General features: G+C 74.1%; 406 protein-coding genes, 5 pseudogenes and 3 riboswitches (1 of these 414 cut by a window edge). Of the genes and pseudogenes, 170 read left to right on the forward strand and 241 right to left on the reverse strand.

What is annotated here, in order from left to right; all coding sequences use genetic code 11:
* Positions 1 to 28: 28 nt before the first annotated feature.
* A complete protein-coding gene (locus tag OG767_RS18295) occupies positions 29 to 586 on the forward strand; it encodes a DoxX family membrane protein (RefSeq protein ID WP_199199892.1) in 558 nt (185 codons plus the stop codon).
* A gap of 168 nt (positions 587 to 754) precedes the next feature.
* Entirely contained in the window at positions 755 to 1,123 is a 369-nt protein-coding gene (locus OG767_RS18300; RefSeq protein ID WP_107160247.1) for an FKBP-type peptidyl-prolyl cis-trans isomerase, read from the forward strand.
* Between the two features lie 55 nt (positions 1,124 to 1,178).
* On the opposite strand, the gene OG767_RS18305 is transcribed toward OG767_RS18300, so the two are convergent.
* On the reverse strand, positions 1,179 to 1,532 hold the full coding sequence (locus OG767_RS18305) for an anti-sigma factor antagonist (RefSeq protein WP_405089668.1): 354 nt from the start codon (positions 1,530 to 1,532) through the stop codon (positions 1,179 to 1,181).
* Positions 1,533 to 1,759: 227 nt separating this feature from the next.
* Between OG767_RS18305 and OG767_RS18310 the strand changes: the two genes are divergently transcribed.
* Positions 1,760 to 2,779, forward strand: coding sequence for an SMP-30/gluconolactonase/LRE family protein (locus tag OG767_RS18310; protein WP_405089669.1), 1,020 nt, complete (start codon positions 1,760 to 1,762; stop codon positions 2,777 to 2,779).
* Positions 2,780 to 2,838: 59 nt separating this feature from the next.
* Here OG767_RS18310 and OG767_RS18315 read toward each other — a convergent pair whose 3' ends face one another.
* From OG767_RS18315 to pdhA, 4 genes are all read right to left on the reverse strand, one after another.
* Positions 2,839 to 4,110 (reverse strand): Ig-like domain-containing protein, encoded by a 1,272-nt coding sequence (locus tag OG767_RS18315; RefSeq protein WP_405089670.1) that lies wholly within the window; start codon positions 4,108 to 4,110, stop codon positions 2,839 to 2,841.
* A gap of 220 nt (positions 4,111 to 4,330) precedes the next feature.
* Complete coding sequence (locus OG767_RS18320) at positions 4,331 to 5,782, reverse strand: dihydrolipoamide acetyltransferase family protein (protein ID WP_405094244.1); 1,452 nt, start codon at positions 5,780 to 5,782, stop codon at positions 4,331 to 4,333.
* Positions 5,783 to 5,949: 167 nt separating this feature from the next.
* Entirely contained in the window at positions 5,950 to 6,954 is a 1,005-nt protein-coding gene (locus OG767_RS18325; protein ID WP_107160256.1) for an alpha-ketoacid dehydrogenase subunit beta, read from the reverse strand.
* Positions 6,954 to 8,159, reverse strand: coding sequence for a pyruvate dehydrogenase (acetyl-transferring) E1 component subunit alpha (gene pdhA, locus OG767_RS18330; protein WP_405089671.1), 1,206 nt, complete (start codon positions 8,157 to 8,159; stop codon positions 6,954 to 6,956). The genes OG767_RS18325 and pdhA overlap by 1 nt, the downstream gene beginning before the upstream one ends.
* A 72-nt stretch (positions 8,160 to 8,231) precedes the next feature.
* Between pdhA and OG767_RS18335 the strand changes: the two genes are divergently transcribed.
* The gene (locus tag OG767_RS18335) at positions 8,232 to 8,738 is read left to right on the forward strand and encodes an Lrp/AsnC family transcriptional regulator (RefSeq protein WP_405089672.1); all 507 of its coding nucleotides are present in this window, start codon (positions 8,232 to 8,234) and stop codon (positions 8,736 to 8,738) included.
* Between the two features lie 4 nt (positions 8,739 to 8,742).
* Here OG767_RS18335 and OG767_RS18340 read toward each other — a convergent pair whose 3' ends face one another.
* Both OG767_RS18340 and OG767_RS18345 read right to left on the reverse strand, forming a co-directional pair.
* Positions 8,743 to 9,717, reverse strand: coding sequence for a DNA polymerase domain-containing protein (locus tag OG767_RS18340; RefSeq protein WP_405089673.1), 975 nt, complete (start codon positions 9,715 to 9,717; stop codon positions 8,743 to 8,745).
* Between the two features lie 43 nt (positions 9,718 to 9,760).
* The gene (locus OG767_RS18345) at positions 9,761 to 10,090 is read right to left on the reverse strand and encodes a hypothetical protein (protein WP_405089674.1); all 330 of its coding nucleotides are present in this window, start codon (positions 10,088 to 10,090) and stop codon (positions 9,761 to 9,763) included.
* Positions 10,091 to 10,229: 139 nt separating this feature from the next.
* On the opposite strand from OG767_RS18345, the gene OG767_RS18350 reads away from it, so the two are divergent.
* The 5 genes from OG767_RS18350 (at position 10,230) to OG767_RS18370 (ending at position 15,645) form a co-directional block, all read left to right on the forward strand.
* Positions 10,230 to 10,961, forward strand: a complete 732-nt coding sequence (locus tag OG767_RS18350; protein ID WP_405089675.1) for a histidine phosphatase family protein — start codon at positions 10,230 to 10,232, stop codon at positions 10,959 to 10,961.
* Positions 10,945 to 11,808, forward strand: coding sequence for an NAD(P)H-hydrate dehydratase (locus OG767_RS18355; protein WP_396775020.1), 864 nt, complete (start codon positions 10,945 to 10,947; stop codon positions 11,806 to 11,808). The genes OG767_RS18350 and OG767_RS18355 overlap by 17 nt, the downstream gene beginning before the upstream one ends.
* Before the next feature lie 115 nt (positions 11,809 to 11,923).
* On the forward strand, positions 11,924 to 13,408 hold the full coding sequence (locus OG767_RS18360; protein WP_405089676.1) for a S8 family peptidase: 1,485 nt from the start codon (positions 11,924 to 11,926) through the stop codon (positions 13,406 to 13,408).
* Positions 13,409 to 13,516: 108 nt separating this feature from the next.
* Positions 13,517 to 14,017, forward strand: coding sequence for a hemerythrin domain-containing protein (locus tag OG767_RS18365; RefSeq protein ID WP_107160273.1), 501 nt, complete (start codon positions 13,517 to 13,519; stop codon positions 14,015 to 14,017).
* Positions 14,018 to 14,100: 83 nt separating this feature from the next.
* A riboswitch (ZMP/ZTP riboswitch) is annotated at positions 14,101 to 14,190 on the forward strand.
* Positions 14,191 to 14,208: 18 nt separating this feature from the next.
* Positions 14,209 to 15,645, forward strand: a complete 1,437-nt coding sequence (locus tag OG767_RS18370; protein ID WP_405089677.1) for a glycine hydroxymethyltransferase — start codon at positions 14,209 to 14,211, stop codon at positions 15,643 to 15,645.
* A gap of 54 nt (positions 15,646 to 15,699) precedes the next feature.
* On the opposite strand, the gene OG767_RS18375 is transcribed toward OG767_RS18370, so the two are convergent.
* The 6 genes from OG767_RS18375 to OG767_RS18400 form a co-directional block, all read right to left on the reverse strand.
* The gene (locus OG767_RS18375) at positions 15,700 to 15,951 is read right to left on the reverse strand and encodes a hypothetical protein (protein WP_107160278.1); all 252 of its coding nucleotides are present in this window, start codon (positions 15,949 to 15,951) and stop codon (positions 15,700 to 15,702) included.
* A 69-nt stretch (positions 15,952 to 16,020) separates the two neighbouring features.
* Positions 16,021 to 17,334, reverse strand: a complete 1,314-nt coding sequence (locus tag OG767_RS18380; protein WP_405089678.1) for a PLP-dependent aminotransferase family protein — start codon at positions 17,332 to 17,334, stop codon at positions 16,021 to 16,023.
* Position 17,335: 1 nt separating this feature from the next.
* Positions 17,336 to 18,439 (reverse strand): alpha-hydroxy acid oxidase, encoded by a 1,104-nt coding sequence (locus tag OG767_RS18385; protein ID WP_405089679.1) that lies wholly within the window; start codon positions 18,437 to 18,439, stop codon positions 17,336 to 17,338.
* Positions 18,432 to 19,394, reverse strand: a complete 963-nt coding sequence (locus OG767_RS18390; RefSeq protein ID WP_405089680.1) for an alpha/beta hydrolase — start codon at positions 19,392 to 19,394, stop codon at positions 18,432 to 18,434. The genes OG767_RS18385 and OG767_RS18390 overlap by 8 nt, the downstream gene beginning before the upstream one ends.
* A complete protein-coding gene (locus OG767_RS18395; RefSeq protein WP_405089681.1) occupies positions 19,391 to 20,614 on the reverse strand; it encodes a cytochrome P450 in 1,224 nt (407 codons plus the stop codon). Before OG767_RS18395 ends, OG767_RS18390 begins: the two co-directional genes overlap by 4 nt.
* A 67-nt stretch (positions 20,615 to 20,681) precedes the next feature.
* The gene (locus tag OG767_RS18400) at positions 20,682 to 21,965 is read right to left on the reverse strand and encodes an SGNH/GDSL hydrolase family protein (protein WP_405094245.1); all 1,284 of its coding nucleotides are present in this window, start codon (positions 21,963 to 21,965) and stop codon (positions 20,682 to 20,684) included.
* A gap of 313 nt (positions 21,966 to 22,278) precedes the next feature.
* On the opposite strand from OG767_RS18400, the gene OG767_RS18405 reads away from it, so the two are divergent.
* The 4 genes from OG767_RS18405 to OG767_RS18420 all read left to right on the forward strand — a co-directional run bounded on the left by OG767_RS18405 (position 22,279) and on the right by OG767_RS18420 (position 27,904).
* Entirely contained in the window at positions 22,279 to 23,844 is a 1,566-nt protein-coding gene (locus tag OG767_RS18405; protein WP_405089682.1) for a class I adenylate-forming enzyme family protein, read from the forward strand.
* Positions 23,841 to 25,064, forward strand: a complete 1,224-nt coding sequence (locus OG767_RS18410; RefSeq protein WP_405089683.1) for an MFS transporter — start codon at positions 23,841 to 23,843, stop codon at positions 25,062 to 25,064. Before OG767_RS18405 ends, OG767_RS18410 begins: the two co-directional genes overlap by 4 nt.
* 143 nt (positions 25,065 to 25,207) lie before the next feature.
* Positions 25,208 to 27,124, forward strand: coding sequence for a trypsin-like serine protease (locus OG767_RS18415; protein ID WP_405089684.1), 1,917 nt, complete (start codon positions 25,208 to 25,210; stop codon positions 27,122 to 27,124).
* Between the two features lie 96 nt (positions 27,125 to 27,220).
* A complete protein-coding gene (locus OG767_RS18420) occupies positions 27,221 to 27,904 on the forward strand; it encodes an SGNH/GDSL hydrolase family protein (RefSeq protein ID WP_405089685.1) in 684 nt (227 codons plus the stop codon).
* A 345-nt stretch (positions 27,905 to 28,249) separates the two neighbouring features.
* Here OG767_RS18420 and OG767_RS18425 read toward each other — a convergent pair whose 3' ends face one another.
* Positions 28,250 to 28,966 carry a TetR/AcrR family transcriptional regulator gene (locus OG767_RS18425; protein ID WP_405089686.1) on the reverse strand — a complete coding sequence of 239 codons (717 nt, stop codon included), beginning with the start codon at positions 28,964 to 28,966 and terminating at the stop codon, positions 28,250 to 28,252.
* Between the two features lie 58 nt (positions 28,967 to 29,024).
* On the opposite strand from OG767_RS18425, the gene OG767_RS18430 reads away from it, so the two are divergent.
* Positions 29,025 to 29,858 carry an alpha/beta fold hydrolase gene (locus OG767_RS18430; RefSeq protein WP_405089687.1) on the forward strand — a complete coding sequence of 278 codons (834 nt, stop codon included), beginning with the start codon at positions 29,025 to 29,027 and terminating at the stop codon, positions 29,856 to 29,858.
* On the opposite strand, the gene OG767_RS18435 is transcribed toward OG767_RS18430, so the two are convergent.
* From OG767_RS18435 to OG767_RS18535, 21 genes and pseudogenes are all read right to left on the reverse strand, one after another.
* Complete coding sequence (locus tag OG767_RS18435; protein WP_405089688.1) at positions 29,848 to 31,197, reverse strand: hypothetical protein; 1,350 nt, start codon at positions 31,195 to 31,197, stop codon at positions 29,848 to 29,850. The genes OG767_RS18430 and OG767_RS18435 overlap by 11 nt on opposite strands.
* Positions 31,198 to 31,200: 3 nt before the next feature.
* Positions 31,201 to 32,166 (reverse strand): alpha-ketoacid dehydrogenase subunit beta, encoded by a 966-nt coding sequence (locus OG767_RS18440; protein WP_107160317.1) that lies wholly within the window; start codon positions 32,164 to 32,166, stop codon positions 31,201 to 31,203.
* The gene (locus OG767_RS18445) at positions 32,166 to 33,137 is read right to left on the reverse strand and encodes a thiamine pyrophosphate-dependent dehydrogenase E1 component subunit alpha (RefSeq protein ID WP_405089689.1); all 972 of its coding nucleotides are present in this window, start codon (positions 33,135 to 33,137) and stop codon (positions 32,166 to 32,168) included. Before OG767_RS18445 ends, OG767_RS18440 begins: the two co-directional genes overlap by 1 nt.
* Positions 33,134 to 33,931 carry a DUF3050 domain-containing protein gene (locus OG767_RS18450; RefSeq protein WP_281941737.1) on the reverse strand — a complete coding sequence of 266 codons (798 nt, stop codon included), beginning with the start codon at positions 33,929 to 33,931 and terminating at the stop codon, positions 33,134 to 33,136. The genes OG767_RS18445 and OG767_RS18450 overlap by 4 nt, the downstream gene beginning before the upstream one ends.
* Positions 33,932 to 33,934: 3 nt before the next feature.
* Positions 33,935 to 34,858, reverse strand: a complete 924-nt coding sequence (locus tag OG767_RS18455; RefSeq protein WP_405089690.1) for a phytanoyl-CoA dioxygenase family protein — start codon at positions 34,856 to 34,858, stop codon at positions 33,935 to 33,937.
* The gene (gene hppD / locus OG767_RS18460; protein ID WP_357297171.1) at positions 34,855 to 35,955 is read right to left on the reverse strand and encodes a 4-hydroxyphenylpyruvate dioxygenase; all 1,101 of its coding nucleotides are present in this window, start codon (positions 35,953 to 35,955) and stop codon (positions 34,855 to 34,857) included. Before hppD ends, OG767_RS18455 begins: the two co-directional genes overlap by 4 nt.
* A 64-nt stretch (positions 35,956 to 36,019) precedes the next feature.
* Positions 36,020 to 37,261 carry a beta-ketoacyl-[acyl-carrier-protein] synthase family protein gene (locus tag OG767_RS18465; protein WP_405089691.1) on the reverse strand — a complete coding sequence of 414 codons (1,242 nt, stop codon included), beginning with the start codon at positions 37,259 to 37,261 and terminating at the stop codon, positions 36,020 to 36,022.
* Positions 37,258 to 38,877 carry a class I adenylate-forming enzyme family protein gene (locus OG767_RS18470; RefSeq protein ID WP_405089692.1) on the reverse strand — a complete coding sequence of 540 codons (1,620 nt, stop codon included), beginning with the start codon at positions 38,875 to 38,877 and terminating at the stop codon, positions 37,258 to 37,260. Before OG767_RS18470 ends, OG767_RS18465 begins: the two co-directional genes overlap by 4 nt.
* Positions 38,874 to 39,368, reverse strand: coding sequence for a hypothetical protein (locus OG767_RS18475; RefSeq protein ID WP_405089693.1), 495 nt, complete (start codon positions 39,366 to 39,368; stop codon positions 38,874 to 38,876). Before OG767_RS18475 ends, OG767_RS18470 begins: the two co-directional genes overlap by 4 nt.
* A gap of 104 nt (positions 39,369 to 39,472) precedes the next feature.
* The gene (locus OG767_RS18480; protein ID WP_405089694.1) at positions 39,473 to 40,645 is read right to left on the reverse strand and encodes a beta-ketoacyl-[acyl-carrier-protein] synthase family protein; all 1,173 of its coding nucleotides are present in this window, start codon (positions 40,643 to 40,645) and stop codon (positions 39,473 to 39,475) included.
* Complete coding sequence (locus tag OG767_RS18485) at positions 40,638 to 40,883, reverse strand: hypothetical protein (RefSeq protein WP_107160333.1); 246 nt, start codon at positions 40,881 to 40,883, stop codon at positions 40,638 to 40,640. Before OG767_RS18485 ends, OG767_RS18480 begins: the two co-directional genes overlap by 8 nt.
* Positions 40,883 to 41,146 carry an acyl carrier protein gene (locus OG767_RS18490; RefSeq protein ID WP_107160335.1) on the reverse strand — a complete coding sequence of 88 codons (264 nt, stop codon included), beginning with the start codon at positions 41,144 to 41,146 and terminating at the stop codon, positions 40,883 to 40,885. The genes OG767_RS18485 and OG767_RS18490 overlap by 1 nt, the downstream gene beginning before the upstream one ends.
* Before the next feature lie 206 nt (positions 41,147 to 41,352).
* Positions 41,353 to 42,738: a class I adenylate-forming enzyme family protein gene (locus OG767_RS18495; RefSeq protein WP_405089695.1), complete on the reverse strand. Its 1,386-nt coding sequence runs from the start codon at positions 42,736 to 42,738 to the stop codon at positions 41,353 to 41,355.
* 244 nt (positions 42,739 to 42,982) lie between these two features.
* Positions 42,983 to 44,230 carry a beta-ketoacyl synthase N-terminal-like domain-containing protein gene (locus tag OG767_RS18500; protein WP_405089696.1) on the reverse strand — a complete coding sequence of 416 codons (1,248 nt, stop codon included), beginning with the start codon at positions 44,228 to 44,230 and terminating at the stop codon, positions 42,983 to 42,985.
* Positions 44,227 to 45,498, reverse strand: a complete 1,272-nt coding sequence (locus tag OG767_RS18505) for a beta-ketoacyl-[acyl-carrier-protein] synthase family protein (RefSeq protein WP_405089697.1) — start codon at positions 45,496 to 45,498, stop codon at positions 44,227 to 44,229. The genes OG767_RS18500 and OG767_RS18505 overlap by 4 nt, the downstream gene beginning before the upstream one ends.
* Positions 45,495 to 45,905, reverse strand: a complete 411-nt coding sequence (locus OG767_RS18510) for a cupin domain-containing protein (protein WP_405089698.1) — start codon at positions 45,903 to 45,905, stop codon at positions 45,495 to 45,497. The genes OG767_RS18505 and OG767_RS18510 overlap by 4 nt, the downstream gene beginning before the upstream one ends.
* Complete coding sequence (locus OG767_RS18515) at positions 45,902 to 46,609, reverse strand: SRPBCC family protein (protein WP_405089699.1); 708 nt, start codon at positions 46,607 to 46,609, stop codon at positions 45,902 to 45,904. The genes OG767_RS18510 and OG767_RS18515 overlap by 4 nt, the downstream gene beginning before the upstream one ends.
* Positions 46,606 to 48,087, reverse strand: a complete 1,482-nt coding sequence (locus tag OG767_RS18520; protein ID WP_405089700.1) for an acetyl/propionyl/methylcrotonyl-CoA carboxylase subunit alpha — start codon at positions 48,085 to 48,087, stop codon at positions 46,606 to 46,608. Before OG767_RS18520 ends, OG767_RS18515 begins: the two co-directional genes overlap by 4 nt.
* Positions 48,087 to 48,674 (reverse strand): annotated as a pseudogene (gene accB, locus OG767_RS18525) (acetyl-CoA carboxylase biotin carboxyl carrier protein); the annotation flags it as partial. The pseudogene accB and the gene OG767_RS18520, both read right to left, overlap by 1 nt.
* The gene (locus OG767_RS18530) at positions 48,566 to 50,299 is read right to left on the reverse strand and encodes an acetyl-CoA carboxylase carboxyltransferase subunit alpha (protein WP_405089701.1); all 1,734 of its coding nucleotides are present in this window, start codon (positions 50,297 to 50,299) and stop codon (positions 48,566 to 48,568) included. The pseudogene accB and the gene OG767_RS18530, both read right to left, overlap by 109 nt.
* Positions 50,296 to 50,625, reverse strand: a complete 330-nt coding sequence (locus tag OG767_RS18535) for a TcmI family type II polyketide cyclase (RefSeq protein WP_107160353.1) — start codon at positions 50,623 to 50,625, stop codon at positions 50,296 to 50,298. The genes OG767_RS18530 and OG767_RS18535 overlap by 4 nt, the downstream gene beginning before the upstream one ends.
* 434 nt (positions 50,626 to 51,059) lie before the next feature.
* Here OG767_RS18535 and OG767_RS18540 point away from each other — a divergent pair, with 434 nt between their 5' ends.
* The 5 genes from OG767_RS18540 to OG767_RS18560 all read left to right on the forward strand — a co-directional run bounded on the left by OG767_RS18540 (position 51,060) and on the right by OG767_RS18560 (position 55,622).
* Entirely contained in the window at positions 51,060 to 51,899 is an 840-nt protein-coding gene (locus OG767_RS18540) for a BTAD domain-containing putative transcriptional regulator (protein ID WP_405089702.1), read from the forward strand.
* Between the two features lie 96 nt (positions 51,900 to 51,995).
* Positions 51,996 to 52,343 carry a TcmI family type II polyketide cyclase gene (locus tag OG767_RS18545; protein ID WP_357297193.1) on the forward strand — a complete coding sequence of 116 codons (348 nt, stop codon included), beginning with the start codon at positions 51,996 to 51,998 and terminating at the stop codon, positions 52,341 to 52,343.
* A 217-nt stretch (positions 52,344 to 52,560) separates the two neighbouring features.
* On the forward strand, positions 52,561 to 53,811 hold the full coding sequence (locus OG767_RS18550) for a helix-hairpin-helix domain-containing protein (protein ID WP_405089703.1): 1,251 nt from the start codon (positions 52,561 to 52,563) through the stop codon (positions 53,809 to 53,811).
* A gap of 284 nt (positions 53,812 to 54,095) precedes the next feature.
* Positions 54,096 to 55,298 (forward strand): low temperature requirement protein A, encoded by a 1,203-nt coding sequence (locus OG767_RS18555; RefSeq protein WP_405089704.1) that lies wholly within the window; start codon positions 54,096 to 54,098, stop codon positions 55,296 to 55,298.
* Positions 55,299 to 55,415: 117 nt separating this feature from the next.
* On the forward strand, positions 55,416 to 55,622 hold the full coding sequence (locus OG767_RS18560) for a hypothetical protein (RefSeq protein WP_091574126.1): 207 nt from the start codon (positions 55,416 to 55,418) through the stop codon (positions 55,620 to 55,622).
* A gap of 188 nt (positions 55,623 to 55,810) precedes the next feature.
* Here OG767_RS18560 and OG767_RS18565 read toward each other — a convergent pair whose 3' ends face one another.
* From OG767_RS18565 to OG767_RS18580, 4 genes are all read right to left on the reverse strand, one after another.
* A complete protein-coding gene (locus OG767_RS18565; RefSeq protein WP_405089705.1) occupies positions 55,811 to 57,907 on the reverse strand; it encodes an amino acid transporter in 2,097 nt (698 codons plus the stop codon).
* A 63-nt stretch (positions 57,908 to 57,970) separates the two neighbouring features.
* Positions 57,971 to 58,402 carry a hypothetical protein gene (locus OG767_RS18570; protein ID WP_405089706.1) on the reverse strand — a complete coding sequence of 144 codons (432 nt, stop codon included), beginning with the start codon at positions 58,400 to 58,402 and terminating at the stop codon, positions 57,971 to 57,973.
* A gap of 97 nt (positions 58,403 to 58,499) precedes the next feature.
* The gene (locus OG767_RS18575; RefSeq protein ID WP_405089707.1) at positions 58,500 to 59,270 is read right to left on the reverse strand and encodes a DUF5995 family protein; all 771 of its coding nucleotides are present in this window, start codon (positions 59,268 to 59,270) and stop codon (positions 58,500 to 58,502) included.
* A 110-nt stretch (positions 59,271 to 59,380) separates the two neighbouring features.
* Positions 59,381 to 62,311, reverse strand: coding sequence for a helix-turn-helix transcriptional regulator (locus OG767_RS18580; protein WP_405089708.1), 2,931 nt, complete (start codon positions 62,309 to 62,311; stop codon positions 59,381 to 59,383).
* Positions 62,312 to 62,500: 189 nt separating this feature from the next.
* On the opposite strand from OG767_RS18580, the gene OG767_RS18585 reads away from it, so the two are divergent.
* The gene (locus OG767_RS18585; protein ID WP_405089709.1) at positions 62,501 to 65,482 is read left to right on the forward strand and encodes an AAA family ATPase; all 2,982 of its coding nucleotides are present in this window, start codon (positions 62,501 to 62,503) and stop codon (positions 65,480 to 65,482) included.
* 250 nt (positions 65,483 to 65,732) lie between these two features.
* Here OG767_RS18585 and paaI read toward each other — a convergent pair whose 3' ends face one another.
* The gene (gene paaI / locus OG767_RS18590; RefSeq protein WP_281941773.1) at positions 65,733 to 66,140 is read right to left on the reverse strand and encodes a hydroxyphenylacetyl-CoA thioesterase PaaI; all 408 of its coding nucleotides are present in this window, start codon (positions 66,138 to 66,140) and stop codon (positions 65,733 to 65,735) included.
* 1 nt (position 66,141) lies between these two features.
* Positions 66,142 to 67,449, reverse strand: a complete 1,308-nt coding sequence (gene paaK / locus OG767_RS18595) for a phenylacetate--CoA ligase PaaK (protein WP_405089710.1) — start codon at positions 67,447 to 67,449, stop codon at positions 66,142 to 66,144.
* A 303-nt stretch (positions 67,450 to 67,752) separates the two neighbouring features.
* On the opposite strand from paaK, the gene OG767_RS18600 reads away from it, so the two are divergent.
* The 3 genes from OG767_RS18600 to OG767_RS18610 are packed head-to-tail and all read left to right on the forward strand — an operon-like array spanning position 67,753 to position 69,360.
* Positions 67,753 to 68,256: a FluC/FEX family fluoride channel gene (locus OG767_RS18600; protein WP_405089711.1), complete on the forward strand. Its 504-nt coding sequence runs from the start codon at positions 67,753 to 67,755 to the stop codon at positions 68,254 to 68,256.
* Positions 68,253 to 68,615: a fluoride efflux transporter CrcB gene (gene crcB, locus OG767_RS18605; protein WP_107159826.1), complete on the forward strand. Its 363-nt coding sequence runs from the start codon at positions 68,253 to 68,255 to the stop codon at positions 68,613 to 68,615. Before OG767_RS18600 ends, crcB begins: the two co-directional genes overlap by 4 nt.
* Positions 68,616 to 68,655: 40 nt before the next feature.
* Positions 68,656 to 69,360, forward strand: a complete 705-nt coding sequence (locus tag OG767_RS18610; RefSeq protein ID WP_405089712.1) for an MBL fold metallo-hydrolase — start codon at positions 68,656 to 68,658, stop codon at positions 69,358 to 69,360.
* A gap of 236 nt (positions 69,361 to 69,596) precedes the next feature.
* On the opposite strand, the gene OG767_RS18615 is transcribed toward OG767_RS18610, so the two are convergent.
* Together OG767_RS18615 and OG767_RS18620 are read right to left on the reverse strand one after the other, a co-directional pair.
* Entirely contained in the window at positions 69,597 to 69,929 is a 333-nt protein-coding gene (locus OG767_RS18615; protein WP_405089713.1) for a hypothetical protein, read from the reverse strand.
* A gap of 88 nt (positions 69,930 to 70,017) precedes the next feature.
* A complete protein-coding gene (locus OG767_RS18620; RefSeq protein ID WP_405089714.1) occupies positions 70,018 to 71,253 on the reverse strand; it encodes an MFS transporter in 1,236 nt (411 codons plus the stop codon).
* 117 nt (positions 71,254 to 71,370) lie between these two features.
* On the opposite strand from OG767_RS18620, the gene OG767_RS18625 reads away from it, so the two are divergent.
* Positions 71,371 to 72,360, forward strand: coding sequence for a LacI family DNA-binding transcriptional regulator (locus OG767_RS18625; RefSeq protein ID WP_405089715.1), 990 nt, complete (start codon positions 71,371 to 71,373; stop codon positions 72,358 to 72,360).
* A gap of 10 nt (positions 72,361 to 72,370) precedes the next feature.
* Here the strand turns inward: OG767_RS18625 and OG767_RS18630 are convergent, their stop codons facing one another.
* On the reverse strand, positions 72,371 to 73,519 hold the full coding sequence (locus OG767_RS18630; RefSeq protein ID WP_405089716.1) for an FUSC family protein: 1,149 nt from the start codon (positions 73,517 to 73,519) through the stop codon (positions 72,371 to 72,373).
* Positions 73,520 to 74,157: 638 nt separating this feature from the next.
* Here OG767_RS18630 and OG767_RS18635 point away from each other — a divergent pair.
* The 16 genes from OG767_RS18635 (at position 74,158) to OG767_RS18710 (ending at position 89,164) form a co-directional block, all read left to right on the forward strand.
* Positions 74,158 to 74,988, forward strand: coding sequence for an LppM family (lipo)protein (locus tag OG767_RS18635; RefSeq protein WP_405089717.1), 831 nt, complete (start codon positions 74,158 to 74,160; stop codon positions 74,986 to 74,988).
* Between the two features lie 192 nt (positions 74,989 to 75,180).
* Positions 75,181 to 75,525, forward strand: coding sequence for a hypothetical protein (locus OG767_RS18640; protein ID WP_107159812.1), 345 nt, complete (start codon positions 75,181 to 75,183; stop codon positions 75,523 to 75,525).
* Positions 75,526 to 75,539: 14 nt separating this feature from the next.
* Positions 75,540 to 76,148: a glycine zipper family protein gene (locus tag OG767_RS18645; RefSeq protein ID WP_405089718.1), complete on the forward strand. Its 609-nt coding sequence runs from the start codon at positions 75,540 to 75,542 to the stop codon at positions 76,146 to 76,148.
* Positions 76,145 to 76,828, forward strand: a complete 684-nt coding sequence (locus tag OG767_RS18650; protein ID WP_405089719.1) for a carboxypeptidase-like regulatory domain-containing protein — start codon at positions 76,145 to 76,147, stop codon at positions 76,826 to 76,828. The genes OG767_RS18645 and OG767_RS18650 overlap by 4 nt, the downstream gene beginning before the upstream one ends.
* Before the next feature lie 17 nt (positions 76,829 to 76,845).
* Positions 76,846 to 78,072, forward strand: a complete 1,227-nt coding sequence (locus OG767_RS18655; protein WP_405089720.1) for a phage tail sheath family protein — start codon at positions 76,846 to 76,848, stop codon at positions 78,070 to 78,072.
* 1 nt (position 78,073) lies between these two features.
* On the forward strand, positions 78,074 to 78,556 hold the full coding sequence (locus OG767_RS18660; protein WP_281941795.1) for a phage tail protein: 483 nt from the start codon (positions 78,074 to 78,076) through the stop codon (positions 78,554 to 78,556).
* Between the two features lie 1,630 nt (positions 78,557 to 80,186).
* Positions 80,187 to 80,486: a hypothetical protein gene (locus OG767_RS18665; protein WP_405089721.1), complete on the forward strand. Its 300-nt coding sequence runs from the start codon at positions 80,187 to 80,189 to the stop codon at positions 80,484 to 80,486.
* Positions 80,486 to 81,247 (forward strand): hypothetical protein, encoded by a 762-nt coding sequence (locus OG767_RS18670; RefSeq protein WP_405089722.1) that lies wholly within the window; start codon positions 80,486 to 80,488, stop codon positions 81,245 to 81,247. Before OG767_RS18665 ends, OG767_RS18670 begins: the two co-directional genes overlap by 1 nt.
* An 88-nt stretch (positions 81,248 to 81,335) precedes the next feature.
* Positions 81,336 to 82,907, forward strand: coding sequence for a phage baseplate assembly protein V (locus tag OG767_RS18675; protein ID WP_405089723.1), 1,572 nt, complete (start codon positions 81,336 to 81,338; stop codon positions 82,905 to 82,907).
* Positions 82,907 to 83,245, forward strand: a complete 339-nt coding sequence (locus OG767_RS18680) for a hypothetical protein (RefSeq protein WP_405089724.1) — start codon at positions 82,907 to 82,909, stop codon at positions 83,243 to 83,245. Before OG767_RS18675 ends, OG767_RS18680 begins: the two co-directional genes overlap by 1 nt.
* Complete coding sequence (locus tag OG767_RS18685) at positions 83,242 to 83,748, forward strand: GPW/gp25 family protein (RefSeq protein WP_405089725.1); 507 nt, start codon at positions 83,242 to 83,244, stop codon at positions 83,746 to 83,748. Before OG767_RS18680 ends, OG767_RS18685 begins: the two co-directional genes overlap by 4 nt.
* The gene (locus OG767_RS18690) at positions 83,745 to 86,405 is read left to right on the forward strand and encodes a putative baseplate assembly protein (RefSeq protein ID WP_405089726.1); all 2,661 of its coding nucleotides are present in this window, start codon (positions 83,745 to 83,747) and stop codon (positions 86,403 to 86,405) included. Before OG767_RS18685 ends, OG767_RS18690 begins: the two co-directional genes overlap by 4 nt.
* On the forward strand, positions 86,386 to 86,982 hold the full coding sequence (locus tag OG767_RS18695) for a phage tail protein (RefSeq protein WP_405089727.1): 597 nt from the start codon (positions 86,386 to 86,388) through the stop codon (positions 86,980 to 86,982). The genes OG767_RS18690 and OG767_RS18695 overlap by 20 nt, the downstream gene beginning before the upstream one ends.
* Positions 86,979 to 87,899, forward strand: coding sequence for a hypothetical protein (locus OG767_RS18700; RefSeq protein WP_405089728.1), 921 nt, complete (start codon positions 86,979 to 86,981; stop codon positions 87,897 to 87,899). Before OG767_RS18695 ends, OG767_RS18700 begins: the two co-directional genes overlap by 4 nt.
* Complete coding sequence (locus tag OG767_RS18705) at positions 87,896 to 88,372, forward strand: hypothetical protein (protein WP_405089729.1); 477 nt, start codon at positions 87,896 to 87,898, stop codon at positions 88,370 to 88,372. Before OG767_RS18700 ends, OG767_RS18705 begins: the two co-directional genes overlap by 4 nt.
* 27 nt (positions 88,373 to 88,399) lie before the next feature.
* A complete protein-coding gene (locus tag OG767_RS18710; protein ID WP_405089730.1) occupies positions 88,400 to 89,164 on the forward strand; it encodes a hypothetical protein in 765 nt (254 codons plus the stop codon).
* Here OG767_RS18710 and OG767_RS18715 read toward each other — a convergent pair.
* From OG767_RS18715 to OG767_RS18750, 8 genes are all read right to left on the reverse strand, one after another.
* A complete protein-coding gene (locus OG767_RS18715; protein ID WP_405089731.1) occupies positions 89,157 to 89,771 on the reverse strand; it encodes a bifunctional 4-hydroxy-2-oxoglutarate aldolase/2-dehydro-3-deoxy-phosphogluconate aldolase in 615 nt (204 codons plus the stop codon). The genes OG767_RS18710 and OG767_RS18715 overlap by 8 nt on opposite strands.
* Entirely contained in the window at positions 89,768 to 90,751 is a 984-nt protein-coding gene (locus OG767_RS18720; RefSeq protein ID WP_405089732.1) for a sugar kinase, read from the reverse strand. Before OG767_RS18720 ends, OG767_RS18715 begins: the two co-directional genes overlap by 4 nt.
* The gene (locus OG767_RS18725) at positions 90,748 to 91,599 is read right to left on the reverse strand and encodes a PmoA family protein (protein ID WP_405089733.1); all 852 of its coding nucleotides are present in this window, start codon (positions 91,597 to 91,599) and stop codon (positions 90,748 to 90,750) included. The genes OG767_RS18720 and OG767_RS18725 overlap by 4 nt, the downstream gene beginning before the upstream one ends.
* Positions 91,596 to 92,222, reverse strand: a complete 627-nt coding sequence (locus OG767_RS18730) for a hypothetical protein (protein ID WP_405089734.1) — start codon at positions 92,220 to 92,222, stop codon at positions 91,596 to 91,598. Before OG767_RS18730 ends, OG767_RS18725 begins: the two co-directional genes overlap by 4 nt.
* Positions 92,219 to 93,091, reverse strand: a complete 873-nt coding sequence (locus tag OG767_RS18735) for a carbohydrate ABC transporter permease (protein ID WP_405089735.1) — start codon at positions 93,089 to 93,091, stop codon at positions 92,219 to 92,221. Before OG767_RS18735 ends, OG767_RS18730 begins: the two co-directional genes overlap by 4 nt.
* Entirely contained in the window at positions 93,088 to 94,071 is a 984-nt protein-coding gene (locus OG767_RS18740) for a carbohydrate ABC transporter permease (protein WP_281941823.1), read from the reverse strand. The genes OG767_RS18735 and OG767_RS18740 overlap by 4 nt, the downstream gene beginning before the upstream one ends.
* A 26-nt stretch (positions 94,072 to 94,097) precedes the next feature.
* The gene (locus OG767_RS18745; protein ID WP_405089736.1) at positions 94,098 to 95,441 is read right to left on the reverse strand and encodes an ABC transporter substrate-binding protein; all 1,344 of its coding nucleotides are present in this window, start codon (positions 95,439 to 95,441) and stop codon (positions 94,098 to 94,100) included.
* A 97-nt stretch (positions 95,442 to 95,538) separates the two neighbouring features.
* Complete coding sequence (locus OG767_RS18750; protein WP_405089737.1) at positions 95,539 to 96,585, reverse strand: LacI family DNA-binding transcriptional regulator; 1,047 nt, start codon at positions 96,583 to 96,585, stop codon at positions 95,539 to 95,541.
* Positions 96,586 to 96,823: 238 nt separating this feature from the next.
* Here OG767_RS18750 and OG767_RS18755 point away from each other — a divergent pair, with 238 nt between their 5' ends.
* The 8 genes from OG767_RS18755 to OG767_RS18790 all read left to right on the forward strand — a co-directional run bounded on the left by OG767_RS18755 (position 96,824) and on the right by OG767_RS18790 (position 106,346).
* Positions 96,824 to 98,152 (forward strand): Gfo/Idh/MocA family protein, encoded by a 1,329-nt coding sequence (locus OG767_RS18755; RefSeq protein WP_405089738.1) that lies wholly within the window; start codon positions 96,824 to 96,826, stop codon positions 98,150 to 98,152.
* 13 nt (positions 98,153 to 98,165) lie between these two features.
* On the forward strand, positions 98,166 to 99,599 hold the full coding sequence (gene uxaC, locus OG767_RS18760) for a glucuronate isomerase (RefSeq protein ID WP_405089739.1): 1,434 nt from the start codon (positions 98,166 to 98,168) through the stop codon (positions 99,597 to 99,599).
* Entirely contained in the window at positions 99,596 to 100,897 is a 1,302-nt protein-coding gene (locus tag OG767_RS18765; protein WP_405089740.1) for an enolase C-terminal domain-like protein, read from the forward strand. Before uxaC ends, OG767_RS18765 begins: the two co-directional genes overlap by 4 nt.
* The gene (locus OG767_RS18770; RefSeq protein WP_405089741.1) at positions 100,888 to 102,378 is read left to right on the forward strand and encodes a mannitol dehydrogenase family protein; all 1,491 of its coding nucleotides are present in this window, start codon (positions 100,888 to 100,890) and stop codon (positions 102,376 to 102,378) included. The genes OG767_RS18765 and OG767_RS18770 overlap by 10 nt, the downstream gene beginning before the upstream one ends.
* Positions 102,375 to 103,580 carry a Gfo/Idh/MocA family protein gene (locus tag OG767_RS18775; RefSeq protein WP_405089742.1) on the forward strand — a complete coding sequence of 402 codons (1,206 nt, stop codon included), beginning with the start codon at positions 102,375 to 102,377 and terminating at the stop codon, positions 103,578 to 103,580. Before OG767_RS18770 ends, OG767_RS18775 begins: the two co-directional genes overlap by 4 nt.
* Positions 103,573 to 104,922, forward strand: coding sequence for a polysaccharide lyase family 1 protein (locus tag OG767_RS18780; protein WP_405089743.1), 1,350 nt, complete (start codon positions 103,573 to 103,575; stop codon positions 104,920 to 104,922). The genes OG767_RS18775 and OG767_RS18780 overlap by 8 nt, the downstream gene beginning before the upstream one ends.
* 234 nt (positions 104,923 to 105,156) lie before the next feature.
* Entirely contained in the window at positions 105,157 to 105,567 is a 411-nt protein-coding gene (locus tag OG767_RS18785) for an ATP-binding protein (RefSeq protein WP_405089744.1), read from the forward strand.
* A 59-nt stretch (positions 105,568 to 105,626) separates the two neighbouring features.
* A complete protein-coding gene (locus tag OG767_RS18790; RefSeq protein ID WP_405089745.1) occupies positions 105,627 to 106,346 on the forward strand; it encodes an HD domain-containing protein in 720 nt (239 codons plus the stop codon).
* A gap of 124 nt (positions 106,347 to 106,470) precedes the next feature.
* Here the strand turns inward: OG767_RS18790 and OG767_RS18795 are convergent, their stop codons facing one another.
* From OG767_RS18795 to OG767_RS18815, 5 genes are all read right to left on the reverse strand, one after another.
* The gene (locus OG767_RS18795) at positions 106,471 to 106,884 is read right to left on the reverse strand and encodes a barstar family protein (RefSeq protein ID WP_405089746.1); all 414 of its coding nucleotides are present in this window, start codon (positions 106,882 to 106,884) and stop codon (positions 106,471 to 106,473) included.
* A gap of 57 nt (positions 106,885 to 106,941) precedes the next feature.
* Positions 106,942 to 107,382: a ribonuclease domain-containing protein gene (locus OG767_RS18800; RefSeq protein ID WP_405089747.1), complete on the reverse strand. Its 441-nt coding sequence runs from the start codon at positions 107,380 to 107,382 to the stop codon at positions 106,942 to 106,944.
* A 177-nt stretch (positions 107,383 to 107,559) separates the two neighbouring features.
* Complete coding sequence (locus OG767_RS18805; protein ID WP_405089748.1) at positions 107,560 to 110,469, reverse strand: M36 family metallopeptidase; 2,910 nt, start codon at positions 110,467 to 110,469, stop codon at positions 107,560 to 107,562.
* 140 nt (positions 110,470 to 110,609) lie between these two features.
* The gene (locus OG767_RS18810; protein WP_405089749.1) at positions 110,610 to 111,137 is read right to left on the reverse strand and encodes a hypothetical protein; all 528 of its coding nucleotides are present in this window, start codon (positions 111,135 to 111,137) and stop codon (positions 110,610 to 110,612) included.
* A gap of 197 nt (positions 111,138 to 111,334) precedes the next feature.
* Complete coding sequence (locus tag OG767_RS18815) at positions 111,335 to 111,973, reverse strand: hypothetical protein (RefSeq protein ID WP_405089750.1); 639 nt, start codon at positions 111,971 to 111,973, stop codon at positions 111,335 to 111,337.
* 182 nt (positions 111,974 to 112,155) lie between these two features.
* On the opposite strand from OG767_RS18815, the gene OG767_RS18820 reads away from it, so the two are divergent.
* On the forward strand, positions 112,156 to 113,214 hold the full coding sequence (locus OG767_RS18820; protein WP_405089751.1) for a cobalamin-independent methionine synthase II family protein: 1,059 nt from the start codon (positions 112,156 to 112,158) through the stop codon (positions 113,212 to 113,214).
* A 53-nt stretch (positions 113,215 to 113,267) separates the two neighbouring features.
* On the opposite strand, the gene OG767_RS18825 is transcribed toward OG767_RS18820, so the two are convergent.
* Complete coding sequence (locus tag OG767_RS18825; protein ID WP_405089752.1) at positions 113,268 to 113,816, reverse strand: hypothetical protein; 549 nt, start codon at positions 113,814 to 113,816, stop codon at positions 113,268 to 113,270.
* A 345-nt stretch (positions 113,817 to 114,161) separates the two neighbouring features.
* On the opposite strand from OG767_RS18825, the gene OG767_RS18830 reads away from it, so the two are divergent.
* Positions 114,162 to 115,058 (forward strand): hypothetical protein, encoded by an 897-nt coding sequence (locus OG767_RS18830; RefSeq protein ID WP_405089753.1) that lies wholly within the window; start codon positions 114,162 to 114,164, stop codon positions 115,056 to 115,058.
* Between the two features lie 157 nt (positions 115,059 to 115,215).
* On the opposite strand, the gene OG767_RS18835 is transcribed toward OG767_RS18830, so the two are convergent.
* Positions 115,216 to 116,967, reverse strand: a complete 1,752-nt coding sequence (locus tag OG767_RS18835) for an ABC transporter ATP-binding protein (RefSeq protein WP_405089754.1) — start codon at positions 116,965 to 116,967, stop codon at positions 115,216 to 115,218.
* A gap of 119 nt (positions 116,968 to 117,086) precedes the next feature.
* Here OG767_RS18835 and OG767_RS18840 point away from each other — a divergent pair, with 119 nt between their 5' ends.
* A complete protein-coding gene (locus tag OG767_RS18840) occupies positions 117,087 to 117,506 on the forward strand; it encodes a MarR family winged helix-turn-helix transcriptional regulator (RefSeq protein WP_405089755.1) in 420 nt (139 codons plus the stop codon).
* Positions 117,507 to 117,589: 83 nt separating this feature from the next.
* Here OG767_RS18840 and OG767_RS18845 read toward each other — a convergent pair whose 3' ends face one another.
* Both OG767_RS18845 and OG767_RS18850 read right to left on the reverse strand, forming a co-directional pair.
* Positions 117,590 to 118,795 carry an RNA polymerase sigma factor gene (locus OG767_RS18845; protein ID WP_405089756.1) on the reverse strand — a complete coding sequence of 402 codons (1,206 nt, stop codon included), beginning with the start codon at positions 118,793 to 118,795 and terminating at the stop codon, positions 117,590 to 117,592.
* On the reverse strand, positions 118,792 to 119,142 hold the full coding sequence (locus OG767_RS18850) for a YciI family protein (RefSeq protein WP_405089757.1): 351 nt from the start codon (positions 119,140 to 119,142) through the stop codon (positions 118,792 to 118,794). Before OG767_RS18850 ends, OG767_RS18845 begins: the two co-directional genes overlap by 4 nt.
* A gap of 122 nt (positions 119,143 to 119,264) precedes the next feature.
* Between OG767_RS18850 and OG767_RS18855 the strand changes: the two genes are divergently transcribed.
* The 3 genes from OG767_RS18855 to OG767_RS18865 all read left to right on the forward strand — a co-directional run bounded on the left by OG767_RS18855 (position 119,265) and on the right by OG767_RS18865 (position 122,205).
* On the forward strand, positions 119,265 to 120,590 hold the full coding sequence (locus tag OG767_RS18855; RefSeq protein WP_405089758.1) for a flavin monoamine oxidase family protein: 1,326 nt from the start codon (positions 119,265 to 119,267) through the stop codon (positions 120,588 to 120,590).
* Positions 120,591 to 120,715: 125 nt separating this feature from the next.
* Positions 120,716 to 121,462: a lysozyme gene (locus OG767_RS18860; protein ID WP_281941912.1), complete on the forward strand. Its 747-nt coding sequence runs from the start codon at positions 120,716 to 120,718 to the stop codon at positions 121,460 to 121,462.
* Positions 121,463 to 121,530: 68 nt separating this feature from the next.
* Entirely contained in the window at positions 121,531 to 122,205 is a 675-nt protein-coding gene (locus OG767_RS18865) for a peptidoglycan recognition family protein (protein ID WP_405089759.1), read from the forward strand.
* A 52-nt stretch (positions 122,206 to 122,257) separates the two neighbouring features.
* On the opposite strand, the gene OG767_RS18870 is transcribed toward OG767_RS18865, so the two are convergent.
* The 4 genes from OG767_RS18870 to OG767_RS18885 are packed head-to-tail and all read right to left on the reverse strand — an operon-like array spanning position 122,258 to position 127,302.
* Positions 122,258 to 124,492: an MMPL family transporter gene (locus OG767_RS18870; RefSeq protein ID WP_405089760.1), complete on the reverse strand. Its 2,235-nt coding sequence runs from the start codon at positions 124,490 to 124,492 to the stop codon at positions 122,258 to 122,260.
* Positions 124,492 to 125,205, reverse strand: coding sequence for a DUF2993 domain-containing protein (locus OG767_RS18875; protein WP_405089761.1), 714 nt, complete (start codon positions 125,203 to 125,205; stop codon positions 124,492 to 124,494). Before OG767_RS18875 ends, OG767_RS18870 begins: the two co-directional genes overlap by 1 nt.
* A 55-nt stretch (positions 125,206 to 125,260) precedes the next feature.
* The gene (locus OG767_RS18880; RefSeq protein WP_405089762.1) at positions 125,261 to 126,619 is read right to left on the reverse strand and encodes a sensor histidine kinase; all 1,359 of its coding nucleotides are present in this window, start codon (positions 126,617 to 126,619) and stop codon (positions 125,261 to 125,263) included.
* A complete protein-coding gene (locus OG767_RS18885; RefSeq protein WP_405089763.1) occupies positions 126,616 to 127,302 on the reverse strand; it encodes a response regulator transcription factor in 687 nt (228 codons plus the stop codon). The genes OG767_RS18880 and OG767_RS18885 overlap by 4 nt, the downstream gene beginning before the upstream one ends.
* An 84-nt stretch (positions 127,303 to 127,386) precedes the next feature.
* Between OG767_RS18885 and OG767_RS18890 the strand changes: the two genes are divergently transcribed.
* The 4 genes from OG767_RS18890 (at position 127,387) to OG767_RS18905 (ending at position 129,665) form a co-directional block, all read left to right on the forward strand.
* Positions 127,387 to 127,752 carry an ArsR/SmtB family transcription factor gene (locus tag OG767_RS18890; RefSeq protein ID WP_405089764.1) on the forward strand — a complete coding sequence of 122 codons (366 nt, stop codon included), beginning with the start codon at positions 127,387 to 127,389 and terminating at the stop codon, positions 127,750 to 127,752.
* The gene (locus tag OG767_RS18895) at positions 127,749 to 128,393 is read left to right on the forward strand and encodes an SRPBCC family protein (protein WP_405089765.1); all 645 of its coding nucleotides are present in this window, start codon (positions 127,749 to 127,751) and stop codon (positions 128,391 to 128,393) included. The genes OG767_RS18890 and OG767_RS18895 overlap by 4 nt, the downstream gene beginning before the upstream one ends.
* Before the next feature lie 120 nt (positions 128,394 to 128,513).
* Entirely contained in the window at positions 128,514 to 129,071 is a 558-nt protein-coding gene (locus tag OG767_RS18900) for an NADAR family protein (protein WP_405089766.1), read from the forward strand.
* An 84-nt stretch (positions 129,072 to 129,155) separates the two neighbouring features.
* Positions 129,156 to 129,665 carry an NUDIX domain-containing protein gene (locus tag OG767_RS18905; protein ID WP_405089767.1) on the forward strand — a complete coding sequence of 170 codons (510 nt, stop codon included), beginning with the start codon at positions 129,156 to 129,158 and terminating at the stop codon, positions 129,663 to 129,665.
* A gap of 13 nt (positions 129,666 to 129,678) precedes the next feature.
* On the opposite strand, the gene OG767_RS18910 is transcribed toward OG767_RS18905, so the two are convergent.
* Entirely contained in the window at positions 129,679 to 130,845 is a 1,167-nt protein-coding gene (locus OG767_RS18910) for an LLM class flavin-dependent oxidoreductase (protein WP_405089768.1), read from the reverse strand.
* 142 nt (positions 130,846 to 130,987) lie between these two features.
* On the opposite strand from OG767_RS18910, the gene OG767_RS18915 reads away from it, so the two are divergent.
* Genes OG767_RS18915 through OG767_RS18935 form a run of 5 tightly spaced genes read left to right on the forward strand, consistent with a single transcriptional unit; the run spans position 130,988 to position 135,545 of the window.
* Complete coding sequence (locus OG767_RS18915; protein ID WP_405089769.1) at positions 130,988 to 131,959, forward strand: sulfonate ABC transporter substrate-binding protein; 972 nt, start codon at positions 130,988 to 130,990, stop codon at positions 131,957 to 131,959.
* Complete coding sequence (locus OG767_RS18920) at positions 131,956 to 132,789, forward strand: ABC transporter permease (protein WP_405089770.1); 834 nt, start codon at positions 131,956 to 131,958, stop codon at positions 132,787 to 132,789. Before OG767_RS18915 ends, OG767_RS18920 begins: the two co-directional genes overlap by 4 nt.
* Positions 132,762 to 133,487, forward strand: a complete 726-nt coding sequence (locus OG767_RS18925) for an ABC transporter ATP-binding protein (protein ID WP_405089771.1) — start codon at positions 132,762 to 132,764, stop codon at positions 133,485 to 133,487. Before OG767_RS18920 ends, OG767_RS18925 begins: the two co-directional genes overlap by 28 nt.
* A 16-nt stretch (positions 133,488 to 133,503) precedes the next feature.
* A complete protein-coding gene (locus OG767_RS18930; protein ID WP_405089772.1) occupies positions 133,504 to 134,910 on the forward strand; it encodes a selenium-binding protein SBP56-related protein in 1,407 nt (468 codons plus the stop codon).
* Positions 134,907 to 135,545, forward strand: a complete 639-nt coding sequence (locus tag OG767_RS18935; protein WP_107159691.1) for a hypothetical protein — start codon at positions 134,907 to 134,909, stop codon at positions 135,543 to 135,545. Before OG767_RS18930 ends, OG767_RS18935 begins: the two co-directional genes overlap by 4 nt.
* A 106-nt stretch (positions 135,546 to 135,651) precedes the next feature.
* On the opposite strand, the gene OG767_RS18940 is transcribed toward OG767_RS18935, so the two are convergent.
* Together OG767_RS18940 and OG767_RS18945 are read right to left on the reverse strand one after the other, a co-directional pair.
* Entirely contained in the window at positions 135,652 to 136,653 is a 1,002-nt protein-coding gene (locus OG767_RS18940; protein WP_405089773.1) for a hypothetical protein, read from the reverse strand.
* Positions 136,654 to 136,752: 99 nt separating this feature from the next.
* Positions 136,753 to 137,640 carry a helix-turn-helix transcriptional regulator gene (locus tag OG767_RS18945; RefSeq protein ID WP_405089774.1) on the reverse strand — a complete coding sequence of 296 codons (888 nt, stop codon included), beginning with the start codon at positions 137,638 to 137,640 and terminating at the stop codon, positions 136,753 to 136,755.
* A 144-nt stretch (positions 137,641 to 137,784) separates the two neighbouring features.
* On the opposite strand from OG767_RS18945, the gene OG767_RS18950 reads away from it, so the two are divergent.
* Entirely contained in the window at positions 137,785 to 139,056 is a 1,272-nt protein-coding gene (locus OG767_RS18950; RefSeq protein WP_405089775.1) for a sulfite oxidase, read from the forward strand.
* On the opposite strand, the gene OG767_RS18955 is transcribed toward OG767_RS18950, so the two are convergent.
* The 3 genes from OG767_RS18955 to OG767_RS18965 all read right to left on the reverse strand — a co-directional run bounded on the left by OG767_RS18955 (position 139,043) and on the right by OG767_RS18965 (position 142,722).
* Positions 139,043 to 139,591: an RNA 2'-phosphotransferase gene (locus tag OG767_RS18955; RefSeq protein WP_405089776.1), complete on the reverse strand. Its 549-nt coding sequence runs from the start codon at positions 139,589 to 139,591 to the stop codon at positions 139,043 to 139,045. The two genes, OG767_RS18950 and OG767_RS18955, sit on opposite strands and share 14 nt — an antisense overlap.
* Positions 139,592 to 139,674: 83 nt before the next feature.
* The gene (locus OG767_RS18960) at positions 139,675 to 140,748 is read right to left on the reverse strand and encodes a hypothetical protein (RefSeq protein ID WP_405089777.1); all 1,074 of its coding nucleotides are present in this window, start codon (positions 140,746 to 140,748) and stop codon (positions 139,675 to 139,677) included.
* 33 nt (positions 140,749 to 140,781) lie between these two features.
* Positions 140,782 to 142,722, reverse strand: coding sequence for an ABC transporter ATP-binding protein (locus tag OG767_RS18965; RefSeq protein WP_405089778.1), 1,941 nt, complete (start codon positions 142,720 to 142,722; stop codon positions 140,782 to 140,784).
* A 243-nt stretch (positions 142,723 to 142,965) separates the two neighbouring features.
* Between OG767_RS18965 and pgi the strand changes: the two genes are divergently transcribed.
* Both pgi and OG767_RS18975 read left to right on the forward strand, forming a co-directional pair.
* Complete coding sequence (gene pgi / locus OG767_RS18970; protein WP_405094246.1) at positions 142,966 to 144,600, forward strand: glucose-6-phosphate isomerase; 1,635 nt, start codon at positions 142,966 to 142,968, stop codon at positions 144,598 to 144,600.
* A 209-nt stretch (positions 144,601 to 144,809) separates the two neighbouring features.
* Positions 144,810 to 145,175: a hypothetical protein gene (locus tag OG767_RS18975; protein ID WP_405089779.1), complete on the forward strand. Its 366-nt coding sequence runs from the start codon at positions 144,810 to 144,812 to the stop codon at positions 145,173 to 145,175.
* A 265-nt stretch (positions 145,176 to 145,440) separates the two neighbouring features.
* On the opposite strand, the gene OG767_RS18980 is transcribed toward OG767_RS18975, so the two are convergent.
* Genes OG767_RS18980 through OG767_RS18995 form a run of 4 tightly spaced genes read right to left on the reverse strand, consistent with a single transcriptional unit; the run spans position 145,441 to position 148,764 of the window.
* Positions 145,441 to 145,851, reverse strand: a complete 411-nt coding sequence (locus OG767_RS18980) for a type II toxin-antitoxin system Phd/YefM family antitoxin (RefSeq protein ID WP_281941943.1) — start codon at positions 145,849 to 145,851, stop codon at positions 145,441 to 145,443.
* 38 nt (positions 145,852 to 145,889) lie between these two features.
* Positions 145,890 to 146,432 carry a GNAT family N-acetyltransferase gene (locus OG767_RS18985; RefSeq protein ID WP_405089780.1) on the reverse strand — a complete coding sequence of 181 codons (543 nt, stop codon included), beginning with the start codon at positions 146,430 to 146,432 and terminating at the stop codon, positions 145,890 to 145,892.
* Positions 146,433 to 146,482: 50 nt separating this feature from the next.
* Positions 146,483 to 148,204 (reverse strand): acyl-CoA dehydrogenase family protein, encoded by a 1,722-nt coding sequence (locus tag OG767_RS18990; RefSeq protein ID WP_405089781.1) that lies wholly within the window; start codon positions 148,202 to 148,204, stop codon positions 146,483 to 146,485.
* Positions 148,201 to 148,764, reverse strand: a complete 564-nt coding sequence (locus tag OG767_RS18995) for a PadR family transcriptional regulator (protein WP_405089782.1) — start codon at positions 148,762 to 148,764, stop codon at positions 148,201 to 148,203. Before OG767_RS18995 ends, OG767_RS18990 begins: the two co-directional genes overlap by 4 nt.
* Positions 148,765 to 148,882: 118 nt before the next feature.
* Positions 148,883 to 148,993: riboswitch (SAM riboswitch) on the forward strand.
* 243 nt (positions 148,994 to 149,236) lie between these two features.
* Here OG767_RS18995 and OG767_RS19000 point away from each other — a divergent pair.
* Genes OG767_RS19000 through OG767_RS19010 form a run of 3 tightly spaced genes read left to right on the forward strand, consistent with a single transcriptional unit; the run spans position 149,237 to position 151,649 of the window.
* The gene (locus OG767_RS19000; protein ID WP_405089783.1) at positions 149,237 to 150,091 is read left to right on the forward strand and encodes an ABC transporter substrate-binding protein; all 855 of its coding nucleotides are present in this window, start codon (positions 149,237 to 149,239) and stop codon (positions 150,089 to 150,091) included.
* A 38-nt stretch (positions 150,092 to 150,129) separates the two neighbouring features.
* Positions 150,130 to 150,909 (forward strand): amino acid ABC transporter permease, encoded by a 780-nt coding sequence (locus OG767_RS19005; RefSeq protein WP_405089784.1) that lies wholly within the window; start codon positions 150,130 to 150,132, stop codon positions 150,907 to 150,909.
* Entirely contained in the window at positions 150,906 to 151,649 is a 744-nt protein-coding gene (locus OG767_RS19010) for an amino acid ABC transporter ATP-binding protein (protein ID WP_405089785.1), read from the forward strand. Before OG767_RS19005 ends, OG767_RS19010 begins: the two co-directional genes overlap by 4 nt.
* On the opposite strand, the gene OG767_RS19015 is transcribed toward OG767_RS19010, so the two are convergent.
* The 31 genes and pseudogenes from OG767_RS19015 to OG767_RS19165 all read right to left on the reverse strand — a co-directional run bounded on the left by OG767_RS19015 (position 151,650) and on the right by OG767_RS19165 (position 187,097).
* Positions 151,650 to 152,570, reverse strand: coding sequence for a carbohydrate ABC transporter permease (locus OG767_RS19015; protein WP_281941957.1), 921 nt, complete (start codon positions 152,568 to 152,570; stop codon positions 151,650 to 151,652).
* A complete protein-coding gene (locus OG767_RS19020; RefSeq protein WP_405089786.1) occupies positions 152,567 to 153,586 on the reverse strand; it encodes an ABC transporter permease in 1,020 nt (339 codons plus the stop codon). The genes OG767_RS19015 and OG767_RS19020 overlap by 4 nt, the downstream gene beginning before the upstream one ends.
* Positions 153,583 to 155,262, reverse strand: a complete 1,680-nt coding sequence (locus OG767_RS19025; protein WP_405089787.1) for an extracellular solute-binding protein — start codon at positions 155,260 to 155,262, stop codon at positions 153,583 to 153,585. The genes OG767_RS19020 and OG767_RS19025 overlap by 4 nt, the downstream gene beginning before the upstream one ends.
* Before the next feature lie 93 nt (positions 155,263 to 155,355).
* Positions 155,356 to 156,045 (reverse strand): RibD family protein, encoded by a 690-nt coding sequence (locus OG767_RS19030; RefSeq protein WP_405089788.1) that lies wholly within the window; start codon positions 156,043 to 156,045, stop codon positions 155,356 to 155,358.
* Positions 156,042 to 156,671, reverse strand: coding sequence for a GTP cyclohydrolase II (gene ribA, locus OG767_RS19035; protein ID WP_405089789.1), 630 nt, complete (start codon positions 156,669 to 156,671; stop codon positions 156,042 to 156,044). The genes OG767_RS19030 and ribA overlap by 4 nt, the downstream gene beginning before the upstream one ends.
* A 67-nt stretch (positions 156,672 to 156,738) precedes the next feature.
* A complete protein-coding gene (locus OG767_RS19040; RefSeq protein ID WP_405094247.1) occupies positions 156,739 to 157,659 on the reverse strand; it encodes a lysylphosphatidylglycerol synthase domain-containing protein in 921 nt (306 codons plus the stop codon).
* 111 nt (positions 157,660 to 157,770) lie between these two features.
* Complete coding sequence (locus OG767_RS19045) at positions 157,771 to 158,580, reverse strand: SAM-dependent methyltransferase (RefSeq protein WP_405089790.1); 810 nt, start codon at positions 158,578 to 158,580, stop codon at positions 157,771 to 157,773.
* Complete coding sequence (locus OG767_RS19050; RefSeq protein ID WP_405089791.1) at positions 158,577 to 159,614, reverse strand: glycosyltransferase family 4 protein; 1,038 nt, start codon at positions 159,612 to 159,614, stop codon at positions 158,577 to 158,579. Before OG767_RS19050 ends, OG767_RS19045 begins: the two co-directional genes overlap by 4 nt.
* Positions 159,615 to 159,618: 4 nt before the next feature.
* The gene (locus OG767_RS19055) at positions 159,619 to 160,017 is read right to left on the reverse strand and encodes a 6-carboxytetrahydropterin synthase (protein ID WP_107157360.1); all 399 of its coding nucleotides are present in this window, start codon (positions 160,015 to 160,017) and stop codon (positions 159,619 to 159,621) included.
* A 2-nt stretch (positions 160,018 to 160,019) separates the two neighbouring features.
* Positions 160,020 to 160,997 carry a zinc-binding alcohol dehydrogenase gene (locus OG767_RS19060; protein ID WP_405089792.1) on the reverse strand — a complete coding sequence of 326 codons (978 nt, stop codon included), beginning with the start codon at positions 160,995 to 160,997 and terminating at the stop codon, positions 160,020 to 160,022.
* Positions 160,998 to 161,091: 94 nt separating this feature from the next.
* The gene (locus OG767_RS19065; protein WP_405089793.1) at positions 161,092 to 161,361 is read right to left on the reverse strand and encodes a hypothetical protein; all 270 of its coding nucleotides are present in this window, start codon (positions 161,359 to 161,361) and stop codon (positions 161,092 to 161,094) included.
* A gap of 107 nt (positions 161,362 to 161,468) precedes the next feature.
* Positions 161,469 to 161,825, reverse strand: a complete 357-nt coding sequence (locus OG767_RS19070) for a DUF1622 domain-containing protein (protein ID WP_405089794.1) — start codon at positions 161,823 to 161,825, stop codon at positions 161,469 to 161,471.
* Between the two features lie 133 nt (positions 161,826 to 161,958).
* Positions 161,959 to 163,368, reverse strand: a complete 1,410-nt coding sequence (locus OG767_RS19075; RefSeq protein WP_405089795.1) for a cellulose binding domain-containing protein — start codon at positions 163,366 to 163,368, stop codon at positions 161,959 to 161,961.
* Positions 163,365 to 163,904, reverse strand: coding sequence for a pectinesterase family protein (locus OG767_RS19080; protein WP_405089796.1), 540 nt, complete (start codon positions 163,902 to 163,904; stop codon positions 163,365 to 163,367). Before OG767_RS19080 ends, OG767_RS19075 begins: the two co-directional genes overlap by 4 nt.
* A gap of 98 nt (positions 163,905 to 164,002) precedes the next feature.
* Positions 164,003 to 164,887 (reverse strand): annotated as a pseudogene (locus OG767_RS19085) (pectinesterase family protein); the annotation flags it as partial.
* A gap of 30 nt (positions 164,888 to 164,917) precedes the next feature.
* Positions 164,918 to 167,044, reverse strand: a complete 2,127-nt coding sequence (locus tag OG767_RS19090; protein ID WP_405089797.1) for a sigma-70 family RNA polymerase sigma factor — start codon at positions 167,042 to 167,044, stop codon at positions 164,918 to 164,920.
* A 104-nt stretch (positions 167,045 to 167,148) separates the two neighbouring features.
* On the reverse strand, positions 167,149 to 167,814 hold the full coding sequence (locus OG767_RS19095; RefSeq protein ID WP_405089798.1) for a TcmI family type II polyketide cyclase: 666 nt from the start codon (positions 167,812 to 167,814) through the stop codon (positions 167,149 to 167,151).
* A 35-nt stretch (positions 167,815 to 167,849) separates the two neighbouring features.
* A complete protein-coding gene (locus tag OG767_RS19100; protein WP_405089799.1) occupies positions 167,850 to 169,076 on the reverse strand; it encodes a cytochrome P450 in 1,227 nt (408 codons plus the stop codon).
* A complete protein-coding gene (locus tag OG767_RS19105) occupies positions 169,073 to 169,393 on the reverse strand; it encodes a putative quinol monooxygenase (protein ID WP_107157354.1) in 321 nt (106 codons plus the stop codon). The genes OG767_RS19100 and OG767_RS19105 overlap by 4 nt, the downstream gene beginning before the upstream one ends.
* Positions 169,390 to 171,657 carry an FAD-dependent monooxygenase gene (locus OG767_RS19110; RefSeq protein WP_405089800.1) on the reverse strand — a complete coding sequence of 756 codons (2,268 nt, stop codon included), beginning with the start codon at positions 171,655 to 171,657 and terminating at the stop codon, positions 169,390 to 169,392. The genes OG767_RS19105 and OG767_RS19110 overlap by 4 nt, the downstream gene beginning before the upstream one ends.
* Before the next feature lie 132 nt (positions 171,658 to 171,789).
* Positions 171,790 to 172,941 (reverse strand): glycoside hydrolase family 26 protein, encoded by a 1,152-nt coding sequence (locus tag OG767_RS19115; RefSeq protein ID WP_405089801.1) that lies wholly within the window; start codon positions 172,939 to 172,941, stop codon positions 171,790 to 171,792.
* Positions 172,935 to 174,788 (reverse strand): glycosyltransferase family 2 protein, encoded by a 1,854-nt coding sequence (locus tag OG767_RS19120; protein ID WP_405089802.1) that lies wholly within the window; start codon positions 174,786 to 174,788, stop codon positions 172,935 to 172,937. Before OG767_RS19120 ends, OG767_RS19115 begins: the two co-directional genes overlap by 7 nt.
* Before the next feature lie 78 nt (positions 174,789 to 174,866).
* On the reverse strand, positions 174,867 to 176,378 hold the full coding sequence (locus tag OG767_RS19125; RefSeq protein ID WP_405089803.1) for a glycosyltransferase family 39 protein: 1,512 nt from the start codon (positions 176,376 to 176,378) through the stop codon (positions 174,867 to 174,869).
* Positions 176,379 to 176,522: 144 nt separating this feature from the next.
* On the reverse strand, positions 176,523 to 178,685 hold the full coding sequence (locus OG767_RS19130; RefSeq protein WP_405089804.1) for a protein kinase domain-containing protein: 2,163 nt from the start codon (positions 178,683 to 178,685) through the stop codon (positions 176,523 to 176,525).
* A gap of 26 nt (positions 178,686 to 178,711) precedes the next feature.
* Positions 178,712 to 179,500, reverse strand: coding sequence for a hypothetical protein (locus OG767_RS19135; protein WP_405089805.1), 789 nt, complete (start codon positions 179,498 to 179,500; stop codon positions 178,712 to 178,714).
* Between the two features lie 20 nt (positions 179,501 to 179,520).
* Positions 179,521 to 180,360 carry a vWA domain-containing protein gene (locus tag OG767_RS19140; protein WP_405089806.1) on the reverse strand — a complete coding sequence of 280 codons (840 nt, stop codon included), beginning with the start codon at positions 180,358 to 180,360 and terminating at the stop codon, positions 179,521 to 179,523.
* Between the two features lie 132 nt (positions 180,361 to 180,492).
* The gene (locus OG767_RS19145) at positions 180,493 to 181,209 is read right to left on the reverse strand and encodes a restriction endonuclease (RefSeq protein WP_405089807.1); all 717 of its coding nucleotides are present in this window, start codon (positions 181,207 to 181,209) and stop codon (positions 180,493 to 180,495) included.
* Positions 181,210 to 181,618: 409 nt separating this feature from the next.
* A complete protein-coding gene (locus OG767_RS19150) occupies positions 181,619 to 183,928 on the reverse strand; it encodes a glycoside hydrolase family 3 N-terminal domain-containing protein (RefSeq protein WP_405089808.1) in 2,310 nt (769 codons plus the stop codon).
* Positions 183,929 to 183,967: 39 nt separating this feature from the next.
* Positions 183,968 to 184,834 carry a carbohydrate ABC transporter permease gene (locus tag OG767_RS19155; RefSeq protein WP_396775063.1) on the reverse strand — a complete coding sequence of 289 codons (867 nt, stop codon included), beginning with the start codon at positions 184,832 to 184,834 and terminating at the stop codon, positions 183,968 to 183,970.
* Positions 184,831 to 185,829, reverse strand: coding sequence for a carbohydrate ABC transporter permease (locus OG767_RS19160; RefSeq protein WP_107157348.1), 999 nt, complete (start codon positions 185,827 to 185,829; stop codon positions 184,831 to 184,833). Before OG767_RS19160 ends, OG767_RS19155 begins: the two co-directional genes overlap by 4 nt.
* Positions 185,826 to 187,097: an extracellular solute-binding protein gene (locus OG767_RS19165; protein WP_405089809.1), complete on the reverse strand. Its 1,272-nt coding sequence runs from the start codon at positions 187,095 to 187,097 to the stop codon at positions 185,826 to 185,828. Before OG767_RS19165 ends, OG767_RS19160 begins: the two co-directional genes overlap by 4 nt.
* Before the next feature lie 176 nt (positions 187,098 to 187,273).
* On the opposite strand from OG767_RS19165, the gene OG767_RS19170 reads away from it, so the two are divergent.
* Positions 187,274 to 188,278, forward strand: coding sequence for a LacI family DNA-binding transcriptional regulator (locus tag OG767_RS19170; protein ID WP_107157346.1), 1,005 nt, complete (start codon positions 187,274 to 187,276; stop codon positions 188,276 to 188,278).
* A 7-nt stretch (positions 188,279 to 188,285) separates the two neighbouring features.
* Here the strand turns inward: OG767_RS19170 and OG767_RS19175 are convergent, their stop codons facing one another.
* Positions 188,286 to 189,758, reverse strand: coding sequence for an RICIN domain-containing protein (locus OG767_RS19175; protein ID WP_405094248.1), 1,473 nt, complete (start codon positions 189,756 to 189,758; stop codon positions 188,286 to 188,288).
* Between the two features lie 175 nt (positions 189,759 to 189,933).
* Between OG767_RS19175 and OG767_RS19180 the strand changes: the two genes are divergently transcribed.
* Positions 189,934 to 191,127, forward strand: a complete 1,194-nt coding sequence (locus OG767_RS19180; protein ID WP_405089810.1) for an endo-1,4-beta-xylanase — start codon at positions 189,934 to 189,936, stop codon at positions 191,125 to 191,127.
* A 7-nt stretch (positions 191,128 to 191,134) separates the two neighbouring features.
* On the opposite strand, the gene OG767_RS19185 is transcribed toward OG767_RS19180, so the two are convergent.
* From OG767_RS19185 to OG767_RS19200, 4 genes are all read right to left on the reverse strand, one after another.
* A complete protein-coding gene (locus OG767_RS19185; protein WP_107157341.1) occupies positions 191,135 to 191,692 on the reverse strand; it encodes a DUF5872 domain-containing protein in 558 nt (185 codons plus the stop codon).
* A 72-nt stretch (positions 191,693 to 191,764) separates the two neighbouring features.
* Positions 191,765 to 192,274, reverse strand: a complete 510-nt coding sequence (locus OG767_RS19190; protein ID WP_405089811.1) for a hypothetical protein — start codon at positions 192,272 to 192,274, stop codon at positions 191,765 to 191,767.
* 83 nt (positions 192,275 to 192,357) lie between these two features.
* Positions 192,358 to 193,071, reverse strand: coding sequence for a hypothetical protein (locus OG767_RS19195; RefSeq protein ID WP_405089812.1), 714 nt, complete (start codon positions 193,069 to 193,071; stop codon positions 192,358 to 192,360).
* The gene (locus OG767_RS19200; protein WP_405089813.1) at positions 193,064 to 193,630 is read right to left on the reverse strand and encodes an RNA polymerase sigma factor; all 567 of its coding nucleotides are present in this window, start codon (positions 193,628 to 193,630) and stop codon (positions 193,064 to 193,066) included. The genes OG767_RS19195 and OG767_RS19200 overlap by 8 nt, the downstream gene beginning before the upstream one ends.
* A gap of 84 nt (positions 193,631 to 193,714) precedes the next feature.
* On the opposite strand from OG767_RS19200, the gene OG767_RS19205 reads away from it, so the two are divergent.
* On the forward strand, positions 193,715 to 195,289 hold the full coding sequence (locus OG767_RS19205) for an FMN-binding glutamate synthase family protein (RefSeq protein ID WP_405089814.1): 1,575 nt from the start codon (positions 193,715 to 193,717) through the stop codon (positions 195,287 to 195,289).
* A 16-nt stretch (positions 195,290 to 195,305) separates the two neighbouring features.
* On the opposite strand, the gene OG767_RS19210 is transcribed toward OG767_RS19205, so the two are convergent.
* On the reverse strand, positions 195,306 to 196,547 hold the full coding sequence (locus OG767_RS19210) for a DUF1501 domain-containing protein (protein WP_405089815.1): 1,242 nt from the start codon (positions 196,545 to 196,547) through the stop codon (positions 195,306 to 195,308).
* Between the two features lie 12 nt (positions 196,548 to 196,559).
* Complete coding sequence (locus OG767_RS19215) at positions 196,560 to 197,861, reverse strand: DUF1800 family protein (protein WP_405089816.1); 1,302 nt, start codon at positions 197,859 to 197,861, stop codon at positions 196,560 to 196,562.
* An 88-nt stretch (positions 197,862 to 197,949) separates the two neighbouring features.
* On the opposite strand from OG767_RS19215, the gene OG767_RS19220 reads away from it, so the two are divergent.
* A complete protein-coding gene (locus tag OG767_RS19220; RefSeq protein WP_405089817.1) occupies positions 197,950 to 199,188 on the forward strand; it encodes a sugar efflux transporter in 1,239 nt (412 codons plus the stop codon).
* On the opposite strand, the gene OG767_RS19225 is transcribed toward OG767_RS19220, so the two are convergent.
* Both OG767_RS19225 and OG767_RS19230 read right to left on the reverse strand, forming a co-directional pair.
* Complete coding sequence (locus OG767_RS19225) at positions 199,140 to 199,799, reverse strand: SAM-dependent methyltransferase (protein WP_405089818.1); 660 nt, start codon at positions 199,797 to 199,799, stop codon at positions 199,140 to 199,142. The genes OG767_RS19220 and OG767_RS19225 overlap by 49 nt on opposite strands.
* A 152-nt stretch (positions 199,800 to 199,951) precedes the next feature.
* Positions 199,952 to 201,004 carry a S1 family peptidase gene (locus OG767_RS19230; protein WP_405089819.1) on the reverse strand — a complete coding sequence of 351 codons (1,053 nt, stop codon included), beginning with the start codon at positions 201,002 to 201,004 and terminating at the stop codon, positions 199,952 to 199,954.
* A gap of 525 nt (positions 201,005 to 201,529) precedes the next feature.
* Between OG767_RS19230 and OG767_RS19235 the strand changes: the two genes are divergently transcribed.
* The 8 genes from OG767_RS19235 to OG767_RS19270 all read left to right on the forward strand — a co-directional run bounded on the left by OG767_RS19235 (position 201,530) and on the right by OG767_RS19270 (position 214,334).
* Positions 201,530 to 201,760, forward strand: a complete 231-nt coding sequence (locus tag OG767_RS19235) for a DUF2188 domain-containing protein (RefSeq protein WP_405089820.1) — start codon at positions 201,530 to 201,532, stop codon at positions 201,758 to 201,760.
* A 219-nt stretch (positions 201,761 to 201,979) separates the two neighbouring features.
* Complete coding sequence (locus OG767_RS19240) at positions 201,980 to 207,439, forward strand: carboxyl transferase domain-containing protein (protein WP_405089821.1); 5,460 nt, start codon at positions 201,980 to 201,982, stop codon at positions 207,437 to 207,439.
* Between the two features lie 146 nt (positions 207,440 to 207,585).
* Positions 207,586 to 207,978 (forward strand): SCO5389 family protein, encoded by a 393-nt coding sequence (locus OG767_RS19245; RefSeq protein ID WP_405089822.1) that lies wholly within the window; start codon positions 207,586 to 207,588, stop codon positions 207,976 to 207,978.
* Positions 207,979 to 208,114: 136 nt separating this feature from the next.
* On the forward strand, positions 208,115 to 208,705 hold the full coding sequence (locus OG767_RS19250; protein ID WP_405089823.1) for a copper chaperone PCu(A)C: 591 nt from the start codon (positions 208,115 to 208,117) through the stop codon (positions 208,703 to 208,705).
* Between the two features lie 53 nt (positions 208,706 to 208,758).
* Positions 208,759 to 209,988, forward strand: coding sequence for a Dyp-type peroxidase (locus tag OG767_RS19255; protein WP_405094249.1), 1,230 nt, complete (start codon positions 208,759 to 208,761; stop codon positions 209,986 to 209,988).
* Positions 209,989 to 210,014: 26 nt separating this feature from the next.
* Complete coding sequence (locus OG767_RS19260; protein WP_405089824.1) at positions 210,015 to 210,566, forward strand: copper resistance protein CopC; 552 nt, start codon at positions 210,015 to 210,017, stop codon at positions 210,564 to 210,566.
* 239 nt (positions 210,567 to 210,805) lie between these two features.
* Entirely contained in the window at positions 210,806 to 212,752 is a 1,947-nt protein-coding gene (locus tag OG767_RS19265) for a cytochrome c oxidase assembly protein (RefSeq protein ID WP_405089825.1), read from the forward strand.
* A gap of 142 nt (positions 212,753 to 212,894) precedes the next feature.
* Entirely contained in the window at positions 212,895 to 214,334 is a 1,440-nt protein-coding gene (locus OG767_RS19270) for a PepSY-associated TM helix domain-containing protein (protein WP_405089826.1), read from the forward strand.
* Between the two features lie 87 nt (positions 214,335 to 214,421).
* On the opposite strand, the gene OG767_RS19275 is transcribed toward OG767_RS19270, so the two are convergent.
* On the reverse strand, positions 214,422 to 215,003 hold the full coding sequence (locus OG767_RS19275) for a TetR/AcrR family transcriptional regulator (RefSeq protein ID WP_405089827.1): 582 nt from the start codon (positions 215,001 to 215,003) through the stop codon (positions 214,422 to 214,424).
* Between the two features lie 69 nt (positions 215,004 to 215,072).
* On the opposite strand from OG767_RS19275, the gene OG767_RS19280 reads away from it, so the two are divergent.
* The 5 genes from OG767_RS19280 (at position 215,073) to OG767_RS19300 (ending at position 222,537) form a co-directional block, all read left to right on the forward strand.
* Positions 215,073 to 216,086 (forward strand): hypothetical protein, encoded by a 1,014-nt coding sequence (locus OG767_RS19280; RefSeq protein WP_405089828.1) that lies wholly within the window; start codon positions 215,073 to 215,075, stop codon positions 216,084 to 216,086.
* A gap of 60 nt (positions 216,087 to 216,146) precedes the next feature.
* Complete coding sequence (locus tag OG767_RS19285) at positions 216,147 to 217,370, forward strand: cytochrome P450 (protein ID WP_405089829.1); 1,224 nt, start codon at positions 216,147 to 216,149, stop codon at positions 217,368 to 217,370.
* A gap of 92 nt (positions 217,371 to 217,462) precedes the next feature.
* The gene (locus tag OG767_RS19290; RefSeq protein ID WP_405089830.1) at positions 217,463 to 218,659 is read left to right on the forward strand and encodes an alpha/beta hydrolase family protein; all 1,197 of its coding nucleotides are present in this window, start codon (positions 217,463 to 217,465) and stop codon (positions 218,657 to 218,659) included.
* A 146-nt stretch (positions 218,660 to 218,805) separates the two neighbouring features.
* A riboswitch (cobalamin riboswitch) is annotated at positions 218,806 to 219,015 on the forward strand.
* A gap of 121 nt (positions 219,016 to 219,136) precedes the next feature.
* Positions 219,137 to 221,518 (forward strand): ribonucleoside-diphosphate reductase subunit alpha, encoded by a 2,382-nt coding sequence (locus OG767_RS19295; RefSeq protein WP_405089831.1) that lies wholly within the window; start codon positions 219,137 to 219,139, stop codon positions 221,516 to 221,518.
* 23 nt (positions 221,519 to 221,541) lie between these two features.
* Entirely contained in the window at positions 221,542 to 222,537 is a 996-nt protein-coding gene (locus tag OG767_RS19300) for a ribonucleotide-diphosphate reductase subunit beta (RefSeq protein ID WP_107157380.1), read from the forward strand.
* An 8-nt stretch (positions 222,538 to 222,545) separates the two neighbouring features.
* On the opposite strand, the gene OG767_RS19305 is transcribed toward OG767_RS19300, so the two are convergent.
* The gene (locus OG767_RS19305) at positions 222,546 to 222,701 is read right to left on the reverse strand and encodes a hypothetical protein (protein ID WP_405089832.1); all 156 of its coding nucleotides are present in this window, start codon (positions 222,699 to 222,701) and stop codon (positions 222,546 to 222,548) included.
* A 305-nt stretch (positions 222,702 to 223,006) separates the two neighbouring features.
* The gene (locus tag OG767_RS19310) at positions 223,007 to 223,354 is read right to left on the reverse strand and encodes a cupin domain-containing protein (RefSeq protein ID WP_405089833.1); all 348 of its coding nucleotides are present in this window, start codon (positions 223,352 to 223,354) and stop codon (positions 223,007 to 223,009) included.
* An 85-nt stretch (positions 223,355 to 223,439) separates the two neighbouring features.
* Here OG767_RS19310 and OG767_RS19315 point away from each other — a divergent pair, with 85 nt between their 5' ends.
* Positions 223,440 to 224,096, forward strand: a complete 657-nt coding sequence (locus tag OG767_RS19315; RefSeq protein WP_405089834.1) for a TetR/AcrR family transcriptional regulator — start codon at positions 223,440 to 223,442, stop codon at positions 224,094 to 224,096.
* A 38-nt stretch (positions 224,097 to 224,134) separates the two neighbouring features.
* Here the strand turns inward: OG767_RS19315 and OG767_RS19320 are convergent, their stop codons facing one another.
* The 9 genes from OG767_RS19320 to OG767_RS19360 form a co-directional block, all read right to left on the reverse strand.
* Complete coding sequence (locus OG767_RS19320; RefSeq protein ID WP_405089835.1) at positions 224,135 to 225,136, reverse strand: hypothetical protein; 1,002 nt, start codon at positions 225,134 to 225,136, stop codon at positions 224,135 to 224,137.
* 265 nt (positions 225,137 to 225,401) lie between these two features.
* Positions 225,402 to 226,322 (reverse strand): ROK family protein, encoded by a 921-nt coding sequence (locus OG767_RS19325; protein WP_405089836.1) that lies wholly within the window; start codon positions 226,320 to 226,322, stop codon positions 225,402 to 225,404.
* Positions 226,319 to 227,770: a lyase family protein gene (locus OG767_RS19330; protein WP_405089837.1), complete on the reverse strand. Its 1,452-nt coding sequence runs from the start codon at positions 227,768 to 227,770 to the stop codon at positions 226,319 to 226,321. Before OG767_RS19330 ends, OG767_RS19325 begins: the two co-directional genes overlap by 4 nt.
* Complete coding sequence (locus tag OG767_RS19335) at positions 227,767 to 228,738, reverse strand: amidohydrolase family protein (RefSeq protein WP_405089838.1); 972 nt, start codon at positions 228,736 to 228,738, stop codon at positions 227,767 to 227,769. Before OG767_RS19335 ends, OG767_RS19330 begins: the two co-directional genes overlap by 4 nt.
* On the reverse strand, positions 228,735 to 229,553 hold the full coding sequence (locus tag OG767_RS19340) for a creatininase family protein (protein ID WP_405089839.1): 819 nt from the start codon (positions 229,551 to 229,553) through the stop codon (positions 228,735 to 228,737). The genes OG767_RS19335 and OG767_RS19340 overlap by 4 nt, the downstream gene beginning before the upstream one ends.
* Positions 229,550 to 231,334 carry an ABC transporter permease gene (locus OG767_RS19345; RefSeq protein ID WP_405089840.1) on the reverse strand — a complete coding sequence of 595 codons (1,785 nt, stop codon included), beginning with the start codon at positions 231,332 to 231,334 and terminating at the stop codon, positions 229,550 to 229,552. The genes OG767_RS19340 and OG767_RS19345 overlap by 4 nt, the downstream gene beginning before the upstream one ends.
* Positions 231,331 to 232,404, reverse strand: a complete 1,074-nt coding sequence (locus OG767_RS19350) for an ABC transporter ATP-binding protein (protein WP_405089841.1) — start codon at positions 232,402 to 232,404, stop codon at positions 231,331 to 231,333. The genes OG767_RS19345 and OG767_RS19350 overlap by 4 nt, the downstream gene beginning before the upstream one ends.
* 109 nt (positions 232,405 to 232,513) lie before the next feature.
* Positions 232,514 to 233,563 (reverse strand): extracellular solute-binding protein, encoded by a 1,050-nt coding sequence (locus tag OG767_RS19355; protein WP_405089842.1) that lies wholly within the window; start codon positions 233,561 to 233,563, stop codon positions 232,514 to 232,516.
* 38 nt (positions 233,564 to 233,601) lie between these two features.
* Positions 233,602 to 234,765, reverse strand: coding sequence for an ROK family protein (locus OG767_RS19360; protein WP_396774705.1), 1,164 nt, complete (start codon positions 234,763 to 234,765; stop codon positions 233,602 to 233,604).
* A gap of 455 nt (positions 234,766 to 235,220) precedes the next feature.
* Between OG767_RS19360 and coaD the strand changes: the two genes are divergently transcribed.
* The gene (gene coaD / locus OG767_RS19365; protein WP_405094250.1) at positions 235,221 to 235,652 is read left to right on the forward strand and encodes a pantetheine-phosphate adenylyltransferase; all 432 of its coding nucleotides are present in this window, start codon (positions 235,221 to 235,223) and stop codon (positions 235,650 to 235,652) included.
* Positions 235,653 to 235,766: 114 nt separating this feature from the next.
* Here the strand turns inward: coaD and OG767_RS19370 are convergent, their stop codons facing one another.
* Both OG767_RS19370 and OG767_RS19375 read right to left on the reverse strand, forming a co-directional pair.
* On the reverse strand, positions 235,767 to 235,955 hold the full coding sequence (locus tag OG767_RS19370; protein WP_405089843.1) for a DUF397 domain-containing protein: 189 nt from the start codon (positions 235,953 to 235,955) through the stop codon (positions 235,767 to 235,769).
* Positions 235,945 to 236,793 (reverse strand): helix-turn-helix domain-containing protein, encoded by an 849-nt coding sequence (locus OG767_RS19375; protein ID WP_405089844.1) that lies wholly within the window; start codon positions 236,791 to 236,793, stop codon positions 235,945 to 235,947. Before OG767_RS19375 ends, OG767_RS19370 begins: the two co-directional genes overlap by 11 nt.
* Before the next feature lie 352 nt (positions 236,794 to 237,145).
* Here OG767_RS19375 and OG767_RS19380 point away from each other — a divergent pair, with 352 nt between their 5' ends.
* The 5 genes from OG767_RS19380 to OG767_RS19400 all read left to right on the forward strand — a co-directional run bounded on the left by OG767_RS19380 (position 237,146) and on the right by OG767_RS19400 (position 243,049).
* A complete protein-coding gene (locus OG767_RS19380; protein WP_405089845.1) occupies positions 237,146 to 238,294 on the forward strand; it encodes a helix-turn-helix domain-containing protein in 1,149 nt (382 codons plus the stop codon).
* Between the two features lie 165 nt (positions 238,295 to 238,459).
* Complete coding sequence (locus OG767_RS19385) at positions 238,460 to 240,691, forward strand: ricin-type beta-trefoil lectin domain protein (protein ID WP_405089846.1); 2,232 nt, start codon at positions 238,460 to 238,462, stop codon at positions 240,689 to 240,691.
* A 148-nt stretch (positions 240,692 to 240,839) separates the two neighbouring features.
* Positions 240,840 to 241,730: an SGNH/GDSL hydrolase family protein gene (locus OG767_RS19390; protein ID WP_405089847.1), complete on the forward strand. Its 891-nt coding sequence runs from the start codon at positions 240,840 to 240,842 to the stop codon at positions 241,728 to 241,730.
* 201 nt (positions 241,731 to 241,931) lie between these two features.
* Complete coding sequence (locus OG767_RS19395) at positions 241,932 to 242,084, forward strand: hypothetical protein (protein WP_281942069.1); 153 nt, start codon at positions 241,932 to 241,934, stop codon at positions 242,082 to 242,084.
* Positions 242,084 to 243,049, forward strand: a complete 966-nt coding sequence (locus OG767_RS19400) for an N-acetylmuramoyl-L-alanine amidase (protein WP_405089848.1) — start codon at positions 242,084 to 242,086, stop codon at positions 243,047 to 243,049. Before OG767_RS19395 ends, OG767_RS19400 begins: the two co-directional genes overlap by 1 nt.
* Here the strand turns inward: OG767_RS19400 and OG767_RS19405 are convergent.
* Together OG767_RS19405 and OG767_RS19410 are read right to left on the reverse strand one after the other, a co-directional pair.
* On the reverse strand, positions 243,036 to 243,614 hold the full coding sequence (locus OG767_RS19405; protein WP_405094251.1) for a GNAT family N-acetyltransferase: 579 nt from the start codon (positions 243,612 to 243,614) through the stop codon (positions 243,036 to 243,038). The two genes, OG767_RS19400 and OG767_RS19405, sit on opposite strands and share 14 nt — an antisense overlap.
* Before the next feature lie 21 nt (positions 243,615 to 243,635).
* Positions 243,636 to 245,648: pseudogene (locus tag OG767_RS19410) on the reverse strand (penicillin acylase family protein); the annotation flags it as partial.
* A 97-nt stretch (positions 245,649 to 245,745) separates the two neighbouring features.
* Here OG767_RS19410 and OG767_RS19415 point away from each other — a divergent pair.
* From OG767_RS19415 to OG767_RS19435, 5 genes are all read left to right on the forward strand, one after another.
* Positions 245,746 to 247,251, forward strand: coding sequence for a pyridoxal phosphate-dependent decarboxylase family protein (locus OG767_RS19415; RefSeq protein ID WP_405089849.1), 1,506 nt, complete (start codon positions 245,746 to 245,748; stop codon positions 247,249 to 247,251).
* Between the two features lie 8 nt (positions 247,252 to 247,259).
* A complete protein-coding gene (locus OG767_RS19420) occupies positions 247,260 to 248,528 on the forward strand; it encodes a lysine N(6)-hydroxylase/L-ornithine N(5)-oxygenase family protein (protein ID WP_405089850.1) in 1,269 nt (422 codons plus the stop codon).
* Positions 248,525 to 249,094 carry a GNAT family N-acetyltransferase gene (locus OG767_RS19425; RefSeq protein WP_405089851.1) on the forward strand — a complete coding sequence of 190 codons (570 nt, stop codon included), beginning with the start codon at positions 248,525 to 248,527 and terminating at the stop codon, positions 249,092 to 249,094. The genes OG767_RS19420 and OG767_RS19425 overlap by 4 nt, the downstream gene beginning before the upstream one ends.
* Positions 249,091 to 250,875: an IucA/IucC family protein gene (locus OG767_RS19430; RefSeq protein WP_405089852.1), complete on the forward strand. Its 1,785-nt coding sequence runs from the start codon at positions 249,091 to 249,093 to the stop codon at positions 250,873 to 250,875. Before OG767_RS19425 ends, OG767_RS19430 begins: the two co-directional genes overlap by 4 nt.
* A 421-nt stretch (positions 250,876 to 251,296) precedes the next feature.
* A complete protein-coding gene (locus tag OG767_RS19435; RefSeq protein WP_405089853.1) occupies positions 251,297 to 251,506 on the forward strand; it encodes a DNA-binding protein in 210 nt (69 codons plus the stop codon).
* Between the two features lie 348 nt (positions 251,507 to 251,854).
* On the opposite strand, the gene OG767_RS19440 is transcribed toward OG767_RS19435, so the two are convergent.
* On the reverse strand, positions 251,855 to 252,469 hold the full coding sequence (locus tag OG767_RS19440; RefSeq protein WP_405089854.1) for an ATP-binding cassette domain-containing protein: 615 nt from the start codon (positions 252,467 to 252,469) through the stop codon (positions 251,855 to 251,857).
* 187 nt (positions 252,470 to 252,656) lie between these two features.
* Here OG767_RS19440 and OG767_RS19445 point away from each other — a divergent pair, with 187 nt between their 5' ends.
* A complete protein-coding gene (locus OG767_RS19445) occupies positions 252,657 to 253,577 on the forward strand; it encodes a nucleotidyltransferase family protein (RefSeq protein WP_405089855.1) in 921 nt (306 codons plus the stop codon).
* Positions 253,570 to 253,977: a lasso peptide biosynthesis protein gene (locus OG767_RS19450; RefSeq protein ID WP_405089856.1), complete on the forward strand. Its 408-nt coding sequence runs from the start codon at positions 253,570 to 253,572 to the stop codon at positions 253,975 to 253,977. The genes OG767_RS19445 and OG767_RS19450 overlap by 8 nt, the downstream gene beginning before the upstream one ends.
* Positions 253,978 to 253,984: 7 nt before the next feature.
* Here the strand turns inward: OG767_RS19450 and OG767_RS19455 are convergent, their stop codons facing one another.
* The 3 genes from OG767_RS19455 to OG767_RS19465 are packed head-to-tail and all read right to left on the reverse strand — an operon-like array spanning position 253,985 to position 256,255.
* Positions 253,985 to 254,266 carry a PqqD family protein gene (locus OG767_RS19455; RefSeq protein WP_405089857.1) on the reverse strand — a complete coding sequence of 94 codons (282 nt, stop codon included), beginning with the start codon at positions 254,264 to 254,266 and terminating at the stop codon, positions 253,985 to 253,987.
* Positions 254,263 to 255,396 carry an asparagine synthase-related protein gene (locus OG767_RS19460; protein ID WP_405089858.1) on the reverse strand — a complete coding sequence of 378 codons (1,134 nt, stop codon included), beginning with the start codon at positions 255,394 to 255,396 and terminating at the stop codon, positions 254,263 to 254,265. The genes OG767_RS19455 and OG767_RS19460 overlap by 4 nt, the downstream gene beginning before the upstream one ends.
* Positions 255,389 to 256,255 carry an ABC transporter permease gene (locus OG767_RS19465; RefSeq protein WP_405089859.1) on the reverse strand — a complete coding sequence of 289 codons (867 nt, stop codon included), beginning with the start codon at positions 256,253 to 256,255 and terminating at the stop codon, positions 255,389 to 255,391. Before OG767_RS19465 ends, OG767_RS19460 begins: the two co-directional genes overlap by 8 nt.
* Before the next feature lie 493 nt (positions 256,256 to 256,748).
* Here OG767_RS19465 and OG767_RS19470 point away from each other — a divergent pair, with 493 nt between their 5' ends.
* Together OG767_RS19470 and OG767_RS19475 are read left to right on the forward strand one after the other, a co-directional pair.
* Complete coding sequence (locus tag OG767_RS19470) at positions 256,749 to 257,756, forward strand: AraC family transcriptional regulator (protein ID WP_405089860.1); 1,008 nt, start codon at positions 256,749 to 256,751, stop codon at positions 257,754 to 257,756.
* The gene (locus OG767_RS19475; RefSeq protein ID WP_405089861.1) at positions 257,753 to 258,721 is read left to right on the forward strand and encodes an AraC family transcriptional regulator; all 969 of its coding nucleotides are present in this window, start codon (positions 257,753 to 257,755) and stop codon (positions 258,719 to 258,721) included. The genes OG767_RS19470 and OG767_RS19475 overlap by 4 nt, the downstream gene beginning before the upstream one ends.
* Before the next feature lie 4 nt (positions 258,722 to 258,725).
* Here OG767_RS19475 and OG767_RS19480 read toward each other — a convergent pair whose 3' ends face one another.
* The 5 genes from OG767_RS19480 to OG767_RS19500 form a co-directional block, all read right to left on the reverse strand.
* Positions 258,726 to 259,631 carry a siderophore-interacting protein gene (locus tag OG767_RS19480; RefSeq protein WP_405089862.1) on the reverse strand — a complete coding sequence of 302 codons (906 nt, stop codon included), beginning with the start codon at positions 259,629 to 259,631 and terminating at the stop codon, positions 258,726 to 258,728.
* A gap of 18 nt (positions 259,632 to 259,649) precedes the next feature.
* Positions 259,650 to 261,749, reverse strand: coding sequence for an iron ABC transporter permease (locus OG767_RS19485; protein WP_405089863.1), 2,100 nt, complete (start codon positions 261,747 to 261,749; stop codon positions 259,650 to 259,652).
* Positions 261,750 to 261,754: 5 nt separating this feature from the next.
* Positions 261,755 to 262,741, reverse strand: coding sequence for an ABC transporter substrate-binding protein (locus OG767_RS19490; protein ID WP_405089864.1), 987 nt, complete (start codon positions 262,739 to 262,741; stop codon positions 261,755 to 261,757).
* A gap of 29 nt (positions 262,742 to 262,770) precedes the next feature.
* The gene (locus OG767_RS19495; RefSeq protein WP_405094252.1) at positions 262,771 to 263,571 is read right to left on the reverse strand and encodes an ABC transporter ATP-binding protein; all 801 of its coding nucleotides are present in this window, start codon (positions 263,569 to 263,571) and stop codon (positions 262,771 to 262,773) included.
* 136 nt (positions 263,572 to 263,707) lie between these two features.
* On the reverse strand, positions 263,708 to 265,321 hold the full coding sequence (locus OG767_RS19500; protein WP_405089865.1) for a cellulose-binding domain-containing protein: 1,614 nt from the start codon (positions 265,319 to 265,321) through the stop codon (positions 263,708 to 263,710).
* A gap of 357 nt (positions 265,322 to 265,678) precedes the next feature.
* Between OG767_RS19500 and OG767_RS19505 the strand changes: the two genes are divergently transcribed.
* Entirely contained in the window at positions 265,679 to 266,503 is an 825-nt protein-coding gene (locus tag OG767_RS19505) for a hypothetical protein (protein WP_405089866.1), read from the forward strand.
* A 77-nt stretch (positions 266,504 to 266,580) separates the two neighbouring features.
* On the opposite strand, the gene OG767_RS19510 is transcribed toward OG767_RS19505, so the two are convergent.
* From OG767_RS19510 to OG767_RS19520, 3 genes are all read right to left on the reverse strand, one after another.
* A complete protein-coding gene (locus OG767_RS19510) occupies positions 266,581 to 267,051 on the reverse strand; it encodes a hypothetical protein (protein WP_405089867.1) in 471 nt (156 codons plus the stop codon).
* Positions 267,052 to 267,151: 100 nt separating this feature from the next.
* On the reverse strand, positions 267,152 to 267,826 hold the full coding sequence (locus OG767_RS19515; RefSeq protein ID WP_405089868.1) for an ABC transporter ATP-binding protein: 675 nt from the start codon (positions 267,824 to 267,826) through the stop codon (positions 267,152 to 267,154).
* On the reverse strand, positions 267,823 to 268,830 hold the full coding sequence (locus OG767_RS19520; RefSeq protein ID WP_405089869.1) for an ABC transporter permease: 1,008 nt from the start codon (positions 268,828 to 268,830) through the stop codon (positions 267,823 to 267,825). Before OG767_RS19520 ends, OG767_RS19515 begins: the two co-directional genes overlap by 4 nt.
* A 219-nt stretch (positions 268,831 to 269,049) precedes the next feature.
* Here OG767_RS19520 and OG767_RS19525 point away from each other — a divergent pair, with 219 nt between their 5' ends.
* Both OG767_RS19525 and OG767_RS19530 read left to right on the forward strand, forming a co-directional pair.
* The gene (locus tag OG767_RS19525; RefSeq protein ID WP_405089870.1) at positions 269,050 to 270,252 is read left to right on the forward strand and encodes a sensor histidine kinase; all 1,203 of its coding nucleotides are present in this window, start codon (positions 269,050 to 269,052) and stop codon (positions 270,250 to 270,252) included.
* Complete coding sequence (locus tag OG767_RS19530; protein ID WP_405089871.1) at positions 270,249 to 270,884, forward strand: response regulator; 636 nt, start codon at positions 270,249 to 270,251, stop codon at positions 270,882 to 270,884. The genes OG767_RS19525 and OG767_RS19530 overlap by 4 nt, the downstream gene beginning before the upstream one ends.
* Before the next feature lie 37 nt (positions 270,885 to 270,921).
* On the opposite strand, the gene OG767_RS19535 is transcribed toward OG767_RS19530, so the two are convergent.
* From OG767_RS19535 to OG767_RS19560, 6 genes are all read right to left on the reverse strand, one after another.
* A complete protein-coding gene (locus OG767_RS19535; protein ID WP_405089872.1) occupies positions 270,922 to 271,749 on the reverse strand; it encodes an ABC transporter permease subunit in 828 nt (275 codons plus the stop codon).
* Positions 271,746 to 272,666 carry an ABC transporter ATP-binding protein gene (locus OG767_RS19540; protein ID WP_405089873.1) on the reverse strand — a complete coding sequence of 307 codons (921 nt, stop codon included), beginning with the start codon at positions 272,664 to 272,666 and terminating at the stop codon, positions 271,746 to 271,748. Before OG767_RS19540 ends, OG767_RS19535 begins: the two co-directional genes overlap by 4 nt.
* Positions 272,667 to 272,757: 91 nt before the next feature.
* The gene (locus OG767_RS19545; RefSeq protein ID WP_281942109.1) at positions 272,758 to 273,435 is read right to left on the reverse strand and encodes a response regulator transcription factor; all 678 of its coding nucleotides are present in this window, start codon (positions 273,433 to 273,435) and stop codon (positions 272,758 to 272,760) included.
* Positions 273,432 to 274,613, reverse strand: a complete 1,182-nt coding sequence (locus OG767_RS19550; protein WP_405089874.1) for a sensor histidine kinase — start codon at positions 274,611 to 274,613, stop codon at positions 273,432 to 273,434. Before OG767_RS19550 ends, OG767_RS19545 begins: the two co-directional genes overlap by 4 nt.
* Before the next feature lie 72 nt (positions 274,614 to 274,685).
* Positions 274,686 to 275,027 carry a DUF190 domain-containing protein gene (locus OG767_RS19555; protein WP_405089875.1) on the reverse strand — a complete coding sequence of 114 codons (342 nt, stop codon included), beginning with the start codon at positions 275,025 to 275,027 and terminating at the stop codon, positions 274,686 to 274,688.
* The gene (locus OG767_RS19560; RefSeq protein WP_405089876.1) at positions 275,024 to 279,253 is read right to left on the reverse strand and encodes a putative inorganic carbon transporter subunit DabA; all 4,230 of its coding nucleotides are present in this window, start codon (positions 279,251 to 279,253) and stop codon (positions 275,024 to 275,026) included. The genes OG767_RS19555 and OG767_RS19560 overlap by 4 nt, the downstream gene beginning before the upstream one ends.
* 92 nt (positions 279,254 to 279,345) lie before the next feature.
* Between OG767_RS19560 and OG767_RS19565 the strand changes: the two genes are divergently transcribed.
* Positions 279,346 to 279,891: a carbonic anhydrase gene (locus tag OG767_RS19565; RefSeq protein ID WP_405089877.1), complete on the forward strand. Its 546-nt coding sequence runs from the start codon at positions 279,346 to 279,348 to the stop codon at positions 279,889 to 279,891.
* 13 nt (positions 279,892 to 279,904) lie between these two features.
* On the opposite strand, the gene OG767_RS19570 is transcribed toward OG767_RS19565, so the two are convergent.
* The 8 genes from OG767_RS19570 to OG767_RS19605 all read right to left on the reverse strand — a co-directional run bounded on the left by OG767_RS19570 (position 279,905) and on the right by OG767_RS19605 (position 288,506).
* Positions 279,905 to 280,750 (reverse strand): DUF6671 family protein, encoded by an 846-nt coding sequence (locus OG767_RS19570; RefSeq protein WP_405089878.1) that lies wholly within the window; start codon positions 280,748 to 280,750, stop codon positions 279,905 to 279,907.
* Between the two features lie 45 nt (positions 280,751 to 280,795).
* A complete protein-coding gene (locus OG767_RS19575; RefSeq protein WP_405089879.1) occupies positions 280,796 to 281,962 on the reverse strand; it encodes a M20/M25/M40 family metallo-hydrolase in 1,167 nt (388 codons plus the stop codon).
* A 1-nt stretch (position 281,963) separates the two neighbouring features.
* A complete protein-coding gene (locus tag OG767_RS19580) occupies positions 281,964 to 282,725 on the reverse strand; it encodes an amino acid ABC transporter ATP-binding protein (protein WP_281942121.1) in 762 nt (253 codons plus the stop codon).
* On the reverse strand, positions 282,722 to 283,579 hold the full coding sequence (locus OG767_RS19585; protein ID WP_281942123.1) for an amino acid ABC transporter permease: 858 nt from the start codon (positions 283,577 to 283,579) through the stop codon (positions 282,722 to 282,724). Before OG767_RS19585 ends, OG767_RS19580 begins: the two co-directional genes overlap by 4 nt.
* A 112-nt stretch (positions 283,580 to 283,691) precedes the next feature.
* Complete coding sequence (locus OG767_RS19590) at positions 283,692 to 284,633, reverse strand: transporter substrate-binding domain-containing protein (protein ID WP_405089880.1); 942 nt, start codon at positions 284,631 to 284,633, stop codon at positions 283,692 to 283,694.
* A gap of 92 nt (positions 284,634 to 284,725) precedes the next feature.
* Positions 284,726 to 285,610 carry a MurR/RpiR family transcriptional regulator gene (locus tag OG767_RS19595; protein ID WP_405089881.1) on the reverse strand — a complete coding sequence of 295 codons (885 nt, stop codon included), beginning with the start codon at positions 285,608 to 285,610 and terminating at the stop codon, positions 284,726 to 284,728.
* A 71-nt stretch (positions 285,611 to 285,681) separates the two neighbouring features.
* The gene (locus tag OG767_RS19600; RefSeq protein WP_405089882.1) at positions 285,682 to 287,109 is read right to left on the reverse strand and encodes a hypothetical protein; all 1,428 of its coding nucleotides are present in this window, start codon (positions 287,107 to 287,109) and stop codon (positions 285,682 to 285,684) included.
* A 131-nt stretch (positions 287,110 to 287,240) separates the two neighbouring features.
* Positions 287,241 to 288,506, reverse strand: a complete 1,266-nt coding sequence (locus tag OG767_RS19605) for a cyanophycinase (RefSeq protein WP_405089883.1) — start codon at positions 288,504 to 288,506, stop codon at positions 287,241 to 287,243.
* Positions 288,507 to 288,707: 201 nt separating this feature from the next.
* Between OG767_RS19605 and OG767_RS19610 the strand changes: the two genes are divergently transcribed.
* Both OG767_RS19610 and OG767_RS19615 read left to right on the forward strand, forming a co-directional pair.
* Positions 288,708 to 290,186: an arabinofuranosidase catalytic domain-containing protein gene (locus OG767_RS19610; protein WP_405089884.1), complete on the forward strand. Its 1,479-nt coding sequence runs from the start codon at positions 288,708 to 288,710 to the stop codon at positions 290,184 to 290,186.
* A gap of 64 nt (positions 290,187 to 290,250) precedes the next feature.
* A complete protein-coding gene (locus OG767_RS19615) occupies positions 290,251 to 292,995 on the forward strand; it encodes a beta-L-arabinofuranosidase domain-containing protein (protein WP_405089885.1) in 2,745 nt (914 codons plus the stop codon).
* Positions 292,996 to 293,209: 214 nt separating this feature from the next.
* Here OG767_RS19615 and OG767_RS19620 read toward each other — a convergent pair whose 3' ends face one another.
* The 14 genes from OG767_RS19620 to OG767_RS19685 form a co-directional block, all read right to left on the reverse strand.
* Positions 293,210 to 294,199, reverse strand: coding sequence for a LacI family DNA-binding transcriptional regulator (locus OG767_RS19620; protein ID WP_281942136.1), 990 nt, complete (start codon positions 294,197 to 294,199; stop codon positions 293,210 to 293,212).
* Between the two features lie 361 nt (positions 294,200 to 294,560).
* The gene (araA, locus tag OG767_RS19625; protein ID WP_405089886.1) at positions 294,561 to 296,063 is read right to left on the reverse strand and encodes an L-arabinose isomerase; all 1,503 of its coding nucleotides are present in this window, start codon (positions 296,061 to 296,063) and stop codon (positions 294,561 to 294,563) included.
* Positions 296,064 to 296,089: 26 nt separating this feature from the next.
* Positions 296,090 to 297,082, reverse strand: a complete 993-nt coding sequence (gene yjfF, locus OG767_RS19630; protein WP_107157265.1) for a galactofuranose ABC transporter, permease protein YjfF — start codon at positions 297,080 to 297,082, stop codon at positions 296,090 to 296,092.
* Positions 297,079 to 298,149 carry an ABC transporter permease gene (locus tag OG767_RS19635; protein ID WP_343446786.1) on the reverse strand — a complete coding sequence of 357 codons (1,071 nt, stop codon included), beginning with the start codon at positions 298,147 to 298,149 and terminating at the stop codon, positions 297,079 to 297,081. Before OG767_RS19635 ends, yjfF begins: the two co-directional genes overlap by 4 nt.
* Positions 298,146 to 299,687 (reverse strand): sugar ABC transporter ATP-binding protein, encoded by a 1,542-nt coding sequence (locus OG767_RS19640; RefSeq protein WP_405089887.1) that lies wholly within the window; start codon positions 299,685 to 299,687, stop codon positions 298,146 to 298,148. The genes OG767_RS19635 and OG767_RS19640 overlap by 4 nt, the downstream gene beginning before the upstream one ends.
* Positions 299,688 to 299,761: 74 nt before the next feature.
* Positions 299,762 to 300,760, reverse strand: a complete 999-nt coding sequence (locus OG767_RS19645) for an ABC transporter substrate-binding protein (RefSeq protein WP_405089888.1) — start codon at positions 300,758 to 300,760, stop codon at positions 299,762 to 299,764.
* Between the two features lie 91 nt (positions 300,761 to 300,851).
* Positions 300,852 to 301,535 carry an L-ribulose-5-phosphate 4-epimerase gene (locus OG767_RS19650; RefSeq protein WP_199199749.1) on the reverse strand — a complete coding sequence of 228 codons (684 nt, stop codon included), beginning with the start codon at positions 301,533 to 301,535 and terminating at the stop codon, positions 300,852 to 300,854.
* On the reverse strand, positions 301,532 to 303,214 hold the full coding sequence (gene araB / locus OG767_RS19655; protein WP_405089889.1) for a ribulokinase: 1,683 nt from the start codon (positions 303,212 to 303,214) through the stop codon (positions 301,532 to 301,534). The genes OG767_RS19650 and araB overlap by 4 nt, the downstream gene beginning before the upstream one ends.
* A gap of 630 nt (positions 303,215 to 303,844) precedes the next feature.
* On the reverse strand, positions 303,845 to 305,095 hold the full coding sequence (mmsB, locus tag OG767_RS19660) for a multiple monosaccharide ABC transporter permease (RefSeq protein ID WP_107157260.1): 1,251 nt from the start codon (positions 305,093 to 305,095) through the stop codon (positions 303,845 to 303,847).
* Complete coding sequence (mmsA, locus tag OG767_RS19665) at positions 305,092 to 306,630, reverse strand: multiple monosaccharide ABC transporter ATP-binding protein (RefSeq protein WP_405089890.1); 1,539 nt, start codon at positions 306,628 to 306,630, stop codon at positions 305,092 to 305,094. The genes mmsB and mmsA overlap by 4 nt, the downstream gene beginning before the upstream one ends.
* Positions 306,631 to 306,716: 86 nt before the next feature.
* On the reverse strand, positions 306,717 to 307,856 hold the full coding sequence (gene chvE / locus OG767_RS19670) for a multiple monosaccharide ABC transporter substrate-binding protein (protein ID WP_405089891.1): 1,140 nt from the start codon (positions 307,854 to 307,856) through the stop codon (positions 306,717 to 306,719).
* A 197-nt stretch (positions 307,857 to 308,053) separates the two neighbouring features.
* The gene (locus tag OG767_RS19675; protein WP_405089892.1) at positions 308,054 to 309,400 is read right to left on the reverse strand and encodes a PHB depolymerase family esterase; all 1,347 of its coding nucleotides are present in this window, start codon (positions 309,398 to 309,400) and stop codon (positions 308,054 to 308,056) included.
* Between the two features lie 82 nt (positions 309,401 to 309,482).
* On the reverse strand, positions 309,483 to 310,850 hold the full coding sequence (locus tag OG767_RS19680) for an endo-1,4-beta-xylanase (RefSeq protein ID WP_405089893.1): 1,368 nt from the start codon (positions 310,848 to 310,850) through the stop codon (positions 309,483 to 309,485).
* 188 nt (positions 310,851 to 311,038) lie between these two features.
* Positions 311,039 to 312,916, reverse strand: a complete 1,878-nt coding sequence (locus OG767_RS19685) for a BTAD domain-containing putative transcriptional regulator (RefSeq protein ID WP_405089894.1) — start codon at positions 312,914 to 312,916, stop codon at positions 311,039 to 311,041.
* Positions 312,917 to 313,052: 136 nt separating this feature from the next.
* Here OG767_RS19685 and OG767_RS19690 point away from each other — a divergent pair, with 136 nt between their 5' ends.
* Positions 313,053 to 313,976: a hypothetical protein gene (locus OG767_RS19690; protein WP_405089895.1), complete on the forward strand. Its 924-nt coding sequence runs from the start codon at positions 313,053 to 313,055 to the stop codon at positions 313,974 to 313,976.
* Here the strand turns inward: OG767_RS19690 and OG767_RS19695 are convergent.
* Positions 313,940 to 315,814 carry an AfsR/SARP family transcriptional regulator gene (locus tag OG767_RS19695; RefSeq protein WP_405089896.1) on the reverse strand — a complete coding sequence of 625 codons (1,875 nt, stop codon included), beginning with the start codon at positions 315,812 to 315,814 and terminating at the stop codon, positions 313,940 to 313,942. The two genes, OG767_RS19690 and OG767_RS19695, sit on opposite strands and share 37 nt — an antisense overlap.
* A gap of 187 nt (positions 315,815 to 316,001) precedes the next feature.
* Here OG767_RS19695 and OG767_RS19700 point away from each other — a divergent pair, with 187 nt between their 5' ends.
* From OG767_RS19700 to OG767_RS19730, 7 genes are all read left to right on the forward strand, one after another.
* The gene (locus tag OG767_RS19700; protein ID WP_405089897.1) at positions 316,002 to 316,934 is read left to right on the forward strand and encodes an STM4015 family protein; all 933 of its coding nucleotides are present in this window, start codon (positions 316,002 to 316,004) and stop codon (positions 316,932 to 316,934) included.
* Positions 316,935 to 316,956: 22 nt separating this feature from the next.
* Positions 316,957 to 318,036, forward strand: coding sequence for an STM4014 family protein (locus OG767_RS19705; protein WP_405089898.1), 1,080 nt, complete (start codon positions 316,957 to 316,959; stop codon positions 318,034 to 318,036).
* The gene (locus OG767_RS19710) at positions 318,024 to 318,827 is read left to right on the forward strand and encodes an STM4013/SEN3800 family hydrolase (RefSeq protein WP_405089899.1); all 804 of its coding nucleotides are present in this window, start codon (positions 318,024 to 318,026) and stop codon (positions 318,825 to 318,827) included. Before OG767_RS19705 ends, OG767_RS19710 begins: the two co-directional genes overlap by 13 nt.
* Entirely contained in the window at positions 318,824 to 320,149 is a 1,326-nt protein-coding gene (locus OG767_RS19715) for an STM4012 family radical SAM protein (RefSeq protein WP_405089900.1), read from the forward strand. Before OG767_RS19710 ends, OG767_RS19715 begins: the two co-directional genes overlap by 4 nt.
* Complete coding sequence (locus tag OG767_RS19720) at positions 320,146 to 321,012, forward strand: STM4011 family radical SAM protein (protein WP_405089901.1); 867 nt, start codon at positions 320,146 to 320,148, stop codon at positions 321,010 to 321,012. The genes OG767_RS19715 and OG767_RS19720 overlap by 4 nt, the downstream gene beginning before the upstream one ends.
* 239 nt (positions 321,013 to 321,251) lie before the next feature.
* Entirely contained in the window at positions 321,252 to 322,694 is a 1,443-nt protein-coding gene (locus tag OG767_RS19725; protein ID WP_405089902.1) for an arabinofuranosidase catalytic domain-containing protein, read from the forward strand.
* Positions 322,695 to 322,891: 197 nt separating this feature from the next.
* Positions 322,892 to 324,592: a protein kinase domain-containing protein gene (locus tag OG767_RS19730; protein ID WP_405089903.1), complete on the forward strand. Its 1,701-nt coding sequence runs from the start codon at positions 322,892 to 322,894 to the stop codon at positions 324,590 to 324,592.
* Between the two features lie 11 nt (positions 324,593 to 324,603).
* Here the strand turns inward: OG767_RS19730 and rph are convergent, their stop codons facing one another.
* The gene (rph, locus tag OG767_RS19735) at positions 324,604 to 327,210 is read right to left on the reverse strand and encodes a rifamycin-inactivating phosphotransferase (protein WP_405089904.1); all 2,607 of its coding nucleotides are present in this window, start codon (positions 327,208 to 327,210) and stop codon (positions 324,604 to 324,606) included.
* A 431-nt stretch (positions 327,211 to 327,641) separates the two neighbouring features.
* Here rph and OG767_RS19740 point away from each other — a divergent pair, with 431 nt between their 5' ends.
* From OG767_RS19740 to OG767_RS19775, 8 genes are all read left to right on the forward strand, one after another.
* Complete coding sequence (locus tag OG767_RS19740) at positions 327,642 to 331,796, forward strand: SpoIIE family protein phosphatase (protein ID WP_405089905.1); 4,155 nt, start codon at positions 327,642 to 327,644, stop codon at positions 331,794 to 331,796.
* The gene (locus tag OG767_RS19745) at positions 331,793 to 332,092 is read left to right on the forward strand and encodes an STAS domain-containing protein (RefSeq protein ID WP_405089906.1); all 300 of its coding nucleotides are present in this window, start codon (positions 331,793 to 331,795) and stop codon (positions 332,090 to 332,092) included. The genes OG767_RS19740 and OG767_RS19745 overlap by 4 nt, the downstream gene beginning before the upstream one ends.
* Positions 332,093 to 332,385: 293 nt before the next feature.
* Positions 332,386 to 334,365, forward strand: coding sequence for an alpha-L-fucosidase (locus OG767_RS19750; protein WP_405089907.1), 1,980 nt, complete (start codon positions 332,386 to 332,388; stop codon positions 334,363 to 334,365).
* A gap of 92 nt (positions 334,366 to 334,457) precedes the next feature.
* A complete protein-coding gene (locus OG767_RS19755; RefSeq protein WP_405089908.1) occupies positions 334,458 to 335,528 on the forward strand; it encodes a sugar ABC transporter substrate-binding protein in 1,071 nt (356 codons plus the stop codon).
* Positions 335,525 to 337,066 carry a sugar ABC transporter ATP-binding protein gene (locus OG767_RS19760; protein WP_405089909.1) on the forward strand — a complete coding sequence of 514 codons (1,542 nt, stop codon included), beginning with the start codon at positions 335,525 to 335,527 and terminating at the stop codon, positions 337,064 to 337,066. Before OG767_RS19755 ends, OG767_RS19760 begins: the two co-directional genes overlap by 4 nt.
* Positions 337,059 to 338,105, forward strand: coding sequence for an ABC transporter permease (locus tag OG767_RS19765; RefSeq protein WP_405089910.1), 1,047 nt, complete (start codon positions 337,059 to 337,061; stop codon positions 338,103 to 338,105). Before OG767_RS19760 ends, OG767_RS19765 begins: the two co-directional genes overlap by 8 nt.
* Positions 338,106 to 338,166: 61 nt before the next feature.
* Positions 338,167 to 339,486: an enolase C-terminal domain-like protein gene (locus OG767_RS19770; protein WP_405089911.1), complete on the forward strand. Its 1,320-nt coding sequence runs from the start codon at positions 338,167 to 338,169 to the stop codon at positions 339,484 to 339,486.
* On the forward strand, positions 339,483 to 340,373 hold the full coding sequence (locus OG767_RS19775) for an amidohydrolase family protein (protein ID WP_405089912.1): 891 nt from the start codon (positions 339,483 to 339,485) through the stop codon (positions 340,371 to 340,373). Before OG767_RS19770 ends, OG767_RS19775 begins: the two co-directional genes overlap by 4 nt.
* A 9-nt stretch (positions 340,374 to 340,382) precedes the next feature.
* On the opposite strand, the gene OG767_RS19780 is transcribed toward OG767_RS19775, so the two are convergent.
* Complete coding sequence (locus OG767_RS19780; protein ID WP_405089913.1) at positions 340,383 to 341,078, reverse strand: FadR/GntR family transcriptional regulator; 696 nt, start codon at positions 341,076 to 341,078, stop codon at positions 340,383 to 340,385.
* A 157-nt stretch (positions 341,079 to 341,235) separates the two neighbouring features.
* Here OG767_RS19780 and OG767_RS19785 point away from each other — a divergent pair, with 157 nt between their 5' ends.
* Genes OG767_RS19785 through OG767_RS19800 form a run of 4 tightly spaced genes read left to right on the forward strand, consistent with a single transcriptional unit; the run spans position 341,236 to position 344,297 of the window.
* The gene (locus OG767_RS19785) at positions 341,236 to 342,180 is read left to right on the forward strand and encodes an aldo/keto reductase (RefSeq protein ID WP_405089914.1); all 945 of its coding nucleotides are present in this window, start codon (positions 341,236 to 341,238) and stop codon (positions 342,178 to 342,180) included.
* A 1-nt stretch (position 342,181) separates the two neighbouring features.
* Complete coding sequence (locus OG767_RS19790) at positions 342,182 to 342,517, forward strand: L-rhamnose mutarotase (RefSeq protein ID WP_405089915.1); 336 nt, start codon at positions 342,182 to 342,184, stop codon at positions 342,515 to 342,517.
* A complete protein-coding gene (locus OG767_RS19795) occupies positions 342,514 to 343,539 on the forward strand; it encodes a zinc-binding dehydrogenase (RefSeq protein WP_405089916.1) in 1,026 nt (341 codons plus the stop codon). The genes OG767_RS19790 and OG767_RS19795 overlap by 4 nt, the downstream gene beginning before the upstream one ends.
* Complete coding sequence (locus OG767_RS19800) at positions 343,536 to 344,297, forward strand: SDR family oxidoreductase (RefSeq protein WP_405089917.1); 762 nt, start codon at positions 343,536 to 343,538, stop codon at positions 344,295 to 344,297. The genes OG767_RS19795 and OG767_RS19800 overlap by 4 nt, the downstream gene beginning before the upstream one ends.
* 83 nt (positions 344,298 to 344,380) lie before the next feature.
* Here the strand turns inward: OG767_RS19800 and OG767_RS19805 are convergent, their stop codons facing one another.
* Complete coding sequence (locus tag OG767_RS19805; protein WP_405089918.1) at positions 344,381 to 346,030, reverse strand: glycoside hydrolase family 27 protein; 1,650 nt, start codon at positions 346,028 to 346,030, stop codon at positions 344,381 to 344,383.
* Positions 346,031 to 346,136: 106 nt separating this feature from the next.
* Entirely contained in the window at positions 346,137 to 348,212 is a 2,076-nt protein-coding gene (locus OG767_RS19810) for a family 43 glycosylhydrolase (RefSeq protein ID WP_405089919.1), read from the reverse strand.
* A 311-nt stretch (positions 348,213 to 348,523) separates the two neighbouring features.
* Between OG767_RS19810 and OG767_RS19815 the strand changes: the two genes are divergently transcribed.
* On the forward strand, positions 348,524 to 349,003 hold the full coding sequence (locus OG767_RS19815; RefSeq protein WP_405089920.1) for a hypothetical protein: 480 nt from the start codon (positions 348,524 to 348,526) through the stop codon (positions 349,001 to 349,003).
* A gap of 80 nt (positions 349,004 to 349,083) precedes the next feature.
* A pseudogene (locus OG767_RS19820) lies at positions 349,084 to 350,325 on the forward strand (MFS transporter); the annotation flags it as partial.
* Positions 350,326 to 350,351: 26 nt separating this feature from the next.
* Here OG767_RS19820 and OG767_RS19825 read toward each other — a convergent pair.
* Positions 350,352 to 352,541: a carbohydrate-binding module family 20 domain-containing protein gene (locus OG767_RS19825; RefSeq protein WP_405089921.1), complete on the reverse strand. Its 2,190-nt coding sequence runs from the start codon at positions 352,539 to 352,541 to the stop codon at positions 350,352 to 350,354.
* A gap of 297 nt (positions 352,542 to 352,838) precedes the next feature.
* On the opposite strand from OG767_RS19825, the gene OG767_RS19830 reads away from it, so the two are divergent.
* Positions 352,839 to 353,666 (forward strand): hypothetical protein, encoded by an 828-nt coding sequence (locus OG767_RS19830; RefSeq protein WP_405089922.1) that lies wholly within the window; start codon positions 352,839 to 352,841, stop codon positions 353,664 to 353,666.
* On the opposite strand, the gene OG767_RS19835 is transcribed toward OG767_RS19830, so the two are convergent.
* Positions 353,644 to 354,327, reverse strand: coding sequence for a hypothetical protein (locus tag OG767_RS19835; RefSeq protein WP_405089923.1), 684 nt, complete (start codon positions 354,325 to 354,327; stop codon positions 353,644 to 353,646). The genes OG767_RS19830 and OG767_RS19835 overlap by 23 nt on opposite strands.
* Positions 354,328 to 354,462: 135 nt before the next feature.
* Between OG767_RS19835 and OG767_RS19840 the strand changes: the two genes are divergently transcribed.
* From OG767_RS19840 to OG767_RS19850, 3 genes are all read left to right on the forward strand, one after another.
* Complete coding sequence (locus OG767_RS19840) at positions 354,463 to 355,626, forward strand: sensor histidine kinase (RefSeq protein WP_405089924.1); 1,164 nt, start codon at positions 354,463 to 354,465, stop codon at positions 355,624 to 355,626.
* Entirely contained in the window at positions 355,605 to 356,327 is a 723-nt protein-coding gene (locus OG767_RS19845) for a response regulator (RefSeq protein ID WP_405094253.1), read from the forward strand. The genes OG767_RS19840 and OG767_RS19845 overlap by 22 nt, the downstream gene beginning before the upstream one ends.
* Positions 356,328 to 356,430: 103 nt before the next feature.
* Positions 356,431 to 356,994: a GNAT family N-acetyltransferase gene (locus OG767_RS19850; RefSeq protein ID WP_405089925.1), complete on the forward strand. Its 564-nt coding sequence runs from the start codon at positions 356,431 to 356,433 to the stop codon at positions 356,992 to 356,994.
* Between the two features lie 13 nt (positions 356,995 to 357,007).
* Here OG767_RS19850 and OG767_RS19855 read toward each other — a convergent pair whose 3' ends face one another.
* The gene (locus OG767_RS19855; protein ID WP_405089926.1) at positions 357,008 to 358,249 is read right to left on the reverse strand and encodes an RNA-guided endonuclease InsQ/TnpB family protein; all 1,242 of its coding nucleotides are present in this window, start codon (positions 358,247 to 358,249) and stop codon (positions 357,008 to 357,010) included.
* A gap of 16 nt (positions 358,250 to 358,265) precedes the next feature.
* On the opposite strand from OG767_RS19855, the pseudogene tnpA reads away from it, so the two are divergent.
* Positions 358,266 to 358,700, forward strand: a pseudogene (gene tnpA, locus OG767_RS19860) (IS200/IS605 family transposase).
* A 141-nt stretch (positions 358,701 to 358,841) separates the two neighbouring features.
* On the opposite strand, the gene katG reads toward tnpA, so the two are convergent.
* The 3 genes from katG to OG767_RS19875 all read right to left on the reverse strand — a co-directional run bounded on the left by katG (position 358,842) and on the right by OG767_RS19875 (position 362,708).
* Positions 358,842 to 361,118, reverse strand: coding sequence for a catalase/peroxidase HPI (gene katG / locus OG767_RS19865; protein ID WP_405089927.1), 2,277 nt, complete (start codon positions 361,116 to 361,118; stop codon positions 358,842 to 358,844).
* A gap of 43 nt (positions 361,119 to 361,161) precedes the next feature.
* Positions 361,162 to 361,590, reverse strand: coding sequence for a Fur family transcriptional regulator (locus OG767_RS19870; RefSeq protein ID WP_405089928.1), 429 nt, complete (start codon positions 361,588 to 361,590; stop codon positions 361,162 to 361,164).
* Positions 361,591 to 361,709: 119 nt separating this feature from the next.
* Positions 361,710 to 362,708, reverse strand: a complete 999-nt coding sequence (locus tag OG767_RS19875; RefSeq protein ID WP_405089929.1) for a glycoside hydrolase family 11 protein — start codon at positions 362,706 to 362,708, stop codon at positions 361,710 to 361,712.
* Positions 362,709 to 363,188: 480 nt separating this feature from the next.
* Here OG767_RS19875 and OG767_RS19880 point away from each other — a divergent pair, with 480 nt between their 5' ends.
* A complete protein-coding gene (locus OG767_RS19880) occupies positions 363,189 to 363,599 on the forward strand; it encodes an ArsR/SmtB family transcription factor (protein ID WP_405089930.1) in 411 nt (136 codons plus the stop codon).
* A gap of 3 nt (positions 363,600 to 363,602) precedes the next feature.
* A complete protein-coding gene (locus OG767_RS19885) occupies positions 363,603 to 364,058 on the forward strand; it encodes an SRPBCC domain-containing protein (RefSeq protein ID WP_405089931.1) in 456 nt (151 codons plus the stop codon).
* Between the two features lie 39 nt (positions 364,059 to 364,097).
* Here the strand turns inward: OG767_RS19885 and OG767_RS19890 are convergent, their stop codons facing one another.
* Positions 364,098 to 364,967 carry an NmrA family NAD(P)-binding protein gene (locus tag OG767_RS19890; protein ID WP_405089932.1) on the reverse strand — a complete coding sequence of 290 codons (870 nt, stop codon included), beginning with the start codon at positions 364,965 to 364,967 and terminating at the stop codon, positions 364,098 to 364,100.
* 85 nt (positions 364,968 to 365,052) lie between these two features.
* Here OG767_RS19890 and OG767_RS19895 point away from each other — a divergent pair, with 85 nt between their 5' ends.
* Positions 365,053 to 365,793: a TetR/AcrR family transcriptional regulator gene (locus tag OG767_RS19895; RefSeq protein ID WP_405089933.1), complete on the forward strand. Its 741-nt coding sequence runs from the start codon at positions 365,053 to 365,055 to the stop codon at positions 365,791 to 365,793.
* Between the two features lie 31 nt (positions 365,794 to 365,824).
* On the opposite strand, the gene OG767_RS19900 is transcribed toward OG767_RS19895, so the two are convergent.
* Positions 365,825 to 366,802, reverse strand: a complete 978-nt coding sequence (locus tag OG767_RS19900; protein ID WP_405089934.1) for a PaaX family transcriptional regulator C-terminal domain-containing protein — start codon at positions 366,800 to 366,802, stop codon at positions 365,825 to 365,827.
* Positions 366,803 to 366,988: 186 nt separating this feature from the next.
* On the opposite strand from OG767_RS19900, the gene OG767_RS19905 reads away from it, so the two are divergent.
* On the forward strand, positions 366,989 to 368,353 hold the full coding sequence (locus OG767_RS19905; protein ID WP_405089935.1) for a PHB depolymerase family esterase: 1,365 nt from the start codon (positions 366,989 to 366,991) through the stop codon (positions 368,351 to 368,353).
* Between the two features lie 168 nt (positions 368,354 to 368,521).
* Here OG767_RS19905 and OG767_RS19910 read toward each other — a convergent pair whose 3' ends face one another.
* A complete protein-coding gene (locus tag OG767_RS19910) occupies positions 368,522 to 369,499 on the reverse strand; it encodes an aldo/keto reductase family oxidoreductase (RefSeq protein ID WP_405089936.1) in 978 nt (325 codons plus the stop codon).
* Between the two features lie 99 nt (positions 369,500 to 369,598).
* Between OG767_RS19910 and OG767_RS19915 the strand changes: the two genes are divergently transcribed.
* Together OG767_RS19915 and OG767_RS19920 are read left to right on the forward strand one after the other, a co-directional pair.
* Entirely contained in the window at positions 369,599 to 370,765 is a 1,167-nt protein-coding gene (locus OG767_RS19915; RefSeq protein WP_405089937.1) for a sensor histidine kinase, read from the forward strand.
* Positions 370,762 to 371,418, forward strand: coding sequence for a response regulator (locus OG767_RS19920; RefSeq protein ID WP_405089938.1), 657 nt, complete (start codon positions 370,762 to 370,764; stop codon positions 371,416 to 371,418). Before OG767_RS19915 ends, OG767_RS19920 begins: the two co-directional genes overlap by 4 nt.
* Positions 371,419 to 371,423: 5 nt before the next feature.
* Here the strand turns inward: OG767_RS19920 and OG767_RS19925 are convergent, their stop codons facing one another.
* The gene (locus OG767_RS19925; RefSeq protein ID WP_405094254.1) at positions 371,424 to 371,759 is read right to left on the reverse strand and encodes a hypothetical protein; all 336 of its coding nucleotides are present in this window, start codon (positions 371,757 to 371,759) and stop codon (positions 371,424 to 371,426) included.
* Here OG767_RS19925 and OG767_RS19930 point away from each other — a divergent pair.
* Together OG767_RS19930 and OG767_RS19935 are read left to right on the forward strand one after the other, a co-directional pair.
* Positions 371,758 to 371,973 (forward strand): hypothetical protein, encoded by a 216-nt coding sequence (locus tag OG767_RS19930; protein ID WP_405094365.1) that lies wholly within the window; start codon positions 371,758 to 371,760, stop codon positions 371,971 to 371,973. The two genes, OG767_RS19925 and OG767_RS19930, sit on opposite strands and share 2 nt — an antisense overlap.
* Complete coding sequence (locus OG767_RS19935) at positions 371,937 to 372,122, forward strand: DUF397 domain-containing protein (RefSeq protein WP_405094255.1); 186 nt, start codon at positions 371,937 to 371,939, stop codon at positions 372,120 to 372,122. Before OG767_RS19930 ends, OG767_RS19935 begins: the two co-directional genes overlap by 37 nt.
* 16 nt (positions 372,123 to 372,138) lie before the next feature.
* Here the strand turns inward: OG767_RS19935 and OG767_RS19940 are convergent, their stop codons facing one another.
* The 15 genes from OG767_RS19940 to OG767_RS20010 all read right to left on the reverse strand — a co-directional run bounded on the left by OG767_RS19940 (position 372,139) and on the right by OG767_RS20010 (position 387,994).
* Positions 372,139 to 372,267 carry a hypothetical protein gene (locus tag OG767_RS19940; RefSeq protein WP_405089939.1) on the reverse strand — a complete coding sequence of 43 codons (129 nt, stop codon included), beginning with the start codon at positions 372,265 to 372,267 and terminating at the stop codon, positions 372,139 to 372,141.
* 180 nt (positions 372,268 to 372,447) lie between these two features.
* The gene (locus OG767_RS19945) at positions 372,448 to 373,464 is read right to left on the reverse strand and encodes an ABC transporter permease subunit (protein WP_405089940.1); all 1,017 of its coding nucleotides are present in this window, start codon (positions 373,462 to 373,464) and stop codon (positions 372,448 to 372,450) included.
* Positions 373,461 to 374,339, reverse strand: a complete 879-nt coding sequence (locus tag OG767_RS19950) for an ABC transporter ATP-binding protein (protein WP_405089941.1) — start codon at positions 374,337 to 374,339, stop codon at positions 373,461 to 373,463. The genes OG767_RS19945 and OG767_RS19950 overlap by 4 nt, the downstream gene beginning before the upstream one ends.
* Positions 374,340 to 374,455: 116 nt before the next feature.
* Entirely contained in the window at positions 374,456 to 375,889 is a 1,434-nt protein-coding gene (locus OG767_RS19955) for a glycoside hydrolase family 19 protein (RefSeq protein ID WP_405089942.1), read from the reverse strand.
* 6 nt (positions 375,890 to 375,895) lie between these two features.
* On the reverse strand, positions 375,896 to 377,641 hold the full coding sequence (locus OG767_RS19960; RefSeq protein WP_405089943.1) for a TraM recognition domain-containing protein: 1,746 nt from the start codon (positions 377,639 to 377,641) through the stop codon (positions 375,896 to 375,898).
* Positions 377,638 to 379,401 (reverse strand): ATP/GTP-binding protein, encoded by a 1,764-nt coding sequence (locus OG767_RS19965; RefSeq protein WP_405089944.1) that lies wholly within the window; start codon positions 379,399 to 379,401, stop codon positions 377,638 to 377,640. Before OG767_RS19965 ends, OG767_RS19960 begins: the two co-directional genes overlap by 4 nt.
* Positions 379,398 to 380,897: an SCO6880 family protein gene (locus OG767_RS19970; protein ID WP_405089945.1), complete on the reverse strand. Its 1,500-nt coding sequence runs from the start codon at positions 380,895 to 380,897 to the stop codon at positions 379,398 to 379,400. The genes OG767_RS19965 and OG767_RS19970 overlap by 4 nt, the downstream gene beginning before the upstream one ends.
* Before the next feature lie 20 nt (positions 380,898 to 380,917).
* Positions 380,918 to 382,258 (reverse strand): hypothetical protein, encoded by a 1,341-nt coding sequence (locus OG767_RS19975; RefSeq protein ID WP_405089946.1) that lies wholly within the window; start codon positions 382,256 to 382,258, stop codon positions 380,918 to 380,920.
* Entirely contained in the window at positions 382,251 to 382,997 is a 747-nt protein-coding gene (locus OG767_RS19980) for a hypothetical protein (RefSeq protein WP_405089947.1), read from the reverse strand. The genes OG767_RS19975 and OG767_RS19980 overlap by 8 nt, the downstream gene beginning before the upstream one ends.
* 2 nt (positions 382,998 to 382,999) lie before the next feature.
* Entirely contained in the window at positions 383,000 to 383,371 is a 372-nt protein-coding gene (locus OG767_RS19985; RefSeq protein ID WP_405089948.1) for a hypothetical protein, read from the reverse strand.
* Between the two features lie 63 nt (positions 383,372 to 383,434).
* Positions 383,435 to 384,124, reverse strand: a complete 690-nt coding sequence (locus OG767_RS19990) for a hypothetical protein (protein WP_405089949.1) — start codon at positions 384,122 to 384,124, stop codon at positions 383,435 to 383,437.
* Positions 384,121 to 384,624 carry a hypothetical protein gene (locus tag OG767_RS19995; RefSeq protein WP_405089950.1) on the reverse strand — a complete coding sequence of 168 codons (504 nt, stop codon included), beginning with the start codon at positions 384,622 to 384,624 and terminating at the stop codon, positions 384,121 to 384,123. The genes OG767_RS19990 and OG767_RS19995 overlap by 4 nt, the downstream gene beginning before the upstream one ends.
* Positions 384,625 to 384,832: 208 nt before the next feature.
* Positions 384,833 to 386,059, reverse strand: a complete 1,227-nt coding sequence (locus OG767_RS20000; protein WP_405089951.1) for a ricin-type beta-trefoil lectin domain protein — start codon at positions 386,057 to 386,059, stop codon at positions 384,833 to 384,835.
* Positions 386,060 to 386,188: 129 nt separating this feature from the next.
* On the reverse strand, positions 386,189 to 387,328 hold the full coding sequence (locus OG767_RS20005; protein ID WP_405089952.1) for a zf-HC2 domain-containing protein: 1,140 nt from the start codon (positions 387,326 to 387,328) through the stop codon (positions 386,189 to 386,191).
* A gap of 99 nt (positions 387,329 to 387,427) precedes the next feature.
* Entirely contained in the window at positions 387,428 to 387,994 is a 567-nt protein-coding gene (locus OG767_RS20010; protein WP_281942276.1) for a sigma-70 family RNA polymerase sigma factor, read from the reverse strand.
* A gap of 481 nt (positions 387,995 to 388,475) precedes the next feature.
* Between OG767_RS20010 and OG767_RS20015 the strand changes: the two genes are divergently transcribed.
* Positions 388,476 to 390,023, forward strand: coding sequence for a ricin-type beta-trefoil lectin domain protein (locus OG767_RS20015; protein WP_405089953.1), 1,548 nt, complete (start codon positions 388,476 to 388,478; stop codon positions 390,021 to 390,023).
* Positions 390,024 to 390,095: 72 nt separating this feature from the next.
* Here OG767_RS20015 and OG767_RS20020 read toward each other — a convergent pair whose 3' ends face one another.
* The gene (locus OG767_RS20020; protein ID WP_405089954.1) at positions 390,096 to 391,580 is read right to left on the reverse strand and encodes a S8 family serine peptidase; all 1,485 of its coding nucleotides are present in this window, start codon (positions 391,578 to 391,580) and stop codon (positions 390,096 to 390,098) included.
* Positions 391,581 to 391,804: 224 nt separating this feature from the next.
* On the opposite strand from OG767_RS20020, the gene OG767_RS20025 reads away from it, so the two are divergent.
* Entirely contained in the window at positions 391,805 to 393,793 is a 1,989-nt protein-coding gene (locus OG767_RS20025) for a hypothetical protein (protein WP_405089955.1), read from the forward strand.
* Here OG767_RS20025 and OG767_RS20030 read toward each other — a convergent pair.
* The 7 genes from OG767_RS20030 to OG767_RS20060 form a co-directional block, all read right to left on the reverse strand.
* Positions 393,754 to 395,574, reverse strand: a complete 1,821-nt coding sequence (locus tag OG767_RS20030) for a hypothetical protein (protein ID WP_405089956.1) — start codon at positions 395,572 to 395,574, stop codon at positions 393,754 to 393,756. The genes OG767_RS20025 and OG767_RS20030 overlap by 40 nt on opposite strands.
* 118 nt (positions 395,575 to 395,692) lie before the next feature.
* The gene (locus tag OG767_RS20035; RefSeq protein WP_281942285.1) at positions 395,693 to 396,178 is read right to left on the reverse strand and encodes a hypothetical protein; all 486 of its coding nucleotides are present in this window, start codon (positions 396,176 to 396,178) and stop codon (positions 395,693 to 395,695) included.
* Between the two features lie 69 nt (positions 396,179 to 396,247).
* Positions 396,248 to 397,192: a hypothetical protein gene (locus OG767_RS20040; protein WP_405089957.1), complete on the reverse strand. Its 945-nt coding sequence runs from the start codon at positions 397,190 to 397,192 to the stop codon at positions 396,248 to 396,250.
* Between the two features lie 41 nt (positions 397,193 to 397,233).
* A complete protein-coding gene (locus OG767_RS20045) occupies positions 397,234 to 398,886 on the reverse strand; it encodes a class I adenylate-forming enzyme family protein (protein ID WP_405089958.1) in 1,653 nt (550 codons plus the stop codon).
* 109 nt (positions 398,887 to 398,995) lie between these two features.
* Complete coding sequence (locus tag OG767_RS20050) at positions 398,996 to 399,760, reverse strand: ABC transporter permease (RefSeq protein ID WP_281942290.1); 765 nt, start codon at positions 399,758 to 399,760, stop codon at positions 398,996 to 398,998.
* 2 nt (positions 399,761 to 399,762) lie between these two features.
* On the reverse strand, positions 399,763 to 400,740 hold the full coding sequence (locus OG767_RS20055) for an ATP-binding cassette domain-containing protein (RefSeq protein WP_405089959.1): 978 nt from the start codon (positions 400,738 to 400,740) through the stop codon (positions 399,763 to 399,765).
* A gap of 150 nt (positions 400,741 to 400,890) precedes the next feature.
* Positions 400,891 to 402,042 carry a glycosyltransferase gene (locus tag OG767_RS20060; protein ID WP_405089960.1) on the reverse strand — a complete coding sequence of 384 codons (1,152 nt, stop codon included), beginning with the start codon at positions 402,040 to 402,042 and terminating at the stop codon, positions 400,891 to 400,893.
* Between the two features lie 71 nt (positions 402,043 to 402,113).
* Here OG767_RS20060 and OG767_RS20065 point away from each other — a divergent pair, with 71 nt between their 5' ends.
* Genes OG767_RS20065 through OG767_RS20075 form a run of 3 tightly spaced genes read left to right on the forward strand, consistent with a single transcriptional unit; the run spans position 402,114 to position 404,788 of the window.
* Entirely contained in the window at positions 402,114 to 403,052 is a 939-nt protein-coding gene (locus OG767_RS20065; protein ID WP_405089961.1) for a 3-oxoacyl-[acyl-carrier-protein] synthase III C-terminal domain-containing protein, read from the forward strand.
* A 12-nt stretch (positions 403,053 to 403,064) separates the two neighbouring features.
* On the forward strand, positions 403,065 to 403,889 hold the full coding sequence (locus OG767_RS20070; RefSeq protein ID WP_405089962.1) for a 2-hydroxy-acid oxidase: 825 nt from the start codon (positions 403,065 to 403,067) through the stop codon (positions 403,887 to 403,889).
* A 50-nt stretch (positions 403,890 to 403,939) separates the two neighbouring features.
* Complete coding sequence (locus OG767_RS20075) at positions 403,940 to 404,788, forward strand: hypothetical protein (RefSeq protein ID WP_405089963.1); 849 nt, start codon at positions 403,940 to 403,942, stop codon at positions 404,786 to 404,788.
* A 161-nt stretch (positions 404,789 to 404,949) separates the two neighbouring features.
* Here the strand turns inward: OG767_RS20075 and OG767_RS20080 are convergent, their stop codons facing one another.
* The 7 genes from OG767_RS20080 to OG767_RS20110 form a co-directional block, all read right to left on the reverse strand.
* Positions 404,950 to 405,162, reverse strand: a complete 213-nt coding sequence (locus tag OG767_RS20080) for an AlpA family transcriptional regulator (protein WP_107155144.1) — start codon at positions 405,160 to 405,162, stop codon at positions 404,950 to 404,952.
* A gap of 88 nt (positions 405,163 to 405,250) precedes the next feature.
* The gene (locus OG767_RS20085) at positions 405,251 to 406,273 is read right to left on the reverse strand and encodes an aminotransferase class I/II-fold pyridoxal phosphate-dependent enzyme (RefSeq protein WP_405089964.1); all 1,023 of its coding nucleotides are present in this window, start codon (positions 406,271 to 406,273) and stop codon (positions 405,251 to 405,253) included.
* Entirely contained in the window at positions 406,270 to 407,547 is a 1,278-nt protein-coding gene (locus OG767_RS20090; protein ID WP_405089965.1) for an FAD-dependent oxidoreductase, read from the reverse strand. The genes OG767_RS20085 and OG767_RS20090 overlap by 4 nt, the downstream gene beginning before the upstream one ends.
* Positions 407,544 to 409,244 carry a prenyltransferase/squalene oxidase repeat-containing protein gene (locus tag OG767_RS20095; protein ID WP_405089966.1) on the reverse strand — a complete coding sequence of 567 codons (1,701 nt, stop codon included), beginning with the start codon at positions 409,242 to 409,244 and terminating at the stop codon, positions 407,544 to 407,546. Before OG767_RS20095 ends, OG767_RS20090 begins: the two co-directional genes overlap by 4 nt.
* Positions 409,241 to 410,269 (reverse strand): UbiA family prenyltransferase, encoded by a 1,029-nt coding sequence (locus OG767_RS20100; RefSeq protein WP_281942314.1) that lies wholly within the window; start codon positions 410,267 to 410,269, stop codon positions 409,241 to 409,243. Before OG767_RS20100 ends, OG767_RS20095 begins: the two co-directional genes overlap by 4 nt.
* Positions 410,266 to 411,285, reverse strand: coding sequence for a polyprenyl synthetase family protein (locus OG767_RS20105; RefSeq protein WP_405089967.1), 1,020 nt, complete (start codon positions 411,283 to 411,285; stop codon positions 410,266 to 410,268). Before OG767_RS20105 ends, OG767_RS20100 begins: the two co-directional genes overlap by 4 nt.
* Positions 411,286 to 411,494: 209 nt before the next feature.
* Positions 411,495 to 412,517, reverse strand: a complete 1,023-nt coding sequence (locus OG767_RS20110) for a methyltransferase (RefSeq protein ID WP_405089968.1) — start codon at positions 412,515 to 412,517, stop codon at positions 411,495 to 411,497.
* A gap of 158 nt (positions 412,518 to 412,675) precedes the next feature.
* Here OG767_RS20110 and OG767_RS20115 point away from each other — a divergent pair, with 158 nt between their 5' ends.
* The gene (locus tag OG767_RS20115; protein WP_405089969.1) at positions 412,676 to 413,539 is read left to right on the forward strand and encodes a TauD/TfdA dioxygenase family protein; all 864 of its coding nucleotides are present in this window, start codon (positions 412,676 to 412,678) and stop codon (positions 413,537 to 413,539) included.
* Between the two features lie 9 nt (positions 413,540 to 413,548).
* Here OG767_RS20115 and OG767_RS20120 read toward each other — a convergent pair whose 3' ends face one another.
* Positions 413,549 to 414,742: a cytochrome P450 gene (locus tag OG767_RS20120; protein ID WP_405089970.1), complete on the reverse strand. Its 1,194-nt coding sequence runs from the start codon at positions 414,740 to 414,742 to the stop codon at positions 413,549 to 413,551.
* Between the two features lie 156 nt (positions 414,743 to 414,898).
* Between OG767_RS20120 and OG767_RS20125 the strand changes: the two genes are divergently transcribed.
* Complete coding sequence (locus OG767_RS20125; protein ID WP_405089971.1) at positions 414,899 to 416,068, forward strand: nucleotide disphospho-sugar-binding domain-containing protein; 1,170 nt, start codon at positions 414,899 to 414,901, stop codon at positions 416,066 to 416,068.
* 22 nt (positions 416,069 to 416,090) lie between these two features.
* Positions 416,091 to 417,293, forward strand: a complete 1,203-nt coding sequence (locus tag OG767_RS20130) for a cytochrome P450 (protein WP_405089972.1) — start codon at positions 416,091 to 416,093, stop codon at positions 417,291 to 417,293.
* Between the two features lie 15 nt (positions 417,294 to 417,308).
* Here OG767_RS20130 and OG767_RS20135 read toward each other — a convergent pair whose 3' ends face one another.
* Positions 417,309 to 418,721 (reverse strand): condensation domain-containing protein, encoded by a 1,413-nt coding sequence (locus OG767_RS20135; RefSeq protein ID WP_405089973.1) that lies wholly within the window; start codon positions 418,719 to 418,721, stop codon positions 417,309 to 417,311.
* Positions 418,722 to 418,786: 65 nt separating this feature from the next.
* Between OG767_RS20135 and OG767_RS20140 the strand changes: the two genes are divergently transcribed.
* The 3 genes from OG767_RS20140 to OG767_RS20150 are packed head-to-tail and all read left to right on the forward strand — an operon-like array spanning position 418,787 to position 421,112.
* A complete protein-coding gene (locus tag OG767_RS20140) occupies positions 418,787 to 419,512 on the forward strand; it encodes a 4'-phosphopantetheinyl transferase family protein (protein WP_405089974.1) in 726 nt (241 codons plus the stop codon).
* Positions 419,506 to 419,787: a phosphopantetheine-binding protein gene (locus OG767_RS20145; protein ID WP_405089975.1), complete on the forward strand. Its 282-nt coding sequence runs from the start codon at positions 419,506 to 419,508 to the stop codon at positions 419,785 to 419,787. The genes OG767_RS20140 and OG767_RS20145 overlap by 7 nt, the downstream gene beginning before the upstream one ends.
* The gene (locus tag OG767_RS20150) at positions 419,784 to 421,112 is read left to right on the forward strand and encodes a glycosyltransferase family 2 protein (RefSeq protein WP_405089976.1); all 1,329 of its coding nucleotides are present in this window, start codon (positions 419,784 to 419,786) and stop codon (positions 421,110 to 421,112) included. Before OG767_RS20145 ends, OG767_RS20150 begins: the two co-directional genes overlap by 4 nt.
* A 173-nt stretch (positions 421,113 to 421,285) precedes the next feature.
* On the opposite strand, the gene OG767_RS20155 is transcribed toward OG767_RS20150, so the two are convergent.
* The 4 genes from OG767_RS20155 to OG767_RS20170 form a co-directional block, all read right to left on the reverse strand.
* The gene (locus tag OG767_RS20155; protein WP_405094256.1) at positions 421,286 to 422,530 is read right to left on the reverse strand and encodes a beta-ketoacyl-[acyl-carrier-protein] synthase family protein; all 1,245 of its coding nucleotides are present in this window, start codon (positions 422,528 to 422,530) and stop codon (positions 421,286 to 421,288) included.
* Complete coding sequence (locus OG767_RS20160; RefSeq protein ID WP_107155127.1) at positions 422,527 to 422,787, reverse strand: acyl carrier protein; 261 nt, start codon at positions 422,785 to 422,787, stop codon at positions 422,527 to 422,529. Before OG767_RS20160 ends, OG767_RS20155 begins: the two co-directional genes overlap by 4 nt.
* Positions 422,788 to 422,827: 40 nt before the next feature.
* A complete protein-coding gene (locus OG767_RS20165) occupies positions 422,828 to 424,108 on the reverse strand; it encodes a cytochrome P450 (protein ID WP_405089977.1) in 1,281 nt (426 codons plus the stop codon).
* 96 nt (positions 424,109 to 424,204) lie between these two features.
* Positions 424,205 to 425,179, reverse strand: a complete 975-nt coding sequence (locus tag OG767_RS20170; RefSeq protein WP_405089978.1) for an endonuclease/exonuclease/phosphatase family protein — start codon at positions 425,177 to 425,179, stop codon at positions 424,205 to 424,207.
* A gap of 32 nt (positions 425,180 to 425,211) precedes the next feature.
* Between OG767_RS20170 and OG767_RS20175 the strand changes: the two genes are divergently transcribed.
* Both OG767_RS20175 and OG767_RS20180 read left to right on the forward strand, forming a co-directional pair.
* Positions 425,212 to 425,553, forward strand: coding sequence for a GlsB/YeaQ/YmgE family stress response membrane protein (locus OG767_RS20175; RefSeq protein WP_405089979.1), 342 nt, complete (start codon positions 425,212 to 425,214; stop codon positions 425,551 to 425,553).
* The gene (locus tag OG767_RS20180; protein ID WP_405089980.1) at positions 425,553 to 426,092 is read left to right on the forward strand and encodes an adenylate kinase; all 540 of its coding nucleotides are present in this window, start codon (positions 425,553 to 425,555) and stop codon (positions 426,090 to 426,092) included. Before OG767_RS20175 ends, OG767_RS20180 begins: the two co-directional genes overlap by 1 nt.
* Positions 426,093 to 426,129: 37 nt before the next feature.
* Here OG767_RS20180 and OG767_RS20185 read toward each other — a convergent pair whose 3' ends face one another.
* From OG767_RS20185 to OG767_RS20195, 3 genes are read right to left on the reverse strand one after another with little or no spacing between them, the layout of a single operon-like run.
* Positions 426,130 to 427,071, reverse strand: a complete 942-nt coding sequence (locus OG767_RS20185; RefSeq protein WP_405089981.1) for an acyltransferase domain-containing protein — start codon at positions 427,069 to 427,071, stop codon at positions 426,130 to 426,132.
* A gap of 54 nt (positions 427,072 to 427,125) precedes the next feature.
* Positions 427,126 to 427,296 (reverse strand): hypothetical protein, encoded by a 171-nt coding sequence (locus OG767_RS20190; RefSeq protein ID WP_199199507.1) that lies wholly within the window; start codon positions 427,294 to 427,296, stop codon positions 427,126 to 427,128.
* A 54-nt stretch (positions 427,297 to 427,350) separates the two neighbouring features.
* Positions 427,351 to 428,634, reverse strand: a complete 1,284-nt coding sequence (locus OG767_RS20195; protein ID WP_405089983.1) for a multidrug effflux MFS transporter — start codon at positions 428,632 to 428,634, stop codon at positions 427,351 to 427,353.
* A 170-nt stretch (positions 428,635 to 428,804) separates the two neighbouring features.
* Here OG767_RS20195 and OG767_RS20200 point away from each other — a divergent pair, with 170 nt between their 5' ends.
* Both OG767_RS20200 and OG767_RS20205 read left to right on the forward strand, forming a co-directional pair.
* Entirely contained in the window at positions 428,805 to 429,407 is a 603-nt protein-coding gene (locus tag OG767_RS20200; protein WP_405089984.1) for a TetR/AcrR family transcriptional regulator, read from the forward strand.
* 26 nt (positions 429,408 to 429,433) lie between these two features.
* Positions 429,434 to 430,102, forward strand: a complete 669-nt coding sequence (locus OG767_RS20205; RefSeq protein WP_405089985.1) for a lysophospholipid acyltransferase family protein — start codon at positions 429,434 to 429,436, stop codon at positions 430,100 to 430,102.
* Between the two features lie 87 nt (positions 430,103 to 430,189).
* On the opposite strand, the gene OG767_RS20210 is transcribed toward OG767_RS20205, so the two are convergent.
* Positions 430,190 to 431,245, reverse strand: a complete 1,056-nt coding sequence (locus OG767_RS20210) for a LacI family DNA-binding transcriptional regulator (protein ID WP_405089986.1) — start codon at positions 431,243 to 431,245, stop codon at positions 430,190 to 430,192.
* 453 nt (positions 431,246 to 431,698) lie between these two features.
* Between OG767_RS20210 and OG767_RS20215 the strand changes: the two genes are divergently transcribed.
* Positions 431,699 to 433,816, forward strand: coding sequence for a cellulase family glycosylhydrolase (locus tag OG767_RS20215; RefSeq protein ID WP_405089987.1), 2,118 nt, complete (start codon positions 431,699 to 431,701; stop codon positions 433,814 to 433,816).
* 47 nt (positions 433,817 to 433,863) lie between these two features.
* Here OG767_RS20215 and OG767_RS20220 read toward each other — a convergent pair whose 3' ends face one another.
* On the reverse strand, positions 433,864 to 435,360 hold the full coding sequence (locus OG767_RS20220) for a YncE family protein (protein WP_405089988.1): 1,497 nt from the start codon (positions 435,358 to 435,360) through the stop codon (positions 433,864 to 433,866).
* Positions 435,361 to 435,544: 184 nt separating this feature from the next.
* Between OG767_RS20220 and OG767_RS20225 the strand changes: the two genes are divergently transcribed.
* The 3 genes from OG767_RS20225 (at position 435,545) to OG767_RS20235 (ending at position 438,245) form a co-directional block, all read left to right on the forward strand.
* The gene (locus tag OG767_RS20225) at positions 435,545 to 436,138 is read left to right on the forward strand and encodes a TetR family transcriptional regulator (protein WP_405089989.1); all 594 of its coding nucleotides are present in this window, start codon (positions 435,545 to 435,547) and stop codon (positions 436,136 to 436,138) included.
* A 119-nt stretch (positions 436,139 to 436,257) separates the two neighbouring features.
* Positions 436,258 to 437,454, forward strand: coding sequence for an SRPBCC family protein (locus OG767_RS20230; protein WP_405089990.1), 1,197 nt, complete (start codon positions 436,258 to 436,260; stop codon positions 437,452 to 437,454).
* Complete coding sequence (locus OG767_RS20235) at positions 437,451 to 438,245, forward strand: esterase/lipase family protein (protein ID WP_405089991.1); 795 nt, start codon at positions 437,451 to 437,453, stop codon at positions 438,243 to 438,245. The genes OG767_RS20230 and OG767_RS20235 overlap by 4 nt, the downstream gene beginning before the upstream one ends.
* Before the next feature lie 5 nt (positions 438,246 to 438,250).
* Here the strand turns inward: OG767_RS20235 and OG767_RS20240 are convergent, their stop codons facing one another.
* The gene (locus tag OG767_RS20240) at positions 438,251 to 439,147 is read right to left on the reverse strand and encodes a LysR family transcriptional regulator (RefSeq protein ID WP_405089992.1); all 897 of its coding nucleotides are present in this window, start codon (positions 439,145 to 439,147) and stop codon (positions 438,251 to 438,253) included.
* 95 nt (positions 439,148 to 439,242) lie between these two features.
* On the opposite strand from OG767_RS20240, the gene OG767_RS20245 reads away from it, so the two are divergent.
* Positions 439,243 to 440,292: a saccharopine dehydrogenase family protein gene (locus tag OG767_RS20245; RefSeq protein WP_405089993.1), complete on the forward strand. Its 1,050-nt coding sequence runs from the start codon at positions 439,243 to 439,245 to the stop codon at positions 440,290 to 440,292.
* Entirely contained in the window at positions 440,289 to 440,738 is a 450-nt protein-coding gene (locus tag OG767_RS20250) for an SRPBCC family protein (RefSeq protein WP_405089994.1), read from the forward strand. Before OG767_RS20245 ends, OG767_RS20250 begins: the two co-directional genes overlap by 4 nt.
* Positions 440,739 to 440,796: 58 nt before the next feature.
* Here OG767_RS20250 and OG767_RS20255 read toward each other — a convergent pair whose 3' ends face one another.
* Genes OG767_RS20255 through OG767_RS20265 form a run of 3 tightly spaced genes read right to left on the reverse strand, consistent with a single transcriptional unit; the run spans position 440,797 to position 444,232 of the window.
* Entirely contained in the window at positions 440,797 to 441,450 is a 654-nt protein-coding gene (locus OG767_RS20255; protein WP_405089995.1) for a nitroreductase family protein, read from the reverse strand.
* A gap of 45 nt (positions 441,451 to 441,495) precedes the next feature.
* Positions 441,496 to 442,203, reverse strand: coding sequence for a VOC family protein (locus OG767_RS20260; protein WP_405089996.1), 708 nt, complete (start codon positions 442,201 to 442,203; stop codon positions 441,496 to 441,498).
* 22 nt (positions 442,204 to 442,225) lie between these two features.
* Positions 442,226 to 444,232, reverse strand: a complete 2,007-nt coding sequence (locus OG767_RS20265; RefSeq protein ID WP_405089997.1) for a putative bifunctional diguanylate cyclase/phosphodiesterase — start codon at positions 444,230 to 444,232, stop codon at positions 442,226 to 442,228.
* A gap of 219 nt (positions 444,233 to 444,451) precedes the next feature.
* Here OG767_RS20265 and OG767_RS20270 point away from each other — a divergent pair, with 219 nt between their 5' ends.
* The gene (locus tag OG767_RS20270; RefSeq protein WP_405089998.1) at positions 444,452 to 445,000 is read left to right on the forward strand and encodes a hypothetical protein; all 549 of its coding nucleotides are present in this window, start codon (positions 444,452 to 444,454) and stop codon (positions 444,998 to 445,000) included.
* Between the two features lie 106 nt (positions 445,001 to 445,106).
* A complete protein-coding gene (locus OG767_RS20275) occupies positions 445,107 to 445,430 on the forward strand; it encodes a hypothetical protein (RefSeq protein ID WP_405089999.1) in 324 nt (107 codons plus the stop codon).
* A 90-nt stretch (positions 445,431 to 445,520) separates the two neighbouring features.
* Here the strand turns inward: OG767_RS20275 and OG767_RS20280 are convergent, their stop codons facing one another.
* Entirely contained in the window at positions 445,521 to 446,426 is a 906-nt protein-coding gene (locus OG767_RS20280; RefSeq protein ID WP_405094257.1) for a TerC family protein, read from the reverse strand.
* Between the two features lie 302 nt (positions 446,427 to 446,728).
* On the opposite strand from OG767_RS20280, the gene OG767_RS20285 reads away from it, so the two are divergent.
* Complete coding sequence (locus tag OG767_RS20285; protein ID WP_405090000.1) at positions 446,729 to 448,897, forward strand: BTAD domain-containing putative transcriptional regulator; 2,169 nt, start codon at positions 446,729 to 446,731, stop codon at positions 448,895 to 448,897.
* Between the two features lie 33 nt (positions 448,898 to 448,930).
* Here OG767_RS20285 and OG767_RS20290 read toward each other — a convergent pair whose 3' ends face one another.
* Together OG767_RS20290 and OG767_RS20295 are read right to left on the reverse strand one after the other, a co-directional pair.
* Positions 448,931 to 449,485, reverse strand: coding sequence for a murein hydrolase activator EnvC family protein (locus OG767_RS20290; protein ID WP_405090001.1), 555 nt, complete (start codon positions 449,483 to 449,485; stop codon positions 448,931 to 448,933).
* Between the two features lie 84 nt (positions 449,486 to 449,569).
* Complete coding sequence (locus OG767_RS20295; protein ID WP_405090002.1) at positions 449,570 to 449,833, reverse strand: hypothetical protein; 264 nt, start codon at positions 449,831 to 449,833, stop codon at positions 449,570 to 449,572.
* Positions 449,834 to 450,121: 288 nt separating this feature from the next.
* Here OG767_RS20295 and OG767_RS20300 point away from each other — a divergent pair, with 288 nt between their 5' ends.
* Positions 450,122 to 450,853, forward strand: coding sequence for a hypothetical protein (locus tag OG767_RS20300; RefSeq protein WP_405090003.1), 732 nt, complete (start codon positions 450,122 to 450,124; stop codon positions 450,851 to 450,853).
* Positions 450,854 to 450,959: 106 nt separating this feature from the next.
* On the opposite strand, the gene OG767_RS20305 is transcribed toward OG767_RS20300, so the two are convergent.
* From OG767_RS20305 to OG767_RS20330, 6 genes are all read right to left on the reverse strand, one after another.
* Positions 450,960 to 451,895 carry a peptidoglycan-binding protein gene (locus tag OG767_RS20305; protein WP_405090004.1) on the reverse strand — a complete coding sequence of 312 codons (936 nt, stop codon included), beginning with the start codon at positions 451,893 to 451,895 and terminating at the stop codon, positions 450,960 to 450,962.
* Between the two features lie 286 nt (positions 451,896 to 452,181).
* Positions 452,182 to 452,451: a hypothetical protein gene (locus OG767_RS20310; RefSeq protein ID WP_405090005.1), complete on the reverse strand. Its 270-nt coding sequence runs from the start codon at positions 452,449 to 452,451 to the stop codon at positions 452,182 to 452,184.
* Between the two features lie 15 nt (positions 452,452 to 452,466).
* Entirely contained in the window at positions 452,467 to 452,697 is a 231-nt protein-coding gene (locus OG767_RS20315) for a ferredoxin (protein ID WP_405090006.1), read from the reverse strand.
* Positions 452,694 to 453,914: a cytochrome P450 gene (locus OG767_RS20320; RefSeq protein ID WP_405090007.1), complete on the reverse strand. Its 1,221-nt coding sequence runs from the start codon at positions 453,912 to 453,914 to the stop codon at positions 452,694 to 452,696. The genes OG767_RS20315 and OG767_RS20320 overlap by 4 nt, the downstream gene beginning before the upstream one ends.
* Before the next feature lie 298 nt (positions 453,915 to 454,212).
* Entirely contained in the window at positions 454,213 to 455,355 is a 1,143-nt protein-coding gene (locus tag OG767_RS20325; RefSeq protein WP_405090008.1) for an arabinogalactan endo-beta-1,4-galactanase, read from the reverse strand.
* An 11-nt stretch (positions 455,356 to 455,366) separates the two neighbouring features.
* The gene (locus OG767_RS20330; RefSeq protein WP_405090009.1) at positions 455,367 to 456,545 is read right to left on the reverse strand and encodes a cellulose binding domain-containing protein; all 1,179 of its coding nucleotides are present in this window, start codon (positions 456,543 to 456,545) and stop codon (positions 455,367 to 455,369) included.
* Positions 456,546 to 456,669: 124 nt separating this feature from the next.
* Here OG767_RS20330 and OG767_RS20335 point away from each other — a divergent pair, with 124 nt between their 5' ends.
* Positions 456,670 to 457,656: a TIGR01777 family oxidoreductase gene (locus tag OG767_RS20335; RefSeq protein ID WP_405090010.1), complete on the forward strand. Its 987-nt coding sequence runs from the start codon at positions 456,670 to 456,672 to the stop codon at positions 457,654 to 457,656.
* Between the two features lie 56 nt (positions 457,657 to 457,712).
* On the forward strand, positions 457,713 to 459,227 hold the full coding sequence (locus OG767_RS20340; protein WP_405090011.1) for a cellulose binding domain-containing protein: 1,515 nt from the start codon (positions 457,713 to 457,715) through the stop codon (positions 459,225 to 459,227).
* A 78-nt stretch (positions 459,228 to 459,305) separates the two neighbouring features.
* On the opposite strand, the gene OG767_RS20345 is transcribed toward OG767_RS20340, so the two are convergent.
* Positions 459,306 to 460,418 carry the final stretch of an ATP-binding protein gene (locus OG767_RS20345; protein WP_405090012.1) on the reverse strand. The gene runs 1,320 nt beyond the window's last position, so 1,113 of the gene's 2,433 nt are visible here — the last part of the coding sequence; its start codon lies beyond the right edge, outside the window; the stop codon is at positions 459,306 to 459,308.

The raw sequence follows: 460,418 nt of genomic DNA on the forward strand, positions 1-460,418 counted from the left end.
GAAGCGCGGTGCGAGGCACAGAAGGGACGTGGACACCATGACCGCGACAATCGAGCGGACCCCCGCCGACACCATCGCTCCGGCGGTCGAGACCCCCCGCCAGAAGGCCACCCGGTTCGTCTGGGCCGGGCTGCGGATCGCCCTGGGCTGGATCTTCCTCTGGGCGTTCCTGGACAAGATGTTCGGCCTGGGCCACGAGACCCCGGCGAAGAACGCCTGGATCAACGGTGGCAGCCCGACCAAGGGCTTCCTCGGCTTCGGCGTGGCCGGCCCGTTCGAGGGCGTCTACCACGACATCGCCGGCGCGGCCTGGGCGGACTGGCTGTTCATGCTCGGCCTGCTCGGCATCGGCGTGGCCCTGCTGCTCGGCATCGGCATCCGGATCGCCGCCGTCGCCGGTGGGCTGCTCCTGGTGCTGATGTGGACGGCGGTGCTGCCCCCGGAGAACAACCCCGTCATGGACGACCACCTCATCTACGCGGGCCTGCTCGCCGGCCTGGCCCTGGTCGGCGCCGGCAACACCCTCGGCCTCGGCCGGGCCTGGGCGAAGCTCCCCCTGGTCCAGCGCCTCCCCTGGCTGAAGTGAGCGCAGGTCGCCCTCGGGGCGGGCGTCGCCGGCAGGCGGCGCCCGCCCCGTCGTGCGCCCGGCTCCGCCCCGCCGACGCGGCCCGGGTGGGGGACCGGCGCGTATCGGCCGCTCGCGATCCGGCAGGATCGACGGTGACCACACCGTCAGCACCGAGGAGACCCGCTCATGGAGAAGCCCGAGGTTGGCCCGATCGAGGGCGCGCCGCCCGCCGATCTCGTCGTCGAGGACATCACGGTCGGCGACGGCCCGGAGGCGCACGCCGGCCAGCTGGCCAGCGTGCACTACGTGGGCGTGGCCCACTCCACCGGCCGTGAGTTCGACGCGTCGTGGAACCGGGGCGAGACGTTCGAGTTCCCGCTCGGCGGTGGCCAGGTCATCGCCGGCTGGGACCAGGGCGTGATCGGCATGAAGGTGGGCGGCCGGCGGCGGCTCACCATCCCGCCGCACCTGGGCTACGGCGCCCGGGGCGCCGGCGGCGTCATCAAGCCGAACGAGACGCTGGTCTTCGTGGTGGACCTGCTCGGCGTGCGCTGAGCCCCTCCACCGGCCGCCGGGCCGTCGGCGCGATGCCGGCGGCCCGGTCCCGTGGTCAGGCCGCGGCGCAGGTCACCAACTCCCGCGCGGGGCCCGACTCGCGCACCGGCACGACCCGGTGCAGGCCGGTCACCCGCAGCACCCGGGCGACCATCGGCGCGGGATCGACGAGCACCAGCTCGCCACCGCGCGCCCGGACCCGCAGGTGCGCGGCGGCCAGCGTGCGCACCCCGGCGGCGGAGAGCAGCCGCACGCCGGACAGGTCGACCCGCACCACCGGCCGCGCCGGCGCGGCCCACAACGCGGCCCGGAACGCCGCCACGGTGGCGATGTCGATCTCGCCGACCGGACGCAGCTCGACCACGTGGTCGAGCACCTCCGTCGCCACCTGGAAGCGGTCGTCCGTCATACCCCAAACCTACCCTCACCCACCGACAGTTTCCGCTGCTCGGCACCGGGGTTCCGGGTTGCGCCCGGGTGCCGACCCCGAGCCGTCTCAGGGTCATCCCGCAGCCGCCCGCCGGCCCGGTCGAGCGGCCCGCGGGGAGCACCCCCGAGCCCCGTGGAGCGGACCGGCGGACCGGACACGCCGTGGCGGACTCCCCCGCGCCGCGTCGGCCGGGCCACAATGAGCCGATGGCCGTTCCCCGCCCGCGCGTCCCCCTGCTGATCCGCCCGGTCCGTGAGCCGGCCACCGTGCCGCCGCCGCTGGCCGGGGCCTGGGCCGCCACCGACACCCGGCTGGACCGGGCCGACCTGCTGCCGCTGCCCGAGGGCGGGCACGGCCCGGAGGACGTGGTGATCGACGCCGAGGGGCGGGCGGTCAGCGGCGACGAGGACGGCCGGCTCTGGTGGTGGCCGGCCGACGCGCCGGCCGGCACCCGCCCGACGCTGCTCGCCGAGACCGGCGGCCGGCCGCTCGGCATCGAGCTGGACCCGGTCGACGGCGGGCTGCTGGTCTGCGACGCGTACCGAGGGCTGCTGCGGGTCGACCCGGCCGGGGCGGTGCACGAGCTGACCGGCACCGCGCCGCCGGTGCATCTGGCCGACAACGCCGCGGTCGCCCGGGACGGCACCGTGTTCTTCACCGACTCGTCCGACCGCTTCCCGCTCTCGCACTGGAAGCGGGACCTGCTGGAGCACCGGCCCAACGGGCGGGTGCTGGCGTACGACAGGCGCACCGGACGCACCGACGTGGTGGCCGACGGGCTCTACTTCCCCAACGGGCTGGCGCTCACCCCGGACGAGTCGGCGCTGATGCTGGTCGAGACCGCCACCCACCGGCTGCTGCGGGTGGACCTGCCGACCGGGCGGGCCACCGTGCTGACCGACCTGCCGGCGTATCCGGACAACGTCTCCGCCGTCGGCGACGGGACGTACTGGATCGCGCTGCCCAGCCCCCGACTGCCGATCATGGAACGGTTGCTGCCCCACCCCCGGGTCCGGCAGCTCGTCGCGCTGCTGCCCGGGGCGGTGCAGCCGCAGCCGCGCCGCTACGGTCTGGTCGCGCTCGTCGACGGCGCCGGGCGGGTGCTGCGGACGCTGCACGGCCCCGGCGGCGCGTACCCGATGGTGACCGGCGTCCGGCAGCACGGCCAACAGCTCTGGCTGGGCAGCCTGACCGCGACCGGCGTGGCCCGCGTCGACCTGGACTGAGGTCGACGTGGGCCGGCCCGCGCGGACGCGGGCCGGCCCGTGGCCGTTCCTCCCCCGGTTCAGCCGCCGCTGTTGCTCGCCGACGGGGTGGGCGCGGGCGACGACCCGCCGGCCACCGCGCCCGGGTGCGGCGTCGGGCTCCGCGTGGGCTTCAACCCCGCCGGTACGGGCAGCGCGCTGCCCTTGGCGAACTCGTCCCAGCTCACGTTCCAGGCGGTGAAGCCGTTGCCCTGCTGGAGCTGCACCTCGGTGCCCTTGACGGTCACCAGGTCACCGACCTGCGTGACGCCCATCAACCAGTCCGCACCGGCGGCGGACACGTTGGTGCAGCCGTGCGAGGTGTTGTTGTAGCCCTGTTCCCCCTCCGACCACGGCGCCGAGTGGATGAACTCGCCGCCCCAGGTCAGCCGCTGGGCGTCGTCCACGTCGACCACGTAGCCGCCGTCCGGCTCGCCGCGGGTGTCGAACGTGGTGTGCTCGTGCTTCTCCATGATCACCATGGTGCCGCTGGAACTCGGCGTGCTCGGCTTGCCGAGGCTGACCGGCAACTTCCTGAGCACCTTGCCGTCCTGGTAGACGGTCATCTGCTTGGTGGTGTTGTCGATGTCGAGCGACACCTGCCGGCCCACCCTGGCGGTGGCCACCCGGTCGGAGTCACCCACCGCGTCCTTCCCGATCGGCAACCCCTCCAGCGCGCTGCGCACGCTGATCCGGGTGCCGGGCTTCCAGCGGTCCGGCGCCCGGTACTCGGCCTGCTTGCCGTCCGCCATCCACGACCAGGTGCCCGGCTGCGGCGGGTCCGTCCTGACGAACAGCCGGCGCTGCACGTCCGCCCGCGCCTGTTCCGGAATGGGCGGATCGAAACCGAGTACCACCGGCATCGCCGTTCCGTACGTCTGTTTGTCCTGGAGATACAATTCGCTGGTGACGGCCGGTTTGGTGGATTTGGCCATCGTCGTGAACGTCGTCTTCCGCGTCGTGGTCTTCCCGGAATCGCCGCTCACGGTCACCTCGGCCGTGTACGTCCGGGAATTCGCCAGCGGGCGGTCCGGCACCCAACCGGATCCGTCCTCCCGCGCCTGGGCCGGCACGGGGCGGCCCTTGTCGTCGGTCAGCTTGACGCCGGTCACCTTGCCGTTGCTGGGCTTCGTGCCCACCTCCGCGCTGATCGGCACGTCACGGGCCCGGTCGGCCGGCGTCACCGTGACCGACGGCGGGGCCGCCTCGGCCCGCTTCGCCACCGACTTCGGGCCGGCGGTGCACGCGCCGACCGCGAGTGGCGCGACCGCGACAGTCATCGCGAAAAGCGTCAGTCGCCGCCTCACAAACATATTCCGTCCCCCATTTCGGCACCCCCTCGCCCACATTCTGTAGGCCCGTCGTCACGGTGTGGCGCCTTCAGCGGAATTGCTCGGAAACGGCTGCGTGAAATGGGTCGCTGGCGGCCGGATCGGGAGTCGGCGGGCCCGACGACCGGTATCGCCCGTCCCGGGCGTGGCGCTCCCCTGCGGACGGCCGCAGCCCCGGGACAGGGGGCTGCGGCCGTCGGGGTCAGACGTTGGCGATCAGCAGGGCGGGGCGTTCGACGCAGTCGGCCACGTGGCGCAGGAACCCGCCGGCCACGCCGCCGTCGCAGACCCGGTGGTCGAAGGTGAGGCTGAGCTGGGTCACCTTCCGGACCGCCAACTGCCCGTCGACCACCCAGGGCTTGTCCACGATCCGGCCGACGCCGAGCAGCGCCGCCTCCGGATGGTTGATGATCGGCGTCGAGCCGTCCACCCCGAACACGCCGTAGTTGTTGAGCGTGAACGTCCCGCCGGTCAGCCGGGCCGGGGGCAGCGTGCCGGCGCGAGCCGCCGCCGTGGTCTCGGCCAGCGCGGCGGCCAGTTCGCCGGTGGTGAGCCGCTGGGCGTCACGCAGCACCGGCACCACCAGGCCCCGGTCGGTCTGCGCGGCGATGCCCAGGTGCACGCCGGCGGACTGCACGATCCGCTGCCCCTCGGTGTCGACGCGCGCGTTGAGCTGCGGATACCGCCGCAGGCCGCTCAGGCAGACGCGGGCCAGCAGAGCCAGGATGCTCACCGGCGCGTCCGGGGTGGCGGCGTTGATCGCGGCCCGGGTCTCCAGCAGCCCGGTGGCGTCCACGTCGACCCAGATGGTCACCTCGGGGATCTCCCGGCGGCTGCGGGAGAGCTTGTCGGCGATCACCTTACGGATGCCGGTGAGCGGGACGACCACGTCGCCGTCGCCGGCCGGGACGAGCCCGACGTGCGCGTCCGGCGCGTCCGGCACGGCCGCCAGCCGGGCGGCCGGCGCGGCCAGCGCCGTCTCCACGTCCGCCCGACGGATCACGCCGCCCGGCCCGGTGCCACGCACCGACGCCAGATCGATCCCCTGCTCCCTGGCCAGCCGCCGCACGATCGGCGAGATGACAAGCGGCGCCGAGGCCGGATCACCGGTCCGCGCCGGATCGGGCGTCCGGTCCGCCGACGCGGTCGAGCCGGCCGGGACCGACGAGCCGGCCACCGTCCCCGGGTCGGTCCGGGCCGGCGAGCCGGCCGCGAGCGCGGGACCGGGCTCCGCCGGGGCGGGTGCGCCGGGTTCGGGGGCGAGCGCCAGGCGGGGTCGGCGACGCCGCCGGCCCGCACCGCCGTGCCCGGTGCCGTAGCCGATCAGGACATTGCCGGAGCCGGCCCGCTCCTCCTCGCGGTAGGTGGCGTGCGGGTCGGGGGCGTCGCCGCCGTCGAGCGGCGCGATGGTGATCAGCGGCTGGCCGACCGGGCGGACCTCACCCGCCGCGCCGTGCAGCGCGACGACCCGGCCGGCGTACGGGCAGGGCACGTCGACGACGGCCTTGGCGGTCTCCACCTCGACCACGCTCTGGTCCACGGTGACCACGTCGCCGACCGCGACCCGCCACTCGACGATCTCCGCCTCGCTGAGCCCTTCACCCAGGTCGGGCAGGAGGAAGTCACGGGTCCCCACGGCGGTGCGTTCGCTCATGCGGAGCCGGCCGGGCATGCCCTCACGGCCCTCGCTCCGCTCGGTGCGTTCGCTCATGCCGAGCCGGCCGGGCATGCCCTCACGGCCCTCGCTCCGCTCGGTGCGTTCGCTCATGCCGAGCCGGCCGGGCATGCCCTCACGGCCCTCGCTCCGCTCGGTGCGTTCGCTCATGCGGCTGCCCACCGGGAGTCGGGCTGGTCGTCCCACTGGAGGCGGGCGACGGTGTCCAGCACCCGGTCCACCGAGGGCAGGTGGGTGTGCTCCAGCATCGGCGCCGGGTAGGGGATGTCCAGCCCGGACACCCGCAGCACCGGCGCGTGCAACGCGTGGAAGCAGCGCTCCTGCACCCGGGCGGCGATCTCGGCGCCGACCCCGGCGAAGCCCTGCGCCTCCTGGATCACCACGCAGCGGCCGGTACGGCGCACCGACGCGGTCACCGTGGCGTCGTCGAACGGCACGATGCTGCGCACGTCGACCACCTCCAGGTCCCAGCCCTCCTCGCGGGCCGCCTCGGCGGCGGCCAGCGCCACCGGCACCGCCGGCCCGTACGCGACGAGCGTCGCGTCGGTGCCCGGCCGGCGCACCACGGCGGTGCCGATCGGCGCGGTACGCGCCGGCAGCTCCGCCTCGCCGCTGGAGAAGTAGAGCTTCTTCGGCTCCAGGAACACCACCGGGTCCGGGTCGTCGATCGCGGCGCGCAACAGCGAGTACGCGTCGTCGACGGTGGCCGGGGTGACCACCTTCAGGCCGGGGGTGTGCGCGTAGTACGCCTCGGACGAGTCGCAGTGGTGCTCCACGCCACCGATGCCGCCGGCGTACGGGACCCGGATGACGATCGGCACGCTGAGCGCGCCACGGGTGCGGTTGCGCAGCTTCGCCACGTGCGAGGCGATCTGCTCGAACGCCGGGTACGCGAACGCGTCGAACTGCATCTCGACCACCGGCCGCAGCCCGGACATGGCCAGGCCGACCGCGAAACCGACGATGCCGGCCTCGGCGAGCGGGGTGTCGAAGCAGCGCTTGTCGCCGAAGCGGGCCTGCAACCCGTCGGTGATCCGGAAGACGCCGCCGAGCTGGCCGACGTCCTCGCCGAAGACGAGCACCCGCTCGTCGTCGAGCAGCGCGTCGGCGAGCGCGGCGTTGAGCGCCTTCGCCATGGTCACGGTGGCCATCAGGCGTCCCCCTCCTCGTCGCGGGCCGCGGCCAGCTCGGCCCGGACCAGTTCCCGCTGCTCGACGAGCTGCGGCGTCGGCTCGGCGTAGACGTGCTCGAAGAGGCTGAGCGGATCCACCGTCGGCTGCTCGTCCATCCGGCGGCGCAGCGTGGCGGCGTACGCCTCGGCCTCTTCGGCGACCGCCGCGACCGCGGCGTCGTCGAGCACGCCCCGGGCCCGCAGGTACGCCTCCAGCCGGGCGATCGGGTCGCGGTCGCGCCACGCCTCGACCTCGTCGGCGTCCCGGTAGCGGGTCTGGTCGTCGGCGTTGGTGTGCGGCTCCATCCGGTAGGTGTGCGCCTCGATCAGGTACGGGCCCTTGCCGGCGCGGGCGTGCGCGACGGCCCGGTTCAGCACCGCCAGCACGGCCACCGGGTCGTTGCCGTCGACCTGCTCGCTGGGCACGCCGTAGCCGACGCCCTTGTACGCCAGGCTCGGCGCGGCGGTCTGCCGGGACAGCGGCACGCTGATCGCGTACTTGTTGTTCTGCACCAGGAAGACGACCGGGGCCTTGAACACGGCCGCGAAGTTGATCCCCTCGTGGAAGTCGCCCTCGCTGGTGGCGCCGTCGCCGATGAACGTCAGCGCCACGGTGTCCCGGCCCTGGTACGACTCGCCGTAGGCGAGACCGGCGGCGTGCACGCACTGGGTGGCCAGCGGCGTGCACTGCGGCGCGGTGCGGGTGACGGCCGGGTCGTAGCCGCAGTGCCAGTCGCCGCGCAGCAGGGTGAGCACCTCGACCGGGTCGAGGCCGCGCGCGGTCAGCGCCATCGACTCCCGGTAGGTGGGGAAGACCCAGTCGGAGTCGCGCAGCGCGAGCACGCCGCCGACCTGGCAGGCCTCCTGGCCACGGGCGGACGGGTAGACGGCGAGCCGCCCCTGCTTGGTCAGCGCGGTGGCCTGGGTGTCGAAGCGGCGGCCGACGACCATCCGCCGGTACATCTCGCGCAGCGTCTCGACCGGCGGCTCAGGATAGTCGTCGCGGGCCGGCAGCGCGGTGCCGTCCGGGTTCAGCAGCCGAACCGGCTCGGGCTGCGGCAGCAGGCCGGCCGACGGGTCGGGAACGGCCGGGGTGGCCGGCCGGCGGGTACGCGGGGATGCCCTGCGGACCGCCTGGGGTGTGGTCGTCACGGCGGGGACCTCCTGGACGTGTGGTGGACCCATGCTCCTGCCCATGGATGATTGACTCAACATCCGCGCTGAACGCGGGACGAATGGCACGGGAGGATGAGCGAAGTGAGCCAGGAGACCGGCACCACAGCGGGCGCGACGGGCGGAACGGGACGTTCGGCCGGCCCGCTCGACGAGGTCGACCGGCGGATCCTGCGCGAACTGGTCGCGGACGCCCGGCTCTCCATCCGGACGCTTGCCGACCGCGTGCACGTCTCGCGCACCAACGCGTACGCCCGGGTGGAGCGGCTGCTGCGCGACGGCGTGCTGACCGGCTTCACCGCGCGGGTCGCGCCGGAGCCGGCCGGGCTGGGCACCTCGGCGTACATCGCGCTCACCATCGAGCAGAACACCTGGCGGGAGGTCTCCGCCGAGCTGGCCCAGGTGCGCTACATCGCGCACGCGGCGCTGCTCAGCGGCGAGCACGACGTGCTGGCGCTGGTCCGCGCGCCGGACAACGCCACGCTGCGCGACGTGGTGCTGGACCGGGTGCAGAGCATCGCCGGGGTGCTCTCCACCCGCACCTGGCTGGTCTTCGAGGAGTTCGACGGAACACTGAGCCCCTGGGCCTGACGGCTCACCGCTCCGGCGGCGGCTCCAGGCCCTCGCGGTCGGCCAGCTCCAGCAGCGGCGCCAACGAGTGCCGCCGACCGTCCAGGCCGGCGTGCGGGTCACCGCGGTCGGCGAACCGGGCCGGCATGCTGAGCACGTCGAAGTCCTCCGGCCGGGCGTCGTCCAGCTCGGCCCAGTCCAGCGGCGCCGACACCAGCGCCCGCGGCGTGGGCCGGATCGAGTACGCGGACGTCATGGTGTGGTCGCGGGCCATCTGGTTGTAGTCGACGAAGACCGGCCGGTCACGCTGGTCCCGCCACCAGGTGGTGGTGACCAGGTCCGGTCGCCGGCGTTGCATCTCCCGGCCGAGCGCCAGCACCGCCCGCCGGCACTCGCCGAAGCTCCACCGCGGCTCGATCGACAGGTAGACGTGCAGGCCCCGGCCGCCGGTGGTCTTCGGGTACCCCTCCAGGCCCAGCTCGGCGAGGAACGCGCGCACCTCGTGAGCCACCGGCACCACCTGGGCGAACTCCACGCCCGGCATCGGATCCAGGTCGATGCGCAGTTGGTCGGGGCGCTCCACGTCGGCCGTCGACACCGGCCACGGGTGGAACCGCAGCGTGCCCAGGTTCGCCGCCCAGATCACCACCGCCAGTTCGCTCGGCGCCACCTCGTCGGCGGTCCGTCCGCTGGGGAACGTGATGTGCGCGGTGCGCACCCAGTCGGGCGCCCCGGCCGGCAGCCGCTTCTGGTAGAACGCGTCGCCCCGGTTGGTCTGCCGGGTGGCGATCGTCGCGCCCTCGAACACGCCGCGCGGCCAGCGTTCGAGCATGGTGGGCCGGTCCCGCAGCGCGCGCAGCACGCCGTCGCCGACGGAGAGGAAATACTGCACCACGTCCAGCTTGGTCAGCCCGCGCTCGGGAAAGTAGGGCTTGTCCGGGCTGGAGACGCGGACCAGCCGCTCCCCCACCCGGATCTCCTCGGCCGCCGTGGTCGCCATCCCACCCACGGTAGGGCACCGGCCACCGTCGCGCGGGCATCCGTCAGGTGATCAGCAGGATCCCGACCACGATCAGCGGCACCGAGACGAACAGGAAGATGCCGACGCCGGTGAGCACCCGGCCGCCGCCGCCGTCCTCCCGCTCCGGCGCCAGCCCGAACGTGGACCGGGCCGGCAGCATGCCGATCCGGCTCAGCGTCAGGTCGCCGGTCATCCCGATCACGGCACCGACCAGCATGAACGCCACGCCGACCCGATGCACGAAGTCGCCGCCGCTGACCGCCACCCAGACGCCGACCGCCACCGTGATCGCCGCCACCGCGATCACGAAGAGCACAAGCGCCTCCCGCAGCCCCTGCACCACCGTCGACATGCGCACCTCCCCGGCCGGGCCGCCCGGCCCGGCGACATCTTGCCGGATCGATGCGCGCCGCGCTGCCCCGTCGTCCCGTACTTCTGCCCGGCTGAGCCGGCGCGGTTACCCGCGCCGGGCGTCGGGTACGGGGAGCCGCATGGCGGAGTTGGCAGCGCTCTGGATCGTCCGGCACGGTGAGAGCACCGCGAACGTCGCGGCCACCGCGGCCGAGACGTCCGGCGCCGAACTGATCGACCTCACCCACCGGGACGCGGACGTGCCGCTGTCGCCCACCGGCGAGGAGCAGGCCCGGGCCACCGGCCGGTGGTTGGCCGGCCTGCCCGCGGAGCGCCGGCCCGAGGTGGCGGTGATGTCGCCGTACCTGCGCGCGGTGCGCACCGCCGAGCTGGCGCTGGCCGGCACCGGGGTGCCGATGAGCCGCGACGAGCGGCTGCGCGACCGGGAGCTGGGCATCCTCGACGGGCTCACCGGGCACGGCGTGCGCCGGCGCCACCCGGAGGAGGCACGGCGGCGGGACCGGCTCGGCAAGTTCTACTACCGCCCGCCCGGCGGCGAGTCCTGGACCGACGTGGCGCTGCGGCTGCGGGCCCTCCTCGGTGACCTGCGCCGCGACCACGAGGGCGGCCGGGTGCTGCTGTTCGGCCACGACGCGCTGGTCTTCCTGCTCCGCTACCTGGTGGACGGGCTCACCGAGACGGAACTGATGGCGCTCACCCGCGAGCACGTGATCGCGAACTGCTCGGTGACCGGCTGGCGGGCCGACGACGCCGGCCGGCTCGCGCCGGAGATGTTCAACGACGTGACCCACCTGCACCGGCAGGGGGCGCGGCCCACCAGGGAGGACGAGGTCCATGCCGAGCCGGTCTGACGTGATCACCCCCGCGCTGCTGCGGGACTGGGCGCTGCCGGTGCCCTCCGGCGGCAAGGAGGCGCGCGGCACGGTGCTGGTGGTCGGCGGTTCCCGGTTCACGCCCGGAGCGGTGCTGCTGGCCGGTGTCGCCGCGCTGCGCGCCGGCGCCGGCGTGCTCCAGCTCGCCGCCCCCGAGTCCACCGCCACGGCGCTGAGCATCCAGGTCCCGGAGGCGCTGGTGGTCGGCCTGCCCGAAACCGGCGAGGGCGCCGTCCGGGGCGACCCCGGCGACCTGCTGGGCGGCCTGGTCGCCGACGCGGACGTGGTGGCGGTCGGCCCCGGGCTGACCGACATCGACGCCACCCGGGAACTGCTGCGCCTGGTGCTGGACACGGCCGACCGGGAGACCGCCCTGGTGCTCGACGCGTACGCGCTCGGCGCGCTCAGCCACGAGCCGGACCTGCTGGCCGGCTCCGGCCGCAGGGTGGTGCTCACGCCGAACCTCACCGAGGCCCGCCACCTGCTCGGCCGGGACCCCGGCGACGACCTGGACGCCGAGGCGGTGGAGCTGGCCGGCCGGTACGACGCGGTGGTCTCGCTGTACGGACACATCGCCACCCCGGACGGCCGGGCCTGGCGGGAGGAGAGCGGCGACGCCGGGCTGGGCACCTCCGGCAGCGGCGACGTGCGGGCCGGGCTCCTCGCCGGGCTGCTCTCCCGCGGCGCCGACCCGGCGCAGGCGGCGTGCTGGGCGGCGTTCGCGCACGCGGTCAGCGGGCAACGGCTGGTGCCCCGCTACGGCCGGATCGGCTTCCTGGCCCGGGAGCTGCTCGACGAGATCCCGTACACGATCGCGACGGTCTGACGGCCGAGCCGCGGTGACGAGGGTGTGTGTAACACCACACGACATCCGCGCGCTGAGCCGGTGAAGGGCGTGCAGTCTGCGCGTCCTCCACCGGATCGGCCCCCTGGGAGTACGTGTGAACAACCTTCGTCGCAAGACACTGGCCGCCGCGTCCGCCGTGACGCTCGGCGCCGGTCTCGCCGTCACCGGCGGCCTGGCGCCGGCGGCAGCCGCCGGACCGGAGACGTCGTACCTGGTCCTCGCCCCGCAGGGCGCCACCACCGGCAAGGCCGCCGCCCGGGTGGCCGCCGCCGACGGCACCGTGGTGGCCGCCTACGACCAGATCGGCGTGCTCGTCGCCCGCTCGACCAACCCGGACTTCGCCGCCCGGGTGGCCGGCGCGGGCGTCGAGTCGGTCGCCTCCACCGCCGGCCTGGGCACCGCCCTCGACGAGGGCGAGACCGTCGAGGTCCCGGCGGCGCAGGTCGCCGACGCCATCGGCGACCCGACCAAGGAGCCGCTCTACGGCCAGCAGTGGGACATGGACATGATCCACGTCCCGCAGGCCCACGCGGTGACCACCGGCCGCCCGGACGTCGTCGTCGGCGTCCTGGACAGCGGCATCTCCAGCACCCACCCGGACCTGGCGACCCAGATCGCCAAGGACAAGAGCACGTCCTGCATCGGCGGCGTCACCGACACCACCGAGGCGGCGTGGAACCCGACCAACAGCGACCACGGCACGCACGTGGCCGGCACCATCGCCGCGGCGATCAACGGCGTCGGCGTCACCGGCGTCGCGCCGGGGGTCAAGGTGGCCGCCGTCAAGGTGGTCAACAACGACGGCTACATCTTCCCGGAGGCCGCGGTCTGCGGGTTCCTCTGGGCCGCCGACCATGGGATGCGGCTGACCAACAACAGCTACTACATCGACCCGTGGGAGCTGAACTGCCGCAACGACGCGCGGCAGCGCCCGGTGTGGCAGGCCGTGCAGCGGGCGATCCGCTACTCGCAGTCCAAGGGCGTGCTCAACGTGGCGTCCGCCGGCAACTCGAACTACGACCTCGCTCACAAGATCACCGACACCGGCAGCCCGAACAACGGGACGCCGGAGGAGCGCGAGAACCTGACCAACGCCTGCCTCGACCTGCCGGCCGAGGCGCCCGGCGTGGTGACCGTGGCCGCGGTGGGCCCGACCGGCGCGAAGAGCTACTACTCCTCGTACGGGCAGGGCGTGATCGACGTGACGGCGCCGGGCGGCGACACCCGGTTCCGGACCCAGGGCGCGCGTTCCACGTCGACCGACGGCATCCTGTCGACCACCTTCAACACCGTCACCCGCACCAACGGGTGGGGCTACAAGCAGGGCACGTCGATGTCCGGCCCGCACGCCACCGGCGTCGCGGCGCTGGCGCTGTCGGCGCACCCGGGCATGACCCCGGGCCAGCTGTCGTCGTTCCTGGAGCGCACGGCGACCGCCCAGCCCTGCCCGGTGGGCGTCTACAACCCGGTCCCGCTGATCCCGACGGGCCCGAACGCGTACGACGCGACCTGCTCCGGTGGGGCGCGTAACGGGTTCTACGGCGCCGGCGTCGTCGACGCGTACACCGTGGTGAAGTAACCCGGCACACCTCGCGGACCGGGCCCGGCACGATTGCCGGGCCCGGTCTGTTTGTCCTGGTCGGACGCCGGGTAGGGGGCCAGATCAGTCGACCTAGGAGGTAACCCGGTGTCCACCGACGCGATCGTCCTGCTCAAGGAGGACCACAAGGAGATCCGCCGCCTGTTCAAGGCGTTCCAGGACGCCGAGGACGGGCCGGCGAGCCGGCGCGGGAAGGTCGTCACGCAGATCCTCGAGGCGCTGACGGTGCACACCTACCTGGAGAACGAGGTGATGTACCCGGAGGTCCGCAAGCTGGTCCCGGACGTCGAGGACGACATCCTCGAGTCGTACGAGGAACACCACGTGGCGGACGTGCTCTGCCTCGAACTGCACGCCATGGACGCCGACGACGAGCGGTTCGTGGCCAAGACGACGGTGCTGATGGAGAACGTGCTGCACCACGTCGAGGAGGAGGAGCAGGAGTGGTTCCCGAAGGTGCGCGAGGCGCTCGGCCGGAACCAGCTCCAGGAGATCGGCCAGCGCATGCTGGACCTGCGGCCGACCGCGCCGAAGACGCCGACCGCCCCGAAGGCGCTGAAGAAGGCACGCGACGCCGTGGACGCCTGACGCGCAGGTGAGAAGGGGCCCCTTCTCGACGCGAGGCGTTAAGAAGGGGCCCGTCCTTACACCCGGGGCGGGCGGCTAGGATCGGCACGGGCCGTGACTGGCGCGTGGAGATGGAGCACCATCGGGGAGCGGCCTCGTCATGAGGACGCATGCCGAGCGCCTGGGCCTTCCGCACGTCACCAGGAGGTCGCATGTCGCACAACGCCGAGTCCACCGCCTTCCGCAGCGCGCTGGAGGTGATCCGCGCCGTCGAGCCGCGGGTGGCGGACGCCATCTCCGCGGAGCTGGCCGACCAGCGCGAGTCGCTGAAGTTGATCGCCAGCGAGAACTACGCCTCCCCCGCGACGCTGCTGGCGATGGGGAACTGGTTCAGCGACAAGTACGCCGAGGGCACCGTCGGGCGCCGCTTCTACGCCGGCTGCCAGAACGTGGACACCGTCGAGGCGCTCGCCGCCGAGCACGCCCGGGAGCTGTTCGGGGCCGCCCACGCGTACGTGCAGCCGCACTCCGGCATCGACGCCAACCTGGTCGCGTTCTGGGCGATCCTGGCCGACCGGGTCGAGTCCCCCGCGCTGAAGAAGGCGCAGAAGCGCCACGTCAACGACCTGACCGAGGCGGACTGGTTCGCGCTGCGCCGGGAGCTGGGCGACCAGCGGATGCTCGGCATGTCGCTGGATGCCGGCGGTCACCTCACCCACGGCTTCCGGCCGAACATCTCCGGCAAGATGTTCGACCAGCGCAGCTACGGCACCGACCCGGCCACCGGGCTGATCGACTACGACAAGGTCGCCGAGGCGGCCCGGGAGTTCCGGCCGCTGATCCTGGTCGCCGGCTACTCGGCGTATCCCCGGAAGGTCAACTTCCGGATCATGCGGGAGATCGCCGACTCGGTCGGGGCCACCTTCATGGTCGACATGGCGCACTTCGCCGGGCTGGTCGCCGGCAAGGTCTTCACCGGCGACTTCGACCCGGTGCCGCACGCGCACATCGTCACCACCACCACGCACAAGTCGCTGCGCGGGCCGCGCGGCGGCATGGTGCTCTGCGGCCCGGAGCTGGCCGACCAGGTCGACCGGGGCTGCCCGATGGTGCTCGGCGGCCCGCTGCCGCACGTGATGGCCGCCAAGGCGGTGGCGCTGGCCGAGGCGCGGCGCCCCGACTTCGCCGACTACGCGTCTCGGATCGTGGACAACGCGCAGGCGCTCGCGGACGGGCTGCTGCGCCGGGGCGCGTCGCTGGTCACCGGCGGCACCGACAACCACCTGGTGCTCATCGACGTCTCCGGCTACGGCCTGACCGGCCGGCAGGCCGAGCAGGCGCTGCTGGACTCCGGCATCGTGACCAACCGCAACGCCGTACCGCAGGACCCGAACGGCGCGTGGTACACCTCCGGCATCCGGATCGGCACGCCGGCGCTGACCACCCGGGGGTTGGGCGCCGCCGAGATGGACGCGACCGCCGAGCTGATCCACACGGTGCTGGACCGGACCACCGCCGGCACCGGCCCGGACGGCGCCGCGTCGAAGGCGAAGTACGTGCTGGACCCGGCGGTGGCCGAGTCGGTCGGCAAGCAGGCCGCCGACCTGCTCACCCCGTTCCCGCTCTACCCCGAGGTCACCCTCGGCTGAGCCGCTGTCACCCGGCAGGGGCCGGCACCCGGCGCGGGTGCCGGCCCCTCGCCGTCAGCGCAGCGGGCGCTTGAGGTGGTAGCGGTGCACCTCGGTGCTGCCCTGCACGTTGTTCACGTCCTCGGCGGCGGTGACCAGCTCCCAGCCCTCCCGGCCGACGCGGTTGAGGTGCGCGACCGCGGTGTCGCCGTACGCGGTCACGTCGGTGCGGGACCCGTCCGGGCCGTACCAGACGAACGAGACGTGGAAATTCCGGCCCTGCCCCTGATAGCGGCGGACCAGCAACGCGTACTCCCAGGCAACCATCCGTCCATTATCAACGGACACCGGGTCGCCGGGGAACACGGGTGGTGCCGGAACCACGACCCTGCGGCGTCAGGCCGGCGCGCCCACCGCGGCCGTGGTGTCCGCGACCAGCGCCGCGAGCCGGTCCAGGCCCACGTCGATCTGCGCCGGGGTGACCGCGCTCACCGACAGCCGTAACGCGTTCACCGGCGTGCCGGCGTCGTAGAAGTGCGCCATCGGGGTCCAGAGCACGCCGTACTCCCGGGCCGAGCGGTGCAGCAGCGCGTCGTCGACCGGGAACGGCACGGTGACCACCACGAAGAAGCCGCCGGCCGGCACGGTCCAGCCCACCGGCCCGCCGGCCGGGAAGCGGCGGGCCAGGCCGTCGACCAGGTGGCGCAGGTTGCGGGCGTACGCGGCCCGCTCCCGGACGTTCGCGGCGACAAGTGAACAGTCGTGCGCCAGCAGCGCGCCGCCGATCACCGCCTGGCTGATCGGGGACGTGTTCACCGTGACCATGCTCTTGATCTTGGCGAGCTGGTCGGCGAGCGGGCCGACCGTACCGTCCGCGCCGCCCACCCGCTGGTCGGCGACCACGTAGCCGACCCGCGCGCCGGGCAGCACCGTCTTGGCGAACGAGCCGAGATAGACCACCCGACGCGCGGTGTCCAGCGCCTTGAGCGTGGGACGACGGTCCACGCCGGCGGCCGGGAACAGGCCGTACGGGTTGTCCTCGATCAGCAGCAGCTCCTCCTCGGCGGCCAGGTCGAGCAGCCGGCGGCGCTGGGCGGTGTCCATGCTGACCCCGGACGGGTTCGCGAAGTCCGGCATCACGTAGCAGGCGCGCGGGCGCAACCCCTCGGCGCGGGCCCGGCGCACCCCGGCCCGCAGGTCGGCCAGGTCGACGCCGTCCGGGCCGCCGGCCACCGGACGCACCGGCAGGTCGACCAGGCGGGCCGCGCCGGTCAGCCCGACGTACGTGGGCGCCACCGCGAACAGCACGTCGGCCGGGTCGGCCCGCAACGCGCGCAGCACCAGGAACATCGCCTCCTGGCAGCCGACCGTCACCACGATCGTCTCCGGGTCGACGGTGAGCCCCTCGTCGACGGTGAGGTGACGGGCGATCAGGTGGTGCACGATGCCTTTGGTCCGGCCGTACTGCAACAGCGTCCGGTCCACCTGGGCCGGGCTCAGCCCCAGGTCGTCGGCGAGGTGCGCGCGGAACCGGTCCAGGTGGTCGGGCAGCAGCGCCGAGTCGAAGAACTCCTCGTACGGCCGACCGGCGGCCAGCGACACCGCGTCGGGATAGTGCTGCGCCACCTCGTTGAGGAAGTTCATCGAGTTCAACGCCGGGTCGCCGACGCTGCCGTGCAGCGCCTCGACGGTCAGGTCCACCGGTTCCACGTCAGGCTCCGATCCGGGTGCGCAGCCGCCGGGCCGAGGCCGGGTCGGGGCAGCCGCTGAGGATGAGCGCGTCCCGCAGCTCGGCGGCGAGCAGCGCCAGGGCGGCCTCGGCGCCGGCCCGGCCGCCGGCCGCGAGCGCCCAGAGCAGCGGCCGGCCGACCAGCACGCCGGCCGCGCCGAGCGCGAGCGCGCGCAGCACGTCGACGCCGCCGCGGATGCCGCTGTCCAGCAGCACCGCGCACCGCTCCGCCACCGCGTCGACCACCTCCGGCAGCACGCTCGCGCTGGCCGGGGCGGTGTCGAGCTGCCGGCCGCCGTGGTTGGAGACCACCACCGCGTCCACGCCGGCGTCCGCCGCGCGGACCGCGTCGCGCGCGTCCAGGATGCCCTTGACCAGCACCGGCACCGGGGTACGCGCGCGCAGCCAGGCCAGGTCCGCCCAGCTCACCGCCGGGGCGAAGACCGCGCCGGTGTGCACCGCCACCGCCGAGACGCCGGGCGTGCCCTGGTGGGCCAGGTCGTCCCGGCCGCCGGGCAGGTTGGCGGCGGTGACGTGCGCCGGCAGCGTGAAGCCGTTGCGCACGTCACGCAGGCGTCGACCGAGCACCGGCACGTCCACGGTGAGCATCACCGCCGCGCAGCCCGCGCCCAGCGCCCGGTCCAGCAGCTCCGCCACCAGGCCACGGTCGCGCAGCCAGTAGAGCTGGAACCACACCGTTCCGCCGGCCGCGGCGATCTCCTCGATCGGCGTGCTGGACAGCGTGCTGGCCACGTAGGGCACGCCCGCCGCGCCGGCCGCCGCCGCGAGCGCCGGCTCGCCGTCGGCGTGCAGCAACCGCTGGTACGCCATCGGCGCGACCGCCACCGGCAGCGCGGCCCGGCCCCCGGGCAGCGTCGCCCCGGTGCTCGGGGTGTCCACGCCGGCCAGCATCCGGGGCAGCACGGCCACCCGGTCCAGCGCGGCCCGGTTGGCGGCCAGCGCGGTCTCCGTGCCGCTGCCGCCGTCGACGAAGTCCCACACGTCGGCCGGGAGCACCGCCCGGGCCAGCCCGGCGAAGTCGGCCAGGCTGGCCGGCGGCACGAAGGCCGGGGCGGGGTCAGCCACGGTCGGTCCCGACCGACGCCGGATCGAGGCCGAGGTGTGCCCGCAGGAACGCGGCCACCCGGTCCTGGGCGTCGCGGCCGGCGTCGAACACGCCGGGCATGGCGAAGAAGCCGTGGACCATGCCCGGATAGTCGGCCGTCTCGGTCGGCACGCCGGCCCCGCCCAACCGCTCGGCGTACCGCTCGCCCTCGGCGCGCAGCGGATCGTGCCCGGCGGTCACCACGAGCGCCGGCGGCAGGCCGGACAGGTCCTCGGCGAGCAGCGGCGAGGCCAGCGGGTGGGACGCGTCCGCCGGGTCGGCGAGGTAGTGGCCGCGGTACCAGTCCACCGAGTGCCGGTTGAACAGCAACGGGTCCTCGTCGCCGGCCGGGCGACGGCCGGGACGCTGGTCGGTGTTCGGGTAGACAAGCACCTGGGCGGCGAGCCGGGGCCCGCCGTCGGCACGGGCCAGCAGCGTCACCGCGGCGGCCAGGTTGCCGCCGGCGCTGTCCCCGCCGACCGCCAGCCGGCCCGCGTCGATCCGGAACTCGTCGGGGTGCGTGGCCAGGTGGCGCAGCGCGGCGTGGCAGTCCTGGACCGCGGCCGGGAACGGGTGCTCGGGGGCGAGCCGGTAGCCGACCGTCACGGTCTGACAGCCGGCGAGGTTGACCAGCCGGCGGCAGATCCCGTCGGCGGTGTCCACGCTGCCGAGCGTCCAGCCACCACCGAAGAACCAGACCAGCGTGGGCAGCGGACCGTCGCCGGCCGGCCGATGCACCCGCACCGGCAGCGGCCCGGCCGGGCCGGGCACCTGGCTGTCGCGTACCTCGGCGACCGGCTCGACCGCGCCGCCGCCGGCGCGGATCGCGGCGAGGTCGGCGGCGCGGGCCTCGGCGAGGGTCTGGGTGTAGAGCGGCACCGCGCCGGCCGTGGCCCGGGCGGCCCGCCACGCGACCACCTGTGGATCGAGCGTCATCCGGCCTCCCCGGTGGTGACGAAGAGCTTGTCGATGCCGCGCAGGAAGAGGCTGCCGCTGTAGGTGTACGGCTGGGTGACCGCGAGTCGGGGGAAGCGGGCGAACAACCGGGGCAGCGCGATCCGGCCCTCCAGCTTCGACACCGCCGAGCCCAGGCAGAAGTGCAGTCCGACGCCGAAGGCCAACGAGGGTGGGCCGTCCCGGTGCGGGTCGAAGCGGTCCGGGTCGGGGAAGCGGGCCGGGTCCCGGTTCGCGGCGGCGATCAGCAGCAGCACGTTGTCGTCGCGGGCCACCGGCACGCCGTCCAGGTCGGCGTCGGCCGGCGCGGAACGGGCCAGGAAGTGCACCGGGCTCTCCATCCGCAGCACCTCGTCCACGCAGCCACGGGCGAGCGCGTCGTTCCCGGGCAGCGCGGCGGTCACCTCCGGATGGTCGAGCAGGAGCGGCAGGCCGTTGCTGAACATGTAGACGGTGGTGACGAAGCTGGCGTTGAACAGCACGATCAGGTTGCTGATCAGCTCGTCCTCGGTGAGGTCGACATCGCCCGCGTCGAGCACCTCGACCAGCCCGCTGATCAGGTCCTCGCCGGGGGCCCGGCGGCGGTGGGCGATCAGGTCGCGGTAGTAGGCCCGCAGTTCCTCGGCGGCCTGGTTGGCCCGGGTCAGCCGCTCCGGCGTCTTGCCGGCGACGTCCATGTACTCGTCGATCCAGTCGACCCGCTGCCGGTACCAGGCCAGATCGGCGGCGGGCAGGCCGATGAACTCGGCCATCACCAGCGCCGGGACCGGGTACGCGAAGTCGGCGACGAAGTCCACCTCGGTGCCGTCCGCGCCGGCCTCGGCCATCGCGTCCAGGCGTTCGGTGACGATCCGCACCACCACCGGCTCCAGCGCGCCCAGCCGGCGCGGCGTGAACGTCCTGGCGAACACCGCGCGCATCCGGGTGTGGTCCGGCGGGTTGACGAACATCATCGAGGTGAGGAAGGTCCGCAGGATCTCCTGTTCCTCCCAGCCGGGCGGGAAGCCCTTGTACCACTCCGGATCGCGCAGGATCCGGTCCACCACGTCGTACCCGCCGGCGACGGCGGTGACGGTGCTGTGCTCGGCGCGGGTGGGAATGGCGTTGATCGGCCCGTGCGCGTGCAGGGCCGCGTAGTAGGGATAGGGGTTCTGCCGGCCCTGCTCGCTGTACAGGCCGGTCAGGATCGCACTGACGTCCACGGCGTTCTTCCTCCCCAGGAAAAGGCGGCGGGGGCGGCCGCCGTGTCGACGCCGCCCCCGCCCGGTGTCACAGCCCGAGCAGCCGCAGCGGGACGGCGTTCGCCATCGCCTGCGCGCCCGCGTCGTTCGGGTGGATGTGGTCCCCGGCGTCGTACGCCGGCAGCAGCCGGCTGGGCTGCGCCGGGTCGCGCAGCACGGCGTCGAAGTCGAGCACGCCGTCGAACTCGGCCCGGCCGGCCCCGCGCAGCCAGGCGTTGACGGCGTTGCGGGTGGCGTCCTTCTCCTCGGTCCACACGCCCGGCCCGCCGTTGCCCTCGTACGGCGTGATGGTGCCGACCAGGCTGGTCAGCCCGCGCGCCTTGACCTGCTGGTTGAGCTGGCGCAGCGAGGCGATGATCGCCTCGGCGCTGTCGCCGTTCATCCAGATGTCGTTGATGCCCAGGTGGGTGATGACGGTCCGGACGCCGGTCTGCGGGAACACGTCCTCGTTCAGTCGGGCCAGCGCGTTCGGGCCCAGCTCGTAGTAGCCGGGGAACCCGCCCGCGCCGGGCTCCGGGCCCTCGTGGTTGAGCCGGTTGCCGGCCAGGCTGAGGTTGAGCACGCCCGGCGTACGGACCTCCGGGCGGGCGTCGATCAGCCGCGCGGCGAGCAGGTCCGGCCAGCGCTTGTCGGCGTTGACGGTGCTGCCGTTGCCGTCGCCGATGGAGTCGCCGAGCACCACCACCGAGCCCGGCGCGACCCTGCGCTCCACGTCGATGCCGGAGAGGAACATCCAGCAGCAGTTCGGCTTGATGGTGAAGCCGGCGCCGCCGGCCGCGGTGGTCAGGTCCGTGGCGCCGATGAAGTTGGTGACCCGGGACTGGCCGTGGAACGTGACCGGTCCGGTGAGCACCGGGAAGTACAGGGTGACCACCAGGTCCTCCTGCTCGGCCACCGGGTAGGACAGCGGGTCGCTTAGTAGTTCGGCGCCCTTGTTGATGGTGCCCGACGTGCCGCCGGAGAACGTCAGTTCCCGGACGCTGGCCGGGTCGACGTCGGACAGGTCGTCGGCGGTGGCGGTGTTCGGCCGGGCGACCGTGGCGTGCCCGACCTTGACGGCCTGCTCGCCGTAGAGGTTGGTGAGGCGGACCCGCAGGCGCGGACCACCCACCGTGGTCTGCACCGTCATCCGGATGCTCTGGTCGTTGAGGCCGGTGTTGGTCAGCCCCACGGTGTTCCCGCGGGTCACCGCGGCGGCCCAGCTCCCCGCCCACTCGGCGCGCCCGTGCCCGGCGCGGTCGGTGTCGGTGGGGCCGGCGCTCGCGGTGACCGCCGGGGTGCCGGCGATCAGCAGCGTTGCGGCGGAAGCTATGACGTGCCATCTCTTCGGGGTCGGCATCGATCCTCCATGTTCGGCAACCCCGGGCGCGGCGCGGTCGGCGCCACCTGCCCGGGCGATGGACCGGAAACTAGCCGCCGCTGGTGACGAGCGTCAATCAACCTGATCGACATGATCAAATGCCCGCGGGATGCCGGGCCCCGACGTTCGGCTCTGTCCGCCGTGGACCGCCGCTGCCTAGGCTCGGAAGCGGCGGCGGTGCGGTCGCCGACCCGGCACCCGCCGTCCGAGTACCGGCCCTGACCTGGGCCGGGCGCCGCTCGCGGACAATGATGGGGGCTGCCCGATGACCGACCGGCCGAACTACGTGCACGAGGCGCTGGAGCTGTTCGCCGGGTTCGGCGACCGGGAGGCGTTGGTCGGCGGTGACCGCCGGCTCACCTACCGGCAGGTGGCCGCCGAGGTGCGCGGCCTGGCCACCGCGCTGCGCCGGCACGGCGTACGCCCCGGCGCGGCGGTGCTGGTGATGCTCGGCAACACGGTCGAGGGCCCGCTGCTGCACCTCGCGTTGCACCTGCTCGGCTGCCGCGCCATGTGGGTCGCCCCGGTCACCTCCCGCCGCGAGATCGACGAGTTCGTCGCGCTGGCCGCGCCGGAGGTGTTCGTGCACGACCCCCGCGATCCGGAGTCCGGGCAGGTCGCGGCCGGCCTGGTCGGCGTACCGGTGCTGTGTCTCGGCCCCGGCGGCGCCGGCCCGGACCTCACCGCGGGCGGCGACGGCGACGACCCGACCGACCTGCCGGCCTCCGGGCCGGCGCCGGAGTCGTTCCTCCAGACCAGCGGCACCACCGGCACGCCGAAGCTGGTGCACCACCGGGAGAGCTTCTACCGGCAGGTGCTGGTGCTCGCCGCCGGCATCCGGTCCGCCGGAATCCCGCTGCTGCGGCACCTGTCGCACTCCCCGATGTGGCTGGCCAGCGGCCAGATCACCACGCTTGTCAACCTGTTCAGCGGCGGGGTGCTGTTCCTGCGCGAGCGGTGGGACCCGGCGGCGTTCATCGCGACCGTGGACGCCGAGCGGTTGACCTCCACGTTCGTCACCCCGCCGATGCTCTACGAGGTGCTCGACCATCCCGACCTGCCGGGCGCCGACTTCTCCGCGATGGTCATGTTCAACGTGGGCGCCGGGCCCGCCGCGCCGGCCCGGCTGCGCCAGGCGATCGCCCGGTTCGGCAGGTGCCTGCGCATCGTCTACGGGCTCAGCGAGGCGGTGGTGATCTGCGCGCTGCCCGGGCTCACCGACGATCCGGAGCACCCGGAGCGGCTGCGCTCCTGCGGCCGGCCGTACGGGGACGTGACCGTCGAGATCCGCGACGCCGACGGGCGGGTGCTGCCGGCCGGCGTCGACGGCGAGGTGTGGGCCCGGACGAAGCTGAGCTTCGCCGGCTACCACGGCCAGCCGGAGCTGACCGCCGAGACGCTCGTCGACGGCTGGGTGCGCACCCGCGACATCGGGCACCTCGACGACGACGGTTTCCTCTACCTGGTCGACCGGTTGCAGGACCGGATCCTCACCCGGCAGCGGAGCTGGCCGATCTACTCCCGCCCGATCGAGGACGTGCTCGCCGGCCACCCCGAGGTCCGGGCCGCCGCGGTGATCGGGGTGCCGGACCCGGTGGCCGGGGAGCTGCCGCACGCGTACGTGGTGCCGGCGCCGGGCGCGTCGGTCACCGGCGACGACCTGATCACGCTGGTCGTCCGGGAACTCAGCGAGACGTGGGCGCCCGGCGCGGTGGAGTTCGTCGACGCGCTGCCGCTGAACCGGTCCGCGAAGGTCGACAAACGGGCACTGCGGGCCCGGTACGCACAGGAGCACCCGGCCGGCGCGGACCCGATCGGCAGTCCGGCGTGAACCCGCGCCGGGAGTTGTACACCCTGGTCGGCGCCGACCTGCTGTCCAACCTCGGCACCCGGATCTCGGTGGTGGCCATTCCCTGGCTGGTGCTGGAGACCACCGGCAGCCCGACCCGGATGGGCCTGGTGGCCGCCGCGGAGACGCTGCCGTACATGCTCTCCAGTGCGCTGGCCACGCCGTGGGCGGACCGGTTCGGCGTCCGCCGTACCTCGATCTTCGTGGACGCGGCCAGCGCGGTCGCGATGGCGGTGGTGGCGCTCGCGCCCTGGCTCGGCTTCGGCACGCTGCTGGTGCTGGTGGCGATCGCCGGCGGGCTGCGTGGCATCGGCGACCGGGTGAAGCACGTGCTGTTCAAGCCGGCCGCCGAGCGGGCCGGGGTGCCGCTGATCCGGCTCACCTCCGCCTACGACGGGCTGGCGCGGGGCATGACGCTGTTCGGCGCGGTGCTGGGTGGGCTGCTCATCGACTGGGTGGGGCTGACGCCGGCGATCTGGATCGACGCGGCCACGTTCGCGGTCTGCGCGCTGCTGATCGGGGTGCTGGTCCGGCCGCCCGCGCCGACGCAGCCGGCGCCCCGGGAGCCGTACCTGCGGGCGCTGCGCGGCGGCTTCGCGTACCTGCGTACCGACCGGACGCTGCTGGTCATGCTGATCGTGGTCTCCGCGTCCAACATGTTCGCCAACGCCAGCGTCGCGGTCTGGATCCCGCTCTGGGTCAGCCAGGTGCTCGGCGACCCGGCCGGGTTCGGGCTACTGCTGGGCGTCTTCTCGGCCGGCGCGTTGCTGGGCAACCTGCTGTTCACGCTGGTCGGCACGCGGCTGCCCGGCCAGGCGGTGTTCGCGCTCGGGTTGGCGCTCAGCGGCGCGCCCCGGCTGCTGGCGCTGGCGCTCAGCGAGGACCTGGTGGTGGTGCTGGTGGTGACGTTCCTGTCCGGGATCGGGATCGCGGCGGTGAACCCGCTGCTCGGCGCCGCGCTCTACCAACGGGTGCCGGCGGCGTTGCAGACCCGGGTGCTGGGCATCTCCGGCTCGGTGGCGTTCCTCGGCCTGCCGGTGGGCGCGCTGCTCGGCGGCTGGTCGGTGGCGCTGTTCGACCTGGGTCCGGCGTTGCTGGTGATGTCGGTGGCCTGCCTGGTGCTCACCGTGGCGCCGCTGCTGTTCCTCCGCTCCGGCGCCGGCCGGCCGGCGCCGGAGCCGGTCGCCCCCACCCCGGCCTGACAGCCGGTGTCGGAGCGACCGCCACGCGGCGGCGAGCACCGCCTCTCCTCGGGACCGCGCAGGCATGCGTGAACCGCTACTCTCTGGCTGCCGCGGGCGTCGCCGGCGGCAGTGACACGGGGGAAGTCGAGGTACAGCAAAGTATGAGCGTCATCCGAAAGCGTCGCACCCGGAAGATGGCGGCGTTCGTCGCCGTGGCACTGTCGGCAAGCCTGATCGGCGGCGGGGCCGCGCGCGCGGTCAGCGGCGTCAGCCCGGTGCCGGCCGGCAGCTACTCGTTCACCGCGAAGATTCAGAGCGACCTGCGGGCCTGCTCCGCGGTGCTGGTCGCGCCGAGCTGGGTGATGACCACCGCGAGCTGCCTGGCGGAACCGGGCCAGCAGCTCGTCGCCGGCCCGCCCAGCCGACGCACCACCGTCACGGTCGGCCGAACGGATCTGAGCACCACTGCCGGGCACGTCCTCGCCGTCACGGCCGTGCTTCCCCACCCGACCCGCAACGTCGCGCTCGCCCAGGTGGAGAAGCCGGCGGACGGGGTGCCGCCGGTCGCCGTCGGCGCGTCCGCCGCGCCGGGCGAGGAGCTGCTGGCCGCGGGCTTCGGCCGGACCGCGACCGAGTGGGCGCCGGACAAGCTGCACGCCGGCACGTTCGCGGTTACCGGCGTCAGCACCGACACGCTCACCGTCGACGGCAGCGCCTCGGCCGCCAGCCTGTGCCGGGGCGACGCCGGTGGGCCGCTGCTGCGCACCGGCGCCGGCCAGCCGCAACTGGTCGCCCTGCACGACACCTCCTGGCAGGGTGGCTGCCTCGGCGAGACCGACACCCGGCGCGCCGCGACCGAGGTGCGGGTGGACGGTCTGGCCCCGTGGATCGCGGCGAGCACCAGCAACAACAACTACGTGGCGCTCTCCCCCGGCGGGCTCCTGCTGGACACCCGCACCGGCACCGGCGCCCCCGCCGGGCTCCGCGGCGCGAACAGCACCACCGACTTTCCGGTCCTCGGCGTCGGCGGGGTCCCCGCGGCGGGCGTCTCCGCGGTCCTGGTCGACGTGACCGCGGTCAGCCCGACCGCCAACACGTTCCTGACGGTGTTCCCGACGGGCTCCACCCAGCCGGCCACGTCGTCGCTCAACGCGTCGGCTGGTGAGATCATCTCGACGACCCAGGTGGTGCGTCCGGGCCCGGACGGCCGCGTCTCGGTCCACAACCCCGCCGGCAACGTCCACGTCGTCGTGGAGGTGCACGGCTACTTCACCGCCGGGGCGGGCGGTGGGCTGGTCGCCGTGCCGCACACCCGGGTGGTCGACACCCGCGACGGCACCGGCACCACCATCGGCAAGATCCCGACCAACGGATCCCGGACGTTCACGTTCACCGGCGGCGTCGTCCCGAGCGGCGCGACAAGCGTGTTCCTGGACGTGGCCGTGGTCGGTTCGACGAGCGCCAGCTTCCTGCGGGCCTACCCGGAGGGCGGGGCCGACGCGACCAGCGTGCTCGACTACGTCAGCGGGGTCACCTCGCAGGGCGTCGCGGTCAAGCTCTCCTCCGCCGGTCGGGCCACCTTCCTCAACAAGGGCCCGGCGGTCGACCTGGTGATCTCCGTGCAGGGCTACGTGACCGCCGCCGCGTCGGGTGGCGCCGAACTGCGGCCGGTCCCGGCCCTGCAGGTGGTCGACACCCGGGCCAACGGCGGCACGCCGATGACGGCGCGGGGGGACCTGTTCGTCAACCTGACCGACCCGGTGGGCATCTCGCCGGACGCGATGGGCGGCGCCCTGCTCTCGGTGACCACGGTGGGCCCGACCGGCTCGGGTTACCTGACCGTCGAGTCGGGCGCGGGCCCGTTCGCGACCACTCCCGACGGGCCGGTGGTGACCAGTCAGTCGGTGGCGAACTTCGCCGCCGGCCAGATCGCACGCACCACGATGGTGATGGTGAGGGTGAACGACGCCGGCCCGCGTTACGCGACCAGGAACATCCGGATCCTGAACGTCAGCGGTGGCACGACGCATGTCATCGTCACGCTGCACGGCTGGTTCAACCGGCCGCCGACCGCCTGAGCGGCCGCACGACCGGCGTCCGCCGCCCCGACCGTCCGATCGGTCGGGGCGGCGGACCGCTTTCCCCGTCCCGACCGCTCGGCTAGCCTCCCGGTCATGTCATCGACGTTGACCGAGGCCACGGATCCCTGGTGCCTGCGCCCCGGCGAGGCCGCCGACCTGCTGCGCGACCATCCGTGGCACCGGTTCGTGGTGCTCGGCGACAGCGTCGCGGAGGGCCTGTGCGAGCCGCTCGACGGTTACCCCGACGTGCAGTGGGCCGACCGGGTCGCGGCCGAACTGCGGGCGGTGCGCCCGGAGCTGGCGTACCTCAACCTGGGGCGGCGCGGGCTGCGGGCGCACGAGGTGCGAGCCACGCAACTGGCCGACGCGCTGGCGTTCGGGCCGGACCTGGCGCTCGTGGTGTGCGGTGGCAACGACGCGTTCCGGCCCGGCTATGACCCCGACGCGGTCGACGGGGAGCTGGCCGCGATCATCACCGCGCTCCGTGACGCCGGGGCGGACGTGATCACGGTGGGCATGTTCGACGTCTCGCACAGCCCGGCGGTGCGGGACACGCTGCGGGCCGGGCTGGGCGCGCGGATGCGCCGGCTGGCCCGGCACACCCGCGCGGTGGCCGAGCGCCTCGGCACGCTGCACGTGCACCTCACCGACCATCCGCTGGTCGCCGACCCCTCGCTCTACAGCGGCGACGGCCGGCACGGCAGCGCCCGCAGCGATGCCGTCGCCACCGCGGAAACGCTCCGGGTCCTCGCCACCCACCACACCGGTCGTCGGTAGGGCGACGCCCGCCACCGGTGACGGGCCGGTTCCGCGAACACCGTCGGCCGATCGGCCCGGCCCGGCCCGCGGTGACACCGGCGGGTGCCGTGGGCCGGCCGGCCCCGACGCCGGACGGCCCTCGCCGCGGGCGACGGTCGGGCGTACGAGCGCCTTTCGAGCTGATGGCGTAGACGACTCAGCACCCTCGCCAGCCGCCCGCGCCACGCCGGTCCGGCTTCGGTGAGTCGTTTCTGCCATCAGCTCGAAAGGCACTCCGAACCGACTTCCTTCCCGCCGCCTCCCGTTGACCAAGGAGTCGGCGTCGGGTCCACCGCGGTGCGGGACGGGAACTCCTTGATCACGTCACCGACCGGCGGGGGCGTCCGGAGGCGGTCCGGGGCGGTCGGGGGTCAGGAGGCCGGTGAGCAGGGCACGCAGGGTGCGGGCGAACAGGTCGCCGTCGGGCGGGCTGGCGGCGTCGGCGAACGCGGCGGCCAGATGGGGGTACGCCGACAGGTCCACGTGGTCGAACGTGACCGTGCCGGTGGCCGCCGCGCTGCGGGCGAAGAGCGTGACCACGCCGGTGACCATGGCGACCGCCTCGAACTTGGCGGCGACGCCGGCCGGCACCGGTTGCAGGATGCGCAGGCAGGCGTCGAGGTAGGCGAGCGTGTTCGGCCCGGGGGTCGCACGCCGGCCGAGCGCATCGGCCAGCCACGGGTGCCGCCGGTGCAGCGCGAGCTGGCGGCGGGCCAGCCGCAGGAACTGTTCGACCCAGTCGCCGTCGTCGCTCGGGTAGGGCCGCAGCTCCCCCACGCACCTGTCGACCATCAGGTCGAGCAGGTCGTCGCGGGACGACAGGTGCCGGTAGAGCGAGCCGGCGGCCATGTCCAGCGCGCCGGCCACCGCCCGCATCGACACGGCGTCCAGCCCGCCGGCGTCGGCGAGCGTGACCGCGGCGGCGGCGATCTCGTCCCGGCCGTGTGTCGGGGTCGGCCCGCGGCTGCCGCGTGGCGGCCGGCTCCAGATCGACGGGCCGGGAGATCCGCCGCCGGCCGGATTCGTGGATGCGCCGCTCACCACCCCACTGTAAACTGCAAACGGCGTTCGCAGTTTCATGGGGTCGGAGGGAGCGGTCATGCAACGGATCACGGCCACGGACGGCGCGGGCATCGTCCTGCACTCCACGGGCACCGGGCCGGGGCTCGTGGTGGTGCACGGCGGCGGGGTGACGATCGCGGAGTACCGTCGGCTGGCCGCACGGCTCGCCGAGCGGTTCACCGTGCACCTCTACAACCGGCGGGGCCGGGCGGACGCCCCACCCCGCCGCGAGCCGTACACGGTGGAGCAGGAGATCGACGACCTCGGCGCGGTGCTCGCGCACACCGGCGCCCGGTGGGCGGTCGGGCACAGCTACGGCGCGTTCGTGGTGCTGCGGGCCGCGCTGCGGCTGCCGCTGGAGCGGATCGCCGTCTACGACGCCCCGCTGCGGCTGGCCGGGCACGGCATGCCGATGGCGTTCCTCGAACCGGCCGAGGCGGCCGTCCGGGCCGGGCAGACCGCCCGAGCGCTGGCCATCGTGGCCGCCGCCGTCGACCCGCAGAACCCGGCGTCGCGGCTGCCGCTGCCGGTCCGGGCCGCGATCACCCGGCTCTTCCTGCGCACCGAGATCGGGCGCACCATGGGCGCGCTGGTCGGGATGACGCTCGCCGAGTCACGGCAGATCGTGGTGCACGACGGGCCGGCCGAGCAGTACGCCGGCATCACCGCCGACACGCTCCTGATCAGCGGCGCCCGGGCCGCGCCGTTCTTCACCGAGACCAACGAGCTGCTGGCCGGCGTCCTCCCGCACGCCCGCACGCTGCGCGTGCCCGGCAGCCCGCACAACGGCATCGCCGTGGCGCCGCCCGCCCTGATCACCCCCCTGACCGCCTTCTTCACCACCCCGGCCCAGGGCGGGATCAGTCGGTGAGCAGGATGCCGGACATCAGCACGCCCCGGGCCAGGTTGAGGACGCCCTCGCAGCCCGGGTAGCCGACCCGCGCCAACGCGCCGGAGGCGGTGCGGTCGAACAGGTACGGCGCGAGGCTGTACGGGACGTCGGCGGTGACCGTCTCGCCGGTCTCGATCCGCACGAAGTCCATCGCCACCCGGTCCGCCTCGTGGTAACGCTGGAGGATGTGTCCGCCCGCGTCGATCGCGGCGCGTACCCCGTCCTCCCAGGGCACCGCGCTCAGTTCCGGCCCGATCAGCACGCCGTGCCCGGCCGACCCGCCGGCCGGCTTGGCGACCAGCTCGGCCTGTTCGGCCAGCGCCCGGTCGAGCTGGTCGGCGGTGAGCGCGACGGTGTGCGGCACGTACCGGCGGACCAGCACCCGGTCGGGCTCCGGCAGCAGGTCCAGGTCGGCCCAGAGCCAGGCGTAGTTCAGCTTGTTGCTGAGCAGCCAGGCGGCGCTGCTGACGAACATCGGCAGCGTGCCGGCCGCCAGCGCGCCGGCCACCGCGTCCAGGCCGACGCTGGGCGTGACCCGGTTCGGCACGAACAGCCGGAACAGCGCGTCCACCGGGGCGCCGCCGACCACCAGCCGACGCTCGGCGTCCAGGGTGGCGGTGGCGACCGGCGCGATCACCAGGTCGATGCCGAACGGCCGGGCCTGGTCGGCGAGCGGCGCGAGGATCCGGATGAACGTCTCCGGGTCGTCCAGCCCCGGATACTCCGCCTCGAAGTCCATCAGCAGCGCCACCCGCGCGCCGTCGGGCAGGCCGAGCGTGTCCCGGATCGCGACGAACCGCTGGTCCAGCAGGGAGGGCGCGGGTCGGGCCCGGTCCAGCAGGCCGGCGTCGCGGTACAGCTCCGCGTACCGCTGGATCACGGTGTCGGCGTCGAAGCCGCCGCCGAGGCTGCTGTCGATGTTGTACTCCACGATGCACGGCACGCCGCCGGAGAACAGCACGTCCGGCCGGTACGCGGCCAGCAGCCCGTCGTGCAGCTCCTCGTCCGGGTCGAGCAGCCGGGTCTCCCCGTCCGGCACGTCGAGCAGCCGGCGCAGCTCACCGGCGGTGCGGGCGCGCCGCCGGCACGCATCCAGGATGAGCTGGGCGATCCGGTCGCAGACCTCGTTCAGCTCACGGAACGCGTCCGCGGTGAGCACCGGCGGGCGGGCCAGCCGCCACCGCGTGTTGTAGGTGGCCCGGCCGTGGAAGATCTTCTCCCAGGCGCCGGCGCCGGCCGTCACCATGGCCGACCGGGTGGACTCGGGAAGGTCGGTCCACGCCGCGCCGAGCGGCGGCCACGGATAGTTCGGGTCCATCGTTCATCCGTCCTTGAGGGTCAGTTGGATGGCGGCGGTGAGCTGGTCCCGACCGGGCTGCACGGCCCGGTCCAGGGCCGGCGCGAACGGCAGCACCGCGCCGTCGGGCCGGGTGACCCGCCGCGGCGGGGCGGCCAGCCGGACCCGCTCCACCACGGTCGCGATGATCTCCCCGGCGATGCCGCAGGACCGGTTGCCGTCGTCAACCACGACGAGGCGTCCGGTGCGGCTCACCGAGTCGACGAGTCCGTCCCAGTCGAACGGGTACAACGTGCGGGGGTCGAACACCTCCACCGACGCCTGACCGGCCAGCTCCTCGGCGACCGCGAGCGCCTCGTGCACCAGGTGCCCGACCGCGACCACGGTGACGTCGTCGCCGGCCCGGCGGACCACGCCCCGCCCCAGCGGCACCGGCGCCGGGTCGGCCACGTCCTCCCGCAGGTCCAGCGCGCCGGCCGGGGCGAAGACCACCACCGGGTCGTCGCAGCGGATCGCGGAGACCAGCAGCCCGTACGCGTCGGCCGGGGTGGCCGGCACCACGGTGGTCACCCCGACGTGGGCGAACAACGCGTACGGGTGGTCGGAGTGCTGCCCGGCCCAGCCGGTACGGGAGCCGGAGCCGGGCACCAGGTAGGTGACCGGCACCGCGCACTGGCCGCCGGTCATCAGCGGGAACTTGTGCGCGTGGTTGACGATCTGCTCGAAGACCAGGAACAGCAGCGACGGGATCTGGAACTCCACCACCGGCCGGGCCCCGGCCAGCGCCGCGCCGGTGGCGAAACTGGTGAACGCCTGCTCCGACAGCGGCGTGTCGCGCACCCGCTCCGGGCCGAACTTCTTCACCAGCCCGGTGGTGACGTTGGCGGCGGCCACCCGGATGTCCTCGCCGAGCACCACCACCGACTCGTCGCGGGTCATCTCGTCGGCGAGCGCCCGGGTGAGCGCCCTACGGTAGGAGAGCCGGGGCATCAGCCACCTCCGGTCCGGGCGGTCAGCCCGCTGGCGTACAGATGGTCCAGGGCGGTCGCCGGGTCCGGGTGCGGGCCGGCCAACGCGAAGTCGACGGCGGCTGCCAGCACCGCCTCGACGGAGGCGTCGATCTCGGCCCGCGTCGCCGGGTCCAGCCGCGCGCCGGCGATCTCGACCGGGTCGCGGGTGCGGCCGTCGGCCACCTCCTGCGGCGGCCGGTAGTCGAGGCGTACCCGGTGTTCGAAGGTGTGGTGGGCGTCGAACCGGTAGGTGTGCGCCTCGATCAGCTCGGGTCCGCCGCCGGCGCGCATCCGCGCGACGGCGGCGGCTGCCGCCGCGCGTACCGTCTCCGGGTCCTGGCCGTCGACGGCGGTCGCCGGCATGCCGAACGCCTCGGCCCGCCCGGCGATCGTGCCGGCCACCGCGCCGGCGACCGGCATGGTGGTGGCGTAGCCGTTGTTCTCGCAGACGAACAACACCGGCACCCGCCAGAGCGCGGCCAGGTTGAACGCCTCCAGCAGCATCCCCTCGTTGACCGCGCCGTCGCCGAAGAACGTGGCGCCGACCAGGTCGGCGCCGCGCCGCCGGCGCTCCCACACCGCGCCGGTGAGGATCGCGCCGGCGGCCCCGACGATGGCGTTGGCGCCGAGCACGCCGACGCCGAAGTCGGCGGCGTGCATCGACCCGCCCCGGCCCCGGTTGAGCCCGGTGACCCGGCCGCACAGTTCGGCCAGCATCCGGGCCGGGTCGGCGCCCTTGGCCAGCACGTGCCCGTGCCCGCGGTGGGTGCCGGTCACCAGGTCACCGGCGGTCAGCGCCGCGCAGACCCCGGCGGCGATCCCCTCCTGACCCAGGTACGGGTGGATGCCGCCGACGATCTCCCCGGCGTCGACCAGCTCGATCGCGCGCTCCTCGAAGCGGCGGATCAGCCGGACCGTCCGGTAGAGCGCGGCCGGGTCGGGGCCGGTCACGCCGGACGGCCCTCCTTGATCGCGGCGAGGATGTCGTCCCAGAGCCGGGCCCGGGCGGCCAGCGCGTCGTTCACCGTGTCCGCGCACTCCTGCCACTTGGTGTCGTCGTCGCCGCACAGGTCGGCGAGCATCTGCATGGCCATCGGGGTGTGCTGCTCGCCGTCGACCTCGATGTGCCGCTCCAGGTAGTCGACGAACGTGTTCAGCCGGTTGCTGCGCTCGTTGACGGCGACGACCTGGGTGAACATCTCCGGGATGAGGTCCTCCCGGCCGAACGCGAACGCCGCCGCCTGGCAGTGCACCGGGGTGGTCTCGATGATCCGCCAGGTGGTGCCCGCGAACGCCGCCGACGGCGCGGGCACCCCGGCCTCGCCGAACGACTCGGTGACCGGCCGCCCGGCGCGCAGCAGGTCCACCAGCTTGTCGACGGGGGTGGTGTCCGCGCCGGCCTCGGTCATGCCGCGCACGTAGAGCTCGAAGTGGCTGATGTAGCCCTCACCCAACTCGTCGCTCTCCTCGACCATGACGATGTCGTTGATCAGGCGGCGGCTGCCGGTCGGGCCGGTCGGGATCCACGGGACCGTGACGCAGGTGAGCTGGCGCTGCAACGACTTCAGCAGCGACATGAAGTCCCAGACCGCGAAGACGTGGTGCTCCATGAACGTCACCAGCGCCTCGTGGGTGTCCAGGTTGGCGTAGAGCGGGTGGTTGACCACCACGTCGCGGCGTTCGGTCACCGCCCGCTCCAGCCGCTCGATGCCCGGGTGCGTCTTCCCCCAGTCGTACCGTGACATTTGTCAGCCTCCCTGCTGGGCGCGATCGCGCCAGATGACCGGGCAGTAATCGGGATCCGCGTAGTCCGGCCGGCCCTCGTGGGTGCGGCGGACCAGCACGTCGTGGTTGTACGCGGCGAGCGTGCCGTCGGAGAGCGGATACTCCCGCCAGGCGTTCTCGCCGTCCTGCAGGTGCAGCGAGATCGCCCGCCGGGGGCGACCGCTGACGTTCGCACCGCTGCCGTGGTAGGTACGGCAGTGGTGGAAGCTCATGTGCCCCTTGGGGATCACCATGGGGATCTTGCGGATCTCGGCGTGGTTGTACGCCGCGTTCTCGGCCAGCATCGCCTCGAGCTGGTCGCGGTCCCGGTCGGCGAAGTGCCGCACCACCGTGTCGTCCGCGCCGATCTCCCGCCACCGGTGCGAACCGTCGACCATGGTGATGGTGCCCATCTCCACGCCGCAGTCGTGGAACGGGATGAACGCGGTGAGCATCTCCTCCGACGACGAGGACGCCCAGTAGTGCTTGTCGAAGTGCCAGGGCACGATGTTGGACGGCTCGCCGGCGATCGGCGGCTTCCAGATCAGCGTGGACTGGAAGATCCGGATCTCGGTGGCCCGGGCCAGCCGGGCCGCGACCGCCCCGATCAGCGGCTTGCGCAGGATGCGGGCGATCCCGTCGTGCTCGTGGTGGACGTAGTCGTTGTGCCGCTGCACGTCGCCGCGCGACGGCTCCCAGTAGGCCAGCTTCGGCGGGCGTACCGGCAGCAGCCGGTCACGTTCCCCGGCGTAGTAGCCGTCGGTCGCCGCCACGAGTTCGTCCACCTCGTCGTCGGTGAACAGCTTCTTCGACAGGTACCAGCCGTGCTCGACGTAGTGCCGGACGTCGTCGTCGGAGGGCAGCAGCGCCTCCTCCTCGGCGGTCAGTCCGGGATCGATCGTGGTCATGCCGTACCAACCCCTCCGGCCGCGACGACGGGGGTCGCCCCCGCCGCGGCCAGTTCACGTTCCTTCGCCTCGTAGAGCGCCTTGATGTTGCCGCTGCCGAAGGTGCGCGCCCCGCGCCGCTCGATGACCTCCAGGAAGAGCGTGCGACGCACGTGCATCGACTCGGTGAAGATCTGCAGGAGCTGGCCGTCGTGGTCGGAGTCGACCAGGATGCTCAGCTCACGCAGCCGGTCCACCGGCGCGTCCAGCCGGCCGACCCGCTGTTCCAGGTCGTCGTAGTAGGCGCCGGGCGTGCGGGCGAAGCGCACTCCCCGGCCGGCGAGCGCGCCGACGGTGGCGACGATGTCGTCGGTGCGCAGCCCCAGGTGCTGCACGCCGGCGCCGGCGTGCCAGCGCAGGAAGTCCTCGATCTGCCCGGGTCGGGCGCCCGTGTCCGGCTCCAGCAGCACCAGGGTGACCTGCCCGGACGGGCTCTGCACCACCTTGGAGTTCATCGCCTGCCCGCCGACCTCGACGTGCTCGGTGAAGATGTGCGCGAAGCCGAACACCTTCTCGTAGTGGGCCACCGTCTCGTCGAGCTGCCCGGGCGGCACGCAGACCGCCAGGTGGTCGACCTCGGCCAGCAGCGCGTCGCCGTCCGGCGCGGCGACCGGCTCGATCGCGCCGGGCAGGAACACGCTCCGGTCCCCGCGCCGCTCCACGAGCCGGTGCAGCACGTCGCCGAAGCCGCCGACCTCGGCGATCACCACCTCGGCGTCCGCGCCGGTGTAGGCGCGCGGCGGCGTCACCCCGGTCGCGCCGCGGGCCACCAGCTCCGCGTACGCCCCGGCGGCGTCGTCGACCGCGAGCGCGACCACGGCGATGCCGTCGCCGTGCCGGTGCACGTAGGTGGCGGCCGGGTGCTCCGCGGACAGGCCGGTGGTCAGCAGCAGCCGGATGCCGGCCTGGGCCAGCAGCAGGGACCGCTGCCCGGCCAGCCCGGTCTCCGGTCCGCCCTGGCCGTGCAGCCGGAACCCGACCGCGGTGTCGAAGTAGAAGGCCGCCTGCCGGGCGTCCCCCACGTAAAGCTCCAGATGGTCTATGCCGTTGATGTGCATGGGCTTCCCCCTGTTCCCCCCGTGGTGGCGACCCGGGCTCGTCGCCCGGGAATGGAGTCTCCGGTCAGGCCGCGGCCGGGGTGGCGACCCGGCGCAGCAGCAGGCTGACGTTCTGGCCGCCGAACCCGAACGAGTTCGACAGCGCGTGGTCGGTCCGGGTGGGCCGGGGCACGGCGCGGACGTGGTCCGCCTCGCACTCCGGGTCCGGGTCGTCCAGGTGGTAGGTGGGCGGGAGCAGGCCGCGCCGCAGCGCCAGCGCGGTGGCCGCGGCCTCCAGCACGCCGGACGCGCCGAGCAGGTGCCCGGTGAGCGCCTTGGTGGAGCTGACCGGCACGCCGCCGACGCCGAACACGTCGGCCAGCGCGGTCGTCTCGGCGATGTCGCCCAGTTTGGTGCCGGTGCCGTGCGCGTTGACGTAGCCGACGTCCGCCGGCCCGATCCCGCCGGCGGTGAGCGCCCGGCGCATGCACGCGGCCGCCCCGGCGCCGTCCGGCCGCGGCGCGGTCGGGTGGTACGCGTCGGTGTTGGTGCCGTAGCCGGCGACCTCGGCGTACCCGGTGACGCCCCGGGCGGCGGCGTGCCCGGCCCGCTCCAGCACCAGCAGCGCCGCGCCCTCGGCGAGCACGAAGCCGTTGCGCCGCTTGTCGAACGGGCGGCTCGCCTCGGTGGGCTCGTCCCAGCCGCGCGCCAGTGCCCGGGCGTTGCCGAACGTGTCGGCGAACGTGCCGAACAGCGGCGCCTCGCTCGCCCCGCAGACCACCACGTCGGCCTCGTCGGCGCGGATCAGGCGTACCCCGTCGGCGACGGCCTGGGCGCCGGAGGCGCAGGCCGTGCCCACCGACGAGCTGTAGCCGCGGATGCCGTGCGCGATGGCGATCCGGGCCGACGGCATGTTCGGCAGGATGCCGGTGAGCAGGTACGGGCTGACCGCCGCCCGGCCGCGTTCGGCGCGGGCCACGACCTGACGTTCCAGTGTGGCCATCCCGCCGACGCCGCCGACGATCACCGCGATCCGCTCCGGGTCGACGTCGCGCCCCACCTCGATGCCGGCGTCGGCGAGCGCCTCGGCGGCGGTGAGCAGGGCGAGCAGCACGACCCGGTCGAGCACCTTCGTCTCCGGTCCGGAGGCGACGCTGCGCGGGTCGATGTCGGGCAGCACCCCGGCCACCTCGAGGCTGTCCCGCGCGGGGTGTCCCTCGGGGGGCCGGCGCAGGCCGGAGCGGCCGTTGAGCAGCGCGTCGAACGTCTCCGCGACGCCGCGACCGGCCGGCGTGAACAGCCCCATGCCGGTGATCACGGCGGTCATGACGGCGCCTCGGTCAGGTAGCGCTCGCGCAGCGCCACCTTGCGGACCTTGCCGGTCACGGTGACCGGGATGTCCTCGGCGCGTACCGGCACCACCCGGCGCAGCGTGGCGGCCACGTCCGGGCCGAGCGCCGCGCGGATCGCGGCGGTGCGGTCCTGGGCCGGGTCGGCGCCGGCCGCCAGCTCCAGCAGCACGTCGGTGGTCACCGTGCCGTCGGCCTCCTTGACGATCACCACGGTGCAGTCGGTGACGTCGGCGCAGGCGGCGAGGATCCGCTCCTCGGACAGCGCGGTGAAGAACCGCTTCCCGCCCGCCACCTCGACCGAGTCGACCGCCCGGTCCAGGTGGTAGTAGCGGCCGTCGTCGTCGGCGTACACCAGGTCGCCGGTGAGGTACCAGCCGCGCAGCCGGAACCGGTAGGTGGTGACCGAGTCGTTCCAGTAGCCCCGGAACAGCGACGGCGAGTCGATGCCCAGCCAGCCGACCTGCCCGGCGGGCAGCTCGTTGCCGTCGGCGTCGAGCACGGCCACCCGCGCGAACCGGTACGGGCGGCCGACGCAGCGGCCGTAGCGGTCGGTGTCCACGGTGTGCGTGATGTGGAACATCGAGTGCCCCATCTCGCTGGAGCCCAACCCGTCGATGAACACCGAGCCGGGCACCCGGGTCACCCCGGCGCGGGTCACCACGTCCCGCGCGCCGACCGCGACCAGCCGGCGCACGTGCGGCTCGTGCGAGCAGTCGCCGGTGTTGAACCACAGCCGCACCGAGTCCAGGTCGTAGCCGGACAGGTCGAAGCGGGCCAGCTCGGCCCAGGTCATCGAGAAGCCGAAGACGCCGTCCGGCCGCCACCGCTGGATCGCGTCGAGCACCCGTTCGCCGCCCTGCTCGGAGAGCAGGTACATCTGGGCGCGGTTGCCCAACGCCTGGTTGACCATGAGCACGGTGGCGGTGTGCGGGGCGGGCAGCGCGTTGAGGATCCGGGTGGTGCCCTGCGCCTGTGGCATGGACAGCAGGTGCCGGGTGGCGGCGAAGAGGCTGGCGTGCGAGTGCAGCACCGCCTTCGGCACGCCGGTGGTGCCGGACGTGTGCGTGATGACGATCGGGTCGTCGGGGTGGTGCCGGTAGTGCGCGGGCGCGGCGGCCGGATCGCCGGCCCCGGCGTGCGCCGGCTCGCCGAGCAGCGGGGCGCCCAGGTCGTGCCCGGCCAGCGCGGCGGCGTGGTCGGCGTCGGCGAGCACGCCGGCGGCGCGCAACCGGCGAATGTACTCGGCGGCGATCTCCGGGCGCAGCCGGCCGTTCATCAGCGCCGGGATGGCGCCGAGTCGGGTCAGCGCCAGGAACGACAGCACCATGTCGGCGGCGGTGCCGGCCCAGACCGCGACCGGATCGCGCGGCTGCACGCCGCGTTCGTGCAGCCAGGCCGCCCGGGCGGTGACCATACGGTCGAGTTCGCCCAGGGTCAGCGGGGTCTCGGCCGGGTGGCCGTCGACAGCGGTGTCGAAGGTGAGCCCCGGCCCGTCCGGGTCGGCGCCGTGGGCCAGCACCCGGGCGAGCACGTTGCCCGCGCCCAGTTCGGTGTCGGCGGCAAGCGCGCCGCGTAGACCTTTCGTCCTCATTGACGTGTCTCCTCCCCCAGCAGCACCGCGGTCGCCTCGCCCGGCGCTCCGTCCGGTGCCGGTTCGATCAGGATCAGCAACGCCTGCGCGGCGTCGCCGTCGTGGCACAGCAGGTCCACCTCGGCCTCACCCTCGGCCCGGGGGTCCCCGGTCGGGCTCAGGCACACCACCGGCCCGTCCAGTCCCCAGCGCGCCGCCACGTGCCCGGCCACGCTGTTCGGCACCGACTGGAAGAAGAACAGCGGGCCGACCCGCCCGCCGCCGGCCACCGTCTCCCGCACGTGCGCCGACCCGGCCGCGTCGCCGCCGGCGCTGGTTAGCACCACCGCCGTCCGGTTGCCGGCCGGCAACGGCCCGGCCCCGTACCGCCGGGTGAGGCACCGCTCGGCGACGGCCACCACCAGCGGGTGGAACGCCGAGAACACGAACCCCGGCACCCCCGGCGGCACCCCGTCGTCCCCGTCCTCCGGCCAGCGCGCCTCGGCCAGCACCCCCCACCTCGTTGATCTTGCAGTTGGTGCCCCCTGGTTGGGCGTTGCGCCCGTCTTGTCGGGGCGGGAAGTGCAAGATCGCGGGGTGGGGTGGGTTGGCGCGGTCACGGGGCACCCACCAGGAGCGCGGTGTTGGCGCCGCCGAAGGCGGCGTTGAGGCTCAGCGCGTACGGGGTCGGGGCGGGTCGGGGGGCGTCGCGGATGACGTCGAGCGGGCAGTCCGGGTCCGGGGCCAGCCAGCCGGCGGTGGGCGGCAGCTTGCCGTGCCCCAGCGCCAGCACGGTGACCACCAGTTCGAGCAGCCCGGACGCCTCCAACGCGTGCCCGTGCACCGACTTGGTGGCGCTGACCGGCAGCCCGGCGGCCAGGTCGCCGAAGACCCGGACCAGCGCCGCCGCCTCCGAGGCGTCGCTGAACGGGGTGCCGGTGGCGTTGGCGTTGACGTAGCCGACCTCGGCCGGGGGCAGCCCGGCGCGGCGCAGCGCCGACTCGACCGCCCGGGCCAGCCCGAGCCCGCCCGGGTGCGGCTGGCAGGCGTGGTAGGCGTCCCCGGCGCGGCCCCAACCGGCCACCGTGGCCAGCGTCGGCGCGCCCCGTCGGGCGGCGACGTCGGCCGACTCCAGCACCACCGCGGCCACCCCGTCACCGAGCAGCAGTCCTTTCCGGCCGGCGCTGAACGGGCGTACCGCCCCGTCGGCGGCGAGCGCCCGGCCGGCGTCGAAGAGCGCGTACTGGTCGGGTTCGACCAGGTAGCCGGCCGCGACCACGACCCGCTCCAGGTCGCCGCGCCGGATCAGCGCGGCGGCGTCGGCGACCGCGGTGCTCGCCGAGACGCAGGCGCTGGTGTAGACCCGGGTGGGTCCGCCGAGGCCGCAGCGGTCGGCCAGGTGACCGGCGAGCGCCGGCACCGGCGGCCCGAGCCGCCCGCCGTCCGCCGCGCCCGGCACGTCCGACGGTTCCGCCGACCGCTCGGGTACGGGCAGCGAGTGCGGCCCGCCGTGGGTGGCCAGGAACAGCGCCGCGCCCGCCCGGTCGGCCCGGTCCAGCCCGGCGGCCCGGCCGGCGCGGTCGATCGCGTCGGCCAGCTCGTCGGCGAGCGTGCCGACCTCCGGCAGCGTGGCCGCCACGGTGACGCGTCGGCCGGTGGTGTCGAAGCGGCGCACCGGGCGGAACGCCGGGGCGCCGGTGAGCACCCCGGACAGCAGCGCGTCGGCGCCCCTGCCGAGGGCGCTGACCGCGTGCATGCCGATGATCCGTACGGGGTCCCGCTCAGCCATCTGCGGGAGCGGTCAGCGAGGCGCGGAACACGGTCAACGCGTCGTCGACGGTGCGGACGCCGGCGACCTGGTCGTCGGTCAGGTCGAGCCGGCGGTCGAACCGCTGCTCGACGAGGTGCACCAGCCAGGCCAGTTCCATCGAGCCGAGCCGGTCCGGGACCTGGTCGGTGGGCTTCGCGGTCAGTTCGGCGAGCATCTGCACCAGGTCAGCTCGCCCCAGGTCGGGCTGACCGGACATCAGGAGTTGTCGCTGTTCGCAGCCGCCCGGTCGGCGACCATGGTGGTGAACTCGCCGACCGTCATCAGGGCCAGCTTCTCCGACTCGTCGTCGGCGAACTTCAACCCGTACCGGTCCTCGACCCGGACGGCGAGGTCGGCCAGCGCCAGCGACTCCAGGTCGACGCCGGAGGGGCCGAGGGTGGTGCCGTCGTCGAGGTCCTCGACGTCGTAGTTCATGTCGGCGAGCTGGTCGATGACGAAGGTGCGGACCTCGTCGCGCATGGGTGGAACCTCATTTCGGGGTAACCAGTTTCCGGTGCCCGGTCGGGACACCGTGTCCGGATGGGCCGGCCGGTCCGCCGGCGTCGAGCGGGAGCTGACGCGGCGGCTGCTCCGGCGCACGGGTGGCGCGCCGGCCGGTCCGGGGCGGGGATCGGGGTGGGCCGGGCGTCCGGCGGACGCCCGGTGGTGCTCGCGCAGCGGGCCGGTCACGTGACCGCGTCCCGCAGCGCCGGGGCGGAGCGGACCAGCTTGCCGGTGGTGGTGCGGGGCAACTGGTCGAGCAGGTGCAGCGTGCGGGGCCGTTTGAAGCCGGCCAGCCGCTCGGCGATCAGGTGGTCCAGCGTCTCCTCGGTCGTCGCGCCGTCGGTCTGCACGTAGGCGCTGATGCCGTCGTCCCAGACCACCACCGCGGCGGTCACCCCGGGCAGGCCGGCGACGGTCGCCTCCACCTCGGTCAGGTCGACCTTCAGGCCACCCACCGACACCTGCGAGTCGAGCCGGCCCCGGATCGTCACCAGCCCGGTCTCCGGGTCGACCACGCCGGCGTCGCGGGTGTGCAGCCAGCCGTCGGCCCAGCGGGTCGGGTCGGCGAGCCCGACGTACGGGTTCGCCGGGCAGCTCACCCACAGCTCGCCGTCCTGCTCCCGGACCCGGATGCCCGGGGCCGGCGCGATGGCGGGACGGTTCCGCCCGTACAGGTCGGTGCCGATGACGCCGACCTCGGTCATCCCGTACATGTTGCCCAGCGGGACGCCGTAGCGGTCGGTGAAGGCCCGGGCCACCGCGGCGGGCACCAGCTCACCGCCGGTGGTCATGCGCGCGAACTGGGGCAGCGGGCCGGAGGGCACGGTGGAGGCGAGCAGCCCGATGTGGAACGGCACGCCGAGCACGGTGGCCGGGGTGTCCTGGGCGGCGATCGCGGCGAGCACGGCGTCGCCGCTGAGCCGTTCCGGCGGGCACAGCTCGACGCCGGCGTGCAGGCCGTAGAGCAGGCCGCCGACCAGGCCGAGCACGTGCACCATGCTGGGCAGCAGGATGATGCGCTCGCCGGGCCGCGCCACCCCGTCGATCTCGGTGTAGCGACGCACCTCGGCGACCAGGTCGGCGGCGGTGCGGCCGATCACCTTGGACGGGCCGGTGGAGCCGGAGCTGAGCTGGATGACCGCGTGCGGGCTGCCGGCCGGACGGTCGGAGTACGCGGTGACGCCGGCGTCGACGTCGACGAAGACGCGCAGCGCGCCACCGCCGGAGCGGACCGGCGCGACCACCACCTGCGGGGTGAGCCGGCGCAGCGCCCGGTCGACCTCGTGGTCGGTGAGCCGGTGGTCGAGCAGCACCGCCTGGGCGCCGGTGCGCCAGGTGGCCAGCAGGTGCGCCACGTACGCCAGCGACGGGGGCAGGCGCAGCGCCGCCGCGCCGCCGGCGCGCAGCCCGGCCCCGGTCAGCCGGGCCTGTGCCTCGCCGACCAGCCGGCGCAACGTGCCCCGGTCGACCGGGTCGGGCAGGCGGAGACAGACGTCGCTGTCGCGCCCGGCGAGCAGGATGTCGTCCACCCAGCCCGCCGTCGATACGGCATCTTGCGCCCCGGTCACGACCCGCCACCGCCCAGCCTGAAAATGGGCGGGGAACCCGCCCGAGAAGAATGCCCTTCGCGTTCGCTGCCCGGAACACTACGAGGGCCTTCTCGGCATCACCAGATGCAAATGGCTAGATCCAAAACAGCGGCTGGGTGGATTGCTCAGGCTCGATCGGACAGGCAGGATCGGGCGCACGCCGGCACAGTGGCCCGCCGGCCGCGTCGCCGTGCGCGACCACCGGTGCCCCCGGGAGGGCGGGTCAGCGGTCGACGGTGGGCGGCGGCGCGGCGCCGCGCAGCACCAGCGCGCTGTTGAACCCGTCGAAGCCGCGCGCCCCGACCAGCGCGATCCGGCTGCGCGGCCGGCGCGGCTCCCGCAGGTACGTCAACTCGCACCCGGGCGCGGGCTCGTCCGGCCCGACCGAGGCGGGCAGCACACCACGGGAGAACGCCAGCAACGCGGTCGCCGCGTCCAACGCCGACCCGCCCTGGTGGGCCCGGCCGGTCAGCGGCTTCTGCGTGGTCACCGGCGGGGTCCGGTCGCCGAACACGGCACGCAGCGCGCTCGCCTCGGCCCGGTCGTACGCCGGCACCCCGAGCGCGTCCGGCCAGATCACGTCCACGTCGTGCGGCCGGACCGCGGCCCGCTCCAGGGCCAGCCGCAGCGCACGGGCGTAGTGGGACGGGTCGGGGCCGGCCGCCACGTCGGTGGGGGTGGCGTCGTGGGTGGCCGCCCAGCCGGTGATCTCCCCGTAGATCCGGGCGCCCCGCTCCAGCGCGTGCCCCAGCTCCTCCACCACGAACACCGCGCCGCCCTCGGCCGGCACGTACCCGCTCGCCGCGGCGTCGAACGGCCGGTACGCGCGCGCCGGGTCGGCGACGTCGCTGAGCAGGCCGGAACGGAGCTGGCAGGCCAGCGCGTACGGGCTCAGCGGGCACTCGGTCGCGCCGGCGATCACCACCGGCGTGCCGCGCCGGACGGTGCGTACCGCGTGCGCCAGGCTGTCCAGCCCACCGGCCGACTCGGAGACGGTGACGCCGGACGGCCCCTTGAACTGGTGGCGGATGGACAGTTGTCCCACGCTCGCGGCGTAGAACCAGGCGATCGACTGGTACGCCCCGACCGTGCGGTTCGACCCGCCCCAGAGCCGTTGCAGCTCCCGCTGCCCGAACAGGTTGCCGCCGGACGAGCTGGCCAGCGTCACCGCCCAGCGGTACGGGTCGGGCGAGACCTCCGGCAGCCCGGCGTCGGCCAGCGCCAGCCCGGTCGCGGCGAACCCGAGGTGCGTCCACCTGTCGGTCTGCACCCGCGCCCGGGTCCCGACGAACCCGGCCGGGTCGAAGTCGGCCACCTCGCCGGCCACCCGGGTCGGATAGCCGGCCGGGTCGAACAGCGTGATCGGGCCGGTGCGCCGGGTGCCGGCGAGCACGGTGGCCCAGTGCGCGTCCGCGCCGACCCCGCTGGGCGCGACCACGCCGATGCCGGTCACCACCGCCCGGGCCGTCATGCCGGCGCCACGGCGAGCCGGCGGAACACCATCGCGGACTGGAAACCGCCGAACCCGCTGCCCACCGAGAGCGCCACGTCCACCGGCACCTCGCGGGCCTCGTTCGGCACGTAGTCCAGGTCGCACTCGGGGTCCCGGGTGGTCCAGTTGGCGGTGGGCGGGACGACGCCGTACTCGATGGCCATGGCGCAGGCCGCCATCTCGATCGAGCCGATCGCGCCGAGCGAGTGCCCCACCATCGACTTGATCGAGCTGATCGGCACCCGGTACGCGGCCGGGCCGAGCGCCCGCTTGAACGCGGCGGTCTCGTGCCTGTCGTTCTGCCGGGTGCCGGAGCCGTGCGCGCTGACGTACGACACGGCCGACGGGGCGAGCCGGGCCTGGCGCAGCGCGTCGGTGATGGCGACCGCCATCTCCGCGCCGTCCGGGCGCAGGCCGGTCATGTGGAAGCCGTTGCTGCGGCTGGCGTAGCCGGCCACCTCGCAGTAGACGTGCGCGCCCCGGCGGCGGGCGTGTTCGGCCTCCTCCAGCACCAGCACGGCCGCGCCCTCGGCCAGCACGAAGCCGTGCCGGTCGGCGTCGAACGGCCGGGACGCGTGCTCCGGGTCGTCGTTGTCCGGGCTGGTCGCGCCGATCGCGTCGAACGAGGCCACGGTGACCGGGGAGATCGGTGAGTCGGCCGCGCCGGCCAGCACGATGTCGGCCTCGCCGTCGGCGACGAGCTGGTGGGCGTACCCGATCGCGTCGATGCCGGAGGTGCAGCCGGTGGAGACCACCTGCGCCGGGCCGTGCAGGCCGTGCCGGCAGGCCACGTCCGCGGCCAGGCTGCTCGGCACCAGCGCCTGGTAGAGGTACGGCCCGCCGAGCGCGTGGTCGACCAGCCAGTGCCGGCCGGAGTCGCTGACCCGGACGTACTCCTGCTCCAGCGCCATGGTCCCGCCGACGGCGGTGCCGAGCACCACGCCGGCCCGCTCCCGCTCGGCGTCGGTGAGCGTCAGCCCGCTGTCCGCGAGCGCCTCGGCGGAGCAGGCGAGCGCGAACTGCACGTACCGGTCGGCGCGTTGCCGCTCGGCGAGCGTGATGCCGGCCGCGTCGGGGTCGAAGTCGCACTCGGCGGCGATCTGCGAGCGGAACGGCGACGGGTCGAAGAAGCTGATCCGCCGGGTGGCCGTCCGCCCCTCGGTGATGGTCTTCCAGAACCGGTCCCGGGTGGCGCCGCCGGGGGCCACCACGCCGACGCCGGTGACCACGGTGCGCCGGCCGGTCACGACGGGTCCCGTGGCGGCGGGGCGGCGCTCTCGGTGTCGACGTGCCCGAGTTCCGGGCGGGGCGCGAGGGGACCGAGGTGGAAGACCACCTCGGCCGGCTCGTCGCCGGTGTTGCGCAGCCGGTGCCGGACGTCCCTCGGCACGTAGAGCGCCTCCCCGGCGGCCACCGGGACCGGCTGGTCGTCCAGGTCGACGGTGATCGCGCCGCGCGCCACGTAGAGGAACTCCTCGCTGTACGGGTGGTAGTGCTCGGCGATCCGCTCCCCCGGCGCGAGCGCGGCCACCCCCATGAACCCGGAGGTGCTGCCGACGGTCTTCGGGCCGAGCAGCACCCGCAGCTCGCCGCCGCGCCGCCGGTCGGCGGGGACGTCGTGGACGGAGACCCGGGCGGTGGTGGTGTCGGTCATCGCGCGCCTCCCGCGTACGCCCGCTCGATCCTGTCCTTGATCACGGCGAGCTGGATCGCGCTGTTGGTGTTGATCCGCGCGGTCATGCCGGCGTTGTCGACCGGCGCGGTGGGCTTCATGGCGAAGTCCTGCGTCCAGGTCATCCGGGTGCCGCCGGGGATCTCCTCGTAGCGCCAGTGGATGCGCATGTACTCGAACGGACCGGTCTCCACCCGCCGGGCGTGCACCTCGCGGGTGGCCGGGTCGGCGGTGCGTTCGCTGACCCAGCTCCACGCCACGCCGTTCTCGTCCGGGTGCATGGTGAGCCGGAAGCGGACCGTGTCGCCGTCGCGGTACAGGATCTCGGCCACCGCGTACTCGGTGAACAGCTCGGTCCACCGGGCCACGTCGTTGGTGATGTCCCAGACCAGCGGCAGCGGCGCGAGGATGTCCACCGCGTTCTCGGTGTGCCCCGGCGGGTCCGCGCGGCGGGCCACCAGGTCGGCGACGCCGGCGATGCTGAGTTCGCCGGCCTGCTCGGGGATCTTCACCCGCCACCGGTCGGCCACCACCGCGGCGAGTTCGAGCAGCGCCAGCGAGTCCATGCCCAGTTCCTCCAGGCTCGCCGCCGGGGTGGTGGCGGCGACGTCGGGGTCCAGGCCGCAGTGCGTCACCAGGATGTCGGTGATCTCGCTGGCGAGCGGTCGGTCGGGGGCGACGGTCATGGGTTCCTCCAGGTGGTCGGGCCGGTGGCGGGCACGGCGGGTACAGGGGTACGGCCGGTCGGGTCGGTTCCGGCGCGCGGGTCGGGCACGGCGGCCCGCGCGGCGTGGTCGACGTCGGTGCCGGCGTCGCCCGGGGCGAGCAGGCGCTCGACCAGCGCGGTGGTGTGCCGGGCGGCCCGGAACGCCGGGTCGCGCAGCACCCGCCGGGCGAACGGGATGGTGGTCCGCACGCCGGGTCCGGCCACGTCGAACTCGGCCAGCGCGCGGTCGAGCCGGTCCAGCGCGGCGGCCCGGTCCGGCGCCCAGACCGCCACCTTGGCCAGCAGCGAGTCGTAGTGCGGGCCGACCAGGTAGCCGGCGTATCCGTGCGTGTCGACCCGGGTGAACGGGCCGCCGGGCGGGCGGAACCGCTCCAGCCGGCCGGGGGCGGGCGCGAAGTCGCGGTCCGGGTCCTCCACGTTGACCCGGCACTCGATCGCCACCCCGTGCAGCCGCACGTCGGACTGCCGCAGCCGCAGCGGCGTGCCGACGGCCACGTGCAACTGCTCCTGCACCAGGTCGACGCCGGTGACCATCTCGGTGACCGGGTGCTCCACCTGGATCCGGCAGTTGATCTCCAGGAAGTGCGCGCGTTCCGCGTCGTCCACCAGGAACTCCACGGTGCCGACGCCGGTGAAGCCGACCGACAGCGCGCCGCGCAGCGCGACCTCGGCGAGCGTGTCCAGGGTGGCCGGTCGCAGCGCGGGCGCCGGCGCCTCCTCGATGAGCTTCTGGTGCCGGCGCTGCACCGAACAGTCCCGGGTGCCCAGGTGCACGCCGTTGCCGTGGTTGTCGCAGAGCACCTGCACCTCGACGTGGCGGGCGTCGGCGAGGTAGCGCTCGACGTACACCCGGTCGTCGCCGAAGGCGACCTGCGCGGCGGCCCGGGTGCGGGCGTACGCCCGGGGCAGCTCGGCGGCGGAGCGCACCACGGTCATGCCGCGTCCGCCGCCGCCGGCCGCGGCCTTCACGATCACCGGGTAGCCGACCTCGGCGGCCACCGCCTGCGCCTCGGCGACGGTCGGCAGCGTCCGCACGCTGCCCGGCGGCAGCGGCAGGCCGGCCCGGCTCATCAGCGCGCGGGCGGTGGACTTGTCCGCCAGCGCGGCCATCACCTGCGGCGGCGGACCGACGAAGACCAGCCCGTTCTCCGCGCAGATCTCGGCGAAGTCGGCGTCCTCGGAGAGGAAGCCGTAACCGGGGTGGACCGCCTGCGCGCCGGTCTGCCGAGCCGCCTCGACGATCGCCGCGGCGTTGAGGTAGCTGCGACGGCTGGCCGCCGGCCCGATCCGGACCGCCTCGTCGGCCAGCCGCACCGGCAGCGAGTCGGCGTCCGCGCTGGAGTGCGCCACCACCGTGCGGACGCCCAGTTCCCGGCAGGCCCGCAGCACCCGTAGCGCGATCTCGCCGCGGTTGGCGATCAGCACCTTGTCGAACATCAGGTGTCCTGTCCGGTCACCGGGTCCAGGGCGATCAGCGGCTGGTCGTACTCGACCGGCTTACCGTCCTCGACCAGCACCTCGACCACCCGGCCGGCCTGACCGGCGGTCACCTCGTTCATCAGCTTCATCGCCTCCACGATGCCGATCACCTGACCCGGCCGGACCAGGTCGCCGACCGCCACGAACGGCATCGCGCCGGGCTCGGGGGCGCGGTAGAACGTGCCCACCACGGGCGCCCGCACGGTCGTCCGGTCGGCATCGGGCGTCACCTGCGCGACGGGCCGTGACACCGGCTCACCGGCCGGTTCCCCGCCGGTACGCGGCGTCGGCGGCACCGGGTCGTGCCACTCCACCTCCAGCGCCGCGTCGCCGCTGCGCAGCCGTACCCGGCGGACCGGCCCGGCCAGGTCGTCGACGAGTTTGCGGGCCTGCCGGCGCAGCCCGTCCAGCACCTGCTCGGCCCCGGCGTCCGCCATCACGCCACCTCCGGCCGGTCGTCCACGGCGGCGCGACGCGGCGGCACCGTGGCGCGGGCCGACGGGTCCACGGACCGCGCCGCGCCGAAGCGGCGGAACCGCTGCCGGCGGCGGCGCACCAGCGTGGCCGGCGGCACCGTGAGCAGCGGGGCCAGGTTCGCCGCGACCGCCCGGCGCAGCAGCTCGGCCGCGCCCGCCGGGTCGCCGTGCGCGGCCGGGTACGGCTCCGGCACCAGTTCGTCGACCACGCCGAGCCGGCACAGGTCGGCGCCGGTGAGCCGCAGCGCCCGGGCGGCCTGCGGGGCGGCGGCGCTGTCCGGCCAGAGGATCGCGGCGCAGCCCTCGGGGCTGATCACCGAGTAGACGGCGTGCTCCAGCATGAGCACCCGGTCGGCGACGGCGAGGGCCAGCGCGCCGCCGCTGCCGCCCTCACCGGTGACCACCGCGACGACCGGGGTGGGCAGCACGCTCAGCGCGAGGATGTTCTCCGCGATCGCCGCGGCCTGACCCTGCTGCTCGGCGGCCACCCCCGGATCCGCCCCGGGCGTGTCCACGAGCGTCACCACGGGCAGCCGCAGCCGGGCCGCGAGGCGCATCAGCCGCAGCGCCTTGCGATGCCCGGCCGGGCTGGCCATGCCGAAGTTCCGGGCCACCAGCTCGGCGGTGGTGTGTCCCTTCTGGTGGCCGATCACCATCACCGGCCGGCCGTCGAGCCGGGCGACGCCGCCGACGACCGCCGGACAGTCCGCGCCCAGCCGGTCGCCGTGCAGCTCGACGAAGCCGTCGAACGCGGTCTCCAGGTAGTCGAGCGTGGTCGGCCGGCCGGGGTGCCGAGCGGTGCGTACCGTCTCCCAGGGGTCGCGGGCCGGCCGGGCGACGGCGGGTGCTCCGGCGGCGGCCGGTCGCGGTGCCGGCGGGGCGGGCCGGCGGGCGGCCCCGGCGGCGGCGAGCAACGCGGCCAGCCGCCCCCGCAGCGCGTGCCGGGGCACCACCATGTCGACCTGTCCGTGCCGGAGCAGGTACTCCGCGGTCTGGAAACCCTCGGGCAGCGCGGCGCCGGTGACCTGACGAATCACCCGGGGGCCGGCGAAGCCCAGCCGGGCGCCGCTCTCCGCGAGCACCAGGTCGGTGTTGGTGGCGAACGACGCGGCCACCCCGCCGTACGTGGGATCGGTGACCACGCTGACCGTCAGCAGACCCGCCTCGCGCAGCCCGGCCACCGCCTGGCTGACGGTGGCCATCTGCATCAACGCCAGCGCGCCCTCCTGCATCCGCGCCCCGCCGGACGCGGTGACCAGCACCAGTGGGACGCCGTCGGCCAGCGCCCGCTCGGCGGTCCGGGTGATCAGCTCACCGACCGCACAGCCGAGGCTGCCGCCGAGGAAGCGGAAGTCCATCACGGCCAGCGCCACCGGATGCCCGCCCAGCCGCGCGGTGCCGCAGAGCACGGCCTCGTCCAGGCCGGTGCCGGCGCGGGCCGCGCCGAGCCGGTGCGGGTACGGCAGCGCGTCGACGAAGTCGATCGGGTCGACCCGGACCGCCCGGTCCGGCAGCGGGACGAAGGAGTCCGGGTCGACGAGCTGCGCCACCCGGTCCGGGGCGTCCAGCCGCGTGTGCGTGCCACACTCCGGGCAGACGTCCAGGTTGCGGCGTAGCCGCTTGCGGTAGAGCAGCGAGGCGCAGCCGTCGCAGCGGGACCAGAGCTGCTCGTCGCGGGGCGCGGTGGTGGTCACGGCCGCCGCCCGGCGTCGTACCGGTAGAAGCAGTGCGCCATGGCGTCGCGGGGCGAACGCCAGGTCGGCAGGTACGGCGAGATGTACGGCCGCAGCCGCTCGCTGATCCGGACGAACTCGGGATGTCCGCGGGCGTCCTCCACCGCGCTGTGCGCCGGCGTCTCCGTCTCCAGCAGGTGCACGTAGAGGTCGTGCAGCCGGTAGAGGGACCGGTGCCGCACGCCGACCAGGCCGGGCAGCTCGGTCGCGTCGGACTCGGCGAAGATCTCGGCGACCCGGTCCTCGGCGGTGGGCACCACCTTCGCGACGATGAGCGAGCGGTCCATGCGCGGCCTCCCCTGGTGCGTCCCGGTGCGCGGCGGACCGGTCACGCCGCACGGTTGGCCCACGGTGCCGCCCGGGCCGTCAACCGGGCGTCAACCGGCTTCGATCGGACCGCAAAAATGGTGACGCTGCGTTGACGCAACCTGTGCGTCAGCTATGCGAAGATCAACTGGCACTCGTCCATTGACGACACTTATTCGCAGATCACGGGCCACTTACGAATACGTTACGGAGAGTCAACGAAGTCATCAGCCGTTGACTCAGAGTAACAGGCGTTGATATTCTCCGTTCCGGTCGACCCGGCCACGGCACACGTCCGGCGACCGCGGCGGAGGCGTTCCGACAACGGCGTCGCGGGCGGAAGATCCGGGCAGACAGGACAGTCGGGACTCAGGGTTCCGGTGCTGGGGGGTGCGCCGTGTCCGGTGGATCGAGGATGCCGACGGCGGGGGACCCCGCCCCCCGCGTGGCGTTGCACCTGCTCGGCGGTTTCCAACTGCTGCACGCCGGCGTGCCGGTGGTGGTGCCCCGCGGCCTGCAACGGGTCATCGCGCTGATCGGGCTGCGTCCGGCCGCGACCCGTAGCCACCTCGCCGGACTGCTCTGGCCCGAGACCCCCGAGGAGCGGGCGCTCTCGTCGCTGCGTACCGCGCTGTGGCGCCTCCGCCAGGACCCGTGCTGCCCGCTGCGCACCGACGGTGACACGGTCCGCCTCGGCGCCACCGTCCACCTCGACGTGGACGAGCTGGTCGAGGCCGCCGCCCGGGTCCGCGACGGCATGGCGCCCCGCGGCGCCGCCGGCACCGGCCGGCACGACCTGCTCCCCGGCTGGTACGACGACTGGGTACTGCTGGAACGCGAACGGCTGCGCCAGCTACGCCTGCACATGCTGGAGGAACTCGCCGGCAACCACCTCGCCGCCGGCCGGCACGGCGAGGCGCTCGAGGCGGCGCTGGAGGCGATGGCCGCCGAGCCGCTGCGCGAGACCCCGCACCGCCTGGTCGTCCGCATCCACCTCGCCGAGGGCAACGCGTTCGAGGCCGTGCACGCGTTCTACGTCTACCGGGACCTGCTCCTGCGCGAGCTGCGCCTGGAACCCTCCCCGGCCATGACGGCGCTGCTCGACGACACGCTCGCCCCGATCCGCCGGGCCAGCCGGCCGGATCCGCCGCAGCGGCCCGCCGGTCGGCCCGCCAACGCCGCGCCGCGCGGCCCGGCGCCGCACCCGCGCGGCGCGACGTCGCCACCCCCATCAATGCCCAGGGGTACGCCGTGACGGCGAGGTGACACCCGCCCGGGCATCGTGGGACCCGCGACCGCCGCCGTCCGGCCGGTGGTCGACGCGGCAGCAGCGCGGCGGAAGGGGTCTGCGATGAGTCGACTGTTGGTGGTCAGCCGGATCGTGCCCGGATCGCAGGGCCGGGTGGCCCAGATCTTCGCCGAGTCCGACGCGACCGAGCTGCCCCGGCTCACCGGGATCCGGCACCGGTCGCTGTACTACCTCCACGACCTGTGCGTCCATCTGATGGAGACCGTCGACGTCGCCCCGGACCCGACCGCCGACCTGCGCGAACACCCGCTCTACCAACGCGTCAACGAACGGCTCTCCGCGCACACCTCGCCGTACCTGCCGACCTGGCACTCGCCCCGCGACGCCGTGGCCGGTTGCTTCTACAGCTGGGACACCGCCGACGCCCCCATGCCCGACCGGATCCGCTGACCGGACCGGCCACGGACGAGGCACCCCGGGACCGCGCACGGCACCAGGTCCCGGGGTGCCTCCCGCACCCACGGTCATCCTCCGGCCACCGGCCGGCAGGATCGGTCCCACCGTCGGCACCCCAGCGCCGACCTGCCTGTCGTGCCGCGCGCACGTGTGCAAAGCTGCCCCGAGCTTTCTCGCGACCGTCGTGCACGTACATACAAGGAGGTTGGCCATGCCGTCGAGCTTCGGGCAGTGGCTGCTCGTGATCCTGGCCCTGCTCATCGGACTTGCCGTCGGCTGGGTGGTGAGCGGCCGCCGGGCCGGCGCCGCCACGCCCACCGTGGACGGTGCCGCCGGCCCGGCCACGGTGACCGCCACCGTCGACGAACCGCAGCCGGCCGCCGTGGTCGACGAGACGCCGGCCCCCGCCGCGGTGACCGACCGGCCCGCCCCGGCCGACACGGACGCCCCCGCCACCCGCGCCGCCGACGCCTCCGCCGACGGCGCAACCGGCGAGCCCGAGCCGGTCGTGGTCACCGCCGGTACCGCCGACGAGCCGGTGACCGCCTCGACGCCCGTCGCCTCCGACTCGGTCTCTTCCGACTCGGTTACCTCCGACTCGCTGCGGGCCGACTCGCTGCGGGCCGACTCGACGGAGCCGGCGACGACGGCCGACGAGCCGCTGACGGTGACGCCGTCCGACGCCACCGAACCGGCCCGCCGCGAGACGACGCCGGAACCAGCCGGAACCGCTTCGGCACTCACCGAGCCGACGCCCGCCGCCATCGAGACCGTCGCCACCGAGACCGTCGCCACCGAGACCGAGCCCGTCGCGACCGGGCCGGAGCTGGATCACGTAGCCGCTTCTCCCACGCCCGTCGCCGAGCCCGAGCCCGCCGCCGCTCCTTCCGCGCCTGTCGCCGAGCCCGAGCCCGCCGCCGCGACCGTCGCGACCGTCGCGACCGGGCCGGAGGTGGAGCCCGTGGCAGCTTCTCCCGCGAACGAGCCCGTCACCGCCCCGCCGGCGCCCGTCGGCGCGACCGGGCCCGAGACGGTCGCCACCACGGGCGCGCCCGTGACCGCACCCGAGGCCGAGACCGAGGCCGCGCCCGTCACCGCCGCAGCCGAGCCGGAGCCCGCGAACGAGCCGGCGCCCGCGGCCGACGAGCCGGCGGTCGCGCCGGTCGTGCCGATGCCCCGGACCTCGGTCGAGAACGACGCGCCCCCGCACGCCGACACCGAGGCGCCGGACGACTTCCGCCGCATCCAGGGCATCGGGCCGAAGCTGGCCGCCGCCCTCCAGGACGCCGGCATCCGCACCTACCGCCAGCTGGCCGAACTGGACGAGGCCGCGCTGCGCGAGACCGTGAAGGCCGCCGGTCTGCGCGCCGCCCCCGGCCTGGCGACCTGGCCCCAGCAGGCGAAGGTGCTGGCCGGTGCCCGCGCCGAGGCCGACAAGGTGTTGCCGGCCAGCGCCGAGTAGTCCGTACCCGTTCCGGGCCGGTGGTGACCGATCGTCGCCACCGGCCCGACGTGTGTGCCCACCGCGGCGCCGGCAGCCGGGGCCCGGGCCGGCACCGCCGGACCAGGGCGACCGCCCCGCACCGGCGGCCCGACCCGCCACCTCCCCGCCGGGCCGACGCACGCCGTCGGAGCGGGCGGGTCCTGGCGGAATGCCGGAAATCCGACGGACGGCCACGGCGTCTCGCTACGGTCTGTGCAGGGGCGGGACGGCCGACGCCGAGCCCGCCACCGCAGGAGCAACTCGTGCCCACCCGGACGCCGGAGCCCGCCGACCGGCCACCGCCGGTCCGCGATCCCGAGGCACCCCGCCGGGTGACGCTGTTGGAGCTCTTCTTCGATCTGGTCTACGTGGTGGCGCTCGCGCTGATCTCGCGGTACCTGATCGGCGGCGTCGGCTGGGAGCGGGCCGCCGAGTCGCTGATCATGTTGATGGCGATCTGGTGGACGTGGGCAATCACCACCCTGGTCACCGACCTCTACGATCCGCAGCGCGCGGAGATCAAGCTGCTGGTGGTGGCCGTGATGTTCGGCGCGCTGCTGATGACCACCGCCATTCCGGAGGCGTTCGGCGCCCGAGGGCTGGTCTTCGCCGGCACGTACGTGGCGATCCATCTCGGACGCGGCCTGTTCCTCATGCCGGCGGTCCGCCGGCACCCGCAGACCCGCCGCCGGGCCATCCGGCTCCTCGTCTGGTTCGGGGTGTCGGCGGTGCCCTGGCTGATCGGCGCGGTCGCGGCGCACGGTACCGCCCGGACGTGGTTCTGGGCCTCGGCGCTGGCGGTCGACTACCTCGGGTTCCGGCTGGCCTATCCGGTGCCCGGTCTGGGCGCCGTGCCGGACGACCAGCGCAACGTGACCGCCGAGCACCTCTCCGAGCGCTACCAGCAGTTCTTCATCATCGCGTTGGGCGACGCGGTGCTGGTCTCCGGCACCGTGTTCAGCCTGCACCACTCCGAGGTGGAGAACATCGCGGCGTTCGCCACCGCGTTCGTCACCACGCTGCTGCTCTGGCGCGTCTACGTGCACCGCTCCGGTGAGCTGCTGCCGGACGCCATCGCCCGGTCGAGCCAGCCGAGCCGGTTCCTCACCACCGCCCCGTACACCCATCTGTTGATGGTGGCCGGGGTGGTGACCACCGCGGCCGGCTTCGACCTGGTGCTCCTGGAGCCGACCGGACGTACGCCGCCGGCCTGGTTGGCGGTCATCCTCGGCGGCCCGGCGCTGTTCCTGACCGGTCGGGCCGCCTTCGAGTACGAGGTGTTCAGCCGGGTGTCGCTGTCCCGCCCCGGTGGTGTCCTGACGCTGCTCTGCATCGCGCCGGCACTGCTGTTCCTCGCGCCGGTGTACGCCGCCGTCGGCGCCATGCTGGTGCTGGCCGGGGTGGCCGCGGCCGACCACCGGCGCAGCCGGGGCCGCCCGCCGGAGGAACCGGTGCCGCCGCACTGAGTTCCCGGCCGGTAATCGGAATCGGCCGTACCGGGGCCGACACGCCGTTTGGCGGATCACCCGCGCGGGGTACATGCCCTCCACCTCGAACTCACCACAACCCCGTGGAGGCAACTGATGCGCGGCACCTCGATAGTCGGCGTCCTGGTCGTCATCTGGCTCATCATCGGCGCGATCGCCGCCGGGCAGCGCGGCTACTACGGCAACGACGACACCAACTGCGCGGAGGCGGGCACGATCCTGGTCACCATCGTCGCCGGTCCGCTGAACTACATCGGCGCCAACCCGAAGATCGACTGCAAGCTTCCGGAGCCGTCCAAGTAGGTCCGCCGCCTGCCGTACCCCCGCACTCCCCCGGCCCGCGCCCGCCCAGCGAGCGCGGGCCGTTCCGTGCCCCGAGCGGTGCCCCTCACCCCCGCTAAGCCATCCTAGGAGGCTGGGCTTTCGACGGGGGGCGTGAGAAGGGCTCCCCTCTCGACCGGAGGCGTTAACAGGGGGCCCCTCCTTCAACCTCAACCGCCGACGTGGATGCCGGGGCGGCGGGTGGGGTCGGGCTCGGACTTTCGGATGATCTCGCGGACCACCGGCGGCGTGTCGCCGCGCCCCAGGATCAGGTAGCGCAGCAGGTGGGCGATCGGGTTCCCCTCCGACCACTCGAAGTGGCAGTGCGGGCGGACCCCGGTGGCGTCGCGCAGCGCGAGCAGGATCGCCGCGATGGCGTTCGGCGCGGCCGGGCTGCGGGCCCGCAGGATCCGGTACCCGCCGATCTCCACCCCGTGCACCCGCAACACGTGGCTGAACTGCGACGGGTCGCTGACGTCGATCTCCAGGAAGAGCACGTCGGCGGCGCCCGGAACCGGATTCATCGACCGCTGCGCCCGCTCCTTGACCCGGTACTCCTTCACCGACCCGCTCTGCCGCTTGTTGGCGATGACGTGCAGCCGCCCGTCCCGGGCGACCGACTCGTCGACGAACCGGCGGGCCGGGCCGTCGAACTCGATCCGCTCGGCGCGCAGCTCGGTGGTCCGGGTGACCCGGGAGATCAACGAGACCGCGATGATCCCGGCGATGAAGAAGCCGGAGATGGTGATGCCGTCCGGCTTCGCCACCACGTTCTCCACGAGCGCGTACAGCAGCACGGCGGTGAGCAGCGCGAACCCGGCCGCGGCGCGCCGGTGCCGGGCACGCGCCGCCGAGATGGTCACCGCGATCGCGCCGGAGACCATCATGGCCAGGATGCCGGTGGCGTACGCGCCGGCCTGGGCGTTGACGTCGGCGGAGAAGGCGACCGTGATGGCGATGCTGATCGCGGTGTAGACCAGCACCACCGGGCGGACCGCGCGGCCCCACTCCGGCGCCATCCCGTACGACGGCAGGTAGCGGGGCACGATGTTGATCAGCCCGGCCATCGCCGAGGCGCCCGCGAACCAGAGGATGAGCACGCTGCTGAGGTCGTAGACGGTGCCGAACGCCTCGCCGAGGCGCTCGTGGGCGAGGAACGCCAGCGCCCGCCCGTTCGCCGGCCCGCCGGGGGCGAACGCCGCCGGCGGGATCAGCACCGTGGTGACGAACGTGGTGGCGACCAGGTAGACCGACATGATCAGCGCGGCGGTGGTGAGCAGTCGACGGGTGCTGCGGATCCGGGCGGCGAGCCGGCGCTCCGGGTCGGCGCCGTCGCCGCGGACCAGCGGCATCATGCTCACCCCGGTCTCGAAGCCGGACAGTCCCAGCACCAGCAGCGGGAACGCGAGCACGCTTGTGGCCAGCACGTCGCCGGCGCCGCCGACCCGGGTCAGCCGGGCGGTCCAGTCGGTGAGCAGCCCGGGGTCGGCGGCCACCTGGGCCAGCCCGGCGACCACCACCACCGCGTTCAACGCGAGGAAGACCGCCACCAGCGGAATGGCGACCTGCACGGCCTCGCTGAACCCGAGCAGGAAGACGCCGCCGAGCACCAGCAGCAGCACCACCGTCACCAGCACGGCGGCGGTGGTGCCGTGCGGGAACGACGCGGGCAGCACCGGGTTCTCCAGCAGGTGCACGCTGGCGTCGGCGGCAGAGAGCGTGATCGTGATGATCCAGGAGGTGGCCACGAAGCCGAGCAGCACCAGCACGAAGAGCTTGCCGCGCCAGAACGGCAGCAGCCGCTCCAGCATGGCCACCGAGCCCTGCCCGTGCGGGCTCTCCCGGGCCACCCGCCGGTACATCGGCAGCATGCCCAGCAGCGTCAGCGCCACGATGAGCAGCGTGGCCAGCGGGCTCAGCGCGCCGGCCGCGACCGCGGCGATGCCGGGCAGGTAGGACAGGGTGGAGAAGTAGTCGACGCCGGTCAGGCACATCACCTGCCACCAGGGGTGGGCCCGTGCCTGGTGCTCCCCGACCTCCGGGCCGACCGGCTCGACCCGGTGCTGGAACAGCCAACGGTGCAGCCGGTCGGCCGGGGCCGCCGGCCGGGTCGGCGCGGCCACCCGCTCCGGCAGCGTGCCCGGGGCGCGGGTGGCCCGGTCGCCGGGCTCGGCGTGCCGGCCGGCCCGGGCCGCGGCGGCGGCGTGCGCCTCGCGGCGGCGGTCCCGCGTACGCCGGGGCTGCTCCCCGTCCCGTGCCTGCGCCATCTGCTCCCCTCCGGCCCCCTGATCACGGTAGGCGGTGGCCGGGGCGTGGCCCGGCGGAACCGGTCAAGCACCACCGGAAGAACCGGGCGCCAGCGCGTCGCGCAGTGCCGTCGGGTCGGCGACGGTCACGGTGACCGCCGGGTGTCGGGGCCAGGGGCCGGGCGCCAGCGCCGGCACCGGCTCGTCGAACCGGAGGCAGAGACCGCCGGCGACGCTGCTGCCGAACGTCACGCCGCCGTCGGCCAACGACAGGTGCGGGCCGACCGCCCGCCACCAGCGGTACGGTCCGCTCAACTCGACCTCGACGACGTTGGCCGGGGTGGTCCGCAGCCGCCACGGGCCGAACCGGACGACCAGCGCGTCCGGGGCGAGTTCCACCCTGGCGGTCTCCGACCGCACCCCGAGCAGGGCCAGCGGCAGCCGGAACGCGGGGTCGAAGCGGAACGGGAAGTGGCGGACCGGACCCGGCGGGCCGGTCGGTTCGGGATACGACACGGCCCCGTCGTACCCGGCCGGACCGGCTCGACACCCACCGGACGGCGTCCCCGCGTCCCGCGCCCGGACGGCGGGACGCGGGGACCCCCCGTCCCGGCTACTGCAGGAACGCCCCGAGGGGCGACAGCAGCAGCCGGCCGAGCAGCGCGGCGTTGTCGTCCAGCCGCGTCCGCTCACACTCACGGGCGTCCGGGTCGTGGCGGCAGTGCCAGATCTTCTGCGCGTTGCGCCACGCCACGTTGCGGGTGTACTCCACCAGCTCGCCCTGGTACCAGTCGTCGATGTCGCCGTTGACCATGTCGATCATGAGCTGCCAGTGGTCCAGGTAGCCCCGGCGCAGCTCCGGGATCCGCTCCGCGAAGATCTTGTTGATCTCCAGGTAGTCGCGGTGCTGGTCGCTGCCGTCGACCGGCTCGGACTCCAGGCTCTCCAGCGTCGTCACCAGCGCGAACGGCAGGTCGTAGTTGATGTGCGCGTTGACCCCGGCGGCGGCCGACGGCAGTGGCCGGGCGTCCGGGCCGCGCATCCGCTGGAACAGGCACGACCAGGCGCGCGGCGTGCTCGGGCTGGAGTCGGTCCAGAACCGCAGCGCCTCGAAGTAGCGGGCGGCGAACTCCACGTCGAGCCGGGCCAGGAACGCCGGATCGACGAACCGGTCCTCGTAGAGGCCGTCGAGCACCGTGCTGGTGATGACCAGGTAGAGCCGGTTGAAGTCGGCGAGCGGGCAGCTCGCCTCCAGCGGCGGGAGCCGGACCAGCAGGTCCTGCAACTTGGTGAGGTGGTCGACCACCGCCGGCACGTCGGCGGGGTGGTCGGCGAGCAACCCGACGATGTCCTGGTGCACGGGACCCCAGACCGGTTCGGTCATCTCTCCTCCACGATGGTCGGCGCCCCCCACGACGCCATCCGACTCCGCCGGACAGCCTGCCAGCCGCCGGGCGTGGGTCGGATCAGTAGAACGACGTATTCGGCGTACGTCTATTCCGGACGGTTGCGCAGGAAGATGGCGCTGGCCTGCACCCGGGTCCGGACCTGGAGCTTGTCGAAGATGTGCGACACGTGCACGCCGATGGTCCGCTCACTGATGAACAGCCGCTGGCCGATCTCCTTGTTCGTCAGCCCCTCGGCGACCGCGGCGAGCACCTCCCGCTCGCGCGCGGTCAGCACCGCCAGCTCGTCCACCGCCGGCACGGCGGGCGCCGCGCGCGGCCGGGGCGCCGGCGCCGGCGCGTCGTCCAGGGTCACCCGGGCCCGACCCGCCAGGGTACGGATCTCCGCGCTGAGCGGCACCGCGCCGAGCGCCTGCGCCGTCGCGTGCGCCTGACGCAGCAGCTTGCCGGCGGTCGCCATCCGGCTGCGCCGGGACAGCAGCGCCTCGGCCTGCCGCAGGCGGGAGTACGCCGCCGGATAGGGGTGGTGCCGCCGGTCCCACTCGGTGGCCGAGCGGCCCCACAGCTCGGGGTCGCCCCGGCCGTCGTCGAGCCGGCTCAGCTCGGCGTCGCAGAGCGCCAGGAAACCGTCCGCGACGTACCGCACCGGGGCGCCCGCCCGGGCGCTCTTGCGGGTCACCCGGTCGACCACCTCGCGCAGCCGGCGCACCGCGTTCGGGTCCACCTCCACCGTCCGGCTCGCCGCCGCCTCGGCCTCGGCCCGCAGCCCGTGCCAGGCCAGCGTGGCCAGCACGATGACGTCGTCGGAGCGGCTCTCGGTCAGGCCCCGCTGGACGGCCTGCCGGGCCAGGTCGTGCCGGCCCTGCCACATGGCCAGCCCGGCGCGCAGGATGAGCATCGGCAGCACGTGCCGGGCGCCGCCGCCGGCCAGCACCGTGGCGACCGCCTCCAGGTCACGGTCGGAGGCCTCGACGTCGCCGTACCCGACGGAGAGCCGGCACCGGGCCAGCAGCAGCTCGACCGCGTCCGCGCCGGACGGCCGGTGCCGCAGCGCGGCGGCGACGACCTTCTCCGCCTCCGCCCACTGCCCGACCCGGAACAGCCCGTTCGTCGCCACCGCCAGCAGCCGGGTCTCCCAGGTGCGGCCCAGACCCAGCTCGGCGACGCGCTCGGCGCCGCGGCGGGCCACCACGACGCCCTCCTCCAGGATGTTGAGCGGCCCGGTGAGCAGCTCCGCCAGGTGCAGGTACGCGCAGGCCACGTCCTCCGGCCGGCCGGAGGACTCAGCGGTCTCCAGCGCCCGGCGCATCACCGTCAGCCCGTCCGCCGGGTCGCCCAGGAACGCCTCGCTGAAGCCGAGCGCGGAGCTGGCCAGCACCACCTCGGAGGTGCAACCGGGCACGCCGGCGGCCAGGTCGAGCGCCTCCCGGGCCTGCTCGCCGGCCTCGGCGTAGCGCCCCAGGTGCAGCAGCAGCTCGGCCCGGCGGGCGGCGGCGGTGCACCGCTCGTGCGGCGTGCAGTCGGCCGCGGAGAGCACCCGTCGGTACTCCTCCTCGGCCGGCGCGGAACGGCCGGCGGCGGCCAGGTAACGGGCCCGCCGGATGTGCAACGCGCAGGTCGGCGGGCCGGCCGGATCGGCCGACAGCTCCGCCAGCAGGGTCAGCGCCCGAGCGTGCTCGCCGCTGTGGTGCGCGGCCTCCGCGGCGTGGCTGAGCAGCTCGGCGCGGTCCACCTCGACGGGCGCCGGCCGCCCGCCGTCGGGCGGCACCACGGCCGGCGTGGCGGCCAGCGTCAACGCGGTCGACCAGTGGCGGTGCGCCTCGGCGTACCCGTGCAGCCGTTCCGCCTCGCGGGCGGCGGCCATCGCCGCCGGCAGCGCCCGGGCCGGCTCGCCGGCCTGCCGCCAGTGGTGGGCCAGCCGGGCCTGGTGCAGCTCCGCCGGGGCGGCGGTGAGCGCCTCGGCGTAGCGGCGGTGCAAGGCGGCCCGCTCGGCGGGCAGCAGCTCGTCGGCCAGGATCTCGGCGACCAGCCGGTGCCGGAGCCGGTAGCCGTCGTCGGCGCCGACCAGCAGGCGGTGCGCCACCGCCTCGCGAACCGCGTCGAGCAGCTCGTCCTCGGGCAACCGCACCACCTGCGCCAGCAGCCAGTGCTCGACCGGCTCGACGCCGGCGGCGACCGCCTGGACCACGGCGTGCGCCGGCTGGGGCAGCGCGTCGACCCGGCCCAGGAAGACCTCGCGCAGCGTGTCGGAAAGGCCGTCGCGGCCGTCCCGCCGGTCGCGGGCCAGCTCCTCCACCACGAACGGGTTGCCGCCGCTGCGCTGCCACAACTGGTCGGCGGCCTCCGGCGGCAGCGGCGCGCCGACGATCGCGGCGGCCAACTCGTCCGTGCCGGACCGGTCCAGCGGGAGCAGGTCGACCACCTGGACGGAACGCAACCGGCGCAGCTCGGCGAGCACCCGGCGCAGCGGGTGCGCGCCCCGCAGCGACTCCGCGCGGATCGCGGCCAACACGGACAGTTGCAGGTCACCCAGGCCGGCGAGCAGATAGAGCAGGAGCTGACGGGTGCTCCGGTCGACCCACTGGAGGTCGTCGAGCACGAGCACCAGCGGCCGGCCACCGGCCACCAGGTGCAGCCCCTGGGCGACCCGTTCCAGCAGCGCGCCCGCGCCGTCCGGGCCGGGGGTCTCCTCGTCGAACACCTGCAACAGGCCCCGGACCGCCGAGGTGGTGCGCGCCTCGGCCAGATCGGCGTCGAGCCGCCGCAGCGCCTGGCGCACCGGGTGCAGGGGCGAGGCGTCGCCGATGTCGAGGCAGGTGCCGGTGAGCACCAGCGCGCCGGCCTGCCGCACCTGCTCGCCGACCTCGCTCAGCAGCCGGGTCTTGCCCATCCCGCTCTCGCCGGTGAGGAAGACCGCCGCGGTGTGCCCCGGGGCGACGTCGTCGAGCAGCGCCGAGCGCAGCCTCGCCACGGTCCCGGCGCGGCCGACGAGCGGTGCGGAGTCCACGTCGCTGGCCATGGGACGCAGCCTAGTCACAGGTCCCCGCACCGTTCTACGGCGTTCCGGGCCCTGTGGTACCTCCCGCGTCGACAACACGACTAACGGTTGCGCGTGGCCGACATACGTCGTCCTACCGATCCCCCGAGGGCCCGGTGGTGAAAGTGTCCGGAGGTCGTCGGGCACCGGACCAGGGAAAGGGTGGGTGCGATGGTGATCACCACGCCCGTGGCGAGTCGGGAAGCCGCCCGCGCGGCGCTCTGGCCGGTACCGGAGGAACGCCGCACCGTCACGGTGCTCTTCGTCGACATCGTCGGCTCGACCGGCCTGGTGGAACGGCTCGACCCGGAGGACGTGCGGACGCTGCAACGGGTCTACTTCGGCACCGTCTCCGGCGTGCTGCGCCGGTGGCGGGGCGTGGTGGAGAAGTACGTCGGCGACGCCGTGATGGCGCTGTTCGGCGCGCCCGGCTGCGACGGCTTCGACGCGTACCGGGCGGTCCGGGCCGGGCTGGAGATCCAGGCGGCGCTGGACCGGCGGTCGCCGGGCGACGCCCGGCTGCGGGTGCGGGTCGGCGTGGCGACGGGCGAGGTGCTGGTGGACCTGACCGGCGCCCGCGACGGCGGCCACGGCGCGGCCAGCGGCGCGGTGATCACCACCGCCGCCCGGCTCCAGGAGTACGCGCCGCCGGGCGGCGTGGTCGTCTGCCCGGTCACCCGGCGGGCGGTCGCCGGCCTCGTCGAGCAGCGTCCACTCGCGACCGCGACGATGGCCGGCAAGACGCTGCCGCTGGACGTCTGGCGGGTGACCGGGGTGTCCCCGTACCGGCCGACCCGGCACCGTGGCCCGCTGGTGGGCCGCCGGCGAGAACTGGCCGGCGCGGCCGACGCGGTGACCCGGGCGCTGCGTGAGCGCCGGCCACGGTGGATCTCCGTGACCGGGCCGCCCGGCAGCGGCCGCAGCCGACTGCTGCACGAGCTGACCCGCGCCGTGACGCGCGTGGACGGCACGGCGGTGCGCTGGTGCGTGGCGCACTGCCCGCCGTACCCGGAGGGAGACCTGGCGCCGCTGGCCGACCTGGTCCGCGCGCTGCTCACCCCGGATGCGACCGACCGACCGGCCACCGTACGCCCGCTGCCCGGCTCGGCCCCGGGCGCGGCCGGATGGGCCGCGACCAGCCCGGCGCTGGCCGCGTTCCTCGCCGCGCCGCGGGACGCCGCGGCGGCGGCCCGGGCCGCGGTGGCCGCCCGCGAGCTGCTGCTCGACCGGGCCGCCGGAAGCCCGGTGGTGGTGGCGGTGGACGACCTGGACCGGGCCGCGCCGGCACTGCACCGGTTCCTGGGCCAGCTGTACGCCGCGGCCGGCGACCGCGGGCTGGCGCTCGCGGTGGTCACCACCCACGGCGCCGGCCACGCCGACCCGCGGCCGGCGCCGGTCGCCCGGCGGCTGCGGATCTGGCTGCCGCCGCTGGGCGCGCGGGACACCGGCCGCCTGCTGCGGCACCTGCTGGACCGGGCCGACCGGCCCGCCGCGCTGGCCGCCACGCTGCTGCCGCTGGTCGGCGGCAACCCGGCCGTCGCGAGCGCGTACGCGGCGGCCGACGCGGCGGAGGATGAGCCGACCGGGGTGCCCGCACCGGTCCGCCGGCTGGTGGACGCCCGGCTGGACCGGCTGGACGGCGCGCAGCGCGCGGTGCTGATGGCGGGCGCGGTGGTCGGCGGCCCGGTCAACACTGCGACTGTCGAGCGGATGCTCGCCTGGCCGGCCGGCCAGGCCGGGCCGGTGCTGCGCGCCCTGGCCGCGGCCGGCCTGCTCCGCCGCGCCGGCGCCGGCGCCGTCCCAGGAGCCGGCGGAAACGCGGGCGCGGACGGGACCGCGCCGGACGGTGCGCGCGAGTGGGCTGATTCGGACACCGGAGCGGGCGTGGGCGTCCGGCGCACCGGTGTCGGCTCGCGCAGCACCGCCGTCCCGGGTGTCTTGGGCATCTCGGGCGGCTCGGTTATCCCGCGCGGCTCGGGTATCCCGGGCGGCTCGGGCGGCTCGGGCGGCTCGGGCGGCTCGGGCGGCTCGGGCGGCTCGGGCGGCTCGGGCGGCTGGACGATCGTCGAGCCGGTGGTGGCCCGGGTGGCCGCGCATCGGTTGCCGCGTGCGGTGCGGGCGGACTTCGTCCGCCGGCTGACCAATGGTGGGTCGGTGCCGGCGATCCGCGCCGACCGCATCGGCGTACCCGTCGCCGTCCGGTCCGGGGCCATCCCAGGGCCGGCGACCGACGCGCGCTCCGTCGCGGTCGTCGGAGCGCGCGTCGACGCCGGGTCCGGCATCGGGGCGGGAACCGATGCTGGGTGGGGAGCCTGGACCCGGACGGGAACCGGCGTCGGGCGGGGGGCCCGCACGGGGACTGGCGTCGGCACGGGGACTGGCGTCGGCACGGGGGCCGGCATCGCTGACAGAGGGATCAGCGGCCGTCCGGGGGTCGGCGTGGTGCGCCAGGTGGCCGATCAGCCGGGTGAGGCTCCCGCGCGCCTGCCGGCGCCGGTGGGGACCGGCGTCCCCGGGTGGGACGCCGAGGAGCGGGTGACCTGCCCGCTCGGGGCGGGGCGGTCGCGCCGGTCGGGTGGAGGGGCCCGACCGGCGCCCGTCCCGCCGTCCGGACCGGACGGGGCCGACGCACGCCGGTCGGCGACGGAGCGATCGGGGTACGCCGACGTGCCCGTCACCCGGGCCGACCCGTCACGGGGGGAGATCGGGCAGCGGAACCCCCCGGTCGACCTCGGGCAACGGGACACTCCGACCGGCGCCGGGCGACCGAACGGCGCCGTCAGCGGCGGGCAACCGGACGCTCCGGTCAGTGGCGACGGACGGACCGGACCGGGTTCCCCGGCCCCGTACACGCCGGTCGGGGCGGCGCGGGTCGCATCCGGCGGTCCAGCGCGGGTCGCACCTGACGGCCCGACGCGGGTCACACCTGACGGCCCAACGCGGGTCGCACCGGGCGGCGCGGCATGGGTCGCACCCGACGGCCCGGCACGGGTCGCATTGGGCGGCCCGGCACGGGTCGCATTGGGCGGCCCGGCACGGGTCGCATTGGGCGGCCCGGCACGGGTCGGCTGGGTGGCCGGCCTGCCCGAACGAGCGGGCCGGGGCCGGCGAACACCGACGCCGCCCGACGCCGCGCTCGGGCTGGCCGCCTGACGGTCGCGTCCGGGTCGGAGCGGGCACGGGGCCACTCCGGCCCGGGCAGCGGCCGAAAACAGTCGCGCCCGGCAAGCGGCCAGTGGCGGGCCGATGACGCCACGTGCGCCGATTCATCGATCTTGGAGTGGTGGCACCTCCGATACCAGGAGTAAACCGACATACCTTGGCACCACTAGTCCAAGATCGACGGAGTGGCCGGGGCGGACGCGGGGGCGGGGCGGGGTGGGGCGGGGTGGGGTGGGGTGGGTCAGTCGCGGGCGATGACCCGGCTGCGTCCCCGGAACTCGGCCACCACCTCGTCGCCTCGTCGCACGGTGACGTCGTAGATGCCGCTGCGGCCGTGCCGGACCCGCTCGGTGGCGTACGCGTCCAGCACGTCGCCCGCGCGCACCGGGCGCAGGAAGGTGATCTCGCCCCCGGCGGCCACAGTGGCCGGGCCGTGGCTGTTGCAGGCCAGCGCGAACGCGGTGTCGGCGAGCAGGAACACGAAACCGCCGTGGCCGATCGCATGCCCGTTGAGCATCGCCGGGGTGACCCGCATCCGGGCCACTGCCGCGCCGTCGCCGGCCGAGACGAGTTCGATGCCGAGCCCGGTCGAGGCGACATCGGCGTCGAACATGTCGTGGGCCGCGGTACGCCCGCCGTCGTCCGTCATCTCAGTGCTCCCGCCGCTGGTCGACGATGCGGCGCATCTTGCCCATCGAGCGTTCCACTCCGTCCGGCTCGATCACCCGGACCGCCACGGAGACGCCGATGGTGTTCTTGACCTGCTCGACCAGGGCCGCCCCGGCCCGCTCCGCGTCGGCCACGGCGGCGTCGGCGCGGCGCTCGACGTGAACGGTGAGGGTGTCCAGCCGTCCCTGCCGGTCGAGTACGCACTGGAAGTGCGGCGACAGCGCGGGGGCCCGCAGGATCAGCTCCTCGATCTGGGTCGGGAAGACGTTCACCCCCCGGACGATCATCATGTCGTCGGTGCGTCCGGCGATCTTCTCGATCCGCCGCATGGGGCGGGCCGTACCGGGCAGCAGCCGGGTGAGGTCACGGGTGCGGTAGCGGACCACCGGCATCGCCTCCTTGGTCAGCGACGTCAGCACCAGCTCGCCGCGTTCGCCGTCGGGCAGCACCGCGCCGGTGACCGGGTCGATGATCTCGGGATAGAAGTGGTCCTCCCACAGGTGCAGGCCGTCCTTGGTCTCCACGCACTCGACCGCCACGCCGGGGCCCATCACCTCGGACAGGCCGTAGATGTCCAGCGCGTGCAGGTCCAGCCGCTGCTCCAGCTCCCGGCGCATGTCCTCGCTCCACGGCTCGGCCCCGAAGATGCCAACCCGCAGCGAGGTGGCCCGCGGGTCGACACCCTGGCGTTCCATCTCGTCCACGATGGCCAGCATGTAGCTGGGGGTGACCATGATGACCTCCGGTTCGAGGTCACGGATCAGCATGACCTGCCGCTCGGTCATGCCGCCGGAGACCGGGATGACCGTGCAACCCAGCTCCTCGGCGCCGTAGTGCGCGCCCAGGCCGCCGGTGAACAGGCCGTAGCCGTACGCGACGTGCACCCGGTCGCCGCGCCGACCGCCGGCGGCCCGGATCGAACGCGCCATCAGGGTGGCCCAGGTGTCCAGGTCGGGGCGGGTGTAGCCGACCACGGTGGGGCGTCCGGTGGTGCCGGAGGAAGCGTGCAGCCGGGCGATCCGCTCCCGGGGCACGGCGAACATGCCGAACGGGTAGTTCTCCCGCAGCTCGGCCTTGGCGGTGAACGGGAAGCGGGCCAGGTCGGCGAGGTCGCGGACGTCGTCGGGGTGGGCGCCGGCGGCGTCGAACGCGCGCCGGTAGTGCGGCACGTGCGCGTACGCGTGCCGCAGCGAGTGGCGCAACCGGTCCAGTTGGAGCGCCCGCAGCTCGTCGACGCCGATCCGCTCGGCGGGATCCAGCTCGTCCGGACGAGGGGTGCGGTCCTGCACGGTTGCCTCCTGCGCGACGGGCCCGACGCCGCCGCGCCGGGCGGGAACCCGCTCACCGTACGCCCGTACGGCCCACCCTGCCAGGTCAACGCCACCTCCTCGCCGATCTTGCGGTTAACGCCCTCCGCACGGGCGGTTCGCGCCCTTTGCCGGGGCCGGTACCGCAAGATCGCCGAGGAGGCGCGGGGGTCAGGGCAGGGTGGGGTGGGGCAGGGCGGGTTATGCTCGGTGAGCCGGCGGTGGGGCCCGCCGTCCCGGGAGGCGCCGGGAGAACCGCGACCACGCCAACGGTCCCTGCCAGTGATGCCCGTCCTGGTAGGAGGCACCGTGCGACGACCGCCCGAGTCCCGCGTCGATCCGGACGTCGATCTCCGCGTACCCGCCGACCGGACGGAGCTGACCGCGCGCCCGGCGGCGGTGCTCGGCGTGATCGCCGCCGGCGGCGTGCTCGGCGCGCTGGCCCGCGCCGGCGCGCAGGCCGCCGCACCCCACCCGCCCACCGGTCTCCCCTGGGCCACGTTCGGCGTCAACGTCACCGGGTGCCTGCTGATCGGCGTCCTGATGGCGGTACTCACCGCCCGACCGGCCGGGCCGCTGGTCCGGCCGTTCCTCGGCGTCGGCGTGCTCGGCGGGTTCACCACGTTCTCCGCGTACGCGGTCGACGCGCAACGTCTGGTGACCGCCGGCGCGCCGGGCACGGCGCTGGTCTACCTGGCCATGACCGTCCTCGCCGCGCTGCTGGCGGTCGCCGTCGGGGACGTGGTGACCAGCCGGCTGCTGGCCGCCCGGCGCGGGGAGGCCCGGTGACCGTCCTCTGGATCGCGCTCGGCGCGGCGCTCGGCGCTCCGCTGCGCTACCTCACCGACCGGGCGGTGCAGGCCCGGCACGACTCCGCGTTCCCGTGGGGCACGCTGACCGTCAACGTGGCCGGCTCGCTGCTGCTCGGCGCGGTGCTGGCGGTGCCGGCCGATCCCGCGGTGACCGCGCTGGTCGGCACCGGCTTCTGCGGCGCGCTGACCACCTGGTCCACGCTCAGCTACGAGACGCTGCGGCTGGCCCGCACCGGCGCGCGTCTCCACGCGTACGCGAATGTGCTGGTCAGTGTGGTCGCCGGGCTCGGCGCGGCCTTCGTCGGGTACGCGTTGGCCGCCGCGTTCACCGGCTGACGGGGCAGCCGGCGGGGGCGGGCGGCGATAGCATCCCGCCATGGAGCTGCGCCACCTGGCCGACCGGGTCTGGCTGTTCCCCGGCGACCCCGACCCGGGCGCGGTGCGGCCCACCGTGGCGGTGGTCGCCGACGATCGCGGCAGCGTGCTCGTCGACGCCGGCCACAGTCCCGCGCACGCCCGGGAGATCCGTGCCGGGATCGCCGCCGCCCGGCTGCCGGAGCCGCGCTGGCTGGTCTACACCCATCACCACTGGGACCACGTCTGGGGCGCCTGCGCCTGGCCGGGCGTGGAGATCGTCGGGCACGAGGCCGGGGTCGCGCCGTTGCGCGCCGAGGCGGCCTGCCCGTGGAGCCACCGTCACCTGCGGGAGCGGGTCCGCGCCGAGCCACGGCTCGGGCCCAGCTACCGGGCGCGGGCGCTCGCCGTGGACGACTGGGACGGCTTCGCGGTGCTGCCGCCGACCCGCACGTTCACCGACGAGCTGATGCTGCCCACCGGCGTGGTGCTGCGGCACGTCGGTGGCCGGCACGCCCCCGACTCGACGGTGGTGCTGGTGCCGGACTCCCGGGTGCTGCTGCTCGGCGACTGCTGGTACCCGCCGCCGCTGCACGAGCGCGGCCCGACCGACGGGCCGGATCTGGCGCTGGCCCGGAGCCTGCTCTCCGAGCACGTCGAGTGGTACGTCTCCGCGCACGACGAGCCGCTGGGCCGGGACCAGGCCCGCGCCGCGCTCGGCGAGTGAGCGGCCGCCGGCACACCCCGCGCGACCGCGATGACCCGGCGCGGACCGGCCCGGAGCGCACCGCCCCTGGGCCTGGACCCGTCCGACGCGGACCGCACCGCCCCGGGCCTGGACCCGTCCGGCGCGGACCGCCCCGGAGCGCACCGCCCCTGGCGTGGACCCGTCCGGCGCGGACCGGCCGGGAGCGCACCGCCCCTGGCCTCGACCCGTCCGGCCCAGACGGCCCGGTCCGCAGGTCAGCGTGCGTGGCGTTCCGGGTGCGCCCGGTTCCAGGCCCGCATCCGCTCCGGGTAGCCGGTGCGGGCCGCCTCGTAGAGCGGCACCGCGTGCCGTTGGGCGATCTTGCCGGCGACCCGGGGCGAGCCGGTGCGGCGGCGGATCCACTCCCCGTCGTGGGCGATGGCGACCACCGTGGTGTCGGTGGCGGTGGTCTCCGGTTCCAGATAGAACTCGACCCCGCGCCGGCTGGTCACGAACGCCTCCAGCTGCGCCAGATCCTCCCGGTTCGCCTCGCGGTCGAGCTTCGTCGGCGTTGTCGGCTCGGCGGCCCGTCGGCTGAACCAGCCCATGCCCGCCTCCTCTCCTCGGCGTCGGAGTCCAGTGCAGCACGCGCGCCTGGCAGGGGCCTGGGAGCGTAGTGGGAGTCGGCTGAGCCGCTCAGCGGGCCGGCCGGTCCGCTCCGGCCGGTGCGCGCAGCACCGGCACCAGCGCCAGCGTGGGCAGCAGGAGCAGCGGCACCAGGCCGAGCGCGTTCAGCACGCCGAGGTGGTCGCCGAGGAAGCCGAGCAGCGGCGGCCCGGCGAGGAACGCGGTGTAGCCGATCACCGCGACCACGCTGACCCGGGCCGGGGCCTTCTCCTCGTCGTCGGCGGCGGCGCTCATCCCGACCGGGAAGCCGAGCGACGCGCCGATCCCCCACAACGCCACGCCGACCACCGCCAGCGGACCGGAGCCGGCCAGCACGGCCAGGGCGGCGCCGACGGCGGCGAGCCCGATGGTGCCGAACAGCACCGGCACCCGTCCCCAGCGGTCGATGGCGATCGTGCCGAGGGTCCGGCCCAGCGTCATACCGACCACGAACACGCCGAACACGGCGGCGCCGACCGCCTCGTCGACGCCGTACCCGTCGACGAAGGCCACCGCCAGCCAGTCGTTGGCGCTGCCCTCGGTGAACGCCATGACCAGCACCAGCAGGCCGACCAGCAGGGTGCGCGGCTCCCGCCAGGCGGTCAGCAGCGCCCGCCGCCGGGCCGCCGGCTCGCCCGCGCCTGTCGACTCGGCCGGCGCGGACAGGAACGCCCGCGCCCCGAACAGCGTGCCGGTCAGGATCAGCACCGCCAGGACCGGCAGGTGCACCTCGATCGGCACGTCGAGCCGGGCCGCCCCCGCGCCGAGCCCGGCCCCGGCCACCGAGCCGAGACTCCAGGCGGCGTGGAAGCGGGGCATGATCGTACGGCCGATCCGCCTCTCCACGACCGCGCCCTCGACGTTCATCGCCACGTCGCACAGGCCGGAGCCGAAGCCGAACGCGGCGATCCCGAGCCCGACGCCGACCACCCAGCCGGCCAGGCCGGTGGCGAGACCGGCCACCGTCATGCCGAGCGCGACCAGCACGGTCGCCACGACCACCGTGCGGGCCGGGCCGATCCGCTGGGTGACCAGACCGGCGGCGGGCATGGCCAGCAGCGCGCCCAGCGACATGCAGAGCAGCAGCAGGCCGAGCCGGCTCGGGCTGAGGCCGAGCGCCTCCCGGACCGCCGGCACCCGGGAGAACCAGCTGGCCATCGCGAGCCCGTTGAGGGCGAAGACGACGGCGACGCCGTTGCGGGCGGCCAGCACCGGCCGGAAGGCCGGTGGCCGTGACGCGGCCGGCGCGTCGAGGGCGTTGCTCACGGTGCGGTAGTCCCTTCCCCGAATGGTTCCCGACGACCATCGCACACCTGAGAGCGCTACCACCACAAGCGCTCCCACCCCTTACCATGCCCGGTCCGGACCGGGCATGATGCGCACATGGGTACGCCGACCGCACGACCCGCCACGCTCGACGACGTGGCCCGGGCCGCCGGGGTGTCCCGGGCCACCGCCTCGCGGGTGCTCGGTGGCTACGGGTTCGCCTCGGCGCAGGCCAGGGCCCGGGTGGGCGCCGCCGCCGACCACCTCGGCTACGTGCCGGACGTCACCGCCCGGGCGCTGGTGCGCGGCGCCGGTGTCCGACTGGTGGTGGCCGTGGTGGGCCGGACCGACGCGGTCTTCGACGACCCGTACGTGCACCGGGTGGTGAGCGCCGCGTCGCGGGTCTGCGCGCCGCACGGGATCGGGGTGGCGCTGGAGTGGCTGCCGCTCGACGACCCGTCCGGCCTGGGCCGGCTCGGCGCGGACCGGGGCGTCTGCGGGGTGATCCTGGTCAACACCACGCGGGCGGCGCTGGACGCGGTGCCGACCCGGCTGCGCGGCCGGGTCGTCTCGATCGGCCAGGGGTCGGCGACCGTGCCGTCGTTCGACGTGGACAACGCGGCCGGCGCCGGCGCGGTGCTGCGCCACCTGTACGCCACCGGCCGCCGCCGCATCGCCATGGTGACCGGCCCGCGCTGGTTGACCTGCGCGGAGCGGTCGGTGACCACGTACCGGGAGCTGATGCGGGAGGCGGGGGCGCCGGAGCGGCTGGTGACCGGCGACTTCACCGCGGCGCGGGGCGGCGCGGCGGCGTTGGCGGCGCTGCGCCGGTGGCCGGACCTGGACGCGGTCTTCGCGGCCAGCGACGCCACCGCGTTCGGGGTGATCGCCGCGCTGCGTGGGCACGGGTTGGGGGTGCCGCACGACGTGGCGGTCGGCGGTTTCGACGACCTGCCCTACGCGGCGATGAGCAGCCCGGCGCTGACCACCGCGACCCACCCGGTCGACCGGATCGCCACCGCCGCGGCCACCGCCGTGCTGACCAGGGCGCCGGTCGCGCCGAGCACCGCTTTCGCGTCCACGCTGGTGACCCGGGAGAGCGCCTGAGCGGCGGCGGTCAGCGCTCCGGCCCGGTGACCGCCGCGTCGACCCGGCTGAGCACCGTCGCGTCGTCGTCCACGCCCACGCCGCGCAGCAGGTCGATGGCGGTGGCCCGGACCGGCCCGATGACCAGCGCGAGCGGCAGCGTCGGGCCGGCGGCGAAGAGCCGGCCGACCGACCGTACCGCCGCCAGCGCCGCCGCGTCCGCCCGGGCTGCGTGCCCGTCGGCGGTCTCCTCCGCTCCGTTGAGGTCGGCGGCGAGCGCGTCGCCGGCCGCGCGGACGGCGTCGGCCAGCGTGCGTACGGCGGCGCCCAGGTCGGTCGGGACGGGCGCGTCGCCGCGGGTGACCGTGACCGCGGCCCGGGCCAGCACGCGCACGTTGCGCACCGCGTAGTCGATCTGCCGGATCGAACCGGCCACGGAGCGCAGCCGGCCGAGGTGCCGGCGACGCCGGACGTTGAGCCGGAGCGCCTCGCCGGCGGCCTGGACCGCGTCCCGCAGCCGGTCCACCCCGGCGTCGGCGTGCCGGGCCCGGTCCAGCGCGGCCAGGGCGGCCTCGTCGTCGGCGTGGTCGAGCGCGTCGGCGACCTCGTCGAGCACGCCGGCCAGCTCCCTGAACGTGTGCCGGAACTCGGCCACCAGCGGGGCGAGCGGCCGGCGGGCGTCGACGAGCTGGCTGGCGACCACCGCCACCGCGCCGCCGATCAGCGCGTCGACGAACCGGAACGGGATCAGCGACTCGGTGGGGGGCGAGACCACCACCAGGTAGAGCGCGGAGACCGCGGCCTGCACCACGGTGACCGAGCTGGCGCCGACCGCCACCGCCAGCGCGACGGTGAGCAGGATGACGGTGAACACGGTCCAGGTGGTGCGCGGGCCCAGCGCCTGGACCACCAGGTCGGCCACGAGCACGCCGGCGGCCACGCCGAGCACCACCTCCACCGCCCGGCGGATCCGCTGGCCCCGCGCCTGACCGAGCACGATCAGCGCGGCGGCGGGCGCGAAGAACGGCTGCGGGTGCCCGACCAGCCGGGTGGCGAGCATCCAGGCGACGGTGGCGGCGAGCGTCGCCTCGACCACCGGCAGCCAGCCCCGCCGCAGCCGCCCGGCCGCCGCCCGTACGGCCGGGCCGACCCGCCGCCGGCCCTCACGTACCCCGCTCATCCCCACCTCCCGTTCCACCCGGCCCTATCCTGCGGGACCGGCCCGCACCCCGCGCGCGATCTTGCGGTTCCGGCCCACGCTTCGGGTCGTTCACCCGCTTTGTCGGGGCAGGAACCGCAAGATCGACGCGTCGGGTGCCGATCGACCCTGGTCGTCGCCGTCCTGCGCGGGTCCTTGATGGAGAGGGACGGAGGGAGAGGGGGACAGCAAGCTCATGGGTACGGGACTGTGGCGACGGCACGTGCGGTGGATGTACCGGGGCGGCCGGCCGAACCGGGTCGCCCGGGTGTGGAACGGGCTCGCGGCCCGGTAGCACGGCGTCGGGCTCGGCCCCCGGAACTGGTGACGCTGGGGGTGCCCGGTGGGCGCAGCGCGCTCGCGCCCGGGGCGCGCCCGCACGTGCCGGTGGACCGGCACGCCCCGCTCGCCGACTTCGCGCGGGTGGCCGCCAACATTCCGATCTTTTGGATCACGTCGGGGGAGCCGGTGCCGGGAAAGGCGGAGTGACAACCTTTCAGGATATCGATCGCGTACGTTCCCGGGGTCGTCCGAATGGGAGAGGCGGCCGGTAAGATCGGCGACAAAGCGGCGGCTGATCGCTGACTGCCGGCCCCGGCGCGACCGCGCACACTGGGACCATGAATACGAGACTCCGCCGCAGCCGGGCATTCCGCCTCGCGGTGTGTCTCGCCCTTGTGGCGACGCTGAGCGGCTGCATGCAGCTCAACCTCGGGCTGACCGTGAACACCGACGACACGGTCTCCGGCCAGCTCCTGCTGACCGCCCAGAAGTCCGTGCTCAAGCAGCGCAACCCGGACGTCGCGGCGGCCTTCGCCGAACTCCGGCAGAACATTCCCACGCTCCCCGTCGGCACCGAGAGCCGGTACGAGGACGCCACCTCCTACGGCATTCAGATCGCCTACCGGAAAACACCGCTGTCACAATTCACCAGCGAGAGTGTGAATCTTGTCCGGGATGGCGATCTCTATCGCTTCTCCCTTCCGCTGGACCCGAAGAAATACGGCGGAAAGGTGGCCGAACAAGATCCCCGGAATCAGCAGGCGTTCATGACCCTGATGGCGTTCGAGATCTCCGTGACGTTCCCCGGCCGGGTGCTCGACAGCAACGGGACGGTCAACGGGCGCTCGGTGAGCTGGCAGGTCGTCGCCAACCAGCCGAAGCCGGCCGAGTTGCGGGCCGTCGCCGAGGCGCCACCGACGCCGTCCGCCAGCGCGGTCGCCGCCGTGACCGGGGGCGGCTCCGTCCCCTGGCTGCCGATCGTCGGCGGAGCGGTCGGGCTGCTGGTGGTGGTCGCCGCGGTGGTGGTGGTCGTCCTGCTGCGGCGCCGCTCCCGGGGCGGCCCGCCGGCCGGGGCGCCGCCCGCGTCCCCGACGGCCCTCGCGCCCACCGCACCGACCGCGTCGACCGACCGGGCCGCGCCGACGCCCCCGGCCGACCCGCCGACCTGAGTCCCACCGGCCGCAACCGAGTCCCACCGGCCGCACCCGCCATCGACGCCCCGGCCACAGTTTTCCCGCCGTACCGGCGGCGACCCGCCGGTCCCCCACCGCGCAGCGGGCGCCACCCGTGGACGCCGTCCTCGGGCCGCCGCACCACCGAACCCCGACCGCACCACCGCACCGTCGAAAAGGGGGATCGCCGTGAACGATCTCTTCACCTGGGCCGCCCTGGGCAGCCTGACCGGCGCCAGCGCCGCCACCCTGCTCGCCACCAACGTCATCGGCGGCCTGATCGGGCCGAGCGGCGACAAGGCGCGCAAGTGGATCGCGCTGGGCGTCGCGCTCCTGCTGTCGTACCTGACCGCCGCGTTCGCCGACGACGCCGGTCCGGAGAAGTGGATCATCGCGTTCTTCAACGGCCTGGTCATCTTCTCCGCCGCGCTCGGCATCAACCAGTTGCCCCCGGGCAACCGGCAGGCGACGCAGGCGTCGCCGACCCAGCTCGCCCAGGGGCACGAGCCCCGCTTCGTCCGCTCCTGGGTCTGAGGGAGGTGCCCGCCATGGTCTTCGGCATTCTCAGCGCCGCCGCGCAGATCGTCTTCGGCGCGGTGCTCGGCCAGGCCGCCGCCGGCACCGTCGGCCTGCTGGTCGGCGCCGTCGTCGGGCTGCTCGTCGGCGCGCCGTTCGGCTGGGCTACCGCCTCGGCCGGCACCTACGGCGCCGACGCGAAGGGCATCCTCCGCTTCGTGGTCGACCACACGTGGAGCCTGCTCAACACGTTCGCCGGCGCGCTCTACCTGGCCCTGCACCTGGTCGTCGGCCACCAGCTCGACCGGGTCGCCTCGGCCGGCAGCGGCCGGGTCAACGTGGTCGAGGGCGTCTCGCCCCGGTACGCCACCACCATCGGCACGGTCTGCGCCGGGTCCAGCCCCGGCATCCAACGGCACGAGGACGTGCACGTGTTCCAGGCCCGGCTGCTCGGCCCGCTCTACCTGCCGCTGGTCGCGCTCAACTACGTGCTGTTCACCGTCGCCCCGGTGTGGCTGCTCTGGCACGACCACACCAACGCGCCGATCAACAGGTTCACCCGCTACTTCGAGATCGGCGTCTACCCGCACGTCTGGAACGAGGCCATCGCGTACCGGATCCAGGGGACGCCGCCGCGATGACCGGTGCCATCGAGGCGGCCGTCGCGGACGTCGCGGCCTGGCTGACCGGGACGGCGGGTGAACCCGTCCCGGTCGGCCCGCCCCGCGACGACCCGGCCGGCGGCCTCACGGTCTGGCCGCTGGAGCTGCGGCCGGCCCGGCAGACCGCGGCCGGCGGCGCGGCGCGCGAGCCGTACCGCTTCGTGGTCCGGCTCCTGGTCAGCGGCGGTGGGCCGGCGGCGGTGCCGGCGCTGGACCGGGTGCTCGCCGCCGCCACCAACGGGGGCGGCCGGGCGGAGCTGGTGCTGGCCGCCGGTGACCCGGCGCTGTGGCGGGCGTTCGGCGTGCCGCCCAGGCCGGCGCTGCTGCTCGACGTGCCGGCCCGGATCGACCGGCCGGCGCCCACCGCGCCGCCGGTGCGCCAGCCGCTGCGGCTGCGGCAGCTCGGCATGCGCACGCTCGACGGCCGGGTGGTCGGGCCGCAGGACCAGCCGCTCGCCGCGATGCGGGTGGAACTGGTCGGCGCCGCGCAGGCCACCGAGACCGACGCCGCCGGCCGGTTCCGGCTGGTCGGCGTGCCGCACGACCCCGACGCCCCGGACCGTCCGGTACGGATCCGGCTGGTCGGTCGGGGGCGCGTGCACACCGCCGAGTTCGACCCGGCCGCCGACGGCCTGATCGTCGTGCCCGCCCCCGACTGACTCCCCGAGGAGGACCGATGCCCACCTACTTCTCCCCCGGCATCTACGTCGAGGAGGTGCCCTCCGGGGCCCGCCCCATCGGCCCGGTCGGCACCAGCACGGCCGCCTTCGTCGGGGTCGCGCCGGACCGCACCGCCCACGTCGACCGGCCGATGGCGGTCAACAGCTGGACCGAGTTCCTGCGCCTCTACGCCGACGGCGAGCACCTGGAGAGCACCCCGCTGGCCCGGGCCGTCTTCGGCTTCCTGGACAACGGCGGCACCCGGTGCTGGGTGGTCAACGTCGGCGAGGGCGGCCAACTCACCGGCACCGGTGGGCGGCGCGGCGGCCTGCAACTGCTGGAGGCGATCGACGAGATCGCCATCCTGGCCGCGCCCGGCTACCACGACCCGGTGTCGCACGAGGCGCTGATCAGCACCGCCGAGCGGCTGCGCACCATGGTGGCGATCTGCGACCCGCCGCCCGAGGTCACCGACGTCTCCCGGCTCACCCGGGTCGCCACGCCCGGCAAGCCCACCACCGGCAAACCCGCCGAGGGTACGCCGAAGGACAGCGACGACGACGCGCCCGGCACCGGCGGCGACCGGCCCCGGCAGTCCGACTTCGCCGCCTTCTACTTCCCCTGGATCCGGGTCCGCGACCCGCTCGGCGGCGACCTGGTGCTCACCCCGCCGAGCGGGCACGTGGCCGGCATCTGGGCCCGCACCGACGCGTTGCGTGGCGTGCACAAGGCCCCGGCCAACGAGCCGGTACGCGGCGCGGTCGACCTGGCGTACCGGGTCACCCGGCCGGAGCACGACGTGCTCAACCCCAAGGGCGTCAACGTGATCCGGTTCTTCGCCGGCGAGGGCATCCGGCTCTGGGGCGCCCGGACGCTCGCCGCCGAGGCCAGCGAGTGGCGCTACCTGAACGTGCGGCGGCTCGCCATCTCCATCGAGCAGGCCATCGCCAACGGCACCCGGTGGATGGTGTTCGAACCGAACGACTTCACGCTGTGGCGCTCGATCCGGCGCGACATCGGCGCGTTCCTGACCCGGGTGTGGCGCGACGGCGCGCTGCTCGGCCGTACGCCGGAGGAGGCGTTCTTCGTCAAGTGCGACGAGGAGACCAACCCGGCCGACGTGCGCGACGCCGGGATGGTGGTGGCGCACATCGGCATCGCGGTGGTCAAGCCCGCGGAGTTCGTGGTGTTCAAGCTGAGCCAGTGGGCCGGCGGCACCGAGACCGAGACGATCGGAGGCTGACATGCCGACCACGGCCACCCCGCAGCCGGGCGCGCCCGTCGACCCGTACCGGGCGTACCACTTCAAGCTGCTCATCAACGGCATCACCAACGGGCACTTCACCGAGGTCAGCGGCTTCGAGGTGGCGATCCCGTCGCTGGCGTACCGGGAGGCCGGCAACGAGCGCATCCGTGCCGTGCCCGGGCAGGTCGAGTACGCGCCGGTGACGCTCCACTTCGGCCTGACCAACGCCCGGGAGCTGTGGGACTGGGTGAACGCGGCGGCGAAGGGCACGGTCAACCGGCGCAACGTCTCGGTGGTGCTGCTCGACCCGGCCGGCACCGCCGAGGTGCTGCGCTGGAACATGATCAACGCTTGGCCGACCCGGTGGCGGGGCGCCCACCTGAACACCCTCTCCCAGGAGATCGCCATCGAGGCGCTGACCCTGGCGTACGAGGGGCTGGAGCTGGAGTCCGGCAGTGCGACCGCCCCGGCGACCGCGTGACCGGCTGGCCCGCGCGTTGCGGGCCACCGCCGACCGCCTGACGGACCCGTCACCCGACGCCCACCGGCCTCCCGCCGTGCCGCCGGCGGCCCTGCCGTCGCGCCGCCCCGGCGAACCCCCCGAACACTGGCTCCGCCTGGTGGCCGCCCACGCCCCCGGCCTCCTCCTGGACCTCCCCCACCCCCACCCCCCGCCCTCCGGCGGTGATCAAGGAGTTGGCGTCGGCTCCGGCCTCGCGGCCGACACGAACTCCTTGATCACCGGACGATCCGCGAGGGCCGGCGTGGGGTGGGGCTGGGCGGGACGGCTGTGGCGCGGGTGGCGGGCGGGTCCGACCGGCGGTGTCGGCGCTGGCCGGCGGCCCGGTTCGCCGAGATCGTGGTACGGAAGCGCCCTCCCGGGGGCCGGTTCCTACCAAGATCTCCGACAACTCCCGAGCACTGGGACGAGTGTCCCGTCCAGTGGCGGCGCGGCGGGTGGTGGGTGGTGGTGGCGCCTGGACGGGGCGAGTGCGGCGGTGATCGGCTCCGATCCGGACGGCGGGACGCCGTGGATCGACGGGGAGTTGTTCCCCGATCCGGGGGAAGCGGGCGCCGGGGCGGCGAGCGCGCCGACGGGATGGGAATCGGGCGGCACGGGACCGGCAGGCCGGGGTACGCCGCCGGCCGGGGCCGACCCGACGTGGTCCACGCCCGGGGCGGTGCCCTCCGAACCCACAGCGGGCGCCGGACCCCGAGGAGCCGGGTCCCGAGGAGCCGGGTCCCGAGGAGCCGGGTCCCGAGGAGCCGGGTCCCGAGGAGCCGGATCGGTGGCGCCCGACGCGGCGGCTTCCGGAGTCTCCGCGGCGTTCGGCGGCGGCCTCCCGACAGGCCACCAAAGGCCGGGGCGGGACGATGCCCCAGGCCCGGCCGGCACGCGGTGGTCCACCGATACGCGATGGTCGGCCGACCCCAGATGGCCGAGCGACACCGGGTGGCCGAGCGACACCGGGTGGCCGAGCGACGCCCGTTGGCCGGGCGATGCCGGGTGGTCGGGCCACGCCGGGTGGGCGGGCCACGCGGCCGGTTCGGTCGGCGCATCGGGACGGAACAGCGCGCCCGGTCACGACGGTACGCCGAGTCACGAAGGCACGCCCGGTCACGGCGGCACACCGGGCCACGGCACGCACGGTCACGACGGCACGCCAGGGTCGAGCGTCGCGGCCGGGTCAGCCCGCGCGACGGGGTCGACGGGAGTTGGTCGATCGGGGCGGCATGCGCGGCGTGCGGAATGGCCCGACCAGGACGCGGACCGGGTGGACGTACCCGATGGGGCCTGGTCGGGGGCGGCGGGTCGACGCGCGGCGGCCGACTCCCGGCGTGACGGCCGGGAACGACGCCGGGCCGACGCCACCGGCAGGCCGACGCGCGCCGGTGCGGACGGTTGGCCGATTCGCGAGGCCGTCCGTCCGCTCTCGCTCGCCCCCGCGCCGCGCGGATCGGCCGACGGGCACGACCGGAGCGGACACGACCGGGGCGGACACGACCGGGGCGGACACGACCGGGGCGGACACGACCGGGGCGGACGCGACCGGGGCGGACACGACCGGACCGGACACGACCGGGGCGACCCGGGGCGCGGCGAGTTTCCGGTGCCGCTGTCGTGGCGGCGCCCGCACCCGTTGACGCCGCCGACGGCGCACGACGCGGGCCTGCGCCGTGCGGTCGCCCCGTGGCCGGCCCTGCCGGACGAGACCGGCGCGGGCCGGGCCGGCGACGCCGGGCGACCGTCCGGGGTGGGGCGGCCGACCGGTGCGAGCGGGACGGATGCCGGAACGGCCGGGCGGGACCCGTGGCCGGCGCTGCCGGACGAGCCCTCGCCCCGGGCGTCGGCCGCGCGGGGCGCCCGGTTCCGGGACGCCCTGCTGGACCGGGAACAGGCGGGTGGCTGATGGAACGCGTCGCCTTCCTCGTGGACGAGTCGGGCACCCGGGTCGACTGCCTGCTCAATCCGGAGACCGTGCAGGTCACCCGGCTGGCCGGGATACGCCCGCGCGGCGGACCGGACGGGTCGCTCACCGGCGCCGGCCTCGCCGACGACCCGTTGGTCTTCACCGGCGGCGGGCGCACCGAACTGGTGCTGGACCTGCTCTTCGACATCGACTTCGTGGAGTCCCCGGCCCGCCCCGACGACGTCCGCGCGCTGACCCGTCCGCTGTGGATGCTCGCCGAGAACTCCACCGTCGAGCACGGCTGGCCGCGTCCGCCGCTGGTCCGGCTGGTCTGGGGCAAGACCTGGAACGTGCCGGGCGTGATCGCGGCGATCGCGGAACGCTTCGACGCGTTCACGCTCACCGGCACGCCCCGGCGTTCCTGGCTGCGGCTACGGCTGGTCCGGGTGGCGGAGAGCGCCGAGGCGGCGCAGGCCGGCTTCGAGGCGGAGCTGGCCGCGGCGAGCACCCCGACCGTGACGCCCGGCTCGGCGGTGGTGGCCGCCGCGGACGGCGCGGCCGAGCCGGGCTGGTCGGGTGTGCGCTTCGACCTGCTCGCCCACGACGCGTTGGGGTCCCCGCTGCGCTGGCGGCTGCTCGCCGAACACAACCGGATCACCGACCCGCTCACGGTGCCGGCCGGCACCGCGCTGGCGGTCCCGGCGTCCGTCCTCGCCACGCCTCCGCTCGACGCCACCACCACGACGGGAGGTACGCCGTGACCGCGCCTGCGTCGGTGGAGCGTGGCAGCCATGACGATCCCGGCCACGGCCTGCCGGGGGCGCACCACGCGACGACCGGAGGCGTGCGGTGAACCGGGCGGCGGCGGTACGCGTGGACGGCCGGCCGCTGGCCGACCCGACGCGGCTGCGCGGGGTCCGGGTCGCCGCCCGGCTGGACCGGCCGACGCAGTGCGAGCTGGCGCTGGCCACCGCGCCCGGCCCGGGTGCCCTCGACCCACCGGTACGCCCCGGCGCGGCGCTCGACGTCCGCCTCGACGGCCACCCGGACGCGTTCTTCACCGGCGAGGTGACCGCCGTCGAGGTGGAGTACGCGGGCGACGGCGCCGCGCTGCTGCGAATCCGGGCGTACGACCCGCTGCACCGGCTGCGCAAGCGGCAGGAGCTGCGGGTGTTCGAGTCGGTGACGGCCGCCGAGCTGGCCGGGGAGCTGTGCGCCGGGCTGGGGCTGGCGGTGGTCGCCGAGGTCGACGGGCCGCGCCTGGACCGGCTGCTCCAGCACCGGCACACCGACCTGGAGCTGCTGTGCGAGGTGGCCGGCCGGGCCGGGCTGCACCTGGGCGTGGACGGGGACCGGCTGCGGCTGCTCACCCTCGACGGCCACGGCGAGCCGGTGCCGTTGACGCTCGGCGGGACCGTGCACGCGCTGCGGATCGTCGAGAACCTGGACCGGGCCGGGGCGGAGTGCGCGGCGCTGGGCTGGCACCCGCAGCGCGCCGAGCCGCTCGGGCAGCGGGCCGGTGAGGCGCGCAGCGGGCGGCGGATCCCGCTGCGCCCGGAGCCGGGCGACGTCGGCGCGGCCGGGGTGCGTACCGCGGTGGACCAGCCGGGGCGCAGCGACGACGAGCTGGCCGCGCTGGCCCAGGCCGGGCTGGACGCGCGGGTCGCCGCGCTGGTCACGGTCGAGGGCACGGCCGAGGGTGACCCGGCGTTGCGGCCGGGCCGGCGGATCGCGTTGGCCGGCGTCCCGGATCCGGTGGCCGGCGTGTACGTGCTGACCGAGGTGGTGCACACGGTGGACGCGGACGGCCACCTGACCCGGTTCTCCACCGCCCCGCCCGAGCCGCCGCCGGTCGCGGCGCCGCCGGCGGCGACCGTCACGCTCGGCACGGTCACCGCCGTCGACGACCCGGACGGGCTGGGCCGGGCCCGGGTGACGCTGCCCGCGTACGGGGACCTGGACGCCGGCTGGCTCGCCGTGCTGTGTCCGGGCGCGGGCCGGGGCAAGGGGATCGTCGCGCTGCCCGACCCGGAGGACACCGTGCTGGTGGCGTTGCCCGGCGGTGAGCCGACCTCGGGCGTGGTGCTCGGTTCGCTGTTCGGCGCCGTCGAGCCGTACGACGCGGGGATCGTCTCCGGCCGGTCCCGCCGCTGGTCGATGCGGACCGGCACCGGCCAGTCCATCGTGATCGACGACGACGGGCGCACGCTGCGGCTGGCGACCGACGCGGGCAGCTTCGTCGAGCTGCGTCCCGAACTGACCACCGTGCACGCGGCCGGTGACCTGGTGCTCTCCGCGCCCGGCCGGGCCATGGTGGTGCGCGCGAAGACCGTCGACTTCCTGCACGCCCCGGCGGTCGAGGACGCGCAGACCGCCGCCGCCCAGGCCCGTACGCTCGCCCGTTCCTCCGGAGGTGGCTGATGCGCTGGATCCACCGCGACTCGTTGATCACCTGCGGCCACGACGGGCGGGTGACGAACCGCCCGTCGCAGCACTGGGTCACCGTGCGGGGCGTGCCGGTGCTGGTGCGGCCCGACCCGGTGGGGCGGGACGTCACCGCCTGCCCGAACTACGGCCCGACGGTCAAACCCTGCCTGCACACGATGACCGTGACGGTCGGCTACAGCGCCTGGTTGCGGGTGGACCGGCAGCCGGTGGTGCTGTCGCACCTGGACGGCCTCACCGACGGCACGCCGCCGGGGACCGTGCACCACCAGGTCCGCGACCCGCGGCAGATGTTCCTGGGGGCGGACCGATGAGGGCGTTCCGCTTCGTCGGCGCCGGCTTCGACGCCGGCCGCGCCGGCGGCCTGGCGTTGACCGCGGCCGGCGGGCTCGCCATGACCGAGGGCGACGAGACGGTACGCCAGGCGCTGTGCCTGCTGCTGTCCACCACGCCGGGCGAGCGGTTGATGCGTCCCGGGTACGGGTCGCGGCTGCACCGGTTGGTCTTCGCGCCGAACGACGACACCACCGCCGGCCTGGCCATCCACTATGTGCGGCAGGCGATCCGGCGTTGGGAGCCGCGGGTGGAGGTGCTCGACGTGGACGCCGGACCGGACCCGGACGACCCGTGGCGCCTGGTGATCCGGCTGGACTACCGGGTGCGGGCCAGCCTCTCCCCCGGCCAGCTCGTCTTCTCCGTCGACCTGCTGCCGCCCGACGACGAGCCCGACGACGAGCCCGACGACGAGCCCGACGACCCGGGCGACCGGCCCGGCGGCAGCGCCGCCGGCCGGCCCGGTGAGGAGGCCACGCCATGACGCTGCCGGTGCCGCACCTGGACGACCGCGCCTTCCTCGACCTGGTCACCGAGGCCCGGGAACGGATCCGCCGCTCCTGCCCGGACTGGACCGACCTGTCCGCGCACGACCCGGGGATGGCGTTGCTGGAGGCGTTCGCCTACCTGACCGAGGTGATGATCTACCGGCTGAACCAGTTGCCGGAGAAGGCGTACGTGGCGTTCCTGAACCTGCTCGGCGCGACCCGGCACCCGCCGGCGGCGGCCTGGGCGGACGTGCGCCTGACCCGCACCGGCCCCGACCGCGGCCCGGTGCGGGTGCCGGCCGGCACCCGGATCGCCGCGGCCCGCGGCGCCGACCCCCGGCCGGTCGTCTTCGTGACCACCGAACCGGCCCTGCTGGCCGCCGGCGAGACCGAGACGACGGTACGCGTGCACCACTGCGAGCCGGTCGACGCGGAGCTGCTGGGCACCGGCACCGGCCAGCCGGGTCAGACGTTCCGGGCCGCCCGCGCGCCGCTGACCCGCACCACCGAGGCGCTGGACCTGCTGCTCGGCGTGGAGGTGCCGGCCGGCTCGGTGGAGCTGGGCGCCGCGGCCCGCGAGCACGAGGGACGCACGTACGAGATCTGGCGGCCGGTGGACAGCTTCGCCGGCGTCGGCCCGCAGGCCAGGGTCTATCTGGTCGACCGCGCCTCCGGGGTGGTCACGTTCGCGCCCGCGCTGGACCTGCGCCCGGCCACCGGCGACGGGAGCGGGCCGGCCGCCGGGAGCGACACCGGGAGCGCCCCGGCCGACGAGGGGACGGCCGGGGTGACCACGGTGGCGGCGGTGCCACCGGCCGGGCGGCAGGTGCGGCTCTGGTACCGGTGCGGCGGCGGGCCGGCCGGGAACGTGGCCGCCGGCGTGCTGACCAGCCTGCGCGACCCGCTGCCGGGGCTGCGGGTGGCGAACCCGCTGCCGGCCACCGGCGGCCGGGAACTGGAGTCGCTGGAGTCGGTGCTGGCCCGCGGGCCGTACGAGTTCTTCGCCCAGCAGCGCGCGGTCACCGCCCGCGACTTCGAGGTCCTCGCCACCGGCTCCGGCGCGGTGGCGCGGGCGCGGGCGTTCACCCGGGCCGCCGTCTACAGCTTCGCCCGGCCGGGCGAGGTGGAGGTGGTGCTGGTGCCGTACGTGCCGGAGGCGGCCCGTCCCGGCGGCCGGCTGCCGGTGGCGGTGCTGCGCGAGCACGAGGTCGAGGAGGCGCGCCGCCGGGTCGAGGCCGACCTGGAACGCCGCCGCGCGCTGGGCACGGCGGTGCGGGCCGGCTGGGCCCGCTACAAGGCGGTCTCGGTCCGGGCCCGGGTGGTGGTGCGCCGCGAGGAGGACGTGGACGCGGTCCGCCGGCGCATCCACGACCGGCTGCACCAGACGCTCAGCCCGCTGCCCACGACGCTCAACCCGACCGGCTGGGCGTTCGGTGAGCCGCTGCGCGCGTCGAACGTCTACCGGATGCTGGAGCACGCCGAGCCGGGCGTGCGGTACGTCGAGTCGGTGCGGTTCGTGGTCGACGAGGCGCCGGACGCGCAGGTGCGGACCGTCGCGGTGGACCAGTACCAGCCGGACACCTGGTACGCCGGGCGCGGGCCGGTGCTGTTCCGCTCGACCGACGCGGGCGCGGGCTGGGAGCCGGCCGGCCGGTTCGACGACGAGACGGTGGTCCGGGTGGCGCCCGCGCCCGCCCCGACCCGCCCCGGCGTGGTGCCCCGGGCCGGTTCGGTGGCGGTGGTGACCGCGCGCGACGCCGGCGGCTCCCGGGTCCGGCTGAGCACCGACCTGGGCGAGACGTGGACGCTGCTCACCGACCTCGACTCCGGCGTGCGGGACCTGGCCTGGATCGACCGGGACGGCACCGGCGCGCTGCTGCTGGCCACCGACGCGGGCCTGTACGAGGTGCCGCTGCTGCCCGGCGCGGTGCCGTTGCAGATCCTGGTCGACCCGGCCGACGCCGACCGCGGGTTCTACGCGGTGCGGTCGTTCGTCTCCGAGCGCGGCGCGCCCGGCGTGGCGGTCGCCGCGCAGGCCGGCTTCGGCGTCTACCTGTCCGTCGCGGCCGGCCGCCCCGGCACGTTCAGCCACGTCGGCCTGGCCAACGTGGACAACCGGGTCCTCGCGGTGCAGTACGACGGCCCGGCCACGCTGCTGTGGTGCGGCGCGGGCGAGCCGGACCCGAAGAAACCCGGCCAGGGCGCGCACCGCACCCGGCTGTTCGAGTCCGACGTGCAGTGGCAGTCGATGGCCGCCGGCTGGATCGGCGGCACCTGCCGGGACCTGGCGTTCAGCGGGCCGCTGGCGCTGGCGGCCACACAGAGCGGCGGCGTGGTCCGGCTGGACACCCTCGCCGGGCAGCCGCAGTGGCGGCCGGTGATGGTCAACTGCGGGCTGCCGCTGCGGGACCGGACCCGGTTCTCGCCGGTGGACGCCATCGCCGCCACCGCGCCGACCGACCCGTCCGGCGCCGGTCGGCTGGTGCTGGCCGGCGGCGAGCGCGGCGTGTACCGCAGCGGCGACGGCGAGGACTGGACGGCCAGCGCCAACCAGGCCACCGCCGACGTGGTCACCGTCCCCGGCACCTGGCTGCTCTGCTCCGGCGAGCACGACATCGAGGTGGTGCGGCAGGATGCGCCGAACCGCGATTGAGCGGCTGTTGCCGGCCGCGTACCAGCGGGCCGCCGGCCCGGGCAGCGTGCTGGGCGCGCTGCTGGACGTGATGGAGGCGCTGCACGCCCCGGACGAGGCGGTGCTCGCCGACGTCGACGCGCTGTTCGGGCCGTACCGGACGCCGGACGGGTTCGTGGCGTACCTGACGCGCTGGGTGGCGATGGACCACGTGGTCGCCGCGCCGCGCGCCGACGCGCCACCGCCGCTGCCGCTGGGCCGGCTACGGGACCTGGTCGCGCACGGCGCGCTGCTGGCCCGCTGGCGCGGCACCCCGTACGGGATGCGCACCGCGCTGGAGCTGGCCACCGGGGTGACCGGGTTCGTGCTGGACGAACCGGCCGACCGGCCGTTCCACCTGGTGGTGCGCGTGCCGCCGGCCGCCGCGGACCGGCTGACGCTGATCGGCCGGATCGTCGAGGCGGAGAAACCGGCGGCGGTCACCGTCGAGGTGGTCGGCCTGCCCGACGACCCGTCCCCGCCCGGGCCGGTACGCGCGGTCGGCCGGGCGTCCGTGCCCCCACCCCCGTCCCACGAGCCGCCGGAGGAGCCGTCATGACCACCGAATGGACCGTCGTCGCCGCCGCCGAACAGTTCACCCTGGACGCCCGCAACGCCGGGGAGTTGACCTTCACCGTGTCCAACCCGGGCCCGGCGCCGGACACCGTGGTGTTCGACGTGGCGCCCGGCGAGGGCAGCCAGCGGGCCTGGTTCACGGTCACCGAGCCGCAGCGGGTGGTGCCCGGTCAGGGCTCGGTGTCGGTGCTGGTCCGGCTCGCCGTGCCGGCCGGCACCCCGCCCCGGCGGTACGACATGACCGGGTTCGCGTACTCGGCGAACACCGCCCCGGAGGAGAGTTCCCGCTCCAGCGGCCGGGTGACGTACGACGTGCGGGCGGTCGCGCCGCCGAAGCGGACGCCGTGGCCGTGGCTGGCCGCCGCGGCGGTGCTGCTGCTGGTGGTGACCGGCGTGGCGGTCTGGCTGGTGACCCGCGGCCCGGACACCCCGCCGACGCCGCAGGCCCGACCGGTGACGGTGGAGGCGGAGACGCTGGTGGCCGCCGCCGAGGTCCGGTCCACCACTGCCGCGAAGGCCGAGGTGGTGGCGCAGGAGAACTGCTGCGACGTGACGTGGTCCGGCGACGCGCAACTGTTCTTCCTGGGCCGGGCGGTCGGTGACCGGGTGACCGTGCCGGTGGACCTACCGGCGGACGGCGCCTGGCGGTTCTCCACCGTGCGCACCACCTCGTTCGACTACGCGAACACCATCTGGCTGGTCGACGGCCGGCAGGTGGGCGACACGTTCCTCGGCTTCACACCGACCGTGGTGCGCACCGACGACGTGGCGGTGGGCACGCTGGAGCTGACCCGGGGCACGCACAAGCTGACGCTGGTGGTGGTGAGCCGGACCCAGGGCACCGACCGCTACTTCGCCGGCGTCGATCAGATCCGGTTCACCCCGGTCGGCCAACCATGAGTGGTCGGCAGAAGCTGCTGGTGATCGCGCTGGCCGCGTTGCTGGTGGTGCTCTACGTGGTGGCGGTGGCCGGGCGGCCCGACGGCCCCGGTGATCCGGCCGCCGGGCCGGGACCACTGGCCCGGCTAGGACGCGGCGCCGGCACGGTGGACCCGGCGACGGTGGGCGTGGCGTGCGTGCCGCCGGCCACCGCCCCGACCGCCACCGCCGACGGGGTGGTGGTCGCGTTCGGCGCCACCTGCCGGCTGCGCGTCGCCGACCCGGGCGCGCTGCGCACGCTGGTGCTGCGCGGCGCGACGCCGTTCGAGGTGACCGCCCGCGCGCCCGGCGACGCGGACGTCATGGTCACCGACGAGGTCACGCCGGGGCCGGACGGGGCGACGGTGGCGACGGTGGCGGTGGACCGGGAGACCGAGGTGCTCCTGCGGTGCCCGGGAGGTGGCGGGTGCACGGTCACGCTCGCCCGGTCCTGACCGGGCCCGACCGCCGGGAGGCGCGACATGGGTGAGCTGCGGAAGCCGTTCCTGCTGCTGGCGCTGCTGGCGGTGGCGCTGGTGGTCGGCGTGGAGCTGGGCGCGGCGGCGCTGACCGGCGGCGGGGACGCGGGCGCCGCGCTGCGGGACAGCGCCGGCGGGCTCGGCGTCGAGCTGGGCGACGTCGGCGCGGTGGCCGAGCCGTCCGGTCGGGGCACCGGCTACCTGGCGCTGATCGACGTGGTGGCGCTCTGGACCACCGGGCTGTTCGCGCTGAGCCTGGTGCTGCCCGACCGGGTCCAGGGCCGGGTGCAGGGCGCGGCCACGCTGGTCTTCTCGGTGGTGCTGCTGCTGGTGTCGCTGGTGCTGCTGGTCGTCGCGTTCGTCGAGCTGACGGTGATGGTCTCGCTGTTCCTGGCGGTCCCGTTCGGCACGCTGGCGTACCTCGCGGTGTGGGGGTTCTTCCCGGTCGGCGACGCGGCCGTGCTGCTCGGGCTGGCGCTGCTGCTCAAGCTGGTCTGGGCCGGGCTGCTGCTGGCCGCGCAGCCGCGCTTCCTGCGCAACAAGGGGCTGGTGCTGCTGGCGACGACCACGCTGCTGTGCACCCTGGTGTTGCAGTTCCTGCACGGCCTGGTGCCGGTGATCCTGGTCAGCGTCGTCGACGACCTGGGCGCGGTGGTCTTCGCGGTGGTGGCGATCATCTGGGCGCTGGTGCTGCTGGTCGGCTCGATCCCGGCGATCGTCAAGGCGGTGCGGACCACCGCGACGACGTCCGGCCGCACCGTCAGCTGACCGGGTCGCCGGTGGCGAGCGCGGCCAGGCGCGGGAGCTGTGCCGGGTCGGTGAGCGCCGAGCCGACCGCCACCACGCGTACGCCGGCGGCCAGGAAGTCGCCCGCGTTGCCGGCGTCGATGCCGCCGGTGGCCACGAACCGTGCCTCCGGCAGCGGCCCGGCGACCGCCCGGAACCAGGCCGGGCCGAGACTGACCGCCGGGAACGCCTTGAGCCAGACCAGGCCGTGCTCGAGCGCCCGCTGCGCCTCGGTCGGGGTGGCCACGCCGGGCAGGTGCGGAATGCCGTAGCCGCGCGCCGTGTCCGCGACGGCCAGGTCCAGGCCGGGGGCGACGGTGAACGCCGCGCCGGCGCTCATCGCCTGGCGGACCTGCGCCGGGGTCCGGACCGTGCCGGCGCCGACGAGCCGGTCCCGGCGACGTCCGGCGGTGACCGCGGCGCTCAGCGCGGGCACCGCCGCGGGGGTACGGATCGGGACCTCCACCACGCCGATGCCGAGATCCCAGGCCAGCTCCGCGAGCCGGACCGTCTCCTCCGGCGGCAGGTCGCGCAGGATCACCATGACCCGCCCGTCGCCGAACAGCGGTGCGAAGTCGTGCTCGGTCATGTGCCGCTCCCCTCGTCGCGCCGCCTTGCCGGCGCCGCCCATTCCCGGTCCGTCAGCGCCAGCGCCCGGGCGATCCCGGCCGGATCGGGCGGCGGCGCGGTGTCGCCCGGCGTGGCCAGCACCGGCGCGGCGGTGAGATGCCCCATCCGCAGGCAGGCGCGCAGGTCGAGGTCGCGCAGCAGCCCGGCGAGGAAGCCGGCGGCGAACGCGTCCCCGGCGCCGACCGGCTCCACCACGTCCACCGGGGGCGTCGGCACGAAGACCGCCGGCCCGGTACGCGGCAGCGCGGTCGCGCCGACCGGCCCGTCCTTGACCACCACCAGCTCCGGCCCGGGCAGCAGGTCGCGGACGGCGGCCGGGTCGGCGCTGCCCCACAGCGTCGCCGCCTCGTCCAGCCCGACGAGCACCACGTCGGCGCGGTCGGCCAGGTCCCGCAGCGCCGGCGCGGCCCGGTCGGCGGGCCAGAGCGCCGGACGGTGGTTCACGTCGAACGTGGTCCGGGCCCCGGGCAGCGCCCGCCCGGCCAGCGCGTGCGCGAGCAGCTCCCGGCAGGAGTCGGAGAGCGCGGCGGTGATCCCGGACAGGTGCAGCAGCCGCACCCCGGCCAGCCGCGGGTCGGCCAGGTCCGACGCGCCGAGGCGGCTCGCCGCGGACCCGGCGCGGTGGTAGTGCACGCGGGTGCCGGCCGGGCCGGGATCCTTGAGGTAGACGCCGGTCGGCGCGGCCGGGTCGACCGTGACCGCGCGGACGTCCACGCCGGCGGCGGCGATCTCGGCGACCACCCGGCGGCCGAACGGGTCGTCGCCGACCCGGCTGACCCAGGCGGCGCGGTGGCCGAGCCGGGCCAGCCCCATGGCCACGTTGGACTCCGCGCCGCCGACGCCGACCGCCAGCCGGTCGGCGTGCTCCAGCGGCCCGCCGTCGTCGGGCGCGAGCACCACCATGGTCTCCCCCACGCAGGCGACCTCCGGGCCGGTCATGCGGCAGCCGCCATCCGTTCCGCGACCTCGGCCCGGTCCAGGTGGCCGTCGACGACGAGCACCCGGTGCCGGTTGCGGCGCGGCCGGTCGGCGGCGACCACCGCCGGGCGGTCGAACGCGTACGCGACGCAGACGCCCGGGTACATGGCGGTGCGGACGAACCACCTGTCGCCCGGCCCGAGCCCGCTGAACACCAGCGTGTACGCGGCACCGCCGGGCGCGGTGCCGGACAGCGCCAGCCAGGGCGCGGCCGAGCCGTTGACCTCCTCCTCGCCGACCGCGTCCACGGTGCACACCCGGGGTTCCGGGCCGGCGACGGCCCGCCAGAAGAAGCCGCCGTAGCCGGCGCCGCCGGGGCGACCGTTGGTGGCCGGGCTGCCCAGGTGGACGTCGGCGCCGGTGGCGGACGTGAAGGTGGCGGACAGGTCGAGCCACCAGGCGTCGTCGCCGGCCGGCGCGGCGGTGAGCCGGCGGTGCTCGCGCAGCAGCGTCCGGCCGTCGGCGTCCCGCCAGTCGAGGTCGTGGTCGAGCCGGTCGGCGGCCCGTTCCCGCCAGCCGGTGTGGGCGATGACGCCGTGGTCGTCCCGCCAGGTGTAGCCGGTGCCGCGCACGTACGTCCGGCCGCCCCAGAAGTTGGCGCCGGCCACGTCCGGCACGGTGAGGGACGCGCCGAGGTGCCAGAGGTGGTCGGCCGGGAGCGCGTCGGTGACCGGGGTGCCGGCGCGGGTGCGCACCGGATGCAGGTAGGGCCGGGGGCCGTGGCGCGGGTCGAGGTCGGGGCGGACCAGGTAGCGGGCCACCTCGACCCCGGCCACGACCAGCCGCTCATCCCCGGGATCAGCGGTCACGACGCCTCCGGCCCGAGCGCGGCGGAGTGGGCGCGCGCCCGGCGTCGGGCGTCCACCGCGTGCAGCGCGGCGAGGGCGTACCCGCCGAGGATCGGCACCGCCACCGGGGTGACGAGCGCGGCGAGCAGCGCGGCGAGCCCGCCGATCCCGGCCGCGGCGGCCCAGCCGCCGGGGTGTCGGGCGCAGACGCGGGCCACCTCGCCGGCGGCGCGACGCCAGCCCCGCCCTCCGGTGCGTCCGACCGCGACGGCGACCAGGCCGGCGTACCCGAGCACTGCCGCGACCACGACGGCGGTGACCGCCAGGGCGGGCCCGCCGCCGGGCACCCGGTCGGTGGCCAGTGCCAGCAGGTCGACGGCGAGCAGCGCGGCGACCGCGAGCGCGACGGCGCTGACCGCCGTGCCGGCGGGCACCGCGCGGCCGAACCGGGTCAGGCTGGTCCGGGCCGGCGGCCAGCTCCCGGTGACGGACCGGTCGTGCAGCGCGGCGGAGGCGGTGGCGACGGCCGGGGCGAGCGTGAGCACCGGCAGCGACGCCGCCGCCACGGCGAGGCCGAGCAGCGCCAGGTCGGCCGCCTCGGCCACGGTGTCCCGCCAGTCCCGGCGGGGGGCCTCGGCGCTCATCCCTTCAACCCGCTGGTGTTGATGCCCTCGACCAGCATCCGCTGGAAGGCGAGGAAGAACAGGAACACCGGCAGCAGCGACAGCACCGACATGGCGAACATCGGGCCGACCGCGCTCTGGCTGGTCGAGTCGATGAACAGGGTCAGCGCCACCGGGACGGTGTAGTCCTCCAGCGTGGACAGGAAGACCAGTTGGCGGAAGAAGTCGTTCCAGGTCCAGATGAACGAGAAGATCGCGGTGGTGACCAGCGCGGGGCGGCTCAGCGGCAGGATCACGTGCCGGAAGACGCCGTACGGCGACGCGCCGTCGATCTTGGCGGCCTCGTCCAGCTCGCGGGGGATGCCGCGCATGAACTGCACCATGAGGAAGACGAAGAACGCCTCGGTGGCCAGGAAGTGCGGGATGAGCAGCGGCAGGTACGGCCAGTCGCCGCCGACCAGGCCGAGGCTGCGGAACAGGATGTACTGCGGCACGATCAGCACGTGCCCGGGCAGCAGCAGGGTGCCGATCATGACGGTGAACCACGCCTTGCGGAACCGGAACCGCAACCGCCCCAGGGCGTACGCGGCCAGCAGGCAGGACAGCGCGTTGCCGACCACGGTGAGCAGGCTGACCATGGCGCTGTTGAGGAAGAACCGGCCGAAGCTGACGTCGAAGTTCGTCCAGCCCTCGGTGTAGTTGCCGGGGGTGAACTCCGCCGGCAGCAGGCCGATGTTGTTGACGATCTCGGCCGGCGACTTGACCGAGGTGCCGAGCATCCAGATCAGCGGGTAGAGCACCACCGCCACGATCGCCACGAGCACCGCCAGGCGCAGCGCCTGCCGGTTGCGCGGGCGGCGGCGGCCGGCGACGGCGGTCACCGCGGTCATGAGTCGTCCCCTCCGTCCGAGTAGTGCACCCAGAACCGGCCGGTGCTGAAGAACACGGCCGTGATGAGCGCGATGGCCAGCAGGAACACCCAGGCCATCGCCGAGGCGTAGCCCATCTCCAGGTCGGTGAAGCCGGAGATGTAGAGCTTGAGCGTGTACATCAGGGTGGAGTCGACCGGGCCGCCGGTGCCGTTGCTGAGCACGAACGCGGCGGTGAAGCCCTGGAAGCCGTGGATGGTCTCCAGCACCAGGTTGAAGAAGATCACCGGGGAGAGCATGGGCAGGGTGACCGCGCGGAACCGTCGCCAGGTGCCGGCGCCGTCCACGGCCGCCGCCTCGTACAGCTCGACCGGGACCTGCTTGAGCCCGGCCAGGAAGATCACCATGGGCGCGCCGAACTGCCAGATCGCCAGCACCATCAGCGTCTGGAGCGCCCAGTCCGGGTCGGCGACCCAGGGCAGCCCCTCGATGCCGAAGAGCGCGAGGAACGAGTTGAACGCGCCGTCCCGGTTGAACATGTTGACCCAGACGATGGCCAGCGCGACGCTGCCGCCGAGCAGCGACGGCAGGTAGAACAGGCCGCGGAACAGCCCGACGCCGCGCCAGGTGCGGTTGAGCAGCAGCGCCACGCCGAGCGCGGCGGCGAGCTTCAACGGTACGGCGACCAGCGCGAACGTCAGCGTGACGCGCACCGCGTGCCAGTACGACGGGTCGGCGGTGAACATCCGCTCGTAGTTGGCCAGCCCGACCCAGCGCACCTCGGACAGCGGGGTGAGGATGTCGTAGTCGGTGAAGCTCAGCCAGAGCGAGAGCAGCATGGGGATCGCCGTGACGCCCATCAGTCCGATGAGCCAGGGCGAGAGGAAGACGTACCCTGCCAGGCCCTCGCCGAGCCGGGCCCGGCCGGCCCCGCGCCGCGTGGGGCGGGGGCCGACCGGTCCGGTTCGCGGGCTCCGGCCGGGCGCCGTGGTGAGGGCCACGGGTCCGGTTCCTTTCCGTCGAGGGGTCAGGCGATCGCGGCTTTGCAGGCGGTGACGAACTGCTCCGCCGCCTGGGCCGGGGTGGCGCGGCCGTACTGGGCGTTCTCGGCGGCCTTGGTCAGCTCCGACTTGACCTTGCTGTGTCCCTTGATCGGGACCTGCGGGGACGGCCCGAACTTCTGCGCCAGCTCGGACTCGACCTGGATGGACTGCTTCATGGCCGGGTCGGTGGCGGTCTCACTGACCTTGGCCCGCAGGTCCATGTTGGAGGGCAGGCCGCGGTCGGTGCCGAGCAGCGCCACCGCCTCCGGGTCGTTGTTCAGGAAGTTGATCACGTCGACCGCGACGTCGCGGTGCTTGCTGCCCTTGAACACCGACCAGTACATGGAGGCGCGGGCCCACTGGGCGCTCGGGTCACCCGGGTAGGCGACCACGCCCAGCTCGTCCTTGGTGTTCTTCTTCAGGTCCGGCATCTGGTTGGCCCAGACCCAGGAGGTGGCCGCCTTGCCGGTGACCACGAGCTGCTTGGTGATGTCGGTGGCGTTGCCCTGGTGGATGACGTCCGCGGTCGGGGTGGCGCCCCGATCCCGGGCGCCCTTCCACAGCTCGAACCACTTCGTCACGTCCTCGACCGTGAAGCCGAGTTCCTTGCCCCGGTACAGGTCCTTGCCCTGCTGGCGCAGCCAGACCCAGAGCGCCTTGTAGTCGGCGCTCGGGTCCTGGGTGCCGGGCACCTTCGTCTTCTTCGCCACCTGCTCCGCCCAGGCGATGTGCTCCTCCCAGCTCATCCCGGTGGTCGGCTCCGGCAGCCCGTTCTTCGTCAGCAGCGTCTTGTTGTAGACCAGGCCCTGGGTGTTCTCCCCGGCGGCCACCCCGGCGAGCTTGCCGTCGACCACGCCGTACTCCAGCAGGCTCTTCGGGAACTTCGACACGTCGAGCTTGCCGGAGTCGCGGTAGCTGCCCAGGTCGAGCGTGGTGCTGCGGCCGGCGTACTCGGCCAGGTAGTTGTCGTCGATCTGGAACAGGTCGGGCGGGTTGCCGCCGGCGGTCAGCGTGGCGAGCTTGTCGAAGTAGCCCTGGTTGGCCTGCCAGGTCTTCTCGAACGTCACGTCGGGGTGCTTCTTGGTGTAGAGGGCCAGGGCGTCCTCGGTGAGCTTGGCCCGGGCCTCGCCGCCCCACCAGAAGACGGAGAGCTTGACCGGGCCGCCGTCACCGGCGGCGTCGTCGTCGCCGCAGCCGGCCGCGCCCAGCGCGAGCGGCGCGGCCAACGCGACGACGGCCAGGCCGCGGACGAATCGACGTCGAGACAGGGGGGTACGGTGATCCCGCCCGGCGGGTGCGCCGGCGGTGGGGGGCGTTGCGGCGTGCATCTGCGCTCACTCCTCGGCTGTGGGAGGCGACGACGTCACCGGCGGCCGTCCACGGGTCGCCCGGGTCCGCACCGCTATGCGGGCCCGGGCCACCTGCTCAGGCCCCGGTGCCGTCCCGACCGGGCTCGGGAACGGGCCCGGTCGAGTCGCGGACGACCAGTACGGTCTGGAGCATTACCTGTGCGGTGGTGCGACGGTCGCCGGCCGACGCGCCCCGGCCCCGCACGCCACGCGGCGCGTCGGAGTCGAGTTGCAGCAGCATGTCGACGGCCGTCCGGCCGGCGGCCGCGGTCGGCGTGGCCACCGTCGTCAACTTGGGGCGGGTGAGCCGGCTCAACGCGATGTCGTCGACGCCGACCACGCTGACGTCCTGTGGCACCCGCAGCCCCAGCGCGTCCAGCCCTTCGATCAGGCCGATCGCCATCAGGTCGTTGTAGGCGAGCACGGCGGTGACGCCGCTGCGGCGTACCTGGTCGGCGAGCGCGCCGCCGCCGGTCTCGGTGGGTTGGTTGGGCCCGAGCAGGGTCAGCTCGGCGCCGCCGCCCCGGGCGGCCGCCGAGGCGGCCCGGCGCATCTCCCGGGCGGTCCAGGAGCCGCGCGGGCCACCGAGCAACGCGATCCGCCGGTGACCGAGGCCGAGCAGGTGCTCGATCGCGGACCGGGCGCCCTGCCCGACGTCCATCATCACGCAGGGCAGGCCGGCGACCTGGCGGTTTATCACCACCACCGGGACCTCGCGGCTGACCTGCTCGATCAGGCTGTTGCTCATCCGGGGGCTGCACAGCAGCACGCCGTCGACCTGTTTGGCGAGCGCGTGGACCAGGTCCTCCTCGGCGGCCACGTCCTCGTTGGTGTCGGCCACGAACACGTGGTAGTCGCGGTGCCGGGCCTGTCCCTCCGCCGCCTTGATCAGCGGCGGGAAGAACGGGTTGGCGATGTCGGCCACGATCAGGCCGATGTTGTGGGTCCGGCCGGTGATCAGGGCCCGGGCGGCCCGGTTGGGCCGGTAACCGAGGTCCTCCGCACAGGCCAGCACCCGGACCCGGGTCTCCGGGTTGACCAGGTGCGGGGCCGAGAACGTGCGGGAGACGGTGGAGATGTGCACGCCGGAGGCCCGGGCGACGTCCCGGATGGTGGCTGGCACGGCGGGCTCCCTCGTCCGATGTGGTGGGGGTCACGGGGTGCCGCCAATTAATGCAAACGGTTGCGCCGGTGTCAACGGTCCATTGTTACGGCTCGATTGCGGTACCGCTCCCGGGGGGTGCATAAAAACGCACCAATGCGGATTGATGGGGCGGGATGTTCATCGACCGTTGACGTCGTATCGGCCGACGTGGTTTCTTCGGCTGCAAACCTTTGCATAACCGCGGGAGGCCGACGTCATGTCACCACCGGCCCGGAAACGGGTCCGCCACGCCCTGGTCGGCGCCGGGGCGCGCGCCGAGATGTTCGTCCGCGCGCTCGCGCTCGACCACGCCGACACCGCAGAGCTGGTCGCCCTGGCCGACGTGAACCAGGCCCGGATGGACGCGCACAACCGCTGGCTCGCCGAACTCGGCCACCCGACGGTGCCCACCTACGCCGCCGGCGACTTCGCCGCCATGCTGGCGAAGGAGCGGGTCGACGTGGTGCTGGTGACCAGCGTCGACGTCACCCACGACGAGTACGTGACCGCCGCGCTGCGGGCCGGCTGCGACGTGGTCACCGAGAAGCCGATGACCGTCGACGCGCCCCGCTGCCGGCGCGTGCTGGACGCGGTCGCGGAGACCGGCCGGCAGGTCACCGTCGCGTTCAACTACCGCTACAACCCGCTGCACGAGCAGCTCCGCCGGCTGCTCGCCGACGGCGCGGTGGGCGAGATCGGCTCGGTGCACTTCGAGTGGCTGCTGGACGTACGGCACGGCGCCGACTACTTCCGCCGCTGGCACCGGGACAAGGCCACCTCCGGCGGCCTGCTCGTGCACAAGGCCAGCCACCACTTCGACCTGGTCAACTGGTGGCTGGACGCCCGACCGGTCGAGGTGTACGCGGCCGGCCGGCTGTTCTTCTACGGCGAGACCGGCCGCCGGCACGGCTACGCCCGCGACTACGACCGGGCGCACGGCGCCCCCGCCGCCGCCGACGACCCGTTCGCGCTGCGGCTGGCCGAGCACCCCCGGCTGCGCGAGCTGTACCTCGACGCCGAGGCCGAGGACGGCTACCACCGGGACCGCAACGTGTTCGCCCCCGGCGTGACCATCGAGGACGACCTCGCGGTGCTGGCCCGCTACTCCACCGGCGCGACCATGACCTACCACCTCACCGCGTACGCCCCCTGGGAGGGCTACCGGGTGATGGTGAACGGCAGCCGGGGCCGCCTCGAACTGGAGGTCACCGAGAGCGACCACGTCAGCCCCGGCGGCGCGTCCGCGCTCAAGGGCGCCGCGCTGCACGGCGACGAGGCCGCGGTGGAACGCGGCGCGGCCCGGCTCACGCTGCGCCCGTTCTGGGCGCCGCCGGTGGAGATCGGAGTGGAGGGCTGGACCCGGCGCGGGCACGGCGGCGCGGACGCCCGGATGACCCGGGTGCTGCTCGGCGGCGAACCCGACCCGCTCGGCCGTGCCGCCACCGCGTACGACGGCGCGCTCGCGCTGCTCACCGGCCTGGCCGCCAACCGCTCGCTGGAGACCGGCGCGCCCGTCCGGGTCGCCGACCTGCTCACCCTGCCCTGACCGAGGAGCCCCTGTGCCGATCGTCTCCCCCAGCGATCTGCTGCTGCCCGCCGAGCCCGGCCAACGCGCGCTGGCCCGCGAGCTGTACGCCCTGGCGGCCACGCAGCCGATCATCTCCCCGCACGGGCACGTCGACCCGGCGCTGCTGGCCGAGGACCGCCCGTTCCCCGACCCGGCCCGGCTGCTGATCGTGCCCGACCACTACCTGACCCGGATGCTGCTCAGCCAGGGCGTGCCGCCGGCCGACCTGGGCGTGCCGAGCGTCGACGGCAGCCCGGTCGAGACCGACGGGCGGACCATCTGGCGGCGCTTCGCCGCGCACTGGCACCTGTTCCGGGGCACCCCGTCGCGGCTGTGGCTGGAGCAGACGTTCCGGAACGTGTTCGACGTGCACACGCCGCTCTCCCCGGCCACCGCCGACCCGGTCTACGACGCGCTCGCCGCCCGCCTCGCCGAGCCGGCGTTCCGGCCCCGGGAGCTGTTCACCCGCTTCGGCATCGAGGTGCTCGCCACCACCGAGTCGCCCCTGGACGACCTGGGCCGGCACGCCAAGCTCGCCGCCGACGGCTGGGGCGGGCCGGGCGGGCGGGTGGTCACCACGTTCCGCCCGGACGACGTGGTGGACATGGAGTTCGACGGCTGGGCGGCCAACGTGGACCGGCTCGCCGACGTCTCCGGCGAGGACACCGGCACGTACGCCGGCTACCTGGCCGCGCTGCGGCAGCGCCGGGCAGCGTTCGTCGCGGCCGGCGCGACCTCCACCGACCACGGGCACCCCACCGCCCGTACCCTCGATCTCGACCCGGCGCAGGCGGCGGCGCTGTACGACAAGGGCCGGCGCGGCCTCGCCGACCCGGGCGACGCGGAGGCGTTCCGGGCGCACATGCTGCTGGAGTTCGCCCGGATGTCGCTCGACGACGGCCTGGTGATGCAGCTGCACCCGGGCGCGGTGCGCAACCACAACCGCTGGCTGCACGCCCGCCACGGCCGTGACGTCGGCGGCGACGTGCCGCAGGCCACCGACTACGTGCACGGGCTGGCCCCGCTGCTGGACGCGCACGGCAACGACCCCCGGCTGACCGTGGTGCTCTACACGCTCGACGAGGACACGTTCACCCGGGAGTTGGCGCCGCTCGCGGGCGGCTACGCCGCGCTGCGGCTCGGCGCGCCGTGGTGGTTCCTCGACTCGCCGGAGGTGCTGCGCCGGTTCCGGGAGGCGGTCACCGAGACCGCCGGCTTCTACAACACCGCCGGGTTCGTCGACGACACCCGCGCGTTCTGCTCCATCCCGGTCCGCCACGACGTGGCCCGCCGGGTCGACGCCGGTTTCCTGGCCCGCCTGGTCGCCGAGCACCGCCTCGACGCCGACGAGGCCGCCGAGACCATCGTCGACCTGGCGTACCGGCTGCCCAAGCAGGTCTTCAAGTTCTCCGGAGGGCGCTCATGACCAGGATCGTCGACGTCGAGGTGCACGACGTGCGCTTCCCCACCGCCGCCAGCGGCGACGGCTCGGACGCGATCAACCGGGGCGACTACTCGGCCACCTACGTGGAGCTGACCACCGACGGCGGGCCGACCGGCACCGGGTTCACGTTCACCAACGGCCGGGGCAACGAGATCACCTGCGCGGCGGTCCGCGCGCTCGCCCACCACGTACGCGGGCGCACGGTCGCCGAGATCGCCGCCGAGCCGGTGGCGTTCTGGCGGTCGCTCACCGCCGACGTGCAACTGCGCTGGCTCGGGCCGGAGAAGGGGGTGATCCACATGGCCACCGGCGCGCTGGTCAACGCGGTCTGGGACCTGCGCGCCAAGCTGGCCGGCAAGCCGATGTGGCGGTTCCTCGCCGAGCTGCCCACCGACGAGCTGGTGGCCACCGTCGACTTCCACCACATCACCGACGCGCTCACCCCGGACGAGGCGGCGGCCATCCTGGACAAGGGACGCGACGGGCTCGGCGAGCGGCTGGCCGGGCTGGAACGCGACGGCTTCCCGTCGTACACCACGTCGGTGGGCTGGCTCGGCTACCCGGACGAGCAGGTGCGCGCGCTGACCCGCGACGCGTACGCGGCGGGGTGGCGGGCGATGAAGATGAAGGTCGGCGGGCGGCTCGACGACGATCTGCGCCGGGCCCGGATCATCCGGGCCGAGATCGGCCCGGACGCGCTGCTGATGATGGACGCCAACCAGGTCTGGGACGTGGACGAGGCGATCGCCGCGATGAGCGTGCTGGTCGAGGTCGACCCGTACTGGATCGAGGAGCCCACCCACGCCGACGACGTGCTCGGGCACGCCCGGATCGCCCGCGCGGTGACCGAGCTGTCCGGCGGCCGGTGCCGGGTCGCCACCGGCGAGGTCGCGGCCAACCGGGTCATCTTCAAGCAGTTGCTCCAGGCCGAGGCGATCGGCGTGATGCAGGTCGACGCGTGCCGGGTCGGCGGCGTCGACGAGGTGCTCGCCGAGCTGCTGCTGGCCGCGAAGTTCGGGGTGCCGGTCTGCCCGCACGCCGGCGGCGTCGGGCTCTGCGAATACGTGCAGCACCTCGCGGTCTTCGACCACCTGCGGGTGAGCACCGGCCTGGACGGCCGGATGGTCGAGTACGTGGACCACCTGCACGAGCACTTCGTCGACCCGGTCCGCACCCGCGGCGGACGCTATCTGCTGCCCACCGCGCCCGGCTACAGCGCCGCCATGCGGCCGGAGTCGATCGCGGAGTTCCGCTTCCCGGAGGGACCGGCATGGCACTGACCGTCGACACCGACCGGCTCGGCCTGGCCACCCTGCGCCGGCTGCCCGAGGAGAGCCGGCCGCTGGTGCGCCCCGGCACCGTGCCGGCCGGCATCGTCCACCTGGGGCTCGGCGCGTTCCACCGCGCCCACCAGGCCGTGCACACCGAGGCGGCGGTCGGCGCGGCCGGCGGCGACTGGGGCATCGTCGGCGTCGCGCCGCGCAGCACCGACGTGGTCGAGGCGCTGGCCGCGCAGGACGCGTTGTTCAGCGTCACCACGCTCGCCGCCGACGGCGCGTCGACCCGGGTCGTCGGCGCGCTGGCCGGGGTGCGGCACGCCGCCGCCGACCCGGACGCGGTGGTGCGCCTGCTCGCCGACCCGGCGATCCGGGTGGTCACGCTGACCGTCACCGAGAAGGCGTACCAGCTCGACCCGGTGACCGGCGCGCTGGCCGCCGACCCGGAGCTGACCGCCGACCTGACCACCGACCGGCCGCCGCGCACCGTGCCCGGGCTGCTGGTACGCGGGCTGCTCGCCCGCGCCGCCGCCGACGCCGGGCCGTTGGCGTTGGTGAGCTGCGACAACCTGCCGGCCAACGGGCGCCGGCTGCGCAGCCTGGTCGACCAGTGCCTGGCGCTGGCCCGGGTGCCCGACGCGACGCTGGACCGGGTGGCGGCGCAGGTCACCTGCCCCGGCACCATGGTCGACCGGATCGTGCCGGCCAGCACCGACGAGACCCGGGAGACCGCGCGGCGCGCGCTCGGCGTGACCGACCTGGCGGCGGTCGCGGCCGAACCGTGGTCCCAGTGGGTGATCGAGGACGACTTCCCCGGCGGCCGACCCGCCTGGGAGCGGGCCGGCGCGGTCCTCACCGACGACGCCGGCCCGTGGGAACGGCTGAAGCTGCGCGCGCTCAACGGCGTGCACTCCGCCACCGCGTACCTCGGGGCCCTCGCGGGCGCGGAGACGGTGGTCGACGCGCTGGCGCTGCCGCACCTGGACGCGGTGCTGCGCCGGCTGGTCGCCGAGGAGATCGCGCCGAGCTTCACCCCGCCGCCCGGCGTCTCCGTGCCGGACTACGGGGAGCAGGTGCTCGCCCGCTTCGCCAACCCGGCGATCCGCTACCGCACCGCGCAGGTCGCCTCGGACGGCTCGCAGAAGCTGCCGCAGCGGGTGCTGCACACGGCCGTCGACCTGCGCGCGGCCGGCCGGTCGGCGCGGTGGAGCGCGCTGGTGGTGGCCGCCTGGCTGCGGTTCCTGCACGGGCACACCGACGACGGCCGGCCGCTGCCGCTCGACGACCCGCTCGCCGACCGGCTGCGCGCGGCGCTGGCCGACGGCCGGCACACGCCGGCCGGCGTGGTCGACGCGGTCTTCGCGGTCCGCGAGGTCTTCCCCGCCGAGCTGGCCGCCGACGAGGAGTTCCGGGCGGCCGTGACCGGCTGGCTGACCGCGCTGGACCGGCACGGCGTCCGGGCCACCCTGGCCGGCGCCCGGTGACCGTCGGCGCGCCGCCGCGGGTGGCGTTGGTCGGCGCGAACGGGCACGGCCGCTGGCACCGACGGGTGATCGCCGCGCTGCACGGCGCCGGCCGGCTGCGGCTGGTCGCGCTTGTCGACGTGCGGCCCCCCGAGGAGGAACCGGACGCGCCGACGCCACCCGGCACCGGGATCTTCACCGACCACCGGGCGATGCTGGCCGCGTCCCACCCGGACGTGGTGGTGGTGTGCACGCCGCCGCACACCCACCTGCCGATCGCGCGCGACGTGCTCGCCGCCGGCGCGGACCTGCTGCTGGAGAAGCCGCCCGTGCTCGACCTGGCCGAACACCGGGCGCTTGTCGACGCCACCACCGCCGCCGGGCGGGCGGTGCAGGTCAACTTCCAGGCGCTCGGCTCGGCGGCGCTGGCCGAGCTGACCGCCGCGCTGGCCGCCGGGCGGCTCGGCCCGGTCACCGGCATCGCCACCGTCGCGGCCTGGCAGCGTCCCGACGCCTACTACGCCCGTTCCCCGTGGGCCGGGCGGCGGTCGGTGGACGGCCGGCCGGCGCTGGACGGCGCGCTGGCCAACCCGCTCGCGCACGCGCTGATGCAGTGCCTGGCGGTGGCCGAGGCGGTGGCCGGCGAGCCGGTGCGACCGGCCCGGATCGAGGTGGAGCGCTACCGGGTCCGCCCGATCGAGGTGGACGACACCACGGTGCTGCGGCTGACCCCGGCCGTCGGGCCACCGGTGCTGGCCGCGCTCACGCTGGCCGCCGAGGAGCACGTGGCCGGCGACGTGCTGGTCACCGGCGCGCGGGGACGGGCGGTGCTGGAGTACCCGACCGACCGGCTGCGCCTGCCCGGTGACGCCCGCCCGCGCGCCGTGCCGGGCCGGGTCGGGCTGCTGGCGAACCTGCTGGACCACCGCGCCGCCAGCGTGCCGCTGATCGCGCCGCTGGTGCGTACCGGGCCGTTCACCGAGGTGCTGGACGCGCTGCGGGACGCGCCCGAGCCGACGCTGCTCGACGGTGACCTGGTGCGCACCGTGGGCGACGGACCGGAGCGGGTCCGGGTGCTCCGGGGCGTCAACGCGGTGCTGCGGGACGCGGCGGAGACCGGCGTGCTGCCGTCCGAGGCGGGCGTGCCGTGGGCGGTCCGGCCCTACCTGGTGGACCTCGGCGTCGACATCCCCGACAGACAGGACGGAACACATCATGCGTAGACGAACGGTCACCGCCGCGATCCTCGCCGCCACGCTCGCGGCCACCACCGCCGTACCCGCGTCGGCCGCGCCGGCCGGCGGGACGCCGTCGCGTGCGGCGGGCCTGCTCGGCCGCCAGGCGCTGCCGGCGAACGACGGCTGGGCCGCCGAGGGCGCCGGCACCACCGGCGGCGGGGCCGCCACCGCGGACCGGGTACGCGTGGTGCGGACCCGCGCCGAGCTGGTCGCCGCGCTCGGCGGCGACAACGCCACGAACGCGGCCGACGCCACGCCCAAGATCGTGTACGTGGCCGGCCCGATCGACGGCTTCGAAGGGCCCGACGGCACGCCGCTGGGCTGCGCCGACCTGGCCGACCCGGAGTACTCGCTGCCGGCCTACCTGGCCGCGTACGACCCGGCGGTCTGGGGCCGGGTGGACCCGAGCGGCCCGCTGGAGGCGGCCCGGGTCCGGTCGGTGGCCGCCCAGACCCGGCAGACGCAGATCAACGTCGGGTCCAACACCACGATCGTCGGGCTGCGCGGCGCCCGGCTCACCGGGCTGACCCTGATGATCGACCGGGTCGCCAACGTGATCGTGCGCAACCTGGAACTGGCCGACGCCCGGGACTGCTTCCCGGCCTGGTCCCCCACCGACGGCGACGCCGGCAACTGGAACTCGCAGTACGACCAGATCTCGGTGCGGCGCAGCGAGCACGTCTGGGTGGACCACAACACGTTCACCGACGGCGACAACCCGGACCGCGCGCAGCCGAGCTACTTCGGCCGGCCCTACCAGGTGCACGACGGCTCGCTCGACGTCACCCACACCGCCAGCCTGGTCACCGCGTCCTGGAACCGGTTCGTCGGGCGGGACAAGCTGATGCTGATCGGCTCCTCCAACACGGTCGGCCCGGACGTCGACCGGCTGAAGGTCAGCGTGCACCACAACCTGTTCGACGGGGACCTCCAGCGGCTGCCCCGGGTGCGGTTCGGCCAGGTGGACGTGCACGAGAACCACTACCGGCTCGGCGGCCCCGGCTTCGAGTACGCGCTCGGCGTCGGCGTCCGGTCCGCCATCGTCGCGGAGCACAACTTCTTCACGCTCGCCGACGACGTCGACCCGGCGGACCTCATCCGCGACTGGGGCGGCACCGCGCTCACCGAGCGTGGGAGCTGGGTGCGGCAGGGTGACGGCCGGGCCCGGCCGGTGGACCTGCTGGCCGCGTACAACGCCGCGCACGATCCGGACCTCGGCGGCGACGCCGGCTGGACGCCGACGCTGCGCGCCGCGCCGCCGCTGCCGACGCCGCTGGTGCCGCTGGTCGTCGGCGCCTGGGCGGGCGCCGGTCGCCTCCCGCTCTGACCGCTGACCCACCCACGCTCCGGGCCGGCGTCCGCACCCGACGCGCGCCGGCCCGACGGCTTCCGTCGGGGTGTCGGCTGACACGCCGGCCCCGATGCGCGATGATCACCTTTGCCGGACCTCACCGTCGGTGGCATGAATCGGCGGTCATCGGGGACAAGAGGGTGAGAAGCGGGTGGTGACAGCGCGAGTGGATGCCCAGGCCCGAAGACGGGCACGGGACGGAGGCCGGACGTGACGGGTGGGACATCCGGCCGGGTCCTCACCATCGACCTGCCGGCCGACCCCGGCCGGCTCGCGCCCACCCGGGAGCGGCTGCGCGGCTGGCTGCACGCGCACGGCATCGGCGAGTGGGACGTCGAGACGGTGCTGATCGCCACCGGGGAGGCCTGCGCCAACGCGATCGAGCACGGCTACCGCTTCGCCCCCGACGGGATCACCACGCTCCGGGTCGAACTGCGCGACGACCGGCTGGAGATCGAGGTACGCGACCACGGCGCCTGGCGACCGGCCGACGGCGGCGACGAGAGCGACCGCGGCCGGGGGCGGCTGATCATGGCGCGGGTGATGGACGAGGCGACAATCGTCGGCACGCCGGAGGGCACCTGCGTACGCCTGGTCAAGCGGCTCTCCCCGGCCGGCTGACGTCGACCCGGGTTCCGGTCGCCTGTCGCCGGCGAGCGAAGATCAGCTATAAGGGACGTATGGAGTTCCCCGCGTACCTCGCCACCATGCCGATGCACGCGATCACCGAGATCCACGGTGAGCCCGGCCTGCTGGCCCGTTTCCGGCTGGAGGTCGCCGCGTTCGACGACGCGGCCCGCGACCGGTTGACCGAGGCGCTGGACCTCGCCGCCGAGCTGCACCGCGACGACCGGCGGGTCCGGGAGCCGTACCTGAACCACCTGCTGCGGGTGGCGATCCGGCTGATGCACCACTACCAGGTGCGGGACGTGGACGTGATCGTCGCGGGGCTGCTGCACGACGCGGTAGAGGACCACCCGGTCGAGCTGGCCGGACCAACTGTGGACGGGGACGTGACGACCGCGGCGCTGGCCACGCTCGCCGCGCGGTTCGGCGCACGGGTGGCGCGGCTGGTCGCGGCGGTCACCAATCCGGAGTACGACCCGGACCGGGACCGGGACGCGCAGTACCGGGAGCACGTGGCGACCAGCCTGGACCGGGAGCCCTGGGCGCGGGTGATCAAGGTGTCCGACTTCACCGACAACGGCGTCGGCGTGATCCACACGGTCGGTCCGAAGGTGGCTCGGGCGGCCACCAAGTACCGCCCGCTGGTGCCGGTCTTCCGCGAGCTGGTCGCCCGCCCCGACACGCCCCTGTCCATGCCGGTCAAGCGACACATCTTCGCCCAGCTCGACCTGGCCGAGGAGCGCTTCAGCGCCATCCTCGACCCCCAGCCCTGACCCACCCCCACCCCCTCCACCCCAAACAGCCTCTTTCACGGAAAGCGTGGCTGTTCCAGGCGGATCAGCCACTCTTTCCCCGAAACAGCGGCCAGGGGGTGGGGCGCGGAGGGGCGGCGGGTGGTCAGGCGGGGTCGGGGGTGCCCAGGGCGGCGGCGACCCTGGCGCGCAGCGCGGGCAGCCGCTCCGGGTGCTCGCGCAGCACCACCCGCAGGGTGGCGTGGCCGCCGGCGGCTGCCGCGCCGAGCACGTCGAGCAGCGTGCCGAGCTGGGCCGGCGGCTCGTCGGCGAGCAGGTTCGCCGCGTCCCGGACGACGAGGGTGAGCGGCCCGGAGTCGATCCGGTCGGCCAGGGCGTCGGCGAGGGCGTCCCAGTTGCGGCCGTACCAGTCGGGCAGCGGCAGCGCCTCGGCAAGCGTCTCGTGCAGGGCCGCCCGGGTCCGGGTGGCCGGGCCGGGGAGCGGCACACCGGCCGGCTCGGGCGCCGGCCCGGCGTCGAGCGTCAGCCAGGCCGGCGGCTGCGGGGACGCTGCGCCCATGGGATCTGTCCTTTCCGACCGTCGGCGCCGGCCGAGGGGGCCGGCGCCGACGGAAACTCAGAGCCGGTAGAAGTTGGCGTAGTGGTCGGGTGAGAACCAGGTCGCCCCGGTGCTCTTGTTCACCACGATCCGGTACGCGTCCCGGGCGGCGTTGCAGGCGCGCGGGTAGACGTCGTACTCGTAGTAGGTGGCGTTGGTGGGCAGTTGGCCCTCGCGGTTGTAGAACTGCCCACCGGCGAAGTTGCACTGGCCGCCGCTCCACGAGTACCAGCCACGGCTGGTCGGGAAGCTCTTCGCCGACCAGCCGGAGCGGGCGGTCCGGGCGTCCGCGCAGCGCGACAGCGTGCAGGAGCTGTAGACGGCGGCCTCGGCGGGCGCGGCGAGTCGGGTGGAGACCGTGGCGGGGGCCACGAGCGCGGCGGCGGCCACGGCGGTGACCAGGGCGGACGCGGCCAGAGCGCGGCGTACGCGGGTGACGACGGCGCGGAACGGGGTCAAGGGATCCTCCTTGAGCGAGCCGACAGGGCATCGACCAGCATCATTGGCTGGTCGGCGCTCAGTCTGCCCAGGATCCTGCCCGGCGTACAGCCCTCACCCGGCGACCGGGCCCCGAATCCCGGGTGAACAGGCGGTAGCGGGTGCGGACGGACCGAGCCGCCCGCACCCGCCGGGTGCTCAGCGCGCGAACGCCTGGAACTCGGCGATCCGCACGTTCTGCGCCTGCGGGCTGGCCGTCGCGCAGTCGGTCGCCGCCCGCGGGTCGGCGTCCTGCTCACCGGCGTAGTCCGGCGCGCCGGTGCACTGGTTGGTCAGCACCTCGACGCGCAGGTGGGTGGCCCGGGTGCGGGGGATGTCGAACGAGCGCAGGATCAGCTCCGGCGCCCGGGGCCGCGGCGCCACCGCCGGGAACGCGTCCGGCCGGCTCGTGAACACCGGCCGGAAGTCGGCCGCGTCGGCGCAGCTCACCGTGCCGTCGGCGGTGCACGCCAGGACCCGGAACTGCCGCACCGCGGAGTACCGGCTCTGGGTGCCGGCGTCCGGGTCCCCGGTCACCGGCGGGCGCAGCATCGCGCTGACCTGCACCCGGCGTACCTGCTGGAGGCCGCCGGCCAGGTCGACGGTGACCTGCCGCCCGGCCACCGGCGCGCCGAGCGACGCCCAGTTGGTGGCCTCGTCGTCGTCCGCGACCGACGCCAGGTTGACGCCGTCGCCGGCGACCGTCGCGCCCGCCGTCGTCGAGGCCAGGTTGGGCCGCAGCACCACCGGCAGCGCCCGGTTCTGGCCGGCCTTCACGGTCACCGGGCCGATCCGGGTGTGCCCGTACCCGGGCGCCCGGACCACGAACTCGTACGTGCCGGGCACCAGGTCCACCCGGTCGGTGCGCGGGGTGGCCGCGTCGGTGTCCGCGACCGGCACCGCCCGCGCCTGGTAGCGCCCGACGAACAGTTGCGCGCCGGCCACCGGCCCGCGGTCGCCGAGCGGCAGCAGCCGCAGCGAGCCCTCCTCCGCGTACGGGGAGGTGAAGCCCGGCGTCGGATCGGGGTCGGCGTTGCCGACGCTGGCCGCGGTCTCGCCGAGGCCCCGCGCGGCGAACGCGTTCCAGAGCAGGTCCTGGTTGGCCCCGCCGAAGCGGATCCGGTCGGCGGCGAGCATCGCGTCCCGGGCGTCGACCATGCTGACCTGGCTGACCGCCATCAGCAGGAACGAGTCGACGACGAGCTGGATCCAGCGCCGGTTGCCCGGGCAGGACGTCACGTCGCGGGCCCCGGTCGCGCACGCCTTCTGCACGGCCGGCGTGCCGGCGCCCCAGCGGCGCATCATGGCCGCCCGGATGTCGGTGTTGGTGGCGCTCCACACCTCGCCGGACGCGTGCACCTGGAGGCCGGTCACGTCGTAGTCGACCGACGAGTAGTTCAACGGACTGGCGCTCATGTTGTAGTTGCGGATGCCCGCGTTCGGGTCCTGCGTGGTGTACTCGCCGATGGTGAAGCCACGCCGGCCGGGCGCGGCGTACCCGTGCTCGAACAGGTATTCCATGGCGAGCTGGTCGGACCAGCTCTCGCTCATGCCCTGCGGGGAGCTGACGCCCGCGCTCGGGCCGGCGATCATGCGGTTGGTGACCGCGTGGCCGTACTCGTGGGCGATCACCGACATGTCGAAGTCGCCGTCCACGCAGGGCGCGTAGAACGAGCCGGCGACCGGCTGCCACAGGTACATGTTGGTGGTCGGCGCGACGCCGTCCGGCGGGGTGATCTGGTTGGCGTTGTTGCGGGCCGGGAACGTCGGCGGGCCGCCGCTGACGCCGCCGGCCTGCGCGTTGCCCTGCTCGGCGTCGCCACCGAGACCGCCCCGGCCGAGGTTGTCCTGTTGCAGGTTCCAGGTCTCCTCGGTGAAGCCCAGGTGGTAGGTCCAGTCGTGCATCCGGTTGTGCATCCCGAACAGGTTCGCGCGGGCCGCGTCGATGTCGTTGGCCTGCGGCGAGGTGAACACCTCCGGGTCGCAGCGCCGCTCCTGCCACTGGTTCGTCCACGGGTACGCGTAGACGCGGTCCGGTCGCGGCGTGGCGGTCTCGGTGCCGACGCTGAACGGGTCGTTGCTGAACCAGTTCTGCACCGCGATCGCGTTGTTGCCCTTCGTGGTGGTGGTGGACGCCCCGGTGGCCGGGTCCACGTCCCACGCCGGGTGCCCCGGCACGCCGACCACCTCGCGGCAGCCGGCCGCCGGCACGGCGCACCAACGCACCCGGGTGTCGACCGAGGACCTGTCGACGCGCGGCGAGTTCGGGAACACGTCCCAGGACGGATTGTCCTCCGCGTGGTCGATCAGGTCCTCGCGGACCAGCACGCCGCCGTCGCGGGCGTCCACGTAGGTGGAGTAGGCGGCCGGATCCGCGCCGGTGGTGTCCGCGCCCAGCACCACCTCCCAGGCCGCGCGCGGCCCCCGGTCCGCGGTGGGCACCGCGACCAACGAGGTACGCAGGACCTGCGCGTCGGCACGGCCGGCGTCGGCGATGGCGGCCCTGCGGGCCTGCGCGGCGTCGATCGTGGCCGGCGCCGGCGTGCCGGCGTCACGGGCCATCGACGAGCTGACGTGCCAGACCGCCCCGTCGCGTACGCCGATCGCCAGCATGCCGTCGACGGCGGCCGGCAGGCCCCCGAAGCGCTGCCGGAACAGCACTGTCGCGCCCGGCCCCATCGGCGCCACGGTCAACTGCTCCAGTGCGGCGGCGCCCTCGGCGGTCAGCCCGAGCACGTCGGAGTTCGCCGTCACGTAGGCGCGCGCGGCGGCGGCCGGGTCGGCGGGCAGCCCGGTGGCGAGCGGCTTCCCGGTCGAGGTGAGCGTGGCCGGCGTACCGAAGTCGGTCCAGCGGACCCGCGCGCCCAGCGCGGCGACCCGGTCCCGCTGCCGCGCGCTGGCGGCGACGCGGCCCTTGCGGTTGTCCTTGGCCCGGGTGTCGTGCCGGTCCCCCGGCAGGTGGTCGGGTACGGCCCCGGTGCGGGCCTGGTCCCGGGGTGCGGCCTGACCGCCGGCTCCGGCGGTCAGGACCATGCCGGCTGCCATGAGCAGCGCGGTGGTCCCCGTCAACGCACGGGATGGTGTGCGCACGGTCCCTCCTGTCATCGTCGAACGGCGATGTCCGTGCCGCCATCCGACCAGGATGATCGACCGGCCGACACCCGCCGAACATCCATTAATGACAGTGTGTCGATGCCTTGGGGCGCCCGTCAGTGCGGCTGCTGGCCGATCAGCGCGCTGACCGCCAGGTACACCTCCCGACGGCGGATCTGGTCCTTCCGCTCGACCACGAACACGAGGTCGCCCCGGCGGGTGCGCAACAGGACACCCGGGAGCATGTTGGACGCCCCCAGGAGGCGGCTCACCGGATGCCTGACGTTGCGGTCGGCGACGGTTCCCGCGAGACCCGTCATGTGGAACTCGTCCTCGCGCACCGACAGGATGTCGCCGGCGGCGAGCCGGTCCGTCACCAGCCGTCCGCCGGCCATCAGGCTGCGCGTCACGGCGAGGTGCTCGGCGAAGACCCGCATCACCGCGTGGATCCGGCTGGCGTCGGCGCGGGCGCCGAGGCCGGCGGTGAACCCCTCGAACGTCACGAGCGGCGTCCCGTCCCCACCTCCGGGGGTGGTGCGCAGTTTCCGTTTGCCGCGACGGGCCGCCATGACGCCGAGCAGGAGCGGAGCGCCTCCGATCAGCAGGCACAGCAGGAAGCCGAGCGCGGGACTGTTCCGGCTCATGGGTGTTTCCTTCCCTCGACGGCGGAGCGGACCTTGATCCGACCACGAGGGACGGTCGGCGGGATCGGTTGCCGAGCCGCAATCAACGGTGCGGACGCCCGTCACCGCGCCTGATCGGCCGAGTCGACCGACCTTGACGGCGACTCGGCCCGCCCGATCAGGCGGCCCTGACGACCGTGTCCGAGCGCCGAGGACCGTCAGGCAGACGGACGGGGTTGATCGTTGGAGTCTGCTGGCTGGCCCGGGTCTCGGTCCCGCGGGCTGCGGGGCGCCAAGGCCGCCGGCTCCGGCCGACCAGGCTTCGGGAGCAGGTGCCGCACCTGCTCCACCGAACCGCCTCGCACCCCCAGGCTCTCCCGGGCGGCCCGGTAGAACCGGTCACGTCCCACGTCGGCCCGATGGACCATTCCGGGCACGTCCGTCGGCGGCCGGGGCAGGTCCCGGGCCGCCGATTCGATGTCCCGGACCGCGTGCCGCCACTCGGCGGCGGCCCGGACCGTCGCCTCGTCACCGAGCAGCAGCACCGACTCCCACGCCAACGTGTGCCGGACGTCCGCCTCGGCCAGTCGCGCCACTCCCTCGTGGTGGGCGAGCGCCGGCCGCCGCGCCCCGGGACGGTGCTCACCGAGCATCTGGGTCGCCACGGCGTGGATCTCCTTGACCGCCTTCGTCAACTCCACGTACGCGTCGAGGCGCCGCTCGTCCCACCGGACGGTCTGGCTCCGGCGCCACCGGGTCCGCTCGTTCAGGCCGGTGGCGAACATCGTGCCCACCGTCCCGATCAGGACGCCGAGCAGAGCCGGTAGTTGCGTCCCGAGGTTTCCCAGCGCGCTCATCGATCCCCCGCCCGCCGATCCCGTCCGGCTGACCACGCTATCGCTGGTTCCCCGAGGTGCGATCACCGGGAGGCGAAGCCGATCGGACGGCGGCGTACGCCTCCGGGTCGAGGCGTGGAACGGGAACGCGTAGCGCAATTCCGAAGAACGTGCCGGCAACGGCCGTCCCTTATCGTGCCCGCATGATGATCCCGACCGAACCGATCGGCAGCGTCCCCCGCTCGCCCGAGCTGCGGGCCGCCCACGCCGACCACGCGGCCGGCCGGATCGGCGCCGACGAACTCGGGACGCGGTACGACGAGGCGGTGCGGGACACGATCACGCGGCTGGTGGCGCTCGGGTCGCCGGTGGTGACCGACGGCGAGCAGCGCAAGCCCAGCTTCGCGACGTACCCGCTCGCCGGGCTCACCAACGTGGCGCCCGACGGCGTCGTGATCCCGTTCGCGGACGGCCACACCCGGCAGCTACCGAGGCTGACCGAGGGTCCGTTCCGGTACTCGGTGCGGTCGGTGGAGTACCTGCGAGGCGCGCAGCGGTACGCGACGGTGCCGGTCAAGCAGGCCGTCATCGCGCCGTCCGCGCTGAGCCTGCTGTACCCGGCGGACGGCATCGCCGGGTACGACCGGGAGGCGTTCCTCGACGACCTCGTCAACGAGGCCGAGGCGGACATCCGTGAGGCGCTCGACGCCGGCGCGGACTCGGTTCAGCTCGACTTCACCGAGGGCCGGCTGTCGGTGAAGCTCGATCCGTCCAAGGGGTTGCTGGAGTCGTTCGTGGCGCTCAACAACCGGGTGCTCGACCGGTTCACTGACGCGCAGCGGGCGCGGATCGGGGTACACACCTGCCCGGGCGGTGACCGCGACTCGACGCACAGCCTGGACGTGGACTATGCCGAACTCCTGCCGAGCCTGTTCGCGCTCAGTGCGGGCCGGTTCTACGTGCAGCTCGCGAGCGAGCCGGACCCGAAGCGGGTACTGGCGGCGATCGCGGCGCACGCCCGCCCCGGACAACGGGTTTTCGTCGGCGTCACGGACCCGATCGACCCGCGGGTCGAGACTCCCGCGCAGGTGCGCGACCGGGTGCTCCTGGCCGCCGAGCACCTCGGGCCCGAGCGGCTGGGCACATGCGACGACTGCGGGTTCGCGCCGTTCGGCGATGACGTGTCGACGTCTCGGGAGACGGCATTCGCGAAGGTACGGGCCCGGATCGAGGGTACGGCCCTGGCCGCCGAAAGGCTCTGACCGTCCGCGACGATCCGCACCGAACCGTCCGCGAACAGGGCCCGGGTTCCCGGTCAGTCCTGCGTGCAGGCGAACAGGGTCCAGGCGTCCACCTCGGTCGGGTTGAGCGGCCGGGCCGCCGGGAGGTACGCGGACAGGTCCCGGAAGTCGGCCGTGGCGTTGTGGACGCACACCGCGAGCGCGCCGTCGAGCAGGTCGCGGACGGCCTGCGCCTCGGGTGCGGTCACGTCCTCCAGCAGCGGACTCCACACGTCGAGCGTGAACACCACGTGGCAGGCGCTCTGGTCGGCCTTGACCACGCAGTAGTAGCGCCCGGTGTCGGCCAGCCGGTTGCGGATGTTCGCCCAGGTCATCGCGCCGGAGATGTCGGCGACGTCCGCGCCGGGCGCGCACGCCATCTGGAAGAACCAGCGGGTCGGGTCGCCCTGGACCACCGCACCGTAGACCAGCACCAGCCCACCGTGGTGGTACGCCACGAAACCCTGCACGTCGGGGGTGAGGGTGAGGAAGTCCGGGGTCCAGACCCGGTCGTACTGCCGCTCCGCGAGCGACCTGAGGAATTCGATGGTCCGTCCGGCGGCCCGGCGAGCTTCCACGCCCATGCGTTCAGTCCCTCCCCGCGCCCGGCCCGGCGGGCGCGCCCCACGCTACGAAGCGCGACGTAGCGGAATCAAGACATCACCCTGAGATCAGCGTCCGCTCTGGACGGTCGGTCCCGTTGACGGGACCGACCGCATTGAGAACGTTAACAGACTTGGCGGCAAGTCCCGTCGATCGGACTACCCGACACGTCGTCCGATCGGGCGAACGCGAGCCTCGACCGTCCGCGCGGCTGCCCGCTCCGGCCGTACCCGGTTGTTAGGTTGACTCCGAGACACCCCTCACCCGACCGACCCGCCGCCCACGACGGCCGGTCGGCCGGCTGCCGTCCGGCGGAGAGGGGTGCGATGACGGCGATGCCACCGGACCCCGGCCCCACCGGCCGACGACCGGGGCCCGGCGCACCGGTCGGCGACCGGCGGCGACGCTGGGCCGGCCGGGCCCGCGCGCTCGGCGACGCGACGCGCCGGCACGCCCGGCGGCTCTGGGTCGGCGCGCAGCCCACGCTGCGGCGCCTGTGGTGGACCGAGGAGCCGGCGACGCCGGTGACCACCGTCGACCGGCGGCAACCGGAGCAGTTGGTGGTGCCGGCCCAGGGCCAGGTCTACGTGTTCGGGATCCGGGCCACCTACACCTGGTCGTCGGAGACCGCCCGGCCGGAACTGTTCGGCTGGTACGTCGACTATTTTCAGCCGCAGGCGACGCAGCGGCTGCACCGGCTGGCGGTCCGCTGCGCGGCGGAGGTGCCGCCGCACCGTCCGCGCGACCTGCTCGCCGCGCTGACCGCGGCGCTCGCCGAGCACGATCCACCACCCTGGGCGTACGCGCGGGGCGCCGTGACGTTCACCTGCGAGCCCGACGTGACGGTGCACCTGGACGAACGGGTCCGCCGGCTGCTCCTGCCGTACTGGGAGCAGCGCATCGCGCTGGAGTGCGAGCGCGACCTGGCCCGCCGACGCGCCGAGTACGCCGAGGAACGCCACCGGCGCGACCCGCCGTCCACCCCGTCCGGGCCGCACCCGGACGCGAGCCGCCCACCCAGGGATCCGGCGGACCGGATGGACCCGACGCGGCCGACCAGACACGCGAGTCGTCCCGCGACTCGGGGCGGGCCACGCCCAGACACTCCGGTGGAGGCGTTCACCCCGCTGGAGCCGCTGCTGCCTCCGCCAACCCCACGCCCAACCCCCCACCAGCGGCCCCATCCGCCCTCACCGAACGACCCGACCCCGCCCACCCCCTGAACCACCACCCCCACCCCCGCCCCCGCCCCCGCCCCCGCCTCCGCCGATCTTGGACTTGTGGTGCCATGGAATGTTTCTTTTGATGTGATTCCGGAGGTGCCACAACTCCAAGATCGACGCGCCGGGGCGATCGACGCGCGGAATGCGCGGGGTGGGGTCAGCCGACCAGGGTGGCGTAGCGGCCCTGGTGGTCGAGCAGGGTGGTGTGGGTGCCGGACTCGACGATTCGGCCGTGGTCGAGCACGGCGATCCGGTCGGCGTCGCGCACGGTGGAGAGGCGGTGCGCGATGGTCACCACGGTCCGGCCCCGGGCCAGCTCGTCCAGGGCCCGCTGCACCGCGCGCTCGGTCTCGGTGTCCAGCGCGCTTGTCGCCTCGTCGAGCACCAGGATCCGCGGGTCGCGCAGCAGTGTCCGGGCGATGGCCAGGCGCTGCTGCTCGCCGCCGGAGAAGCGGTGGCCACGGGAGCCGACCATGGTGTCGTACCCGTCGGGCAGCGCGGCGATCAGGTCGTGGATCCGGGCGGCGCGCGCGGCGGCCTCGATGTCGGCGTCGGTGGCGTCCGGCCGGGCGTACCGCAGGTTGTCGCGCACGGTGGCGTGCAGCAGGTACGTCTCCTGGCTGACCACGCCGACGACGGCGGCCAGGTCGGCCAGGCGCAGGTCGCGCAGGTCGACGCCGTCGATGGTGATCCGGCCGGCGTCCGGGTCGTGCAGGCGGCTGATCAGGGCGGCGAGTGTGCTCTTGCCGGAGCCGGTCTCGCCGACCAGGGCCAGGCTGGTGCCGGCCGGCACGTCCAGGGTGACGCCGGCCAGCGCGGCGGTGTCGCTGCCCGGGTAGCTGAACGTGACGTCCTCGACGCGCAGGTGGCCGCGGACCGTGGCCGGGTCCAGCGACGTCGGGCGGGCCGGCTCGGCGACCTCGACCGGCAGGTCGAGGTACTCGAAGATGCGGGCGAACAACGCGAGCGAGGCGGTCAGCGTGACGCCGACGTTGAGCAGGCCCATCAGCGGGCGGAACAGGTTGCCCTGCAACGCGGTGAACGCGACGAGCGTGCCGATGGTGAGCGTGCCGGCGGTGCCGGGCAGGCCGGCGCCGAGGTAGATCACGGCCGGGATGGCGGCGAAGACCACGGTCATGGCGGCCATCCGCCAGCGGCCGGCGAGCTCGGAGCGCAGCTCCAGGTCGACCAGCCGGGCCGAGGAGGCGGTGAACCGGTCGACCAGCGCCGCGCCGGTGCCGAGCGTCTTGGCCAGCCGGACGCCGCTGACCGACAGCCCCTCCTCGATGGTGACGGTGAGGTCGGCCAGCTCGCGCTGACGCCGGGCGGTGATCTCCCGGCGCAGCCGGGCGACGCGGCGGGTGAGCCAGAGCGCGGGCGGCAGCACGATCACCGAGACGAGCGTGAGTCGCCAGCTCAGCGCCACCATGGCCACGGTGGTGGCGACCACGGTGGTGAGGTTGGCGGCGATGGAGGTGGCGGTGGAGGTGACCACCGACTGCATGCCGCCGATGTCGTTGGTGATGCGCGACTGCACCTCGCCGGTGCGGGTGCGCACGAAGAAGCCGATCGACTGCCGCTGGAGGTGGGCGAAGACGTCGGTGCGCAGCCGGTGCATGACCTCCTGGCCGACGCGGGTGGAGATCCAGGTCTGGACGACGCCGAGCACGGCGGTGACGGCGGCCACCGCGATCATGGCCGCGACCAGCCAGGCCAGCAGCGTCAGGTCGCGGTCGGGCAGGGCCCGGTCGATCACGGTACGCAGCAGGAACGGCGAGGCCATCGCGATGATCGACGACGCCACGATGATCGCCACCACGGCGGCGAGCGGGCCGCGGTGGGCGGTGAAGAGGCCACCGATGCGGCGTAGCGACACGTCGCGGGCCTGGGCCTTCTCGGTGGGGGACACGGTTCGGCCGGCTCCGCGGCCGTCGGGGATGCGATCCAAGGGGGTGCTCCTTCGTCGGGGTAATGCTGAGGTTACCTCATCATGAGGGAACAACAGGATCGGCTGCTACCGTATTCCGGGTGAGCGGCAGCGACGAGGAGAGCCCGGCCGAGACGTTCTGGGCGGTGGCCCGACGGCTGCGCCACCAGACCAAGCGCGCGCTGGAGCCGTGGGAGGTCAGCCCGGGGCAGGCGCGGGCACTCGGCGTCCTGCTGCGGCACGGCGCGTTGCGCCCCGGCGCGCTCGCCGAGCAGCTGCACATCGCGCCCCGCTCGGCCACCGAGGTGGTCGACGGCCTCCAGGAGCGCGGCCTGGTCGAGCGGCGGCCCGACCCGGGCGACCGGCGGGCCACGCTCGTCGCGCCCACCGCCGAGGGCGAACGGGTCGGCGCCGCCATCCGGGCGGCCCGGGCCACCGAGGCGGAACGGTTCTTCGGCGCGCTCGACCCGGGCGACCGGGCGGAGCTGACCCGGATCCTGCGCCGGCTCCGCGACGAGTAGCGCCGCCAGCCGGTCGACCGGCCGCGACGCCGACGGGACCGCCCCGACCGCGCCGGCCGACGGGGTCGACCCCGATCGTCGCGCTAGCCGGCCAGTCGGTCGCGGCGCCGGCGCAGGAACGCCTGTTCCGCCGCGTTGCCGCTGCCGGCGATCGCCGCGTCGTACGCGGCCCGCGCCTCGGCCGGCCGGTCGAGGCGGCGCAGCAGGTCGGCCCGGACCACGTGCCACACGTGGTACCGGGCCAGGCCGAGCCGGTCCACCTCGGCCAGGGCGACGGCCGGTCCGCGTACCTCGGCCAGCGCGACCGCCCGGTTGAGCGCCACCACCGGCCCCGGCGCGCACGCCGCCAGCCGGTCGTAGAGCGCGAGGATCTGACCCCAGTCGGTGGCGGCGGCGGTGGCCGCGTCCGCGTGCACCGCGTTGATCGCGGCCTGGATCTGGTACGGGCCGGGCCGGTCCCGCCGCAGGCAGCGGCGCACCAGGTCCTGACCCTCGACGACAAGCGTCCGGTCCCACCGGCTCCGGTCCTGTTCCGGCAGCGTCACCGGCACCCCGTCCGGGCCGGTCCGGGCCGCCCGCCGCGCCTCGGTGAGCAGCATCAACGCGAGCAGTCCGAGCGCCTCCGGCTCGTCCGGCATCAGTGTCACCAGCAGCCGGCCCAGCCGGATCGCCTCGGCGCCCAGCTCGACGCGGCCCAGGTGCTCCCCCGCGCTGGCCGTGTGCCCCTCGTTGAAGATCAGGTAGACCACGGCCAGCACCGCGCGCAGCCGGTCCGGCAGGTCGGCGTCGCGGGGCACCCGGTACGGGATCCCGGCGTCCCGGATCTTGGCCTTGGCCCGGACCAGGCGCCCCGCCATGGTCGACTCCGGCACCAGGAAGGCCCGCGCGATCTCGGCGGTGCTCAGGCCGCCGAGCAGGCGCAACGTCAACGCCACCCGGGCGGCCGGGCCGAGCGCCGGGTGGCAGCAGGTGAAGATCAGACGCAGCCGGTCGTCGGTCACGGGCCCCTCCTCGGCGGGCGGGTCGGCGGCGTACAGCAGGGCGGCCTGGGCGTGCCGGGCGGCGCGGGTGGACTCGCGACGCAGCCGGTCGATCGCCCGGTTGCGGGCGGTGGTGACGATCCAGCCGGCCGGGCTCGACGGCGGCCCGTCGACGGCCCAGCGGCGCACCGCGACGGCGAACGCCTCCTGGACCGCCTCCTCGGCGAGGTCGATGTCGCCGAGGAGGCGGACCAGGATGGCCACCACGCGGCCGTACTCGGCCCGGAAGACGCGTTCGACAGCGGTCATCCCTCGCCCTGGAACGGCCGGACCTCGATCGGCAGCGTGGTGGCGCGGGCGTAGCGGCGGCCCCAGTCCAGCGCCGCGTCCAGGTCGGGCGCGCGGATGATGGTGACGCCGCCCAGGTACTCCTTGCCCTCGACGAACGGCCCGTCGGTGACCAGCACGTCGTCGCCGGCCGCCCGCAGCACGGTCGCGGTCTCCGGCGCGTGCAGGCCGTCGCCGAACACCCAGCAGTCGGCCTCCCGCAGCTCCCGGCCGATGGCCTCCACCTCGCGCATCACCCCGGCCAGGAACGCCGGGTCCGGCCGCTGCGCGCCGGCCGGCTGGTACATGCTGATCAGGTACTGCTTCACGGTTCCTCCTCGGCACCACGGGCGACCCCCGGCCGCCCCTCCACCCTTCACACGAACGGCGGACGCCGGTCTCGACACGCCGGGCGGGCGAGATTCCCGCCGGGATCCGGGTATGCCCGGCCGTGGGCGACGGCCGGGTGATCGTGGTGGGGGCGGGGTTCTCCGGGTTGGCCTGCGCGCTCGCGGTCGAGGCGGCCGGCGCGCGGTCGCTGCTGCTGGAGGCCCGGGACCGGGTGGGCGGCCGGACGTTGAGCCGACCGCTGCCCGGCGGTGGCTGGCTCGACCTCGGCGCGCAGTGGATCGGCCCCACCCAGGACCGGATGTACGCGCTGGTCGCCGCGTACGGCCTGGAGACGTTCCCGTCGCCGGCCGGGGGCGCGCCGACGCTGGTGCTCGACGGTGCGCCGGTGGCCGGGCCGCCGGCCGGGCTGGCCGGGCTGCTCGACACGCTGGACGCGTTGGCGGCCGCTGTCGATCCGGTCGCGCCGTGGCGGGCCGCCGGGGCGGCGGAGTGGGACCGGACCACGCTCGGCGGGTGGCTCGCCGCCACCGCGCCCGACCCGGTCACCGCCCGGTACGCCGGCCGGCTGCTGGCCGGTGGGCTACTGGCCGCCTCGCCGGCCGAGGTGTCGCTGTTGCAGATGCTGTTCTACCTGCGCAGCGGCGGTGGCGTCGGGTCGCTGCTCGGCATGGCCGGCGGCGCCCAGCAGGACCGGATCGTCGGCGGGCCGGCGGCGCTGGCGCAGCGGATGGCCGGCGCGCTGCCGCCGGGTCGGCTGCGCCTCGACGCGCCGGTGGACGCGATCGCCCAGGACGCCACCGGCGTGCGGGTCCGCGCCGGCGGTCAGGTGCACCACGGCGACGCGGTGGTGGTCGCGGTGGCCCCGGCGCTGGCCGGCCGGATCCGGTACGACCCGCCGCTGCCGGCGATGCGCGACGGGCTGACCCAGCGGATGCCGATGGGCGCGGCGGTCAAGGTGCACGCGCGCTATCCGGAGCCGTTCTGGCGGGCCGACGGCCGCTCCGGGGTGGCCACCACGGACACCGGGCCGCTCACCGAGACGGTGGACAACTCGCTGCCCGGCTCGCCGGGCGGGGTGCTCACCGCGTTCAGCTACGGCGCGCAGTCCCGGGCGCTGCGCCGGCTGTCGGACGGGGCGCGCCGGGCCGCGTTGCGGGACGCGCTGGTCACGCTGTTCGGCCCGGCCGCCGCCGATCCGGTGGACCTCGTCGAGTACGACTGGTCGGCCGACCCGTGGACCCGGGGCTGCTTCTGCGGCATGGTGACGCCCGGCTCCTGGTGCGACTACGGCCCGGAGCTGCGAGCGCCGGTGGGCCGGGTGCACTGGGCCGGGACGGAGACCGCGACCCGGTGGAGCGGCTACCTGGAGGGCGCGGTGACCGCCGGCGAGCGCGCCGCCGCCGAGGCACTCCACACCCTCGACTGAGCCCCGAATTCAAAGAAAATCTTCGATACGTCTATTGAAAAGTTTCTCCGTCATGTGACCTAATGTTGACAGTTCCTTTCGGCATACTCCCGCCGCCGCGAGGCGGCAACCCCCAGGGAGGAAAGATGCACCGTCACCTGCGATCGGCGCTGCGCGCGGCCGGCGCCGCCCTGCTCGCCACCGTCACCGCCGCCGCCGCGGCCCTGGCCGGCGCCGCGCCCGCCCAGGCCGCCCCGGCCGGACTGCCCGGCATGGACGTCTCCAGCTACCAGGGCAACGTGAACTGGTCCGGCGCCTGGGCCAACGGCGCCCGGTTCGCGTACGTCAAGGCGACCGAGGGCACGTACTACACCAACGCCTACTTCGCCCAGCAGTACAACGGCTCCTACAACGTCGGGATGATCCGCGGGGCCTACCACTTCGCCCGCCCGGACACCACCACCGGCGCGACCCAGGCGAACTACTTCGTCGACCACGGCGGCGGCTGGTCGCGGGACGGCCGGACGCTGCCCGGCGCGCTCGACATCGAGTACAACCCGTACGGCGCCACCTGCTACGGGCTGAGCCAGGCGTCGATGCGGAGCTGGATCGCCTCGTTCGTCAACCAGTACTACGCCCGTACCGGCCGGTGGGCCACCATCTACACCACCACCGACTGGTGGAGCACCTGCACCGGCAACACGTCGCAGTTCGCGGCCAACAACCCGCTGTGGATCGCGCGGTACTCCAGCAGCGTCGGCACGCTGCCGGCCGGCTGGGGCACGTACTCGTTCTGGCAGTGGTCCTCCTCCGGCGTGTTCCCGGGTGACCAGAACGTCTGGAACGGCACGCTGGACCGGCTCCGCGTGCTGGCCTGCAACGGCACCTGCTGACCCCACCGGCGGGGCGGGTCGCTGCGACCCGCCCCGCCGCCGTGTCCGAACCCGACGAGGAGGCCCCGATGTCCGTTCCTCTCCCCCGGCGGGCCGTGCTGCGCGGCGCGGTCCTGCTCGGCGCCGCCGCCGGCGCCGGCGCGCTGGCCCAGGTCGGCGCCGGCCGCGACGCCCGGGCCGCCGCCACCCGGGTCGACCAGCCGACCATCGCCAACTGCGCGACCTGGGGCGCCCGTCCCCCGTCGTCGCCGGTGAGCGTGGTGCAGAGCCGACCCAACAAGATCATCATCCATCACACCGCGTTCCCGAACACCACCGACTACAGCCTCGCCCAGGCCTACCGGAACTCCCGCGACATCCAGAACCTGCACATGGACAGCAACGGCTGGCTCGACTCCGGGCAGCACTTCACCAACAGCCGGGGCGGCTACCTGACCGAGGGCCGGCACGGCAGCCTGTACGGGCTGCTGCACGGGCAGAGCATGGTGCAGGGCGCCCACTGCGTCGGGCAGAACAGCCAGGCCATCGGCATCGAGAACGACGGCATCTACCTCGACGTGCAGCCGCCGCAGGCGCTCTGGGACAGCCTGGTCTGGTTCTGCGCGTTCACCTGCCAGCAGTACGGCATCGCGCCCACCGAGATCTACGGGCACAAGGACTTCAACTCCACGCAGTGTCCCGGTCTGCTGCACGACCGGCTGCCCGAGCTGCGGCGTACCGTCGCCGGCCGGCTCGGCGCCTGAGATGTAAGGCGGGGGCCCTTCTTAACGCATTCGGTAGAGGAAGGGGCCCCGCCTAACTCGACGGACCCGCCAGGCGCGCGCCCACTCGGCTCCGCCGGCCGGGTCGCCACCAGTTCGCCCGGCCGAGCAGGGCCATGGTGGCCGGCACCAGCAGGCCCCGCACCACGGTGGCGTCGACCGCGACGGCCACCGCCATGCCGAGACCGAACATCTTGATCACCGGATCGTCCTGGAGCACGAAGCCGGCGAAGACGGTCACCATGATCAGCGCGGCCGAGGTGATCACCCGGCCGGTGCCGGCCAGCCCCTCGCGGACCGCCACCCGGTTGTCGCCGGTGGCCCGCCAGGACTCCTGCACGGCGGTCAGCAGGAACACCTCGTAGTCCATGGAGAGCCCGAAGAGCAGCGCGAACAGCATCATCGGCAGGTAGCTCTCCACCGGCACCGGGCCGGACAGGCCGGTCAACCCGACGCCCCAGCCCCAGGCGAAGACCGCCGTCAGCACCCCGTACGCGGCCCCGATCGAGACCAGGTTCATCACCGCCGCCTTGACCGCGACGACCGGCGCCCGGAAGGCCGCGTACAGCAGCACGGTGGAGAGCCCGACCACCACCGCGATGACCCACGGCATCCGCGCCCCCACCCGGTCGGCGAGGTCGACCCGGGTGGCGGTCGCGCCGCCCACGTGCACGGCCACGCCCGGCACGTCCGCGGTCCGCAGCGTCCGCACCAGCGCCGCGGTGGCCGGATCGCTCGGCGCCGTGCGGGGGTACGCGGTCAGCGCCACGGTCCGCCCGTCGTCGGCGAGCCGGACCGGGGTGACCCGGGCGACGCCGGCGGTGCCGGCCACCCGGGCGGTCAGCCCGGTGACCCGGGGGTCGGCGCCGGAACCGGCCGGCGGCGTCAACTCGGCGACCACCGTCAACGGTCCGTTCACGCCCGGCCCGAAGCCGGCCGCGAGGCGGTCGTAGCTGGTCCGCCCGGCGGTGCCGACCGGCTCGTCCCCCGCGTCCACCTGACCCAGCCGCAGGTCGAGTGCGGGCGCGGCGAGCGCGCCGAGCAGCAGCACCGCGAGCAGCGCCCACCGCCACGGCCGGCGGGTGACCCGGTCCGCCTGCCGGGTCCACCCGGTCGTCCGGCCGGCCCCGGCCCCGGCGCCGATGTCGCCGTCGGGGCCGGCGCCGGAGTCAGCATCGGGGTCGCCGTCGGTCCCGGTGCCCGTGGCGGGCGGCGGGGCCGGGCGCCGGCGGCGGATGCGCAGCCGGTCGATCCGGTGCCCGAGCAGCGCCAACAACGCCGGCAGCAGCGTCACCGCGCCAGCCACCGCGACGACCACCACCAGGCCGGTGGTCCAGCCGAGCGTGCCGAGGATCGGCACCCCGGCCACCGCCAGTCCACCGAGCGCGACCACCACCGTCCCGCCGGCGAACACGACCGCGCTGCCCGAGCCGGCGACGCTGCGGGCGACCGCCTCGGCCGGCGGCACGCCCTCGGCCAGCAGCCGGCGGTGCCGGGTGACCAGGAACAGCGCGTAGTCGATGCCGACGCCGAGGCCGACCATGGTGGCCAGCGTGCCGGCCACCGACGGAACCGCCACCAGGTGCCCGGCCAGGCCCACCGCGCTGACCGCGCAGGCCAGCGTGAACAGCGCGGTCACCAGTGGCACCGCGGCGGCGACCAGGCCACCGAAGGCGAGCAGCAGGACCAGGGCGGCGACGGCCAGGCCGACCAGTTCGCTGTCCCGCGAACCGCCGCGTTCCGCGGCCGAGGCGAGCACCCCGCCGGGGGTGACCTCGATGCCGGCGGCCCCGGCGGGCGCCGCCGCGTCGGTGACCGCGCGGGCGAGCGCCCGGTCCACCTGACGCGGCGACACGTCGAGCCGCACGGTCACCCAGCCGGTCCGCCCGTCCGGGCTGAGCGTGCCGGCCGCGGCGCTCACCCCGTCGACGCCTGTCACGTGGCGCACGTCGGCGACCTCGCGGGTGACCCGGGCGAGCGCGTCCCGGCGGGCCGGGTCGTCGAGCCGTCCGTCATCGACGCGCAGCACCAGTTGCCCGCCCGTGCCGCCGCCCGAACCGGTCCGGTCGAGCAGGTCCCGGGCCTGTTGGGCGTCGCTGCCGGGCAGTGCCACGTCGTTGTCGACCGGCCGGCCCAGCACCGCCGCGGCGCCGACCAGCGTGACGGCCAGGAGCAGCCAGACCGCCAGCACCGTGCGGGGACGGCGGGCGCAGAACCGGCCCAGGGCGCCCAGCATCCGGTGCACCGGGCTCGCGTCGTCGACCCGCATCAGGCCCCTCCACAGCGCGCGCCGGCCCGGCCACCGGCCGCCGGCAGGGTGAGATCGTGCCCGCCGACCCGGACCAGGAGGCCGTCGGCGGTCGCCGTCACCGCCCGGTACGACAGGCCGGCCGGCAGGACCGGCAGGTCACGCCCGAGGTCGGGGCCCCCGCCGAGCCGGTCGAGCAGCTTGCCGGCCGGCCGCCGGATGCCGAACACCTCCACCTCGGTCGGCGTGAGGGTGAGCCGTCCGCCGGTCAGCGTCGGGCGGGTCAGCAGGGTGACCGGGACGGCGGACAGCTGCGTCTCGATGCCGAGCAGCCCGTCGACGTAGCGGTAGCGCAGCGTCCGTCCGGCCACCTCGGCGGGCAGCGCCTCGTAGCCGACGAGCACCGCCACCGCCACGTCGCCGATCCGCGCCGGCCCGTCGCCGGTCCGGACGTTCCGCAGGTCCGCGTCGGCGCGGGCCACCCGCAGGCCGCCGACCCGGGCGCCGGCCACGGCGACCCGGAGCCGGTCCAGCCGGCCGCCGAGCACCTGGGGCAGCACCGGGAAGCCGGCCAGCTCGACCGAGGGCCGGGCCACCCCGGCCGCGCAGGCGACCCGGTCGGCGAGCCGCCCGGCGACCAGCCGGGCCGTCACCCGGTCGGCGACCACCGCCGCCACGACGAGGAACAGGACCGCCGTCCCGGCGAGCAGCCGGCGGCGGGTGAGTGTGAGCATACGCCGAGCACACCAGGCGCGGCTGGGCGTCCGACCGGAGTCGGATGAGAGAACGTCAAGAGTCGACGCCGGGCAGCCGGAACCAGACCGTGGTGCCCGCGCCCGGTGTGGTGTCCAGTCCCAGCTCACCGTCGTGCGCGGCGACGATCTCGTCGACGATGGCCAGGCCCAGCCCACTGCCGCCGGCGCCGCCGTGGCTGAACCTGTCGAACGCGCGGGCGGCCAGCTCGGGCGTCATCCCCGGCCCGGTGTCGCGGACGCGTACCTCGACCCGTCCGTCGCGGCGGCCCACCTCGACCACCGCCGACGTGCCCGCCGGGGTGTGCGCGCGGACGTTGGCGAGCAGGTTCGCCAGCACCTGGCGCAACGCGTCGGCGTCCCCGCGTACCGGGGCGGCGTCCGGCGCGGTGACCCGCAGCGGGCGGCCGGGCTGCACCGCGAGCGCGTCGGCGACGGACTCCCGGGCCACCTCGGCCAGGTCGACGGGGTCGCGGTCGAGCCGGGGTTCGGCGTCGAGCCGGGCGAGGTAGAGCAGGTCGTCGAGGATCCGGCTCATCCGGGTCGCCTCCTCGTCGCCCCGGCGCAGCACCTCCGGGCGGCGCGCCGGCTCGACCATGTCCCGGCGCAACAGGTGCAGGTAGCCGCGGATGGAGGTCAGCGGCGTCCGCAGCTCGTGCGACGCGTCGGCCACGAACGTGCGCAGCCGGTCCTCGGAGCGGGACCGGGCGGCGATCGCCGACTGGAGCCGGGTGAGCATCCCGTCGACCGCGCGGGTCAACCGTCCCACCTCGGTCCGGTCGCTGCCCACGACCGGCACCCGGCGGTCCAGGTCGCCGCCGGCGATCGCGGTCGCCGTGTCGGTGATCCGGTCCAGTGGCCGCAGGCCGCGTACCAGCAGCAGCCGGGCGAAGCCGGCGAGCAGCACCAGCACGGTCAGGCCACCGGCCGCCTCGACCAGGACCAGGCGGCGCACCGTCTCGCGTACCGGGGCGAGCGGGAGCGCGATGAGCACGACCGCCTCGCCGGCCCGCACGGTGACCGCCCGCCAGGCCCCGTCGGCGAGCGTGGTCGCCGGGCCGGGAGCGCCGTCGGCGGGCGGCGCGGGGGCCCGGGCCAGCAGCGGCTCGGCCGGCGGCGACCCGCCGAGCCGGGTCAGCGTGCCGTCCGGGTGCCGGATCTCCACCAGGTAGTCGGAGGGCGCGACGACCGCGCGGGCCACCCCGCCGGGCTCGCGCAGCAGCACCCCGACCCGCTGGGTGGCCAGCGCCGCGCCGGCGCGGAGCTGGTCGTCGGTCCGTTCCAGCAGGTACGCCCGCAGCCCCGCGACGCTGACCACGCCGGCCACCAGCAGGGCCAGGGCGGTGAGCGTCACCATGCCGGTGAGCAGGCTGCGCCGCAGTGGCAGCCGGCTCATCCGCCGGCCCGCAGCGCGTACCCGAACCCGCGCTGGGTGACGATCAGCGGCGGCCCGAGCGGGTCGAGCTTGCGACGCAGGTAACCGATGTAGGTGTCGACCACGTTCGAGGCGCCGCCGAAGTCGTAGCTCCACACCGCCTCGAGGATCTGGGTGCGGCTGAGGACCCGCCCCGGGTTGAGCATCAGGTAGCGCAGCAGTTTGAACTCCGTCGGCGAGAGCGCGAGCGGGTGCCCGGCGCGACGCGCCTGGCAGGTCTCCTCGTCCAGCTCCAGGTCGGCGTAGCGGAGCAGGCCCGCGCCGGCGTCGGCGTCGGGGCCGATCCGGCGCAGCACCGCCCGGACCCGGGCGACCAGTTCGTCGACCGAGAACGGCTTGGTCACGTAGTCGTCGCCGCCCCAGGTCAAGCCCGCGATCTTGTCGCGTGGCGCGTCGCGGGCGGTGAGGAAGACGATGCCGAAGCGGTGCCCGGCGGCGCGCAGGCGGCGGCAGAGCGCGAACCCGTCGCCGTCGGGCAGCAGCACGTCCAGCACCAGCAGGTGCGGTGGCCGTTCGTCGGACAGCCGCTCGGCGTCCCGCGCGGTGCCGGCGGTCACCACCTCGAAGCCGTGGAACCGCAGCACCGTCGCCACCATGTCGACGATGTTCGGCTCGTCGTCGACCACCAGGACCGTCGTACCCATCGGGACCAGCAGAGCACAGGTCGATGAGAGTTCGATGAGAATACAGTCCTCGCTTATATAAGGCTGGTCTGATACAAAGAGGTCGTGCACGCTTTCGACGTCCTCGGTGACCCGGTGCGCCGCCGCATCCTGGAGCTGCTCGCCGACGGCGAACAGCCGGCCGGCGCGCTCGGCGAGACGGTGCGGCGCGAGTTCGGCATCAGCCAGCCGGCGGTCTCCCAGCACCTCAAGGTGCTCCGCGAACACGGCTTCACCACCGTGCGCGCCGAGGGCACCCGCCGGCTCTACGCGGTCGACCCCGGCCCGCTGCGTGAGATCGACGCCTGGCTGGCCGGCTTCCGCCGCTTCTGGACGCCGCCGCTGGCGGCGCTCGCCACCGAACTGGCCCGGGGTCGCCGCGAACGGCGGCTGCGCGAGGACGATCCCGACGACGAGAGGACCAACCCATGATCGACGTGACCGGGCAGATCAGCGCCGTCGAGCGCCGGATCGGCGACCGTACGCTCCCCGCCGGGCAGGCGCGGGTGCTCACCATCAGCCAGACGTACGACGCTCCGGTGGCCGACGTCTTCGACGCCTGCACCAACCCGGAACGCATCCCCCGCTGGTTCCTGCCGGTCTCCGGCGACCTGAGCGTCGGTGGCCGCTACCGGCTGGACGGCAACGCCGAGGGCACCGTGCAGCGGTGCGATCCGCCGCACGGCTTCGCCGCGACCTGGGAGTTCGGTGGGGAGGTCAGCTGGATCGAGGTGCGCCTGCGCGACGCCGGCGACGGCCGGACCCGGTTCGAGCTGGAGCACGTCGCCCACGTCGACGACCAGCGGTGGGCCGAGTACGGCCCGGGCGCGGTCGGCATCGGCTGGGACCTCGCCCTGGTCGGGCTCGCCTCCCACCTCGGCACCGGGCAGGTGCCGGCCGGCGGCGGCGTCGACCCGGCGGCGGCGGTCGGGTGGATGGCCTCCGAGGAAGGCCGCCGGTTCGTCACCGAGTCCGGCGCCCGGTGGACGGCGGCCAGCGTGGCCGCCGGCACCCCGACCGACCAGGCACGCGCCGCCGACGAGCGGGTAGTCGCCTTCTACACCACGCCCTGAGGTAAGGCGGGGCCCCTTTTTAACGTATTCGGTAGAGGAAGGGCCCCCGCTTAACTCGACGGGCCGCCGGCCCGGAAAGCGGCGTGCGGAACGTCGGTGGGGGCAGGCAGGATGCGGGGCATGCCGATCCGATCCGTCGCCGACCTGGCCGCCGGGCTCGACGCCGGCCAGTCGGTGAGATACCTGCACTTCTGGGGGCACCGGCCGCAACGGGACGGCAGCGTCGGCGCCGGCTGCCTGAGCCAGTGGTGGCCGGCGGCGTTCACCGTGGACGGTCGGGAGTTCGCCACCGCCGAGCACTGGATGATGTGGCACAAGGCCACCCTCTTCGACGACCACGCGACCGCCGAGCGGGTGCTCGCCGCCACGCACCCGCACCGGGCCAAGGCGCTCGGCCGGCAGGTGCGCGGCTTCGACGAGGCCGTCTGGGTGGCCCGCCGCCGGGAGGTCGTGGTGGCCGGCAGCGTGGCCAAGTTCGGCCAGCACGAGCCGTTGCGGCGGTTCCTGCTCGGCACCGGTGACCGGGTGCTGGTCGAGGCGAGCCCGACGGACCGCATCTGGGGCATCGGCCTGACCGCCGACGATCCGCGCGCCGCCGACCCGGCGACCTGGCGGGGCGAGAATCTGCTCGGTTTCGCCCTGATGCAGGCACGCGAGCAGTTGGCAGGCCCGGCGTGACGGTGGCCGGGCCGGTCCCGCCGCCGAGATGCGCCGCCGGCCGCCGGGAGGCGCGTCCCGGCGGCGGCGGGTAACGTGCGCGACGTGACCGCGTACTCGCACTGCTCCTTCTGCGGCGCGGCCTACCCGGCGGACGCCGGGTGGCCCCGCGTCTGCCCGGCCTGCGGCGAGACGGTGTGGCGCAACCCGCTGCCGGTGGCGGTGGCGGTGCTGCCGGTCCGCACGCCCGACGGGCTCGGCGTGGTGGTCGTCCGCCGCGACATCGAGCCGGCCCGCGGCCAGCTCGCGCTGCCCGGCGGCTACATCGAGTTCGGCGAGGAGTGGGACGAGGCGCTGGTGCGGGAGCTGCGCGAGGAGACCGGGCTGCTCGCCGAGGCCGGCGAGGCGCGGCTGTTCGCGGTGCACGGCACACCGGCCGGCGGCACCATGATGGTCTTCGGCGTGCTGCCCGAGCGGCCGATCGGCGACCTGCCGCCGTCCGCGCCGACCGAGGAGGCCACCGAGTGGCTGGTGCTCACCGAGCCGGTCGAGCTGGCGTTCTCCACGCACACCCGGGTGCTCGCCGACTTCCTGGCCGGCCGGCGCCAGCGCTGACCACGGTGGCGTCTCAGCCCCGGGCCGGCACCGGCCGGGGTGCGAACGGCACGCCGACCGACGGCTCGACGGCCGGCTCGCCTGCCGGGTGCCGCCACAGGCCACGTCGGCGCAGGATCGGCAGCACGCCCTCGCCGAACCAGTACGCCTCCTCCAGGTGCGGATGGCCGGAGAGGATGAACTCGTCGATGCCGAGCGCGTGGTAATCAGCGATCCGGTCGGCGACCTCGGTGTGGCTGCCGACCAGCGCGGTGCCCGCGCCGCCCCGGACCAGCCCCACCCCGGCCCACAGGTTGGGCGCGATCTCCAGCCGGTCGCGGGAGCCGCCGTGCAGGTCCAGCATCCGCCGCTGGCCCTCGGACTCGCTGCGCCGCAGCCCTTCCTGCACGGCCCGGATGTCGTCCTCGGCGATGCCGTCGAGCAGCCGGCGGGCCTGCGCCCACGCCTCGTCGGCGGTGTCCCGGCTGATCACGTGCAGCCGGATGCCGTAGCGCAGCTCGCGGCCGGCGGCGGTGGCCAGACCACGGATCCGGTCCAGCTTGTCGGCCACCTGCGCGGGCGGCTCGCCCCAGGTCAGGTAGACGTCGCTGTGCCGGGCGGCCACCGGCCCGGCGGCGGCGGACGACCCGCCGAAGTAGACCGGCGGCACCGGGTCGGGCAGCCGGCCCAGCCGGGCGCCGGAGACACGGAGGTGGGCGCCGTCGTGGTCGACCGTCTCGCCGCGCCACAACGCGCGCACCACGTGCAGGAACTCGTCGGTACGCGCGTACCGGGCGTCCTTGTCGAGGAAGTCGCCGTACGCCCGTTGCTCGGTGGACTCGCCGCCGGTGACCACGTTGAGCAGCAGCCGGCCGCCGGAGAGCCGCTGGAAGGTGGACGCCATCTGTGCGGCGAGCGTGGGTGAGAGCAGGCCGGGTCGGAACGCCACGAGGAACCTCAGCCGCTCGGTCACCTGGGTGAGCATGGCGGTGGTCAGCCAGGCGTCCTCGCACCACGCGCCGGTGGGGGTCAGCGCGCCGACGAAGCCGAGCTGTTCGGCGCTGCGGGCGATCTGGCCGAGGTAGGCCACGTCGGCCGGGCGGGCGCCCCCGGCGGTGCCCACCGGCACACCGTGCCCGCCGCCCACGATGTCCCGGCTGTCGCCGTACGTCGGCAGGAACCAGTGGAAGGTGAGCGACATGGGGGCCTCCGGCGCGGGTCGGGCGGGCCGCCTCCTGAGGGGTGGGACGACCGCGCCGACAGACTACCCATAAAACCTATCGGGTTGGTAGGTTGCTGACGCCCGCCGAGGTGCCGGGCCCCACCCCTTCCGAGGAGTCGTCATGCGTACCCCGTCGAGACCCCGCCGCCGGGTGACCGCGCTGCTCACCACGCTCGTACTGCTCGCCGCCGCGACGGTGACCGGCTGTGGCGGCGAGGCCGCCGACGCCCGCGACGGTGACGGCGGACCGCTGCGGATCGGCTACCAACGCTTCGGCGGGCTCAGCCTCGTCAAGGCGCGCGGCACCGCGAAGAACGTCACCTGGTCGCTGTTCGAGAGCGGCCCCGCGCTCACCGAGGCGCTCAAGGCCGGCTCCATCGACATCGGGCAGGTCGGCGAGGCCCCACCGGTCTTCGCCGCCGCCGGGAAGATCCCGTTCTCCGTGATCGGCACGTCCGAGCCCATCCCGCAGGGCGAGGCGGTGCTGGTCAGGGCGGACAGCCCGTACCGGAGCTTCGCCGACCTGCGCGGGCGGACGGTCGCGCTGAACAAGGGCTCCAACGTGCACTGGCTCCTGGTGAAGCTGCTGGAGGCGAACCGGATGACGCTCGCCGACCTCAACGTGAAGTACCTCAAGCCGGCCGAGGGACGACCCGCGTTCGACAACGGGCAGGTCGACGCGTGGATCATCTGGGACCCCTACTTCGCGCTGGCCGAGCGGCCCGGCGTGCGGGTGCTCGCCGACGCCACCGGCCTGGCCGGCAACCGGGAGTACGTGCTGGCCGCACCCGGCGCGGTGAAGAACCGCACCGACGACGTCCGGGCCTTCCTGGACACCTACCGTGAGACCACCGACTGGGGCATCGCCCACCCGGCCGAGCGGGCCGCCGTGCTCGCCCCGGAGCTGAAGATCCCGCTGGACGTGACCACCCGGGCGCTGGCCCGCAGCGCCAAGCCGCTCGCCCCGGTCACCCCGGACATCGGCCGCGAGTTGCAGGCCATCGCGGACAGCTTCGTGGCGCTGAAGCTGGTGCCGGGACCGGTGGACATCGCCGGCCGGGTGGACGACCGGTTCACCGAGGCGTTCCGGTGACCGGCCCGGCGCTGGCCGAGGCGCCCGCCCCGGTCGTACCGTCGCCGGCGCCCCGACGACCGCGGGCCCGCACCGGCCGGCGGTGGTGGCGGCTGGTCAGCCCGGTCGCGCTGGTGGTCGCCTGGGAGGCCGCCGCGCGGGTCGGCCTGCTCGCCGCGGAGAAGCTGCCGGCCCCGAGCACGGTGCTGGCCACCGGCGCGCGGCTGGCCGCCGACGGCACGCTCGGCGTGCACCTGCTCGACTCGCTCACCCGCGCCGCGCTCGGCCTGCTCATCGGCGGCGGCCTGGCGCTGGTGCTCGGCGCCGCCGCCGGGCTGCTACGGCTCGGCGACGACCTGGTCGACCCGCCGGTGCAGATGGCCCGGATGCTGCCGCACCTGGGCCTGGTCCCGCTGCTCATCATCTGGGTCGGCATCGGTGAGTCGCTGAAGGTCACGCTTGTCGCGCTCGGCGTGTTCTTCCCGATCTACTTCAACCTGTACGCTGGCATCCGCGACATCGACGAGCGTCTCGTCGAGGCGGCCCGCACCTGCGGACTCGGCGCCGCGGCCCGGCTGCGGCACGTGGTGCTGCCGGGCGCGCTGCCCGCGCTCTTCCTCGGGCTGCGGCTGGCCATCGGCGCGGCCTGGCTGAGCCTGGTCGTCGGCGAGCAGGTCAACGCCCAGACCGGCGTCGGTTTCCTGATGATGGAGGCCCGCGAGTTCAGCCAGACCGACGTGGTGGTGCTCGGCCTGCTCGTCTACGCGCTGCTGGGCCTGGCCTCGGACCTGCTCATCCGGTACGCGGAACGGAGGACGCTGACGTGGCGACGCGGGCTGCGCGCGACCTGACGCCACAGGTGCTCACCGCACGCGCGGTGACCCGGTCCTTCGGCCCCGCCGTGGTACTGGCCGGGGTCGACCTCACCGTCGCCGCCGGGGAGACGGTGGCGCTGCTCGGCGGCAGCGGCTCCGGCAAGAGCACGCTGCTGCGGGTGCTCGCCGGGCTGGACGACGACGCCGGCGGCACGCACCGGGTGCACGGCGCCGCCGCGGTGGTGTTCCAGGAGCACCGGCTGCTGCCCTGGAAACGGGTGGCCGACAACGTGGCGCTCGGCCTCACCGGGCCGGACGTGGGCGACCGGGTCGGCCGCGCGCTGGCCGAGGTCGGGCTCGCCGACCGGGGCCGGGCCTGGCCGGCCGAGCTGTCCGGCGGGCAGGCGCAACGCGTCGCGGTGGCGCGCGCGCTGGTCCGGGAGCCGGACCTGCTGCTGCTCGACGAGCCGTTCGGCGCGCTGGACGCGCTGACCCGGCTGCGCATGCAGGGGCTGCTGCGCCGGCTGCGCGCCCAGCACGGCTTCGCGGCGCTGCTGGTCACCCACGACGTGGAGGAGGCGCTGCTGCTCGCCGACCGCGTCCTGCTGCTCGACGGGGGCGTGATCGCCGAGGAGATCCCGGTGGGCCTCGGCCCCGCCCCGAGCCCCGACGACCCGGCCCTCGGCGCGCTGCGCCGCCGGCTGCTCGACCGCCTCGGCGTACCCACCTCGTGACCATGATGGAGCACCGATGACCCGCTGGACCCCGGACCCGACGTTCTACCCCTCCCCCACGCTCGCCGCCGCCGCGCCGGCCGAAAAGCTGGCGTACGTGGCCGCGTTCGACCGCGCCGGGCGGCAACCGGACGCGATCGCGGTGCTGGACACCGATCCGGCCTCCGACACGTACGGCCGGGTGGTGGGCTGGACCGAGCTGCCGCACACCGGCGACGAGCTGCACCACTTCGGCTGGAACGCGTGCAGCAGCGCGCTCTGCCCGACCGCGCCGCACCCGCACGTGGAACGCCGCTACCTGATCGTGCCCGGCCTGCGCTCGTCCCGCATCCACGTGCTGGACACCAAGCCGGACCCGCGCCGACCCGAGCTGGTGAAGGTGATCGAGGCGAAGGAGCTGGGCGAGCGCGCCGGGTACTCCCGCCCGCACACCGTGCACTGCGGGCCGGACGGCATCTACGTCTCCGCGCTCGGCGGCGCCGACGGCGAGGAGGGGCCGGGCGGCATCGCGGTGCTCGACCACACCACGTTCGAGGTACGCGGCGCGTGGGAGGCCGACCGGGGACCGCAGTTCCTGGCGTACGACTTCTGGTGGCACTACACGCAGGACGTGCTGGTCACCAGCGAGTGGGGCACCCCGTCGATGATCGAGGACGGCATCGTCGGCGAGCTGCTGCTGGGTCGCCGCTACGGGCACGCGCTGCACTTCTGGGACCTGGCGAAGCGTCGACACGTGCAACGCGTCGACCTCGGCGACGCGTACCAGATGGCGCTGGAGCTGCGCCCCGCGCACGACCCGACGAAGTCGTACGGCTTCGTCGGCGTGGTGATCAGCGTCGAGGACCTGTCCGCCTCGGTCTGGCTGTGGCACCGTGACGGCGACGCCTGGGCGGTGACCAAGGTGATCGACATCCCGGCCGAGCCGGCCGACGCGGCGGACCTGCCCGAGCTGCTCAAACCGTTCGGGGCGGTGCCGCCGCTGGTCACCGACATCGACCTGTCGGTGGACGACAGGTTCCTGCACGTCTCCTGCTGGGGCACCGGTGAACTGATCCGCTACGACGTCAGCGACCCGTTCCACCCGGTGCGGGTCGGCTCGGTGCGCCTGGGTGGCATCGTCGCCCGCACCCCGCACCCGGCGTACCCCGACGAGCCCCTCGCCGGCGGGCCGCAGATGGTGGAGATCAGCCGCGACGGCCGCCGCGTCTACGTCAGCAACTCGCTCTACGGCGCGTGGGACGACCAGTTCTATCCCGACGGCGTGGGCGCCTGGGTGGCGAAGCTGGACGTCGACGAGAAGCACGGTGGCCTCGTGCCGGACCCGCGCTTCTTCCCGCGCGGGGACGAGTTCCGCGGCCGGCGGGTGCACCAGACCCGGTTGCAGGGCGGCGACGCCTCGTCCGACTCGTACTGCTTCCCGTGACCGGCGCGACCTGGGCGGCGCTTGTCGGCCTCGGCGCGTTCCACGGCCTGAACCCGGCGATGGGCTGGCTGTTCGCAGTGGCCCGGGGCCTCCAGGAACGCCGCCGGGCCGCGTTGCTGGCCGCCCTGCCGCCGATCGCGGCCGGGCACCTGGCGTCGGTGGCGGTGGTCGCCGCGCTGGTCAGCGCCACCCGCTCGGTGACGGCCGGCACGGCGGTCGCGGTCGGCGGCGGGGTGCTGCTGGTCGGGTTCGGGCTGTGGCGGCTGCTGTCCGACCGGCACTTCCGCTGGGCCGGGATGCGGCTGTCGGCGGCCCAGCTCACCGCCTGGTCGTTCCTGATGTCGGCGGCGCACGGCGCGGGTCTGATGCTGCTGCCGGTGCTGCTCGCCGAGCCGGCGGTGGGCGCCGGGCCGCACGCCGGGCACCTGGCCGCCGCGCCGGCCGGCGCGCTGACCGGGCTCGCCGCGGCGGCCGTGCACACCGGGGCCATGCTCGGTGTCGCGCTGGCGGTCGCGCTGCTGGTGTACGAGGTGCTCGGCGTCGGTGTGCTGCGCCGGGCCTGGTTCAACGTGGACCGGCTGTGGGCCGGCGTGCTGGTGGCCGCCGGCGTGGTGACCCTGCTCGGCGCCACCTGAGGGCCGGCAGCGCCGGACCGCCCGTCGCCGTCATCCGACGGTGGCGGGCGGTCCGGGTGTGCAGGATCGAGGAAACGACTCGCGCCGCGTTACCGCGTCCGCCCGGTCAGCGGCCCGGCAGCGTGGCCAGCACCAGGTTCGGGTCGACACCGGTGGTGTACGCGGCACTGAGCACCGCGACGGTGCGGCCCCGCACGGCCACCGAGGTCGGGTTCTGCAACCCGTCGGCGGCGGTCAGCAGCGTTCGTGACCGGCCGGCCGCGTCGATGCCCACCACCGTGTTCGGCCCGTTCAACGCGGCGACGACCTGCCGGTCACCGGCACCGACGAACGCGAAGTCGTCGATGCCGACCAGACCAGTGGCCGCCACCCGGACCGGGCCGGGCCGACCGTGCCGCACCGGGATGCGCAGGAGCGTGCCCTGGTCGAGGTTGGTCGCCCACACCGCGCCGGCGCGCACCTTGATGCCGTTGGCGCCGAGGAAACCGGTCGCGGCGAGCTCGGGCGCCGAGGACCAGACCTCGACCCGGCCGCCGTCCAGCGCGACTGTCGAGATCGTGCCGCGCACCGAGTCGGTGAGGTAGAACCGCTTCGCCGTCGCGTCGAACGCCAGGCCGTTCGGCAGTCCGTCGGCCGGCAGGGCCGCGATGCGGTGCGGGACCTGGCCGGGCCGTAGCCGGTACAGCCCGGTCGAGGCGGCCTCGCCGCTGGCGTACAGGAAGAAGAGCGTGCCGTCGGCCGTTCGGACGATTCCCGTGGTCAGCGCGAACGAGAGCACCGGCGTGCGGACGCCCCCGTCGGCGGGGGCCGGCAGGGTCGCCAGGATCCGCGTCCCACCGGAGGGGGTGACCGCGGCGACCTGTCGGCCGGCCGCGAAGGTGACGTAGGCCGTGCCGTCCGGGCCGGTCGCGACGTTCTCCGGCATCTGCCCCTTCGTCAGGTCGAAGTGGACCGCGATCCGCGAGGCCGGCGGCGAGCCGGACGGTCGGACCGACCCGACGGTCTGGGTCCGGGCGGTCGCGGCCGGCGCGTTCGGCGGCACGACGGTCACGACGCCGATCCCCGCCGCGGCGAGCGCGACGGCGAGGGTCGTCATTCTCTTGCGCATTCTTGTTCCTTACTGACGGTCTGCTTGGTGGGCGTGAAACGGGCGCGACGGGTCCGGCGCTCCTCGCGGAGCACCTCGCGTCGCACGATCGGGGTGGTGCTATTCGCGCCGGACAGGCCGGCGCGCAGCGCCGGCACGGGCGGTGGTGACGCTGTGCACGAGCAACGTCATCGCCGCGTGCGAGGCCGAGCCGGGTTCGGTGGTGGCGACGACGACGGTCTGACCGTCCTCGGTCCGCAGGACCTGCTGCGTCACGTCCATGGCGCCGACCAGCGGGTGACGCATCCGGTGGACGGTGTCGCCGCCGGCCTTCACCCGGTGGTCGGCCCACATGGTGGCGAACTCCGGGCTCCGCAGGGTCAATTCGCCGACCAGCGCGGCCATCAGCGGGTCGCCCGGATCCTGCCCGGAGGCCATCCGCAGCGTCGCCACCACCGCGCGGGCCTTGGTGGGCCAGTCCGCGTACAGGTCGCGGGTGTGCGCGTCCAGGAACACCAGCCGTGCCATGTTCGGGGACCGGTCCGACCGCTCCGGGATCTCCGGAGTCAGGTGGCCGGCGAACAGCGCGTGCCCCGGGGTGTTCCACGCCAGCACGTCGGCGCGACGACCGAGCACCAGCACCGGCACGTCGCCGAGCGCCGCGACGAGCTGGCGGACCGCCGGGCTCACCCGCTCCGGGGCCGGGCGGCGCACGGCGGGTCGCCGACGGGTCCCGGCCGCCAGTTCGGTCAGGTGGCGGCGTTCCGCGTCGTCGAGCCGCAGTGCCCGGGCGAGCGCGTCGAGCACCTCGGGGGAGGCGTTCCCGGCCTGGCCCTGCTCCAACCGGGAGTAGTACGACACGCTCACCCCGGCCAGCAGGGCGAGTTCCTCGCGGCGCAGGCCGCGAACCCGGCGCCGCTCGCCGTACGTCGCCACGCCGGTGTCTTCCGGCCGTAGCTGGGAGCGCCGGGCCCGGAGGAAGTCGCCGAGCTGTCCTCTCGCGTTCATGACTCGAAGTATCGCCAGCCCCGCCCTGCGCCAACCACTCCCTGCCAGGGATAGGCACCGCGGGGCGACGCAGGCCCACGTCGACGACAGCCAACTCCTACTGATTCAATAGGAAAGGCAGTGTCGCCGAGCCCGGAGGTCCCCGTGAGCCTGTCCCCCACCGAAGCCGCCCACGACACCGAACGGAGCCGGCAGTGGCTCGCCGGTGCGGCACGCGGCGACGGCGTCGACCGTGACGCGCTGCGGGAGCTGGGCGCCGCCATGGCCGCGGTCACCGCCGCCGCCGCGGAACGCGAGCCGGTCGCGGTGACCGCCGTACCGGTCGGCGTCGACCCGCCGATCGCCAAGCCACTGCCGCCGGAGCTGCTGCGTCGGTTGGACACCAACGCCGAGATGCACTGGTCGGCGATGGCCGGTCAGGGATACGTGGTCCCGACCGACCGGTTCTTCGTCCGCAACCACACCGTCACCCCGCGACTCGACCCGGCCACCTGGCGGCTGTCGTTGTTCGGCGACGGGCTGCACGGCGCGCCGACCCGGACCGCGCCGGTGGAGTTCAGCCTCGACGAGCTGCGCCGCCTGCCGGCCGAGGAGAGCACCGCGCTGGTCGAGTGTGCCGGCAACGGGCGGCGGTTCTTCGCCTCCCAGCAGGGCGAGCCGGCCCCGGGTGTGGCCTGGGGGCTGGGCGGTGTGGGCGTGGCCCGCTGGCGCGGCGTCCGGCTCGGCGCCGTGCTGCGCCGGGCCGGCCTGCGCGACGACGCGGTCGACGTGATGCCCGAGGGCCTGGACCCGCACTACGTCACCGGCGGGATCGACCTGGGCCGGGTCCGCCGGCCGCTGCCGGTCGCCAAGGCGCTCGACGACGTGCTGCTGGCGTACGAGATGAACGGCGCGCCGCTGCCGGCCGACCACGGCTTCCCGGTGCGGGTGGTGGTGCCCGGCTGGATCGGCATCTCCTCGATCAAGTGGGTGGGGCCGGTGGAGGTCTCCACCACGCCGCTGTTCTCACCCTGGAACACCCGGTTCTACCGGCTGTTCGGCCCCGGTCACCCGGACGGCGGCACGGTGCTCGGCGCGCAGCCGGTGAAGAGCGCGTTCGAGCTGGCCTGGGACGCCCGGGTGCCGGCCGGCGAGGAGCTGCTGCTGCGCGGCCGGTCCTGGTCCGGCACCGGCCCGATCGAACGGGTCGAGGTGGACACCGGCGACGGGTGGCGCGCGGCCGACCTGGTGGCCGCCGACCGGGGCGGCCCCTGGCAGCGCTGGACCGCGCGCTGGCGCCCACCGGCCGCCGGCCGGCACACGCTGCGGGCCCGCGCCACCGACCGCACCGGCGCCGGCCAGCCCGACCGGGCCGAGCCGAACACGCTGGCCTACGCCTTCGACGCCGTGGTGGCGCACCCGGTCACGGCGTGCTGACGGTCAGGTAGCCGGGCGGGACGGTGTCGGTCAGCCACACCCCGTTCGCCGACCGGTAGAACAGGTGACCGTGGTCGGCCATGGCGGCGGCGTCGACCGCGAGCACGACCACCGCGCCGGAGCGCCGCGCGCCGACCCGCCGGGCCGTCGCCACGTCCGGCGACAGGTGTACGTGGTGCCGGCGTCCCCGCCGCAGCCCTTCGGCCCGGATCGCGTCCAGCACCTCGTCGGCGGTGCCGTGGTAGAGCCGGCCGGGCGGCGACGCCGGCGTCAGACCGAGGTCGACCGGGACCGAGTGGCCCTGGTTGGCGCGGATCCGGTCGGCCCCGTCCGGGCCGGGCTCCACCGCGAAGCGCTGCTTGTCGTTGCCGGCGACCACGGCGTCCAGCTCGACGCGGCTGATCCGCATCGCGGTGAGCAGGTCGGTGACCGGCACCCAACCGGCCCGGTCGAGCGTCAGGCCGAACCGGTCGGGACGGTGCCGCAACGCCAGCGACATCCGTCTGCTCACCCGGACCAGGTCACGGTGTTCCATCCGGACAGTGTGGACGCTCGGCCGCGCCACGTCGACCGGGTTCAGCGGACGGCGGCCGGGGTTCAGCGGACGGCGGCCGGGGTTCAGCGGACGGCGGCCGACTTCGGGTCGGCCATCAGGCCGGCGGCGTCCACCACCTCGAAGTCGCTGCCGCGCAGGCGGTCCAGCGCGTGCAACGCGTCGTTGTCCCAGCGCGGATCCGGTGCGCCGGAGACGAACCAGGCCGAGCCGTGGTCGGCCACGATCAACCCGTGGCGGCGCATCGCCTCGGCCACGATCCGGGCCTGCCGGGGCAGCCCGGACAGGTCGACCGAGCGCTTGAGCCGCAGCCGCTGACCGAGCTGCGGCAGGGCGGGGTCGGTGGCCGACGAGGCGGAGTGACCGGCCGGCCACGTCCAACCGGTCCGGGTACGCGGCACGGTCACCCGGATCGCGTGGTCGATCCGACCGGCGGCCACCTCCTCGTAGCGGACCAGCCCGGCGAGCACGGACAGCCCGGCGGCATCGGCGGAGGTCCAGCCGGCCGGCCGCATCCGATTCGCCCGCAGGTCGAAGACCGCGCCCGAGCCGGCCCGCCAGCCGGCACCGGAACGGTGCGCGTCGAACAGCTCGTACGCGCGGCAGGCGGCCCGGTCCCAGACGATCACGTGCCGGTCGCCGGTGCCGGCCGGGCCGCCCTCGACCTTCGCGTCGGGCGGGATCGGGTACGGCCCCGGGTCGCTCTCGTCGGCGTACCCGAAGGTGACCGGGACCTTCCGCTGCCCGGCCGCGACGACGGTGACCGGGATGCCGATCGGCGCGCCCGCCCACTGCCCGGAGCCGAAGTCGGCGTGCACGGTCGCGCCGGCCCCGATCGCGCCGATCATCGCGCTGGACCGGGCGTGCACGGGCAGCCGGGAGACGTCGGCGTGCCAGACGTTGTCGGCCGGGAACACGGTGCACGGGCGGGCCGGGGCGCTCGGCCGGGCGCCGATCCCGGCTCGGGCGGCCGGCACGGGCGACGGCGCTGTCGAGGCGGCCGGCGGCCCCGACGTCACGCCGGCGGACCCGGGCACGGCGGTCGACGCGGCGGGATCGGCCCCGGACGCGGAGCAGCCGGCGGTGACCAGGGCCAACACGGCGACGACGGCGACGCGGCGGGGGCGGGGGCGGGGCATCCCGGCGATCCTGCCCCACGCGTGAGCCGGCGGTCAACGCTCGGCGGCCGGCTCGCCGGTGCCGGCCAGGTAACCGGCCGCCTGTAGTTCGAACAGCTGCCGGTAGGGGCCATCGGAGGCCATCAGCGTGTCGTGGTCGCCCTGCTGCACGAGGCGACCGTGGTCCAGCACGAAGATCCGGTCGGCGTGCCGCACGTTGGCCAGCCGGTGGGTGATCAGCACGACGGCCCGTTCCGGGTGCCGCCGCAGGTGCGCGAAGAGGGCGTGCTCGGCGCGCGCGTCCAGCGCGGCGGAGGGCTCGTCGCAGATCAGCAGCCGGGCGTCGCGGTAGAGGCTGCGGGCGGCCACCAACCGCTGCCACTGCCCGCCCGACAGGTCCTGACCGTCCTTGAACTGCCGGTCCAGCAGCGTGTCGTACCCGAACGGCAGCTCGCTGAGCATGTCGTGGGCGGCGGCGGCCCGGGCGGCGGTCTCCACGGTGGGACCGGGCCGACCGGCCCGGTCGTGGCGGCCGACCCGGATGTTCTGCCGGGCCGTGAACGGGAACTTCCACCAGTCCTGGCTCATCACCGCGACCTGGGCGGCGACCTGGCGCGGGTCCAGTTCGGCGACGTCCACGCCGTCCCAGCGGATCGTGCCGTCGGTGGGCCGGTAGAGGCCGGCGATCAGCTTGGCCAGCGTGGTCTTGCCGGAGCCGTTCTCCCCCACCAGCGCGACCACCTCGCCGCGCCGGAACGAGAGACTCACCTCGTCGACGGCGGCGCCCTCGGTGTCCGGGTACCGCAGGCTGACCCGGTCGAGCTCCAGCCGGTCGAACCCGTCGACCGGCCGCTCGCCACCGGCCGGGATCCGCCGGTCGGCGCGGTCGAGGAAGTCCCGGTAGTCCTGGTAGTAGAGGGCGTCCTCGTAGAGCGAGTTGGTGGCGAAGATCGCGGTGTGCAGGCTGCCACGCGCGGACTGGAGGGCGAGCAGCGCGGTGGCCGCCGCCGCGAGCGCCACCACGCCCTCCATGAGCAGGCCTCCCAGCACCAGGTAGAGCCCGAACGTGGCGATCCCGGTCACCGACAGGCCGACCCCCCGGGTGATCGTCTGGGCCCGGGCCAGGCGCAGCTCGGCCCGGGTCTCCAGACGCGTCATCAGGCGGTACTCCGAGAGCAGGAAGTCGCGCATCTGGTAGGCGCGGATCTCGGCCGCGGTGTGCCGGTTGGCCATCAGGTCGCCCAGCATCCACTTGCGGCGGCGCCGGGTGATCCGGGCGAGCCAGTCGACGTGCTGCCGGCGGGCCATCCGCACCGCCGTCACCGCCTCCGGCACGGCGGCGACGAGCAGACAGGGCAGCAGCAACGGGTGGATGACGGCCACCGCGACGGCGGTGGCCACCACCCCCACCACGCCGGTGACCAGGTTGACCGTGTCGTCGACCAGGGACCCGGCCTCGGCCAGCCCGCGGTCGCGGGCCCGGTCCATCTCCTCGGCGAACCCCGGGTCGTCGAAGGCGGCCAGCTCGACCGCCGAGGTGGTCTCGAACAGCCGGCGCTCCACCGCGTAGTTGATCTGCGGGATGAGCCGGGCCTGCGCCCATCCGGCCGCGACGGTCAGCGCGCCACGCGCGGCGACGGCCGCCGCGGCCAGCACCAGGGCGGGCAGCGCCGCCCGGATCCGCGCCGGCGTGGGACCGGCCGCGAAGAGCTGCTGGAGCACACCGGTGGTGGCGAGCAGGCCGAGCGTGGTGAGCACCCCGGCGGCCACGTTGAGGCCGAGCGACGCCGCGGTGTCCCGGCGGCTGGTCGCCCAGGCCAGGCCGACCGCCTCGCGGACCAGCGCGGGCAGCCGACGGGCCACCGACCAGAAGCCGGTGTGGGCCAGCTCGGTGGCCCGGTGCATCCAGTGCGGATCGACCAGCTCCGGCAGCGCCGACTCGTCGGCCGGCTCGTCCGGATCGGACGGGGGACGAGGGTGGACCACTCGGGGCATGGCACCTCCCACACGGGGACCGGGCAGCAGGATATTACTTTCGGCAATCGACGGGTGTCAGCCGGTGACCGGCGTGTCGACCGGACGTTCCAGGCTCGTGTCGGGCCCGACGCCGCGGGGGACGCGCCCACCAGGTGGGGTGATGCCGGGTCGCGTCGCGGTGACCGGCCCCGGATGGCAGGCTGGTGGGGTCGCCGGCGAAGGCCCGCCGACCGCCCCGTCGTGAAGGAGAAGATCGACCCGATGGCTGTGGACGTCACCACCACCGACGAATGGCAGGCGCTGCGCAAGCACGCCGAGGCGATGCGCGCCACCCACCTGCGCGACCTCTTCGCCGCCGACGGGCAGCGGGGCGAGCGGCTCACCGGCGAGGTCGCCGACCTGCACGTGGACTACAGCAAGAACCTGGTCACCGACGAGACGGTCACGCTGCTCACCGCGCTCGCCGAGCGGGTCGGCCTCGCCGAGAAGATCGCGGCCATGTTCGCCGGCCGGCACATCAACGTCACCGAGGACCGCGCCGTGCTGCACACCGCGCTGCGCCTGCCCCGGGACGCCACGCTGCACGTGGACGGCCAGGACGTCGTCGCCGACGTGCACGCCGTGCTGGATCGGATGTCGGCGTTCGCCGACCGGGTGCGCTCCGGCGGATGGCGCGGTCACACCGGTGAGCGGATCACCACCGTGGTCAACATCGGCATCGGCGGCTCCGACCTGGGTCCGGTGATGGCGTACGAGGCGTTGAAGGCGTACCGGGACGCGGGGATCTCCTGCCGGTTCGTGTCCAACATCGACCCGACCGACATCCACGACAAGACCGCCGACCTGGATCCGGCGCGCACGCTGTTCGTGGTGGTCTCGAAGACGTTCTCCACCCAGGAGACGCTGGCCAACGCCGACCAGGCACGGCGTTGGCTGCTCGCCGGGCTGGACGCGGACGACGACGCGGTCGCCCGGCACTTCGTCGCGGTCAGCACCAACGAGCAGCGGGTGCGCGACTTCGGCATCGATCCGGAGAACATGTTCGGCTTCTGGGACTGGGTGGGCGGGCGGTACTCGCTGCCCTCGGCGGTCGGGCTGTCGGTGATGCTGGCGATCGGCCCGGACCGGTTCCGCGAGATGCTGGCCGGCTACCACGCCGTCGACGAGCACTTCCGCTCGACTCCGGTGGAGCGCAACGTGCCGGCGCTGCTCGGGCTGCTCAACGTGTGGTATTCGGACTTCCTCGGCGCGGAGACCCACGCCGTGCTCCCCTACGCGCAGTACCTGCACCGGTTCCCGGCCTACCTCCAGCAGCTCACCATGGAGAGCAACGGCAAGTCGGTACGCGTCGACGGCTCCCCGGTGACGTACCCGACCGGGGAGATCTTCTGGGGCGAGCCCGGCACCAACGGTCAGCACGCCTTCTACCAGCTCATCCACCAGGGCAGCCGGCTGATCCCGGCGGACTTCATCGCGTTCAGCCGGCCCAATCACGACCTGGGCGACATGCACGACCTGTTCATGTCGAACTTCTTCGCCCAGACCGCCGCGCTGGCGTTCGGGCGCACCCGGGAGCAGGTGGAGGCCGAGGGCACCGCGGCCGACGTGGTGCCGCACCGGGTGATGGCGGGCAACCACCCGACCACCTCGATCCTGGCCCCGAAGCTCACCCCGGCGACCCTGGGCCAGCTCATCGCGCTCTACGAGCACATCGTCTTCACCGAGGCCGCGGTCTGGGACATCAACGCCTTCGACCAGTGGGGCGTGGAACTGGGCAAGGTGATGGCCAACCAGCTCGCCCCGAAGCTCACCGGATCGGCGCCGGATCTGGCCGAGGTGGACACCTCGACCGCGGAGCTGATCCGCCGTTACCGCGCCGAGCGCGGCCGGAGCTGACCACCGCCGACGACGCCCGGGTGGCCCGACCGCCCGGGCGTCGTCGTGACCTGCGACGACGCGAACCGCCATTCGGTTGCGCGAATTGCTCGACTGCTTACTCCCCCGACAGTCGCCACATTTACCCGCGCCTCACCTTGACCCCTCGCGTCGGCCGCCGCCGCAACCATGGATGAGCCGACGTCGATTCGCATTTCGACGACGGCGCGGTGGACCACCTGAGCAGTGGGGCGCCGGTTCGCAACGGGGGCTCGGCGGGGAAACGGCCCCACACCACCGGCGACGTCACCGAGGCGCACTCGCAGGGGCCGGTGGGCAGCGCCCGCGCGCTGGCCATCGTCCACCTGGCCATGCACGACGCGTACGTCGGTCTCACCGGGGCGTACGAGCCGTGGCTGGGCGACCGGCTGCCGGAGCCACCCGCCGACGCGGAACCGGACAACGCCGTGGCGGCCGCGGCCCGGACCACGCTGGCCGTCCTGCACCCGGCACAGCGGGCGTTCTTCGAGGCCCGGCACCTCGCCGCGGGCCTGGTCGCCGGCAAGCACGGCGGCAGCGACCCGGTCACGCCGTGACACGGCAGCGGCCCGATCGAGCCGTGAACGGCAGCGGCCGGGACGCGCCCGGAAGCGGCGGCGGTCACCCGGGCCGCCGCTCGGACGGCCGTCGTGCCGCGCGCCACGGGGGTGCGCGCGGCACGGCGGCGCCGGCCGGGTCGGGCCGGGCGGCTCCCGGGTCGGGCGCGTGGTGCGGACGACCCGGGCGACGGGGCCGGTGACGCCTGGCCCTCGGGCGAGGCACGGGCGGCGCTTGCCGCCGGGCCTCGGTCGGCCCGGCCGGTCAGGGGCGCAGCAGGTCGGCGTGGGCGGCACGGAGCCGGGTGAGGGCCGCGTCGCCGGCCGGCGCGCGCCGGTCCAGCTCGGCCCACGCCTCGGCGAGCGCGTCGGTGAGGGCCCGCAGCTCGGCGGCGTGCCGCCGGCTGGACTGCCGGTGCAGCTCCTCCAGGCGGCGGGCCCAGCCGGCGCTGATCGCGGCGATCCGCTCCGCGTCGGCCCGGGCCTGGGCCCCGGTGCGGGCGGCCGGGGCGGGCACGATCGCGGCGATCGGGCGGGGATCGCCGTCACGGGTGACGACGGTGACCGTGTCGGTCAGCTCGGCGAGGGAGACGAGTTGGGTGAGCCGGGTGCGGACCTCGCGCAGCGGCAGGGCGCGCGGCTGGGGGGACCGGTCGGCCAGTGCGGGGACAGCCATGGACACATGTTGACGTCCGGGTACGACAAGAACCCTTTTCAGGCCGTCCATTCCGGCGCCAGCACCGACCAGACCTCCATGTCCGCCCGGCCCTCCGGCACCGGCGCGGCGTCCCGGAGCACCCCGTCGCGACGCATGCCGAGCCGGCGGGCGACCGCGATGCTGCGCTCGTTGCCGGCCCGGGTCACCCACTCGACGCGGTGGATGCCGCGCTCCCGGACCGCCCAGTCGATGACCACCCGGGCGGCCCGGGTGACCAGGCCCTGGCCCTCCGCGTCCGCCTCCAGCCAGCAGCCGGCCTCGCAGACGCCGCGCGCGGTGCTCAGCGACACCAGCAGCACGCCACCGACGAGCGTGCCGCGCTGCCAGATGCCCCAGATCCCGCCGTCGTCGCGGGCCCACCGGTCCGCGTACGCCTGGAGGACCCGGCAGGCCGACTCGGCGTCGGTGGCCACGAAGGACGCGCCGACCCAGGGCGCGATGTGCTCCCGGCAGCGGTCGAGGTTGGCGAGGAACTCGTCGGCGTGCCAGGGCTGCAACGGTCGCAGCTCGGCGTCGTCGGTCAGGGCAAGCGCGAACATTCGTGCAACCTACCGGCCCACCCCGCGGTCCCGCCCGCCGATTTCGCCGCTCACTGTCGCATCTCGTACGCGCCGGCCAGGTCGGCCACCCGCTGCCACGTGCGGGCGCTGCGGTCGGCGTCGACCACCGGGCGGCGGATGTGGGCGAGCGCCCAGGCGGCCTGCTCGTCGGTGGTGGCCGGTTTGCCGTGCAGCTCGGTGGCGTAGCCGGAGAAGTCCCGGACCAGCAGGTCGAAGATCTCGTCCCGCAGGTCGTCGTCGAGGCGGATCAGCTCGGCCTGCTCCAGGATGAGCTGACCGTAGACCACCAGCGCGAAGAGCTGGCCGATGGTGAGCAGGAAGTCCAGGTCGCGCTGCTGCGTCTCGTCCGGCGCGTGCGCGGCGAGCAGCGTGACCAGCCCGTCGGCCTGTTCCCGGAACCGGGCCACGTTGGGCAGGTGGGCGTGCGCGTCGTAGGCGGCGCGCCAGTCGTGGAACCGGATCGCGCCGAGGCCGCGCGCCGGGCCCTGCCGGAACAGGAACGTGTCGTCGGCCGCGTCGCGGCGGGTCGGCACCGCCTGGTGTTCGGTGGGCCGGAACAGGTAGTTGGGCATGAACTTGAGGATCAGCGCCAGGTTGACGTGGACGGTGCCCTCCAGCTTCGGCAGGCCACGGATGTCCTTGGCGGCCTTGTCGAAGTAGGTGTCGGCCTCGAAGCCCTTGGCGGCGATGACGTCCCAGAGCAGGTCGATCACCTTCTCGCCCTCGGTGGTGACCTTCATCTTGGTCATCGGGTTGAACAGCAGGTAGCGGCGGTCGTCCGGGCCGGCCGAGCGGAAGTAGTCGACCGCCCGGTCGCTGAACAGCTTCATCGCCACCAGCCGGGCGTACGCGTCGGTCAGCTCGCGGCGCACGTGCGGGAAGTCGGTGACCCGCCGGCCGTACAGCACCCGGCCGTGGGCGTGGCTGACCGCCTCGTACATGGCGTGCTCGCAGATGCCGACGGACGCGGTGCAGAGGTTGAACTTGCCGACGTTGACCGTGTTCAGCGCGGCGTCGAACGCGGCCGGCCCGGTGTGCAGCACGTCCTCGGCGCGCACCGGGTAGTCCTCCAGCCGGAACTCGGAGACGTACATCTGGGCGGCGACCACGTTGCGGACCAGCCGGTACGCCGGGTGCCGGCTGTCGGCGGCGAAGAACACGTACCCCTCGGGGCCCTCGACGTCGGCGCGCCGGCCGAAGACCGAGACCAGCCCGGCGACGTTGCCGTTGCCGATGTAGTACTTGCCGCCGGTGGCCCGGAAACCACCTGCGCCGTCGGGGGTGAGCAGCATGTCGGTGGCGTAGATGTCGGCGCCGTGCGGACGCTCGGAGAGGCCGAACGCCATCACGTGCCCCTGGTCGAGCAGCTCGGCGGCGCGGGCCCGGGCGGCGGCGTTGCCGCTCTGCCACACCGGCCCGAGGCCGAGCACGGTGACCTGCCAGGTGTACCAGTAGCCGAGCCCGTAGAAGCCGAGGATCTCGCTGAGCGCGGCGTTGCGGGCGGTGTCCCAGCGCTTGTCGGCGTCGTCGCCGCCGTCGGCGGACGGGGTGAGGAACGTGGCGAAGAGGCGTTCCCGGGCGGCGAAGTCGAGGAAGTCGGCGTACCACTCGCGGGCGTGGTAGCTGTCGACCAGGGCGCGCTTGCCCCGGGTCTCGAACCAGTCGATGGTGGCGCGCAGCAGCCGCCGCGAGGTCTCGTCGAGGTCGGCGGGGTCGTAGTGGTGCGGGTGGAACAGCAGCGGGTCGCTCACGCGGGGGGCCTTTCCGGGTCGAGGTCGCGGAGGGTGGCCAGGACGTCGTCCAGCCAGGCCAGCACCATCCGCTCGTACGCGATGCCGCCGCGCAGCACCACGTGCTGCAACGCCGCCCGGGCGTCGGGTGCGGCGGAGCCGAAGTCGCGGCGCTCGCCGGCCAGGTAGCCGGCGAGGACGGTCTCGTGGTCGGCGCGGTAGCGCTCGACCTCGGCGACCAGGAGCGCGCGCCCGGCCGCGTCGTCGAACGCGGCGCCCCGGATCTTGACGGCCAGTTCGTGCCGGACCGCCTCCGGGCGCACCGGGGCGTGCAGCCAGCCGACAAGCGCGGCCCGGCCGGTCGGGGTGACCGACCAGAGCTTCTTGTCCGGCAGGCTCTCCTGACCGATCTCCTCACCGATGATCCGGTCGTCCTCGGCGAGTTGCTTGAGGACCCGGTAGATCTGCTGGTGGGTGGCGGTCCAGAAGCGGCCGATCGAGCGGTCGAAGCGACGGGCCAGCTCGTAGCCGGAGGCGGGTTGCTCCAGCAGCGAGACGAGGATGGCGTGCTCCAGCGACATGCCGGCCATCTTGCTATGCACTTTGTTGCATAGCAAGACCCTGCCCGGTAAGGCACGGCCGTGAGGGTGGTCATAACGGCTGGACGACCGGCGCACCGGTGCTGCTAGCCTTTCGGCAGGTCATGAGCGCCAGCGTCAAGCCCCGGCTCGCTGGCCGGCAACCCTCCGCCACGGTGGGGTGCTCCGGGTGAGGACCAGGCGCCGACGGCAGTCGGCGCAAGCGTGGCCTGGCACCCAGGTCAGCACCAACCGGCCAGGGAGACCCGATGTTCGCACCGCCCCTCGTTCCGACCCGCCTCATGCTGGTCACGCGCCGCCACGTCGACCTGATGCGGGTGTGCAGCGACCGCTGTCGCGACGCGCGCTGAGCGACCGCTCCACCCTTCCCCGATCCACCCTTCCGGCTCCGCCGTGCCCGGCTGCGCCGGCACCGGCACGCGTCCCGCGTGTCCGTCCACTCTGGAGAGACATCGTGCGTATCCGTACCGCCCTGACCCGCGTCGCCGCGCTCGGCGCCGCCGCCGTGCTCGCCGCCACCGCGCTGACCGCCTGCGGCGGGGCAGCCGACGACGCGGCCGACAACCCGTACGGCCTACGGCAACCCGGTGTGATCCGGGCCGGCACGCTCACCGACGCCCCGCCGAACGTCTTCCTCAAGGACGGCGAGTTCACCGGCTTCGACAACGACCTGCTGCGGGCCGTCGCCGAAAAGGTCGGCCTGAAGGTGGAGTTCGTCGGCACCGACTTCTCCGCGCTGCTCGCCCAGGTCAACAACCGCAAGTTCGACGTGGGCAGCTCCTCGATCACGGTCACCGAGGCCCGGAAGAAGACCGTCGACTTCGGCAACGGCTACGACTTCGGCTACTTCGGCCTGGACGTGCCGGCCGGCTCCGCGATCACCGGCTTCGACCAGCTCGCCGGCAAGCGCGTGGTGGTGGTCCAGGGCACCGTGCAGGACGACTACGCCACGAAGGAGAAGCTCAACCCGGTGCGGGTGCCCGACTACAACGGCGCGGTCAACCAGCTCAAGGCCGGCACCGCCGACGCCTGGATCGCGCCCGCCGAGATCGGCGACAAGTCCGCGGCCGACAGCACCGGCAAGATCAAGGTCGCGGCGAAGCAGCTCAGCCCCGCGCCGACCGCGTACGCGGTGGCGAAGGGCAACGACAGGCTGCGCGAGGCGCTGGACAAGGGCCTCGACCAGGTGATCGCCGACGGCACCTGGAGCCGCCTCCAGGAGCGGTACTACCCGGGGCGGCCGATCCCGGCCGGCTTCACCCCCGGCAGCGGATCGGTAGCCGTGCCGTCGCCGTCGGCGGCCTCCTGAGCCGGTAACCGGGCACGAGCGGGACGGACGGAGCGGACATGGATCCACTGAGCACCCTCTGGGAGACGTTCTTCGACTGGGGGTCGATGCGCGAGGCGCTGCCCGAGATGCTGACCGTCGGGCTGCCGAACACGCTGATCCTGGCCGCCTCCGCCGCCCTGCTCGGCTCGGTGCTGGGCATGCTGCTGGCGGTCGCCGGCATCTCGCGTACCCGCTGGTTGCGGTGGCCGGCCCGGGTCTACACCGACGTGTTCCGCGGCCTGCCGGCCGCGGCCACCATCCTGCTCATCGGCGTCGGCCTGGCGCCGCTGGGCATGGCGGTCTGGGGCCCGAACCCCTACCCGCTGGGCGTGCTGGCGCTGTCACTGATCGCCGCCGCCTACCTCGGCGAGATCTTCCGGGCCGGCATCCTGAGCGTGGAGGCCGCCCAGTTGGAGGGCGCCCGGGCGCTCGGCTTCTCCTGGGCCGAGTCGATGCGGCTGGTGATCATCCCGCAGGGCGTACGCCGGGTGCTGCCCGCCTGGGTCAACCAGCTCATCGCATTGATCAAGGACTCCAGCCTGGTCTACTTCCTCGGCCTGCTGGCCAGCCAGCGGGAGCTGTTCCGGATCGGCCAGGACTACGCGGCGAACACCGGCAACCAGTCCGCGCTGCTGCTGGCCGGCCTGTGCTACCTGCTGCTGACCGTGCCGCTGACGCACGCGGTCAACTGGCTGGACCGGCGGCTGCGCCAGGGCCGCCCGGCCGCCCCGCCACCCGAGCCCGACACCGACCTGACGCCGGCCGGCGTCACCCCGACCGGAAGGGACCCGCGATGAGCACCGGCACCGTCACCTCGGTCAGCCTCGCCGTCCGCGACGTGCACCTGGCGTTCGGCGCGCACCGGGTGCTGCGCGGCGCGGACCTGGACGTGGCCCGGGGCGGCACCGCCTGCGTGATCGGACCGTCCGGCTCCGGGAAGTCCACGCTGCTGCGTACCGTCAACCGGCTGATCGAGCCGGACCGGGGCGACGTGCTGCTGGACGGGCGCAGCGTGCTGCGCGACGACCCGGACGCGCTGCGGCAGCGCATCGGCATGGTGTTCCAGCAGTTCAACCTCTTCCCGCACCTGAGCGTGCTGCGCAACGTCACGCTCGCGCTGCGGAAGCTGAAGAAGCTCGACCGGGACGAGGCGGAGGCGGTGGCCCGCGCCCAACTCGACCTGGTCGGGCTCGCCGCGAAGGCCGACGCCCGGCCGGCGCAGCTCTCCGGCGGCCAGCAGCAACGCGTCGCCATCGCCCGCGCGCTCGCGCTGCGCCCGCAGGTGATGCTCTTCGACGAGGCCACCTCGGCGCTGGACCCGGAGCTGGTCAAGGGCGTGCTCGCGGTGATGGCCGACCTCGCCGCCGCCGGCATGACCATGGTGGTGGTCACGCACGAGATGGGCTTCGCCCGCACCGTCGCCGACACGGTCGCGTTCATGGACGCCGGCAGAGTGTTGGAGGCCGGGCCGCCGGCCGCCGTGTTCGAGGCCCCCGAACACCCCCGGTTGCGGCGGTTCCTGTCCCAGGTGCTCTGATCAGCCCTTGACGGCCCCGATCAGCACCCCCTTGATGAAGTGCCGCTGGATGAACGGGTAGACCGCGACGATCGGCGCGACGGTCAGCACCACCACCGCCATCTTGATCGCCTCGGTCGGCGGCATGGTCACCCCGCTGGCCGCGCCGGAGGTGTGCGGCGCCTGCCCGGCGAGCAGGTAGCTCTGCAACACCCGCTGGATCGGGTACATGTCGTTGCGGTCGATGAACAGCAGCGCGTCGAACCAGACGTTCCAGTAGCTGACCGCGTAGAAGAGACCGACCACGGCGATCACCGCGCGGGACAACGGCAGCACGATGCGGCCGAGCGTCCGGAAGTCGCTGGCGCCGTCGATACGCGCGCTGTCCAGCAGTTCCTGCGGGATGCCCTGGAAGAAGCCGCGCACCACCACCAGGTTGAACACGCTGATCGCGGACGGCAGCACCAGCGCCCAGATGGTGTCCTTGAGCCCGAGCCCGGTGACCACCAGGTAGCGGGGCACGAGCGGCGGGTAGACCAGGAACGGGATCAGGAAGTACGCCAGCAGCCAGCGGTGCCCCACCGTGCCCGGCCGGGACAACCCGTACGCGGCCAGCACGGTGACGGTCAGCGCGATCGCGGTGCCGCAGACGGTGACCAGCGTGCTGATCCACAGCGCCCGGGTGACCGCGCCGCCGGCGAAGATGGTGGCGTAGGCCGAGGTGTCGATGCCCTTCGGCACCACCACCAGGCCGCCCGCGTCGGCGATCGTCCGGCGCGACGAGAGGCTGGTCACCAGCACCACCCAGAGCGGGAAGAGGACGCCGAGCACCAGCAGGGTGAGCAGGGTGGCCTTGAGCGCCTGGCCGACGCGGGTGGGGGGTTCCTCCCACACCGGGCGGTGGGGCCGCGCGCGCGGCGGCCGTCGGATGATCACGGTCATGACTTCGAGTAGATCCCTCGTTCGCCGAGCAGGTGCGCCACCCGGTTCGCGGCCAGGATCAGCACCAGGCCGACCACGGCCTTGAACAGGCCGGCAGCCGCGCCGTAGCCGTAGTTCCCGGTGGCGATGGAGAAGTGGTAGACGAAGGTGTCGAGCACCTCGGCGGCCTGCCGGCCGACCGCGTCGCGTTGCAGCAGGAACTGCTCGAAGCCGACCGAGAGCGCGTCACCGAGGCGCAGGATCAGCAGCAGCACGATCACCGGACGCAGGCCGGGCAGCGTGATGTGCCAGAGCCGCCGCCACCGGCCGGCGCCGTCCGCCGCGGCGGCCTCGTAGAGGCTCTGGTCGATGGTGGACAGCGCGGCGAGGAACACGATGGTGCCCCAGCCCACGTCCTTCCAGACCGCCTCGGCGGTGACCAGGACGATGAACGTGTCCGGGTTGGTCATCACGTTCCACGGCTGCATGCCGGCGTCGCGCATGGTCTGGGCCAGCAGCCCCGCGCCGCCGAGCATGGCGACGAAGAAACTGATCACCAGCACCCAGCTGAAGAAGTGCGGCAGGTAGACGATGGTCTGGACGAGGCCGCGCAGCCGGCTGGAGAGCAGGTTGTGCAGCATCACCGCGAGCAGGATCGGCAGCGGGAAGAAGAACACGAGCTGGAACGCGGTGATGGCGAGCGTGTTGCGGAACGCGTCCCAGAACGCCGGGTCGTCGAAGAGGAGCTGGAACTGGCCGAAGCCGATCCAGTTGCTGTTCGTGAACGCCTGCCACGGATTGTCGCCCAGGTACGGGTTGTAGTCCTGGAACGCGATGACGTTGCCGGCGATCGGCAGGTAGCTGAAGATCAGCAACACCAGGAAGCCGGGCGCCACCATGGCCAGCAACTGCCAGTCGCGGCGCAGCCGGCTGCGCAGCGGCACCCGGCGACGGCGGGGCGGTCGGCGACGGGCCGGTGGGGCCGGCTCGTCGGGTCGGGCCCGCTCGGGCCCGACCGCGACGGCCGGCTCGCTCACTTGGCCGCCTTGGGCAGCGAGTCGGCGAGCAGCTTGCGGGCTTCCTCCCCGCCGTTGGCCTTCCACTCGGCGACGATCGCGTCCACGTCACCGAGCGGGCGTCGACCGCGCAGCACGTCGGTGAACTTGTCCTCGGTCGGCACCTGGTTGGCCTTGTAGGCGGCCGGCATCTCCAGCTTGACCCCGGCCCAGGGGTTCTTCTCCAGGAACTTGACCATCTGGTTGGAGTAGTTCAGCACGTCCGGCACGTAGCGGGGGGTGTCCGGGTACGGCCCGATGGTGGGGTTGCGACCGCTGATGAAGAAGTACTGGTTGGCGATCTCCTTGAACGCCAGGTCGGTCTTGACCGGCCCGTTCGGCGACGTGGTGTGGTGCTTGCCCTCGACGCCGAAGTCCCGGAGCTGGGCCTCCTGGCTGCCCAGCGGTGCGGAGCACCAGTTGATGACGCGCAGCAGTTCCTGGACCCGGTCCTTGCCGAGGCCCTTCCTGACGAAGGTGAACGAGATCGGCTTGTCCTCGCCCCAGACCAACGGGTCGCCGCCGGTGGCGGAGAAGATCGGCACCGGCTGGATGTTCAACGTCGGGTTGGTCTTCTGGTGCTCGGCCTGGGCGCCCTGCCAGAAGCCGATGCCGTCCTGCTTGAACACGATGGCGCCGTTCTTGGCGAACAACTGCTTGGCGTCCGCGCCGCGGCTGGCCACGATGTCCGGGTGGACCAGGCCGTCCTTGTAGATCTTGGCCATCACCTCGAGCGCCTGGCGGAACTCCGGCGTCTCGTACTTGAACTCCGGCGTCCCGTCGGAGCGCAGCCGCCACCCCTGGTTGGCGCCGGGCACCCGGTGGAACATCTGGATCATGGCGAAGACGTCGTCGAACGCCCACACCTTGCGAGCCGGGTCGGTGACCTGCCGGGCCGCGGTCAGCAGCTCGTCGAGGTTGGTCGGCACCCCCAGGCCGCGCGCGTCGAGCAGGTCCTTGCGGGTGAACAGCGCCCAGGGGAACGGCCCGTCCGTGGGATTGGGCACGGACATCAGCCGCTCGTTCCACACCGCCTGGCGCCAGGCCCCGGTCGGGAAGCTGGCCAGCATCGGGTACGCGTTCGCGGCGTCGCCCCGGAGGTGGTCGGTGAGGTCCTCGAAGAGCGCCTTGATCGCCTCGGCGAACCGCGGGATCTTCTCCACCTCCCAGCCCGGCACGCAGAGCAGCTCCGGCACGTCGCGGGCGCTGAGCATCGCGTTGAGCTTGTCGGCGTACGTGTTGCCGTCCTGGATGGTGAAGTTGACAGGCGTGCCCAGCTCGGCGTTGACGGCCTGGAGGTAGGCGCTCTGCGCGATGCCGGGCGGCGCCGGGCCCCAGGCGGGCGTCATCGCGGTGATCTGCTTGCCGCTGGTGCCGGGCTTGTCGGTGATGGCGTCGACCAGCGTCGCCGGGTAGCTGGTGTAGCCGTCGGGCACCGGGCGGGTGCCGACGATGTCGGGCTTGATGGCGCCGGGCAGGTCCTTCCGCGTCGGCAGGAGGCCGGAGACGGCGTCGAGTTGCTGGGAGGCGCCGGAGCCGGCGGGCTTCTCGGAGCATCCGGCGAGCAGCGGGCCGCCGGCGGTGGCGGCCACGCCGAGGCCGACCAGGCCGAGGAAGCGGCGGCGGGTGGCGCCCGGATCGGGGTGGTGCACGCTCATCGATACCCCTTCGGGAGGGATGCATTCGTATGGATGAGCAACAAACTAATCTCGACCGTGAGCTTGCACAAGAGCGAACCGGAGCGGCGTTGGTCAGGCCTGGCAGCGGTCGGAGAGCGCGTAGCGCGTCAACACCACGTCGCCGATCTGGCGCACCTCGACCACCCGGGCCCGGCGACCCGGGTGCCACGGGAAGCGGCCCTCCCCGACGAACCGGGGGGCCCGACCGTCGCCCACGAAGAACGGCGCGACCACCAGGTGCAGCTCGTCGGCGAGCCCGGCGGTGAGGAACTGGCGGTGCATGGTGCCGCCGCCCTCCACCATCAACCGGCCGACCCCGCGCCCGGCCAGGTCGGCGACGACCGCCTCCGGGGTGACCGGCTCGCCGGCGTCGACCACGGTGGCCACCGCGCCGACCTGCTCCCGGGCCTTGTCGACCACCCCGCTCGGGCAGTAGACCAGCTTGACGCCGTCGCCGACGGTGAAGAAGCGGGCCACCGGGTCGAGGTCGCCGCTGCCGGTGACCGTCACCTTCACCGGGGACGGGGGCAGGCCCCGGGCCACCCGCTCGGCACGCCGCCGATCGCTACGCACCAGCAACCGGGGGTCGTCGCGGCGGACCGTGGCCGCGCCCACCATGATCGCGTCACACCCGGCCCGCGTCGCGTCGACCCGGTCCAGGTCGTCGTCGTTGGAGAGCAGCAGCCGCTCGGTGGTCGCGTCGTCGATGTAACCGTCGATCGACATCGCGCAGCTCAGCAGCACGTACGGGCGGGTGGTCACGGCACGAACGGAAGGTCGAGGGCGTGGTCGGCGCGGGTGACCTTGGCCGCCAGGTAGTCGGCGTTCGCCGGGGACAGGTGCACGCCGGTGACCACCCGGTCGGCCACCGCGACGCCCAGCCCTTCGAGCTGTGCCGCCTTGTCCGGATTGTTGCTCAGCAGGGCCACCCGGTCCACGCCCAGCGCGGTGAGCATCTGCGCGGCCACCGTGTAGTCCCGCTCGTCGGCGCCCCGGCCGAGCGCCAGGTTCGCCTCGTACGTGTCCAGGCCGTCGTCCTGGAGCGCGTACGCGTCGAGCTTGGCGTACAGGCCGATGCCCCGCCCCTCCTGACGCAGGTAGAGCAGGTAGCCACCGGCCTCGGCGATCCGCTCGACCGCCTCGCGCAACTGCGGGCCGCAGTCGCAGCGCTGGCTGCCGAACACGTCACCGGTCAGGCACTCGCTGTGCGGGCGGACCAGCGGCGGGTCGGCGGCGGCGTACCCGCCGAGCCCGAACGCCAGGTGCTCCCGGCCGTCCACCAGGCCGTGAAACGTGTGCACCAGGGCGGTGGTGGCGTATCCGTCGGGGAACCGAAGCGGGACCGTGACCCGGGTCCGGACCGTCGCGCTGGGCAGGGTTTCGTCCATGGTTCTCCTCCGTCCGGTCGCCGGGCTGACCGACGACACACACCTCGCACCCTCACCGTATGCGGGATCACCGACAGTTGCCGGTCGGGCGCATGAGCAGCACCACGGCACCGGGCAGGCTGGCCACCAGGACCAGCGCGCCGTAGACGGTGCCGGTGGCGACGCCCTGGGCCGCGGTCAGGCCGGCCGCCGCGAACGCCCAGGCGGCGACGCCCTCGCGCGGCCCGAAGCCGCCCACGTTGAGCGGCAGGGCCATGGCCAGCAGGGCGAGCAGGGTCAGCGGCAGCAGGCGGGACAGCGGCGCGTCGGCCCCGGCGGTGCGGGCGGCCACCACGAACGTGGCCAGGTGGCCGGCGAACACCACGGTCGAGGCGAGCACCACGCCGGCCCAGGTCCGCCGCGCCAGCAGCCCGGCGCGGACGTCGGTCAGCGCGGTACGCGCCACCCGGGCGAGGCGGGACGCCCCGGACCGCGGCACCGCGCGGGCCACCAGCACCAACGCCACCACGGTCACCACCCCGACAGCGGCCAGCGCCGGCAGGTACCGGCGGACCGGGGACGGGAACGCGGCCAGCACCGCCACCGCGATGACCACCTGCACCACCTGGCCGGCGGCACGCTCCCAGACCACCGCGCGGACCCCCCGGGCCACGTCCCCGGCGTCCCGGCCGTGCCGGACCGCCCGGTGCACGTCGCCGAGCACGCCGCCGGGCAGGGTGGAGTTGAGGAAGATCGCCCGGTAGCAGTGCGCCACCGCGGCGCGCATCGGCAGCCGTACGCCCAGCCCGCCGGCCACCAGCGACCAGCGCCAGGCGCCGCTCACGGTGGTGACCACGCCGATGCCGAGCGCGGCGGCCAGCGCCGGCGCGTCGATCAGCCGCAGCCCGGCCAGGAACGGACCGGTGCCGACGAAGGCGACCAGCGCGGCGAGCACGGCCAGCCCGGCGGCCGGCCGCAACCAGGCCCGGCGGGTCCAGGCCCAGCGCACCCGGGCCGGGCGCGGCCGGACCGGTACGGGCACGGGCGCGGCGACGGCGACATGTGACAAACGGTCCTCCCTCGTTCCCACCGGATGTCACGTGTCGGCGGGCCGTACGGTTCAGCCGGCGAGCAGGTCGGCGTGGTGCAGCACCACCTCGACCCGGCCGGCGGCGGCCTCGGCGAGCCGCCACTCGGTATACGTCCGCGCGGGGCCGTTCAGATGCGGTCGCTCCTCGACGGCCGCGTCCACCCAGCCGGTCAGCCACTCGGCGGTCAGCGCGGCCTGCTCCGGCCCGAGCCGCCACGGGGTGGACCGCACCGCCACCTCGACGCCGTGCCGGCCGAACGCGGCCACGGTGGCGTCCACCGCGTCCGGCCCGAGCAGGGCCCGCCCGTCGACGGTCCGCCGTTGGTGGGCGTTGAACGCGTCGGCCAGCTCGGCGTCGAGCGGATCCGCCGGGGTGAACTCCGCACGGCCGGACACGGTGAGCGCGAACAGCGTCGGGTGTCCGGCGCAGGCGGCCACCATCCGGTCGACCTCCTCGGCGGTGAGCATGTCCAGCAGCGCCGACGCGGTGACCAGGTGGGCGTCGGCCAGGTCGGCGTGGGTCAGCCGGGTGATGTCCGAGCCGCGGGTGGTCACCGTGACCGGCGCGCCGTCGGCGGCGGTGAGCCCGCCGCCGGTGGCCAGCGCCAGCAGGTGCCTGTCGCGTTCGTGCAGCACCCAGCGCTGCGGGCCGGGCAGCCGGGGGGCGAGCCAGCGGGCCATCGACCCGGTGCCGCTGCCCAGGTCGTGCACGACCAGCGGGCGTCCGGCGGGCAGCCGGTCGCGGGCCGCGTCGGCCAGCTCGACCGAGCGGGCGGCCGCGTCGGCGGGCTCGCGCAGTCGTAGCCAGTCCGCGAAGTCGGGTGGGAGTGAGGTGGTCATGCCGCGGTCGCCTCCTTGAGCGCCGTCGCCAGCCGGTCCACGGTGATCGGCCAGCCGGTGAGGGTGGGCCGCCGCTGCCGGGCGGCGCGGCGCAGCCGGTCCCGCAGGGCGGGGTCGGTGAGCCAGCGGCGCAGCGCGTCGGCGGTCGGACCCGGGTCGTCCGGTGGCACCAGCAGGCCGGGCCGGTCGCCGTCGGGGGCGTGCCCGAGCGTGGCCGGCAGGCCGCCGGTGTCGCTGGCCAGCACCGGTACGCCCCGGGCCAGCGCCTCGGTCACCACCATGCCGTACGTCTCCCGCCGGGAGGGCTGGACCAGCAGATCGGCGGCGGCGTACGCGGCGGCCAGCTCCGTCGCGGTACGCGGGCCGGTCAGCCGGACCCGGTCGGCCAGCCCGGCGCCGGTGAGCCACCGGCGCAGCCGGGCCACGAACGCCGGGTCCCGGTCCAGCGGGCCGATCCAGTCGCAGGTCCAGTCCAGGTCGGCGACCCCGGCGAGCGCGGCGGCCAGCACGTCGTGGCCCTTGACCGGGGTGACCGCCGCGACGCAGAGCAGACGACCGCCGCCGGGCGTGCCGGGGGCGACCGGGGCCGGCTCGACGCCGGGCGGCGCGACCGTCACCCGGGCGGGGTCGAGCGGGTAGCGGTCGAGCAGCCGCCGGCGGGTCCACTCGCTGGTGGCGACCACCCCGGTCGCCGCGCCGAGGGCCCGCCGTTCGGCCCCGTCCTCGATCGGCAGGTGCACCAGCACCACCAGGCGCAGTCGCGCCGCGTGCGGGGCGAGCACGTCCGGCACGGTCGAGGCGACCAGGCCGTCGAGCAGCACGGTCGCGCCGCCGGGCAACCCGGCGAGCAGCCCGGCCAGCGCGCCCCGTTCCCGGTCCCCCGGGTGCGGCCAGCGGCCCGGCACCTGGTGCTCGCGCACGGTCCAGCCGAGCGCCGCCAGCCCGCGGCAGACGTGCCGGTCGTAGGCGTTGCCGCCGCTGGGGTTCGCCGGGTCGTCGATGTCGCCCGGCAGCACCACGTGGACGGCGGTCATCCGGTCACAGCGGCCGTTCGTAGCTCGCCCAGGCGACGTGCGACTCGTGCAGCGTGACGGTGATCCCGGCCAGGCCCCGGGCCCCCTCCCCCAGCCGGCCGGCGTGCACCGCGTCGGCGAGCCGGTCGGCGACGGTGCGGGCCAGCACCTCGGTGGTGGTGTTCACCCCGGCGAAGGCCGGCTCGTCGTCCAGGTTGCGGTAGGTCAGCTCGCCGAGCACGGCCTTGAGCTGCTCGGTGGCCAGGCCGATGTCGACCACGATCCCGTCGGCGTCCAGCTCCGCCCGGCGGAACGTGGCGTCGACGACGAAGGTGGCGCCGTGCAGCCGCTGGGCCGGGCCGAACACCTCGCCGCGGAAGCTGTGGGCGACCATCATGTGGTCCCGGACCGTCACGCTGAACACGTTCACTCCTCGCCGTAGGTGATGAGACGACAGAGCGCCGGGAGCCGGCCCGAGGCGAGCCGGTCCAGCACGTCGGGCAGGTCGGTGAAGCGGGACCGGCCGGTGAGCAGCGCGTCGAAGGCCGGGTCGGTCAGCAGGTCCAGGGCGACGGCGAGCCGGTCGGCGTAGCTGCGGTCGGCCCGCCGGGGCGAGACGGTGCCGACCTGGCTGCTGCGGATGGCGAGCCGCCGGGAGTGGAAGGCGCCACCGAGGGCGAGGGTGACCGGGCGGTCGCCGTACCAGCTCAGCTCCAGCACGGTGCCCTCCGGGCGGAGCAGCTCCAGGCCGCGTTGCAGCCCGTCGGCGCTGGCGCTGGCGTGCACCACCAGGTCGCGCCCGCCGGTCGCGTCGGCGGGCAGGGCGAAGTCGACCCCGAGCGCCTCGGCGACCCCGGCCTTGCCCGGGTCGGCGTCGACCAGCTCGACCCGGACGCCCGGGAAGCGGGCCAGCAGCGCGGTCACGCTGCACCCGACCATGCCACCGCCGATCACGGTGACCCGGTCCCCGACCAACGGCGCGGCGTCCCAGAGCGCGTTCACCGCGGTCTCCACGGTGCCGGCCAGCACCGCCCGGGCCGCCGGCACGCCGTCCGGCACGACCACCACCGATCCGGCCGGGACCACGTACGCGCTCTGGTGCGGGTACAGGCAGAACACGGTGCGCCCGCGCAGCTCCGCCGGGCCGGCCTCGACCGTGCCGACGTTGAGGTAGCCGTACTTGACCGGCCCCGGGAAGTCGCCCTCCTGGAACGGCGCGCGCATGGCGGCGTGCTGGTCGGCGGGGACCCGGCCGGTGAAGACCAGCGTCTCGGTGCCCCGGCTGACGCCGGTGAACCGGGTACGGACCAGCACCTCACCGTCGCCGGGCGGATCGAGGCGGACCGGCCGGATCTCGCCCTCGCCGGGCGCGCGGAGCCAGAACGCGTGGGCGTCGACGGTCACGAATCCTCCTCGTTCTCCGCATTCCGGCCGGGTCGTCGATCATAGACACGGAAGCGGGACGACCCGGGTTCGAACCGCCCGGCCCACCGGCCGTTCAGGCAGCCCGCCGCCGCTCCCCGGCCGGCCGGCGCTCCGACTCGGCGCGGCGGTCGGCGTCCCCGGCCAGGCGCATCGCCCGGCGGGCGGCGGTCAGCGGGTCACAGGGCGTCGGCGCCCCGGCGCAGAGCAGGCTGGCGCACCGACCGGCGACGTCCGGCCGGTGCGCGGCGGCCACGTCGTACGCGCTGCGCCACAGCAACGGGTCGGTGACGCCGCGTGGCAGGACGGCGTCCTGACTGGACCTGGTCCGGATCGTGTCGGGCACCGGTGTTCCCCTTCCGTCGTCACTCCCGGTGTCAGTGACCCGGTGAGTCGACCTCAAACCTCTCACCTGCGCGCCGGTGCCGACCAGCAATACATGTCACGTCCGACTCATCGGCCCCCCGGAGGCTTGCCCTGCCAGGGCCAGCGGCCGTCCAGCTCCACCTCCAGCGAGAAGCTGAGGAACGTCCGGACCGCCACGATCAACGCCAGCACGCCCACGCTGGTGAAGGTGGGCGACACCGCGACCGTACGGATGATGTCGCCGCCGACCAGGAACTCCAGGCCGAGCAGGATGGCCCGGCCGACCCCCTGCCGGTACGCCCGGTAGTGCGCGACCACCTGCCGGGTACGACCGCAGCGCGCCGCGAACACCACCGTGGCGACCGTGACGCCCACCGCGATGACCAGCACCCCGGTCAGGTCCAGCAACGCGCCGATGTGCTGGATGATCTCCTTGGTCGGCACCCGACACCTCCGTCCGCCTCAGCCTGGCGTATCCGGCGGGGGCGGCGAGCGGGTTTGCACGACCCGGCAGCCGGTGGGGGACGTCCGGCCGGGGCGGCGGGCCCGGTGGACCGCACCGCCCCGGCCGGCGGCCTCACTGGCCGATGGCGGCCTGGGGTCCGGCGTAGGTCCGGACGAGGTTCGGGACCTGGTCGGCGGCGTCGAGCCGGTAGCTGTAGAAGCTCGACGGGGTGAAGGCGGACCCACCGGTCTCCCGCTGGCCTGTGCAGCTCACGCAGACGCTGCCGGTCTGGCGCAGCTCGGCGGTGTCGTCGCGGTAGTAGGGGTCCTTGACGGTGTCGTAGTACGTGTTCTCGATGACCATCCTGGTGGCGCCGCGGGAGTAGTTGCCGTAGCCGCGGACGTTCTGCAGGTAGTTGTTGTAGAGGTGGGCGTACTGCACGTTGTCGGTGCTGGGGTTGCGCACGTTGGTGTCGTGGATCCAGTTGTGGTGGATGGTGATGCGGGCGGTGACGTTGGTGGTCCAGCCGATGCCGAACGCCTTGTTGCCCTCGGCGATGACGTTCCAGGACACGGTCAGGTTGGTGGTGTCCTTACGGCTGTCGATGAGGCCGTCGTTCATCCGCACGATCTGGTTGTGGTCGATCCAGATCCGGTTGGCGGTGTCCATCTGGATGCCGTCGTAGTCGAAGTCCTTGTCGTCCGGGTCGTCGGAGGTCATCCGGGTGTCGCGGATGGTCAGGTTCCGGATGATGACGTTGCTGGTGCCGGCGCCGAGGTTGAAGCCGCCGTTGACGATCTGGCCGCTGCGGCCGACGCCGACGATGGTCTTGTCGGACCTGACCGGGATCTCCCTGCCGTACGGGCTGACCGTGATGGCCGCGCCGACCCGGATCACGTACGGGGTGCTGGCGGCGGCGTACCGCTCCAGGTCGGCCTGGTTGGTGACGGTGACCGTGGTGCCACCGGCCCCGCCGGTCGTGCCGGCGGCCCCGGCGAACCCGTCCGGCGCGTTCGGGTACGGCCCGCCCGACGGCGGCGTGGTCGACGGCGGCGTGGTGGGGGTCGGGCCGGGCGCGCCGGTCGTCGGGGTGACCCCGCCGGTGCAGGCGGTGTCGTTGAGCGTGAACGCCGTCGGCGCCGGGTTGGTGGCCCCGCGCGTGCCGGTGAAGCCGAACGAGACGCTGCCGCCGGTCGGCACCGCGGCGTTGTAGCCGACATCGGTCGCGGTGACGCTCGACGTACCGGTCGGGATCGTCGCGCTCCATGCCTGGCTCACCTGCTGGCCGGCGGGGAACGTCCAGGCCAGCCGCCAGCCGGTGAGCGCGTCGCCCAGGTTGGTGACCGTCACGTCGGCGTTGAAGCCGCCGCTCCACTCGCTGGACACCCGGTAGTCGACCCGGCAGCCGGCCGCCGCCTGTGCGGTGACCGCGGTGGTCGCGCCGGCCACGGCGAGCGCCGCGGTGGCGCCCAGCACCAGGGCGGTACGCCAGGACCGGCGCGGCGTCGGGTGCGTCGTGTCCCTCTCCCGGGTGGGGCTCACAGCGGGTTCCAGCCGTCGGCGCCGGCCAGGTACCGCTGCGGGGTGTAGTTCGCCGCCTGGGCGTCGCTGAGCTGGGGGCGGTTGCTGTTGACGGTCGCGCCGGCGCCGGTGTTGCGGTATTCGGAGAAGCGGGCGTTCTGCCAGGTGGCGTCGCCCATGTTGGTCCACGGCTGGCTGATCTTGATGGTGTTGCTGAGCGTGGACTCGCGGTAGAGGACCTGGGCGCCCTGGCCCCAGGGGCGGCCGAGCGTGGTGTTGTCGGTGCCGGTGCCGGTGACGGTGGACCGGTAGATCAGGAAGCCGTAGGTCCTGGCGGGGTCGGTTCGGGCGGCGGTGATGGCGCTGCCGGTGGAGCGCTTCTCGTGGATGGTGGAGGCGTTGATGACGACGGTGCCGTCGCCGAAGATGAAGTCGGTGGTGCCCTCGATGTAGGAGTTGACCACGTAGGCGCGGGTGCGCGCGTTGACCAGGAAGGTGTCCTGGTCGCCGAGGAGCCGCACGTTGCGCAGCACGGCCCGGTCGGCGTTGAGGTGCAACGCACGGCCTGCTGGTTGACGGTCGTGGAGTTCTCGTCGTAGTCGTTGGCGATGGTCAGGTTCTCCGCGACGAAGTTCGCGCCGTCGACGAACATGCTGGCGCTGGCGAAGGTGCCGTTGCTGGCGGCCGAGTTGTTGTAGACGATCGTGGTGTTCGACGGGGACGAGCCGAGCCCCTGGAAGGTGATGTTCGGCTTGTTCGCCGGCACGCGTACCACCTGCCGGTAGGTGCCGGGCTTGATGGTGACGACCCGGCGGGTGGTGTTGTTCGCCGGCACCGCGTCCACCGCCTCCTGCACGGTGCGGTACGTGCCGCTGCCGTCCGCGGCCACCGTCGGCGTGCCGGTCGGCGGCGGGGTGGTCGGCCCGGAGGTCGGCGTCGGCGTCGGGGTCGGGGTCGGGGTCGGCGTGGGGGCGGACGGGCCACCACAGGCGACACCGTTGAGCGTGAACGCGGTCGGGCTCGGGTTGGTGGTGCCGGTCGAGGCGCCGTTGAAGCCGACCTCGACGCTCGCGCCGGCGGCGATGGTCGCGTTCCAGTCGACGTTGGTGGCGACGACGGCCGCGCCGGACGAACCGGCGGTGAAGCCCCACGCCTGCGTGACGGTCTGCCCGGCCGGGAACGTCCAGCCGAGACGCCAGCCGGTGAGCGTGTCACCGAGGTTACGGATGGTGATGGCGGCGCTGAAGCCGCCGGACCACTGCGCGGTGACCCGGTAGTCGACCTGGCAGCCCGCGGCGGCCTGGGACGGGCCGGCGGTGGCGACGCCCACGGCGGCGATGGCGGTGGTGACGAGCACGGCGAGCACGGTGGCCGTCCGTCGTCGGAGGAGGATTCTCACGGTTCTCCCGGGGTTCGATGCGGATGCGGTGTGGTCTCCCCGACCGTCACCACCAGCGCTGGCGGCGGCCCGCACGGCAGGGAGCGGTGCCCGGAACGGGTGCTGCCCGGCGACCCCGTCAGCACACAGACGGGCCAGCACGACCGCGGCAACGGTTTTCCGGCGGATTTCTCAGAAGGCGGTCAGGTCGGCGCCGATGCCGGTACCGGTGCTGAGGTAGCGGGTGGCCGGCAGCCTCCCGTCCGGCCGGCGCGGTCCCTCGGCCACATCCGGGTCGGTCGACCGCAGCCGTACCGCGGTCCCGCCGTCCCAGGAGTTGCCGGCGGTGTCCGCGGCGCCCCGCGCCGGTGCGGCGTTCCCCACGGCCAGGTTCCGGCGCGCGGTGGTCTCGCCGTCGGCCAGGTCGAAGCCGACACCGCCGTTGCGGAAGGCGGTGTTGCCGGTGAGGTCGATCGGCCCGGTGTTGGCCTCCACGCCGAACCCGTGTCCCCGGTTGTCCCAGGCCGCGTTCCCCCGCACCCGGTGCCCGGCCGGGAGCGACTCACCGCCGCCGAGGGAGAAGCCACACCCGTTGCTGTCCCAGTCGGCCAGCTCCCAGCGGTCCTGCCCGTTGCCGTAGGACCAGTTCCGCTCCACCGTCACCGGGTCGGCGAACCCGCCCAGGTCGACGCCGTCGTCGGCGTTGTGGAAGGCCCGGTTGCCGCGCAGCACGTTCCCGACGCCGGCCCCGAACTTGACCGCCAGCCCGATCCCGGAGCCGCCCGGGTCCGCCGGGTCGTAGCTGCGGAAGAAATCGCTGTCGAGCACCTGGTTGTCGACCGTCCCCGGGTCGCGCAGCGTCAGGCCGGAGCGGACGTTGTCGTGCATGGAGAGCCGGCGGAACACGGTGTGGGCGCAGGACCGGCAGACCCAGGCGTGGCTGCGGGAGCCGCGTACCTCGAGATCCTGCACGGTCCACCACGCGGTCCGCTGGGTGACCGCCCACCTGTCCGCGGGGATCGCGGCGGCGTCGAGCACCGGCTGTTCCGCCCGGTAGGCGCCGAGCACGATGCGCCGGTCCGCGGTGCCGTCGGTGGTGATGGTCACCGGCTCGGTCATCCGGTAGGTGCCGCCGCGCAGCGCGATGGTCTGGCCGGGCCGGACCGCTTCGACCGCCCGGCCCAGCGTGGCGAACGGACGGCGGAGACTGCCGTCGCCGTCGTCGTGGCCGTCCGGGGCGACGATGATGTCGGCGTCGGTGACGCCGGTGAGCGCCCGCGACGGCCGAGGCGTCGGGGTGCCGCCCGGCGGTCCCGACGGCGCGGGCGGGGCCGACGGGCCGCCGTACCCCGGGATCGTCGGCGCGGCGGCGACCACGCCGTCGCGCCCGTCCGGGGTGTGGCGCACGGCGGGCACGAGGCCACCGACCGCCAGGATCGCGACCGTGCCCGCCGCCACCGCGACCTTGTGCGACAGCACGCCCCGCAGGCCGCCCGTCACGCCGGACACGGCGGCCGACGCCGTCGGCGCGACCGCCCGGGCCTCGACCGCCAAGCGCAGCCCGGCCGGCACCGCCAGCCCGGCCAGCACGGGCAGCACCTGCTCCGGCGTGGTCCGACGACCGCCGGCCGCGAGGCACGCTGGGCAGGCGAACACGTGCCGGCCCAGCCGCTTGCGCCACAGCGGGACGAGCACCCCGTCCCAGCCCCGCCCGGTGCGGGCCAGGTCGGGACAGCGCGGCCGGGCCCGCCACGCGGCCAGCACCGTGTACGCCTGCGCGAGCCGGGTGCGCATCCGCTGGATCCGGACCGCCGCGTGTGCCGGGCCGACCGCCAGCGCCTCGGCCAGGTCGGCCCGGCTCAGCTCGCCGTTGAGCTCCTGCCACCACAGCGTGAGCACCTCGCGGTCGTCGGTGTCGAGCCAGGCGACAGCGGCGAGCACGTCCCGCCGCTCGGCGTCCCGCTCCGCCCCGGCCAGCACCTCGCCGGCCACGTCCACGGCCGGGTCCGGCACGTCCGCGTACGGGTCCAGCGGCACCTGCCGGGCGACGACCCGCCGGCGGGCGTGCTCCCGCACCTGGCGGATGGCGATGGTGACCAGCCAGGCCCGGAAGCGTTCCGGTTCACGCAGCGCGGGCAGCCGCTCGACCACCCGCAGCATGACCTCCTGCACCACGTCGTCGACGTCGGCGTGCCCCGCCAACGCGCGGCCGACCACGTTGTAGACGAGCGGCAGGTGGGCGGCGAGCAACGCGGTGAGCGCGCCCCGGTCACCGCGACGCGCGGCCGTCACCAGGTCGACGTCCGCCTCCGCGGTCACCGCGCACCGCCCTCCGGCCCCCGCGGGATCCCGACCACCGGCGATCGTGGGAGCGCGCCCAAGAGGCTGGCACAGCGTTACCGGCTTGTAAACTCCACCCCGGCTCAGTCCTGCGCGCGCCAGCGGTAGAAGACGGTGGCCACCTGGTCCTGCGGGCCGCGGCAGAGGTCCGGCCGGTACGGCTCGACGTACGGGCCGAGCTCCCGCCGCACCTTGTCGAACGTCGGCGTGTCGGCGTGCTGGTCGCGGGTGGCCTCGGCGGCCGAGGACTCCTGCTCCAGCAGGTGCACGTAGACGTCGTCGATCGAGTAGAGCCAGCGCCCGGTGACGCCCAGCTCGGCCGGGAGCGACCCGGCGTCGGACTCGGCGAACACCCGGGCCACGTCCGGCTCGGCGCCCGGCTTGATCCGTCCGACGATCACGGTCAGCGTGGTGTCGTCCGGCGGCTCCCCCTCCGGCGCCCAGTGGTAGAACTCCTTGGCCACCGAGTCCGACGGGTTCTTCCAGTACCGCGGGTACGGCGTCACGTACGGGCCGATCTCCTCGGCGATCTTCTGGAACGCGGGCAGCCCACGGGTCTGCCCGGAGATCCTCGGGTCCTGCTCACGCTCGATCACGTGCAGGTACAGGTCGTGGTGCGACAGCAGGTACCGGCCGATGACGCCGAGGTCCTGCGGTCGGGTGATCTGGTCGTAGTGGCCGAAGACGTTGCCGACGATCTCGTCGCTGCCGGGGACCATGTGGCAGACGATCACGTTCCGGAAGACCATGACGTGCTCCTTGGCTGGCTGGCTGAATGGGCGGGCTAGGCGGAGAAGGTGACCGGCAGTTCCAGCAGGCCACGGAAGGGCGAGGCGGCGGGCAGTCGGCGTACCTCGGCGAGCGGCACGGCGAGCCGCAGCCCGGGCAGCCGCCGCAGCAGCGCGGAGAGCGCGAGCAGCGCCTCCATCCGGGCCAGCGAGACGCCCAGGCAGTAGTGCACGCCGTGACCGAAGCCGAGGTGCGGCCCCCGGACCCGGCGCAGGTCGAGCCGGTCCGGGTCGGCGAAGTGGGCCGGGTCGTGGTTCGCCGCGTTGATCGCCACCCCGACGATCGAGCCGCGCGGGATGCGTACCCCCTGGTACTCGACGTCCTCGGTGGTGATGCGCGGGCTGGCCACCGGCAGCGGGCCGTCGAACCGCAGCAGTTCCTCGATCGCGGTGGGCAGCAGGCGCGGCGTGCTGCGCAGCAGCGCCAACTGCTCCGGGTGGGTGAGCAGGGCCAGCACCGCGTTGCCGAGGAAGTCGGCGGTGGTCTGGTGGCCGGCGAACAGCAGCAGGAACGTGGTGGTCACCAGCTCCGCCTCGGACAGCGTCCGGTCCCGGTCGACGGCCCGCGCCAGCGCGCCGATGATGTCGTCGGCCGGGTCCCCCCGCTTGGCCCGGACCAGCTCGGTCAGGTAGTCGTGCAGCTGCGCCTGGGCCTCCTGCACCGCCGCGCGTTCCTCCTCCGGCGGCCGGCGGGTCGAGCCGGAGGTGCGGATGACCTGCGTCCAGTCGAGCACCCGGTCGTGGTCGGCCGGCGGCACGCCGAGCAGCTCGCAGATGACCGTCATCGGCAGCGGGATGGCGAAGTCCCGCATCAGGTCCGCCTCGCCGTGCGGCACGATCTTGTCGAGCAGGGAGTCGACGACGGTGGCCACCCGGGGTCGCAGCGCCTCGATCCGCCGGGGCGCGAACGCCTGTGACACCACGCGGCGCAGCCGGGTGTGCTCGGGCGGGTCGGAGTTGAGCATGTTGCGGTTCAGCCCCTCCGAGTTCGGGCCGAAGATCCGCAGGAAGTGCCGGTCCGGGCCGTAGAGGTCCTTGGACAGCCGCGGGTCGGTCAACGCCGCACGCGCGTCGTCGAAGCGGGTGATCAGCCAGGAGTCGAAGCGCGGCGACCCCACCGGGCAGACCGGCCGCTGCGTGCGCAGCCGGGCGAAGGTGGGATAGGGGTCGGCCGCGAACGCGTCCGTGTACAGCTCGCCGGCGGGCACCACGTCGTCGGTCATCGGGCCTCCCCCGGCTCGCCGGCCACACTGTGCAGCACCTGGTAGGTGTGCCGCTCCGCGGACTCGCGCAGCTCCCGGACCACGCGCAGCAGCCGGTCCCGGTGCGCGCTGCGGCCGAACGCGTCCAGCCGCTCCCGGTCGGCCCAGTCGCTGATCACCAGATAGACCCGCGGGTCGTCGGCGTCGCGGACCAGGTCCTGGTGCAGGCACCCGTCGAGCGTGCGGATCTCCTCGGCGGCGGTCCGCCACTCCGCCTCGAACCGCTCCTCGCAGCCCTCCCGGGTGCGCATCGCCAGCACCGTCCGGACCCGGCTCACCGGACACCGCCGAACACCAGGCACAGGTGCTTGCGGAGCGCGTCGGCGTCGACCGGGGCGCCCCGGAACCCGACGTGCCCGTCCGGGCGGATCAGGTAGAGCCCGGTGCCGGCCAGGCCGTACCCGGCGCGGAACCGCCGGTCGGCGTCGCGCAGCACCGGCGGGTCGGCCAGGTGCGGCTCGGCGACATCCGGGTCGAGCAGCAGGTACGCGTCCAGCTCCCCGCCGGCCTGCCGCCGCGCGTCGGCGCACAGGTCGGCGAACCCGGCCAGCTCCGCCGCGTCGGCCGTGGCATCGGCGTAGAGCAGCAGCGTGTGCCCGGTGCCGCGGGTCAGGTCCCGCAACCGCAGCGGGTGCCCGACGCCGCGCCGCCGCAGTCCCTCGACGTCCGGCGCGCGGTCGCCGGGGCGGGGCGCGTCGCCGAGCGCGGCCGGGTCGGCGACGGTCTCCCCGACCAGCGGGCTGCCGGCGTAGCTGAGCAGCAGGGACATCTCCTGGAGGAACTGCCGTTCCAGGTCGGCGCGGTCCACCTCCTCGGTGCCCGCCATCCGCACCGCGCGACCGACGATCTCCTCGCCCTCCGGCCGCCGCTCCGCCTCGTAGCTGTCCAGCAGCCCGGGGGCGGCGCGCCCGCGTACCGCCAGGGCCAGCTTCCAGGCCAGGTTCCAGGCGTCCTGGATGCCGGTGTTCATGCCCTGGCCGCCGGCCGGTGGGTGCAGGTGGGCGGCGTCGCCGGCGACGAAGACCCGACCGTGCCGGTAGCGGTCGACGATGCCGTGACTGATCCGGAACACCGACGACCAGCGCAGGTTCGACGCCCGGGTGCCGGGCGGGGCGAGCCGGTCGAGGGCGGCCTGCACGTCGTCGAGCGTCGGCGAGGCGAGTTCCTCGCTGAACCCGGGCGGGGCGTCCCGACCGCCGGTCTGCGCGAAGAACCGGGGCGGGGCCAGGGTGGCGATCCGGTACCGGCGCTCGCCGCGCAGCGGAACGCAGACCAGCATCCCGTCCATCTGGCCGTCGGTGGTGTGCAGGAACCGCAGCAGGTGCCCGTCCGGCATGTCCCAGTCCACGTCGACGTCGACGAGCATGAACAGTTGCGGGAAGCGACCGAGCCCGCCGGTGAAGGTGAGGCCGAGCCGTTCCCGGACCCGGCTGTGCGCGCCGTCGCAACCGATCAGGTACGCCGCGCGGACGGTCTCGGTGCCGCCGTCGGCGGTGCGGACGGTGGCGGTGACGCCGTCCGCGTCCTGGGTGAAGTCGACCAGTTCGGCGCCGCGCCGGGGGCGCACCCCGAGCGTGGCCAACCGTTCGGTGAGGATCCGTTCGGTCTCGTACTGCGGCAGGCCGAGGTGGGCGTACGGCAGGCCGGGCAGCTCCCAGCTCATCCGGTGGGTCTGCACGCCGTTGACGAAGACCATGTTGCCGGTGAGCCAGATGCCGGCGTCCATCGCCTCCCGGACGACGCCCTGCTCCTCCCAGATCTCCATGGTGCGGCAGTGCACGCCGATCGCCTTGTCGGCCTGGTCGGGCGGGGTCGCCAGCCGGTCGATCACCCGGCAGTCGACGCCGCGCCGGGCCAGCTCGACGGCGGCGGTGAGCCCGGTGGGGCCCGCCCCGACCACCAGTACGTCGGTTGCCCTCTCCACGTCGGCCTCCCTGCCCGTGGTGTGGTGTCGCCGGTCGTCCGCGTCGGGCACGACATGGAAGAGACGGCGTCGGATGTCGAGGAGGAACGGCGCGATCGGCCCGGCCTGCGCCGAGGCGTGCGCCGGGTCGGCGATCCAGTCGAGGAACTCGGCCGCGCCGTCCCATTCGGCGAAGATGTGGTGCACGTCCGACCCGGGTTCGCGGAGCAGCCGCTCCCGCCGGTAGCCCGGCACGGCCGCCATCCGCCGCACCACCTCGGGGTAGCCCCGGTGGAACTCGGCGAGGCGGGCGCTGGGCACGATCAGCTCCACGTCGACGTAGACCGGCCCGGCCCCGTCGACGTCCTCGGTCATGGTCGGGTGGTCGGGCGGGCCGGCCGGCTCGGTCAGCGGCCGGAGCAGCTCGGCCAGGCGCGCCGCCACCGGCCCGTCCCGGTACGCGCGCAGCGCCGCCTCGTCGACCCACTCGGTGACCACGACGAAGCCGTACGGGTCCAGGGCGTCCCGCAGCAGCTCGCGCCGGAGGCTGCCGGGCAGTGCGCTGACCTGGCCGGCGACGGTCTCCCAGGCCGGCCCGACGGCGGGTTCGCAGCCGGGGCGCGCTCGCCTGAAGAGCATCGTCCTGACCATGCCGCCCCCTCGCGCCGTGCCGCCTCGTGCCGCGACCCTGCCGCAGGTCGCGTCAACCGGCCGTCACGGACGCCGGTCGGGGTGTCGTGGTCCGGTGACGCCCCGGGGACGGCGTGTCCCCTACCGGTCCGCCTCGGTCCGCGGTCGCGTCGCCGGTGACCAGGTCACGTCGTAGCGCGGGCCGGACACCGACTCGGCGAACGCGGTCGCGGCGGCCGGCGAGTCGGCGATGCGCCAGTCGGTCTCCTTGTCCACCTCGAACCAGATCAGCCCGATCAGGTTCCGGTAGCGGGGCAGCGAGTCGAACGTCTCGCGGATCCACCGCGCCTTGCGGGCACCGATGTCGGAGGCGCCGGTCTCGGTGACGACGAGCGGCTTGCCGGTGACGGTGCGGATCTCGGCGATGGTCGGTCCGAAGATCTGGTCGAACGACCAGTAGGTCTTGGTGAACGCGCCGGTGCCGTAGTAGCCGGTGACACCGACCCAGTCGACGTAGTCGTCGCCCGGGTAGAGCCCGCCCAGCCCGGCGGTCGTCTTGTCCCACCGGGCGTTCGGGCTCCACACCCAGGCGACGTCGGTGGCCCCGGCCGCGGTGAAGACGTCGTGCACGTGCCGCCAGGCGCGCACGTAGTCGCCCGGGTGGTTGCCGTTGGCCCGCTCGCTCCACGGGTACCAGTCGCCGTTCATCTCGTGCGCGAACCGGATGGCGATCGGGTAGCCCAGCGACCGCACGCCCTCGGCCCAGGAGCGCAGGTAGCCGTCGAAGTCGCCGCGGGCGATGCGCTCCAGCCGGTAGTCCGGCTGGGTGGACCGGAGCCGGTCGACCTGGCGGTCGGTCAGTCCGGTGCGCCGGGCCGCCTCGTCCACGGTGTGGTCCCAGGGCTCCCAGCCCAGCATCGGCATCATGCCCCGGTCGGCGATCCGGTCGAAGAGGCTCCGGTCGAAGGCGGCGGACGCCCAGCTCGCGCCGAAGAGCAGCACCTGCGGCGCGCGTCGGGCGGCGGTGGTGAACCGGTCCACGGCGGTGAGGTCGTAGGGGCCCTTGTCGGTCATCACCCCGACGAACGCCCGGTCGGCCGGCGGGAACACCCCGGCGGCGGGCGGGGACGCGGTGGTCGCCGGGGCGCCGGCCGGCGACGCGGCCCGGGGCGGGGCCGGCGCGGGGCCCGACGCCGGGTCGGACCGGAGGCCGGGCGCCACCACGAAGGCGTACGCCAGCAGCAGCACGCCGGCCAGCGCCAGGCCCACCCGGGGCACGGTCGGCCTCAGCACGGCGACCCCCCGCCGACCGGTGCCGGCCGCTGCGGGGCCGGCTCGTCCCGACCGGCCCGGACCCGTTCGGCCCAGGCGATCAGCGGCGGCGCCAGCCCGGTGACAAGCGTCAACGCCGGCCAGACCCGCAGCAGCGGGTGGTCGTGGTCCAGCCCGAAGCTGGCCCCGAGCAGGCCGGCGGCGGCCGCCGCCCACCAGAGGTGCAGCCGGAAGGTACGCGGCGTCTCGGCGGTGCGCAGCGTCCCCTTGGCGGTCACCACGAAGCCGAGCCGGCGGCGCAGCACCGTGCCCACCGCCGCGGCCAGGTAGACCGGCCCGGCGAACAACGCGAGCGCCATCCCGGCCATGCCCACCTCCTCCCGCTCGTGCGGGGCGATGTTGAATCGGCGCAGCCAGAGCCAGAGCAGGAACCAGGTGCCGATCGTCGAGCCCCACAGCGCGCCCCACACCTGCGGGTCGAGCCGGCCCGCGTCGACGCCGGTGAGCAGGTACAGCGCGGTGGCCGCGTTGCCCAGCAGCAGGCTGACCGCCACGCTCGGGTAGTAGAACTGGAGCAGGCGGTACTGCCAGCGGCGGCGTGACGGCAGCTCGCGCGGCGCGCGCAGCTCGCGGCGGAGCAGGATCTCGCAGATGCCGGCCGCCCAGCGGCGCTGCTGGTTGAAGTAGTCGGCCCAGGAGGTCGGCCCCTCCCCCAGCGCCACCACGTCCGGGGTGTAGACGCCCTTCCACCGCCGGCCGGTGGTCGGGTTGACGGCGGCGTGGATCCGGATGCTGGTGAGGTGGTCCTCGATGATCGAGTCCTGGTAGCCGCCGATGGTCCGCCACGCCGCCGGCCGGTAGAGGTGTCCGGTGCCGGTGAGCAGCGGCGCGTCCAGCCCGTTGCCGCCCCGGGCGATCAGGCCGTTGTAGAGGTACTGCTGCACCGACGCGCCGTGGGCGACGAAGTTCTGGTGCATGTTGCCGTACACCTGGGGGGTCACCACGAACGCGACGTCGGGGTCGCGGAAGTAGCCGAGCGTGCGTTCCAGGAAGTGCGGCAGCGGCACGTGGTCGGGGTCCACGTTGGCCACCACGTCGTAGCGGTGCTCGTGCTCGGCCCGCCAGGCGTTGTGGTTGCCGGACTTGGTCCGGGCCCGGAACTCGCCGCGCGGCTGGTTGTACTCCGGCCGCCCCCGGCGGGTGAAGTGCCGGACGCCCAGCCGCGCCGCCATCGCCCGCACCGCCGGGTCGTCGCCCTCGTCGAGGATCCACACGTCGACCCGCCCGCAGTAGACGATCTCCCGGAGCCGGCGCAGCGTCCGCTCCGCGACGTCGAGCGGCTCCTTGCTCGGCACGATCGTGGTGAGCAGCGCCACCCGCAGGCCGACCGGGGGATCGACCGGCACCGGATCCTTGGCGTGGAAGGCGAACACCCACACCACCACGTTCTGCGCCAGCCGGATCAGCTCGACGCCGACGACCACGCAGAACGCGAGCCGGGCGGCGAGCGTCGACCAGCCGCCCGGCCCGACGACGCCCGGTCCGGGCACGTGCTGCGGCAGCAGCAGCCAGCCGACGAGGAGCAGGCCGGCGGCGCTGTTGACGAGCACCAGCAGGGTGAGCACCGCCCGCGCGGCGACCGAGGCGGCGGGACGGAGTTCGACGGGCGCGTCGGGTGCCCGGGGCGGGCGCAGCGGTCCGGCGGTGGCACCGCAGCGCGCGTACGCCAGGCGGGCCCGGATGTTGCGCTGCCGGCGGTCGGCTCCCGGCGGGACGCGCCGCCCGGGCGGGGCGCCCGGCCGAGCGCGGTCACCCGACGGCGCCGGCGGGAGGGCGCGGGACAGGCGTGTATCGGCGGCGACGGCCACATTTCCCCCATGGTCTGCATCGGGCTCGCCAGAACCCGGACCGATGCTAAGCGGACAACCAGGCGGGAAAGGCGCGAATCAGGGCGATGTACGCCGTTGGTCGGTCAGCAGGACCACCGTGAACCCGGCCGGTCGCCAGACCCGCGCCGGCCGGTACCCGGCCCGCAGGGCCCGCGCAGCCGCGCCGGCGCCGGCCCCGGGCGCCCACCCGACGGTCGGGTGACGATGACCGGGCTGGATCAGCCAGAGCCGGCGCGGGGCCACGTCGCACCCACCGCAGTCGAGCCCCGGCCGGGTGGCGAACACGTCGACCGACCCGGTGGCGAGCACGTCGACCGGGCGGCGGTCGGCGGGCACGTACCGGGCCACCAGCGTCCGCGCCGCCGGATCGCCGTAGAGCACGCCGTCCCCGCGCAGCCCCAGCCCGTCGACGATCGCCGCGACCCGGCGGGGGTCCTGGCCGTGCCCGTCCGGCCCCCGCACGGCCACCTGGGCCGGCGCGCCCACCAACGCGACCGCCGCCAGCCCGGCGACCGCCCCGTGGGCCCGCAGCCGGGACAGCGCCACCGCGGCGAGCACCGCCCAGGCCGGCACCGTGAAGAGCAGGCCGGCCGGCGACCAGACCGGGACCACGCGCGCCACCAGCAGCAGCCCGAGCGCCGGGACCAACGCCCACGCGGTGCAGATCGCGGCGGCGTACCGGAGCGGGAGACTGAACAGCGCCAACCCGGCCAGCACCGCCCCCAGCGCGGCGACGCCGAACAGCTCCCGGGGCGTGGCCGCCAGCATGCCCGGATCGACGCGGACGCCGGGCGGGAGCAGCCCGCCGTCGTCCCGCGCCCCGGACCGGACCAACGCCGCGACGACGAGCAGGCCCGGCAGCGCGACGGCCAGCCAGCGACCGGCTGTCGCGCGCCGGAACGCCAGCACCACCCACCCGTGGCCGGCGAGCAGCAGCAGCGCCCCGGGCTGACACAGGCCGAGCAGGACCACCGCGCCGGCGTACGCCGCGAGCCGCCGCGCGGTCGGCCGGTCCAGGACCGGCAGCAGCAGCCAGGTGGCGAGCACGGCGGCGAACAGCGCCGACGCGTGCGGTTGGGCCTCCTGCGCGTACCGGGTCGCGGACGGCAGCGCCGCGAACAGCGCGCCGGCCAGCACCCCCGTGCCGGGCGTGAACATCCGCGCGGCCAGCGCGCCGACCAACGCCGCGGCCGCGGTCATCGCCAGCAGCGACGGTACGCGCAGCGCGACGTCGCCCGCGCCGAACAGCTCCGCCCAGCCGCGCACCAGCAGGTGGTACGGCGCCAGCGTCCGGTCCCCGGCCCACACGTCGCGCCACGGGGAGGTGGCGGCGCGCCAGGTGGCCAACTCCTCGGTCCGCAGCCCCGGCGTCCCGAGCCCGGCCCCGCCGAGCCCACCGGTCAGCAGCGCCGGCAGCAGCCAGGCGGCGATCCGCCACCGGCTGGCGCCGGCCGCGACGCGGGCGGCGGCCCGGCGCGGGCGCGGTGACCGGTCCTCTCCCCACGGGTCCTCGACGCCGACGTCGGCCGGCCCGAGCCGGGGCAGGACCATGGTGTCCGCGTCCATCATCGTGACTCACGCATTCCTGATCGAGGGCCGGACAACGTCCTGAAGCCTAAGGACTCCAGATCCGACATAAACCCTTTTTCAGGTTAATTCCCTCTCGCGCATCCCGCGTTGCAGCGTGGTTTGGGCAACCCGGTACGAAGCGGTCTACGGCCTGGCGACTCCCGCGACGGCCAACAGGTAGGTGGACGCTGTGACTCTTGTCAGGGGCTCCAGCGCGTCGTTCAGGTACTCGACGTTGCGCCGTGCCGCGTCGACGGCGCTGTCTGCTCCGGTGATACGTCGTTCGAGGTTCGCGCGCTTGTCTTGAGCCTCGGCCTCCATCCGCTGCTCCTGCACGTCCGTAGCCATCTGGGTGGCCCTCTCCTTGGCTCGCGCCTGGTCCACCGCGGTGCGCGCCTGCTGCTTGGCTGCGTTCTCCTCGGCGCTGAGGGCGCTACGGAACTGCTGGAGCTGGACGGTCACTTCCTGGCGTTGCTGCGGGGTGAGAGTCCTGGGCGCCTGACTCTGGGCGCGCGTCTCGATGCTCTCGCGCCACTGAAGCAGTGAGCGTGCGCGAGCCTCTCCGACATTCTCCACGTAGGTGCCGGAGTCAGACGGGTGACGCTTGATGAAGGTTCGGTCGTTGCGGCCGTACCCGGACACGGTGCGGTAGCCGGTGAAGTCGGCGGCGGTGCGGAACCCGTGCGCCGCCAGCGTCCCGGCGATCTTAGCGTTGATCATGCGGGGAGGGTTCTTGGCGATGACGGCGTTCTTCAGTGCGCGCTGGACGTGCTCCTCGACGATCTCTCTGAGCCGTTTCTGCTCCCGGGCTTGCTGGGTGTTGCTCTGATCCGAGCGCCGCTGCGCGATGCCCCGCAGTGTCTGCTGCAGGGCGTGCCGCACCTGCGCGGTCGCGGCGTCCCGCTGGCTGACGGCGGCGGCCCGGCGATCACGCAGGTCCTGCTGCTGCGCAGCCCTGGCGGCGTCCAACTGGGGACGCGATGCCCGCAAGTCCCGCGCTTGCGCTTGAGCCGCGTCTAGTTCCTGCCGGGCGGCGGAGTAAGCATCTCGTGCCTTACGACGCACCGCGACCAGTGGGTGAGCCAGGTAGCTACCGGCGATCACGACCACGGGGGTCATGGCCGCGATGACCCAGGCGGCCGTGGGCACGGTCGTGAACGCCGTGACGCCGAGGCCGGCGGCGGCACCTGCGGCGATGGCGAGCAGCAGGGAGGCGGCGGCGATGCGGGCGACCGTCAGGTGCGTCCCGGAGAAAGAGTAGACCGGGGCGCTGGCCGATGTCTCGGCGGCGGCCCGGCTGACCGGTGGCGTTTCTGGCAGATGGTCAGCCAGCCAATCGGGGGTGTCCGTCGCGGGCACGGCAGGCTCAGCCGGCGACGAGATCACCGCACGCGCGGGCAGGGCTTCGAGTGCGGGTATCTGTGACGGAGACATGCGGGCGAAGGAGGCGAGCCTGTCGGCAAGGGTGACGAGATGGGGCGGTCCGACGGCTCGGAGCGCGCGGAAGGCGGCGGATGCTGCCGGATCGAGATAGTCGGTGGCGGCGAACAGCAGTTTGGTGTCGTCGTCGGTGGCGCGCAGGCGCCGCCACAGTTCCGGGTGGCCGGCGAGCGCGACCAGGCTGGTGTAGATGACCCACGCGGAGAAACGGTCGAGTCCGGGGCCGTAGTCGCTGTCGCCGCGGCGGGGATGCTGGTAGTTGACGAGGCCTTTCTCGTTCGGCGGCAGCCCGGCGATCTCCGGGACATACATGCCGTCGTAGTCGATCAGTTTGAGTTCGTCTCGGCCGGTGATCAGCAGGTTGCCGTGCTGCAGGTCGCCGTGGGCGATACCGGCCTTCTCCAGGGTGGTGACGACCTCCGCGAACTGTTCCGCCACGGTGAGCAACCGTTCCGGGTGTGAGACGTGCGATTCCAACCACGGCATGAGCCCTTGTGCTTGAACCCAGCGCATCTTCAGCAGTGGATACCGCACACCGGCCACCATCACCCCGTGGACCTGGTAATCAAAGTCCACGAGCGCACGATGGTGTAACGCTTGCAGGGCAGTGGCGATCGCATGGTACCGGCGGTGCCGGTCCGGGTCGGAACGAACGAAACACTTGATCGCCCACTGCTCCCCCGCGGCCCCGTAGACATGGAAGACGGAAGCGAAGTTGCCCGACACCGGCTCCGGCATGCCGAGATCATCGACCTTGACCGTGCCGACCCGCAGCTGCGGGTCGGCAAAGGCCAGGCCCGGCAGTTGCAGCGCATCGACGTAATCGCCGCCGGTCGGGTATCGAGCCGGTGATCTCTGCTGTGTCACGGTTGTCCTCCTCGCTCCTCAGCGGTTCACAGGTCGATGCGCAGCAAAGTGGTGTCGTCGTTCTTCAGCGACCCGTTGGCGCGGCAGCCTTCGACGAGCGCGGCGAACCCGCCGATGTCGGCGTCGGTGCCGAGATCGGACAGGGTGCGCCACGGTCTTCCACCGACCCGGGCCTGCGCCAGGAACCACTGAGCCAGTGCGTCGCTGGCCAGCAGCAGTTGATCGCCCTGCTGCCAGGCCGTGCGCAGCGCCGTGACATGCTCGCGAACCTTGGCGGGGTCCAATGGCCGGGACGGAGCGAGCCCGGGGCGGGTGTCGAACTTGTCAGGGTCGTCGATCGGGAACGCGGTGATCAGCTCGTCATCGCGCACCTGAAACAGGCAGGCATCGCCCAGCGCGGCCACCAGCAGTGGTCCCTGCCGGTCAGTGTCGCTGTCGAGCAGGTGCACGCCGAGGATGGTGGCGTAGGCGCCACGGCGCAGCCCGTCCTCCTCGTACCAAGCGATCGGTTCGCCTGCGGCATCCCGCGCACGCCGGTACTCGGCTTCGACGTCGTCCCAACCGGCCGCCGCCGCGAGGATCGTCGCGGTCAGGTCCTGGTCGGCGGGAGCCGCCGTGAACGTGGTGGTGAGATGCCGGGCCCAGCGACCGGCGAGCATGGCCTCGCTGGCGCCGTCGGCGACCGCGGCGGCCAGCCACGGCTCGGTGACCTCCGCGTCGTCGCTGGCCGCGGGCTCGACGTCGCTGGCGTCCTCGTATTCCTCGTTCGTCGAGCCGGCCTTGGGTACGGCGAAGATACTGACGAATGCGCGCATGAGCTGTGCCGCCTCCGGGCTCAGCGCAGGTCCGTAGCGCGGGTGCCGATGTCGAGGAACTGCACGATCGTGATCATGTCGGCGTTGTAGACGAAGCCGCGGCTGGTGTCGTCGACGGCGATGCCCTGCTGCGCGGCATAAGCGCGCATGTGCGGTGGCAGCGGGGAACTCATCGAGAACAAGGTGCGTGCGTACTCGTCGTTCAGCTCGGCCGACGCTCCCGGAAAGATGGTCGGCGTACCGCCCTCGCTAGACACATGCAGGTTGAACAGCAGGACGTTGCCGTCAGTGGAGGCCAACTCCCGCAATGCCTCCGCGGTCGGACGGGGATCCCCGTCGGTGGACTGTCCGTCGGTCAGGTTCAGCACCACCGGAGGGAAGCAGTTCTCGTTGGTAGCCAGGAACGTGTTGGCCAGGACGGTGGCTTGGCGCAGTGCCTCGACCATTGGGGTGCCGTGATTGCCGAGCGGTTCCACCCAGACCGGGAACTTGGTCGGCTGCTCGACCAGGCCGCCGGCGCCATCGGGGATCTTCTTCATCCGCTCTTCCACCCGCGCCGGGTACTTCGCAACCTGCGACAGCGGCACCAGGTCGCGCCCGCTCAGCTCTCCCTCGAACAACGATCCGACGCGCACGCCGTAGCCGATGACCGCGACATGGAAGTAGTCACGGACGCCACCCTCCTTGGCGCACTTGATCGCCAACTCGCGCAACAACCGGTTCAGCGCGTCGGCGACCACGTCCGCCTTGCGGCGCACCAGCTCGCCTTCGGCGACCTCATCGAGCATGGAGGCGGACTGGTCGAGCAGGAAGATGAAGCAGCTGGGGTTCGAGCGGCTGATCTCGGCGGTGTACGCCATGGATGGTCCTTCCGATCGGTTGATGGGTCGGGCAGGCCGCGGTCCGGTGCGGGATGTGGCCACGGCACGGCGGAGCGGAGGCCCGCATGCAGATGGGGCATCAGCGCGGGCACGGGTCGGTGCGACGGCGGCTTACGACGTTTCGTCCCACCAGTTCGTGCCGGACGGAGCAACAACCGGCGGTGTACTCGCTGGCGGAGGGTTGGTTGACGCTGGCGGCGAAGCCGGAGGGGGAGGTCCGGCCGGTGCAGCCACCGGCTTCACGCGTCGCCGCAGTCCGCGAAGGCGCCGCGTTGCCGGGATGCGTGCCATCAGCGCCGACGTGGCTGGGCCACCCGTCGCCGGAGGGAACGGCAACGTCAGCGAGGTCGCCCACAAGCCGAGCGCGTCGCGGTCGACGACACTGATGTGGCAACGCCGGGCGACATCGGCGGCCTGAGCGGTGAGGTAGCTGTTGGTCACGAGCAACGCCACCTCCGCGCCGTGGATGTGGCGGGCGGTCCCGGCGAAGCGCTGCACCTCGGGACTGCCCACTTTCGTGCGGTACCGCTTGCACTGCACCACCAGTCGATGACCGTCAGGGGCGAAGCCGGTCACGTCAGCACCCATGTCGCCCGAGCCGCCGGACACCCGCACCCGCCGGCATCCGCTGGCCCGCATCAGCCGGGCCACCCAATGCTCGAACTGCGAGCCGGACATCGCGTCGGTGACGGCGACCGTTCGCTCCTGCTGTGCCAGCCGCCGCGACCGCCGCATCCACAGCCATCCGGCCAAACACAACGTTGCCACCGCAGCCACCGCGATCAGGGATGCAGCCATCGGGTGTTGTTGCACCAGCTGCACGACCACGCTGACACCCACCAAGGCCGCACCAACCAGCCACCAACTATCGCCCGAGGTGGTACGCCGTGCCGTCCGTTTGCGTCTGGGCATGATCACCTTCTCCGTCCCGTCCGCCGCAGTCGTGCGCGCACGACCGCTTGCCGACTGTAGAGGGAAGGCCTGACACTTACCCCGAAGATGATCTATGGCTGCATTGTCAGAAAATCGACAAGCACGCCTGCGTTCCACCTTTTGCGCGCGACCTGCACGCCGCTGATCGCTGGACCTGGCTGGTGCTGGCCGTCCACATCCGACTACACCTCGTCGCGCCGCCGGCGACCTGGGCCGGTCCGGGGAACCCCGCACCATCTGGAGGACGGGGACGGGCGGTGGGCCGGGCCGCCGGTCGTCCCCGTGGACGACCGGCGGCCGGAGGTCAGCTCAGTTCCGTGGTCGTCCAGCGCGCGGACGCGGTGGTCACCGGGACCGTGGGACCGGTGAGCGTGGTGGACGCCGCCGCGTCCCGCCGCACGCTCGTGCCGACCCACACCTCGACCTCGCCGGGCTCCACCACGCGGGTGAGCGTGCGGTCGGAGAACGCCAGGCGGGTGGTGGGCACCGTCAGCGCGACGGTGACCGACTGCCCCGGCTCCAGGCGGACCCGCCGGTAGCCCAGCAACTGCGCCACCGGCCGGGTCACCGAGGCCACCACGTCGTGGCCGTAGAGCTGGACCACGTCGTCGCCGACGACCGCGCCGGTGTTGGTCACCCGCACCGTGACACGCAGCGCGCCGTCGGTCGGCACGGTGGCCGGCACGGTGAGATCGGTGTACGCGAACGTGGTGTACGACAGGCCGTGCCCGAACGGCGCCACCGGCGTCGCCGGCAGGTTGGTGCCGTTGCTGCCCTCGCCCAGCGTCGGGTGCAGATAGGAGTACGGCTGCGCGCCGGCCGAGCCGGGCAGGCTGACCGGGAGCCGGCCCGACGGGTTGACCCGCCCGGAGAGCACGGCGGCGATCGCGCCGGCGCCCTCCTCGCCGGGGAAGAACGCCTGCACCACGGCCGCACAGCGGGACAACGCCCAGCCGACCGCGTACGGCCGGCCGGTGAGCAGCACCAGGACCACCGGCGTCCCGGTCGCCAGGACCGCCTCGACCAGTTCCCGCTGGACGCCGGGCAGCTCCAGGTCGTCCCGGTCGCAGCCCTCCCCGACCGTGCCGCGCCCGAAGAGACCGGCGTGGTCACCGACGACCAGGACGGCGACGTCGGCCGCGGACGCGGTGGCGACCGCCTCGTCGAAGCCGGACCGGTCGTCGCTGTCCACGTCACAACCGCCGGCCCAGGTGACGAGGTCCGGGCCGAACTCGCCGCGCACCGCGTCGAGGACGGTCGGCACCTCGATGCCGGTCTCCACGCCGGCATGCTGGACGAGCACGTGGTTGAGGAAGGAGTAACACCCGAAGAGCGCGCCCTCCCGGTCCGCGTTCGGGCCCACGACCGCCACCCGTCGGCCCGGAGCCAACGGAAGCACGCCCTGGTTGGCGACCAGGACGACCGACTCCTCGGCGAGTCGGCGGGCGATCGACCGGTGCTCCGGCGGATCGAGGTCGATCACGCGGGGCGGCTCGTCGTCGAACGTGGCGTCGAGCAGCCCGAGGTCCCGCTTCTGGCGCAGGACGCGCAGCACCGCACGGTCGACGAGCGCCTCGTCGACGGCGCCGGCCCGCACCGACTCCCGCAGCGTCAGGTAGGCGTCGCCGGTGGGCAGCTCGATGTCGAGGCCGGCGGCGAGCGCCTGCGCGGCCGCGTCCGCGTTGTCGACCGCCACGTGGTGCAGCAGGTTCAGGAAGGCGACCGCGTAGTAGTCGGCGACCACGGTGCCGTCGAAGCCCCAGCGGTCCCGCAGCACGCCGGTCAGCATCGTCGGATCGGCGGCCACCGGCACGCCGTCGATCTCGGTGTACGAGTGCATGACGCTGCGCGCGTCGCCGTCGAGGATCGCCATCTCGAACGGCGGCAGCAGCACGTCGGCCAGCTCCCGGGGGCCGGCGTGCACCGGCGCGAAGTTGCGCCCGGCGCGCGACGCGGAATAGCCGGCGAAGTGCTTCAACGTGGCGTGCACGCCCTGCGACTGCAACCCCCGCACGTACGATGTGCCGATGGTGCCGACCAGGTAGGGGTCCTCGGCGATGCACTCGTCGACCCGCCCCCACCGCGGGTCCCGGATCACGTCCAGCACCGGGGACAGGCCCTGGTGGATGCCGAGCGCCCGCATCGACGCCCCGATCGCCGCCGCCATCTCGGCCACGAGATCGGGATCGCAGGCGGCGCCCCAGGCCAGCGGCGTCGGGAAGGTCGCCGCCTTCCACGCCGCCAGGCCGGTGAGGCACTCTTCGTGCACCAGCGCCGGGATGCCCAGCCGGGTGCCGGTCACCAGGTCCCGCTGGAACTTCCACAGCCAGGCCGCGCGGGCCGCCGCGTCGACCGGGCGGGTGCCGTAGGCGCGGGTGAGGTGACCCAGCCCGTGCCGGGAGAAGTCCTCCAGCCGGCCGGTGTCGGCGAACTCGCCCTGCAGGGGCGCGACCGCCTCGCCGTCCTCCTTCTCCCAGAACCCGACGAGCTGCGCGATCTTCTCGTCGAGCGTCATCCGGCCGAGCAGCTCGCGTACGCGTGTCTCGTCGGCGTGCCCGTCCCGGCGCTGCTGGGCCGGTGCCGGCCCGTCCACCACCGCGTGGACCTCTGTCATGGTGTGCCTTTCCCTCGGTTGTGCTCGTACCGCTGCCGCTCAGCCCTTGACCGCACCCTGCAGGCCACCGACGATCTGCTTCTCGGCGAGCGTGAAGAAGAGCAGTGCCGGCAGCATCGCCAGCGAGGTGAAGGCGAGGACGCCCGCGGTGTCGGTGGTGTACTGGCTGGAGAAGTTCTGCACCCCCAGCGGCAGGGTGTGCAGGCTGACGTCGCCGAGGACGAGCAGCGGCAGCAGGAACGCGTTCCAACTCGCGACGAACGCGAGGATCCCGACGGTGACGAGCGCGGGCCGCGACAACGGCAGCACGATGCGCCAGAGGAAGCCGAGCCGGTCCGCGCCGTCGATCGCCGCCGCGTCCTCCAACTCCCGGGGGATGGCCGCCAGGAAGGGCCGGAGGATGACGATCGTGATCGGCAGCGAGAAGGCAACCTGCGGGAGGATCACCGCGTAGTACGAGTTGATCAGGTTCAGGTCCCGCAGCATCAGGTAGAGCGGCAGGATGGCCGCGCCGGCCGGGAAGAGCAGGCCGAGCGTGAAGAACGTGTTGAGCGCCTCCCGGCCGCGGAACGTGTAGCGGGCGATCACGAACGCGGCGCACAGGCCGAGCACCACCACGCCGAGCGTGGTGCCGAACGCGATCACCGCGCTGTTGAACGCCTGCCGCCAGAAGTCGCTCTGGGTCAGCACCCGCGCGTAGTTGTCCCACACCCACGGGTCGGGCAGCCCGGCCGGGTCGGCGACGATCTGCGGCGTGGTGCGGAAGCCGCCGACGATGACGTAGACGATCGGGGCGATCGACACGGCCGCGACCGCGAGCGCGAGCGCGTACGTCAGCGGCGTGCCCCAGGAGATCGGCCGGCGCCCGGCGGACGGGGGCAGGACGGAGTTCGCGGTCACGGTCAGTTCGCCCTTCTGGTGATGGCGCCCTCGATGTCGCGGCGGAGCAGGAAGCGCTGGAACAGCAGCGCCGCCACGAAGGAGATGACGAACAGGATCACGGCCACCGCGTTGCCGTAGCCCCACAGCCGGGCGAAGAAGCCGTTGTCCACCATGTAGGTGGCCATGGTGGCCGACGCGCCGAGGGAGCGCACCGCGGGCACCGAGGTCACCCAGACCACGTCGAAGACCTGGAGCGAGCCGATCACCGACAGGAACATCCAGATCCGGATCGTCGGGCCGAGCAGCGGCAGCGTGATGTGGCGTTGGGTCTGCCACCAGCTCGCGCCGTCGATCGCGGCGGCCTCGGTCAGCTCCTCCGGCACGTTGGACAGGCCGGCGAGCAGCAGGATGATGGCGAAGCCGACGTACTTCCAGGTGAGGACGAACAGCAGGGTCCAGATGACCACGTCGAGGTCGGCGAGCCACGCCTGGACCAGGCCGCCCAGGCCCAGTGCCCGCAGCAGTTCGTCGGCCGTGCCGTCGCCGGTCAGGATCAGCTTCCACATGATGCCGACGGTGACCTCGGCGAGCACGTACGGCACGAAGGCCAGCAGGCGGAACGCGCCGCGCCCGCGGAAGCGGCGGTTGAGCAGCAGCGCGACGCCGAGCGCGAGCGGCCCCTGGACCAGCAGCGACCCGAACACGACGATCGCGTTGTTGCGCAGCGCGTCGAGGAAGATCGGGTCCTGGAAGGCGAGGACGTAGTTCTTGAAGCCGACGAACTCGGTGGGTGGGCCCACCCCGCGCCACCGGAACAGGCTGTAGTAGAACGCGAAGCCCATCGGCACCAGCACGAACGTCACGTAGACGACGAGCGCCGGCGTGGTGAGCCCGACGATCTCGTACCACTTGCGGCGGGTCTCGGCCCGGCGGGAGGAGGCGCGTCCGGTGGGCCGGGAGCCCGCCGGCGGCGCGGTGACGCCGCCGGCGGGGAACCGGGTCTGGTCGGTGGAGGTCACTTGCTCGCGGCCGCCTTCATGGCGGAGACGACCTTCTCCGGCGTGCCGTTGCCGGCGAAGATGGCGACGATGGCGTCGTTCATCGCGCTGCCGACGGTGCTGCCGTAGGCGGTGTCCAGCCAGAGCTGCACGTAGGTGGCCTCGGACGTGGCCGTCAGGATGGACTTCAGCGCGGGGTCGGTCACGCCGTCCGCCGCGCCCTTGGCGACCGGGAGACCGGTGCCGGTGGCGGCGTAGCCCTTCTGCACCTCGGGGCTCACGAGGTACTTGAGGAACTCGACGCACTCCGCCGGAGCCTGCTTGGCGCAGGCGAATCCGTCGCCCCCGCCGAGGGCCGCCTTCGGGTCACCGGCGGAACCGGAGATCGCCGGCACCGGGAACCAGCCGAGGAACTTGCCGAGCGCCGCCTTGTCGGTGGCGACCGTGTCCAGGGTGCCCCGGTTCCAGTCGCCCATCAGCTCCATCGCGGCCCTGCCGTTGGCGAGCAGACCGTTGGCGCTGGTCGGGTCGTTCTGGCCGGGCGTGGCGATGAAGTTCTTCTGGAACGGCTTGGTGTCGATGAAGGTCTTGAGGTCCTGGCCGGCCTTCACGAAGCACGGGTCGTCGAAGTTCCGGTCGGTGGACGCCTTCTTCAGCGTGTCGACCGAGCAGGCGCGCAGCGCGAAGTTGTACCACCAGTGCGCGGCCGGCCACTTGTCACCGGCGCCGAGGGCGATCGGGACGACGTTGATCGCCTTGAGCTTGGTGACCGCGGCGTTGAGTTCCTCGAAGGTGGTCGGCGGCGCCGAGATGCCCGCCCTCGCGAACATGTCCTTGTTGTACCAGACGCCCTCGATGCCCATCCGGTACGGCAGGCCGTACTGCTTGCCGTTGACCTGCCAGATCTCGGCCGCGGAGCCGATGCCGGCGACCTCGGTCTTGACCTGGTCGGTGATGTCCTTGAGGTAGTCGGCCTCCACCTGCTCACGCATCTCGCCGCCGCCCCAGGCCTGGAAGACGTCCGGCGGGTCGTTGCTCAGCAGCGCGGCCGGGAGCCGGGTGCGTTGGAGCTGGTTGGTCTCGATCGCCTCGATCTCGATCTTGACGGTCGGGTGGGCGGCGGAGAAGTCCTTGGCGACCTTCTCCCAGTACGTCTTGCCGGGGCCGTCCTGGGAGGCGTTGTGCCACCAGGTCAGGGTCACCGGGTTCTTGTACAGCTCGCTCTCCGGAGCCGCCTTGTCGTCGTCGCCACCGCCGCTGCATCCGGCGGCGACGAGGGCGCTGGTCATCAACAGTGCCAACACGGCACCGGCGCGGCGTTTCATCGCCATTAGATGTCTCCTCGACCACTCAGTCGGGTTACCTGTCGGGGAGTGTTACAGCCACGTAACTCGATGTCAATCGGTATCGATAACGTTTTCGAACCGTCGCGACGCAGCCCCACGAGACCTCTATCATCGTCGTCGTGACCTTCCCGCAGCGCGTCAAGATGTCGGACGTGGCCCGTACCGCCGGCGTCTCGGTGGCGACCGTATCAAAGGTCGTCAATGGGAGGTACGGCGTCGCGCAGGCCACCGTCGAGCGCGTGCGACAGGTCATCCACGACCTCGGGTACGAGGCCGACCTGGGCGCGCAGAGCCTGCGCAGCCACCGGACGAACGTGCTGGGCATCCTGGTCGCCGAGTTCGAGCCGTTCTCGACCGAGCTGCTCAAGGGCGCCTCCCGCGAGGTGGCCGGCAGCGGGTACCAGTTGCTGGCCTACTCCAGCGGCGACGGCGAGGGCGCCGCCATCGGGTGGGAGCGTCGGTCGCTGGCCCGGCTGTCCGGGACGCTGATCGACGGCGCGGTGATCGTGACGCCGACCGTGGTCGAGACCAAGCACGGCTTCCACGTCGTGGCCGTCGACCCGCACACCGGCCCGTCCGGGCTGCCCACCGTCGACTCGGACAACTTCGCCGGCGCGGTGCTCGCGACCAACTACCTGCTGTCGCTGGGCCACCGCCGGATCGGGCACATCAGCGGTCGGCCCGACCTGGAGTCGGCGCGCCTGCGGGAGGCCGGGTTCCGCCAGGCCATGGCGGACGCCGGCGTGGCGGTGGACGAGCGGCTGGTCCGCGTCGGCGGCTTCCGGATCGAGGGCGCGGCCGGCACGGCGGCGGAACTGCTCGCGCTCCCCGACCGGCCGACCGCGATCTTCGCCGGCAACGACCTCTCGGCGATCTCCACGCTGGACGTGGCCCGGAGCATGGGCATCCCGGTGCCGGACGACCTGTCGGTGATCGGCTTCGACAACGTCCCCGAGTCGGCGCTCGTCGACCCGCCGCTGACCACGATCCGGCAGCCGCTGCAACGGATGGGCGCGGAGTCGCTGCGCCTGCTGATCGACCTGATCGCCGGCGTCGAACGCGACGCGCACATCCGGCTGCCCACGGAGCTGGTGGTGCGGGCCTCCTGCCGCCCGCTCGACTAGGCCACGGTCAGACGGGCGTGCGCGACCACTGCTGGTTGGCGCCGGTGTTGCAGGGATACTGCTTGAGGACCACGCCGTCCGCGGTCGACAGGGCCGGCACGTCCACGCACTTGCCGCTGTGCCGGGCCCGGAGCTGGAACCAGGTGCCGCTGGCCACCATCTGGAACTGCTGGTTCGCGCCGCCGCCGCAGGTGTACTGGATGAGTTCGGCGCCGTCGGCGGTCGAGGCGCCCGTCACGTCGAGGCACTTCCCGCTGTGCCGGCTGACGAGGCGCCACCAGCCGCTGCCGGCGTCGACGAACTGCCACTGCTGCCACGGGTTGCCGCCGTACGTGTACTGGCCGACGCGCGCGCCGTTGTCGGTGTTCGGCGCCTGGACGTCCATCGCCTTGCCGCTGTGGCGCACCGTGACCCGGTAGAACGTCCCGGTCGACGGCGGCGGCGTGGTGGGCCCGCCGCCGACCGTGTCGCCCCACCCGTAGCGGATCCGGTCCGCGCCGGAGGGGTTGCGGACGGTCAGGTCGAGGTTCGTGCCGCTGCCGCTGAGCGAGAACATCGAGTACCAGTCGTACCCGATGGTGCCGGGCTTGCCGCCGAGGGCCGGCCAGTAGGTGCCGCCCATCCGGTTGTCGCGCATGACCTGGGCCATGGCACGGATGTGGCGCACGAAGTTGTCGGTGCTGGCGGCGTCGGCGTAGTCGCGCCCGTCGTTCATCGGCGCGCCGAACTCGGTGGCCACCGCCCGGGAGGCGCAGGCGCCGAGGCGGGTCTGGATGTGGCTCCGGAAGGCGTCGTAGCTCATCGCCTCGTAGAAGAACGCGTAGTGGTGGAAGGAGAACAGCGTCGCGGCGAAGCGGGGGTCGTTGCAGACGTCGCGCAGGTCCTGGCTGAAGCCGGTGCCGCCGACGAGCACCCGGCCGGGCACCGCCGAGTAGTGGTAGCTGAGCCAGTTGGCCGCGACGTCGCGCCACTCCGCCGAGCTGTAGCCGTGCGGCTCGTTCATCGGCTCGAAGTAGACGTTGGGGTTCGCGCCGTACGTGTTGGTCACCGTGGACCACATCGCGTTCCAGGCGGCGAGGTTCGTGATCCGGCCGCCGGAGGCGGCGCCGTCCTCCCAGTAGGCCAGGATGACCTTGAAGCCCCGCGCGGTGGCGGCGTCGATCGCGCCCCGGTACGCCTCCCACCACGCCGTGCCCACGGTGTGCGTGTTGATCGGCAGCCGGACGGTGTTGACGCCCATGGTGGCCGCCATGTCGTCGTAGAGGGCGTTGGCCTTGGCCCGCACGGTCGCGTTGCTGTCGGACATGCTCAGGCCGTGCACGACGAGCGGGCCGGTGCTGAAGTTGTCGCCCAGCACCGCCCAGTTCATGCCCCGGAACCCGTCGGTGGCGGCGGCGGCCGGCGTCGGGGCGACCGCCACGCCACCCACCAGCGCGATCAGCGCGCCCACCAGCGCGATCAGCAACCGGCTACGCCGCATCTCGTTCACGCGAAGACCTCCCCATACAGACAACCATCTATGTTTACGTTCACAATGGCGGGTGTCAAGACACCGGCGCGCCAGGCGATTGACGACGCCACATCGACGGCCGTAATGTTCCGGCCGAGTTTCGGAAAAGTTCCCGGAAGTTTCGCCCGCTGCCGGAAGGACACCTGTGAAGCCGAGCCGTTGGATCGCCGCCGGCCTGGTCGCCGTGGCGACCGCCGCCGCCCTCAACGCCGTACCCGCCACCGCCGGACGCCCCTACGACCCGACCGCGCAGAGCCTGCGTGCCCTGGCCCAACGACACGGCCTGTACGTGGGCACCGCGGTCGACATGGCCGCGCTGGACAACGCCGCCGAGCCGCGCTACCGCGAGCTGGCCGGGTCCGAGTTCTCCACCGTCACCGCCGAGAACGTGATGAAGTGGGAGAGCCTGGAACCCACCCGCGGCACCTACGACTGGGGGCCGGCCGACGAGCTGGTCGCGTTCGCCCGCCAGCACGACCAGCGGGTCCGCGGTCACGTGCTGGTCTGGCACAACCAGTTGCCGGCATGGCTGACCAGCGGCGTCGAGGACGGCTCCATCGACACCGCCGAGCTGCGCCGCATCCTGCGCGACCACATCACCGCCGTGGTCCGCCACTTCAAGGGCCGGATCTGGCAGTGGGACGTGGTGAACGAGGCGGTCAGCGACCCCTGGGACACCCCGTCCACGCTGCACTACAAGGGCTTCTGGGCCGAACACCTCGGCCCCGGCTACATCGCCGACGCGTTCCGCTGGGCGCGTGCCGCCGACCCGAACGCGCTGCTGTTCTACAACGACTACAACATCGAGGCGTTCGGCTCCGGCAACCCGGCCGACGACAAGACGCAGTTCGTCTACGAGATGGCGCGGGACCTGCGGGCCCGGGGCGTGCCGATCGACGGCGTCGGCAGCCAGGGCCACCTGGGCACCCAGTACGGCAACTACGACACGCTCCAGGTCGCCGCCGCGCTGCGGAAGTTCGCCGGCCTGGGCCTGGCCACCGCGTTCACCGAGGTGGACGTGCGCAGCCAGCTCACCGCCGGGGTGCAGGCCGGCGACTCCGCCGAGATCAACCCCCGGTTGCAGGCGTCCGCGGCCAACTTCAGCACGCTGCTGCGCGCCTGCCTGGCCGAGCGGCACTGCCTGTCGTTCACGCTCTGGGGCTTCACCGACAAGCACTCCTGGGTGCCGGGCGCGTTCTCGGACCCGCCGGAGGGCCTGGCCACCGTGTACGACGAGAACTACCAGCCGAAGCGGTCGTACCAGGAGCTGAAGGCCGACCTCATCTTCTCCGGACCGCCGTTCGTGCTGCCCCGCGTCCCGCAGCAGCCGCGCCGGTAGTCGGTGCTCACGCGGTCCGGCGGCGGAGTTCCGACTCCAGCCGCCGGATCAGCGTGCTGCGGGCCTTGCCGCCGCGTTCCCGGCGCAACGCCGCGTCGAGCTGGCGCTTGTCGAGGTCGCGCACCAGCTTCGCCGCCTCCGCCACCGGCAGCTCGTTCACCTGCTCGGCCGCGGTCGCGTCCCGGCGGGCCCGCTTGGCCGGGCCGGTGTTCGGGACGTACTGCCGGCCGGTGCGCGACGCGCGCCGCTTGCGACGGTCGGTTTCCCGCCGGTCCTGCTCCGACAGCTCCTCCCATGCCTGTTTCGGCAGGTAACGCTCGGTTTCACCGTTGTGCCGGGCACGGGTGTCACCGGACCGGGTCTGCCACTGCTCGCCACCCCAGCGTTGCAGGGAACGCTGCCGTGCGTCCTTCGGGCCCGCGAAGCCCCCGCCGCGCTTCTTGTACTCGTTGGTCAGCAACTGCGACTTGCGGGCCGACCACTGCCCCGGCCGGCCGCCCTTGTCGGAGGCCTTGATCTCCTCCTTCAGCCGCTCCCGCAGTTCCGGCTTCGTGTACTTCGCCATGACCCGGCGTTACCCGGACCGGACCGGCCCATGCCCCGCCGCCGGGGCACGAACCCGTCGCCGACCCCGGCCTCAGCCGGCGGCCCGGTAGCCGAGGTCCATCGTGTCGGACCGGCCGGACCAGGCCAGCCGCAGGTGCCAGCAGCCGGCCGCCGGCAGGTCGACGGTGGACGGTCCGGGACCGCCGGCCACCTCCCGGGTGACCGCGGTGCCGACGCCGTCCAACGTCGCGGTGATCACCAGCGTGGTCGACGCCGTCGGGTCGGGCGAGGCGGACGTCGGGCGACCCACCCAGAGGATCTTGTTGGTCGGCCCCTCGCTCCGGGCGTACGTCAGCGGGTGCCCGAACAGGATCGCGACGATCTCCCCCCGGTCGCCGAGGACGTGCGGCATCCGGGTGTCGCCGTGGAACCCGGCGTCCGCCCAGTCCGGCAACCGGCCGGTCGTCACCGCCGCGCGGCACCCCGTCGCGGCGGGCGCGGCGGCGGTCGTACCGGCCGGGCCGGTGGCCGGCGGCGGCGGGGCCGGTCGGCCCGCGCTCGTGCAGCCGGCCAGCAGCAGCACCGGCACCAGCAGAACCATGCCCGGACGGGACATCCGACACCCCCGATCGACGACGTACGCTCCACCAGCAGGACACCGCCCGCGCCGGCCGGGTTCCCGGCTCAGTCCAGCGAGCCCGCGACGTCGAGCGCCTCGTCCCGGGTCAGGTCGCCCTCCAGCCGGTAGCTCACGCCGCCCTCCTGCCAGATCAGCGTCGCCGCGCTCAGACGCGCGGTGGCCACCCGCACGCTCCCCCGCCGGTCGATGTACGCCAACGCGTGCGGGCCGCCGACCCAGATCGCGAAGTTGCCGTGCACCGACGTGAACGTCACGTCCGCGCCGGCCGTCCGCTTGTGGAACACGGTGTCGAGCGCGCCGTCGAACGCGTCCAGCCGCAGCGTCCCGCCCCGGTAGAGCAGGCTGGCGACCCGGTGCGCGCCGGCGCCGTCCGGATCGGCGACCAGCACCCGCTCGGGGGCGCCGAGCCGGGCCGGCACCCGGATCGGGAAGCGGACCTGCCGCTGGGCCTCGGCGAGCGCGACCGGACGCTGCGCCGGCCACGGCGCCGGGGTGCCGGTGGGCGGCGCGGGCGCGGGCGCGGTGTCGATGACGACGCCGGAGAACCGCAGCAGCCCGGTCACCGCGTCGGCGAGCGCGGCCCGGCCCGGCGGCAGCGCCACCACCAGCAGGGCCGCGAGCGCGGCGGCCAGCCAGTACCGCCACCGTCGACGCGGCGGCGCGGCGAGGCGGGCACGGACCCGGGCGGTCACCTCCGGCGGCTCGGCCGGCTCCAGCCAGGCGCCCAGGTCACGCAGTTCCCGCTCCAGGTCATCCACGGCGCACCGCCTCGTGGTCGAGCAGGCCGCGCAGCTTGGCCAGGGCGCGGTGGGCCCGCGACTTCACGGTGCCCCGGGGCAGCCCCAGCACGGTGCCGGTCTCGTCCTCGGTGAGGTCGAGCAGGTACCGGCAGGCGATCACGTCACGGTCCCGGTCCGGCAACCGGCGCAGCGCCCCGACCAGCGCCGCGCGGCGTTCGGCGGCGAGGACCGCGTCGAGCCCGTCCCCGGCGGTGGCCTCCGTCGCCGGGTCGGCCGCCGCGGCCCGCAGCGCCAGCCCGTCCCGCCGGCCGCGTGAGCGGTGCAGGTTCCGGCTCTCGTTCGCCACGATGGCCAGCAGCCAGGACCGGAACGACGCCTCACCCCGGTACCGGGACACCTTCCGGTACGCCTTCACGAACGCCTCCTGAATGACGTCCTCCGCGTCCGGCCCGGCGCCGAGCAGCACCGCCGTCCGGTACGCGGACGCGGTGTGCCGGGCGACCAGGAGGTCGTACGCCTCCCGGTCACCGGCGCGTACGCGGGTGACGATCTCGTCGTCGTCCAGGGCAACCTCCACCTCGGTCCACTTCCCTGACACCGCTCGCGCCGCTCGGGTTCCCGCCCGAGTTTGGCCGGCGGCCCGGGCGGAAAGAGTGGCGGGATGAGCTGGGCCAGAAGAGCCGTACCCGCCGCCGTCGCCGCCGTCGCCGCGCTCGCCGCACGGGACCTGCTGCAACGTGACCACGCGCTGCGCCGCAACTTTCCCGTCCTCGGCCGCGCCCGCTACCTGATCGAGTCGATCGGGCCCGAGCTGCGCCAGTACGTGGTGGCCGGCAACGACGAGGAGCGGCCGTTCACCCGCGACCAGCGGCGCTGGGTGTACGCCTCGGCGAAGCAGGAGAACAACTACTTCGGGTTCGGCACCGACAACGACATCGAGCACACCCGCGGCTACCCGATCATCAAGCACCGCACGTTCGGGCGGGCCGTGCCGCCGTCCGCGCCGGCCGCCGGGCACGACGTGGCGTTGCCCTGCGCCAAGGTGCTGGGCGCGGCGCGCGGGCGGGCGCGGGCGTTCCGGCCGGAGTCGGTGGTCAACATCTCCGGGATGAGCTTCGGCTCGCTCTCCGGCAACGCTGTCGAGGCGTTGAACCGGGGCGCCGCGCTGGCCGGCTGCTTCCAGAACACCGGTGAGGGCGGCCTGTCGCCGTACCACCGCAAGGGCGGTGACCTGGTCTTCCAGCTCGGCACCGCGTACTTCGGCTGCCGCGACGCCCACGGCCGGTTCAGCCTGGACCGGCTCAAGGAGCTGGTGGCGGGCGCGCCGGTGCGGGCGTTGGAGATCAAGCTCAGCCAGGGCGCCAAGCCCAGCCTGGGCGGTCTGCTGCCGGCGGCGAAGGTGTCCGCCGAGATCGCCGCCACCCGGGGCATCCCGGCCGGGCAGGACTGCGTCAGCCCGTCGCGGCACGCCGAGTTCTCCGACTGCGACAGCCTGCTGGACTGGGTGGAGCTGCTCGCGGCCGAGACCGGCCTGCCGGTCGGCATCAAGTCGGCGGTCGGCGACCTGGGCTTCTGGGAGGACCTCGCCACGCTGATGCGGGACACCGGCCGGGGCGTCGACTTCGTGACCGTCGACGGCGGCGAGGGCGGCACCGGCGCCGCCCCGCTCATCTTCAGCGACTCGGTGTCGCTGCCGTTCCAGCAGGGCTTCTCCCGCGTCTACCGGACGTTCGCCGAGCGCGGCCTGCACGAGCAGGTGGTCTTCGTCGGCGCGGGCAAGCTCGGCCTGCCGGACAACGCGGTGGTCGCGTTCGCGCTCGGCGCCGACATGGTCAACGTCGGCCGGGAGGCGATGCTGGCGATCGGCTGCATCCAGGCGCAGAAGTGCCACACCGACACCTGCCCGACCGGCGTCGCGACCCAGAACGCCTGGCTGGCCCGGGGCCTGGACCCGGCCCGCAAGTCGGTGCGGGCCGCCAACTACGTGCGGACGCTGCGCCGGGACCTGGTCAAGGTCGCGGAGGCGTGCGGCGTGGAGCATCCCGGCCTGATCGGCACCGACTCGGTCGAGATCGTCGACGGCCGGACCGCCGCCACCCCGCTGGATGAGGTGTACGGCTACCGGCCGGAGTGGGGGCTGCCGTCGGAGGCCGACCGGGCGGAGATCATCCGCCTGATGACCGCCGAGGCGCCGCGCGGCGGCAGCGCGCCGCCGTCGGCCACCGCGGTCGGCTGAGCCCGGCGTCGCCGGCTCAGAGCGCGTCGGCGAGCCGCCCCCGCCAGCCCCCGAGGACCGCCCCGGCATCGGTGTCCAGCACCCGCTCCAACAGCGTGGCGTAGACGTCCCGGAAGTCGGTGGTGAACTTCAGGTCGCCGTCGTCGAGGTCGGTGAGGCTGGGCGGCTCGCCGTACAGGCCGCCGTCGACCGGCGCGCCCAGCAGCAGCACGTTCGAGGCGGTGCCGTGATCGGTGCCGTCGGAGGCGTTGGCCCGGACCCGGCGGCCGAACTCCGAGTAGACCGCCACCACCACCTCGCGGCCGGCCTCGGTGCGCGACATCCGGTCGGTGAAGCGACTCAACGCGCCGTCGAGCTGCCCGAGCAGCACCTGCTGGAGCTGCTTCTCGTCGGCGTGCGTGTCGAAGCCGCCGAGCGAGACGGAGAAGACCCGGGTGACGACCCCCGCCTCGACACAACGGGCGACCAGGTCGAGTTGCGCGTCCAGGGAGGCCCGGGCGCCGCCGGTCGCGGTGGCCGACGCGGTCTCCCCGTCGTCCTCGGCGTCCTCCCCCGCCGGCGTGGCCCGGACCTGCCGGACCATCGCGTCCACGGCGCCCAGGTCGGCGAAGCAGGCCGCCGCGCGGGCCCGGGCCGGTGAGTCGTCCGGCGCGACGGCCGCGAGCGCGGTGAGCGTCTCGGCGGCGAGCCGGGGCGGGCCCTCCCGCTCGGTCACCGGCACCGACGCCCCCGCCCCCCGTTCCCCGGCCAGCAGTGGCGGCAGGGCCGGTTCGAACGACACCGCCAGCCGGGGGTCCGCGCCGGCCCGGTCGAGCCAGCGGCCCAGCCAACCCGTGGTGCCGGGCCGGTCCGGCTGGGCGGTGTGCCAGATGTCCATGGAACGGAAGTGGCTACGGTCCGGCTTCGGGTAGCCGACGCCGCGCACCACCGCGAGCCGTCCCGCGCCGTACGCGCGGTGCAGCCCGGCGAGCGCCGGGTTGAGGCCGGTGCCGTCGTCGAGCCGCAGCACCTCCTCGGCCGAGTACGCCAGGTCGGGCCGGGCGTTCCGGTAGGCGGGGTCGGCGTGGGGCACGACGGTGTTCAGGCCGTCGTTGCCGCCGTACAGCGTGACCAGGACCAGCGTGCGGGCCTGCGGGTCCCGGTCACCGGCGGTGGCGAGCAGGTCGTTCAGGCGGTACGCGGCGGCGCCGCCGGCCAGGGCGCTCGCGCCGACCACACCACTGGCCACCAGGAACCGCCGTCGGGTCAGGACGTCCACGGATCGCTCCTCTCAACTGACCGCGTACTCGGGGCTGACCAGGCCGGCGACCAGCAGCCGGCGGGGTTGTCCGGCCAGCGGGGCCAGGGCGGCCCGGGTGCGATCGCTCCACCGGTCCACGACCAGCAGCCGCGCCAACGCGTCGGGCCGACCCGCCGGCGGCGCGGCGGCGAGCCGGGCCAGCACCGCCGGATCGGCCGCGCCGGCCACCTGGTCGGCGACCCTCATCCGGGCCTGCAACGACGAGGTGGTCAGCCAGGCCGTGCCGGCCGGCCAGCCGCCGACGCTCGGTGGCCGCAACGGCACCTGGTCCAGGGCGTTGAGCCCGGCCAGCAGCCGACGCCGGCCCGCCTCCGACAACGCCGCCGGGCGCACTCCGAGCTGCCGGGCCGCGCCGACCAGCCACTCGACGGGTTGCTTGACGAGCGTGTCGCGGGTCTGCGCGAACGCCGGCGCGGTGAAGATCCGGCGCAGCGTGCCGACGGTGTCCGGGCCGGCGAGGTCCGCCGGCGGCGGCACCTGCGCGCCGGCGTAGCGGAACCACAGCCGGCCGGCGACGAACCGGGCGGTCTCCGGGCGGCCGGCGAGCAGCGCCGCGTACGAGCCGGCGTCGAAGGCGGCACGGCTGCCGAGGATCGTCTTCGGCCCGGGGTCGTGCCGCCGGGCCACGAACCGGGCGACGCCGGTACGCCGGTCCACCGTCCAGCCGGTGAGCGCCCGCGCGCCCTCCTTGACGTCGGTCTCGCCGTAGCCGCCGCCGATGCCGAGCGTGAACAGTTCCAGCAGCTCACGGGCCAGGTTCTCGTTCGGCGCCCGCCGGGTGTTCTGCTGGCCGTCGAGCCAGAGGATGAGCGCCGGGTCCCGGACCATGGCGTCGACCAGCGGCGCCAGCGGGCCCCGACCGTACCGTCGAAGCGTCTCCAACTGACGCAGCATCAGCGGCGCCGACCGGACCTTGCGCACGCTCGTGGCCCAGTGCCCGTGCCAGAAGAACAGCAGCTTCTCGTCGCCCTGGTGCTCGGCGGCGATCATCCGCGCCAGCCACCAGGCGGTCAGCGTGCTCACCTGCTCACGACGCTCGCGGTTGACCTGTTGGCGCTGCTCACGGGTGGCGTCCTGGCCGAGCGCCGCCGCCGGGTCGGGGCCGAGCGCGGGCGTCGGGGTGGCCGCCGCGCCCCGGTCCGGCCCGGCGGGGTCGAGCAGCCGGTCGAGGGTGGCGGCGAGCCCGGCCCGCTCGGCGTCGTCCACCTCGTCGGCGGTCGGCCCGAACGTCGCCCGGCGCAACAGGTGCGCCACCGCTTCCCGTTCCCTCATGCCGCCGACGTTAGCGGCGCGGTGTTCGAGGACGGTAAGAATCACGTCCGGGCCGGGTTTGTCACCGGTACGGCGTAGCGTGCCCCGCATGGCTGTCGACACCAGGCCGGCGGTGCGCGCCGGCCGCTTCCGGCTGCTTCCGCTGGCCCTGCTGTTCCTGACCGTCGGCACCTCCGTCTCCGTGGTGATGCCCTTCCTGTCGCTGTTCCTCGACACCGAGGTGCGGGCCGATCCGGTGCGGGTCACCGTGTTCCTGGTCGTCACGCCGCTGTCCGGGGTGGCGGTGGCGGTGCTGGTGGGGCGGCTGTCGGACCGGTGGCCGATCCGGCGTCGGCTGCTGATCGGCGCGTCGCTGGCCGGGATGGTGGGCGCCGGCCTGATCGCGTTCGTCCGCGACTACTGGGTCCTGATGGTGCTGACCGCGACCGTGATGGCGCTGGCCAACTCGCTGTTCCCGCAGTCGTTCGCCTACACCCGCCAACTGCTCGACCGGGACAGTCCCGGGCGGGCCGCGCTCGGCGTCAGCGTGATGCGTACCGTCTTCTCGCTGTCCTGGGTGGCCGGGCCGCCGCTGGCCGCGGTCCTGCTCTCCGTCGGCGGCTTCCGGCTGGTCTACGGCGCGGCCGCGGTCATGTACGCGCTGGCCGCGCTGATCGCCGTGCTCCGGCTGGAGGAGCTGCCGGTGCCGCCGCGGCCGGCCCCGGACGAGCCGGCCGCCGGCCCGCCCGGCGCGTCGCGGTGGCGGTTGGCGCTGACGGTGGCCGCCTTCACCATGTTGCAGTGCCCGCTGACGCTCGGCGTGCAGGTGCTGCCGCTGTTCATCGGCCGGGTGCTGCGCGGCGACCCGGCGGACGCGGGCCTCGTGCTGGGCCTCTGCGCCGCGCTGGAGATCCCGCTCATGCTGGGGCTGGGCGCGCTCACCGCGCGGGTCCGGCTCCGGCCGTTGATCCTGGTCGGGGCCGGCTGCGGCGTCGCCTACTACGCGGTCGCCGCCGGGGCGACGAGCGTGCCGGTGCTGCTCGTCGCGCAGCCGGTCAACGCGCTGTTCATCGCCGCGGTCTCCGGGGTCGGCATCTCGTACGTGCAGGATCTGCTGCCGGGTCAGCCCGGCCGGGCCACCACGCTGTTCACCAACACGTTCCCGATCGGCGCGGTGCTCGCCGGCCCGCTGCTGGGGCTCTCCGCGCAGGTCGGCTTCCGCTGGGCGTACGCCATGGCGGCGACGTTGTGCGCGGCCGGCACGCTGGTGCTGCTGTTGACCCGGCCCGGGGCGGACGGTCAGCGGCGGTGGGCCAGGACCACGTGGTCGACCAGCTCTCCCGGGTGACCGTCGGGGCCGGTGGCGGTGCGGCGTGCCGCGCCGAGCCGCTCGATCCGCCAGCCGTCCGGGTCGAGGTCGATCGCGGCGAGGATCCGCTCCGGGCTGGCGAACCGTGGGTCGTCGGCGTCGAGCCCGGACCACGGCGGCGGCGCGCCGTGCTCGACGACGAGCAGCCGGCCGCCGGGCGCCACCGCCCCGGCCGCCCGGGGCAGCACCTGTTCCCGGGGCAGCACCAGCGGGGACTGGAAGAACTGCGCCGACACCAGGTCGAAGCGGCCGGCCGGGAAGTCCCGGGTCACGTCGTGCCGGGCGGTGGTGATCCGGTCCGCCACGCCGGCGCGCGCGGCCTCGACCGCGAGCCGCTCCAGCGCCACGGTCGAGATGTCCACGGCGGTGACGTGCCAGCCCCGGGTCGCCAGCCAGACCGCGTCGCCGCCCTCCCCGCTGCCCAGGTCGAGCACGGTGCCCGGGGGCAGGTCGGCGGCGACCTCGGCGAGCACCGGGTTGACCCGGCCGCTCCAGATCCGCTCCGCCTGTCCGTACCGCTCGTCCCAGAACCGGGCCGGGTCGGTGTCCGCCGGCGGGTCCTGGTGGTGCTGGTGGTGGTGCCCGGTCATGCCTGCCTCCTTCGCCGCCGGGCACGTCGGCGGCCCGGCTCCGCCATCGTGCGCGGGGGCCGGGCCGGCGGCAAGGATCCTTGCCGTTCCGGCAAAAGCGGCCGGAAGGGGCCGCCGGTTTCCCGACGACCCCTTCCGGTACGCGGACGCGATCAGGCGATGCTCACGCCGTAGACGCTGAGCGCCTCGGTCACCGGCTGGAAGTAGGTGGTCCCGCCGGAGGAGCAGTCACCGTTGCCGCCGGAGGTCAGGCCGATGGCGCTGCTGCCGCTGAACAGCGAGCCGCCGCTGTCGCCCGGCTCGGCGCAGACGTTCGTGCGGATGAGGCCGGAGACGCTGCCCTCGGCGTAGTTCACCGTGGCGTCGAGCGCCTCGACCGTGCCGCCGTGCAGGCCGGTGGTGCTGCCGGAGCGCTGCACCGACTGCCCGACGAACGCGTCGGCCGCGCCGGTGATGGCCTGCGTGCTGCCGTTGTAGAGCGAGACGCTGCTCTCCGCCGCGCCGGCGTTCGTGTGCTGCACGATGCCGTAGTCGTTGCCGGGGAAGCTGCCGGTGCCACCGGTGCCGAGCTGGCTGCTCTGCCCGGAGTCGGCGTACCAGTTGGCGGCGATCGCGGTGCAGTGCCCGGCGGTCAGGAAGTAGTAGGTGCTGCCGCTGCGCACGTTGAAGCCGAGCGAGCAGCGTCCGCCGCCCTGGGCGTAGATGGCCTCGCCGCCGGCCGTCCGGGTGCCGAGCGTGCCGGCCTCGCGCTCGATCCGGATCGTGCCGTCGAGCTGCTTCGCGACGGCCTTGACCCGGTCCAGCTTCGCGCCGGTGACGGTGCTGTCGACGGAGACGACCACCTGGTTGGTCGCCGGGTCGGTCCACCAGGCGGTGCCCGGGATGCGGGCGGACTTGTCGAGCGCCGAGGTGGCGCGGGCGAGGTCGTCCGCGCCCCGGGTGACGAGCTTGGGGGTGGCGCCGGCCGCGCGGACCTTCTGGGCGGCGGCGTCGTCGGTCACCGTGACGACCATGGCGCCGGCGGCGTCGGCGTACGTCCCGGCGGAGCGGTCGCCGAGTGCGGCGGCGAGCGCGGTGGCCTTCTCGGGGGTGGCGGACATCTCGGGTGCGGCGTTTGCGGGAGCGCCGGCCAGTGAGCCGACGATCAGCGCGCCGGCCACGGTGAGGGCGGTGGCGGTACGCCGCGATGACCCGGAGAGTCGCATATGGATACCTCCTGGAGCTGAGCACGGGCGGCCTTTCGGCAGCCCCGGGCAGCCGTTCGGCCGGTGAGGCTCGGCCGATCGGGCTTCGTCGAAGTTGTCACACGTTTGTCATTGATGGCAAGAGTTCCGCTTGCGGCGACTGGCCCCGATCTCAGCACTTGGGTCGGGTAGGACCGATCGACGGCAACTCGGGCGGTTGGCGGCATTCACGCGCGTCCTTACTGGTCAGTAACACGTTTTCGCGCCGCCCCGCCGGACTCCCGACCCGGCTCCCCGTCCAGATGCCGGGACAAGATCGAAACCCACAAAATCGCGCCGCCCCCGCGCGCCCACCCCGCCCCCTCGGCCCGCCTGATTCACGGAAAGCGTGGCTATTGCCGCCGGAATGGCCACGCTTTCCGTGAATCTGCGCGCGGTGGGGGGTGTGGGAGGGGGCGGGAGGGGCGGGAGGGGGCGGGAGGATTAGGGGGGCGGGGGTGGGGGCAGACATTCGTCATCGACCACGGATTCGAGGGAGCTGACGACATGGCGAAGGGTGACATCGACACCTACCAGCAGGACGGGCAGTGGAAGAACCGCCCGGAGGGCAACGAGCGCGCCAGCAGCCGGCACGAGACGAAGGCCGAGGCGGAGGCCGCCGGCCGGGAGATGGCGGCCGAGCGCGGCACCGAGCACGTGATCAAGAAGCAGGACGGCACGATCGGAGAGAAGAACACCTACCCGCGCAGCCGCGACCCGCGCGAGATCCCGGGCTGAACCGCCCACGTCACCGCTGGACAGCGCCGGCCCCGCTCGGGGACGGCGCTGTCCAGCGTATTGGCATAAAAACTTTTGTGTGGTTCCTACAACGGTCGCCGCTCAGGGTTCGGCGATTACGACATGGCGCGGCCCGCTGGCAGACGGCAGGGTGAGGCAAGCCGGGGGCACCGCCGCCACCCGGCGCAACACCGTGGGTCTACCGAAGGGGACGGTCACGTGTTCACCCGTGTCGCCATCGTCAACCGTGGTGAGGCCGCCATGCGGCTCATCCACGCGGTCCGGGAACTGGCCGCGGAGACCGGCAGCCGGATCGAGACCGTCGCGCTGTACACCGACGTCGACCGCACCGCCACCTTCGTCCGCGAGGCGGACGTCGCCTACGACCTCGGGCCCGCGTCCGCCCGCCCGTACCTCGACCTCAAGGCGCTGGAACGCGCGCTGGTGGAGACCCGCGCGGACGCCGCCTGGGTGGGTTGGGGCTTCGTGGCCGAGGACCCGGCGTTCGCCGAGCTGTGCGAGAAGGTCGGTGTCACGTTCGTCGGGCCGAGCGCGGACGCGATGCGCAAGCTCGGCGACAAGATCGGCGCCAAGCTGATCGCCGAGGAGGTCGGCGTGCCGGTCGCGCCGTGGAGCCGCGGCGCGGTGGAGAGCCTGGAGGCGGCGGTGGCCGCGGCGGCGCAGATCGGCTACCCGCTGATGCTGAAGGCGACCGCCGGCGGCGGTGGGCGCGGCATCCGGGTGGTCCGCAGCGACGCGGAGCTGACCGACGCGTACGAGCGCACCAGCCAGGAGGCGGCCCGGGCGTTCGGCAGCGGCGTGGTGTTCCTGGAGCGCCTGGTCACCGGCGCCCGCCACGTCGAGGTGCAGGTGATCGCGGACGGGCAGGGCACCGCGTGGGCGCTCGGCGTCCGGGACTGCTCGGTGCAGCGGCGCAACCAGAAGGTGATCGAGGAGTCGGCCTCGCCGCTGCTCGACCCGGCGCAGGTCGCCGAGCTGAAGACGTCGGCGGAACGGCTGGCGGTCGCGGTCGGCTACCGCGGCGCGGCCACGGTGGAGTTCCTCTACCACCCCGGCGACCGGCTCTTCGCCTTCCTGGAGGTGAACACCCGGCTCCAGGTCGAACACCCGATCACCGAGTCGACCACCGGCTTCGACCTGGTCAAGGCGCAGCTGCACGTGGCCGGCGGGGGCCGGCTCACCGGCGCGCCGCCGGCCGAGCGCGGGCACGCCATCGAGGCGCGGCTCAACGCGGAGGACCCGGACCGGGACTTCGCCCCCTCCCCCGGGCGGATCACCCGCCTGGACCTCCCGGCCGGCCCCGGCATCCGGGTGGACACCGGCGTCAGCGAGGGCGACACCATCCCCGCCGACTTCGACTCCATGATCGCCAAGATCATCGCGTACGGCCGGGACCGGGACGAGGCGCTCGGCCGGCTGCGCCGCGCGATGGCGGACACCACAGTGGTCATCGAGGGCGGGGCGACCAACAAGAGTTTCGTGCTCGACCTGCTCGACCAGCCCGAGGTGATCGACGCCAGCGCGGACACCGGCTGGATCGACCGGGTCCGCGGCGAGGGCCGGCTGGTCGGGCACCGGCACTCCGCGGTGGCGCTGGCCGCCGCCGCGATCGAGGCGTACGAGGAGGACGAGAGCGCCGAGCGGCAGCGGCTGCTCTCCACCGCGGCCGGCGGCCGGCCCCAGGTGCAGCACCGCAGCGGCCGGCCGCTGGACCTGAAGCTGCGCGGCGCGAGCTACCGGATGCGGGTGGCCCGGGTCGGCGCGCACCGGTTCCGGGTCGGCATCGAGGCCGGCGGCGACGCGCGTACCGCCGACGTCGAGCTGGACCGCTTCGACCGGCACACCGGGCAGATCGCCGTCAACGGCGTCCGCTACCGCCTGCTCACCGGCACCCACGGGCCGGTCCACCTGGTCGAGGTGGACGGCGTCACGCACCGGATCAGCCGCGACGAGGGCGGCGTGCTGCGCTCCCCGATGCCGGCGCTCGTCGTCGCCACGCCGCTGGAGGTCGGCGCGGAGGTCGAGGCCGGCGCGCCGGTGCTGGTGCTGGAGGCGATGAAGATGGAGACGGTGCTGCGGGCGCCGTTCCGGGCCCGCCTGAAGGAGTGCGCCGTCGCGGTCGGCACCCAGGTGGAGGCCGGCGCGCCGCTGCTGCGCCTGGAGCCGGTCGCCGAGGAGGGCGCCGAGGCCGCCGCCCCGGCCGAGGAGGCCGTGGAGCTGGACCTGCCGGACGCGCCCGCGGACGTCCCGGCGCGGACCCGGGTCGAGCGCGGCCAGGAGGACCTGCGCGGGCTGCTGCTCGGCTTCGACGTGGACCCGCACGACGAGCGCCGCGTCCTCGACGACTACCTCGACGCGCGGCGCGCGGCCACCGAGGCCGGGCACCGGCCGCTGGCCGAGGAGCTGGAACTGGTCGACGTCTTCGCCGACCTGGCCGAGCTGAGCCGCAACCGGCCGGGCGGGGACGACGGTCCCGGTGGGCACCTGCACAGCGCCCGCGAGCACTTCCACATCTACCTCCAGAGCCTCGACGTGGAGCGGGCCGGTTCGCCGGAGGCGTTCCGGGCCCGGCTGGCCAAGGCGCTCGGTCACTACGGCGTGCGCGAGCTGGACCGCTCCCCCGCGCTCGAGGCCGCGGTGTTCCGGATCTTCCTGGCCCAGCAGCGGGCCACCGTCGACGCCGCCGTGATCGCCGCGCTGCTCCGCTCCTGGCTGCGGGAGCTGCCGCCGGACGAGGCGCTGCGCGAGCCCGCCGGCCTCGCGTTGGAGCGGCTGATCGCGGCCACCCAGGTCCGCTTCCCGGTCGTCGCGGACCTGGCCCGGGGCGTGGTGTTCGCCTGGTTCGCCCAGCCGCTGCTGCGGCGCAACCGGGCCCGGGTGTACGCGCGGGTCCGGTCGCACCTGCGTCACCTCGACCGCCAGCCGGACGCGCCGGACCGCGACGAGCGGGTCGCCGAGATGGTCCGCAGCACCGAGCCGCTGGTCCGGCTGCTCGGTCAGCGGCTGGTCCGGGACAACCTGGACAACGCGACCATGCTGGAGGTGCTGACCCGCCGCTACTACGGCAACAAGGCGCTCACCGGCGTCCGCACCCGTACGGCCGGGGGTTGCGTGTTCGTGGTGGCCGACCGCGCGGAGTCGAGCGTGGTGTCGGCCGCGGTGCGGTTCGACGCGCTCGGCGACGCGCTGCGCGGGCTGGCCGAGGTCGCCGCGGACTGCGCGGCCGTCGACGCGGACGTCTACCTGGCCTGGGAGAACCAGCCCGAGGAGTTCGACGCCACCGCCGCCGCGCTGCTCGACGTGATCAACGCGCATCCGCTGCCGGACCGGGTGCGCCGGCTCACCACCACGGTGGCCGGGCGCGGCGGCGCGGTGATGCACCACCACTTCACGTTCCGTCCGGACGGCACCGCGATGGCCGAGGAGCGGCTGATCCGGGGCCTGCACCCGTACATCGCGCAGCGGATGCAGTTGGAGCGGCTGCACCGGTTCGACCTGACCCGGCTGCCGTCGCTGGACGAGGAGGTCTACCTCTTCCAGGCGGTCGCCCAGGAGAACCCGACGGACCAGCGGCTCGTCGCGTTCGCCCAGGTCCGGGACCTGACCGAGCTGCGCGAGCAGGACGGCCGGCTGGTGGCGCTGCCGACCACCGAGGACGCGGTCACCGCCTGCATCGACTCGATCCGCCGGGCGCAGTCCCGGCGACCGTCGAAGGTCCGGTTCCCGACCAACCGGATCGTCATCTACGTCTGGCCGCCGAGCGAGCTGACCCGCGAGGAGATGGAGCGGATCGCGGCCCGGGTGCGCCCGACCACGGTCGGCGCGGACCTGGAGGAGATCCTGTTCATCGGGCGGCAGCGGGACCGCCGGACCGGGGAGCTGACCAAGGTCGGCGTGCGGATCGCGTTCGACGTTACCGGGCAGGCCCGACTCTTCGTCGGGGAGCCGCCGACCGAGCCGGTCGAGCCCCTCGACGACTACCGGCTCAAGGTGCTGCGGGCGGCCAGCCGCAACACGGTCTACCCGTACGAGCTGACCGGGCTGCTCGGCGAGTTCACCGAGCACGACCTGGACGCCGAGCACACGCTGGTGCCGGTGGACCGGCCGAAGGGGCGCAACACCGCCGCGATCGTGGCCGGCGTGGTCCGTACGCCGACGCCACGGCACCCGGACGGGGTGACGCGGGTGGTGCTGCTGGGCGACCCGACCAAGTCGCTCGGCGCGCTCTCCGAGCCGGAGTGCCGGCGGGTGATCGCCGCGCTGGACCTGGCGCAGCGGATGGGCGTGCCGCTGGAGTGGTACGCGCTCTCCGCCGGCGCCCGGATCTCGATGACCTCGGGCACCGAGAACATGGACTGGGTGGCCGCCGCGCTCAAGCGGATCGTCGAGTTCACCCAGGACGGCGGCGAGATCAACATCGTGGTGGCGGGCATCACCGTCGGCGCCCAGCCGTACTGGAACGCCGAGGCGACGATGCTCATGCACACCAAGGGTGTGCTGGTGATGACGCCGGACTCGGCGATGGTGCTGACCGGCAAGCAGTCGCTGGACTTCTCCGGCGGCGTGTCCGCCGAGGACAACTTCGGCATCGGCGGCTACGACCGGGTGATGGGCCCGAACGGGCAGGCGCAGTACTGGGCGCCGAACCTGCCGGCCGCCCACGAGGTGCTGATGGCGCACTACGACCACACGTACGTGGCGCCGGGTGAGGACGCGCCGCGTCGGGCCACCACCACCGACCCGGTGGACCGGGACGTGTCGACGTTCCCGCACACGGTGGCCGGTAGCGACTTCACCACGGTCGGGGAGATCTTCTCCGCCACCGCGAACCCGGACCGGAAGAAGCCGTTCGACATCCGTACCGTGATGCGGGCCCTCGCGGACCAGGACCACCCGGTGCTGGAGCGGTGGGCGGGCATGGCCGACGCGGAGACCGCGGTGGTGCAGGACGTGCACCTCGGCGGCATCCCGGTCTGCCTGCTCGGCATCGAGTCCCGGTCGGTGCCCCGGCACGGGTTCCCGCCCACCGACGGCCCGGACACCTACACCGCCGGCACGCTGTTCCCCCGGTCGTCGAAGAAGGCCGCGCGGGCGATCAACGCGGCCAGCGGCAACCGGCCCCTCGTCGTGCTGGCCAACCTGTCCGGCTTCGACGGCTCGCCGGAGTCGATGCGCAAGCTGCAACTGGAGTACGGCGCGGAGATCGGCCGGGCGATCGTGAACTTCCGCGGCCCGATCGTGTTCTGCGTGATCTCGCGCTACCACGGCGGCGCGTTCGTGGTGTTCTCCAAGGCGCTCAACCCGGCCATGACGGTGCTGGCGATCGAGGGCTCGTTCGCCTCGGTACTCGGTGGCGCGCCGGCCGCCGCCGTGGTCTTCGCCGGCGAGGTCGCCGCGCGCACCGCCGCCGATCCCCGGGTACGCGAGTTGGAGCGCCGGGTCGGGGCCGCCGCCGGCACCGAGCGCGCGACGCTCACCGGGGAGCTGGACGAGCTGCGGTCGTCGGTGCGGGCCGAGAAGCTGGGCGAGGTGGCCACCGAGTTCGACCGGGTGCACAGCATCCAGCGTGCCGTCGAGGTCGGTTCGGTGGACGCGGTGATCCGCGCCGCCGAGCTGCGGCCCCGGATCATCGAGGCGATCGAGGCGCGTCTGGGCTGACCCACGACGCGCCGACAGCGGCGGACGGGCTCCGGGCCCGTCCGCCGCTTCGCGTGTGGCGGTGCTTGACCGGGCCGAACCAGCCGTGATGTGCTCACCACGTCAGCTTAATGGAAACGGTTGTCGTTTCCGGAAGTGGAGGAGACATGTCGCTCACCGTTCCGCCCGCCCTGCTCCGCGCCGCCGAGGCCGGTCCCGTGTCCGAGGAGGCGTTCGTCGCCTGCGTCCGCGACTCCCTGCCGTATGCCTGGGAGACCGTCAGTCGGGTGGTCGCCGACCTGGCGACGACCGACGCCGACTTCACCGACAACGTCGTCCCGCCGCCGGGCGAGACCGAGCGCGGGCAACTGCTGCGCGCACTCGCCAGCGACGCGATCCGCGCCGGTCTGGAGCGTCACTTCGGGGTGCGGCTGGCGTTCCAGAACTGTCACCGGGTGGCCGCGTTCCGGCCGTCCGCCGCCGGCTCCGAGGCGTACCGCCGGTTCACCTCCAGCCGGGGCCAACTGCTGAACCAGTCCCCGACGCTGCGCAACTGCTGAGCCGCGCGCCACGCGGCGGGCCGGCGGTTCCGTCGGCTCGCCGCGCCGGGTGACACGACCGGTCCCACCCACCGGAACTAACCGACCCCTCGCTCCGACCAACGACAGGTACACCGATCTTCGAGGGGACAATGTCATGCCCAGCACCACCAGCGGCCGGTTCCTGCGCCCCGCGGCCCTGATCGGCGCGGTCCTGCTGGCCGCGTCCGGCACCGCCTGCGGGTCGTCCGACGAGTCATCCACCGCGGTCTCGTCGGCGACGTCGACGGCCTCGGCCTCGACCGGCGCGGCGGCCGGGGTACTCGGCATCCGCGACCCGTGGGTGAAGGCCGCCGACAAGGGCATGACCGCCGCGTTCGGCACGCTGGTGAACGACGGCGACGCCGACGTGACGATCACGAAGGCCGCCACCGAGGTCTCCCCGATGGAACTGCACGAGATGACCATGAAGGACGGGAAGATGGTCATGCAGCCCAAGCAGGGCGGCATCGTGGTCAAGGCGCACTCTCGGGCCACGCTGGAGCCCGGCGGCGACCACCTGATGCTGATGGACCTCGCCAAGCCGGTCAGGGCCGGCGACGAAGTGAGCTTCACCCTCACCTTCGCCGACGGCCGCACCCAGACCTTCCGCGCGGTGGCGAAGCCGTTCACCGGCGCTCAGGAGTCCTACGCCCCCGGCCACGGCGACACCCCGATGCCGGAGATGAGCACGAACCCGCCGGCATGAGCGAACGCACCGAGCGAAGCGAGGGCCGTGAGGGCATGCCCAGCCGGCACAGCATGACCGAGGGTTCCTCCACGGGCCGTGCGGTGAGTCGGCGTGGCCTGCTCACCGGCGGCGCGCTCACTGTCGGGGGCGCGCTGGCCGGCGGTGTCACGATCGCCGCCGCCCGACCCGATGACCCCGGGGTCCGCCCTGAGCCGGTACCGGTGGCGCAGGTCGGCACCGCGGTCGAGCCGTTCCACGGCGCCCGGCAGTCCGGCGTGACCACCGAGCCGCAGGCGCACGCCGCGTTCGTCGCTTTCACCCTGAAACCGGGTACCGACCGGGCCTCGATCGGCCGGATGCTGCGCCTGCTCTCCGACGACGCCGCCCGCCTCACCCAGGGCCGCCCGTCGCTGGCCGACACCGAGCCGGAACTCGGCCTGCTACCCGCCCGACTCACCGTCACGTTCGGCTTCGGCCCCGGCCTCTACGCCGCCGCCGGGCGCGCCGACCGCCGCCCGGCGTCCGTGGCCGAGCTACCCGCTTTCCGCATCGACCGGCTGCAACCCCGCTGGACCGGCGGGGACCTGCTGGTGCAGATCTGCGCCGACGACCCGCTCACCGTCGCCCACGCCCAGCGTGTCCTGGTCAAGGACAGCCGGCCGTTCGCCACCGTGCGCTGGGTGCAGCAGGGCTTCCGGCGGGCCGCCGGCGCCGAACCGGGACGCACCCAGCGCAACCTGTTCGGCCAACTCGACGGCACCGCCAACCCGAAACCCGGCACCCCCGCGGACACCGCCGTGTGGGTCACCGACGGGCCGGCCTGGCTGCACGACTCCACCACCATCGTGGTGCGGCGGATCAGCATGAACCTGGAGACCTGGGACCTGCTCGGCCGCACCGACCGGGAGATCGCGGTGGGTCGACGACTGGACACCGGCGCGCCGCTGACCGGCACTGCCGAGTATGACGAGCCGGAGTTCGCCGCCCTCGGACCGGACGGGCTCACCGTCATCCCCGACTTCTCCCACCTGACCCGCGCCCATGTCACCGACGACCGGCTCAAGCTCCTGCGCCGGCCCTACAACTACGACGGCGTACCGACCGCCGACGGGCACGCCGACAGCGGCCTCATCTTCGCCGCGTACCAGGCCGACATCACCCGCCAGTTCCTGCCCATCCAGCGCCGCCTCGCCGAACGGGACCTGCTCAACGAGTGGACCACCCCGATCGGCTCCGCCGTGTTCGCCGTACCGCCCGGCTGCCCCGACGGCGGCTGGATCGGCCAACAGGTGCTCGACTGACCACCACCAGGAAGGCTCCCGACCAGATGCGCACCCGATCCGCCGCCGTCGTGGCCCTGGTGTTCGCCGCACTGCTGCTGCCCGCCACGCCGGCCTCGGCGCACAACGCGCTCCGGACGGCCACGCCGGCCCAGGACGCCCGACTCACCACCGCGCCGACCTCCGTCACGCTGCGCTTCCTCCAGCAACTCAACCCGGAGTTCACCACCATCGTCCTCAGCGACGCCGACCGACGGAAGGTCCCCACCGGCGCACCCACCGTCGGCGGTACCACCGGCACGATCACCGTCGACCAGCCACTGCCCGACGGCACCTACACCGTCGCCTACCGGGTGGTCTCCGCCGACGGCCACCCCGTACAGGGCTCGTACCGGTTCACCGTCGCCGACCCGACCGCCGGGTCGACCGCACCCGACGCGACCGGCACGGCCCGCGGCCACACCGCAGCGAGCCCGGCGGCCACCACCGGCGGCGCCGACGACAGCCCGCCGGTGGTGCCCCTGGCCGCCGGGGCGGTCGCCGGCCTGGCCGTGCTGGGCGCGTTCGCGCTGCTGACGCGACGCCGCCGCGCCTCCTGACGTCAGCGGCCGGATCCGACCCGGCACCCCGATTCGAAACCAGGTTCCGCACCGTGCATCAGCCCTCGTCGCACTCGTCCCACCACCGGTCCGATCCCGCCGTGGCTGCCCCGGCCGCGACGGGCGTCGCCGCGTCCGCAACCGGCCCAGCGGCGACCGCCGACGCGCCCGGGGCCAGCGGTCCCGGGACCGGAGCCGGACCGCTGGGAGGTGGTCCGCATGGCTGGCTCGTTCTGCTGGTGGCGGCCGGTTCGGCGGTGGCCGTGCTGCTGCTCGCGCTGCGGACCGGTGGCGCGCTCGCCGCAGCGATCCCCGGCCTGCCCGATCCCGGCCCGGTCACCACCTGGGCTCTACCGGCGGTACGGCTGCTCGCCGACGGGCTCGGCACGCTCACCGTCGGCTTCGCGGTGACCGCCGCGTTCCTGCTGCCCGGCGACGGCACAAGCGTCTCCGCGCACGGCTGGCTGCTGCTGCGCCGCGCCGGCCTGGCCGCAGCCGGCTGGGCCGTGGCCTCCCTGACGCTGCTGGTGCTCACCGTGTCCGACCTGCTCGGCGCGCCGCTCGACCGGCTCGGCGAGGTGAGTGTGGTCAGCTTCGGCGTCGACATCACACAGGGTCGGTCGCTACTGGTGCAGGCCGGACTGGCGGCGGTCGTGGCGGTGGCGGCCCGGGCCGGCGTGTCCCGTCGCACGGCCGCGGTCGCCGCCGGGCTGGCGCTGGTCGGTCTGCTCCCTCCGGCGCTGACGGGCCACGCCGCCGGCGCGGGCAACCACCAGATCGCGGTGTCCAGCCTCGCGCTGCACGTGCTCGCCGCCGCGTTGTGGGCCGGCGGCCTGGCCGCGCTCCTGACCGCCCGCCGCAGCCGGCACCTGCCCGGCGCCGCCGGGCGCTACAGCCGGCTCGCCCTCGCCTGCTTCGTCGCCGTCACGATCAGCGGCCTGGCCAACGCCGCGGTCCGCCTCGGCACGGTGGACCAGCTCTGGCAGTCCCGGTACGGCTGGCTGGTGCTCGGCAAGCTGGCCGCGCTCGTGCTGCTCGGCCTGCTCGGCGCCGCCCACCGCACGCGTACCCTGCCGGGTCTGGCCGCCGGGCGGCGCAATGCGTTCGCCCGCCTGGCCGCCGGGGAACTGGTGGTCTTCGCCGCCACCATCGGTCTGGCGGTGGCGCTGTCGCGCAGCCCGGCGCCGATCCCCGAGCCGGTCGACGCCGACCCGGTGACCGGCGTGCTCGGCTTCCCGATGCCGGCCGCGCCCACCGCGGTACACCTGCTCGGGCAGCCGCTGCCCGAGCTGTTCCTCCTGACCGTGACCGTGGTCGGCATCGGCGGTTACCTGGCCGGGGTGCGCCGGCTGCGCCAGGGCGGGCACCACTGGCCGGTGGCCCGCACCGCGAGCTGGCTCGGCGGGCTGCTGGTACTGGCCGCCGCCACCGGCCTCGGCTTCGCCCGCTACGCCTACGTGCTGTTCAGCGCGCACATGGCCCAGCACATGGTGCTGTCCATGCTGGTGCCGATCCTGCTGGTCGGCGGCGCCCCGGTCACGCTCGCGCTGCGGGCCCTGCACCGTCCGACCGAACCAGGCGTACGCGGCACCCGGGAGTGGCTGCTGCGCGCCCTGCACAGCCGCCCCACCCGGCTGCTCACCCATCCGCTGGTGGCGCTCGGCAGCTACACCGCCGGTCTGTTCGGCCTCTACTTCAGCGATCTGCTCGGCACGCTGATGCGCTCCCACCTCGGGCACCTGGCCATGCTGGGGCACTTCGTGGCATCCGGCTACCTGCTGTTCTGGGTACTCATCGGCACCGATCCGGGCCGACCCCGGCTCCCCCACCCCGTCCTCGTGCTCATCCACCTGGCCTCGATGATGGCGCACGGCTTCTTCGGGCTCGCGCTGATGCAGACCACCACCGTCATCGCCCCGGACTGGTACCTCGGTGTGCACCCCGACTGGGCCGCGTCACCACTGGAGGACCAGAAGCTGGGCGCCGGCATCGCCTGGGCGTTCGGCGAGATCCCGGCCGCCGTCGTCATGATCCTGCTGGTCCGGCAGTGGATCCGGGCCGACCTGCGCGAGCAGCGCCGCCTCGACCGGGCCGCGGACCGGGCCGAGGCGACCGGCGCGGAGGACGACCTGGCCCGCTACAACGCGTTCCTCGCCGCCGCCGCGCGCGCCCCTGACCGGAACTGATCGGGACACCGGCGGGAACTTCCGCGCGACCCGGCCCGACCACTCACCCGGGAGGCGGAAACCGCGCACCACGGCACGGCTCGACGGGCAGCGGGCCGGCCATTCCCGTTCCTCGTTCCTCATTCCGATCGGAGTTGCCCACGTGTCCGTGACCGAACTGCCCGGCGACCGCGCGCCGGCTTCCCCCACCGCGCCGGCCCGGCCGGCGCGTCGGCCCACGCCGCTGACCGCGCTGCTGACCCGCCTGCACTTCTACGCCGGTATCCTCGTCGCGCCGTTCCTGCTGGTCGCCGCGCTCACCGGGCTGGCCTACACGCTCACCCCGCAGCTCGACGACGCGCTCTACGGCGACAAGCTCACCGTCTCCACCGTCGGCGAGCAGCCCCGACCGCTCGCCGAGCAGATCGCCGCCGCCCGTGCCGTGCACCCCGACGGCACGCTCACCGAGGTGCAGCCCGGCCAGGGCGACCGGACCACCCGGGTGGTGTTCGCCCGCGACGACCTCGGCGACCGGCAGCACACCGTCTACGTCGACCCGTACACCGCCCGGGTGTCCGGCCGGTTGACCACCTGGTTCGGCTCCACGCCGGCCACCACCTGGCTGGACGACCTGCACCGCAACCTGCACCTGGGCGATGTCGGCCGGCACTACTCGGAGATCGCGGCGAGCTGGCTGTGGGTGCTGGCGCTGGGCGGCGTGGTGCTGTGGTGGCGTCGGCGCGCCGCCGGCCGGGCCCGCGTCCGGCACCTGCTGGTACCCGACCTGTCCGCCGGCCGGGGCGTGCGGCGCACCCGAGGCTGGCACGCCACGACCGGCGTCTGGCTCTCCGTCGGCCTGCTGTTCCTCTCCGCCACCGGCCTGACCTGGTCGCGCTACGCCGGGGCGAACTTCGGCGCCGGCCTGGACGCGCTGCGCGCCGGTGCCCCCGAGATCTCCACCGCACTCGCCGGTCCGCCACCGGCCGCCGGTGGCGGACACCAGCACGGCGGGTCGTCCGTCGCCCCGGCGGCGGACCCGGCGACCTACGACCGGGTGCTGGGCAGCGCCCGCGCCGCCGGCCTGTCCGGGCCGGTCGCGATCACCCCCGCGGCTGAGGACGGCACCGCGTGGACGGTCGCCCAGACCGACGACGTGTGGCCGGTCGGGTACGACCGGGTCGCCGTCGACCCGGTCGCCGGCACGGTCACCGCCCGCAGCGCCTTCGCCGACTGGCCGGTCCTGGCGAAGCTCAGCAAACTCGGCATTCAGGCCCACATAGGCCGGCTCTTCGGGCCGGTCAACCAGGCCCTGCTCGCCGCGCTCGCGCTCGGTCTGCTCTGCGTCGTCGTCTGGGGGTACCGGATGTGGTGGCAGCGCCGCCCCACCCGCACCGACCGCCGGACCCCGCTGGGCACGCCGCCGACCCGTGGGTCGGTACGCGGGGTGCGCCGGGGGGCGCTGCTGGTCGGGGTGCCGGTGGTGGTGGCGCTCGGCTGGGCGCTGCCCTGGTTCGGCGGCCCACTGCTCGGCTTCCTCGTGCTCGACGGCGTGCTCGGGCTGCTCCGCCGGCCGCGCCCGGCCCCGGTGCCGAGCGGGTCCTGAGGCCGCGCGACCGCCGATCCGCGAACCGTCCGGCGGGCCGGTGCCACTGCCGGTCCGGCCGGGGCCGCCGTGCGGGTCGGCGCCGGGTCAGCCGTGGCCGCGCACCAGGGGCAGGAACACCTCGTCCACGATCTCGACAAGCACCTCGTCGGGGACCGAGGGGATGCCGCGCATCGCGTACTCGGCGCGGAGCAGCATCATCGGCGCCGTCGCCACCCGGGGCCGGACGGCCGCCGCCGGCGCCTCGCCCCGGGCCGCGGCCCGTTCCAGCATCCCGAGCCACGCGCGGTCCATGGTGTCCGCGCCGGACCGCTCCCGCATCATGGTGAGCAGTTCCGGGTCGTCGGCCGCGGCGGCGAGCAGTCCGCGCAGGATCGTCCCGTGCGGCGAGGACCACGTCTCGTTGGCCCGCCGGAGCATCTCCAGCGCGTCGCCGCGCAACGTTCCGGTGTCCGGGTTCGGCATGGCGGCGTCGGACAGGTGGCGGTACGCCGCGATGCCCAGCGCCGCCCGGTGCGGCCACCGGCGGTAGATGGCGTTCTTGTTGGTGCCGGCGCGGGCGGCGACCCGGTCCATCGTCATCCCCGAGTATCCGGATTCGCGCAGTTCCGCCGCGGCGGCGTGCAGGATCGCCCGTTCCAGTTCCTCGCCCCGGCGCCTCGTGCCCATGGCTTGCAGGGTACTCGACGTACCCTGTAAGGTACGCGGCGTACCTTACCGAACGGGGAGGAACGCGAGATGCGCGTCTTCGGCATGAACTACGACACCGGCTTCGTGAGCGCCGGGTCCACCACCCACGAACCCTTCGACCCGGAGACCGTACGGCGCGACCTGCGGGTCATCCGGGACGAGCTGCACTGCGACGCGGTGCGGATCACCGGCGGCGTCCAGGACCGGCTGGAGCTGACCGCGCGTCTGGCGGCCGAGACCGGGCTGGAGGTGTGGTACTGCCCGTTCACCAACGGCCTGGACCGCGCCGGGCTCATGGCGTTCCTGCTCGACGGCGCCGAACGGGCCGAGCGGCTACGACGCGAGGGCGCCACGGTCGTCTACCTCACCGGCTCCGAGATCTCCATGTTCACCGAGGGCTTCCTGCCCGGCCGCGACCTGACCGAGCGCCTGGCGCTGTTCACCGATCCGATGCGGATGCGGGAGGCGGTCCCGGTCGCGCGGGCCGCGGTGCGCGACTTCTTCGCCGACGCGCTTCCCGCGGTGCGCGAGCGGTTCGGTGGCCCGGTCGGATACGCCTCGATCCCCCTCGAAGGCGTCGACTGGACCCCGTTCGACATCATCGCCAGCGACGCCGGCTACCGCGACGCCACGAACGCGGCGGCGTTTCCGCAGAGCCTCGCGGCGGCGGTGGGCCAGGGCAAGCCGTACGCCGCCACGGAGTTCGGCTGCTGCACGTACCGGGGCGCCGCCGACGTCGCGGGCGCGACGGAACCGGTGACCTACGACGAGCACGGCCGGGCGGCGAAGCTCACCGCGACGCTGGAGCGCGACGAGGAGGGCCAGGCCCGCTACCTCGTCGACCTGCTGCGCGACTACGAGGCGGGCGGGGTGGAGGCGGCCTTCGTCTACACGTTCGCGAACCGGCACCTGCCCACCACCGAGGACCCGGAGCACGACTACGACCTGGCGGCCCGGGGCATCGTGCGCGTGCTGCCGGACGGCTCGTGGACACCCAAGGCCGCCTTCCACGCCCTCACCGAGTACGGCCGCGCCCGCGCGTCGAGCCGGTCGGCCGGCTAGGCATCATCCGGCACCGACGGCGGGGCCCCGCCGTCGGGACGGAGCTGGCACTGTGGACGGATGACGGACATCGACGCCCGCCGCCCCCACCCCTTCTACCAGGACGCCGACGGCGTCAACCGGCCGCCCGGCCCGCGCAAGCACCCCGACTACGCCCGGTTCGCCGCCGGCTCTCCGGTGGTGCCCATCGTCCGCCGGGTCGGCGGCGAACCGGTTCCGGCGCTGCTGATCTGCCGGTACGCCGACGTGCGCGAGGTGCTACGCCGGCAGGACGTCTTCTCCCGGGCCGCCGCCGCGCACGCCGACGAGGTCGACGTGTCCGGCACCATGCTCGGCATGGACGGGGCCGAGCACGCCCGGGTGCGCGGCACCGTGAAGGACGCGTTCACCCGACCGGCTGTCGACGGGATGCGCGACGCGGTCCGGACCGCGGCCGAGGAGCGGCTCGCCGCGATGGTGGGCCGGGGCGCTCCGGCGGACCTGGTCCGCGACTTCGCCGTCCCGTTCGCGCTGGACGTGATCTGCGACCTGCTCGGCCTGCCGACCGACGACCGGATGCGGTTCCGCCGGTGGGGCGACATGTTCCTCGGCACCGGCGACCTGAGCCGCGAGGAGGCGGCCCGGTCCGCCGAGGAGATGGGCGGCTACCTGTGGGAGCAGCTCGAACAGCGACGCGGCCGACCCGGCGACGACCTGCTCGGCCGGATCGCGACCGCCGCCGCCGACCAGCCGGTGGACGTCCAGATCAAGCTGCCGATCTCGCTCGTGGTGGGTGGCTGGGAGACCACCGCCAGCTCGATCGCCACGTTCGTCCACGTGCTCCAGACCGAGCCGTACGGGCCGGCCGGCACCGGTTGGACGTACCTTGTCGCGCACCCCGAGCGGCTGGACGGCGCGGTCGCCGAACTGGAGCGGCTGCACTCCACCGCGAACGGCGACGAGATGCCGCGGCGGGTGATGGCGGACGTGACGCTGCCCAGCGGCGCCCGACTGGCGGCGGGCGACATCGTGGTCCCCTCGCACGACGCCGCCAACCGCGACCCGGCGGTGTTCCCGGACCCGGAACGGATGGACTTCGACCGCGCGCCCACCCCGCACCTGTCCTTCGGGCACGGCGCGCACTACTGCATCGGGGCCCACCTGGGCGCGCTGGAGGTCCGCACCGCGCTCGGCCTGCTGCTGCGGGAGCTGCCCGGCCTGCGCCTCGCGGTGCCGCCGGACGAGGTGCCGTGGAAGCCGGGCCACGCCATCCTCGGCCCGGCCGCGCTGCCGGTCGCCTGGTAGGCGCGGCACCCGGCCGTGGACCGGGGCACGCGCTTGCATCTATACACTCGGTATATATACTGAGTGAATAAAGCCGCCAAGGAGGATCACTGATGACCGAGACATCCGTCCCCGAACACGGCATGACCCGCCGCACCCTGGTCCGGGCCGCGCTGGCGGTGGGTGCCGGCGCGTCGATCGGCGCCGCCGGCCACGCGCCGGCGGCCACCGCCGATCCGGGCCCGGTCCGGCTCACGTTGCCCGCGCCGACCGGGCCCCACCCGGTGGGCACGGTGCCGCTGCACCTGGTCGACCGGTCGCAGCCGGACCCCCTTGCCGGCCCGGGGCGGCACCGGGAGCTGATGGTCAGCGTCTGGTATCCCGCCCGGGACGTGTGGCGGCACCCGCGCGCGCCGTGGATGACCGCCGCGTCGCTCCGCGCGCTGCTGGAGTCCACCGGGTTCGATCCCGACGCGGTGCGGGCGCCGCTGACGGCCGGCCACGAGGGCGCGCCGGTGCGACGCGCCGCCCGTCGACTGCCGGTGGTGGTCTACTCGCACGGCGCGGGCAGCCACCGATCGGACACCACCATCGTGGTCCAGGAACTCGCCAGCCACGGATACGCGGTGGTCACGGTGGACCACACGTACGACGGGCCCACCGAGTTCCCGGACGGCCGGGTGACCGTCCGGGAGGACGACTACGACTCGACGCCGTGGACCTACACGCGCGACGTCCGGTTCGTGCTGGACCAGATCGCCGTGCTCGCCGCCGGCGGCAACCCGGACGTCGACCGTCGGCCGCTCCCGACCGGGCTGTGCACGGCGCTGGACCCGCACCGGATCGGCATGTTCGGTTGGTCGAAGGGGGGCACCGCGACCGCGCTCACCATGGGCACCGACCAGCGGGTACGCGCCGGGCTGAGCTTCGACGGCCCGATGCTGTCCCAGCCGCGGCCCACCGACCTGGACCGGCCGTTCATGCTGATGACGGCGGAGTACACCCGCGTCACGGAGCCCGCCGTCGCCGAGTTCTGGTCGCACCTGCACGGCTGGCGGCTCAACGTCCAGGCTGCCGGCGCGCTCCACCAGTCGTACGGCGACAACCAGTGGCTGGTGCCGCAACTGGCCCGGGTGATCGGGATGAGCGACGAGGAGCTCACCGGCTGGATCGGCACCCTCGACCCCGCCCGCGCGGTACGCATCCAACAGGCGTACCCGTTGGCCTTCTTCGACAGGCACCTGCGGCACCGGGGTCACCTGCTGCGCGGCCCGAGCCGCTCCTTCCCCGAGGTGTCGTTCGTGGCCTGAGCCGATCGGTGGGCGGCGGTGTTAAGCGGGGCCCCCTCCTCTACCGGAGGCGTTAACAAGGGGCCCCGCCTTCACCTCCAGCGGTGAGACGCAGCCGACACGCCCGACGCGACATCTGGTGTTGCCCGCCGGGCATCACCGCCATATATGGTGTCCCCGCAGCTGGTTCGGCCGCGTCTGACAGGCGCGGCCGAGGCAAGAGGGAACCCGGTGGAAGTCCGGGACTGCCCCGCAGCGGTGAGTGGGAACGACCGCCGTCATCAGCACTGGGCCACCGGCCTGGGAAGCGACGGCCAGTAGGCGACCTCGTGTCACGCCCGCGAGTCCGAAGACCTGCCAGCGCGCCGTGCGCTGCCGCGCGCGGCGGTCGAAGGTCGCGCGGGACGACCGACGCCAGCAGCCGGGCCGGTCCTGCGTGCCGTGCCCGTTGGCGTTCTCCCGCCGGCCGAGACCATCGGTGCCAGCGAGGGAGAGGTCATGAGGGTCGTGCAGGAGAGTCAGCGGTCCGGTGCCACCGGGCCGGAGCAGCGCCGGCTGGCGATGCGGGTCCGCAAGCGGGACGGCGACACCGAGCCGGTCGACGTCAACCGGATCGTCCGGGCGGTCGAGCGCTGGGTCGCCGACCTGGACGAGGTCGATCCGCTGCGGATCGCCACCCGGACCATCAGCGGGCTCTACGACGGGGCGAGCACCGCGGAGCTGGACCGGCTGTCGATCCAGACCGCGGCGGAGCTGATCGGCGAGGAACCGCAATATTCCCGGTTGGCGGCCCGGCTGCTGGCCGCGTACGTGGACGAGGAGGTCCGCGGGCAGCAGGTGACGCGCTTCAGCGAGTCGATCGGGTACGCGCACGGGCTGGGGCTGATCAGTGACGACACCGCCGCGTTCGTGGCCCGCCACGCCGACGAGCTGGACGACGCCGTGGACCCGGCCGGTGACCTGCGGTTCGAGTACTTCGGACTGCGTACGGTGGCGGACCGTTACCTGCTGCGGCACCCGGAGTCGCGGTTGGTGGTGGAGACGCCGCAGTACTGGCTGCTGCGGGTGGCCTGCGGGCTGTCGCACACCCCGGCCGAGGCGGTCGGCCTCTACCGGCTGATGTCCAGCCTGGCCTACCTGCCCAGCTCCCCCACGCTGTTCAACTCGGGCACCCGGCACACCCAGATGTCGTCGTGCTTCCTGGTGGACTCGCCCCGCGACGAGCTGGACTCCATCTACGAGCGTTACCACCAGGTGGCGAAGCTGTCGAAGTTCTCCGGCGGCATCGGCATCTCCTGGTCCCGGGTGCGTGGCCGGGGCGCGCTGATCCGGGGCACGAACGGGCGGTCGAACGGCATCGTGCCGTTCCTCAAGACGCTCGACGCCGGGGTGGCGGCGGTGAACCAGGGCGGCCGGCGCAAGGGCGCGGCCTGCGTCTACCTGGAGCCGTGGCACCCGGACGTGGAGGAGTTCCTGGAGCTGCGGGACAACACCGGCGAGGAGTCCCGGCGCACCCACAACCTCAACCTGGCCAACTGGATCCCGGACGAGTTCATGCGCCGGGTCGAGGCGGACGAGGACTGGTCGCTGATCGACCCGTCCGACGCGCCGGAACTGCCTGACCTGTACGGCGAGGCGTTCGACGCCGCGTACCGGGCGGCCGAGAAGAAGGCGGTCCGCACGGTCCGGGCCCGCGACCTGTACGGGCGGATGATGCGCACACTCGCGCAGACCGGCAACGGGTGGATGACGTTCAAGGACGCCGCGAACCGGCTGTCCAACCAGACCGGCGAGCCGGGCAACGTGATCCACCTGTCCAACCTGTGCACCGAGATCCTGGAGGTCAACGACGACGCCGAGACCGCGGTGTGCAACCTCGGTTCGGTGAACCTCGGCGCGCACGTCACCGCCGACGGGGTCGACTGGGAGAAGCTGCGGGCCACCGTGCGCACCGCGGTGGTGTTCCTGGACCGGGTGATCGACATCAACTACTACCCGGCCGCGCAGGCGGCGGCGTCGAATCCGCGCTGGCGGCCGGTCGGGCTCGGGCTGATGGGCCTCCAGGACGCGTTGTTCACGCTGCGCCTGCCGTTCGACTCACCGGCGGCGCGGGAGCTGTCCACCCGGGTGCAGGAGGAGATCCTGCTGACCGCGCTGGAGACCTCCGCCGGGCTGGCCGAGCGGTTCGGGCCGCATCCGGCGTACCCGCGGACCCGGGCCGCGAAGGGTGACCTGCACCCGGACCTCTGGGGCGCGACGCCGACCCAGGTCGACAGGTGGGCGGCGCTGCGGGCGCGGATCGCCGCGTTCGGGCTGCGCAACTCGCTGCTGGTGGCCATCGCGCCGACGGCCACCATCGCCTCGATCGCCGGCTGCTACGAGTGCGTCGAGCCGCAGGTGTCGAACCTGTTCAAACGGGAGACCATGTCCGGCGAGTTCCTCCAGGTCAACACGTACCTGGTGCGGGAGCTGAAGGCGCGTGGGCTGTGGACGCCGCAGGTCCGCGACCGGATCAAGCGGGCCGAGGGCTCGGTGCAGGGCGTCACCGAGCTGCCCGCCGAGGTGCGGGAGCTGTTCCGGACCGCGTGGGAGCTGCCGCAGCGGGCGCTGATCGACCTGGCCGCCGCGCGGGCGCCCTACGTCGACCAGTCGCAGTCGCTGAACCTGTTCCTGAGCGCGCCGACCATCGGCAAGCTCTCCTCGATGTACCGGTACGCCTGGCGGTCCGGTTTGAAGACCACCTACTACGTGCGGTCGCGTCCGGCGACCCGGATCCAGCAGGCCACCGTGGCCCCGGTGCTCGCCCCGGTGCCCGCCCGCGACGACGAGGCGCTCGCCTGCTCCCTGGAGAACCCCGAGAGCTGCGAGGCCTGCCAGTGACCACCGTGCCCGAGACCCGCCCGATGCTGCTCGACCCGGGCATGGACCTGACCCTGCGGCCGATGCGCTACCCGCACTTCTTCGACCGGTTCCGCGACGCCATCCGCAACACCTGGACCGTCGAGGAGGTGGACCTGCACGCCGACCTGGCCGACCTGGAGCGGCTCTCGCCGGCCGAGCGGCACCTGGTGTCCCGGCTGGTCGCGTTCTTCGCCACCGGCGACACCATCGTCGCCAACAACCTGGTGCTCAACCTCTACCAGCACGTCAACTCGCCGGAGGGGCGGCTCTACCTGTCCCGCCAGCTCTTCGAGGAGGCGGTGCACGTCCAGTTCTACCTCAACCTGCTGGACACGTACGTGCCGGACGAGCGGGAGCGGTTCGCCGCGTTCGCGGCGGTGGAGAACATCCCGTCGATCGCCCGCAAGGCGGAGTTCTGCTTCCGCTGGATCGACTCGATCCACGAGCTGCGGGAGCTGCGCACCCGCTCCGACCGGCGGGCGTTCCTGCTCAACCTCATCTGCTTCGCCGCGTGCATCGAGGGGCTGTTCTTCTACGGCGCGTTCGCCTACGTCTACTTCCTGCGGTCCCGAGGGCTGCTCAACGGGTTGGCCTCCGGCACCAACTGGGTGTTCCGGGACGAGTCGATGCACATGGCGTTCGCGTTCGACGTGGTGGAGACCGTCCGCGCCGAGGAGCCGGAGCTGTTCGACGCCGAGCTGGAACGGCAGGTCCGGGACATGCTCGCCGAGGCGGTGGAGTGCGAGGCGCAGTTCGCCGAGGACCTGCTCGACCAGGGCGTCTCCGGGATGTCGCCGGCCGACATGCGCGGGTACCTGCAACACGTGGCGGACCGGCGATTGGCGGCGCTGGGCCTCGCGCCGATGTACGGCAGCGGCAACCCGTTCGCGTTCATGGAGTTGCAGGACGTGCAGGAGCTGTCGAACTTCTTCGAGCGGCGGGTGTCGGCGTACCAGGTCGGGGTGACCGGCAGCGTCACGTTCGACGACGACTTCTGAGCGGACGCTCACAGCCGTTCGAAGCTCTCCACACCGGCGAGCTTGAGCACCTCGGTCCGGGTGGCCGGACACTCCTGCCGGGTCTGTTCGTCGATCTGCCGGCCCGACGGCACGGATTTCTTCGACTCGTACCACGAGTAGAGGTTGCCGGTGAGGTTGGCCATGACGCCAACTTCGGACCCGATTCCCCGCAGCGTCGGCAGTTGGCCGTCCAGGTACGTACAGACATCTTTCGCTGACACGGGAGCGGCGCCGTCGGCAGGTGACGACGATGCGGCCGGGTCCGCCGCGCCGGTCGGCCCGGCGGACCCGGCCGCTTCCTTCGGGTCCGGGTCCGCGGTGCACGCCGTGAGCACAAGGGCAGCGCAGCAGATGACCGCTGCCGAGATCGGACGGTGCTTCATCATCGCTACCAATCATTCGTCGGTCGGCGGTCGCCGGCCTTGATCACTTCCGGCGGCACGGAGGGTCAGTTGGCGCTGGGACCGAGCGGGGAACCGCTGGTCCCGGACGGGGCGGGCTCCTTCAGCTCGACGAAGATCGCGTGCGTGACGGTCTCGCCGATGTTCTCTCCCGCGTGCTCCTGGGCGGCGACCCACCGGACGCCCCCGGCGGGAATGTCCACTTCGACCTGCCGACCGCCGGCCGTGATCCGCCGCTGGAACGAGGTCACCGGGTACATGACCGTGTCCGGGTGCCGGTGCGGATGTGTCCTGGAGCCGGGGCCGTCCTTGTATTCCAGCACCCGGATTCGGGCGTTCTCGAAGATCACTTTGTAGAGCTCAGGGTCGGTGATGGCGGGGTCTGCACTGTCCACGGTCGCCTCGCTTCGTCCACGCCCATGCTGGCAGCGGCGGTGATATGGGACTCAAGTCCCATGGGACGACGGTACCATGATGAGAATGGCGATACCATATGAGGCGACCGGCCGCCGCGAACAGAAGGCACGCACCCGAGCCGCGTTGGTCGCCGCCACCCGCGAGCTGCTGGCCGAGGGGGCCATGCCGACGGTGGAGGATGCCGCGGCCCGGGCCGGGATCTCCCGCACGACCGCCTACCGATACTTCCCGAACCAACGCAGCCTTTTCGCCAGCACGCATCCGGAGATCCAGCAGCGGTCCCTGCTGCCCGACGGCGCGCCGGATGACCCGTCCATCCGACTCGACCTCGTGATGCGGGAGTTCACCCGCACCACCACGCAGTGGGAGCCGGAGCTGCGGACCTCCCTCCGGCTGTCCCTGGAGCCCGGGGCCGCACAACCCCAGCTACGCAAGGGTCAAGCCATCGTGTGGATCGAGGACGCCCTGTCTCCGTTACGCGACACCCATCCGGGAGTCGACATCCACCGACTCGCCGTGGCGATCCGATCCGCGACCGGCATCGAGTCGCTGGTCTGGCTCGTCGACATCGCGGGCCTGTCCCGCGCCGAGGCGACCGAACTCATGAGTGGGACGGCCCGCGCCCTGCTGCGCGCGGCGCTCGCCGACGAGGCAGAGCACCAGACCACCCCGGCGCCCTCGCCCAACACCGCGGGCCGGAAAGGAGGGGGCCCCGCTTAACGCATTCTGCATAAGCGGGGCCCCCGGTTAACACCTGCCTACTTCAGGAAGCGGTCGAGCGCCGCCTCCATGGTGCCGCTGTCCGGCGCCGCGTACGACCTCATCGTCACCTTGTTGTAGGAGATGAAGCTCGGGCAGCGGGCGGCCGGCGCGGTCACGGTGCCGCCGTCGCCGATCTTCTCGCCGGTCTTCGCCGCGTGGAACGTCAGCGTGTACCGGGAGGAGATGTAGTCGACCGTGACGGCCTTGCCGTCGCTGGCCTTGTACTGGCACTTCTTCGGCGTGCCCTCGCTGCCGTCGACCATCTTGAGGCAGCCGATCACCGACACGGTGGCGAAGTCCGCCGACTTGGCGTAGTACGGCTTCTCCGAGCTGAAGGACTTCTGCGACCAGTACGACGGCCGGTCCGGGGAGTTCGAGAAGACGTACGCCTTCGCGTTCGCCGGGGTGGTGTACGGGGCGGCGTTGAGGATCGCCCCGCCGTCGCAGACCGCGGACATCTCGCTGGAGTAGCGGGCGGTCAGCGCGTCGTTGTTGGACGGCTCGTCCGGCCCGGTCGACTCCGGCGCGGACTCGGTCGGGCCGGGCGTCGAGGCGCCGGGCCCGGGAGTCGCGCTGCCGGACGCGATCGGCGTCGGGTCGTCCTTGTCGTCCCCACCGAACGCGACGTAGGCGAGCCCGCCGCCGCAGCACAGCAGCGTGAGCGTCACCGCGCCGGCGGCGAGGCCGACGATCAGGCCCTTCTTCGACTTGGCCGGCGGCGGGACCGGCGCGAACGGCGCCGGCGGGGGATAGCCGGGCTGCCCCTGGTACGGCGCACCCGGCTGGGCGCCGAACGGCGCACCGGAGGCCGGCTGTGTGCCGTAGGGCGCGCCGGACGCGGGCGGCGTGCCGTACGGGGCACCCGACGCCGGCTGCTGGCCGTAGGGCGCGCCGGAGGCCGGCTGCTGGCCGTAGGGCGCGTTGGGGTCGGGCTGGTTGCCCCACGCTCCGGCGTTCGGGTCCGGATAACCTCCGTAGGGAGGGTGATTGTCACTCATCTGAGGTTCTTCCACCTGTCGTCCGTGGTTCCGGCGATCAACCACCCCGCAGCGTAATGACGGGTGCAAATCCGCGATCACCGAAGTTCGATCGGTCTTCACCACCGGTGCCGAGTCGGTTCCGGTGCGTGCCCGGCGCGGCGCGTGGCGCGTCCGGCGGCCGCACCTCACCAGGCCGGATCCGTTGCGGCACAACGGATGTCGGCATCGGGGCCGGTCACCGGGGGTATACAAAACTGTGACACACGCTACATCGACAAAGCGCTCAGTGTGGGACGGGCACCGTGTCCCGGGCCAGCGCCAGCGCGCCGTACAACGCCGAGTCGTCGGCGAAGCGGGAACGCACCACGTCGGGCGGGTGCGGCAGCGCCTCGGTCAGCCGGTCGACGAGCATCCGCCGGATCACCACGCTGCGCGTCACGCCGCCGACCAGCACGATCCGCTGCGGATCGAGCAGCAGGCAGCACGTCACCAGCGTCCGGGCCGCCTCGTCGACCCGGGCGGCCAGCGCGTCGCGCGCCGCGCCCGGCGTCTCGGCCGCGGCGGTGAGGCCGGCCGCCCCGTCCGGCACGCCGAGGTCGGCGGCGAGCCGGTCCAGCGCCCGGCCGGAGAAGTCCAGCTCCAGCATCGTGCCCGGCCAGGGCCCGCCGGCCACCGCGTACCCGATCTCGCCGGCCGCGCCGCGATGGCCCGGCAGCACCGCGCCGCCGACCGTCACGGCCGCCGCGATCCCGGTGCCGATGCCCACCACCAGCCCGGGGTCGACGCCGCGCAGCGCGCCCAGCCGCAGCTCGGCCAGCGCGGCGGCGTTCAGGTCGTTGTCCACCGCGACCCGGGGCACGTCCAGCGCGTCGCGGACCGCGTCGGCCAGCCGCAGCCGTTCCCAGCCGGGCACGTTGGGCGCCAGGTCGATGCCGTCCGGGCGGACCACGCCGGGCGACGCCACGCCCGCGGCGGCGAGTGGGCCGCCGACCTCGCCGACCAGGTCAACGGCGAGCTTCAGCGCCCGGGACAGCGCCTGCGGCGCGCCCTGCTCGGCGTGCGTGGGCACCCGCCGGTGGGCCAGCAGCCGGCCGTCGGCGTCGGACACCCCGACCGCCATCTTCGTGCCGCCGAAGTCGATGCCGAGCAGCAGCCCCGGCGGGCGCGTGCCGGTGACGGACGGATCGGACAGTCGCACGGTCACCGCGCCCCCAGCTCGGCGGCCACGGCGTCCAGGATGTCGTCCGCCTGGCGCAGCAACCCCCGCACGGCGCTCAGCCGGTCGGCGACCGGGTCGAGCGCGGCGGAGAGGACCCCCACCTGGGTACGGACCGCGCGGGCGCCCGGCCCGTCGGCCTGCGCCCGCTGGAGCACCAGCTCCGGCCGGACCGCGGCGGCGATGAGGTCGGCGACCGCGGCGTCGTCGAGCGCACCGGTGATCCCGTCGGCGGCGGCGCGGACACCGTCCGGGGTCCAGGTGTCCGGCCCGCCGTCGCGCACCAGCCGGCCGACGAGCGAGTGCGCGGCCCGGAACGGCACGCCGTGGCGGGTCAACGCGTCCGCCGCCGCGGTGGTGGTCGCGCCGGAGGCGACGATCTCCTCCCGGCTGGGCGGGCTCAGCGGCGCGATCTCGGCGAGGAAGCCGCCGACCAGCGTGAAGAACCGCTCGGCGCGGTCGTTGCTCTCCCAGAGCCGCACCTGCACGTCGGTGGTGGCGTTGTTGGAGTCCTCCCACCAGGCGGCGCCCACGTTGTTGAGCACCGACGCGGCGTCCGCGGCGGCCTGCCCGGCGTACGAGACGAGGTGCTCCAGCACCACCGGGTTGCGCTTCTGCGGCATGATGCTGCTGCCCTGGGTGAAGTCCCCCGGCGTGGTGACCCACTGCCAGCTCAGCCAGTCCATCAGCGTGCGGGCCAGCCGGGCGCCGGTGGCCAGCGCCCGCGCGTTGAGCGTGCCGACCCGGACCAGGTGGTCGGCGCCGGCCACCGCCTCGTACGAGTTGGTGACCAGGCCGGCGAAGCCGAGCAGCTCGGCCACCCGGGCCGGGTCGATGTCCAGGTCGGTGCCGGCGAACGCGCAGGAGCCCAGCGGCGAGACGTTGAGCTGGTCGATCACGTCGGCGTACGCGGCGGCCTGGTTGACCAGCGCCTCGGCGTAGCCGGCCAGCGCGTGCCCGATGGTGGTGGGCTGGGCCGGCCGGCGGTGGGTGTAGCCGGTGATGACCACGTCGGCGTACCGGTCGGCCTGGGCCAGCGCGGTGCGGCCGGTGTCCAGCACCCGCTGGAGCACCTCGACGAGCTGGTCGCGCAGCAGCATCCGGAACACGCCGGCGTCCAGGTCGTTGCGGCTACGGGCGAGCTGTACGTCCAGTTCCGAGGTGGGAATGCCGCACGCCGCGGCGAGGCGCTTCTCCAGCAGGTAGTAGGTGTCCTCGAAGCTGCCGTCGTACGCCGGCAGGGCGGTGGTGTCGGCGCGCAGCTCGGCCAGGCCGCGCAGCAGCCGGGCCCCGCGGTCGGCGGGGATCAGCCGCTGCTCGGTCAGCATCACCACGTGCGCCTGGCTGGCGCGCACCATGGCCGGGTAGAGGTGACCGACGTGGTGGTCGTAGGTCGGGGCCAGGTGGTGGCGCTGGTAGGTGGTCAGCGTGCTCATCGGGTTTCCTTCCGGTTCGCGGTCAGGCCGAGCAGCCGCTCGGCGTTCCCGGCGAAGATCGCGCGCAGGTGGTCCTCGGGCAGGCCCAGCTCGTGGCAGACGCGGAGCTGGTCGTCGAGGTAGCGGGTGACGTAGCCGCGCGGGAACCAGGACGAGTCGCTGCCGTAGACGATGCGCTGCGGGCCGATCGTCTCGTAGCAGCGGCGGAACAGGTCCTCCAACGTGAGCCGGTACGGCATCCAGCGCACCCACTGGTTCGAGCCGGACGTGTCGATGGAGATGTTGGGGCAGCCCCAGGCGGCGAAGAACAGCTCCTGCACGTGCTGGACGCCGAAGTGCGGCACTACCACGTTCAGCTCGGGGAACCGGCGGGCCATCCGGACCAGCTCGTCCGGGCCGCCGTACCGGCCGACGGGCAGACCGCCGGCGCTGCCGTAGTGACCGATGTGGATCAGCACCGGCACGCCGAGACGCTGGGCGGTGGCCCAGAGCGGATCGAGGTCCTCGTGGTCGAGCGGGCCGCGCAGCAGCGGCGCGAACAGCTTCAACCCGCGCAGCCCCCGCTCGGTGACCGCACGCTCCAGCTCGGCCGCCGCGTCCGGGCCGTACGGGTCGTGGTGGGCGAGGCCGAGCAGCAGGTCGGGGTGGCGGTCGACCACGTCGGCGAGCGCGTCGTTGCCGCCGCCGGTGACGAAGACCGCCCGGCGCACCCGCACCGCGCGCAACTCCTCGGCCCACCGGTCCGCCTCGTCCTGCCAGCGCTCGGCCGGCGGCTCCGGGTCGGGGAAGCTCCAGGCCCGACGCCACTGCCGGGCGTACGGCGCGGAGCCGGCGGCCCGCACCTCGCGTTCGTGGGCACCGCCCGGGTGCATCCCGGCGGCGTCCTCGCAGGCGTGGATCGTCTCGTCGGCGCCGATGCGGAAGTGCAGGTGGAAGTCGACGACGTCCAGTCCCCGGTCGACTGTCACACGTCCTCCTGAGGTAGCGGGTCGGCGGTGGGCGGGGCCGGCATCGGGGCGGCCACCCAGGCGGCCACGATCTCGCGCAGCCGCGCGCCGGCCGTGGCGCGCACCGTCCGGCCGGCCTGCTCGGTGGCCCGCGACACGTGCCCGGACCAGCCCTGCCACGGGTCGGGCCGCGACTCGACGAGCACGTACGGGTGGGTCACCGGCAGCTTGGGGCGCGGCGGCAGGTCGGTGGCGGCGTCCAGGCGCACCGTCTGCGGCGCGAAGCCGAGCACGCCGGACGTCTCGTACGCGCCGCCGTGCCCGCGGGCGACCACGTCGCCGTAGAGCGCGCCGGTCTCCGCCGGGGTGACCAGTTGGAACCAGTTGACCAGCAGCAGGCTGGCGGTGCGCCGCCCGGAGACCCACTCCATGGCGGCCCGCACGGTGGACATGTTGGCGTCGTGGCCGTTGACCACCAGCAGCCGGGGGAAACCGGCCGCCACGATGCCCTCGATCACGTCGGCGAGGTAGCCGACCGCGATCTCCGGCCGGATCGCCACCGTGCCGGGCCAGGGGCGGGTCTGGCCGGGGCAGGCCGCGTACGCGACCGGCGGGAACAGCACACCGCGCGGGCCGGGCCCGGGCGCGGCGCTCTCGCCGGCGAAGCCCTCGGCGAGGATGAGGTCGGCGCCGAGCGGCAGGTGCGGCCCGTGCCACTCGACGGCGCCGACCGGCAGCACCGCGAAGTCGGCCGCCGCCACGACGTCGGCCAGTTCGCCGCCGGGAATCTCGGCGGCGGGCAGCAGCCCGCCGCCGGCCGGCCACAGATCGGTCACGCCGTCCACTTCGTCGCCTCCCGGGCGGCCCGGCCGCCGTTCTGCAAGCGGCCGGACACCACCATCACCACGAAGATCAACACAACCTGGAGCATGCCGTACGCGGCGGCGGTGCCGACCTCGAACGAGTACATCCGGTTGTTGATCTCCACCGAGATCGGCGCGGTCTCCGACGTGTAGATGAGCACCGAGGCGACGAACTCGCCGACACCGTTGACGAATGCGAGCAGCGCGCCGGCCAGCACGCCCGGCAGCATCAGCCGCAGCGTGACCGTGCCGAACGCCCGCGCCCAGGACGCGCCGAGGTTGCGGGCGGCCTCCTCCAGCGACGGGTCGAGCTGGGCCAGCGTGGCCGAGCTGGACCGGAACACCAGCGGCAGGAACCGCACGAAGTACGCCAGCGGCATGATCCAGAACGTGCCGATCAGCACCTGACCGAAACTGAACGCGTTGCCGGTGCTGAACGCCGAGATCAGGTTGATCGCCACCACCGTGCCGGGCAGCGCCCAGGCCAGCATGACCGCGACGTCGAGCAGGCCACGCCCGCGGAAGTCGAGCCGGCGCACCGCGTACGCGATGAGCACGCCGACCACGACGCAGCCGACGGTGGCCAGCAGGCTCATCTGGAGCGAGTTGACGATCGGCCGGTACGCGTCCGGGTCGGAGAAGATGGTGACGAAGTTCTGCGTGGTGTAGCCGGACGGGATCACCTCGGTGGTCCACGTCCCGTCCTCGGAGAACGCCACCAGCGCGATGGTCGCCACCGGGGCGAGCAGCACCACCACGGCGAGCAGCGAGGCGGCCAGCGCCAGCCAGCGGGCGAACGGGTTGGTCAGCTCGCGGCGGTGGCTGGCCACGCCCTTGGACTGCGAGCGGTAACTGCGCCGCCCCTCGTACCAGCGCATGCCGAGCAGGAACAGCACCGAGACGACCGCCAGCACCGACGCGTAGGTCGAGGCCATCGGCAGGTCGCCGTTGGTGCGGTTGATGTAGATCTGCATGGTCATGGTGCGGTCCACCCCGAACAGCAGCGGAGCGGTGTACGACGCCAGCGACGTCATGAAGACCAGTAGCGAGGCGGAGACCAGCGCCGGGGTGAGCATCGGCAGCAGCACGGTCCGCCACACCCGCACCCGGCCGGCGCCCAGGTTGTAGGCGGCCTCCTCCACCGACGGGTCCATGCCCATCAGCGCGGCGGACGTGGCCAGGTAGAAGAACGGGTACATGGTGAACGTGTGCACCACCAGCACGCCGGCGATGCCGCTGAACGGCAGCACCGGGTTCTCGGTGCCGAGGAGCTGTTGCAGCGCCCGGGGCAGGATGCCGGTCTCGCTGTAGAGGAGCTGGAACGAGATCGCCCCGATCAGCGGCGGCAGCGCCGCCGGCACCAGGATGATCGCCTCGATGAGCCGGCGGCCGGGGAACGAGAACCGCTTCAGCAGGAACGCCATGGCCACGCCGACGATGCCGCACAGGAACACGCTCGCGGCGGAGATCATCAGCGAGGTGAGCAGCGCGGAGCGGGCCACGCCGTCGCCGGTGAGGAAGCTGGCCCAGTTCTCCGGGCCGTCCACGCCGACGCTCTCGCCGAACGTGGCGAGCATCGGCTGCACCACGTAGCCGAAGAGGATCAGGACCAGCGGGAACACCAGCAGGTACGGGAACCAGCGCGAGTTGGCGTTGAGCTGCGGGCGGCGGGAGCGCCGGCCGCCCGGAGGCGTCGGGTCCTCGGTGATCGGCGGGACGGTGGCCGCGCTCGGGGTCGCGGGGATGGTGCTCAAGAGTTCACCACCCACATCCGCTCCGGGGGCAGGCGCAGCCCGACCTGGTCGCCCACGGCCAGCCCGGCCGGGACGTCGATCGCGGCCACCTGCACCGGCTCGCCGGCCACGTCGACCAGCAGGTTGGTGGCCATGCCGGTGAACTCCAGCTCGGTGACCCGGCCGGGCAGCGCGCCCTGGTCGGTGCCCGCCCCGAGCGCGATGTGCTCGGGCCGCACGCTGACCAGCGCGGTGCCGCCCTCGCGGAGCCCGTGGTCGACCGGCGCGGCGACCGGGACCTCCCATCCGCCGGGCAGCGCCACCGTCACCCGTTCCGGGCCGGCGGTCACCACCGGCAGGCTGAGCACGTTGCTGCGGCCGATGAACCGGGCCACGAACGAGGTGGCCGGCCGGTGGTAGATCTCCTGCGGCGTGCCGACCTGCCGGACCCGGCCGGACTCCATCACGGCGATCCGGTCGGACATGGCCATCGCCTCGGCCTGGTCGTGGGTGACGTAGAGCGCGGTGGTGCCGGACTCCTTCTGGATCCGGCGGATCTCGACCCGGGTCTCCTCGCGCAGCTTGGCGTCGAGGTTGGACAGCGGCTCGTCGAGCAGCAGCGTGCGCGGCCGGATCACCAGCGCCCGGGCCAGCGCGACGCGCTGCTGCTGGCCGCCGGAGAGCTGGTCGATGCGGCGGTCGCCGTACCCGGCGAGGTGGACCTGCCCGAGCGCCTCGTCGATACGGCGCTTCGCCTCGGCCCGGCCGACCTTGCGGATCTTCAGGCCGTACGCGACGTTCTGGGCGACGCTCAGGTGCGGGAAGAGCGCGTAGTTCTGGAACACCATGCCGGTGTCGCGCTTGTTCGGCGGCCGGTTGGTGACGTCCTCGGTGCCGAACCGGATCCGGCCCGAGCTGGGGAAGTAGAAGCCGGCGACCATGCGCAGGGTGGTGGTCTTGCCGCAGCCACTCGGGCCGAGCAGGGTGAAGAACTCCCCCGCGCCGATGCGGAGGTCGACGTCGTCGACCGCCGCGGTGTCGCCGGCACGCGGGAAGCGCTTGCTCACCGACTCCAGCGTGACATCGATCATGATGTCTCTCCTTGCGTCCGGTAACCGGATCGGAACCGGTGACGGGTGGGTGGTGCGGAACGGCGACGGCGGGACGCCGGGTGCGCGCGGCACCCGGCGTCCCGGCCGGTCAGCCCTTGTTCTTGATCTGGCTGTTCCAGTGGTTGATCCACTCGGTCTCGTTCTTGCCGATCACGTCCCAGTTGACGTCCAGCGGCTTGAGGTTGAGCTGGGCCAGCCACTCCGGCTTCTCCGCGATGTCCACGGCCGGGATCTGGTAGTAGTCCTTGGCCAGCTCGGCGCGGAGCGAGTCGTCGAAGAGGAACTCCAGGAACTTCTGCGCGCCCTCGCTGTTGCCGCCCTTGACCTGGGCCAGACCGTCGACCAGCACCGGGGCGCCGGAGGTCGGCATCACGTAGCCGAACGGCATGTTGGCCTGGTTGGCCTGGAGCAGGATGTCCTGGAGGTTCCAGGCGCTCAGCGTGCCCTGCTGGCGGGACAGCTTGAGGTACAGGTCGGTGGGGTTGGCGGCGTACGCGCCGGTGTTGGCGTCGAGCTTCTTCAGCCAGTCGTAGCCGGGCTGCGGGTTGCTGCCGTCCGGGGACTGCCGCACGATCATCGAGGCGTAGATCGACCGCATGGTGCCGGACGCGGCCACGTCCCGGATGATGATCTTGTCCTTGAACTCCGGCTTCAGCAGGTCGTCCCAGTCCTTCGGGGCCTGCTCCGGGGTGAGCGCCTTGTTGTTGTACATGATGACCTCGGGCAGCAGGATCTCGCCGAACCACCGGCCCTGCGGGTCCTTGTACTTCTCGTCCATCTTGTCGGCGAACGACGGCTTCCAGCCGGTGAGCAGGTCCTCGGACGCGCCCGAGGCGAGGCCCTGCTGGGTGCCGCCCCACCAGACGTCGGCCTGCGGGTTGGCCTTCTCCGCCCGGACCCGCTCCAGGATCTCCTGGGCGCCCAGGTTGAGCACCTCGACCTTGCCCTTGTACTCGGGGTACTTGGCGGTGAACTTGTCGACGACGAAGGTGGTGACCTTCTTGTCGCGGGCCGTGTAGATCGTCAGCTTCTCGACCTCGCCGGAGCCGGAGCCGGAGTCACCGGAGCCGCCGCCGCAGGCGGTGCCGGCGGCGAGGACGGTGGCGAGCGCACCGGCGAGCAGGAGTCGACGTCTCATGGGGTACCTCCGAGGGGTGTTGTGGGGGGATGGAGCGGTCAGGGAGCGGGTAGCAGGGTGGACAGGCCGGACGCGGCGGCCGAGAGCGCGTAGCTGACCGCGCCGTGCAGCACCGCCTGGTCACCGAGGACCGCGCGGCGGACCTCGGTCGGGCTGGGCGCGCCGGCGGACACCAACGCCTGGAGCCGGTCCACGGCGGCGTCGTCGAGGTCGGCCGCGGCGCCGCTGAGCAGCACCCGGCCCGGGTCGATCACGCAGGCGCAGGAGACGATGAGCCGGGCCCAGGCGGCGAGCACCTCGGCCAGGTACGCGCCGGCCCGCTCGTCGGTGGCGGCCAGCTCGACGAGCGCCCGTACCGGCGCGGCCGGCCGTCGGCCCGGGGCCAGGGCCACCACCCGCTCGGCGATGGCGCCGGCGGACCAGCGGGCCTCGAACGGGCCGATGCCGTCGTGTCCGCGGTCGGCCGGGTCGAGCGGCAGGAAGCCGACCTCGCCGGCCGCGCCGCCGGAGCCGCGACGGACCTGCCCGTCCAGCACCAGCCCGGCGCCGATGCCGTCGGCGACGTGCAGCAGGAGCAGGTCGGCGACGTCGGTCCCGGCGCCGGCCGCGTGCTCACCGGCGGCCATCAGGTTCACGTCGTTGTCGACCACCACCGGCACGCCGAGCCGTCGCTGCACCGACTCCCCCACCGGGCGCGCCTCGACCAGCCCGACCGAGGGGGCGAGCCGGACCGCGCCGCCGGTGGAGACGCCGGGCGCGGCGATGGCCACGCCCCGCAGCGCGGGCAGCCCGTCGCCGGCCAGTTCCGGCACGGCGGTGCAGATCAGGTCGACGATGTCGCCGGTACGCCGCACCGTGCGGTGGGCGATGACGGCGCCGTCACTGTCGGCGATCTCGCAGCTGATCCGGGCCGGTTCCAGCGCGACGGCGGCGACCAGCTCGGCGCGGGGGTTGAACTCGAGGATGGCGCGGGGGCGGCCGGCCCGGGAGGCGCCGGGGCCACGCTCGATCAGGTAGCCCTCGGCAATCAGATCCCGGACCAGCGGGGTGAGCGTGGCGGGGCTCAGCCCGGTCAGCTCGGTCAGCTCGGCACGGGACAGCACCCGGGCCGAGCGGGCGGCGGAGATCACGCTGCTGCGCTTGATCTCCTTCGACCGCTCCCGGCTCACCGGGCTCGTCGGTGGGGTCACCACGTCTGTCACACTTCCTTCCTACGGCGAACGAACTATTGCGTCAAGTCACGATCTGGTCTCGCGGGCTCGGCACCCCGACTCGCGAACTGGACAAATGGCAGTGATGGGCGCGTCCGGACGGGGCTGGTTCCGCCGATGCCACCACCTCGGCACCCACGATGAACCCGCCTTTAGTTCGCGTCACGAAGAAATACCGTCGCGCCCTTCTCCTGAGCGCCGTGATGACCCTGCCATTGAGGACAGTCACCCTTCCGGCCGGGGCGTCGACCAGCCGCCGGCAACTCTCCGGCGCCCGGCGCCTGTCGAGCTGAGAGCAGAAACGACTCACCGGCCGCACCTCGACCAGCCCCTGCCTCGCTCCGGCCGATCATCAGGTCGGGACGCCGGCCACCTACAGTCGTGCCATGCGGACCGACACGACCGGGACAGCCGAACCAGCGGCAGGTTCACATCCGGCGGGTTCGATTGCGGGACGTGCGCCCGTCCGGGCCGTCTACCCCGGCACCTTCGATCCCGTGACGCCCGGACACCTGGACGTGGTGAACCGGGCGCGCGGCCTCTTCGACGAGGTGGTCGTGCTCGTCGCGGTCAACGGCGACAAACAGCCGGGCAGCGGCGAGGAGCAGCGGGCCGCCGCCGTCCGGGCCGCCCTGCCGGCCGGGTGGACCACCGTCACTGTGGCGGCGTGGCGTGGGTTGACCGCCGACTACTGCCGTCGCCACGGTGCGGGAGTGATCATCCGTGGCGTGCGGAACACCACCGACCTCCAGGCCGAACAGCGGCTCGCCGGGATGAACCAGTCGTTGGGCGTCCCCACCGTCTTCCTGCCGGCGCGGCCCGAACTGGCCGCGACGTCGTCCACGGCAGCGCGCACGCGAGGAAAGGCATCCGCGTAGCCGGCCCTTGCCTCACCCCACCTTCTCGAATGCTGGATCAAATGTTCCACTTCATGAGAAGTCTGGAGACCTTGGAAGAGAACGGCCCCGATAGGGGCCATTCCGTACCAAGATCTATGAGAGCGCGGACCGCCGCTTCAGGTTGTCGACGAACGCGCCCCAGGCTGCGGTGTCGAAGCTCAACATCCCGGTCGCGGGGGCCTTGGAGTCGCGCACGTCGACCATGACGCCCCGATCGCGCACCTCGACGCACTGCCCGTTGCTCCCGGAGCGGCTCGACTTGCGCCAGGTGTCATGTCGCATCCCTGCTCAGCTCCTTGATGAACGTCACCGACTCGGCCGGCGACCGCGCCAGCATCCTCAGATTGTCGTACGCCGCCGACAGCCGCGCCAGGTCACGGCTCGACTCCAGGAACAGCTCGCCCGCCAACGTCTCGATGTAACCCAGCGGCGGATCGTCCTGCTCGAAGGTGAGCAACGCGAAGCCGCTGCTGTCCGCCAGATGCGCGCCGGCCTCGAAACGCAGCACCTGGATCGTGACGTTCGGCAGTCGGCTCAGCTCGACCAGGTGGTCGAGTTGTTCCCGCAGCACGTCCGGGCCGCCGACCTCGGTCCGCAGCGATGCCTCGGAGAGGATGGCATGCATCCGCAGCGGCGTCGGCTGCCGACGCAGCACCTCCTGACGGGTCATCCGGGCGGCGACCCGCTCGTCGACAGTCGCCGGGTCGGCCTCTCGACCGATGACGTTGACCTCGCGGGCGTAGCGCTCGGTCTGGAGTAGACCGGGCACCAGCATCGGCTCGAAATTCTTGAGTTCGGCCGCCTCGGTCTCATAGGCGATGTACGTGGCGTACTTGCCGCCGAGCCGTTGCCACCACCCGTCCTCGCGGAGGCCACGCGCCTGTTCCAGCAGCGACGTCCCGGGCTCTTCGTCGATCTTGACACCGTAGGCGACCAGCAACTCCATGACGTCACCGACGCGGGGTCTGATCTCGCCGGACTCGATCCGACTGATCCGGGACGCGGAACAGTGGACGATCTCCGCCGCCGCCTCCCCGGTCAACCCCATGGCTTCGCGGAGCTTGCGTAGCTCGCGGCCGAGTCTGCGTGAGCGCGGCGTGGCCGGCGTGAATCGAGGCATGTCCTGATTCTGCACGGAGAACCGCCTTTTCACGTGCCCAACCGCACGTGCGTGTCCATGTCGATCATTCCGATGTGCTTGCACTGCATCACTTGAGGCGTAACGCTACAACATGCAGACGCTACGGATAGTCACAGCGGTGCACGCCGGCGCGAGTCGCGGTCGGCCATTTTTCGGCCCTTGACCTGGTCAGGAGGTGATGCCCCATGACGTCGACAGTTGTCTCGATCGCGCTTGGTGGCTTGGTGCCGGGCTTTCTGCTCGGGCTGCTCGCGTTCCGGGTGAAATCCCGCTGGTGTCCGCGCTGTGGAGCGTCCACCGAGGCGATGCGCCCGCCAATGGGGCGGCAGCGGTGAGCGGGCAGCGCCTGCGGGAGACCGACGAGGCGCCGATCGGGCGGCGGGTGGCCCGCTGGCGGGTGCGTCGGCGGATGACCCAGCAGATGCTGGCCGACCGGCTCGGCAAGTCGAAGAGCTGGGTCGACAAGGTCGAACGCGGCGTACGCGCACTGGACCGCCACTCGGTCATCCAGGAGATCGCCGAGGTGCTCCGCGTGGACCCGGCGGTCCTGCTCGATCCGCGCCGATCCGTGCCGACGGCGGAGTCCGGGTTGGACGGTGTGGAGGCGGTCCGCGCCGCGCTCGCCCGCTACCACCGTCCACCCTCCCCGAAAGCAGAGGCGGAGCAGGTGCGACGGCACGTCGCGCACGCCTGGCTGACCTATCAGCACGCTCACTACGCCCAGCTTCTGCGCGCGCTGCCCGCCCTGCTCGACGCCGTCCACGGCACCCCCGACCTGCTGCTGCCGGCGTACCGGATCACCGCCTCGGTGCTCGTCAAGCTCGGCGAGGCCGATCTGGCCTGGCTGGCCGCGGACCGGGCCGTCGCCACCGCGAACGACGACCCGATCCGCGCCGCCACCGCGAGCATCGCCGTCGCGCAGGCGCTGCGCGCGCTGGGCCGCCACCGCCTCGCCCGCACCGCCGCCCTCGCGGCCGTCGACACCACCACCGATCCGGGGGTACGCGGCACGCTGCTGGTGCAGGCGGGCATCGCCGCCGCCGGTGCCGACGACCGCCACCACGCCGACAACCTGCTCGGCCGCGCCGCCGCACTGGCCGACCGGGGTACGCCCGACGACGACCCGCACCACGTCGGGTTCTGCCCCACCGTCGTGCTGCTGGGCCGCTTCCTCGCCGCACTCGCCCTGGGCGACGACGCCGAGGCGGTGCGCCGGCACCAGCACGCCGTCCGCACCGACGGGTGGCGGCGGCTTCCGGCCGAGCACCGAGCAGCCCATCTGGTCGACGCCGCCGGCGCCCAGCTCGCCACCGGCGATCTCACCGCCGCCGGGCGGGCGCTCGTCGACGCCGATCGGATCGCGCCCGCCGAGGTCCGGTGCCGCCCGGTCGCGCGTACCCTGCTCGCCGAGATCGCCCGGCGCGACCCGGCGGCGGCCGACGTCGCCCGGATCGCGGCGCTCGCCGGCCTGACCCGCTGAGCATCGTCGCGCGGCGGTGACCGAGCGTGTACCGAGTTCCGGAACCGTCCGATTTCATTGACTCCGGTCACTCTCACGCGGTTACGTGGCGGTAGCACCCCACCCCACCACCCCCACGGCACACGTGCCGCCCGCGACGCGTGCCGGCGACGAAAGGTGCCCGAGATGATGCGATTCGGAGCGGCGTACCGACGATGGCCCGGCCGGCTCACCGCGTGCGGCGCGGTCGCCGCCGTGCTCGGCGCGGTCGGCGCGGTCGCCGTCCTCGCCCCGACCGGGGCGTACGCCGCCAGCACCGGCTCGCTGGTGAGCGCCGCGAACGGCAAGTGTCTCGACGTGGCGAACAACTCCACCGCCGACGGCGCGACCGCGCACATGTGGACCTGCTACCCGACCGTCGCCAGTCAGAAGTGGACGCTCGCCGACGACGGTTCGGTGCGGTCCCAGGGCAAGTGCCTGGACGTCGCGAACAACGGAACCGCCAACGGCGCCGCCGTGCACATCTGGACCTGCTACGCCACGGTCACCACCCAGCGGTGGACGCTCACCGCCGCCGGGGACCTGGTCAACGCCGCGTCCGGCAAGTGCCTGGACATCCGCGACAACAACCAGGCCGACGGCGCGCCCCTGCAGATCTGGTCGTGCGCCGGCTCGGCCAACCAGAAGTGGACACTGACCGGCGTGAGCACCCCGACCACCCCGCCGCCGACCCCCACCGGGCCACCCCCCTCGGACACGCCGGTGACCAATCCGGACCTCGGCCCGAACGTCAGCGTCTTCGACCCGTCGATGTCGACCTCGACCATCCAGAACCGGCTGAACACGGTCTTCGCCCAGCAGGAGACCAACCAGTTCGGCAACGCCCGGTACGCGTTGCTGTTCAAGCCGGGCAGCTACGCGGTGGACGCCAACGTCGGCTTCTTCACCCAGGTCGCCGGCCTGGGCCTCACCCCGGGCCAGACCACCGTCAACGGCCGGGTGCACGTCGAGGCGGACTGGTGGCCGGACGGCTCGCAGAACGCCACCCAGAACTTCTGGCGCTCGGCGGAGGGGCTGACCGTCAACCCGACCGGCGGGCTGGAGCGGTGGTCGGTGTCGCAGGCCGCGCCGTACCGCCGGATGCACGTGCGCGGCAACCTGGCGCTCTCCGACGGCGGCTGGTCCTCCGGAGGCTGGATCTCCGACACGATCGTCGACGGGCAGATCCAGTCCGGCTCGCAGCAGCAGTGGATCACCCGCAGCTCGCAGATCGGCGGCTGGACCGGGTCCAACTGGAACCAGGTCTTCGTGGGCGTGTCGGGTGCGCCGGGCAACAGCTTCCCGAACCCGCCGTACACCACTGTCGGCACCGCCCCGGTGGTGGCCGAGAAGCCCTACCTGTACGTGGACTCGGCCGGGGCGTACCGGGTGTTCGTGCCCGCGAAGCGCACCGACACCGCCGGCACCACCTGGGCCGCCGGCACCCCGGCCGGGCGGTCGATCTCGCTGAGCCAGTTCCAGATCGTGCGGCCGGGCGACACCGCGGCGAGCATCAACGCGGCGCTGGCCGCCGGGCGGCACCTGCTGGTCACCCCCGGCGTCTACCAGCTCGACCAGACGCTGAACGTGACCCGGCCGGGCACCGTCGTGCTCGGCCTGGGCCTGGCCACGTTCGTGCCGCGCAACGGTGTCACCGCGATGACGATCGCCGACGTCGACGGGGTACGGCTGGCCGGCGTGCTCTTCGACGCCGGCACCACAAACTCGGCCGTGCTGCTCCAGGTCGGGCCGCCCGGGTCGAGCGCCGACCACGCCGCCGACCCGACCGTGCTCTCCGACGTCTTCGTCCGGGTCGGTGGCGCGATCGCCGGCCGGGCGACGGTGAGCATGCAGATCAACAGCGACGACGTGATCGGTGACCACGCCTGGATCTGGCGGGCCGACCACGGCAACAGCGGCACGGTCGGCTGGACCGTCAACACCGGCCGCAACGGGCTGGTCGTCGACGGCGACGACGTCACGTTCTACGGCCTGTTCGTGGAGCACTACCAGCAGTACCAGACCATCTGGAACGGCGAGAACGGGCGGACCTACTTCTATCAGAACGAGATGCCCTACGACCCGCCGAACCAGGCCGCCTGGATGAACGGGTCGACCCGGGGCTGGGCGGCGTACAAGGTGGCCGACTCGGTCACCAACCACCAGGCGTGGGGGTTGGGCAGCTACTGCTTCTTCAACGTCAACCCGGCCGTGGTGAGCGCACGCGCGTTCGAGGTGCCGGCACGCTCCGGCGTGCGGTTCCGCAACATGGTGACGGTCTCGCTGGGCGGTGTCGGCACCATCAGCCACGTCATCAACGACACCGGGGCCACCGTCGACAGCGGCCACCAGGTGACAAGCATCGTCAGCGGTCCCTGACCGGACGGGTGGCGGGCCGGTCCTCGGCAAGGGGCCGGCCCACACCCCCGACCACCCCTTAGTGAGCCCTGCCCATATTGACGAACATCACCGGCATCGGCAGACTCCCGACCACCACCACCCCCTGATCCCGCTCCGGGAGGGCGCCATGAACCGTCCCCACCTGCCGCTGAGGCGTACGGCCGCACGACTGGCCGCGCTCGCCGCGGCCACCGCCGGCGTACTGCTCGCCGTCACCGCGCCCGCCAACGCCGCCGTGCCCGCCGGGCGTTACGTGGCGCTCGGCGACTCGTACACCGCCGGCCCGCTGATCCCCACCCAGGTCGACCTGAACTGCCTGCGGTCCAACCGCAACTACCCGACGCTTGTCGCCGCGTCCGCCGGGTCGTCGTCGTTCGCGGACGTGAGCTGCTCCGGCGCGACCACCGACGACATCCTGTACGGCGGCGACGGCCAGCTCGGCATCAACCTGCCGCCGCAGCTCAACGCCGTCACGTCGGCCACGGCGCTGGTGACGGTGCAGATCGGGGGCAACGACATCGGGTTCTCCGGGATCATCAGCGACTGCGCGGAGGCGAGCGTCAGCAGCCCGCTCGGCTCGCCGTGCAAGAACCGGTTCACCGCCGGCGGCACCGACCAGCTCCGGGCCCGGATCGCCGCCACCGTGCCGAAGGTGACCACCGTGCTGCGCGCGGTCCGGCAGGCCGCGCCGAACGCGCGGGTCGTGGTGCTCGGCTACCCGGCGATCCTGCCGGACAGCGGGTACGGGTGCTGGCCGGTGGTGCCGATCGCCTACCAGGACGTGCCGTACCTGCGCGGGGTGGAGAAGGCGCTGAACAACATGCTGGCCGACACCGCGGCGGCCAACGGCGCGAGCTACGCCGACGTCTACACCCCGTCGATCGGCAAGGACGCGTGCAAGAGCAGCGGCACCCGCTGGGTGGAGGGCCTGGTGCCGCAGAACTCGGCCGCGCCGTTCCACCCGAACGCCCGGGGCGAGCAGGGCATGGCGACCGCGCTGCTGGCCCACCTGAACTGAGTCGATCCCCCGGCCGAGCCGGTCCCGCCGAGCGGCGGGGCCGGCTCGTCGCCGCTCGGCGAACCCCGATCGCCGGCGAATATTTTCGCTCGGAAGAGTATGGGTGAAGGGTATCGACAGGGTGGCCCGCGCCGGGATAGCGTGCCCGCACTCACATCCGTCGATCGACCGGATGCCGAGCGCCGTCGCCGAAGGAGCGCCATGCCCACGTCCCGATCCGTCCGTCTGCGGCGCCGAGGTCTGCTCGGCATCCCGGCCCTGGTGGCCGCCGCGCTGACCGTGGTCGCCCGTCCCGGCGCGGCCGTCGCCGCGCCGAAGGCGGAGTGCCTGGCCGACCTGCTCCAGGAGCGGTGATGGCCACGATTCCCTGGCTGGTGGACGTGCTACGGGCCGCCGGCGTGCAGGTCGTCGTGGAGGGCGACTGGCTCAACCGGGCCCGCCCCGGCTCGTTCGACCCGATCGGCGTGCTGTGGCACCACACCGCGGCCACCTCCAGCGCCACCAACCCGCACCCGGCGTTGAACATCTGCATCAACGGTCGCCCCGACCTGGCCGGCCCGCTCTGCCAGGCGCTCGTCGACTACCACGGCGTGTTCCACGTGATCTCCGCCGGTCGGTGCAACCACGCCGGCGTCAGCGGCGGCAGCGGGCCGATCCCGGCCGGCGACGGCAACACCCTGATGATCGGGTGGGAGATCGACTACAACGGCGTGGACCAGCGGATGACCACCGCGCAGTACACCGCCAGCATCGCCGCCACCGCCGCCGTGCTCACCCGGCTCGGCAAGGACTCCAGCTATGCCCGTGGGCACCGGGAGACCAGCACCACCGGCAAGATCGACCCGTCCTTCATCGACCTGAACACGATGCGGGCCGACGTCGCGGCGAAGATGGCCGGCGGTGGCGGCGGCTGGTCCTCGATCGTGGACAACGCGACCGCCGGCCGGTTCTCCGCCAGCGGCAACTGGGGCGTCTCGTCCTTCTCCGGGCAGCGCTACGGCGCCGACTACCGCTACGCCGACCCGGTCGCCGCCAGCGACGCCGCCTGGTACAAGTTCAACGTCCCGCGCACCGGCAACTACCGGGTCGAGGCGTGGTGGCCGGCGAACGCGGGCTACAACGCCTCGACGCCGTACGTCGTGGCCACCACCACCGGCAACCGGACCGTCTACGTCGACCAGCGGGCGACCGGCGGGCAGTGGCGCACCCTCGGCACGTTCACGCTGGCCGCCGGCGACGCCGACCGGGTGGCGGTGAGCCGGTGGAGTTCCGCCGCCGGCCTCATCATCGCCGACGCGGTCCGGCTCACCGAGGTCTGACCGGGTCGTCTGCCGGGGCGGCGGCCTCGAACCGTTCGCGGGTGAGGAACGCCAACTGGGCGCGCTTCTCCGGCAGGTCGATCTCGTCGGCGAACTCGAACCCCTCGATCCGCAGTCGACGCAGCGCGGCCTCGTTGCGTACGTCCGGCTCGACCACCACCCGCCGGGCGGCCGGGTCGCGCAGCAGGAACCGGAGCAGCGCCGGGACGACGGCCGAGGTGAGGCCGCGCGCGTACCGTCGGGGTGGGTTGAGCAGCAGGTGCATGCCGACGTCGCCGGGGCGGACCGGGTACCGCTCCCCCACCGGGTCCGCCTCCGGCCGGTAGGTCTGGAACAGCCCGACCGGCTCGTCGTCCAGCATGATCAGGTACGCGTGGTGGGTGTCCAACCCGGCCAGGAAGGCGTAGACCTCGCGCACCTCGTCGCGGGTGTGCGCGCCCATGCCCCAGAACCGGTTGCGGGGCAACGTGACCCAGCCGTGCAGCAGCTCGGCGTGCCGGTCCGGGCGCACCGGCGTCAACGCCAGCGCACCGAGGTCGGGGTCGCGCTCCAGGGGAATCGTCATGGTGTGGTCCTTCGGAAGAGGGTCGGCGGGCACCGGGACCAGCGTCCCGGCGGCCCAGTGCGGAAACTGGTCGGTGAAGTGCGGATGGCCGGGCCGCCCGGACGCGCCGAACGGGACGATCCAGCGGCTGGCCGCCTGGTCGGTCAGGTCCCAGACGTAGCGGGCGACCGGGCCCCGCCAGCAGGTGTCGGAGACGCCGGGAACGCCGGACGTGGCCAGCACGCAGTCGGTGTCCCCGCCGAGCGCGGCCCGCTCCCGCATCGCGGCGACGGCGGCCGAGGTCCCGGCGGCCACGCCCAGGTGCAGCGGGTGCGGCAGGTGCCGGCGACCCCACGGCTCGGGCGGCGGCCCGGCGGCCACCTCGACCAGCGCGTCGACGCCGAGCGACACGACGTCGACGCCGGGCTCCTCGACGAGGTGGTCCAGGGCCAGGCCGATCCGGGTCGCCGGGTCGGTCCAGGGGGTGAACAGCTCGTCGTACCCGGACGGCTCGTGCAACGCCCGCAGCGACGGGTGGGCGATCAACCGGCGGGCGAGCGCGGCACGCCAGGCGGCGTACGCCCCGGCGTCGGGCGAGTCGGCCACCATCTCGCGGTTCCAGGCCAGCAGCCGGTCGCACAGCGCGCGGGCCGGCGCGCCGAGCCCGACGGCGTCGAGCCGGCGCAGCAGCCGGTACGTCGGGGTCGCCGGGAGGCGGGCGTCGGTGTGCACGGTGGACGCCTCGACGCCGTCGGCGAGCAGGGCGCGGATCCGCCGGGCGCGGTGCGGCGGCGCGAAGTCGACCCCGTGCGCGGCGACGTCCGGGCGACGGTCGTTGGCGCAGACCGCGACCCCGTCGACCTTGTCGTCCACCATCGGCAGGTAGTCGCCGCGCCAGTGGTGGCGCGGGTCCCAGCCGGGCACCGGCTCGCGGCGACAGTGGTCGTCGCGTACCGGGACCAGGCCGGCGACCAGGCGACGGACCGCGCCGCCGGGGTCGGCGACGAGCACGCTGTTGACCGGCTCGACCCAGGCGCGCAGCGCGTCCGCGACGTCGCCGGCGTGGCGGGCGCGCAGCAGCGGCAGCAGCGCCTCGAACCCGAGCCGGGCCTCGACGCGGCTCGGCGTGCGCAGGCTGAGCGCCTCGCCGGTGACCCGGTCGTGGTCGACGACCGGGCCGCGCGGCGTCTCCACGATCTCGACGCGTTCGACCGGACCGCCGCGCACCTCGATCTCCTCGACGTGCCGCGTAACCGGAACCCAGCCGGCGGCGTCGCGCGCCAGCAGCCGGTCGCCGTCGCGGCGGAGCTGTTCGCGGTAGACGTCCTGGTAGTCGGCCATCGCGTTGGTGACGGCCCAGGCGACCTCGCCGGCGTGCCCGAAGTGCGGCAACCCGGGTACGCCGGGAAAGGCCAGCCCGACCACGTCGAACTCCGGGCAGGCGAGCCGGATCTGCTGGTAGACGCCGGGTAGTTCGAGCAGCCGGTGCGGGTCACCGGCGATCAGCGGGCCGCGTCCGGTGGCCGGGTCGGCGGGCAGCGCCCAGGCGTTGCTGCCGGCGGAAGCCGGCCCCTCCACCGCGAACCGGCCGACCGCGTCGGGGCCGAGCGTGCGGGCGACGTGCGCGTGCCAGAGCTTGTTCGGGAACGTGGAGAACAGCGCGTGCTGGACCAGGAACACGCCGAGCGGCGTCCACGGCCGCCACGGCTCCGGCGCGCTGCCGGTGGCGGCGAACTCGGGCGCGGCGGCGGCACCCCCGGCGAGCCCGTCGTTGACGCCGTCGACGTACGCCGCGACCCACCGGCGGGTGGCCGGGTCGAGTCGGTCGTGGCAGCGGCGGGCGGTGTCGTCCAGGCGGGCGCGCCTGGCGAACCGGTCCCAGGGCAGCTCCGCGGCGCCGACGTGGGCGGCGAGCCGGCCCTCGGCCCGCCACCGTTCGACGCTGAGCTGCCAGGCCCGGTCGTCCGCGGTGACGCGACCCTGGAGGTACGCGAGCGCGTCCACGTCGTCGGCCCACAGCTGCGGTACGCCCCACCGGTCGCGTTCGACACGCATCCAACCACCCCTCCTTGATAGTTAGGTGAGCCTAACCTAATCTAACTGCCGCGTGGCCGTCGCCGCGCCCCTGTCCACACGACCACCGGGAAGCCGCATGAGTTCGACCGCCAGCGCCGCGCGCGCCCACCTGTTCCACACCGGATCCGTCGAGCGGTACCGGGACGTGCTGACCCGCGGCGTCGAACGGGTCGCCCGCCGGGTCGCCGAAGTGGACCGGCCGGGCACCGGCGTCCGGCCCGAGGCGCTCGCGCCGCTGGTCGGCGGCATCGACCTGGACCGGCCGCTGGGCGACACCGACGCCGCCCTGGACGAGCTGCACGACGTCTGGCTACGCGACGCGGTCTGGTTCCACCACCCGCGCTACCTGGCCCACCTGAACTGCCCGGTGGTCATTCCGGCGCTGCTCGGCGAGGCGGTGCTCAGCGCCGTCAACTCCTCGCTGGACACCTGGGACCAGAGCGCCGGCGCGACGCTGATGGAACGCCGGCTGATCGACTGGACGGCCGGCCGGATCGGCCTCGGCGCCACCGCCGACGGCGTCTTCACCAGCGGCGGCACCCAGTCCAACCTCCAAGCCATGCTGCTGGCCCGGGAGGAGGCGTACCGGCGGGAGGTCGGCTCGGCCGCCACCCGGCCGGCCCGACCGGAGGTGCTGGCCCGGCTGCGCGTCGTCACCTCGGCGGCCGGCCACTTCAGCGTGCAGAAGGCCGCCAAGCTGCTCGGCCTCGCCGCCGACGCGGTGCTCACCGTGCCCACCGACGCCGGCCGCCGGATGCGCACCGACGAGCTGGCCCGCACCATCGACCGCTGCCGGCGCGACGGTCAGGTGGTGATGGCGGTCGTCGCCACCGCCGGCACCACCGACTTCGGCACCATCGACCCGCTGCCGGAGATCGCCGACATCTGCACCGCCGCCGGCGTCTGGCTGCACGTGGACGCCGCGTACGGGTGCGGGTTGCTGGTCTCCCCCACCCGCCGGCACCTGCTCGACGGCATCGAGCGGGCCGCCTCGGTGACCGTCGACTACCACAAGTCGTTCTTCCAGCCGGTCAGCTCCAGCGCGCTGCTGGTGCGCGACGGCCGGACGCTGCGGCACGCCACCTGGCACGCCGACTACCTCAACCCGGCCCGCGCGGCCGAGCAGGGCATCCCGAACCAGGTGGACAAGAGCCTCCAGACCACCCGACGCTTCGACGCGGGCAAGCTGTGGCTGACGCTGCGGATCATGGGACCGGACGCGATCGGCGCGCTGTTCGACCGCGTCGTCGACCTGGCCGCCGACGCCTGGCGGCACCTCGACGCCGACCCGCGCTTCGAGGTGGCGGCGCCCGCCCAGTTGAGCACCGTGGTCTTCCGGTACGTGCCACCCGACGCGCCGCCGCACCTGGTGGACGAGGCGAACCTGCACGCCCGCGAGGCGCTCGCCGCCTCCGGCGCGGCGCTGGTCGCCGGCACGAAGGTGGACGGCGCGCACTGGCTGAAGCTGACGCTGCTCAACCCGGAGACCACAGTGGACGACGTGCTCGCGGTGCGCGACCTGATCGCCGAGCATGCCGCCTGGTACGCCCGCACCGCGGCCACGCTGGCCCCGGTCGGTTGAGGAGCACCATGTCGACGTACGACTTCATCGCCGTCGGGCTGGGCCCGTACAACCTCGGTCTGGCCTGCCTGACCGCGCCGATCAACGACCTGGACGGGCTGTTCCTGGAGGCCCGCGACGACGTCGACTGGCATCCCGGGATGCTGCTCGAATCGGCCCGGTTGCAGACGCCGTTCCTGGCCGACCTGGTCACGCTCGCGGACCCGACCTCGCCGTACTCGTTCCTGAGCTACCTCAAGGAGACCGGCCGGCTCTACCCGTTCTACATCCGGGAGAGCTTCTTCCCGCTGCGCGCCGAGTACAGCGCGTACTGCCGCTGGGCCGCCGGCAAGCTGGCGAACCTGCGCTTCCGGCACACCGTCACCCGGGTCGAGCACGACGGCGAGCACTACGTGGTGCACGCCGACACGCCGGACGGGCCGGTCACCCACCGGGCCCGGCACCTGGTGCTGGGCACCGGCACCCCGCCGCACCTGCCGCCGGCGTGCGCCGGGCTGGGCGGCGACCTGATCCACACCTCGCGCTACCGGGAGCACCGGGCGGCGCTGCGCGCCAAGCGCAGCATCACCGTCGTCGGCAGCGGGCAGAGCGCCGCCGAGATCTACCACGACCTGCTCGGCGACATCGACACCTACGGCTACCAGCTCACCTGGGTGACCCGCTCGCCGCGATTCTTCCCGCTGGAATACACCAAGCTGACGCTGGAGATGACGTCACCGGACTACGTGGACTACTTCCACGCGCTGCCGGAGGCCACCCGCTACCGGCTGGAGGCCGCGCAGAAGCCGCTGTTCAAGGGCGTCAACGCCGACCTGATCAACGACATCTACGACACGCTCTACGCCAAGAGCCTGACCGGCCCGGCCCCGACCCGGCTGCTCACCAACACCGAACTGGTCGACGCCGCGTACGCCGACGGGCGCTACCGGCTCGGGCTGCGCCACACCGAGCAGGACCGCGTGTTCACGCTGGACACCGAGGGTCTGGTGCTGGCCACCGGCTACCGCCACCGGCTGCCGGAGTTCCTCGCGCCGGTGCGCGACCGGCTGCGCTTCGACACGCACGGCCGCCTCGACGTGGCCCGCAACTACAGCGTCGACCACACCGGGCGGGGCGTGTTCCTCCAGAACGGCGGCACCCACACGCACAGCATCACCTCGCCCGACCTGGGCATGGGCGCGTACCGCAACTCGTGGATCATCCGGGAGCTGACCGGCCGGGAGCACTACCCGATCGAGAAGGCCATCGCGTTCCAGGAGTTCGGGGCACCCTCATGAGCGTGTTCACCCGGATCGACGCGCGACTCGGACTGTTCGCGCTGCGCCCGCTGGACCCGGACGCCGACGCGCCGCTGCTGCACCGCTGGGTCACCCATCCGAAGGCGGCGTTCTGGCTGATGGGCGACGCCGACGTGGCGGCCGTGGCGCGGGAGTACCGGCGGATCGCCGCCCACCCGCACCACGACGCGTACCTCGGATCCTGGCGCGGCCGGCCGGCGTTCCTGGCGGAACGCTACGACCCGGCCCGGGTGGAACTGGTCGGCCTCTACCGGCCGGAGCCCGGCGACGTCGGCATGCACTTCCTCTGCGCGCCAACCGACACGCCCGCGCACGGCTTCACCCGCGCCGTCATCACCACGGTCCTGGCGTGGCTCTTCGCCGACCCGGCCACCCGCCGGGTGGTGGTGGAGCCGGACGTACGCAACCACGCCGTGCACGCGCTCAACGCCGCCGTCGGCTTCACCGTCGTCGGCGAGATCCGCAAACCGGAGAAGGACGCGCTGCTCAGCGTCGTCACCCGGGACCAGTTCCGCGACGCCACCGAAGGAGACCCGCCGGCGTGAACCCGATCGCATCCGTCGACCACCTGACCCCCGAGGCGTGGGCGACCGCCAACCGGCTGCTGGTCCGCAAGGCGCTCGCCGAGTTCGCCCACGAACGTCTGATCACCCCCGAGCCGGCCGGCGACGGGTGGTGGACCGTGCGCTCCGACGACGGCGCGGTGGCGTACCGGTTCGCCGCCGACAGGCTCGCGCTCGACCACTGGCACGTCGACGCCGCCAGCATCACCCGGCACCGCGACGGCCGGGAGCTGCCGCCGGACGCGGTCGACCTCTGCCTGGAGCTGCGCGGCGCGCTCGGCCTCACCGACGCGGTCCTGCCGGTCTACCTGGAGGAGATCACCTCCACGCTCGCGGGCACCGCGTACAAGCTGGGCCGGCCCGCGGTCACCGCCGCCGAGCTGGCCGCCGCCGACTTCCAGACCGTCGAGACCGGCATGACCGAGGGCCACCCGTGCTTCGTGGCCAACAACGGGCGGCTCGGCTTCGGCGTCCACGACCATCATCGGTACGCCCCGGAGGCCGCCGCCCCCCTCCGGCTGCTCTGGCTCGCCGCGCACCGCGACCACACCACCTTCACCAGCGCCGACGACCTGGACTACGACACGCTGGTCCGGGCCGAGCTGGGCGCGGAGACGCTCGCCCGGTTCGCCGCCACGCTGACCGGGCTCGGCCTCGACCCGGCCGACTACCTGCTCATCCCGGTGCACCCGTGGCAGTGGTGGCACCGGCTCGCGGTCACGTTCGCCGGTGAGGTGGCCGCGCGCCGGCTGGTCTGCCTCGGCGAAGGGCCCGACGAGCACCTGGCCCAGCAGTCCGTCCGGACCTTCTTCAACGTCACCGACCCGACGAAGCACTACGTCAAGACCGCGTTGTCGGTGCTGAACATGGGCTTCCTGCGCGGGCTGTCGGCCGCGTACATGGCGGCCACGCCGGCCATCAACGACTGGCTGGCCGCGCTGATCGCCGACGACCCGGTGTTCACCCGCGCCGGGCTGACCATCCTGCGGGAACGGGCCGCGATCGGCTACCGGCACCGGCAGTACGAGGCGGCGACCGCGCCCGGCTCGCCGTACCGGAAGATGCTGGCCGCGCTCTGGCGGGAGAGCCCGGTGCCCGGCCTGGCGCCGGGCCGGCGGCTGGCCACCATGGCGTCGCTGCTGCACGCCGACCGGGACGGCCGCCCGTTGGCCGGCGCGCTGATCGCGGCCTCCGGGCTGCCGCCGGCCGACTGGCTGCGCCGCTACCTGGACGCCTACCTGGTGCCGCTGCTGCACAGCCTGTACGCCTACGACCTGGCGTTCATGCCGCACGGCGAGAACGTCATCCTGGTGCTGCACGACGGCATCGTGGAGCGGGTGGTGTTCAAGGACATCGCCGAGGAGATCGTGGTCATGGACCCGGACGCCGACCTGCCGGAGCGGGTCCGCCGGGTACGGGCGACGGTGCCGGACGACGAGAAGATCCTGGCCATCTTCACCGACGTGTTCGACTGCTTCCTGCGGCACCTGAGCGCCACCCTGCACACCGCCGGCGTGCTCGATCAGGACGACTTCTGGCGCACGGTCGCCGAGTGCGCCACCGGGTACGCCGCGACGGTGCCGCACCTGGCCGAGCGGATGCGGCGGCACGACCTGTTCGCGCCGGAGTTCCCGCTGTCCTGCCTCAACCGGCTCCAACTCCGGAACAACCAGCAGATGGTGGACCTGACCGACCCGTCCGCCGCGCTCCAGTTCGCCGGCACGCTGCCCAACCCGATCACCCGCTTCGCTCCAACCCGGTAGGTGCCACGGCGAGTGAGATCTTGGTAGGAAAAGGCCCCTATGAGGGCCATTCCTTTCCATGATCTCGCCCGCCATCCCCAAAACGGGGTGCGGCACGGACCGGTCGACTGTCAGGCGGCGGACCCAGCCGAGAAATCGGCCGTACAGCGCCACCGGGTCCGGTGGGTTCGGGCACAGTCGCGTTAGGTCAGCAGTGGCCTCGTACAGCAGCTCGGCCATGTCGACGGCGAGCCAGGTCGTCTCACCGAAGTAGTCGGCGGCCAACTCGACCTGGGCCCTAGCGCACGGCCACGGGTGGGCGCACGCGGTGCAGATCCAGAGGGGCTTGGGCGGGGGTCTGGAACCACTCCACCGCAATCCCGACGGGTTGTCAATCTGTAAGTGACAAATGCACAGTGCAGGTCGTGCATACGTTCGGGCGGTGAGACGACCACGCCTGTACGGGCCCGGCGTGTTGGCCGCCCTGTTCGGCGTATCGCGTCAGCGGGTCCTTCAGATCACCCGCCGGCCCGGGTTTCCCGAGCCGCTCGCCCGGCTGATCGGCATGAACGTCTGGGACGCGGACGAGGTGGACGAGTGGGCCCGGCACCACCGCCCGCCCCGCCCTACCGACGGTGACGAGCAGGGCTGACCACGCTCGCCGCCACTGGACCCGGTAGGCGCTTCGAGATCTTGGTACGAAAGTGCCCGCCGGATGCCGAAATCTCTACTCGTCAGGGCGGACAGGGCAGGTTCGATGACGACAACGGACCGGCCGGCGTTTGACGTCCATGCCGTTCCACTCATGGCGCGCAGGCCGAGTGGGTGGAACGGCATGGCTGTCTCCGCGCCCGTTTGACGTTCATGCCGTTCCACCCACCGCTTTGCACTGCACCCAGATCAGCCCGGCCTGCCACAGACGCAGGAAGCACAACTGGCGCTGCGGTGCGGAATCGTCGACGCCGCACGCCACACACCTCCCCCACGAGGGCAGGGCTGGTCAGTGGTGGATCGGCATGGCCAGGGAGCGGTCGCAGTGGGACCGGTCCTCGGGCAGGTGCGAGGCGAGCACGACCGTCGACTCCGGACGGCGGTCCAGCGCGGCCCAGAACAGCGCCCGCGCCTGCGCGTCGAGGGACCGGCCGGGCTCGTCCAGCAGGATCACCGGCGGGTCACCGAGCAGGGCGCGGGCGACGCTGACCCGGGCCCGCATGCCGGCCGAGCAGCGGTTCGCCGGCTGCCGGGCGTACGAGGTGATGGCGAACTCCTCCTCGAGCCGGGCGACCGCGTCGGCGGCACGGCTGGTGGGCAGGCGCATCCGGGCCACCAGCGTCAGGTTGTCGTGCGCGGAGAGCCCGCCGCAGAGCGTCTGTTCCGGGGCGAGCGCGACGCCGACCAGGCGGCGGGCGGCGGTGGAGCCGGCCGAGTGACCGGCGACGGTGGCCCGACCCCGACTCAGCGTGAGGACGCCGGCCAGGCAGCGCAGCAGCGTGGTCTTGCCCGCGCCGTTGCCGCCGGTGAGCAGCAGCCGGGTGCCGGGCGCGACCTCCAGATCGAGGCCCGAGAAGATCGCGCGCCGTCCGAAGGCGCGCCCGGCATCGTGCAGTCGCAGCATGGCCTGTCGATCCTAGCGAGCCGGGCCGGCCGAAGTGGTATATCAGACATAGCACAGTATCAATTTATGTGAATCCGACTCGGAAGGTGCGTTCGATGTCACCGCTGCTCCGTCTCCGCGACCGGACCGCACCGGACGCCACCCCGACGGCTCCTGGACGCCACCCCCGGTCCGTCGGGGCGCGGTCGTGACCGCCGGCCTCGCGGTGCGCTGCCTCGCCCTGGACGCCCTGGCGGTAGCCACCAGCGACCTGCTGCGCCGGCACGGCGTCGACTGCCTGCTGCTCAAGGGCGCCGGCCTGGCCCGCCGACTCGGCGTCGACCGGGTCTACGGCGACGTGGACCTGCTCGTCGCGCCGGAGACCGTGCCCGCCGTTCGGGACGCCCTGCACGCCGCCGGCTACCGCCCGACGCTGCCGCCCGAACCGTACGACGTCGCGGCGTCCTGGCACGAACAGCCCTTCACCGCCCCCGGCGCGCTGCCGCTGACCGTGGACCTGCACCGCGGCTTCGCCGGCGTCGGCGACCCGGACGCGCTGTGGCGGTCGCTACGCGGCCCGGCCGAGCCGCTCGACCTGGCCGGCGGGCGGGTCCTCGTCCCCGACGAGGCCGGGACCGCGTTGCTGGCCGCGCTGCACGCCGCCTGCCCGGGAGACAGCGGCAAACCCGTGCACGACCTGGACCGCGCGCTGGCGGTGCTGCCGCCGTCCGCCTGGGCCGTCGCCGGTCGACTGGCCATCCGCTGCGACGCCGTCCCGGCATTCACCGTCGGAATGCGGCTGCGGCCGGCCGGCGCGGCGGTCGCCGGCCGGCTCGGTCTGTCCGCCGCGGCCGAGCCGGCGTCGATGTGGCTCGCCGCCCGACGCGCCACCCCCACCACTGTCGGGCTGGCCGGCGCGGTGGAACTGCCCGGCCCGTGGCTGCGCCGGCTGCGCCTGCTGGCCCGGCTGGCGCTGCCGGCACCGGCGTACCTCCGGCAGGCCGACCCGGCGGCGCGCGGCGGCCGGTGGCGCCTGCTGCGGGCGTACCCCCGCCGGACCTGGCGGCACGTCCGGTGGCTGCCCCGGGGGGTGCGGGAACTGCGGACCGCGCGGCGGCGTCATGGCTGACCGGCTACGCGCGCTGCGCGCCCTGGCCCGGGTGACCCGCCGGCACGGGCCGCTGGGCCTGGCGCTGGTGGCGTGGACGCTGCTGGCCTGTCGGCGGGTGCGTCGGCAGCTCGCCCGTGGCGGGCTGGACGCGGTGCGCCTGCCCGCGCCGCCGCCCGGCGGCACCGACGCGCTGGTCCGGCAGGCACTGCGCCGCGGCGGCGGCAACTGCCTGGAGAGCGCGCTGGTGCGGCAGCGTTTCCTGGCCCGGCGGCGGGTGCTGCGGACCGTGGTGATCGGGGTCAGCGCGCCGGACGCCGGCTTCCACGCGCACGCCTGGCTGGACGGCGACCCCGACCCGCACCGGCACGAGCTGGCGGAGATCCTGCGCCGGCCCGTCCCGCCCGCCTGGTTGCCCTGACCCTGGGTCAGACCCGTTCGAGCAGCCCGGCGGCCTCCAGGTCGGCCAGGAACGAGCGCACGTCGGCGACCGCCCGCTCCCGCTCGACCTCGGCGTGCCCGACCAGCACCTCAGCCAGCTGGGCGGTGGAGGCGCCGGCCACGAGATACGGCCACAGCGCGGTGGCGGCGCGGTCCAGCGCGAAGTAGACGGACTGCCCGACATCCAGCAGCACCGTCTCGTCGCCGTTGGTCCGCCACGCCACCCGGTCGCCGCGGACCCGGTACAACACGGACGGTTCACTGGTCATCTCGGCGCCTCCAGATCGGGTCGTCCCTCGGTGGCCGACAGGCCGGCCAACCACACCTGCTGCACCAGCGCCGCCGTGCGTGAGTCGAACCGCCAGCGCGACCACTCCCGACGCAGTGCCGCCACGTCGACGAGCGAGTCGTCGACACCGCTGCCGTCCCAGGCGCCCACCAGCTCGCGGGTGGCCGCCCGGAGGAACACCTCGTCGAAGGTGGCCTTGCGGCGCGGCGTGATGATCACCGGGGGCAGCGCGGCGTCGGCGACCGCCGCGAGCAGCTCCCGACGGGACGGGGACCGCAGCCGGCCGTGGCGGGCGGCCAGCGCGGCGGCGAACCGCTCGTCCAGCAGCGGCGCCACGGCCAGCACGTCGTGGTCGGCCGCGATCGCGGCCAGGCCGACCCGGGTCATGGTGAGGTCCCGGCGACGCAGGTGCCAGGCGATCCGGGCGGCCAGCCGGTGCGGCTCGGCGCGCCGCTCGGCGACGAACGCGCGGCGCGCCTGCCGGGCCACCTCCGGGCGCAGCCAGGGCAGCGGATCCGGCGGCCGGCGTCGCAGCCCGGCCCGGAGCCGGCCGAGCCGGGCCCGCAGCGAGGCCGGAGGCCGCCGCCAACCGGCGAGAATCTGGTCGCCGCCGACGCCGGTGAGCAGCGCGCCGCCGCGGGCCAGCTCCACGATCGGCAGGTGCAGGTGCCGGTCCGGCGGGTGCACCTGGCCGTACCGGGTCAGCAGCCGCCGGGCGACCGGCCCGACCAGGTCCAGGTCGTCACCGGCCTGGAGGATCTGCCACTGCCGGGTCAGGTCCAGCTCCGCGATGATCTTGGCTTGCCAGGGCGTCTCCTGCGCACCGGGCGCGTCGGTGAACCGCCAGGTGACCGGCACCGGGTCGGGCAGCCCCTCCCGCCGCGCCACCCGGGCGGCGATGGCCAGCACCAGCGAGGAGTCCAGCCCGCCGGAGAAGCTGACCAGGCAGGGCGGCCGGCGCAGCGCCGGCAGCACGGCCCGTTCCAGGGCCACCAGCGGCGGCAGCGCCGGACCGGGCCGGCCAGCCGGCGTGGGCGCTGCCGGGTCCAGGCCCAGCACGACGCCGTACGCCACGTCGCGGGCGGTGGGACGCGGGATCAGGTCAGTCACGGGTGAGCACCCCTCTGCGCCGGGCCAGCCACAGCGCACGGTCGAAGATCCAGGCGGCGAGCGGCAGCAGCACCGCGGCGGCGACGGCCAGCGGCCCGGCGGCCCGGCCCCAGTCGCCGCCGGCGAGCGCGGCCCGCAGCCCGTCCAGCGCGACCCGGGTGGGCAGCACCGCGCACACCGGGTGCAGGACGCCGGGCAGCGCCGAGATCGGGAAGTAGGTACCGGACAGGAACGACAGCGCCACCACCAGCAGCCGGGCCGCCGGGTCGCCGTACCCGACCGCCACGGTGAGGCCCATCAGCGCCATTCCGAACGGCAGCGCGCCCAGCACGGCGAGGACCAGCATCACCACCGCCCCGGGCCAGGACGTGTCGGCGACGTGCAGGCCCAGGACGCCGGCCAGCAGGCCCAGGTAGAGGCCGGCGCGCAGCAGCGCGAACGCGAACGGGTACGCCACCAGCCCCAGCGCCAGCGACCAGCCCGGCACCGGCTGCGCCGCCCACAGCTCCAGCATCCCGTCCCGCTGCTCGGCGGCCACCCGCGTGACCACCTGCACGATCGCGGACTGGAGCACCAGCAGGAACACGATGCCCACCGCGACGAAGTCGAAGTAGCCGCCGGGGCCGGTGAAGCCGGCGCCCGGGTGCGGGACGAGCACCCGGGAGACGAACAGGAACGCCAGCAGGTTCAACACGCCGAACACCAGGTCCAGCAGGAACGGCACACGCAGCCCACGGCGCTCGGTGAGGTCCCGGCGCAGCAGCGCCGCCATCGCGCGCCCGGCGACCCGCCACCGGGACGGCACGCCGCGGGCAGCCGGAGTTCCGGGTACGGCGACCGGTGCCTCGACGCCCCTCATCCGCGCCTCCTCCCGGCGGTGAGCACCCGACCGGTCCGCGACCCCTGCGGGGCGGGGACCGGCCGACCGGGGTCGGCATCGTCGCCTGACTCCGATCGGCCGGCCGTCTGCGCCGGGCCGGGTGCAACGGCTCGGACAGGGCAGACGCTAGAACCGGGCGACGACGCCCGCCGGAACGTCCGAACAGTCAGCTACCCGACAATCTCGCCCGCCGCGTTGCGTAACCACATTGTCGTTTTATCCCGGGTGATCGGTCCTACGACGGGAACGTGGAGTGTGCAGCGGATATCGTGTTGCCGGCCGATGAATCGATCCGACCCGTCGCATCGCGCCCGCGTTCGCAAACCGGTCAGTGAATTACGGAAAATGGATCGGCTGTTCTATTCGGCGTGTCTTAGGCGGTGCATCCGTTCGTGTCGGGCCGTTGCCCTCCGGCAAGTGACCCGTTCAATGAGGCGTACGAACGCCGGAACGGTGCAGCGGGAGGTGACACGTGACCGGGCAGTGGACGGGCCGACCGGAGTCGGCCGACCGCGACGTGGTGGAGACGGACGACCCCGAGCACGCGCACCACCTGATGGCCCGCCGGTTCGGTGCCCACCGGGCCCGGATCTCCGGTTCCCGTGATCGCTTCCGCTACCGTCGGGAGACCCGGGGCGCGGACGAACTCCACCTCGACGAGGTGCGGTACACGCTCTCCGCCCGATCCGAGAACTCGCCCTATCCCGGCTTCGCGGCGCTCACCGTGACACGCGGCCGGTACGGCTTCCTGCACCGGGGTGACGAGCTGCACCTCGGCCCGGGCACCACCGGCCGCTATCCCGACGTGTCCTTCACGCTGCTCGCCGACGACGTGGCGGCCTCCGTCGTCCGGCTGCCGACGCCCCGGATCGCGGCGGTCGCCGCCACCTACACCGGGTTGCCCGTCGCCGCGTTCCGCTTCACCGCGCTCGCGCCGCTGTCCCCCTCGATGGCGACGCTGTGGCAGTCGACCGCGGCGTTCCTCCGGCACCAGCTCACCGACGACGCCGTGTCAGCCAGCCCACTGATCCGCGCCGGCCTGGTGGACCTGGCCGTCGGCACCGCGCTGTCGGTGTTCCCGAACACCACCATGACGCTGCCCTACCTGCCCACCCCACCGTCCGTACGCCCGGCGTCGGTGCGCCGGGCCGCCGAGTTCATCGAGGCGCACGCCGCACGACCGCTGACCGTCGCGCAGATCGCGGCGGCCTGCGACGTCGGCCCGCGCTCGTTGCAGGCCGCGTTCCGGCAGCACCACGGGCAGAGCCCGATGGCGTTCCTGCGCGCGGTCCGGCTCCGCCGGGCACATCAGGACCTGACGCAGGCCCGACCGGGACAGACCGTGGCCGGCACCGCCCGCCACTGGGGCTGGGCCCATGCCGGGCGGTTCGCCCAGGCGTACCGCGAGACGTACGGCTGCCACCCCGGCGACACGTTGCGCGCCACGGGAGTGCCGGCGCCGACGGAGCGGGATCGGTGACGGACGACGGCCCGGCACGGCGGTTCGAGTTGTCCACCCGGGACCCGGACGTCGCCCGCCGGGCCATCACCGAGGCGTGCGGCGAACACCGCCCGCACTTCCGGGGCACCCGACGCGACTTCCACTTCGCGTGGCGGGGCGTGCAGGCCGGTCCGCTCGGCCTGACCCGGGCCGCGCACTCCATGGACGCCCGGGCGGAGACCGGGCCGTACTCCGACTTCCTCGCCGTGCACGTGGTCCGGGGCCGGTTCCGGTTCGTCGACGGTGACGAGGAGCTGCTGCTGCCGGCCGGCGGCGTCGGCCGGTATCCGCTGCGCCGGTCGGTGCTGTACTGGACCGACTCGGTGGCCACCACGGTCCGGCTGCCGATGGAGCTGGTGGCGCACGTCGCGGCCGGCCGGGTGGAAGCGGCCCCGCACACGTTCCGCTTCCTCGGTCTCGCGCCGGTGTCGCCGGCCATGGCCCGGGCCTGGGCGCACCTGTCGGCGTTCCTGTACCGGATGTCCGCCACCGGCGACGACAGCCTCGACCAGCCGCTGGTCCAGGCGTCGCTGGCCGACCTGACCGCGGCCACCGCGCTCACCGCCTTCCCGAACACCACCATGACCAGCAGTTACGTGCCGCAGCCCCGCCGGGTCGCGCCCTCGGTCGTCCGACGCGCGCAGGCGTACCTGGACGAGCACGCCGCAGAGCCGGTCACCGTGGCCCAGGTCGCCTCCGCCTGCGGCGTCGGACCACGCGGACTCCAGGCCGCCTTCCAACGGCACCTCGGCTACAGCCCGCTCACCTACCTCCGCCGGGTCCGCCTCGCCCGCGCCCACCGCGAGCTGCTCGCCGCCGAGTCGGGCGGCGCCGAGACGGTCGCCGGCATCGCCCGCCGCTGGGGCTGGGCCAGCCCCGGCCGCTTCGCCGCCGCCTACCGCGAGGCGTACGGCCGGCCGCCGCACGAGACGCTACGCGGGTGACGGGTCAGCACTCGGCCCGACCGGCCCGCCAGTAGCCCATGAACGCCACCGCCCGACGGTCGAGCCCACGGTCGGTGACCAGGTGCCGGCGCAGGCCCCGGATCACCGCCGCCTCGCCGGCCAGCCAGGCGTAGAGCGTGGCGTCGGCCGGCCGCTCCGGCACCTCCCAGAGGACCTCCCGGTCGACGTCCACCTCGGCCGGCGGCGGGCCGGCCGGTGACCCGGTCGGCGGCGGCAACAGCCGGGCGGCGAGGGCGGTCACCGCCTCGGTGAGCCGGCTGCCGTGCGGGGCGCCGCCCCGGGGCAGCCAGGTCACCGTCACGCCGGCCGGGACGCGGCACGGCAGCTCGTCCCCCACCGTCGGCACCTCCACCACGGCGTGGCCGTGCGCGTCGGCCGGCAGCCGGTCCAGGATCGCGCAGATCGCCGGCGCGGCGGTCTCGTCGCCGGCCAGCAGCAGCGTGGCGCCGGCCGGCGGCCGGAACTCGACGCCGCCGTGCCCGCCCGGCCAGCCGGCGTCCGGGCCGACAAGCGCGAGCCGGTCGCCGAGGCGGGCGCGGCGGGCCCACCGGGTGGCCGGGCCGCCGTCGCCGTGCAGCGCCAGGTCCACGTCGATCTCGTACGCCGCCGGCCGGACCGCCCGGACCGTGTAGGTGCGGATCGGGCTGCGTTCCTCCGCCGGCAGGTCCCGCCACCGCTGGTACCAGTCCGGTCCGTCGGGCAGTTCCGCCGCGCCGCCGTCCACCAGCGGCAGCGCCAGCTTGATCCGCTGGTCGTAGCCGTTGTCGGCGAACCGGTCCAGGTCCGGTCCGGTGAACGTGACGCGCAGGAACGACGGGCCGAGCCGGCGCAGCGCGCGGACCTCGACGGTGAACACGCGCCACGGCGCGGCGGCCAGGGTGCTGGTCATGGTGACTTCCTCTCGGGCTCAGCGGACGCCGGCGGCGGCGCGGGAGCGCCACAGCAGCCAGACGAAGTAGGGGGTGCCGATCAGCGCGGTGACCAGGCCGGCGGGGACCTGCGCCGGGGCGATGACGGTGCGGCCGAGCGTGTCGGCGAGGCTGACCAGCGTGGCGCCGAGCAGCACCGCCACCGGCAGCACGCGGGTGTGCCGGCCACCGACCAGCGCCCGCGCGGCGTGCGGCGCGACCAGACCGACGAAGCCGATCACGCCGACCGCCGACACGGCGGTGGCGGTGAGCAGCGCGGCCAGGCCGAGCGCGACCAGCCGGGCGCGTTCCAGCCGGACGCCGAGCACCCGGGGCGTGTCGTCGTCGAGCGCCAGCAGGTCCAGTTCCCGGCGTACCGCGGCCACCACTCCGACGGCGACCAGCAGCGCCAGCGCCACCGGCAGCACCTGCGGTGCGGTCCGCCCGTAGGTGGAGCCGGAGAGCCAGGTCAGCGCCTTGCCGGTGTTCCACGGGTCGGAGGAGACCACGATGAACGTGATGACCGCGGCGCCGCCCTGCCAGACCGCGAAGCCGATCAGGACGAGCCGGTCGGAGTTCAGCCCGCGCCGCCGCGCCAGCCCGTAGACCAGCGCGAACGCGGTCACCGCGCCGAGCCCGGCCGCGCCGGAGAGCATGAGCACGCCGGCCGTCGGGGCGAACGTCAGCAGCGCCACCGCGCCGATCCCCGCGCCGCCGGTGATGCCGAGGATGCCCGGCTCCGCGAGGGGGTTGCGGCAGACCGCCTGCACGGTGGTGCCGGCCAGGGCGAGGGCCGCGCCGGCCAGCAGCGCCGCCGCGACGCGCGGCCAGCGCGCGTCCAGCACGAAGGTGTACGCCGGCCCGGTGCGCCCCTGGAGCCAGTTGACGATGTCGCCGAGCAGCACCCACGTGTCCCCGGCGAGCATGCCCACCACCAGCGCCGCGACGACCGCGACCGCGCAGACCGTGACGACCGAGGTGTGCACGGCACGGGAGCGGACGGCGGCGTGGCCGCCCGGGGGTTGCCGGGTGGGTCCGGCGTCGCGGTGCCGGCGGGCCAGCCAGACCAGCAGCACCGCGCCGAACAGCGTGGTGACCACGCCGGTGGGCACCTCCACCCCGGCCTGCCCGCCGAGCACGGCCCGCAGCAGCACGTCGGAGCCGAGCACGATGATCACGCCGACCAGGCCGGCCAGCGGCAGCAGCACCCGGTGCCGGTGCACCTCGGGCACCCACCTGCCGAGCAGTCGGACGATCACCGGCGCGCCGAGCCCGACGAAGCCGATCGGGCCGGCGAGCGTGACCGCCGCGGCGGAGAGCAGCACCGCGAGCAGCACCACGACGAGCCGGGTCCGACGCACGTCCAGCCCGAGCACGGTGGCGGTGTCGTCGCCGAGGGCGAGCAGGTCAAGCCGGTGCCCGAGCGCGACCAGCAGCAGCACGGCGAGCACGATCACCGGGCCGAGCTGGGTGACCGCCACCAGGTCGCCCTGCACGAGCGAGCCGTTGCCCCAGGCGAACAGCCCGATGGTGGCCTGCTCGAACAGCAGCAGGAGCAGCATGGTGAGCGAGGCGAGCGCCATCGCGGTGGCCGAGCCGGCGAGGATCAGCCGGGTGGTGGCGGCCTGGCCGCCGGCCGACAGCAGCATCACCAGCGCGGCGGCGGCCAGCCCGCCGCAGAACGCCAGTCCGCCGGCGGGCAGCGCCGGCAGCGCGATGCCGAACGCGGCGGTGGTCACGATCGCCAGGTGGGCGCCGGCGTTCACGGCGAGCGTGTCCGGCGAGGCGAGCGGGTTGCGGGTGGTGGACTGGAGCGCCGCGCCGGCGAACCCGAGCGCCACGCCGACCGCCAGGCCGGTGAGCAGGCGCGGCAGCCGGGAGGCGACAAGCACCCGGGCGGTCTCGTCGTCCGCGCCGGTGAGCAGCCGGAGCAGGTCGAGCGCGCCCACCGACGACGTGCCCTGGGTGAGGTGCACCGCGGTGACCGCGACCAGCAGCGCGGCGGCGAGCAGGAACGCGCCGGCGACCCGGCGACGGGCCGGCGGCGGCCCGGCCGGGGCCGGCCGGGTGGCCGGCTCCGGTACGGCGGTGGCGATCATCGGGCTCAGGCCGTGTAGACGGCGACGAGCTGGTCGACGTACTGCTTCGCGGACAGGGTGCCGCCGAACGTCCAGATGCCGTCCGGCATCTTGTGCAGCTTGTTCTGCTGCACGAACGGCAGGGAGCGCCAGATCGCGTTGCCGGCGAGGCCGTCGGCGAAGACGTCCTGACCGTCCGAGGCGTTGTAGAAGAAGTGCAGGTCCTGTCCCTTGAGGACGCCGAGCCCTTCGACGTCGGTCTGGCCCAGGCCCCACATGGCGTCGGTCTTGCCGGTCCAGGCGTTCTTCAGGCCGAGCTGGATGCCGAGCTGGGAGACGAGCGCGCCCTGACCGAACATCCGGATGGAGACCGTGCTGCCCTCCTTCCAGCCGTCGGCGAAGGCGAACTGTCGGCCGGCCGCGCCGGCGTCGGCGATCTTCTTCCGCCCGTCGGCGAGCGTGGCGTCGAAGTCGGCGAGCAGCTTCTCGGCCTGCGCGGTGCGTCCGGTGGCGGTGGCGATCATGGTGAGGTCGGACCGCATCCGGGCGAGGTTGTCGGCGGCGTCGCTGCCCTTGGTGACCAGCACCGGGACGTACTTCTCCAGTTGGGTGACGATCGCGGCGCCGCGCTCGGCCTCCATCACCACCAGGTCCGGCTGGAGCGCCACGATGGCGTCGACGCTCGGCTCGCCCCGGGTGCCGACGTCCTTGACGCCCGGGTCGAGCGGGGCGGCGGTGACCCAGGTGGCGTACCCCTTGGGGTCGGCCACGCCGACCGGCATCACGCCGAGGCCGACGAGCATCTCCACCTCGCCCCACTCCAGGCCGACCACCTTGGCGGCCGGGTTCTTCAGCGTGATCGCCTTGCCGCGGCTGTCGGTGACGGTGACCGGGCCGGTGGCGGTGGTGTCGGAGGGGGACGGCGCGGCGGCGGGCGCCTCGGTGGTGCCGCAGCCGGCGATCAGCAGCGCGGTCGCGGCGGCGGCCAGCAGGGTCAGACGGGTACGCAACATGGGTTTCTCTTCTGTCGTCAGGACGTGGATCAGCGGACGTTGTGCCGGCCGACGGGACGGGTGGTGAGCAGGCCGGTGACCGGGTCGGCGGTCACCTCGACGCGGATGCCGTACGCCTCGGTGAGCGCCGCCTCGGTGAACACCTCGCGCGGGGTCCCGGTGCCGCGCACCCGGCCGGAGTGCAGCAGCACGACGTGGTCGGCGACGGCGGCGGCCTGGTTGAGGTCGTGCAGCACCACGCCGACGGCCACGCCGGCGGTGTCGGCGAGGTCGCGCACCAGGTCGAGGATCTCCACCTGGTAGCGCAGGTCGAGGAACGTGGTCGGCTCGTCCAGCAGCAGCACGGCGGTGTCCTGGGCCAGGCAGGTGGCCAGCCAGACCCGCTGGAGTTCACCGCCGGACAACGCGTCGACGGGTCGGGCGGCCATGGCGGCCACGCCGGTCACCGTCATGGCCCGGTCGATCGCGGCCGGGCCGTCCGGGTCGCCGGCCCGCCACCGCTGCCGGTACGGGTGCCGGCCGTAGCCGACCACGTCCCGGACGGTGACGCCGCTCGGGGTGGGGCGGCTCTGCGCCAGCAGCGTGACCCGGCGGGCGAAGTCGCGCGCCGACAGCGCCCGGGCCGGGGTGCCGTCGGCGAGCACGATCTCGCCGTGCTGGAGCGGGTGCAGCCGGGCCAGCCCGCGCAGCAGCGTGGACTTGCCGCTGCCGTTCGGCCCGACCAACGCGGTCACCGCCGCCGGCCGCAGCGTGATGGCCGCGTCGTGCACCACGGTGGTGCCGTGGTAGCCCAGGCGCAGCTCACTGCCCCGCAGGCCGTCGGCCCGCATCGTTCCGCTCGTCACGAAGGTTAGGCTAACCTAACCACTGATCACCCTGTCAAGCCGGTCCCGACGTCCGTCCGGGTGCGTTCGCTGTCGCGCGACGACAACGAACGCACCCGGATCGCGCCGGCGGCGGAACGGATCAGAGGGAGACGACCCGGCCGCCGAGCGTGACGACCAGCCGGCCGTCGGCGGCGAAGGACCAGCCCAGGGCGCCGGCATAGGCGGCGCAGCGGGAGCCGTTGGCGCCGGACCAGAACTGGTTCGAGCCGTCCACGTTGCCGACCGTCTTGTCGTTCGACCCGCTGCCGCTGCGGCAGGACGTGTTGGTGCGGAAGACCGACGTGCCCGCGTCGAACGAGAAGTTGCGCTCGGTGTTGTCGATGCTCAGGTTGTTGGAGATCGTCATCGAGCCCGGGTTCCGGTTGTAGGTGAACCCGTGCTTGCCGTTGCGGTACGCGATGGTGCGCCGGACGGTGTGGTTGACCGCGATGTCCTCGCCGCCGAGCTTGAAGCCGTTGCGGTCACCGTTGCCGTTCTGCGTGCCGTTGCTGAGCGTGCCGTTGTTGTAGGAGAGGGAGTCCTCGATGGTCACCGGGCCGACCGCGCCGGTGTCGGTCTTGGTGTACAGGTCCCAGCCGTCGTCGATGTTGTGGTGGGACACCGCGTACCGGAAGACGTTGCCGGTGCCGACGGTGAGTTTGGCGGCGAACCCGTCGGCGTCCTCGCCGTCGGAGTCGGCGTTGTCGTGCGACTCGACGCTGACCATGAGGTTGTTCGCCGGCCACTGGTCACGCGGGGTGCTGGAGGCGATCCGGGACAGTTGCAGGCCGCTGTCGCGGTTGAACCGGGTCACCGTGCGCTCGATGACGTTGTTGCTGCCGCCGACGAAGATGCCGTTGTCACCGGCGCGTTCCACCACGATCCCCCGCACGTGCCACCAGGACGCGTTCAACGCGAGACCCCGGTTTGCGGGGTCCTCGGTCATCGCGGAGAAGTTGAGGATCGGCGTCTCGCCCGGGTACGCGTGCAGGTTCTTGCGGGCGCTCGCGGTGCCGTTGTTGCCGGCGGCGATGGTGACGGTCTGGGCCAGGTTGTAGGTGCCGCCCCGCAGGTAGACGGTGCCGCCCGCGCCGACCCGGGTGATCGCGGCGGCGATCGTGGTGGGGTTGGCCTGGGTGCCGGCCGCGCCGGCGGAGCCGTTCGGCGCGGCGTACACCGCGCCGCTGGTCGGCGGCGGCGTGGTGGGCGACGGTGGCGGGGTGGTGGGCGAGGGCGGCGGGGTCGTCGGCCCGGGCGGCGGGGTGAGGGTCCCCCCGGGGTCGGTGGGGATGGCCCCGCCGCAGAGGACGCCGTTGACCGCGAACGAGGCGGGGACCGGGTTGCTGGTGTTGTTCCAGCCGCCGTTGAAGCCGAACGACGTGGTCGCGTTCGTGCCGAGACTGCCGTTGTAGCTGACGTTGGCGGCCCGGACCGACGCGCCGGTCTGGGTGATGTCGGCGCCCCAGGCCTGGCTGACGGTCTGGCCGCCGCTGAAGTTCCAGGTGACGGTCCAGCCGTTCAGCGGGTCGCCGAGGTTGGTGAGGTTGACGTTCGCGGTGAAGCCGCCGGACCACTGCGCGGTCACCGCGTAGTCGACCCGGCAGCCGGCGGCGGCCTGGGCGGGGTTCGCGCCCATCGCCAGGCCGGCGGCGGCGAGCGTGGCCGCCGCGATCGTGGACGTCCACAACGCCGCACGGCGCTGTCGGTTGATCATGGGAATTCTCCTGCGGGTGGTGGTTCGGTGCCGCGCCGGCGTCGACACCGATGCCCGGTCGGTGCCGCCGGCGGGCCTTCCTGCTGCCCGGACGCCCGTGTGCTCGACGGGCTGTCACGCCTCCCGCTGTGAAAGCGCTTTCAGCGCAGTCTACTGACGCACGCCGATGTGGTCAATCTCCGCCCCGACGTGAACGATCCGGCCGCGCCGACCGTACCCATCCCCGACAGGGACATCGTCCGGAACCGCGATGCCGGAGCGGGCACGAGAGGCGATTCCTGCGTCTCACTTCGCACCGCGGAGCGGCGGCGCGGCACACGCCGCGCCGGCCCTCCAGGTCAACCAAAGGAGAGGTGCATGGCCAGGGGTACGCGCAACAACGCGGTCCTGAAACTCGGCGGGGTGGGCGCCCTCGCGGCGCTCCTGCTCGCCGGCGGACTGCAACTGGCGTCCGCCGACGAGAACGGCGGCTCGGCCGCACCGGCCGCCGCGGCACAGACCGTGAACTGCCCGACGGTACGCGACAAGCTGCCCGCGGTGCCGGCGGCGGCGAACGCCGAGGTGGAACGGGAACTGGCCAACCTGGACCAGGAGATCGCCCGGCAGAACGAGCGGCTGGCCCGGCTCGCGGTCAAGCCCGAGGGCGGCCCGAACTTCGTCAACAACGCCATCCTCGGCCCGCTGAAGAACAAGCGCACCGCCGCGCTCGACCGGATCGAGATCGCCTTCAACCGGATCGGCGCGCAGCGCCCGAACCTGGACGCGCTGGCCGGGTGCGGGCTCAACGCCGCCGGCGTGCCGAGCGCCGTCAACGGCGGCGCCGGCCAGGGCGGCGCGACCGGCGGACAGAACGGTGGGGGCGGGCAGAACGGTGGGGCGGCGGCCGGGGTGGCCCGGACCGTCAACTGCCCCGGGGTGCGGCTCCCCGCCGTCCCCGCGGCGGCGGCGGCCCAGGTGCGGGCCGAGCTGGCCACACTGGACAACCAGATCGCCGAGGCGAACGCCCGCCTGGCCCGGCTCGCGGTCCGGCCCGAGGGCGGGCCGGCGTTCATCGACAACGCCATCCTCGGCCCGCTGAAGAGCAAGCGTGGCGCCGCGCTCGACCGCATCGAGATCGCCTTCAACCGGGTCGGCGCGCAGCGCCCGAACCTGGACGCGCTGGCCGCCTGCGGCCTGAACTGAGGTGATTGCCCGGGCCCCTTCCTCACGCCTGGGCGATAGGAAGGGGCCCCGGCAATCCCGCGGGGCGGGGCCGGCGGCTAGCCCTCGGCGGGGGCGTCGTACGCCCGGAGCGTCGAGCGCACCACGGCGCGGACCCCGCCGGCGACCAACAGGCCGAAGCCGGTGGCCATCAGCGGCAGCCCGACCCCGAACGGCAGGTCCGCGATCCAGTTGATGCTGCCGCGCTCCCGAAACTCGGCGAAGCTCGCCGCGACCACGGCCAGCGCGAACGTCCACGCGCCGACGGCCGCCGTCAACGCGGTCAGCGCGGCGCCCGGGTACGCCCGCGCCCAACCACCGGCCACCAGCGCCACCAGCAGCCAGCCCAGCGTCAACAGGGTCCAGCCGCCACCGGTGCTCAACGACGCGTACGCCCAGCCGGAGAAGGACCAGGAGTAGCCGGCCGAGACGCGGAACCACGGCGACAGATAGCCCACGGTGGCCACCAGCGCGCCGAGCACGACCACGGCGTCCGGCGCGAACGATGGCCTGGTGTCCTGCGTCGTCACGTCGGCCACCGTAGCCGACGCCGGCCACCACCGGTGCCGGCCCGGGGTGGTGCCTGCGGCCGGCAGCGCCGGCGGCGGAAGGTAGCGCCTGCCGTACCGCTCAGGTCGCGTCGTGCAGACGGCCGTCGCGCATCGCCACGATCCGGTCGGCGGCGGCGAGGTGGTCGCGGTCGTGGGTGACCAGCACCGTGGCGGTGCCCCGCTCGCTGGTGAGCCGGCCGATCAGGTCGATGACGGCGGCGCCCCGCTCGTGGTCGAGCGCGCTTGTCGGCTCGTCGACGAGCAGGACGACCGGGTCGTTCATCAGAGCGCGGGCGATGTTGACCCGCTGGCGCTGGCCGCCGGAGAGCTGGTGCGGGCGCCGGCCGGCCTGGGCGGCGAGCCCGACCGCGTCGAGCAGTTCCCGCGCCCGGTCCCGGGCCCCGGCCGGCGACCGGCCGGCGAGGGTGGCCATCACCTGGAGCTGCTCGGCGGCGGTCAGCGACGGCAGCAGGTTGGGCTGCTGGAAAACGATGCCGATCGCGCGCCGGCGCAGCGCGGCGAGCGCGCCGCGGCCCATCCCGGTGGTGGCGACGCCGTCGACGTGGACGGCGCCGGCGTCCGGGGTGACGAGCGTGGCGGCGACCGCGAGCAGGCTGGACTTGCCCGACCCGGACGGGCCGACCACGGCGGTCAGGTCGCCCTTCGCGACCGAGAGCGTCACGTGGTCGAGCGCGGTGAGCCGGTTCTCGCCGTCCGGGTAGGTGAGCGTGACGTCGGTCAGGTCGAGGCTCATCGGGCGCTCCCCAGTGCGGTGAGCGGGTCGACGGCGGTGATGCGGCGCACGGACAGGGCGGCGCCGAGCATGCCGAGGACGACCATCACGCTGGCCGGGACGGCGACGGTGGCCGGCGTCAGCACGAACGGCACGTCCGAGCCGGAGACCAGCACGCCGAGCCCGGCGGCCAGACCGGTGCCGAGCGCGGTGCCGCCGACCAGCAGGACGCCGGCCTGCCCGAGCGCGTCGACGAGCAGGGCGGCGGTGGAGGCGCCGAGGGCCTTCAGGACCGCGACGTCGCCGCTTCGCTGGATCGTCCACACCGTGAAGAAAGCGCCGATGACCAGGGCGGAGATGGCGAACAGGAAGCCGCGCATGAGTTGGAGCGAACCGTTCTCCGAGCGGTAGGAGCCGATCGCGGCCAGCGAGTCGCCGGTGCGGACGGTCCGGGTGCCGGCGGCCCGGTCGGTGGCGGCCACGTCCACGCCGGCGGCGGTGCGCAGCGCGATCACGGTGGCGGTGTCCGCGTCGGCGTTGCCGGTCCGCCGCCACGAGTCGAGGCTGGTCCACACCACCGGGGTGTGGCTGAAGGAGGCGTCGCCGCGGACCGCCGCCACGGTCAGCTCCCGGCCCGCCACGGTGAGGCGGTCGCCGACGCGCAGGCCCAGGTCGGTGGCGGCCGGGGTGGACAGCACCGCGGTGTGGTCGTCGAGGTCGCCGGGGGCGAGGCGGGAGCCGGCCCGGACACCGAACACGGAGACGGCGGCGCTGCGGCCACCGGCGGTGACCCGGGTGGTGCCGATGCCCAGCGGCTCGGCGGCGGTGACGCCGGGCGTGTCGGCCCAGCGCTGCCACTGCCGGCGCGTGACGGTCGAGTCGGCGTACGACGGCTGCGGGCCGCCGAAGGCGATCCGGTCGGCGGGCAGGCCGGTGATCGCGGAGGTGTTCTGCCGGCCCAGCCCGGCGGTCAGCCCGGACAGCAGGCCGACCAGCAGGGTGATCAGCACGATGACGGTTCCCATCAGGGCGAAGCGCCCCTTGGCGAACCTGAGGTCTCTCCAGGCGACGAACACGGGCGACGCGGTCCTTTCGACGGCGGGGTGGTCGCTTCCACGGTCGTCGCCGGCGGCCGGACCGGGCATCCGGCGGGGGACGGCACTTCCCGGGCGGAACGGCGGTGGGCCGGTTACAACTTTCGACAGATCCCCGCCGACCTGCGCCTCCTCTAGGCTGGGAGGGCCGTGACCGCCGTTCCCGCCCTGACCTCCACCGCCCGCGTGCTGGCCTGGTGCCTGCACCTGCTGGTGGGTGTCCTCTTCGCGCTCGCCGGCCTCCGGGCCGTCGTCACCGGGCAGCCGCACGCGCCGGTGATCGCCGCGGTCGCGGCGGCCGGCCTGCTGACGTACGCGGCCGGGGCGCTGCGGCCCGGCGTCCACCGCTCCCGACGGGCCGCCGGCTGGTGGCTGGCCGCGGTCGGCGTCGGGTGGCTGGCGCTGACCGTGCTGACCGTGGACGGGCTGTGGCTCGCGTTCCCGCTCTACCTGCTGCAACTGCACCTGCTGTCCCGGCGCGCCGGACCGGTCGCCGTCGCGGTGACCGCCGTGGTGGCCGTCGTCGCCTTCGCCGCCCATCGCGGCGCGGTCAGCGTGGCCGGCACAGTCGGGCCGGTGCTCGGCGCCGCGGTCGCGGTGGCGGTGGTCCGGGGCTACCAGGCGCTCTACCGGGAGAGCGAGCGCCGCCGCCGGCTGATCGAGGAGCTGACCGCCACCCGCGCCGACCTGGCCCGGGCGCAGCACGAGGCCGGGGTGGCGGCGGAACGCGAGCGGCTGGCCGCCGAGATCCACGACACGCTGGCACAGGGCCTGACCAGCATCCAGTTGCTGCTGCGCGCCGCCGGCCGGGTGCTGCCGGACCGGCCGGACACCGCCGCCCGCCACGTCGAGCAGGCCCGGCAGGCGGCGGCAGACAACCTCGCCGAGGCCCGGCGCTTCGTCGCCGCGCTCACCCCACCGGCGTTGGACGACACCACGCTGGCCGACGCGCTGCGACGCCTCTGCGCCACCACCGGCGCCCGGCACCGGCTCGCCGCCCGGTTCACGGTTACCGGGGCCCCGGTGACGCTGCCGACCGCGTACGAGGTCGCGCTGCTGCGCGTCGCCCAGGCGGCGCTGGCCAACACCGTGCGTCACGCCCATGCCACCACCGTCGAGGTGACGCTCGGCTACCGCGCCGACCGGGTGACCCTGGACGTGACCGACGACGGCGGCGGGTTCGACCCCGAGCGGCTGCCCGGTCCGGGGCCAGACGGCGGTGGGTTCGGCCTGGCCGCCATGCGGGCGCGGACCCGCGCGCTCGGCGGCGCCCTGAGCGTGGCCGCCGCGCCCGGCCGCGGCGCCACCGTGTCGGCGAGGCTCCCCCGCACCCCGCCCGGCGGGCGGCCGTGACCGGCGCGCCGGTCCGGCTGCTGATCGCCGACGACCACCCGGTCGTCCGGGCCGGGCTGCGCGCCGTGCTGGAGACCGAGCCGGGCCTGGTCGTGGTGGCCGAGGCGGCCACCGCCGAGGCGGCGGTGGCCCGCGCCGCCGGCGGCGACGTCGACGTGGTGCTGATGGACCTGCGCTTCGGTGCCGGCCTGAGCGGGGTCGACGCGACCGCCGCCATCACCGCCCGACCGCACGCGCCCCGGGTGCTGATCGTCACGACCTACGACAGCGACGCGGACACGCTGCCCGCGATCGAGGCCGGCGCGACCGGCTACCTGCTCAAGGACGCCTCGCCGGACGAACTGGCCGCCGCCGTGCGGGCCGCCGCCGCCGGCCGTGCCGCGCTGGCTCCGGCCGTCGCGGACCGGCTGGTGAACCGGCTGCGCACGCCGGACACGGCGCTGACCCGGCGGGAGACGGAGGTGCTCGGCCTGGTCGCGGACGGGCTGTCCAACCAGGCCGTCGGCCGCCGCCTGCACCTGACCGAGGGCACGGTCAAGTCGCACCTGTCGCGCATCTACACCAAGCTGCGCGTCGACTCCCGCACCGCGGCGGTCGCCACCGCCATCGACCTCGGCATCCTCCGCCGCTGACCGGCCGCGCGGTTCCGCGACCGGCCGGCGGCGCCGGTCAGGCGTCCCGGCGGCGCAGCAGGACCAGGGCGGCGCCGAGCAGGACGACCAGCCAGGCCGCGAGGACGGTCGCGCCGGCGCCCGGGGAGAGCAGGTCGCCGCCCCCGCCCACGCTCATGAACGCCTGCCCCGCGTTGGACGGCAGGTACGGCGAGATCCGCTCCGACCAGCTCTCCGGCAGCAGCGACACCACTCCCGGCACGACCAGCAGCAGCGCGACCACGCTGGTCAGCGCGCCGGCGGTGGTGCGCAGCAGCGAGCCGAGCGCCGCGCCGAGCACACCGACGGCCGCGAGGTAGCCGGCCGTGCCGAGCACCGCGCGCAGCACGCCGTCGTCGGAGAGGGAGATGCCCTGGTCGCCCAGGATCGCCTGCCCACCGAGGAAGGTGAGCAGCGTGGTCGGCACCAGCACGGCCAGCACGACGCCGGCCAGCACGACGACCTTGCCGGCGAGCACCGGCCAGCGGGTCGGCACCGCGGCGAGGGACGAGCGGATCATTCCGGTGCCGTACTCGCCGGCGGCCAGCAGCACACCGAGCGTGCCGACGAGCAGTTGGGCGAGGTTGACGCCGCCGAGGCTGGCGCCGAGCGGGTCGAGCGACGACGGCCCGCCGGGCGGCGCCGGGGTGCCCGGCTCGATCGTGGCGTCGGCCAGGAACGTCGAGAAGCCGAGCCCCAGCGCGGCGAACACCACCACAGTCGCGGCCAGCATGATCAGCGACGAGCGCAGGGAACGAAACTTGATCCATTCGCTTCGGACCACCCGGGGGACGGTGATCCGGGCGTCGGTCGGCACGGTGGTGGCGGGTGGGGCCGCGGTGGTCATCGGTCAGCTCCTTCGGTGGCGCCGACGTACTCGACGGCGTCGCGGGTCATGGTCATGAACGCCTCTTCGAGCGACGCCTCGGTGGGGGTCAGCTCGTGCAGGGTGAGCCCGGCGGCGGCGGCCCGGTCGCCGATCGCCTCGGGGCGCAGTCCGCTGACGTCCAGCACGCCGGGCTCGCCGCCGGTGATGGTGACGTCCGGGCCGGCCAGCAGGTCGCGCAGCGCCGTGGCCTGGGGTGAGCGCACCCGAACGGTGCCGCGGGAGGCCCGGCGGGTGAACTCGGCGAGCGACACGTCGGCGATCAGCCGGCCCCGGCCGACCACGATCAGATGCTCGGCGGTCTGGGCCATCTCGCTCATCAGGTGCGAGGAGACGAAGACCGTCCGGCCCTCGGCGGCGAGGCCCTTGAGCAGCCCGCGGATCCACCGGATGCCGTCCGGGTCGAGGCCGTTGACCGGCTCGTCGAGCATCACCACCGCCGGGTCGCCGAGCAGCGCGCCGGCGATGCCCAGCCGCTGACCCATGCCGAGCGAGAACCCGCCGGCCCGCCGGCCGGCCACCTCACGCAACCCGACCAGGTCGATCACCTCGTCGACGCGGCGGCGGCCGATGCCGTGCGTGGCGGCCACGGCGAGCAGATGGTTGCGGGCGGACCGGCCGGTGTGCACCGCCTTGGCCTCCAGCAGCGCGCCGACCTGGCGCAGCGGGTCCCGGTGCTCGAAGTAGCGGTGGCCGTTGACCCGTACGGTCCCGGCGGTCGGCGCGTCCAGTCCGAGGATCATCCGCATGGTGGTGGACTTGCCGGCGCCGTTGGGACCGAGGAAACCGGTCACCACGCCGGGCCGGACGGTGAAGGTCAGGGCGTCGACGGCGAGCTTGTCGCCGTACCGTTTGCTCAGGTCGTGGGCTTCGATCATGTGCTCAACCCTGGCCCGCGTACCCCGGCCGGCGCGTCGGCCGGACGCGGACACCTGCGCGTACCGCGAACGCGGTACGTCAGCGGCCCGGCTACCGCGCCGGTGGGTCGGCCCGGACCAGGCCGCTCTGGTAGGCGATCACCACCAGTTGGGCCCGGTCCCGGGCGTCGAGCTTGGCCATCGCGCGGTTGACGTGGGTCTTGGCGGTCAGCGGGGAGACCACCAGCCGCTGGGCGATCTGCTCGTTGCTCAGCCCGGCGGCGACCAGCGTGACCACCTCGCGTTCCCGTTCGGTGAGCACCCGCAGCCGCTCCGGGGTGGCTCCGGGCCGCGGGTCGGGCTGGGCCAGGAACCGGGCGATCAGCCCACGGGTCGCCTTCGGGGACAGCAGCGCCTCCCCGGCCGCGACGGTACGGATCGCGTCGAGCAGCTCGGCCGGTTCCACGCCCTTGCCGAGGAAGCCGCTGGCGCCGGCGCGTAGCGCCTCGAAGACGTACTCGTCGACCTCGAACGTGGTCAGGATCAGCACCCGTACGCCGGCCAGGTCCTCGTCGGCGGTGATCTCCCGGGTGGCGGCCAGGCCGTCGAGGTCGGGCATCCGGATGTCCATCAGCACCACGTCGGCGCGGGTGGCGCGGGCCCGTTCGACCGCCTCCCGCCCGGTGGCGGCCTCCCCCACCACGCACAGGTCCGGCGCGGAGTCGACGAGCGCGCGGAAGCCGGCGCGGATGAGGGTCTGGTCGTCGGCGAGCAGCACGCGGACGGTCATGCCACCTCCTGCGGCATCGGGGCGGGCAGTTCCGCGCGGACCCGGAAGCCGCCGCCGGGCCCGGCGCCGGCGTGGAACGCGCCGCCCACCGCCTCGGCCCGCTCCCGCATCCCGAGCAGGCCGAGACCGGTTCCCTGGTCGCCGGTTCCGCTCGGGCCGGGCCCGTCGTCGCGGATCTCCACCACCACGCCGGCGCCGGTGTACGTGACGCCGACCGTGACGGCCGCGCCGGGCGCGTGCCGGTGGGCGTTGGTCAGCGACTCCTGGACGATCCGGTAGGCCGCCACGTCGACCGTGCTGGGCAGCGGCCGGGGCCGGCCGGTCAGGGTCCAGCGCACCGGCTGGACGGCGGCGAAGCCGTCGACGAGGGCGTCGAGGCGGCCCAGGCCGGGCGTCGGCTCGGTCGGCGCGTCCGGCTCGCCGCGCCGGAGCAGACCGAGCAGGGTGGCCATCTCGTCCAGCACGGTGCGGGTCGCGGACCGGACGTGCCCGAGCGCCTCCTCGGCCGCGTCCGGCCGCTCCCGCAGCAGGTGCCCGGCCACCCCGGCCTGCACGTTGATCAGCGCGATCTGGTGGGCCACCACGTCGTGCAGCTCCCGGGCGATCCGGAGCCGTTCCTCCACCACCCGGCGGCGGGCCTCATCCTCGCGGGTCCGCTCGGCCCGCCGCGCCCGCTCCTCCAGCACCGCCACGTAGGCCCGCCGGCTGCGGACCGCGTCGCCGGCCGCCACCGCGACGCCGAACCAGAGCAGCAGCACCACGACCGCCGGGTCCAGCCAGCCCACCCCGAGCGCGACGACCGCGCCGCCGCCGAGCACCAGGCCGCTCGCCGCGCCGGCCGCCACCGCGGTCCGCCGGTCGGTCCGGGTCGCCACCGTGTACGCGGCCAGCGCCACGGTCAGCACGAACGGCCCCCGCGCCTGTTGCACCAGCAGCGCGGTGGCCGCCGTGGCGGTGACCAGCGCGAGCACCGGCAACGGGTGGCGGCGGCGCAGCACCAGCGCGCCGCAGCCGGCCAGCGCGAGCAGCACCGCGCCGACGGTGAGCGGGTCGCGCGGGGGCCCGCCGGGCGGGTTCACCGGGAGCAGGCTGACCACGAAGAGCAGCGCGGCCAGCAGCGCATCGGTCACGGTCGGGTGCGCCCGGGCCACCCGACGCCACCGCGCGACGCGTCCCATGCGGTCACCGTACGACACCGCTCGGGCGGACGCCCCGACGGGACGGATCCCGCCGGGGCACCCGCCCGGCGGTCACTCCGCCGCCCGGTCGGCGCCGAAGTAATCGGGTCGGCTGACCCAGGCGTCGCTGACGAACATCACGCCGGGCCGCTGGGCCAGGATGTCGCGCAGCCCGGTGACCACCGGCTCGGCCCGGCCCGGCGGGAGCACGGCGATGACCATGACGAGTCCGGCCCGGTCGTTGAAGAGCAGCCGCCCCTCGTGGGTGCCGTGGTGGCCGAAGCCGGAGACGCCGCTCAGGCTGGTCCAGCCGCTCACCCCGGAGGCGTGCAGCAGGGTGCGGACGGCGTCGGCGTCGTCGGCGCGCGTGACGACCTCCACCTTGACCATGCGGGTCAGTCCCAGTTCGTTCATGCCGTGTACTCCTTCTCCGTCGCGGGCGCCGGGTGGCGCGCGGGCGGCTCGGTGGTGGGTGCGGTGACGTGGCGCGGGGCGGGCAGCGCCCGCCACGATCCACCCGGCGCGGGCTCGGACCACGCGCCGGTGCCGGGGTCGACGACGGTCAGCGACAGCCACCCGCCGTCGACCAGGTGCCGCAGCCCGGGGTTGCGGCCCAGCACCGCGTCGACCAGGTGGTGCGGGGCGCGGATCACCGCGAGCAGCCGCAGCGGCTCGTGCGCCGGCCGGGTGCCGTCGGCGACCGACTGGAGCGGCAGGCCGAGGCGCAGGTCGCCGCCGGATCCGGAGAGGACGCCGAGCGCGTCGCCGAGCACGGTGTGCACGGTCTTGGTGCCCGCGCCGAGCCGCTGCGGGTCGACCGTGGAGAAGTAGTACTGGAGGTTGATCCAGGCGGCCACCACCAGCGGGCCGGTCATGATCGCCTCCAGCGCCGCCGCGTCCCGGTCGCCGGTCCAGTCGTAGGAGTGCAGGAACGTCCGGCAGCCGAGGTCGACGCCGGCGGTCAGCTCGCGGGGCGCGGCGATGAACGCGGCGTTGCCGGCCAGCGCCCACTCCGGGCGGACCTGCGCCCAGTCCCCGGCCCGCCGGGGCAGGCGGCGCGGACGCGGCCGGCCGGGCAGTCGCGCGGCCCGTTCCGCGCGCAGCCGCGCGCCCGCCCCGGCCAGCCGGCCGGCCAGTTCCTCGACCGCCGGTCGCAGCCCGGCGGGCACGGCGTCCACGTCGAACAGCCGCACCTCGTCGGTGACGGTGTCGTGCTCGCCGGCCAGCACGTGCGTGCCGTCGGGCAGGTGGATGCCCCGGTCGGTGAGGGCCGCGCGCACCTCGGGCCGGTTGAGCATCCCGGCGACGAGACGGGCGCTCACCCCGCCCCGGTTGCCGCCGCAGGCGCCGCAGTCCAGCGCGGCGGCGTACGGGTTGTTGGCGCTGGTGGCGCCGTGCCCGCAGAGCAGCACCAGCGGCGCGAAGCCGGCGGTGAGCCCGATGGTGCGCAGCGTCGCCTCGGCGTAGTAGACCTGTTCGTCGAGGCTCATGGCGGTGGTCAGGTCGGCGACGGTCGGTGCGGTGTGGTCGGCGGGCGGCACGAACCGGCCCGGCGCGGCGGCCCGCAGGAGCAGGGCGGCGGTGGCGAGCACGCCGGCGACCTCGACGAAGGCGAACGCGCCGACCGGGTTCGCCTTGGCGGCGGCGTATGCGCGTCGCCAGGCCTGCCGCGAGCGCGCCGCGTGGCCGGCCCGCGCCGCCTCGACGGTGGCCACCGGTCGCATGAGGACCGGGCAGCGGTCCCGCCCGCGCCGGGCGCCGGCGGTCACGGTACGCACGGGCAGGCCGAAGAAGCCGGCGAAGCCGTACGTGTCGACCGGCCCGGTCGCCTCCAGGTGGCGGCGCAGGCCCTCGCTGCGCACGTCGATGCAGAACACCGCCTGGGTGAGCGTCGGGGCGTCGACGGCCGGCCGCTCCACGCCCCGGTCCAGCCGGTACCGCAGCCGACGCCGGTACGCGTGCTCGGCGGCGGCGAGCCACACCTCGGACTGCCGGGACGGGGTCAACTGGCAGGCCACGTCCCGCAGCGTGGCCACGGTCTCCCCGGGCAGGCAGGCCAGCGTGGCGACGTCGACGTCGAGCGCGCCGGCGAGTCGGGCGAGCGCCTCCGGGGTGATCCCGGCGGACCTGGGGAGCGTGGTGGGTGTCGCGGCGGCGAGCGAGTCCAGCACGGGGGGCAGTTCCAGGTGGCGCTGGGCGGCGGCGCCGGCGAGCGCGTACTCGTAGGTGAGGCGCACGGCGAGCAGGTCCAGCGGGCTCAGTGCCGGCCCCTGCCCGGGGTTGGCCTGGGCCCAGCGGGCGTGCCCGGCCCAGCCGGGCAGCCGGAGCAGGGACCGGGACAGGTAGGTGGACCAGGCCGCCGGCGGCACCCCCATCGCGCGCAGGAGCACCGCGACGGCCTGCTCGGGCGCCTCGGGCAGGGCGTCGACGAGCGTCGCGAGGCCGGTGACGCCCCACCGGGCCAGTGCCGGGTCGGCGCCGGCCATCCGCCGCCAGCGAGCCCAGCAGCCCGCGTCCGTCGGGCCGGGGACCGGCCAGAGCGCCACCGGGCGTCCGCTGTGCGCCGCGCACCAGGCGGCCACCAGGTCGTCGACGTCCGCGGTGGTCCGGGTGCCCAGCGCCCGGTCGAGCGTTTCGGCGAGCGTGTGCGGTCCGGCCTCGCCCGGGGTGCGGGGGCGGGGCCGCGCGGGCAGCTCGGCGAGCCGGCGCCGCGCCACCGCGAGCAGGTCGGCCGGTGGGGGCGGCCCGTCGTGCACCGGCTGGCTCAGCACGGTCAACTGGAGGTCGGTGACGTCGATCCGCCGGTGGCCGAGCAGGACCGCACCGGCGACGCGCGGTGGTGGCGGGAGCACGGCGGCGAGGTCGGCCGGGGTGATCCGCCCGTCGCGCAGCCGCTGCCGGTACTCGGCGGCCGGCAGGTGGGTCCGCGTGCCGGCGAGGCCCCGCAGCTCGGCGGTGGCCCGGGCGAACGGCACGCGTTCCCGGCCGGCGAGGGGGTTCACCGCGACGAAGGCGTCCAGTGGTCCGACGGCGCCGACGTGGTCGGCGGCGGCGGTCGCCGCGGCGACGACCCGCGCGCCGTCCGAGCGGTCGAGCAGGCCGGGGCGCGGCACGGTGAGCGCCGCGGGGGTCGGCCCGCCGGCCGGGGCCGTCCGGCGGGCCCGCGGGATGGCGGCGCCGTCGTGCCAGGCCCACCACCAGAGCGTGGCGCTCGGCCGGCGGCGCAGCACGGTCCCGGCGACGGCCACCACGGCGAGCACGCACGCCACGGCGCCGACGCCGAGCAGGCTCGTCCCGGTCGGCAGCGCCAGCCAGCGGTCGACCGCCCGCCCGGCGACGAGGTGTCCGCCGGCCAGCGCCGCCACGGTGACGGTGAGGGCAGCGGCGGTACGGGCCGGCAGCGCGCGGTCGGCGAGGGCGGACCACACGGCGGCGAGCGCGGCGGCGGCGACCAGCGCGGCGCTGAGCGCACCGCTCGCGGTGGTGCCGAGCAGCAGTTCGGTGGCGAGCACGGTGACGATCACCGTCGCGGCGGCGAGGACGCGGGGCCGGGTGGGCGGCGGGCCCTCCGGCCGGGGCGTGCCGGCGGCGCGGGCCTGCGCCTGGAGCGTGCCGCCGGCGGAGAGGAACGCGTACGCCTTGTAGACGGCGTGCCCGACCAGGTGCACGGCGGCCAGCCCGAACGCGCCGAGCCCGCACTGGGCGAGCATGAACCCCATCTGCGCGACGGTGGACCGGGCGAGGGTGCCCTTGACGTCGGTGCGCACCGCGGCGAACAGCAGCCCCGAGACGGCGGTGACGAGGCCGACGAGCACCATCGCCGGCATCATCCCGGGCGCGGCGGTGACCACCGGCGCCAACGTGATCATGAGGAACCCGGCCACGTTGACCATTCCGGCGTGCAGGAACGCCGAGACCGGGGTCGGCGCGTCCAGGGTGGACGGCAGCCAGCGGTGCGCCGGCACCTGCGCGGACCGGACCATGGCGGCCGTCAGCAGCAGCGCGCCGGCGGTGGCGAGCAGCCACCCGGGCCGCTCCCCGGCGGTGGCGCGCACCGCGTCCAGGTCGGCGTCGCCGGCCGGCGTGACCAGCAGCGCGAGGCCGGCGACCAGGGCGGCGTCGCCGACGAGGAACAGTCGCCGGGTCCGGCGGGCGGCGGCCCGCACCCTGGGCTGGTCCCGGTAGTGGCCGATGAGGCCGACCAGCAGGTGCCCGGCCGCGATCCAGCCGACGGCCAACTGCACCAGGCTGGGCGCGGTGGCCATCACCAGTGTCGCGGTGGTGGCCGCCGCGACCCGGGCCTGGAGCGCGCGGGCGCCCGGCTCGCCGTCGAGGTAGCGGCGCGCGTAGCCGGCGACGACGGCGGCCAGCCCGCAGACGAGCAGCACGAACAGCGCGGTGAACCGGTCGACGCGGACGCCGACGGAGAACGCCGGTCCGAGTGTGTCGACGCGGGCGAGCACGCCCGGTACGGCCGGGTCGGCCGCCACCCGGACCAGCAGCGCGGTGGCCGCCACCGCGCTGAGACCGAGCAACGCGCCCACCACCCGGGCGGCCCGGCGCGGGTCGGGCACCGCCAACGCGCCGAGCACCGCCGACGCGGGACCGATCAGGACTCCCAGGACCAGTGCGACGTCCATCGCCACCTCCTTCAGACAAGCGCACTCTATTACACGATTTCTAATTCGTGTATCGTGAGACGCACGACAGTGGCTCGTCACGAGGAGCAGTGATGGACATGACCGGATCGCCGCCGCAGGGATGGCCCGTCAGCCCGAGCTTCGCCCTCGCCCGGCTGCGGGCGGGACACCACCGGTTCCGGGTGGGTGCGGCGCCCACGCCGTTCACCCCGGCCGGCGCCCCGGTGGCGGCGGTCCTCTCCTGCGCCGATCCGCAGCCGGAAGCGGTGACGGTGTTCGGCGGCGCCGACGTGTTCGCGGTCCGCGCCGCCGGTCTGAGCACCGGGCCCTCGGTGCGGGGCAGCCTGGAGTACGCGGTCGGCCACCTCGGCACACCGCTGGTGGTGGTGCTCGGCCACACCGCCTGTTCGCTGCCGCACGGCAGCGGACCCGAACGGGTGCGCGCCACGCTCGCCGCGCTGCGCCGGCACTCCCCCCTGCTCGATCAGGCGGTACGCGCCGGCCGCTGCGGCCTGCACGGCATGGTCTGGCACGACGGGGAGCTGACCCTCGTCGAGGTGCGTCCCAGCGCCCCGCCACCGGTCCGGCGCGTCGGCCGCCTGCGACCGCCGAACCGGGCCGGGGCCCGGCTGGCCTGAACCGGGACGGCGCTCAGGGGTTGCAGCGCGGGCAGGACCCGGGGTCGGCCGCACCGGCCACCGGACGACGCTCGCGGTACGGGCACCGGGCACATCCGGAGACCCGCACCGCCACGTCGTGGGTGGGCGTACCGCAGTCCCGGCAGGGCAGGCCGGCCTCCGTGCCGAGCGGGCCGAACCCGGGCGCGGCGCATTCCGGGCAGGTCGTGGCGAGCCGGCGGGTCAGGCCCAGCCCGGCGGCGGCGATCACCCGCATCCGGGTCGGGTTGACGTGGGCCCGCAGGTCCGCCGCGAGCACGGCGTCGCCGTCGGCGCTGCCGGCGGCTGCCCGGCGCAGCGCGGCGAACACGTCACCGAGCCGGCGCAGACCCTTCTCCGGCCGGCCCGCGCCCCGCGCCGGCCGGACGACGACGGCGTGGTGCGGGAAGCCGACCCGGCGCAGGAAGGCCACCACCGCGAGCCGGTCCCGACCGTCGGTGGTGAGCTGCGCGTGGTTGGTCTCCAGGCTGACCACGGACTCCACCACGGTCAGGCCGGACCGGTCGTCGACAAGCGCGACGTACTCCACGTCGGCGGGCACACCGGGCAGCGTCGGGTGCGGACCGAACGCCCCCTCGCTGGCCAGGCCGACCGGGCACCCAGTCGCGGACATCCCGAGCCGCGCCTTGCGCAGCACGGTCTCCCGCGCGGTGCCGGGTCGGGGCACCTCACCGGTGAACGTGCCGAGCGCGTCGGTGTCCACCGCCGCCACCCGCAGGCCCAGGCCCAGCCGGCGGCGCAGCGGCGGGCGGAGCGCCCACTGCTTGCCGTGCATGGTCGCCAGCGCCGCCGTCACACCACGGAACGGGGAGCCCTCCACTCCCCGGACCCCACTCGACAGCCGAAATCAAATTCCGGATTCTCGCTACGTGTCGGCTCGGCCGAGCGCGTCGATCAGGCCGGCCAGCAGCGCCACCCGCGGCACCACCGAGTCGAGGTCGAGCCACTCCCCCGGGCTGTGGTCGGCGCCGCCGACCGGGCCGAGCCCGTCCAGCACGGTCGCGCCGGCCTCCGCCAGCAGGTTGGCGTCGGCGCAGCCACCGGTCGCGGTGTGCGACACCGGTACGCCGAGCCCGGCGCCCACCTTCGCGGCCAGCTCGGCCAGCCGGCGCCCGGCCGGGTCCGGCTCCCACGGCGGGGTGGGCGCCTGCACGGCCAGCTCGGCGTGCACGCCGGAGACGAGCGGCGCGGCGACCAGCCGGCGGATCTCGGCCAGCGCGGCCTCGTACTCGCCGGTGCGCCAGGCACGCAGGTCGACAAGCATCCGGGCCCGGTCGGCGACCACGTTGGGCCGGCCGCCGGCCTCCAACGCGCCGACGTTCACCGTCACCCCGGGCCAGCGGCCGTTGAGCTGGTCCAGCGCCACGGTCAGCCGGGCGGCGGCGAGCAGCGCGTTGGCGCCGCGCTCCGGTTCGATGCCGGCGTGCGCGGCCCGCCCGCGCAGCGTCACCGCCAGGTCGGCGACGCCCTTGCGGGCGGAGACCAGGTCGCCGTTGTCGCGGGCGCACTCCAGGCAGAGCGCCACGTCGGCCTCGGCCCCGAGGGTACGCAGCAACGGCCGGCTGCCCACCGACCCGATCTCCTCGTCCGGCGTGCAGACCAGCACCAGTTCGCCGTAGCGGTGCCGGTCCAGCGTGGCGAGCACCTCGACGGCGGCGAGTCCGGCGAGCACGCCGCCCTTGTCGTCGCTGACCCCCGGCCCGTACGCCCGGCCGTCCTGCACCCGGAACGGGCGGGCGGCGGCGGTGCCCGGCGGGAACACGGTGTCCAGGTGGCCGGCGAGCACGATCCGGCGGGTGCCGGCGCCCCGGCGGCGGGCGACCAGCACGTCGCCGAGCGGCCGGCCGGCCGGGTCGGCCACCGGCGCCCGCTCGACGGACAGCCCGGCGCCGAGGCACCAGCCCTGCACCAGGTCGGCGACCTCCCGCAGCCCGTCGACCTGACCGGAGCCGGAATCGACCGCGACCAGTCGGGCGAGCCGGTCGTGGTACGCGGTCAGCCGGTCACCGGCGGCGCGCAGCAGCGGGTCCATGTCAGAGCACCTTGTCGAGGAAGGCGCGGGTGCGCTCGTGGCGGGGTCGGCCGAGCACCTCGTCCGGCGGGCCGGCCTCGACCACCACGCCGTCGTCGAGGAACGCGACCTGGTCGGCGACCTCCCGGGCGAAGCCCATCTCGTGCGTCACCACCACCATGGTCATGCCGTCGGCGGCGAGCCCCTTCATCACGTCCAGCACCTCGCCGACGAGTTCCGGGTCGAGCGCGGAGGTGGGCTCGTCGAAGAGCATCAGTTTCGGGCGCATGGCCAGCGCCCGGGCGATCGCCACCCGCTGCTGCTGGCCGCCGGAGAGCTGGCTCGGGTAGTGGTCCGCGCGCTCGGCCAGCCCGACGCGGTCGAGCAGGCGCATCGCCTCGGCGCGGGCGCGTTCGCGCGGGGTGCGCAGCACCCGCACCGGCGCCTCGGTGACGTTGCCGAGCGCGGTGAGGTGCGGGAACAGGTTGAACCGCTGGAACACCATGCCGATGTCCCGGCGGCGCACCGCCACCTCGCGGGCCTTCAACTCGTGCAGCTTGTCGCCCTGGCGGCGGTAGCCGACCAGCTCGCCGTCCACCGAGAGCTGCCCGCCGTCGATGCGCTCCAGGTGGTTGACGCAGCGCAGGAACGTCGACTTGCCGGAGCCGGAGGGGCCGAGCAGGCAGGCCACCTCGCCGGGGGCCACGGTCAGGTCGATGCCCTTGAGCACCTCGACCGGGCCGAACCGCTTGGTCACGCCCTCGGCACGGACCATCGCCGTCATCGCACGCCTCCCCGGGCGAAGCCGCGGCCGAACCGGCGCTCGATCAGCCACTGGCCGACGGAGAGGAGGCTGACCAGGGCGAGGTACCAGATCGCCGCCACCAGGAGCAGCGGGATCACCTTGTAGTTGTTCTGGTAGACGCTCTGCACGGCGGTCATCAGGTCCCGTCCGGCGATGATCGACACGAGCGCTGTCGACTTGAGCATGGTGATGGTCTCGTTGCCCATCGGCGGGATGATCACGCGCATGGCCTGGGGCAGCACCACCCGGCGCAGGGTGAGCGTGGGGCCCATGCCGAGCGCGGCGGCGGCCTCGGTCTGCCCGTCGTCGACGGCCAGGATGCCGCCGCGGATCACCTCGGCCGCGTACGCCATCTCGTTGAGCGACAGCGCGAGCACGGCGGCGACGGTGCCGGTGATCACCACGCTGGTGGGGCGGTCGAACAGCACGGTGCCGGTGAACGGCACGGTGAGCGTGATCCGGGGGAACAGCGCGCCGAGGAACCCGAAGAAGATGATCTGCACCAGCAGCGGGGTGCCGCGGAAGACCCAGATGAACGTCCACGAGACGCCGCGCAGCACCGGGTTGTCGGAGAGCCGCAGCACGGCGAGCAGGACGCCGCCGGCGGTGCCGAGCAGCATGGCGAGCAGCGTGAGCCAGAGCGTGGTGACCACGCCGTCGAGCACGTAGTCCTGGAACAGGTAGTGGGCCACGGTGCGGGGTTCGAGGTTGGGGCTGGTCAGCAGCGCCCGCAGGAACATCGCGGCCAGCCCGGCCACGACCAGCGCGGTGAGCCAGCGGCCGTAGTGGCGGACGGGGACGACCCGTACCGTCGGGGTTTCGGTGGTGGTCATCGTGGGAGTGCCTCCGGCAGGGGTGCGGCGGTCGCCGGGCGCCTTCGGGCCCGCCCTCACGGAGTCGAAAGGGCGCCCGGCGACCGCGGTTCGGGGGGCGGTGGTCCGCCGGTCAGTCGATGGCCTGGTCGACGGTGGCCTTGTCGATCGCGATCGGGGTCTGCTTCCAGCGGGCCAGGATCTTGCCGTAGGTGCCGTCGTCGATCAGGGACTGCACGGCGGCCCGGTACGCCTCGGCCAGTTCCTTGTTCGCCTTGAGGAACCCGAAGCCGTTCGGGCTGGCCAGCCAGCCGTTGGGCGAGGACGGGTCGTCGACCAGCTCGGCCTTGCCGGCGAGCGAGCCGGCGGTCTCCACCAGGTTGACCCGGGTGGCGGCGACCACCTGCACGTTGCCGGCGATCAGCGCCTGCACCGCCTGCGGGTTCTCCGGGTACTCCTTGATCTCCAGCGGCCGGCCGGCGCAGCTCTCCTTGGCGTACGTGGCCAGATTCTTCGCCTGGTTGCTGGCCTTCTGCACGGCGACCGTCCGGCCGCAGAGGTCGGCCACCGTCTTCACGCCGAGCGGGTTGCCGGCGGCGACCAGGAACCCGGTGCCGGAGGCGGAGTAGTCGACGAACGTGGCGACCTGCTGGCGTTCCTTCTTGTCGGTGATGCCACCGGCGATGGCGTCGTACTTGGCGGCCTGGAGGCCGGGCACCAGGCCGTCGAACGGCTGCTGGGTGAAGGTGGCCTTGAGGCCGAGCCGGGCCGAGGCGGCCTGGAACAGGTCGGGGTCGAGGCCGACGAACTGGTCGGTGCGGCCCTCCACCTTGAAGTCGACGAACGGCTGGTAGGGGGCGTTGGTGGCGACCGTGACGGTGCCGCGACCGCGGACGTCGGACGGGACCTTGGCGGCGACGGCCTTGTCGGTCTCGACCGGGCCGACACCGTCGATGGTGACCGAGACGGGCTTGATCTCGTCGGTGGCGCCGCCGGTGGCGGTGGCGCCACCGCAGGCGGTGGTGGCGAGCAACGCCGTGGTCGCGCCGACCAGGGCGAGGGAACGGATGCGCATGGGGAGTCCTTCCGGGGGCCGGATCAGCCAGCCCCCGGACTGTAACTCACGTTACGATCTCGGTGGGGTTACAGTTTTTTGTAACGGACGTTTCAGTGGTCGCCGAACGCCTGCTGCGCCCCCTCCATCGCCTTGAGCCGCGCGCCGGCCACCGGGCCGAGCCTGTCGATCAGCGCCGCGACCAGCGTCTCCACCAACGCCAGCGTGGGCACGAAGCTGTCGTACGGCGACGGCGAGTCGACCCGGGCGGGCAGCACCACCTCGGCCAGCCCGGCCACCGGCGACAGCCACCGGTCGGTGAACAGCACCACCCGGGCGCCCCGCGCGGTCACCTCCCGGGCCAGCGCCAGCGTCGGCTCCTCGTACCGGCGGAAGTCGAAGAGCACGACGAGATCCCGCTTGCCGACGTCGACGAGCATGTCGGCGCGCGCCACCGGCCCGGGCGGCAGCAGCCGGCTGTTGCCGCGCACCTGCATCAGGTGCAGCACCAGGTAACTGGCCACCAGCGCGGAGAACCGGCCACCGGCCGCGGTGACCCGGAACTGCTGGTCGGCGAGGAGCCGCACGGCCGCGTCCAGCTCCCCCCGGGGCAGGTCGGCGAGCGTGCCGGCCACCGCCGCCGGCAGCGTCGTCGCGGCCCGGGGCAACGCGCCCTCCGGCGGCGCCCCGCCGTGCTCGGCGGCCCGGTAGGCGGTCAGCGGCGAGGTCTCCCGCTCCGCCAACTCGTCGCGCAGCGCGCGCTGGAACTCCGGGTACCCGCCGAAACCGAGCCGGGACAGCAGCCGCAGCACGGTCGGCGCGCTCACCTCGGCGCGTTCGGCAAGCGCGGCCACCGTGCCCAGGCCGGCGGAGGGATAGGCGGCGAGCAGCGTGCGGGCGACCCGGCGCTCGGCCGGGCTGCACTCGCCGAGCCGTCCACGGATCAGCGCCGCGACGCCCACCACGTGCGGATCGTCGACAGCTTCGGAGTTCGGCACGAGCAGAGCGTAACGGCCCACCGGCCGGTGGGCGGGCGGGCGTCGCCCGCCCGCCCACGAACCCGTTCCGGTCAGGACTTCGTGATCGCGCAGGCGTAGTCGGCGGTGCCGGAGCCGGCGTACGCCTCCAGGTCGAGGTGGTAGGTGGCCGAGCCGGAGGCGGTCCGGGTCAGCGTGACCGACTCGTCCGTCCCGGCGCCGTCGTTCACCGACCGGGTCAGCGTGCTGCCGGTGGCGCTGAGCAGGTACAGGTCCGCGTCGTAGGCGGACGGCACCGCGCAGTTCACGGTCAGCGTCTGTCCACTGCCGAGCGTCAGCGAGAAGTAGTCCCGGTCGGCGGTGCTCTTCATGTCCCCGGTGACGGTGGCCGGGAAGGTCAGCCCGGAGATGTTGTTCGCGGCGGTCCGGGAGTCGTTCGGCTCCACCTCGGCGTAGGACGACCCGCCCGACGGCGGCGGGGTGGTCGAGCAGTCGGTCACCGGCGTGCCGCTGTAGAGGCTGCTGTCCGGCACGCCGGCACGCACGCTGCGCAGGTAGTAGCCGCAGGTGGGCCGGTTGGCGAAGTCGTAGCTCTGCCCGTCGGTCAACTTCCAGATCTTGACGCCGGTGTAGGTCAGCGGCTGCCCGGACACCGCCACCTCGGGCTGGTGGTCGCCGAGCACCACGTACGCGCTCGGGCCGCTGAGCGTGGCCCGGCCGGCCCGGTCGACGTAGAGCGACGCGCCCTCCTCGACCCCGACGCCCCACGCCTTGCCGCCGGCGACCAGCCCGTCCTTGACCGCGCGGGCCACGAACGCGATGGTCCGGCCCATCCGGTCCCGGGTGACGAAGTGCGAGTCGTTGATCGTCCCGGCGTAGTTCGGCCAGCGGAACATGCCGGTGGTGAACGTCAACGACCTGTCGTACGGGTTGGCCAGCGCGGTCGCCGAGGTGGTGCTCGCGGTGCAGGCGTCGTAGACCACGTCGCTGTTGACGTGGTGCCCGGCGCTGCCGCCGCCGACGCCGCCGCCCTTGGCCACCACCGACTCCACCGACGCCTCCAGCGCGGTGCCCTTCCAGGCCACGTAGCGGCACTGGTCGCCGCCGGCGAAGTAGACGAACTCGGCGTTGCGGATGTCCGCGTTGACCTGACTGTTGTTGCCGTCCGCGGTGGCGGTGAGGGTGAGCGTGGTGCAGGAGTTGACGCCGGCCAGCGGCGTGATCACGTCGCACTCCGGGGTGCCGGAGCCGGAGCCGGCGACCACCACCACGTCGATCGCGCCGGTGCCGCCGCGGATCGCGTCGACCGCCCTGGTCATGGTGGCGGTGACGATGCCGCCGGAGCCGTTCATGGTGTACGCCGGGCCGGACCAGCTCGCCCGGCTGGCGTCCGTGGCGCTGCCCTGGCGTACCCGGGTGACCTGGGCGTGCGCGGCGGTGACGCCGAGCGGGGCGACGGTGAGCAGTGCGGCGGCGGCCGCCGTCACGGCGAGCCGGCGAGAGTTGTGGGAAGGGGACATGGGCACCTCCGAGGGGCCACGAAGCGATGAAACAGAAGTTACATCCATTAAGTTCACTGCTCAATACGTAACTTCTGTTACATGCCGGTGACGGCGGCGCCGGGCACCCGGCCCGACGCCGCCCGCCCGCGTCAGGCCGGCCGGATGCCGACCACCACGTCGGTGAACGTGGTGGCCGTCGCGCCCCGCCAGGCCGCGAAGCCGGTGCCCCGGGTCAGCCGCGCCACCCACATCGGGTCCTTCTCGTACGACGTGCCGCCGACCGCCACACACCCGGTACGAGCGGCCAGACCGTCCTCGACCAACCCGACCATGGCGTAGTCGTAGAAGACGTCCTCGGACGGCGTCGCGGTGCACGCGCCGGCGGCCGGCCGGACGCGCGGCTTGCCGGCGGCCGGCACGAGCCGCCAGCGCGGCGCGTCGTACGCGTCCCCGGCGGTGAGCCGGCTCCACCGCACGCCCTCGATCCCCCACACCCCGTCGTGGTCGGTGACCCGGGCCCGGCGCAGGTCCAGCACGCCGACCCCACGCTGCCCGAGCACCCGCAGCGACTGCCGCCGGCCGCCGACGCCGGTCACCTCCAGCGCGGTGTTCTCGTCCAGGCCGAACACCCGGTGGTGCCCGGTGTCCGAGGCGAGGCGGATCGACCGCGCCTCCCGCCCCCGGCGGGAGAAGTGCGTGTCGACCAGCCCGGCGGTGAAGAACCCGAACCCGCCGCGCGGCAGGTAGCCGAGCACGTCCGGGTCGTCGAAGTAGCCCGGCTTCGCGCCGTCGCGCAGCCCCGGCTCGGTGGAACCACCGGTGATCATGTCCCGGCCGGCCATGATCTGCGCGCCCGCGCTGGTGCCGGCGACCACCGCGCCGCCCCGCAGCTTGCGCCGGATCGCGGCCAGCGCCGCGCTGTCCCGCTGCGCCGCGCCCCGGGTCATCGTGGTGACGTAGCGGTACTGGTCGCCGCCGCCGAGGAAGAAGCCGGTCATCGACTCGATCTGCCGGACCACCGCCGGATCGTCGGCGGCGCCCGGGTGGTCCAGGTCGATCGGGATCCACCGGGCGTCGGCCACCCCGTAGGAACGGAACAGGTCGGCGTAGTAGTCGCCGTTGCAGACACTGTTGTTGCAGTCCGGCGTGCCGGCGTCGGGATCCTCGGCGGGCACCGGCGCGCCCGCGGTGAGGATGCCGATCCGGGCCTTTCCGGGGCCGCCGGCCAGCCGGACGATGTCGTCGTAGATCTCCCGGTTGTCGTCGGCGAGCGCGCCGCCGACCAGCACCAGACTGCCGCCGTGGCGGTGCGGGTGGGACCCGGTGGCCGAGGCCGGGACCGCGGCGACCGGCACACTGAGCACGACCGCCGCGCAGGCGCCGACCCCCAGGGTCAGCAGGCGGTTCAAGGGCATGGTTGCTCCTCACAGAACCGTGAGGGCGGGCCGCGAGCAGAGCGTACGGCATCCGCGCCGCAGCGACAATGTTGAGAGCGCTAACATCGCCTTCCGTTAATCTCCGACGCCAACGAAGCGTTGACAGTCGACTATGTAAACGCCACGCTAAGAGCGATTGTTAGCGTTAACTTGGTCGTCATCTCCGTTGGAGGAGGATCGATGGACCCCACCACCACCCGTCGTCGCCTGGCGGTCGCGCTCGCCCCCCTGGCCCTGCTGGTCGCCGTGACCGCGTCCGTGATCGCCCCGGACGCGTCCCCGGCGCGCGCCGCCGGCACCGGGCCCTGCGACATCTACGCCGCCGGCGGCACGCCCTGCGTGGCCGCGCACAGCACCACCCGCGCGCTCTACGGCGCCTACGCCGGGCCGCTCTACCAACTGCGCCGCGCGTCCGACAACACCACCCGCGACGTCGCGCCGCTCGCCGCCGGCGACGTCGCGAACGCCGCCACCCAGGACGCGTTCTGCGCCAACACGAGCTGCCTGATCAGCGTCATCTACGACCAGTCCGGCCGCGGCAACCACCTGACCCAGGCGCCACCCGGCGGGTTCTCCGGCCCGGCGGCCGGCGGCTACGACAACCTCGCCGACGCCACACTCGCCCCGGTCACGCTGAACGGCCGCAAGGCGTACGGGGTGTTCGTGGCGCCCGGCACCGGCTACCGCGACAACACCACCAACGGCATCGCCAAGGGCGACCAACCCGAGGGCATGTACGCCATCTTCGACGGCACCCACTACAACGGCGGCTGCTGCTTCGACTACGGCAACGCCGAGACCAACAGCCGCGACAACGGCAACGGCACCATGGAAGCCATCTACTTCGGCAACATCAAGGTCTGGGGCTACGGCACCGGCAACGGCCCCTGGGTGATGGCGGACCTGGAGAACGGCCTCTTCTCCGGCGTCAATCCCGGCTACAACGCCAACGACCCGTCGGTGAGCCACCGGTTCCTGACCGCGATCGTCAAGGGCGAGCCGAACCACTGGGCCATCCGGGCCGGCAACGCCCAGTCCGGCGCGCTGTCCACGTACTACAACGGGCCCCGTCCCAACGCGCCCGGCTACAACCCGATGAAGAAGGAAGGCGCGATCATCCTCGGCATCGGCGGCGACAACAGCCACGGCTCCGCCGGCACGTTCTACGAGGGCGTGATGACCTCCGGCTACCCGACCGACGCCACCGAGAACGCGGTCCAGGCCAACATCACCGCCGCCGGCTACGCGGCGGCCACCGGCGGCAGCCGGCAGAACGTGGAGATCGTCGGCGGCCAGTCGGGCCGCTGCGTCGACGTGCCGAACGGCAGCACCACCAACGGCACCCAGGTACAGCTCTGGGACTGCTGGGGCGGCACCATGCAGCGCTGGACCTACACCGCCGCCCGGCAACTCCAGGTGTACGGCAACAAGTGCCTCGACGCCGAGGCGTCCGGGACCACCGCCGGCACCCGGGCCATCATCTGGGACTGCAACGGCCAGGCCAACCAGCAGTGGAACCTCAACGGCAACGGCACCGTCAGCAGCGCCCAGTCCGGGCTCTGCCTCGACGCCACCAGCCAGGGCACCGCGAACGGCACCAAGGTCGCGCTCTGGACCTGCAACGGCGGCGCCAACCAGCAGTGGAACCTGCGCAACTGATCCGGCGGCCGGGCGGGCGACGGCCCGCCCGGCCGACCCCGTACTCCCGTCCCGGAGGCTTCGCATGCCCGCTCCCCTCATGAACCGCCGGATGCTCCTGCGCGCGACCGGCGCGACCGCCGTCGCGGCCACCGCCGGCTCCCTCACCGGCGGTGGCGCGGCCGGCGCGGCGCTGGCCCCGGCCCGCCCGGACATCGGCGTCTCCGCGTACGCGTTCGACCCCGGCCAGGTACGGCTGACCGCGAGCCGCTGGCTGGACAACCAGAACCGCACGCTGTCCTACCTGCGTTTCGTCGACGTCAACCGGCTGCTCTACAACTTCCGCGCCAACCACCGGCTCTCCACCGCCGGGGCCGCCGCCAACAGTGGCTGGGACGCGCCGAACTTCCCGTTCCGCACCCACATGCAGGGCCACTTCCTGACCGCCTGGGCGCAGGCCTGGGCGGTGACCGGCGACACCACCTGCCGGGACAAGGCGGTCACCATGGTCGCCGAGCTGGCGAAGTGCCAGGCCAACAACGGCGCGGCCGGCTTCAACACCGGCTACCTGTCCGGCTTCGGAGAGTCCGACTTCACCGCGCTGGAGGCCCGGACGCTGAGCAACGGCAACGTGCCGTACTACTGCATCCACAAGACGCTGGCCGGCCTGCTCGACGTGTGGCGCCTGATCGGCAGCACGCAGGCCCGGGACGTGCTGCTGGCGCTCGCCGGCTGGGTCGACCAGCGCACCGGCCGGCTCACCTCGGCCCAGATGCAGGCCATGCTCGGCACCGAGTTCGGCGGCATGAACGCGGTGCTCACCGACCTCTACCAGCAGACCGGCGACGCCCGGTGGCTGACCACGGCGCAGCGCTTCGACCACGCCGCCGTGTTCAACCCGCTCGCGTCGAATTCCGACCAGCTCAACGGACTGCACGCGAACACCCAGGTGCCGAAGTGGATCGGGGCGGCCCGGGAGTACAAGGCCACCGGCACCACCCGCTACCGCGACATCGCCACCAACGCCTGGACCATCACCGTCGGCGCACACACGTACGCCATCGGCGGCAACAGCCAGGCCGAGCACTTCCGCGCGCCCAACGCCATCGCCGGCTACCTGCGCAACGACACCTGCGAGGCGTGCAACACCTACAACATGCTCAAGCTGACCCGGGAGCTGTGGCAGCTCGACCCCGACCGGGTCGGATACGTCGACTTCTACGAGCGGGCGCTGCTCAACCACATGATCGGCCAGCAGAACCCGGCCGACAGCCACGGCCACGTCACGTACTTCACCCCGCTGAACCCGGGCGGTCGACGCGGTGTCGGCCCGGCCTGGGGCGGCGGCACCTGGAGCACCGACTACAACTCCTTCTGGTGCTGCCAGGGCACCGGGCTGGAGACCAACACCAACCTGGCCGACGGCATCTACTACCACAACGGCACCACGCTGACCGTCAACCTGTTCCTGCCCTCGGTGCTCACCTGGAGCCAGCGCGGCATCACGGTCACCCAGAGCACCTCGTACCCGGTCTCGGACACCACGACGCTCACCGTCACCGGCTCGGTGGCCGGGTCGTGGACGATGCGGATCCGGATCCCGTCGTGGACCACCGGGGCGACCGTCAGTGTCAACGGCACGGCGCAGGGCATCGCCACCACGCCGGGCAGCTACGCCGTGCTGACCCGCGACTGGGCCGCCGGGGACGTGGTCACGGTCCGCCTGCCGATGCGGGTGACCACGGTGGCCGCCAACGACGACGCGGCGGTCCAGGCGGTCATGTACGGGCCGGTGGTGCTCTCCGGCAACTACGGCAACACCACGCTGAGCGCGCTGCCGACGCTTGACGTCGCCTCGGTCACCCGGACCGGAGGCAGCTCGCTGGCGTTCACCGCCACCGCGAACGGCGCCGCCGTCAACCTCGGACCCTTCTACGACGCGCACGGGTTCAACTACACGGTCTACTGGCGGGCCGGCACGGGCGGCGGCGGTGGCGGCGAGGCGAGCTTCCGGCTGGCCAACGCCGCCAGCGGGCTCGTGCTGGGCATCCAGAACATGTCCACCGCCGACGGCGGGCTCGCCCTCCAGTGGGGCGACACCGGCACCGCCGACCACGACTGGCAACTCCTGGTCGACGGGTCGGCGCTGAAACTACGCAACGTCAACAGCGGCAAGGTGCTCGGCGTGGAGAACATGTCCACCACCGACAACGCGCGGATCCTCCAGTGGGCCGACAACGGCACCGCGGACCACCTCTGGACCGTGGTCGACGTCGGCGACGGCACCCACAAGCTGCGCAACGTCAACAGCGGCAAGCTGCTCGGCATCTCCGGCGGCTCGACCGCGCAGGGCGCGACGGCGGTGCAGGACCCGGACAACGGCAGCGCGGACAACCAGTGGCGCTTCCTGCCCAACGGCGCCCGCCGGCTCCAGAACCTCGGCAGCGGGCTCGTGCTCGGCGTGCAGGACATGTCCACCGCCGACGGCGGGCTGGTCATCCAATGGGGCGACTCCGGCACCGCCGACCACCTCTGGACCGCGCTCGTGGACACCGGCGGCTACCTGCGGCTGCGCAACTCGAACAGCGGCAGGGTGCTCGGTGTCGAGGGCGGCTCCACCGCTGCCGGCGCGCGGATCGTCCAGTGGGCCGACAACGGCGCCGCCGACCACCGCTGGCGGCTGCGCCACGGCGGGAACGGCTACTTCCGGATCCAGTGCGCGAACGGCGGTCGGGTGCTCGGCCTGAGCGGCGGCTCCGGCAGCCAGGGGGCGCAGGCCGTGCTCGGCGACGATTCCGGCGCCGCGCACCAGCGCTGGCGCTTCGTCTGAGACTCGGGGTACGCGTCGCGGCGCCCCGCCCCGCGTACCTCCGTGGTGACGCCGTCGCCGCCGGGCCGGGCGACCCGGCGGCGACGGCTCCGCCCCGCCGCGCGAGCCGGCTGATCGGACGCGCCCGGCGGACGCCGACGCCCCTGCCGAGCCCACCGGCTCGGCGCGGGGCCGGGGTGGGCCGAGAACCGCTCAGCGCAGCGAGGGCGAGGCCTCAGCGCACCGGGGGCGGGCCGACGCTGCGGCGTGGGACCAGCGTCGGCGCGATGGTCTGCCGCAGCGGCCCGACGCTGGCGGACTCGATCTGGGTCAGCAGCAGATCGAGGCTCGCCCGGGCCACCGCCCCGAAGTCGGGCCGCACGGTGGTCAGCGGCGGGATGAAGTAGGCCGCCTCCGGCACGTCGTCGAAACCGACCACGCTGATGTCGTCCGGCACCCGTCGGCCGTGCTCGTGCAGCGCCCGCAGCACACCGAGCGCCAGGTGGTCGTTGGCGGTGAAGACAGCGGTGACCTCCGGCATCCGGGCCAGCATCTGACCGCACCGGTAGCCCGCCGCGGCCGACCAGTCCGCCGGGACCAGCGGCGGCACCTCGGCGCCGGCGAGCCGCAGCGCCTCGCGCCAGCCCTCGATCCGGCCGGCGCTGTCGAACCAGTCCGACGGGCCGGACACGTGCCAGACCGTGCGGTGCCCGGCGTCGAGCAGGTGCTGGGTGGCGGCCCGGGCACCAGCCACCTGGTCCACCGTCACCAGCGGGATCGGCCGGCGCGGATCGCCGTCGACGGTCACCAGCGGCACGTCGTGGGGCAGCCGTTCCAGTGCCTCGCCGGCCGACTCGACCGGCGCGATCACCACGATGCCGGCCACCCGGTGCGCGAGGTGACGCTCCACCGCGGCCGAGATGGACCGGTGGTCGAGGTCGCTGACGCTGCCCACGCTGACCGCGAAGCCGGCCTCGGCGGCGGTCTGCTCCAGCGCGGCCAGCAGCGAGGCCGGGCCGTAGAGCGTGGTGTTCTGCGCGACCACGCCGATCACCTGGGACCGGCCGGTGACCAGCGCGCGGGCCGCGCGGTTGGGTCGGTAACCGAGTTCGGTGATCGCCGCCTGGACCCGTAGTCGGGTCTGCTCCCGCACATTGGGATGCCCGTTCAGCACCCGGGAGACCGTCTGGTGCGAGACGCCGGCGAGGCGTGCCACGTCCGTCATCGCAGGACCGCGCACGGCCACCTCACTTTCGCCACTGCCCACGTGGCCGAACCGGGTCGACGTCGACCGGGCCGGCCCGGGTGGCGACAGTCTACGCCAGTTGTCCCACCGGTCACGGTACGGTCGATCCACCGTTCGCGTCATCCTGTCGGATTATCGGAGAATTGACGACGAGCCCATTCTCCATTCGTGGCGACCACGGGGAAGCCGCAGCTCCGGACCGGTCGGAGGACCGGGGTGGGGCATTTCCGGCGAGTGCCGGCACCCCACCCCGGGCAATTCTCCGGCGCGTCAGGCACGGAAAATGGTGACCCGCGTCACGGCGACCGAACCGGTTTCCGGTGCAGAACTGCCGGCCCGGTCAGAATCCGCGGGCGAGCCGGTAGTACGCCTGGTTCCAGCGCAGCTCGTCGGCGAAGCGGTGCGCCTCGGTGTCGCCGTCGATGACCACCAGCTCGGTACGCGTCATCGCGGCCAGGTCGCGCAGCTCCTCCACGCCCACCGCCTGGGAGAGCACGGTGTGGTGCGGCGCGCCCGCCGTGATCCACGCCTCCGCCGAACCGGACAGGTCCGGCCGGGGCCGCCAGACCGCGCGGGCCACCGGCAGCCGGCGCAACGGCTGCGGCGGCGGCACCACGTCGACCACGTTGGCCACCAGCCGGAACCGCTCCCCCATGTCGGCCATGCCGAGCACCACCGCCGGGCCGGACGCCGCGTTGAAGACCAGCCGGACCGGGTCCTCCCGCCCACCGATGCCCAGCGGGTGCACCTCCGCCGTCGGCACGTCCGCGGCGATGCTCGGGCACACCTCCAGCATGTGCGCGCCGAGCACCAGCTCGTGCCCGAACGTCAGGTCGTAGGTGTAGTCCTCCATGAAGGACGTGCCGCCCTCGACGCCGACGGCCATCGCCTTCAGCGTCCGGACCAGCACGGAGGTCTTCCAGTCCCCTTCCCCGCCGAAGCCGTACCCCTCGGCCATCAGCCGCTGCACCGCGATGCCGGGAAGCTGGCGCAGGCCGCCCAGGTCCTCGAAGTTCGTGGTGAACGCGCGGAAGCCGCCGGTGTCCAGGAACGCGCGCAGACCCAGCTCCTGGCGGGCGGCGTAGCGCAGCGAGTCGTGCCGCTCGCCGCCGGGACGCAGCGCGGCGTCCACCCGGTAGGTGTCGTCGTACTCCTTGACCAGGTCGTCCACCTGCGCGTCGGCGACCGCGTCGACCGCGTCGACCAGGTCGTTGACGCCGTAGGTGTTGACCGAGACGCCGAACCGCAGCTCCGCCTCGACCTTGTCCCCCTCGGTCACCGCGACGTCGCGCATGTTGTCGCCGAACCGGGCCAGCCGCAGCGTCCGCATCGACGACGAGCCGACCGCCGCGCGGGCCCAGGCCGCCACCCGGCCGACCACCCGCGGGTCGGTGACGTGGCCGGCGATCGTCTTGCGGGCCACCCCGAGCCGGGTCTGGATGTACCCGAACTCGCGGTCGCCGTGCGCGGCCTGGTTCAGGTTCATGAAGTCCATGTCGATGGTGTCCCACGGCAGCGCCACGTTGGCCTGCGTGTGCAGGTGCAGCAGCGGCGTCTGCAGCGCGTCCAGCCCGGCGATCCACATCTTCGCCGGCGAGAACGTGTGCATCCAGGCGATCACCCCGACCGCGCCCTGCACGGCCGCGTCCCGGCACACCGCCAGAATGTCCGCGCTGGAGGTCAGGACCGGCTTCCAGCACACCCGGACCGGGATGTCCGGCGAGGCGTCCAACCGGGCGGCGATCTCCCGGGACTGGTCGGCGACCTGCCGGAGCGTGTCCTCGCCGTAGAGGCCCTGGCTGCCGGTGAGGAACCAGACCTCGGGCTGGGGGTGAGTTGCCATGTTGTTGCCTTCCGCGCTAGGAGCCGTCACTTGAACCGGATGCCGATGAGGCGCTGGAGGAGGATGAACGCGAAGAGCAGCCCGCCGATCACGATCTTCGTCCACCAGGAGTTGAGGCTGCCGTCGAACGTGATCAGCGTCTGGATGACGCCGAGCACCAGCACGCCGAGGACGGTGCCGAAGACGTAGCCGGACCCGCCGGTGAGGACGGTCCCGCCGATCACGACCGCGGCGATCACGTCCAGCTCCATGCCGACGGCGATCAGCGGCGCGCCGGAGAGCGTGTAGAACGACAGCAGGATGCCGCCGATCGCCGAGCACAACCCGCTGATGGTGTAGACGGCGATCCGGGTGCGCCCGACCGGCAGGCCCATCAGCAACGCCGACTGCGCGTTGCCGCCGACCGCGTACACGTTGCGGCCGAACCGGGTGTACGCCAGCACGTACGCGGCCACCAGGACCACCGCGAACGCGATCAGCACACTTATCGACACGAAGTTCCCGGCCGGATTGCCGATCCGCTCCTGGGACATGCCGGTCCAGAAGCCGTCGGTGATGGAGATCGAGGCGCCGCTGATGAACGTGCACATGCCCCGGGCGAAGAACATCCCGGCGAGCGTGACGATGAACGGTTGGATGTCGAAGAAGTGGATCGCGCAGCCCATCAGGAACCCCAGGATCGGGCCGATGAGCAACGCGATGACGAGCACCAGGGCCGCCGGCATCCCGTCGCGCAGCAGCGCGGCCGACACCATCGCGGTCATCGCGACGACCGCGCCGACGGACAGGTCGATGCCGCCGGTGAGGATCACGAACGTCATGCCGACCGCGACCACGAGCACGAAACCGTTATCGATGAAGACGTTGAAGATGACCTGGACGTTGGAGAAGGCGCGGTACTGGGACACCCCGATGCCGTACATGACCAGCAGCAGGGTGAGCGTGGCCAGGACCGGGACGTGCCGCCGGGACAGGCTGGGCCGCCAGGACCGGCCGGTGGTCAACGACGTGCTGGTCATGCCGGCACCTGCTCCTTCTCCCGCTGCGGGGTCGCCGGGCCGGGCTCGACACCGCGTCGGCGGCGACGGAACCGGGCCCGGAACGCCGGGGCCTGCACGAGGCAGACGGCGATGACGACGACGGCCTTGAAGAGCAGCGACGTCTGCGGCGAAATGTTCATGGCGTACACCGTGGTGGTCAGCGTCTGGATGATCAGCGCGCCGAGGACGGTGCCGCTGAGCGAGAACCGGCCACCGGCCAGCGAGGTGCCGCCGATGACCACCGCGAGGATCGCGTCGAGTTCGATCCAGAGCCCGGCGGCGTTGCCGTCCGCGCTTGACACGTTCGCGGTGACCATGAAGCCGGCGAGCGCGGCACAGGCGGCGCTGACCACGTAGACGAGGAAGACGATGCGCCGGGACCGGATGCCGGCCAGCCGACTGGCCTCGGCGTTGCCGCCGACCGACTCGACGATCAGTCCGAGCGCGGTGCGCCGGGTGAACGCGGCCACCAGCAGCGCCGCGGCGAGCGCGATCAGGATGGCCAGCGGCAGCGTCAGGAAGTGCCCGAGCCCGATGGCCCGGTACGGGCCGGAGTTGATCGTGATGATCTGGCCCTCGGTGACGAGCTGGGCGATCCCCCGACCGGCCACCATGAGGATCAGCGTGGCGATGATGGGCTGGATGCCGATCACCGCGACCAGCACCCCGTTCCACGCGCCGAGCACCAGCGCGACGCCGAACGCCAGGGCCAGCGCGGTGAGCACGGTGGACGGGCTGTTCGGGTCGGCCGCCTCGCTGATGTGCAGGCAGGCGATCGCGCCGCTGATGGCGCAGAGCGAGCCGACGGACAGGTCGATGCCGCCGGTGGCGATGACCAGGGTCATCCCGAGCGCGACGAGGATCAGCGGCGCGCTCAACCGGAGGATGTCGATCGGGGTGCCGTACAGGTGGCCGCTCTTGACCTCCACGGCGAGGAAGCCGGGCCGGTAGACCGTGTTCGCGAGGATCATGACCACGAGCACGAGGGCCGGCCAGAACAGGCGGTGCCCGGTCAGCGGGCGGAGGCGGTCGGTGAGGGTGTTCATCGGTTCACCTCCTCCCGGGGGGTTCCGCTGGCGATGGTGCGCATGACGCGGTCCGCGTCGAGCGTGTCGTCGTTGGTGAGCTGGGCGACCATCTCACGATCCCGCATGACCGCGACCCGGTGGCTCAGGCGCAGCACCTCCTCCAGCTCGGCGGAGATGAACAGCACCGCCATGCCGCCGTCGGAGAGCTGCACCACCAGTTTCTGGATCTCGGCCTTGGCGCCGATGTCGATGCCGCGGGTGGGCTCGTCGAGGATGAGCAGGCGCGGCTCGGTGATGAGCCAACGCGCCAGCAGCACCTTCTGCTGGTTGCCGCCGGAGAGGTTGCGCACCGGCAGCTCCGGGTTCGCCGGCCGGATGCTGAGCGCCTGGACGTACTTCTGGACCAGCTCGTCCTGCCGGCGACGCGGGATCGGCCGCAGCCAGCCGCGCGCGGCCTGCATCGCCAGGATCATGTTCTCCCGGACCGACAGCTCCGGCACGATGCCCTCCGCGCGGCGGTTCTCCGAGCAGAAGCCGATGCCCCGGTCGATGGCCTGGATCGGGGTACGCAGCGGCGCCCGGCCGCCGTCGACGAGGACCTGACCGTGGTCGGCGCGGTCGGCGCCGAAGAGCAGCCGGGCCACCTCGGTGCGGCCGGAGCCGAGCAGGCCGGCCAGGCCGACCACCTCACCGGCATGGATGCGCAGGCTGAACGGGGCGACCGCCCCGCGCCGGCCCAGCTCCGCGGCGTCCACCAGCGGTGCCCGCCCGTCCGGCGCGACGGTGGCGCGCTTCTGCTGCTCGTCGAGGCGCTCCAGCACGTCCAGCTCCTGGCCGATCATCTTCTCCACCAGGCTGAACTGGGGCAGTTCCTCGGTGCGGTACTCCCCCACCAGGGTGCCGTTGCGCAGCACCGTGATGCGGTCGGCGATGCCGTAGACCTGGTCGAGGAAGTGCGTGACGAACAGGATCGCGATCCCCTCGTCCCGGAGCTGGCGCATGATCCGGAAGAGCTGGGCGACCTCGCCGGCGTCCAGGCTGGAGGTCGGTTCGTCGAGGATGAGCACCCGGGCCCGCACGTCGATCGCCCGGGCGATGGCGACCATCTGCTGCACGGCGAGCGAGTACGTCCCGAGCGGCGCGGCGACGTCCAGGTCGAGGTCGAGCCGGGCCAGGAGCGCCCGGGCCCGGCGTCGCATCTCGCCCCAGCGCACGGCGCCCAGCCGGCGGGGCTCCCGGCCGATGGAGATGTTCTCCGCCACCGACAGGTTCGTGCAGAGGTTGACCTCCTGGTAGACGGTGCTGACGCCGGCCGCGGCGGCCTGCATCGGACCGGAGAAGGACACCTGCTCACCGGCGAGCGTGACGGTGCCGGCGTCGGTGCCGTAGACGCCGGTCAACACCTTGATCAGGGTCGACTTGCCGGCGCCGTTCTCGCCCATGAGGGCGTGGACCTCGCCCGGGAACAGCCGGAAGTCGACGTCGTGGAGCGCGCGCACCCCGGGGAAGGTCTTGCTGATTCCGGTCATGGTCAGGACCGGACGGTCACCCGTCATGCCATCGGACCTCTTCTGAAACGGTGGTGGCACGGGGGCCGCCGTCGGTGCGACGGCGACCCCCGGTGTGGGGCTCAGTACTTGCGGTTGGGCAGCGCTTCCTTCGCCGTCTCCTGCGTGAAGGTGGTCTCCTCGGTCTCGATCCGGGGCGGCACCTCCTCGCCGGCCTTGACCTTCTTGGCCAGGTCCATCAGCTGCGGGCCGAGCAGCGGGCTGCACTCGGCGATGAAGTTGAACTTGCCGTCCGCGAGCGCCTGCATGCCGTCCTTCACCGCGTCCACGGTGATGATGGTGATGTCCTTGCCGGGCACCTTGCCGGCCGCGGTGATCGCCTCGAGCGCGCCCAGGCCCATGTCGTCGTTGTGCGCGAAGAGCACGTCGATCTTCGGGTTGGCCTTCAGGAACTGCTCCATGACCTGCTTGCCGCCGGCGCGGGTGAAGTCACCGGACTGCGACGCGACGATCTTCAGGTTGGGGTTGGCCGCGATGGCCTCGCCGAAGCCCTTCTTCCGGTCGTTCGCCGGCGCCGAGCCGGTCGTGCCCTGCAGCTCGACGATGGTGACCGGACCGGTGGCCGCCTTCTTCTGCTCCACCAGCCACTCACCGGCGAGCCGGCCCTCCTTGACGAAGTCCGAGCCGAGGAACGTCTTGTAGAGCGACTTGTCGGCCGAGTCGACCGCGCGGTCGGTCAGGATCACCGGGATCTTGGCGTCCTTGGCCTCCTTGAGCACGGTGTCCCAGCCGGACTCCACCACCGGCGAGAAGGCGATGACGTCGACCTTCTGCTGGATGAAGTTCCGGATCGCCTTGATCTGGTTCTCCTGCTTCTGCTGCGCGTCGTCGAACTTCAGCTCGACACCGGCCTGACCCGCCGCCTCCTTGATCGAGGTGGTGTTGGCGGTCCGCCAGCCGCTCTCGGCGCCGACCTGGGAGAAGCCCAGGACGAGCTTGTCGCTGCCGCCGCTGCCGGAATCGCCGCCGGTGTCGCTGTTGCCGCAGGCGACCATGCCGCCGGCGAGCAGCACGCCGGTCAGGACCGCGATCACCGTACGGGCCGTACTCCTGGTTCGCATTGTTCTCCTCGGGGTGGGGGTGATCCGGGCGCGCGACCGGCGAGCCGGGGCGACCGGTTGTGGTGGTGGGATGAGGTGGTGCTGGTCCGGGTCACCCGGCGGGCGGGCGCTGGCCGTACACGTTCTGGTAGCGGTCGTGGAGCGAGTCGACGTCGGCCGACGCGATCGGCAGCGGCGGCCCGAGCGCGCGGGCCAGGTGCGCGGTGCGGGCGACGTCCTCGCACATCACCGCCGCCTTGACCGCCGCGCGGGCGTCCCTGCCGATGCTGAACACGCCGTGGTTGCGCATGAGCACCGCGGGCGAGCGGTGCCCGGACAGCGTGCTGACGATGCCCTTGCCGATGTCGTCGCCGCCGATCAGCGCGAACGGACCGACCGGGATCTCGCCGCCGAACTCGTCGGCCTGCGCGGTCAACCAGCACGGGATCGCCTCGCCCCGGGCCGCCCAGGCGGTGGCGTAGCCGCTGTGCGTGTGCACCACGCCGCCGACCTCGGGCATCGCGCGGTAGACGTAGGCGTGCGCGGCGGTGTCGCTGGACGGCGAGCCGGCGCCGTCGACCACGACCCCGTTGAGGTCGCAGACCACCATCGTGTCGGCGGTCAGGTCGTCGTAGTCCACGCCGCTCGGCTTGATCACCATCAGGTCCTGGCCGGGGACGCGCGCCGAGACGTTGCCGGCCGTCCAGGCCACCAGGCGGTAGCGGGTCAGCTCGCCGTGCAGGCGGGCCACCGTCTCGCGGAGCGCGGTGACCTGCCGGGCGATGTCGGGGTTCATCCGACCACCTCCAGGGCCGGGTCGGCGGGCGTCACGGCGGCGTCCACCGCCGCGTTCCGGATCGCCCGCAGGCGGAGCATGACGTCGTTCGCGCCGCGACCGAAGTGGTCGTGCAGCGCCCGGTACTCGGCGTAGAGCGCGTCGTACGCCCGCACGTTCTCCGGGATCGGCCGGTAGACGGCCTCGTCCACCCGCCCCATGGCCGCCGACGCCTCGTGGATCGACGGGTACGCCCCGGCGGCGACCGCCGCGTGGATGGCCGACCCGAGCGCCGGCCCCTGGGCGGAACCGATGATGCCCAGCGGCCGGTTGGTGACGTCGGCGTAGATCTGCATCAGCAGGCGGTTCGAGGTGAGCCCGCCGGCCACCACCAGGTCGTCGACCGGCACGCCCGCCTCGGCGAACGCCTCCACGATCATCCGGGTGCCGTACGCGGTGGCCTCCAGCAGCGCGCGGTAGACGTCCGGCGGTCGGGTGGCCAGCGTCAGCCCGACGACCAGCCCGCTGAGGTCGTGGTTGACCAGCAGCGAGCGGTTGCCGTTCCACCAGTCCAGCGCCACCAGCCCGTGTGCGCCGACCGGCTGGGCGGCGGCCAGCTCGGTGAGCCGCTCGTGCGAGTCGAGGCCGGCCGGGGCGGCGTGCCGCACGAACCAGCCGAAGATGTCCCCCACGCCGCTCTGCCCGGCCTCGAAGCCCCAGGCGCCCGGGCTGATGCCGCCGTCGACCACGCCGCACATGCCGGGGACCTCGGCGGGGTGGGTGCCGTTGAGCACGTGGCAGGTGGAGGTGCCCATGATCGCCACCAGCCGGCCCGGGCGCAGCGCCTGCGCGGACGCGGCGGTGACGTGTGCGTCGACGTTGCCGACCGCGACCGCGATGCCCTCCGGCAGCCCGGTCCAGGCCGCGGCGCGGGCGCTCAGCGCGCCGGCCCGGTCGCCCAGCGGCAGCAGCGGGCCGTCCAGCTTGGCCACGAAGTCGGGGAAGCCGGGGTCGAGCGCGGCGAGGTACTCCGGCGACGGGTAGCGGCCGTCCTGCCGGATTCCCTTGTAGCCGGCGGTGCAGGCGTTACGCGTCTCCGCGCCGCACAGCTCCCAGACGATCCAGTCGGCCGCCTCGATGAAGCGCTCGGCCCGCCGGTAGACCTCGGGGTCCTCGGCCAGGATCTGCAACCCCTTGGCGAACTGCCACTCGGCGGAGATCTTGCCGCCGTAACGGCCGATCCACGGCTCGCCGCGCTCGTGCGCCAACGCGTTGATCCGGTCGGCCTGCGGCTGCGCGGCGTGGTGCTTCCACAGCTTGACCCAGGCGTGCGGCCGGTGGCGCAGCTCCGGGACCTCGCACAGCGGCGTGCCGTCGGCGAGCGTCGGCAGCACGGTGCAGGCGGTGAAGTCGGTGCCGATGCCGACCACCCGGGCCGGGTCCACCCCGGCGGCGGCCAGCGCGGCCGGCACCGCCTCGCGCAGCACGTCGCGGTAGTTGTCCGGGTCCTGCAGGGCCCAGTCCGGGGGCAGCGCCGGGCCGCCGTCGGGCAGCGCCGCCTCGATCACCCCGTGCCGGTACTCGTGCACCGCGGTGCCGAGTTCGGCGCCGTCCCGGACCCGCACCACGAGCGCCCGCCCGGACAGCGTGCCGAAATCGACCCCGACCACGTACCGGTCGGTCGCCTCCACGTCGCTCATCTACACCTCCACCGCGTCACGGAGTTAGTGTTAGCGCTCACATATACATCCGTCAAGACACCTCCGCGCAACGGCTGCGTAACGGAGCCGACGGCGACGCCGCACCCTCCACCGTCGGCGCGGGGACCGGCCCGCCCAGGCCGACGGAAGATCCACCACGGACGCCGACGACCGGCGGTCGACACCCGGACAGGGCGCATTGTTAGCGACAACAATCGATGCCCTGGGAGTCGATGAACGAACGGAGCGGGCAGCGACCCGACGGGACGTACGGAGACGCGGCGCGACGCCCCGCAGAGGGGCTCTCAACGGCCCGTTTCCGACCCGACCGGCGGGCGGAGGGCCGCCCGGGCGACCACGCCGCGACGGGCGCGATGATTTACACAGTTTGATGTCAGCGATAACATTCCCGACCTCGCCGTGCCGCTGCGCACCCCGGGACGGGACGCCCCCGCAGCGCCCCCGGAGGATGGCCGGGGCCGCGACGAGAGGCCGATCCGGTCGGACGCCGGCGCGGCCGTGACCGGTGACATCGGACGCGGAACGACACGACGGATGCCGGCCGCCGCCGCGTGCACGGGCGGCGACCGGATGGCCGGCCGGACGGCGCACCCCCGTCCGGCCGGCCGCTCACCGGCTGCCCGCGGCCCGGCGCTTGTTCCAGATGTCGAACGCCACCGCGGCGAGCAGCACCAGCCCCTTCACCACCGACTGGATCGACTGGTCGATGCCCATGAGCTGCATGCCGTTGCTCATCACCGCCATGATCAGGCCACCCACCATCGCGCCGACCACGGTGCCCACCCCGCCGGTGACCGCCGCGCCGCCGATGAAGGCCGCCGCGATCGCGTCCAGCTCGAACATGTTGCCCGCCGCCGGCTGGGCCCCGTTGGAGCGCGACGAGTAGATCACGCCGGCCACCGCGGAGAGGAAGCCCATGTTGACGAACACCCAGAAGTTGACGGTCTTCACCCGCACGCCGGACAGCGTCGCCGCCGGCAGGTTGCCGCCGATCGCGTAGACCTGGCGACCGAAGACGGTACGGCGGGTGAGCAGGCCGTAGACGAGCACCAGCACGGCCAGGACGATCAGCACGATCGGCAGGCCCCGGGCGTGCGCGAGCTGCCAGGCGAACCACATGACGACGGCGCCGACCACCGCCACCCGCAGCACGAAGAGCGGGAACGACTCCACCGGCTGCTCGTGGCGGACCCGGGCCAGCCGGGTCCGGAACACGCTCGCCGCGTACCCCACCACCGCGAAGACGCCGATGAACAGCGTGAACGCGTCGAAGCCCTGCCCGCCGAGCAGGCCGTTGAGGAAGCCCGCCGCGACCCGCTGGTACTCGGCCGGGAACGGCGACAGCGAGATGTTGTCCAGCACCCGCAGCGTCAGGCCACGGAACAACAGCATGCCGGCCAGCGTGACGATGAACGCCGGAATGCCGGCGTACGCGACCCAGAGACCGTGCCAGGCGCCCACCGCGACGCCCACGGCGAGCGCGGCGAGGATGCCGACCCACCACGGCATGCCCTCCCGGATCACCAGGACGGCCGAGACCGCGCCGGTGAGCGCCACCACCGACCCGACGGACAGGTCGATGTGGCCACCGATGATCACGATGACCATGCCGATCGCGAGCACCAGGATGTAGGAGTACTGGAGAACGATGTTGGTGAGGTTGCCGGGGCTCAGCGAGACGCCGTCGGTGAGGATCGCGAACAGCGCGACGATCACCACCAGGGCGATGTAGATGCCGCTCTGCCGCAGGTTGCCGAGGATCAGCGTCCGCGGGTCACTGGTCCCGGTCTTCAGGGTGGCGGCCGCGCCGGTGTCGGGCGCGTCGACCTTCGGGGAGGTGGCGGGCTTCGTGCTGGTCATCCGACGAGATCCCTGTCCTTGGTCATGAGTTCCATCAGGTTCTCCTGGGTGGCGTCGCCCACCGGCACCTCGCCGGTGATCCGGCCGGCCGCCAGGGTGTAGATGCGGTCGCACATGCCGAGCAGCTCGGGCAGCTCGGAGGAGATGATGACGACGGCCTTGCCGTCCGCCACCAGGCGGTTGACGATGGTGTAGATCTCGAACTTCGCCCCGACGTCGATGCCCCGGGTCGGCTCGTCGAGGATCAGCACGTCCGGGTCGGTGAACAGCCACTTCGCCAGCACGACCTTCTGCTGGTTGCCGCCGGAGAGCTTGCCCACCACCGACATGACGCTCGGCGCCTTGATGTTCATGTCGCGCCGGCCCCGCTCGGCGACCGTGATCTCCTCGTTGCCGTCGATCCAGCCGTTGCGCGCGAGCTTGCCGAGCGCGGCGGCCGAGATGTTGCCCCGCACGTCGTCGATCAGGTTGAGGCCGTAGTGCTTGCGGTCCTCGGTCGCGTACGCGATGCCGGCGGCGATCGCCTCGGCCACCGTGCGGGGCCGCACCTGGCGGCCGTTGACGAAGACCCGGCCGGTGATGTCCCGGCCGTACGCGCGGCCGAACACGCTCATCGCCAGCTCGGTGCGGCCGGCGCCCATCAGGCCGGCGATGCCGACCACCTCGCCGGCGCGGACCGTGAGTGAGGCGTGGTCCACCACCAGCCGGTCCTGGGTCGGGTGACGCACGGTCCAGTCCTCGATCCGCAGCACCTCGGCGCCGGGCGTCGACGTCCGGGTCGGGTAGAACGCCGCGAGGTCGCGACCGACCATGCCGCGGATGATCCGGTCCTGGGTCGCCGTGCCGTCGCTCATGTCCAGCGTCTCGACCGTGCGGCCGTCCCGGATCACGGTCGTCGAGTCCGCGACCGCGGTGATCTCGCCCAGCTTGTGCGAGATCATGATGCAGGTGATGCCCTGGTCGCGGAGCCGCCGCAGCAGGTCCAGCAGGTGCGCCGAGTCGACGTCGTTGAGCGCCGCGGTCGGCTCGTCCAGGATGAGCAGCCGCACCTTCTTGGACAGCGCCTTGGCGATCTCCACCAACTGCTGCTTGCCCACCCCGAGCTGGATCACCGGGGTCACCGGGTTCTCGTGCAGCCCGACCGAGCGCAGCAGCGCCGCGGCCTCCGCGTTGGTCCGGTGCCAGTCGATCAGCCCGGCGCGACCACGGCGCTCGTTGCCGAGGAAGATGTTCTCGGCGATCGACAGGTACGGCACCAGCGCCAGCTCCTGGTGGATGATGACGATGCCGTGGGACTCGCTGTCCCGGATGCCCCGGAACCCGACCGGCTCGCCGTCGAGGACGATCTGCCCGTCGTAGCTGCCGGTCGGGTACACCCCGGACAACACCTTCATCAGGGTGGACTTGCCGGCGCCGTTCTCGCCGCAGATCGCGTGGATCTCGCCGCGCCGGACGGCGAGCGAGACGTCCTGGAGCGCGGCCACTCCGGGAAAGGTCTTCGTGATGTTCCGCATTTCGAGGATGTGATCGCTCATGGAAACCGTCCTGCTCGTGGCCGTCGCGTCGGTGCGCCGGCGGGCCCGGCGACGCACCCGCGTCGCCGGGCCCGCCGGAGAGCGGCTCAGCCGGCCCGGCCGGCGGCGACCTCCTGGGCGGTCAGGTAGCCGGAGTCGATCAGCGCCGACTTGATGTCGTCCTTGTAGACGGTCTGCACCGGCAGCAGGAACGCGGGCACGACCTTGACGCCGTTGTCGTACGCCTTGGTGTCGTTCGCCTTGGGCTCCTGCTTCTTGAGGAACGCCTCGGCGGCGACCACGGCCTGGTCGGCGAGCAGGCGGGTGTCCTTGAAGACGGTCGAGCTCTGCACGCCGTCGTTGATGAGCTTGACGGAGGCGACCTCGGCGTCCTGGCCGGTGACCACCGGCATCTTCTTGGCCCCGCCGCGGTAGCCGGCGTTCTGCAGGGCGGTGATGATGCCCCGGGACAGGCCGTCGAACGGCGACAGCACGCCGTCGACCTTGCTGCCGTCGTTGTAGCTGGAGGTGAGCAGGTCCTCCATGCGCTTCTGCGCGGTCTCCTGCTGCCAGCGCAGGATGGCCACCTGCTCGATCTTCGTCTGGCCGGACTTCACCTTCAGCGTGCCGGCGTCGAAGTACGGCTTGAGCGTGTCCATCGCGCCGTTGAAGAAGAAGTGCGCGTTGTTGTCGTCGAGCGAGCCGGCGAACAGCTCCACGTTGAACGGGCCGGTCGCGGTGCCCTTCGAGCCGTCCTTGTTCTGCAGCCCGAGGCCGACCAGCAGCGCGTTGGCCTGGGCCACGCCGACCTTGTAGTTGTCGAAGCTGACGTAGAAGTCGACGTTCGGGCTGTTGCGGATGAGCCGGTCGTAGGAGATGACCGGGATCTTCGCGGCGGCGGCGGCCTGGAGCTGCCCGCTGAGCGCCGTGCCGTCGATCGGCGCGATCACCAGCACGTCCGCGCCCTGTGTGATCATCTGGTCGATCTGCTGCGACTGGGTGGGGATCTCGTCGCCGGCGTACTGCAGGTCGACCTTGTAGCCCTTGGCCTGGAGCTTCTCCTTCACCGAGTTGCCGTCGGCGATCCACCGCTCCGAGGTCTGGGTCGGCATCGAGACGCCGATGGTCAGGTCGCCGGGCTTGGCCGAGCTGGTGTCCCCGCCGCCACCCGCGCCCTCACCGCTGCATGCGGCCAGGCTGACGGCGATCGCGACGCCACCGAGCGCGGCCAGAAATCGTCTGCGCACGAGCTTCCTCTCCCCTGCGTACTCACGGACCCACGGATAACCCTCCTCGGAGTGTTAACGCTCACAAGATTCACCGTCAACCGATGACGGGAAATGCGCATGTCTCGGTCTCGTAACAAGGCTCGGCTAGGGCCGGCCGGTTCGTTCGCGGTGTCCGGCGGCGCGACGACGGGTCGTCGCGCCGCCGGAGACGGGACTCAGAGGGCGGCGCAGGTCGGGGTCAGCCCCGACGCGCTGCCGTTGCCCTGGAACCCGAACTCGGTGCTCTGACCGGCCCCGAGCTGGCCGTTGTAGTCCACATTCGCGAACCGCACCGTGCCGGTGCCACCACTGGCGGTCGCACTCCACGTGTTCGTCACACTCGCCCCACCGGGCAACGTCAGACTCACCGTCCAACTCCGCGTACCCGCCGAACCCGCCGTCACCTTCACCGTCGCCACGAACCCACCGGTCCACGAGTTCAGCGACACCGACGCCGAACACGCACCCGGCACCGGCGGCGCCGGAGTCGTCGGACTCGGCGGCGGCGTGGTCGGGCTCGGCGGCGGCGTGGTCGGGCTGGGCGGCGGGGTGGTCGGGCTCGGCGGCGGGGTGGTCGGGCTCGGCGGCGGGGTGGTCGCCCCGGTGCCGTCGAAGCCGAGGAACCGCACCGCCTGGGCGGCGTCGAACGGAATCGAATGGCCGTAGCCCTGGAAGCTGATCGCCTCGACCGGCGGCGTCCCACCGGTGCCGCCGTAGCGGGTCCGGGTGGCGCTGGCCTGCGGGTAGTCCGTCATGCTCGGGGTCTGCGAGACGCCCAGCACGTTCGTCCACTGCTTGATCTGCTCGCCGAAGTTGACGTAGCTCAGCGTGGTGTCCGTGGTGCCGTGCCAGATCTGCATGCGGGGACGCCGGCCGGTGTAGCCGGGGTACGCGTTGCGGACCAGGTCACCCCACTGCTGCGGGGTCTTGGTGATCCGCCCGCCGGAGCACTCGCTGTTCCACTCCGAGCCGTTGGTGGTGGCGAAGCAGCCGAACGGCACGCCCGACGAGCTGACCCCGGCGTGGAAGACGTCCGGGTACACGCCGGCCATCACGTTCGTCATCATGGCGCCGGACGAGAAGCCGGCCACGCCGACCCGGTCCGGGTCGACCGGGTAGCGGCCCTTCACGTAGTCGATCATCGACTTCAGGCCGACCGGGTCGCTGCCGCCGCCCCGCCGCAGCGCCTGCGGCGAGGAGACGTCCCAGCACTTGCTGCTGCGGCTCACCGACGGGTAGATCACGATGAAGCCGTAGCGGTCGGCCAGCGGGCTGAACCCCGAGCCGGTGTGCATGGCCGGGCCACTGCCGGTGCAGTAGTGCAGGGCCAGCAGCAGGGCCGGCCGGGACGGCAGCCGGTCCGGCACGTACAGGTGCATCTGCAGATTTGTCGGGTTGGTGCCGAAGTTCGTCACCTGGGTGAGCGCGGCGGCGGACGCCGGGCCGGCGGCGCTGACGACGGCGACCGCCGTCGTCAGCGCCGTCGCCAGCACGGCCGCGAACAGCGCGATCTTGGCTCTCATCGACGGTTCCTCCAAGGCGGGGGGACGGGAGGGAGGCCGCCGGCCCGGCCCACGGTACGCGCGGGCCGGGCCGACGACGGGCTCAGCTGGCGGCGCAGGTCGGGGTCAGGCCCGACGCGCTGCCGTTGCCCTGGAACCCGAACTCGGTGCTCTGACCGGCCCCGAGCTGGCCGTTGTAGTCCACATTCGCGAACCGCACCGTGCCGGTGCCACCACTGGCGGTCGCACTCCACGTGTTCGTCACACTCGCCCCACCGGGCAACGTCAGACTCACCGTCCAACCCCGCGTACCCGCCGAACCCGCCGTCACCTTCACCGTCGCCACGAACCCACCGGTCCACGAGTTCAGCGACACCGACGCCGAACATCCACCCGTCCCGGGCGGCGGAGTCGTCGGGTTCGGCGGCGGCGTGGTCGGGTTGCCCGGCGTCGTCGGCGGCGGGGTGTTGGACCCACCGGCGTTGAGCGCGTTCAGCACCGACGTGTACGCGGCCTTCTTGTTGCCGGCGCAGTCGAAGAGCAGCGCGTTGTCCGAGCCGCGCCACGAGTCGCAGTCCCGCACGCCCCACACGGTGATGCCGGTGCAGCGCGACACCGCCATGCAGGACCGGGTGACCGTGCCGAAGATGTTCGCCTGGTTGCCGCCGGTCATCACGTCCAGCTCGGTGATCTGCACGTCCACGCCGAGGTCGGCGAAGCGCTGGAGGTTGGCCTGGTAGTCGCCCGGGATCGTGGTGCCCAGGTGCGACTGGAAGCCGACGCAGTCGATCGGCACGCCCCGGGACTTGAAGTCCCGCACCATGTTGTAGACGCCCGTCGACTTCGCGTTGACCCCGTCGGTGTTGTAGTCGTTGTAGCAGAGCTTCGCGCCCGGGTCGGCGGCCCGCGCGGCCCGGAAGGCCGCCTCGATCCAGTCGTTGCCGGTGCGCTGGAGGTTGGAGTCGCGGCGCCCACCGCCGCCACCGTCGGCGAACGCCTCGTTCACCACGTCCCAGGCGTAGATCTGGCCCCGGAAGTGCGTGGCGACCTGGGTGACGTGGTTGATCGCGGCGTTGCGCAGCGCGGTGCCGGACAGGCCCTGCGCCCAGCTCGGCTGCTGCTGGTGCCAGAGCAGGGCGTGGCCGCGCACACTCATCCCGTTGGCCCGGGCGTGGCTGACCAGCCGGTCACCACCGGTGTAGGTGAACCGCCCCTGCTGGGGCTCGGTGGCGTCCCATTTCATCTCGTTCTCGGCCACCACGGAGTTGAACTCGCGGTTCAGCACCGTCACGTACGTGTTGTCGGACAGTTTGCCGGTGGCGACCGCGGCGCCGAAGTAGCGGCCCTTCTCGGCCGCCGACGCGCCCAGGGTCGTGCCGGCGCTGGCGTGGGGCGCCAGCGCCACCGCCATGCCGGCGGCTAGCGCGCCGGCCAACAGGCTGGTGGACAGCAGGGCTCTCATGGGTCTCATGCGGATTCCTCTTCCGGGTTGCAGCGGTGGTGGTGCGACGCCTCGTCCCGCCTCGACGGCGGTGCCGAGGGTCCGGCCAGCGCGGCTCGCCCGGTGAGCCTTGCGGTGCCTGTGCCCTGCCATCGACTGTGAGCGATAACATGCGGCACGTCAAGTCGCGGGCCGCAGCCGGCTGCGGCCGACGCCGGCTAGCCCGCCCCGCCCGAGGGCACCGGCACGGCGCCGGACCGGCCCGGCTCGGCGGCGAGCAGCCGGGCGGCGAACTGGTGCACGGTGCGCAGCATCGTGTACCGGGGACGCGCCGCGTGGTGCCGGGCCGTCAACAACGACTTCGCCACCAGCCCGTCGAGCACCACCCGGGTGCCCGGTCGCCACCGGGGCGCGACGCCGCAGACCCGGTCCACCTCGTCCAGGCCGAAGAGCCGGGGCAGCCCACCGAGGCGGACGAAGCACCAGCGCTCGGCCGGCGTCAGGCAGTCGAGGCTGCGGTGCAGCGCGGCGCACAGCGACCGCCCGGACGCCGGCTGCCCGGGCCGTCGGGGCGGCTCCAGGGTGGCGAGTGGGTTGTCCAGGTGGCGCAGCAGCTCGTCCAGGCTCCGGTCGGCCATCCGTTCGGCGGCCAACTCGACGGCGAGTGGCAGCCGGTCGACCAGGCCGCAGATGGTGGCCACCGTGCCGACCTCCTCGACCCCCAGCTCGAAGCCGGGTCGGGCCCGGGCGGCCCGGCGGGCGAACAGCTGCACGGCGGGCATTCCGCGTACCCCGTCCGGGCCGGTGGTCAGCGCCGGCAACGGCGGCAGGCGCCACACCGACTCGTAGGGCAGACCGAGCGGCTCACGCGAGGTGACCAGCACGGTGACCCGACGCCCGGCCCGCACCACGTCGTGCACCAGGCCGGCGCAGGTGTCGGTGAGCCGGTCGACGTTGTCCAGCACCAGCAGCAGGTGCCGGTCGGCCAGCAGCCGGGCCACGGGTGCCGGGTCCGGGCCGGCCCGGCGGACGCGGCGACGGATCGCCCGCAGCGCGTCGGCCGGGGTGCGGGCGGCGGCGAGGTCGACGGTGACGACGCCGTCGGCGTACCCCTCGCCGGCCCGCTGCGCGACGGCGGCGGCGAGCGCCGACTTGCCCCCGCCCGCCGGCCCGGCCACGGTGACCACCCGCTGCTCGGCGAGCAGGTCGGACAAGGCGGCGAGGTCGGCCTCCCGGCCGATCAGGTCCGCGTCGTCCCGGGCCGGGTCCGGTCCGGACGGTCTCCCGCCGGTCGCGCCGCGGGCCGGCGGAGGCGTCCCGGGTCGGCGCGGCGCGGGACCGCGTCGCAGCTCACGGCCGGCGGCGGCCAGTTCCGGACCGGGCTCGATGCCCAGTTCGGCGGTGAGCCGGGCGGTGATCTCGGCGAGCCGGTCCCGGGCGGTCGCCCGCCGGCCGGTCCGCGCCAACACGCTGACGTGCCCGGCCTGCACGGCCTCGTGCAGCGGCTCGGCGGCGGCGAGCCGTGCCGCGACGGCCAGCACCTCGTCCGGCCGGTCGAGGTCCAGACCGAGACGGACCAGATCGAGGCCGGCGTTGACCCATTCCCGGCGGAGCGCGGCGACCGTCTCCGACCCCGGCAGCAGCGCGCGCAGGTCGGTCAGGTCGGGATCGGACCAGCCGGCGACCGCGGCGGTCAGCAGCGCGAACGCGGTCGTCCGGTGGGCTCGGCCCGCCAGGGCGCGGGCCGCCTCGGTGAGCCGCCGGAACCGGGGCAGGTCGACCTGGTCCGGGTGGAGCTGGAGGCGGTACGCCCGGGGCGCGGAGACGATCACGTTGGTACGGGCGTGCCGGGGCGACGCCGGCTCCAACGCGCGCCGCAACCGCGCCACGTAGGTGTGCAGGAGACGGCTCCCGCTGGGCGGCGGACGGTCGCCCCACAGCGACCGGGCGAGCGTCTCGATCGGGAGGTTCTCCCCGACGTGCAGGGCCAGCAACGCCAGCAACGCGCGCTGCTTCGACGGACCGAGCGCCACCGGCGTGCCGCCGTCGTGGACCCGGACCGCGCCGAGCACGGTGACGGAGAAGTGACGTCCCACGGACCGGTGATTCCTTCCCTGACCGCTCCCTGTCTGCGCGTCAAGAATGCTGCATACCGCTCGTGCGACGCTTCTTCGTGTTTGCCGGCCCGGCGTGGAACTTTCGGCCCGGACGCGGACCAGGGGAGGATCGTCAATGACCACACTCGCCAGACCCACCACCAACCGCCCGCTCACCCGAGACCGCCGCCCGATCGCCGCGCTGGTGGCCGTTGCCGGGGGCCTGCTGCTCGCCATGCTCTGGTCGTTCGAGCTGGTCGACCACGTGATCGGTGACTCCGTCGCCAACTCCGTGCTCGGCACCGACGCCAAGCAGACCGTGATCGGCGGGTCCGCGGCCGGTGCCCTGTTCGCCTTCGTCTCCGGCTTCGCCGGCACGTTCACCGCCTGCAACATCGCCGTGTTCGGCGCGCTGCCGGACGTCGCCGGCCGGGCCGACGGGTCACGCCGGGGGCGCGTCGCCGCCGTGCTGGCGCCGCTCGGCTGGCTGGCGCTCGGGCTGGTGGCGGTGGCCGCGGTGTACGGCTTCGTGGCCGTGCTGATCGGGTCCCGGCTCCCCCAGCTCTCCACCGCCACCGTCGGCTCCGGCTTCCCGGTCCGGCTGGTGCAGGCGTCGGTGGTGTTCGGGCTGATCGGGCTGGCGTTCGCCGCGCTCGGCCTGGCGGCGCTGGGGCTGCTCCCCGACCCGTTCGCCAACCGGCCCACGGCCCGCCTGGTGACGCTCGGCGCCCTGGTCGGCGGCTTCCTGGTCGGACGGCCGTACCCGCTGTTCCACAAGCTGCTGGAGCAGGCGGTGGACAGTCACAACCCGTTCTACGGCGCGCTGGCGCTCGTCCTCCAGTCGCTGGGCAACATCCTGGTGATGGTCGTGCTGGCGCTGCTGCTGGTGCTGGGCACGCGCGGCGGCGTACAGCGGTGGTTGTCCCGGCCCGGCCGGGCCGGCCTGCTGGTCGGCGTCGCGCTGCTGGTGCTCGGCGCGTTCCTGGTCTTCTACTGGGACGTGCGGCTGCCCGCCAAGTTCGGCTACGGCTGGTTCCCGACCATGCCCTGGAACGCCTGACCGTCGTCCCCGTCGCGCTCACCGGCTGCGGCCACCGCCACGGTGCGCAGCAGCCGGTAGCGGGCGCCGTCCGGGCCGGCGTCCGGCTCCAGCAGGCACGCGTCGGCCAACCGGTCGAGCACGTCGCGCACCTCGCCGTCCGGGACGATGCCGGCGCAGCGCGCGACCGCGTCGTCCGGGGAGAAGCGCAGCTCTCCCCGGGCCAACCGGGCCAGGCACGCCCGGTCGGTCGGGCGCAGCGGGGCCAGGCTGCGCCGCAGCGCGGAGGTGAGCGACCGGTGGTGCCGCGGGTGTCCCCGCCGCCGCGGTCGCAGCAGGTGGAGCGGGTCGGCGACCCGCCGGAGCACGCCGTCGAGACTGTCGGTGTAGAGGCAGGCGGCGGCAAGCTCCAGGGCCAGCGGCAGCCCGTCCAGCTCGCGGCAGATCCGGGCCACCGTCGGAGCGTCGGCCGGCGACAGGCGGAAACCGGGGCGGACCAGCCGGGCCCGGTCGACGAAGAGGCGCACCGCCGGATTCGCGGCCAGCGTCTCCACGTCCGCCGGCCCGGGTACCGGTAGCGGGCCGAGCCGGAACACCGCCTCGTGGGCCGGCCCGGGCCGGCGGCGGGAGGTGACAAGCACGGCCGTGCGGGGGCAGCGGTGCCGCACGTACTCGATCATCTCCGCGGCGCGCCCGGCCAGGTGCTCGACGTCGTCGAGCACCAGCAGCATCCGACGCTCCCCCACCACGCGCAGCGGATCGGCGGTGGCCGCCAGCCCCAGCGTCTCGGCGAGCAGGCGCAGCACCGCGCCGCAGTCCGGGGCCTCGGCCGCGTCCACGGCGGCGACGCCGTCCGGGAACACGGCGGCGACCCGTTCGGCGACCGCCAGGCCGGTGGCGGACTTGCCGCAGCCGGCCGGGCCGACGATGGTCACGTGCCGGTACGCCACCAGCAGCGTGGCGCAGTGCGCGACCTCGGCGTCACGGCCGATCAGCGTGCCGACGGCCGGCCCCGGCCCGCGCCAACCGGGCGGCCGTGCGGTCCGCGGCCGGGCCGGGGCGCCCGACGCCGCCAGGGCCGGTGCGTCCCCGGCGCGCAGCAACGCGGCGTGGATGCGGCGCAGTTCCGGCCCGGGCTCCACGTCCAGCTCGGCGCGGAGCCGGGCCCGGACGTCGAGGTAGTGGTGCACGGCGGCGGCGCGCTGGCCGCTGCCCGCGAGCACCTCCAGGTAGCGGGCCTGCACCGCTTCCTGCAACGGCTCGGCGGCGGCGAGCCGCTCGACCACCGGCACCACCTGCGAGGTCCGGCCCAGGGCGACCGCCACCGAGGCGTACAGCAGGCCGGCGTCGACCCAGGCGGCGCGCAGCGCGGTGACGTGCCGCGGGCCGGCCAGCAGCCCGGTGAGGTGGGTGAGCGTCGGGTCCCGCCACAGGTCCAGCGCGGTGGCGAGCAGTTCGAACGCGTCGTCGAGCGCGCCGGCCGCCCGCCGGCTGCGGGCCCGGCCGAGCAGCGTGCGGAACAGGCACGCGTCGACGTCCTCCGGGGGGACGTCGAGCCGGTAGCCGCCGGGCACCGACGCGATGACGTTGGTGCGGGCCCGGGGCGCGGTGCCGGGCTCCAGCACCTGGCGCAGCCGGGCGACGTACGTCCGGATGAGGTGTGCGCCGCTGTCCGGCGCGTCGTCGCCCCAGAGCGCCTCGGTGAGCGCGCCCAGCAGGACCGGCTGCCGGGGGTGCAGGGCGAGGTAGCCCAGGACCGCACGTTGCCGGGCGGGACCCAACGGGATCTCCACCGGGCCGCGGAGCGCGGCGACCGGGCCCAGCACCCTGATCCGGACCGGGTCCACGGCAGCGGCCATGTGCGCCTCCCCCCACCGGGAGGCTAGGTGACCGGCAGACGGCTGTCCATGACGGAGCGCCACCCGCCGATGACCCACCGCACAAGCTGTCCGGCATTGCGCACGGCAGGAGTCCGCCGCCCCGGGTCGTGTCGGGGCCGCCTGTTACGGTTCCGCCGCCCTTGCCGCTGCCGCACCGGAGGTTGGTGTGATCAATTCGCACGTCTCGTCGTTCGCCGGGTTGCCGGTCCTGCCGTTCACACCGGGAATGGCGCTGCCGGCGGATCCGTCCGCCGTGGCCTGGCGGTTGGAGGTCGAGGAGTTCGACGCCGACCCGACCGAGTTCGCCGGTCTGGTCCGCGCCCTGCTTGACGAGGTGCCGGCCGAGGCGGTACGCGCCGTGGTGGTGGGCGAGTGGGGCGAGGCGTACGAGCGTCCGCTGCCGGTCGACCTGCTGGTCGACGCCGCGTCGAAGTGGACCGGGCTGCGGGCGGTGTTCCTGGCCGACCTGGTCGCCGAGCAGTGCGAGATCTCCTGGCTGACCCACGGCGACGTCACGCCGCTGCTGGCCGCGTGTCCGGCGCTGGAGGTGCTGTGGATCCGCGGCGCGCAGGGGCTGCGGCTGGAGCCGGTCCGGCACACCGCGCTGCGCGAGCTGCGGATCGAGTCCGGCGGCCTGCCGGCCGAGGTGGTGCGCGCGGTCGCGGCGTGCGACCTGCCGGCGCTGCACCGGCTGGACCTGTGGCTCGGCGTCGCCGACTACGGCGGCGACGCCACCGTGGACGACCTGGCCGCGGTGCTGGCCGGCGACCGGCTCCCGGCGGTGCGGCACCTCGGGCTCTGCAACGCGGAGCACGCCGACGCGATCGCCGCGGCGGTCGCCGACGCGCCGGTCGTCGGCCGGCTGGAGGTCCTCGACCTGTCCATGGGCGTGCTCGGCGACGCCGGCGCGACGGCGCTGCTGGCCGGTCAGCCGCTGACCCACCTGCGCCGGCTCGACCTGCACCACCACTACCTGTCCGAGGAGGTGGCCGCGTCGGTGGTCGCCGCGCTGCCCGGCGTCGAGGTCGACGTCTCCGACCCGCAGACCGCCGACACGTACGACGGCCAGCCCTACTACTACACCGCGGTCGGGGAGTGACCGGCGGCGGTGGCGTGCTGACATGCGACTGACCGTGGTGGGCAATCCCGCGAACCGCCGGGTGGCGCTGTTCACGAGCGCGGTGCGCGCCGCGGGGCTGCCCGCCCCCACCGTCCTGCCCTGGGTCGACGTGCTGACCGGGGCCGTCCCGCCGCCGGCCGGCGCGCTGGTGCGGGTCGACTCCCCGGGCGAGGATCCGCACGTCGACCGGCTGCTGCGACGGTCGGCCACCGCCGCCCGGCACGGCGAGCTGATCGGCCTCGCCGACGCGTACGCCGGTCTGGTGGCCGGGCTCGACCGGGTCGCCGCCGGCGGCGCGGAGCTGCTGAACCCACCGGCGGACGTCGCGGTGCTCTGCGACAAGCGGCGCTGCCACGCGGTGCTGTCGGCGGCCGGCGTGCCGGTGCCGGACGCCCTGCCGCCGGCTGGCGGGTATGCCGCGCTGCGCGAGGCGATGGCGGCGGCCGGGTGGCGCCGGGTGTTCGTCAAGCCGGCGCACGGGTCGTCCGCCGCCGGGGTGCTCGCGCTCGCGGTGGGTCCGCGCGGCGTGCGGGCCGACACCACCGTCGAGCTGACCCCGGACGGGTTGTTCAACTCGCTGCGGGTCCGCCGGCACACCGACGAGGCGACGATCGCCGCGATCGTCGACCGGCTGGCCCCGGACGGCCTGCACGTCGAACGGTGGCTGCCCAAGGCCGGCCTGCGGGACCGGGTGGTCGACGTGCGGGTGCTGGTGGTCGCCGGCCGGCCGACGCACGCGGTGGTGCGCGCCGCCCGGGGCCCGCTGACCAACCTGCACCTCGGCAACGCCCGGGGCGACCTGGCCGAGCTGCGCGCCGCGGCCGGCCCGGCGGGCTGGTCGGCGGCGATGGAGACCTGCGAGCGCGTCGCCGCCTGCTTCGCCGGCTCGCTGCACGTCGGCGTCGACCTGATGTTCCTGACCGGGTGGCGCCGGCACGCGGTCGCCGAGGTGAACGCGTTCGGCGACCTGCTGCCCGGCGTGCTGACCGACGGCCGGGACAGCTACGCCGAACAGGTGCACGCGCTGACCACCGGCCGGTGGCGGCGGTGGCGGGCGGAGGTGGCCGCATGCGCGGCCTGATCGGCAGCCACGACCTGCTCCTGGTCACGCTTGACACGTTGCGCCACGACGTGGCCGCCGAGCTGGTCGCGGCGGGGCGGACGCCGCGGCTGGCCCGGGCGCTGCCCGGCGGCCGGTGGGAGCGCCGGCACTCCCCCGCCAGCTTCACCTACGCCGCCCACCACGCGTTCTTCGCCGGCTTCCTGCCCACGCCGACCACGCCGGGGCCGCACGAGCGGCGGTTCGCGGCGGCGTTCCCGGGCAGCGAGACGGCCGGCGCGGACACCTGGGTGTTCGACGCCCCGGACCTGCCCACCGCGCTCGCCGCGGTCGGGTACCACACGCTCTGCCTGGGCGGGGTCGGTTTCTTCAACCGGCGTACGCCGCTCGGCGCGGTGCTGCCCGGCCTGTTCGCCGAGGCGCACTGGGAGCCGGAGTTCGGCGTCACGTCGCCCACCTGCCTGGACGCCCAGCTCGACCGGCTGGCCGAGGTGCTGGCCCGGGTGCCGGCGGCCCGGCCGTTGTTCACCTTCCTCAACGTCGCCGCGCTGCACCAGCCGAACCGGCACCACCTGCCCGGTGCCGAGACCGACAGCCGAGCCAGCCACGCCGCCGCGCTGGAGTACGTCGACGGCCGGATCGACCGGCTGTTCCGGCTGGTCACCGGTCGCGGCCGGCCGGTGTTCACGATCATCTGCTCCGATCACGGCACCGCCTACGGGGAGGATGGCCACACCGGCCACCGGATCGGCCACGACGTGGTGTGGACCGTCCCCTATGCCGACTTCACCCTGCACCCGGGAGAATGGTGACCAGCACCGAACCGAGCCTCGACGGCTCCGCCTACCAGCAGTATCTCTACGCGTACCCGCACAAGACCTCCTACCGGGCGCTGCGGCCCCGGCCCCGGCTGGCCGACGTGTGGCGCGCCGAGGCGCGGGACGCGCTCTTCCTCTACCTGCACGTGCCGTTCTGTGAGATGCGGTGCGGCTTCTGCAACCTGTTCACCCGCGCCAACGCGCCGGCCGAGCAGGTCACCGCGTACCTGCGGCAGGTGCGCCGGCAGGCCGGGCGGGTCGCCGAGGCGCTCGGCGCGGACGCCGGGTTCGCCCGCGCCGCGTTCGGCGGCGGCACCCCGACCTACCTCACCGCCGACGAGCTGACCGCGCTGTTCGCCGTCGCCACCGAGACGCTCGGCGCGCGCCTGCCGGGCGTACCGCTGTCGGTGGAGACCTCGCCGGCCACCGCGACGCCGGACCGGCTCGCGGTGCTCGCCGCACACGGCACCACCCGGGTGAGCATCGGCGTGCAGAGCTTCCTCGACGTCGAGGCCCGCGCCGCCGGCCGGCCGCAACGCCGTGCCGAGGTGGAGGCCGCGCTGGCCGCGATCCGGGACGCGCGGATCCCGGCGCTGAACATCGACCTGATCTACGGCATCGACGGGCAGACCGCCGACACGTGGCGGCAGAGCCTGGACGCGGCGCTGGCCTGGCGGCCGGAGGAGCTGTTCCTCTATCCGCTCTACGTCCGGCCGCTGACCGGGCTCGGGCGGCGGGCGCACGCCCGCGCCGACTGGGACGCCCAGCGCCTCGCGCTCTACCGGCAGGCGGTGGAGACGCTCGGCGCGGCCGGCTACCGACAGGAGTCGATGCGCCAGTTCCGCCGGGCCGACGCGCCGGCGCCGGACGGTCCGGGCTACTGCTGCCAGGACGACGGCATGGTCGGGCTGGGTTGCGGCGCCCGCTCCTACACCACCGCGTTGCACTACTCCTTCGACTACGCGGTGAGCGTCACGCAGGTGCGCGCGGTACTCGACGACTACCTGGCCCGGCCCGCCGACGACTTCGCGTACGCCGAGTTCGGTTTCCGGCTGGACGACGCGGAGCAGCGTCGCCGCTGGCTGCTCACGTCGCTGCTGCGCGCCGACGGGGTGGACGCGGACGCCTACCGGGCCCGCTTCGGGCGGCGGCCGGTCGACGACTTCCCGCAGCTCGGCCGCCTCGTCGAGCGGGGCTGGGCCACCGACGGCGGGCTGCGGCTCACCGCGGCCGGGCTGGCCCGCTCCGACGCCGTCGGCCCGTGGTTGACCTCCGCCGAGGTCCGGCACGCGATGACCGGGTACGCGTTGCGATGACGCTGTCGATCCTCTACCGCGGCCCGCTGGCGAGCTGCAACTACGACTGTCCCTACTGTCCGTTCGCCAAGCGGCGCGACCCACCGGAGCTGCTGCGCGCCGACCGGGCGGCGCTGGCCCGGTTCACCGGCTGGGTCGCGGCGACCACCGACGTGCGGCTGTCGGTGCTGTTCACGCCGTGGGGCGAGGCGCTGACCCGGCGCTGGTACCGGGACGCGATGGTGTCGCTGTCGCACCTGCCGCACGTGGACCGCGTGGTGGTGCAGACCAATCTCGCCGCCCGCGTCGACTGGCTGGCCGACGCCGACCCCGGCTCGGCCGCGCTCTGGACGACCTACCATCCGGGGCAGGTCGCGCGGGCGCGGTTCCTGGGCCGCTGCGCGCGCCTGACCGGGCTGGGCATCCGGTACTCGGTGGGGGTGGTCGGCCTGCCCGAACACCTCGACGAGGCGCGGGCGCTGCGGGCCGCGTTGCCGCCGGCCGTCTACCTGTGGGTCAACGCGGCCGAGGGTCGCCGTTACGACGCCGAGGAGGAGGCGGCCTGGACCGCGCTGGACCCGCACTTCGGCTACAGCGTCCGGCCGCACCTGTCGCTCGGGCGGCCGTGCCACGCCGGGGAGACCGCCGTCTCGGTGCTGGGCGACGGCACGGTCCGCCGGTGCCACTTCATCCCCACCCCGATCGGCAACCTCTACGACGGCTCGTGGCGGGCCGCGCTGAAGCCCCGCGGGTGCGAGACCGCGGTCTGCGACTGCCACATCGGGTACGTCCACCTCAAGCCGCTCGGCCTGCGGGAGGTCTTCGCGGGTGGGGTGCTGGAGCGGATCCCGGCCGGCTGGCCGCCGGCCTCGACGCCGCGCTGACGGCTGGTCGAAACGGTTCCGCCCATTGACAGGCATCTTATGTTAACGCAAACATTGACGGGTGCCTCTTCGCGAGGGCACCGGGAGCTCAGCACATCGCACCGCCGCCGGTCCAGGGCAGACCGGCGCTGCCCCGGGCCAGCTGACCGAAGGAAAGGCAGGGGTCGACAACCGGCCGTCCTCGGAACACTCCCGCTCGGTCGGCCGTCGCCACCCCACTCACGGACCGGGAGGTCCCCGTGCGACTCACGCACCATCCCCGCCACCGGGCGGCGTTGATCGCCGCCGCCACCACACTCACGCTCACCACCGCCGGCCTCACCGCCACCCAACTGCCCGCCTCGGCCGCCACCGGCTGCGCGGTCAGCTACACCGTCTCCTCGTCCTGGTCCGGCGGCTTCGGCGCGAACGTCTCCGTCACCAACCTCGGCGACCCGGTCAGCAACTGGCGGCTGACCTGGTCGTTCGGCGCCGGCCAGACCGTCACCCAGTTCTGGAACGCCACCATCACCCAGACCGGCGCCGCCGTCACCGCCGCCAACGTCTCCTACAACGGCACCATCCCCACCGGCGGCAGCACCAGCTTCGGCTTCAACGGATCGTGGACCGGCAGCAACCCGGCCCCCACCAGCTTCGCGCTCAACGGCACCACCTGCACCGGCGGCGTCAGCACGCCGCCCACGACGACGCCTCCGACGAGCACGCCACCCACCACGCCGCCACCGGGCGGCGACGGGCCGTGTGACATCTACGCGGCCGGCGGCACCCCGTGCGTCGCCGCGCACAGCACCACCCGGGCGCTGTTCCGCGCCTACAGCGGGCGGCTCTACCAGGTCCGCCGCGCCTCCGACAACACCACCCGCGACATCTCCACGCTCAGCCCGGGCGGGCCCGCCAACGCCGCCGCGCAGGACTCCTTCTGCGCCAACACCACCTGCGTCATCACCTGGATCTACGACCAGACCACGCGGGGCAACAACCTCGGCTACCAGGGCGCCGGCGGCATCGGCGGCGCGGTGCAACCGGCCGTGGCGAACCGCGAGGCGATCACGGTCGGCGGCGCGAAGGCGTACTCGCTGTTCATCCCCGGCAACAGCAGCTACTGGCGCGACGGCCACCTGACCGGCGTGCCGACCGGCAGCGCGCCGGAGGGCATGTACATGGTCACCAGCGGCACGCACGTCAACAGCGGCTGCTGCTTCGACTACGGCAACAGCGAGACCACCCGCCGGGCCGACGGCGCCGGCGCGATGGACGCGATCTACTTCGGCACCAGTTGCTGGTTCGGCGGCTGCTCCGGCAGCGGCCCCTGGGTCCAGGCCGACCTGGAGTGGGGCCTCTACCCCGGCGGCAGCCAGACCTGGAACCCCAACCAGCGCGCCTTCACCAGCAAGTTCGTCACCGCCACGCTGAAGAACAACGGCACCTCACGGTTCGCCATCAAGGGCAGCAACGCCCAGTCCGGCAACCTGTACACGCTCTACGACGGGTCGCTGCCCCCCGGCTACAGCCCGATGAAGAAGCAGGGCGCGATCATCCTGGGCAGCGGCGGCGACTGCTGCATCGACAACAAGAACCAGAGCGTCGGCACGTTCTACGAGGGGGCCATGGTGGCCGGCTACCCCTCGGACGCGACGGAGAACGCGGTCCAGGCCAACGTCGTGGCCGCCGGCTACCGCTGAGCCGATCCGGCCGCCGCCCGGTCCCACAGGGGCGGCGGCCGGATCACGGGCGGACCCGGTCGCCGTGGACGGGACGCCGCACGCCGGGCGGGCGCGGGACGGACGGTAGGCTGCGGGCGGTCATCGGGGCGTCCGAAGGGGAAGTGCGTGACAGGCGTGTCGGTTCGCGGGGCGGTTGCGGCCTGCGGAGGCCCGAAGTGAGCGAGGGACTGCGTCCCGGTGACCCGGTCCGGCTCGGTGGCTACGAACTGCTCGGCCGGCTCGGCGAGGGCGGCATGGGCAGCGTGTTCCTGGCCCGGTCACCGCAGGGCCGGCAGGTGGCCGTCAAGGTGGTCCGCGCCGAACTGTCCCACCACGACGAGTTCCGGGGCCGGTTCCGCAGCGAGGTGAACCGGGCCCGCCAGGTGCCGCCGTTCTGCACCGCCGAGGTGCTGGACGCCGACCCGGACCACGACCCGCCGTACCTGGTGGTGGAGTACGTCGACGGGCCCAGCCTGGTGCAGGTGGTCCGGGACCGGGGGCCGATGACGGCGGCCGGCGTGCACGGCATCGCGGTCGGGGTGGCCACCGCGCTCACCGCCATCCACGGCGCCGGCGTGATCCACCGGGACCTGAAACCCGCCAACGTCCTGGTCGCGCCCGGCGGGATCAAGGTCATCGACTTCGGCATCGCCCGCGCGTTCGAGGCCACCAGCCAGCACACCCGGACCGACCAGATGGTCGGCACCGTCGCGTACATGGCTCCGGAGCGGTTCGAGTCCGCATCCGGCCAACGCACGGGCCCGGCCGCGGACATCTTCGCCTGGGGCGCCGTGGTCGCCTTCGCCGCGACCGGCCGGACGCCGTTCGAGGGCGAGTCCGCCACCGCCACCGCGATGCGGATCATGACCCAGCCGCCGGACCTGACCGGTCTGGACGGGCCGCTGCGGGAGCTGGTCTCCCGGTCGCTGGAGAAGGATCCGGCCGACCGGCCCTCGGCCCGGGACCTGCTCGACGGCCTCCTGACCGCTGCCGCGCCGGCGGGCGGGGCCGCCGTCCGGGCCGCCGGGCCGGTGACGCCCGCCGGCGCGGCAGCGGCGAGCGGCCCCGGTGTCGGTCCCGGCCCCGCCGCAGGCGCGGGAGCGAACGCCGGTCCCGCAGGGGGAGCCGGCCCCGACGGCGCGGACCGGGGCGCCCCGGCGGACGCCGGCGCGGCCACGACGCGGCGCCGCCGACTCATCGGGCTGGCCGCCGGCGCCGCCGTGATGGCGGTGCTGGTGCCGGCCGCGCTGTTCGGCGCGGACCTGGTGGGTGACCGGTCCGGCGCGACGCCCACCGGCTCCGCCGGCAGCGGCACGCCGACCCCCGGCGGCCCGCCCGCGTCCCCCTCGACCGGCGGGCCGGCCACCGGCGGCACGCCCGCCGCGACGCCGGCGTCCCGCACCCCGGGCGGGTCACCGCCGGCGGCCGACCGGACCCGGGCCATGCTGGCCGGGCAGCGGCGGGTCCTGCTGCACGTGGTGGAGATCGACCGGGACCTGTCGCTGCCGTTCGACGGTGAGCTGACGGTCGGCGACGGCACCGGCAAGGACGCGCTCTTCGTGCTCGAACCGGTCGGTGTCGACTACCTGATCAAGTCGGTGAACCCGGACATCGCGCACCGTCCGTGCCTCGGCGTCAAGCTCGACCCCGAGGGGTACGCGTCGCTGGTGGGCGCCGAGTGCGAACCCACCGGGGCCACCGTGTTCAGCATCACCCGCGAGGGCAAGGACGACAAGGGCCGCACCTCCTACTCGATCTTCAACGACAAGTACGGCCTGGTGCAGTGGGAGGACACCGAGAAGAAGATCTACGTCCAGGAACTCGGCGACGCCCCGATCGACACCACGTTCAGCCTGGTCGACCGCGGCGCCGCCTGAGCCCCGTCAGGTCAGGTCAGCAGCTCGACGTACCCGCCGGAGCCGTGCACGCGGATCCGCTGCCCGTCCCGGATCAGCCGGGTGGCCCCCGTCACGTTCACCACGGCCGGCAGGCCGTACTCCCGGGCGATGACCGCGCCGTGGGTCATCGGCCCGCCCACCTCCGTCACCAGGCCGGCCACGGCCACGAACAGCGGCGTCCAGCTCGGGTCGGTGTGGACGGTGACGAGGATGTCGCCCGGTTCGAGGTCCGCGCGGGCCAGGTCGAGGACGACCCGGGCCCGCCCCTCCACCGTGCCGGCCGACACCGGCACGCCAGCCAGCGCGCCGCTCGGCAGGTCGTCGCGCCGGTACGCCCCGTGGACCGCCTCGCCGTCCGAGGTGAGCACGCGGGGTGGCGTGAGCGCCTGGTGGAACCGGAACGCCTCCGCGCGCTCGCGGACGAGCCGCGCGTCCACCCGGCGCGTCCGCACCGCGTCGCGGAACTCGTCGAAGGTCAGGAAGAAGACGTCCTCCCGGTCGGGCAGCACACCGTCGCGTACCAGCCGGTCGGCCTCCGCCATCAGCGCCTGCTTGTAGACGAGGTAGCGGCTCACGATGGCGTACTTCGGGTACTCGCGGTAGCCGATGAAGGTCCGGACCCGGTCGATCATCCGCTGGGTCTCGTCGGCCTTGCGGTCCCCGTCCGGCAGGGCCCGGAGCCGGTCGAGCACCTCCCGGGCCTTCCGCTGCACCGCCTGCCGGCCCTCCGCGAAGCGCCGTCCGGCGGCGCCGGGCGCGAAGTGCCGGACGTGGTCGAGGATCAGTGGTACGAGGGTGGCCGGTCGCTCGCTCCACCGTGGCCGGGTGATGTCGATCTCGCCGACGCACCGCATGCCGTACCGGTCGAGGTAGTCCTGGAGGGCGTCGTGAGCCTCGCGTCCGCCCGGCAGCTTCGGCAGCTCGTCCAGGAAGCCGTCGTCGTCCGCGGCGTCCCGCAGGAACGCCACCACCTCGGGGTGGGGGCGGATGACGTCGGCGACGTCGAGCAGCGCCAGCCCCATCTCCGAGGTGACGTTGCCGGGGGCGGACAGGCTGAGCGTGTCGGCGGCGTTCCGCTCGCCCAGCCACTCCCCCAGCTTGTCGTTGAGCCACCAGGTGGCCTCCATCCCGGCCATGATCGCCTGCATGTTGACCGGGTCGACGAGGGCCCGCTTGTGCTCCGGGAACGCCTCCGCCACCAGGAAGTCGAACAGCGCCGGCCCGGTCCGGGTGCCGATGTCGCGCCGCAGCGCGGCGATGCTGGCCCGACTCCGCTCGATCAACGCGGTGACGACGGCCGGGTCGGTCTCGATCGTCGCCGACGGCAGCCCGGGAGGCGGACCGGCGGGGCCGTCGTCGGCCAGCGTCGGCACGACGTCACCGCGCTCCAGGAGCGTCTCCAGCGCGTCCCTGGTCAGCGGATCCGATCTGGTCATCAGGTCCAGGAAGGCGGCCCGGCCCGCCGGTGTGGCCAGGTGCCGGGTGGCGTCGACGAACAGCCGGCCACCGGCCTCGTGCATCGGCGCCATGGCGGTCAGCCGCCACATCGACAGCCCCAGCGGCTTCATCGCGTCGGTCATCATCTGCTGGTGGCCGACCGAGAGGTAGACGTGGTTCTGCCCGTCGTCGACCACCGGGACCGGGAACAGCGTGGTGATCGGGCGGCTCTGGAGGATGTGGGGTTCACCGTCGGCCAGGGCCCACTCCACGTCCTGCGGGCCGCCGAACCGCGCCTCGATCCGCCGCCCGAGCCGGACGAGACGGACGACCTGCTCGTCGGTCAGCGCGGGCTGTTCCCGCCGGGCCGGATCGACCGCCTCGGTCCGCGTCCCGCCGCCCGGCACGGCACGGACGGCCCGTGGCTTGCTGGCGATGGTCCGGGAGACGACCCGGTCGTCGCGCACCGTGAACACGTCCGGGGTCACCAGGCCGGCGACCAGGGCCTCGCCCAGACCGAACCCGGCCTCCACGGAGGCGACCTTCCGGTGCCCGCTGACCGGGTCGGCGGTGAACAGGATCCCCGCCGCGTCCGGGAGCACCATCCGCTGCACCACCACGGCCATCTGCACCGTACGGTGATCGATGCCGTTGCGTAGGCGGTAGGTCACCGCCCGTTCGGTGAACAGCGACGCCCAGCACCGGGCGACGTGGGTGCGGATCTCGTCCGGGCCCACCACGTTCAGGTAGGTGTCCTGCTGGCCGGCGAAGGAGGCCGTCGGCAGGTCCTCCGCCGTCGCGCTGGACCGCACCGCGTAGGCGGCGTGCGCGCCGAGCCCGGCCAGCGCCCGGCTGATCGCCGCCGCGACCTCGCCCGGCACGGCCACCTCCTCGACGACCCGGCGGATCTCGGCGCTGACCGTCCGGATCGCCTGCCGGTCGTCGGGGCCCAGCCGGCAGAGCCGGTCGAGCGGCGCGTCGAGCGCCGGCAGGTCCGCCACGGCCCGCCGGTACGCGTCGGTGGTCACGCAGAAGCCGGGCGGCACGCTCACCCCGTCGAGCCGCGACAGCGCCCCCAGGTGCGCGCCCTTGCCACCGACGGTCGCGAGCTGCTCCTCGTCGATCTCGTCGAACCCGACCACGTATCGTCCGGCCCTCATCGTGCCCCCGTTTCCCCAGCTCATCCGCGTCCGGCCGACGATTCTGCGGCACCACCGGGGTCTTGCCGCAAGCCCCGGGGTGCGATATACGTTAGAAGTGGCAGGGAGCGACGTCTCCCTGCCTTCGGTGTTTTCCGGCCCGCTCCCCTCGGCGTCGGTGGCGTCCGGCGGCAGGCCCCGGCCCGAGAACACCACGCGTCGGCCGGCGACGACGGGAAACGTCGCAGCGGGGCGGGCAGCGGCCGGGATTGTGGCGCTCCCGACGGCGGTCGGTGGCATGACGGGGACGTCCTGGGGGCAAGACCGGAACGGAGAGCTACTCTGAGGGGCCGTTCGGGCGACTCGATGACGATTTGTATCCGGATTTGTCGCCCACGGTGGTGCCTCGACCTGGACGAGCGGGATCTGCTGCGGTGAGGGAGACTCGGGCGATGACCGGCGCTGGCACCGACCCGCGGACACGTGCCGACGTGTTCGCCGTCGACGGTGAGATCGGCCCGGATCTGGCCCGGGTCGACTGGTCGACCCATCCGCTGGGGCAGCCCGACGGGTGGCCGCAGAGCCTGCGGACAGCGGTGCGCATCCTGCTCTCCTCCCGCTTCCCGATGTGGATGGCCTGGGGCCCCGAGCTGACGTTCTTCTGCAACGCCGCCTACCGCCGCGACACGCTGGGCCGCAAGTACCCGTGGGCGTTGGGCCGACCGGCGAACGAGGTGTGGGCGGAGATCTGGGCCGACATCGGCCCCCGCATCGACACCGTGCTGCGCACCGGCGAGGCGACCTGGGACGAGGGGCTGCTGCTGTTCCTGGAACGCGCCGGCTACCGGGAGGAGACCTACCACACGTTCTCCTACAGCCCGCTGCGCGACGACGACGGCACGCTGGTCGGGATGCTCTGCGTGGTCAGCGAGGAGACCGAGCGGGTCATCGGCGAGCGACGGATGGCCACGCTGCGGGACCTCGGCTCCGACCCGAGCGTGATCCGCACCGAGCAGGAGACGCTCGCCTTCGCCGGTCGCCAGTTGGGGCGCAACGCGCACGACCTGCCGTTCACGCTGACGTACCTGTTCGGTGACGAGGGCGACGCACGGTTGGCGGAGGCGACCGGGTTCGCCGCCGGCCATCCGGCGGCGCCGGCCACGCTGTCGCTCGACGACCCCGACGCGGTCTGGGCGGCCCGGGCGGTCACCGAAGGGGACCTGGTCCGGGTGCCGCTGGACTCCGCCGTGCACCACGACCTGCCGACGGGCGCCTGGCCGGACCCGCCGACCGAGGCGTTGCTGGTGCCGCTGCGCCAGCAGGGCGGCACGCCGTACGGGTTCCTGGTGGCCGGGCTCAACCGCTACCGGGCCCTCGACGACGGCTACCGCGGGTTCGTGGAGCTGACCGCCGGGCACGTGGCGACCGGGATCGCCAGCGCCCGCAGCTACCAGGCCCAGCAGCGGCGGGCCGAGGAGCTCGCCGAGCTGGACCGGGCGAAGACCGCGTTCTTCTCCAACATCAGCCACGAGTTCCGCACCCCGCTGACGCTGATCATGGGACCGGTGGACGAGTTGCGCGGCCGGCTGCGGGACGCCGACGGGCCGATCCGCGAGGAGCTGGAGGTCATCCGCCGTAACGGGCTGCGCCTCGGCAAGCTGGTCAACAGCCTGCTCGACTTCTCCCGGATCGAGGCCGGCCGGATGCAGGCCCGCTACCAGCCGGTGGACCTGGCCGCGGTGACCGCCGACCTGGCCAGCGTCTTCCGCTCGGCGGTCGAACGCGCCGGCCTGACCTTCGAGGTCGACTGCCCGCCCCTGCCCGAGCCGGTGCACATCGACCCCGGCATGTGGGAGAAGGTGGTGCTCAACCTGCTCAGCAACGCCCTGAAGTTCACCTTCGACGGCACCGTGCGGGTCGAGCTGCACGCCGAGCACGGGCAGGCCGTGCTGCGGGTGGTCGACACCGGCATCGGCGTCGCCGAGGAGGAGATGCCCCGGCTGTTCGAGCGGTTCCACCGCATCGAGAACGCCCGCTCCCGCTCCGACGAGGGCAGCGGCATCGGGCTGGCCCTGGTCAAGGAGCTGGTCACGCTGCACGGCGGCAGCATCACCGCCAGCAGCACGGTGGGCCGGGGCACCGCGTTCACGGTCCGGCTGCCGTTCGGCGACGCCCACCTGCCGGCCGACGCGATCGCCCCGGCCGGCTCCGGCCGGGTGCCGGTCTCCGCCGAGCCGTTCGTACAGGAGGCGCTGCGCTGGCTGCCCGGCGACCCGACGGCCGAGGTCGTCCCGGAGGACGCCCCGCCGGTCGATGGTCCCGCGCCGACCCGGCCGGGGCAGGCCCCGGCCCGGGTCCTGGTCGCCGACGACAACGCCGACATGCGCGAGTACCTCACCCGCCTGCTGCGCGCCGCCGGGCACCGGGTGCGGGCGGTGGCCGACGGGCAGGCGGCGTTGGAGGCTGCCCGCACGCACACGCCGGACCTGGTGGTCAGCGACGTGATGATGCCCCGGCTGGACGGCCTGCAACTGGTGGCCGCGCTGCGGGCCGACTCCCGGACCGCCGGCACGCCGGTGCTGCTGCTGTCCGCCCGCGCCGGGGAGGAGGCCGCCATCGAGGGGTTGGAGGCCGGCGCCGACGACTATCTGGTCAAGCCGTTCCCGGCCGCCGAGCTGCTGGCGCGGGTGCGGGCGAACGTGGAGCTGGCCCGACTGCGCAACCACCACGCCCGGTGGCGCACCGCGCTCGTCGACTCGTTGCAGGAGGCGTTCTTCGTCTGCGACGAGGCCGGGGCGGTCGTCGAGATCAACACGGCCTTCACCGACATTCTCGGCTACGGCCCGGAGAACCTGCCCTACCTGCCGGTGCAGCCGTGGTGGCCGGACCCGGAGGCCGAGCCGGAGGCACACCGTCAGGTGTCCACCGCATTCTCGGCGCTGATCGGCCAGACGAAGGGCACCTACACCGTGCCGGTGACCCACCGCGACGGGCACCGGCTCTGGATCGCGACCGCGTTCAACCAGGTCGACGACCCGGACACCGGACGCCGGGTCATCGTGGGCACGTTCCGCGACGTCACCACCGAGCACTACGCCGTGCAGCGGGAGACCGCCCTGGCCGGGCTGAGCCTCCGGCTGTCGCAGGCGGACGATCTCACCGACGCCCTGCACGGGGTGCTGGACGAGATGCGCAAGCTGTGGCGCGCCACCGGCGTGGTCACCGCCGTCTTCGGCGACACCTCGGATCCCGACGTCACCGCGACCGACCCCCTGCTGCAGTGGGACACGCTGCCCGACGAACGCCGGCAGGCGTTGCTGGCGTTGCGGGACACGCCGCTGCTGACCCCGGCGGCGACGCCGGCGCACGGGGCCGGCATCGCGCTGGAGCATCCGGACGGCACCATGGCGCTCTGGATCGACCTGGGCGAGAAGCGGCCCTTCACCGAGCAGGACCAGACGCTGCTGGCGCTGCTCGCCGGCCACGTCGCCCAGGGGCTGCACCGGGTGCACCAGATCGACCAGCAACGGGAGACCGCGCTGGCCCTGCAACGGGCGATCCTCGGCCCGGCCCAGCTGCCCGCCGGCTTCGCCGTGCGCTACGCCCCGGCGTCGCTGCCGCTCAAGGTCGGTGGCGACTGGTACGACACGGTCGAGCTGCCGGACGGGCGGATCGCGATCGTGGTCGGCGACTGCGTCGGCCACGGCCTGCGGGCCGCCACCGTGATGGGGCAGCTGCGCAGCGCGTGCCGGGCGCTGCTGTTGCAGGACGCCAGCCCGGCCCAGACGCTGATGGCCCTGGACCGGTTCGCCGCCCTGCTCCCGGGCGCGCAGTGCGCGACCGTCCTCTGCGGTGTGCTGGACCCGGCGACCGGTCGGCTGCGCTACTCCAGCGCCGGGCACCCGCCGGCCATCGTGGTGCACCCCGACGGCACGTCCGAACTCCTCGACCAGGGCCGGTCCCGCCCGCTCGCGGTCCGCGCCGGGCGGGAACGCCCGGAGGCGGAGGTCACCGTGCCGGCCCGGGCCACGCTCATGCTCTACACCGACGGTCTGGTCGAACGCCGCCGCCAGCCGCTGACCGCCGGCATCGACCGGGCCACCGCGGCGATCCAGGAGGGCCGGGGTGTCCCGGTCGAGGCGCTGGCCACCGAGCTGATGGACCAGCTCACCCCGGAAGGCGGGTACGACGACGACGTGGCTCTGCTGCTCTACCGACACCCCGGGCCGCTGGAGTTGGACTTCCCCGCCGAGTCGTCGCGGCTGGCCGAGGTGCGTACCGCGTTGCGCGGGTGGCTGGACCGGTGCGGGCTGGCCCCGACGTACTCCTACAACGTGCTGGTGGCCGCCGGTGAGGCGTGCGCCAACGCGATCGAGCACGGCCACCGGGACAGTCCCGGCGGGCGGATCCGGCTGCGCGCCGCCGCCACCGCCGACGCGTTGCGGCTGAGCGTCACCGACAGCGGGCACTGGCGGGACCGGGACCGGCCGTCGGACCCGCACCGGGGCCGCGGACTGGTGCTCATGCGTGCTCTGATGGACTCCATCACGGTGACCCCGGGGGCCACCGGCACCACCGTCGACATGCAGGCAAGGATCATCCGATGAGCACGGCCCTGACGCTCACCACCGGCAGCGACCCCGACGGGGGGCGCGTGCTGACCGCGGTCGGCGAGATCGACATGAGCAACGCGGCCGCCTTCGCCGCCGCGCTCGACGACGCCGTCCGACCCGACGGCGACCCCCTCGTGGTGGACCTGACCGCCGTGGAGTATCTCGACAGCGCCGGCCTGGCCGCGCTGTTCCCGCACGCCGAACGGATCGCGCTCGTCGCCAGTCCGCTGCTGGAGCCGCTGCTCAGCATCTCCGGGCTGGCCGACCTCACCACCGTGCGCAGCGGCTGAGGTTCCGACCGGCGGGTGCCCGCGCCCGCCACGGCCGCACCGACGCCCTTCGGAGCCGTCCCCTCACCCGGTCTCCGCAGCACCGCGACACGTCGCCGTGCAACTTTTAGGGACGTCAATGTTAGCGTTAACGCTGGTGGCGGCGTCGGCGCGGCATTCATAAGACGTATGGCCTCTCAAATGGCCACTCTCACCTGGACGTAAGCGTTGACGTTACGCAGATGTAACGCTTAACGTCTGATGTCTCAGTCATGTGAGCCCCCTCACCCACCACCGCTTTCGGAGGGATCACCATGTCCCGTCCCCACCTCACCCGCCGTTCGCTCCTGGCCGCTCTCGGTGCCGGCGGAGCCGCGGTCGCCGTCGGCGGCGTCCTCCGTCCCGGGTCCGCCGCCGCCATCCCCGGACCCGCCAGCTACGCCGAGACGTGGGCGTCGGTCGGTCAGCACCCGGCCGCGCCGGAGTGGTTCCAGGACGCCAAGTTCGGTGTCTACTTCCACTGGGGAGCGTTCAGCGTTCCGGCGTACGCCAACGAGTGGTACCCGCGCAACATGTACAACAACGGCTCCAACGAGAACAACCACCACAAGTCCGTCTACGGTGACCCGTCGGCCTGGCCGTACCACAACTTCATCAACGGCGCGAACGACCGGTCGGGCCGGTTCGTGCAGTTCGCCCCCCGGCTGCGCTCGGCCGGCGGCAACTTCGACCCCGGCGAGTGGGCCCAGTTGTTCGCCGATGCCGGCGCCAAGTTCGCCGGGCCGGTGGCCGAGCACCACGACGGCTTCTCCATGTGGAACAGCCAGGTCAACGAGTGGAACTCGGTGGCCCGCGGCCCACGGCTGGACCTGCTCCGCCTGCACACCGACGCGATCCGGGCCCGCGGCCTCAAGGTCATGGTCGCCATGCACCACGCGTACAACTTCACCGGCTTCTACCAGTGGGCGCCGCAGCAGTCCGACGCCAGCCTGCGCAAGCTCTACGGGCAGTTGGGCACCGCGGCGGAGGAGCAGCTCTGGTACGACAAGCTCCGCGAGGTCATCGACCAGGCCCAGCCGGACATGATCTGGCAGGACTTCAACCTCAGCCGGATCAGCGAGGCGCAGCGGCTGCGGTTCCTGGCCTACTACTACAACCGGGCCGTGGCGTGGAACAAGGAGGTCGTCGCCACCTACAAGGACGGGTTGGACCTCGGCGGCACGGTCTTCGACTACGAGCGCGGCGGTCCCGCCGCACTGCGTCAGCCGTACTGGCTCACCGACGACAGCATCAGCAGCTCCAGTTGGTGCTACACGGTGGGGATCGGCTACTACTCGCTGAACCAGATGCTGCACTCGCTGCTCGACCGGGTCAGCAAGAACGGCAACATGGTGCTCAACATCGCGCCGATGGCCGACGGCACCATCCCCGACGGACAGCGCGGCACCCTGCTCGCCATCGGTGACTACCTGCGCCGCTTCGGCGAGTCCGTCTACGCCACCCGGGCCTGGACGACGTACGGCGAGGGGCCCACCCAGATGGGCGGCGGTTCGTTCAGCACCCCGCGCGCCGGCACCGCCCGGGACATCCGGTTCACCCGCAGCAAGGACAACCGGGTGCTGTACGCCACGTTCCTCGGCTGGCCGGGCAGCACCGCCACCATCACCACGCTGGCGTCGGGCCGGATCAACCTCGGCACCCTGACCGGGGTGCAACTGCTCGACACCAACGCCGGCAGCTACGTCAACCTGCCGACCCGCACCCAGGACTCCAGCGGCCTGCGGATCACCATGCCGTCGGCCGGCGCGCCGTTCAACGCGCCCGCGTACGTGGTCAAGCTGACGTTCAGCGGCCCGATCCCGGCGCTCGGCGGCGGCTCGACCACCTGGCAGCGGATCACCAACGTGACCAACGGCCTGGCGCTCGACAGCGGCGGCAACGTCGCCTCCGGCTCCCCGCTGAAGCAGTGGAGCTGGGACGGCAGCACCAACCTCCAGTGGCAGCTCGTCGACCTGGGCACCGGGTACCACCGGATCGTCAACCGGACCAACGGCATGGTCGTCGACGGGTTCGGCCAGACCACCAACGGCGCCGCCGCCCAGCAGGCGCCCTGGAACGGCGGCAACAGCCAGCAGTGGCAGCTCACCGACCAGGGCAACGGGCGGTACCGGATCGCCAACCGGGCCACCGGCCTGGTGCTCGACGGGGGCGGCCAGGTCGCCTCCGGCTCCCCGGTCAAGCAGTGGAGCTGGGACGGCAGCACCAACCTGCTGTGGACCCTCGCCACCGTCTGAATCCCTGCGTCCACGTCCGACGCGTGCGCGTCACGCACCCCCGGCGGTGCTGGCGACACGCGTCGGACGACGTCCCGACCTGGAGGACCACGATGACCAAGAGAGCTCTGCTGGGGCTGGGCCTGACGATGACGCTCGTCGCCTCGGCCACGCTCGCCGCCGGCTGCGGCGACGGTGCGGGGAAGGACAGCGACTCGGGCGGCTCCGCCCCGCTCGTCGGGGTGGACTACCCCCGATCCGACACCGACTTCTGGAACTCGTACATCACGTACGTGCCGACGTTCGCCGACGATCTGGGCGTCGACCTGAAGACCACCAACTCGCAGAACGACATCGCCAACCTGATCTCGAACGCCCAGACCTTCATGAGCCAGGGGGTCAAGGGCGTGGTGATGGCCCCGCAGGACACCGCCGCGATCGCGCCGACGCTCCAGCAACTGGCCGCCAAGAAGATCCCGGTGGTCACCATCGACACCCGCCCGGACTCCGGCGAGGTGGCGATGGTGATCCGCGCCGACAACCGCGCCTACGGCACCAAGGCGTGCAGGTTCCTCGGCACCAAGCTCGGCGGCAAGGGCAAGGTGGTGATGTTGCAGGGCGGCCTCGACTCGATCAACGGCCGGGACCGGACCGAGGCGTTCCACGAGTGCATGCGCGCCGACTACCCGGGCGTCACGGTGTTCGGCGAGGCGACCGACTGGAAGGCCGACGTGGCGGCCAGCAAGCTCCAGACCCGGTTCGCGTCGGACCCGGACATCAAGGGCATCTACATGCAGTCCTCGTTCGCGCTCTCCGGCACGCTCCAGATCCTCAAACAGCGCGGCCTCCAGGTCCCGGCGAGCGACCCGAAGCACGTCTTCGTGGTCTCCAACGACGGCATCCCGGAGGAGCTGGCCGACATCGGCCGGGATCTGATCGACGCCACCGTCAGCCAGCCCGCCGACCTGTACGCCAGGTACGGCCTGGAGTACGTGAAGGCGGCGATCGACGGCAAGACGTTCCAGCCCGGCCCGACCGACCACCACAGCACGATCATCCAGGTACGGGAAGGGCTGCTGGAGGACCAGCTCCCCGCGCCGCTGGTGACGAAGGACGGCGCGCCGGTCGCGGGCGAGCCCACAGTGAAGTTCGACGACAGGTCCCTGTGGGGCAACACCGCATGAGCGTCCGCTCACCCGCCTCGACCGACGGGCCGGCCGGCGACCTCCGGCCCGTCGTGGAGGCCGTCCACATCACCAAGCGTTTCGGGTCGACGACCGCCCTCTCCGACGCCGGCATCGTGGTCCGGCCCGGCGAGACGCACGCCCTGGTGGGCCGCAACGGCGCCGGCAAGTCGACGCTTGTCAGCATCCTCACCGGCCTCCAGGCGCCGGACGACGGGGCGGTGGCCTTCGACGGCCGGCCCGCGCCACCGCTCGGTGACCGGGCCGCCTGGCGGCGGCGGGTGGCCTGCGTCTACCAGAAGTCCACGATCATCCCCACGCTCACCGTGGCGGAGAACCTGTTCCTCAACCGGCACGACCGCGGTCGCGGCGGGCTGATCCGCTGGTCGCGGCTGCGCCGCGCGGCGCAGGAACTGCTGGCGACCTGGTCGGTCGACGTGGACGTGCGGCAGCCCGCCTCGACCCTGTCGGTCGAGCAGCGGCAGTTCGTGGAGATCGCCCGGGCGCTGTCGTTCGGCGCCCGGTTCATCATCCTCGACGAACCGACCGCGCAGCTCGACGGCGCCGGCATCAACCGGCTGTTCACCCGGCTCCGTGACCTGCGTGCCCACGGGGTGACCTTCCTCTTCATCAGCCACCACCTTCAGGAGATCTACGAGATCTGCGACCAGGTGACGGTCTTCCGCGACGCCCGGCACGTCGTCACCGCACCGGTGGCCGAGCTGAGCCGTCCGGCCCTGGTGGCGGCCATGACCGGGGAGGACGTGACCCTGCCGGAGGCCGACCACCCGCCGCTGCCGGCCGACGCCCCCGTGCTGCTGTCCGTCCGCGACCTGGTCACCCCGTCCGGCGCCGAACTGTCCCTGGAGACCCGGGCCGGCGAGGTGGTGGGCATCGCGGGCGGCGGCGGCAGCGGCAAGGTCGAGGTGGCCGAGGCGATCGTCGGCCTGACTCGCCGCGCCGGTGGGACGGTCGCCGTCGACGGGCGCGTGCTGCGGCCGGGCAGAGTGCCCGACGCCCTCGACGCCGGGGTGGGCCTGGTGCCGCAGGACCGACACCGCGAGGGCCTGGTGCCACTGCTGTCCATCGCGGAGAACGTCACGATGACCGTGCCGGAGCGCATCGCGCGGCGTGGGCTCATCTCACCGGGACGCCGGGACGCCGTGGCCCGCTCCGCCATCACCGAGCTGGCCGTCAAGGCGGCCGGACCGCACGTCCCCGTCGCCGACCTGTCCGGGGGCAACCAGCAGAAGGTGGTGATGGGCCGGGCGTTGGCCAACGACCCGAAACTGCTGGTGCTCATCACGCCGACGGCCGGCGTCGACGTGCGGTCGAAGCAGACCCTGCTGGGTGTGGTGGAGCAGGTGCGCCGCCGGGGCGCCGCCGTCCTGATCGTCTCCGACGAACTCGACGACCTGCGGATCTGTGACCGCGTCCTGGTCATGTTCGCCGGGCGGGTCATCCGCGAGCTGGCCCACGGCTGGCCCGACAACGAGCTGGTAGCCGCCATGGAAGGGGTGGATCTCCACCATGCCTGAGACGCTGTCCACCACGACGTCGCCGCCGGCCGGGGCGTCCCCGCCGGCCCCGCCGTCGCCCTCCGCACGGAGCCTGGTCCTCACCCGCCTGCGGGACCTGGCCCTGGTGCCGGCGATCGTCGCGGTCGCCGTCGTCGGCTCGCTCGTGAATCCCGTCTTCCTCAGCGCCGACAACCTTCTCAACGTGCTCCAGAGCATGTCGGAGATCGCCATCCTGGTGCTGGCGCAGACCATCGTGCTGATCACCGGCAAGATGGACCTGTCGCTGGAGTCCACCTTCGGCCTGGCCCCCGGCATCGCGGCCTGGCTGGTCGTCGACCCGGCGCTCACCCGCGGTCTCGGGCTCGACGTGCTGCCCGACGGCCTGGCGGTGCCGGTGGTCCTGCTCGTCGGCGCCCTGATCGGCGCCGTCAACGGGCTGCTGATCGTCCGCTTCGGCCTCAACGGCTTCATCGTGACGCTGGGCATGCTGATCGTCCTGCGCGGACTGCTCACCGGGATCTCCGGTGGTCAGACGTTCTTCGCGCTGCCGGAGTCGATGACCTACCTCGGCTCGGCCACCTGGTTCGGCGCGCCGGCGTCCATCTGGGTGTCACTGCTGTTGTTCGCGGTCGGGATCGTGGTGCTCGGTCACACCCGTGTCGGCCGGGCGTTGTACGCCATCGGCGGCAACGCCGACGCGGCCCGCGCCGCCGGCATCCGCACCGACCGGGTGTTGTGGGCCGCCCTCGTGGTGGCGAGCGTGCTGGCCGCGCTCGCCGGGTTGCTGATCAGCGGGCGGCTCGCCGCGGTGCCGGCGGCGCAGGGCAACGGCGCCATCTTCCAGGTGTTCGCGGCGGCGGTCATCGGCGGGGTCAGTCTCCACGGCGGCAAGGGCAGCGTGTTCGGCGCCTTCACCGGCGTCCTGCTCCTCTTCATGATCATCAATGTGCTCACGCTCGCCGGGGTGCCCGCCCAGTGGACGAACTTCCTCAACGGCGCCGTCATCCTGGTCGCCCTGACGGTCTCCCGGATCACCGGCGGCAAGGCGCAGACATGACGCCACCGCCGCGTCCGGCGCCGCCGACGAGCCAGCCCACCTCGACCGACCGGGAGAACCGTTGTCCGAGCACATCACATCCGTAGAGACCATCGACGTCCGGTTCCCGACGTCGCGCCACCGCGACGGCTCGGACGCGATGAACCCGTTCCCGGACTACTCCGCGGCCTACGTCATCCTGCGCACCTCGGCCGCCGCCGAGGGACACGGCCTCGTGTTCACCGTGGGGCGGGGCACCGAGATCCAGATCCGGGCTCTGCGGTCGCTGGCCCCGATGCTCGAGGGCCAGCCGGTCGACGCGCTGGTCGCCGACCCCGGGGCGCTCGCGCGCCGGCTGGTCGGCGACAGCCAGATCCGCTGGCTGGGCCCGGAGAAGGGGGTCGTGCACATGGCCGCCGGTGGCCTGGTGAACGCGGTCTGGGACCTCGCTGCCCGGCGGGCCGACAAGCCGCTGTGGAAGCTGCTCGCCGACCTCACCCCGGAGCAGCTCGTGGCGCAGGTCGACTTCCGCTACCTGCGCGACGCCCTCACCGAGGACGAGGCGCTGGCGCTGTTGCGCGCCGCCGTCGACGGGCGGGCGGACCGGGAGCGCCGCCTGCTGGCCGAGGGCTTCCCGGCGTACACCACGACGCCGGGCTGGCTCGGTTACGACGACGACAAGCTGGCCCGGCTCTGCACGGAGGCGGTCGCGGCCGGGTTCCGGCTGATCAAGCTCAAGGTGGGCGGGGACCTCGCCGACGACGTACGCCGGCTGGGCATCGCCCGCCGGGCCGTCGGTCCGGACGTGCGGATCGCGGTCGACGCGAACCAGGTGTGGGGCGTGCCCGAGGCGATCCGCTGGATGCGCGAACTGGCCCCGTTCGACCCGTACTGGATCGAGGAGCCGACCTCACCCGACGACATCCTCGGGCACGCCGCCGTCCGCTCGGCCGTCGCCCCGACGAAGGTGGCCACCGGCGAGCACGGACACAACGCGGTGATGTTCAAGCAACTGCTCCAGGCCGGCGCCGTCGACGTGGTCCAGATCGACGCCTGCCGGGTCGCCGGGGTCAACGAGAACCTGGCCATCCTGCTGCTCGCGGCGAAGTTCGGCGTGCCGGTCTGCCCGCACGCCGGCGGGGTGGGGCTGTGCGAGCTGGTGCAGCACCTCGCCATGTTCGACTTCGTCGCCCTCACCGGCAGCACCACCGACCGGGCCATCGAGTACGTCGACCACCTGCACGAGCACTTCGCGGACCCGGTCCGGATCCGCGACGGCCGCTACCTCGCGCCCCGTTCCCCCGGCATGAGCGCGGAGATCCTCGCGCCCTCGCTGGCCGACTACCGCTTCCCCGACGGACCCCGGTGGACGGTGGCGACGACCGGAGCCGCACTCACATGATCATCGACGCGCATCACCACCTCTGGCAGCCCGACCACGGGTACCACTGGCTCGACGATCCGGCGCTGGCGGCGATCCGCCGCCCCTTCACCCCCGCCGACCTGACCGCCGCGCTCACCTCGGCCGGCGTGGACGGCACCGTGCTGGTGGAGGGCGGCCGCTGCCACCCCGACGAAGCCGCCGAGTTCCTCGGTCACGCCGCGGACACGCCGGCGATCCTCGGCGTGGTGGCCTGGGTCGACATCGCCGGGGGCGAGGTCTCCGCCACCGTCCGGCGCTACCGGCAACTGCCCGGCGGGGAGCTGCTGGTCGGGATGCGTTCGCAGGTCCAGGGCGAGGCGGACCCCGACCACCTCGACCGTCCCGACGTACGGCGCGGGCTCGCCGAGGTGGCCGACGCCGGCCTGGTGTTCGACCTGGTGATCCGCGCCGACCAACTGCCCGCCGCGGCGCGGGCGGCCCGGGCGGTGCCGCAGCTCTCGTTCGTCCTCGACCACCTCGGCAAGCCGCGCATCGACCGGGGCGCCGCCGGGCTGGCCGGTTGGCGCGACCCGCTCGCCGCGCTGGCCGCCAGTCCCAACGTCACCGGCAAGCTGTCGGGCCTGGTCACGGAGGCGGCACCGGACTGGTCGCCGGCCGACCTGAGCCCGTTCGTCGAGGTCGCCGTCGACGAGTTCGGCCCCGGTCGTCTGATGTTTGGCTCGGACTGGCCGGTGTGCCTGCTCAGGTCGGACTACCCGGGGGTGCGGCGGGCCCTGACGGCCGCGCTGCCGCCGCTGTCGCCCGGGGACCGGCGGGAGATCTTCGCCGGCACCGCCGTGCGCACCTACCGCCTGACCCCACCGGCCGAACCGGCCGAACCGACCGCGCCCGGGCCGGTGACATGAGCCGGCCGGTCAGGCGTCCCCCGCCTGGGCCGCGAGCACGGTCCGCAACCACGCCTCGGAGGTGTTGACGTGCATCAGCGCGGTGGCCTGGGCGAGCAACTGGTCGCGCGACCGCAGGGCGAGGTAGATCGCCTGGTGTTCGTCGATCGTCTTGTGTGCCGCGTTGGCCTCGATCAGCCCACGCCAGACCCGGGCCCGCAGCGTACGGCCGGAGAGCCCGTCGAGCAGCGAGGTGAGCGTCTCGTTGCCGGTGGTCGCGACCACGGTGTGGTGGAAGGCGGTGTCGAACTGGATGAGCTTCTCGGCGTCGTCGGCGGCGGCCCGCATGTCCTGCAGGATCCGGTCGAGTTCCGCCAGCTCGGTGTCGGTCATCCGCACCGCGGCGAGACCGGTGGCCACCGGCTCCAGCATCCGGCGGACCTCCATCACCTCCAGCAGCGTGTCGTCGCGCAGCAGCTCCACCGCGACGCCGAGACCCTCCAGCAGCAGCCGCGGGGCGAGGCTGGTCACGTAGGTGCCGTCGCCGCGACGCACGTCGAGCACCCGGGCCGACTCGAGCACCTTGACCGCCTCCCGCACCCCGCTGCGCGACAGGCCCATCTGCGCGGCGAGCTGCTGCTCCGGTGGCAGCCGCGCGCCCGGCGGCAGCTCACCGCTGGAGATCATGCCGCGGATCCGCGCGATCGCGTCGTCGGTCAGTGCCATTGCCGCCCCCTTCGGGCCGGCCCACCGGGTGCCTGGGAAGTGGCTCCGTCGCCTGCGGTGGGCAGCGGCCGTTCCCACCACTATAGATTCATCCGACGTCTGCCCGACTCCGGTCGTCGTCGCCAGCCCCGCCGTCCGCGGAAAGGGTCCTGACGCCATGCGATACCGCCCGCTGGGCCGCACCGGCCTGACCGTGTCGATGCTCGGGTACGGCGCCTCCCCCCTCGGCGGCGTCTTCGGCCGGATCGACGAACGGGCCGGCATCGAGGCCGTGCGCGTCACGCTGGAACTCGGCGTGAACATCATCGACGTCTCGCCCTACTACGGCGCCACCACCGCGGAGACGGTGCTCGGACGCGCCCTGCGCGGCGTCGATCGGGCCAGCTACGTCCTGGCCACCAAGGTCGGCCGGTACGGCGAGGCGGCGTTCGACTTCTCCGCGGCCCGCACGGTCCGCAGCGTCGAGGAGAGCCTGGCCCGCCTCGGCACCGACCACCTGGACCTGGTCCAGTGTCACGACATCGAGTTCGGCGACCTCGACCGGATCATCGGCGAGACGTTGCCCGCGCTGGCCCGCCTGCGCGACGCGGGGAAGATCCGCTTCATCGGCGTGACCGGCTACCCGCTGGCCGCGTTGCGTCGGGTCGCGGCGGCGGTCCCGCTGGACACCGTGCTGTCGTACTGCCGCTACACCCTGCTGGACCGCGCGCTGGCCACGGCCGAGCCGGAGTTCACCGCCCGGGGCACCGCGGTGCTGAACGCCTCCCCGCTGGCCATGGGGCTGCTCTCCCGGCGCGGCGCGCCCGACTGGCATCCGGCCCCGCCGGAACTCCGCCGGGCCGCGACCGCCGTGGCCGACCTGTGCGCGCGACGTGGCGTGGACATCGCCCGGGTCGCGCTCGGCTTCGCCGCCGCGCCGACCCGGTTCGCCACCACGTTCGTCGGTTCCGCCGACGCCGCGAACATGGCCCGCAACGTGCGCTGGGCCCTGTCCGAGCCCGATCCCGACCTGCTCGACGACATCGAGAAGCTGCTGACGCCGGTGCGTGACCTCGCCTGGCCCAGCGGCCGACCGGAGAACACCCCTATCGGAGAGGCATGAGGTGCGACGTTACGGCTGGGTGATCCGGCTGCGGCCGGACCACCGGGAAACCTACCTACGGCTGCACGCCGCCGTCTGGCCCGGCGTCGAGCAGACGCTGCGGGCGGCGCGCATCCGCAACTACAGCATCTTCCTGCACGGGGACCTGCTGTTCGGCTACTACGAGTACGTCGGCGACGACCACGACGCGGACCAGCGTCGGATCGCCGCCGATCCGCAGACCCAGGCGTGGTGGCGGCTGACCGACCCCTGCCAGGAATCGCTCGCCGAGCCCGGATCCGGCCACTGGTGGGCGCCGATGCACGAGGTTTGGCACCTGACCGAGGAGGCTTGGTGAACCGCAGCGCGCACTACGTCGGCGACCGGAGGTTCGTCGTCGAGGACACCCGGGCGGTGCCACCCGGCCCCGGCGAGGTACGCATCGCGGTGACGTACACCGGCATCTGCGGCACGGACCTGCACGTCGCGCACGGCGCGATGGATCACCGCGTCCACGTGCCGGCGGTGATCGGGCACGAGATGTCCGGTCGCATCGCGGAGATCGGCCCGGGCGTCACCGACCGGCGGGTGGGCGAGCCGGTGACGGTGAGGCCGCTGGACTGGTGCGGTCGGTGCCCCGCCTGCCGGGCCGGTCACCAGCACATCTGTCACCGGCTGAACTTCATCGGCATCGACTCCCCCGGCGCGATGCAGCGCTCCTGGACGGTGCCGGCCCGGATCGTGGTGCCGCTGCCGGACGACCTGCCCCTGGCCGAGGCGGCCCTGGTCGAGCCCACCGCGGTGGCCGTGCACGACGTGCGGCGTTCCCGCTTGACGGCGGGCGAACACGCGGTGGTCATCGGCGCGGGTCCGGTCGGCCTGCTCATCGGCGCGGTCGCCCGGGCGGCCGGCGCCACGGTGACCGTGCTGGAGATCGATCCGCGACGCCGCGCGCTCGCCGTCGACCTCGGCCTGTCCGCCGTGGACCCGGTGGCGACGGACCCGGCGGGACTCGTCCAGGAGGCGACCGGGGGCGCCGGCGCCGACGTGGTCTTCGAGGCGTCCGGGTCGGCGACCGGGGTACGCCTCGCGACCGACCTGCTCGCCGTACGCGGGCGGCTGGTGGTGGTGGCGATCCATCCCACGCCGCGGGAGGTGGACCTGCACCGGATCTTCTGGCGCGAGCTGGAGGTGATCGGGGTGCGGGTCTACCAGCGGGAGGACTACGCCGAGGCGGTCCGCCTGGTGCACCGCCGGGAGGTGCCCGCGGCGCGGCTCATCTCCCGGATCGTGCCGCTTGACGACGTGACCGAGGCGTTCCGGGCGCTCGCCGCCGGCGGCGACGTGAAGGTGCTGGTGGACTGTGGAGGTGGGGTGTGAACCCGTTCGACCTGAGCGGCCGGCTGGCCGTGGTCACCGGCTGCCGGCGCGGGATCGGCCTGGCGATGGCGGAGGCGCTGGCGGCGGCGGGCGCGGACGTGATCGGCGTCAGCGCCGCCCTGGAGGAGACCGGCAGCGAGGTCGAGGCGCGGGTGACCGCGCACGGCCGCTCGTTCGTGCCGCACCGGTGCGACCTGGCCGACCGGGCCGCCGTGCGCGCGCTCGCCGGGTGGCTGGGCCGGCGGGAGCGGCCGGTGGACATTCTGGTCAACAACGCCGGCACGATCCGCCGCGCCCCGGCCGTCGCGCACCCGGACGAGGACTGGGACCAGGTGCTGGAGGTCGATCTCACCGCCCCGTTCGTCCTCGCCCGCGAGGTCGGCCGGGACATGGTCCGGCGCGGCTCCGGCAAGGTCATCTTCACCGCCTCGATGCTGAGTTTCCAGGGCGGCGTGACCGTGCCGTCCTACGCGGCGGCGAAGTCGGGGATCGCCGGGCTGACCCGGGCGCTGGCCAACGAGTGGGCGGGCCACGGCGTCAACGTCAACGCCATCGCGCCCGGCTACATCGCCACCGACAACACCCAGGCGTTGCGGGACCAGCCGGAACGCGACCGGGCGATCGTGGAGCGTATCCCGGCCGGACGCTGGGGCCGGCCCGAGGATCTCGCCGGGGCCACCGTGTTCCTGGCCTCGGAGGCTGCCGCGTACGTGCACGGCACGGTGCTCGCGGTCGACGGGGGCTGGCTCGCCCGCTGACTCCCCCGGCATACGGCCGTCTCACGACGACGCGCCCCGGCCGGACCTGGTGGACCCGGCCGGGGCGACGTCGGGTGGACGTACTAGCGCACCGTCCACCGCTGGTTGGCGGCGGCGGTGCAGGTCCACTGGATCACGGTGGTGCCGTTGGCGGTGGCGGCGCCGTTGACGTCCAGGCAGAGGCCGGACTGCTGGTTGCGGATGGTGCCGTCGCTGTTACGGGTCCACCGCTGGTTGGCGGCGCCGGTGCAGTCCCAGATCTGCGCCTTCGTGCCCGCGCCGGCGTTGGCCGGCGAATCCAGACACTTGCCCAGCGCCTGGATGGCGTCCCCGCTGAACGTCCACCGCTGGTTGGCGGCGCCGTTGCAGTCCCAGATCACCGGCTGGGTGCCGTTGGCGGTGTTGCTCTGCGGCACGTCCAGGCACCGGCCGGAGGCGGCGCTGACGAGCGCCCCGCCGGTGGTCGGGGGCGGGGTGCCGGTGCCGCCGCCGCTGACCCGGTAGACGACCGTGCCGTGCCCCGGGACGGTGGCCGAGATGGCGCCGGAGGTGGTGCTGGTCGCGTTGGTCCACGCGTCCAGCAGGGTGAACGAGGTGCCGGTCTTGCCGATGGCGGCGGCGGTCGTGGAGATCGTCGTGCTGGCGCTGCCCTGGTTGAACAGGGCTACCGCGACGTCACCGTTGGCCAACCGCTTGGCCAGCACCCGCCGGGTCCCGTCGAACGACACCTGACCCGCCTGCAACGCCAGCGGATCCTGACTGATACCGATCAGGGCCGGGTTCTTCAGGATCGTCTGCGTGGCCGCGGTCATGTTGCGCAGGTCGTTACCCGCGATCAACGGCGACGCCATCACCGCCCACAGCGCGAAGTGACTACGCATCTCCGTGTCGGTCATCCCACCCCGACCGACCTCCAACATGTCCATGTCGTTGAACGCGCCCGGCTTCGCCCGCCCGGCCAACGGCACCGTCACGTCGACGATGTTCTGGATGCCCATCGGGTAGCCGTTGGTCTGACCGGTGTTCCACGCGTTGGTGATGTCCTCCGTGGTCCGCCACATGTTCGCCACGTCGCCCCAGTCCCGCTGCGGACCGGTCTTCGAGTGGATGCTGTTCGAGTTGATGCTGTAGACGATCGGCCGGCCGGTGGCGGCGAGGGCGTCGCGCATGATGTTGAACACGCGTACCTGGTCGTCGATCGTGCCGCTCGGCGAGCACCAGTCGTACTTCAGATAATCCACACCCCACGCCGCGAACTGACGGGCGTCCTGCACCTCGTGCCCCTGCGCCCCCGTCGAACCGGGATAACTGTTGAAGTACTGCGCACACGTCTCGGTCAGCGGGCCCTGGTAGATGCCGAACTTCAACCCCCGCGCATGGATGTAGTCACCGAGGGCCTTCATTCCCGACGGGAACCGACTCGGGTCACCCTGGAGATTCCCCGCCGAGTCCCGGTTCTGGTTCATCCAACAGTCATCCACCACCACGTACTGGTAGCCGGCGTCCCGCATCCCCGAACTGACCATCGCGTCGGTCATCTGCCGGATCAACGTCTCGTTGATGTTGCAACCGAACGTGTTCCAACTGTTCCAACCCATCGGCGGCGTCCGCGCCGCACCGTTCTCCAGCGCCGACGCCGTGGACGGGCGCAGGCCGACCAGGGCGCCGGCCAGCAGCAGTCCGGCCGCCAGGACGGCGGTGGCCCGGCGGCGGGCCGAGGTGAGGTGTCTCATCGGTGTTCCTCTCCGCGACGGTGGTACGCCCGCCGCAGGCGTTGTCCGGTGGTGGTCAGGGCAGCGCGTGGGCCGGACGCGCGGATGCGCGCCCGGCCCGCGCCCGTCACGGGGTGGTCAGGTCGAACCGGCGGACGGTGGCCGCGCCGCCGAGCGCCTGGGTCGCGTAGTTGAAGATTCCGAAGCGGTAGCCCATGAAGAACTGCCAGGCGTTGTTCAACGTCAGCGCGTTGCCCAGCGGGACGAAGTTCGTCCCGTCGGTGCTGTAGGAGAAGGTCGCCTGCCGCCCACTGCCCGGTCTGATGTCGGCCTTGGCCCGCAGCCAGATCCGACCACCGCTGACCGCCGCGCCGGCGATCTCGGTGCCGGTGTTCGTGGTGCGCCAACCGCTGTCCATGGTCAGGTTGTTGGTCATCACCACCCTGGTCGCGCCGTTGTCCCGGCGTACGCCGATCCAGGCCGACGAGTCCCGCAGCATGGCCAGCCCGGTGCGGTCGCCGTCGCGCATCGTCGAGTAGTCCAGTTCGACGGTCGCCGTCGACGTCGGTCCCTGGATCCGCCGCGTCACCGTGTTGCGGGCGCTGTAGAGGTCGTTGGTGACGGTCGCCGTCTGCAGCCGCAGCCCGTTTCCGACCGACCACCGGGTGTTGTCCGGGTTGTGGTTCCACTCCCACTGGTGGCTCAGCGTGGTACCGGTGAACGTGTCCGCGCCGGTCATCGGTTGCACCGGGCGGGTCGGCAGCGGCGACGGGTAGGAGCTGCCCCAGCCGCCGTTGACGGTCTGGATCTGGGGCCAGCCGTCGCTGGTCCAGGTGATCGGGGCGAGGGCCGGCACGCGACCACCGGGGTACGCGTCCACGAACGCCATGTAGTACCACTGGCCGTTCTGGGTCTGCACCAGGCCACCCTGGTGGGGCACGCCGCCGCCGGCGATCGGGCCGGGCATGTTGAGCAGCACCTGCCGCGTCTCGTACGGCCCCCACGGGCTGGTGGAGCGCAGGATGTACTGACCGTTGGCGGGCCGGGTGACGAAGATGTAGTAGTAGCCGTTGCGCTTGTAGAAGCGGGAGCCCTCAAGCGTGCCGATGTTCGACGGCGTGGTGTAGACCTGCTGCGTGCGCACCTGGCTGAGGCCGTCCGCGGACAGTTGCGCGACGCTCAGGGTGCTGTTGCCGTAGGCGACGTACATGGTGTCGTTGTCGTCGATGAGCAGGCCGGCGTCGTAGTAGCAGTTGTTGATCTCGGAGCGCTTCTGCCAGGTGCCGCTGACCGAGGTCGAGGTGTAGACGTACGACTTGTTGAAGTCGATGCACCCGATCCAGTAGAACGTGCCGTTGCTGCTGCGGTAGTTCAACGTCGAGGCCCAGATGCCGTTGACGTACGCGCGGGCGCCGTTGAGGTCGTACTTGGTGCCGAAGTCCAGCCGGGGCACCGAGTGCCCGGCGATCTCCCAGTTGACCAGGTCGTAGGAGCGCAGCACCGGCGCGCCCGGCGAGTAGTGCATGGTCGACGAGGACATGTAGTAGGTGTCGCCGACGCGGATGATGTCGACGTCGGCGAAGTCCTGCCAGACCACCGGGTTGGTGTACGTCGACCCGCCCGGGGTGCCGCTGTCGCCGAGCTTGACCAACTGCCACTGCTGGTTGTTGCCGCCCCAGTCGCTGTACTGCACGACGTTCGCGCCGTCCGCGGTCGAGGCGTTCTGCACCTCGACCGCCTTGCTGGAGTGCCGGGCGATCAGCCGTACGTAGCCGCCGGCGGAGTCGGCCAACTGGAACTGCTGGTTGGTGCCGTTGTTGTCCGACCACTGGACGATGCCGGCGCCGTCGGCGGTCGAGACGCCGGAGACGTCGAGCACCTTGCCGGAGTGACGCGAGCGCAGCCGGTAGTAGCCGCCGCCGGAGTCGACGAACTGCCACTGCTGCCAGGCGCCGTCGTTGCGGGACCACTGGGTGATCCGGGCCCCGTCGTTCGTCGCCTGGTTGTACACGTCGAGCGCCTTGCCGCTGTTGCGGTTGACCAGCACGTACCACGCGTTGGTGTCCACGGTCGCCGCCGACGCGCCGGACGGCGTGACCGCGACGATGCCGGCGCCGAGCAGCACCGCCAGCGCCGCGGCCACGACGCGTGACCACCGGCCGCCACGTCCCGCCCGGGCCGGGAGTCTATCGATTCGCACCATGCTCCTCCTTCGTTCGGGCCGGCGCGCGGTGCGGGGATCGACGGGCAGCTCAGTCTGTTAGCGCTAACATGCGAGCTGCCACGCGAGAGGGGTGCGCGCCCGGGCCGGGCGGGCACTCCGGACCGCCGACGATGCGCCACGATTCCGGAGATGCACACATCGACTGTGAGCGATAACACGCCGGACGTCAAGTCGTCACATTCATCGATGCCGCCGCATGGGCGAATGCGTGGTCGGTCGCCGCAGGCCGGCAGGACGCCGCGGTGCCGGGGCGGCCCGCCGGCGGGAATGCGTCAATGTAATGTTGACAAATGACTCCGGAGCTGGCGGGCCTGTCCGAGATCGGCGCCGCCCGGGCCCGGCTGGACGAGCGGGAGCTGGAGCTGATCGACCGGGCCCGGCACGACGGCGCGACCTGGGCCGAGATAGCCGACGCGTTGGGGTTGAGCAGCCGGCAGGCCGCCGAGCAACGCCGGCAACGGCTCGTGGCGGCCCGCCGGTCCCGACTCGGGCGGCTCGACCGGGCCTGGTCGGCCGAGGTGGTGGCGCTGCGGGCCGCCGTCTCCGACCTGCACCGCTGGATCGCGGCAGACCGGGCGTGGGACAGCCGGTTCCGCCGCGCCGCGCTGGTGCGCGACACCACCGCGTCCGCCCTCGACGCCGAGCCGGGGCCGTTGTACGCGCTGGCCGCGTACCTCGTGGCGGACCTGGCCGACGTCGGACCGCGACTGCCGGCGCCGGCCCGCAGTGCGGCGGACCGCATCGCCACCGCACTGTCAACAAAGGATTGACGTTGTCGGACAGCATTGCCGGCATCCCACTCAAGAACTGAGGATGTGAGTCATCCCCGCTCAACTCCGGAGGACGACTCATGCGTCGCAATGCCGCGCTGTTCGTGACCATCTCGCTGCTGTCCGGGTTCGGCGGCAGCGCCATGGCCCTGGTCGCCGGCATCTGGGTGCTGGACCTGACCGGCTCCACCGGGCAGGCCGCGCTCGCCGGGCTCTGCGTGTACGTGCCGGTGCTGGCCGGACCGTGGCTCGGCGGGCTGCTGGACCGGGCGCCCCGGCGACCGCTTGTCATCGGCGTCAACCTGGCGCTGGCCGCGACCCTGCTCTGCCTGCTCGCGGTGCGCGGGCCGGACCAGACCTGGCTGATCTTCGCGGTCGCCGCCGCCTACGGGGTCAGCTACGTGCTGATCGACGCCGGCGAGACGGCGCTGCTGCCGGCGGCGCTGTCCCCGGCGCAGCTCGCCGACGTCAACGGCTGGCGGTCCAGCGCCCAGGAGGGCATGAAGCTGGTGGCGCCGCTGGCCGGCGCGGGACTCTACGCGTGGCGGGGCGGCTATCCCGTGGCCGTGCTCAGCGCCGCCGCCCCGGTGCTCGTCGCGCTCCTCTACGCCGCGCTGCGGTTACCCGCCACCGGCGGCGTCCCGGCCACTGCCGACCCGCCGGCCTCGCCGCGCAGCCCGGCGGCGGGACGCCCGCCCGGCCTGCGGGCCGCACTCGCCGCCCTCCTCGGCCGGCGCGCGGTACGCGTGCCGGTGACGCTCGCCGCCGTGTCGATAGCGATGTCCGGCTTCACCACCGCCGCGCTCTACACGGTGGTGACCACGGAGCTGGCCCTGCCGTCGACGTTCCTCGGCGTGCTGGCCAGCGCCCAGGGCGGCGGTTCGGTGCTCGCCGGCCTGGCCGTGGGGCGACTCGTCGACAGGTGGGGCGCGGTCGCGGTCGGCGTCGCCGGCACCGCGCTGTTCGCCGCCGGTTGCCTGGGTCGGTGCCTGCCCTGGTGGCCGGCGACCGTCGCCGCCTCGGCGGTGATCGGCGTCGGTCTGCCGTGGACGCTTGTCGCCGCCGTCACCGCGGTCCAGACGCACACGCCGCCGGCGCTGCTCGGCCGGGTGTCCGGCACCGCGAACACGCTGATGTTCGGGCCGATCACGCTGGCCATCCCGCTCGGCTCGGCGGCCGTACGCCTCGGCGGCCGGCCGCCACTCGTCGTCGCCGCCGTGACGTGCCTGGCCGTGGCGCTGCTGGCGGTCGCCGGAGGCGGGCGGCGACCCCACGCGCCTGACCGTTCCCGCCGGCCCGGTCGGTGGGCGCGGCCCGTCCCCGAGGTGCGGGGACGGGCCGCGCACGGTCAGCGCCAGGTGTCGGTGGCGGTGCGGGTGCCGCCGGCCGGCGTGGTGAAGCTCCGGTTCGCGCCGGACTCCCAGGTCACCGAGCCGTCCGGGTTCTTCTTGACGTACTTGTACTCGACCGCGGTGTTCGGCGGCAGGTCGACCGTGGCCCGCCAGACCGGGTAGGTGGCCGGGGAGAGCGCGACCGCGTTGGCCGGGTTCCACCCGCCCAGCGCCGCCACGTTGCCGATCACGAACACGTTCTGGCCGTAGGCCGTGGTCGCGGTGACCGCGAACGAGGTGGCCACCGCCGTCGACACGGTGTCGCCGCGGAACGTCTCGGTCACCGCGTACGTGCCGGCGGCCGGCGTGGTGAAGCTCCGGTTCGCGCCGGACTCCCAGGTCACCGCGCCGGCCGTGGTCACCTTGACGAACTTGTACTCCACCGCGGTCGACCGGGGCAGGTCGACGGTCGCGCGGTAGGTGCCGCCGCCCTGCGCGGTGAGCCGGACGCCGCCGGCCGGCGTCCACGACCCCAGCTCGGGGACGCTGCCGACGACGTACACGTCCTGGCCGGCGCTCGGGGTCGCGCTCACGGTGAACGTGGTGGCGACCCGGTCGGTGGGGCTGGTGGTCGGGCTGGCCGTCGGCGACACGGTCGGGGAGGCGGTCGGCGACGGGCTCGTCCCGGGCCGCGCGCCGACGTGGACCGCGACGGCGCCGTTGGCCGGGACGGTCACGGTGGCCCGGCCGCCGGAGACGGTCACCGTGGCGCCGGTGCAGCCGGCGGCGGTGGCGCCGCCCGTGATGACGTCGCAGTACCGCCCGTCGGCCAGGCCGGTGGTGAACGTGGCGGTGGTGGCGGTGCCGGAGTCGTTGATGCCGATCCACGCGCGGTCGCCCCGGTGGAAGCCGATCACGTTGCTGTTCACGGTGGTGAAGTCCGAGACCGTCTTCACCGGGCGGGCCGCGTTGGCCCAGCCGACCATGCCCTTGATGCCGACGCTGCGGGTCAGGCAGTTCCAGGCCGCGCCGCAGACCGTGTCGGTGACGCGCCCGGTGCCGTCGCTCGGCGGCGACTGGTTCCGGTTGGACCAGGTGAAGCTGTCGTAGACCGACGGCTTGCCGTGCGGGTACGCCAGCGCGAAGTAGTTGGCGAGCACGTAGTCGCTGCCGTTCTGGTACGACAGCACCACCCCGTCGCGCTCCAGATCGTGGTTGGTGACCATGGCGAAGACGTTGGCGCTGGGCGCGTCGAGGTTCCAGTTCGGCACGTTGGCCAGCGAGGAGATGGAACCCAGGAACGCCGAGCGGATGCCCTTGGCGTACCCGAAGTCGAGCACGTCGCCGTTGCCGATGAACGCCCGGGCCTGCAACGCCGGGTTGCTGGCGCCGTCGAAGATCTCCTGCGCGACGTACGGACGGCGGCCCTCCGCCACGGTGTTGTTCAGCTTGCCGAGGATCGCGGCGAAGTCGTCCTTCCTGACGTGCTTGACCGCGTCCACCCGGAAGCCGTCGACGCCGAGGCCGATCAGGTCGTTCAGGTAGCCGGCGATCTTGCTGCGGACCGCGTCCTTCTCGGTGTAGAGATCCGACAGGGACAGCAGCTCACAGCTCGTCACCTGGGACTCGTTGTTCCAGTCGCTGATGCCGCCGGAGGTCGGGCAGTTGTCCCCCGGCCGGTGGAAGTCCCCGCTGCCGTAGGGCACCGCCGGGTAGCTGTAGCCGCTGAACTCGGTGCCGGCGTACCCGCGCGTGCCGGCCGGGTTGTTGGTCCCGGCCATGTGGTTGACCACCGCGTCCACGTAGACCCGGACGCCGGCGGCGTGGCAGGCGGTGACCATGGCGGCGAACTGCTGCCGGTTGCCGAACCGGCTGTCCAGCTTGTACGACACCGGCTGGTACACCTCGTACCAGGGGTGCACGCCGTCCGGGCTGTTCGGCAGGCTGACCGACTCCTGCGGCGGGGCCACCTGCACCGCGCCGTAGCCGGCGGGGCCGAGGTGGTCGGTGCAGGCGGCGGCGACCGAGGGCCAGTTCCATTCCCAGAGGTTGGCGGTCACCTCGCTGTCGTTGAGGACGGTGGCGGCGCGGGCGGGGGTGGCGGTGGTGGCAGCGGCGACGACCGCCGTCCCGCCGGTCGCGACGAGCGCGGCGGCGAGCAACAGGCGAGCGACGCGACCACGCGGGTGTGGCCTGGGGGATTCCATGGCAGGGGTACCTCTTCCGGGGTGCTCGAAAGGGTGCGCGGGGGTGGACGGCCATCCGGGTAGCGAACACCATGCGGGATTCATGAAAGTCTTTGCAATACCTTGCGGCAAACTTTTCGAAACCGGTCCGCAACATCGACCGCCCCGAAACGCCTATGAGCAGGTCAAATGCGCCCCGGGCGCGCTCGCGACCGGTTGGCAAGAATTCCAACGCTGTGGGACCGCCGGCACGACGGTTGACCGGGCCGGCATGATCGGGGCAGCCGCACCGCCTCCCGCACCCCGAAGGGACCCGTCATGGCACACGCCTCGACCACGCCCGCCCCCGGACCGGCCCGGCGGCTGCTGCCCGCGCTGGCGGGGCTCGCGCTGCTGGCCGCGGCCACCGGCTGCGGCGGCACGGCCGAGCCGGTGAGCGGCCCGACGAGCACCGGCGCGACCGGCGCCTCCGCGCCGACGAGCCCGTCGACCGGCCCGAGCCAGGGCGGCGGTACGACAGTGGACGGACGCACCGTCCCCGCGGTGGCACCCGGACTCGGCTTTCCCGACGGCAGCAAGGTCGACACCGTGTTCGGCGACCCGTCCTCGGCGACGGTGATCCTGACCGCTCCCCCGCCGGAGCAGGTGCTCACCCACTACCGTCAGGCCGGTCCGGCGGCCGGGTACCCGGTGGGCACCGACACCGCCGGGACGCTGCACCTCGCCGGACGCGGCTGGACCGTCGCGGTCATCACCAGCTCCCGGGACACCACCGTCACCTTCGCCCGCGCGCAACCGGCCGGGACGACCGCGCCGCCGCCGCAGGACGACACCGAGGTCGCGCTGACCGGCCGGGACCTGGGCGTGACGAACCTGCCGTTCAACTTCCGCTTCCCGCCGGGCAGCCGGCTACGCGACCTCTCCGACACCACCGCCGGCGCGCGGCTCACCCTGGTCGAGCCCGCCCCGGAGCGGGTGCTCGCGTTCTACCGCGACCACCTGCCCCGGGGCTTCTTCGACGTCACCGGCGACCGCACCGTCGACGGGACCACCACCATCACGTTCGACAAGGACGACGGCGAGTGGACCGGCACCATCGAGGCGACCGACGACCTGGTCACCGTCACCACCGTCCACCACCGGTAGCCCGGATCCGCCGGGCGCCGACCACGTTGAGCGCCACACCCCACAGCAACGCCGCGCTCGCCCACCGCGCCCACCCCGGGCCCCCGGGTGATTCGGCGAGCACCGCCCGCAGGGCCGCGTACGGGGTGAGCCAGTCGCGGACCCCGGCCAGCGGGGTCAGCAGCGCGTACGCGCCGAGCGGCAGCACGATCGTCGCCAGGCAGGCCCACGCCGGCCGTCCGATCAGCAGCCCCAGCCCGGTTCCGACGAGCTGCGCGAGAACCTGCACCAGCACACCCGCCACCGCGATCGCGCCGACGTGCGCCCACGGGTCCGGCGCGGTGGACCCGGCCGCGGCCAGCGCGGCGACGGAGAGGACGTCGCCGGCGAGCCCCACCACCACGGCGATCGACACCGCCGCGGCGATTGTGGACAGCACGCCCGCGTCGGGGCGCCGGCGGAGATCGTTCGCGAGCAGCACACCCACGAACGGCAGCGGGACGGAGACGGCCCCGTGCACCAGCTCACCGACCGTGGCGACGGTGCGCTCGCCGGACGGGAGCCCGGCCGTGAGCGCCGCGGCGGCGAGTCCCACGCCGATCGTCACCACCAGGAGGACCCGCCGGCCCCGTGTCCCGACCGCCCGCCGCAGCGCGTGCGCGACCGCCCCGTCTCCGACCATGTCAACCTCCCGCTCGGGTACTCCGACCGGGATGACGATCGCCGATGGACCCGCCGGGCCGCACGGGCCGGAGGATCCGGCCGCGCCCCTACTTTGGTAGCTACCGCCCACCGCCTCAGCGCCTAGGCTGCGGGCATGGCCGCCGCGCTCATCGCCCTGCTCGTGCCGGACCCGACAGGGGGCCGGGCGACCGTGCGGGACCGCGTCGCCGACGCCGTGGCGGCCACCGTGGCGCTCGGGTACGGGCTGACGATGCTGCGGATCGGCGACGCGACCGCGGCCGGCGCGGCGATCCCGTGGCCGGTCGACGTGCTGCTCGGGGTGCTCTGCGCCGTTCCGTTGGCGATGCGGCGACGACGCTCGTTGGCGGTGCTGCTCGCCCTGCTCCCGTTCGGAGCGATCTCGGTGACGGCGACCGGGCCGATCCTGGTGGCGCTGTTCACCGCGGCGATCCGACACCGGGCCCGGCTGCTGTTCACGTTGGGCGCGGCGCACGTCGGCACCGGCGTGGTCTACTTCCTGCTCCAGGGCGATCCGCCGTATCCGGTCTGGGTGGACGTCGTCCTCCGCGCGGTGACCGGCGCGGCGGCGATCGGCTGGGGCCAGTTCGTGCAGGCCTACCGGCGGCTCACCGCCTCGCTGCGAGCACACGCGGCGCGGTTGCAGGCCGAGCAGCACCTGCGCGTCGAGCAGGCACGGCTCACCGAACGGGCCCGGATCGCCCGCGAGATGCACGACGTGCTGGCGCACCGGATGTCACTGATCAGCCTGCACGCGGGCGCCCTGGAGGTGCGCGTCGACGCGCGACCCGACGAGATCGCGGTCGCGGCCGGGGCGATCCGGTCCAGCGCGCACGAGGCTTTGGCGGAACTGCGGGCCGTCGTCGGCGTGGCGGGCCGGCCCGAGCCGCCGCAACCCGGGCTCACCGACGTGCCCGACCTGGTGGCCAGCGCCCGCGAGGCGGGGATGCACGTCGAGTTCACCGACGAGGTGGCCGGCGACGAGCCACCGACGATGGTGGGACGGACGGTCTACCGGATCGCGCAGGAGGCGCTGACCAACGCGAGCAGGCACGGCAGCGACGCGAGCGCGACGATCCGGCTGACCGGTCGGGTCGGCGAGGGGCTGCGCATCGTCGTGGCCAATCCGCATCCGGGTACCCGCGGGCGTGCCGGCCGGCCCGGCGGGATGGGCCTGGTCGGCATCGACGAGCGGGTGGCGATGGCCGGTGGGCGGGTGCGGTACGGCGCGGAGGGCGGGGAGTACCGGATCGAGGCCTGGCTGCCGTGGCCAGCCTGACCAACGCACCCGACGGACCGTCCGCCACCGCGTCGGACCCCGGCCGGCGGCCGATCCGGCTGGCTGTCGTGGACGACGATCCGCTGGTCCGCTCCGGGCTGCGCATCCTCGTCGGCGGATCGCCCGACATCGAGGTGGTCGCCGAGGCGGCCGACGGCGCGCAGGCCGTGTCGATGGCGCACGCCCACTGGCCGGACGTGATCCTCATGGACGTCCGGATGCCCCGCGTCGACGGGCTCACCGCCACCCGGCGCATCCGGTCCCGGCCGGGCGCACCGGAGATCATCGTTCTGACCACGTTCAACGCCGACGAGTACGTGCTCGACGCGCTGCGCGGCGGCGCGTGCGGGTTCCTGCTCAAGGACACTCCGCCCCGGGAGATCCTCGCCGCGGTCCGCACCGTCGCCCGGGGTGCGGCGATCCTCTCCCCCGCCGCGGTCCGTCGACTTGTCGACCACATCGCGGACCCGGCCGCGGGGATCCGTCGGGCCCGTGCGCGGGACCGGCTGGCCGCCCTCACCGACCGGGAACGGGACGTGGTGGTGCTCGTCGGCGAGGGCCGGTCGAACGCGGAGATCGCCGCCGGGCTGGGCATGAGCGTGCACACCGTGAAGGGCCACGTGTCGCGGCTGCTGGCCAAGCTCGACCTGAACAACCGGGTGCAGCTCGCCCTGCTGGTGCACGACGCCGACCTCGCCTGAGCGTCGGCTGCGCCGCGCCGAGGAGCCACCGGACGGGATACGCGAGAGCGTGGTGACGGGAAAAGCTCTGGGCGGCCCGACGTGATTCCCGCATGATCGACTCGTGGAGACCTACCTGGAGACCGAACGCCTGCTGCTGCGCCGGTTCACCGCCGACGACGCGGACCTGCTGATCGAACTGGACAGCGACCCGGCGGTGATGCGCTATCTGACCGGTGGCAGGCCGACCGCGCCGGAGACCATCCGCGAGCGCTACCTGCCGAACGTCCTGGCCGGCTACCAGAAGTGGGACGGCGACCTCGGGCTGTTCGCCGCACACGAGAAGGACGGCGGCGCGTTCATCGGCTGGTTCATCCTGCGTCCGGCGCCCCAGGGCCCGCTCGACGACGTGGAACTCGGCTACCGGCTGCGGCGGGCGGCCTGGGGCAACGGCTACGCCACCGAGGGCTCACGGGCGCTGCTGGGCAAGGCGTTCACGGAGCTCGGGGTGCGCCGGGTCTGGGCGGACACGATGGCGGTGAACCAGGGTTCGCGCCGCATCATGGAGAAGCTCGGCATGACACTCGTACGGAGCTTCCCCACCCCCGCCGACATCGGGGCGATCGAGGGCGCCGAGCACGGCGGCGTGGTCTACGAGATCACCAGGGAACGGTGGGAGCGGCATTGACGTCCTCTCCGCCCTAGAGGACGGAGATTCCCTCCACGCTGCGGGTGGAACACGCGGCGTTCGGGTGGGTTACCGCTTCTCTGCGTGCTGCCGGGACGAGTCCCGGTCTTACGTGCGCTCCACGGTCGTTTGAGTTGTCCGCCTGCCCGGCGGCCAACACGTTCTGTGCGGCGTTGACGTCACGATCGTGGTGGCTGCCGCACGGGCAGTTCCACGCTCGAACGTTCAGCGCCATCCTCTCGTTGACGCGGCCACACGCCGAGCACATCCGGGTGGACGGGAAGAACCGATCCACCCGGGCGAAGACGCGCCCGTATCGGGCTGCCTTGTACTCCAGCATGCCGGTGAAGCTGGCCCAGCCCGCATCGTGCACGGACTTAGCGAGCCGGGTCCGGCCGAGACCGACGATGCACAGGTCCTCGACGTACACCGCTTGGTTCTCGCGGATGATCGTCGTGGACAGCTTGTGCTGCCAGTCCCGCCGGGTATCGGCCACCCGGGCGTTCGCCCTGGCGACCTTCACGGCGGCCTTCTTGCGGTTCTGGCTCCCACGCTGCTTGCGGGAGAGTGCCTGTTGCAGCCGCTTGAGTTTGCGCGCGGCGCGGCGCAGGAACTTCGGCGCGGCGACCTTCGTGCCGTCGGAGAGCACAGCGAAGTGGGTGAGTCCCAGGTCGATGCCGACCTCGGAGGCGAGCGGCGGCAATGCCTCGTCGGTCATCTGAACGACGAACGAGGCGAAGTACCGGCCGGCGGCGTCCTTGATGACCGCGACCGATGACGGGTCGCACGGCAGGGTCCTCGACCAGCGGACCGCCAGGTCGCCGATCTTCGGCAGGCGCAGGCGGCCGTTGCCGAGAACTTTGAACCGGGAGTTCTTGGTGAACCGAATCGCCTGCCGATTGTCCTTGCGGGACCGGAATCGGGGCGGGGCCACCCTGCGGCCCTTGCGCTCGCCGCTGATCGAGGCGAAGAAGTTGCGGTACGCGGTGTTCAGGTCGGCAAGCGCCTGCTGCAACACCACACTGGACACCTCGCGAAGCCACGCCCGCTCGGGGGTCAGCTTCGCCTCGGTGATCAGCTTGCGGGACAGCACGGCGTCGGAGACGTACTCCTCGCCCGCCTGCCGCGCAGTCTGACGCAGCCTCAGCCCGTCGTTGAACACCACCCGCGCGCACCCGAACGCCCTGGCCAGCTCGATCTGCTGGCCGAGCGTCGGGTAGACACGGAAGTTGTAACGGAGCTGCACGTCGAGCACTATCTCATGTTGGTCCATGACTGAACGTGCAGACATCCGCACTGGCAGACACTGTTTTCCGCGATGCACGCCCACTTGGTCTTCGTGACGAAGTACCGGCACAAGGTGTTCACCGACCGACACCTGACCCGAATGGAAACGATCATGCGGGACGTGTGTACCGACTTCGAGGCCGAACTGATCGAGTTCAACGGCGAGAACAACCATGTGCACCTTCCGGTCAACTTCCCGCCCAAAATGGTCGTGGCCCCGTCTGGTCAACAGCCTCAAGGGCGTCTCGTCGCGGCGGCTGCGGCAGGAGTTCCCCGACCTGGCGCGCCACTACCAGCGGGCCAACAAACTCTGGTCAGGCTCGTACTTCGCAGGCTCCATCGGCGGCGCACCGCTGAGCGCCGTGAAGCAGTACATCGAGCAGCAGAACCGTCCCGGTCAAGGCACCACTCGGGCCTGACGGCCCTCCCAGCACGGGCCTTCACCCCCGGCCCGAAGTGGCCGGAGCACTCGCCCGCATTCCGGTAGCCGCCTGCCGGAAGACCGGACGAGCCCCGGCCGATCCGTGACGGATCGACCGGGGCTCACCGGTGCGCGCGGATCAGGCCAGGTCGAACCGGTCCAGCTCCATCACCTTGGTCCAGGCGGCGACGAAGTCGGTCACGAACTTCTCGCGAGCGTCCTCGCTGGCGTAGACCTCGGCCAGCGCCCGGAGCTGCGAGTTCGAGCCGAAGACGAGGTCGACCGCGGTGGCGGTCCACTTCACCTGGTCGGTCGCCACGTCCCGGATCTCGTACACGTGCTCCTCGGACTCCGACGCCTTCCACCGGGTGCCCGGGGAGAGCAGGTTGGCGAAGAAGTCGTTGGTGAGCACACCCGGCCGGTCGGTGAGCACACCGTGCGCCGCGCCACCCACGTTGTTGCCGAGGGCGCGCAGACCGCCGACGAGGACGGTCATCTCCGGCGCGGTCAGGCTGAGCATGTACGCGCGGTCGACGAGCAGGACCTCCGGCTCGGTCTTCTCGCCCGGCCGCAGGTAGTTGCGGAACCCGTCGGCACGCGGCTCCATCACCCGGAACGACTCGACGTCGGTCTGCTCCTGGGTGGCGTCGGTGCGACCCGGGTGGAACGGCACCGTCACCTCGACGCCGGCGTCCCGCGCCGCCTTCTCGACCGCGGCCGAGCCGGCCAGCACGATCAGGTCCGCGAGCGAGATCTGGGCGCCGCCGGCGCCGTTGAACTCCCGCTGGATGCCCTCCAGGGTCGCCAGCACGGTCGCGAGCTGCTCGGGCTGGTTGACCTCCCAGTTGCGCTGCGGCTCCAGCCGGATCCGCGCGCCGTTGGCGCCACCGCGCTTGTCGGTCGAGCGGTAGCTCGCGGCCGAGGCCCAGGCGGTGGAGACGAGCTGCGCGATGGTCAGGCCGGAGTCGAGCACCTTGGCCTTCAGCGCGGCGACGTCGGCGTCACCGACCAGCTCGTGCTCGGCAGCCGGCACCGGGTCCTGCCAGAGCTGGGCCTCCGGCACCCACGGGCCGAGGAAGCGGCTGACCGGGCCCATGTCGCGGTGCAGCAGCTTGTACCAGGCCTTGGCGAACGCCAGCGCGAACTCGTCCGGGTGCTCCAGGAAGCGGCGCGAGATCTTCTCGTACGCCGGGTCGACGCGCAGCGACAGGTCGGTCGTCAGCATCGTCGGCTTGTGCTTCCTGGCCGGGTCGTGGGCGTCCGGGATGATCTCCTCGGCGTCCTTGGCGACCCATTGCTTCGCCCCGCCCGGGCTGGTGGTGAGCTCCCACTCGTAGCCGAACAGGATCTCGAAGAAGCGGTTGCTCCACTCGGTCGGCCGGTCGGTCCACGTCACCTCGAGGCCGCTGGTGATGGTGTCCCCGCCCTTGCCGCTGCCGTACGTGCTCAGCCAGCCCAGGCCCTGGTTCTCCAGCGGGGCGCCCTCGGGCTCCGGACCGACGTGGTCGTCGGCGACGCCGGCGCCGTGGGTCTTGCCGAACGTGTGGCCACCGGCGATGAGCGCGACGGTCTCCTCGTCGTTCATCGCCATCCGGCGGAACGTCTCGCGGATGAAGTGCGCCGCCGCGGCCGGGTCCGCGTTGCCGCGGGGACCCTCCGGGTTGACGTAGATGAGGCCCATCTCGGTCGCGCCGACGCCGGCCGCCATCTCCTTCTCGGAGGCGTAGCGCTCGTCACCGAGCCAGGTGTCCTCCGGGCCCCAGAAGATCTCCTCGGGCTCCCAGACGTCCTCGCGGCCGAAGCCGAAGCCGAACGTCTTGAAGCCCATCGACTCCAGGGCCACGTTGCCGGCCAGCACCAGCAGGTCGGCCCAGGAGATCTTCTGGCCGTACTTCTGCTTGACCGGCCAGAGCAGCCGGCGGGCCTTGTCCAGGTTGGCGTTGTCCGGCCAGCTGTTCAGCGGCGCGAACCGCTGGCCGCCGTCGCCGGCGCCGCCACGGCCGTCCTCGATGCGGTAGGTGCCCGCCGCGTGCCAGCTCATCCGGATCATCAGGCCGCCGTAGTGGCCGAAGTCGGCCGGCCACCACTCCTGCGAGGTGGTGAGCACCTGGGTGATGTCCCGCTTGAGGGCCTCGACGTCGAGCTTGGCGAACTCCTTGGCGTAGCTGAAGTCGGCCCCGAGCGGGTTGCCCTTCTCCGAGTGGGCGTGCAGCACCGACAGGTCGAGCTGGTTGGGCCACCAGTCCCGGTTGCTGCGCGGGCGACCGCCGGTCTTCGGGGTCGGCGAGTCGATCGCCGGGTTCTCGCTCTCGCTGCCGTGCGCGGTCACGGAGTCGTGCGCGACCGGGCAGCCGGCCGCCTCCTTGGCGTCCACGCCCTGGGCGCTGACGGGCCCGTTGTCCTGGGTCTCGCTCATCTGTTTCCTTCCGAACTGGCGGATCACTGGCCGAACTGGCGGATCACTGGGCGGTGCGGGCGGTCGCGCAGCCGGGGCAGGTGCCCCAGTAGACGACCTCCGCCTCGTCGACCACGAAGCCGTGGTCGTCGGAGGCGGTGAGGCAGGGGGCGTGACCGACGGCGCACTCCACGTCGGCGATCGTGCCGCACGAGCGGCAGACGACGTGGTGGTGGTTGTCCCCCACCCGCGACTCGTAGCGGGCGACGGCGCCGGCCGGCTGGATGCGTCGCACCAGACCGGCGTCGGTGAGCGCGCGGAGCACGTCGTAGACCGCCTGGTGGGAGACGGTCGGCTGGCTGGCCCGGACCAGCGCGATCACGGTGTCGGTGTCGACGTGCGGATGGTCCCGCAGCGCGGCGAGCACCGCCAGGCGGGGCCGGGTCACGCGCAACGAGACCGCCCGCAACTGGGTCTCGAAGTCGGGCGTCACCCGAGGAACACTAGTCCAGTGTTTTGGAATGAATCAAGTTTCTGCCCCGGTGTGTCGGCCGGCACACGCGACGACGGGGGCGCCGCGAACGCGGCGCCCCCGTCGGGCGGGAGATCGGCTCAGCCGGCCGAGCAGCTCGCCGTCGGCGTGTTGCTGTTGCCGTTCTTGTAGAGCGTGATGCCGAAGTTGTTGCCGTTGCCGTTCGGGCGCGCGGTGAGCGTACCGCTGGTGCCGCTCACCGAGGCGTTCCAGCTGTTCTGGAGCGTCTGACCACCCTGGGTCTGGATGTTGACCGTCCAGTTGCTGCTACCGCTGACCGAGAACGTCACGTTGAACCGGTCGCTCCAGTCCTCGGCCCGGCTGACGCTGACCGTGCAACCGCCGTTGTTCGGCGGCGGGGTGGTCGGGTTGGTGCTGGTGCCGCCGATCGTGATGTTGGAGTTGCCGCTGCTCTGGTAGCCCTCGGTGGCCAGGATCTGGTAGTCGTGGCTGCCCAGGTTCATGCCGGAGCGGGCCCAGGCGTCGAAGTGGTTGCCGGCGGTGATCGTGCCACCGACCCGCTTCGACTGCCGCACGCTCCAGTACTGGTAGAACGTCCGGGTGCCCTCGATCGAGGGCGCGTTGACGCGCTGGGTCCGGTAGATGTCGTACGTGCCGCCGTCCGAGGTCACCGTGCCCATGAAGCCGCTGCCCGGCGGGCGCCAACTGCCCCAGCTGTCGACGATGTAGTACTCGACGAGCGGGTTGCGGGTCCACCCGTAGAGGGTGAGGTACGCGTTGCCGGACGGGTTGAAGCTGCCGGAGTAGCTGACCGTCCGGCGTCCGCCGGGGTTCCAGCCCTTCCCGGCGACGAAGTTGTTGATGCCGCTCCACTGGGTGCTGTACTGACCGCCGTTCCCCATGGTCATGGAGACGTTGCCGCTGTCCTTCCAGAACGAGTAGAAGTAGCCGTTGTTCGTGCCGGTGGAGTTCGACGTGACGGTCTGGTCGGCGTAGGCGGGGCCGGACAGGACCGCGGTGGCCCCGGCGGTGGCGAGCGCCACGGCGCAGGCGCCGCCGAGGAGCATTCTGAGGCGTCCGCGCCTGCGGCTGCCCGAGCGGACGGGGGCGTCGTTCATGGGCGTGTTCCCTCCCTGTGGTGGCGGGCACGCGGCCGGCGGGTGGCAGCACCACCGCCGACCGACGGACATCGACCGTCATCGAGGCGAGTCGATGGCCACAGTATTGGAGCCGCCCTTCACAGTGTCAACAACTTCCGGAAACATCATGGAAACCGATGGCGGCACCCGACGTCCCACCGGAACCGCATACCACCTGCTCAGTGCCACTTTGAAGCGCTTCGACAGTTCACCTCGAACGACGCCGCCCATGACCCAGCGGGGCCCACCGAAGCCCAAAACCCGAAACTTTCGGAGACTTTCCGGACCACCACAGCAAACCGCCGACCCCTCAACCCCGACGCCCGCCCCCGCTGTTTCACGGAAAGAGTGGCCATTCGAGCGCCAATGAGCCCGCTTTCCGTGAAACAGCGGGGTGCGGGGGACGCTGCACCCCCGGTTACGTTGAACCTTGCGGTTCAGTGTCGTAAGGTGAACCTCGTGGTTCAGCAAGAGACTCTCAACCGGGTGTTCGCCAGCCTGGCCGACCCCACGCGGCGCGACATCCTCATCCGGCTCGGCACCGGTCCGGCCACCATCAGCGAACTCACCGCGCCGACCGGGATGAGCCTGACCGGCATGAAGAAGCACGTCCAGGCACTGGAGAGCGCCGGGCTCGTGGTGACCCGAAAGGTCGGCCGGTCCCGGCAGTGCCGGCTCGCCGACGCCCCGCTCGACGGCGCGATGGCCTGGCTCGCCTTCTACCAACGGCTCTGGGCACGTCGACTGGACGGCCTCGACGCCTACCTGACGCTTCGACCCGACCAGCCGGCCAGACCAGCCGGCCCCACCCGAGCCGACTCGTCGGCCCGAACCGACCCCACCAGCCCGACACGACCCGAAGGACCGTGACACATGACGCTCGACCTGACCGTGACCCGGCAACTCCCCGCCTCACCGGAGGAGGTCTTCGACGCCTACACCGACGCTGAGAAGCAGAAGATCTGGTTCGGCATCCTGGACACCGAACCCGGCATCGTCGAGATCGACGTGGACCTCCGGGTCGGCGGCCGGCAGACCGCGGTGTGGGGCGCCTCCTCGGACGCGCTGTTCCGCGAGACACAGACGTTCCTGGAGATCGACCGGCCGCGCCGGCTGGTCACCGAGTCCACCGGGAGCAGCCCCGACGGCGCCACCATGACCACCCGCATCGAGGTCACCTTCGAGGAGAAGGACGGCGGCACCCTGATGACCGTGGTGCAGTCCGGCTTCCCCACGCCGGAGCTGCGCGACTTCTTCGCCGGGGAGGCGTGGACCGGCGCGTTCGCCCGCATCGAGGCGTACCTGGCCCGGGAGCAGTCGCGCGGCTGACCCGCGTACCGGAGACGGGGCACCGGAGCGCGACCGCGGTCAGGATGCGGAACCGGCTCCGGCCGCCGCCCGCAGGGCGTCGCGCGCGTCGCGCGGCCGACGACCGAGGAGTTCGCCGAGCAGCGGGTCGACGCCGGCGAAGAAGCCGTCCCGCGCGGCCTGGTGGAAGCCCAGCAGGAAACGCGTCCGCTGCTCCGGCACCCCGGCCGCGACCTGCGCGGCGATCCAGTCCGCCTCGCCCGTCGGTTGGCACCGGATGGTCCGCCCCGCCAGCTCGGACGCCATCTCGGCGATCTCGGCGAAGGTCGGCGCCGCGGGCGCGGTCAGGGTCGTCGGGCCGTCGTACGTGCCCTCGGAGGTGAGGATCACGGCGGCTGCCTCGGCGGCGTCCTCGCGGGCGGTCCAGGACACCGGTCCGTCGCCCGGCACGGCGATCACTCCGGTCTCGCGCCACGGGCCGGCGAACCACGGGAGGCTGTGGGCGTAGAACCCGTTGCGCAGCGAGGTCCAGGAAATCCCGGAGGCGGCCAGGATCTGCTCGGTGGCGAAGTGGCTCCGGCCGGGGGTGAACGGGTTGTCCGGCGCGGCAGCCTGGTGGCTGGTGTAGAGGATCCGTTTCACCCCGGCGGCGAGCGCGGCGTCGACCGCCGCGCGGTGCAGGCCGGTCACGTCCGACACCGGATCGTTGGAGGAGACGAGCAGCAACTGGTCGGCACCGGCGAACGCCGCCGGCAGGGAGGCGGGGTCGGCGTAGTCGCCGCGCCGGACCTCGACACCCCGCCGCGCGAAGCGCTCCGCCTTCATGGTGTCGCGCACGGCGACCACGATCTCGCTCGCGGGCAGCCGGTCGAGCAGGTGGTCGACGGTTGCGCCGTTGAGGGCCCCGGTCGCCCCGGTCACGATAATCATTGATTCGCCTTTCGCGTTATCAGTGGTAACGCGCTGACCGTATCGCCTGTGACCGCCGATAGCAAGCGAGTGTTATCGTTGATTCATGAGTGATGGGGTCAAGAGCCGGGAGGACACCCGGGCAGCGATCGTCGACGCCGCCGCGTGGCTGTTGCACCGCAGCGGCCCCGGCGCCGTGACGACCCGGGGCGTCGCGGAGCGGGCCGGTGTCCAGGCCCCGACCATCTACCGCCTGTTCGGCGACAAGGACGGCCTGCTGGAGGCGGTCGCCGAGCAGGTGCTGGCCACGTTCGTCGCGGACAAGGCCACCGCCGTGGCGGCGGCCACGGCGGCGGACGTCGACCCGCTCGACGACCTGCGGGCGAGTTGGCGCCGACAGATCGAGTTCGGGCTCGGCAACCCGGCCGTGTTCCGGCTGCTGAACGACCCGGAACGCGCGTCCGGCTCACCGGCCGCGCGTCTGGGCAGACAGATCCTGGAGACGCGCGTCCACCGGGTGGCGGCGGCCGGCCGACTGCGGGTTCCCGAGCCGCACGCGGTCGACCTCATCCACGCCGCGGGTGTCGGAACCGTCCAGACACTGCTGGCGACCCCGCCGCAGCGACGGGATCCCGCACTGGCCGACGCGATGATCGACGCCGTCCTGGCCCGCATCCTCACCGACGCCCCGGCCGCGGCGTCGGACGGGCCGCGCGCGACGGCCGTCGCCATGCGGGCTCTCGCCCCGCAGCTGCCGATGCTCAGCGACGCCGAGCGTCACCTGCTGGTGGAGTGGCTCGACCGCGTCGCGCGGTCACCCGCCGCGGCCGAGGTGACCGGGAGATAACGCGCGGCCCGGCCGCGTACCGGCTCGCTCGTCAGCCCGGCGGCGGGCCGCAGCCGTCCGCGCGCACTCCGGCGAGCATGTCGGCGGTGGTGTGTGCCCGGACGTCGGGCGGCGGCGCGCCGCCGGCGTGCCGCGCCACGACCGCCCGGACGTGCCGCTCGGCCGGGCCGGCGAGGCCGTCGTAGACCGCCGCGAACAGCTCCCGGGCCGCCTGCCGGGGCCAGCCGGCGGGCAGGAGTTCCCGCGGCAGCCGCGGGTCGAGCGTGGGAAAGCGACGGTACGTCTCCATCACCTCCGTGCGGGCCCGCACCGCCGCCGCGCCGTCGATCGGGCCCACCGCGGACGCCAGTGGGCTCCACCGGCGCAGGAACTCCTCGTACTCTCGGCCGATCGCGTCGACGTCCCAGGCCTCGATGGGGGCCCGCTGGCCGAACGCGTCCAGCTCGGCCTGCCGGGCGCGGAACACCGTGACCGCGCCGAGCGTGAGCTGGGCGAGCCGGGACCGGGCCGGCGGGGTCAGCTCGTCGGGCGAGATCCACAGCCCGTCGTACAGCGGCGCGTAGCCGAGCCAGCGGAGCTGGCCGCGCAGGGCGCGACGCTGGGCGCTGCGGTCCTGCGGCAGCGAGAACGCGACGATCGTCCAGCACCCGTCCCACGGCGTGGTGCCCGCGGTGGAGGTGAGGATCCAGTTCCCGCCGGCGGAGAGTTCGGCGGCCACGGTGGGGCTGAGCCGGTAGGAGCTGTGCCGGCCGTGCCGGCTGCGTTCCAGCACGCCCCGGCGGGCCAGCCGGCTGATCGCGGTCCGGGCCCCGGCGCTGCTCACCCCGGCCTCGGCGAGCAACGCCACGATGGCGGCGGACGGGAGCGCGGCGCGGGTCCGCAGCGTGTAGTCCGCCAGCAGCGTCACCGCGACGCCCTGCGGCGAGGGCCCGACCTGACGCCGGGGCAGGCGTACCGAGGTCTCCCCGTCGTCGGGATAGATCTCCTCGATGTCGAACGCGCTGGCCACGGGCACTCCGGACGCTGGGTCGGGCAGGGAACTCGACTGTAGACGGAGATCGTTCGGACACATGCATCGCCGCACATCGATTGACACTTCTCGGACCGGCGGGAACACTATCTGCTACCCGATACGGAGCCGGGCAGGGCGCACCACCCACGACCTCAACGTGCACAGGTGATCGAAGGAGTCTCCGTGAGAATCAGAACGAAAGTGCTGCTCGCCGTGGCAGCGACGCTGGCGGCGGCCGGACTGGTGGTCCCCACGATCCAGCCCGCGTACGCGGCGTCGCTGACCGAGGTGACCAGCTTCGGCGACAACCCGGGGCGGATGCGCATGCACGTCTACGTCCCGGACGCCCGCCCGGCCCGCCCGGCGACCGTGGTGGCCATGCACGGCTGCGGCGGATCCGGCCCCGGGTTCTACTCGAGCAGCGAGTTCGCCTCCCTGGCCGACCGGTACGGGTACATCGTGATCTACCCGACCGCGACCCAGCAGGCCGGCTTCGGCAACTGCTTCGACACCTGGTCCGACGCCGCCAAGCGCCGCGGCGGCGGCAGCGACCCGGTGTCGATCATCTCGATGATCCGCTGGGCGCAGCAGCAGTACGGCGCCGACCCGGACCGGGTCTACGCCACCGGCAGTTCGTCCGGCGGCATGATGACCAACCACATGCTGGCGCTCTACCCCGACGTCTTCAAGGCCGGCGCGGCGTTCATGGGCGTGCCGTACAACTGCTTCGCGGGCGCGGCGGACTACCCGCCCGGGTCCAGCCAGTGCACCGGCGGCAACATGAACCGGACGCCGCAACAGTGGGGCGACGCGGTCCGCCAGGCGTACCCCGGCTACACCGGCCCGCGCCCCCGGGTGCAGCTCTGGCACGGCACCGCTGACACGCTCGTGCCGTACTCGCTGCTGCAGGAGACGATCGAGCAGTGGACCAACGTGTTCGGGCTGAGCCAGACGCCAACCTCGACCGACACGCCGCAGGCCAACTGGAACCGGCGCCGCTACGCCGACGCCACCGGCACGGTCCAGGTGGAGGCGTACAGCATCCAGGGCGCCGGGCACACGCTGCCGGGCGCCGGCATGGCCGCGGCCGCGATCGCGTTCTTCGGCCTGACCAGCACGCCGAGCCCGACCACGTCGCCCAGCCCGACCACGTCGCCCAGCCCGACGACGACGCCGACCACGGGCCCGACCACGCCGCCCCCGGGCCCGACCACGCCGCCCCCGGGCGTCGGCGCCTGCCGCGTCGGCGTCGACGTCAACGCCTGGAACTCCGGGCTGACCGAGAACATCACCATCACCAACACCGGCGGCACCGCCGTGACCGGCTGGTCCCTGGCGTTCACGCTGCCCGGTGGACAGGCGATCACCTCGGGCTGGAACGCGTCCTACTCCCCCGCCACCGGCCAGGTGACGGCGCGGAACGTCGCCTACAACGCCACCATCCCGGCCAACGGGTCGACCACCATCGGGTTCCAGGCCACCCACACCGGCAACACCGGAAAGCCGACGTCGTTCACCCTCAACGGCGCCTCCTGCACGCTCGCCTGACCGGGGTCGCCCCCGCGTTGCGCGCTGTTTCACGGAAAGCGTGGCCATTCGAGCCCGAGTGGCCACGCTTTCCGGGAAAGCGGGGCGACGCGGGGAGCGTGCGGCGCGGGGAGCGGGCGACGCGGGGAGCGGGAGCGGGCGACGCGGAGGGCGGGTCAGGGCGGCGGGTCAGGGCAGCGGGGCGCCGCGCGCGATGATCCAGAGGTCGTACCACTCCTCGCGGGTCAGCTCCGGGTCGCGGCGGGCGGCGTCCCGACAGGCCCGGATGCGGTCGGGGCGGGCGGTGCCGATCACCGGCGCCACCCGCGCCGGGTGCCGCTGGATCCACCACAGCACGATCGCCTCCGGCGTGGTGCCCTTCGCCTCGGCCAGGGCGGCGACCCGCTCGGTCGCCTCCCGGTCGGCCGGCGTCCGGGCGGCGCCGGTGAAACGCCCGCGGGCCAGCGCGCCCCACGCCTGGAGGCCGATCCGGTGCGCCCGGCAGTGCTCCAGGGTGCCGAGCGGAAAGCCGGTCCCGGTGGACTCCGCGGTGTTCACCAGCACGCCGGCCTCGACCCAGTCGCGCCGGCCCAGGCTGATCTCCAACTGGTTGGCGACGAGCGGCACGTCGAGGGCCGCCTGGAGGTGGGCGATCTGCGGTGCCGCCATGTTCGACACACCGAACTGCCGCACCAGCCCCTGCCGGTACAGCGAGGTCAACGCGCCGGCCACCTCGTCCGGGTCGGCCAGCGGGTCCGGCCGGTGCAGCAGCAGGACGTCGATCACGTCGGTCCGCAGCCGGGTCAGGCTCCGCTCGACGCTGCGCTCGATGTGGGCGGCGCGCAGGTCGTACCGGCCCGGCCCCTCGTCGCCGGGCAGGCGGATACCGCACTTCGTCTGGATCAGCACCCGGCGGCGCAGCTCCGGCGCGCGGGCCAGCACCTCGCCGAAGACCGCCTCCGACTTGCCGTTGCGGTAGATGTCCGCGTGGTCGAACGCGGTGACGCCGATCTCCAGGGCGGCCTCGACCGCCGCCTCGGCCGCCGCGATCTCCGGCGCGCCGTACGGCTCGGCGTCCCACCCGCCGCCCAGCCCCATGCAGCCGTAGATCAGTCGGTGGTCGCGGATGTCGGCGCTCGCCGGGGAAACGTGCTGCTCGTCGGCCATGACTCGTGGATAGCACAGGAACCGATCATCGGCGCGGCAAGCACCGGGACCGTACTTTCGACCGGTTCGGCGTGGGCCGGGACTTCCTAGCCTGGTGCCATGAGCGACACGCGTCGACCGGCTGGCCTGCTGTGCGACCTGGGCCTCGCCGTGGTGTTCCTCCTCGGCCTGGCGTTCACCGCCGTCATGCTCGCGGACAGTTGGGGTCCCCGGTACGCCGTGCTCGACGGGACGGTCGGGGCGACCGTCTGTCTGCTGGCCCTGCGCCGCCGCCGGGACCGGGTCCGCACGGCGGCAGCCGGGCTCGGCGTGGCGGCCGTCGCCGTCGTGGTCGCCCACGTCGCGGGCCTGCCGCAGGAGCCCGGCCCGATCACCGGGCTGGCGCTGGCCGTGCTGGTCGGCTCCGTGATCCGGGCCCGGCCGGTGCGGACCGCCGCCGCGGTCGGCGGCGCCGGTCTGCTGGTGATCGTCGGCAGCCTGCTCACGTCGCTGGACAACCGGCACGGCTTCTCCGCGGTGACGGTGTTCGCCGTGCTGTGCTGGCTGGCCGCCGTCGCGGTCGGCGTCGCGCTGCGCCTCACCGACGCCCGCGGCCGGGCCACCACCGAGCGGGTACGCCGGGACGAGCGGCTCGCGCTGGCCCGTGAGCTGCACGACGTGGTCGCCCACCACGTCACCGGCATCGTCGTGCAGGCCCAGGCCGCGCAACTGGTCGCCGCGAAGCGGCCGGCGGAGGTGCCGGCGATGCTGGCCGGGATCGAGCTGTCCGGCGCCGACGCGCTGGCCGCCATGCGCCGGGTGGTCGGGCTGCTCCGGGACACCGATGACGCGGCTCCCGCCCCGCCCGACCCGGAACAGCTCACCGACCTGGTGGCCCGGTTCGACCGGCTCGGCCCGCCGGTGCGGCTCCGGCTGCCCGCCGGTGACCACGGGTGGCCACCCACCGGTGACCTCGCCTGGCCGCCGGAGGTGACCACCACGGTCCACCGGATCGTGCAGGAGTCCCTGACCAACGTGTCCCGGCACGCCCCACACGCCGGGTCGGTGACCGTCACCGTCGACAGGTGCTCCGAAGGGGTGTCCGTCGAGGTGGTGGACGACGCGCCGCCGGCGCCCGCGCGGGTCGGCCATCGTGGCGGCTACGGCCTGGTCGGCATGCGCGAGCGCGTCCGGACGCTGGGCGGCACGCTGACCGCCGGCCCCCGCGACGGTCGGGGCTGGGCCGTCCGGGCCACGCTCCCCCTCCCGGCTCGGACTCCACGATGAGCATCCGGGTGCTGGTCGCCGACGACCAGGCGATGATCCGGGGCGGGCTGCGGCTCATCCTGGAGGACCAGCCGGACATCACCGTGGTGGGCGAGGCGTCCGACGGCGTCGGGGCGGTCGCCGAAGCCCGCCGGCTGCGCCCGGACGTCTGCCTGGTCGACATCCGGATGCCCCGCCTCGACGGGATCGAGGTGACCCGGGCGCTGGCCGGCCCGGGGACGCCGAACCCGCTGCGGGTCATCGTGGTGACCACGTTCGATCTGGACGAGTACGTCTACGGCGCGCTGCGCAACGGCGCGGTCGGTTTCCTGCTCAAGGACGCCGGGCCGGCGCTGCTGGTCGAGGCGGTCCGGGCCGCGCACAACGGCGACGCGCTGGTGTCCCCGTCGGTGACGCTGCGGCTGCTCAAGCACGTCGCGGCGGCGACCCGGCCGGCGTCCGGCCGGGCGCTGCCCCGGCTCTCCGCGCGGGAGGTCGAGGTGGTCCGGGCGATCGCACGCGGGCGGACCAACCGGGAGATCGCGGCCGAGCTGTTCATCTCGTTGAGCACCGTGAAGAGCCACCTCTCCGGCATCCAGACCAAGCTGGGCGCCCGCAACCGGGTGGAGATCGCGGCCTGGGCCTGGGAGAACCGGGTGGTCGAAGGCGCCTGACCGGCTCATGCCGGCGGCTCGACGAGCGGCCGGCGGAACGGGCTCCAGCCGAGGAAGCGCTGGTACATCTGCTGCGGGCTCGGACCGTCGTGCGGGTTGAGGTGGTAGAAGTCGCGCATCGCCTCGTAGAGCAGCCCGGCCAGGTAGATGCTCATCGCGGCGAGGTTGCGGTCGTACTCGGCCTTGAGCGCGAGCCGGGCGTGCGGGCAGGGCCACGGCTCACCGTCGGCCCGGCACGCCCACGTCGGGCGCACCGGCGTGTGCGGTACGGCCGCGCCGTAGCCGTGCGGGCGGTCGGGCTCGGTGGAGACCGGCGGACGCGCACCGACCCGGGAGTACATGAGGGCGGTCGACGAGCGGTTCGCGACCGGCGGGCGGTTCGAGCGGATGCTGCGCGCGCTGGCGTCGCTCGACGCCGATCCGGCGTGGCTGCGCGAGTGGATCGAGGTGGAGCGGGAAGCGACCACGTTGCGCTGGTTCGAGCTGGCCTACCTGCCCGGCCGGAGGAGTGCGACCGCATCGTGGCGGGCCGCGTGGAGCGGCAGGCGATCCTGACGGGTTCCTGCGTGGAGGTCGCCGACAACCTGCCAGGTGTCGTGCTGGTCCGCGACACCAAGGACCGCGACGGCGGCACCCTGCACGTCGCCGCCGCGTCCTGGCAGTCGTTCGTGGACCTGGCCAAGCGGCTCGGTCCCACCGCCTGACCCACCCGCGACGGGCTCAGTCCGGGGGCGTCACCCGCTCGCCGAGCCACTGCTCGGCGTCCCAGGCGTGGAACCGTTCCCGCTCGGTGGACCCCAGCTTCGCCGCGAGGCGCATCGAGGTGGCGCCAGAGGTAGGCCTTGCCACCTTCCGGGCGTCAACACCCGCTACAGGCTACGAACTTGATGGCGTCAACGAGTCACCCGCAACACGCGCGACGAACACGGACGCCCGACGATCGCCGGGCCCACCCGCCTGACCCATCCTCGCCATCAAGTTTGTAGCGTGCCGGGACCACTTGTCCCCACCGGACTTCGACCAGACGCGTCAGCTCGGACGGCGCTGGACCCGCCGGAACGCGACCGCCGCCAGCAGGCCGGCGAGCAGCAGGTAGCAGCCCGACTCCAGCCACTGGACCGACCAGTACCGACCGACCGGCTGGTAGGCGACGTCCACGTGCAGGTCGTGGTCGGCCAGGCAGGTCGCGGTGTCGCCGAACGGCCCCTCCGCCGCGCCGGTCCTCGGCGGGTCGGTGAAACACCTGTCGAAGATCGCCCGGTCCAGCGCCGTGCCATCGCGGGTACGCAGCTCGCTGACATCGGTGATCCAGGCGTCCGGCAGGGTCAGCCCCTTCACCACCGGCGCCCCGGTGATGCCGCCCAGGCCGCGTGCCTGGTTGATGGCCGACGCGGTCATCGGCAGGGTTACGTGCTCCGCCGGCAGCAGGTGTGGCCGGACCAGGTTCGGCACCAGGAACTGGACGACCACGAAGACCAGCGCGGTCACCGCCATGGCCGGCACGGTGCGGCGCACCACCAGCCCGATCAGGACCCCGAGGACGACGGCGAACACCGCGTACGCCACCGGGGCGAGGTTGCGGGCGCCGAACAGGACGGTGCTGAAGCGGTTGTCCGCGAACCGGTCGACCGGGCTCATCGCCCAGGTCACCAGCGCGGCGGCGACACCGGTCACGGCCATGGCGGCCAGCCCGACCACGGTCAGCTTGACCGCGAGCCAGCGACGGCGGGTCACGCTCTGGTTCCAGACCAGTCGTTGGGTGCCGGCCTCCAGCTCCCGGGCCACCAGCGGCGCGCCCCAGAACATGCCGAGCAGGCCGGGCACCGGCGCGAGCAGCGCCGCCAGATAGAGCGAGGTGTTCTCGTAGTCGACCGCGAGCTGGGCCAGCCGGGGGCAGTCGGACCGGCCGGCGCACTGGGCCCGGTAGGCGTCCTCGGCGTCCCGGACGTCCAGGCCGAGATGCACGACGTACGCGGTGAGCAGCGCCAGCGCGGCCACGCCGACCAGGGCCGGCACGCGGAACTGCCGCCAGGTGAGCCAGCTCATCGGTTCACCTCCCCCGCCGCCCGGGTCAGATAGCTCAGCACCAGGTCCTCCAGCCCGACCGGCGTCACGCGCCACGGCCCGCACGGCGGCGGGCCGTCGACCCGCACGACGGCGTCGATGTGCGCCCCGGTGTGCCGGGTCGCGACCGCCTCCACCCCGGCCGGCAGCCGGTCCCGCTCATCGCGCGGGCCGACCAGCCGGTGGTGCCGGGTCAGCAGGTCGGCCACGTCGCCGGCGACCTGCACCCGGGACCCGCCGAGGACGACGAGGTGGTCGCAGGCCCGGGCCACGTCGCCGAGCAGATGGGAGGAGAGGATGGCGGTGGCGCCCAGTTCGGTGACCACCTCCATCAGGTCGCGCAGGAAACCGTCGCGGGCCAGCGGGTCCAGCGCGGCGGCCGGCTCGTCGAGGATCAGCAGGTCGGGACGCTTGGCCACGGCGACGGTGAGCGCCAACTGCGCCCGCTGGCCGCCGGAGAGCCGGCCCGCCCGCTGACCCGGGTCGAGTCCCACCCGGGCGATCCGCCGCGCCGCCAGCGCCGGATCCCAGGTCGGGTTCAACTTCGCGCCCATCCGCAGGTGGTCGGCGACCGAGAGGGCGGCGTACACCGGGGTGTCCTGGGCGACGAAACCGACCCGGGCCAGGTGCGCGGCGTTCGCCGCGGGCGGCGAGCCGAGCACCCGGAGCGTGCCCGCGGTCGGTGTGGTCAACCCGCAGGCGAGATTCAGCAGCGTGGACTTGCCGGCGCCGTTCGGGCCGACCAGCCCGACCACCCGGCCGCGGGGGACGTCGAGGTCGCAGTCGACGAGCGCGGGCCGACGACCGTACCGTTTCGTCAGGCCCCGGGCGTGGACGGCGAGTTCGGAAAGTGACATGCCCCGATCCTGCGGATCGGGGCCGTCGCCGGCATCGGCCCGGAGAAGGGCCGACCGCCCCGGCCGTCGTCCTTTCGGCCGGTTTCCGGGCCGGGGGCGGCGGGCCCGTCAGCCGGTCAGCACGACAGTGTCCCCTCGTCGCCCGGGTCGACGCCCAGCGCCTCGGTGAACCGGCGGTACGCGTCGACCCGGTCCCGCACCTGCCCGGGGTTGCCGCCGCCGCACTCCAGCGCCCCGTTGATGCTGCGGACCGTCCCGCCGAACCCGGCGCCGCCGGTGATCGCCGCGTGCGGCGTGGTGGTGCCCGCGCCGGACTGGGTCATCCAGAACCAGAGCGCGGTCCGCCACGCCACCGCCGGGTCGGTCGCGACCAGGTCCGGGTTGCCGAGCAGGTCGACTCCGAGCGCGTCGCCGGCCGCCTGGTAGTTGTAGTTCCAGCTCAGTTGCAGCGGGCCGCGCCCGTGGTAGGCGGTCCGGCCGGCCGGGCACCCGTAGGGCCGGGAGCCGTCGCAGTAGGTGCCCCACGCCGCCCGGTCGATCTCGTCGACGTGGACCAGACCCTCGGTCTCGTGGTCGACGTTGGCCAGGAACGCGGCCAGTTCCCGCTTGCGGGTCCGCTCGTCGCCGGTGGTGGCGAACGCGGGGAACGTCGCCATCGCGTCGGTGAGCCCGGCGTACGTGTAGAAGGCGTTGCGGCCGGGGAACATCGCGTCGAACGTCGACCCGGTCAGCACCGTGCCGTCGCCCTCCGGCACCACCCGCTTGTTCGATCCGGCCCTCGGGGGCACCGACGGGGTCGGGGAGGCGGTGGACGTGTCCGTCCCGCCGACCGTGTAGCCGGCGAACAGGCCGCGCACCCGGAACGGGTAGCTGTCCAGCAGGATGACCGGCATGCCGCCCTGGGCCTCGACCGCCGCGGTGCCCTGGTCCCAGGCCATCAGCGTCAGCGTGAGGTGGTCACCGACCACCTTCTTGTCGTCGAGCATCCGCTGGGTCTCCTCGGCCAGGTGGCAGAACCACCGGGCGTGGGCGTGGATGGAGTCCTCCGGGTCCAGCGCCGACGCCTCGCCGCTGTCGTCGTCGTCCTCGCCGTACTGCGCGAAGACCTCGGGCGTCAACTGGGACAGGCCCTTGCGGCCCTCCTGGCCCTCCTTGTCCGCGTCGAAGTCCGACGCGTACTCGATCTGGGCGGCGAGGATCACGGGGGTGAGCAGGTCGCACTCCCGGGCCGCCGCCTCGATCGGCGCGACCAGGTCGGCGTCGGGCACACCCGAGGAGTCGAACCGGCCGCGACCGTCGCCCCCGGCCAACTGGGTGAGGACGCTGCCCCCGGCGCCGGGGCCGAGCGTGCTCTCCGGATCCGGCGAGTACGAGGTCAGCTGCGACCCGCTGAGCAGGATGATGATCACCAGAACGATCAGGGCCAGCGCCGCCATCGCCGCCAGCGGGAACATGCCGACCATCGAGAGGAGCAGCCAGGTGAGCTGGGTGGCGCCCAACCGGCCCGTCGCCGTCTGCTGCGCCGCCCGCGCCGCCGCCAATTTCGACACCGGCCGTCACCCGGCCCGCTGGTGCCAGGCCGCCGACGCCCGCTCGGTGACCGCCCGCGCCTCGGCCTCCGCCGCCGCCGCGATCGGCGCCGCGTCCGGCTCCTTGTACCAGGGACGCAACCGGATCACCGCCGGCCGCACGCCGGTCGCCAGCAGCAGCGCGGTGCCCTTCGGCAGCGCCCGGATCCGGTCCGCCGGCAGCACCTGCTCCTGCCGGTACGACACCGACCGGCTGCCGCCGTCGCGGGACCGGGAGTAGGTCGGGGTACGCACGTCGTGCTGGCCGACGAGGCGGGCGACCTTGTCCACGAAGTCGGCGTCGTCCAGCCCGGCGCCCAGCAGCTTGACCGTGGCGGCGCTCCACAACGCGTCCATCCCCGCCTCGCCCCAGACCCGCACCCCCTGCCGGTAGCTCTGCAACAGCGTCACCACGCTGACGCCGCGGGAGCCGAGATGGCTGTAGAGGTCGGGCAGGTCGGCGATGCGGCACACGTTCGCCGCCTCGTCCAGCACGGCGGTCATCGGCGGGTCCAACCGGCCGCCCATCCGTTCGGCGGCCACCACGCCGGCCCGGACCACGGCGTCCGCCAGCCCGGCGATCACCCCGGCGGCGGACCCGCCGCCGTCCTTGGACAGCAGGTAGAGCGTGTCCCGGCCGAGCACGTGCTCCGCCGGGACGAACTCCGGGCGGTCCGGGTCCGGGCTGACCCAGGCCAGGATCTCCGGGTCGAGCAGGCAGGCCACGCACTGTCGGGCCGTCTCGTAGATGCCGTCGCGGGTCTCCACCGCCCCGCGTACGGTGCCCTGGAGCTGGTCGGCCATGGCGGTCAGCCCGGCGTCGCGGAGCAGGTCGATGGGACTACGGTCGGCCGGGTCGGCGAGCCAGGCCAGCATCTCGACGACCGGCACGCCGCCGCGCGCGGCGGCCAGGAGGAGCGCGGTCAGCGTGTTCTGCGCCGCGGCGGTCCAGAAGTCCCGCTTCGACGCGTCGTCGTTGACCGAGCTGACGAAGTGACCGGCGAGCCGCCGCGCGCCCTCCGGGTTGTGGCAGCCGCCGAGCATGTCCCACCACATCGCCCGCTCGGTGTACGCGATGCCCTGCGGGTCGAACGTCCACACCCGGCCGATCCGGGCCCGCTCCTGCCGGGTGACCAGGTAGACGTCCGACTTGTTGGACGTCAGCAGCACCGCGCCGGGCGCGCGCAGCACCCGTGGGATGGCGATCCCGGTGGACTTCCCGGAACGCGGCGCCATCAGGTCGAGTTCCACGTCCTCGTAGGAGGACCGCAGCTCGGGGCCCGACGGCAGCAGGTCACCGAGCAGGTTGCCGGTGTCGTCGGGGCGCAGTCGGGGCACGTCCCGCAGCGACGGGCGCAGTTCCCGGGCCCGGGCCTCGGCCGCCTTGCCCGTCATGGTCCGCAGGTCGGCCGCACCGGCGAGGTTCGCCGACCGGCCCAGCCGGCGGACCACGGCGCGGGTGGCCGCGACCACCGGGACGGCGGCGAACGGGACCAGCCCGGCCGCGCCGCCGTACACCAGGGCCGACGGCACGCCCGGCCACACCGCCCCGGCGTCACCGCCGAGCAGGCTCAGGTAGACGTCGAGGCGGAACGGCGGCGGGCGCCAGCCGTAGCCGCCCACCGCGGCGGCGAGCGTGCCACCGAGCCAGAGCAGGGCGAAGGCGGTGAGGTTGATCAACGCGAGCACGGGGACCAGCCAGGCCAGGTGGTCCCCGCCGCCGCCGCGCTTCACCGGTGCTCCAGGTCGGGCCGGGAGCCGGCCGTGACGGCCCGCACCACCGCGTCCCGCTCGGCGCGCATCCGGTCCGCGTCGCCGTTGGCGATCCACCGCGTGTTCGTGTCGTGCAGGTGCCGCTCGGCGTCGGTGATCGCGACCCGGATCGGGATGCCGGGCCGCCCACCGACCTTGATCAGGAAGCGGCCCCGGCCGGGCGGTTCCTCGTTGCCACCGTCCTGGGCCCAGCCGGCCGGCGAGGACCAGGACGAGACCAGCTCGATCTCGCGCCGGGACAGCCCGACCACGCGGGCCAACTCCTCCATCTCCGCCCTCGGCAGCCCGGCGCAGGCGACCATGCCGGCCCGCTCGACGAACCCGCGCGCCTTGGCCTTGTCCGCCTCGCTGCCCAGCGCCTCGGCGTCCTTCAACGTGTGGGTGATCTTCGCGTCGGCCAGACCGAGCGAGCGGTTCAGCCGGGTCAGCGCGTCGATCCGGTCGACGATGCCGGAGGCCGCCCGCAGCGGGCGCCACAGTTCGTCCAGGACGGTGAAGAACCAGCGCCGGGGCGCCAGGCCCGCGTCGGCGAGGGCGTGCGACGCGGACACCGTGCCCAGGCCGTCCGACCAGGCGGCGAGCATCGCGGCGGCGGTCAACTGCCCGTCCGCCTCGCCGATGCGGGAGATGTCGATGCAGACCGCGGTGGCGTCCGGGTCGATCCGGGTCGCCGTCTCCGACGCGAACGTGTCGCCCAGCGGGCCGTCCACGATGCCGAGCAGCGACCGGTGCAGCGGGTCCACCGCGTCCCGGTACCGGGACTCCTGCCCCCGGTCCAGCGTGACCTGCCGGACCTGCGGCGGCCCGGCCTCCAGCACCGCGAGCAGGTCCGGCAGCCGGTACGTCCGGCCCGGCGCGGTGCGCTCGCGCAGGTGTCGCAGGCAGGCCGAGAGCACCGACTGCTCGTGGTCGCTGATCGGCGCGCCCCGCACGATGGTCAGCAGGGCGGCCACCATGTTCAGCACCCGGCCGTGGGACTCGGCGGACAGCGCCTCGCCGGCCTGCCCGCCGATCCGCGCCGCCGCCGCGCCCATCGCGCCCGGGTCGAGCACGTTGAGCCCGCCGACGCCCCGGGCGATGGAGATGACCTGCCCACCGAGCGCGCGGACGGTGTCCGCGTAGTCGGGCTTGAGATCGCCGAGCACCAGCGGGACGACGCCCTGCCCGGCCAGGCCGATCAGCATCCGGTTGATCAGCGTCGACTTGCCGAGACCCGGCATGCCGAGCATGAACAGCGACGGGTTGGAGATGTACCGCGCCCGGGTGAACCAGTTGAGCGGGTCCCCGCAGACCGTGGCGCCGGTGCTGATGTGCTGGCCGAGCGGGACGCCGGTCATCGGCGCGCCCGAGCCGGAGGCGAACGGCCAGAGCCCGCACGCCTGCACCGTGGTGGCCCGCCACATGGCCGGCGGGTCCAGCGTGGCCACCCGGCCGCCACCCAGCTCGGGCGAACCGCGGTGCGGCACCGCGTCGACGCGGTCCATCCGGGCCAGCCGCTGCCGGTACCGGTGCTCGGCCGCCTCCTCCGCGGCCCGCCGCCGGCGCGCCCGCCGCAGCGCCCGCGGGGTCTGCTCGCCGGTCTCGTCGGGCTCCCGGTCCTGCGCCTCCACGGGCGGCACCACCAGGCCGGACATCGCGGTGACCGGCCCGGACGTCCCCCGTGGCCAGCCCGCGCCGAGATCCAGCACCCGCGCGCCGTCCGCGCCCACCCCGGCCGTCACAACGCCTCCTGAAGGTCCTGCGGGACGATCGACTGCTCCCAGGGCAGGATGCCGACCGGAAGCGCGCAGGTGAACGCCGCGGCCTGCAACCGGTCCGCCGGTCGCATCGCGATCCGGGTCGCGCCGAGCAGGTTCCGCATGGTCACGTTCGCGTCGCGCACCTCGGCGACCGAGTCGACGGTCAGGGTCACCAGCATCGAGAACTCCACCAGACCGGCGCCCGAGGCCTCCTCCGCCGCGGTCTGCTCGGCCGCCTGGATCTCCGCGACCGCCCGGGCGCGGACCAGGCCCTTGGTCGAGTTCGCCATGAACTGGGCGGACCGGCGGTCGGACTCGACGATCCGGGCGGAGGTCGCCGGGTCGATCGGGCGGTAGACCAGGGCCACCCGCTTGCGGCGGATGCCGGCGGCCGGGTCGAGCAGGCTGCGCAGGATCCCGGAGCGCACCACGCCGCGCGGCGCCATGGTCAGCAGCCAGCTCCGGGACACCCCGGAGTCGTGCTGGTACGCGGTGACCGTCTCGACCGTGGCGGCCGGCCCGGCGTCGTCCCACTCCAGGCCGGTGCCGCCGTGCTGGGCGCGTACGTCGAGCACCTCGGCCGCGGCGGCCGGGTCGTACGCGACGCGGACGACCTCGGCGATCCGTTCCGCCGACAGCGGCTCCGCCGAGCCCCCGCCGGCCGCCACCAGCCCGTTGAGCACCCCCTGCAACCGCAGCGCCAGGTCGGCGAGCATGGCGTCGTCGTCGCGCCGGCCGCCGCCCGGCGCCGAGTAGGTGAGCGTCAGGTAGGTGTTCATCTCCGAGGACGCGTCCGGGTAGGAGCGCACCACCTCCTCCATCACCGCCCGGGCGGCGGGCGGCGCGTTCGGGGAGAGCCGGCCCAGCACCTCGGTGGCGAGCCGGGTGCCCGGGTCGGGGGCGGTCTCCACCACCACCGACGCGCCACGCAGCCCCGGCTCGTGCGCCAGCCGGGACAGCCACTCCCCCCACAGCGCCACCCACGTGTCGACCTGGTCCGGGTCGACGAGCGACCCGCCGTCCGGCTCGCAGCTCAGCACGATCGTGTACTGGTGCCGGTTGCGGTGGTGCAGCACGCCGAACGGCCGGTCGTACGGGTCGCGTCCCTCCAGCATGGTCACCCGGCTCAGCAGCCCGGGCGGGCGGAACCGGCCACCGGGCCGGGTCGACAGCGGTCCGGAGACGTAGAGGTGCTGCCGCTTGGACCGGCGGCGCATCCACCCGACCCGGACGCCGGCCATCTGGAAGACGTTGCGACCGTCCTGGGTGCGGATCGCCAACGGCGCCAGCACCAGCGCGAACGGGAGCCCCACCACCAGGGCCGCGTCCAGCGAGATCATGGACGCGATCAGGACCACCACGAGACCGCCGAAGAGGCCGAAGGTCCCGATCAGGCCCAGCGAGCCCAGGCCGGCCTTGCGGGGACGGCGCCAGTTGCCGTACGTCGGTGTCTTGATCTGTTCGGTTGCCGTGCTCATGCTCGTCCTCCTGGGCCGGCCTACTGTCGGTCGGATTGCGGCAGCGCTCCCCCGGCGATGCCGGCGGCGTGCCGGTGGGTGCCGGCGAGGGCGCCGGCGCTCTTCTGCGCGGTCCAGGCGGCGGCGCCGACCGCGCCGCCGACGACCCGCCCGGCCGTCGACACGACGCTGCGTCCGCCGCCTCCGGACGAACCGCCGCCGGACGGTGACGCGTTCTCGGGCGCCGGGGCGCCACCGCCGGACGAGGGCTGCCCGCCGGACGCCGAACCGCCACCGCTGCTGCCTGACCCGCCACCGCCGCCGGCGGACCCGCCGCCGGACGTCGCGGCCCCGCCGGCCCTGGACGCCCCGCCGGTCTTCGACGCCCCGCCGGACCCCGACCCGCCGCCGCCCCGGGCCGCGCCGGAGGGTGAGCCGCCACCGCCACCGCCCGGCGTCCGGGCCGCGCCGCCGCCGTGACCGCCGCCGGCGATCCGCCTGGCCCCGCTCGCCACGGCGCCCGCCGCCGCCGCGCCGGCGCCGATGCCGGCGCCCACGCCGTCGCCCGAACCCAGGGCCGCCATGGCCGGTACGACCAGCCGCATCAGCGCGGGCAGCGCGACGGCGGCCATCAGCAGGATGGCGGCCCCGGCCAGCTTGTAGTGCTTGGCGTCACCGTCGACCGAGCCGATCATGGCGGCCCCGGAGTACATGATCAGACCGACCACCGGTTTGAACGCCAGCCAGGCCACCATCCAGGCGATGTGCTTGCGCCACCACCCGCCGCCCGACTCGGTCATCGACGCGGCGGCGGCCAGCGGCAGCGTGCCGGTGAGCAGCACCATCGCGCCGAGCCGCAGATACATCAGGATCACGTGGATGCAGCCGGCGACCAGCAGCAGCAACCCGATGATGATCAGCAGGAACGCGGTCAGCCCGTCGGTCCCGCAGTTGGCGATCAGCTTGAGCTGCGCCTTGATGCCCTGGTCGTACAGGTGGTCGCTGTAGCGGTCGGCCTCGGTGGCGAGCAGGTTGAGCACGGTCCAGGCGGCGCCCACCGTGAGCACCATCCGGACCAGGCCCAGCAGTGCCGTCCAGAGCGCCTGCCCCCGGCGCAGCAACGCCATCCGGAACGCCGCGGCCAGCAACGACGCCACCGCGATGGACACCACGAGCCAGTTGGTCTGCAGATGGATCTGGTTGTTGATCGTCTCGTCGCCGAGCGTCGGCACGTCGCCGAGGTTGGCGAACAACTCCACCGCCGCGCCCAGGATGGCGCCCGCGATGTCACTGAGGATGCCGTCGATCCCGCGCTCGAAGAAGCCGACGACCTGCCCGATCTCCCCGATGTAGACGGCGTCGCCGGTCGCGCACTCAGCCATCGCCGACCCCCCGCCACAGCACGAAGCCGGTCAGCGACACGACCGCGGTGACCGGCCCGTACAGGCCGCCGGAGGTCAACGGGCGCAGTCGCCAGTCGACGTCGTTCCAGTCCGCCGTGTAGTCGACCGAGAAGTACCGCGCGGTCGCCTGCCGGACCAGCACCCGGACCACCGCCGTGCGGGGCGTGTAGCGCACCACCAGGAACCCGGCCAGCCGGTTGGAGGTCTGCGGCGGGCCGCCCTCCTCCAGCGACTCGCGCATGGCGTCGAAGTAGTCCCGCCCGAGCCCGGGCACGAGCTGCTGCCGGCTGACCGTACGCCAGTCCGGACCGCTCATCTGGCGGGAGATCGTGTGCACCGCCAGCACCGCGCCCATCGGGGTGTGCGCGAAGCACCAGCGCAGCGGCCCGGTGGTGCGCAGCGGCCCGGCCGAGGCGGAGAACGGCGTCTGCGCCCCGTTGACCGGCCGCCAGGTGACGTCGTCCGGCGCCTCGACCGGGATCTGCTGCGCGGTGTCCACGGTGCGGCAGCCCTGCGGTCGCGACCCGTCCGGCCCGAGACCGCCGATCACCGGCCCGGTCGCGGGCGCGGCCCGGGTGGCGTCGTCCCCGCCGCCGTAGACCGCCGCGCCGACGCCGGCGCAGAGGGCCAGCACGACGAAGGCCGCCGACACCTGCCACCGGCGTTGCCGCCAGAACGGCCCGCCCTCCACCGGCTCGGACGCGTGTCGTGAGCGCACGGTCAGTTCCCCTCGCCCTGGCCGCCGGTGCCGAAGACCCAGCTCACGATCGGGCCCGCGGTGGCGACCAGGATGCAGCCGCCCAGCACCATGCCCAGCCGGCTCATGTGCTCCGAGCTCTCGCCCCGCTTGTGCGAGATGGCCATCACCGCGCCGGTGATCAGCACGCCGAGGACGCCGGCGGCGGTGCCCGCCCAGGCGACCAGGCCGAGCGCCTGCTCGACCTTCGTGGCGAGCTGCCCGGGCACCGAGTTGCCGCCGGTGGACGGCTGCGGTACCCCGCCGCCGGACGACTCGGGGTCGGGCTCGAGACGGAAGCGGAACCCGACCGGGATCCGTACCAGCCCGCTGTAGTAGATGTCGGAGAGGGCCATGGGTGCTCCTTCGATGTCAGGGAGGGGTCGGTCAGCCGGCCGGTGGCCGGTCGGGTCGGGTGGTCACTGGCTGAACCCGAGCGCTTCGACGATCGGTCCGGCGGTGGTCGCGAGCAGGCACGCCGCCATCACGAACGCGATCTGCTTGGTGTACTCGGTCCGCTCCTCCAGCGCGCCGCGCCGCAACTGCGACGCCAACGTCATGCCGGTCAGCAGCAGGCCGACCACGGCGGCGGCGCTCACACACCACGCCATCAGCGTGAGCAGCTGCACGACCGGCGCTTCGGCGTCGTCGACGTCCACCTCGTACGGCGCGATCGGCGGGGTGCTGAAGCTCTTCTTGTTGATCGCGTTCTCGCACGTGAACTTGCCCGCGTACAGGGCGCCCTTGAGCGTGCACGAGTGGGATCCGGTGATCTCCACGTTGTCCTTGGTCCGCGAGTGGCCGCTCAGGTCCACGAGCATCTCGACGTCCATCCAGACCGTGTCCCCGTCGGTGTACTCGGCGGTCAGGTCGAACGAGCCGTCGGTCGAGCCCTTCTTGCCCGAGCAGACCCGGTCGCCGTGCCCGGCCGGGTAGGTGTTCACCGTGGTGGTGGTCTTCAGGCAGATCTTGTAGAGGAACGCGGCGCCGCCGCCGTCGACGGTCACCGTGTAGCTGCCCGCGGCCACCGCCGCCGTCGGCGGGGCGAGGGCGAGCAGCGCCAGGACCAGGGCGACCAGGACCGGCCCGGACCGCATCGGCCGGGTCACCGCGTCCCCCGTCCCGGCCGGGCCTCCGCCAGGGCGGCCAGCCGGGCCAGTTGGCGGGGCAACTGCTTCGGCTCCACCCCCACCCGGTACGACGCGATCCACGGCACCCGGTGCACCGGGGCGATCGCGCGCAGCAGCCGGATCCGGCCGAGCAGCGGCGCCGGCAGCCGGCCCGGGGCGTCGGCGATCAGCACCACCCCCACCAGCCACATCCCGGCCGGGTGCCGGCCCTCCCGCATCGCGTTCAACGCGCGGGAGACCGCCCGCAGACCGTCCAGACCGGTCCGGCCGACCACCGCGACCCGGGCCGGTTCGCCGATCGCCGGGTCCGGCCACCGGCACCCGACGTCGGTGCCGCCGAGCAGCCGGGTGAGGGTGCTGGCGCCGGCGCCGCCGTGCGCGCCGATCCAGCCGATGCCCTGGTCGGAGAGGACGTCGCGGTGTCGGGCCGGACGCTCGTCGCGCTCGGCTGGTCGCCGCAGCATCACCGGCTGGCTCATCGTCCGTCTCGCCTCCCTCGTTGCTCGCGTCGCGTCTGCCGGCCGCACTACGACGCGACCGCCCACCCGGTTCAGCGCGGATCCCAGGTTTTTTCCGGAGCCCGTCCCCGGCCCGGCCCCACCGGTCGGGCGGGCCCGATGACCGCACGGCGGGGAAACGACGGGCCCGGGCGCCGAAGCACCCGGGCCCGTCCCGGGGCCGGTCGGATCAGCGGGCGGTCTCGCGCCAGTTCTGGTTGCTCTGGCTGGCGGCGCACTCCCAGATCTGCAGCGGCGCGCCGTCGTCGGAGTTCCAGTCGCGCACGTCGAGGCACTTGCCGGAGTGCGGATTGCGCAGCAGCCCGCCCTCGGCCACCCAGACCTGCGCCGGCCCGCCGTTGCACCACGCGAGCTGCACCTTGGCCGCGTTGTCCCGGGACGCCCACGCCACGTCCATGCACTTGTCCAGCACCGTCAACGTGTCGCCGGGGCCACGGGTGAAGCGTTGGGCCGGGGTGCCGTTGCAGTGCCAGAGCTGCAACCGCACCCCGTCGGCCGACTCGCCGCCCGGCACGTCGACGCACTTGTCCGCGTACCCGCGCAGCGCGAAGCCGGAGGTGGGGCGGACGACCGTACGCTTCGGCGCCGGCGCCGGCGCGTCCCCACCGCTGCGGAACGTCACCACGACCTCCGCGCAGCCCGGACAGTTGTAGACCGTCTCGTTGCCGGCGACCCGGTCGTGGGTGGACCACAGGTAGGCGCGCGGGCCGAACGGGAGCAGCGCGGCGGTGTACGCGCTCTCCGCGTCCCGGTTCGGGTTGACGCAGTTGATCCGGTCGCCCCGGGCCGGGTCCCGGACGGCGTGCGCCTCCGGGCAGGCGGCGAGGAGCTGGCCGGCGGAGCAGTCCCACCGCGCGCAACTGCCCGCCGTCTCCGGCCTCGGGGCGCCGGGCGCGTCGATCGTGATCGTGGTGGAGACCGCGTCGACGTAGCTGACGTTGTACCAGGGCGCGGCGGCGTTGTTCCGGTCGAAGTTGAACTCGGCCAGGCTCACCGGCTCCGCGCCCCGTTCGCACCGGTCGGCGAACGCGCCGCAGTCACCGACCAGGCAGCGGAACGACCCGTTCGGGTCGCCGTCGCAGCGCTGGCGGGCGAAGAACCGGCCCCGCCAGTGGCCCGGCTCGCCGGCGTCCGGGATGACGATGGTGCTCTTCTCGCCCGGACGCAGGGTGGGCAGGCCGGTGATCGGCCGCGAGCCGTCCCCGCTCTCCCCCGCGCCGATCCACAGCGTCTCCGCGGTGCCGTTGACGAACGTCACCCGCTCCCCGGTGGCAGCGGTCGCCGTGCCGCCCGGCACGCCCACGATCAGCGCCGACCCGAGCAACACGACGGCGAGCAGGGCGGACCTCCTGCGCGTCGGCCGCCCGCGGGTCGACGATCCGGTGTTCACTGCCATGTAGCCCTCCCTCGGCCTGACGCGGGGACGCGTCACGTCCCCCGACGAGTGCGGCAGGCGCACGGCCACACGACGGCGCGGGCGGGCTTCCGGTTCAACCGGAGTCGGCGCGGATCGGAGGGGTGGCGGTCAGCGGGAGATCGGCGCGGTCACCACGGAGGTGCCGTCCGGCCGGCCCACGCCGACGAAGGAGAGGTCGTCGACCGACGGCGACAGCTCCCCGGTCACCTCCTGCGGACCGGCCGAGGCGGTCCAGTCGCGGACGGGGTGGGTGACGCCGTCCCGGGTCACCGCGAAGAGCCGGTAGCGCAGGCCGGGCCGCAGCCCGGTCGCGGTGATCCGGATCGTGGAGCCCTGGCCCTCGTGGGTGGTGATCGACACGGAGAGGCTGACGCCCTGGCCGGGCGCCTCGCCGGTGGCGGTCAGCACCAGGTCGTCGCGGCCCCCGCCGCCGCCGACAGCGGCCACGATCCCACCGGTGAGCACCGCGAGCGCCAGCGCCACCGCCCCACCCCAGAGCAGCAACCGGCGCCGGGCGGAGAGCGGCCGGGAGCGGCCGTCGCCGGGGCGGGAGCGGCGACCGGACGACGGCGCCGGTCCGGTCGTGCCGCCGGGCCCTCGGCCGGGCCGCACGGACCGCCGGCCCGCCGGCACCGGCCCGCCGTCCGGCGCGGTCGGGCCGTCCGGGTCCGGCCCGGAGCGGGGTACGGCGGGCGACGCCGGCCGCGCACCGGCGTCCCACAGGGATTCCGGTACGACGGGTCCACCGGCGACCGGCACGGCCGGCTCCCCGACGACGGGCGCGGCCGGCTCCCCGACGACGGGCGCGGTCGGCTCCCCGGCGACCGGCGCGGCCGATTCCCGAACGACGGGCGCGGCCGGCTCCCCGGCGACGGCCGGGTCGGGGATGGTGGGGTCGGGGACAGCCGGTTCGGGGACAGCGGGGTCGGGGACGGCCGGGTCGGGGACAGCCGGCTCGACGGCGGTGGACGCCGGGTCGGGGCGCACGGCCGGGACGGCCCGCGGGGGCAGCACGGAGGCCGGCGGCAGGACCGCGGCCGGCGGGACGTCGAACTCGGCCCAGTCGGCCGCGTCGAGCGCGCCGAGCCCGCTGGTCACGCCACCCAGGTCGGCGGCGGCGGAAAGGCACTCGTCGCAGCCGGCGAGGTGCGCCTCGAAGGCGACGCGGTCGGTCTCGTCGAGCGCGCCGAGCAGGTAGAGCGCGAGCGCCTCGTGCGCGGACGTGGGGTGTTCACCGCCGGTGCGCATCACGCCCCCCTTCCCGACCCGACGAAGGGTGCGCCGGAACGACGACCCGGGTCACCGCGTCGGTGCCGGGATCGGACGAGGAGCCGCTGGGACGTGACATCAGGCCGACTCGATCGGGCCGATCGCCGCGTGCAGCGCCCGCACCGCGTAGTACGTCCGGGACTTTACCGTACCCTCGGGTATCCCGAGCCGCTCCGCCGCCTCCGCGACCGAGGCGCCCTTGTAGTACATCTCGATCAGGACCGCCCGGTGCTCCGGTTTGATCTGCCGCAGCGCCAGACGGACGGTGTGGGCGGTGACCACCCGGTCCATCTCGTCGTCGGCCGAGGTGAGCCGGTTGAGGTCCGGCACGGCGACCTCGGGCGGCCGGGCCTGCCGGGCCCGGCCGGCGTCGACGGCCACGTGCCGGGCGACGGTGTAGAGCCAGGGGGCGATCCGGCGCGGCTCCTCGGCCAGCGTGCCGAGGTTGCGCCAGGCCCGCAGGAACGTCTCCTGCACGAGATCCTCGGCCAGCTCCTGCCGGCCGAGCACCAGGCGGGTCACGAAGCGCAGCAGCGGCTCACGGTACTGCTCGTGGATCCACCGCATCAGGCTCTCGGGGGAACCCTGGCCGACGGCCTCGCCCGGAACTCCGGGCTCCACCGCCTCGTTGGGCACCGCCGACACAGAACGCCTCCCCCTGACGTGTCGGGCGTGCCCGCCCGGCCGGCCCGGCGCCACGGCACCGGACCCTTCTGAGGGAGAAGGATAACCGTACTCATCGGACGCCGTCGCCGACCGGCGGACCGCGACCAGGGTGGCGGTGCTCACCGGACGCGCTCCGACCGACGGACGACGACCCGGCGCGGGCCGGCCCCGCCCACGACGACGCTGGTCAGCCCCGCGTCGGACGAATGGTGGCGAGTCCACATCGAGCACTCCGATCGACGGTCCGACGGTGTCCGGCGGCGGAAATCGGTCCGTCCGGCGCCGTCCACGTTGACGGCCCGGTGCGCCGCTCGGTTCAATGGCGGCCGGACTGGAATCGGAATGATTCCGGTCGGGTGAACCGAGGACGTCGCGCATCCGTCACGCCTGACGACGTCATCACCGGAAGGGAAGTCCCGTGACACCCGATCTTCCTGGCCTCCGATCCCGGCTCGCCCGGATGCCGCGTCGTGTCGTCGCCGCCATCGCGGCCGGCCTCGCGGTGCTGCTCATGGTGGTCGCCTCCGTGAGCTGGGGCATCGCCACGGCCCGCGACGACAAGCTGACCGGCCGCAAGGTCTCCGCCGAGCATCTGACCGCTATCCGGGCCGCGGCCCGCTCCTGCCCCACGCTGACCCCGGCCCGGCTGGCCGGGCAGCTGATGACCGAGTCCGGCCTGGACGGACGCGTCGGCAAGACCACCTCGGGTGGTCGCGGCTTCGCCGGCCTGGACGACGACCGGTGGAAGTCCTGGGCGCCGTGGCCGGGCGCGGACCGCACCGACACGGCCGCCAACATCCTGGCGCTGGCCCACCAGATGTGCGACCTCAGTGGGCAACTGCGCCTGGCCGCCATCCCCGGCGACCCGTGGCGGCTGTCCCTGGCCGCGTTCCACACCGACCTCGACCGGGTACGCGAGGCGAAGGGCGTCCCGTCCGACGCGGTCACCTACGTCGACGACGTCAGCCGCTACGCGGCGTACTACGGCGAGCTGACCGCGTTCGGCGGCTCCGGCACCACCCGACCGGACACCGAGCGCCAACAGCCGAAGGCGGTGCCGGCGACCTACGTCAAGCTCGTGGTGCGGGCCGGCTCGGTGTGCCCGGAGGTGCCGCCCGCCGCGGTGGCGGCGCAGCTCATGGCGGCGTCGGGTTTCGACCCGAACCTGCTCGGCGACGACGGCCGGCGGGGCATCGCCCAGTTCCTGCCCGAGGTGTGGCGGGCACACGGGCCGACGGAGGCCTCACCGTGGGACCCGCAGGTGGCCGTCCCGGCGGTCGGCGTCGCGCTCTGCGCGCTGCGTCGCGACCTCGCCGGCCTCGAGGGCGACCCGGGCCTGCTGGCGCTGGCCGCGTACCGGAACGGGCCGACCGCGGTGCGCCAGACCGGCGGTGCGCTGGACGACGACACGCAGGCGTTCCTGCGCCGGGTGAAGGAGTTCACCGACTTCTACGCGCTCGACGGGCGGCTCACGGCGGCGCCGGCCAGCCCGAGCCCCTCCCCGTCCGCCACGCCCCGGTCCCCCAGCCCGACGCCGACGGTCAGGCCGCCCGCGCCACGGCCCAGCGCGTCGCCGTCGACCCGCCCGCCGGCCGAGCCGGAGAAGCCGGCCCCGCCGAAGCGCCCGACCGGCGCGAAGCAGCTCGTCGGCAAGGAGACCGGGCTGTGCGCCAGCGGCGGCGCCGGGGACGGCATCCCGGTGGTCCTGCGGCCGTGCCGGGAGGAGCGGGCGCAGTGGTGGACGTTCCAGTCCGACGGGAGCGTCCGCGCCAACGGGCTGTGCCTGGACGTGGCCTGGGGTGAGAAGCGGGACGGCGCGCCGGTGCAGAGCGCCAGGTGCAGCGGCAACCCGGCCCAGAAGTGGAAGTGGATCGAGTACCAGGGCACCCGGTCCCTGTTCAACCCGGAGACGGACCGCTGCCTGGACGTGAACGGGCACGGGACGGGTGCTCCGCTGAACGCGTGGACCTGCGTGTTCAACCCGAAGCAGACCTGGTCGCTGCGCTAGCCGGAGGTGTAAGGAGGGGCCCCTTTTTAACAGACGTCTGTTAAAAAGGGGCCCCTCCTTACTGCGTGGCGGTCAGCCGGCCCAGCGGCGGCGGCGCAGCCGGTAGACCAGGAAGCCGCCCGCGCCGAACAGCAGCGCGAACCCCAGCAGCACGGCGATCAGCGTGCCCCCGCCCCGGCCCGCCTGCGCGGCGGCCGGGGCCTGGGCGTCCACCGACGGGGCCACCGAGGCCGCCGGATTGATCATGCCGGAGCCGTAGCGCGGATCTCCCTCGGCGACCTGCCCGCCCACCGGTTCGGCGGTGGCGCGGATGCGCTCCTCCACCTGCGCGGCGCTGAGGTCGGGCTGGGCGGCCCGGATCAGCGCGGCCTCACCGGCCACGAACGCCACCGCGAACTCGGTGCCGGTGTTGCCGATCACCTTGCCGCCACCGACACCGAGCGTCGCCACCTCGATGCCGGGGGCGACCACCTCGACCGAGCCGTCGACGTACTTCTCGGCGAGCTGGCCGCCCGCGCCGACGCCGCCGGTGAGCACCAGCGACCCGCCGGATCCGCCCCGCGGCGACGGGAGCGTGGTGGGCTTGACCGGCGCTCCCGCCACCACCAGCACGTCGTGCTCCAGCGCGGTGGCCAGCGACGCCGCCACCGCCGGGTCGGCCAGGTCGACCCGGGAACCGAGCGCGACCACCGAGGCGCCGGTGCTGACCGCCACCTCGATGGCTGTCGCGGCGTCGGCCGGGCGCGCGTCGCCGGAGGACCGGACCATCCGCACCGGCACGATGGTGGCGTCCGGCGCCAACCCCACCGGGCGGTTCTCGACGCTGTCGTCCGCGGCGATGATGCCCGCCATCGCGGTGCCGGAGCCGAGGCAGTCCTCGTCCCCGCGTCCATTACCGACGGTGACGTCCGCGCCCACCGCGACCCGGCCGCTGAGCTGCTGGAGACCGGCGTCGACGCCGGTGTCGACGACCGCCACCTTGACGCCGTTGCCGCGGGTCAGGGTCCACGCGCTGTCCGCCGCCATGCGTAGCTGCGCCCACTCCGACCGGCCGCTGGACGCGGCGGTGGCGGTGCACTTCACGTCCCGGCCGGGGCCGGTGGGCGTACCGGAGGGCGTGGGACTCGCGCCCGGTGACGGGCTGCCGTCCGGCCGCGCGCCCGGCGACCGGGTCGGCGTGGGGCGGGCCGACGGCCGACGGGGGGCCGGCAACTGTCCGTACTCGACCCCCTCACCGGCGGCGTCCCACGGCAGCACCAGGTGCCACCCGGCCCGCAGCGTGCCCGGGTCGGTCAGCCGCGCCCCGTCCGGCTGGACCCGACCGGTGTTGAGCTGGTAGATCTCGGCGGCCCGCGCGCCGCTGCCCAGGAACCGCCGGGCGATCTCGGTGAGATTCTCCGGCTGGCCCTGGTACTGCGCCGCGACCACGTAGTACTTCACGTACGGCTCGGTGTCCGGCCCGGACCGGGCGGCCGAGGGCCGTGGCACGGCCAGGATCGCGCAGCCGACCATCACCACCACGAGCAGTCTTGCAAGGATGGAGTGCTTCGCCAGCACCTCGGGTCCCCTTCCGTCACCGCGGCCCAGACCGATCGGCCGTCACCGTCTATTGCGGATCAGCGCCGACTTCGTTCAAATCAATCTGAACCAGATTTCCATGGCGTCCGTCATGGAGACCGCCGAGGGTACCGGCCCTCGATGTCGAACGGCTCCGGCCGACGGCGGGACGACTGTGTGACGAAGGCGGGGCGGCGGTGACAGGGCTGGCACGGACCGCCCCCGTGGACGGCCGGGGAATCGACCGGATGCCGACCACCCGCCGCTTCGACCCGCGCCGGCACCGGCGGGTGCCCGGCCTGCTCGATCTGTGGCTGGTGTGCGGCCCGCGCGGGAAGCCGGCGCTGCCCACCGCCCCGGACCGCCCGCTGGACGCGCCCGCGCTGGCGGACCTGGTCCGGCGGACCGGGGACGCCGCCGACGACGTCCGGATCCTCACCGACGACGGGGCCCGCCACGCCGAGCTGTTCACCGAGGTGGCCGGCCTGCTCGGGCACGACGTGCTGGTCAGCCCGGACGGCGCGGACATCCGGCAGGTCCTGCCCGGCCGGGTGCCCGACGCTGACGACGGGCCGCTGCACGCGTTGCCGCTGGACCGCGTGACCCGGCAGCCGATGGACTGGCTGGTGCTGCAACCGCCGGACCTCGCCACCCCGCTGCCCGGCTGGTTCGCGGTGGAGGACGGTCTGGTCCGACCCCGCACCGGCGTGGTCAACCTGCCGCTGCCCACCGGTGTGGCGTTGGCCACCCGGGCCGACTTCGTGGCCCGCCGGGCCACCGCCCACCGGCTCGGCGCCACCACGACGGAACTGGTCACGGTCTCCGTCACGGCCCGCTCCGGCGGCTTCCTGATCGGCGACTACAGCGGCACCCAGCAGGTCCGCGACGCCGGGCACCTGGCCGCGCTCCTCGGTGAGCTGCCGCTCTACGGTGCCGACCTGCGGCTCTGGCTCACCTGGCCGTCCGAGCCGGACGAGCAGGCGAAGCTCGCGGCCCAGGCCGCCGAGCTGGCCGAGACCACCGGCGCCACGGTCTGGACCCCGCCGCCGGGCGGACGCGCCGAACTCGTCGCCGACCATCGCCACCTGCGCGCGCTCGACGCGGCCGGCGGCGTCGCGCCGTGGCAGGCCCACCGCCCCCGGTACGCCGACGGCCCGCCGGGCGTCGACGCGACACCGGACGGTCTCCTGGTGCCGCGCCCGTCGCGGCAGCGCATCGTGGTGACCGACGCCGACGCCGACGCCAACGTCGACGCCGAGGGGATGCGGGTGGTCGAGCCGCCCTCCGCCGACGTGCCCGACGACCACGACGTCAGCGTCCCGGAGTCCTCGCCCCGTCCCCCGCTGGCCGCCGAGCAGCGCCGCGCCGGCCGGTACGGGCCGCCCTGGCTGCGCCCCGGCCAGCAGGTCACGATCGAGGCGTTCGAGGCGTACGTGCCGGTCACCGGCGACCTGGAGCGGGCCGCCGCCGACGGCGTACCCAGCGCCGAGCTGTTCCTGGTCGGCTACCTGGACCCGCGGTCCGCGCCGGACCGGGCCGACCTGCTGCGGGTACGGGTCGAGCCGGGCGGCGCGATCCCGGTGCAGGTGCTGCGCTCGCACGTCCCGGCCCGACTCCAGTACCTGCTCGGCGCCCCGGACACCTACCTGCTGCCGGCCGGCCGGCTGGACCGGGCGCGGGTGCGGGGCGCGTTCCGGGCCACCGACGACGGCCGGCTGCGCCCCGTCGACGGGCTCGACGGCGGGGCGCTGCGCATCCGCCCCGCGCCGACGAACGCGTCGAGCGCCGGGCTGCCGCACGACGTCAGCCGCTGGCCGGCACACGGCACCCGGCGGGCGTACGCGCTGCTGCCGGCACACTCGCGCGGCCTGGCGCCGGGTTGGCTGCCGCTGTCCCGGCGGCGACCGGCGGCCCGGGCCGGCCGGCTGCTCGTGGAGGTACGGGTGCCGCGCGGCCGTACGCTCGACGTCGTCGCCACCGCCGACGCCCTGGCCGCGCTGCCGCTGGCCGGTGGCCGCGCGGAGCGGCTGCGGCAGGCCGGCGTCGAGCTGATCCTCACCAGCCGCTCCTACGACCGGGTCCAGGTGGACCGCGTCCACCGGGCGCGGGACGGGGCGTGGGAGGCGGTGCCCGGCGTGGCGGCCGGCCCGCTGCCCGTGGTGGCGCGCGGCGTTCAGACCGCCCCGACCGGCCCGGCGGCCACCTCGAACTGAAGCGACCAGCGGCCGGCCGGGACCGGCCCCAGCACCACCGGCACGCACCGTCCGCCGGTGGCGGCGGCGAGGCCGCGCGCCCCGGCCGGGGACGGGCCCGCGGTGAACACCACTGACGGCGCCGGCAGGTCCTCCCCCGGCCGCGGCGGCTCGGGCAGGCCGGCCAGCCGGCGGTAGCCGTCCGGCGGCTCGGCGCCCAGCGCCTCCCCCACCACGGCGACGCCGACCCCGGCGGCCGACAGCCGGCCGGCGAGGGTCGCGGCGGCGCGGCCACACACCGCCGCCGGCCCGACCAGCGTGAACACGTCGGGCACCCGGGCCAGGTCCACGTGCAGCCGCCACGGTCCGCGACGCCCCAGCACCAGCGGCAGCACGGCCGGCGGGGCCGTCTCCCCCGGGCCCAGCCAGGCGTACGGCGGCACGCCCCGCCCGGCCGCCACGCCGACCAGCCGCACCCGGGCCGGACCGACGTCGGTCTCCAGGTCGGCGGTGAGGTACGGCGCCTCGTGCGCGGCGGGCAGCGGCGGGCGCGGCACGTCCGGCGTCGTCCCGGAGCCAGCGGGGCCGGTCCCGGTGCCGACCGCGGGGCCGGCGGGGCCGGTCCCGGTCGCGGTCCCGATCGAGGTGTCGGTCGAGCTGGTCCCGGTCGCGGTGTCGCTGCCGGTGGGGCCGGTCTTGGTGTCGGTGTCGGTGGGGCTGGTCTTGGTGTCGGTCGCGTTCTCCGGCGACGCGGCGGGACGGGGGGCCGGGGACGCCGTCGAGGTCGCCGGACGCGGCTTCGACGCGTCGGCCAAGCCCGCGACCGACCCCCGGGGTGTGCCCGGCGGGGTGGACCCGGCGGCGGACGGGCCGGCCGGCGGCGGGGCCGGTGACGGCGCGGGTCGGGAGTGGACGGCGCCGGCCTTCGTCGCGTTCCGCGCCGGCGAAGCCGACGAGTTCGTCGCGGTGCTCCCCGAGCGGGCGGCCGGCGGGTCCGGCGCGACCGCCGGGGACGATCCGGGCGGGTCGCCGACGGGCCGGCGGACCGCCCTCGCGGCGTCGTCCGCTGCCGCTGCCCCTCCCGCTGCCGCCGGCGCCGACTCGGTCGCGACGCGGTCACCGGGTGCGGGCGTGTGGTGCCGCTCGGGCGGCCACGGCCCGTCGTCACCGGCCAGGGACACGCCACGAGCGGCGCGACGCGGGCGCAGCAGCGCGATCGCCACCGCCGCGAGCAGCACCGACAGCACGCCCGCGCCGACACGGATCACCATCGGGTCGATCCCGCCGTCCGAGGTCCGGCGTCCCCCCGGCGGCGGGGCGGCCACCTCCGTGGCGACCGGGGGACGCGTCGCCGCCTTCGTGGTGGCGGGCGCCCGGGTCGACGGCGGTACGCGGCTCGGCGGCGCCGTGGTGCGGGCGGGCGTGGACGGGGCGGGGTCCGGCGACCGGGTCGCCGGCGGGGCGGACCGGATCCGGGGCAGCGGACCGATGCGTACCCCCTGGCCCTTGGCGTCCCGGGGCAGCACGAGCACCCAGCCCGGGTTCAGCACCAGCCCGTCGGTGAACGTCTCCCCGTCCGGCTGGGCGCGACCGGTGTTCAGGTCGACGATCTCCCGGTAGCGGTTACCGTTGCCGAGCGTGCGCAACGCGATGGCGTACAGGTATTCCCGCTGTCCGTCGACCGGCGGACCGACCACGTAGTACCGGCCGGTCTCCGCCGGCGCGGCGTGCGCCGGACCGGTCGGCACCAGCCAGATCCCGACCAGCACCAGCACCGCCAGCACGGCCCACCGCATCCGCACGCGTCGCCCTCCCTCTCCTGTGCCACCGCCACCCTGCCGTCGGGCTCACTACGGACCGGATCGCCGGCGGTTCAACGGTGATCGTGGTCGGATCACGGAGCGGGCCGGCGGAACGGTGTCACGGGGAGGTGGAGAAGACGCCCATCAGCGCGAGCCCTCCGCAGCAGAGCGGCACGACGACGACCAGCGCGGCCAGCGCGACGCTGTAGTTCGACCACAGGCCGAACCGCGTCACGTCGGTGCCGTAGGCGTCGTGGACCCGGTTGCGCCAGCCGCCGAACCGGAACGACAGGTGATGCGCGGCCCCAGGCTGGGCCAGCACCGACGTGGTGATGATCGGGATGCCCATGAAGTCGGTGTAGCGGACGTCGCGCGGACCGGCCGGGACCGCGATGTGCCAGGTTCCCTCGCCGGGGATCGGCACCGACCGCCCGTCCACCTTGAAGCGGCTGGTCGTCGGCGCGGGCACCAGGTAGGGCCCCCGGTTAACCGAGACGACGAGCACCGCGAAGCCCGGCGGCGGCGCGATCGGATGAGGGTAGGCGACCAGGGGCGTGACCGCGCCGGGCATCGGCGGGTACGGCTGCGAGGGGAGGTAGGACACGGCTGACGATTCTGGCACGGCGGCGCACTCCCGCGCCCGCGCGCCCACCTCCGGCCACCGGTGGTCCGGTCAGCGCAGCTCGACGACCGGGCGGGTGAGGACCTCGTCGGCGTAGCCGTCGTCGGAGGCGAGCCAGCGACCGAAGTCGTCATCCCGGTAGGCGGTCGCCAGGGTGAGCCAGCCCAGGAAGAATCCGCTGCCACCGCAGGTCGCGCCGCCGCCGTCGCCGCCGCACACCACGGTCCGCTCGGTCGTCGCCTCGTGCCGGTACGGATCCTGCCCGATCGCCAGGCCCCACCGGTTCTCCTCCCGGTGCGGACCGGTGCGGTGGTCGAAGGGGTATCCGTCGGCAGGGTGGTGGTCACCCCAACGGAAGAGCGTCGTCGCGCCGGCCCCGCACGCCCACTCCCACTCGTCCGGGGTGGTGGTCCGCAGGTCCAGACGCGCGAGCCCGGCCATCGCCTCGTCGTACGAGACACGTCGGATCAGCCGGGCCCGCGTCACCCGCCCGGCCCGGTCGAACTCGACGTGCAGCCCGCCGTCCGGCCCGACCCGCCGCATCCCGCCGACCCCCGGCTCCGCCGACGCGGCCACCTCGCGCACCCGCGGATCGTCCGGTGCCAGCGGCATGCCGCAGGGGTCGAACGCGTCCACCGCCACCAGCATCGCCGGCATCTCCACCACCCGTTCCGGCGACGTCATCGCGTCGACGAACTCATGCACGGGCGGCAGGCCGTACTCGTCGGCGCTCTCCGCGTAGTCGGCCGCCTGAGCGGCGTCCGGCCGGAACCGTGAGCCGTCGTACCCGAGTGTCGGTCGCCCGCCCGGGACGAGCGCGAACCGCGTGCCGTCCCGGTCGAACCGGGCCTGCCGGTGCGACCACCCGGCGCCGGCCCGGACCGCCAGGCCCCGCAGCGTCAGGCCGTGCCGGTCGGCGATCCCCGCCGCGACCCGGTGCGCGGCGTCGTCGGACATGGCGTTCCACTCGGCGGACGTGAGGGCGGCGTAGGACACGGCACGAGGATAGGGCCCGCACGCCGACCGCGCGGCCCGGCTCACCCCGCGGTGGACGCTCCGGCGTCGGCCAGCAGCCGCTGGCGCATCAGGAACTTGCGGACCTTGCCGGTCGGACCCATCACCACGCCGTCGTCGGGCACGGTCACCACCCGGCGCAGCGTCGCGGCCACCGCCGGGCCCAACGCGGCCCGGACCCGCTCGGTGCGGTCCAGCGCCGGGTCGGCGTCGTCGGTGAGCAGGAGCAGCACCTCGGTGACGGTGGCGCCGTCGTCCCCGGCGGCGGCGATGACGGTGCAGTCCCGCACGTCCGGGCAGTGCGCGAGGATGCGTTCCTCGGACAACGCGGTGTAGAGCCAGGTCCCGCCGCCCAGGTCGACCGCGTCGCTGGCACGGTCGACGTGGTGGTAGTCGCCCCGCGCGTCGCGGTACATCAGGTCTCCGGTCAGGTAGTAACCGTTCAGGCGGGTCCGGTACGTGGTGACCGAGTCGTTCCAGTAGCCGATGGCCAGCGTCGGCGACTTCAGCCCGACGTGCCCGACCTGCCCCTCCGGCACCTCCTCGCCGGTGGCCACGTCGAGCAGCGCGATCTCGGCGAACGGGTACGGCTTGCCGACGCAGCGGTCGTAGCGGTCACTGCCGGGCCGGTGGGTGATCCGGAACGCGCCGTGCCCCATCTCGGTGGAGCCGAGCATGTCGACGAACTTCGAGCCGGGCACGTCGACCGGCCCGTCGGGGGTCCAGGTGGGATGGCTGCCGACCGCGACCAGCCGGCGGACGTGCGACTCGTGGGCGCAGTCGCCGGTGTTGAACCAGTTGCGCACCGAGCTGAGATCGCGGGTGGTCAGGTCGACGCGAGCCAGCTCGGACCAGGTCACGGCGAAGCCGAACACACCGGTCGGGCGCCACCGCTCGATGGCGTCGAGGACGGTCTCGGCGCTGCGCGCGAACGGGCCGCCCTGCGCCGAGAGGCAGAGCAACTGGTAGCCGTTGCAGAGCGCCTGGTTGAGCGTGATGATGCCGGCGGCGTGCGCGGCCGGCAGCGCGGACATCTCCCGCACCTCGCCGTGCGGCCGGGACTCGGTGAGCCGTACGGCGCGGATCGCGGCGAACAGGCCGTGGTGCGAGTGGACGATCGCGGCCGGCACCCGGGTGGTGCCGGAGGAGTGGGTGATGACGACCGGGTCCTCGGGATGGTGCCGGTGGTGCGCGGGCGCCCGCGCCGGGTCGCCGGTGCCGGTCTCGGCGGCGTCGCCGAGGACCGGTACGCCGAGGTCGTGCCCGCGCAGTGCGTCGTGGTCGGCGTCGACGAGCACGCCGACACCGCGCAGTCGCCTGACGAACTCGGCCGCCAACTCGATCGGCATGTTGCCGTTCATCAGCGCCGGGATCGCCCCGAGCCGGGTGAGGGCCAGGAAGTTGAGGAACACGTCCGGCGCGGAGGTGACGTAGACCGCGACCGGGTCGCGCCGGCCGATGCCGCGCCCGGCGAACCAGGCCGCCCGGGCGGCGACCCGCTCGGTCAGGGTGGCCAGCGACAGCGGTGTCCAGGCGGGGATGCCGTCGACGTCGACGTCGAACGTCACCCGGGGCGTCCGCATGTCGGCGCCGTGCTCGGCCAACCGGAGCAGCACGTTGCCCGCGCCGAGTTCCTGGTCCGCCGCCAGGGTCGCCCGGAAGTTGTCGGCACCCAAACGAGTCGCCTCCCCACGTGACACGCTCACCGAAAGCGCCCCCGCCGCGCCAGGACACGATCAGGCTAGAGCGCCGGCCACGGCGAGACAATGGTCGATGTGCCGGCGGTCAGGAGACCTCGCGGTTGAACAGGTGCGACGACCAGAACAGACTGGCGGCGGCCAGCCCGGTCATGATGAGCGCGCCCTGCCAGACCACGGTCTGGAAAATCTGGCCGGCGAACAGCGCCCGCATGCCGTCGGTGGCCCAGGCGAACGGGTTCCAGAGCGCCGCCCGCTGGATCCACATCGGGGCGAGCACGAGCGGGATGAGCACGCCGGCCAGCAGTGAGATCGGCTGGCCCACGGTGTTCACCAGCACGCCGAGGCTGTTCTCGTTGCGGACCAGCAACGCGATGTCGTACGAGATGGACGTGCTCAGCAGCACCATCACGGCCAGCAGCGCGTACGAGACGAGCAGGTTGGCCAGGTGCACGCGCAGCCCGAACGGCAACGCCACGAGCGTGATCACGACCGCCTGCACCACGTTGAGGCACACGTGCATCAGGGCGCGGCCCAGCAGCAGGGCGGTCCGGCTCACCGGGGTCACCCGGCAGCGTTCGATGATGCCGGCGCGCAGCGCGCTGAGCAGCCCGTAGCCGGCGAACAGGCCACCGAAGAGGCCCATCGCCACGAACAGGCCCGGGACGTAGATGCGGTAGGCGTCCGCGTACGTGGAGGCGCCCCGGTCGACCATCACCACCTTGAGGAACGGCGCGAACAGGATGAGGTAGGTGATCGGCTGGGCCAGGCTGAACGCGACCATCACCGGGTTGCGCACCATCAGGCCGGCCTCCTGCTGGAAGATCAGCCAGGTGTCACGGACGACTCGCACGGTCACTCCTCCAGCGAACGGCCGGTCTTGGCCAGGAACACGTCGTCGAGGCTGGGCCGGCGGGCCTCGATCGCGCCCGGCTCGATGCCCCGGTCGTAGAGCGCCCGCATGATCTGCGGGATGGCCGTGGCGGCGCTGTCCACGTAGAGCCGCAGGGCGCCGTCGACCGGTTCGGACCCGCGGACGTAGGGCGCCTCGGCGAGTACCTTCGTCGCGGCCGGCAGGCCGCCGCCGGCCGGGTCGGCGAGGTCGGCGGCGGTGAAGTCGATCGCGACCACGTCACCGGAGATCTCCCGTTTGAGCGCCGACGGCGTGCCCTCGGCCACGATCCGGCCGGCGTCGATGATGGAGACCCGGTCGCACAGGCTGTCCGCCTCGTCCAGGTAGTGCGTGGTGAGGAAGATCGTCATGCCGTCCTCGCGCAGCCGCCGGACCTCCTGCCACATCCGGGCCCGGCTGGGCGGGTCGAGGCCCGCGGTGGGCTCGTCCAGGAACATCACCTGCGGCGAGTGGATGACCCCGAGCGCGACGTCGAGCCGCCGGCGCTGCCCACCGGAGTACGTCCGGATCCTGCGGTCGGCGAAGTCGTCGAGCTGGAACGCGCGGATCGCCGCCGCCGCCAGCTCCTGCGCCACGCCCTTCGACCGGCCGTGCATCCGCGCCTGGAGGATCAGGTCCCGGCGGGCGGTGGAGTCGTCGTAGGTGCCGCTGGCCTGCGCCACGAACCCGATCCGGTGGCGCACCTGGGCCGGCGAGCGCAGCAGGTCGACGCCCGCGATCGTCGCCACGCCCCCGCTGGGACGCAGCAGCGTGGCCAGCATCCGCAGGGTGGTGGACTTGCCCGCGCCGTTCGGGCCGAGGAAGCCGACGATCTCGCCCCGCCGGACCGCGAAGTCGACGCCACGGACCGCCTCGACCGTGCTGGCGCCGCGACCACGCCCCACCCGGAAGGTCTTGCGTAGGCCGGTGGCCTCGATCATCGAGCCTCCTCGTGCGGCGACGACGCGGGGCCGGCCCACGTCGCGCACCGTCCGTTCACGACGGTGGCCGGACGGGAGCGTCAGGTCAGGCTAGTGCGGGCCCGGGCGTGGGACAACGGTCGATGCGTTCCGGTTCGCCGCGGGTCGGCGTCACGGCGTCGCGGCCAGCGCGGCGAGGTGCGCCGCCGCCGCGCTCGCGCCGCCGGCCGCGGCGAACGAGTCGCGGACGCGGGCCGCCCCGGCCCGGTACGCCGGATCGTCGAGGACCGCGGTCACCGCCTCGGTCAGTTCCGCCGGGGTCGCCTCGTGGAAGGAGACCTCGCGGCCGGCGCCGGCCCGGGTCACCTGGCGGGCGATGGCCGGGTGGTCGTGCCGGATCGGCGCGACCACCACCGGCACGCCGTGCGCCAGCGCCTCGGAGACCGTGCCCAGCCCGCCGTGCGAGACCACCGCGTCCAGCCGGGGCATCAGCTCCAGCACCGGCACCCGGGGCGCGACCAGCACGTGTGCCGGCGGGTCGGGCACCAGGTCCGCCGGGGCGGTGAGGATCACCTGGAGCCGGTCGGCGAGCGGCGCGGTGGCGGCCGTCACCCGCCGGTAGAAGTCGCGGGCCAGGTGCTCGGCCATCGTCCCGACGGTGACCAGCACGTGCCGGCGGTCCGGCGCCCAGGCGGCCCAGTCGAAGTCGGGCGCGTTCGGCCGCCGCCCCAGCGCCGGCCCGGTCAGCACGCACCGCGCCGGCATCGGCGCCGGGCCGGTGAGCGCCGTGGTGGTCAGCCCGATCACCAGGTACGGCGAGAAGCGCAGGTCGAGCGTCTCGTCGACGGGCAGGTCGGTCATCGCCCACACGCGCCGCACCTGGGCCGCCACCCAGTCGGTGAACTCGGGCATCTCCGCCGTCGGCGGGGTCAGTTCCAGCATGCCGACGCAGAACGTCGCCCAGGGCACGCCGTGCCGGTGTGCGGCCAGCGCGCCGGCCAGCGCGTACTGGTCGACGACGACGACGTCCGGCCGGTACTCCGTGACCGCCTGCTCGGCGGCGTCCCGGATGAAGCGGTTGACCGGCAGCACGTGCCCCGTCCAGAGGCTGCGCACCGCGGCCATCCCGGACTCGTCGTCCGGGCGGTACCAGCGTTTCCCGGTCGGGAACAGCGTGGCGTCCGGGCCGATCAGCGGACGCAGGTCGCTGCGGGGACCGCACCAGGCCACCTCGTGTCCGGCCGCCGTCAGCGCCTGGCCGATGGCGAGCGGGGCGTTCAGATGGGAGAAAACCGGCAGCACCACGAAGAGGAACCGAGCCACGTCGATATGATGCCACGCGCGTTGACATCCACCGGCGTCGTTGATCTGATCCTCTCCGTGACGGTGTGCGGATGACGGCTGTCGACGCCGTCTCGGTGTTCCTGCCGACCCGCCGCGTGCCGATCGAGAGTCTGGCCGCGCCGCTGCGCCTGACCGAGATGCAGATCCGGCTGTTCCGGCGGTTCCACGGGCTGACCGAGGTGCGCCACGACCCCGACCTGTCCCTGACCGACCTGCTGCGGCACGCGGTCGACGGCCTCACCGCGCTGCGCGACGTCGCGCACCGGGTGCGCTTCGTGGTGTACGCGCGGGCCTTCCCGGTGGTGGCGCCGTACCCGGCGAACCCGCTGCACGACGTCTGCCGGGCGGTCGGTCTGGGCCACGCGCTGGCGTTCACGCTGACGCAGCAGTCCTGCGCGAGCGCGCTGGCCGCGGTCGACGTGGCCGGCCGGCTGCTGGCCGCCGAGCCGCACCCGCCGGGCGACGAGCCGCTCGCGCTGGTCCTCACCGGGGAGAAGGCGTTCACCCGCGACGCCCAGTTCATCCCGGAGACGTCGGTGTTCAGCGAGGGCGCGTCCGCGTGCCTGGTCAGCGCGCACGGCCGCCGGGACCGGCTGCTCGCGTACGCCGTCGCGCAGCGGGGCGAGTTCGACGTGGCCGGCGGCGCGTCCCCGGCCCGGTTCCAGCGCGAGTACCGGCCGGCGCTGGCCGAGGTGATCGGTCGGGCCCTGGCGCGGACCGGCACGACGCTCGCCGACCTGCGGCTGATCCTGCCGCACAACGTCAACCTGATGACCTGGAAGCGGCTGGTCAAGCTGATCGGGTTCCCGCTGGACCGGGTGCTGCTGGACAACGTCACCGGCGCCGGGCACGTGTTCTGCGCGGACGCGTTCGTCAACTACCGCACCGCGCGGGAACGCGACCTGCTGCGGCCGGGCGACCGGTACCTCGTGGCGGCCGTCGGCGCCGGGGACGGGGCCACGTTCGCCGCCATGGTCTTCGAGCACTGACCGGGGAGCGTCATGGGCACCGACCTGCACCTGATCCGCGCCGCGCGCCGGGAGTTCACCGGCCCGGCGGCGCTGCTCGACGATCCGGTGCTGCGCGAACGTGCCGGCGAGTACCTGACCGACCTGGTGCGCCCGTACGACCTGCGGGTCGACGCGGCGGCGCGGGGCCAGTCCTACGGGGAGATGGCCGCCGAGCTGATCGGGGCGCTCGTGCCCGAGGACGAGCCGGTCGACCTGCTGGTGCTGGCGTTCGCCGTGCACGACGCGCTGCCCGGCCGGGCCACCGCGGCCTACCTCAGTCACGTCTGCCCCGGCACGCCGATGTCCTTCGCGCTCTGCGACCAGGGGTCGGCGGCGGCGTTCACCGGGCTGCGGATCGCCGGCGCCCACGCGTACCGCCGGGCCCTGCTCCTCGTCGTCGAGCAGTCCGTGCTGCCGTACGACCCGGGGGTTGCCGTGCCGGACCGGCACCGGGCGGTGGCGCTGCTGCTCGGCGACGGCCCGGCCGACGACAGCGCGCGGGTGACCTCGCTCCGGCAGCACGCGGACGTCGGGCCGGACGACGTGGCCGCGCTGGCGACGGCCGAGTTGCGCGCGCTGGGCGCCGGGCGCGCGGACGTCTCGGTGGTGCTCGGGCCCGCCCTGGCCGGGGTCCGGCCCCCGCCCGGCGGGCCGGTCACGGTCGTGCCGCCGGGACAACCGTCCACCGGCGTCTGGTGGGCGCTGCCGGACCGGCTCGGCGACGCCGTCGCGCCCCGGGTGGTGGCCGCCGACTACGATCCGGACCTGCGTTACCTGTGCCTGCTGGCGACCGAGCCGGATCGGGGTCGGGACTGATCTCCACCGGGCCGGCGACGTCGCCGGTACGAGTCGGAAAGGTGAACGCCGTGCGGGCCGAACGGATGTTCCCACCGGATGCGGCGACCGAGATCCGCACCGGCCTGTTCGACCCGACCCTCGGATACCGGGGCGGGGAGTGGGACCGGCACGTCCTGGCACCCTGGATCGCGGCCAATCCGGCGATCCTGTCGGCGCTGCGGCGGGTGGGCGACGCGAAGATGGCCACCGTCGCGCTCGATCACCAGGATCTGTACGCCCTGTACGCGCTCAGCCGGGTGATGGAGTTGCTCATCCTCCCCCATCAGCCACCCGCGACGCGCGTCGGCGAGCCCGCGGACTGGCTTCCGCTCTCGGCGTACCACCGGTTCGGCACCGCGATCGGCGGCACGTTCACCGATCCGGACCGGTTCCACCCCTTCCTGCACGAGATCGTCGAGGCGGAGCCGGCCGACGATCCCCGACAGGAGCCGGTCCTGATCGGGCAGTGGTGGCCGGGTTGCCTCGTCGGATCGCTGTTGCTGGTCCGTGGTGGCGCGAGCGTCATGGCCGGGGCGGACCATCTGGATCCCGGGCTCGCCACGACGTCGACGTTGTACTGGGCGTGGCGGCGACGGTACCGGGACGTCGCCGACCTCTCCCACGGATGGGGCAGCAACTCGCAGTGGGGCACGGAGTTCCGGCGGGACTACACGCTGCCGGACCGGTTCGTCTACCACGCCGACGCGATGCTGACCGGAACGCCTCCCTGGGCCGACCCACCGCCTCCGGAGATCGAGGTGGACCTCGTTCGTCACCGGTGCAGCACCCGGGTCGACCACGGCTCCGACCAGTGGGTGTGGCACAGCCACCACACCGAGCTGATCGGGCCCGGGGCCAGCTCTCGACCTTGCCCATAGGCGTATCAGTGTTGGCCGGCGAGCGGGCTCCCGTCGCCGGCTATCGATCACCCGGCTCGCTTCGATCACCCGGAGGTCCGGGGCGGGTCACCGACCTCGCCCGAGGCCAGGCGGCCCTCCGCGCCGTCCCTCAAGAGCCGAACATCCGATGGTCCGTCGCGTCAGGGCTGTTCGTCGTCCCCGCCACGGGGCTGGTTCGGCCGGTACCGCCTGATCCAGGCTTCGACGTCGGCGCGGTCCCACACCCGGACCTTGCCACTCGCCACCGTGTCGATGGGCTCCGGGAAGGTGGACCGGTTCGTGATCTCGGTCGCCCGCGTGCGCGACACGCCACCGAGCATGTCCGCGATATCGGAGAGCGCCACAAGCCTCACACCGCAACCGTATGCACGTGACTGCGCTGGGCACGCGCCCGCCTCACGGCGCGGCGATCGGCCGGCGACGCGCGGTCTCCGCGCTGACTCAGAACCCCTCGGCGAGCGCCGCCCGGACGAACGCGCAGAGCCGGTCGTTCGCCTCGTCCGAGCCGACCGTGATCCGGACACCGGCGCCCGGCAGCGCCATCACCAGGATGCCGGCCGCCCGGGCCCGGTCGGCGAACGGCACCGCCCGCTCCCCCAGCGGCAGCCACACGAAGTTGGCCTCGCTGGGCGCCACGGTGAGCCCCAGGCCCCGCAACGCGTCGATCAGGCCGGCGCGCGCCGCCACCAGGTCCGCGCACCGCCGCGTCAGCTCCGGCGTGACCTCCGGCGCCAGGCTCGCCACGGCCGCCGCCTGGGCGAGCGCGTTCGGGAAGAACACCGCCCCGGTCAGCGCCGCCGCCGGGAGCAGCCGGGGCGGCACCACGGCGTAGCCGACGCGCAGCGCGGCCAGACCGTACGCCTTGGAGAAGGTGCGCAGCACGCAGACGTTGTCGTACGCCCGGAACAGTTCCATCCCGTCCGGCGCGTCCGGGTCGGTGACGAACTCCCGGTACGCCTCGTCGACGATGACCGGGACGTCGGCCGGGATCCGGTCGAGGAACGCGCGCACCTCGGCTCGCCGCAGCGCCGTCCCGGTCGGGTTGTTGGGGTGGCAGAGCAGCACGCAGCGGGTCCGGTCGGTCACCGCGTCCGCCATCGCGGGCAGGTCGTGGTCGTAGCCGTCCAGCGGCACCGGCACCGCGGTCGCGCCGGCGTTGCGGACGATCAGCGGGTAGCCCTCGAACGACAGCGCCGCGTGGACGACCTCAGGCCGGGGGCCCAGCGACTGCACCAGGTGCTGGCACAGCCCGGCCGAGCCGGGGCCGACCAGTATCGACTCCGGCCCCACCGCCAGCCGGGCGGCCAGCGCCGCCACCAGCGCCGACGAGGTGCGGTCCGGGTACCGCTGGAGGGTCGCGGCGCCGTCGGCGACGATCCGCCGGATGCCCGGCAGCGGCGGGTACGGCGTCTCGTTCATCGACAGGTCGACCGGCGGCGTGTCGACGGCGGTGGCTGGGGTCATGATCGCTCGCTTCTGGACGGGGCCGGCGGGGAGGGGACGCGGGCGTGCCGGTCGGTGAGCAGCCCGAGCTGGTAGAGCCGGTCGACGAGGGAGAGCGGCCGGACGTCCGTGCCGGAGAGGTTGCCGGCGGTGAGCCCGAGCAGCCTCGGGTTGGCGGCGGTGCGGCGCATCATCCGTACGCCGAGCAGTTTCGGCAGCCCGGAGACGCTGGTGATCATGCGGGAGGCGTTGTGGCTGACGGTCGCGACGTGGTCGAGGCGGGGCCGGCGCGCGGCCTCGAAGGCCCGCAGCGCCCGGTCGACGGACGCCGGCGCCGGCGTGCCGCCCTCGGCCGCCAGGCTGGCCGCGAGCGTCTCCGCGTCGCCCAGGGAGCTGTTCACGCCCTGCGCGGCCATCGGGTGCACCGCGTGCGCCGCCTCGCCGACCAGCGCCAGGCCGGGCACGGCCAGGCGGTCGGTGCGCAGCCGGTAGACCGCGAGGAGTTGGCGGCGGTGCAGGCTGGCCCGGATCGCGGCGCCGATCGGTCGGATCGCCGGCACGTCGGCGAGCAGCCGGTCGCACCACGCGCCCAGGTCGGCCCGGCCCCGGAACTCGTCCCCCGTGACCTGGACGTAGAGCCGGCACCGCCCGCCGGGCAGCGGGTAGACCAGGCACAGGCCGCGCCCGGTCCGGTACGCCGTCACCTCGTCGGCCACCTCGGCGTCGGCCACGTCGAACGCGACCAGACCGTGCGGGTACTCGCGGCGTTCGACAGTCACGCCGGCCGCCCGTCGCAGCGGGGAGGACATGCCGTCCGCGGCGACCACCAGCGCCGCCGGAACGTCCTGCTCGCCCCCGTCGCCGGCGACCCGGACGCCGGTGACCCGACCGTCGTCGGCACGCAGCGGGCCGGTCACCCGCCGGCCCCACCGGACCTCCACGGTGGCGGGCAGCCCGTCGGCGAGTACGCCGCGCAGGTCGCCGTAGTCGGCGCAGAGGATCTCCCGGTACCCGCCCGGCAGGCCGGCGTAGTCGAGGCAGAGCAGCGGCCCGCCGTCCGGGTCCCGGATGGCCAGCCGGCCGACCGGGCGGGCGCCGGTGGCGCGCAGGGCGTCGAGGACCCCCCACGAGTCGAGGATGCGAACGGTCTCGGGCTGGAGGATCTCGCCCTTGGCGATCGACGCGGGGGTGCGCTGGCGGTCGAGCACGAGCACCCGCAGCCCGAGCGCGCCCAGCGCGCGGGCGCTCGCCAGGCCGCCGGCGCCGGCGCCCACCACCACGACGTCCGGGCTCATCGGGCCACCGCACCGGGCGCGACGTCCGGCCGCCCGGCGGTGGCCCGGCGGTACTCGCCGAGCGCGCGCAACGCGACCGCCTGGGTGATCACCGCGTTGGGGTAGCGCATGTGGTGGCGGATGTAGTTGCACACCCGGGCCGCCGGCCACCCGCCGTCCGGGCCGGCCGCCGCCACCAGCCAGGCGACGCCCCGCTCCACGGCGGCCTCGACGTCGGGATCGCCGGTGGCGAGCAGGCCCTGGACGGCCCACGACGTCTCCTCGACCGTGCCGGGCGTGCCGTCACCCGGGCCCCACGAGCCGTCCGGCAACTGCGTCCCGCGCAGCCACCGGGCCGCCCGTCGCACCACCTCGTGCCGGGCGTGGCCGACCCGGGACAGCGCGCCCACCACCACGGCCGTGCCGGAGGTGTGGTCGCGGTACCAGAGGTTCTCGAACGTGCCGTCGGGCGCCGCGCGGGTCAGCAGCCAGGCCGCCGCCCGGGCGATCGCCGGGTGGTCGTCGGGATGGCCGGCCTCGTGCAGGGCGAGGATCGCCTGGCTGGTGATGGCCGGGCAGGGACCGTCGTTGGCGAGCTGGGTGTCGCGGACCCACAGGCTCCACGAGCCGCGGCTGTCCTGGCGGTCGACCAGCCAGGCCAGGCCGGTACGCAGCACCGGGTCGGTGGCGGCGTCGGGATAGCCGGCGAGCGCCGACAGGATCTCGGCGGACTCCAGCGTCACCGGCCAGCCGCCCACGTTGGAGTAGCTCCACCCGCCCGGCGGCACGTCCAGCACCTCGAACGCGGCGGGCTTCTGGGTGGCGTGGAAGAACTCGCGGGTGGCCCGCAGCCGCGGGTCGGCGGCGTACCCGGCGGCGATCAGGCCGGTCACCGCGTACCCGGAGCGGGTCAGGTCCAGGTTCGTCACGGCGTCCCAGGCGCCGTCGGGGCGGACCGCCCGCCGCAGCCAGCCGACCACGGCCGCGGCGATGTCCGGCGCCTCGCCGCTGCGGGCCAGCCCGAGCAGCACCAGCGCGGCGGGCCACGGGTCCTCGCTCAACGCGCCGGTACGGCCCTCGTGGTCGAAGATGGCGCGCAGCAGGCGGACCGCCACCGGGCGGGCCCGGCGCAGCGTGGCCCGGCGCAGGCGGCCGGCGGGCAGCAGGTCGGCCTGCATCAGGGCGAGCCCGACGAAGGGCGCGGTGCGGAACGACAGCCGCCGGCGGCGGACCCGGTCGAACAGCACGATCTCCAGCGGCAGCCGGCGCAGCGGACCGGCCTCGGCGGTCATCCCGGCCATCGTGAGCAGTTGGCGGCAGAGCAGCGAGATGGCCCGGTCGGTGACCGCGTCGACGCCGCCCATCCCGGCCAGCCGGGCCCGGCCGGCGGCGATCGCCTCGGCGCTGGCCGCCGGGGCGCTCAGCGCCAGCGCCGCGACCGCGACCGCGGTCGGGACGACCTCGCTCTCCGCGCCCACCACGCCGCCCCAGCCGCCGTCGTCGTGCTGCTGCCGGCGCAGCCAGCCGGCGCCGGCGTCGACCAGGTCGGCGCTGCCCACCGGGTCGGCGGCGTGCAGCGCGGCCACCGCGCCGGCGGTGCCCAGCACCGAGGCCGGCGGGTCGTCGCCGAAGACGCCGTCGGGGCGTCGGCGGCGCAGCAGCGCCTCGGCGCCGGCGGTGATCGTCCGCCCCACGGCCTCGGCGGTGACAGCGGTCATGGCGCGTCCTCCAGGGACATTCGACGGGGGGTGGCCAGGGCCAGGTCGGCGGGGGCCGGCCCCAGTTCGTGCCGGGCGCGCATGCCGCGCTGCGCCCACCAGGTCAGCGCCACCATCGGCAGCGCGAGCACGAGCTGCACCGCGACGCCGAGGCCGAGCCCGACCACGGCCGAGGCCAGCACGACCCGCTCGACGACCAGCACGGAGTGGGCGCGCAGCGCCACCATGACGGGCATGTCGGTGTGGTGCGCCAGCAACGGCCGCAGCGCGGCGAGGCCCACGACGCCGACGACGAGCAGGGTCGCCAGGTAGCCGGCCCGCCCGCTCCGGTCGGCCAGCAGGCCGGCGGTGAGGGCCGCGCCGAGCGTGCCGGCGTAGAGCGCCAGCACGGTCCGGACCGCGAACGGGACACCGCGCCCGACCGGCAGCGTCCGGTAGCCGCCCGCGCGGTCGCCGTCGATGTCCCGCAGCGCCCCGACGAGGTTGGACATGGCATCGTGCGCCCAGAACGCGACGGTCAGCGCCAGCAGGACGGGCAGGACCGGGGACGGGTCCGCCGGCAGCCCGACGGCGAGCGCGCCGTAGAGCAGCGCGACCGCGCCGAGCCCGCCGCGCACCAGGTTGCCGGCGAACCCGCGGGCCTTGAACCAGCGGCTGTAGGCGACGATGCCGCAGCCGGCCAGCAGCGCCGCCGTCGTGGTGCCCCAGCCGCCGGCCACGGCGAGGACCGCGAGGACGGCGAAGCAGGCGAAGCCGCACCCCAACGCGGTACGCGCGCCCAGCCGGCTGGACGGGATCGGCCGGTGCGGCTTGCTGCCGGCGTCCAGCTCCCGGTCGAACCAGTCACCGAGGTAGTGGCCGCCGAGCCAACCGGCGGTGGGCGCCGCCCAGGCCGACAGGAGCCGCCACGGATGGTGGGCTCCGTCCACCACCGCCGCCCCGCCGAGACCCACCAGCCCGACGTACCAGAGCGTGTAGGGCCGCCAGGTCTCCACGTGCGCCCGCAGCGCCCGGGCGGCCCTCACGCCATCTCGCTCGTCATCCAACGCGCGATGCCGGCCAGCACGTCCGCGCTCGCGGAGGGGGCGAGCACGGCCAGTTCGGCGCGGGCCCGTTCGGCGTGCTCCGCCATCCGCTGGCGCGCGCCCGCCACCGCGTCGACGTCGCGGAGCAGCGCGGTGACCCACTCGACGTCGCCGGGGCCGGCGCCGCGCCGGTGCAGCACCGCCATCAGCTCGACGCGATCCGTGTCGGTGGCCGCGTCGTACGCCAGCAGCAGCGGCAGGGTCGGTCGGCCGTTGTTGAGGTCACTGGTCGCCGGCTTCCCGGTCTGCTCCGGGGTGGCGACGTAGGACAGCAGGTCGTCGCGGATCTGGAACGCCGTGCCGAGGTGCTCGCCGTAGCGGGCCAGCGCGGACGCCACGCCCGGTTCCGCGCCGCCGAGCAGGGCGCCGATGTGGCACGCGGCGCGGAACAGGGAGCCGGTCTTGAGGCGGATCATCTCCGCGTACCACCGGGCGCCCGCGTCCAGGTCGCCGACGAGCTGGGCCTCGACGGCCTGGCCCCGGCACAGGTCCTGTCCCGCCTCGGCCAACGCGGTGACCGCGGCGACGACGTGGCCGGGCGGGACCGCGCCGCCGCCGTCCACGATGGCCTGGAACGCCTGGAAGATGAGGTGGTCGCCGGTCACGATGGCGTTCGGGATGCCGAACGCGACCGCAACCGCCGGCCGGCCGCGGCGCATCGTGTCGGCGTCGATGATGTCGTCGTGCACGAGCGTCGCGACGTGCAGATACTCCAGGCCGAGCGCGGCGGCGAGCACGTCCCGGGACGACCCGCCCACCGCTTCCGCGGCGTGCAGCGTCATCATCGGGCGGAGCAGCTTGCCGGCGGGCAGCAGCGCGTACCGGGCGATCGCGGCGGGCTGCTCGGCCGTCTCCGGCCACCGCCGGAGGAGTTCGGCGTGCAGCAGTCGTCCCGATTCGCTTCGGGCGAGGTCGTCGATGAAGGGCGGATATCTCGTGAAGCCAGCAACCGTCATGACGCGTCGACCCTTTCACGAAGGCTCGGCTAGTCGCCACGCGAGACGTTACCGGCCGGAACTCCCGCGAACAACCATTGATAAATGTGCCGATTCATGGGTGGACGCGAATACGATGACGATATTCTTTGGCAAATTGGACAATGCACAGCCAAATCGTCGACGGCCCGGCGCACCCGGGGGTGCGGGACGCCTGGCGGCCCGACCGGTCAGGCGGCCGAGAACTCCATCAGCGTGAGCCCGTCGGGGCCGTGCCAGGTGCGCCGGGGCGCCAGACCCGCGGCGGCGGCCAGCGCGGCGTGCTCGGCCGCGCTCCGCTCGCGACCGCCCACCAGGACCAGCATCCGCAGGTCGTACGGGGACAGGTGCGGCACGTGCGGCACGGTCGGGAGCACCTCGATGACCAGCACCCGACCGGTGTCGCCGGCCGCCTCCGCGCAGCGGCGCAGGATCGCCGTCGCGTGGTCGTCGCTCCAGTCGGTCAGCGCGCGGGACACCACGTAGACGTCCGCGCCGGCCGGCAGCGGGGCGAAGAAGTCCCCGACCACGCCCGTGGCCCGGTCGGTGAGGCCGTGCTCGGCGAACGTCGCGACGGCGGTCGCCACCGGCTCGCCCCGGTCGACGAGCGTGCCGCGCAGGTGCGGGTGGGCGCTGAGCAGTTCCCACAGCAGCCCGCCCGAGCCCCCGGCGACGTCGACCACGTGCGTCACCTCGGCCCAGGGGTAACGCGTCGCCACCTCGGGCGCGGTGAGCCGCTGCTGGCTGAGCATCAGCGCATCGAAGTAGGCGCGGTGGTCCGGGTGGGCGTCGAGGTCGGCCCAGAAGTCCCGGCCGTGCACCGACCCGTAGCCGGGCCGGCCGGTGCGGATCGCGTGCGGCAACCCGGCGAAGGCCAGGTCCATCCGCGCGCCGAGACCGCCGAGGTCCAGGTCGGCGCCGTGCCCGCCGCCGTTGCGGTCGCAGAGCAGCTCCCCCACGTCGGTGAGGGCGAAGACGTCCGGCGACACCTCGACGAACACGCCCCGGTGGGTCAGGTAGCGCAGCAGCCGGCCGAGCGCGCCCGGGTCCGCGTCGCACGCCGCGGCCAACGCGTCCAGGCTCGTGACGCCGGCCGCGATCCGGTCCGGCACGCGGAGGGTCACCGCCGTGCGTACCGCGAACGGGGTCGCCAGATCGGTGAGCCGGTCGAGCCGCGCGGCGGCGTCCCGGTCCACGTTCGCATCGATCGCCACGAGTCTCCCCTCCCCACCGACGGGCCCGGATCATGGCCCGCGGCCCCGAATGATCCCAAGCCGGCCTCCGGCGCGTCAACGACGACGCTGGTGAGGACATTCACGATCGTGGAAGAATGCGGCGACGGGGCCGTCGCGCGCAGACCGGAGGACCATCGATGACCACTTCCACCGCCGTCGACGTGCGGCTCGTCGCCGGAGCCCTGGGCGCGCAGATCCGCGGCATCGACCTCAACACGCTCACCGACGCCGGTTTCGCGTTGGTCCACGACCTCCTGCTGAAGCACCAGGTGGTGTTCCTGGCCGGCCAGACCGGGCTGACCCCCGAGGCGCACGTCGCGTTCGGCCGCCGCTTCGGCGAGGTCGAGCTGCACCCCTACCTGCCCCGGCTGGAGGGGCACCCGGAGATCGTGGTCATCGACTCCACCGACGGCGGCAAGGTCGACGTCTGGCACACCGACATGACGTTCCACCAGAGCCCGCCGATCGCGTCGATCCTGCACCTGACCGAGCTGCCGGAGGTCGGCGGCGACACCATGTGGACCAACCAGTGCCGGGTCTACGAGGCGCTCTCCGCACCGCTGCGCGACCTGCTCGACGGGCTCACCGCCGTCCACGTCATCCGGATCGGCACCGAGTTCACCAGCCGCGCGGAGCACCCGGTGGTGCGCGTCCACCCGGAGACCGGGCGTCGCTCGCTGTACGTCAACCGGCTCTTCACCTCGCACATCCCGCAACTGACCCGCACCGAGAGCGACGCGCTGCTGGAGCACCTGTTCCGGTTCTCCGAGAGCCCGCAGTTCACCTGCCGGTACCGCTGGCAGGTCGGCGACGTCGCGGTGTGGGACAACCGGGTCACCCAGCACTACGCGATCAACGACTACGACGGTCTCCGGCGTGGGCAGCGCATCACCGTGCTCGGCGACCACCCGGCCGGCGACCCGCCCCGGTGGGAGCACTACGCCCCGGCGCCGGGCGAGCGCTACTGGCCGGACCGGGTCAACGCGGTGGAGAGCTACTGACCGCGTCGCTCACCAGGTGACCGGGAACGACGCGATGCCGCCGTTCATCCGGTCGTGCCGCCACGGGATGTCCTCGACCGGCACCGCCGGCGCCAGCTCCGGCATCCGGTCGAGCAGCACCCCGAGGGAGAGTTCCACCTGCATCCGGCCCAGCGCCGTGCCGAGGCAGAAGTGCGGCCCGAAGCCGAAGGTCAGGTGCGGCACGGTGGGCGTCCGGTCGATGTCGAAGACGTTCGGGTTCCGAAAGTGCCGGGGATCGCGGTTGCCGGCCCAGGGCAGCGCCATCACGCACTCCCCGGCCCGCATCGCGACGCCGCCGAGGACCAGGTCCTCGCGCACCACCTGGACCCGGAACATGCTGCTCACCGACGTGTAGCGGAGGATCTCGTCGGTCGCGGCGGACAGCTTCTCCGGGGCCGCGCGCAGCTTCGCCAACTGCTCCGGGTGCTGGAACAACGCGCGCAGGCCGGCACTCGTGGAGTTGATCTCCAGGCCGCCGAGCAGCACCCCCATCGCCAGCTCGACCAGCTCGGCGTCGACCAGTTCGTGCGCGTCCTGGCCGCGCACCCACGCCGAGAGCAGGTCGTCGCCGGGCGCCGCCCGTTTCCCGGCGAGCTGCCCGGCCAGGTAGGCCCGCAGCTCCGCCTGCGCGTCGGCGGCACCGGCGGAGCCGTACGCGGTGATCGAGTTGAGGCCGGAGATCCAGTCGTAGAAGCGGGGGCGGTCGGCGACCGGCACGCCGAGCACGTCGCACACCACGTGCACCGGCAGCGGCGCCACCAGTCCGGCCACCAGGTCGGCCGGGCGGGGACCGGCGAGCATGGCGTCGACCAGACCGTCCACCAGCCGTCGTACCCGGGGCCGGAACGTGTCCATCCGGCGCGCGGTGAACGCGCGGCTGGCCACCCGGCGCACCACCGCGTGCGCCGGACCGTCCATGTTCAGCTCCCGCGGGCCGCTCGCGCCCGACGCCTCGGTCGCGCCCAGCGGCAGCCGGGAGAACCGGGGGTCGGCCAGCACCGTGCAGCAGTGCTCGTAGCTGAGCACCAGCCAGGCGGCCCGGCCGTCGGGCAGCCGCACCCGGCTGATCGGGTCGCTGACCACCATGTCGAGCAGCTCGGCGGGCAGATCGCCGGTGAACGGCTCGAACGGATAGGCGCGCGGGCCGGAATTGACGGCCAGGTCGAGGTCCACGTCGGACATCGGGTAAGACTCCAACACACGTTAGTCCGGCGTCAATATCTATTGACGGTGGCGGCCACCTTCCGCGTACGGACATCCATCGCCTAGCATCTGTGGTCCGGAGCTGCCGTTTCACGTGCGGATTGGTCGGATTTGACTGCGCCTTTGCGAATTCTGATGTCGACGTGGGGCTGGCGGTCGCATTTCTACAGCCTGGTCCCGCTCGGTTGGGCGCTTCAGGCGGCCGGGCACGAGGTGCGGGTGGCCAGCCATCCTTCGCTGGTCGCGGCGATCACCTCGGCCGGGCTCGCGGCGGTGCCGCTGGGCGAGGACGTCGACTTCGCCGAGGCGTTCGCGGGACGGATCGGCGCGGTGGGCGACCTGGACCGGCCCGGGGCCCAGCCGGCGGACCGGCTGGAACCGGCGATCACCGCCGACGGCGGCGTGGTCCGGTTCGCCGACGCCCTGCTCGACGACCTGGTCGCGTTCGGCCGGGCCTGGCAACCCGACGTCCTGGTCTGGGAGCCGTTCAACCTGGCCGCGCCGGTGGCCGCCGCCGCGCTGGGCGTGCCAGGCGTGCTGAACCTGTGGGGACCGGACTCCTCGGTGACGCTCCGGCTGGACCCGGAGTCGGTGCTCGGGCCGCTCGCCGCCCGGTTCGGGCTCGCCGCCGCCGACGTGTCGCCGCACGGCGACCTGACGCTCGACCCGGCGCCGCCGCCGCTCCAGGCGCCGACCGCCCGCCCGGGGCGGCCGTTGCGCTTCGTGCCGTACAACGGCACGGCCGTGCTGCCGCCCTGGCTGCACCGGCCGGCGGCCCGGCCGCGGGTCTGCGTCACGGCCGGCACCATGATGGCCGGCGTCGGGCTGCACGACCGGCTGGACCTGACCCGGGTGATCCGGTCGGTGGCCGAGTTGGACGCCGAGGTCGTCGTGGTGGTCGAACCCCGGCAGCAGCACGGCCTGGGCCCGCTGCCGGCGAACGTCCGGCTGGCCGACGCGCCGCTGGCGATCCGGCTGGTGCTGCCGACCTGCGCCGCGCTGGTCCAGCAGGGCGGGGCCGGCACCACCATGACCGCGCTCACGTACGGCGTGCCGCAGCTCATCCTGCCGCAGGTCAGCGACCAGCACTTCAACGGCGAACGGCTGGCCGCGACCGGTGCCGGCACCTGGTTGGCGCCGGAGCATGCCGGGGGCGCGACGCTGCGGGACGCCGTCGGCGAGCTGATCGGCGACGGCCCGGCGCGGACGGCCGCCGCGTTGATGCGGGACCGGATCCGCGCGCTGCCCAGCCCCGCCGAGGTGGTGCCGGTCCTGACCGCCCTCGCCCGGCGCACCCGGACCTGACCAGCCGCCAGAGGAGTCGCAGATGACGCAGCCGCAGCCCGTTCCGTACCCGCTCGCTCCGGCTCCCACGATCTACCACCCGTCACCGGACTACACCCGGTTGCGGGAGACCTGCCCGGTGGCCCGCGTCGAGCTGCCCGACGGGGCGTCGGCGTACCTCGCCACCCGGCACGCCGACGTCCGCCGGGTGTTCACCGACCACCGGTTCAGCCGGGCCGCCGCGGCCGGGCCGAACCGGCCGACCCGCGAACTCGGCTCGCTCGCCGAGGACTCGCTCATCGGCATGGACCCGCCCCGGCACACCACGATGCGCCGGGCGGTGTCGCACGCGTTCACCGTGCGCCGGGTGGAGGAGCTGCGCCCGACGGTGGCGGCGCTGGTGGCCGGCATGATCGACCGGATGGAGGCGGCGGGCCGCCCGGCCGACCTGATCACCCACCTCTCCGCGCCGCTGCCGATCTACGTGATCAGCAAGCTGTTCGGCATCCCGGAACGCGACCAGGAGCGGGTCCGGGAGTGGTCCGACGCGCTGGTCGGCGACTGGGACGCCGACCCGGCGGCCCCGCAGGCGGCGCTGGACGCGTTCCAGGAGATGATCACCGAGCGTCGGCGCCAGCCCGGCGACGACCTGATGAGCGCACTCATCGCCGCCTGGGACGCGGACGAGGACCTCACCGAACGGGAGCTGGTGTCGGTCACCGCCGGCATCTTCGTCGGCGGGCACGAGACCACCACCAACCAGCTCAACCTGTTCCTGCTGGTGCTGGCCCGCCACCCGGAGCAACTGGCCGGGCTGCGCGGCGACGACCCGGCCGCGGTCGCCCGCGCCGTCGAGGAGCTGTCCCGCTTCATCCAGCTCGGTGACAACGGCGTGCTGCTGCCCCGGGTGACCACCGAGGAGGTGGAGCTGGGCGGCGTACGCCTGCCGGCCGGCTCGGCGGTGATGCCGGCGATCGCGTCGGCCAACCGGGACGCCACGGTCTTCCCCGACGCGGACACGCTGGACCTGGCCCGCGCGCACAACCCGCACCTGGCGTTCGGCGCGGGCCCGCACCACTGCCTCGGCGCGGCGCTGGCCCGGATGGAACTCCAGGAGGCGCTCGGCGCGCTGCTGCGCCGGCTGCCCGGTCTGCGGCTCGCGGTCGACGAGTCGGAGCTGCGGTTCCGGCCGGGACTGGTGGTCCGCAGTCTGGAGTCGTTGCCGGTGACGTGGGACGACAGGTGACCGTCAGGCGACCGGTCAGCCGCCGGCCGACCCGGGCGTGACCCGGGTCGGCGCCGCCGCGTCGAGCGCCGCCTCCACGGCGACCTCCTCCACGCCGCGCAGCAGGCGCTCCGCCTGCGCCTCGGTGAAACTCGCGAAATCGAAGATCACCTGAAGGTGCACGGTCCCCGGATGGTCCTCGACCGTGATGAACGCCTGCTCGGGAAGGTGGTCCAGCGGGCCGTCCCAGACCAGGAACGTCTCGGCGGCCCTCCGCCGGAACGTGTCCGCGGTCACCGGCTCGTCCCGGGCGTGGTCGTCGGCCGCCGCCCGGGTGGTCACCCGCCGGTCGTTGATCCGGCAACTCACGCGCGCCGGGTAGCCGCGCTCCGCGTCCAGTCGGGCCTCGGTCTCGGCGAGCTGCGTCGGGTCGTAGTAGGCGTACATGCCGGCGGTCATCGAGGCCCGCCGGGCCCGGGACACCACCTCGTCCACGGTGGTGTCGGCGGTGTCGACGGTCAGCACGCCGTTCTGGCTGAGCGGGGCGATCGCCTCGGCGAAGCCCGGCCGGAACCGGTTGCCCACGATCAGCTTCGCGGTGAGCGGACTGACGCCGGTGGCCCGGCCGATCGCGACGGCGATGACCGCGAGCAGGACGCGCGAGGTGTCCGTCCGGGTCCGCCGGGCGACGGCACGCACCGCGAGGTACGCCGCGGGCGAGCTGAACCGGCCGTGCCAGTACCGGTGGCCCCGCCGACCGCCGCCGGGCCGGGGCGGGCCGAACGTCAGCGGCGGGACGGACCGCAGGTGCGACGCCCAGTGGCGGACGGCCCGGTCGCTGACCCGCCGCAGCGGCGGCGTCTCCTCCCGCCGCCCGAGGTCGAGGATCTGCACGGTGCGCGGATCGTGGCCACCGCGGACGGCCGGCCCGACCAGCCCGAGGTCCGCCAGGAGCAGCGACGTGGCGGTCCCGTCCACCACCAGGTGGTCGAAGGTCAGCACCCGGTGCACCGGCGCGCCCCGGTGCCGGACCACCGCCATCCGCACCGACCAGTCGCGGTACAGGTCGTAGGGGGCCAGCAGGCGGGCGTGCCCGAGCTGGTAGGCGAACGTCGCCACGTCGGCCGGGTCGGCGTCGTCCGGCACGTCCACCACGTCGAGCACCGTCTCGCCGGCGGCGGACACCACCTGGCACGGCCCGCCCCGGTCGTCGGTGCCGAGCCGCATCCGCAACGCCGGGTGCCGGGCCAGCAGGTCGGCCAGCTCCGCCGCCATCTGCTCGACCGTGACGCCGGCCGGCACCGGATGGGCGCCACTGACGTTGTGCGTCCACCCGGTCTCCCGCATGTCCTCAAGGATCGCCTTCTGACCCCAGGTCAGCGGCGCGGTCCCGGCCCCGGGGCCGGCGAACGGGACGGGGATCCGCACCTCGGCCGTCTGCGCGATCACCGGGCTATCAGAGCAACGCGCATCGGCACGTGTCAACGCCCGGACGGACCGTTACGCTGCCGTCCATGCCGGACCGCGTACGCGTCTGCGTCATCGCCGCCGACGGCTCGCCGGACGAGCTGGCCCGGTGCCGGGCGGTGCTCGACCGCGACGAGCGGGCCCGCGCCGCCGCGCTCGGCACACCCTGGCTTCGGGACCGGTTCACGGTCGCGCACGGCGCGCTGCGCGTCCTGGCCGGGCACGCGGTGGGCGTCCCGCCGTCCGCGCTCGCCTGGCGCCGGGGCCGGCACGGCAAGCCGACGTCGACCGGGCCGCACACCAGCCTGTCGTACTCCGGCTCGCTGGTCGCGGTGGCGATCAGCCGGGACCGCCCGGTCGGGGTGGACATCGAGCACCTGTCGCCGGGCCGGGACCCGGTCGGACTGGCCGCGCGGTTCTTCCACCCGGCGGAGGCCCGGCACGTCGCCGCCGGGGCCGACGCCGGGGAGCAGGCCCGGCGGTTCACCCGACTGTGGGTCCGCAAGGAGGCGGTGGTCAAGGCCGCCGGGGGCCGGCTCTGGCCCAACCTGGCGGTGGCGGTCCACCCCGACGACGTGGTCGCGTGCGTCGAGCCGGCCGGCGCGTACCGGGTCGCCGACCTGGTCACGCCGGCCGGGTACCGGGGGGCGGTCGCGTCGCCCGGCGACGCGCCGTACGCGGTCGAGTTCCACCCGTTGACACTCGCCGATGTCCTTTGCTCTGATGAGTCCATGCTGGAGCGCATGATCGACCCGCCGGCACCCCGGTGCTAGAACACGACACGTCGACCACGTCGCCGCAGCGCGACCAGGTGGTCGAGAGCCTCACGGCGTTGCTGGGCCGCATGCTCAGGCCGACCGCCCCGGTCACCGAGCGAACCCAACTGATGGACGACCTCGGCCTCAGCTCGTCGCTCGCCCTGGAGCTGCTGCTGGAGCTGGAGGACGAGCTGGAGATCCAGATCGACGTGGAGGATCTGGACGAGGACCGGATGACCACCCTCGGCGACCTGGCGGACTACATCACCGCCAACTCCACGCCCCGTTGAGCACGACGAACGGGCGGCGGCCGGCCCTGAGCGTGGTGGTGCCCGCGCACAACAACGGCGCCGCGCTCGACGCGACGCTGCACTCGCTCACCCGGCAGACCCTGCCGCGCGACGACTTCGAGGTGATCGTCGGCGACGACGGCTCCACCGTCGCGCTGGGCCCGGTCGTGGACCGGTACCGCGACCGGCTGGCCGTCGAGTACGTGCGCAGCGACACCAACCGGGGGCGCAGCGCCAACCGCAACGCGGCGGCGGCGCGGGCCCGGGCCGACACGTTGATGTTCCTGGACGCCGACACGGTGGCGCACCCCGGGTTGCTGGAGCGGCATCGGGACTTCCACGCCGACCGCGCCGGCCGGCCCGGGGTCCTGCTCGGCCAGCGCTACGACCTGGACTGGGCCGGCGCGGACGCGCTGCGGCGCGGCGAGCCGATCGTCCCGGCGATGCTGGACGCCGAGCGCGGCGACCCGCGCCTGGAGGACATCGCCCACCCGCAGCGGATGCGCGACTTCCCGAGCGCGCCCTGGGTGCTCGGGCTGACCCACAACGCGTCGGTCGACCGCCCGTCGTTCCGGCGGGTCGGCGGCTTCGACGAGGCCATGGTGAAGTGGGGCTTCGAGGACCTCGACTTCTTCTACCGGGTCTTCCACCTGCACGGCGCGCCGCCGGAGCTGTTCCACCTCGACGTGGACGCGTGCTCGTACCACCTGCCCCACTTCCGGCGGACCACCAACGGGCTCGCCTCGATGGACAACATGAAGTACATGTTGCGCAAGCACCTGCGCTACGACGTCGAGGTGCTGTACGCGATCAACACGTTCGGCCGGCACCTGGGCCGCATCCGCCTCTACCGGGACGCGATCGACGCGTACCGCCGGGCCGGGCTGGGCCGGCCGGCCGCGCTGCCCGCCATGCTCCGGGAGGAGCTGGCCACCAGCCGGGCGTTGCTGATCGGCCACGGGGTGTCCACCGTGGACGTCGGCGCCGGGTCGCACACGTTCGACCACGCGGCGCCGCCCGGCGACACGAACTCGCACCTGCTCGGCACCGTGCTCCAGCAGTTCAAGACCGGCGCGCTGGACGTGATCGTCAACGTCGACCTGTGGCGCTGCCTGCTCCCCGAGGACCTGCCGGCGTTCCTGACCCGGGGGCTGCTCAAGGCCGACCGGATCGAGTTGGTCGCCAGCCACGTCGACGTGGACCAGCGGGCGCTGCTCCCGGTGCCGCTCGTCGCGGACCTCGACTACCTGGTCGACATGCTGAACCCGCACTTCGCCCTGACGGTGACGACGCACGACGCCGCCACCCAGATCACCCTCCGCTGACAGTCCACCCAAGCCCTCCCCTCCCTCCCCCTCCCCTCTCCCCCTTCCCCGGCGCACACTTTCACGGAAAGCGTGGCTATCCCGAGCGGAATGGCCACGCTTTCCGTGAATCTGCGCGGAGGTGGGGGTGGGGGTGGGGGTGGGGGTGGGGGTGGGGGTGGGGGTGCGGAGTGTCAGGGGGTGGTGGGGTGGGTCAGGACGAGGCTGACGTTGTGGCCGCCGAAGCCGAACGAGTTGGACAGCACGGCGTCCACCGCGACCGGGCGGGGCTGCTTGCGGATGTGGTCGACGTCGCCGGCCGGGTCCGGATCGTCGAGGTTGTAGGTGGGCGGCAGCAGGCCGCGCCGGAGCGCCTCGACCCCGACGGCCGCCTCGAGCACGCCGGAGACGCCGAGCAGGTGCCCGGTCACGCCCTTGGTCGAACTCATCGGCGGCGGGTGCGCGCCGTAGACGTCGCGGAGCGCGGCCAGTTCGGCGGCGTCGCCGGCCTTCGTGCTGGTGCCGTGCGCGTTGACGTACCCGATGTCGTCGAGGCCCAGGCCGGCGTCACGGACGGCCATCCGCATGCAGTGCGCCGCGCCGGAGCCGTCGGGCCGGGGCGTGGTCGGATGGTACGCGTCGTTCGTGGCGCCCCAGCCGAGCACGTCGGCGTGGCGGCGGGCGCCCCGCGCGGCGGCGTGCTCGGCGCGTTCCAGCACCAGCACGCCGGCGCCCTCGCCGAGCACGAGGCCGTTGCGGCGGCGGTCGAACGGCCGGCTCGCGGCGGTCGGGTCGGCCCAGCCCCGGGCCAGCGCCCGGGCGTTGCCGAACGCGTCGGCGAACGTGGGGAACAGTGGCGCCTCGGCGCACCCGCACAGCACCACGTCCGCCTCGCCGGCGCGCAGGATGCGTAGCGCCTCGCCGACCGACTGGGCGCCGGCCGCGCACGCCGTGCCGACCGACGAGGTGTAGCCACGGATGCCGAACGTGATCGCGACCCGCGCCGCCGCCATGTTCGGCAGCGTGCCGGGCAGCATGTACGGGCTGACGCCGAAGCGGCCCCGCTCGGCCCGCCGCAGCACCTGGTCGGCCAGTGTGGACAGCCCTCCGACGCCGGAGACCACGACCGCCACCCGGTACGGGTCGACGTCCCGACCGACCCGCAGACCGGCGTCGGCCAACGCGTCCCCGGCGGCGCGCAGCGCCATGACGATCGACCGGTCCACGACGCGGGACTCCGGGCCGGGCAGCACGGAGGCCGGGTCGATCGGCGGGGCGATCGCCGCGACGTCGACCACGCCGTGCACCGGGTGGCCCTCCGGCGGGCGGGACAGCCCGGACCGGCCGTCGCACACCGCGTCGAACACCTCGGCGGCGGTCGAGCCGACCGGGCTCACCAGCCCGATGCCGGTGATCGTCGCGCCTTGCCGCACGCTCAGTGCGCCGAGGCCGGCTGGATGCGCTGCGCCACCGTCCGGGAGAACTCGCCGAGCGTCATCATCGCGAGCATCTCGGCCTCGTCGTCGTCGAACGCCACGCCGAACCGGTCCTCCACCCGGACCGCCAGCTCGGCGAGGCCGAGCGAGTCCACGTCCAGACCGGCCGGCCCGAAGACGGTGTCGTCGTCGACGTCGTCCACGTCGTACTTCATCTCGGTCAGGGCGGCGAGCAGGAACGCGCGGATCTCATCGGTCATGGCCCGGTGTGTCCTTTCCCCAGCGTGGCATCGACCTTACTCAATCGGGATGGTTTCGCAAGGTCCCGATCGGCCGGTGGACCGCCGGCCCCGGCGGCGTGAGACGCACCGGCAGGTGGTCGTACCCGCGCAGCATGAGCTGACGCCGCTCGCCGGGCTCGGCGGCGAGCGCCAGCGCCGGGAAGCGGTCCAGCAGGAGAGGCAGGACCAACCGGCCCTCCGCCCGGGCGAGGGCCGCCCCGAAGCAGTGGTGCGGCCCGGCGCTGAACGCCAGGTGACGGTTGTCCACCCGGGACGGATCGAACACGTCCGGGTCGGGAAACCGGCGCGGGTCCCGGTTGGCGGCGCCGGTCAGCACCACCACGGTCCGACCGGCCGGCACCGGCAGCCCGGCGACCTCGGTGTCCGCCGCCGCGTACCGGAGCGCGAAGTGCACCGGCGGCTCGTACCGGAGGATCTCCTCGACGTACGCCGGGGCGAGCGACGGGTCGGCGCGCAGCGCGGCCCGCGCGTCCGGCCGCGCCACGAGCAGGACCAGGCCGTTGCCGAGCAGGTTCGCGGTGGTCCGGAACCCGGCGTTGTACATGATGATCAGGTTGGCCAGCAGCTCGTCGGCGGAGAGCTGGTCGGGGTCGCGGTCCCGGATCCGCACGAGCGCCGACACGAGGTCCCCGCGCGGCCGGTCCCGGCGCGCGGCCAGCAGTTCGGTGAAGTACGCGGTCAGCTCCGTCGCCGCGACGTTGGCGGCCCGCACCTCCCGCATCGATCGCCGGCCGATCTCCAGCACCGCGTCGAACGTGCGCACCCGCGACGGGAACCAGGCCCGGTCCCGCTCCGGCACGCCCAGCAGCTCGCCGACGACGTCGCTGGGCAGGGTGAGCGCGAACCCGTCCATGAAGTCGACAGGTCGGCCGTCCGCGCCGGCGGCGGCGAGCCGGTCGAGCAGGCGGTCGGCGATCCGCGTGATCGCCGGCTCCAGGGCGGTGACCCGGCGTGGGGTCAACGCCTGGCCGAACAGGCGCCGGACCCGGAGGTGGTCGCCGGGCGCGGCGTTGAGCATCGACGTCTGGAGGATCCGGGTCACCGGGTGCTGGCGCCAGCGGGTGCCGGCCCGGTCCAGGAACTCCGCGCCGAGCACCCGGAACACCGGGTCCCGCAGCACCCGGTGGACCGCCTGGTAGCCGTGGACGACCAGGGCGTGCGGTTCGCCGGGCCGGAAGGCGACCGCCTCCCCCATCCCGTGCAGCCTCGCGTAGAACGGGTACGGGTCGCGTCTCACCTCCTCGCCGAGCAGATCGTCGAGGGAGATGGAGACACCCATGGGCCGCTCCTCGGGACACCGGTGCGCCGACCTTAGACGGGCCGACACCGGGCTGTCCACGGCGCCGGACCGTCCAGTCGCCGGCGGTGCCGACCGTCAGCGCGGGGGCCGGTCGACGGTCAGGGTGGCGACCAGCGCCGGATGGTCCGTCGTGCCGCGCATGTCCACCGCCCGGCGGCAGCAGATGGTGACGTCGGTCGTCGCCATGATCTGCTGCCGGGCGCCGTCGTCGACGCGGCGGTAGCCCGGCGGTACGCACGACCGCACGTCGGGCGCGCCGCCCGCGCGCAGGTTCAGGTCGCCGCCGAGCACGGTCGGGGCGTATCCGGCGTCGCGGCGGATCGCCGGCACCACGGTGTCGAGCAGGTGCGCGCACTGGGCCAGCGCGACGGCGCCGTCGGTGTTCGCCAGGTGCGTGGTACAGGCGTGCAGCACGGCGGCGGCGTGCAGGCAGAGCCAGACCCGCTCCTCCGGGTCCGCGAGGTCCTGCGCCGGATAGGTGCCGCGGTGCGCGCCGGCTCGGGCCCCCGGGCCGGCGAGGCGGGCCACCAGGCCGATCCCGTACGCCTGGCCGTTGACGCAGCGGGTCGCGGCGCGGCTGGGGCGGTCGCCGGCGGCCTGGAACGCGGGGACGACCCGGCCGCCCGGCCGGACCGCCGCGAGCGCGCGGGCCAGCGTGTCCACGTCGTCCCGGCAGATCTCGTTGAGGGTGACCACGTCGGGCCGCTCGGCGGCGATCACCTCGGCGGCCCGCCGCACGGAGCCGCCGGTGTAGCAGCCGGCCCGGCCGCTGTTGCAGAGGTTCATCTGGAGCACCCGGACGGTGCCCGGCCCGCTGCCACCGGCGCTGGACGAGCCGGCGGGCAGCCCGGCCACGACGAGCAGGAACACGACGGCCAGCGCCCGGCGCAGCGGCCGGGCGACGCGGGGTGCGGGCGACTCGGGCAGCGGAACTCCGGCGGGTGGCGGTCTCGGCGGGGTGTGCGTGATCCTACGTGCCGGCGTCCCGGCACCACCGCCGCCGGCCGGCTCGACGTGCGCGGGGTTTCCGGTGGTGCGGTGGGCGGGCATGAGTGCCGGAACCGGTGGGAGGAGTGACGGCAATGCTCGTGGGTGGTTATCTGGGCGCGGTGCTCATCGGCGCCCTCATCGGGCTGCTCGGGCGGCTGGTGCTGCCGGGCCGGCAGCGGATCGGCGTCTTCGCCACGTTCGTCATCGGCGTCGGCGCGGCGGTGCTCGGCACCGTGGTCGCCCGCTGGGTCGACATCGCCGACGACGCGCCGGTGCGGCTCTGGATCCTGCGGTGGGACTGGATCGTGCTCGCGCTCCAGGTCGGCTTCGCGGTGGTCGGCGTCGCGGCGGCGAACGCGCTCACCTTCACCCGACTCGCCGGCGGCGACGAGGAGCACCGCCGGCGGGGCGCCCGCGGCAAGGCCCGGAGCTGATGCCGGCGCCGGCCCGGATCCTGGTCTACGGCGTGTACGGCGCCGGCAAGTCCACAGTGGCGGCGCGGTTGGCCGAGCGGCTCGGGCTGCCCTGGTGCCCGGTCGACGACCTGCTGTGGCAGCCCGGCTGGGTCGAGGTGCCGGTCGCCGAGCAGCGCCGCCGGATCGAGGCGGTCTGCCGGGGCGACCGGTGGATCCTGGACGGCGCCTACCACGGGTGGCGGGACGTGGTGCTGGCCCGCGCCGACCTGGTGGTGGGCCTGGACTATCCGCGGGCGCTCTCCTTCTGGCGGTTGCTGCGGCGCACCGCCGGCCGGCTGGTCAGCGGCGAGGAGATCTGCAACGGCAACCGTGAGTCGCTGCGCAGCGTGCTGTCCCGGGACTCGATCCTGGTGTGGCACGTGTCCGCGTTCGGTCGGGCCCGGCGGCGGATGCGCGCCTGGCGGGCGGACCCGGCCGGCCCGCCGGTGCTGCTGTTCCGCAGTCCGGCGGCCCTGGACCGCTGGTTGGCCGAGCTGCCGTCGTCGTTGCCCCGCTGACCGGCCGGCACGACGGCAGCGTCGCTTCCGGTGTCGGTCAGAACGGGAAACGACCGACGCGCCAGCGCCAGTGGCGCCCGGCGGCCAGGTGGTCGACGGCCGCCCGCTGGAGCGCCGTGCGGCGCTCCAGCCGGTCGAGCGGCGTGCTCAGGGTACGGAACACGAACCGCAGCACCTCGACGTCGGCGTCGATGCCGTCCGGCTCCTGGTAGGGCTCCAGCGCGAACCGGCGCTGGAACCGGACGATGTTGGAGTCCTCCGGCAGGTATTCCCGTAGCTGGGGGTCGAGCAGCCAGGAGCCGCAGGAGAACTCCGTGTGGCGCTCGTCGGGGAAGTGGCGCGGAAAGAACGCCCGGGCCCGGTCGAGCGACGCGTCCACGGCCGCCGGGCTCAACGGCCCCGCCTCGGGTATGTGCAGGCCGATGGTGTCGCCGCGCTGGTGCTGGAGCCGACCCAGCTCGTAGAGCCCGCCCCGGGTGTGCAGCGTCAGCCAGCTCTGCATGACCGGCCAGCCCTCGCCGGCCATCCGCCTGTCGATCGCCAGGTTGCGGCCCAGGTCGGCGAGGGTCGCCCGGGTCACCGCGTCGTCGATGCCGTGGTCGCGGTGGTACGCGGTGGCCGCGTCGACCAGGGCCAGGTACGCGTACACGTAGAGGTGCCGCCAGGCCGGGCCCCGCTCGCGGGGCAGGGCCGGGCCGGGCGGCAGCCAGTCGTGGCCCCCGAGATCGGCGCGGACCAGGGCGGTCGAGCGGTCGAGCAGCCAGCGCAGCTCCGGGGTCCACAGTGGGGAGCCGGGGTCGGGCCAACCCACCATGACCTCGGCGGCGTCGTCCGGGCGGACCCCGAGCCGGTCGAGGATCGCCGGCGCGTCGGCCCGGGCCGGCAGCGGCGCCGACGGCCGGTCACCGGCGAGCCGGTGCACGCGCGCGAGATCCTCGACCGGCACTCCGAGCCGGACGGCGGTGTCGTCCAGATCCACGCGGACGACCCTACCGACGGCCCGGTCGCCGCGACAGGCCGCGCCCGGGGCCGGTCAGGCCGGCTCCGGCACGCCGCCGGGCTCCCCGTCGTCGGGCATCGGCTCGGTCGGCGCCTCCGGCAGGACGTCCGGCGTGTCCGGCAGCAGCTCCCCCGGGTCGTCCGGCACGTCCTCGCGTGGATCGATCGGTGGGTACAGCGCGGGGTCGAGGTCGGGATTCGTCATCGGCCCAGTATCCGACGAGATCGCCCCGACCGCCCGGGACGGCATCGGGTCCGGTCAGTGCACCGCCACGACCGCCGGCGCGGGCTCCAGGTCGGCGAGCCGGGCCGGCCGGACCACGACCAGCAGCACCGCCAGCGCCGCCACCATGCCGCCGGCCACCACCAGGGCCATCGCCAGCGCGCCGGTGCCCAGCACGCCCACCAGCGGCGCGGCCACCGCGCCCACCCCGAACTGCACGGCGCCCAGCAACGCGGACGCGGTGCCGGCCGCCTCGCCGTGCCGGGACAGCGCCAGCGCCGGCGCGTTCGGCATCGCCAGGCCCGCCGCCGCCAACACCAGCCACAACGACACCAGCAACGCGGGCAGCCCGCCGACGTCGGTCGCGGCGAAGACCACCAGGGCCAGGCCGGCCAGCGTCCCGGCGGCCAGCGAGGCGACCAGGATCCGCTGCGGCGGGAAGCGGCGCAGCAGCCGGACGTTGTACTGGGTCGCCCCGATCAGGCCCACCGCGCCCGCGCCGAACGCCAGCCCGAACTGCTGCTCGTCGAGTCCGTACCCCTGTTGCAGCACGAACGACGAACCGGCCACGTACGCGAACAGCGCGGCCATGGCGAGGCCGGCCACCAGGACCAGGCCCACGAAGACACGGTCGCGCAGCAGCGACCCGTACAGCGCCGCGGTCGCGACGACGCCGCCGCGCCGGCGTCGCGCGGGCGGCAGCGTCTCCGGCAGGCCGAGCGCGGCGATCACGACCAGCAGTACGCCGAAGGCGGCCAGCACGACGAAGACGCCGGTCCAGTCCGTCCAGCGCAGCACCCCGCTGCCGAGGGTCGGGGCGAGGATCGGCGCCGCCCCCATCACCAGCAGCAGCCGGGACAGCAGGGTGGCGAATGCCGCGCCGCTGAACAGGTCCCGGACCACGGCCATCGCGACCACCGCGGTGGCGGCGACCCCGAGACCCTGCACCACCCGCAGCGCGCCGAGCACCGCGACGTTGGGCGCGACCACGCAGAGCGACGACGCGAGGACGTGCAGGACGAGGCCGGCGATCAGCGGGCGTCGCCGCCCGACGGCGTCCGACAACGGGCCGATCAGGAGCTGGCCGAGGGCGAGCCCGGCCAGGGTGCCGGTGAGCGTCAGTTGGACCGCCGCCGAGGTGGTCGCGAAGTCGTCGACGATCGCGGGCAGCGCCGGCAGGTACATGTCGATCGTCAGGGGTCCCACCGCGATCAGCGAACCGAGGACCAGCACGAGCCGCAGCCGCTGTCCGCGGCTCATCAGCTCACCGGGCGTCCGGGCGCCGGGCGTCGACAGCTTGTCGGGACGGACATCGGTCATCGGGAAGCCTCCGCCCGGTCAGAGCACGGCCGGGCGAGGTTCGGTGCGGTAGTCACACCTCGGTTCAAATGCGGTGGCCCCGACCTGATTCCCGGCTGGCCGAGAGGTAACGCGGGTCACTGCCGGCGCGGTCGGTAGACACTGTCTACGGAGGCTGGTAGACAGTGTCCATGCCGCCGCCCGACAGCACGCTCCGGGCCCGCCTGGTGCGGGCCGGCGTCGACCTGCTCGCCCAGGAGGGCACCGCGGCCCTCACGCTGCGCGAGATCGCCCGGCGGGCCGGCGTCTCCCACGGTGCGCCCCGGCGCCACTTCCCCACCCACCTCGCCCTGCTCGCGGCCATCGCCCGGGAGGGTTACCAGCAGCTCGGCGCCGAGGTCACCGCCGCGATCGGCGGCACCGGACCGGATCCGTACGACCAGGTGCTCGCACTGGGCCGGCTCTACCTGCGGTTCGCGCGCACCAACCACGGCATGTTCGAACTCATGTTCCGGCACGACCTGCTGCGCGGCAACGGCATCGGCCTGCGGGACGCCAGCGAGGAACTCTTCGGCGTCCTGGTCGACCTGGTCGCCCGGGCCCGGCCCGAAGCGGCCGACGCCCCCGCGCCGCCGGTCGTCGCCGGCGCGCTCTGGGCCAACCTGCACGGCATCGCCGAGCTGCGGCAGTGGGGCAGCCTCCAGACCATGGTGCGCAGCGACGACGTCGAACCGCTGCTGCGCGCCGCCGTGGCGGCCCACCTCGGCCGGCCCACGCCCGGCGTCCCACGGTGACCGGGACCCACCCGCGGAGGGAACACGTGCTGCTGCAGACCGGCGCCCGGCTGGTGCTCGCCCCGCTCGGCAGGATGGCCTTCCGGCCGGTGGTCGAGGGCCGGCACCATGTGCCGCGGCACGGGCCGGTGATCCTGGCCGCCAACCACCTGTCCTTCATCGACAGCGTGGTGATCCCGCTGGTGGCGCCGCGACCGGTCAGCTTCCTGGCCAAGGCCGAGTACTTCCGGCGGCCCGGCCCGCGGGGGTGGCTCACCCGCACCTGCCTCACCGGCATCGACGCCATCCCCGTGGAGCGGGGCGGCCACCGGTCGGCCCAGGACTCGCTGCGGGTGGCGCTCGACGTGCTCGCCGCCGGGCGGGCCTTCGGCATCCACCCGGAGGGCAGCCGCTCCCGCGACGGGCGGCTCTACCGTGGCCGCACCGGCGTCGCGTGGCTCGCGCTGGCCTCCGGCGCCCCGGTGGTCCCCGTCGCCGTCCTCGGCACCGACCGCATCCAACCGGTCGGCGCCCGACTGCCCCGGCCCGGGCGGGTGATCGTACGGTTCGGCACGCCCCTGCACTTCACCCCGCCGGTCACCGGGAGCGGCGGGCGGGCCCGGCGGGCCGTCACCGACGAGATCATGACGGCCGTCCAGGCGTTGTCCGGTCAGGAACCCGCCGGCTGCTACCTCGACCTGCCGTCCGAGGGATAGCGAACATCCGGCCGGCGCGCCGACCGCGCTCACCCGGCCGGATCGGTCCCCGCCACCGGCTCCGGGCCCGAGGCGGAGATGCCCGCCTCAGCCGGCCGGCGGGGCGGTGCTGTCCCGGACCGTGAGGCTGGTCGCCAGCTCCAGACCGGTCCGCTGGGTCGGTTCGCCGCGCCCGAGCGCGAGCGCCAGCTCGGTCGCGGCGACGGCCATCTCGGCGAGCGGCTGACGCACGGTGGTCAGCGGGGGATCCAGCAGTTCGGCGATCGGCAGGTCGTCGAAGCCGACCACGCTCAGGTCGGCCGGGATCCGCAGCCCGCGTTCCCGCGCGGCCCGGTAGACGCCGACCGCCTGGAGATCGTTGCCGGCGAAGATCGCGGTCGGGCGGTCCGGCCGGCCGAGCAGCCGCAGCGCGGCGGCCCGCCCGCCGTCCACGGTCAGGTCGGCGCGGGCCACCAGGTCCGCGTCGACCGGCAGGTGGGCGGCTTCCATCATCGCGCGGTAGCCGTCGAGCCGCGCCCGGCAGCAGAGGATGCGGTCCCGACCGCTGATCATCGCGATCCGGCGATGCCCCAGCCGGAGCAGGTGCCCGGTGGCGGAGCGACCGCCCGCCCAGTTGGTCGCCCCGACGAAGGGCACATCGTCGGGCAGCTCGCTCGTGGGATCGAAGACCACGAACGGGATGCCGCGCGCCCGCAACTGGTCGCGTTGCTCGCCGGACAGCTGCGCGACGGAGACGACGCAGTCCGGACGACGGGCGAGCGTGTCGTCGATCCAGTAGCGGACGCCGCCGCGCTCCGGCCCGAACTCGGTCAGCACCACGCCCACCCGGTGCGCCCGGGCCACCTGCTCGACGCCACGGACGACCTCGACGCCCCACATGTGTTCCAGCTGGTCGAAGACCAGTTCCACCAGGTTGCTGCGGGTGGACGAGGTGGGCCTGCGGTAGCCGTACCGGCTGATCAGCGCCTCGACCCGGGCCCGGGTGTCCGAGGCCACGCCGGTCCGGCCGTTGATGACCTTCGACACGGTCGGGACCGACACCCCGGCGGTCTCCGCGATGTAGGAGATCGTGACCGGCCGGCCCGGAGCCTCTGCGGCGTCGTCCGGCCCGATGGCCGACCCGTCCGGCTCGGTCTGCGACAAGCTGGCTCCTCCCCCGGCCGACCCGCCCTCCGGGTGACCACCGCTGCCCGGCCCCAGGATAGCCGTCCGTCCATGGCCGTCGGGGCCGCCGAACGCCGCCGGTGCGTAGCGGGTGGCCCGAAACTTTCCAGTGGATCTCGCGCTTTTTCCGCACCGTATCGCACCGCTGACGTCGCACGACGTCGAAGATCGCCGCCGAGCCCGCCGTCTCATTGACCACCATCGAAGAAACGCGTAGCGTTCGACCCGAAACTTTCCAGGGAGCCGGGAAGTTGCTGCCGCAACGCGGCGATCGGCGGAGGCACCGGGCGGCGTCCGCGAGAAGCACTCCAGCGCGCGACGGGTCGCCGGGTGGCCGTGCGGCCACCCGGCGACGCCGGGCGCGCGCCCCCACCCGTCCGGAACCGTTGGCCACCGGCCGCGTACGGGCGGACAACGGCAAGGGAGAACACGATGATCCTGCGCACCCGAAGAATCCGCCTCCGGGGCGGTCCGCTCGCCGGTGCCGTGGCGGCCCTGCTGGTGGCGTCGACGATGGCGGCCGTGGGCGCCCAGGCGGCCGGCGGCTGCCGCGTGGCGTACGCGGTGCCGTCGCAGTGGTCGGGCGGGTTCACCGCCGCGGTCGACGTGACCAACCTCGGCGCACCGGTCAACGGCTGGCGGCTGGCCTGGACGTTCCCGTCCGGGCAGCGGGTCACCCAGGCGTGGAACGCCACGGTCACCGCGACCGGCGGCCAGGTCACCGCGACGAACGCCGCCTGGAACGCGAGCGTGCCGACCAACGGCACCGTGTCGTTCGGCTTCAACGGTTCGTGGTCGGGCGCCAACACCGCGCCGACCGGCTTCACGCTCAACGGCGTCACCTGCGCCGGGGACGCCGGCGGCACGCCGTCCCCGACCGGCGGCCCGTCGACCACTCCGTCGACGAGCCCGTCGCCGACGGCCACGGCGTCACCGTCGACGCCGCCGACCACCCCTCCCCCGGCCGGGAACCCGATGGCCACGGTGGCCGCGATGCAACCCGGCTGGAACCTCGGCAACACGCTCGACGCCATCCCCGACGAGACCGCCTGGGGCAACCCGCTCACCACCCAGGCGCTCCTGCGTCACGTGCGCTCGCAGGGCTACCGCAGCGTCCGGCTCCCGGTCACGTGGAGCAACCACCACGGCCCGGCGCCCGACTACACCATCGACGCGGCCTGGCTGGGCCGGGTACGCCAGATCGTCGACTGGGCGCTCGCCGAGGACCTCTACGTGATGATCAACCTTCATCACGACTCCTGGCAGTGGCTCAACACCTACCCCACCGACCGGGCCGGCGTGACGAGCCGGTACCGGGCACTGTGGACGCAACTCGCCACCACGTTCCGCGACCACTCACCGAGGCTGGTCTTCGAGAGCATCAACGAGCCCCAGTTCGCCGACACCACCGACGAGCAGGGTGACACCGCGACCCGGGACCTCAACGCCGAGTTCGTCCGCCTGGTACGCGCGACCGGCGGGGCCAACGCCACCCGGCTGCTGGTCCTGCCCACGCTGCACACCAGTGGCGAGCAGGCGCGGCTGGACGCGTTGTCCGCCGGCATCGCCGCACTGCACGACCCCAACCTCGCCGCCACCGTGCACTTCTACGGGTGGTGGCCGTTCAGCGTGAACATCGCCGGCGGCACCCGGTACGACACGAACGTGGAGCAGGACCTGGTCGGCACGTTCGACCGGCTGCGGGACACGTTCGTCGCCCGCGGCATCCCGGTCGTCATCGGCGAGTGGGCGCTGCTCGCCTGGGACCACACCCGGCCCGGCATCATCGAACGGGGCGAGTTCCTGAAGTACCTCGAAGCGGTCGGCTACCACGCCCGGACCCGCAACCTCACCACGATGCTGTGGGACGCCGGTCAGTTCCTCGACCGCACCGCGCTGCGCTGGCGCGACCAGCGCGTCGCCGACATGATCAGGGCGAGCTGGACCAGCCGCTCCGGGACCGCGTCCAGCGACCAGGTGTACGTGCCGCACACCGGCGCGATCACCGGCCGGGCGTTCACCCTCAACCTCAACGGCCTGTCGTTCCGCGGTCTCTGGCAGGGCGACGCCCCGCTGGCCGCCGGCGCCGACTACACGGTCACCGGCACCACCGTCACGCTCACCCCGGCGGCGCTGACCCGCCTGGTCGGCAACCGGGCCTACGGCGTCGACGCCACCGTCGAGGCCCGCTTCTCCCAGGGCACGCCCTGGAAGATCGACATCATCAGCTCCGACCCGCCCACCCAGGCAGCCGCCACCGGCACGACCAGCTCGTTCACCATTCCCACCCGGTTCCACGGTGACCAGCTCGCCACCATGGAGGCCACCTACGCCGACGGCAGCCCCGCCGGCCCGGCCAACTGGACGCCGTTCAAGGAGTTCTGGGGACACTTCCAACCCGACTACACCGCCGACACCATCATCCTGAAACCGGAGTTCTTCGCCGAGGTGAACGACGGCACCGTCACGCTCACCTTCCACTTCTGGAGCGGCGCGAAAACCACGTACCGGATCACCAGGACCGGCACCGCGGTCACCGGCGCCCCCTGACCGGCCCCGGTGCCGCGGTGGACGCCGCGGCACCGGCGGCGGGGCGGTCAGCCGAGGCCGGGCCAGGCCGCGAGGTAGCCGCCGCCGGTGCCGAGGGACGGCCCCGGACCACGCCAGAACCCGGCCTTGTCGACCTGCGCCACCGCCGCCGCGACACCGCCGGCCGCGGCCACCCCCCGCACGGTCCCGGTGCCGCCGTCGGTGAGCACCACCCAGCTCAGCCGCCGCCGCAGGTCCGGGGCGAGCACCAGCACCCAGGCGTCCCCACCGGCGTACGGGGCCAGCCGCCGGCCGCCGAGCGTCACCCCTGACCGGTCGGCGATCTGGTACGCCGACACCCCGCCGGCGTAGATCCGGCCGGACTCGTCGGCGCCGATCGCGAGCGGCGTGATGGTGTTGCCCCGGTTCCCCTTGCTGTCGATGCGGCTGATCACCACCTGCCCGGCGAGCTGGCGTCCCGAGGCGGGGTCGAACCGGGCCAGGTAGGTGTGGTGCGCGTTGCCGGTGTTTGTCGCCCGGCTGAAGTCGTCGGTGACCACGTTCGGGGCGGGCCGTCCCACGTCGGCGGCCGAGCGGGCGAACACGCTGTTCCCGCCGGCGGTCTCCCCGGCCAGGTAGAGCCGGCCGTCGCGGCCCATCGCGACGCGGTCGGCCCGGCTGTCCGCGCACAGGTCGCCCAGCCGGTCCGCCGGATGGTCGTACGCCCGCCAGCGCAGTCGTCCCCGCCGGTCGTAGGCGTGCACGTAGGCGATCTGCACCGGCACGCACCGCCCGCCGGAGGTCTGCCGGAACCCGCTGACGAAGACCAGGCCGCTGCGGTCGTCCACCGCCACGTCGCTGACCGTGCGACCGCTCGGGGCGATCCGGGCCAGCGTGGCGCCGGTCAGGTCGTACACCGTGACGGTGGCGCCGGTGACCGCCGCGACCGTGCCGGCGGATCCGACCGCGACCCGGCTGGCGGCCCCGCCGCGCTGCCAACGCGCCCGCCCGGCAGCCGCGTCGAGCAGCAGCACGCCCCGGTCGGTGGCCACGGCGATCTCCCCGCCGGTGCGGCGCACCTCCAGGTCCTCGACCGCGCCGGCCACCCGGACGGTACGCAGCAGCCGCCGGCCGGTGCCGTCCAGGAGCAGCACCGCGCCGGCGCCGCCCCGACCGATCGTGGTCGCCTGCTCGCCCGGCAGGCCGGCGAACCGGCCGCCGACGACGAGCTGGCAGGTCGGGCTCACGTCGACCGCCGTCGCCACGCCGCCGGCCCGTCCCAGGTAGGAGCCGGCGGTCGGGTCGAGCCGGCTCGCCGACTGCGGCGCCCGGCCGGGTGGCGGGCAGTCGAGCGGCGCGGGGCCCAGCCCGGCCCGGCCACCACCCGGCGCGCCGGTGGCGCCTGCGGCCGGGCGGCCGGGTGCCCCGGCGGTCGGCGCGGTGGTGGTCGGCGCGGTGGTGGGCGCGCCGGCCCGTGGTGCCGGGTCCGGGGCACAGCCGGACAGGAGAAGCAGCAGGCCGGCTCCGGCCGCCGTCCATCGGCGGCCCCGGGGGATCGTGGGCACGGTGGCTCCTCCCTCGGCCGCGACGCCGCCCCGGGCGCTCCCGCGGCGACGCGCAGACTAGCAACCCCGGCGGCACGGACCGGGTGGCCGGGCCGCAGCGCCGCTCGGGGTGCGGCCGGGGCGTGCCCCGACGCCCCGGCCCGGTCCGCCCGAGGGGCGCGACCATCTGCGCTAACGTGGCCGGATGACCTCTCCAGCGACGCAGGCGCGGGGCCTGGAGACCCGGCGGCGGGTGCTCGACGCGGCGATGGCGGAGTTCGCCCGGCACGGCGTCGACGGCGCGCGGATCAACCGGATCGCGGAGCGGGCCCGGGCCAGCAAGGAACGGATCTACGCCTGGTTCGGCGACAAGGACGCCCTGTTCGACACCGTGATGGAGGTCGGGCTCGAGGAGTTGTCCCGGGTGGTGCCGATCACGCCCGACCTGGTGGACTACACGGTCCGGCTGCACGACACGTTCGCCGCCCGGCCCGACCTGCAACGCATCGCGGCGTGGGCGTGGCTACACGAACGCGGGCGGGCCGAGCAGGTGTCGGAGAAGCGCGTGACGGGCTACCGGCACAAGATCGCGGTGATCCGGGACGCGCAGCGGGCGGGACTGGTCGATCCGGAGTGGCCGCCGCACCACCTGCTGGCCGCGTTGATCGCGGTGGCCACGTCCTGGCTCACCGCCCCGGTCGAGCTGCACCGGGCGCTCGGGCCGCAGCCCGGCTCGGACGACGACGCCCGGGCCCAGGTCCGCCGCGCCGCGCAGCGGCTGGTCCGTCCGCCGGGCTGACGGCGTCCGCGCGGGGCGTCGACCCGCGCGACGCGAATCGAACCAGACGGTTTGATTTTCCCGCGACCGGTGCTATACCTGAACCGAACCAACTGGTTTGATTTTAGGGAGGCGGAGCGATGCGCGCGGTGCTGATGGTCCTGTCCGCGGCCGACCACTGGACGCTGCGGGACGGCACGCGGCACCCCACCGGCGTCTGGGCCGAGGAGGTCGTCGAGCCGCACCGGCTCTTCTCCGCCGCCGGCTGGCGGGTCACCGTGGCGACCCCCGACGGCGTGCCCCCGACGGTCGATCCGCTCAGCCTGCGGCTGCCCGCGACCGGTCCCCGGCGCGCGCGCCGGCACCGCCGCTATCTCGCCGCCCACACGCGGGAGTTCGCCCACCCGCGGAGGCTGTCCGAGGTGGACCCGACCGACTACGACGCGGTCTTCTACCCGGGCGGGCACGGCCCGATGGAGGACCTCGCCGTCGACCCGGTCTCCGGCGCGCTGCTGACCCGGGCCCTGCGCGCCGGCACGCCGCTGGGCCTGCTCTGCCACGCCCCCGCCGCCACGCTGGCGGCGACCGGCGAGGACGGGACGTGGCCGTTCGCCGGCTACACGATGACCGGCCTGTCGAACCGGGAGGAGCTGCTCAACCGCTTCGCCCGCAAGGCCCGCTGGCTGCTGGAGGACGAGCTGGTGGCCCGTGGCGCCCGCTACGTCCGTGGTCGCGTGCCGCTGCGGCCGTTCGTCACCGTGGACCGCAACCTCTACACCGGGCAGAACCCCGCGTCGTCCGCGCGGCTCGCCCGCCGCGTGATCGCCGACCGGGAGGCTCGGCCCGCGCTCTCGGTCCACGTCAGCCGCACCGTCGCGGCCGCCCCGGACCGGGTCTACGCGCTGGTAAGCGACATCACCCGGATGGGCGAGTGGAGCCCGGAGACGTACGCCGCCCGGTGGCGCGAACTGGGCCGGCGGTTCACCGGCAGCAACCGGATCGGTCCGTTCTACCGTTGGCGCATGACGGCGACCGTGACGGAGGCGGTGCCCGGCCGGGTCTTCGGGTTCACCACCGCCTGGCCGTCGTCGTCCACCTGGCGTTACGAGCTGGAGCCGGTCGACGGCGGCACCCGGGTCACCGAGTCGATGACCCGGGCGACGCCCCAGATGGCGGCGGTCCGCGCCGTCCAGCGCCTGGTCGGCGTCACGGACCGCGCCGCCCACCTGCGCGCCGGCATGGCGACCACACTGGAACGGCTGGACGCGGCGCTGCGCCGGGAGGACGACGGGGCGGACGGCGCGACCCGGCCGACGGCGGAGGGGAGCACCCGGTGAGCGAGGGCGCCTGGCAGCCGTTCCGGACGCCGCTGCACTACCTCGGGCTGCCGCGCAGCGTGACGCCGCCGATCTGGCGGGAACGGCGGGCCGGCGCTGAGCTGGCCGCCCTGCGGGCCGCGCGTCCCGCGCCGCCGACGCCGCCCGAGCCGGGGGCGCCGGTGCTGGTCGTGCCCGGCTTCGCCGCCGGCGACGACCGGGTGGCGTTGCTGCGGGACTGGCTGCGCGAGGGCGGGTGGGACGCCCGACCGACCGGGCTCACCGACGGCCGCCGCTGCTCCAGCCGGGACCTGGCCGTCGTCGAGGCGGCCCTGGTCCGCCTGCACACCGAGACCGGGCGGCCGGTCACCCTCGTCGGCCACAGCCGGGGCGGGATGTTCGCGAAGGCCCTCGCCGTCCGCCACCCCCGGCGGGTCCGCGCCCTGGTCACGCTCGGCTCGCCGCTGACCGACCCGTTCGGGATCCACCTGGCGGTGCGACTGCTGACCATGTGGATGGCCACCATGACCCGGCTCGGCCGCCGGGACTGGGTACGCGACTGCCCGTTCGGCGACTGCTGCCGCGAGGTCCACGACGACGTGCTGGCCGCCGCGCCGCCGGGCCTGCCGTTCACCTCGATCGCCAGCCGCAGTGACGGCATCGTGTCCTGGCACGCCTCCCAGGACCCGGCGGCCCGCTGCGTGACGGTGGACAGCTCGCACGGCGGGATGGTCGCCCACCCGGGCGTGTGGGCGGCGATCGCCGACGCGCTGACCAGCAGCGACGCCCCCGGCCGGTCCCGGGTCGGGTAGCCCGGTCAGTCCGCCGCCCCGCCACGGGCCCGGCGTGCGGCGGCCCGGAGCGCGTGGTCGATCTCGGGGTGCGCGTCCACCCGCCAGGCCAGCGCCAGCGTCGCGGGCGGCGCCCCGCGCACCGGGACGTACGCCACGCCCGGCGTGGCCGCGGTGCGGGCCAGCAGGGACGGCACCGGACAGCAGCCGACGCCGCCGGCCACCGCGCGCAGCACCCCGGCGACGTCGGTGACGGGCTCCCCGGCGCCGACCGGCGCGTCCGGGGTGAGCCGCCACCCGGCGACGAAGGCGGCGTCGACGTCGTCCGGCAGCGGCACCTGCGGCTCCCCGGCGAGGTCGGCCACGGTCACCTCCGGCCGTCCGGCCAGGTGGTGCCGCGCCGGCACGGCCAGCAGCCGCCGGAACGCGCCGACCGGCTCCAGGTGGAGGTCGCGGACGGCGTCCGGCGTGTACGGCGGCCACAGGTAGCCGGCCTCGGCGGTGCCGTCCCGCAGCCGCCAGACGTGCTCCCGGAACGGCACGCCGGTGAGCGTGACCTGCCAGCCCGGCAGGTCACGCCGCAGCCCGAGGACGGTTTCCGCCTTCAACTCGTCGACGCTGGCGGCCAGCGTGGTGATGAGCAGCCGGCGGCCCGGCGCCGCGTCCGCGGCCCGGCGCGCGTCGCGGCGTGCCTCGGCGGCGAGGTCGAGCAGGGCGCGCGCGTGCGGCAGGAACGCCCGGCCCGCCGCGGTGAGCGCGACCTGCCGTCTGCGCCGGGAGAACAGCTCGACGCCGAGGTCGGTCTCCAGCGCCCGGATCCGCGCCGACAGCGACGGCTGCGCCAGGCCCAACTCCTCGGCGGCGGCGGTGAAGTTCATCCACTCCGTCGCGGCGACGAAGGCCCGTACCCGCTCCAGGTCCACCGGCCCCACCCTAGCCAGGTCGGATAGGAGAAACCTCTCGACACCGCGCCGGCGTCTCTTGGACACCGGCGGCCCCGGCGGGTCATGGTCGGGGCGTGTCTTCCCTCATCATCTACGGGGCCACCGGTTACGTCGGCCGGCTCGTCGCCCGCCTCGCCGTCGACCGCGGGCTCCGCCCGGTGCTGGCCGGCCGGGACGCGAACCGGCTCGCGGCGCTGGGTCTCGACGCCCCGGTCCGGACCGCCGCGTTGGATCAGCCGCGCGCGCTGGACCGGCTGCTCGCCGACGCCGCGGTGCTGCTGAACGCGGCCGGTCCGTTCGCCCGGACCCAGCAGCCGTTGCTCGACGCCTGTGTCCGGACCGGAACGCCCTACCTCGACCTGTCCGGGGAGGCGGCGGAGTTCCTGACCGTGTGGCGGCGGGACGCCGAACTGACCGCCGCCGGGGTGATGGCGATGCCCGGCGTCGGCTTCGGTGTGGTGCCGACCGACGCGGTGGCCGTGCACCTCGCCCGGCGGCTGCCGACCGCCCGCCGGCTGGAGCTGTCGTTCGCCACCGTCGGCCGGGTGTCGCGCGGCACGCTCGACACGCTCACCGGGGGCATGGCGGACGCCGGGGTGCAGCGACGCGACGGGCGGCTGGTGCCGGCGCGCGCCGCCGCCGAGCACCGGTGGATCGGCGACGGCGCGACGCGTACCCGGGTGGTCACCAACCCCTGGCGGGCGGACGTCGTCTCCGCCGCGCGGTCCACCGGCGTCGCGGACGTCGCGACGTTCTTCGCCGCGCCCGCGCCGATCCGCCTGGCGCTGCGCGCCGCCCCGGCCGCGCCGTGGCTGGTCACGTCCCCGGCCGCGCGGCGCGTCCGGGCCGCGTTGCTGGCCCGGCTGCCGGACGGGCCCACGCCGGCGCAGCTCGACGCCGGTCGCACGCTGGTGCACGGGCTGGTCCGAGACGACGCGGGCACGGCGGCCGAGGCGGTGCTGACCGGCCCGGACGCCTACCGGTACAGCGCCCACACCGCGGTCGAGCTGCTGGCCCGCACCGCGGCGGGGGACGCGCCGCCGGGCTACCGCACCCCGGCCGAGGTGCACGGCCCGCAGATCGCGCTGACCACGCCCGGCACGACGCTGCGGGACCTGCGGTGACCGCCCCCGGATGGCCGCCCGGCCGGGAACCGGCGCGCTGCCCCGTGCACACCCGCAACGAGGCGTTCGTGCCGCTGCCCCCGCAGGCGGTGTGGGCGCGGCTCGTCGACGCCACCGCCTGGCCGTCGTGGTACCCGAACGCCCGGCGCGTCGTGCTGACCGGCGCGCCGCTCCTCGGCCCCGGCGTCGAGTTCCGCTGGACGACGTTGCGGGTCCGCGTCCGGTGCGTGGTCGACCGCTGGGAGCCGTACCGGCTGCTGGGCTGGACCGGCCGGGCGGTCGGCTCGTCCGGACACCACCGCTGGATTCTCACCCCGGCGCCGGGCGGGACCCGGGTGGTCACCGAGGAGACGCAGACCGGGCTGCTGCCGCACCTGGCCGCTCCGGTGCTGACCCGGTCCCTGCTGCGCTGGCACCAGCGCTGGCTGGACGGCATCGCGGACTGACACCGACGCGGCGGTGGGCGCTACGGCGCCCACCGGCCGGTGGTCGCGGAAGCAGGTCTCACCAGCGGTCGACGTGCAGCACCTCGTCGAGTGGCTGCCGCTTCGCCGGCCGGAACGTGTCGCCGGTGTAGTAGGCGGTGGGGATCAGGGCGGCCTGCCGGACCTCGGCCGGGAGGCCCAGCAGCTCGGCCACCTCCGCCTCGTACGCCAGGTGCAGCGTGGTCCAGGCGGTGCCGAGTCCGCGAGCGCGCGCCGCCAGCATGTAGCTCCATGCGGCCGGCAGCAGCGACCCCCACAGCCCGGCCTGGTTGCCGGCCGGCAGCTCGCCGCCGCCGGAGAGCCGCAGGCACGGGATGAGCAGCACCGGCACCTCGCCCATCCGGTCGCCGAGCCACGCCACGCTCTCCCCCACCCGGCGCTGCACCGCGGCGCGCTCGGGCTCGTCGACGAACAACCGCGCCGCCGACCCCTCCGACGCCAGGTAGCTCTCGACCGCGCGGCGGTAGAACCCGCCGATCGCGGCCCGTACGGCCGGGTCGGTGACGACCACCCAGTGCCAGCCCTGCCGGTTGGAACCCGAGGGCGCCTGAAGGGCGATCTCCAGGCACTCCCGGACGAGGTCCATCGGCACCGGACGGGTCAGGTCCAGCCGCTTACGCACGGTTCGGGTGGTGGTGAGCAGGTCATCGGGGGTCAGTGGCAACGTCGGCATCCGGCCAGCGTGGCATGCCGTCGGGCCGGTCGTCCTGACAGGTGGTCAGCCGACGGCCGCGACCGGCCGGATCACGGTGAGCACCGCACCCGCCGGATCGGCGAGGGCGCACACCCGGCCGGTCATGACGTCGCTCGCCGGCACCAGCACCCGGCCACCCGACCGGACGGCCCGCGCGGCGGTGTCGTCCGGATCGGTCACCGCCACGTAGACCATCCAGCCGGTCGGAAGCAGGTGCCGCAACGGTGGCGGCATCCGCAGCCGGCCGGCGGCCGGGCCGGCCGGACCGGCGAGCAGGGCGTAGGAGTCGTCCGGCGCGCCCGGCGGCACCGAGGCCCGCAGGCCCAGCGCGTCGGCGAGGAACCGGTCGGCCGGACCGGTGTCGCCGGTCATGTACTCGTACCAGCAGGGCTGGCCCACCCCGGAGGCCGCCGCCGGCGCGCCGGCCCGCAGGCGGAAGGCCGCGCCGAGCGGATCGCGCACCTCGTCGCCGGTGACCCGGGCTCCGGCCCGCTCGGCGGCCGCCCGGACGCCGGCCGGATCGGCCGCGCCGAAGACCGTCCACCACCGGGCCACGCCGTCGCCGCGGCGCAGCTCGGCGGCGACCACCCCACCGGCGTACGCGGTGCCGCCGTGCGCGGTGGTGGTGAACGTCCAGCCGAACAGGTCACCGTAGAAGTCACGCGCCGCGTCGAGGTCGTCGGTGACGAGTTCGGCGCCGATGGGCGACGCCGGGGCGAGGGGTGGGGTCACGGGGTCCTCCGGGTGCGGTCGGTCAGGGCTCGGGTGGCCGGACGACGGTCGGCACGACGACGGTGTCCTGCCAGGCGTGGGCGGTACGACGCAGCAGGTCGTCCAGGGGCGCGGGACGGCCCAGATGGTAGCCCTGCCCGGCGTCGACGCCGAGCGAGCGCAGCGCCGGAACCAGGGACGCGTGCTCGACCGACTCGGCGACGGTCCGCATGCCCAGGCCGTGCGCGGCGCGGACGACGGCGTCGATGAGGACCGGGTCCGCGCCGCCGCGGTCCGCCTGCCGGACGAAGTCGCCGGCGATCTTCACGGTGTCGAAGGGCAGGTGCTTGAGATAGGCGAACGATCCGAAGCCGGCGCCGAAGTCGTCGAGGCTCAGCCGGCAGCCCGCGTCGCGCAGCGCGTCGGCGAGGTGTCGGACCGCGGCCACGTTGGTGATCGCCGCCGTCTCGGTGACCTCCAGTCCCAGCCGGTCGGCCTCGATGCCGGCGGCACGCAGGGTCCGCACCACCCAGTCGCCGAAACCGGGTGACTCCAGCGAGCGGGCGGAGATGTTGATGTCCAGCCGCAGGCGGGCCCGGGTGGGACCGGGCGCGGCCAGTGCCGCCGTCGCCGTGGCCACCACCCAGCGGTCGAGGTCACCGATGAGGTCGTCGCGTTCCACAGTGGGCAGGAACTGCGCGGGCGACAGGGCCGGCTGCACCCCGTCGCGCAGTCGGATGAGCAGCTCGTGGCTGATCACCCGGCCGGTCGACAGGTCGACGATCGGCTGTGCGTCCAGTCTCATCCGGTTCTCGTCGAGCGCGCGACGCACCCGGGTCGTCACGCTGACCCGGCGCACGGCGTGCCGGTACTGCTCGGGCAGGTAGAGCCGGGCCCGGTTGCGGCCGGCGTCCTTCGCCTCGTAGAGGGCCAGGTCGGCGTGCGCCAGGAGGGTGTCGCGGGTGTCGCCGGGCTGCCGGGCGGCGGCGCCGATGCTGAGGGTGACCCGCAGCCCGGCGCCGGCGGTCGGCACCGGGGCGCGCACCACGGCGTCGCACATCGCCTCGGCGAACACCACGGCGCCCGCCGCGTCCGCCCCGGGCAGGACGACGGCGAACTCGTCCCCGCCGAGCCGGCCCAGCACGGTGCCGGGCGGCAGCTCGTGCGCCAGCAGCCGGGCCAGCGTGCGCAGGACCTCGTCGCCCACCGCGTGCCCGTGCACGTCGTTGATGTCCTTGAAGTTGTCGATGTCGACGAGCAGCAACGCGCCGGTGCCCTGGTCGTCGGCGAGCAGCTCGTCGATGCGGGCCAGCAGGGCACGTCGGTTCGGCAGGTCGGTCAACGGGTCGCGCTCGGCGAGGCGGGTCAGCTCGTCCTGGACCCGGCGTATGTCGGTGATGTCGTGGGCGGTGCCGAGCACCCGCGTGGGCGCGCCGGCGTCGTCGGTGAAGACCTCGCCGTAGCACTCGAACACACGCAGACTCACGCCGTCGGCGAGGAACATCCGGTGCGTGTACGAGAAGGGTTCGCCGGTGCGCAGCGCCGTGTCGAGCGTGCTCTCGATCATCGCCACGTCGTCGGGGTGCAGCATCCGGCGGTACGACCCGTAGTCGAGGGTGGTGCCGGGCGGCAGGCCGAACATCTGCAGCAGCACGTCGCTCCAGACGACCGCGTTGCCCCGCACGTCCCACTCCCAGGTGCCGACCTTGGCGAGCTGTTCGATGTGCGCCAGCCGCCACCGGTAGTTGCGTCCCCGCTCGCGCTCCTCGCGTTCGGCGCTGACGTCACGCACCTCGACCAGCCGTAGCCGCTGGCCCGCGTGCTCCATGCCGTGGCACCGCATCTGAAACCACCGCAGGGTGCCGTCGGCGGCGGGGACGGGGAGGTCGGTCATGCTCTCGCCGGGTGCCAGGCCGGCCAGCGGCAGCTCGTCCAGGCCCGGTCCCAGCCGGTGACCGGCCAGGTTGCGCCACAGTGGCCGGCCGTCGGAGGCGAGGACCACCAGGGCCGTGGTGATGGTGTCGGCTGCGATCACCGACAGAGCGCTCACTCGGGATCACCCACTTTCTGCACCGACCGGGAGCCCGGCACGCGACGAGCGACGGAAGGTCATCTTGCCGCGACGCGGAGTCTATCGACGCACCCGGCCGGTCCGCCCGTCGAGCACCCCCTCCGGTGTCCCGCGCCGGCGGTGTTCGCGGTGAGCGGAACACGTGGCCGCGTAACTCCGTAATCGTGTAATCATGTAATCACGAGCAAAGGAGTCGTCATGTCCCCTCGCCACACCTCGCCCCACGCCCGATCGGAATCCCCCGCCGACGCCACCGGCTGGATCACCGGCGTGACCCCGGACGGATGGTTCTCCGAGCCACCGCAGGTCGTGATCGACCGCGACGAGATCACCATCTGGGGCCGCCTGCCCGAACCCCGGCTCGCCGCCGACGTCACCGACGCCGACCGCACCGCCGCCCAGGCCGGGCGGATACTCCGGTTCCGGGAGGACACCCGCGACGACCGCATCCGTGTCGCCCGCCAGGTCGAGCACCGCTACCAGCGCAAGGTGAGCTGGGGGGTGCGCTGCGGGGCGACCGAGCAGTTGTTCTCCCACCTCGCCGCGCCGGTGATGACCCGGCTCCGCCAACCGGAGCGGCAGATCCTCGACACCCTGGTGGACGCCGGCGTCGCCCGGTCCCGCTCGGAGGCGCTGGCCTGGTGCGTCCGGCTCGTCGGTCGGCACACCGACGACTGGCTGACCCAGCTACGGCAGGCCATGACCACGGTCGACGACCTGCGCCGACAGGGCCCCGACGGCGTCTGACCCGGCGCGATCAGTTCGTCGGCGGGCGGCGCGACGTCGTCCGGCGACAAGACTTACATCGATGTAAAGTAGCCGATGATCACCGTCCGTTCGAGAGGGGAGAACCATGACCAGGACCCGAAGGGCCGCCTCGGTGGCTGCCGCGGTGGCACTCGCCGCCGCGGGCGTGGTGTCCACGGCCGGGCCGGCTCAGGCGGCGAACATCCAGCACTTCTCCGGCTACTCCACCGCCGTGATCGGTGGCGGCCCCGGGAACACCATCGAGGACGCCCTGGCCCGGGCCCAGGCCAACGCCGAGGCGAGCATGCACGCCTACGAGCAGCAGTTCGGCAAGACCTGCGGCGTCACCTACCGCGACGGCAACTGGCAGAGCGGCGGCGGGTACGGCGTGATCCTGGCCGACTACCAGATCACCGCCGACTGCGTCTGATCCACCGCGTGCCGGGCGGCCCCCGGGTCACCCCCGGAATCCGCCCGGCACGGGCGGCGCCCGCGTCGTGGCGGGCGCCGCCGCGGCGTTTCAGCGGGCGGCGGGAGTGCGCGGTCCGTCGCCGGCCGGCTGCCGGCCACGGGTGGCCACGAGGCTCCAGCCGATGGAGACGGCGAGCGTGCCGACGATGACGCCGAGGGTCAGCGGGATGGGCAGCTTGCCCACCGGGGTCTCGGAGAGGATCAGCTTCACCCCGGCGAACGCGAGCAGGAACGCAAGGCCGTAGTGCAGGTGCACGAACCGGCGCAGCAGGCCGGCGAGGCAGAAGTAGAGGCTGCGCAGGCCGAGCACCGCGAAGGCGTTCGCGGTCCAGACGATGAACGTGCTGGTGGTGATCGCCAGGATCGCGGCGACGGAGTCGATCGCGAAGATCAGGTCGGTGGCCTCGACCGCGATGAGGACGACGAACAGCAGCGTCGCGACGCGCCGGCCGTCGACCCGGGCGAAGAACCGGTCGCCGTGGTAGCGGGCGTCGGTGGGGACGACCCGGCGGACGAGACGGACGACGAGGTTGCGGTCGGGGTTCATCTCGGCGTCGTGCCGGAACGCCATCTTCCAGCCGGTCCAGACGAGGAACAGGCCGAACACGTACGCGGTCCAGAAGAACGTCTCGAGCAGTTCGGCGCCGACGAAGATGAACACCAGCCGGAACAGCAGCGCGCCGATGACGCCCCAGAACAGCACCTTGTGCTGGAACGCGGCCGGCACGGCGAAGTAGGTGAAGACCAGGGCGAAGACGAAGACGTTGTCCACCGACAGCGCCTTCTCGATCAGGTACCCGGCGTAGTAGGCGCCGGCGGCCTCGTCGCCCTGCCACAGCCACAGCACCACGCCGAACGCCAGCCCGGCGGCGATCCAGACGGCCGACCAGGTCGCGGCCTCGCGGAAGCCGATGACGTGGTTGTCACGGTGCAGGAACAGATCGACCGCGAGCATCGCCGCGATCACCAGGCTCAGGGCCAACCAGGCCCACAGGGGTACGGACACGGCGGGCGCTCCCTCCGACCGGGCCGGCGGGTCACCGGCGAACGGGTCGAAGGTCTCCCCTGGCCGCCCGACGGGTGCGGACGGCTCGCGCGGCCGGAGCCCGTGGGCGGGCTCGTCCTGACGGCCGACGCGTCCGGTGCGGGATGGGTACTCCCCCTCGAATTACGATCCATTATTCGGTAATCTGAGTTCGCATGTCAAGGGTCGGGACCGGTCCCGACGACGCCTAGACTTGACGTCGAGGTGCATCGATGGACAGGGGCCCTGGGCGGCTGGCGTGGGACCGGCCCGACCCGAATCCGACGACCGGGCGCGACGAGCCCGGGAGACGTCCCCCGCTGTGGTGCGGGGTCCTGGGCCCGCTGCACGTACGGGTCGCCGGGACCGACGTGCTCGGGCCGGGCCCGCGACAGCGGGCGCTCGTGGCCGCGCTGGCGCTGCGGTACGCGGCCGGCGTGCCGCTGTCCGCGCTCTCGGCCCGGGTGTGGCCCGAGCGGCACGACGTGGACCGCGGCGCGATCCGCGTCCTCGTGCACCGGGTCCGGCAGCGGCTTCGGACCGCCGGTCCCGACGCCGACGCCGGCCTGCGCCGCACCGCCGACGGCTACCGGTGGGACCTCGGCCCGGGGAGCTGCGATCTCGCCGACCTTCGCCAGCTCCGGGACCAGGCCCGTCGCGCCGAGGCGAGCGGGGACCTGGCCCGGGCCGTGGACCTGCTCGACCGCGCGGCGGCGCTGGTGCGCGGCGCGCCGTGCCAGGGCGTCTGGTCGGATCCGGACCGGTGGCCCGAACTCGTGGCGGTCGGCGAGGAGGTGCGGGGACTGCGGCGGATGTCGTTCGACGCGCGCCTGCGGCTCGGCGACCACCGGACGGTCCTGCCCGACCTGGCCGCCCTCGCCGCGCAGGAACCCACCGCCGAGTGGGTGCACGACCTGCACCTGCGCGCGCTGTCGCTCGCCGGCCGGTACGACGAGGCCGTCACCGCCCATCGGGCCTTCCGCCGGCGGCTGCGCGACGACCTCGGGGTGGAGCCGAGCACCGCGCTGGTGCGGACGTACCGCCGGATCCTCGACCACGACGAACCGCCGGGAAGCTCGCCGCCGGCGCGCGAGGTGATCCGGGCCGGCGCGGACGACCGGTCGCCGGCGCCGGGGAGCCGGGCCGCGCTGCGGGCGTTGACCGAGGCCGGCGCCTACATCGCGGACCGGGGCGACTACCGGCGGGCGGCGCACTGCCTCACCGCCACCCTGCGGCTCGGCGGGGACCCGGCCTCCCGCGCCGAGGCGTTGCTGCGGCTCGGCGAGGTCCGCTACCACCAGACCGGCGCGGGGCTCGACGAGCTGGCCCGCGCGGCGACGCTGTTCCGCCGGGAGAACCGGCCGCACCAGGCCGCCGAGGCACTGTCCTGGCAGGCTCGGGTGCTCTGGCTCCGCCCCGGGGACGGCGACTCCGCCCTGCGGCGGGTGGCGGAGGCCGTCGACCTGATCGACGACCGCGCGCCCGACCCGGCCGGCGCGGCGGCCCTGGTCAACATCTGCGGGATCCTGGCGGTCAGCGACCGGGGCCGGCCGGCACGGCGAGCGGGACTGCTCGGGCTGGCCTGGGCCCGGCAGATGTCCCTGACGCCGCTGGACCTGCGGGCCCGCGCCAACCTGGCGCTCGTCGACCTGACCGCCGGCCACGCGGACGTGGTCGCCGAACTCGCACACCTCACGCAGGCGTACCGGGGCCGGCTCGGCTGGGTGCCGCCGACGCTCTGGGTCGCGCTGGCCGACGCCGAGGACCGGCGGGCGCGGCTCGGCCCGGCGGCCACCTACCGGGAGTTGGCCGTGGGGAGCATCCGCGGGCAGGAGGCGACCGCCGACGTGCCCTGGTTGGTCGCCGAACGGGTGCGGGAGGCGTTCCAGCGCGGCCGGTGGACCGCGGCGCGCGGCGCGGGCGTCCGCTACCTGCGCGGCGAGCACCGCCACCACCGGATGGCCTCCGAGGTGCACGTCGTCCTGTCGCGTCTGGCCCTGCACCAGGGCGACCTGCCGGCCGCCGACCGGCACTCCGGCGCGGCGGAACGCCTGGCGCGGCGCGACGGCGGGGCGACGCTGCTCGGCCCCGCGTTGGTGCAGCGGCTCCGGGTGCGGATCGCCCTGGGCCGGCCGAGCGCCCGCATCACCGCGACGGCGGAGGAGTTGCTGGACCAGGTGCACGGCGCGGCGCTCACCAGCAGCTTCGGCGTCGACCTGCCGTTGGCGTTGCGCGAGGCGGGCCTCGACGGGCGCGCCCTCGCCCGGCACGCGCCCGTCGATTCCCCGTGGCGGCAGGCGGCGGAGGCGGTGCTGGCCGGCGACGTGGCACGCGCCCGGCGGACCTACCTCGCGGTGGGCAGCCGGGGCGACGCCCGACAGGTGACGGCGGCGGGCGGGTGACCACCCGCCCGCCGCCGTCGGGACGGTCACCGGTCAGTTCAGGCCGGCGAAGTCGAACGGGATCGAGTTGCCCCGGCTCACGCTCTGGCCACAGGTGCCGGCCGAGTTCCAGACCTGCGGCGAGTCGTAGCGCAGCATCTCGAAGTGCAGGTGCGTGCCGCCGATGCCGGGCGGCGAGACCCCGCCGGTGTAACCCATGTAGCCGATGCCGTCACCGCGGTTGAAGTACTCCCCCACCCGCATCCGGGAGACGAACCCGTCGAGGTGGCCGTAGAGGGTGCTCCAGCCGTTGGTGTGCGTGATGATGGCGAAGTTCCCGTAGCCGCCGGCGTCCCAGCCGATGTAGCTCACCGACCCGGCGTAGGCGGCCGAGATCACCGACCGGTAGTTGCCGGCGATGTCGTAACCGTCGTGGTTGTCGTAGCCGGGGCACCGGTCGTCCACCTTGCCGGTGATCACCCCGGTCGCCGGCCACTTGACCGCACCGTAGGCCGCCAGGGCCGGTGCCGGCGCCGCGCCCGCACCGAGACCGAGGCCGCCGGCCACCAGGGCGGCGATCATGAGTACGCGGAGAAATGTCCGTCGCATGGAGGAAGTCCTGTCGTAGACGGTGGGTTTCCGAAGCGCGCGCCGCTGGACCAGGACAGTAACGACAGGACCGTTTCATCACCGTTACACCGGCCGTGGCCTGCGCCGGCGCCGGCCCTCGGCGGGGCGGGACCCGACGATCACCAGGTGGACGTGGGGGTCTCGGCAGCCGACCAGTGGCGGGAGCGCCCGGAGAAGTTCGGGTCGCTGGTGCGGCCGGGCGCCGCGCAGAGCGAGCCAGAGGAGAAGCGAGGTGCGCGCCTCCCGGGCCACGGGGGCCATCGCCCGGGCGAGAACGGCCGTCGCGGCGAGTGCGGTGAACGCGAGGCCGAGGATGCGGAGTGCCATGCCCGCCATGGGAACACCTCCGCCGGGCAGGACCTACCGCTGCACGTCCACCCGGGGTGGATCCGGTCCACGCGGGGTGGACCGCAGCGACGTGGGAGGGGACGAGGACTCCCATAGCATGGCGAGGTGGACGAAGGACGAAGGACCCGTTGGCCGGGCGTATCGTGTGACTCGGACGCCTGGCCGTTCTCCCCGGACATCGCCGTCTTCGAAGCTCGGCGGGCGGTCGGCCAACTCGCCCGGACCTTGGGCGACGGACTCGATCCACCCGGTCTCGACAGCCTCGACGTGGACCCGGTGCTGCGCTACATCTACACGGTCGACGTCCTGGAGGCGACGTTGGCCCGAGTCCGGGAGGATCTTGTCGCCGAGGCGCGGGCGCGCGGAGTCGCGTGGGCAAAGATCGGTTGCGCGTTGGGAGTCGGGGACACCGCGGCCCAGAAGAGGTTTCGCGACGGGCTCCGGGGCGGCCGTCTCGAGGAGTTGACGGTCGAGGCGATGACCTGCTGGATCGCCCGACAGGCCGCGACGCCGCACCGACTCCGGGAAGAGGTGGCCACCGAGCTTGCCGGCGTCACCCCGTTGGAACGGCTCGAATACCTGGCCCGCAACGCGCTCGGAAGCATGCGGGAGATCGACGACCTACTGGCGCTCGCCGGGTCCGAGCCCGCGACCGCCCGGGGCGTCCTGCGAAGCGCGTGCGGCCGGATCGAGCGGGTCGCCAGATCGGTGATCGCCGACCATGAGATGTGGGACGCGATGGCCGACTGGGCCGGTCGGGCCCGAACCGTCGACGAGACGAACTACCACGCGTCGACCGCCTACCTGCTGCACGCCATGCGACTGCTCGTCTTCGCCCTGCTGCATGCCCCCGATGCGGAGTCCGGGAACGTCGACCAGTTCCGGAGGTTCCTTGCCGAGATACGGCGAGCCTATGCCACCGTGCTCCTCATCTTCGAGCGTTTCGATGTCGGCTCCGCGGTCCCGTCACCCGAGGCCGCCGACGCCGGCCCCGGGTGAGCGGCCGGTCACCAACGCCGGCGACGACACACATCGGACGGTCGACGGCGCGGCGTGGTCGCCCGGCACGTCCCGGGGTGCCCGATCACGACGTCGCCACCGGCGGTCAGTAGAAACATCCGGTGGCGGGCAGCGCCGAGGGCGCCGGGACGGCGGCGCCGTCGTAGACGGCCAGCAGGAGCTGCTGCGGGCAGCGGTTGGCGCCGTTCACCCGGATCTCCAGGTGCAGGTGCGGCCCGGTCACGTTGCCGGTGGCCCCGGTGTAGCCGACGACCTGCCCGGGGGTGACCCGCGCCCCGGCCGCGACGACGCGGGACGACAGGTGGCAGTAGAGGTAGTACGCGCCGTCGTCGGCGGTGATGCCGATGCCGTTGCCGCAGCCGCCGCCCGCGTAGCCGACCGTGCCGGCGGTGATCGCGTACGTGGTCACGCCGGTCACGGTGGGCAGGTCGATCGCCGGGTAGTCGTGGTGCGGATCGTCGTACTCCGACCGGGGCAGGACCGACCGGTCGATGATCGGCGCGTAGAGGCCCCCGCCACCGCCCCCGCCGAGCAGCCACTGCCAGGTCGTCGCGCCGACGGTGGTGCCGCCGGTGAGCCCGCGCCCGGTCTTGAAGTCGGTCACCGCGTCGGTGGTGCCGGCGCCCCAGGCCCCGTCGACCGTCAACCCGTACCCGTACTTGTTCAACGCGGTCTGCAAGGCGCGTACCGCGTTGTTGTTCGCGCCGGGGTCCAGCGTCACGACGAGCCGGGACCAGGTCAGTGCGCCGACGACGCCGTCGGCGGTGAGGCCGTTCGCGGACTGGAACGCCTGCGTCGCCGCGGTCGTGCCGGCGCTGAAGGCGCCGTCCACGGTCAGGGTCTGGCCGTGGTGCCGGAGCAGGAACTGGGCCGAGGCGACGTTGGCGCCGGACATGCCGGCGCCGATGGTCGGCCAGGCCGGTGTGGCGGCCTGTGCGGCGGCCGGGCCGACCAGGACGGCGGTCAGGGCGAGCACCACCACGGCCAGTCGGCCGGTGAGGCGTCGGAGGGAAGTCGGCATCGGCGCTCCTCATCCAGGAGGTGACCGGCCGGTTCGCTGGCCCGGCCCGCCCGGTCCGGGACGGCTGCCGGACCCGGCACCAGTATCACGACGACGATAAATATTTACAAGGGTTGAGAAAGTGTAAAAGGTTTTCGCCGGCGGCTCTGCGGTGGACAGGGCAGTTCCTGGCCGCCGCCGAGGCGGTGCTGCTGGGCAGTGGTTCCGCGCGGCCGGGCTGGCGCCGCAGCCGGAGTGAGCCGGCGACGCGGGCGCGGCGCCGGCGCCCCCCGCGTCGCCGGTCGGCTCAGTGCAGCCGGGTCTGCCAGTCGCTCGGCACCCGACCCTCGGGACCCGGGGCCGGCTGGTCGAGCGGATGCGCGTGCGGCTCGGCCAGCTCCGGCCCGTCGGGGTGGAACTGGTCGCGGGAATAGTCCCAGAACCACGACTCGCCGGGCTCGAAGCTCTGCACGATCGGGTGGCCGGTGGGGCCGCGTGCGCGGTCGCGTGCTGGCCGGGCGACGAGTCGCAGCAGCCGACGTGCCCGCAGGCCGCGCAGCGGCGCAGGTGGAACCACCACCCGCCGGTGGACTCAGGTGACCCGGATCGCCCCGGCCGGGCAGAGGTCGGCGGCGCGGCGCACCCGCTCGGCGCACTCCGCCGGCGGCGCGGCGGCCAGCAGCAGCACCAGCCCGTCCGCGTCGTCCTGGGTGAACACCTCCGGCGCGGCGAGCACGCAGTTCCCCGAGCCGCAACAGGCGTCCCGGTCCACCTCCACCCGCACCGTCCGTTCCTCGCCGACGGGGCCGCCGGCGGCGGTCACCAGGTCACCGGCAGCGCGTCGAGACCGAAGACGATCGAGTTGTCCCGGGTGCTCAACTCCTCCGGGGCGGCCGTCACGCGCAGGTCGGGAAAGCGGCGGGCCAGCTCCGTCAGCGCGATGCGCAACTCGGCGCGGGCCAGCGGCTGCCCGATGCACTGGTGCACCCCGAACCCGAAGGCCACCTGCTGGTGCGCCTGCCGGTACGGGTCGAACCGGTCCGGGTCGTCGAAGACCTCGTCGTCCCGGTTGGCCAGGGCGATCAGGGCGATCACGCCCTCGCCGGCCCGGATCGCCCGGCCGCCGATCTCGACGTCCTCGGTGGCCACCCGGAGCACCCCGGTCCGCACGACGCTCAGGTAACGCAGCAGCTCCTCCACCAGATCCGCCGTCCGGTCGGGCTCGTCGCGCAGGAGCGCGTACCGCCCGGGTTCCCGGGTCAGCAGCAGGACACTCAGCCCGATCATGTTGGCGGTGGTCTCGTGACCGGCGACGAGCAGCAGCATCGCCATCCCGGCCAGTTCGTCCACGTCGAGTTCCCCCGGCTCGACCTGTTCCCGGATCAGCCGGCCAAGCAGATCGTCCGGCCCCTGGGGCCGGGCCCGCTTGGCGTCGATCAGCGCCCGGAGGTAGTCACGCAGCTCCCCGAAGTCGTGCCGGAGCCGTTCCGGCGGCATCCCGCGATCGAGCAGAGAGCGGCTGCGGGCCTGAAAGAAGTCGTGGTCGGCGTAGGGGACGCCGAGCAGGTGGCAGATCACCATGGACGGCAGGGACAGGGCGAAGGTCGACACCAGATCGGCCGGGGGCCCGGCGGCGGCCAGGGCGTCGAGCGACTCCTCGACGCTACGCCGGATCAGCGGCTCGATCCGACGGACATTCTTGATCATGAACTCGGCGGTGAGCATCCGGCGCAGCCGGGCGTGCTCGGTGCCGTCCATCCGGAAGAACATGCCCTTGCCCTCCTCGGGCGCCTGGGGCGGCAACGGGCGCAGCATCGGAAAGCCGGGGCGGTTGAAGTCAGCGCTGAAGGCGGGGTGCCGCAGCAGTTGGCGGACGTCGGCATGCCGGGTGACCAGCCAGGCCGCGGCCCCGGTGGGCAGGCGCACCCGCCTCACCGGGCCGACATAACGCTGGCGTTCCGCCTCGTCCAGCGGGGCGAACGGACCTCGGGTGGGGTTGACCGGCGGCCAGAGCGGCAGTTCCGCCTCCACGGCACCCATCACATGGACCACCTCCGATTAAAGCGTTGAGTAGTCACATTGGTGCGCCACGTTACCCATCGATGATGGTCTACACAATCCCCACGGTCGCGGCCCGGGGCGCGGTCAGGGTGCGCGCCGTACCGCGGCGCGGGCGTGGACGGCGGCGCCGGCGCCTGACCCGGCCCGGGCAGCACGCTTGTCGCGGACGCTCGGACTACTCCGACTACTCGGACGGCCGGCCGCCGGGTCCCGATCCGCTGTGACCTGCGCCACTGCCCCTCGGGCGCCGGTCACCGGCGTGACCGGTCAGGGCAGGTCAGGGCGTCCAGCGTACGCCCGGGTTCACCCGCCCGGACCAGTCGAAGACGGCCATGTTGTCCCACTGGTTGCCGGTGCCGTTGATGTCGGCCGGGTCCCAGCCGTTGCCGCGCACGGCATACCAGGTCGGCTCCCAGTAGAAGACCCCGATGGCGCCGGCGTTGCGCGCGGTGTTCTGCACCCAGTCGAACTCCTGGGCCTGCCCGGCCCAGGTCGCGGCGATGCCGTCACACGTCGCGTCGCCGACGGCGTTCGGCTCGCCGTCCGCGTCGTCGCGGGTGAAGGGGTACGCGGTCTCCACGATCACCACCGGCTTGCCGTAGCGACCGCGCAGGTCGACGATGTTCCGGTAGAGGTTCGCCAGCGTGCCGTGCCACATGCAGTAGTACGACAGGGCGGTGACGTCCCACTGCACGCCCTGGGCGCGGATGCCGTCGTAGAACCAGCGGGCGTTGGCGTTGCTGTCGGCGTCCGCGGTGTGGATCATCACCGGGATGTCGCCGCCGCACGCCTTGGTCGCCTGGTAGCCCTGCTTCAGCAGGCCGGCCAGCGGCGCGAAGTCGTTGTTGACGACCTTCCCCTCGTTCCACAGCATCCCGACGTTGATCTCGTTGCCGATCTGCACGCTGTCCGGCGGGGTGCCCTGCGCCCGGAGGCTGGCGCAGACGTCGTAGGTGAAGGCGTACACGTCGGTCCGCAGCTGGCTCAGGCTGTGTCCGGCCCAGGCGGCCGGCTTGTACTGCTTGCCGGGGTCGGCCCAGGTGTCGGAGTAGTGGAAGTCGATGAGCACCTTCAGGCCCTTCGCCCGGGCCGCGCTCGCCTGGGTCAGCACCCGACTCTTGTTGTTGTAGCCGCTGGCCGGGTTGTTCCAGACGCGCAGCCGGACGTAGTTGACGCCGACGGACTTCAGGATGTCCAGGGGGTCGCGGGCGACACCGCCGGCGTCGTAGTACCTCGCGCCCAGGTCCAGACTGCGCTGCAACGAGGAGATGTCGGCGCCCCGCATGGCGAGCGTGTTCGCCGCGGCGGCGGGCGCGGGCACGCCGCCGAGCGTGGTGGCGACGGCGAGGACGCCGGCCACGGCGACCGTGAGCAGGGCGCCGGGGCGGCGGCGGTGGGGTACGGCGGGACGGGCGCTCACGGGACTTCCTCTCACGAGCCGACGGCGCAGGGGGCGCCGTTCAGCGTGAAGCCGGTCGGCGGCGCGTCGCTGGCGCTCCACCGGCCCTGGATGCCGAAGGTCGCCGAGCCGTTCGGCGCGAGGACGCGGTTCCAGTCGACGTTGCGGGCGGTCACGGTGGCGCCGGTCTGCCCGACCGTGGCGTTCCACCCCGAGGTGACCTGCTGGTCGCCGGGGAAGCCGAAGGCGACCGTCCAGCCGTCGATCGGCGCCGCCCCGACGTTCTGGACCGTCACCGTGGCCACGAAGCCGCCCTGCCACTCGGACTGGTTCCGGTAGGTCACCCGGCAGGTCGAGGGCGGCGGCGTGGGCGCCGTGGGCAGGGTGACCGTGTTCGACGCGATCGACACGTTGCCCACCGCGTCCCGGGCCCGGACGTAGTACAGGTTGCGCAGCGGCGTCGACGCGGGCAGCGAGGCCGTGTACGTCGTACCCGGCACGGTGGCGACAAGCGTCGAGCTGAACCAGCCGTCGAACCGGTAGACGTTGTAGCCGAGCACGCCGACGTCGTCCGTCGACGGCGACCAGGACAGCGCGGCGGTCGACGCGGTCACCTCGCCGACGGTCAGGTTCTGCGGGGCGCTCGGCGGGGTGGTGTCCGGGCCGGTGTCCGTCACCGGGGTGACCACGGTCAGCGCGTCCGTCGAGATCGAGCGGTGTCCGAGGGTGTCGCGGGCAGCCACCCGGAAGGAGTACTGCTGGCCGGGCCGAAGGTAGTTGGTGATCGTGGTGGAGGTGACCGCCCCGACGCTGGCGCTGTAGATGACGTCGTCGAACGCCTGGTAGTAGGTGATGTCGTAGCCGGCGACCGGGCAGCAGCCGGGCGTGGCAGCCGTCCAGGTGAGGGTGACCGATCCGGTCCGGACCTCGCCGGCGGCCAGGTTCGTGGGCGCGCTCGGCGGGAAGGGGGTGGTGCTCGGCGTGCTGGGCGCCGTGGTCGGCGCCGCCGGCCCGGTCGACTCCGCGGCGGGTACCCGGGCCGCGCCGGGCGCCGGGGCGACGCCGGCGTACGCGGCGGGCGCCACGGTGCCCGCGTCGGCCGTCGGGGCGGCGATCAGTGCGGTGCCGAGCACCGCCGTCGACAGCACGACGGCAATCGGCAGAACCGGTCGTGGGCGGCGGAACAGCGAGGACGAGCGGACGCCTGTCATACCTCGACGATGCCGTCATTCATCGATGATCGCCAACATGTCTCACACCTCGGTCGATCTTGACGGTCCAGCCGCGTCGCCATAGAGTTGAACATGTTCAACTCTTGTCGGGTGAGGAGGAACCGTGAGGGTCGTCATCCCTGGCGGCACCGGGCAGGTCGGCACGATCCTGGATCGGGCGCTGACCGCCGAGGGCCACGACGTCGTGCTGCTGACCCGCTCGCCGCGGGGCCCGCGCCAGGTCCGGTGGGACGGCGCCACGCTCGGCGACTGGGCCGAGCGGATCGACGGCAGCGACGTGGTCGTCAACCTGGCGGGGCGCAGTGTGAGCTGCCGGTACACCGCCGCGAACCTCGACGCCATGATGAGGTCCCGGGTGGAGTCCACCCGGGTGGTCGGCGAGGCCATCGGCCGGGCGGCCCGACCGCCCCGGGTGTGGTTGCAGATGAGCACCGCGACGATCTACGCGCACCGCTTCGACGCCACCAACGACGAACACGCCGGCCTGATCGGCGGCGACGAACCCGGCGTGCCCGGATACTGGGCGTACAGCGTCCAGATCGCGCGGAACTGGGAGGCGGCCCAGGAACAGGCGGCCACCCCGCACACGCGCAAGGTCGCACTCCGGTCGGCCATGGTGATGAGCCCCGACCGGGGTGGCGTGTTCGACGTGCTGAGCTGGCTGGCACGGCTCGGCCTCGGCGGGCCGGTCGCCGGCGGCCGGCAGTACGTCTCCTGGATCCACGACCGGGACCTCGTCCGCGCCGTCCGCTTCCTGATCGCCCGCGACGACCTCGCCGGGGCGGTGAACCTGGCCGCGCCGCACCCGTTGCCGCAGCGGGAGTTCATGCGCGCGCTCCGGTCGGCCTGGCGGATGCCGGTCGGCCTGCCCGCCACCGGATGGATGGCGGAGCTCGGCGCGTTCGCGCTCCGGTCGGACACCGAACTGCTGCTGAAGAGCCGGCGGGTCACCCCGGGACGACTCACCGACGCGGGGTTCACGTTCACCCACCCCCACTGGCCGGCCGCCGCCGGGGAGCTGGCACGACGGCGTCGCCGGGGGCAGGGCGAGGCGACGGCCGACGGCACCGGCCGTTCCCCGGCAGGTTGACTCCTGCCGGACGTCCTGCCTGTCCCCCCACATCGGACGTTGCTTGACTCGGCGTCATGACACACATTCGGAAAGCGATCGCCCGTACGGTGGTCGCCGGAGCGGTGATCGGCGCGACGGCGCTCACCGGACCCCTCGCCGGACACGCGGCGTCCGACCGGCCGGAGGCCACCCGGGCCCCCGGCACCATCCTCGACGTCATCCCGGCCCGGACCGTGGACCGGATGGTCGCCCAGGCCCCGCTCGTCGACGCCGCCAACGTCATCCGCACCGCGGTGGAGCGCACGCCGGCCCGCGGCTACGCCGGCATCGGCCTGGTCGACGACCACGTCACCCTGTGGTGGAAGGGCGCGCCACCCGCCGACGTCACGGCAGCCGTCACCGCCGCCCGCCGCACCGCGCCGGTCCAGGTGGCCGGCGCCACCTGGTCCCGCGCCGACCTGCGCAAGGCCGCCGCCCGACTCACCCCGGTGGTGGAGGCCGGCCCGGCGGGCGCCGGCCGCTCGGTGCGACTGCGCACCGACGGCAGCGGCATCGAGATCGCCGTCGACCGCACCCCGGGCGCCGCGCTGCCGAAGCTGCCGGCCACCGGCGTCCGGACCAGCGTGGTCACCCGCGACCGGATGGTGCCCCGGTCGCGGGCCAACGACGCCGCGCCGTTCGACGGCGGCGCGGGCATCGGGTTCACCACCCCCGGGTGCACCGCCGGCTTCGGCGTGCGCAACGCGGACACCAACGCCGGCTACGTCCTCACCGCCGAGCACTGCGGCGCCGTCGGCTCGCCCTGGCACGTCGGCTGGAACACGTCCACCGGCACCGGCACGCTCGTCGGCTACGCGGTCGACAGCAACGACGACCACGACACGATGATCATTTCGACGTCCGCCCCCGGGGACCACATCTACGTCGGCGGCCAGCACGACGAGGTCCGGGCCCGGGTGGCCGGCTGGACCGAGGTCTTCCCCGGCCAACTGCTGTGCCAGTCCGGGTACACCTCCGCCGGCGAACTCGGCGGCCCGGTCTGCAACCTGCGGGTCGAATTCCACTACGACGACATCGAGGACCTCGTCGAGGCCACCCAGCTCGACGGCGACGAGGCGGCCCGGGGCGGCGACAGCGGCGGCCCGGTCTACGCCGTCAACGCCGACGGCACCGTGCTCGCCGCCGGCACCACCACCCGGTCGGCGGGCCCGGGCTTCGGCTTCCAGGACTTCGCCACCGCCCGCGACGACTACGGCAACCTCGTGCCGGCGACGGCGAGCGCCAGCACCTGCCGGGTCTCCTTCGTCGTCACCAACTCGTGGGGCACCGGATACGCCGCCAGCGTCACCGTCTACAACGACGGCCCGGCCGTCAACGGCTGGTCGCTGGGCTGGACCTTCCCCGGCGGCCAGGTTCTCCAGGGCCACTGGAACGGCGTCTTCCAGCAGACCGGCCCGGCGGTGACCGTCACCAACGAGGGGCACAACGCCGCCATCCCGACCGGGGGCGCGGTGAACGTCGGCTTCACCGCCGACGGCTCCCCCGCCGTGCCGGCGCCGTTCACGCTCAACGGCACCACCTGCAACTGACCTCACCCACCGACCCGGGCTCCGTCGCACCGTCGGCGGGGCCCGGGCGTCGTGCCGGTCCGGTCCGGGCCGGTCCGCTCAGGCCGGCCGGTTCCGCCGCACCAGCCCCTGGACCAGTTCCCGGCGCAGCGTGGCGCGCAGCGTCCGCACCTCGGGGGCGTCCAGTTCGCCGCACCTGTCGAGCGCCCGCCGACGCAGCCGGCCGGCGTCGTCGCCCAGGTCCGGGTTCGCGTCGGCCAGGACCGCGAGCGCGTGCAGCGTCTGCGCCTCCCACCACGGGCAGGACAGCGCGGCGTACAGGGCCAACGCCGCCCGCAGCGCGTCGGCCGCCGCCTTCGCCCCGCCCAACGCCCGAAGCGCGAGCCCGTACCGGTGCACGGCGTTGGCCTCGCTGAACGTCGCGCCGCACCGCTGGAACACCCGGCGGGCACGGTCGTACTGGTCGGCGGCGTCCCGCCACCGACCCATCCCGGCCAGGTCCGCCCCCAGGCTCATCATCGCGCCGGCCCGGGCCACCGCCGCGCCGGTACGGCTGAGACCGTTGCCCCGGCCGTAGAACGCCAGCACCTCGCGGTGCACCCCGGCCGCCTCGGCGAACCGGCCGAGCGCGGCCAGCGCGGCGCCCTGCACGCTCGCCGCGCTGTACTCGCCGAGCGCGTACCCGATCTCGCGGAACAGGCCGACGGCCCGGTGGCTGTGGTCGATGGCCGGCCCGCCGTGCCCGATCCGGACCTGGATCGCCGCGATGTAGGTGAGTGCCCACGCCTCCTCGCGGCGGTCCCCGATCCGCCGGGCCAGGTCCAGCGCCCGGCCGAAGGCGACCAGCCCGTCGCTGTTGCGGTCCCGGCAGAAGTACCGGGCCCACCCCAGGAAGTTCAGGAGCACGGCCTCGTCGTGCGGACTGCCGGCGGCCTGGGCCGCGGCCAGGCCCAGCGAGAAGATCTCGTCCCAGGAGTGCCGGTGGCTGTTGGCGTCGGAATACCAGTGCAGCCCCCGGGCGACCGCGACCACGTCGGCGTGCCGTCCGCGCCGGGACGCGTCGCGCAGCGCCGCCAGCCAGTTGCCGGACTCCCGGTCCAGCCAGTACGCCGCCTCCCGGTCGTCGTCGAACTCCGAGTCGGCCCGGCAGGCGACCGGTTCGAACATCGCACCTGCCTGCCGGGTACGCCACAGCAGCCAGTCGACCATCCG

It is taken from the genome of Micromonospora sp. NBC_01392 (assembly GCF_045040125.1).
Classification (GTDB): domain Bacteria; phylum Actinomycetota; class Actinomycetes; order Mycobacteriales; family Micromonosporaceae; genus Micromonospora.

Coding starts and splice junctions, on each gene's coding strand:
- OG767_RS18300 (WP_107160247.1), top strand. CDS start 755: ATGGAGAAGCCCGAGGTTGGCCCGATCGAGGGCGCGCCGCCCGCCGAT.
- OG767_RS18305 (WP_405089668.1), bottom strand. CDS start 1,532: ATGACGGACGACCGCTTCCAGGTGGCGACGGAGGTGCTCGACCACGTG.
- OG767_RS18310 (WP_405089669.1), top strand. CDS start 1,760: ATGGCCGTTCCCCGCCCGCGCGTCCCCCTGCTGATCCGCCCGGTCCGT.
- OG767_RS18315 (WP_405089670.1), bottom strand. CDS start 4,110: ATGTTTGTGAGGCGGCGACTGACGCTTTTCGCGATGACTGTCGCGGTC.
- OG767_RS18320 (WP_405094244.1), bottom strand. CDS start 5,782: ATGAGCGAACGCACCGCCGTGGGGACCCGTGACTTCCTCCTGCCCGAC.
- OG767_RS18325 (WP_107160256.1), bottom strand. CDS start 6,954: ATGGCCACCGTGACCATGGCGAAGGCGCTCAACGCCGCGCTCGCCGAC.
- pdhA (WP_405089671.1), bottom strand. CDS start 8,159: ATGGGTCCACCACACGTCCAGGAGGTCCCCGCCGTGACGACCACACCC.
- OG767_RS18340 (WP_405089673.1), bottom strand. CDS start 9,717: ATGGCGACCACGGCGGCCGAGGAGATCCGGGTGGGGGAGCGGCTGGTC.
- OG767_RS18345 (WP_405089674.1), bottom strand. CDS start 10,090: ATGTCGACGGTGGTGCAGGGGCTGCGGGAGGCGCTTGTGCTCTTCGTG.
- OG767_RS18350 (WP_405089675.1), top strand. CDS start 10,230: ATGGCGGAGTTGGCAGCGCTCTGGATCGTCCGGCACGGTGAGAGCACC.
- OG767_RS18355 (WP_396775020.1), top strand. CDS start 10,945: ATGCCGAGCCGGTCTGACGTGATCACCCCCGCGCTGCTGCGGGACTGG.
- OG767_RS18370 (WP_405089677.1), top strand. CDS start 14,209: ATGTCGCACAACGCCGAGTCCACCGCCTTCCGCAGCGCGCTGGAGGTG.
- OG767_RS18375 (WP_107160278.1), bottom strand. CDS start 15,951: ATGGTTGCCTGGGAGTACGCGTTGCTGGTCCGCCGCTATCAGGGGCAG.
- OG767_RS18390 (WP_405089680.1), bottom strand. CDS start 19,394: ATGACGCTCGATCCACAGGTGGTCGCGTGGCGGGCCGCCCGGGCCACG.
- OG767_RS18405 (WP_405089682.1), top strand. CDS start 22,279: ATGACCGACCGGCCGAACTACGTGCACGAGGCGCTGGAGCTGTTCGCC.
- OG767_RS18415 (WP_405089684.1), top strand. CDS start 25,208: ATGAGCGTCATCCGAAAGCGTCGCACCCGGAAGATGGCGGCGTTCGTC.
- OG767_RS18420 (WP_405089685.1), top strand. CDS start 27,221: ATGTCATCGACGTTGACCGAGGCCACGGATCCCTGGTGCCTGCGCCCC.
- OG767_RS18430 (WP_405089687.1), top strand. CDS start 29,025: ATGCAACGGATCACGGCCACGGACGGCGCGGGCATCGTCCTGCACTCC.
- OG767_RS18435 (WP_405089688.1), bottom strand. CDS start 31,197: ATGGACCCGAACTATCCGTGGCCGCCGCTCGGCGCGGCGTGGACCGAC.
- OG767_RS18440 (WP_107160317.1), bottom strand. CDS start 32,166: ATGCCCCGGCTCTCCTACCGTAGGGCGCTCACCCGGGCGCTCGCCGAC.
- OG767_RS18450 (WP_281941737.1), bottom strand. CDS start 33,931: ATGTCACGGTACGACTGGGGGAAGACGCACCCGGGCATCGAGCGGCTG.
- OG767_RS18455 (WP_405089690.1), bottom strand. CDS start 34,858: ATGACCACGATCGATCCCGGACTGACCGCCGAGGAGGAGGCGCTGCTG.
- hppD (WP_357297171.1), bottom strand. CDS start 35,955: ATGCACATCAACGGCATAGACCATCTGGAGCTTTACGTGGGGGACGCC.
- OG767_RS18465 (WP_405089691.1), bottom strand. CDS start 37,261: ATGACCGCCGTGATCACCGGCATGGGGCTGTTCACGCCGGCCGGTCGC.
- OG767_RS18470 (WP_405089692.1), bottom strand. CDS start 38,877: ATGAGGACGAAAGGTCTACGCGGCGCGCTTGCCGCCGACACCGAACTG.
- OG767_RS18480 (WP_405089694.1), bottom strand. CDS start 40,645: ATGGCTGAGCGGGACCCCGTACGGATCATCGGCATGCACGCGGTCAGC.
- OG767_RS18485 (WP_107160333.1), bottom strand. CDS start 40,883: ATGTCCGGTCAGCCCGACCTGGGGCGAGCTGACCTGGTGCAGATGCTC.
- OG767_RS18490 (WP_107160335.1), bottom strand. CDS start 41,146: ATGCGCGACGAGGTCCGCACCTTCGTCATCGACCAGCTCGCCGACATG.
- OG767_RS18500 (WP_405089696.1), bottom strand. CDS start 44,230: ATGACGGCCCGGGCGGTGGTGACCGGCATCGGCGTGGTCGCGCCCAGC.
- OG767_RS18510 (WP_405089698.1), bottom strand. CDS start 45,905: ATGACCGACACCACCACCGCCCGGGTCTCCGTCCACGACGTCCCCGCC.
- OG767_RS18515 (WP_405089699.1), bottom strand. CDS start 46,609: ATGACCGTCGCCCCCGACCGACCGCTCGCCAGCGAGATCACCGACATC.
- OG767_RS18520 (WP_405089700.1), bottom strand. CDS start 48,087: ATGTTCGACAAGGTGCTGATCGCCAACCGCGGCGAGATCGCGCTACGG.
- OG767_RS18535 (WP_107160353.1), bottom strand. CDS start 50,625: ATGGACCGCTCGCTCATCGTCGCGAAGGTGGTGCCCACCGCCGAGGAC.
- OG767_RS18540 (WP_405089702.1), top strand. CDS start 51,060: ATGCCGACGGCGGGGGACCCCGCCCCCCGCGTGGCGTTGCACCTGCTC.
- OG767_RS18545 (WP_357297193.1), top strand. CDS start 51,996: ATGAGTCGACTGTTGGTGGTCAGCCGGATCGTGCCCGGATCGCAGGGC.
- OG767_RS18550 (WP_405089703.1), top strand. CDS start 52,561: ATGCCGTCGAGCTTCGGGCAGTGGCTGCTCGTGATCCTGGCCCTGCTC.
- OG767_RS18560 (WP_091574126.1), top strand. CDS start 55,416: ATGCGCGGCACCTCGATAGTCGGCGTCCTGGTCGTCATCTGGCTCATC.
- OG767_RS18565 (WP_405089705.1), bottom strand. CDS start 57,907: ATGGCGCAGGCACGGGACGGGGAGCAGCCCCGGCGTACGCGGGACCGC.
- OG767_RS18575 (WP_405089707.1), bottom strand. CDS start 59,270: ATGACCGAACCGGTCTGGGGTCCCGTGCACCAGGACATCGTCGGGTTG.
- OG767_RS18580 (WP_405089708.1), bottom strand. CDS start 62,311: ATGGCCAGCGACGTGGACTCCGCACCGCTCGTCGGCCGCGCCGGGACC.
- OG767_RS18585 (WP_405089709.1), top strand. CDS start 62,501: ATGGTGATCACCACGCCCGTGGCGAGTCGGGAAGCCGCCCGCGCGGCG.
- paaI (WP_281941773.1), bottom strand. CDS start 66,140: ATGACGGACGACGGCGGGCGTACCGCGGCCCACGACATGTTCGACGCC.
- OG767_RS18600 (WP_405089711.1), top strand. CDS start 67,753: ATGCCCGTCCTGGTAGGAGGCACCGTGCGACGACCGCCCGAGTCCCGC.
- OG767_RS18610 (WP_405089712.1), top strand. CDS start 68,656: ATGGAGCTGCGCCACCTGGCCGACCGGGTCTGGCTGTTCCCCGGCGAC.
- OG767_RS18615 (WP_405089713.1), bottom strand. CDS start 69,929: ATGGGCTGGTTCAGCCGACGGGCCGCCGAGCCGACAACGCCGACGAAG.
- OG767_RS18625 (WP_405089715.1), top strand. CDS start 71,371: ATGGGTACGCCGACCGCACGACCCGCCACGCTCGACGACGTGGCCCGG.
- OG767_RS18630 (WP_405089716.1), bottom strand. CDS start 73,519: ATGAGCGGGGTACGTGAGGGCCGGCGGCGGGTCGGCCCGGCCGTACGG.
- OG767_RS18635 (WP_405089717.1), top strand. CDS start 74,158: ATGAATACGAGACTCCGCCGCAGCCGGGCATTCCGCCTCGCGGTGTGT.
- OG767_RS18645 (WP_405089718.1), top strand. CDS start 75,540: ATGGTCTTCGGCATTCTCAGCGCCGCCGCGCAGATCGTCTTCGGCGCG.
- OG767_RS18650 (WP_405089719.1), top strand. CDS start 76,145: ATGACCGGTGCCATCGAGGCGGCCGTCGCGGACGTCGCGGCCTGGCTG.
- OG767_RS18655 (WP_405089720.1), top strand. CDS start 76,846: ATGCCCACCTACTTCTCCCCCGGCATCTACGTCGAGGAGGTGCCCTCC.
- OG767_RS18660 (WP_281941795.1), top strand. CDS start 78,074: ATGCCGACCACGGCCACCCCGCAGCCGGGCGCGCCCGTCGACCCGTAC.
- OG767_RS18670 (WP_405089722.1), top strand. CDS start 80,486: ATGGAACGCGTCGCCTTCCTCGTGGACGAGTCGGGCACCCGGGTCGAC.
- OG767_RS18680 (WP_405089724.1), top strand. CDS start 82,907: ATGCGCTGGATCCACCGCGACTCGTTGATCACCTGCGGCCACGACGGG.
- OG767_RS18685 (WP_405089725.1), top strand. CDS start 83,242: ATGAGGGCGTTCCGCTTCGTCGGCGCCGGCTTCGACGCCGGCCGCGCC.
- OG767_RS18690 (WP_405089726.1), top strand. CDS start 83,745: ATGACGCTGCCGGTGCCGCACCTGGACGACCGCGCCTTCCTCGACCTG.
- OG767_RS18695 (WP_405089727.1), top strand. CDS start 86,386: ATGCGCCGAACCGCGATTGAGCGGCTGTTGCCGGCCGCGTACCAGCGG.
- OG767_RS18700 (WP_405089728.1), top strand. CDS start 86,979: ATGACCACCGAATGGACCGTCGTCGCCGCCGCCGAACAGTTCACCCTG.
- OG767_RS18705 (WP_405089729.1), top strand. CDS start 87,896: ATGAGTGGTCGGCAGAAGCTGCTGGTGATCGCGCTGGCCGCGTTGCTG.
- OG767_RS18710 (WP_405089730.1), top strand. CDS start 88,400: ATGGGTGAGCTGCGGAAGCCGTTCCTGCTGCTGGCGCTGCTGGCGGTG.
- OG767_RS18715 (WP_405089731.1), bottom strand. CDS start 89,771: ATGACCGAGCACGACTTCGCACCGCTGTTCGGCGACGGGCGGGTCATG.
- OG767_RS18720 (WP_405089732.1), bottom strand. CDS start 90,751: ATGACCGGCCCGGAGGTCGCCTGCGTGGGGGAGACCATGGTGGTGCTC.
- OG767_RS18730 (WP_405089734.1), bottom strand. CDS start 92,222: ATGAGCGCCGAGGCCCCCCGCCGGGACTGGCGGGACACCGTGGCCGAG.
- OG767_RS18735 (WP_405089735.1), bottom strand. CDS start 93,091: ATGACCGCGGTGACCGCCGTCGCCGGCCGCCGCCGCCCGCGCAACCGG.
- OG767_RS18745 (WP_405089736.1), bottom strand. CDS start 95,441: ATGCACGCCGCAACGCCCCCCACCGCCGGCGCACCCGCCGGGCGGGAT.
- OG767_RS18755 (WP_405089738.1), top strand. CDS start 96,824: ATGTCACCACCGGCCCGGAAACGGGTCCGCCACGCCCTGGTCGGCGCC.
- OG767_RS18765 (WP_405089740.1), top strand. CDS start 99,596: ATGACCAGGATCGTCGACGTCGAGGTGCACGACGTGCGCTTCCCCACC.
- OG767_RS18770 (WP_405089741.1), top strand. CDS start 100,888: ATGGCACTGACCGTCGACACCGACCGGCTCGGCCTGGCCACCCTGCGC.
- OG767_RS18780 (WP_405089743.1), top strand. CDS start 103,573: ATGCGTAGACGAACGGTCACCGCCGCGATCCTCGCCGCCACGCTCGCG.
- OG767_RS18790 (WP_405089745.1), top strand. CDS start 105,627: ATGGAGTTCCCCGCGTACCTCGCCACCATGCCGATGCACGCGATCACC.
- OG767_RS18795 (WP_405089746.1), bottom strand. CDS start 106,884: ATGGGCGCAGCGTCCCCGCAGCCGCCGGCCTGGCTGACGCTCGACGCC.
- OG767_RS18810 (WP_405089749.1), bottom strand. CDS start 111,137: ATGAGCCGGAACAGTCCCGCGCTCGGCTTCCTGCTGTGCCTGCTGATC.
- OG767_RS18815 (WP_405089750.1), bottom strand. CDS start 111,973: ATGAGCGCGCTGGGAAACCTCGGGACGCAACTACCGGCTCTGCTCGGC.
- OG767_RS18820 (WP_405089751.1), top strand. CDS start 112,156: ATGATGATCCCGACCGAACCGATCGGCAGCGTCCCCCGCTCGCCCGAG.
- OG767_RS18825 (WP_405089752.1), bottom strand. CDS start 113,816: ATGGGCGTGGAAGCTCGCCGGGCCGCCGGACGGACCATCGAATTCCTC.
- OG767_RS18830 (WP_405089753.1), top strand. CDS start 114,162: ATGACGGCGATGCCACCGGACCCCGGCCCCACCGGCCGACGACCGGGG.
- OG767_RS18845 (WP_405089756.1), bottom strand. CDS start 118,795: ATGACCGCTGTCGAACGCGTCTTCCGGGCCGAGTACGGCCGCGTGGTG.
- OG767_RS18860 (WP_281941912.1), top strand. CDS start 120,716: ATGCACCGTCACCTGCGATCGGCGCTGCGCGCGGCCGGCGCCGCCCTG.
- OG767_RS18865 (WP_405089759.1), top strand. CDS start 121,531: ATGTCCGTTCCTCTCCCCCGGCGGGCCGTGCTGCGCGGCGCGGTCCTG.
- OG767_RS18870 (WP_405089760.1), bottom strand. CDS start 124,492: ATGCGGGTCGACGACGCGAGCCCGGTGCACCGGATGCTGGGCGCCCTG.
- OG767_RS18875 (WP_405089761.1), bottom strand. CDS start 125,205: ATGCTCACACTCACCCGCCGCCGGCTGCTCGCCGGGACGGCGGTCCTG.
- OG767_RS18880 (WP_405089762.1), bottom strand. CDS start 126,619: ATGAGCCGGCTGCCACTGCGGCGCAGCCTGCTCACCGGCATGGTGACG.
- OG767_RS18885 (WP_405089763.1), bottom strand. CDS start 127,302: ATGGGTACGACGGTCCTGGTGGTCGACGACGAGCCGAACATCGTCGAC.
- OG767_RS18895 (WP_405089765.1), top strand. CDS start 127,749: ATGATCGACGTGACCGGGCAGATCAGCGCCGTCGAGCGCCGGATCGGC.
- OG767_RS18900 (WP_405089766.1), top strand. CDS start 128,514: ATGCCGATCCGATCCGTCGCCGACCTGGCCGCCGGGCTCGACGCCGGC.
- OG767_RS18910 (WP_405089768.1), bottom strand. CDS start 130,845: ATGTCGCTCACCTTCCACTGGTTCCTGCCGACGTACGGCGACAGCCGG.
- OG767_RS18915 (WP_405089769.1), top strand. CDS start 130,988: ATGCGTACCCCGTCGAGACCCCGCCGCCGGGTGACCGCGCTGCTCACC.
- OG767_RS18930 (WP_405089772.1), top strand. CDS start 133,504: ATGACCCGCTGGACCCCGGACCCGACGTTCTACCCCTCCCCCACGCTC.
- OG767_RS18940 (WP_405089773.1), bottom strand. CDS start 136,653: ATGCGCAAGAGAATGACGACCCTCGCCGTCGCGCTCGCCGCGGCGGGG.
- OG767_RS18945 (WP_405089774.1), bottom strand. CDS start 137,640: ATGAACGCGAGAGGACAGCTCGGCGACTTCCTCCGGGCCCGGCGCTCC.
- OG767_RS18955 (WP_405089776.1), bottom strand. CDS start 139,591: ATGGAACACCGTGACCTGGTCCGGGTGAGCAGACGGATGTCGCTGGCG.
- OG767_RS18960 (WP_405089777.1), bottom strand. CDS start 140,748: ATGCCCCGCCCCCGCCCCCGCCGCGTCGCCGTCGTCGCCGTGTTGGCC.
- OG767_RS18965 (WP_405089778.1), bottom strand. CDS start 142,722: ATGCCCCGAGTGGTCCACCCTCGTCCCCCGTCCGATCCGGACGAGCCG.
- pgi (WP_405094246.1), top strand. CDS start 142,966: ATGGCTGTGGACGTCACCACCACCGACGAATGGCAGGCGCTGCGCAAG.
- OG767_RS18980 (WP_281941943.1), bottom strand. CDS start 145,851: ATGGCTGTCCCCGCACTGGCCGACCGGTCCCCCCAGCCGCGCGCCCTG.
- OG767_RS18985 (WP_405089780.1), bottom strand. CDS start 146,432: ATGTTCGCGCTTGCCCTGACCGACGACGCCGAGCTGCGACCGTTGCAG.
- OG767_RS18995 (WP_405089782.1), bottom strand. CDS start 148,764: ATGTCGCTGGAGCACGCCATCCTCGTCTCGCTGCTGGAGCAACCCGCC.
- OG767_RS19005 (WP_405089784.1), top strand. CDS start 150,130: ATGGATCCACTGAGCACCCTCTGGGAGACGTTCTTCGACTGGGGGTCG.
- OG767_RS19010 (WP_405089785.1), top strand. CDS start 150,906: ATGAGCACCGGCACCGTCACCTCGGTCAGCCTCGCCGTCCGCGACGTG.
- OG767_RS19015 (WP_281941957.1), bottom strand. CDS start 152,570: ATGACCGTGATCATCCGACGGCCGCCGCGCGCGCGGCCCCACCGCCCG.
- OG767_RS19025 (WP_405089787.1), bottom strand. CDS start 155,262: ATGAGCGTGCACCACCCCGATCCGGGCGCCACCCGCCGCCGCTTCCTC.
- ribA (WP_405089789.1), bottom strand. CDS start 156,671: ATGGACGAAACCCTGCCCAGCGCGACGGTCCGGACCCGGGTCACGGTC.
- OG767_RS19045 (WP_405089790.1), bottom strand. CDS start 158,580: ATGACCACCTCACTCCCACCCGACTTCGCGGACTGGCTACGACTGCGC.
- OG767_RS19050 (WP_405089791.1), bottom strand. CDS start 159,614: ATGACCGCCGTCCACGTGGTGCTGCCGGGCGACATCGACGACCCGGCG.
- OG767_RS19095 (WP_405089798.1), bottom strand. CDS start 167,814: ATGGTCTTCCGGAACGTGATCGTCTGCCACATGGTCCCCGGCAGCGAC.
- OG767_RS19100 (WP_405089799.1), bottom strand. CDS start 169,076: ATGACCGACGACGTGGTGCCCGCCGGCGAGCTGTACACGGACGCGTTC.
- OG767_RS19110 (WP_405089800.1), bottom strand. CDS start 171,657: ATGCTCTTCAGGCGAGCGCGCCCCGGCTGCGAACCCGCCGTCGGGCCG.
- OG767_RS19125 (WP_405089803.1), bottom strand. CDS start 176,378: ATGATGGACGCGGACACCATGGTCCTGCCCCGGCTCGGGCCGGCCGAC.
- OG767_RS19135 (WP_405089805.1), bottom strand. CDS start 179,500: ATGCGCGCATTCGTCAGTATCTTCGCCGTACCCAAGGCCGGCTCGACG.
- OG767_RS19140 (WP_405089806.1), bottom strand. CDS start 180,360: ATGGCGTACACCGCCGAGATCAGCCGCTCGAACCCCAGCTGCTTCATC.
- OG767_RS19150 (WP_405089808.1), bottom strand. CDS start 183,928: ATGACAGAGGTCCACGCGGTGGTGGACGGGCCGGCACCGGCCCAGCAG.
- OG767_RS19165 (WP_405089809.1), bottom strand. CDS start 187,097: ATGACCAGCGCCCTCGTCGCCGCCGGATGCAGCGGCGGTGGCGACGAC.
- OG767_RS19175 (WP_405094248.1), bottom strand. CDS start 189,758: ATGCGGCGTAGCCGGTTGCTGATCGCGCTGGTGGGCGCGCTGATCGCG.
- OG767_RS19185 (WP_107157341.1), bottom strand. CDS start 191,692: ATGGCGAAGTACACGAAGCCGGAACTGCGGGAGCGGCTGAAGGAGGAG.
- OG767_RS19190 (WP_405089811.1), bottom strand. CDS start 192,274: ATGGTTCTGCTGGTGCCGGTGCTGCTGCTGGCCGGCTGCACGAGCGCG.
- OG767_RS19205 (WP_405089814.1), top strand. CDS start 193,715: ATGAGCTGGGCCAGAAGAGCCGTACCCGCCGCCGTCGCCGCCGTCGCC.
- OG767_RS19215 (WP_405089816.1), bottom strand. CDS start 197,861: ATGAGGGAACGGGAAGCGGTGGCGCACCTGTTGCGCCGGGCGACGTTC.
- OG767_RS19220 (WP_405089817.1), top strand. CDS start 197,950: ATGGCTGTCGACACCAGGCCGGCGGTGCGCGCCGGCCGCTTCCGGCTG.
- OG767_RS19225 (WP_405089818.1), bottom strand. CDS start 199,799: ATGACCGGGCACCACCACCAGCACCACCAGGACCCGCCGGCGGACACC.
- OG767_RS19230 (WP_405089819.1), bottom strand. CDS start 201,004: ATGCGACTCTCCGGGTCATCGCGGCGTACCGCCACCGCCCTCACCGTG.
- OG767_RS19235 (WP_405089820.1), top strand. CDS start 201,530: ATGGCGAAGGGTGACATCGACACCTACCAGCAGGACGGGCAGTGGAAG.
- OG767_RS19245 (WP_405089822.1), top strand. CDS start 207,586: ATGTCGCTCACCGTTCCGCCCGCCCTGCTCCGCGCCGCCGAGGCCGGT.
- OG767_RS19250 (WP_405089823.1), top strand. CDS start 208,115: ATGCCCAGCACCACCAGCGGCCGGTTCCTGCGCCCCGCGGCCCTGATC.
- OG767_RS19255 (WP_405094249.1), top strand. CDS start 208,759: ATGACCGAGGGTTCCTCCACGGGCCGTGCGGTGAGTCGGCGTGGCCTG.
- OG767_RS19260 (WP_405089824.1), top strand. CDS start 210,015: ATGCGCACCCGATCCGCCGCCGTCGTGGCCCTGGTGTTCGCCGCACTG.
- OG767_RS19275 (WP_405089827.1), bottom strand. CDS start 215,003: ATGGGCACGAGGCGCCGGGGCGAGGAACTGGAACGGGCGATCCTGCAC.
- OG767_RS19280 (WP_405089828.1), top strand. CDS start 215,073: ATGCGCGTCTTCGGCATGAACTACGACACCGGCTTCGTGAGCGCCGGG.
- OG767_RS19285 (WP_405089829.1), top strand. CDS start 216,147: ATGACGGACATCGACGCCCGCCGCCCCCACCCCTTCTACCAGGACGCC.
- OG767_RS19290 (WP_405089830.1), top strand. CDS start 217,463: ATGACCGAGACATCCGTCCCCGAACACGGCATGACCCGCCGCACCCTG.
- OG767_RS19295 (WP_405089831.1), top strand. CDS start 219,137: ATGAGGGTCGTGCAGGAGAGTCAGCGGTCCGGTGCCACCGGGCCGGAG.
- OG767_RS19300 (WP_107157380.1), top strand. CDS start 221,542: ATGCTGCTCGACCCGGGCATGGACCTGACCCTGCGGCCGATGCGCTAC.
- OG767_RS19305 (WP_405089832.1), bottom strand. CDS start 222,701: ATGGCCAACCTCACCGGCAACCTCTACTCGTGGTACGAGTCGAAGAAA.
- OG767_RS19315 (WP_405089834.1), top strand. CDS start 223,440: ATGGCGATACCATATGAGGCGACCGGCCGCCGCGAACAGAAGGCACGC.
- OG767_RS19320 (WP_405089835.1), bottom strand. CDS start 225,136: ATGAGTGACAATCACCCTCCCTACGGAGGTTATCCGGACCCGAACGCC.
- OG767_RS19330 (WP_405089837.1), bottom strand. CDS start 227,770: ATGAGCACGCTGACCACCTACCAGCGCCACCACCTGGCCCCGACCTAC.
- OG767_RS19350 (WP_405089841.1), bottom strand. CDS start 232,404: ATGATCGATGTCACGCTGGAGTCGGTGAGCAAGCGCTTCCCGCGTGCC.
- OG767_RS19355 (WP_405089842.1), bottom strand. CDS start 233,563: ATGAGACGTCGACTCCTGCTCGCCGGTGCGCTCGCCACCGTCCTCGCC.
- OG767_RS19370 (WP_405089843.1), bottom strand. CDS start 235,955: ATGCGACATGACACCTGGCGCAAGTCGAGCCGCTCCGGGAGCAACGGG.
- OG767_RS19375 (WP_405089844.1), bottom strand. CDS start 236,793: ATGCCTCGATTCACGCCGGCCACGCCGCGCTCACGCAGACTCGGCCGC.
- OG767_RS19385 (WP_405089846.1), top strand. CDS start 238,460: ATGATGCGATTCGGAGCGGCGTACCGACGATGGCCCGGCCGGCTCACC.
- OG767_RS19390 (WP_405089847.1), top strand. CDS start 240,840: ATGAACCGTCCCCACCTGCCGCTGAGGCGTACGGCCGCACGACTGGCC.
- OG767_RS19395 (WP_281942069.1), top strand. CDS start 241,932: ATGCCCACGTCCCGATCCGTCCGTCTGCGGCGCCGAGGTCTGCTCGGC.
- OG767_RS19400 (WP_405089848.1), top strand. CDS start 242,084: ATGGCCACGATTCCCTGGCTGGTGGACGTGCTACGGGCCGCCGGCGTG.
- OG767_RS19405 (WP_405094251.1), bottom strand. CDS start 243,614: ATGACGATTCCCCTGGAGCGCGACCCCGACCTCGGTGCGCTGGCGTTG.
- OG767_RS19415 (WP_405089849.1), top strand. CDS start 245,746: ATGAGTTCGACCGCCAGCGCCGCGCGCGCCCACCTGTTCCACACCGGA.
- OG767_RS19420 (WP_405089850.1), top strand. CDS start 247,260: ATGTCGACGTACGACTTCATCGCCGTCGGGCTGGGCCCGTACAACCTC.
- OG767_RS19425 (WP_405089851.1), top strand. CDS start 248,525: ATGAGCGTGTTCACCCGGATCGACGCGCGACTCGGACTGTTCGCGCTG.
- OG767_RS19440 (WP_405089854.1), bottom strand. CDS start 252,469: ATGCTGCGACTGCACGATGCCGGGCGCGCCTTCGGACGGCGCGCGATC.
- OG767_RS19450 (WP_405089856.1), top strand. CDS start 253,570: ATGGCTGACCGGCTACGCGCGCTGCGCGCCCTGGCCCGGGTGACCCGC.
- OG767_RS19455 (WP_405089857.1), bottom strand. CDS start 254,266: ATGACCAGTGAACCGTCCGTGTTGTACCGGGTCCGCGGCGACCGGGTG.
- OG767_RS19465 (WP_405089859.1), bottom strand. CDS start 256,255: ATGAGGGGCGTCGAGGCACCGGTCGCCGTACCCGGAACTCCGGCTGCC.
- OG767_RS19480 (WP_405089862.1), bottom strand. CDS start 259,631: ATGACCAGCACCCTGGCCGCCGCGCCGTGGCGCGTGTTCACCGTCGAG.
- OG767_RS19485 (WP_405089863.1), bottom strand. CDS start 261,749: ATGATCGCCACCGCCGTACCGGAGCCGGCCACCCGGCCGGCCCCGGCC.
- OG767_RS19490 (WP_405089864.1), bottom strand. CDS start 262,741: ATGTTGCGTACCCGTCTGACCCTGCTGGCCGCCGCCGCGACCGCGCTG.
- OG767_RS19495 (WP_405094252.1), bottom strand. CDS start 263,571: ATGCGGGCCGACGGCCTGCGGGGCAGTGAGCTGCGCCTGGGCTACCAC.
- OG767_RS19500 (WP_405089865.1), bottom strand. CDS start 265,321: ATGATCAACCGACAGCGCCGTGCGGCGTTGTGGACGTCCACGATCGCG.
- OG767_RS19505 (WP_405089866.1), top strand. CDS start 265,679: ATGGCCAGGGGTACGCGCAACAACGCGGTCCTGAAACTCGGCGGGGTG.
- OG767_RS19515 (WP_405089868.1), bottom strand. CDS start 267,826: ATGAGCCTCGACCTGACCGACGTCACGCTCACCTACCCGGACGGCGAG.
- OG767_RS19520 (WP_405089869.1), bottom strand. CDS start 268,830: ATGGGAACCGTCATCGTGCTGATCACCCTGCTGGTCGGCCTGCTGTCC.
- OG767_RS19535 (WP_405089872.1), bottom strand. CDS start 271,749: ATGACCACCGCGGCCCCACCCGCCACCACCGTGCCGACCGACGCCCGG.
- OG767_RS19540 (WP_405089873.1), bottom strand. CDS start 272,666: ATGATCGAAGCCCACGACCTGAGCAAACGGTACGGCGACAAGCTCGCC.
- OG767_RS19545 (WP_281942109.1), bottom strand. CDS start 273,435: ATGACCGTCCGCGTGCTGCTCGCCGACGACCAGACCCTCATCCGCGCC.
- OG767_RS19550 (WP_405089874.1), bottom strand. CDS start 274,613: ATGGGACGCGTCGCGCGGTGGCGTCGGGTGGCCCGGGCGCACCCGACC.
- OG767_RS19555 (WP_405089875.1), bottom strand. CDS start 275,027: ATGAACGAACTGGGACTGACCCGCATGGTCAAGGTGGAGGTCGTCACG.
- OG767_RS19560 (WP_405089876.1), bottom strand. CDS start 279,253: ATGGACGTCGCACTGGTCCTGGGAGTCCTGATCGGTCCCGCGTCGGCG.
- OG767_RS19565 (WP_405089877.1), top strand. CDS start 279,346: ATGGACATGACCGGATCGCCGCCGCAGGGATGGCCCGTCAGCCCGAGC.
- OG767_RS19575 (WP_405089879.1), bottom strand. CDS start 281,962: ATGGACCCGCTGCTGCGCGCCGCCGGTGACCGGCTGACCGCGTACCAC.
- OG767_RS19580 (WP_281942121.1), bottom strand. CDS start 282,725: ATGACGGCGATGGTCCGTGCCGAGGGCGTGACCAAGCGGTTCGGCCCG.
- OG767_RS19585 (WP_281942123.1), bottom strand. CDS start 283,579: ATGACCACCACCGAAACCCCGACGGTACGGGTCGTCCCCGTCCGCCAC.
- OG767_RS19590 (WP_405089880.1), bottom strand. CDS start 284,633: ATGCGCATCCGTTCCCTCGCCCTGGTCGGCGCGACCACGGCGTTGCTC.
- OG767_RS19600 (WP_405089882.1), bottom strand. CDS start 287,109: ATGTCCCCTTCCCACAACTCTCGCCGGCTCGCCGTGACGGCGGCCGCC.
- OG767_RS19605 (WP_405089883.1), bottom strand. CDS start 288,506: ATGCCCTTGAACCGCCTGCTGACCCTGGGGGTCGGCGCCTGCGCGGCG.
- OG767_RS19610 (WP_405089884.1), top strand. CDS start 288,708: ATGGACCCCACCACCACCCGTCGTCGCCTGGCGGTCGCGCTCGCCCCC.
- OG767_RS19615 (WP_405089885.1), top strand. CDS start 290,251: ATGCCCGCTCCCCTCATGAACCGCCGGATGCTCCTGCGCGCGACCGGC.
- OG767_RS19620 (WP_281942136.1), bottom strand. CDS start 294,199: ATGACGGACGTGGCACGCCTCGCCGGCGTCTCGCACCAGACGGTCTCC.
- araA (WP_405089886.1), bottom strand. CDS start 296,063: ATGGCAACTCACCCCCAGCCCGAGGTCTGGTTCCTCACCGGCAGCCAG.
- yjfF (WP_107157265.1), bottom strand. CDS start 297,082: ATGACCAGCACGTCGTTGACCACCGGCCGGTCCTGGCGGCCCAGCCTG.
- OG767_RS19635 (WP_343446786.1), bottom strand. CDS start 298,149: ATGAACACCCTCACCGACCGCCTCCGCCCGCTGACCGGGCACCGCCTG.
- OG767_RS19640 (WP_405089887.1), bottom strand. CDS start 299,687: ATGACGGGTGACCGTCCGGTCCTGACCATGACCGGAATCAGCAAGACC.
- OG767_RS19645 (WP_405089888.1), bottom strand. CDS start 300,760: ATGCGAACCAGGAGTACGGCCCGTACGGTGATCGCGGTCCTGACCGGC.
- OG767_RS19650 (WP_199199749.1), bottom strand. CDS start 301,535: ATGAACCCCGACATCGCCCGGCAGGTCACCGCGCTCCGCGAGACGGTG.
- araB (WP_405089889.1), bottom strand. CDS start 303,214: ATGAGCGACGTGGAGGCGACCGACCGGTACGTGGTCGGGGTCGATTTC.
- mmsB (WP_107157260.1), bottom strand. CDS start 305,095: ATGACCAGCACGAAGCCCGCCACCTCCCCGAAGGTCGACGCGCCCGAC.
- mmsA (WP_405089890.1), bottom strand. CDS start 306,630: ATGAGCGATCACATCCTCGAAATGCGGAACATCACGAAGACCTTTCCC.
- OG767_RS19675 (WP_405089892.1), bottom strand. CDS start 309,400: ATGAGAGCCAAGATCGCGCTGTTCGCGGCCGTGCTGGCGACGGCGCTG.
- OG767_RS19680 (WP_405089893.1), bottom strand. CDS start 310,850: ATGAGACCCATGAGAGCCCTGCTGTCCACCAGCCTGTTGGCCGGCGCG.
- OG767_RS19690 (WP_405089895.1), top strand. CDS start 313,053: ATGACCACACTCGCCAGACCCACCACCAACCGCCCGCTCACCCGAGAC.
- OG767_RS19695 (WP_405089896.1), bottom strand. CDS start 315,814: ATGGCCGCTGCCGTGGACCCGGTCCGGATCAGGGTGCTGGGCCCGGTC.
- OG767_RS19705 (WP_405089898.1), top strand. CDS start 316,957: ATGCGACTGACCGTGGTGGGCAATCCCGCGAACCGCCGGGTGGCGCTG.
- OG767_RS19710 (WP_405089899.1), top strand. CDS start 318,024: ATGCGCGGCCTGATCGGCAGCCACGACCTGCTCCTGGTCACGCTTGAC.
- OG767_RS19720 (WP_405089901.1), top strand. CDS start 320,146: ATGACGCTGTCGATCCTCTACCGCGGCCCGCTGGCGAGCTGCAACTAC.
- rph (WP_405089904.1), bottom strand. CDS start 327,210: ATGAGGGCCGGACGATACGTGGTCGGGTTCGACGAGATCGACGAGGAG.
- OG767_RS19740 (WP_405089905.1), top strand. CDS start 327,642: ATGACCGGCGCTGGCACCGACCCGCGGACACGTGCCGACGTGTTCGCC.
- OG767_RS19745 (WP_405089906.1), top strand. CDS start 331,793: ATGAGCACGGCCCTGACGCTCACCACCGGCAGCGACCCCGACGGGGGG.
- OG767_RS19750 (WP_405089907.1), top strand. CDS start 332,386: ATGTCCCGTCCCCACCTCACCCGCCGTTCGCTCCTGGCCGCTCTCGGT.
- OG767_RS19755 (WP_405089908.1), top strand. CDS start 334,458: ATGACCAAGAGAGCTCTGCTGGGGCTGGGCCTGACGATGACGCTCGTC.
- OG767_RS19760 (WP_405089909.1), top strand. CDS start 335,525: ATGAGCGTCCGCTCACCCGCCTCGACCGACGGGCCGGCCGGCGACCTC.
- OG767_RS19765 (WP_405089910.1), top strand. CDS start 337,059: ATGCCTGAGACGCTGTCCACCACGACGTCGCCGCCGGCCGGGGCGTCC.
- OG767_RS19775 (WP_405089912.1), top strand. CDS start 339,483: ATGATCATCGACGCGCATCACCACCTCTGGCAGCCCGACCACGGGTAC.
- OG767_RS19780 (WP_405089913.1), bottom strand. CDS start 341,078: ATGGCACTGACCGACGACGCGATCGCGCGGATCCGCGGCATGATCTCC.
- OG767_RS19785 (WP_405089914.1), top strand. CDS start 341,236: ATGCGATACCGCCCGCTGGGCCGCACCGGCCTGACCGTGTCGATGCTC.
- OG767_RS19805 (WP_405089918.1), bottom strand. CDS start 346,030: ATGAGACACCTCACCTCGGCCCGCCGCCGGGCCACCGCCGTCCTGGCG.
- OG767_RS19810 (WP_405089919.1), bottom strand. CDS start 348,212: ATGGTGCGAATCGATAGACTCCCGGCCCGGGCGGGACGTGGCGGCCGG.
- OG767_RS19815 (WP_405089920.1), top strand. CDS start 348,524: ATGACTCCGGAGCTGGCGGGCCTGTCCGAGATCGGCGCCGCCCGGGCC.
- OG767_RS19825 (WP_405089921.1), bottom strand. CDS start 352,541: ATGGAATCCCCCAGGCCACACCCGCGTGGTCGCGTCGCTCGCCTGTTG.
- OG767_RS19830 (WP_405089922.1), top strand. CDS start 352,839: ATGGCACACGCCTCGACCACGCCCGCCCCCGGACCGGCCCGGCGGCTG.
- OG767_RS19835 (WP_405089923.1), bottom strand. CDS start 354,327: ATGGTCGGAGACGGGGCGGTCGCGCACGCGCTGCGGCGGGCGGTCGGG.
- OG767_RS19840 (WP_405089924.1), top strand. CDS start 354,463: ATGGCCGCCGCGCTCATCGCCCTGCTCGTGCCGGACCCGACAGGGGGC.
- katG (WP_405089927.1), bottom strand. CDS start 361,118: ATGAGCGAGACCCAGGACAACGGGCCCGTCAGCGCCCAGGGCGTGGAC.
- OG767_RS19875 (WP_405089929.1), bottom strand. CDS start 362,708: ATGAACGACGCCCCCGTCCGCTCGGGCAGCCGCAGGCGCGGACGCCTC.
- OG767_RS19885 (WP_405089931.1), top strand. CDS start 363,603: ATGACGCTCGACCTGACCGTGACCCGGCAACTCCCCGCCTCACCGGAG.
- OG767_RS19890 (WP_405089932.1), bottom strand. CDS start 364,967: ATGATTATCGTGACCGGGGCGACCGGGGCCCTCAACGGCGCAACCGTC.
- OG767_RS19895 (WP_405089933.1), top strand. CDS start 365,053: ATGAGTGATGGGGTCAAGAGCCGGGAGGACACCCGGGCAGCGATCGTC.
- OG767_RS19910 (WP_405089936.1), bottom strand. CDS start 369,499: ATGGCCGACGAGCAGCACGTTTCCCCGGCGAGCGCCGACATCCGCGAC.
- OG767_RS19915 (WP_405089937.1), top strand. CDS start 369,599: ATGAGCGACACGCGTCGACCGGCTGGCCTGCTGTGCGACCTGGGCCTC.
- OG767_RS19920 (WP_405089938.1), top strand. CDS start 370,762: ATGAGCATCCGGGTGCTGGTCGCCGACGACCAGGCGATGATCCGGGGC.
- OG767_RS19930 (WP_405094365.1), top strand. CDS start 371,758: ATGAGGGCGGTCGACGAGCGGTTCGCGACCGGCGGGCGGTTCGAGCGG.
- OG767_RS19925 (WP_405094254.1), bottom strand. CDS start 371,759: ATGTACTCCCGGGTCGGTGCGCGTCCGCCGGTCTCCACCGAGCCCGAC.
- OG767_RS19945 (WP_405089940.1), bottom strand. CDS start 373,464: ATGAGCTGGCTCACCTGGCGGCAGTTCCGCGTGCCGGCCCTGGTCGGC.
- OG767_RS19950 (WP_405089941.1), bottom strand. CDS start 374,339: ATGTCACTTTCCGAACTCGCCGTCCACGCCCGGGGCCTGACGAAACGG.
- OG767_RS19970 (WP_405089945.1), bottom strand. CDS start 380,897: ATGAGCACGGCAACCGAACAGATCAAGACACCGACGTACGGCAACTGG.
- OG767_RS19975 (WP_405089946.1), bottom strand. CDS start 382,258: ATGGCTGAGTGCGCGACCGGCGACGCCGTCTACATCGGGGAGATCGGG.
- OG767_RS19985 (WP_405089948.1), bottom strand. CDS start 383,371: ATGGCCCTCTCCGACATCTACTACAGCGGGCTGGTACGGATCCCGGTC.
- OG767_RS19995 (WP_405089950.1), bottom strand. CDS start 384,624: ATGAGCCAGCCGGTGATGCTGCGGCGACCAGCCGAGCGCGACGAGCGT.
- OG767_RS20000 (WP_405089951.1), bottom strand. CDS start 386,059: ATGGCAGTGAACACCGGATCGTCGACCCGCGGGCGGCCGACGCGCAGG.
- OG767_RS20005 (WP_405089952.1), bottom strand. CDS start 387,328: ATGCGCACCGGCGGTGAACACCCCACGTCCGCGCACGAGGCGCTCGCG.
- OG767_RS20015 (WP_405089953.1), top strand. CDS start 388,476: ATGCCGCGTCGTGTCGTCGCCGCCATCGCGGCCGGCCTCGCGGTGCTG.
- OG767_RS20055 (WP_405089959.1), bottom strand. CDS start 400,740: ATGATCGAGGCCACCGGCCTACGCAAGACCTTCCGGGTGGGGCGTGGT.
- OG767_RS20065 (WP_405089961.1), top strand. CDS start 402,114: ATGACGGCTGTCGACGCCGTCTCGGTGTTCCTGCCGACCCGCCGCGTG.
- OG767_RS20070 (WP_405089962.1), top strand. CDS start 403,065: ATGGGCACCGACCTGCACCTGATCCGCGCCGCGCGCCGGGAGTTCACC.
- OG767_RS20085 (WP_405089964.1), bottom strand. CDS start 406,273: ATGACCCCAGCCACCGCCGTCGACACGCCGCCGGTCGACCTGTCGATG.
- OG767_RS20090 (WP_405089965.1), bottom strand. CDS start 407,547: ATGAGCCCGGACGTCGTGGTGGTGGGCGCCGGCGCCGGCGGCCTGGCG.
- OG767_RS20095 (WP_405089966.1), bottom strand. CDS start 409,244: ATGACCGCTGTCACCGCCGAGGCCGTGGGGCGGACGATCACCGCCGGC.
- OG767_RS20105 (WP_405089967.1), bottom strand. CDS start 411,285: ATGACGGTTGCTGGCTTCACGAGATATCCGCCCTTCATCGACGACCTC.
- OG767_RS20115 (WP_405089969.1), top strand. CDS start 412,676: ATGACCACTTCCACCGCCGTCGACGTGCGGCTCGTCGCCGGAGCCCTG.
- OG767_RS20120 (WP_405089970.1), bottom strand. CDS start 414,742: ATGTCCGACGTGGACCTCGACCTGGCCGTCAATTCCGGCCCGCGCGCC.
- OG767_RS20125 (WP_405089971.1), top strand. CDS start 414,899: ATGTCGACGTGGGGCTGGCGGTCGCATTTCTACAGCCTGGTCCCGCTC.
- OG767_RS20130 (WP_405089972.1), top strand. CDS start 416,091: ATGACGCAGCCGCAGCCCGTTCCGTACCCGCTCGCTCCGGCTCCCACG.
- OG767_RS20140 (WP_405089974.1), top strand. CDS start 418,787: ATGCCGGACCGCGTACGCGTCTGCGTCATCGCCGCCGACGGCTCGCCG.
- OG767_RS20160 (WP_107155127.1), bottom strand. CDS start 422,787: ATGACCGATGAGATCCGCGCGTTCCTGCTCGCCGCCCTGACCGAGATG.
- OG767_RS20165 (WP_405089977.1), bottom strand. CDS start 424,108: ATGGGTGTCTCCATCTCCCTCGACGATCTGCTCGGCGAGGAGGTGAGA.
- OG767_RS20170 (WP_405089978.1), bottom strand. CDS start 425,179: ATGCCCGCCCACCGCACCACCGGAAACCCCGCGCACGTCGAGCCGGCC.
- OG767_RS20175 (WP_405089979.1), top strand. CDS start 425,212: ATGCTCGTGGGTGGTTATCTGGGCGCGGTGCTCATCGGCGCCCTCATC.
- OG767_RS20180 (WP_405089980.1), top strand. CDS start 425,553: ATGCCGGCGCCGGCCCGGATCCTGGTCTACGGCGTGTACGGCGCCGGC.
- OG767_RS20190 (WP_199199507.1), bottom strand. CDS start 427,296: ATGACGAATCCCGACCTCGACCCCGCGCTGTACCCACCGATCGATCCA.
- OG767_RS20195 (WP_405089983.1), bottom strand. CDS start 428,634: ATGACCGATGTCCGTCCCGACAAGCTGTCGACGCCCGGCGCCCGGACG.
- OG767_RS20200 (WP_405089984.1), top strand. CDS start 428,805: ATGCCGCCGCCCGACAGCACGCTCCGGGCCCGCCTGGTGCGGGCCGGC.
- OG767_RS20215 (WP_405089987.1), top strand. CDS start 431,699: ATGATCCTGCGCACCCGAAGAATCCGCCTCCGGGGCGGTCCGCTCGCC.
- OG767_RS20225 (WP_405089989.1), top strand. CDS start 435,545: ATGACCTCTCCAGCGACGCAGGCGCGGGGCCTGGAGACCCGGCGGCGG.
- OG767_RS20230 (WP_405089990.1), top strand. CDS start 436,258: ATGCGCGCGGTGCTGATGGTCCTGTCCGCGGCCGACCACTGGACGCTG.
- OG767_RS20255 (WP_405089995.1), bottom strand. CDS start 441,450: ATGCCGACGTTGCCACTGACCCCCGATGACCTGCTCACCACCACCCGA.
- OG767_RS20270 (WP_405089998.1), top strand. CDS start 444,452: ATGTCCCCTCGCCACACCTCGCCCCACGCCCGATCGGAATCCCCCGCC.
- OG767_RS20275 (WP_405089999.1), top strand. CDS start 445,107: ATGACCAGGACCCGAAGGGCCGCCTCGGTGGCTGCCGCGGTGGCACTC.
- OG767_RS20280 (WP_405094257.1), bottom strand. CDS start 446,426: ATGCTCGCGGTCGATCTGTTCCTGCACCGTGACAACCACGTCATCGGC.
- OG767_RS20285 (WP_405090000.1), top strand. CDS start 446,729: ATGGACAGGGGCCCTGGGCGGCTGGCGTGGGACCGGCCCGACCCGAAT.
- OG767_RS20290 (WP_405090001.1), bottom strand. CDS start 449,485: ATGCGACGGACATTTCTCCGCGTACTCATGATCGCCGCCCTGGTGGCC.
- OG767_RS20295 (WP_405090002.1), bottom strand. CDS start 449,833: ATGGCACTCCGCATCCTCGGCCTCGCGTTCACCGCACTCGCCGCGACG.
- OG767_RS20305 (WP_405090004.1), bottom strand. CDS start 451,895: ATGCCGACTTCCCTCCGACGCCTCACCGGCCGACTGGCCGTGGTGGTG.
- OG767_RS20320 (WP_405090007.1), bottom strand. CDS start 453,914: ATGGGTGCCGTGGAGGCGGAACTGCCGCTCTGGCCGCCGGTCAACCCC.
- OG767_RS20330 (WP_405090009.1), bottom strand. CDS start 456,545: ATGACAGGCGTCCGCTCGTCCTCGCTGTTCCGCCGCCCACGACCGGTT.
- OG767_RS20340 (WP_405090011.1), top strand. CDS start 457,713: ATGACACACATTCGGAAAGCGATCGCCCGTACGGTGGTCGCCGGAGCG.